The organism is Amorphoplanes digitatis, assembly GCF_014205335.1.
GTDB classification, from domain to species: Bacteria; Actinomycetota; Actinomycetes; order Mycobacteriales; family Micromonosporaceae; genus Actinoplanes; species Actinoplanes digitatus.
Genome location: NZ_JACHNH010000001.1, coordinates 4,390,740 through 4,848,763, shown reverse-complemented (window position 1 = coordinate 4,848,763; position 458,024 = coordinate 4,390,740). Strand labels below are relative to the sequence as shown.

Below are 458,024 nucleotides of genomic sequence, written 5' to 3'. Positions count from 1 at the left end.
CGCGCGGCTGCACCCCTGGATCCGGTCACGCCGGGCGGCGCGCCCGCCGCGGCCGATGGTGCTCAACACCTGGGAGGCCTGCTACTTCGATCACGACGCGGACGCCCTGGACCGGCTGGTCGACGCGGCGGCCGAGGCCGGGGTGGAGCGGTTCGTGCTGGACGACGGCTGGTTCGCCGGCCGCACCGACGACCGGCGGGCGCTGGGGGACTGGTACGCCGACCCCGGGCGCTGGCCGGACGGGCTGCATCCGCTGATCGCCCGGGTGCACGAGCGGGGGATGGACTTCGGGCTGTGGGTCGAGCCCGAGATGGTCAGTCCCGACTCGGCGCTGGCCCGCGCGCACCCCGAGTGGGTGCTCGGCGGTGACACCGGGCCGACCTGGCGGCACCAGCGCGTGCTCGACCTGGGCGATCCCGGCGCGTACGCGTACGTGCTCGAGCGGCTCGGCGCGCTGCTCACGGCGTACCCGATCGCGTTTTTGAAATGGGACCACAACCGCGACCTGCTGCGGGAGGCCGCGAGCCACCGGCAGACCACGGCCGTCTACCGCCTGCTCGCGGCGCTGCGTGCCGCGTTCCCCCGGCTCGAGATCGAGAGCTGCGCCTCCGGCGGCGCGCGCATCGACCTCGGCATCCTCGACCTCGTCGACCGGGTGTGGACCTCCGACACCAACGATCCGCTGGAGCGCCAGCGGATCCAGCGCTGGACCGGCGTCCTGCTCCCGCCCGAGTTCCTCGGCGGGCACCTGGGCGCCGCGACCGCGCACATCACCGGGCGCACGTCCAGCCTCGGCCTGCGCTTCGCCACCGCGCTGTTCGGCAGCGCCGGCATCGAATGGGACCTCACCGCCGCGACCCCGGGTGAGCGCGCGGAGGTGGCGGCGTGGGTGGCGCTGTACAAGCGGCTGCGCCCGCTGCTGCACGGCGGGACCGTGGTGCGCTCCGGCGCCGACGACGCGGCACACCTGGTGCACGGCGTCGTCGGCGCCGACAGCGCGGTCTATGCCCTCGTCGCGCTGCGGGCCGCGGACTCCGCCCTGCCCGAGCCGATACGTTTCGCCGGACTCGACCCGGACGTCCGCTACACCGTCCGTCCACTCAGGATCGGGCCGGAGCCGCGGGTCGTGCAGGACGCGGCGCCGGCCTGGCTGCGTGCCGGCGCGGTGACGCTGCCGGGCCGGGTGCTCGCCGAGGTGGGCCTGCCGGCGCCGTTGCTCACCCCCGAACAGGCCGCGCTCTTCACCGTCGACCGGGCCGGCCGCGACACGGAAAGCCGGCGGTCGCCGTGACCGATTCGCCCGGCGCGACCGGTGTGTGCGGGCGAGTTGCGCGGAAAAGGGACCGCCCCGTCGATATCCGCGCCTTCCAGGCCTAGCGGCGGCAGGTCTTCTTGTCGATGATGTCTACGTGACTGGCCGGCATCGTCGACGAATGCGATTTCGCGCAGCAACCGCTGCCCTCACGACGGTCGCCGTCGTGACGGTGGTGGCCGGAGTGCGCCTGGGAATCGGTGGGCTGAACGGCGCCGAGTGCTCCGGCGAGGTGCGCCTCGCCGTCGCGGCGGCGCCCGACGTCGCCCCGGCCGTGCAGGCCGAGGCCGCGGCCTGGACCGGCGCGAAGGCACAGGTCGACGGCGTCTGCGTGCGCATCGACGTCAAGGCCGTCGACCCGGCGGACGTGGCCGCCACGCTGATCGCGAAGCAGCGGGTCTCCGCGACCGCGGCGGCCCGCGCCGGCGCCGCCGCGCCGGACGTGTGGATCTCCGACTCCGGCATCTGGTTGCAGCGGCTGCGCTCGGCCGCGTCCTCCTTCGCCTTCACCGAGGAGGGTTCGATCGCGCTCAGCCCGGTGGTCATGGCGATGCCGCAGCCGACCGCGGAGAAGCTCGGCTGGCCCCGCAAGATGCCGGGCTACGCCGACCTGCTCAACCTGATCACCACCAGCACCACCACCCGGACCGGGACGGTCGACCCGGCCCGCGACGCCGCCGCGCTGTCCGGGCTGCTCGCGCTCGGTGCCGCCGCGAACGCCGCCGACCAGCGCCGGCCCGGCACCACCAACGGCGTGCTCCGGGCCCTGGCCACGGACACCTCGGTGCTGCGCGACGACCTGATGGCCCAGCTGCCCCAGGCGGACGACGCCGCGTCGCTGGCCGCCGGCCTCAGCCTCGCCGCGATGTCGGAGAGCGATGTCATCCGGTTCAACGACGCGCGGCCGCAGGTACCGCTCGCGGCGTTCTACCTCGAGCCGTCGCCGGTGCCGCTGGACCACCCGTTCGCGGTGATGCCCGAGCTGTCGGTGGATCAGGCCCTGGCCGCGCGCCAGTTCTACGACAGGCTCAGCGCCGAGGGCGAGTTCCGCGGCCGGCTCGGACAGGCCGGCTTCCGTGCACCGGACGGCAGCTCGCCCCCCGGCTTCGAGGGCCCGGAGGGCGCACCGCGCCGGATCGAGACCGGCGCGGCCGGGGACAGCGGCACGGCGGCGGCCTCGCCGGCCGACGAGGCGACCATCGACCGCGCGCTGGCGGGCTGGTCCGCAGTGGTGGCGCCGGCCCGGATGCTCGCGATCGTCGACACCTCCGAGAGCATGCGCACCCCGGTGCCGGAGGCTCGCGGCGCCACCCGCATGAAGCTCACCCTCGCCGCCGCCCGCGGCGGGCTCGGGCTGTTCAGCGACGACTGGTCGGTCGGGCTCTGGGCGACCGCCGGGGGACCGGGCGGCGGCCGCCGCGAGCTGGTGGGCATCCGCTCGCTGACCACCAACCGCACCGCGGTGGCGAACGCGCTCGGCGGCATCCAGCCGGCCGACGGCGAGGCCGGCCTGTACCGCAGCATCCTCGACGGATACCGCACGGTGCAGGACGGCTGGCAGGCGGGACGGGTCAACTCCGTGCTAGTGCTCACCGACGGCGTCGGTGTCGGCGTCGGCGACATCGCCCTGCGCGACCTGGTCGCCCAGCTCGAGGACGCCAAGGCCGCGGATCGGCCGGTGCAGGTCATCGTGCTCGGCGTCGGCAAGTCGGTCGACCGGGCTCCGCTGGAGCAGATCACCGAGGTCACCGGCGGCGGCGTCTTCGTCGCCGAGGACCCGGCCCAGATCGGCGCCGTCTTCCTCGACGCGCTCTCGCTGCGGACCACCACGCCCCGCTGACGGTACCCTCGCTTGACGCATCGACTCTGATCGATTAGACCGGTGGTGGCATCCGGTCGAGTCTGTGGGGGTACGAAAATGGTCATGGTTCGGGGAGTTCTCGCCGCGGTGCTGGTCGCCGGGGTGCTCGGTGTCGCCTCGCCCGCCGCGGCGGCCGGCGGCGGCGGCGATCCGACCGCGCCGACCGACGGCCCGTGCGCCTACACGCCGACGCCGGACGACCCCGCCGCCCGGCCGGTGCCGTTGCCGCGCGATCCCCGGCGGACGCCCAGCCGTGGCCACGTGCCGGTGCTGCTGCGTACCAACCTCGGGCCGATCCCGCTGGTCCTGGACCGCGCCGCCGCGCCCTGCACGGTGCAGAGCTTCGTGCACCTGGTCCGGCACCGGTTCTACGACCGGACGATCTGCCACCGGCTCACGGCGTACCCCACGCTGCTGGTCCTCCAGTGCGGCGACCCCTCCGGCACCGGGGAGGGCGGTCCGGGCTACCGCTACCGCGACGAGCTGCCGACGGACCTGCCGCCGGCGCCGACGGACCCGACCGGTGCCCGGCGCGTCTACGCGCGGGGCGTGCTGGCCATGGCCAACGCCGGGCCGGACACCAACGGCAGCCAGTTCTTCCTGGTGTACGGCAACTCGGCGCTGCGCCCGAACTACTCCATCTTCGGCGGCGTGACGCCGGCCGGGCTGCGCACCCTGGACCGGGTCGCCGCCGGGGGAGTGACGCCGACCGAGGACGACCCGGCGCCGCTGGACGGGCCGCCCGCGCTGCGCACCGAGATCCGTAAGGCACGCGTCTGGTTCTGATCACGGCGACGGTGCACCGGGACCCGGCGGCTCTGCGATACCGTCTTGCGGGCGGGCCGTCGCGTTTCCCGGGCCGGAAACGATCCGCGCGGCGGCCGGCGATCAAGGAGACACCGATGTCCGAGTCCACCGCAGGTTCCGACGCCACCGCGGGCGAGCAGCCCGAGGCCGAGCAGGGTGAGGAGGCTTTCGCCAACCGGGCGGCCCGCCGGGCCAAGGGCAAGAAGAGCGGCTCCGGCCTGGGAGTGTCCGGCAAGAGCCAGAATCCGGTCGGCCGGGGCTCGGTGCAGAGCCCCCGGCAGTACGGCACCCGGCGCAGCGGCTAGCGCACGGCGGCGACCGTCGCGTCGGTGCCGCCGCGCCAGAGCAGCCCGGTCTCGGTGAAGCCGGCGGCGCGCAGCGCGCCGAGGTGCCAGGCCGCCGGCGGCGTCCACTCCGCGGAGCCGTGCTCGGCCGGGTAGATCTTCTGCCGCTCGGCGTGCAGCGGCGCGAGGCGCGGGTCCGCCGCCACCCGGCTCCACCAGTCGCGCCACGACAGTGCGGCACCCGTCGCGTAGCGCGTCTCGCGGCGGGTGTCCGCGGTGGCGATCAGGCGCTTGGTCAGGCCGGGCAGCCCCTCGTCGGGCATGTGGTCGGCGTTGGCGAAGAGCCCGCCGGGGCGCAGCACCTCCCGGATCTCGGCGTAGAGCGTCGTGAGGCGCTCGGGCGCCAGCCAGTGCAGTGCGGTCGCGGTGAGCACCGCGTCGTAGCGGCGGTGCGGCAGCGCCGCCGTCCAGGCCGGGTCGCCGAGGTCGGCCGACACGATCTCCGCGCGGCCCTCCAGCGCCGCGCCGGCCAGGGCGAGCAGCACCGGGTCCTGGTCGACGACGGTGACCTCGGCATCGGGGAACCGTGCGAGCGTGCGCAGGGCGATCGTGCCGGTGCCGCCGGCCAGGTCGAGGACCCGGGGCGGGTGCTCGACCTGGCCGGCGCGCAACGCATCCAGCATCGTCGCGATGCGGTGTTCCCGATCCGGCAGATAGGCCTCCTGCTGCCGGTCCCAGCTCTCCTGCCACGCGTCCGCCACGTCGGCGAGGTAATGAGTCATGTCCAGCACGCTACTTACATATCCGGACCCGGTCCAGAGCTACGGCGTGATACGCCACTCCTGGCAGGTGTTGCCCAGCGCGGCCCATTGCCGGACCGCGGTGCCGTTGGCCGTGCCGCAGTTCGTCACGTCCAGGACCTTGCCGTTGGCCCGGTTCGCGATCAGGTAGCGGCCGTTGACCGGGGTCACGCTCCACTGCTGGCAGGCGTTGCCGAGCGGGGCCCACAGGTTGAGCGCGGTGCCGTCCGCGGCGCCGCAGTTGACCGAGTCGAGCACGGTGCCGCTGTTGGCGTTGGTGATCGTGTAGTAGCCGCCGCCGGCCTTGGCGAACGTCCACTGTTGGCAGGCGTTGCCGAGCGACGCCCACTGGTCGACGGCCGTGCCGTTGGCCGTGCCGCAGTTGACCGCGTCCAGCACCGCGCCGCTGTTCTGGTTGATCAGGCGGTAGCGGGTGCCGGCGACCGGGAACGTGACGCCGCCGCCGGGATCGCCGGCCGGCGCGGTCGGCGTGCTGCCCAGCGACGCCGGGGTGCCGAGGTTCGGCGTGCCGTCCGAGTTCCAGGTGATCTTCTGGATCCGGGTGGTCCGGGTGCCGCCGCAGCCCTGCCCGGTGGTCTCGTTGGCGTGGTAGGTCAGCCACGTCTCCGAGCCGTCCGGCGAGGTGAAGAAGCCCTGGCCGCCGGGGCCGTACACGCCGTTGCCGTCGGCGCGCTGGAAGATCGGCGTGCTCTTCTTGGTCCACGATGCCGCGCTCAGCGGGTTGGTGCCGGTCAGCGTCAGCATGCCCAGCTTGTAGTCCGGGGTGTTGCAGGAGCTCGCCGAGTAGGTGAGGAAGGTCCGGCCGCCGTGTTGCAGGACGTACGGCGCCTCCTGGGTGTTGCCGCCGGCCGTCTCCCACGAGTACGACGGCGAGGAGATCCTGGTGCCGTACGCGCTCACCGTCCACGGGTTGCTCATCGGGGCGATGAACAGGCTCTGCAGGTTGCCGACCCAGGACGAGTACAGGTAGTAGTTCGCGCCGTTGATGGTCGCGACGCTGCCGTCGATGGCCCAGCCGTTGCCCGCCTGCACCTGGAGCTGCGCGGCGAAGTGGTAGGGGCCCATCGGGTCGGTGCCGCTGCTCTCCAGCACGTACGAGCGCTGCCCGTCGCAGCAGGCCGGCGGGCCGGCCGAGTAGTAGTAGTACCAGCGCTTGCCGTTCGGGCCGTCGAGCAGGTGCAGCGACGGCGCCCACATGTTGCAGCAGTTGGTGGAGCCGGATCCGGTGTGGACCACGGTCTCGCTCGCGCCGCCGAGCGCGGCAACCGACGCCGCCTTCTTGATCACGAGCTGGGAGTTCCAGGTGGTCGCGGCCAGGTAGTAGTTGCCGTTGTAGTACCCCATCCAGGGGTCGGCGCCGTACGGCGCCGCGGCGACGGGATTGGTGAACGTGACGGCGGCCGCCGCCCGGCCCTGCGCCGGGGGCGCCACGATCGCGAGGACGCTCAGCAGCAGCGCCACCGCGGCCAGGTGTAACGGTTGTCGTTTCATGGCCGAGATTGTGAACGTTCACAACTGTGACGGTCAATATCTTCACATCATCTGCCCGAAACAACGGCGAAACCTTGACGGAAAACTTGTGACCGCTAACACTGCGCTCGACATCGACCGATGTCGCTGCTTTTGTCAGGAGGTTCCCATGTCAGGACGCTGGAACGGCCGTACGCGCCGCCGAGGTCTCTGGGTGGGGGTGGCAAGCTCGGCCCTGCTCGCGGTGGCCGTATTCGCCTCCATGTCCGCCGAGGCGGCCGCGCCGATCGCCGCCGCTGCCACGCCTACCGTCCCGCCCGCGGCGTACCCGAACCCGGGGGTGATCACGGGCGACACCGGCGCGCACGATCCGTCCATCGTGAAGACCCCGGCCGGGGGGTACCTCGCCGCATACACCGGCGACAACCTGCTGCTGAAGACCTCGTCGGACCGGACGGCGTTCCGCAACGCCGGCGCGGTGTTCCCGGGCGGCGCGAGCTGGACGACGCCGTACACCGGCGGCAGCCGGAACCTGTGGGCGCCCGACATCTCGTACCGCAACGGCCGCTACTACCTGTACTACTCGGCGTCCACGTTCGGGTCGAACCACTCGGCGATCTTCCTGGCCACCAGCACCACCGGGGCGTCCGGCTCGTGGACCAACCAGGGCCTGGTCATCGAGACGAACACCTCGGACAACTACAACGCGATCGACCCGAACCTGGTGGTGGACGCACAGGGCCGGTGGTTCCTGAGCTTCGGCTCGTTCTGGTCCGGGATCAAGCTCATCGCGCTCAACCCGTCCACCGGCAAGCGGTCCGACAGCACGGTACGGGCCATCGCCGGCCGCAACGGCGGGGCGATCGAGGCGCCGTACATCTTCCGGCACGGTTCGTACTACTACCTCTGGGTCTCCTTCGACTACTGCTGCCGGGGCGCGTCCAGCACCTATCGGGTCATGGTCGGCCGGTCGACGAGCGTCACCGGGCCTTACGTGGACCGCAACGGCACCGCGATGACCGCGGGCGGCGGCACCCAGATGCTCGCCTCCCACGGCGCCGTACACGGGCCCGGCCATCAGGCCGTCCTCGCCGACACCGACAGCGACGTGCTGGTCTACCACTACTACGCCAACAGCGGCGCGGCGTACCTCGGCATCAACCTGATCGGCTACGACACGGCGGGCTGGCCGTTCGTCTACTGACGGACATCAATGCAAATAACCTGCAAACACATTTGTCTTCACATTGACATCCGTCTGTGTTGTTCTGTAACAGGAAAGCGCTTGCTTCGGGCAAAGCGGGCGCGGGAGCCAGCAACACCTGCAGGAGTGCGGGACCACCGGCAGACGGCCGGCGGACCGCCGGTGCCGGTCCGGGCGGCACCCCGACCATCCTCCGGCGCCGCGATCCATCGCGCGGCGACCACAGAATTCCAAGGAGAAGACCATGCGCAAGAAGTTGCGCCACATCGTGCTGGGCGCCTCGGCCGGCGCGACCGCCCTCGCCCTCGCCGGCGCCGGCCTCGTCGCCACCAACTCGGCCTCCGCCGCCGATGCCGGCGCCGCGGCGGCGCCGGTCCCGCTCGCGGCGCCCGTCGACCAGCTGTCCGGCTGGGCCACCCAGAACGGCGGCACGACCGGCGGCGCCGGCGCCGCGACGACCACGGTGACCAGCGCCTCGGCGCTGACCTCGGCGGTCGGCTCCACCTCGGCGGCGGTCATCCGGGTCTCCGGCACGATCAGCTGCTCCGGGATGCTGCGGGTGCGGTCCAACAAGACCATCATCGGCAACTCCGGCGCCGCGATCGTCGGCTGCGGGCTGAACATCAACGGCGACCGCAACGTGATCATCCGCAACCTCACGTTCCGGAACTGGAACGACGATGCGATCAACGTGCAGACGTCGGCCACCAACATCTGGATCGACCACAACAGCTTCAGCAACGGCTACGACGGCGCGGTGGACATCAAGCGCGGCTCCGACTTCGTGACCGTGTCGTGGAACCGGGTCTTCAGCCACGACAAGTCGATGCTGCTGGGCCACAGCGACGACAACGCCAGCCAGGACACCGGGCACCTGCGGGTGACCTACCACCACAACTGGTTCGACGCGTCGACGCAGCGCCACCCGCGGGTCCGCTTCGGCAACCCGGTGCACGTCTACAACAACTACTACAACCGGAACTCCGGCTACGGCGTTGCCTCCACCGAGGGCGCCGGCGTGCTCGTCGAGAACAACTCCTTCGAGAGCGTCTCCGACCCGTTCCACCTGGGCGAGGGCGACTCCGGGCCGGGCACGCTGGTCGCCCGCGGCAACCTGCTGGTCGGCTCCGGCTCCGGCCAGACCGGCGGCAGCGTCAAGAGCATCCCGTACTCCTACCCGCTGGACGCCGCGAGCAGCGTCAAGTCGATCGTGACTGCCAGCGCGGGCGCGGGACGGATCTCGCTCTGAACCGATCATCCGCCCGGTCCCCCGTCCCGCGACTTCGCGGGGCGGGGGACCGCGCTGTCCCGTCACGACCAAGGAGGGGAACATGCACCTGCGAGGAACGCTCGCCGCCACCCTGGCGGGCGCCACGATCCTGGCCGGCGGGCTCGCCGCCGGGACCGCGGCCCGGGCCGCGACCGCGATCACCGTGGCCGCCGACGGCACCGGCAATGTCCGGACCGTGCAGGCCGCCGTCGACCTGGTTCCGGCGAACAACGCGTCCACCGCCACCATCACCATCAAGAAGGGCACCTACACCGGCCGGGTCGTGGTGCCGGCCAACAAGCCGAACATCGTCTTCACGGGCGCCACCGGCGTCGCCGCGGACGTGGTCATCACCGCGAGCCGGCCGCAGAACACCGACGGCACGGACGGCAGCGCGACGATGCTGCTCGCCGCCCGGGATATCGAGGTGCGTCACCTGACCATCCGCAACGACTACAACGAGGCCGCGAGCGGCGCCTCGCAGGCCCTCGCGCTCTATGTGAAGGCAGACCGGCAGAGATTCCGCAACGTCAGAGTGATCGGCGATCAGGACACGTTGCTGACTCATGGATCGGTGCGCGCCTATTTCTACAAAAGCTACATCGAGGGTGATGTCGATTTCATCTATGGCAGCGGCACGGCAGTCTTCGACAATTGCGAGATCTATTCCTCGACCCGTAATCAGTCGAACAACGGCTATGTGACAGCGTCGGCCACCCCGGGATCGAGGACGTACGGCATCCTCATCGTCAACTCCCGGCTGACCGGTGACGCGGGCGCCGGGACCGTCTATCTCGGGCGGCCGTGGCACCCCGGCGGCGACACCACCGCGAATCCGCAGGTGCTGATCCGCAACACGTCGCTCGGCGCGCACATCCGCACGGCGCAGCCGTGGACGGACATGAGCGGTTTCTCCTGGAAGGACGCCCGGCTGTCGGAGTACCGCAACACCGGCGCGGGCGCGACGGTGAACGCCAACCGTCCGCAGCTGAGCGACGCGGCGGCGGCGAACTACTCGCCGCAGCGCTACCTGGCCGGCTCCGACGGCTGGAACCCGGTCGTCACCGGCTGATCGTGAGAACCCGAAGGCCTGCGGCGCGTCGCCGCAGGCCTTCGTCGTGCCCTCGGTGCGTTCCTGGTCGGGGGACCGGGCAAGGGGAAACGGGGGACGAGGAGGGCGCCTCATCCCCCGTCCAAACCCTTTCGGACGGATCGTCTGTGTCGGGAGCCGGGCCACGGGAATTGACTGTCGGGTCACCTCCAGATCGTCGGGACAGTTCTATGGGAGCGCTCCCATAGATGACTGTAACTGCCCCGGCGATCCGTTGGAAGAGTTTTGCGAAATTGCTCAGACGGTCGCTGTACAGGTGGCCGTCGGAGTGGTGCTCGCGCCGCCGCCGATGAATCCGAAACTCGTTGTCGCGCCGGCGGCCAATGCGCCGTTATAACTCACATTGGTGGCCGTCACCGTGCTGCCGCTCGCGGTGACCGTCGCGTTCCAGCCCTGCTGCACCGTCTGGCCGCCGGGGTATGTCAGCCGCACGGTCCAGCCCTTGATCGCGGCCGAGCCGGCCTGGACCGTCACGTTGCCCTGGAAGCCGCCCTGCCACGAGGTGGCGGAGTACGTCGCCGAGCAGGCACCCGTCGCCGGCGGCGTGGTCGGCGTTGTCGTGGGCGGCGTGGTCGGCGGAGTGGTGGGCGGGGTGGTCGGCGGCGTCGTGGGCGGCGTCGTCGGCGTGGTCGTGCCGCCGAAGTTGATGTCGCTGCACCAGTAGTACGACTGGTCCAGGTGGCTGGCCTGCCAGATCGTGTAGACCATGGCCCGGCCGGAGCGGCCGGACAGCGCCACCGGCAGGTCGAGCTGCACGCCGCCGCTGACCGTGGTCCACTGCGCGGCGGGCGTGTTGCCGATCTGGCTGACCAGTACCAGGTCGGACCACTTCAGCGCCGTGTTCACCGGGTTGAAGCCCGCCCGGGTCACGTACACCCGGATGTAGTCGGCGCCGTGCAGCGCTTGGTCGAACACGCGCACGTTGAAGTTGTTGCCGACCGAGGTCGCCTGCCAGTCGCCGACGGTGTCCATCGCGTTGTAGCGCCCGCTCTGCGTGTGGCCGGCGCTGCACAGCTGACCGTCGGGGATGGCGCCCTGGTGGTTACCGGCGACGCCCTCGCGGAACAGGCCGTTCCAGTTCCACATGGCGTTGGGGTCGGCCTGCCAGGCCTGCCAGCACATCGGGTCCAGGGTCGCCATCGTCGGGTCCTGGAACTTGCTGCCCCAGCGTTCCCAGCAGCCGTAGTTGCGTGACGCCGGCCCGGTGACGTTGCCGTGCGCCGCGGCGGGCCCGGCCGGAACAACCGTGATCGCCAGGGCGGCGATCACGGCTCCGACGAGCCCGCTGACGAGTATGCGAAATCGTAGCGAGGTTGACATGGGGGATCAGCACTCCGTGGGATTCAAGGCCCTCGAGGAAAAGGGCATGGGGCGAGAGGGGTACGGCGGAAGCTGCCCATGGCTTCCGCCCGCCGCGTGGCCCGACGGGTGCGCGCTCAGCCTCGCCGAGCAATCGGCCCATGTCAATGCCCGTCCGGGTGGCCCTGAGTGCGCGGGCGCCTCGTCAAAGAAAGCTTCCGGATCCTGGCAACCATTCGCGGCGTTCCGGCCACTACGTGACGGGCGGGGTGACCGTCCGCGTCTCGCGAATGGATGTGCCATGACCCCACCTCGCGCCCCGTACGCCGGAGGCCCGGCCCGGCGGCGAACCCGGGACAGCCCCGCCGGCGGCCGCCGCCCCGACGCCGGCCGGGTGCGCCCCTGCGGGCACCGGCCGGCGGGCGACGCCGGCACGGTCGGCGTGGAACTGGTGACCGGCCTGGCCGGACCCGCCGACCGGCTCTGCCCGCAGTTCACGGCCGAGCAGGCCGCGACGCTGGCGGCCGCGGCCGCCGCCGACACGGCCCGGGCCGTGCGGGCCCTGCCGGGCCGGGCCCGGGCGGCCGTACCGCTGGAGTGGGCCCTCGCGGGCATCCGCCGCCGGCGCGGGCCCGCCCTGCTCGTGGCGGCGGAGACCCCGCAGCTCTCCCCGGACCTGCTGACCGGCGCGATCGGCCTGCTGGACGACTTCGACGCGGTGCTCGGGCCCACCACCGGGGACGGCTGGTGGGCGTTCGGCCTGCGCGAGCCGGCGCACGCGCCGCTCGGCCCGTCGACCGGCCTGGGTTCGCTGACGGTCGCGGCGCTGCGGCTCGGCCTGCGGGTGGCGATGCTGCCGACGCTGCACGGGCTCTGCGACGGCGCCGACGTGCGCCCGGTCGCCGCGCGCTGCCCGGCCGGCAGCCTGTTCGCCGCCACCGCGGTCCGGCTGGCGCACCAGGTCACGCCGGCCCAGCCCTGACGCCCGGTCAACGGGCTGAAGGCCCGAGGAAGATCGGGTACGTTCTCGGCATGAGCGTGCGTTTCGGAGTCTTCGTGCCGCAGGGATGGAAGCAGGACCTGGTCGAGATCGCCGACCCGGTGGAGCAGTACGAGGCGATGACCGCGGTCGCCAAGGCCGCCGACGCCGGCCCGTGGGACTCGGTGTGGGTCTACGACCACTTCCACACCATCCCCGAGCCGACGATCAACACCACCTTCGAGTGCTGGACGGTCACCTCGACGCTGGCCCGCGACACCAGCCGGGTCAACATCGGACAGATGGTCGGGTGCAACGGCTACCGCCAGCCCTCGCTGTACGCCAAGATCGCGTCCACTGTCGACGTGGCCAGCCGCGGCCGCCTCTACGCCGGTCTCGGCGCGGGCTGGTACGAGCACGAGTGGAAGGCGTACGGCTACGAGTGGACCGAGGTGCCCCAGCGGATGGGCCAGTTCCGCGAGGCCGTCGAGATCGTGCACAAGATGTGGACCGAGGAGCGGCCGGTGTTCTCGGGCCGGCACTACTCGATCGACGGTCCGATCAACGAGCCCAAGGGCGTGCAGAAGCCGCACCCGTCGTTCTGGCTCGGCGGCGGCGGCGAGAAGGTCACCCTCAAGCTCGTGGCGCAGTACGCGGACGCCTGCAACTTCGGCGGCGGGAACCCCGAGGTGATCAGGCAGAAGCTCGGCGTGCTGCGCCGGCACTGCGACGACCTGGGCCGCGACTACGACCGGATCATCAAGTCCACCGGGCTGGAGCTGGACCTCACGGAGTCGACGGCCGACACGATCGGCCGCGTCGAGCGGATGGTCGAGGCCGGCGCCGACTACGTGATCGTGTACGTGCCGCGGGTGGCCTACGACCACGAGCCGATGCTTCGCTTCGCCCGCGACGTCATACCGCAGTTCGCCTAGGACCAGGAGATCAGAACGAGCGAGAGACGTCCGCGAGTCAGGTTGGGGTCGTCGGATGTCGGCTGTGTGATCATCCTGGGGTGACCGGTTTCCCTGCTACCGCCCGCCGGGTGCGCGACCCGCGCCTGGACCCCCAGGTGCGCAGGGTGCGGCTGCGGAACTGCGTCCGTCTTTTCGCGCCTCTCGGCTTTCGAGCCACCTGGAACAGCCTTGCGGCCACTCATCGCATCCCCGGCCGCATCGAGGCGGATCCGGCGTCCCTGGTTCATGCTCTTGAGGAACTGGAGGCTGCCCGTGCCCTGGTGCCGCCCCGGGCGGCTGCCTTCGCCGCCCTTCGGCGCCGAGAGAAGCGAGATGGCCGGCGCGTGCCTGAGACGTTGCATCCGTGGGACTCCTGGGGTTGCCGCGCCATCGCTTACTGCCCGAACCCGCAGAGATATCCGGCCGAGCCGCTGCCCGTCGTGGTGGGTCGGGTACTCGACGCGTGCGCTGCGGGAGCCGATCCGGCTGAACGATGCATGGTCTGCGGAAATGAGGACCGCCGTCCGCGGATGGCCTGCCCTGACTGCGGGGTCCTGCCTGGAGGCCGGAGCACTCCAGTCTGAAGCTGTCGGCAGAAGGTTTCACGCATGCCGTGCGGCAGCTCTGCCGGTTGTCCGGGCTACCGGCCGGCCGGTTGATCCTCGCGGTCGGCGATCGCGAAGGCCAGTCCACTCTGCACGGTGAGGTACGGGCGGACCCAGACCTCGGCGGCCGGGGACTCCTCGTAGAGCCCGGGCGGCGCCTCGTCGTCCACCCGCACCGGCGGGTACACGTACGTCTTCTTGCGCTCGATGACGTCGTCCATCAGCCGGGCCAGCGGGGCCGGCGCGCCGTCGTCGAGCGCGCCGACCTCGGCGTCCCAGTCCTCGAGCCGTAGCAGCCGCAGCCCGGCCAGCCGGTGCAGCGGCACGTCGAAGCTGAAGTCGGCGCCGCCGCCGCTGGTACCCGCGACGGTCAGGTCGCCCGGCGGGCCGCCGCGCCGGACCAGCCGCAGCCGGGGCACCCGGTCGCCGAAGGTCCCGGCGATGAGCCGGCCGGTGACCGTCACCGCGTCGTCGCCGTACCGGATCTGGTCCAGCTCGGCGTGCCGCTCGCGCCGCCAGGCGGCGACGGCGAGGAAGCCGTCGGTCGTCGGGTACGGGACGTTGCGGGTGAACGGCGCGGTCTCCGCGCACCCGCCGAGCAGGCCACGGACGTCGAGCCGGCCCGCGCGCAGCCGGTGCCGCCGGCCGCGGCGGTCCTCGAGGAAGAGGTCCCAGCGGCCCTCGTCCAGCAGCGGGGCGTCGGCGGGGAAGGTGGCCTCCCAGCCCGGCTGCGCGCCGGTCAGCGGCAGCCGCACCAGCCGGCGGTCCGGCTCGGCTCCCCGGGACCTGAAGACGAGGTGGGTCATGGTCCGGGCGAGGCGGTCGCGGGGGACCTCCACGACGACCCGGCCGCCGCGCATCCGGCAGCCGCCCACGTACCGCTCCTGCGCCGCGGCGGGCCGCCACCGCCCGGGCAGGGTCTTCAGCAGGGCGAGCTCGCCCTCGGCGCGCAGCCGGCGCACCGGCGCGGCCAGGTTGGCGGCGGTCCTGGTCAGCGTGCCCTCGGCGGGGCGCAGGCGTGCGAAGAGCTCCTCGTACCGGGCGGCGACGGTCGCGGGGTCGTAGCGCCGGGAGTTCTCCCGGGCGGCGCGGCCGAGCCCGGCCCGGAGCCGGTCGTCGTTGATCAGGCGGAGCAGGCCGGCCGCGATCGCCGCCACGTCGCCGACCGGCACCAGCAGCCCGTCCACGCCGTCCGTGATGATCTCGGCCGGGCCGACCGGGCAGGCGGTGCTCAGCACCGGCAGCCCGCAGCGCATCGCCTCGACGATGGTCATCCCGAAGGATTCCTTGGCCGAGGTCACCGCCGCGATCGAGCCCTTCGTCCACTCCGCCTCCAGCGGCGTGTACGCGCCCATCAGGAAGACGTGGTTGTGCAGGCCGAGGTCGGCGATCAGGGCGGCGAGCGGTGCGGCCTGCCCGCCGCCGCCGTAGATGCGCAGGCTCCAGTCCGGCCGCTCGGCGACCACCCGGGCGAACGCGCGCACGAGCAGCTCGTACCGTTTGACGGTGGCGAGGCGCCCGGCCGCGACGACGATCCGGCTGGCGCCGTCGGCCGGGGTGATGTCCGGGTCGGGGACGCTGTTGGGGATGGACAGGATCGGCAGGTCGCCGTCGGGCAGCCGGTCGGCGAGGGTCCGTGCGTCGGCCTCGGTAACGGTCACCGCGGCGGACAGCGCCGGGTAGTGCCGGCGCATCTCCTCGCGCACCGTCGGCGGCACCGAGTCCTGGGTCATGTGCTCCTGCGCGATCCGCACCTGGTCCGGCCGGGCGAGCCGGGCCACGCAGAGGTTCAGCGCCGGCCGGGTGCCGACGACCACGTCCGCGGAGGTCTGCCGCAGGTAGTCGGCGATCCGCTCGTCGGTGAGCCGGCTGTAGAACCGGAAGAACTCCTCCTGCACCGGCACGAGCGTGGACAGCTCGCGGCCGCGCGGATCCTCGGAGTCCGCCGAGCCGGGGCGCAGATCGACGAGCCCCACCACCGAGATCCGCGGGCCGATGTCGAGCATCGGGCGGTCCAGCCGGCGCAGGATCGAGACGACCTCGACCTGGTGCCGCAGGGACAGCTCCCGGGCCAGGTTGATCACCGTACGGATGGTGCCGCCGACGCCGTACACGTTGTGCACCAGAAACGAGATCCGCACGTCAGCTCAGCTCGTACGGGCTGGCGACGGGGAAGTAGCTCTCCAGGAACGGCAGCAGCACCGCGTGCTGGTATGCCAGCTCCTCCGGCTTCGAGTAGGCGTCGTTGAGGCAGAACGCGTCCCAGTCGCGGCGGGCCAGGACCCGGTTGAGCCGCGCGGCGAGGTCGGGCACGGCGAGCTGGAGGTAGCCGTACCGCACGGCGCCCGGCAGCGCCCGCCCGCTGTGGTACGCGTAGTAGTGGTAGAGGTTGGAGACGGTGGAGAGGTCCCGCGTGCTGCGGAACCGCGACGCCATGGTGGCCGCGTACTCGTCCGGGAACTCCGCCTCGATCTCGCGCATCACGCTGCGCCGCAGCGGGTAGGGGACGTGCTGGAAGACCTGGGTGATGGTGACCCCGAACCGCTGCTCCAGCAGCCGCCGGTTGTTCTTGCAGGCCGCGTCGACCGGGGTGTCGTCCGGCGAGACCGGGCCGAGCGGCACGTGGCCCTGGGAGAGGAAGAAGCGGGACAGCCCGTTGGAGAGGAAGAACGACTGGGGGATCAGCGGCCGGCCGAGGAACATGTCGTCGTTGAAGTAGACGAAGTGCTCGGCGAGCCCGTCGATGTGGTGCAGCTGGCTCTCGATGGCGTGCGAGTTGAAGACCGGGAGCACGCTCGGGTCGCTGAAGATCTCCTTGTGGCTGACCACCCGCAGGTTCGGCCGGCTGGTGTCCAGCCAGTCCGGCGTCTGGTCGTCCGTGACGATGAAGATGTTGCGCACCCACGGCGCGTTCGCGTGCACCGAGCGCAGCGAGAACCGCAGCTCGTCGCGGCTCAGGAAGCGGGCCGCGCTGGCCGATTCCTCGTGGTAGGTCTCGCCGGTCACCTGCGCCCGGCGGCGCTGCCAGTCCGGGTCGGTGCCGTCGACCCAGGTGTACACCACATCGATCGGGAAGCCGATGTCGTCCGGCAGCGTCACCGTCATCTCGGGCCTGGTGCGCACCCGCGCCGGCTCGTCGCCGCCGAGGCGGGTGAACGCCGCGGCCGGTGCCGGCACCGCGGCGGCGCCGGCGGGTACCTGGGCGGTCGCCCGGTTGGTGCGGGGCGCGGTGAGCACGCCGGCGTCGGCCTCCCAGAACTCGACGTCGCATCCGTACTCGCGGTCGTAGACGAGGGTCCGTGCGGGGTCGGTGCGGAACCAGAACAGCCGCAGCACCGTCGCCTGGCCCGGACGGCGCCAGGAGCCCGGCTCGCCGGCGTCACCGAACAGGTCCCGCGCCGGCGGCCTGGGCAGCACCGAGGCGACGTACGCGGCGGAGTCGCGGCCCAGGGCGCGCAGGCACGCGAGCACCTCGGCGCGCCGGTCCTCGCGGACCGCGACCACCGAGGCGCAGTCCTGGGTGCCGCGCACGACGAAGTGCTCCAGCCCGGCGGCCTCGAGCGCCCCGGTCACCGCGGTCAGGTTGAGTGACCGCGCCCGCAGCGGGGTGAGCCGTTCGTGCACGTGGACGGTGCGGGGGAGCAGGTCGACGGTCAGCTTGACCCGCCGCTCAGCCATGGTTGTCCCGCACGTACTCCTTGGTGTGCTGCCGCGGCACGAGCCGCTTGCCGTGCCGCCCCGCGGCGAGGGCCAGCTCGGTCGCGCTGAAGGCGGACCGCTCCTCGGCGAGGTCGTCGGGCAGCTCGAACGGCGAGCGGAACGGGAAGTAGTGCGGCAGGAAGTCCGCCATCATCGCGGCCTGCTCGGCCAGCGCCACCTCCGCGGAGTCCGTGTCGTTCAGGCAGAAGACGTCGCAGTGCCGCTTGGCCAGCAGGAACGCGAGCTGCACCGGCGTCGAGGGGTGCGCCAGGTCGGCGTACGTGTACTTGATCGAACCGGGCACCGCGCGCCGGGTCAGGAAGGCCCAGTAGTGCTGGAGCGAGGACGGGATCGACAGGTCGCCCGGGTGCCGGAACTGGTGCTCCGCCGTGCGCAGCACGTCCTCGGGCAGGGTCTGCTCGATCTCCTCCAGCACGCTCTTCTGGAGCGCGTACGGCACGTGCTGCATCTTCTGCGCGATGCTGACCCCGAAGTGCTCCTCGATGTGCCGCCGGTTGTTCTTGCCGGCCGCGGTGACCGGCGCGTCGTGCACGGTGGCCGGCCCGGCCTCGAGCTGCGCCGTCGACTGGAAGAACTTGGCGATGCCGTTGGCGTGGAAGAACGCGGTCGGCAGCACCGGGCGGCCGAAGAACATGTCGTCGTTGAAGTAGATGAAGTGCTCGGCCAGCCCCGGGATGCGGTGCAGGCGCGACTCGATCGCGTGCGAGTTGAAGGTCGGCAGCGCGCCGGTGCCGCCGAACAGCTCCCGGTGGCTGACCACGGTGATGCGTGGGCCGGAGTCGTCCAGCCAGGGCGGTATCTGGTCGTCGGTGACCAGGAAGATCCGCCGGATCCAGGGCGCGAACGCCGCCATCGAGCGCAGCGAGTACCGCAGCTCGTCGCGGCTGATGAACCGGGACTGGTTGGTGGCGATGATGTTGATCTGCTGGTGGCCGAGCGCGGCGAGGGCCGCGTTCTTGCGGCGCAGCCAGTCCGGGTCGCCGCCGTCCACCCAGGTGTACACGGCGTCGATGGGGAAGCGCACCTGCTCCGCCGGTGCGCCGGCGAACTCCTCCCGGGTCCGGTACCGCGGCCCGGCGTCGTCGTCCGGCATGAACGGGCTCAGCGTGGCGGCGCCGACGTGCCGGATCTCGGCCTCGGCCGGCAGGGCGGTGGCCACCTCGTTGCCGCGCGGCCCGACGATCGTGTCCGGCGCGCCGTCCGCGCCGGGCACCCGGCGCCAGAACTCGATCTCGCAGGCGGATCCGCTGCCCAGCACGGTGGTGCCGCGCGGGTCGGTGACGGGGAAGTAGACCTGGACGCCGCCGCGTGCGGTCCGTCCGGCCCGGAAGCCGCGTTCGGTGACGTCACCGGCGAGGATCCGCGCACCGGCCAGGCCGGCCGCGCCGTGCAGCGCGGAGAGGGTGCGGGCACGGTCCTCGACGGACACCGCGACGGCGCTGTGCTGGTAGCCGTGCGGTCGCACGCAGAAGTAGTCGATCTCCGCGGCGTCCAGGACGGCGACGACCGCGTCCAGGTTGCGCCGCCAGGCCCAGGCGGGGGTCGCGCCGACCTCGACGCGCGCCTGCACGGCGGCGCCCCGGTCACGGGCCCGGACCAGGTCGCCGGCCACGGCCGGCGAGCCCAGCGCCCGCTGCCGGGTCAGCCGGCGCACCAGCCAGAGGCGACGGTCCGGCGGCAGCACCTCCAGCATCTTGAGGCGGCGGCTCTTCGGCAGCAGGCGGTACAGCTTGTGCGCGATCATGCCGATTCCCCCAGTTCGCAGCGGAATCCCCGGCCGGCCGCCGAAATCGTCTCAATCAAATGCCTGGACAACGATCCCCCGAAATTCATCGCAATCATGGGAACGGCCGGGTAGTTGAAGATCACCATTCGACGGTGCCTTATGTCCGGCCATCATCGACCTTTCTGCCGCCGGTTAACAGCGGCTGAACGGCCGATGTTCACTGTGTACCACACGGGCGAAAGCCGCCCGGGAATTGCATCCCGAATCACAAAAGGGCAGGTCAGAGCCGTTTGACCGAGAGATCTGCCGTGCGCGCGACAATGGGCAATCGGTGGCGTGTATCCCCCGATCGTGCCAACTGTTTCCGCGCCTGCTCCGCATTCACGGGATCTGTCAGCTGTGCGACACCGCCATCCGTTCCGCTCCTCTTTCGACCCCGCTGCGCGGCTCGCCTACTTAGGACGCGGCTCCCCGGCTCCCCGGGCGACAGGCATTGTGTAACGGATTGGTAACGGCCGGACGGGCGATGAGTACGCGTACCGATGGCGGACCGGCCGCGCTCGGCGAGACTTACGGTCATGAGATCCACGAGCCGAACCCGAACCCGAACCCTGACCACGACCCTGCTCGGCGCGACGGCCCTGGCGGCGACGCTGCTGACCGCGGGCTGCCTGAGCGACGCGATCTGCGGCGGCGGCCAGTACCCGGTCACGGCGGTGGGCACGACGGGACGCGACTGCGTCCCGGAGGGCCATGAGCCGCCGGCCGGCTACGTGCGCTTCCCCGAGGGCAAGGTCCCCGAGCACGTCGGCGACGAGTGGGACGAGTACTGGAACACCCACATGATCGACAAGACCGGCGCCATCGTCGAGGTCTGAGGCGGAAATCCGGGTGCGGCGCGGGGCGCGGCGTGCCTACGGTGACCGGATGTCCATGGAAGCCGCCCGCGCCGCCGACGTCCTCGCCCAGCTCTCCGACAAGACGCGGCTGCTCGCGTTCGCCGAGCTGGTCCGCCGCGGCGCCGAGGGCGTCACGCTCGCCGAGCTCACCTACGCCCTCGATGTGCCGCTGCCGAAGACCGGCGACGCCCTCGCCCGGCTCGTCGCCCTCGGGCTGGCCACCGGTACCGGCAACGGGGTCTACCGGGTGCGGCCCGAGGGGCTGCGCGAGGCGGCCGCGGCGGTCGACCGGCTACAGCCGATCGCCGCGCTGCTGGCGGAATACCCGCAGCTGCGGGCCAACTTCTCGCACGGCCGGCTGGCCACCATGCCGCCGACGCTCAGCGAGCGCACCCCGCTGCTGGGCGAGCTGCTGGCCCGGTTCCTGGCCCTCGACGGCCTGTACGGCGAGGACGAGATCAACCGCCGCCTGGCCGAGGTCACCGACGACGTGGCGGGGGTGCGGCGGATGATGGTCGACACCGGCTGGCTGGAGCGCGACCGCGCCGGCACCACCTACGGCCCGGGCCGCCCGCTGCCGGTCGGCTGATGGGCGACGGCGGCGCCGGTTCGGCCGGCGCCGCCGCCACTGCCCCTCTCACCGGGCGTCCTGGATCACCTCTACGGGTGTGATCAGCCTGCGGTCGGCGCCGACCGTGCGCACCGGGCCGGTCAGCCGCACCGCGCCGCGGCACGGGAGATTGCCCGCCGACGTGCCGACCATGATCTCGATCTCGCCGGGCTCGACGACGCGCTCGAGGTCGCGGCCGGTGAACGCGGTCCGGTCGGCGTGCACCTGGAACCGGACCTCCGCGCCGCGGCCCGCCGCGAGGTGCACCCGGGCGAAGCCCGTCAGCTGCTTCACCGGGCGCGTCACCTGCGCGACCGTGTCGTGCAGGTAGAGCTGGACCACCTCGTCGCCCGCCCGGGTCCCGGTGTTGCGGACCCGGACCGACACGGTGAACTCGCCGTCGGTGGGCACCTGTTCGGCGCCGATCGCCAGGTCGCCGACCTCGAAGGTGGTGTACGACGACCCGTGGCCGAACGGGAACAGCGGCGTCGGGTCGAGGTTGCTGATGTCGGTCCGGTCCGCGCCGAGCGGCGGCTGGAGGTAGGTGCCCGGCTGGCTGCCCGCGTACCGGGGGATCTGCACCGGCAGCTTGCCGCCGGGCTGGATCCGGCCGCTGAGGACGCCGGCGATCGCCGGGCCGCCCTCCTCGCCCGGCATGAACGCCTGCACCAGGCCGGCGGCGCGGCCGTGCACGTCGCCCAGCGCGTACGGGCGGCCGGAGACGACGACAACGACCACCGGCGTGCCGGTCTCGAGGAGCTCGGCCAGCAGGTCCGCCTGCACGCCCGGCAGGCGCAGGTCCTCGGCGTCGCAGCCCTCGCCGGAGGTGCCGTTGCCGAACATGCCCGCGAGGTCGCCGACGACCGCGACGCACAGCTCCGCGTCCCGGGCCGCGGCGACGGCGGCGGCGAAGCCGGAGCGGTCCGTGCCCTGCACCCCGCTGCCCTGCTCGTACACGATCTTGACATCCGGCAGCTCAAGCCGCAGCGCGTCGACCACCGACGGCACCTCGATGCCCATGCCGAGGCCGGGGTAGCGCGGCAGGACGTGGTTCGGGAACGAGTAGCAGCCCATGAACGTGCGCGGGTCGTCGGCGCACGGCCCGACGACGGCCACCTGGCGCAGCGGCGGGCGGTCCGTGCCGAGCACCGGCAGCGCCGTGCCGGCCTCGAGCAGCACGATCGAGCGTTCGGCCACCTCGCGGGCCAGCGACCGGTTGGCGGGGGAGTCGAGGTCGGTGCCGGCCGCGCGGGTCACCGAGGCCTCGGGGGTCCAGTCCGGGTCGAGCAGGCCGAGCTCGGCCTTGTGGGTGAGCAGCCGCCGGGCGGCCCGGTCGACGAGCTCCTCGGCGATCTCGCCGCGGCGCACCCGCTCCACCAGCGCGGCGCCGTAGCCGAGCGTGTCCGGCAGCTCCACGTCGATGCCGGCGGTGAGCGCCTGCATGCCGGCGTCGGCGGTGTCCGCGGCGACGCGGTGCATGGTGGCGAGGAACGGCACGGCCCAGTAGTCGGAGACCACCGTGCCGGTGAAGCCCCACTGCTCGCGCAGCACGTCGGTGAGCAGCCAGGGGTCGGCCGCGGCCGGTATGCCGTCCACCTCGGAGTACGAGTTCATCACCGAGGCGGCGCCGGCGAGCTTCACCGCGGCCTCGAAGGGCGGCAGGATCATGTCCATCAGCTCGCGGCGCCCCATCGGCACCGGGCCGTGGTTGCGGGCGGCGCGGGCGGCCGAGTAGCCGGCGAAGTGCTTGAGGGTGGCCAGGACGCCGGCGCTCTGGAGGCCGCGGACGTACGCCGCGCCGAGCATCGACACCAGGTAGGGGTCCTCGCCCATGGTCTCCTCGACCCGGCCCCAGCGGTAGTCGCGGACCACGTCGAGCACGGGGGACAGGCCCTGGTGCACGCCGGCGGCGGCCATGTCCCGGCCGATCGCCGCGGCCATCCGCCCGATCAGATCCGGGTCGAAGGTCGCGCCCCAGGCGATCGCCGCGGGGTATACGGTCGCGCCGAAGGTGGTGAAGCCGGTGAGGCACTCCTCGTGCACCAGCGCCGGGATGCCCAGCCGGCTGCCCGCGAGCACGACGTGGTGCTGGCGGACCACCTCGGCCGCGCCCTCCTCGACGGTGACCGGGATGCCGCCGTACACCCGGGTGAGGTGGCCGAGCCCGTGCCGGCTGGCGTCCTCCAGCGAGACGGTGCCGGCGGCGGCGAAGACGTCCTGCATCGGCGCGACGTTGTGGCCGGCGTCCGGGTCGGTGTCCGGGTCGGCGTCCGGCCGGACGGTCTCCTCCTCCTCCGCGGACTTGCGGACCCACCGGCTGCCCAGCTGCGCGACCTTCTCCTCGAGGGTCATCTGCGCCAGCAGCAGGCTGACCCGGTCGGCGACGGGCAACGTGTGGTCGTGCCAGTCAGGTGTCGTCACGATGGTTCTCCTTACGAGCCGGACGAGCGTCGGGCTCCGAAACTTTCGGGCTTTCGGTGAGATCTGGCCGCGACCGGATCGTGACCTGAGGTGCCCTCGGCTTGGTGCTCCACGCGCTGCGATGGGGTCCACTCTCGCTGGTAAAGCACGAGTCTTTCAAGGGCCTTGACACGTCAATCACGAAATCCTACGTTAACCAAATCTCTCGGTAACTTGCGGTTGTCGATCGAAAGTTCCAGAATTCGGGACCAGGATCGACGGCCACCCCCTCAGCCATCGACTCGCCGCATCCGTGCGGCACTCGAGTACGGAGATCAGCGTGGAGCGCAGCCCGATATCGCGTCGCAACTTCCTCAGCCTCACCGCCATGGCAGGTGCGGGCGCCGCACTTGCCGCCTGCGGCAGCTCCGGCCCCGGCGGCGATTCCAACAGCGGTGGCAAGGCCGGCACGGCCAGCTACTGGTTCCTCACCGGCCAGCCGGGCGAGGGGATCAGGCAGACCGCGGCGGAGCGGTTCAACAAGGCCAACCCGAACAACAAGCTCGAGTTCACCGCGTTCGAGAACGACGCGTACAAGCAGAAGATCAAGACGGCCATCGGCGCCGGCCAGGCGCCGACCCTGATCTGGGGCTGGGGCGGCGGCGGCCTGAAGAGCTACGTCGACGCGGGCCAGGTCGAGGACCTGACCGGCTGGTTCGGCGAGAACGCCGCGGTCAAGGACCGGCTGTTCCCGTCGTCGTTCGGCCCGGCGACGGTCGGCGGCAAGATCTACGCGATGCCGTGCGAGACCGTGCAGCCGATCGTCCTGTACTACAACAAGAAGGTCTTCGAGAAGGCCGGCGCGCAGCCGCCGCAGTCCTTCGAGGAGATGATGGCGCTGGTGCCGACGTTCAAGTCGAAGGGCATCATTCCGTACTCCCTGGCCGGCAAGGCCCGCTGGACCAACATGATGTGGCTGGAGTTCCTGCTCGACCGCATCGGCGGCCCCGAGGTCTTCCAGAGCGTCTTCGACGGCCAGAAGGACGCCTGGTCCAACCCGGCCGTGCTGGACATGCTCACCAAGATCCAGCAGATGGTGAAGGACGGCGCGTTCGGCAAGGGCTTCTCGTCGGTCGACGCCGCGGACAACGCCGACCAGGCCCTGCTGTACACCGGCAAGGCCGCGATGATGCTGCACGGCGGCTGGACCTACGGCAGCATGAAGAACGACGGCGGCGACTTCGTCTCCGGCGGCAACCTCGGCTGGATGAACTTCCCGCCGGTCACCGGCGGCAAGGGCGACCCCACCAACACGGTCGGCAACCCGGGGCAGTACCTCGCGATCTCGTCGAAGGCGACGGCCGAGCAGAAGGAGACCGCGAAGAAGTTCTTCACCAGCGGTGTGCTCGACGCGGACGAGACCAAGGCCTGGATCAACGACGGCGGTTCGGTTCCGGTCGCCAAGGGCACCGAGGCCATCCTGGGTGCCTCGCCGGACGCCGCGTTCCTCAAGTACGTTTATGACACCTCCGTCAACGCCAAGGTCTTCGCGCAGTCCTGGGACCAGGCGCTGAGCCCGACCGCCGCCGAGGCTCTGCTGGACAACATCGCGAAGCTGTTCCAGCAGCAGGTCTCGCCCCAGCAGTGGGTCACCAACATGAACCAGGTCATCGGCAAGTGACGGCCCTTGCTCCGCCCCCGGACGCACTGGCGGGACGCTCCTCCACCGGCGGGCGGAGCAAGTCCGTGTCCTGGATGGTGCTGCCGGCGCTCGCCATGTTCGTGGCGTTCGGCGTCGTTCCACTGCTCGGCGTGCTGGGCCTCAGCTTCACGCAGTGGGACGGGATCGGCGACATCCACCCCGCCGGCCTGGACAGCTGGCGGCACGCGCTGACCGAGCCCGGGCTGTTCCACGCGCTCGGGGTGACGTTCCTGGTGATGGCGCTGTCCTGGCTGTTCCAGACGCCGATCAGCCTGCTGATCGGCGTCCTCCTGGCCTCGCACAAGCGATACCGCGGGTTCCTCGCCGTGCTGTACTTCATCCCGCTGCTGCTGAGCTCGGCGGCCATCGCGATCACCTACAGCGCCCTGCTGAATCCGAACTTCGGGCTCGGCGCCGGGCTCAACATCCCGCTGCTCAACCAGGACTGGCTGGGCCAGAGCAACCTGGCGCTGTGCGTGGTCGTCTTCGTGGTCTCCTGGCAGTTCATCCCGTTCCACTCGCTGATCTATCAGGGTGGCGTGCGGCAGATACCCAGGTCGATGTACGAGGCGGCCGAGATCGACGGCGCCGGCCGGATCGGAACGTTCTTCCACATCACCCTGCCGCAGCTCAAGTACACGATCATCACCTCGTCGACGCTGATGGTGGTGGGGTCGCTGACCTTCTTCGACCTGATCTTCGTGCTCACCTCCGGCGGGCCCGGCGACGCCACCCGGGTGCTGGCGCTCGAGATGTACCAGACCGGGTTCAAGGCCAACCTGATGGGACCGGCCAGCGCCATCGCGGTGATCCTGGTACTCGTCGGCCTCGGCCTTGCCCTGCTGCTGCGCCGGATCGGCGGCGGCAGCGCGTCCGACAGCCAACTGGAAGGTGCCTGATGGCCATCTCGACCCGGCCGGCACTGCCGAAACCCGCGGGGCCGGCACCCATCCGGCACGGCGGGCCGCGGCGCAAGCCGTCGGCGCTGCGGCGTTGGAACTGGATCGGCGGCGGCTTCGGCTGGCTGTGGCTGCTGGTGGTGATGCTGCCGATCTACTGGATCGTCATCACCAGCTTCAAGACGCGGGCCAACTACTACGCGCAGAACCCGTTGGTTCCGCCGGCCGATCCCACGTTCGACAACTACCGCCAGGTCTTCGAGGCGGACTTCGCGCGGTACTTCACCAACAGCGTGGTGGTCACGGCCGGAGCGACCCTCCCGGCGGTGCTGGTCTCGTTCATGGCGGCGTACGCGATCGTCCGCGGCGGCGCGGGCAGCCGCTTCCTGCGTTCGGTGAACGGCCTGTTCCTGATGGGCCTGGCCATCCCGTTGCAGGCGGTGATCATCCCGATCTATCTGATCATCATCCGGCTGCAGATGTACGACACCCTGATGGCGATCATCCTGCCGTCGATCGCCTTCGCCATTCCCTTGTCGGTGCTGGTGCTCGCCAACTTCATCCGGGACGTGCCGAAGGAGTTGTTCGAGTCGATGCGCCTCGACGGCGCCTCCGAATGGGGCACCCTCTGGCGGCTGGCCTTCCCGCTGACCCGCCCCGCGCTGGTCACCGTGACCATCTACCAGGGACTCGCGGTCTGGAACGGGTTCATCCTGCCGCTGATCCTCACCCAGAGCCCCGAGCAGCGAACCCTGCCGCTGGGGCTGTGGAGCTTCCAGGGCCAGTACGGCGTCAACGTGCCGGCGGTGCTCGCCTCCGTCGTGCTGACCACGCTGCCGATCCTGATCTGCTACGCCGTCGGCCGGCGGCAGCTGCTCAGCGGTCTCACCGCGGGCTTCGGGAAGTGACCGGGGCGGCCGTGCTGTCCCGCACCACCAGCTCCGTCGCCAGCTCGACGCGGGGCGCCTGAAGGGTCTCGCCGCGCGCCATCCGGAGGATCGTGCGCGCGGCGAGACCGCCCATCTCCGCTAGAGGCTGCCGCACGGTGGTCAGCGGCGGCGAGGACCAGCTCACCTCGGGCAGGTCGTCGAATCCGACCACGCTCAGGTCGGCCGGCACCCGTAGCCCGCGCACGCGCGCGGCCTCGTACACGCCGAGCGCCATCTGGTCGCTGGCGGCGAAGACGGCGGTCGGCGGGTCGGCCAGGTCGAGCAGCCGCTCGCCCGCCGCGAAGCCCGACTCGTGGCGGAAGTCGCCGGGCACGATCAGGGCGTCGTCGACGGCCAGGCCGGCGGCGTCGAGCGCGGCCCGGTAGCCGTCCAGCCGGGCCCGGCTGCAGAGCAGGTCCCGGGGGCCGGCGACCAGGCCGATCCGGCGGTGCCCGAGGGCGATCAGGTGCTCGGTGGCGCTGAGCCCGCCCGCCCAGTTCGTCGCGCCGACGGTGGGCACCTCGGCGCCCGCGCCGTTCGCCGGGTCGATCACCACCGCCGGGATGTGCAGGCGGTGCATCTGTGCCAGGACCGGCGAGTTCACGTCGGTCATCACGAAGATGACGCCGTCCGAGGTACGCGCCCGCAGGTTCGCCAGCCACTGCCGGGTCGCCGCCGCCTCCTGGTGCACGGCCGCGACGACGGTGCCGACGCCGGCCGCGTGGGCGATGTCCTCCACGCCGCGGATGAGCTCCACCGCCCACGGGCTGTCCAGGTCGTTGAAGACAAGATCGATCAGCTGTGCGCGGCCGGGCTGCCGAGAGTTCCGGCGCCGGTAACCCTGCTCGCGCAACAGCTGCTCGACCCGTTCACGCGTCTCCGACGACACGTCCGTACGTCCGTTGAGCACCCGCGATACCGTCGGAACGGACACGCCGGCTGCGTCGGCGATGGCCGCGATGGTCACCCGTCTGCCGTGCTGGGGCATCGCCATCATCCTCGCTTCCAGGCCCTCCCGGGCTGGAAGTTTCGGACCCGGTTCCGGGAGTATTGCACAGGCTTGTTCCGGGGGTTCAGCGTCCCGCGAGCGTCAGGGTGTCGCGCAACGCGTAGTACGCCGGCTTGCGGACCAGGTTCTCGTCCAGCGGGGTGGCCGAGCCCTGACCGGAGAAGACGCTGGGCACCCACGAGTAGCGGTCGGTGAAGCCCCACAGCGTGTACGACACGCAGCGGCGGGCCAGCAGGCAGGCCTGGAGCAACGTGTTGAAGCCCGACACCTGCGCCTGCACCTTGATCGGATCGGTCGGCAGCGGCATCCGCACGTCGACCTCCGTCAGGGCGCTCTCCAGGCCGAGCGCCTCGAACCGGCGCAGGTTGGTCAGGGTGTCGCCGGGCACGCCGTACTGCACGGCGAGGTGACCCTGCACGCCGTAGCCGTGCACCGGCACCCGCTGCGCCTTCAGCTCCTTCACGAGGCGGTAGTACGCGTCGCTCTTGGCGTTGACGCCCTCGTTGTTGTAGTCGTTGAGGTACAGCTTGGCCCGCGGGTCGGCCTGGTGCGCCCAGCGGAACGCGTCCGCGACGTAGCCGGGCCCGAGGTTGCGCAGCCAGATGGTGTCGCGCCAGGTGCCGTCGTCGTTGAAGATCTCGTTCGTCACGTCCCAGTGGTAGACCCGGCCCTTGAAGTGCGAGACCTCGTCGAAGATGTGCTTGCGCAGCAGCGCGCGCAGCTCGGCGGGGGTGAACGCGTCCTCGGTCAGCCAGGACGGGTTCTGGCTGTGCCAGACCAGCGTGTGCCCGCGCACCTTCTGGCCGTTCGCGCGGGCGAAGTCCACCAGGGTGTCGGCGGCCGCCCAGTCGTAGGTGCCCTGCACCGGCTCCACCAGCTGCCACTTCATGACGTTCTCCGGCGTCACGGAGTTGAACTCGTGCGCGGTGGCCTCGCGGTACGGCGCGTCGGCTGCCAGCGCGGTGGTGTCGACGGCGGTGCCGATCCGCAGGCCGGCCCGGTCGGCGGCGACCCGGAGCCCGGGGTCTTCGGCCGGCGCGCCCGCGAGCGCGGGTACCGGCTGTTGTGTGGTGGTCGCCGGCCGTGTCGCGGCCGCCGGGGACGCGGCGACCAGCGCCAGCGACGCCAGCGCGGCCGCACTGAAGATTCGGTGGATTCTCACTTTCGGACCGTCCTTCCCAGACCGCGCAGGCGGCGTGGGGTGCCGCGGCGCGGGGTTTCGAAGATTCCGAGAAATTCCGTTACGTGTCCGGAAGATAGGCCAGCGCCGCGCCTCGGTCAACCGGCTACAACGTGGACGGACAGCCGTGAAGATCAATGCAAACAAGGCGGTGATCTGGGATGTAACAGTCTCTTGACGAGACTTCGACCTGCCTCTATGTTACGAGAAATCGCTTGGCGCATTGCCGAAACTTCCGGAACTACGTCCCCCACGACGCCGTGGCCGACGAAGGAGACGCATGTCCACCAGACGCGAAGTGCTCGCCCTCGCCTCGGGCGCCGCGCTCGCCGCGACGGTCCCCGCGGGGACCGCGGCGGCGGCCGCGAGCCGCGACGGCGCGGGCTGGACCGCGACGTGGGCGGCCGTGCCCACCACGATCCCGCCGGGCGCGCCGACCGTCCTCGAGGACCGGACCGTGCGCCACGTCGTGCACGTCAGCGCCGGCGGCGAGCAGGTGCGGGTCCGGCTGACCAACGAGTTCGGCGAGCAGCCGCTGGCCGTCGGCGAGGTTCGCGTCGCCCGCCGGGCCGGCGACGGCGCGAGCACCGCGACGGTGCCGGGCACCGACCGGCGGGTGACGTTCGGCGGACGGGCCGCGACGACAATCCCGGCCGGCGCGCCACTGGTCAGCGACCCGGTGCGGCTGCACGTCCCGGCCGGCACGGAGCTGACGGTCAGCATCTACCTGCCGCGGCGCACCCCGGTCACCACCCTCGCCGCGTTCGCCTACCAGGACAACGTGATCGCGGCCGGCAACGTCACCGCGGCCCGGACGGTAACGCCGACGGCCGTGCTCGCGCAGAACCTCTTCCTCTCCGGGGTCAGCGTCGCCGGCCGGGCGGCCGGGGCGGTCGTCGCGCTCGGCGACTCCATCACCAACGGCGCCAACACCGTGGCGAACCTGAACCACCGCTGGCCCGACCTGCTCGCGCGGCGGCTGCGCGACGCCCGCCGCGACCGCGGGGTGGTCAACCTCGGCGTCTCGGGAAACCGGCTGCTGCGCGACCCCAACCCGCCCGCGGGCAGCGGCGCCGAGGCTTACGCCGCGTTCTTCGGCCACAGCGCGCTGCGCCGCTTCGACCGCGACGTGGTCGCACAGCCCGGTGCGCGCTTCCTGATCGTGCTGCTCGGCGTCAACGACCTCGGCCACCCGGGCACGGCCGCGCCGGCCGACGAGGTGGTCACCGCGGACGACCTGATCGGCGGGCACCGGCAGCTGATCGCCCGCGCACACCAGGCCGGGCTGCTGGCGTACGGCGCCACCATCCTGCCGTTCAAGGGCGACACCCTCGGCTTCTGGTCCGAGGCCAACGAGCGCAAGCGCGCGACGCTGAACCGCTGGGTCCGCACCGGCGGCGAGTACGACGCGGCGATCGACTTCGACGCCGCGGTCCGCGACCGCACCGACATCCTGCGGCTCGACCCGGCCTACGACAGCGGCGACCACCTGCATCCCAACGATGCGGGCATGGCCGCGCTGGCGGCCGCGGTCCCGCTACGACTCCTGTAGACAGATAGGGACGGCGTACCCATGAAGGCACTTCTCGCCCTCGCGGCGCTGGCCGCACCGCTGTTCGTCGCGGTGCCGGCGGCCGCGCGGGCCGTACCGGACGACGCGCTCGCCTCGGCGGACCGCGGCAACTACGTCTCCGCGCAGCCGGGCCGCGGCCGCTTCCCGCTCGTGGCCGACGGCCGCGCGGCGCCGCTGGTGGTCAGCGCCGGCGACCACGCCGGCGTCATCCGGGTCGTCGACGACCTGCAAGCCGACATCGCGGCGGTCACCGGGGTCACGCCGGCGGTCGCACACGACCGGATCCCCGGCGGGCGTGACCCGGTGCTGATCGGCACGGTCGGCAAGAGCCCGCTCATCGACCGGCTGGTCGCCGCGGGCAAGCTCGACGTCCGCGGCCTCGCCGGCAAGTGGGAGACCACCGTCGAGCAGGTCGTCGACAACCCGCTGCCGGGCGTGCGCCGGGCGTTCGTCATCGCGGGCAGCGACCAGCGCGGCACCATCTACGGCGCATACGACCTGTCCAAGCGGATCGGCGTGTCGCCGTGGCGGTTCTGGGACGACGTGCCGGTGCGCCACGTCGACGCCGTCCACGTGCTGCCCGGGCGCCACACGCAGGGCACGCCGGCGGTGAAGTACCGCGGCTTCTTCATCAACGACGAGAACCCGGCGACCGGCACCTGGGCGCCCCGCTACTTCGGGCCCGGCAAGGCGCCGGGCTACCCGGGCGGGCTGAACGCGGCCTACTACGCCAAGGTCTTCGAGACCATGCTGCGGCTGCGCGCCAACTACCTGTGGCCGGCCGTCTGGGGGCGCGCGTTCGCCGAGGACGACCCGCAGAACCACGCGACGGCCTCCTACTACGGCGTGGTCATGGGCACCTCGCACGAGGCGCCGATGATGCGCGGCATCGAGGAGTGGAACCGGCACCCCGCCGGCACCGGCGAGTGGAGCTTCCGGCGCAACCCGGACGCCATCAAGGCGTACTGGCGCGACGGCGCGCAGCGGATGGCCGACCAGAAGATCGAGGGCGTCATCACGCTCGGCATGCGCGGCAACGGCGACGTGAGCCTGCCCGACGGCGACGGCATCGACCTGATGGACTCGATCATCGACACGCAGCGCGGGATCCTGCGTGACACCGGCCTGATCGGCGCGCCGCAGGTGCAGACGCTCTATAAGGAGGTCCAGCGCTACTGGGACGGCGGCTACCGGCCGCCGGACGACGTGACGGTGGTCTTCTGCGACGACAACTGGGGCAACCTGCGCAAGCTGCCGGACGCCTCGCTGCCGGCCCGCTCCGGCGGGTACGGGATGTACTACCACTTCGACTACGTCGGCGGCGGCCGTAACTACAAGTGGGTCGACACGGTCAACCTGACGAACACCTGGGAGCAGCTCGACCTCGCGTACCGCTCCGGGGTGGACCGGCTGTGGATGGTCAACGTCGGCGACCTGAAGAACGAGGAGCAGCCGACCCAGTTCTTCCTCGACTACGCCTGGAACCCCGCCGCCTGGCCGCTCTCGCGGCTCGGCGAGTGGGAGCGGCAGTACGCCGCGCAGAACTTCGGCCCCGCGCTCGCCGGCCGGATCGCGGACCTGCTCGGCGACTACGGCCACCTGCAGTCGCGGCGCAAGCCCGAGCTGCTGAACCGGCGGATCACCATCGACCCCGCCACCGCGCAGATCAGCTACGACGACCAGGCGAGCCCGTTCAGCCTCACCGACTACGGCGAACTGGACCGGGTCACCGCCGAGTGGCAGCGGCTCGGCGCCCGCGCCGACCGGATCAAGGCCGCGGTGCCCGCGGCCTGGCAGGACGCCTACTTCCAGCTCGTCTACTACCAGGTCAAGGCGACCGCCAACCTGTACGCGCTGCGCCGCGCGGAGTTCACCAACATCAGGTACGCCGCGCAGGGCCGCGCCGCCACCAATGATCTGGCCGACGTCGCCGAGGCCCGGTTCGCCGAGGACCAGGCGCTCAACGCGCACTACAACACCGCCCTGGCCGGCGGGAAGTGGCGCGACTGGCAGCTGCAACCCAAGATCGGGTACGGCAACGTGGCCCGGTACGGCCCGAACGCGCCGTGGCAGCAGCCGGAGAAGGACAACGTGGCGCTGCCGGACGAGATCTACCCGTACCTGCAACGGATCGAGGTGCCCGCGGCGGCGGGGATGGGCGTCGCGCTCGACGGCGGCGACCCGGTGACCCTGCCCGCGTTCAGCCCGTACCAGGCGCAGCCCGCGCAGTACCTCGACGTGTACAACACCGGGACGACGCCGTTCGCGTACCGGATCAGCCCGGCCGTGCCGTGGGTGCACGTCACGCCGGCGGCCGGCCGGGTCGACAAGGAGATCAGGGCGATCGTGCGGGTCGACTGGTCCCGGGCGCCCAAGGGCCGGACCACCGTGCCGATCACGGTGACCGGTCCGGGCGGCGCGAGCACCGTGGTGCAGGCGCCGATCGACAACCCGGTGCTGCGGCCCCGCGGCTTCGTCGAGGCGAACGGCTACGTCGCGATGGAGGCCGACCACTACAGCCGCGCCGTCGGCGACTGGCGGCTGCTGCCCGGCATCGGCAAGACCGGCAACGGCATGACCCCGCTGGGCGGTGCCGGTGCCCGCCTCGAGTACGCGATGACGCTGACCAGCACCGGCCCGGTGAAGGTCACGGCGGTGCTGTCGCCGCGCAACAACGTGCGGCCGACCGACGGGCTCAAGTACGCGGTCTCGCTCGACGACGACGCGCCGCAGACGGTGAACGTCACGACGGCGACCGGCGCCAACGACACCACCATGAACCGGCAGTGGGAGCGCAACACCTCCGACAACGCCAACGTCACGACCACCACCCACGCGGTGACGGCCGCGGGCACGCACACCCTCAAGTTCTGGATGGTGGACCCGACCGTGATCGTGCAGCGCCTGATCGTCGATACCGGGGGAGTCAGGTACAGCTACCTCGGCCCGCCCGAGAGCCGGAGGGTCCGATGAACCGCCGAACGATACTCGGCCTCGGCGCGGCGGCGGCCGTCTCCGCGGCAACGGTCCACCAGCGTGGCGGGCCGCGGCCCAAGGGCTGGCTGCACACCTGGGTGTCCATGCCGCAGCTCACCGAGCCCGGCAACATGCCGCCGGCGCCGTTCAACGCCGACGGCGTGGCGCTGGCCGACACCACGCTGCGGCAGACCGTGCAGACCTCGATCGCCGGCTCGTCGCTGCGGGTGCGCTTCTCGAACGCCTTCGGCGGCGCGGTCCTGCCGATCACCGGCGTCACCGTCGCGCTGCCGCTGGACGGGCGGGCCGGCGCGAGCGCGATCGTGGCGGGCTCGGCGCGCGCGGTCACCTTCTCGGGCCGGCCGGGTGCATCGGTGCCGGTCGGCGCGCAGGTGGTCTCGGACCCGATCGACCTCGACGTGCCCGCGCTGACAAACCTCACCGTCACCGCGTACCTGGCCACCGGCCAGGCCTCGGCGGCAATCACCTCGCACCCCGGCTCGCGGACGACCTCACACCTGCTGCGCGGCGACCATCGCGACGCCGCGGAGCTGCCCGGCGCCACCCCGGTCGACCACTGGTACTTCCTCAGCGGTGTCGAGGTGCGCACCGCCGGCTCGGCGACCGTGGTGCTCGGCGACTCGCTGACCGACGGGCGCGGCTCCACGACCAACGGCAACGACCGGTGGCCGGACCGGCTGAAGTCCCGGCTGCGCGACGTCGCGGTGCTCAACCAGGCGGCCGGCGGCAACCGGGTGCTCCAGGACGGCCTCGGGCCGAACGCCCTCGGCCGGCTGGACCGCGACGTGCTCGCGCTGGGCGGCGCCGACCGGCTGATCGTCTTCGAGGGCGTCAACGACATCGGTACGGCCGCCGCGACGCCGGCGGCGCAGCTCCAGGTCGGCGAGGACCTGGTGGCCGCGTACGACCAGATGGTCACGCGGTCGCACGCCCGCGGCATCCGGGTGTACGGCGCGACGATCACCCCGTTCGGCGGCAACACCGGCTACGACGACGCGGACGGGCTGCGCGAGGGCACCCGCCGCACGGTCAACGACTGGATCCGCCGCTCCGGGCGCTTCGACGCGGTGCTCGACTTTGACGCGGCGGTCCGCGACCCGATCGGGCGCCGGCGCCTGCTCCCGGCCTACGACACCGGCGACCACCTGCACCTCAACCCCACCGGCTACCAGGCCATCGCGGACTCGGTGCCCGATCGGCTGTTCCGGCGATGACCACCATGACGAACGTGGCGGTGCTGGTGCCGCCCAGCGGCGGGCCGGCCGGCCTGGCGACCTACCGCGCCGTCTTCGGCGGCCCGGTGTTCGACCTCTCGTTCGCCGCCGTCGGCCTGAGCTCCGCCGGGCACGACCTGCTGGCGCGGGCCGACATCCTCGCGGTGGCGCCGTCGGCCCGGGGCACCGGCGACGGCGGCGCCGAGGTGGCCGCGACGCTGCGCGACGCCGCCCGCCGCAACTGCCGGATCCTCGCGGTGGGCGGTGCCGTCCTGACCGTCGCGGCGGCGGGTCTGCTCGACGGGCGGCGGGTGTCGACCTGCCCGGCGTTCGCCGAGGAGCTGCGGCGCCGCTATCCGCGCGTGCGGACGGCGGTCGGCGTGCGCTACGTCGACGACGATCCGATCTTCACGGCGGCCGACGGGCCGGCCGGCCTGGACCTGTGCCTGCACCTGGTCCGCAAGTACCACGGCGCGGCGGCGGCCGCCGCCATCGCCCGCACCCTCTGATCCGTCCCGATTCGTACCCCGCTGTACCCGTCCGGTATTTGGGAGCGCTCCCATTTGAGAAAGGCGCAACTCATGAACCAGTCCTCCGTCCCCAGAAGTGCCACCCGGAGATCCCCGCTCCGGGTGGCGACCACCCTGTTGGCGGCGAGCGTCGTCGCGGCCGGCGCCGCGGTGGCGCTGGCGTCCTCCGCCGACGCCGCCACCACGCTGGGCGCCTCGGCCGCGGCGTCGGGCCGCTACTTCGGCGCCGCCGTGGCCGCCAACAAGCTGTCGGACTCGACCTATGTGGGCATCCTGAACCGCGAGTTCAACAGCGTCACGCCCGAGAACGAGATGAAGATCGACGCGACCGAGCCGTCGCAGGGCCAGTTCAGCTACACCAACGCCGACCGGATCGTCAGCCACGCCAAGTCGCAGGGCATGCAGGTGCGCGGCCACACGCTCGCCTGGCACTCGCAGCAACCCGGCTGGATGCAGAACATGTCCGGAGCCGCGCTGCGCACCGCGATGCTCAACCACGTCACCCAGGTCGCCACCCACTACAAGGGACAGCTGTCCGCCTGGGACGTGGTGAACGAGGCCTACGCCGACGGCAACGACGGCGCCCGGCGTGACTCGAACCTCCAGCGCACCGGCAACGACTGGATCGAGGCGGCGTTCCGCGCGGCCCGTGCCGCGGACCCCGCGACGAAGCTCTGCTACAACGACTACAACACCGACAACTGGAGCTGGGCCAAGACGCAGGCCGTGTACTCCATGGTCCGCGACTTCAAGTCGCGCGGCGTGCCGATCGACTGCGTCGGCTTCCAGTCGCACTTCAACAGCGGCTCGCCGTACCCGAGCAACTACCGCACCACGCTGTCCAGCTTCGCCGCGCTCGGCGTCGACGTGGCCATCACCGAGCTGGACATCGAGGGATCCGGAACGACGCAGGCCACCACCTACGGCAACGTCGTCAACGACTGCCTCGCGGTCGCCCGCTGCCTTGGCATCACCGTCTGGGGCATCCGGGACACCGACTCGTGGCGGGCCAGCGGCACCCCGTTGCTGTTCGACGGCAACGGCAACAAGAAGGCCGCGTACACCTCCGCGCTGGCGGCCCTCAACGGCGGCGTCACGCCGACCACCCCGCCGACGACCCCGCCCACCAGCCCGCCGACGGGCGCGGGCTGCACCGCGAGCGTGACCCTGAACCAGTGGAACGGTGGCTTCACGGCCGCCGTGCGGGTCACGGCCGGCTCCGCCGCGGTCAACGGCTGGGCGGTGACGCTGACAATGCCGTCCGGCACCACGGTCACCAACACCTGGAACGCGGTCGCCGGCGGCAGCAGCGGGACCATCCGCTTCGCCAACGCGAGCTACAACCCGCGGATCCCGGCGGGCGGCAACACCGAGTTCGGCTTCCAGGGCACCGGCACCGGGCCCAGCGCCACCCCGTCCTGCGCCGCGTCCTGACCAGACCGCCCCGGCGCGGGGCGCCATCCCCCCGCGCCGGGGCTCCGCCCCCGGAACTGAGGAATGTCATGAAGAGACTCGCTCACGCGCTACTGGCGGTGGCCACCGCCGCGGCGGCGATCGTCGCCTCGACCACGCTCCTGCCGGCCACGCCGGCCGCCGCGGCCTCGCTCCAGGAGGTCACCGGCTTCGGCACCAACCCGACCGGCCTGCGGATGCACCTGTACGTCCCGGACCGGCTGCCGAGCAACCCGGCCCTGCTCGTTGCCGTGCACTACTGCACCGGCTCCGGGCCGGCCTTCTACTCCGGTACCCAGTTCGCGTCCCTGGCGGACCGGTACGGCTACATCGTCGTCTATCCGTCGGCGACGAGGTCGGGCAACTGCTTCGACGTGTCCTCGCCCGGCGCGCTGCGCCACGACGGCAACAGCGACCCGGTCGGCATCGTCTCGATGGTCCGCTACGTGCAGCAGCGCTACGGCACCGACCCGGCCCGCACGTTCGTCACCGGCGCGTCGTCCGGCGCGATGATGACCAACGTCCTGCTCGGCGACTACCCGGACGTGTTCCGGGCCGGCTCGGCGTTCATGGGCGTGCCGTTCGGCTGCTTCGCCACCACCGACGGCTCCAGCTGGAACAGCGCCTGCGCCAACGGGCAGATCACCAAGACCCCGCAGGCGTGGGGCGACCTGGTCCGGGCCGCGTACCCGGGCTACACCGGCGCCCGCCCGCGGATGCAGGTCTGGCACGGCACCGAGGACGCGACGCTGCGCTACCCGAACTTCGCCGAGGAGATCAAGCAGTGGACGAACGTGCTGGGCGTGAGCCAGACGCCGGTGCTCACCGACTCGCCGCAGTCCGGCTGGACCCGCACCCGGTACGGGTCGCCGGGTACGCAGGCGCCGGTGGAGGCGGTCAGCGCGGCCGGCGTGGGGCACTCGCTGCCGACCAGCGGCATGGCCGAGGGCGCGATCGCCTTCTTCGGCCTCGACACGCCGACGGTGCCGAACCCGAGCGGCTCGGCGACCACCCCGCCGCCGTCGTCGAGCACCCCGCCGCCGGCGGGTAACTGCCGGGTCGGCTACACGGTAAACGCCTGGAACACCGGGCTGACCGCGTCGATCACCATCACGAACACGGGACCGGCGCTGACCGGCTGGACCCTCGGCTTCACGCTGCCCGCCGGGCAGGTCATCACCTCGGGCTGGAACGCCACGTACACGCCGACGAGCGGGGCGGTCACCGCCCGCAACGTCTCGTACAACGGTGCGCTGGCGACGGGTGCCTCGACCGGCATCGGCTTCCAGGCGACACACACCGGCAACAGCGGCAAGCCGGCGGCGTTCACGCTCAACGGCGTCGCCTGCGCGGTCGCCTGACGGACAGCCTGCTGCCCCGGCCTGGGTGAGCCGGGGCAGCAGGCGTACCAGTCGTCCGTCGGATCGTCAGGCGCCGGAGCGGCTGCCGATCGCCCGCAGGAAGATGTCGCCGATCTTGGCCGGGTCCTCCGCGATGTAGACGCCGCCGTCGCCGGTCGCCTTCGTGATCGCGGTGAGCTCGTTGCGGTCGACGCCGTTGCCGATGCCGATGAACACCATGCGGACCGGCTTCTCCGGGTTCTTCAGCTTCTTCAGCTTGTCGAGCAGCTGCGCCCGGGTCAGGCCGCCGGGGTTCTCGTTCACCCCGTCGGTGAAGAGCAGCACCGAGTTGATCCGGCCGGGCTGCCAGCCCTCCAGCACATTCTGGTACGCGGCCAGCGTCGTGTCGTACAGGCCGGTGTCGCCCTTCGGCTTGGGCTCCATGTTCTCGATCGCCTCGCGGAGCTGGGTACGCGCGGCGGTCAGCGGGCTGATCGCCACCTGCTCCTTCCATGGCCGGCTGCCGACCATGTCGGTGGAGAAGACCCAGTTGCCGACGGCCCACCGGTCGTCGAAGAGCGACAGCCCCTCGATCGCGGCGCGCTTGGTGACCTCGTTACGGGTGAGGTTGCCGGCGGTCGGCACCTTCGTCAGCATCGAGCCGGACACGTCGAAGACGGCGAGGACCCGGCCCGGCTGCGTGATCGCCGTCCAGCTGCCGAGCACCTGGCTGATCGCGGCGGTGTACCGGGCGGCGAGCGCGGCCGCCTCGGCGGCGTCGGGCGAGGCCTGCGCGGCCGGCTCGGCCGCCTGGGGCGCGCCCTCGGGCGCGGCGAAGCCGGTGCCGGCCGAGCCGTCGGGGTTGCGCAGGCCGGCCGCGGCGAGCGCCTTGCCGAACGACGGGCCGCGCAGCGCGGTGTGCAGGGCCTCGGCGGCCTTGGCCTTCTGCGGGTCGACCTCGGGCATGATCGCGAACGGGTAGTCCAGCGCGGTCGGCGCCGGGTCGAGGTAGAGGGCCGCGAGCGGGACCGGCGGCTTTGTCGCGTTGAAGGCGACCACGTCCTCCTCCGACAGCGGGGCGGCGCTCAGCGCGGTCGTCACGTCCTGAGTCGAGGTCGGGAACTTCTCCACCAGGTCGCGGCGGATGCTCGAGCTGTTCGCCGCCAGCGCGCGCAGCGCGCCGACCTTCTTCTTGGTGCCGGCGGAGTCGTCGCCGGCCGCGCCGCCCAGGGCGAGCAGGCCGGATAGGCCGGCGGCGTCGCGGGTGGGGTCGACGATGCCGGGGCGCAGGGTCTTGCCGCCGGTCAGCGCGGCGAGCATGTCCGCCCACCCCAGCTTCTTCGCGGGCCAGCCGAGCGTCTGCGCGATCGGGGCGGGCATGGCCAGCACCACGGGGCTCTCGGCGACGGGCTGACGGTCGGTCGGCACGAAGCCGGGCGCCTCGGCGCTCACCCGCAGCAGCCAGGACGACGAGTCCGGGATCCACACGTCCGGCACCTCGGCCTGGCCCGTGCCACCGCCGAGGCCGGTGAGCGTGACGCCGTGGCGCTGCGCGATGGCGGCGGCGCCGGCGGCCGGCTCGAGGTCGACGACGTTCACCTCCACGCAGACGCCGTCGACCTGGGCGTCCTCCTTGACCCACGCGTCGGCGGTCGTCCGGACGGCGGGGGCTATCTCGGTGGCCGCGGCGACGTCCAGCCTGATCTGGCCGGAACAGTCCTTTGCGGAGAGCTGCTGGTAGCCGAGCCAGGAGCCGCCGCCGACGAGGACGACGGCGGCCGTGGCCGCGGCGAGGATGATGGTCAAGTTGAAGGTTCTACGGTGACGTCCGGACACGCGCTCCATGGTCCGCAAGTGAAGATCGGATTGCCATGGATGTTCGGACGAATATTCATAGCCGCTGCAAACATCCGCCGGAATCAAACTTCCACATGTGACGACACCACACTGGAACGCCCATATCGGGCGCCATTTCGGTGGTCGACGGGTCACGGCACGTGGTGATGCTCCCCACTGAAATGCCACAAGATGTGTGATTACTCCACATGGCGTGCGCCATCGCCCCGCCCATAGTGTTGCGGATCACAGGGCGCCCTCCTCGTCGCCCGGTCCGAAGAAGGAGGTGGGGATGCCGCCGCCGATCCTCCAGGCCCGCGGGCTCGCCAAGCAGTTCCGCGGTTTCCACGCCGTGGACGGCGTCGACCTCGACATCGCGGCCGGCAGCGTGCACGCGCTCGTCGGGCCCAACGGTGCGGGCAAATCCACCCTGTTCAACCTGCTGACCGGCTTCCTGCGCCCGAGCCGGGGGAGCATCACCCTCGACGGCCACGACGTCACCGGGCTGGCGCCGGACCGGGTGGCCCGCCTGGGCGTGGCCCGCTCGTTCCAGATCACCACCCTCTTTCCCCAGGTGACCGCCCGCGAGCACGTCGAGCTGGCGCTACAGGCGCCGACCGGCCTCGGCTGGCGGTTCTGGCGCTCCGAGGACCGCCTGGGCCGGTTCCGGGACCGGGCGCTCGCCCTGCTGGACGACGTCGGCCTCGCCGACGCGGCCGAGGTGCCGGCCGCCGCCCTGGCCTACGGCCGCAAGCGGGCCCTCGAACTGGCCGTCGCCCTGGCCCTCGACCCGCGGGTGCTGCTGCTCGACGAGCCCACCGCCGGAATGGGCGCCGAGGACGTCGAGCGCACCATCGCGCTGATCCGCGCCGTCCGGGCCGGGCGCACCGTCGTGCTCGTCGAGCACAACATGCGCGTGGTGGCGAACCTCGCCGACCGTGTCACCGTGCTCACCCACGGCAAGGTCCTGGTCGAGGGCGGCTACGCCGAGGTGCGTGCCGACCCCCGCGTGATCACCGCCTACCTCGGAGAAGCCCATGCTGACCGTTGAGGGACTCAGCGCCTGGTACGGCGAGGCGCAGGTGCTGCGCGACGTCGACATCGCGGTCGCCGAGGGCGAGATCGTCACGCTCGTCGGACGCAACGGCGCCGGCAAGACGACGCTGCTGCGCTGCCTGATGGGCCTGCACGCGCAGTGCTCCGGGCGCATCGCCTTCCTCGGCGACACCGCCTTCGCGTCCCGGCCCGCCTACCGCCGCGCCCGCGCCGGCCTCGGCTACGTGCCCGACGACCGCGGCGTGTACGCCACCCTGAACGTCGAGGAGAACCTGCTGCTCCCGCCCGTTGTCGGCCCGGAGCCCTGGCCGCTGAGCCGGATCTACGACACCTTCCCGGTGCTGGCCGAGCGGCGGCGCTTCGCGGGCACCCAGCTCTCCGGCGGCGAACAGCAGATGCTCGCGCTCGCGCGGGTCCTGCGCAGCGGCGCCCGGCTGCTGCTCTGCGACGAGCCGACCGAGGGCCTCTCGCCGCTGCTCGTGCGGCAGATCGGCGACATCCTGCGCGAGATCAAGGCGGCCGGCGTCACCGTGCTGCTGATCGAACAGAACCTGCACTTCGCCACCACCGTGGCCGACCGCCACCACCTGCTCGCCGAGGGCCGGGTCGTCGAGACGCTCGACAACGGCGCGGTCCGGCAACGAGAACACGAACTGCTCGCGTACCTCGGCATCTGACCCCCCACCCCCCGAGGAGACAACCCATGCGAAAGACCACCAGAGCGCTCACCGCCGCTCTGGCCGCCGGCACGCTGCTGGTCGCCGGCTGCGGCCGCGGCGGCCCCGGCGGCGGCGCCGACGCCAAGGTGAGCAACGACAAGATCGTGCTGGCCGTGCTCAACGACCAGTCCGGCGTCTACGCCGACCTGTCCGGCAAGAACAGCATCGAGGCGGTCCGGATGGCCGTCGCCGACTTCCAGGCCAAGTACGGCGACAAGGCGGTCAGCTCCGACATCGAGGTGGTCTCCGCCGACCACCAGAACAAGCCGGACATCGCCAACTCCAAGGCACAGGAGCTCTACGACCGGCAGCAGGCCGACGCGATCCTCGACGTGCCGACCTCCTCCGCGGCGCTCGCCGTCGCCAACGTGGCCAAGGCGAAGAAGAAGCTGTACTTCAACATCGGCGCCGCCACCACCGAGCTCACCGGCAAGCAGTGCAACAGGTACACGTTCCATTACGCGTACGACACCTACATGCTGGCCAACGGGACCGGGTCGGCGGTCACCAAGCAGGGCGGCGAGAACTGGTACATCGTCTACCCGGACTACGCGTTCGGGCAGGACATGGAGAAGTCGTTCAGCGCGGCGATCGGCGCGGCCGGCGGCACCGTTGTCGCCAAGGACCCGACGCCGTTCCCGAACGACAACTTCTCCACCTTCCTGCTCAAGGCGCCGGGGCTGAAGCCCAAGCCGGACGTGCTCGGCACCATGCAGGCCGGCGGCGACCTGGTCAACCTGGTCAAGCAGTACAACGAGTTCAAGCTGCGGGAGCAGGGCATCAAGCTCTCGGTCGGCCTGATGTTCATCACCGACATCCACTCGCTCGGCCCGGACGCGTTCGCCGGCACCACCTTCACCGACGCCTGGTACTGGAACTTCGACGACCGCAACCGGCAGTGGGCCGACCGGTTCACCGCCAAGACACAGACCCGCCCGTCGTTCGCGCACGCGGCCAACTACTCGGCCGCCACGCAGTACCTCGAGGCGGTGCAGCGGGCCGGCACCGACGCGGCCGACGCCGTCGTCGGCGAGCTCGAGGGCTACACCTACGACGACATGTTCGCCCGCAACGCCACCGTCCGGGCCAAGGACCACCGGGTCGTGCACGACGTCTACCTGGCCGAGGTGAAGCCGAAGAGCCAGGTCACCACCGAGTGGGACTACGAGAAGATCCTGCGCACCATCCCGGCGGCCGAGGCGTTCCGGCCGGAGTCCGCGGGCGGCTGCACGCTGTGACCGGCTTCCTGCAGCAGTGCTTCAACGGGCTGGTCAGCGGCGGCTTCTACGCGCTGCTGGCGCTGGGGCTCGCCGTCATCTTCGGCATGCTCGGCGTGGTCAACTTCGCACACGGCGCGTTCTTCATGCTCGGTGCGTTCGGCGCCTACCTGGCCCTTGCCGAGCTCGGCATGCCGTTCTGGGTGGCGCTGTTCGCCGTACCGGCGCTGCTGTTCCTGCTCGGCATGCTGCTCGAACGCACCCTGATCCGGCGGCTGACGCCGTTCGACCCGCTCTACAACTTCCTGCTCACCTTCGGGCTGACCCTGGTGCTCCAGGACGCGGTCAAGCGCGAGTACGGCGTGCAGTCCCAGCCGTACCCGCGCCCCGCGGAGCTCTCCGGCTCGATCGACCTCGGGGTCTTCGACTACCCCGCCTACCAGGTGTTCGTGCTCGGTGCCGCCGTCGTGCTGTGCACGGCGGTCTGGCTGGTGCTGACCCGGACCCGGGTCGGCATGGTGGTGCGGGCCGCCACCGAGCGCCCCGAGCTGACCGGTGCGCTCGGCGTCAACGTCGGCCGCTGGGTGACACCGGTCTTCGCGTTCGGGGTGGCCCTCGCAGGCCTGGCCGGGGTGCTGGCCGCGCCCATGCGGGCGGTCAACCCGCTGATGGGCGCCGACCTGATCATCGCGGTCTTCGCCGTGGTGGTGATCGGCGGCCTCGGCTCGGTCTTCGGCTCCGTGCTCGCGGGCTTCGCGATCGGCGTGGCGCAGTCGCTGGGCAACCTGTACGTCCCGGCGCTGTCCCAGACGCTGATCTTCATCATCATGGCCGGCGTGCTGCTGCTGCGGCCCGCGGGGTTGTTCGGACGCGAGGAGGCCCGCACGTGATCCGGCTGCTGCTGCACCACACCGAGCCGGCCGCCCGCCGCCCGCTGCGGTGGCTGCTGCTGGCCGCCGGGCTGACCGTTGCCCTCGCCCTGCCCTGGCTGATCTACCCGCCGGTGGCCATGGACATCGTCACCTGGGCGCTGTTCGCGGCCGCGGTCGACCTGCTGCTCGGCTACACGGGCCTGCTCTCCTTCGGCCACGCCGCCTTCTGGGGCAGCGCCGCGTACGCGTCCGGGCTGATCGCCATCCACAGCGGACTGCCGTTCCCGGTCGCGGTGCTCGGCGGCGCGGCGCTGGCCGCCGCGCTCGCCGTGCCCATCGGCTACCTCTGCGTGCGCAGCACGGGCATCTACTTCGCCATGGTCACGCTGGCGTTCGCGCAGATGGTCTACTTCGTGGCCAACCAGTGGCGCGACGTGACCGGTGGCGAGAACGGCCTGCAAGGCATACCCCGCGAGCTGTTCGGCGCGGACCTCAGCGACCCGTTCGTCTTCTACTACGCCGGGCTGCCGATCATCCTGTTCGGGCTGTTCTGTATGTGGCGCATCGTGCACTCGCCGTTCGGCCACGTGCTCGTCGCGATCCGCGACAACCCGGCCCGGGCCCGGGCGATCGGCTACCCGGTCGACCGGTACAAGCTGCTCGCCTTCGTGCTCTCGGCGGCGCTGTCCGGCCTGGCCGGCGGCCTGTTCGCGATCAGCCACGGCTTCGCGTCGCTCCAGGAGGTCTACTGGACCACCTCCGGCAAGGCCGTGATGATGGTCGTGCTCGGCGGCATCGGCACGCTCTGGGGCAGCACCCTCGGCGCCGCCCTGGTCGTGCTCCTGGAGGACTATCTGTCCACCTCCGGCTTCAACGGCATCGGCCTGGTCACCGGCACCGTCTTCGTGCTGGTGGTGCTGCTCTTCCGGCAGGGCCTGTGGGGCGCCGCCCGGCAGCTCGGCGCCGCCGTCTCCCGCGCGGGGCGAAGACGCGTCGCCCAGGAGGCGCCGGCCGCACCCGTTCCCACCACGTCGACGACTTCGCGCTGAGGGGCATCATGGACACCAGCACTGCCGGCGACAGCCTGGCCGGACGAACCGCCGTCGTCACCGGCGGTGCCAGCGGCATCGGGCGGGCCTGCGCGGAGCGGCTCGCGGCGGCCGGCGCCCTGGTCGTCGTCGTCGACCGCGACGGCGACGCCGCGGCCCGGGTCGCCGAGAAGATCGGCGGCCGCGCCGAGACCGTCGACCTCACCGACCTGTCCGCCGTCGACCGCATCGACCCGGCCGTCGACATCGTGGTCAACAACGCCGGCCTCCAGCACGTCGCGCCGCTGCACGACTTCCCGCCCGAGACGTTCTCGCTGATACTGCGGCTGATGCTGGAGGCGCCGTTCCGGCTGGTGCGCCGCAGCCTGCCGCACATGTACGCGCGCGGCTGGGGCCGGATCGTCAACGTCTCGTCGGTGCACGGGCTGCGCGCCTCGCCGTTCAAGGCGGCGTACGTCTCGGCCAAGCACGGGCTGGAGGGCCTGTCGAAGGTGATCGCGCTCGAGGGGGCCGAGCACGGGGTGACGTCCAACTGCGTCAATCCCGCGTACGTGCGCACGCCGCTGGTCGAGGCGCAGATCGCCGCGCAGGCGGCCCGGCACGGCCTGGACGAGGCGCAGGTCGTCGAGCAGGTGATGCTGGCGCCGGTGGCCATCAAGCGGCTCGTCGAGCCCGACGAGGTGGCCGACCTGGTCGCGTACCTGTGCTCGCCGCGGGCGTCCTTCGTCACCGGCACCTCCCTGGTGATGGACGGCGGATGGACCGCGCATTGACCTCGGCCTTCCTCGACCTGCTGCTGCGCGAGGCCGCCGCGGTCGAGTTCGAGCGGCCGCTGCTGGAGGCCCGGGCGCAGGGCCGCCCGGCGGCGGAGCTGGCCGAGCTGGAGGAGCACCGGGCGCTCGCCCTGCGGGTGCGGGCGCTGCTGGAGCGCCGGCGGCGCCGCGAGGCGGAGCTCACCGCGCTCGTCGACACCGTCGGCGACCTGGCGACCCTGCGCGACCTCGACGCCGTGCTGGAGGCGATCGTGCGCCGGGCCCGCGAGCTGCTCGACGCCGACGTCGCCTACATGACCCTCAACGACGAGAAGCGCGGCGACACGTACATGCGGGTGACCTACGGCTCGGTGTCGGCCCGCTTCCAGCGGCTCCGGCTGCCGCTCGGCGCTGGGCTGGGCGGGCTGGTCGCGCAGACCGCCGCGCCGTACGTCACCGCCGACTACGCGGCCGACGCGCGCTTCCAGCACACCACCGAGATCGACGGCGGCGTCTCCGAGGAGGGCCTGGTCGCCATCCTTGGCGTGCCGATGCGTCTGGGCAGCCGGGTACTCGGCGTGCTCTTCGCCGCGAACCGCAGCGCCCGGCCGTTCACCCGCGAGGAGGTGACGCTGCTCGGGTCCCTCGCCGCGCACGCATCCGTCGCGCTGGACAACACCCGGCTGCTCGGCGAGACCCGGGCCGCGCTGGAGGAGCTCGGCGCGGTCAACACCGTGGTACGCCGGCACAGCGAGTCCCTCGAACGGGCCGCCGAGGCGCACGACCGGATGGCCGAGGTGATCCTGCGCGGCGGGGACCTGGACGGCCTCGCCGCCGTCGTCGCCGAGGTGCTCGGCGGCGAGCTGGCCATCCTCGACGCCGACGGGCGCTGCCTGGCGGCGGTCGGCGACATCGCCGGGGTCGGCTCGCTGGCCGCGGCGGCGGTGGCGGGCCGCGGCCTGGGCCGCGCGACCCGCAACGGCGAGCACTGGGTGCTCGCCGCCGGCGCCGGCAACGAGGCGCTGTGCACCCTCGTGCTGCGCGCGCCCGGCGAGCTGAGCGAGACCGACACCCGCATCCTGGAGCGCGCCGGGGTGGTGACCGCGCTGCTGCTGCTCTTCCGGCGCAGCCTCGCCCAGGCCGAGGGCCGGGTGCGGGGCGAGCTGCTGGAGGACCTGCTGAGCCGTCGGGTGGACGACCAGGTGACCGTGCGGCAGCGGGCCCGGCGCCTCGGCGTCGACCTCGACGCCGCGCACGTCCTGGTTGTGGTCTCCTGCCCGGCCCGGCACCGCGAGCGGGCCGCGCAGTGGAGCTCCGCGCACGCGGCGGCCTGCGGCGGGCTGGCCGCGCACCGCGACGGCTACGTGGTGCTGCTGGTCGGCGGCGACCACCCCGGCGACGCGGCCCGCCGGGTGGTGCGCGAGCTCGGCGCGTACCTCGGCGCACCGGTCACCGGGGGCGGCACCGGGCCGCTCACCGGCACCGAGCCGGTGCCCGCCGCCTACGCCGAGGCCCGCCGCTGCGCCTCGGCGCTGCGGGCGCTGGGCCGCGACGGCGACGGCGCGAGCGCCGCCGAGCTGGGCTTCGTCGGCCTGCTGGTCGGCGCCGAGCGGGACGTTCCCGCGTTCGTCGCCGACACCGTCGGCCCGCTGCTCGACTACGACCGCAGGCGCGGCACGGCCCTGGTACGGACGCTGGAGTCCTACTTCGACGCCGGCGCCAACGCCGTCCGGGCCGCCGAGGTGTTGCACATCCACGTCAACACCGTGACCCAGCGCATCGCCCGGATCACCCAGGTGCTCGGCGACGGCTGGCAGCAGCCCGAGCGGGGCCTCGAACTCCGGCTCGCCCTGCGGCTGCACCGCCTGGCCACCCATGGCGGCGGCACCGACAGTGTGGTCGACGGCCATGGTCCGGACCCCGGACCCGCCGGAGCATGACGGGATGCTGCCTTCCCTCAGCGCCGCGGCCGTCCTGCTGGCGGCCGTCCTGCTTCCCGTACCCCCATCGCCGTCGGCCGGGTGTTCCGCGCCTCTTCTTCCGGGCGCGGAACGGCAACAGGCCGCCTGCCTCGCCGACCTCACCACCGCCGGAACCGTGGCGTCCGGCCACACCGACCCCGCCGACTGGGCCGGGCTGACCCCGGCCGGCGCCCGCAACCCGAGCGAGGTGCCCGGCATCCAGATCGACGGCTACTTCCCGGACGACTCGGCCACCAACGCCACCCACGGCTGGAACCACGACTCCCAGTTCGTCGTGCGCCTGCCCGACCGCTGGAACGGCGGCCTGGTGGTGGCCGGCTCGCCCGGCGTACGCGAGCAGTACGCCAACGACTTCGCCATCGCCGACTGGGTCCTGGCCCGCGGCTACGCCTTCGCCGCCACCGACAAGGGCAACGTCGGCGCGGCGTTCTACCGCGACGGGCGCCGCCCCGGCGACGCCATCGTCGAATGGAACCACCGGGTGACCCAGCTGACCCTGGCGGCCCGCGCGGCGGTCGCGCGCCGCTACGGCCACCCGCCGCGCCGCACCTACGCCGCGGGCCTGTCCAACGGCGGCTACCTGGTCCGGTGGCAGCTGGAGAACCACCCCGAGCTGTACGACGGCGGCGTCGACTGGGAGGGCACGCTCTGGCACCCGCGCCGGCCCAGCCTGCTCACCTTCCTGCCTCCGGTTCTGGGTGCGTACCCGGACCGGCCCGCGGATGTCGTCGCCGCGGGCTTCGCGCCCGGCTCGGAGTTCCTCTGGGACTTCCACCACCGCGTCTATTGGGACCTCACCCAGCGGATCTACCGCGAGGAGCTGGACCCGGACTACGACGGCCCGGCCGAGGCCGGCACCCCGTTCTGCGCGCCGGGCACGCCCGCCTGCGACGCCGACTACGACTATGCGAGCCGCCCGGCGGCGGTGCGCGCGGCGATCGCGCGGATCGCGCTCACCGGCCGCATCCAGCGGCCGCTGATCACCCTGCACGGGACCCTCGACGCGCTGCTGCCGATCACCCAGGATTCCGACGTGTACGCGGAGATGGTGCGCGAGCAGCGCCGGGGCCCGATCTTCCGGTACTACCGGATCGAGGGCGGCAACCACGTCGACGGGCTCTACGACGCCTATCCGGACCGGCTGCGGCCGATCCTGCCGTGCTTCCGCGCGGCGTTCACCGCGCTGACCGGCTGGGTCGAGCGGCGGCAGGCGCCGCCGCCCGGCCACACCGTCGCCCGGCCGCCGGCCGGTGACCTGGCGAACACCTGCGAGCTCGCCGGCTGAACGGTTCCGCCGCGGACCCGCCGGGGTTTCAATGGACCCCGGCGGGTTCTGTCGTACCCGTGCGGTATCAAAGACACCGCTCCCGTCGTTGGGAGATCGTCTTTCCGCGTCGCAGGAAGTGAGCTCCGCATGCCGACCAAGCGCACCGCCGCCGGACCCGACGGCACCGACCACGAGGTCGCGCCGGTCGTCGACGCGGCAAAGGCCGCGCGCTTCGACACGGTCGAGGACTACCGCGAGGCGATCGCCCGGATCCGGCCGGCCGCCGAGGCCTACTACGCCGGCGACGACCTCGCCATGGACGACGCCACCTACGACGCCCTGCTGGCCCGGATCTCCGCCACCGAGCGGGCCGAGCCCGGCTGGGTCGAGGCCGGCACCCCGACCGCCGCGGTCGGCGCGGGCATCGCCGGCGGCGACGTCGAGCACAGCACCCCGATGCTCAGCCTCGACAACGTCTTCGACGCCGACGAGCTGCGCACCTGGGCGGCCCGCCTCGACCGGGTCCTCGGCCACCCCGTGCACGGCTACACGGTCGAGCCGAAGATCGACGGCATGGCGGTCGCGGCCCGCTACGTCGACGGCCGGCTGCGGGGGCTCGCCACCCGCGGCGACGGCCGGGCCGGCGAGGACGTCACCACCCAGGCCCGCCTGGTCGCCGGGCTGCCCGCCGCGCTCACCGGCCCGGCGACGGTCGAGGTCCGCGGCGAGGTCTTCATGACCGACGCCGACTTCGCCCGCGCCAACGAGCTGCGGGTCGCGCACGGCGGCCGGCCCTTCGCCAACCCGCGCAGCGCCGCGGCCGGCACCCTGCGGGCACAGGACCGCGCCTACGACGCACCCCTGTCCTTCCTGGCCTACGCGGTGCACGACCTGCCCGGCGGCGAGGGCCTGACGCACACCGCCGCGATGGCCGCGATCGCGGACCTCGGGGTGGCCACGACCGCGGGCTCGCCCGCCGGCATGCCGCAGTGCGCGACGATCGACGACCTGCTGGCCGCGATCGCGGCGCTGGGCGCGGCCCGCGGCACCCTCGGCTTCGACATCGACGGCGCCGTGGTCAAGGCCGACGACCCGGCCGACCGGGACCGGGCCGGCTCGTCCAGCCGGGCGCCCCGCTGGGCGATCGCGCACAAGTTCCCGGCCGACACCCGCACCAGCCGGCTCGCCGCCATCGAGGTCCAGGTCGGCCGCACGGGCGTGATCACCCCCGTCGCGGTGCTCGACCCGGTCCAGGTGGGCGGGGTGATCGTCACCTCGGCCACGCTGCACAACTTCGACGACCTGGTCCGCCGCGACGTCCGCGTCGGCGACACCGTCTTCGTCCGCCGCGCCGGCGAGGTCATCCCGGAGATCACCGGCGCGAAACTCGACGAGCGCCCCGCGGACGCGCAGCCGTTCACCCCGCCGGAGGACTGCCCCCGCTGCCACGGCGAGATCGACCGCAGCCAGAAGCGCTGGCGCTGCGTGCAGGGCCGGGCCTGCGGGGCGGGCGAGTCGCTCGCCTACTTCGCGGCCCGCGACTCGATGGACATCGAGGGCCTCGGCGACAAGGTCATCGCCGGCCTGGTCGCGGCGGGCCTGGTCACCGACCCCGCCGACCTCTACGACCTGGACGCCGAGGCGCTGGCGAAGCTCGAACGCCTCGGCCGCACCTCGGCCACCAAGCTGGTGGCCAACATCGAGGCCTCCAAGACCCAGCCGCTGTCCCGGGTCCTGACCGGCCTCGGCGTCCGGATGACCGGCCGCTCGATGTCGCGCCGCCTGGCCCGGCACTTCGGCTCGATGCCGGCGCTGACCGCGGCGACGGTCGAGCAGCTCCAGGAGGTCGAGGCCGTCGGCCCGGAGCGGGCGGCCACCATCGCCGCCGAGCTGATCGAGCTGGCCCCGGTCATCGCGAAACTCACCGAGCGCGGCGTCAACATGACCGAGCCCGGCGCGCCCGGCCTGGCCGCACCCGCCGACGCCCCGCCCGGCACGGCCGCGACGCCGTCGCTGCCGCTGCGCGGTGAGGACGGCAAGCCGCTGACCGTCGTCGTCACCGGCTCGGTGCCGGGCCTGACCCGCAACGAGGGCAACGAGGCGGTCGAGCACCTGGGCGGTAGGTCCTCGGGCTCGGTCTCGGCCCGCACCGACCTGGTGGTGGTCGGCGCGGGCGCCGGCTCGAAGGCCGCGAAGGCCGAGGAGCTCGGCGTCCGGGTGATGCCCTCGGAGCGCTTCGCGGACCTCCTGGCCGCACACAACGCCGGCGAGTCACCCACCCTGGCCGCCTACCTGGACTGATCAGTCGCCGGTCACCCAGTCCATGTTTCCGATCCAGTGGTCGAGCAGGGCCCGGTCGCCGTGCACCTCCAGGCCGGTGGCCGCGCTCATCGGGCGGCGCCGGCTGATCATTAGCAGCAGGTCGGTGGCCGGGCCGCGGACCGCGACGTCGGCCTTGATGTGTGAGTGTTCCAGGGCGATCCGGTCCGGTTCGCGGCGTGCCAGCCACTCGCCGGGCGCGTCGCTCGCGTGGAAATGCAGGGTCTGGCCGTCGCCGCGCATCGCGTCGGAGAAGCCCGGCTGGTTCTCCCAGTAGCCGCGGGAGGTCATGGTGTCCAGCCAGTCGTCGATGGCCGCGACGGCGATCTCCGGCGCCAGTTCGTATCGCTCGCCGAGCGCGGCGGCCGCGTCCGCGCGGTGCACGCAGGCCTCCCCGAACAGCCGGCGTGACCAGAACGGCACCCCTGCGGCGCCGCCGGACGGATCCCACACCGGCGTGTCGTCGTCGGCCGCGTCGAACGCCTGCTTCGCCTCGGCCGCGGTGCCGGTCAGCCAGGCGCGCCACTGTGCCGGGTCGGCCGGTGCCGGGACGTATCCGGCGAACGCCTGGCTCGGCTCGGTCATCCGCCCGCCCACCAGCATCGCCACCATGCGCTGCGTCGAGCCGACATGGTCGACGAGATCGGCCAGCGTCCACTTCGGGCAGGTCGGCACCGGGGTGGTGGCGTCCCGGCCGTCCACCCAGTCGGCGAACGTGCCCGCCTGTTCCACGACGGCCTCCAGGTACGCGGTCGTGTCCATGCGCAGCACCTCCCAATGCTCCATCGATGCCCGCCGAGCGTAAGCCAAGTCGGGGGCGTCGGCCCGCCGGTCGATGCGACGGCGTCCACGATCGTGTCAGCCGCGCCCGGCCCTCGGGCGCCGTCGAGATCTCACCGGATTCGATGTTCGCGAGCAGTGCGGCGGCGGCATTCTACGTACCGCCTTCAATCGGGAGCCGCTGTCCGGCCTGCGTATGCGAATAGGCCTTGCCGCAACCCCGCGCGCCGCGGCGGCCGGCGCGACCTCGGATCTTGAATAACGGCGCGACATTTCAGAGCGGCTGCAGGTCTCCCTGCTCACAGCCACCGACCTGCCCTCGGGCTATACCGCCGTCGAGGAACCGGGCGAGGGTGATCCGTCCGACCTCAAGGACGCGTGCGCACTTTGGGACCGCGTCTCCGATGGATCGCGGTCAGCCATCCGCGCCGTGGCCGCCGACGCTGTCGTGGACTCCGCGGCGGTCATGTTCACGAAGGATGACAGCACCCTTGTGAACACCTGGCAGTCCTCGGTGAGGAAGGCGCCCAGGCTGTCGTCACCGAGTTCGCCGAAGCGCCGGCGCGCTGCCCGACCATCACTTCGGGCGACCAGACCATCTCGCTGTTCCCGCTGACGGTGCCGCAACTGGGGGAGGCATCGGCCGGTACGCGAATCGTGGTGGAGGCCAAGGGCACGGTCGTCGTTCGCTTCAAGCTTGTCGTGGTCGCATGGCATGACCTGTCTGTCGCCGTCCTGTTGTCGGGGGCGGCCGAAGTGGACCAGCACGAGCTGGAGGCGATCGCCGCGACGGCGGTAGAAATGCTCCAGCCGAGCGAATATCGGTTCGCGCCTACCGAATGATCGAGTCTTTCAACGTGGCCTGGGTGGCGGGGTTCGGCTCGGAATGCTCCGACCCGCCGGGACGGTTCAAAGAAATCGACGTTGAATATATGAAATTTCCGGGCAATTGCTTCGATGAATTACTTGGCCTCGTTTCAGCGGTATCCAATGAAATTATGGTCCTTTGCGACCGCCGCATCCGGCAGGCTCAGGCTTGCCAAACGCGTAACGTGATGGTTACGCTTCTCGGGTGGACGACGTGGCCGCGGCGATCGCCGACCCGGTGCGGCGGGAGATCCTGGTGATGCTGCGCGAGCAACGGCTCGCCGCGGGGGAGATCGCCGACCGGTTCGAGATCAGCCGGCCCGCCGTCAGCCGCCACCTGCGGGTGCTCCGGGAGAGCGGGCTGGTTCGCGACACGCTCGTCGGGCGCCGGCGCCTCTATGAGCTCGACGGGTCGCGGTTCGCCGGCCTGATCGGGTGGCTCGGACAGTTCGCTCCGGCCGCCGGTTGGGAGCGCCGCCTGGACGCGCTGGAGACCGAGGTCTATCGCACCCGCCGCGAGCGCCGCCGGCGCGACGCGGCGGATCAACGACAGGAGAACACGGCATGAGCAGCCCACCGCCGACCGGCCGGCTCTTCCCGGCCGCTGACGGCACCGACCTCGTCGTCAGCCGCACGTTCCGGGCCCCCATCGAGGACGTGTGGGCCAGCGTGACCGAATCCGATCGCACCGCCCGGTGGTTCGGCGCCTGGCAGGGCGATGCCGCCCCGGGCCGCATGATCAAGGTGCAGATGGCCTTCGAGGAAACGGAACCCTGGTTCGACGTGCGGATCGACGCGTGCGAGCCACCGCGGCGCCTGGCCGTGTCGACGAGCGACGAGTCCGGCGGCTGGCGGCTCGAGCTGCTGCTGTCGCACGCCGACGGCCGGACCGAGCTCCGGCTCGTGCACCACCTCGACACCACCGACGGGGTCGGCGAGATGGGTCCGGGCTGGGAGTACTACCTGGACATGCTGGTGGCGGCGCGGGACGGCCTGCCCGCGCCGAGCTTCGACGACTATCTCCCGGCGATGAAGCCCTACTACGAGGCGCTGCGGACCCGGCCCGTCGATTAGTCGGCGGCCGGGCGGCGGCCCCAGGCCGAGATCAGCGGTGCGAGGGTCAGGTCGAGTTCGCCGGCGTGGATGGCGGCCAGGTGCGCGTCGAGCTCGGCGTCGTCGGCCAAGCCGGCCGCGAGCAGCTCGCCGCGTACGTGCCGGATGGTCGCCGCCTCCAACCGGTCGCAGGCGAGCCCGCCCACCGGGAAGGAGCCCGCCGCGGCGACATCGACCAGGCCGGCCTCCCGCAACGCCCGCGGCAGCGTACGGCCGTAGCTCAGGTCCGCGCCGCGGCGCGCCAGCAGCTCCCGGACCGCGGCGCGCAGCCGGTTGGCCCGCCGCTGCGCCGGGCCGCTGTCGTCCAGGCATGCCAGCGGCTGGAGGGCGGTGTCGGCGTCCTCGACCAGCAGCCGGCCGCCGGGCCGCAGCGCCGCCACCATCGTGGCCAGCGCCCGGGCCCGGTCGGGTACGTGCACCAGCACGAGCCGGGCGTGCACCAGGTCGAACGTCCCCGGCTCCGGTGGCGGATCGGCGGCGACGTCGTGCCGGCGCACCTCGTACCCGCCGTCCGCGCTGAGCCACGACGGGTCGATGTCGGTGGCCAGCACGTGCCCGCTCGGGCCGACGGCCGCCGCGAGCGCCTCCGGGATGCCGGGGCCGCCGGCGCCCACCTCCCAGCAGCGCGAGCCGGCCCCGACCCCCAGCCGGTCGAAGTGCCCCCGCGTCACCCCGTCGAACAGCTCGGCCAGCCAGACGAACCGCTCGCCCGCCTCGGCGCGCGCATTGTCCAGCAGGTACCCACCAGCGGGGGCGGACTCGGTCGGATCCGGCGAGGAGCTCATCAGCACATGGTCACCTCCCCGGACCGTGGTTCCGCACCATGACGCGCCGGAGCGCCGGCAAACGCCGTCAGATGCGCATACGACGATCAGGGGCCGGTCCTTGCTCATAGCCTCTTCGCATGGCTGACGCGCTGTTCGATGAGGTCGTTGACCGGACGAACACCAACTCCATGAAGTGGTCGTGGACGGGCGCGGGCGACCCGCTGCCGATGTGGGTGGCCGACACCGACTTCAAGGCGCCGCCGGCGGTGATCGAGGCCCTGCACCGGGCCGTTGATCACGGCGTCTTCGGCTATCCCGCGGGCGCGACCGGGAGCTACCTCGACGCCGTCACCGGCTGGCAGGCGAGACGCTTCGGCTGGGAGGTTCCGCGTGACTGGGTGCTACAGACCTCGGGCGTCATCACCACGCTCAAGACCGTGGTTCAGGCGTTCTCCGCGCCGGGCGACTCGATCCTGATCCAGCCGCCGGTGTACGCCCACTTCCACGACGACGTCCGGCTCAACGGCCGCTTCCTGGCCTACGCGCCGCTGGTGCGCGACGGGGACGGCTACCGGTTCGACCCGCGGACGTTCGAAGCCGCCATCCGGCCCGATACCAAGGTGTTCATCCTCAGCCACCCGCACAACCCGACCGGCAACGTCTGGTCGGCCGAGGAACTGACCACGATGGGCGAGATCTGCGCCCGGCACGGCGTGCTCGTCGTCTCCGACGAGATACACCAGGATCTGATCATCAACCGGGCCAGGCGGCACATTCCGTTCGCCTCGCTCGGCGAGCGGTTCGCCCGCAACAGCATCACCTGCACCGCACCGAGCAAGACCTTCAACCTTCCCGGCCTGCAGAGCGCGAACGTCTTCGTGCCGGACCGCCGGCTCCGTGAGGAGCTCGCCCGGCAGTACGACCGCAACGTGTTCCCGGTGGTCAACATCCTGGGCATGGTCGCCGCCGAGGCGGCCTACACGCACGGCGAGCCCTGGCTGGAGGCGCTGCTCCGCTACCTGCGCGACAACCACGCCCATTTCGCGGACCGGATCAACGGCGCGACCTCACGGGTACGGGTACTGCCGGCCGACTCGCTCTACCTCGCCTGGATGGACTGCCGCGGCCTCGGCATGGACGCCGAGTCCCTCGATGAGTTCATGCTCACCGAGGCACGGCTCTGGCTCGACAAGGGCCAGAAGTTCGGCGCCGAGGGCCACGGCTACATGCGGGTGAATCTCGGCTGCTCCCGTGCCACCGTCGACGAGGCGATCGAACGCCTGCTCGGTGCCGTCAGGCTCCACTGAGAGCTCTACGCTGCCCGCATGACCGTCATCGATCTTGGACGGGTCGATCACGAGGGTGACGACCCGCCGGCCGCCTTCCGGCCGCGCCCGTTCCGCCGGCGCGAGTGGCGGAGGTGGCTGGTAGCGGTCGTCGCGGTGTGCTGCGTGCTCACGGTGACGGGCTCGGCGCGCCCCGATCCGCGGGGACCGGTCCAGCTCTGGGACGTCCCGTTCGCCCTGGAGGCCGATGCGTACCTGCTCTCCGGCGACGACATCCTCGTACTCGATCATTCCGCCGGCCACCGGCTCACCGCCCACGACGCCCGGACCGGCGCGGTGCGCTGGTCGACCGCGGTCGACGACACCTCCGGGCCGGCCGGCGTCGGGGCCGGCACGGTGCTGATGCGGGCGGGTATCACCGTGATCAACCGTGTGGAGCCGGGCGGCACCCCGTCCTACCGGGAGTTCAGCCGGGAGACGGTCGCTGTCGACACGGCGACCGGCCGGCAGCTCTGGCGCGGGCCCGGTGAGTTAATGACCGTCGTCGACGACCACGCCCTGCTGCTGGAGTGGGACGAGGCCGGCGAGCGGTCGCGCCGGATCCGCCTGGTGCGCCTGCGCGACGGCGGCACGGTGTGGACGCGGGATCGCACCGGCGTGGTCTCCTGGGCGACCGACACGACCCCCGGCGTCCGGCCCGACCGCCTGGTCACCGTCACCGCGGAGGGCCGGGCCGAGGTGATCGCGCCGGCCGACGGCTCCGTCATCGCGACCGGAACGCTGCCGCGGGCGGGGGATGATTCGGCCGTCACCGTGGAGGGCCGGCAGCTCTACCGGGATCAGACGGTGCGGGGCCGGACCACGGTCACCGCATACGACATCGACACGCTGCGGCGGCTGTGGACCGTCGAGCAGCCGCCGGGCGGCTCGTTCGGCTGCGGGCCGGTGGTGTGCATCGGCGACGGGGAGTCGGTCTCCGGCCACGACCGGGCGACCGGCGCGCGCCTGTGGCGGCTCTCCGGTACCGCGGGCGTCTACCCGCTGGCCGGCGGCCACCTGCTGGCCGAGGACGGGAATGGTGCCCGGCGCACCGTCCTGGACGCGACCACCGGGCGGCGCCTCGCCGAGCTGGATCGCGGCGTGCCGGTGTGGGACTCGCGGGGCCGCCTGACGTACCTGATCGCGGCCACCCTGCGACCACCCGGGCGTACCTCGGTCAGCAGCCTCGACCCGGTGACCGGCGAGGTCGTCCTGCGCGGCACGGTCGCGCCGGCACAGACCTGCCGCAACGAGGGCGACCTGCTGACCTGCGTCACCGAGGACAACCGGCTGGCCGTCACGGACCTCGGCTGATCTCCGAGTTCCCCGTGGCGCGCTAGCCTCGGTCTCTCGCTTTCGTGAGCGTCTCGCCACGGTGGTGGCCCGGCGCGTGGTCGGGTAGCGCGGTGAGTCGGTCGAACGCGGTGACGAGGTCGGTTGTCGCTGCACGTACTGGATAACCCGGTTGTCTCGGCGATAGGCCAGATCATCCCAGAGGGGAAGGCACTTCCCATTGACGGAGAGGCTGTGGCATGACACCCGAGCAGCAGGCGCGCCACATCGTGTCCGGCTGTCAAGGCTGCCCGTGGAACGAGGCCACCCATCTCGCTCGCAACGGTGCCGACGAACTACGCCTCTGCGAATGCTGCGCGCAAGCCCACGACGAGGGCGACGACCCAGAACGGTGAACCGGGACTGCTCTCCCGGGCGACCGCCCAGCCGTCGCCCTGCTGCCGTAGTTCGTAGGTCTTCGGGTCGAGCGTGCGGTTCCAGATTCGGGGCCTGCGCTCGGTGAAGTCCGTGAAGGCCCGGCGCACCTGCTCGGGCGATGCCTTCGTGTCGACGTCGAATCGCATCCGACAATCGGAACAGACGCACCTCGAAGCGTCCAGTGCGGAGGGTAAAGCCATTGCCGGAACTGCTCGGCCGGGTGAAGTCGGGGAAAACAGAAGTTGAATATTTAAATTGCTCGGTAATTGCGGCGGTGAATTACCTTGGCCTCGTGTCAGTGGTATCAAATGAAACACCCGCACGGCTGCGGTTGTGGTCCTTTGCGGTGATCGTCACCGCCGTGGCGCTGCTCGCCACGACCAGCGCGATGATGGCCCGGATACAGGGGCAGGTGCGGGTCATCGGCGGCGAGGCCGCGCCGCAGGCGGCGACCGCCGCGGACCTCTACTTCGCGCTCAGTGACATGGACGCCCAGGTCGCCCGCATGGTCCTGGCCGGCGACGCCGCCGAGTTGTCCGGCAGCCAGATCGACGCGCTCGGCACGTACCGTGGTCGCAGCCGGCAGGTCGACGCCGACCTCCAGCGTTCGCTGACCACCGCGACCGGCGCCGCCGAACGGGCCGTGGTGCTGGAACTGCTCCACCATCTCGCGGTGTACCGCCAGCGGGTGTGGCAGGCACTGACCGCCCAGTCGCAGGCGCCGCCGCAGCCGCCGGGGCGGCTGCCGCCGGCCGCGCTCGGCTATTACACCCAGGCGACCAATGTGCTGCACCTGGATCTGCTGCCCGCCGCGGAGCGGCTGCGCGACGCGGGCGAGGACCGGCTCGACCGGGCGTACGCGCGGAAGCGCACCACCGAGATCGTCGGCCTCGCGCTGACCGCCGTGCTGGGTGCCGGCCTGGTCGTGCTGCTGCTGATTCTCCAGGTGTGGCTGGCGCGCCGGTTCCGCCGGGTGTTCAACCCGGCGCTGCTCGCCGCCACCGTGCTCGCCGTGGTCCTGACGGCCGCGGCCGGCGTGGTGCTCGTCTCGCAGGGGCGGCTGCTGAGCGCGGCCCGGGACGAGAGCCTGCGGCCGTACCTGGCGCTGTCGCAGGCCCGCGCGCTCAGCTACGACGCGGCCGCGGACACCAGCCGCTACCTGGTCAGCGCCAATCTCGCGTACTACCGCGAGGATTTCACCCGCAAGTCGCAATGGCTTGTCGAGGGCGGCGGGCTGGCGGCGGCCGCGGGCGGGCCGGACGTGAGCGCCGAGCAGTCCGGGCAGGTGGTCGAGCGGTGGCTGGCGTACCGGCGCGGCCACGACCGGATCGTCACGCTGGCCGGGTCCGGGCGGACGGCCGCGGCGATCGACGCGCTCACCGGCATCCGGCGCGGCGACGCGGCCTTCGACTTCTCCTATTTCGACGCCGCGGTCGACGAGATCGCCACCGCCCGCCGGCGGGAGTTCGACGCGGCCCTGCGCGACGCGGGGCGGCTGCTGGCCGGGTGGACGGTCATCCCGGTGTTCCTCGCCGGGCTCGTCGTGCTGCTGGTGCCGCTCGGGGTGCGCAAGCGCCTGGCCGAGTACCGCTGAGAGGAACCGATGAAGCTTCGACTGGCGCTCGTGCTGACGCTGGGGCTGGTGGCCGGCTGCGACGCGGCGGCCGTCACCGCCGACGAGGCCGTGCACTGCGCGGCGGGCTCGATCCGGGCGCGGGGCTCGTCCGCGCAGGCCAACGCGGTCAGCGCCTGGATCAAGGACTATCAGATCAACTGCTCCGGTGCGACCGTCGAGTACGACAGCACCGGCTCCGGCGCCGGCGTGCGCGCCTTCATCGCCGGCACCGCCGACTTCGCGGGTACGGACTCGCCGCTGAGCGCCGCCGACCAGGCCGCCGCCGACGCCCGCTGCGGAACCGGGGTGGCCGTGCACCTGCCGGCGGTGGTCGGGCCGATCGCCCTGGCGTACAACGTCGCCGGCGTGGGTGACCTGCGGCTCGCGCCGGCCACCGTCGCCAAGGTCTTCGCCGGGGCGGTGACCACCTGGGACGATCCGGCGATCGCCGCCGACAACCCCGGCGCGGTGCTGCCCTCGACCACGATCCGCACCGTGCACCGCGGGGACGGCTCCGGCACGACCGGCAACTTCACCGCGTTCCTTGCCGCGACCGCGGGCGGCGACTGGGACTTCGGCGCGGACAGCGCCTGGCCGGCGCCGGGCGGCGGCGCGCAGCGGGGCAGCAACGGCGTCGCCACCGCGGTCGCCCGCACCGACGGCGCGATCGGCTATGTCGAGGCGTCCTACGCGCGGTTCCACAGCCTGGCCACGGCCCGCGTCGGCAACGGCGCTGGCGAGTTCGTCGCGCCGGCCGACGACGCCGTGGCCCGGACCGTCGCCGGCGCCGAGGTCCTGGGCCGCGACCGCGATCTGCGGCTCGCCGTCGACCACCGCACCGCCGCCGCGGGCGCGTACCCGATCGTCCTGGTGACCTACGAGGTGGTCTGTGAGGCGGGCGCGAAGGAGCTGACCAGGAGCTTCCTCGGCTACGCGGTGAGCCCCGAGGGCCAGGCACAGGCGGCCCGGGTCGGCTACACGCCGCTGCCCGAGGACCTGCGGAAGAAGGTCGAGGCCGCCGTAGCGGACCTGCGCTGACTTAGGGTGGCGGTATGGAATATCGCGCGCTGGGCAAGTCCGGTCTACGTGTCTCGGTGCTCACCATGGGCACCATGACGTTCGGCGGCAAGGGCAACTTCGCCGACGTCGGATCGACCGATGTGGCGGAGGCCCGCCGGCAGGTCGACCAGTGTCTCGACGCCGGTGTCAACCTGATCGACACCGCCGACGTCTACTCCGGCGGGCTCTCGGAGGAGATCGTCGGCGAGGTCCTCGAGGGACGCCGCGACGACGTCCTCGTCGCGACGAAGGTGCGGATGGCGATGGGCGACGGGCCCAACGACGCCGGCCTCTCGCGGCACCACATCATCGCCGGCTGCGAGGCCAGCCTGCGCCGGCTGCGTACCGACCACATCGACCTGTACCAGGTGCACGAGTGGGACGGGCTCACGCCGCTCGAGGAGACCCTCGAGGCGCTCGACTCGCTGGTGCGCTCCGGCAAGGTCCGCTACGTCGGCGCGTCCAACTACGCCGGCTGGCAGCTGATGAAGGCGCTCGGCACCGCTGACCGCATCGGGCTGCCGCGCTTCGTCAGCCAGCAGATCTACTACTCGTTGCAGGCCCGCGACGCCGAGTACGAGCTGATCCCGGCCGCCGTCGACCAGGGACTCGGCGTGCTGGTGTGGAGCCCGCTCGCCGGAGGACTGCTCGCCGGCCGCTACCGGCGCGACGCGCGGCCGTCCGGCGGTTCGCGCCAGCTCACCGAGTGGAACGAGCCGCCCGTGTACGATCCGGAGCGGCTCTACGACACGGTGGACGTGCTGGTGTCGATCGGCGCCGACCGGGGCGTCTCGCCGGCCCAGGTGGCACTTGCCTACCTGCTGGGCCGGCCGGCCGTCACCTCGCTGGTGATCGGGGCGCGGACCGGTGAGCAGCTCGCCGACAACCTGGCGGCGGCCGACCTGACGCTGTCCGCGCAGGAGCGGGCGCGGCTGGACGAGGCGAGCGCGCCGCCGCTGCTGTACCCGTACTGGCATCAGGCGAAGACCGCCCGCGACCGGCTCTCGCCTGCGGACCTGACGCTGCTGGGCCCGCACATCCGGGACTGATCCGGGTGGGGGCGTGAAATCATGTCCGTATGCCGAAGCAGGTCGACCATCGGGCCCGGCGCACCCTGATCGCGGACGCGCTGTTCCGGGTCGCCGCCGAGCAGGGCCTGGAGGGGGTCAGCCTGCGGCACGTCGCGGCCGCCGCCGAGGTGTCGACGGGCATGGTGCAGCACTACTTCCGCACCAAGGGCGAGATGATGACGTTCGCCATGGCGGTCGTGCAGGAGCGCCAGCAGGCCCGGATCACCGAGCGGATGGGCCACCTCGGCGCGGACCCGGGCCCGCGCCTGCTGCTGCGCACCCTCCTCGCCGGGGTGCTGCCGCTGGACGACGAGAGCCGGGCGTACGGGCGGGTCGCGCTCGCCTTCCTGGCGTACACGTCGGTCCGGGTCGAGGCCGGGGGCCCGCTGCGCGAGCAGACCCGGGAGCTGTTCGGCTTCGTGACCGGCCTGGTCCGGGCCGGCGGCGAGGCGAAGGACCCGGAGGCCGCCGCGGCCGGGCTGCTCGCCACGATGGAGGGGCTCGGCGTCTATCTGCTCGGCGGACACTTCACGCCCGAGGTGGCGCTGCGCGCGCTTGACGCGCACCTGGACCTGATCTTCGGTCCGGCCTAGCGCAACCAATGGTTGCGTTGACGCGGGTGGTCGGCTAGCTTGATGTGCAACCAGACGTTGCATATCGAGGAAGCGTGGCGAGCATGGAATACGGCAGCATCGAACGCGAGATCCACGTCGACGCCCCGCCTGAGGTGGTCTTCGAGGTCGTCAGCACCCCCGAGCACATCTCACAGTGGTGGGCCGACGAGGCCGAGTTCGAGGCGGCGCCCGGCGCGGTCGGCGAGCTCGCCTGGGGCGACCGGGCGCACGTCGCCCCGATGGTCGTGGTGGACGCCGAGCCGCCCCGGCGGTTCTCGTTCCGCTGGTGCCACGCCGACGGCCGGCTCGACTCCGCCGACTCGCTGCTTGTCACGTTCGAGCTCACCCCGGCGGGCGCGGGCACCAGGATCCGGCTCACCGAGACCGGGTTCCGGGAGATGGGCTGGGAGGCCGCGAAGCTGAAGGAGGTACACGACGACCACGTCTCCGGCTGGGACACCTTCGTGCCCCGGCTCGGTGAGTACGTCGCGCGGCTGGTCGCGGCGCCGTGAGCACCGCCGTCGACGACGACCTGTGGTCCGCGATCGGCGACCCGACCCGGCGGCGGATGCTCGACCTGCTCCTGCTCGACGGCGACGGCACGGCAACCGGCCTCAGCACCCGGCTGCCCGTGACGCGGCAGGCCATCGCGAAGCACCTCGGCGTGCTCGACCGCGCCGGCCTGGTGCACGGCACGCCGGCGGGCCGGGAGCGGCGCTACCGGGTGGACGAGGCGCAGCTGGCGCGGGCGGTCGCGCAGCTCTCCTCGGTCGGCGCGGCCTGGGACGCCCGGCTGCGGCGCATCAAGCGGATCGCCGAGTCCATCGCCCGCGAAACGTAGGAGTCGCCACCTCCACCGGCGGTAGAGGCCGGTGGAGGTGGCGTGTCGCTAGAAGCGCCGGAACACCGCAAGGCCGGGCAAGGCGCGCCCCTGGTAGTCGAAGAGGGCCTGGTTCTCCCAGCCGTCGCCCGACGCCGGATCGGCGGGATCCCAGCCGGCTCCGTCGGCCGCCGTCCACGTCGGCTCCCAGTAGAAGACGCCCAGCGCGCCGGGCACCCCCGCGACCACCGTCAGGATGTCGCGCAGCGCGTCCGCCTGCCCGCGCGGCGTGGCAGGGTAGCCACCCGCCTGCGCGAGGGAGGCGTTGAAGATGTTCGTCTCGTGGTCGTTCTCCGCGGTGGTGAAGCCGTACGCGGTCTCCGCGACCATGACCGGCCGGCCGTACCGGGTGGACAGGTTCATCAGGTTGGCCTGCAACGCGCCGAGCGAGCCGTGCCAGTAGACGTAGTGGGACACCGCGATCACGTCGAACGGCACCCCGCGCGACGTGGCCTGGTCGAACCACCACTGGTGCCCGCCGAGGTTGCCGCCCTCGGCGAGGTGCAGCACCACCTTGGTGCCCGGCGACGCGGCGTGCACCGCGTTCGCGCCGGAGGTGAGCAGCGCGGCCAGCCCGTCCCAGTTGTCCCAGCGGCCGTCCGGCCACAGCATCCCGCCGTTGATCTCGTTGCCGATCTGGGCCATCGCCGCCGGGGTGCCCTGCGCGCGCAGGTCGCGCAGCACCGCGTAGGTGTGGTCGTACACCGCCCGGGACAGGTCGTCGAAGCTCAGCGCCGCCCAGGCCGCCGGCTTGATCTGCTTGCCGGGGTCGGCCCAGGCGTCGGAGTAGTGGAAGTCGATGAGCAGCCGCTGCCCGGCGCGGTGCGCCCGGCGTGCCTTCTCGAGCACGTCCGCGGGGTTGTTGTAGCCGTCGACAGGGTCGACCCACACCTTGAGCCGGATGTAGCCGACGTTGTTCGCGGCCAGCAGCCGGAGCGGGTCCTGGCGCCGGCCGGACGCGTCGCGGTACACCGCGCCGTGGTCCTCGTTCTTCGTCACGTGCGACACGTCCGCGCCGGTGATCGCCAGCGGGGTGCCGGGCCGCCCGGTGGTGGCGTCCAGCGCGATGTCGTCGAAGTTGGTCCACTGCCCGGCCGCCGCGTCGGAGTGCAGCACGATCGTGCAGCGCCCGCCGGTCACCCGGGCGGTGACCGCGAGCCGCACCCACTCGGCGCCGGTGCGGGGGATGGCGGCCCGCTCCTCGGCCGAGCCGCAGCCGCGCAGCGACACGTAGGCGTCGCGCTGGTTGCCGTCCGAGCGCACCCGCAGGCTCAGCGTGTGGCTGCCCCGGGACAGGCCGGTGACCGTCTGGCTGGTCTCCACCCGGTACGCGGTGTCCGAGTAGTGGGTGAGCTGGTAGGCGCCGGTGTGGCCGCCGGCCTCGGTGAAGCTCGCGGCGCGCGCGCCGCTCTCGGACCAGCCGGCGGGCACGGCCGCGGCGCCCGCCTCGAATCCGGGGTTGTGCACGTCGCCGGCGGCCGCGGCGTGTGCGGGTGGTGCCACGGCGAGGACGGCCACCGCGGTGGCGGCGGCGAGGACGGGGGGTGTGCGAAGCATGTCAGCTCCTATCGGGGGTTCTCCTTCAGGACCCGGACCTCACCGGCGGGCACCGGGAGGCCGTCGGCCACCCGCTCGCCGGTCAGCAACTCGACGCCGTGTCCGGGCACGACGGCGTCGGTCTCCCCGTGGTTGACGGCGATGACGAACCCGCCGCTGTCGGTGCGGCGCCGGACGACCTCGAGCTGCTCGGGCAGCTCCGGCGCGGCGGGCAGCCCGGCCGCCTCGGCGACGGTCGCCAGCAGCGCCGCGGTCCCCGCGGCGTCCAGCCGGGTGGAGACGTAGAAGGCCCGGCCGTGCCGGGTGACGGCCGGCCGGCCGGCGGCCGGGCCGTCCGCATAGGACGCGAGCGCCGTCGCGCCCCGCAGCTCGAGACGTTCGGTCCAGGTGTCCGCGACCCGGCCGTCGTCCAGCCGTACGGTCTCAGCGGCCCGCAACGGCTCGAACTCCTCGACGACGAGGCCGAGCAGGTCGCTCAGCGCGCCGGGGTGGCCGCCGGGGTGCACCGCGTCGTGCGCGTCGACGATCCCGGAGAAGTACGAGACCAGCAGCGTCCCGCCCCCGGCGACGTACCGCCGCAGGTTGTCGGCCGCGGCCGGGCTGAGCAGGTAGCTGCTCGGCGCGACCACCAGCGGGTAGGCGCCCAGGTCCGCCTCGGGGTGCGCGAAGTCGACGGTCCGGTGCGCGCGCCAGAGCTGCTCGTAGAACGCCTCCTGGCGGTCCCGGAACGCCAGCGCCGCCGGGCGCCACGGCAGCTCGAGCGCCCACCAGGACTCCCAGTCCCACAGCAGGGCCACGTCGGCGACGACCCGGCCGTCGCGCAGCTCGGCCAGCGCGCCGAGCGAGTCGCCCAGCGCCACCACGTCGCGCCAGGTCCGGGTCGCGGTGCCGCCGTGCGGCAGCATCGCCGAGTGGAACTTCTCCGCGCCGTACCGCGAGGCGCGCCACTGGAAGAACATGACCGCGTCGGCGCCGCGGGCCAGGTGCTGGAAGCTGTTGCGGCGCAGCTCGCCGGCGGCCTTGGCGAGGTTGCGGGGCTGCCAGTTGACCGGGCCGGTGGAGTGCTCCATGAGCAGCCAGCCCCGGCCCCGCGCCACCGAGCGGGTCAGGTCGGCGCACATGGCCAGCTCGATGTGGTTGTCCGGCCGCTCGGCCTGCAGGTAGTGGTCGTTGGAGACCACGTCGACCTCGCGGCTCCACTTCCAGTAGTCGATGTTCTTGCAGTTGGCCAGCATGAAGTTGGTGGTCACCGGCACGCCGGGGGAGAGGCGGTGCAGGATGTCGCGCTCGCGGCGGAAGTTGGCCAGGTGCGCGTCGGAGGAGAAGCGGAAGAAGTCCAGCTCCTGGGCCGGGTTGACGGTCGTCGGCGCGACGATCGGCGGCTCGATCTCGTCCCAGTCGCCGTAGCGCTGGCTCCAGAACGCGGTGCCCCAGGCCTCGTTGAGCTTGCCGAGGTCGCCGTAGGTGTCGCGGAGCCAGTTGCGGAACGCCGCGCCGGAGGTCTCGCAGTAGCAGTACGCGTTGGCGCCGCCGTACTCGTTGTGTGAGTGCCAGAGCACCAGGGCCGGGTGGCCGGCGTAGCGCCGGGCGAGCTGCTCGGTGATTCCCGCCGACGCCGCCGCGTACGCCGGTGAGCTGGGGCAGAACGACTGCCGCGCGCCGCCGCCCAGCCGCACGCCCTCGCGGGTGATCGGCGCGGCGTCCGGGTGGCGGCGCAGGAACCAGGGCGGCGGCGCGGCGGTCGGGGTGGCCAGGTCGACCGCGATCCCGGCGTGGTGCAGCAGGTCGAGGCTGCGGTCGAGCCAGCCGAACTCGTACTCGCCGGGCGCGGGCTCGAGCAGCGCCCAGGCGAAGATCCCCAGGCTGACGAGGTTGACGCCGGCCTCGCGCATCAGCTCGACGTCCTGCGCCCAGACCGCCTCGGGCCACTGCTCAGGGTTGTAGTCCCCGCCGTAGGCGATCCGGTCCATCCGCGGGATGAGCGGCATGTACGGCTCCAAACTGTGAGCGCTCCCAACTTCGTACCGGCATGATTGCACACCATTTACCTGGCTCGTTACCGAGTTCATGACCTCTTGACACTCCGCATCTGGGAGATAAGGCTGTGAGCGCTCACAGCGATATGGATGACTACACCCCTCCAGAGAGGTACGACGATGAGAGCCAAGTTCGGCGCGAAGCTGCTCGCGGTGGTGCTGGCCGCAGGACTGAGCGCCGCCTGCACCAGCAGCGACTCCGGTGACGAGGACCAACCCGCGCAGCCCGGCGGCAAGGTAGAGCTTTCCTTCTGGTCGTGGGCGCCGAACATCGACAAGACCGTGGACGCCTGGAACGCGGCGAACCCGGATATCCACGTCACGCTCAGCAAGCAGGCCGGCGGCGGCGACATCGTCACGAAGCTGCTGACCTCGGCCAAGGCCGGCAACCCGCCGGACCTCGCGCAGGTCGAGTACCAGGCGCTGCCGACCCTGGTCAGCAACGACGTGCTCGCCGACATCGCCAAGGACGCCGAGCCGGCCAAGGCGAAGTTCGCCGAGGGCGTCTGGCAGCAGGTCACCCTCGGCACCGAGTCGGTGTACGCGATCCCGCAGGACTCCGGCCCGATGATGCTCTACTACCGCGCCGACCTGTTCGACAAGTTCGGCCTCACCGTGCCGAAGACCTGGGACGAGTTCGCGCAGACCGCCCGTACCGTCCGGCAGAAGGACCCGAAGAAGTACCTGACCACGTTCTCGGCCAACGACCCGGGCTGGTTCACCGGCCTGGCGCAGCAGGCCGGCGCCGCCTGGTGGGGCATCAACGGCGAGTCCTGGAAGGTCAGCGTCAACGACGCCGCCACCAAGAAGGTCGCCGACTACTGGGGCGCGCTGGTCAACGAGGGCGTGATCGACGGCAAGCCGATGTACACCCCCGCCTGGAACAAGGCGCTCAACGACGGCACGCTGATCGCCTGGCCGAGCGCGATCTGGGCGCCCGGCGTCCTGGAGGGCAACGCGCCGGCGACAAAGGGCAAGTGGGCCATGGCGCCGATGCCGCAGTGGGCCGCCGGCGAGAACAAGACCGGCAGCTGGGGCGGCTCGTCCACCGGCGTCACCGCCGCCAGCAAGAACAAGGCCGCCGCGGTGAAGTTCGCGACCTGGATGAACACCGACCCGGCCGCCACCGACCTGCTCATCAAGGAGAGCGCCATCTACCCGGCCGCCCGCGACGCGCAGGCCAGCCCGCTGCTCCAGGCGCCGCCGGCGTTCTTCGCGCAGCAGAAGGACTTCTACACCGAGGCCAAGGCGATCGCGGACACCGCGGTCGGCTTCACCTGGGGCCCGAACGTGAACGTCGCCTACGACACCTACAAGGACGCCTTCGGCAAGGCGATCACCGGCAAGACGCCGTTCTCCGGCGCCGTCGACACCATGCAGTCGGCGACGGTCGCCGACATGCAGAAGAACGGCTTCACGGTCACCAGCTGAGAGGAACCGCAATGTCATCGGCCGTCACCGGCCGGTCGCGGCGAGGTGCGGCATCCCGCCGGGTGCCGTACCTCTTCCTCGCGCCGGCCATCGTGCTCTTCACGCTCTTCGTGGTGCTGCCCATCGGGTACGCGATCTACCTGAGCCTGCGCAAGGTCAAGGTCAGCGGCCTCGGCCTGGGCCGCAACTCCCGCAAGGAGATATTCGCCGGGCTGGAGAACTACCGCGAGGCCCTCGCCGACCCCGAGCTCTGGAGCAGCGCGGGCCGGGTGCTCGCGTACGGCGCCATCCTGCTGCCGATCATGCTGGGACTCGCGCTGCTCTTCGCGCTGCTGCTGGACCGCCCGCGGGTCGGCCTGGCGCGCTTCTCGCGCCTGGCGATCTTCCTCCCGTACGCGGTGCCGGGCCTGATCGCCAGCATGCTCTGGGGCTTCCTGTACCTGCCCGCGGTGAGCCCCTTCACGAACGTCGCCGAGTGGCTCGGCCTGCCGGCGCCCGACCCGCTGACGGGCAACTCGGTGATCTTCGCGATCGTCAACATCGCGGTCTGGGGCGGCGTCGGCTTCAACATGATCGTGCTGTTCACCTCGCTGCGGGCCATCCCGGGCGAGATCTACGAGTCGGCGCTTCTGGACGGCTGCACCCAGTTCCAGCTCGCCGTCCGGATCAAGATCCCGCTGCTGCTGCCCTCGCTGATCATGACGACCGTCTTCTCGCTGATCGCCACCCTCCAGGTGTTCACCGAACCGCTGACCGTCCGCTCGCTGACCAACTCCATCTCGTCCACCTGGACCCCGCTCATGAAGATCTACAGCGACGCGTTCGCGCAGAACGACATCTACTCCGCCGCCGCCACCTCGGTGGTCATCGCCGGGGTCACCCTCGTGATCTCCTTCGGCTTCCTGCGCCTCGTGCAGCGGCAGGCCTTCGGCGGTGAGCACCGATGACGACGCTGACCTCGTCCGTACCCGCGCGCTCCGATCTCGATCCCGGGACCCCGCGCCGCAGGGAGCCCACGCGGACCGCCTGGCTGCCCACCGCGGTCCTGCTCATCGGGGCGTTCTACTGCCTGCTCCCGGTCGCCTGGGTGGTCGCGGCCTCCACCAAGAGCGGCTCCTCGCTGTTCACCACGTTCACGTTCGCGCCCGGCGGCGACCTGCTCGACAACCTGTCCGACCTGTCGACCTACGGCGACGGCATCTACTGGCGGTGGCTCGCCAACAGCCTGCTCTATGCCGGTGTCGGCGGCGCGATCTCGGCGCTGGTCTCCGGGCTGTCCGGATACACCCTCGCCAAGTTCCGGTTCCCCGGCCGCGACGCCATCTTCAACGTGCTGCTCGCCGGCGTGCTGGTGCCCGGCGTGACCCTGGCGATCCCGCAGTACCTGCTGCTGGCCAAGGTCGGGCTCACCGACACCTACTGGTCGGTGCTGCTGCCGAGCATCATCAGCCCGTTCGGCATCTACCTGGCCCGGATCTACGCGGCCGCGGCGGTGCCCGACACGGTGCTGGAGGCCGCCCGCACCGACGGCGCCGGCGAGCTGCGCATCTTCGGCCGGGTCGCGCTGCCGATGATGCTGCCCGGCCTGGTGACGGTGTTCCTGTTCCAGTTCGTGGCGATCTGGAACAACTTCCTGCTGCCGTTCGTGATGATCTCCTCCGACGGCCGGTTCCCGGTCACCGTCGGCCTGTTCACCCTGCTCAACCAGGGCCAGACGGTGCCGGCCCTGTACAGCGTCGTGATCATCGGCGTGTTGGTGTCGATCCTGCCGCTGATCGCCCTGTTCCTGCTGCTTCAGCGGTACTGGCGGCTCGACCTGGTCTCCGGTGCGGTGAAGGGCTGATGATCCGTACACCCGACTGCGGGGGAATGTGGCCGGGCAGGACAATGTCACCGTGACCGAGCCCAGCCGCCTCCGCTCCCGCCCGACGATGGACGACGTCGCCGCGATGGCCGGCGTCTCCCGCGGCACGGTCTCCCGGGTGCTCAACGGCGGCCACAACGTGAGCCGGCAGTCGCTCGCGGCGGTCGAGCGGGCGATCAGCAAGACCGGGTACGTGGTCAACCAGCACGCCCGCAGCCTGGTCACCCAGCGCTCCGGCTCGGTCGCCTTCATCCTCTCCGAGCCGCAGGACAAGCTCTTCGAGGACCCGAACTTCAACAACCTGCTGCGCGGCTGCACCCAGGTGCTGGCCGAGCACGACATCACGCTGCTGCTGACGGTGGCCGCCACCGCCGAGGACCGGCAGCGGATCGGCCGCTGGGTCACCGCCGGCCACGTCGACGGCGCGCTGCTGATCTCCAACCACCTCGGCAGCCCGCTGATCGCCGAGCTCAGGGAGCGCGGGCTGCCGTTCGTCGTCTGCGGCCGCCCGCTGGGCCAGGAACGCGACGTCACCTACGTGGCCTCCGACGACCGCGACGGCGCCCGCCAGATGACCGGCTACCTGCGCTCGACCGGCCGCCGCCGGATCGCCATCATCACCGGCCCGCTGGACACGCCGGGCGGCGTCGACCGCCTGGCCGGCTACCGGGAGATCGTCGGCGCCGGCGACCCGTACCTGGTCGCCACCGGCGACTACACCCAGGCGTCCGGCGAGGCGGCGATGACCCGCCTGCTGAGCCAGGCACCGGACCTGGACGCCGTCTTCGTCTGCTCCGACCTGATGGCGGCCGGCGCGATCACCGCGCTGCAACGCGCCGGCCGGCGGGTGCCCGAGGACGTCGCGGTCGGCGGCTTCGACGACAACCGGATCGCGACCACCACCACTCCGCTGCTGACCACGATCCGGCAGCCGTGGGCCCGGCAGAGCGCGGAGATGGTCCGGCTGCTGCTGGCACACATCGACGGCGCCGAGCATGCCGCGGTCATCCTGCCGACGGAGCTGATCGTGCGCGACTCCGCCTGAGCGCCTAGCCTCCGTTGGTGGCCGCTTTCGTTCTGATACACGGCGCCGGCGACGTCGGGTGGTACTGGCACCTCGTCGAGGCCGAACTGCGTGCGCGCGGCCACGAGACCATCGCCCCGGACCTTCCGTGCGAGGACGACTCGGCGGGCCTGCCTTCATACGCGGACGTGGTGGTCGACGCGATCGGCGGCCGGACCGGTCTGATAGTGGTCGCGCAGTCGTTCGGCGGCTTCATCGCCCCGCTCGTCTGCGACCGGGTGGCGGTGGAGCTGCTGGTCCTGGTCGCGCCCATGATTCCCGCGCCGGGTGAGTCGCCCGCCGCCTACTGGGCCGCCACGGGATACGACAAGGAGCCGCGCGCCGGATACGACGACACGATCGAACTGTTCTATCAGGACGTCGCGCCGGAGCTGGCCGCCGAGGCGCTGCGCCGGGGGCGCGGCCAGTCCGAGGCCCGGATGGGGGAGCCGTCGCCGCTGCGGGCCTGGCCCGACGTACCCACCCGGGTCCTGATCTGCCGCGACGACCGCCTGTTCCCGGCCCGCTACCTGCGCCGCGTCGCGCGCGAACGCCTGGGCGTCACCCCCGACGAGATCGACGGTGGGCACACGCCCGCGCTCAGCCGCCCCCGCGAGCTGGCGGACCGCCTCGAGGCGTACGCCGCGACCGTCGTCAAAGGACCGTGATGACACCCGCCACGGGCTACGACGCCGAACTGCGACGGCACAACGAGGTGCTGCGCCGCGCGGCCGGCCTTCGGCTCGACGACCATGTCCTCGACCTCGGCTGCGGCGCCGGCCAGACGACCCGGCAGGCCGCGCGTGCGGCCCGCGCCGGCACCGCGCTCGGCGTGGACGTCTCGGCGCCCGCGATCGAGCGCGCCCGCGCACTGGCCCAGGGAATCCACAACGTCACCTTCGAGCACGCCGACGCACAGGTCCACCGCTTCGCGCCGGAGCGCTTCGACGTGGCGATCAGCAGATTCGGCACGATGTTCTTCGACGACCCGGTCGCCGCGTTCGCCAACGTCGGGCGGGCGCTGCGCCCGGCCGGTCGCCTGGTGATGCTGGTCTGGCAGTCCCGCGAGCGCAACGAATGGGACGCCGCCATCCGCCGCTCCCTCGAAATGACAGGTGCCGGCGGGGGACCCGACCCGTTCTCGCTCGCCGACCCGCCGGCGGTGCGGCAGACCCTGGAGGCCGCGGGTCTCGCCGAGATCGCGCTCGCCGACGTACGCGAACCGATCTACTTCGGCCCGGACGTCCCCGCCGCCTTCGACTGGGTCCGCGGCTTCACCTGCACCAGCGAATTCCTCGACCGCCTGGATCCCGCCGCGGCTGCGCACGCGGAGGAGCGCCTGCGCCGGACACTCGCCGCGAACCTGAGCGCCGACGGCGTCCGCTTCGACTCCCGCGCCTGGCTCGTCACCGCTCGCCGGCCGTCGTAGCCGCGGTCTCCCCGGCCTGCGGCTCGATCGCGGCGATGTTCTCCGCCTCGTCCGGGTCCGGCTCCGGGGTGTCCAGGAACGCCCGCAGCACCTCGACCGCCACGTCCGGCGCGAGCCGCTTGAGGCTCATCGCCAGCACGTTCGCGTCGTTCCAGAGCCGCGCACCCCGCGCGATCCACGGATCCCAGGCCAGCGCCGCCCGAACACCGGGCACCTTGTTGGCCGCGATCGCCGTCCCGGTACCGGTCCAGCACATCACCACCCCGAAGTCCGCCCTCCCGTCGACAACGGCCCGCCCGACGAACCGCCCGAGATCAGGCCAGCCCTGCGCGGATTCCGGCCGGACGACCTCATGCCCGTCACCGGCCAGGGCCTCGACCACCGCCCGCGTCGTCTCGTTCTCGTCATCGCTGGCGAAAGCTACCCGCATTCCCACAGCCTAGGTTCCCGCGCACCCGGCCGGGTGTTCCGGCGGGCTGCCCGCGATGCCGCTCGTTGTGCCATCGTTGCCTCGTGGCGTGCCCCGCGACGTTCAACACGGTCAACAAGGTCGCCGCAGGGGTCGCCGACACGTACGCCCTCGCCCAGTTGTGCTCGGCGCTGGGGGAGGGCTTGCCGCTGCTCGTGGTGCCGATGGTGAACAACAAGCTGTGGGGGCACCCGGCCTGGTCCCGCAGCCTCTCCGTACTAGAGGCCGCCGGGGTCACCATGCTCGACATTCACACGGGAAGGCCGGGCGCGGTCGCCGTCCAGTCAGGCACCGCGGACGAGGTGGTGGCCGCCTTCGATCCGGGCTGGGTGACCAACCGGCTCCGGTAATGCCACGGCCCGATCCGGTCCTGCGGCGCCGCCGCCCTCAATAGGGTCGGGGCATGAGGTTGTTCGTTGCCGCTTATCCGCCGGCCGAGGCCTGCGACGACCTTGCGCGGCGGCTGGAAGGTCTGCGGGTGAGTGCGGCAGCGGCCGGCGGGGTCAACACCCGGCTGGCGCGCGGGGAGACCTGGCACCTCACGCTGGCGTTCCTGGGTGAGGTCGCCGAGGAGCGCGCCGGGAAGGTGCCCGGCGCACTTCAGCGGGCCGCCGACGGCTGGCGTGCCGCCGGGTCCGGCGCGCCGCGGTTGCGGCTGGCCGGCGGGGGGCGGTTCGGGCGGGGACGGTTCACCGTGCTGTGGGTGGGTGTCGACGGCGACCGGGAGGCGCTCACGTCGCTGTCCCGGCGGGTGCGGCGGGAACTCAGGCATGATCGGCTGCCGCATGACGACCGGAGGTTCAAGCCGCACCTGACCGTTGCCCGGCCCGGCGACCGCCTGGACGCCGCCGCGGTGGAGGCGGACCGTGCCGACCTGGCGGCGTACCGGGGGCCGGCGTGGCCGGTCGAGACCATGGTCCTGGTGCGCAGCAATCTCGGTCCGGCGCCCACGTACGAGCAGCTCGGGGCCTGGCAGCTGACCTGAGGCGGGTGCCGTGTGATGAAACACATCACGAACGCTTCGCCGCCGACCTGGGATGACGACGGTACGGGCGGATGGCGGCCATCTGGTGGCCGTACCGTCGACCAGGCAGGGGAAGCAGCCGGTGTTCCTCGGTTACCTCATCAGCAGGCAGGGCTTGACGCTCGTCGCGGCCCTGGCGGCGACCGCCTCGGCGGGCGGCGTCCCCGCGGCCGCGCCGGCCCCGCCGTCCGTGGACCGGATGGCCGAGCGGCCGGCCGAGGGGTTCGTGCACGGGCTCGGCGCCGCTTCGGCGGTGCCCGGCCGCTTCATCGTGCTGCTCCGGCGGGACCGCGCCACGGTGCAGAGCGTCGGCGTGACGGCGAGATCGCTTGTCGGTAACCGCATCGGCCGGGTGTTCGGCGGCGCGGTGCCGGGCTTCACCGCGTCGCTGTCGGTCGGCGAGGCCCGTCGTCTGGCCGCGGACCCGGCGGTCTCGGTCGTCGAGCAGGACCGGATCGTCCGCGTCTCGGGCACGCAACGCAAGGCGCCCTGGTCGCTCGACCGGGTCGACGCCCGGTCGCGGAAGCTGTCGGGGACCTTCACCGCGTCGAGCTCCGGCGCCGGCGTGCACGCCTACGTGATCGACACCGGTATCCGGATCTCGCACAAGGAGTTCGGCGACCGGGCGAGCTACGGCTACGACTTCGTCGACGGCGACACCTCGGCCCGCGACTGTGACGGTCACGGTACCCATGTCGCCGCGATCCTGGGCGGCCACAAGTACGGCGTGGCGAAGAGCGTGCGCCTGGTGGCCGTCCGGGTGCTCGACTGCGACGGCGAGGGCACGACCAGCGACGTCGTCGAGGCCGTCGACTGGGTGACCGAGCACGCGGTACACCCGGCGGTGGCGAACATGAGTCTCGGCGGCGGTTACAGCGCCGCGATCGACCAGGCGGTCGAGGACTCGATCGCCGGCGGGGTCAGCTACGTCGTCGCCGCGGGCAACGAGAACGCCAACGCGTACAACGGGAGCCCGTCCGGCGTGGGCCCGGCCATCACGGTCGGTGCGACGGACCGGCGGGACCGCCGGGCGTCGTTCTCCAACTACGGTTCGACCGTCGACATCTTCGCGCCGGGGGTCGACATCAGGTCCGCGTACTACCGCAGCGACACGGCGACCGCGGTCATGGACGGCACCTCGATGGCGTCACCGCACGTGGCCGGCGCGGTCGCGCTCATCCTGGCCGCGCATCCGGCGTACACGCCGGCCGAGGTCCGGTCGTTGCTGGTCAGGCAGGCCACTACCGGCAAGGTCACCCGCCGGTCCGGTTCACCGAACCGGCTGCTGTTCGTGCCGGCGCCGCCGGCACCCACCAAGATCACCACCCGGTCGCTTCCGGGGGCGCTGGTCGGCGAGCAGTACTCGGCGCAGCTCAAGCTTCAGCCCGGCCGGACCGGCCGCTGGCAGCTCGCCTCCGGCAGCCTTCCGGCGGGCCTGCGCCTGTCGGCCGGCGGGCAGCTCTCCGGCCGGCCCGCCGCGGCGGGCACGCGGCGGTTCACCGTCCGGTTCACCGACTACGTTCCGCAGCGGGTCAGCCAGGCGCTGACCCTGACGGTCCGGCCGTACCCGCCGGTGATCGTCACCGCCGCGCTTCCGTACGCCGTGCTCGGCGAGCAGTACCGCGCCGAGCTGGCCGTCGCCGGGCAGCGGGCCGGGGTCTGGTCGATCGCGCAGGGCACCCTGCCGGCCGGGCTCGAGCTGGACCCCGCCGGGTTCATCGGCGGCACACCCACCGAGGGCGGCACCGCGGCACTCACCCTGCGGTTCACCGATCAGTTCGCGCAGGCCGGCACCCGCACGCTGACCCTGACGGCCGGCACGGACCCGCCCCAGGCCGCCGAGCGCTGGGACGCCGACTGGCAGCACCCGCCGGCCACCGGCTGACGGCGAGAGTTCACCACCAATCGGGGGGTAAGCGGTGGCGCGGGCCCCGCCGGCGGGCGACGATCGCTGGTATGGACAGGCGCAGCTCGTTCCCGCCGATCGCCGACTACGCGTTCCTGTCCGACTGCGAAGTTACCTGCCTGGTGGCGCCGAACGGCGCGGTCGAGTGGATGTGCCTGCCCCGGCCGGATTCGCCGAGCGTGTTCACCACGATGCTGGACCGCGGCGCGGGCGCGTTCCGCCTCGGCCCGTACGACGAGATGGTGCCCGCCGCCCGGCGGTACCTGCCGGGCAGCCTGATGCTGGAGACGACCTGGCAGACCCGGACCGGGTGGCTGATCGTGCGGGACGCGCTGTGCATGGGCCCGTGGCACAACCTCACGGAACGCTCCCGTACCCACCGCCGTTCGCCGACGGACTTCGACGCGGAGCACTGCCTGCTGCGTACGGTGCGGTGCGTGAGCGGGTCGGTGGACCTGTCGATGACCTGCGAGCCGGTGTTCGACTACGGCCGGCGTGAGCCGGCCTGGCGGTACGAGGGACCCGGGTACGGCCATGTCGTCGCGGAATGCCCGGACGGCGAGGCCACCCTGCGCCTCACCACGGACCTGCGGCCCGGCATCGAGGGTCGCGGCCTGAACGCGCGGACCCGGATGGTCGAGGGCGAGACCCGTTTCGTGGCCCTCGGCTGGTCCTCGCTGCCGCCGCCGCTCACCCTCGACGACGCGCTCGAGCGGATGGGGCGCACCTCCGAGTACTGGCGGCAGTGGATCACCCTCGGCGACTTCCCCGACCACCCGTGGCGCAGCTACCTCCAGCGCAGCGCCCTGACCCTCAAGGGCCTCACATACGCGCCGACCGGCGCGCTGCTGGCCGCCTCGACCATGGGCCTGCCGGAGACCCCGGGCGGCGAGCGCAACTGGGACTACCGGTACGCGTGGGTGCGCGACTCGACGTTCGCCCTGTGGGGCCTGTACACGCTGGGCTTCGACCGGGAGGCCAACGACTTCTTCTACTTCATCCACGACGCCTGCCGCGACGGCCACGAGTTGCAGGTCATGTACAGGGTCGGCGGCGAGCGGGAGATCGAGGAGGAGGCGCTGCCGCACCTGGCCGGGTACGAGAATGCCTTCCCGGTCCGGGTCGGCAACGCGGCGTACCAGCAGAAGCAGCACGACGTCTGGGGCGCCGTGCTGGACTCGGTGTACCTGCACGCCCGGTCCCGCGAGCAGCTGCCGGAGTCGCTGTGGCCGGTGCTCAAACGCCAGGTCGAGCAGGCCGCCGCGCACTGGGAGGAGCCCGACCGCGGCATCTGGGAGGTCCGCGGCGAGCCGCGGCACTTCGTCTCCAGCAAGGTGATGTGCTGGGTGGCGCTCGACCGCGGCGCCCGCCTCGCCCGCCTGTACGACGAGCCCGAGTACGCGGAGAAGTGGCAGGCCCTGGCCGACCAGATCCACGCCGAGGTCTGCGCCGCCGGGGTCGACGACCGCGGCGTCTTCGTACAGCGGTACGGCTCGACCGTCCTGGACGCCTCCCTGCTGCTGCTTCCCCTCATGCGGTTCCTGCCCGCCGACGACGCCCGGATCCGGGCCACCGTGCACGCGATCGCCGACGAGCTGACCGTGGACGGGCTCGTGCTGCGCTACCGGGTCGAGGAGACCGACGACGGGCTCACCGGCGAGGAGGGCGCGTTCACGATCTGCTCGTTCTGGCTGGTCTCCGCGCTTGTCGAGATCGGCGAGGTGGACCAGGCCCGCAAGCTCTGCGAGCGCCTGCTCGCGTACGCGAGCCCGCTGGAGCTCTACGCCGAGGAGATCGACACGAACAACGGGCGGCACCTGGGCAACTTCCCGCAGGCGTTCACCCACCTGGCCCTGATCAACGCGGTCATGCACGTCATCCGGGCCGAGCAGAGCGGTGAACCGGGCCGGTTCAGCCCGGCGAACGCGCCCGGGCTCGTGCAGCCCGCCCTGGAACCGCGGGGCGAGCCGTAGCGGCGCCCCGCAGCTAAGCCTCTCGTCTCCGGGCCCGAAGAGAAGAGTGTGCCGGTCCAGATCTACGTACTCGGCAATACGGTCATCATGGTGGCGTTCGCGGCGATCGCGATCGCCATCGCGGTGCCGATCGCCCGGGCGGGACAGCTGCGCACGAACCGGCTGGCCACGGCCACAGCCTTGATCTTCTTCTGTGCCGCGCTCCAGGCTTTGCTGTCGGCCGCCGGGTCGTCCGGCAGTCTGTGGCCCTCGGCCATCGGGACCCTGTTCACGGCGTGCGCCGGCCTCTACTACTGGGCCCTGCGACGCGGCCACCGTGGCGGCGCGCTGTACCCCGATCCGGGCGGCCAGCACCTCCTCGACGCGGCCGGTGCCCGCGAACGCGCCGCTCAGGACGCGGCGGACCGTCACCGCGCCACGCTCGCGGCCGTCGTCGAACACAGCGAAGAAGCCATCATCGGTACCGACCTCGACATGACGATCACCGCCTGGAACGGCGGCGCCGAGCGGCTCTTCGGGCACACCGCGGCCGAGGCGCTGGGCCGCCGGCTCTCGATGATCGCCGACGCCGTCAACCGGCGCGACCAGCAGGAGGTCGCCGCCCGGCTCGCCAGGGGCGAACGCGTGCAGTACGACGCCAGGCGGGTGCACAAGGACGGCACGCCGCTCGACGTCTCCGTCAGCGCCACACCGGTCACGGACAGCCACGGCAGCATCATCGGTTTCGCGTTCGTCGGCCGCGACATCCGGTCCGCGAAGGCCGCGGCGGAGCGCCGGCGGCTCATCGAGGAGCGGACCCACCAGGCCCAGCGCATGGAGAGCCTCGGCAAGCTCGCCGGTGGCGTCGCACACGACTTCAACAACATCCTCGCCATCATCGTCAACTACACCGCGTTCGCCGCCGAGCAGAGCGAGGGCAACCCCGGCGTGCAGGCCGACCTGGAGAACGTGCGGCGGGCGGCCGACCGGGCCATCAGCCTGACCCACCAGCTGCTCGTCTTCACCCGCGGCGACACCATCCAGCCGCACGACATGGACCTCAACGCGTCCATCGACGAGGTGGAGGCCATGCTGCGGCGCACCATCGGCGAACACATCCAGCTGATCACCAAGGACTCACCGGCACCGCTCACCATCCACGCCGACCCCGGCCAGATCCAGCAGATCCTGCTGAACCTCAGCCTCAACGCCCGCGACGCGATGCCCGGCGGCGGCACCCTGGTGATCGAGGCCGGCATCGCCACCCTGGACGAGCACCAGATACACACGCAGCCCCCGCTCGGCGCGGGAACGTACGCGCGGCTCCTGGTCTGCGACACCGGCGAGGGCATGGCACCCGAGGTCGCCCGGCACATCTTCGAGCCGTTCTACACCACGAAACCGCACGGCCGGGGAACCGGGCTCGGCCTGGCCACCGTGTACGGCGTGGTCACCGAGGCGGGCGGGGGCATCAACGTCTACTCGGAGCCGGGTGTCGGCACCACCTTCCGGGTGTACCTCCCGCTGGTCACGGAACCCGCCGCCGGCGCCGCCACGCCCGCGTCGACGGCGGCCGTACCCCGCGGACAGGGTGAGACCGTCCTGGTCGTCGAGGACGAACCGGCGCTGGGACGCATCGTCGCCCGCATCCTCACCGAGGGCGGATACCAGGTCCAGCTGGCGGTGAGCGGACCGGAGGCGCTCACCCTCGACGAACAAGAGGGCTGCGACATGGTCCTGACCGACGTCATCATGCCGGAGATGTCCGGGCCGCGGCTCGTCGAACTGCTCGGGCAGCGCCATCCCGGCCTGCCCGTCCTCTTCATGTCCGGCTACAGCGACGGCCTGCTCGGCAGCCAGAACGTCCTCGACCCGGACATCGCCTTCATTGAGAAGCCCTTCACCGCCGACGGCCTGCTGCGCGCGGTCGACGCCGCCCTGCACGCCGCGCGACGGGCTCTTCTGGAAGAGTCGGCGGCCGAAACCGCGGACACGTCAACGGAGGACCGATGGAGATCTGGATCAACCCCGAGTGCTCGAAGTGCCGGAGCGCCGTGACGATCCTCGACGCCGAGCAGGCCGACTACACCGTCCGGTACTACCTGGAGCAGCCGCCGACCGTCGAGGAGCTCAACGAGGTCCTCGCCCACCTCGAGATGGAGCCCTGGCACATCGCGCGGCTGGGCGAACCGCTCGCCGAGCAGCTCGGCCTCGCCGGCTGGCCGCGCGCGGACGCCGACCGCGACCGTTGGATCGCCGCCCTCGCCGCGCACCCGGTCCTGATCCAGCGCCCGATCATCACGGCGGACGACACCGCGTCCATCGCCCGCTCACCCGAGGCCGTCCGCGCCGCACTCGGGCGGGACGACGCGTCAGCGTAGCCAGTTGTTGTCGTGCTCCAGGTAGAACGCGGCGCGTTCCTCCTCGGTCAGCCCCGCGACACCGACCAGGCCCTCGAAGTACCCCTCGCGCGGCGCACCCGGCGAGAAGTGCAGCAGCATCGAGGCCGGCTGCCCGGACTCGTTCTTGAACCCGTGTATCCCGCCGGCCGGGGCGGGAATCCAGCGGCTGCCGTCGTAGATGCGCATGGTGCCGGCCAGGATGTAGAACGACTCGGTGATCAAGCGGTGGAAGTGGGGGTCCGGCCCGGTCACGCCCGGCCCGCACTCCCACCGGTACAGCCCGAACAGCCCGCCGGTCGAGGCGCCGGTGGACAGGTAGTGCACGCGGGTACCGTTCGGGTAGACCAGCTCCGGCGCGGTGGCGTCCGGCCGGTAGCGGGCGCTGATCTCGCCTCTTCCCCGTGATACAGCGGAGGTGGATAGGTCACCGCCCCATCATGCCGGAGGTGCGGACGGTGGACCTCGACGCCGGGCTCGGTGACGCCGCCGACCACGACGCGTTCGAGGCGGCGCTCACGGGCGCCGTCGGCGCGGGCGCGCCCGGTGAGCGCGCCCTGCTGGCCGCCCTCGCGGCGACCTCGGACGAGGAACGCTTCTGCGGCCTGGTCGCCGCGCTCGGCGAGGCGGACGGGCCGGACGGGTCCGCGGTTCTGGGCGACATCGCCCTGCGGCCCGGCATGTCGGCGGCCGTGCGCCTCTGCGCGCTCATCGCCCTCGCGAAGCGGGCGGGCGTCGCGGCCACCGACGTGTACGCGCGTGCCCTCGCCGACCCCGACGACGAGGTCCGGGGCGACGCGCTGCTGGCGCTGGCCAGCGCCGGCGACGACCGGGCACAGCCGGCGGTCCTGGCGGAGCTGCGGCGCCGCCTGGAGGTCCGCTCCCGAATTCCGCTTTTCGACATGGACGAGCGCGCCTTGTCCTTCCAGTCGAAGATCCTCTCGGCCGTCTGCTATCTCGGCCGCCACGCGGCCGGCGACGAGGCACGGCAGCGGGCCGTGACCGGGGTGGTCCGGCCGCGCTGGGATCGCCTGTACGGTGCGGAGCAACGCTGGCTGACCACGTACTGGCCCGCCTGCGACCCGGCGCGCCCGGCCGCCTTCAACCAGCTGGACCCGACGTGGCTGGCCGACTGGGTCAGCTGGCCACTGTTCAACGCACTCTTCGAGTGGTGAAAGACTGCCGCGGTGGAATTCCTGTGCTACCACCGTGACCGGCCGGGCTCCGAGGCGCTGCGTCAGGAGCTGGCGGAGGACCATTGGTCCTACATGGACCGGTACGAGGCGGAGCTGATCGCCCGCGGCCCGACCTTCGTCGCCGACGACGGCCCGCCGACCGGCAGCCTGCACATCGTCGACCTGCCCGATCCCGCCGCCGCCCGCGCGTTCGCCTTCGACGAGCCCAACTACCAGGCCGGCGTGTACCGGGACGTACTGCTGCGCCGGTGGCGCAACCTGCTGGGCCGCACCATGTGGGACTTCCCGGGAGGCCGCACGGGTGGCGACCGGTACCTGGTGCTCGGCCTCGGCTCCGGTGAGGCCGCCGATCTCGCCGTGCCATCCTGCCGGGACGACCTGATCGCGTACGGGCCGCTGCTCTCCGACGACGGTGCGGCGTGGCTGGGGACGGCGTCGCTGGTGCGGGCGCCGGACCCGGACAGCGCAAGCGCCGTTCTGACCCGGGACCGGTACTCCGATGTGGAGGTACACCATTGGGACTTCGGCGGGCGGAGACAGCTGAATTGATCACCGTACGACCAGCGGCCGTGGCCGACGTCGAGTCTCTCGTCCGGCTGCGTGTCACCAATGCCGAGGCGCATCTCGCACTCGACCCGGAAACGTATCGCGTGCCGGCCCGGGACGCGGTCCTGCGCCACTTCACGGCGATGCTGGCGGACGGGTCACAGCGAAACGCCGTCCTTGTCGCGGAGTTGGCCGGCCACGTCGTCGGGATGGTCGAGGTGCTGCGCAACCCGGATCCGCCGGACCACCAGATCCTTCGCCCGGAGTTGTCGGCGGCGCAGATCCACACCGTCGTGGCCGAGGACGCCCGGGACCGCGGCGCCGGGGCCGCACTGATCGACGCCGCCGTGACCTGGGCGGCGGACCACGGGATCACCTACCTGTCCGCGGGCATCCACCACCGCAACGCCGGCGCGGTCCGTTTCTACGGCCGGCACGGATTCGCCGATTACGGCCGTCTGATGGGACGGCAGGTGACCGGGCGCGTTCAGCGTGCGTCGTAGGCGTGCAGTCCGAGCAGGAGCCCGGCCGGGTCGACGACGTAGCAGCCGCGGCCGACGCCGGCCAGCTCGAACGGTGGCACGACGACCGTGCCGCCGTGCGCGCCGACCGCCGCCGTCGCCGCGTCGAGGTCCGGGACCCGGATGACCGGGACCGCCCGGGGTTGCCCGTCGCGGGAGGTCAGCAGGGCGGTGTCGACGCCGGGGCCGTCGCCGTGCGGTGCCACCAGGTACTCCGGGGCGGCGAACGGCTGGGGTTCCCAGCCGAACACGGCGCGGAAGAAGGCGGTGGACGCGGGCAGGTCGGGCGAGTTCAGCTCGACGTAGGTAACGGGCTGGGTCACGGATTGTTCTCCTTGCGGGATGCGGCGGTGCGTTGCGGTGCACCGGCACGGTCGTCCAGCGTCGGGGCGGCGGCCCACGTGTCGGCCAGGCCGCGGACCCACTGCTCCACCAGGTAGAGCGGGGCCGGGGCCAGCTCGTGCCACCGGTGCCGGCCCAGCGCCGTCGCGCGGACCAGGCCGGCGGCCTGCAGCACCTGGAGGTGTTGCGAGGTGGCCGGCCGGCTGACGCTGAGCAGCTCGGCGAGCTGCCCGGCGGTGGCCGGCCCGTGCGCGAGCCGCTGCAACAGCACCCGCCGCGACGGATCGGCCAGGGCGCTCAGCACGGCGGCCAGGTCGGGCACCACCCACCTCCAAACGTGTAAGCCGAAACTTACACGTTGGTGCGCCGCCGCGCCATACTGGGTGACATGCGGGTGGCGATCGCCGGTGCCGGCCTGGGCGGGCTGTGCCTCGCTCAGGGCCTGGTCCGCGCCGGCGTCGACGTCCAGGTCTACGAGCGGGACGCCGCGCTCGGCGCCCGCCGGCAGGGCTACCGGCTGCACGTCGACGCCCGGGCCGGCCTGGCGCTCGAGAAGTGCCTGCCGCCGCCGCTGTTCCGGCTGTTCCTCGCGACGACGGGCCGGCCGGGCACCAGGGTCACGGTCCTCTCCGCCCGGCTGCGCGTCCTGCACGAGACGCCGGCCGGCCCGGACCGCGACCCGGACGACCCGGCCACGCTCTCCACCTCGGCCGACCGCGGGACGCTCCGCGAGATCCTCGCCGCGGGGCTCGACGACCTGATCCACTACGGCCACGAGCTCGCCGGGCACGAACGGGACGCGGACGGCGTGACGCTGCGCTTCGCGGACGGCTCCACCGAGCGGGCCGGCGTGCTCGTCGGCGCGGACGGCGTGAACTCGGCGGTCCGGCGCACCCTGCTGCCGGGCGCGCGGGTCGTCGACACCGGCGCGCGGGTCATCTACGGCAAGACCCTGCTCGACGACGCGGCACGGCGCCTCGTCCCGCCGGCCATGCACGACGGCTTCACCGCGATCACCGGCGGCCACGTCGGCCTGGCGGCCGGGCTCGTCGAGTTCCGGCGGCCACCGCCCGACGCGGCCGCCGCCATCGCGCCGGAAGTGCGGCTGAGCCCGGCCGCCGACTACCTGATGTGGGCGGTCTCCGCGCGGCACGACCGGCTACCGGTGCCCGACCCGGAGCAGGCCGCGGCGCTGCACGCCGCCGCCTGCCGGGCGATCCGGTCGTGGCATCCCGATCTGCGCGCCCTGCTCGCCATGGCGTCGGTCGAGGAGACGTTCCTCATCCGGGTACGCACCAGTCGCCGGCTGCCGGCCTGGGCGCCGAGCCGGGTGACCGTCCTCGGCGACGCGATACACGCGATGAGCCCGGCCCGCGGTTCCGGCGCGAACACCGCGCTGATGGACGCGGCGAACCTGTGCGCCGCGCTCACCGGCGGCGCCGACCTCGTCGCGGCGATCGGCGGCTACGAGGAGAGGATGCGCGACTACGGCTTCGCCGCGGTCGACGCCTCGCGGCAGGCGGAGACCTCGGGCAACCGCGGCGCGCTGTTGCGCCGGCTGTTCACCGGGCCTGGCCGGTAGCCGGCGCGAGGGTTTACCAAAGCGCCAATTCATGACGGGATGACTGGCACGAGCCCGAGCAGGACTACAGCTCCGGCAGGTCGCGGTTCGACGTCGGCGACTACAAGGACCATCAGCGCAAGCTCTGGCAAATGATCAGCGGTCTTCCTGCCGACAAACGCGCGCGGGTCAGGTTCGGACCCGTCCTCACCAAGCAATGGACCGACAGTCATGGTGGCGACTATGAGAGGTTTGACCCCGGTCCCACTGTCGGTGACTTCTTTGGCGTGGACTCGTACGTGTCGTCCAACATCGAAGGTGACTGCGTCATGCCGGGCGACGTCGACGGCAAGTGGCGAGCCGACTGGATCCGCGGATTGCACGCCGAGGTCAAGTCGTGGCGGCGTGGTGGGCCGGGCTGGACCCAACCCTGGTCGTTCGCGGGCTGGATCTGGTGGAACGATTCCGGAAAGGGCACCGGCGAAGTACCGCAGATCGGCCAGCGCCGGGACTTCCCTCTCCACCTGCGCAGCAATCCGAAGGGGAGCTCGGGCCCGGACTCGAGTGGACGACGCCGCTGGATGTCGGAGGCGGTGCCGCTGCCCGCACCGGCAGCGCCGTTGACGGCCTACAACGAGATCTGGCGAGCGGAGAACAGCGAACCTCTGCCGGCTTGACCAGTGTCTGATGCGCCGGGCGCAGCTTGATCGACTGCGCCCGGCCGTCAGTGCGGCATCCGGAGTGCGACGAGGGGGACGGGGGCCAGGGGTGCCGTCCGCCAGGACGCGGCGAACGTGCCGGTCGCCGGGTCCAACCTCAGGTGCAGCCGGTGCGGGGTCTCGACGAAGATCAGGTCGATCAGCAGGCGGTCGCCGGACCAGGCGTACGCGGTGGCCAGCGGGCCGGTGACGGTCCAGCGGTCCGGCGCGCCGAGCGCGGCGGTCAGCTCACCGCCCTCGTCGAGCACGAGCTCGCCGGGCCGGACCCGGACGGACTCCAGCGAGCCGATCTCGTTGGCCGGGCCCGGACGGTAGGTCGCCTCGGCGAGTGCCATGTGCCGGCCGTCGCCGGCCGGGCGGGCCAGCTCCGGGTGCTCGATCGGCCACGGACCGGCGGGGCCGGCGGAGTCTCCGGAGCCGGCGGTCAGGGCCGGCAGCAGGTGGGTCCAGGCCAGGTCGAGCAGGCCCTCCATGTCCGGGCTCTGCGACGTGATCGCCACGACCGCGTCGGACTCCGGCAGGACCAGCATGAACTGCCCGTACGCGCCGTCGCCGCGGTAGCCGTGCCGGCTGCGCCAGAACTGGAAGCCGTACCCCCGGCCCCAGTCCGAGCCGTCCTTGTCGGCGTCCACGTGCGCGCGGGTGGCCTCGGCGACCCACTCGGCCGGCAGCAGCTGCTTGCCCTGCCAGCTGCCGCCGTCCAGGTAGAACTGGCCGACCTTGGCGACGGACTCGGTCGTCAGGTGCAGCCCGGAGAAGCCCTGTTCACGGCCGACCGGATCGAGCGACCAGCCGAACTGTCCGATGCCCAGCGGTTCGAAGAGCCTCGGCCGCAGGAACTCGGTCAGCGGCGTGCCGCTCACCCGCTCGATGATCGCCGACAGGGCGTTCGTGCACGGCTGGTTGTAGGCGAAGAACGTGCCCGGGTCCCGCTCCGGCGGCAGCAGGAGCAGGCCGAGCGTGAGGTCGCCGTCTCCCACCCCGAACGCCTCGTCGATCGTCTCGGCGGCGTGGCCGCTGGTCATCGACGCGACGTGGCGTACCAGGATCGACCGGGAGCGGGGATCGGTGATCCGGGCGTCGTGCTCGGGGAGGTACGACAGCACGGTGGCGTCCAGGTCGACCAGGCCCTCGGCCACCGCGAAGCCGAGTGCGGTCGACGCGAACGCCTTGCTCAGCGAGTAGAGCAGGTGCGGCGTGCCGGGCCCGTACGGATGCCACCAGCGCTCGGCGACCACGTGACCGTGCCGCAGCACCATGAGGCCGTGCGGTTCGATGTTCGGCGCCCGCCCCAGCGCCGCGACGAACGCGTCGATGCCGTTCGCGTCGACGCCCTGCGCGGCGGGGGTGCTCCGGGGAAGGCTGGTCATCCTGCATTTATAAGGGGCAGCCACACGCGCATGGTCGACGGGCCGCGGCTCGCCCAGTCGTGGTAGGGCCGGAGCGTGACCTCCAGCGGTTCCGCGCCCGGCTCCGGCGCCGGCGTGCCGTACGGCCATTCGCCGTCGGGCAGTGGCGCGAGCCGGCCCGCGACGACGACCGCGCCGTCGCGGTCCTCGGGTGCGATCGACGGGTCCAGCAGCAGGGCCTCGAGCGGGACGTGCGGCGGCAGGTCGACCGACTCCACGCAGTGGACGACCGGGCCGCGCTCGACGGCGACGCATCCGCGTACCGAATCGATGCGGGGGTCCGGCGCGGTGAACCGCGGCCGGACCGGCAGGTCGAGCACGACGGTGTCGCCGGGGGAGAAGCGGCGCCGGACCCGCACCTGGCCGGTGGGTACGGCGGCGCCGTCGAGGGTCGCGCCGGTGGCCCAGTGCGGCACGCGCAGGGTGAGCGTCCACGGGGTGTCCGGCGCCTCGGTGATCCGGACGGTGATCCGGCCGTCGGCGGGGTACGCGGTCTCGATCTCACACCCGATCTCCCGGCCGTCGGGCAGCGCAGTGCGCACCCGGGCCGCCGCGTACTGGTGCAGCTGCACGCCGTCGTCGTCGCTGGTGGCGACGTAGGCGGCGAGGCCGGCGAAGGTCCGGGCCAGGTTGGTGGGGCAGCAGGACACCTCGAACCAGGGCGCGCGCATCGTCGAGGACGCCCGGGGTACCAGGGTGTCGGCGGCCGGCTCGGTGCCAAGCACGCGCTGGTGCAGGGTGTTGGTGTAGAAGAACCGGGTGCCGTCGTCCGACGGCGAGGTGGCGACGACGTTGAACAGGATGCGTTCGATGAGGTCGGCGTAGCGTGCGTCGCCCTGCGCCAGCAGCAGCCGCCAGGACAGCATCACCGAGCCGACGCTCGCGCAGGTCTCGGAGTACGCGCGATCGGGCGGCAGCACGAAGTCGTCGCCGAACGCCTCGTCCTGGTGCCGGGACCCGATCCCGCCGGTGATGTAGGTGCGGCGCGCCACCGTGGCCCGCCACTGCCGGGCGACGGCGTCCAGCAGCTCCGTGTCGCCGGTCTCCACGGCGACGTCGACCGCTCCCGCCGCCAGGTAGGTGGCCCGGACCGCGTGCCCCCGTAGCACCTCCGCCGCGCGTACGGGCACGTCGTCCTGGAAGTAGGAGCGGCCGAACTCTATGTCGGCGAGGACCCGGCGGCCGCGCCGGTCGATGAAGAGCTCGGCCTGCTCCAGGTAGCGGCGCTCGCCCGTCACCCGGTAGAGCTCCACCAGGGCCGGCTCGATCTCCGGGTGCCCGCAGACGCTCGCGATGCCGTCCGGGCCGAAGACGTCGCAGACGTGGTCGGCGGCGCGCACCGCCACGTCGACGAGCTCGTCGGCGCCGAACGTCCGGGCCCGGGCCACGCCCGCCTGGATGAGGTGGCCGAAGGAGTAGAGCTCGTGGCCCCACTCCAGGTCGCTGTAGCGGGGCCGCTGGCCGGGCCGGCCGAAGTTGGTGTTCAGGTAGCCGTCGGGCTCCTGCGCGGCGGCGACCCGGCGCACGATCGCCCGGTAGCGGGCGTCGAGCTCGAGGTCGCCGGCGCGGCCGAGCTCCCAGGCCATCGCCTCCAGCAGCTTGTAGACCTCGGTGTCGGCGAACTCGCGGCCGCGCCGGGCGCCGGGCAGGCGGCCGTCGCCGGCGGCGTCGAAGTTGCCGAGCCAGCCGGCGCGTTCCAGCCAGTGCTCGATGTGCGCCAGCGAGGCGGAGCGGTTGACGTCCTGCCGGCGCTGCCAGAAGCCGGTGCGCAGGGTGACCTCCCGCAGGCCGAGCGGGCGCAGCAGGCCACGGCTCGGCGCGGTGGGTGTGCCACCACGCTGAGTCCAGCCGCCGGTGGCGATGGGCTGAATTTCGTCGATCGTCACTTGTGGATCACCCTTTGAGAGCGCCGGACATGAACCCGCGGACGTAGTGCCGCTGGAGGGCGAGGAAGAGCAGCACGCAGGGCAGCGCCAGCACGACCACGCCGGCCTCCGTCGCGCCGTAGTCGACGATGCCCATGACCTGCCCGCGCAGGTTGGCGACGGCGAGCGGAAGCGGAACCTTGTCGGAGTCGCTGATCAGCACCAGCGGGGTGATGAAGTCGTTCCAGGCGGCGAGGAACGCGAACAGGCCCACCGTGATCAGCCCGGGCTTGACGGCCGGGAGCAGGACGAGCCGCAGCGCCCGTACCGAGCCGCAGCCGTCGATGAGCGCGGCCTCGCGCAGCTCGGTGGGTACCGCCTCGAAGGAGACGCGCATCATCAGGGTCCCGAACGGCAGCTGGAACATGGCTAGCACGAGCGCCAGCCCGATCAGCGAGTTCTGCAGCCCGAGCTCGTTGAGCAGCACGTAGAGCGGGATGAGCAGGGTGGCGTAGGGGACCATCAGGATGGCGAGGGTCAGCAGGAACAGGACGTTGCGGCCGGGGAACCTGAACATCGCGAACGCGTACCCGCCGAGCACCGACACCGTGAGGGTGAACAGCACGGTCAGCGTCGACACGAGCGTGGAGTTGAACAGGTACTGGCCGATGCCGGCCTGGTAGTCGGCGAGGGTCTGGTAGTTGCCAAGGCCCCACCCGTCGGTCTGCGCGGTGCCGGCCTGCGGGCTGACCGAGGCCACAGACGCCCACGCGAGCGGGAAGAGGAAGACGATGGCCAGCGCGCCGGTGAGCACGTGTTGCGGTGTACGCAGCAGCAGGTTGCGGGACACTCCTCAGCCCTCCCGGCCGCGCAGGTTGCGGAACTGGAGGGCGTTGACGACAAGCAGCGCGACGAGCACCAGGATGGACAGCGCGGCGGCGCGCCCGAGGTCGTTCTGGCCGCCGAAGGCCATGTTGTAGACCAGCTGCACGATGGTGACGGTGCTGTTGTCGGGGCCGCCCTTGGTCAGGATGTAGAACTGGTCGAAGGCGAGCATCGATCCGGTGACGCAGAGGATGGTGCACAGCGCGAGCGACGGGCGCAGCAGCGGCAGGGTGACGTACCGGAAGACCTGCCACCGGCCGGCGCCGTCGAGCCGGGCCGCCTCGTACACGTCGCCGGAGATGCCCTGGAGCCCGACGAGGACCAGCAGCATGTAGAACCCGGCGAATCGCCACACGATCAGCGCGACCGTCGACCAGAGCGCGGCCGAGGGCGTGCCGAGGAACGAGTCGATCCCGAGGAAGCCGAGCGGGCTCGCCTGCGGCGAGTACAGCGCGTAGAACAGCAGCGAGGCCGAGGCCAGCCCCAGCGCGCCGGGCACCAGGAAGGCGGTGCGCAGCAGGCCGTTCCAGCGGGTCGACTCCTGGACGATCAGGGCGAGCCCGAGCGAGAGCCCGAGCAGGATGACGGTGGTGACCACGGTGTACTTGAGCGTGAACCACACCGCGGGCCAGAACATCCGGTCGTCCATGGCCGAGGTGAAGTTCTCCGGGGCGTTCCAGCCCCGGTTACCGGCGAACAGCCCCCAGTCGGAGACCGACATCCGGCCGACCAGCAGGAACGGCACCACGAAGAAGATCAGGACGAAGATCGCCGTCGGCGCGGCGTACGCCCAGCCGGTCAGCGCGGGCGAGCGCCTCAGCGGCCGGCGGGGCCGCCGCCCGCCCTCGCGGGCGACATCGCCCGGCGGCGCGGCGAGGGTCGGTGTGGGTGACATGGTCGCGGTGCTCCTCCAGTACGCGGGTGGCGGCCGGCTCGCGGCGCCGGGACCGGTCGGGCCCCGGCGCCGCGTCGCGCCGCTACTGGCCGAGCACGCCGGTGACGGCGGCGTTGTCGTCGGCGAGCTTCTGCTGATCGCCGTACACCTGGTTGCGCAGCAGCGAGACCCAGGGGCTGGTGGGTGCGTTGAACGCCTGCTGGAAGTTGAGCGCCACGGGCGTCTTGCTCTGCGGCGACGCCGCGACCTTGTTGACCGTGGCCACTCGCGGGTCCTTCGCCGAGTACTTGTTGTCGGCCAGATCGGTACGCGACACCGTGCTGTTGCCCGCCGCGAGCACGTCGACCTGCGCCGCCTCGGAGGTGAGCCAGGAGAGGAAGTTCCACGCCTGCGCGTTCTTCTTGGAGTCCTTGGAGATGCCGATGCCGTCGCCGCCGACGAAGGTCGAGGCGCCCCCGCTGACGCCGGGGATGGGCACGAGGCCCACGTCCACCGTCTTGGCGGCGGTGGCCAGCAGCGTCGCCGGGTACGGCATCACGCCGACCTTGCCCTCCTGGAACGCGGCGACCCAGGTGGCGCCGGTCTCGTCCTTGGCGCCGGGCGCGATGGCGCCGGCGGCGTTCAGCTCACGCCAGGTGGCGTACACCTTCTGCGCGGCGGGGCCGTCGAGCAGGGACTTGGTGCCCTCGGGGTTCATGACCTCCTCGCCGCTGGCCCAGACCATCGGGAACCAGGTGAAGACGTTGCAGCCGCCGCAGTTGCCGCCGAAGTAGGTGCCGTAGGTGCCGGGCTTGTTCAGCTTCTGCACGGCGAGCGCCTGCTGCTTGAACTCCTCGAGCGTGGTCGGGCCCTTCTCCGGGTCGAGGCCGGCCTCGCGGTAGAGGTCCTTGTTGTAGAAGATCACCGAGAGGTCGAGGACGAACGGCAGCACGTACTTGGCGCCGTCGCGGGTGCCCGCCGAGATGTGCCCCTGGTTGAGCTTGTCGGCGTACGGCAGCTTGCCGATGTGCTCGGTGATGTCGCTGAACAGCCCGGCCTTGGTCCAGTTGGGCACGTAGACGATGTCCGCGGCGAACAGGTCGGGCAGGTCGCCGCTGCCGGCCGCCGCGCCGACCTTCGCGACGTAGTCGTCGTTGGGGACGATCGTCAGTTTCACCTGGTTCTTGTGCGACTTGTTGTACGCGTCGACGAGCGCCTTGGCCTGCAACTCCAGCGGCGCCCGGGTCCACAGGGCCAGCTCGGCGCCGTCGTCGACGCCCTCGGCGGTGACGGCGCCCGACCCGGACGGCGTCTCGTCGTCGGACCCGCACGCCGCCATCGCGGCCACGAGCCCCAGTGCCGCGATCGCGGCGACCGCTCTGCGGGCGCCCCGGGATATCCGTGTTCTCACTGTGCTCCTCCTCGAACCGCGGGGGTACGGACGGAAACGAGCGTGCCCGGACGGTATGTGTTGTTTCGGACGTAGGTTTCGGGAGTGGCCGCCGCGTGGGTTAGGCTGATATCCGCCGAGCCCCCGCGATGAGCATGTGAAGACGGCCGGATGAGTAGGTGAGGGGTTCGGCGCGAAGCACCGAAAACGTTTTCAGAAACGTAATGCTGTGGAGATTTTCTTGTCAAGAGGTTCGACAGCCGGTGAGCCGGCGCCCGCCAACCGCAATGTCACCCTGCGTGACGTCGCGCGCTTCGCCGGCGTCTCGGTCGCCACCGCGTCCAAGGCGCTCAACGGCCAGCCGCAGGTGCGCGCCGAGACCAGGGCGCGCGTCATCCAGGCGGCCGAGCAGCTGTCCTTCTCGCCGAACACCATCGCGCAGAGCCTGATCACGCAGCGCACCGGAACGGTCGGCCTGCTCACCTCCGACCTTGAGGGCCGCTTCTCCATCCCGATCCTGATGGGCGCCGAGGACGCGTTCGGCTCGGACCAGACCTCGGTCTTCCTCTGCGACGCCCGCGACGACGCGATTCGCGAGAAGCACCATCTGCGCGCGCTGCTGAGCCGCCGCGTCGACGGGCTCATCGTCGTCGGCGCCCGGCCCGACACCCGGACGTCACTGGGGCGGGAACTGCCGGTTCCGGTCGTCTACGCGTACGCGCCCTCGGACGACCCGAGGGACCTGTCGCTGGTCACCGACAACGTCGGTGGCGGCCGGATGGCGGTGGATCATCTGCTGCGGTGCGGCCGCCGCCGGATCGCGCACATCACCGGCGACCCGGACTACGGCGCCGCGCAGGACCGCGCGCGCGGCGCGCTGGAGCGGCTCGCCGAGGAGGGCCTCGAGCCGGCCGGCGGCGAGGTCTGGTTCGGCATGTGGTCCGAGGCGTGGGGCCGCGGCGCCACCCGCATGCTGCTGGAGCGCTGCACCGACGTCGACGCGATCTTCGCCGGCTCCGACGAGATCGCCCGCGGCGTCCTTGACGTGCTGCACGAGGAGCGCATCGACGTCCCGTCGCGGGTCGCGGTGATCGGCTTCGACAACTGGAAGGTCCTCGCCGCCAACGCCCGGCCGCCGCTGACCACCATCGATCTGAACCTGGAGCAGCTCGGCCGGATCGCCGCGCAGCGGCTGTCCGCGGCGATGGAGGGCAACCCCGGCTCCGGCGTCGAGACCGTGCCGGGCCGCCTGGTCACCCGCGAATCCACGGCCCCGCTGCGCTGAGGCCGCCGCACCGCGGCGAATCTCAGGTCCGGCCCGGCCGGGCCGATAGGCGGGAACGTGCAGCAGGTGCGTGTCGGCCGTGCGTGGTCGATCTGGATGGGGCTGGGCACGCTGGCGTGCCTCGGCTACCCCTTGCTGGCCTCGGCCGGCGCCAAGGCGGTCCTCTCCTGCCTGATCGGCCTGGCATCGGTGCTGGTCATGGTCGTGGGGGTGCGCCGCAACCGGCTTGCCGACCCCCGGCCCTGGTACGTCTTCGTCGCGAGCCAGGTCCTCACCGTGCTGGGCGACGTCACCTACGTGATCCAGGGCCGGATCCTCGGCGAACACCCGTTCCCGGCCTGGTCGGACGCCTTCTACCTGGCCGGCTTCCCGTTCCTGATCGCCGCCCTGTACGCCCTGGCCCGGGGCCGGCGCCGGCGGGAGCTGTCCGGGCTGGTGGACACGGCGATCATCGCGGCCGGGCTCGGGCTGGTCTACTGGATCTTCGTCATCGGCCCGATCCTCGGCGACCCGGCGACGCCGCTGCTCACCCGGCTGGCCACGGTCGGCTACCCGACCGCCAGCGTGCTGCTGATCGCGGTGGTGGCCCGCCTGGTGACCCGGTCCGGCCGGCCTACGCCCAGCGACTGGCTGCTGATCGCCGGCAGCGTCCTGACGCTGGCCGCCAACGTCATCAACACGCTGCTGCCCGACGTCCGGGTCGTCGCCGGCGACTACGTGTACACCGGCTTCCTGTTCGCCTACGTCTTCTGGGCCGGCGCGGCCCTGCACCCCTCGGTGCGGGTGGAGCGCCGCGAGCCGGGAACGGAACGGTTCGGCAGGGTGCGGCTGGCCGTGCTGACCTGCTCGACGCTCGTCGTACCGGCGATGCTCTTCCTGCAAGGCACCCGGCCGGGCCGGCCGGTGAGCTGGCTGGCGATCGGTATCGGCGCGGTCGTGCTCTTCGTGCTCGTGCTCGTGCGGATGGACGGCTTCGTCTCGCAGGTGCAGGCGCAGGCCGGCCGGCTCGAGATCCTGGCGATGCACGACGAGCTCACCGGGCTGGCCAACCGCCGCCGGTTCGAGCAGCGGGTCCGCGAGGCCCTCGAAACCGGCTCACCGCAGGTGGCGATGCTCGACCTGACCGGGTTCAAGGCGGTCAACGACCGGTACGGCCACACGGTCGGGGACCGGCTGCTGTCCGCCGTCGCCGCGCGCCTCTCGGCCGGCCTGCGGCAGGGCGACCTGGCCGCCCGGATGGGCGGCGACGAGTTCGCGATCCTGGTACCCGACGCGACGCAGGCCGAGGGCGACGCGATGGTCGCCCGGATCTGCGCCGCGCTGGGCGTGCCGTTCCAGGCCGGCGGCCACGAGCTGCTGGTCGGCGCGAGCGTCGGCGTCGCGGGCGCCGACGGTACGCGCGACGCGGTCGAACTGCTGCGCCGCGCGGACGTCGCGATGTACGCGGCCAAGGCCGGCGGCGACAGCCGGCGCCGCTACGCACCGGAGCTCGACGACGAGGCGGGCGAGGCGGCCCGGCTCGGCGCCGCCATGCGGATCGCTCTGGACACCGGCCAGTTCCGGCTCGTCTACCAGCCGATCGTCTCGCTGCCTGACGGCCGCCGGGTCTCGGTCGAGGCGCTGATCCGCTGGGAGCACCCGGAGCGCGGCTTCGTCAGCCCCGCCGACTTCATCCCGGTCGCGGAGCAGAACGGGCTCATCGTCGAGCTGGGCGCCTGGGTGCTGCGGACCGCGTGCGCGCAGGCCGTCGTCTGGCGCGCCACCCTCGGCGACCGCGCGCCCGAGCGGATGGGCGTGAACGTCTCCGCCCGCCAGCTCGCCGAGCCGGGCTTTCCCGAGCTCGTCGCCGCAGTGCTGGCCCGGACCGGGCTGGAGCCGCAGCGCCTGACCCTGGAGATCACCGAGACCGCCGTCTTCGGCGGCGGCCGGGCCGTGCAGGCGGTCAAGGACCTGCGGGAGCTCGGCGTCCGGATCGCCCTCGACGACTTCGGCACCGGGCACTCCTCGCTGGGCCTGCTGCAGACGGTGCCCGTCGACGTGCTCAAGGTCGACAAGTCCTTCGTGGACGACATCACCCTGGCCGGCCGGGAGGCGGTCATCGCCACCGCGCTGATCCAGGTCTCGCACGGCCTGGGCCTCACGGCGGTCGCCGAGGGCGTGGAGACCGCCGAGCAGGCCACCGAGCTGCACCGCCTCGGTTACCGGCTCGCGCAGGGCTACCACTTCGGCAGGCCGGTGGCCGAGCCGGACTTCCTCGCCAGCCCGACCACCGTCGCCGTCTAGGTCTGGCCGGGACGGCCCGCTCCGGGTCATCATCGGACGTCCGGGACACCCGCCCGGCAGCCGGCGATGAGAGGACCCTCCCGTGCCCGACGTGCGGTCAAACGGCATCCAGCTGCGCTACGAGACGCTCGGCGAGCACGACGCGCCCGCGTTGCTGCTGATCATGGGCCTGGGCGCCCAGCTGATCGACTGGCCGCAGGACTTCTGCGAGCTGCTCGCGGCGCGCGGCCTGCGGGTGATCCGCTTCGACAACCGCGACGCGGGCCTGTCGAGCGCCCTGCCGCAGCTGGGCGTGCCCGACGTGCGGGGGATCCTCGGCGGTGACCGCACGACGGTGCCGTACCTGCTCGCCGACCTCGCCGCCGACGCCGCGGGCCTGCTGGACGCCCTCGGCGTCGAGCGGGCGCACGTGACCGGCCTGTCGCTGGGCGGCATGATCGCCCAGCAGCTCACCATCGACCACCCGGACCGGGTGGCCAGCCTCTGCTCGATCATGTCGACGACCGGCGACCACTCGGTCGGCCGCCCGACGCCGGAGGCCGCGGCCCTGCTGGGCATGCCGCCGGCGCCGAGCCGGGAGGCGGCCATCGCGAACTCGATCGCCTCGTCGCGCGTCATCGGCTCGCCCGGCTTCCCGGCCACCGAGGAGGAGCTGCTGCTGCGCGCGACCGCGAAGTACGACCGCGCCTACAACCCGCTCGGCACCATCCGCCAGTACGCCGCGGCGCTCGCCTCGCCCGACCGCACGGCGGCCCTGCGCGGCGTCACCGCGCCGACCGTCGTCATCCACGGCGAGGACGACCCGCTCATCGCGGTCAGCGGCGGCCGGGCGACGGCGCAGGCCGTGCCGGGCGCCGAGCTGCTCGTCATACCGGGAATGGGCCACGACCTGCCGCGGGCCGCCTGGCCGCGGATAGTCGACGCCATCGTCGGTAACACCGAACGCGCGGTCGCCCGATAGACAACGGCGGCACGGCATTGTGAATGGCGTGTCTCCGACCAATGAAATCAATAAGCCCGGCGGCATCCGCCGGCGCACATTCCGTGGCATTTGTGGGTACCCGCCGCACATTCTGTAATTGCATGATCGCTTCGGGTCCCCGAAGTCGTTCACAGGTCCGCGGCGGAGGTATCGCACCCAGTGTGCCCCGCGTCTCATTTTTCGGTCGTCCGTTCGGCGGATGCCAGTAGTACCTTCGGTTTGCGAGGATCACCGGACGTTGGGCCGGGCCGCGGCAACGGCTTGAACCGGCCATAACCCAGCGAATCCCGCGATGTCAGAACTGTGTTCGACATTGGTGCGGTGATCGCCCGATTGCCGGGCCATAAATTAAGGGCGTGTTACCGGCGGTATCCATTTCCGAGAACGGATCCGAGTCGGTGTAAAAATCTGCGTGCCGGGTTGATGGGTCCACTGTGTTTCGGGCTATTGTTTGCCCGCCGGTGTGGAGGGGCCCACCGCATTCGGAAAGGCAACGGGGATTGGCTGCCGCCGTCATGATTCTGGTTTCGCTGGTGCTCGCGGTGTTCGCCGCGGTCACCCTCTGGTGGACGATGCACGCCTGGCGCACGCCGGAGACGCTGGCCTCGACCCGCTTCGCGCCGCCCGACGGCGCGCACCGGCTGACGTTCTCCCTGCTGGTGCCCGCCCGGCACGAGCAGGCGGTGCTGGAGCGCACCGTCGAGCGCCTGCTCGAGTCGTCGCACGAGGGCTTCGAGATCATCGTCATCGTGGGTCACGACGACCCGGAGACCGCCGAGGTGGCGCACCGGGTGGCGGCCACCGCGCCCGGCCGCATCCTGGTGGTGACCGACACCAGCGAACACAAGAACAAGCCGCGTGCGCTCAACGCCGCGCTGCCGTACTGCCGCGGCGACGTGGTCGGTGTCTTCGACGCCGAGGACCAGGTGGACCCGGCGCTGCTGGAGCACGTCGACCACGCCTTCCGGTCCACCGGCGCCGACGTGGTGCAGGGCGGCGTGCAGCTCATCAACTTCCACTCCAGCTGGTACAGCCTGCACAACTGCCTGGAGTACTTCTTCTGGTTCCGCAGCAGGCTGCACCTGCACGCCGAGAAGGGCTTCATCCCGCTCGGCGGCAACACGGTCTTCGTCCGCACCGACGTGCTGCGCGCCGCGAACGGCTGGGACGGCACCTGCCTCGCCGAGGACTGCGATCTGGGCGTGCGGTTGTCCAGCCGGGGTGCCAAGGTGGTCGTCGCGTACGACTCGGCGATCGTGACCCGGGAGGAGACGCCCGGCACGCTCAGGTCGCTGCTCAAGCAGCGCACCCGGTGGAACCAGGGCTTCCTCCAGGTGTACCGCAAGGGTGAGTGGCGCCGGCTGCCGGGCTTCGGCCAGCGCATGCTCGCCCGCTACACCCTGACCCAGCCGTTCCTGCAGGCCTTCTCCGGCGTCGTGATCCCGATCGGCATCGCCATCGCCGTCTGGGCCGAGCTCCCGGTGTTCGTCGCCCTGATCACCTTCATTCCGGTCATCCCGATGGCGGCCAACCTGGTCTTCCAGACGGTCGGGCTGCGCGACTTCGGCAAGCAGTACGGCATGCGCATCCGCTGGCACCACTACACCCGCCTGATCGTCGGCTTCTTCCCGTACGCGCTGGTGCTCGCCGCGGCGGCGCTGCGCGCGGTCTGGCGCGAATACACCGGGCGGCGCGACTGGGAACTGACCGCGCACACCGGTGCGCACCTGGTGGAGAGCGGTGTCGCGGCATGAGCCTTCTCGTAGATGCTCCGATCGAGGTCGTCACGGCTCCCGCCGTACCGGAAACCGTGCGCCGGAGCGGGTCGCGGACGGACCTGTATCTCGCGGGCGGCCTGACCGCCCTGGTGCTCTTCGTCCTGGCCTGGAACATCACCGGCTTCCCGACCGCGACCGACGACGAGGGCACCTACCTCGCACAGGCCTGGGCGGTGGGGCACGGTCACGGCCTGGCCCACTACACCTATTGGTACGACCACCCGCCGCTCGCCTGGATCCAGCTCGCCGGTCTCGCGTGGCTGCCGGCCGCGCTCGCGCCCGACCTGCTCGCCGTCGCCGGTGGCCGCCTCGCGATGCTGCCGGTCGTCGCGGTCAGCCTGCTGCTTGTCTACCTGATCGGCCGGCGGCTGAACTTCTCCCGGTGGGCCGCGGCCCTGGCGCTGCTGACGTTCGGCCTGTCGCCGCTGGCGGTCACCATGAACCGGCAGATCTACCTGGACAGCTTCGCGGTGGCGTGGATGCTCGGCGCCCTGGCGCTCGCGCTCTCGCCGCGCAAGCACCTGTGGCACTACGCCGCCGCCGGCGCCGCGACCGCCGTCTCGGTGCTGTCCAAGGAGACGATGCTCATCACCGTGCCGGCGGTGCTGGTGGCGATGTGGCAGAACGCCGCGCGGACCGCCACCCGGCCGTGGGCGTTCGGCGGCTACGTCAGCGGCATCGTGCTGGTCGGCGCCTTCTACCCGCTGTACGCGCTGCTGCGCGGCGAGCTGTTCCCCGGCCCCGGCCACGTGTCGCTCATCGGGGCCTGGCAGTTCCAGCTGATGTCGCGCTCCGGCTCCGGCACCGTCCTCGACGAGGGCTCAGGCTCGCGCTCGCTGATCGCCGCGTGGCTCTACTACGACACGGTGATCCTGGCGGCCGGCCTGGTCGCCACCGCGCTCGCGCTCGCCGTGCGCCGGCTGCGGGCACCCGCGGTCGCCGCGACGATCCTCGCGCTCGTCGCGCTGCGGCCCGGCGGCTACCTGCCCGCCATGTACGTCGTGCAGATCCTGCCGTTCTTCGCCATCGTCATCGCGGGCGTCGTCGAGGAGGGCACGATCCGGCTGCGGCCGGGCCGGTCCTGGTGGCGCTGGTCGATCCTCGCTCTGGCCGCAGCGGCGGCGCTCACCCTGGTGCTGCCCCGCTGGTACGTCGGCGACCGCCGGGCGCTGACCACGAACGACAACGCGCAGTACGTGGCGGCGGCGAACTATCTGCGCACCCAGGTGCCGGACCGCCCGGGCACCACGGTGGTCCTCGACGACGTGCTCTGGCTGGACGCCGTCAACGCCGGATACCGGCGGGAGAACGTGATCTGGTTCTACAAGCTGGACCTCGACACGGAGGTCGCCGCCCGGCTGCCCGCCGGCTGGCGCGACGTCGACTACATCGTCTCCACGCCGGCGTTGCGCCAGGACCCCGGTTCCCTGCCGATGGTGACCAAGCTGCTGACGAATTCCACGGCGATCGCCTCGTTCGGCCCGCAGGACGGCCGTATCGAGATCCGCCGGATCGACAAGGAGAAGCCGTGACCCTCACCGCCGACGACCGCCCGGTAAGCGACTTCCGGGCCACCCTGACCGGCGTGATCGGCGAACTGCAGGTGGCGACGGCGCTGCGGCAGACCATCGTCATCCCGACCTTCAACGAGCGCGACAACATCGAGACGCTGCTGCGGCGGCTGGTGGCGGCGCTGCCGGCGAGCGACTCGGAGATCGTCTTCGTCGACGACAGCACCGACGACACCCCGGACGTGATCCGCCGCGCGGCGCGGACCTGCCCGATCCCGATCACGGTGCACCACCGCGAGCGCGGCGCCGGCGGGCTCGGCGGCGCGGTCGTCGAGGGCATGCGGCTGGCGCGGGGCGCCTGGATCGTGGTGCTGGACGCCGACCTCCAGCACCCGCCGGAGATAGTGCCGGACCTGATCGCGGCCGGCCTGCGCGACGGCGCGGACCTGGTCGTCGGCACCCGGTACGCGGGCGGCGGCGGCAGCGACGGACTCGACGGCGGCTACCGCAGGTTCGTCTCCGGCGGCTCGACCTTCGCGACCAAGCTGATCTTCCGCAACTCGCTGTCGCGGGTGAGCGACCCGATGAGCGGGCTCTTCGCCGTGCGCACCAGCTCCCTCGAGGTCGAGCAGCTTCGCCCGCTGGGCTACAAGGTGCTGCTCGAACTCGTCGTGCGCAACCGGCCCGGCCGCATCGTCGAGGTGCCGTACACGTTCCAGCGGCGCCACGCCGGCGAGTCCAAGTCGACGTTCGCCGAGGGCGTCCGGTTCCTCAAGCACCTCGCGATCCTGCGCTTCGGCGCGGAACGCACCCGGATGCTGGCCTTCGCCCTCATCGGCGTCTCCGGCCTGCTGCCCAACCAGCTCGCGCTGTGGTTCCTCACCCAGGTCGGCGTGCACTACCTGCCGGCCGCGGTGGTGGCGAACCTGGTCGCGGTCGGGTGGAACTTCGCCCTGACCGACACCCTGCTGTACCGCAACCGCCGGCACCGCAGCCTCGGCGGCCGGATGGGCCGCTTCTTCGTGATGGGCAACGTGGACCTGCTGCTGCGGATCCCGATGCTGGCCCTGCTCGTCGGCGGCGCGCACGTCGGCGTGCTGGCCGCCAATCTGATCACGCTGCTGACCTCCTTCGTGCTGCGCTTCCTCGTCCTCGACAAGGTCATCTACCGGGCCCGGCCCAAGACCGCCGCCGTGGAGACCGCGTGAACCGCCCGGCCCTGCCGCTCTTCAGCCGGCGCGACCGGATCCGGACGGCCCAGGTCGTCGTCCTGACCCTGCTGCTCGTGCTGGCCGTGCCGGGCCGCTCCTTCGCGGGCGCCAACCTGCTCAGCAACCCCGGCCTCGAGGTGCTCGCCGCCGACGGCTTCCCGGTCTGCTGGGAGCGGTCCGGCTGGGGCGACAGCACGCACACCTTCGAGGTGACCCACGCGGCGCCGCACGGCGGCACCAACGCCATGCAGGTCACCGTCGGCGCGATCAGCAGCGGCGACCGCAAGGCCCTGATGCTGGAGAACCCGTCCTGCGCGCCGAACGTGACGCCGGGCCACCAGTACGACCTCACGGCCTGGTACAAGACCACCACCGCGAACACGGTCATGACGATGTTCCGGCACGACGTGGCGCAGGGCTGGGTCTACTGGACCGACCTCGCGACGCTGGCCGTCACGACCACGTGGACCCCGCGGACGGTCCGCACGCCGCCGGTGCCCGCCGGCACCGACCAGATCGTCTGGGGCGTCACCATCTACGGCGCCGGCACGCTGGAGACCGACGACTACTCGATGGTCGACGCGACGCAGCCCGCGCCCGGCACCTCGTGCAGCGCCGGCCCGGCCTGTACCGCCGGCGCCTGGCAGGTCATGCCGTTCGAGTCGCCGGTCCGCGGCATCCACGCCGTGGTGCTCAAGAACGGCGACGTGCTGCTCGTCGCCGGCTCCGGCAACGACCCGGCCGCGTTCGCCGCCGGCAGCTTCACCACCGCCGTCTACCGGCCCCGGACGGGCACCTTCACCGCCGTGCCGACCCCGGCGGACCTGTTCTGCTCCGGCCACGTCCAGCTCGCCGACGGGCGGGTGCTCATCATGGGCGGCAACAAGGACTATCCGGCGGTCGACGGCAGCCACGGCTACAAGGGGCTGCGCGACTCGTTCGTCTTCGACCCGGACACCATGGCGTACACCAGGGTCAACGACATGTCGGGCGGCTCCTGGTATCCCTCGGCGACGGTGCTGGGCAACGGCGACGTCGTCTCCCTCGGCGGCCTCGGCGAGGACTCGTCCGGCACCGTCGCGACGCAGTACTTCGACAGCTCCGACCAGCGCTGGCTCCCGCTCGGCGAGGCCAACCAGACCTGGAGCTTCTGGGGCCTGTACCCGTCGATGATCCTCATGCAGGACGGCCGGCTCTTCTACACGGGCAGCCACGTCTTCGGCAACGGCCTGCCCGGAACCGGCGCGTCCATCTACGACTACGGCGCGAACACCATCACCCCCGTGACCGGCCTGCGCGCCAAGGACGAGCGCGACCAGTCGATGAGCGTGCTGCTGCCGCCGGCGCAGGACCAGCGGGTGCTGACCCTCGGCGGCGGCAACATCGACACCAACCCGGACGCCAACCGGCTCACCGACCTGATCGACCTCAAGCAGGCCACCCCGGTCTACCGGCCCGGCCCGCAGCTGCCGACCGGCACGCTGACCGGCGGCGTGCCGCAGACGGCCGCGCAGGGCAAGATGTACGTCTCCGCGGTGCTGCTGCCCGACGGCAAGGTCTTCGAGACCGGCGGCGGCCTGCACAACCGGGCCGACCCGGTGTACGAGGCGTCGATGTTCGACCCGGCGACGGACACGTTCACCCCGGGGATGGCGACCGACCCGGTGCCGCGCACCTACCACTCGTCGGCGTTCCTGCTGCCCGACGGGCGGGTGATGGCCGTCGGCGACAACCCCGGCAACGGCACGTTCGAGATGCGGATCTCGGTCTACTCGCCGCCGTACCTGTTCAAGGGCGGCCGCCCGCAGATCCTGAGCGTGGCCGGGCAGCAGTGGGCGTACGGGACCAGCAAGCAGATCACCGTGGACGGCCCGATCCTCAAGGCGTCCCTGATCCGCCCGGAGGCCGTCACCCACTCCAGCGATCCGAACCAGCGCTACATCGACCTGCCGATGACCGTCAACGGCAACACCATCGGGCTGAACCTGACGAGCAACCCGAACCTGGCGCCGCCCGGCTGGTACATGCTCTTCGTGGTCGGCACCAACGGCGTGCCGTCGGTCGCGCAGTGGGTCCAGGTCAAGTGACTCCGAAACGCCACGCCGCCGCGGTCCTGGGCGCGGCCGGCGTCCTGGCCGCCGCGGTCTGGCTCCTCGCGGCGCCGGGCGGGCAGGACGCCCACCCGGCGGGCGCGGCCGCGCCCCGGCCGACCGACACCACCTGGCCGCTGTCCGCGACCCCGGCGGCGCCGGCGCCGGCGACGACGTCCGGCGCCGCCGCGGCGCCGCCGCCGTCTCCGACGACACCGGCGCCGCGCTCACCGGCCACCTCGGCCACCGCCGGGCCGTTCGTGCAGACCTTCGCGCAACAGCCGGGGGTACGCCCACAGCGGCCGCTGCCCTCGCCGACGGCCACCCACCACGTGCCGGCCAACGTCGACGGTTGCGACCACAACTACGGCACGATCACCCAGTGCGTGCCGTGGACGTTCCCGGACGGCACGACGGACCGGTGCGCGTGGCTCGCCGGGCACGGCTTCGAGCGGCTCCGCGTGGTCGGCGAGGACCGTCAGAAACTCGACAGCGACGGCAACAAGATCGCCTGCGACGACTGACAGCTCATCGCCGTCAGCGCGCCGAGCTGCTCGTTATCCCGGGAATGGGCCACGATCTGCCACGGGCCGCCTGGCCGCGGATGGTCGATGCCATCGTCGGTGACACCGAGCGCGCCGTTCGTCCCACGTAGGGGCGGCACCCCTGAGACGCGGGTCCCAGAACCGGGGTCCGGGTCAGGGAGGAAACCGGAGGACTTCCTTGCGCGGCGGTCTCATCCTCGAGGTATAACCCGACCCGCCAAGGAGTTGCACGATGCGAAGCGTCGACATCATCATGGCCGCCCGTGCGGAGGCCCTGTTCACCAGCGACCTGCCCACCGGCTCCGAGCCCACCTCGGCCGACGCCGAGCGCGCGATCCAGGACGCCGTCCGCGTCCACGGGGGAGTGCGCGGCTGCGCCGCACAGATGGCATACGGCTACGGCGACAACCCGGAGGCCGCCGCCCAGCGCATGCGCTGGGCGCGGAGCGTGGTCGCCGCCAACTATCCGAGACGCCGCCGGTCGGGTCCACGCCGGTCGCGCGGTCCGCTCATCGCGGCGTTCCTGCCCGAGACCCAGGTCGCGTAGCCGGTCCCGCACATCGATGGCAGGCGATAGGGTCGCCGGATGCGATCCGTCCGAAGTGTGGCGCACACCCTCGCCGCCATCACCACCGCCGCCCTCACGGTCCTGGCGACAGCCGCGGTGGCGCAGGCCGCCCCGGTCGCCAGCGGCACCGAACCGGTCCACGACTACGCGCAGGCCATCCGCGAGCAGGTCTGGGTGCAGACCGGGGTCGACAGCGACGCCGACGGCAGGCCCGACCGGGTCGCCGTCCGCATCATCCGGCCCCGCACCGATGCCAAGGTGCCGGTGATCTTCCAGGCCAGCCCCTACTACGCCGGGCTCAACGACGTACCGAACCACGACGACATCGACCGCGGCGCGGCCGCCGCCCGGCGCGCCGCCGAGCCCGGCGCCGACCGCGCGGCCGAGTCCATCTTCTTCGCCGGCTACCTCGACAACTACTTCGTGCCGCGCGGCTACGCGGTGGTCTTCGCCGACAGCCTCGGCAGCGGCGGCTCCGACGGCTGCCCGACCTCGGGCGGGCGCAACGAGACCCTCGGCATGAAGGCCGTCGTGGACTGGTTCAACGGTCGCGCGCCGGGCTTCGACGCCGCCGGCGCACCGGTGCGGGCCGACTGGTCGACCGGGCGCACCGGCATGATCGGCGTCTCCTACAACGGCACCCTGCCGAACGCGGTCGCCGCGACCGGCGTGCGCGGGCTGGAGACGATCGTGCCCATCGCCGCGATCTCGAGCTGGTACGACTACTACCGGGCCAACGGCGGGGTGGTGGCGCCCGGTGGCTTCCAGGGCGAGGACACCGACGTGCTCGCCAAGGCGGTGCTGACCCGCGCGAACCCGGAGGTCTGCGCCGGCGTGATGGCGGACCTGGAGCGCGAACAGGACCGGGTCACCGGCGACTACAGCCGCTACTGGGCCGAGCGCGACTACCTGCGCGACGTGGACAAGGTGCGCGCCAGCGTGCTGCTGGTGCACGGCCTGCACGACGACAACGTCCGGACGATCCAGGCCGGGCAGTGGTGGGACGCGCTGGCCCGCCGGCACGTGCCGCGCAAGATCTGGCTGCACCAGGCCGGGCACAACGACCCGTTCAACGTACGCCGCGCCGAGTGGCTGAGCACCCTGCACCGCTGGTTCGATCAGTGGCTGTACAAGATCGACACTGGCGTCATGCGCGAGCCGATGGCCGACGTCGAGGTCGCGCCGAACGTGTGGCGTACCTCCCGCACCTGGCCGCCGTCGGGCACGCGGCCCACCGCGATGTTCCTGGGCGGGTCCGGCCTGGCGCCGCGGCCGTCCGCGGCCGGCGTCCGGCAGTCCTTCGTCGACGACCCGGCGCAGACCGCGGGTGAGCTCGCCGACGACGAGACGAGCGCCGACCCGAACCGGCTGGCGTACCTGTCCGAGCCGCTCGCCGCCGAGACCCGGCTGTCCGGCACGCCCCGGGTGACCGTCCGCGCCGACCTGGACGGCGCGTCGCCCTACCTGACCGCGCTGCTCGTCGACTACGGCGTCGCGGACCGCTACGCCGGGGTGCGGTCGCTGTCGGTGCAGGACTGCGTCGGCCCCGGCATCCCCGGTGATCCGGGCTGCTTCAACCGCCGGGAGTACGTCACCGCGCAGACCTCCTCCGAGATCGTCACCCGCGGCTGGCTCGACGTGCGCAACCGGCGCTCCGCCGCGCACAGCACGCCCGTGCGTGCCGGGAAGACGTACACGTTCACCTGGGACCTCCAGACGCAGGACCACGTCTTCGCGGCCGGTCACCGGATCGGCCTGGTGCTCATCTCCACCGACCGGGACCACACCCTGAGGTACCCGGCCGGCACCGAGGTCGGCGTGCGGCTGGGCGTCTCCCGGGTCGTGCTGCCGCTCTCCCGCTGAGCTCGCGCCCCACGGGACAGGCGTCCCGTGGGGCCTTCAGCGATCTGGGTCGATCTTTTCGCCCTCGCCGTCGAACCGTCCGGGCCCGCGCTGCGTGAACTCTTCCGAGACGTCTCGCACCACGCACACGACGTGCACCGGATCGACGAGGACGACGGGGACCTTCATGGCCGACGTGACCGACCAGTATCTCTACCGGGACGCCCTGACCACGGGAAAGTCCTGGTGGGAGCGCCAGGGCGACCTGATCATGCGCCGCCCGTTCAACGAGTGGACTTTCACCCACATGAACCGGCTGCTGCCCACCGAGCGGGTGTCGCGGGGTGGGTTCCGGTTTCCACTGGCGGGCCGGTCACGGCCCCTCGCGCTGACCTACCGGTTCGACGGCCGCGAGTACACCCTGCCGGATCTGCACCGCCGGACGTTCACCACGGCGTTCGTCGTGCTGCACCGCGGCGAGCTCGTGCACGAGACCTACCCGGGTACCTTCGCCGGGCCGCGCGCCCGGTTTCAGCTCTTCTCGCTGTCGAAGTCGGTCACCTCGATGCTCATCGGCATCGCCCTGGCCGAGGGCGCCATCGGCGGCCTCGACGACCCGGTCACCGACTACCGGCCCGACTTCGCCGGCACGGCCTACGACGGCACCACCCTGGCCGACCTGCTCGACATGTCCAGCGGCGTCGGCGGCCTGGAGAAGTGGGACGTGCCCGGCGCGGACATCAAGCGCTTCGAGGCGGCCTGCCTGGGCCGCGGCACCGTCCTCGACGTGCTGCGCGGCGCACGCCGCACCGCACTGCCGGGCGCGCGCTTCAACTACTCGACCCTCGACTCGCAGCTTCTCGGCTGGGTGCTCGAGGCGGCCACCGGCCGCACCCTGGCCCGGTACGCCGCCGAGCGGCTGTGGAGCCGCATCGGCGCCGACCGCGACGCGTACTACTGGCTCTCCCGGTCCCGGCCGCGGACGGCGATCGGCGGCGGCTCGCTCAACGCGACCGCCCGCGACGTGGCCCGCCTCGGGCTGATCATGTCGCACGAGGGCCGGATCGCCGGCGAGCAGATCGTGCCCCGGTCCTGGGTGCGCCGCACCGCCGTCCGCAACGTCCCGCACCTGGCCGTCGGCGCGCTGGGCCCCAGCGGCTACGACCACTACGGGTACGCCGGCCAGTGGTGGACCCTCGCCGGCGACCACCGTGCCTTCGCCGGCCTCGGGGTGCACGGCCAGTACCTCTTCGTCGACCCGGTGGCCGACGTCGTGATCGTCAAGACCAGCGCCTGGCCGACCGAGGACGACGAGCCACGTGACCGCGAGACCATCACCGCGCTGAGCCGGATCGCGGAGCACCTCTCCGCGAGGTCAGCGGTCCTGACCGCGTAGGTCGCGCAGGGCCGACTCCCGGGCCGCGTCGTCGGCCAGGGCGGCCGGGCCCGTGGCGAGCGGCCGCAGGGCGGCGAGCACGGCCACCCGCGGGTCGGCGCCCAGCACGCCCCGCAGGCTCATGACGAACCAGCCGAGCCCGTCGTCGCCGGGCGCCGCCAGCCAGTCCCGGACCCGCAGCCCCAGGGGCGAGTCGGCGGCGACGCCGGTGCCGGCGCCGGTCGCGGCGGCGTCGAGCGCCTCGGTCAGGCCGGGCGCGTCCGCGACGCCGAGCGCGGCCGCCTGCCGGCGTACCTCCGCCACCGCGACCGCCCGCTGGACGCCGGGCGCGGCCGCCTCCGCGGCGGCGACCAGGTCCGCCGCGTGCGGGGCGCGCCGCCCGGCGCGCAGCAGGTCGCCGGGCCGGGCGGGGGTGACGAACCAGGGCTCGAGCCGCGCCGAGAGCCGGGCGGCGCCCAGCGGCGCCTCCGGCACCCGGACGCCGGTGATCCGCTGCGCCAGCACGATCGCCCGGGCCTCGGCGTCCTGCCACGTCGTCTCGGTGTCGTCGGACGGCGGCCGCAGCCCCAGCGCGTCCATCAGGTGGCGCAGCATGCCCGGGTCGGCGCCCCAGATCGTCTCCTCGGTCGGATAGCCGGGGTCGAAGCCAGCGACCGTCGTCCCGTCGACGGCGTAACCGAAGTGCGCGGTGGACTGCTCGCCGCGCAGCACCGAGACCGCCGCGGAGCCGCGCGAGGCCGTCTCCAGCAGCGCGTGATCGGCGCCGAGGCCGCCACCGGGCTCGATCACCACGGTCCAGGCGCCGAGGGGGACCGCGGCGGCGGTCGCCGGGCCGGACAGCTCGCCGGGCCCACGCTCCCGCAGGGTGTCCGGGCAGCCGCCCATCCGCGCCAGCGCCTCGCCCGGCCCGGCGTCCTTGACGAAAGTCAGGCAGAAGCTCTCGCCGAGTTCGGCGATGAGCCGCCGGGCATGCTCAAGGTCATCCACAACTGCCCAGCCTAGGGCGTGAGCCGAATGCTCAGCTGCGAGCCCAGCTCGCTGAACCCGAGCGCCTCGGCCACCCGGCGCACAGCAGCCGTGGACCTTCCGGGTTGTACTCCGACACCTGCCGCGTCGGCTGACAGCGGCTGACGCCTGTCGCCTTCATTCCGCGTCACCGGACCGCCACGCTGTGACCTCAACACCTGGTGAACAGCAGCGAAGCCCACGGCGACCACCGCGCCACACCGGCCGCCACCCCTGAATCGAGACCGGGCATGCGGTCCCGCCGCACCGCGGCAACCAGCGGGCAGTCGGGGCCACCGTGACAGTACGTCGCAGGTAGGTGTGCCCTCGCTCATCACGGAAGGCAGGACATGGCGATGACCACGAACCACCTCGTGCGCGGAGGTGAACCCCAGTGGTGGCGATAACGGCGACGAGCGCACTCCTGGTGGGCTTCCTCGCGGGCCTGATCAGCTTCAAGGTCAAGAGCCGGCACAACACCTGGGTGTCAGGGCTTCGGTTCCGGGCGCGGGCCGGTGGCGCGTAGGTTGACGAGCCGGTTGAGCAGGTCGAACCAGAAGGGTGCGCCGACCGCTGCCGCGGCGGCGGTGAGCGCGAGGCCGAGCAGCTTGATCAGCCAGTCGTCGGCGCCGGGCTCCTCGCCCGGCTGGGCCACGCACGCCGACGGGGTGGCCGGGCAGCCCTCGGGCCACCAGATGACGCGCCCGGTGCCGTCGATCGCGCCGACCAGATCGCGTACGCAGGAGGGTCGCTCGGCGACCGGCACGTCGGCGCAGACCGAGCCCTGCTGCACCTGGCCGACCACCGCCGCCCGCAGCGCCGGGTCGCGGTAGAGGGTGCCCGCGATCGCGTACGCGTCGATGTTGGCGGCCAGGCACAGCACGGCGGCGACGACCAGCAGCCAGCGCTTCGCCCAGCGCTTGTACCAGCCGGACACCCGGTCCATCTGTGCGTCGTACCAGTGCTCGACGCCGGCGCGGAAGTCGTCGAGGCTCGCCGCGCTCTGGTCGGCGAGCCCGAGCAGCGCCTGCCGGGCCGGCAGGGCGGGGTCCAGCCCGGCGACGGCCGTGCGGACCCGCTCCAGCGTCAGCGGCCCGCCGTCGCGGGGGACCAGGGTGTCGAGCAGCGCCCGGGAGAACATCTCGGCCGGCACGTACGGCGGCACCCGGGTCCGCTCGCCCGCCTCGGTCGGCCGGGGCTGCATCATCGCGCGTAGCACCGGGTGGTTGAACACCAGCGCGGTCAGCCCGCCGTCGCCGACCGTGCCGTCGGTGGGCGCCAGCGCCTTGTCGTACATCTCCTTCTCGACCTCGGCGCCGGCGAGCGGCCCGGGCTTGGTGGCCGCCGACCGCTCGCCCTTGGCGTCGAGCATGTTGCGCAGCCCGCGCAGCAGGTACTTGGCGCGCTTGCGGGTCAGGTTGCCGACCCATTCGACGATCGCCGAGGCGACCAGCGCGGTCAGCCAGAGCGTGAGCACCACGGCGATGACGACATCGACGACCGGACTTGCCATCCGTTCAGCGCCGCAGCCAGCGCTTGACGACCGGGGTCGGCCCGGCGACCTTCGCGGCGGTCACCGGCGCCATCGCCACCTCCGGGCGGATCGGGCTGAAGAGCCAGGTCTCGAAGAGCTTGTCCAGCGACCGGCCGGAGATCCGCTCGGCCAGGTCGACGAACTCGCCGGTGGTGACGTTGCCGCCGCGGTTGGCCGAGGCCCAGGTCCGCAGGATCCGGAAGAACGCGGGGTCGCCAACCGTCCGGCGCAGCATGTGCAGCGTCATGCCGCCGCGCACGTAGACCGGCGTGTCGAACAGGTGCTCCGGGCCGGGGTCGCCGACCGGCAGCGCCCAGAACGTGGGGTCGTCGGCGAAGATGCCGTAGAGGAAGTCGAAGTTCTGCTGTGCCGTGCCGAGGCCTTCGCGCTCGCTCCACAGCCACTCCGCGTACGTCGCGAAGCCCTCGTTGAGCCAGATGTCCTGCCAGCGCGCGAGGGCCAGGCTGTCGCCGTACCACTGGTGCGCGAGTTCGTGCACCACCACGGCGTCGCCGTCCTGCGGGGTGCCGAAGAAGCCCTGCGCGTACACCGGGCGGGTCTGGTTCTCCAGCGCGAAGCCGAACGCGCTGGTGCTGTCGACGATGCCGCCGGAGGCAGAGAAGGGGTACGGCCCGAAGACGCCGGAGAGGAAGCCGACGATCTCGGGCTCGCGGGCCAGCGAACCGGCGGCGGTGTCGCCCAGCGTCGGCGGCCCGTCGGCGGCCGTACCCGAGATCCAGTTGCTCGGGTTGGCCGGGCTGCCGGCCGGCGGCCCGCCGGGCGCCCAGCCGTCGAGGGTGTCGCCGTCGTCCTCGAAGGACGTGCTGCCCTCGCCGGTCGAGACGACCACGTCGTCCACGAAGGCTCCCGCGAACGTGACCGACTGGTCGTTGACCGCGCTGAGCGAGACCTCGACCGTACGGCCCGCGTAGCCGGAGAGGTCGATCGTCCACGGCTCGTAGCCGTCGCTGCCGCCGCTCGCGGCCCACCACCGGCCGCTGCTGCCGGTGGCCGCGCAGGCGTCGTCGGCGCCGGGCGTCAGGTAGTGCAGCAGGAACGGGTGCAGGTCCGGCGCGTAGAGGCAGGCGGCGCCGGTGTCCGCCGGGCTGTGCCCGTTGGCGTCCGGCAGGGTGGTCCAGTCCTGCGCGCCGGCCGTGCGGGCCTCGACGAAGAAGAAGTCCCAGCCGTCCTCGGTGTCGCGGGTGACGTGGAAGCTCAGGTTCGCGCCGCCGGCGGGCACGGCGATGGTCCGGGTCAGCCGCTTGTACGCCGGCTGGCCGTCCTGGGTCATCGCCATCCGGCTGCCGGTGCGCGGCACGGCCGGCGGCGTGAACAGCTTCGGGTCGAGCGCGTCCAGGTACTTGATCCCGCCCGCCTTGTAGGCCTTCACCCGGTATTCGCCGACGGTGGCGGTGGCCAGGTAGGAGGCCATCGGCTCCTTGGCGTCCCAGGTCGTCGTGGTCCAGCCGCGCCGGGTGGTGCGGCCGACCAGCACGCCGTTGGAGACCGACTCCAGGCCCTGCGGCGCGGTGATCCTGATCGTGTAGGAGGCCTTGTCGAGCGGGTGGTCGTTGACCGGGAACCAGGTCGAGGCGACCTCGGGCTGCCCGACGATGACCATGCCGTCGTCGGTGGCGAAGACGCCGGAGGCGCCCAGGTTGGGGTCCTGGATGACCTGCGGCACGCCGTCGTAGCGGGCCACCACCGTGAACGGCTGTCCCCGGCGCAGGCCGCGGCGCGGTGTCACGGTCAGCTCGCCGTTCGCCCGGCTCCAGGCGGCGGGCTGCCGGTCGACGGTCAGCGACCGCAGGGTCAGCCCGTCGAAGTCCAGGTTGAACGAGGACAGGTCCTGCGTCGCCACCGCGCTGATCGTCGCGACGCCGGCCAGGGCGTCCGTCGCCGGCGCGTAGGTGATGTCCAGCCCGTAGTGCCGCACGTCGTAGCCGCCGTTGCCGGCGAGCGGGAAGTACGGGTCGCCGATGCCCGCCGACCCCGGCTGGAACAGGGTGGGATAGGCGCCCGCCGGGGCGATCGCGGTCAGGAGAAAGGTGGCAGCGACGGCGAGGACTAGGGCGGCTCTGCGCAACATCCGGGCCTCCACGCGGGCGGAGCGGTCACCGCACGCTACCGTGCCCGCGCACGCCGAGGCCAGTCTCAGTCGTCGATGGCTCCCGCGGTGATCTCCAGGCCCGCGGCGCGCAGCCGCCCGACCAGGGCGTCGCCGATGCCGGTGGCCGGGGTGAGCACCCCGCCGGGCGAGTCGGGCAGCGCCGCGCGGTCGAGGACCAGGGCCAGCGCCGCCTCGGCGAGCATGACCGCGGTCGCGGCGTAGCCGGGGTCGCCCTTGGCCCGGACCCGCGCCTTGTACCGGGCGCCGGTGGTGGTCCTGGTGAACACGTCCACGGTGAAGTGTCCGGCGCGGCGGGCACGCTCGTCGGGGCCCTCGCCCGGCTTGGGCAGGATCCGGTCCAGCACGAACCGGGTCGGCGGCAGCGACAGGCCGACGGCCAGCGCGCCGAGGCCCACCTTCGTCAGCGCGGCCAGCACCGGCGACAGCGGCGACGTGCCCGTGCTCATCGCCTCGCGGTAGCGGAACCCGCGGCCGTACGCGAATCCGCGCAGCGCGTTGCTGCGCCGCACCACCCGGGTGTTGTAGGGCGCCATCACGAACGGCGCGAGGCTGCCGCGCAGCGAGGGGTCGACCTCCGCGGCCCGGGGCGTATCCATGTCCCGTTGCGCGCCGAGGTCCGGCTCCTGCGCGGGCGCCGGGCTCAGCGAGTAGGGGCTCGCGGCGAGCCGGCGCGAGTACCTGTCCTTCTTGACGACGTCCAGCTGGTGGCGCAGCGAGTCGATGGTGCCGCCGCTGACCCCGCCGCGCAGGCTGGTGACCACGAGGGTGGTGTCGGTGAGCTCGCCCGCGCCGTCGGCCTCGACCTGGGCATGCAGGACGTGCACCCCGATGTCGGAGGGGATCGAGTCGAAGCCGCAGGAGTGCACGATCCGGGCACCGGTCGTGCTCGCCAGCTCGTGGTTCTCGTCGATGCTCGCCCGGGCGAAGAGCACCTCGCCGGTCAGGTCGACGTAGTCGGTGCCGGCGGCGGCGCAGGCGTGCGCGAGGACGCGGCCGTACTTCGCGTAGGGGCCGACGGTCGTGATGACGACGTGCGCCGCGGCGGCCAGCTTCTCCAGCGCGGGCGCGTCGGCGGCGTCCGCGACCACGGTCGGCCAGTCGACCCCGAGCCGGGTGCGCAGGGCCTCCAGCCGCTCGGCCGAGCGGCCGGCCAGGGCGATCCGGGTGCCGGCCGGCGCGTACGCCGCCAGGTGCGCGGCGACCAGCACGCCGACGAAGCCGGTCGCGCCGTACAGGACGATGTCGAGGTCGCGGGCCCGGGGGGAGGCTTGATCGCTCATGGTCGCCGATTCTCCGTCACGGGGGCGCCCGCCGCCCGGCGGGGTCCCCGCGCCGTGATTTCAGGCGGACGGGGGCGCGGCGGTGCTGCCGCGCAGCACCAGCCGCGCGGTCGCGTGCTCCACCAGCGGGCCGTCGCGCTCGCCCTCGCGCAGGGCAAGGGACATCGCCCGTACGCCGATCTCCTCGAGCGGCAGCCGCACGGTGCTCAGCGGCGGCGTCACGTCGACGGAGATCGGCATGTCGTCGAAGCCGATCAGGCTCATCCGGCCCGGCACGTCGATGCCCCGCTCGCGCAGGCAGGCCAGCGCGCCGATGGCCATCGAGTCGTTGAGCGCGGCCAGCGCGGTCAGGCCCGGGTTCGCCGCCAGCAGGGCGGCCGCCGCGGCCCCGCCGCCGTTGCGGTCGAAGTCCGCGTACGCGATCTGGCGTGCGGTCAGCCGGTGGCCGTGCTCCTTGGCGGCGCGCCGCAGCCCGGCCAGCCGGTCGGTCGTGGTGGTCAGGTGCCGCGGCCCGGCGATCACGCCGATGGCGGTGTGGCCGAGGCGGTAGAGCGCGTCGCCGGCCAGGTAGCCGCCGGGCTCGTTCTCCGGCACGACCGCGTCGCCGGCGTGCTCGTGCCGGCCGATCACCGCGACCCGCCCGCCGGTGCTCTCGTAGATGCGCAGCTTGGCGTCGAGCCGGGCGGTGATCGGCGCGTCGTGGTATCCGGAGCCGGCCAGCACGATCGCGGCGGTCTGGTGCGCGTGCAGCAGGTCGACGTAGGCGAGTTCGCGCTCGGGGTCGCGGTAGCTGTTGCAGATGATGACCAGCCGGCCGTGGTCGGTCGCGACCCGTTGCAGCCCCCGGGTGATCTCGGCGAAGTAGGGGTCGGAGACGTCGTGCACGATAACGCCGACGGCGCTGCGGTCGGCCCGGGCGAGCTGCTGCGCGTTGGCGTTCGGCACGAACTGGAGCTCGGCGACGGCCGCGAGGACACGCTCGCGGAGCGCCTCGGCCACCGGCTTGGGGCTGTTGTTGATGATGCGGGAAACGGTCGCGGTCGAGACCCCCGCCCGCCGCGCGACGTCCGCGAGAGTCGCCACCGGTGCAGAGTAGCCCATGAACGCCGTCCGGTATGCGCTTGCCTGAGGTGTCCGCGCGCCGGTAGCCTGCCAGGAAAGCGCTTACCTGAGGGGGTCGGCCCATGTCCGCTCGCGTCCCGATCGGGATCGTCATGAACGGTGTCACCGGGAGGATGGGCTATCGCCAGCATCTGGTCCGCTCCCTGCTCGCCATCCGCGAGGCCGGCGGCCTGCCCCTGCGCGACGGCTCGCTGCTCTGGCCCGAGCCGGTCCTGGTCGGCCGCAGCGAGGCCAAGCTGCGCGACGTCGCCAACCGGCACGGCCTTACCGACTACACCACCGACCTCGGCGCCGCCCTGGCCCGGCCGGACGTGCAGATCTACTTTGACGCCCAGGTGACCGGCGAGCGGGAGAAGGCCATCGGGCTCGCGGTCGCGGCGGGCAAGCACATCTACACCGAGAAGCCCCTGGCCACCACGCTCAGCGGGGCGATCGAGCTGGCCCGCGCCGCGGACGCCGCCGGCGTCCGGCACGGCGTGGTGCAGGACAAGCTCTTCCTGCCGGGCCTGCGCAAGCTGCAACGCCTGATCGACGGCGGTTTCTTCGGCCGGATCCTTTCGGTACGCGGTGAGTTCGGCTACTGGGTCTTCGAGGGCGACTGGCAGGACGCCCAGCGCCCGAGCTGGAACTACCGGGCGGCCGACGGCGGCGGCATCGTCGTCGACATGTTCCCGCACTGGCACTACCTGCTGGAGCAGCTCTTCGCCCCGGTCCGCGCGGTGACCGCGCACGTCGCCACGCACGTGCCGCGCCGCTGGGACGAGCGGGGCGAGCCGTACGAGGCGACCGCCGACGACTCGGCGTACGCGATCTTCGAGCTCGACGGCGGCGTCGTCGCACAGGTCAACTCCTCGTGGGCGGTCCGGGTGAACCGCGACGAGCTGGTGGAGTTCCAGGTGGACGGCGTGCAGGGCAGCGCGGTGGCCGGCCTGCGCCGCTGCCGCGTCCAGCACCGGGCCACCACCCCGAAGCCGGTGTGGAACCCCGACCTGCCGGCCACCGAGCCCTTCCGCGATCAGTGGCAGGAGGTGCCGGACAACGAGGAGTTCGACAACGGCTTCAAGGCGCAGTGGGAGATGTTCCTGCGCCACGTCGCCGAGGACGCGCCGTACACCTGGGACCTGTGGGCGGGCGCGCGCGGGGTGCAGCTGGCCGAGCTGGGCCTGCGGTCGGCCCGCGAGGGCCGCCGCGTCGAGGTGCCGGAGCTGGAGCGATGAGCGAGCCGGCGCGGGGCCGGACCGTGCGGCTGCCGGGGGGCCCGCTGACCCTGTCCGGCGCGGGCGCGCAGTGGGCGGCGCCGGGCGCGCCGTTCACCGGCCGGGTCGCCTACGCCGCGGCGCACGTCGTCGCCGACCCCGCCGGCGGGAACATCCCCGGCGCGCCGCCGGTGCTGGACTGGGACGCCACCCTGGCGTTCCGCCGCCACCTGTGGTCGCACGGCTTCGGCGTCGCCGAGGCCATGGACACCGCGCAGCGCGGAATGGGCCTCGACTATCCGGCGGCCCGCGAGCTGATCCGCCGCTCGGCCCGGGAGGCCGCCGCGGTCGGCGGCGCGATCGTCGCCGGGGTCGGCACCGACCAGCTCCCGCCCGGCCCCGCGACCCTCGACGAGATCCGCAAGGCCTACGGCGAGCAGCTTGCCGACGTGCAGGAGGCCGGCGCCCGCCCGGTGCTGATGTGCAGCCGCCACCTGGCCGCCGCGGCCGAGGACGCACAGGACTACCTCGACGTCTACGGGCAGCTCATCGCCGACTCCGACCAGCCGGTCCTGCTGCACTGGCTGGGGCAGGCCTTCGACCCCCGGCTCGCCGGCTACTGGGGCTCCGGCTCGCGGTGGCGGGCCGCCGACACGGTGGCCACGCTTGTCGCCGCGCACCCCGGGAAGATCGACGGGATCAAGCTGTCCCTGCTGGACGAGGACTTCGAGGTGGCGCTGCGCCGCCGGCTCCCGGCCGGCGTGCGCCTCTACACCGGCGACGACTTCAACTACCCGATCCTGATCCGCGGCGACGAGCGGGGACACTCCGAGGCGCTGCTGGGCATCTTCGCCGCGATCGCGCCCGCGGCGGCCGCGGCGCTGCGTGCCCTGGACGCGGGGGACCTCGGCGGGTACGACCGCATCCTCGCGCCGACGGTGACCCTGTCCCGGCACCTGTTCGAGACGCCGACCTGGTACTACAAGACGGGGATCGTGTTCCTGTCCTGGCTGGCCGGCCACCAGGACCACTTCACGATGGTCGGCGGCGTGCAGAGCGGCCGCTCGCCGTACCACCTGGCCGAGCTGATCCGGCTGGCCGACTCCGCGGGCCTGCTGCCGGACGCGGACCTCGCCGCGCACCGGGCCCGGGCCTGGCTGACGACGGTGGGGGTGGCGCAGCCGTGAAGCGCTTCTCCCTCAACCAGGCCACGACCCGGCACTGGCCCATGCCCGACCTGGTGGCGGGCTGCGTGCGGGCCGGCGTCACCGGCGTGGGCCTGTGGCGCGAGAACGTACAGGAATACGGAGTGGAGCGCTCCGCGGCGCTGGTCCGCGACGCCGGGCTGACGGTGACCTCGCTCTGCCGCGGCGGCTTCTTCCAGGAGCCGACCTGGTGGGACGAGAACCGGCGTGCCATCGACGAGGCCGCGGCGCTCGGCGCGGGAACGCTGGTGCTGGTCTCCGGCGGCCTTCCGCCGGGCAGCCGGGACATCGACGCGGCCCGCGCGCACGTCGGCACGGCGATCGGCACGCTCGTGCCGTACGCGCTGGAGGCCGGGGTGCGCCTCGCGATCGAGCCGCTGCACCCGATGTTCAGCTCGGACCGCTGCGTCGTGTCCACCCTGAAGCAGGCACTGGACCTCGCGGCACCGTACCCGCACCGGGCGGTCGGGGTGGCGATCGACACCTACCACCTGTGGTGGGACGACACGGTGTGGGAGCAGATCGCCCGGGCCGGCCGCGAGCAGCGGATCGCCTGCTTCCAGGTCGCCGACTGGCTGACCCCGCTGCCGGCCGGCGTGCTGCTGGGCCGCGGCCTGCCGGGCACGGGCTGCGTGGAGCTGCGCCGCTTCCGCGAGGCGGTCGACGCGGCCGGCTACGCGGGCCCGATCGAGGTGGAGGTCTTCGCCGAGGACGTGTGGTCCCGCCCGGGCGACGAGGTGCTCGCCGAGGCCCTCGCCGGCTACCGCGACCACGTCGCCGGACCGGGCTGACCGGTCCTTGGTCAGCGCGGCGCCGGGCCGGTCGAGTCGCGGACGATCAGGTGGTGGCCGGTGGAGCGGCGGCGGGGCCGGGCCGAGCGGGGCTTGAGCGCCAGTTGCAGCGCCATCCGGCCCATGTCGGTCATCGGCAGGCGGACCGTGGTCAGGCTCGGCGCCAGGTCCGCCGCCACCGAGACGTCGTCGAAGCCGACCACCGACATCCGGGCCGGCACGGCGACGCGGCGGGCGCGCAGCGCCGACAGCACGCCCATCGCCATGGCGTCGTTGAGCGCCACGATCGCGGTCGTGTCCGGGTGGTCGGCGAGGATCTGCTCCGTCGCGTCCCGGCCGCCGTCGCGGGTGAAGTCGGTGTGCACCACCGGCAGGTCGTCCAGGGACAGGCCGTGCGCGCGCAGGCCGGCCGCCACGCCCGCCAGCCGGTCGGCGACCGTGGTCAGGCCGGGCGTGCCGGCCGCCACCGCGATCCGGCGGTGACCGAGGCCGACCAGGTGGTCGCCGAGCGCCCGGCCGCCGGCCTCGTTGTCGGGCAGGACCGCGTCGACGCCGAGCGCGTGCCGGCCGATGACCGCGACCCGGCCGCCCAGGCCCTGGAACGCCGACAGCTCCGCCTTCGCCTCCGCCTCGACGCGCAGGTCGCTGTAGCCCGAGCCGGCGATGATGATGATGCCGACCCGCTGGGCGATCAGGTGCCGGATCTGGCGCAGCTCGTAGTCGGGGTCGCGGCCGGAGTGGCAGATCTGCACCAGCAGGCTCTGCTCGTCGGCGACCTGGATGACCCCGCCCGCGATCTCGGAGAAGTACGGGTCGTCGACCTGGTGCACGACCAGGCCGACGGTGGAGCTGGCGCCGCCCGCGAGGGTCCGCGCGTACGGATTGGCCACGTAGCCGAGCTCGCGCGAGATGTCCCGGATCCGGTTGGCGACCTCCTCGCTCACGCCGTCGCGGCCCGCGAGGGCGCGGGAGGCGGTCGCCAGTGAGACACCGGCACGCTCGGCGACGTCGATGAGGCGCAGCCTCGGGCCGGGTTTGGGCATCCGTCCACTCTCCACGGAACTCGGGCCTGGGTCGGGTCACTGACCGTCAGGCTCGCGTCACTACAGCTATTGCCAGTGACGCGAGACTCAGCTTAGGCTACGTAAGCGCTTTCGCAAGCGCTTACGTCCCGGGCAAAGGAGCTTCCGAGGATGCGTTCATCACTAAGGCGTACACGCTGGGCCACGGCCCTGGCCGCGACCACGATCCTTGCTCTCGGCGCGTGCAGCGACGACGGCGGCGACGGCGGCCAGGCCTCCGATGATCCGATCGTGGTCGGGATCTCGCTGCCGCTCACGGGGGACTTCTCCGAGCCCGGCAAGGGTGTCCAGGAGGGCTACGAGGCCTGGGCGAAGATCACCAATGACAAGGGCGGCCTGCTCGGCCGCCAGATCGAGCTCAAGATCCTCGACGACCAGTCCAATGCGGACCGCGTCGTCGCCGACTACGAGCAGTTGATCGGCAGCGACAAGGTCGACCTGGTGGTCGGCCCGTTCTCCACCCGCCTTGTCGTCCCGTCGGCCCGGGTGGCCGAGGAGTACGGCATGCTCTTCGTCGAGCCGGCCGGCGCCGCCAAGGAGGTCTTCGAGCAGGGCTTCAAGAACCTGTTCTACGCGGCACCTGCGGTGGCCAACGACCACTACAACCACCTGGCCGAGTACCTGATCGCGATGCCGCCGGACAAGCGGCCGCAGACCGTGGCGTACGCGGCGATGGACGACCCGTTCGCGCAGGGCACCGCGTACGGGCTCAAGGCGAAGCTGGAGGCGGCCGGGTTCAAGACCGTCGTCGACGAGGTCTACCCGCCGAACACCACCGACTTCGGCAGCATCGCTGCCAAGATCGCGGCGTCGAAGGCGGACATGCTGGTGGGCGGCTCGCAGTACCAGGACGGCGTGAACCTGATCGTCGCCCTCCAGCAGCTCGCCTACCAGCCCAAGCTCGCCGCGTTCTCCGGCGCGCCGACCAACCCCGAGTTCGCCAAGGCCATCGGGAACAAGACCGAGGGCGTCCTCTCGCCGACCGGCTACACGCCCGGCGCGCCGTACGAGAGCAACAAGGAGTTCGTCGAGAAGTTCAAGGCGCAGTTCGGCAAGGAGCCCGAGGAGGACCAGGCGAACGCGTACACGACCGGCCAGGTCGTCGCGGCGGCGGTGACCGCCGCGGGCTGCGCCGAGCAGGGCGACTGCCAGAAGAAGCTGGTCGACTGGGTGCACGCGAACAAGGTCGAGACGGTGGTCGGCCCGCTGAGCTGGGACGCCGCCGGCAAGCCGCAGGGCGCGCACATGATCCAGCAGTGGCTGGGCGGTTCCATCAAGATCGTCCTGCCGGAGCCGGTCAAGGAGGCCGACCTGCTGTACCCGAAGCCGGCCTGGTGATTCGCCGATGCCCTCCGGTGGCCTCGTGTTCCAGAGCGTCATCCTCGGGCTGCTGCTGGGAGGGCTCTACGCCCTCCTGGCGGCGGGGCTGACCCTCTACTTCGGCATCATGCGGGTGGTGATGATCGCCCACTCGGCGTTCCTCATCCTCGCCGCGTACCTGGCGTGGTGGTCGCACGAGCGGCTCGGCACCGACCCGCTGCTCTCGATGATCGTCACGGTCCCGCTCTTCTTCGGCGCGGGCGTGCTGTTCCAGCGGCTGCTGCTGTCGCGGCTGCGCCCGATCACCCTGACGATGATGTCGGTGCTGCTCACCTTCGCCGTCGCGCTCATCATCGAGGGCCTGCTCGGCTACGCGTTCACCGGCACGCAGCGGCGCATCCAGCTCAGCTACGGCTCGGCGAGCATCGGGCTCTTCGGCGCCCGCATCGCGGTGGTCAAGCTGATCGCGTTCGGCCTCGCCGTCGTCGCGCTGGGCGGGCTCTACCTGCTGATGAAGAGGACGACGTTCGGGTGGGCGCTGCGGGCGACGATCCAGCACGGCGACGCGGCCCGGCTGGTCGGCATCGACACCGACCGGGTCGCCGGGTACGGCTTCGGGCTCGGGCTGGCCACCGCAGCGGTCGGCGGCACGGCCCTGTCCCTGGACACCACCATCTACCCCTCGCTGCACTGGCACTGGATCGGCCCGCTCATGGCGATCATCGTGGTCGGCGGGCTCGGCAGCGTGCCCGGCGCCGCGGCCGCCGCGGTCCTGCTCGGGCTCATGCAGAGCCTGCTGCAGATCCCGATGGGCACGACCTGGGCGCAGACGATCTTCTACCTGGCGCTCTTCGCGACGCTGGCGTTCCGGCCGCAGGGATTCTTCGGAGGCCGTCTTGCCCAGCGCTTCTAGGCGGGTACTGACCGGGCTGGGGCTGGCCGCCCTCGCCGCGGCGGTGCTGTCGTTCCCGAGCCTCGCGCCGAACCCCTACATCCTGTCGGCCGGCATCGTGGTGCTGAACTTCGCGGTGCTGTCGACGTCGTGGAACTTCGTCGGCGGCTTCACCGGCTACATCTCCCTCGGCCACGGCGCCCTGGCGGGCCTCGGCGGCTACGGCACCGCGCTGCTGGTCACCCGGGCCGGCCTGCCCAGCTTCGTGGCGTGTGCGGTGGCGGCCCTGCTGGTCGCGGCCCTCGCGGTGCCGATCGGCCTGGCCGCGCTGCGGGTACGCGGCGCGTCGTTCGTCATCGTCTCCATCGCGCTGGTGCTGATCCTGCTGCTGGTCTTCCAGAGCTGGGCGGCGGTCACCGGCGGCTCGCGCGGGCTCGTCGTGCCGCGCCCGTTCCCCGGCCTGCTGCGCCCCGAGCACCACCGGGTCTTCTACTACCTCTTCGCGGCCCTGCTGGCGCTGGCCCTGCTGGCCTGGTGGCTCATCGACCGGTCCCGCTTCGGGCTGGGCCTCAAGGCGATCCGCGAGGACGAGGACAAGGCCGAGGCGCTCGGTACGCCGACCCTGGCGTACAAGTTGATCGTCTTTGTGATCTCGGCGGGGTTCACCGCGCTGGCGGGCGGCCTCTACGCGCTGTGGTTCGGCGACCTCGACCCGGTCTTCCAGTTCTCCATCCTCACCGGCTGCTACCTGGTGCTGATGGCGCTGCTCGGCGGCGTGCGCAACCTTTTCGGCCCGTTCACCGGAGCGTTGATCGTCGGCGTCGCGCTGGAGTACTTCAAGGGCCGGTTCGGCAACACGCCGCTGCACCTGGTGGCGACCGGGCTGCTGCTCGGCCTGGTCGTCATGTTCATGCCCGACGGCATCCTGCCCGCGCTCGGCGGCCTCTGGCGGCGGCTGCGCCGCAATCAGCAGAGCTCGATCCGCGAGGTGACCGCCGCGGAACTGCGCGACGAGCGCGAGCGCGAGGGGGCGGGACGATGACCTTGGAGAGCCGGGATGTGCGGAAGGCGTTCGGGGGAGTGGTGGCGCTCGACGGCGCCACCGTGAGCTTCCGGCCGGGGCGGGTCAACGCGCTCATCGGGCCGAACGGATCCGGCAAGACCACGTTCTTCAACTGCGTCACCGGGATGATCCGGGCCGACAGCGGGCGGATCACGTACGCCGGCCAGGACATCACCCGCAAGGCGCCGCACGCGATCGCCCGGGCCGGCGTCGGCCGTACCTTCCAGCTCTGCCGGGTCTTCCCGCGCATGTCGGCGCTGGACAACGTGCTGGCCGCGGTGCGGCCGGCGGGCCTGGCCGGCGGGCTGCGCGGCGCGCGGCGCCGCGGCGAGGTCGACCGGGCCCGCGGCTGGCTCACCCGGCTCGGCATCGAGCACCTCGCCGACGTCGAGGCCCGGAACATGTCCTGGGGCCAGCAGAAGCTGCTCGAACTGGCCGGCGTGCTGATGGGCGAGCCGGACACGGTGCTGCTCGACGAGCCGGCCGGCGGCGTCAACCCGGCGCTGCTCGACCGGATCGGCACCCTGGTCCGCGAGCTCAACGCCGAGGGCCGCACGTTCGTCATCGTCGAGCACAACATGGACCTGGTGATGGCCATCAGCGACCACATCGTGGTCTTCGACCGGGGCCGCCCGATCGCCGAGGGCCCGCCGTCGCTGATCCGCACCGACGAGCGCGTGTTGGGGGCATACCTTGGCGTCTGAGATCGAGCTCGCCGACGTGCAGGCCGGCTACGGGCGCGCGGCGCCGGTGCTGCGCGGCTTCAGCGTCGCCGTGCCCGCCGGGTCCGTGGTCTGCCTGGTCGGCCCGAACGGCGCCGGCAAGTCCACGGTGCTCAAGGTCGCCGCCGGGCTGCTGCGGCCGAGCTCCGGCCGGGTCCTGGTCGGCGACGCCGACCTCACCGGCGCCGGCCCGCAGAAGATGCTGGCCGCCGGGGTGGCGCTGGTGCTACAGGGCCACAGCGTCTTCCGCGAGATGACCGTCGCCGAGAACGTGCTGCTCGGCGGCTACACCATCAAGGACAAGGCCAGGGTCGCCGAGCGCGCGGCCTTCGTCCGGGACCTCTTCCCGGTCGTCGCGCAGCGCTGGGGCTCGCTGGCCGGGCTGCTCTCCGGTGGCCAGCAGAAGCAGGTCGAGTTCGCCCGCTCGCTGATGGTCGACCCGAAGGTGGTGCTCCTCGACGAGCCGTCGATGGGCCTGGACCCGAAGGCGACAAGCACCATCTTCGAGCAGGTCGCGCGGATGCGCGACGCCGGGACGGCGGTCCTGCTCGTGGAGCAGAACGCCCGGCGGGCGCTACAGACCGCCGACATCGGCTGCGTGCTCGACCTCGGGCGCGTGCACGTCTCCGGGCCGGCGGCCGAGCTGCTGGCCGATCCTCAGCTCGGCGAGCTCTACCTAGGCGGAAAACCCACGCACATTCGTTGAGAGGGGTCAATGATGACCAGAACCGGCCGTGCGCTCGTCGCCGTCGTCGCGGTCCTCGCGACCGGCGCCGCCACCGCACCGGCTCAGGCAGGCGGCACCGGCCCGCACGACATCCATCCTTCCCTGCGACCCGACGTGGTCGCCTTCTACGACTTCGACCACCCGATGCCGGGCGATCCGGCACTCGAGGCGGACCGGGGCCGCTCCGGCACCGAGATCGAGCTGGTCAACGGGGGCGCCGGGATGCGCGTGCGGGACCGCGCGTATCCCGGCGGCCGGCAGGTGCTCCAGACCCGGCCGGTGGCGGCGGCCGCCAACGACGACTGGAAGGCCGGCACATGGTCGGCCAGCGGCGTACGCACGCTGCGCGCGTTCAACGCGGTGGAGGGCATCACCGTGATGGGCTGGTACAAGCGCTCCATGGACGCACCGGCCGCGGGTTTCAACGCGATCGGGCTCACCGGCGTGCTGACCGGCGACTCCGACGGGCACGCCGTCCGGGCGCTGCTCGAACTCATCGACGTCAACGGCACGCTGCGCCTTGTCGCGCTCGGCCGGCGGATCGACGGCGGCCTCTCGCAGACGTTCGCGGCCGACGAGGACTGGAAGGTCCTGCTGCCCAGGGACGAGTGGGTGCACCTGGCCGCGACGTTCGACTACACCAGCGGCACGATGGCGCTGTACCGCAACGGCAAGGCGGTGGCGGGCTTCTACACCCGCAACGACGACCCGTGGCTGATCAACGGCCCGGGACCGCACGTCACCACGGCCACCGATCCTCGCGGGATCAAGATCGGCGGCAGCTTCCCCTGGCAGGGCTCGCCGGACCGCAACCCGTGCGACTGCCGGATGGACGCGCTCATGCTCCTCGACCGCTCGCTGTCGGCGCGCGACGTCGCGAACCAGTACCGCTTCATGACCCGGGGGTAATCATGTTTCGCAGGTTCCTGCCCGTCGTTCTGTTACTACTGTCCACATTGGTGGCACTGCCGTCGCCGGCCCGCGCCGCGGACGGCGCCGTCTACGACCCGGTACCGACCGAGCCGGTGACCTCGCGGCTCGGCCTGGAGCTGACCGAGTACGCAAGCTTCCCGCAGTCGTTCACCGACCCGCCGCTCGTCGACCAGCGGCTCAACCGGATCGCCCGGATCAACACCATCATGGAGGTGCCCGACGGCTCCGGCCGGCGCGCGGTGCCCGACCTGAACGGCAACCTGTACTTCGTGAAGGACGGCGTGCCGCACGTCTACCTCGACGTCGCCGCGACGTTCCAGCCGGAGTTCTTCTCCGGCCGGGGCCTGGGCCAGGGCTTCGGATACGTCACGTTCCACCCGGACTTCAAGCGCAACGGCCTCTTCTACACCATCCACACCGAAGAGGCGGCCATCACCGCCGACGTGCCGGACTACCGGCAGACCAACGTGCTCTACCACGGCGTCATCGACGAGTGGCGGGCCACCGACCCGGCCGCGGACACGTTCGAGGGCACCCACCGCGAGGTGCTGCGGATCGGCTTCGGCGGCCAGATCCACGGCATTCAGGAGATCAACTTCAACCCGACCGCGCGGCGCGGCGACGCCGACTACGGCAACCTCTACCTCGCCGTCGGCGACGGCGGCCAGGGCGTCGGCAACACCGACCCGCAGAACCTGGCGATGCCGCACGGCAAGCTGCTGCGCATCGACCCGCGCGGCACCAACGCGCCCAACGGCCGGTACGGCATCCCGCCGTCGAACCCGTTCGCCGGGCAGGCGGGCAGGCTGGGCGAGATCTACGCGTACGGCTTCCGGGACCCACACCGGTTCAGCTGGGACCGCGCCACCGGCCGGCTCTACCTCGGCCACATCGGCGAGCACGCCATCGAGGCGATCTACGACGTGCGCCCCGGCGACAACTTCGGCTGGAGCGAGCGGGAGGGCGCGTACGTCTTCGACAGGACACCCACCACGCCCTGCGACCGGATCTTCCCGCTGCCGGCGGACGACGCCGGCTACCAGTACCCGGTCGCCGCGTACGACCACAACCCGCAGCCGGGGTGGAACTGCACCTCCGACGTCGGCGTCGCGGTCGCGGGCGGCTTCGTCTACCGCGGCCGGGACCTGCCGGCGCTGCGCGGCAAGTACGTCTTCGGCGACCTGGTCAACGGGTGGATCCTCTACACCGAGGCCGATGAGATGCGCCGCGGCCGCACCCCCGCCACGATCCACCGGATGAACCTGTTCGACTCGGCCGGCGTGCCCGTGCGGATGCGGGACCTGTCGTCGCCCGGCGCGCCCGGCGACCCCAACCGGGTCGACCTGCGCTTCGGCACCGACGCGCAGGGCGAGCTCTACATCCTGGCCAAGGCCAACGGAAGGATCTGGAAGGTGACCGGTACCCGCACCTTCGCGGCGGCGTCGCCCGGCACCACGAGGGTCCACGACACGATGCGCCCGTCCAACTGGGCGCCGGTCACGCCGTCCAAGTGGCAGTTCACCGGCAGGCAGGTGATCCTCGCGGAGGCGGGCACGGAGCGGCCCGGACCGCGCCGCCCCTTCGAGTACGCGGTCCTGACGGCCGGCCCGGTGTTCTCGTCGGTGGAGATCAAGGGCAGCGTCCGCCTCGACGAGCCGGTCGAGATCACCAACCGTGACGTGATCATCGTGTTCGGCTACCGGTCCGACACGGAGTTCTACTACGCACACCTCTCCAGCGACAACACCATCTACCCGCACAACGGCATCTTCAAGGTCAACAACGCCGACCGGGAACGCATCGACTACGAGTGGAACGGCCGCTCCCGCGGCGCCAACCCGGCGGTGACCGACACCAGGTGGCACGACGTGAAGGTCAAGCACCTGCCGGCCACCGGCGAGATCGCGGTCTATCTCGACGGTTCCAAGGATCCGCTGATGACCGCCCGCGACACCACGTTCGGCTCCGGCCGGGTGGGCTTCGGCTCGTTCGACAACATCGGCCGGCTGCGCGACCTCAAGGTCACCGGCACCCCGGCGGCCTGACCGTGAAGCGGGCCCGGCGTCACGAACGCCGGGCCCGCGCCGTACGAGCGGAGCGGCTAGGTTGGTCGCCATGTCGCCGGACGTCATCGATGAAGCCCTCGCCCTGCTCTGCGCCAAATACATCTTCCCGGAGAAGGCCGAGGCGGCCGCCGCGGCGATCCGCCGCCGCAAACAGGCCGGCGAGTACGCCGGCCTCGACGAGCGCCACCTCACCGAGCGCCTCACCGCGGAACTGTTCGAGATCTGCGGCGACAAGCACCTGCGGGTGCGGGTCCGCGAGGCCGAGCTGCACGCCGCGCTGACCCGGGAGGAGGCGGCCGCGGCCTATCTGCGCCAGGCGCCACACACCAACTACGGCATCGCCCGGGTCGAGCGCCTCGACGGCAACATCGGCTACCTCGACCTGCGCCAGATCCCCGAGGCGTCCGCGGGCGGCCGGGCGATCGCCGCCGCGATGGAGCTGGTGTCGCACACCGAGGCGCTCATCATCGACCTGCGCAAGAACCGCGGCGGGTCGCCGAACGGCGTCACGTTCTGGCTCAGCTACCTGTTCCCCGACGACGAGACGCACCTCAACGGCATCTACCAGGGCGAGTCCGGAGAGACCCGGCAGTTCTGGAGCCTGGCGTACCTGCCCGGCGAGCGGTACCTCGACCGGCCGGTCTCCGTGCTGACCAGCGAGGTCACGTTCTCCGCCGGCGAGGAGTTCTGCTACAACCTGCAGGCGTACGGCCGGGCGACGCTCATCGGGCAGACCACCCGCGGCGGCGCGCACCCCACCGAGTTCTTCCCGATCACGCCCACTGTGGAGATCACGGTGCCGATCGCCCGGTCGATCAGCCCGGTGACCGGCGGCAACTGGGAGGGCACCGGGGTGGTGCCGGACATCGAGGTGCCGGCCGGGGAGGCCTTCGCCACGGCGTACCGGCAGGCGCTGGAGCACGTCCTCGTCTCGTCGGCGCCGGCGTCTGTACAGGCCGAGGCGCGGGCCGCCCTGGACGACCCGGCGTTGGCGGCCGCGGCCTGAATGCGCTCCGCTCAGGTCAGGACGGGGAACAGGTTGACGGTGTTCCGACGGCCTGCCCGAAGTAGTCCACGGCGACAGGACCCAGCCGGCGCGCGGTCGTGATCGCCCGCGGTCCGGCGCCGGCGAACTGTTCTACCAGCTGCGCGGTGCTGTACTTGGTCGCATCCTCGCGGGCCCGGGCCGCGGACCAGTCCCGCAGGCGGTTGGCGTTTCCGTCCGGGGTGTTGAAGTCGCGCAGAAGTGCGGCGGCCGTGGCGTGCGTGGGTTCCGCGTGCCGCACCTGATCGAGCAGGCCGGCGAAGGCGGGCGGCCATGACGCGGCGTGCGCGTACAGGCTCCGCACATCCCAGGCGCCGAGCCGGGTCGGCCGCACCCACTGCTCGTCGACCAGCGCCCGGCCCTGCTCCGCCCAGACCGACCAGAGCGTGTCGAGTGTCGTCAGGGGATCCTCGAGCGTCATGGCCGGATGCTACCGACTGGCGGCGGTCGGTGAGAGAGCATCGATCTCAAGGCTGCACGCTGTGATTGACTTGCCCGCATGGCCCTGTGTCCGCCCGCGCCGGCTCGAGTGGTCCGGTGACCGCCGGGCCGACCGCGGCCACTCGGCCGAGCAACCGCAAGCAGCTCATCGTCGAGGCGGCCGGCCAGGTGTTCAGCGAGCGCGGCTACCACGCGTCGTCCATGGAGGAGATCGCCGCCGGCGTCGGCATCAGTGCCGCGGCGCTGTACCGGCACTTTCCCAACAAGTACGCCCTGTTCGCCGAGTGCGCCGACGTCATGGTCGACCGGCTCGTCGCGGCGCTCGACGAGTCGCCGCCCGAGGCGGCCCTGAAGGACGTGCTCGCCGCGCTCACCCGGGTCACGGTCGCCCACCGCGCGTCGGGTGGCCTGTACCGGTGGGAGGCCCGCTACCTCGAGCGCGCGGACCGCCGGCTGCTTCGAGGAAAGTTCGCGCACGTGGTGGGTCGGGTGTCCGAGATCGTCCGGCGCGAGCATCCGCTGCCCGAGGAGCGCCTGCGTGCCGTGGCGGCCCTCGGCGCGATCGGGTCGATCACGATGCATCACAGCTCGGTCGCCCAACGCCGGATCGAGGACCTCCTGCTGGCATCCGCCATGCGGGTGGCCGCGACCGATCCGACGTCGGCCGCGGGCAGCGCGGGCCTGGTCGAACTGCCCGTCCAGCCCGTGCCGCGTACCCGCCGTGCCGAGATCCTGGCGGCGGCCATCCCGCTGTTCGCCCGGGACGGGTTCGCCACCGTCACCAACGGGCAGATCGCGCAGGCGGTGGGGCTCACCCCGTCCGGGATCTACCGCCACTATCCCGGCAAGGTCGACATCCTGGTGGCCGCGTGCCTGCAGGCCGCGGGGCTGCTGGCCCAGGCGGTGGAGCGGAGCGTCCATCAGGCGGCCGGCCCGCGCGAGGCCGTGGTCGCGCTGGCCGCGGCGTACGTGGCCTACAGCTTCGAGCACAACGCGCTCAACAGCGTCGCCGAGGCCGAGATCCGCGGCCTGCCGGCCGACCTGAGACGGCCCCTGGTCCTCGCGCAGCGTGAGCACATCGCCGTCTGGGAGCAGCAGCTGAGAATGGTCCGTCCCGAGTTGGACCCGCACCAGGCGCGCCTGCTGGTGCACGCGGGGTTCGGCGTTGTCGTCGAGGCCGGACGCGCGCTGCGATGGCAGAACGCCCCCGGCCATCGGGACGCCGTCACCGCCCTGGTCATCGGCGCCCTGACCCGCTGAGTCAGGCGCTGGGCCGGTTCCCCGTCGGGATGGTGATGGGAGTGTAGGTCGCCGAGGTGCCGTTGTTGAGGAAGAGCATCGCCAGGCCGCGCACGAGCCGGTCGAACATGGCGAACCCGTTCGGCACGACCGGCGACAGCCCCTCGCGAAACGCGACGTACGCCGGCCAGCCGACCTCGATCAGGCCGCGCGCCACGAGGTCGCGCGGAAGTCGTAGCCAGTCACCGATCGTGTCGCTGAGCACGTAGCGCGCGAATTCGTGCAGGAATCCCCGGGTGACACCCAGGTCGATCTGGCCGGTGAGGCCGAACAGGATGTCGGCCAGATTCCTGCCCTCCGGCGTCGGGGCGAGGATCGGCGTCAGCACATAGGACGACTGCCGCCTCGCGGCGGCCCAGCTCGCCGGGATGAAGTCGTCCCGCACGCCCAGCAGGTGCAGTGCGACCTGCCACATGTGCAGATAGGCGTCCTGTTCCGCGGACGACATCCGGATGCCCCAGGAGCTCAGCCTGCCGTGCACGTAGGTGCCGAGGCTGTGGAAGGTGACCAGGATGTCGCCGTTGCTGATCGGCAGGAAGTCCTGGTCGTCCGTCACCGCCCGCCACGCCGGTGACTGCGGCAGCAGGTGGCGCACCGCGGCGTGGGTCAGGCGGGTCTTGTTGGAGGTGACCACGAAGTGGCCCGAGGGCTGGAAGGCGTCGGCGGCGCTCAGGTCGTAGCCGTACGTGAAGGTCTTGGCCGCCCGCGACTTCATGTCGGCGCCGCCCTCGGAGTAGTAGACGTTGCGTGCCTCCCGCGGGATCACCGTGCTCATGATCCCGCTGCCCAGGCCGTACAACAGGAACAGGTACATGCTCATGCGGTTGTTGAACTGGGCGCCGCGGTTCAGCTTGGCCTGGTCGGCCCACGACGGCAGGCCGTTGACCCGCTGGAGGTAGGCGGAGAGGTCCGCGGGCAGGCCGCCGGGAACCGGGTCGCCGTTGTTGATCCATGACTCGAACGCGGTGTTGACGGCCGGGATCTGACCGTTCTCCAGGAGCGAGGCGACGAGCGGGTCCGTGGCGTCATCCCAGACGCCCCACGGGTCGGTGACCGTGTCGGTCGCGGCGATCGAGTCCGCGGACGACCATGCCCACGCCCTGGCAGGGTCCGCCACGCCGACCAGGCCCAGCGCGGCCCCAAGGGTCAGGACGCGTCTTCTGCTGAGATTCTGCATTAGCTTGCCTACCTCCCGTTCGGCCTGACGTCACCTTGAACACCAGCTCGTGGTGATTGCTGGGGCAGGTTTCAAAGGAACGCATGATGTGACTTCTCGTTAACATATCGAGACGCTCCACTATGCACAAGGGGTCGCCTGCTGGCGCCGGTGGCGGTGTAGATCACTTGTCGAACGTGTTACTCTCCGGTAACTTCAGGGATCGGGGGTCATCGATGCATCGTCTTGCACTCGTACTGTCGCTGCTGTTGACGTCGGCGGCGGTGGTAGCGCCGGCTTCGGCAGGGGCCGCCGCCCGGTCGACCACCGGTTTTCACTGGAACGACATCACCGCCGCCGACGGGGTGGTGCTCAAGTCCAACGTGATCGAGCCGACCGGCCCCGGCACACACCCCGGTGTCGTGCTCGTGGCGAGCTGGGCACTCAACGACTTCCAGTACCTGGCGCAGGCGAAGCAGTTCGCCGAGGCCGGGTACGTCGTCCTGTCGTACACGACGCGCGGCTTCTGGGCCTCCGGCGGGACGATCGACGTCGGCGGCCCGAAAGACATCGCGGACGCATCGAGCGCGGTCGACTGGCTCATCGCGCACACCCGGGTCGATCCGTCGCGGATCGGCATCGTCGGAATGTCCTACGGCGGCGGGATCAGCCTGCTCGCCGCCGCGCATGACCCGCGCATTCGCGCGGTGGGCTCGCTCAGCGGCTGGGCCGACCTGGCCGCCTCGATGAGCGGCGAGAACACCCGCCGGTCGCAGGCGGCCTGGTTCCTGCAGACCACGGCCCGGTTGCTCGGACGCCCGTCACCGGAGATGACCCGGATTCTGGGCGACTACTGGGCCGACCGCGACGCCGCCGGCCGCGAGCGTTGGGCGCGGAGCCGCTCCGCCCGATACGCGATCGACGCGATCAACCGCAACCATCCGGCGGTGTTGATCGCGCACAGTTTCGGCGACAGCGTCTTTCCCGCCAACCAGATGGTCGACTTCTACACCGCGTTGCGCACATCCAAGCGCCTCGAGCTGGCACCCGGTGACCATGCCACCGCGGAGCTTCCCGGCCTCGCCGGCATCCGCAATCACGTGTGGACCAGCGTGCGACGCTGGCTTGACCAGTACCTGCGCGGCATCGACACCGGCATCGGCGAGGAGCCCGGCGTCGTGCTCCGCCCGCACAACTCCTCCGCGGTCGAGTATTACCCCGACTGGGCGCACCTGACCGGGCACACCGACCGCCGCCGGCTCGGCGCGCCACACGGCTTGATCGCCACCGGCGGGCTGGACCCGGTGCCACCGGCGGACAGGTGGTCGTGGCGGCTCCCCGCCGGCGCCGACACCATCGCCGACGGTGGGGTAGCCCTGCTGACGAACGGCCTCGAGGGTCTCACCGGCATCCCGCCGATCATGTGGCTGCCGGCGGTGTCGCGCGACAACGCCGCAGTGTGGGAATCCGGCGCCGCGCCGGTCGGCGGCTGGAAGGTACGCGGGGTGCCGCGCCTGCACGCGCGGGTGAGCTCGTCGCACCCGCGGGGCACCGTCATCGCGTACCTGTACGACGTGAACGCCCTCGGCCTCGGCAGCCTGCTCTCGCACGCCCCGGCCACCTGGCTGAGCTCTCCCACCGACGTGGACCTGCCGCTGCAGGTCACCGCGTACGACCTCCCGGCCGGCCACCGCCTCGCCCTGGTCGTCGACACCAAGGACCCGCTGTACCTTGACGCCAATACGAGAAACTCCACGATCACCCTCAGTAGCGAATCGTGGCTGGACGTACCGATCGCCTGATGCCGTCGCCGGACTGGCATGCGGCAGTGGCGATCCGGTAGAAGAATTTCTCGCCGGGGATGTCGATTCTGCCGCCTTCGATCGTCGTCACGGTGGAAGCGGCCGATCGGCGGCCACTCCGACGCGAGGGAGACCACGATGCGTTACCTGTTGCTGATCTACAGCGAGGAATCCACCGGTGCGCCCGACCCGGCCGAGGCCGAGCAGGTGATGAACGAGTACTGGGCGTACAGCAACGCGATCACCGAGGCCGGGGCCAGCCCGGCCAGCAACGCCCTGCAGGACAGCAAGACGGCCACCACCGTACGGGTCAAGGACGGCGAGCGGGTCGTCACCGACGGGCCGTTCGCCGAGACCCGGGAGGTGCTCGGCGGCTACTACCTGATCGACGTGCCCGACCTGGACGCGGCGATCGACTGGGCGGCGAAGTGCCCGGGCGCCAAGTACGGGTCGGTCGAGGTGCGGCCGATCATGGAGTTCGACACCGAGTCCTGACGGGGAGGTCACCGATGGGTACGGCGGCCGACTCGGTCGAGGCGGTCTTCCGCGAGGAGTGGGGGCGCCTGCTGGCCTCGCTCGTGCGTACCCTCGGCGACCTCGACCTCGCCGAGGAGGTCGCCGCGGACGCCGTCGCCACGGCGTTGCAGCGGTGGCCGCGCGACGGGGTGCCGAACCGCCCGGCGGCGTGGCTGCTGACCACGGCCCGCCACCGGGCGGTCGACCTGCTGCGCCGGGACAAGGTGCTGGCCGCGAAGCTGGCCCTGCTCCAGGTGGAGGCGGACCGTTACGTGCCGCCTGTGCCCGAGCCCGATCCGGGCTGGGCCGACGACGAGCCGGACGAGCGGCTGCACCTCTTCTTCACCTGCTGCCACCCGGCGCTGGCGCTCGAGGCGCAGACCGCCCTGACGCTGAACTGCCTCGGCGGCCTGACCACGCCGGAGGTCGCCCGCGCGTTCCTCACCCCGAACGCCACGATGGCGCAGCGGCTGGTGCGGGCGAAGCGCAAGATCCGCGAGGCGCGGATCCCGTTCCGCGTGCCACGCGCCCACGAGCTGCCGGTACGGCTGCCGGCGGTGCTCCGGGTGATCTATCTGATCTTCACCGAGGGGTACGCCGCGACCGGCGGCCCCGCGCTGATGCGCCCCGAACTGGCCGACGAGGCGGTGCGGCTGGCCCGGATCCTGCACCGCCTCATGCCCCGCGAGCGGGAGGTCGCCGGTCTGCTCGCGCTCATGCTGCTCGTCGACGCCCGCCGCGCCGCGCGGGTCGACGTCCGCGGCGACCTGGTGCTGCTCGACGACCAGGACCGCTCGCGGTGGGACCCCGTCAAGATCGAGGAGGGGCGCCGGCTGGTGGTCGCCGCGCTGACCGGCGGGCGGCCCGGCCCGTACGCGCTCCAGGCCGCCATCGCGGCCGTGCACGACGAGGCGGCGACCGTCGCGACCACCGACTGGCCGCAGATCGTCGCCCTGTACGACGTCCTGCGCACGGTGGCGCCCTCGCCGCTCGTCGACCTCAACCGGGCGGTGGCGGTCGCCATGGTCGACGGTCCGGCGGCCGGGCTCGAACTGCTGGAGGCGCTGGCGGCCGACCGGCGGCTGGCCGGGTACCACCTGCTGCCCGCGGCCCGCGGTGACCTGCTGCGCCGGCTGGGCCGCACGGCGGAGGCGGCGGACGCGTACCGGCAGGCGCTGGAGCTCGCCGGCAACGGGCCGGAGCGGGCGTTCCTGGAGCGCCGCCTGCGCGAGACCGCCGGTTGAGCCCCGGCAACCGGGGTCTGCTTTACTGCGCGGCGTGACGAGACGGGCGGGTTTGATCCTGGGCATCGCGGTGCTGCTGGCCGGGCTCGGCGGCGTGGCCGTCCGGCAGTGGTGGCACGACCGGCCGCCGTACGGGCCGGAGGCGCTGAGCGCCCGGGCCACGCTCCGGATCGTCGACCAGGCGACCGCGAACGCCGCGTTCAAGCCTTCCGGTGCGGATTTCGCCGGCGACGGCGACCAGATATTCCTGGGTCAGGTCGCCTGGGACCGGCCGCCGCGCCCGCAGAAGGGCGGTTCCTTCCGGATCGTTCTGCTCGACAAGCGCAGCCATCTCCTGCCCGGCCACATCGCCGTGACGTCGGCCAGGCCCGACGACGTCTTCTCGGGGTCGGACGCCGCCATGGACATCGCCCAGGAGCGCTACCCGTGGCTGCGCGGCGCCGGCACCCGGGAGATCAACGGGTCGTACTGGAGCACCGGCGACGCCGTCTTCGCGGGGGTGGACGCGTCACCGGTGACCTTCCAGATCGTGCTCCGCCCGGCACGCGAGCAGACCCCGCCCGAGCTGGCGGTGCCCACGGCACCCGCGGCGGTGGAGGACCTGCTGGTGGCCCTGATCTGCGTCGGCCCCGACGGCCAGGTCTACTGGGCGCAGCGGCTGCTGCACTGACATGGGTAGCCGGGTGCCCGGCTGGGGACTGTCGTTCCACGAAGACCGCCACCCGGCCGGGCTGCCCGCCCCCGATCCACGCCCGGCGCTCGCCGAGCTGGCGGAGCGGATGCTCGAGGACTGGGCCGCCGAGCGGGCCACCGAAATCCGCAACGCCACGCTCTTCCCGCCCGGCGGCTCCGCGCGTGACGCGCTGCGCGATGACGAGGAGGCGCACCGGAAGGCTTTCGACGCCGACCGTGCCGCCGCCCGGCGGGCCGGGGAGAACGCGCTACCCGGCCTGCGGAGGCTCGCGGCGGCCCAAGCGGCCCTGCTCCTCGGCACCTGACCGCTAAGGGGTCCCGCGGTCACGCTGGGCGATGCCCTGCGGGCCGTACGGGTACTCGCCGACCACCGGGGTGCTGGCCGTGGTGAGCAGCGCGGTCTCCTCCTGCGACAGCCGCAGGCCGGCGGCGCCGAGGTTGTCGTCGAGCTGGTCGAGGGTGCGTGCGCCGAGGATCACCGAGGTGACGGCCGGGCGGTCGGCGAGCCAGGCGAGCGACACCTGCGACATCGACACGCCGCGCTCCTCGGCGACGCGGCGGACGGCGTCCAGGACGTGCCAGGTGCGGGCGTCGGAGTTGCGCGGGCCGTACGCCTCCATGCCGCGGCCCGGGTCGTCGCCGAGGCGGGTGGCGCCGGTGGGCGTACTGTCGCGGGCGTATTTGCCGGTGAGCCAGCCGCCGCCCAGCGGCGACCAGGGCAGGATGCCGATGTTCTCGTTGCGGCACACGTCGACCAGCTCGAACTCGATCTCCCGCACCAGCAGGTTGTACTGCGGCTGGAGCGTGACGATCGGGGCGAGGCCGCGGAACCGGGCGATCAGCGCCGCCTTCTGGAGCTGCCAGCCGACGAAGTTGCTGACGCCCGCGTACCGGATCTTGCCGGCGCGGACGGCGTCGTCGAAGAAGGCGAGCGTCTCCTCGATCGGGGTGAGCGGGTCCCAGGCGTGTGCCTGGTAGAGGTCGATCGTCTCGACGCCGAGGCGGCGCAGGCTCGCGTCGAGCGCGCGGGACAGGCTCACCCGGGTCAGCCCGGCCGAGTTCGGATCGTCGCCCATGGGGAAGCGGCCCTTGGTGGCGATGACGAGCCGGTCGCGCGCGCCGGGCCGGGCGGCGAGCCACCGGCCGATGACCTCCTCGGAGCCGCCGCGCGAGTAGACATCGGCGGTGTCGACGAAGTTCCCGCCGGCCTCGACGAAGCGGTCGAGCTGAGCGTGCGACACCTCCTCGCTGCTCTCCTTGCCGAACGTCATCGTGCCCAGGCACAGCGTCGACACGATCGTGCCGGTGCCGCCGAGAGTGCGGTATTCCATCAGCCGGCTCCTTTGGTGACGTCGGGGTGACGCGCTGATCGGTATCAATCTTCCATGACACGACACAGAGGAATTGCCGCCGGAATCGGGGTGTTCGCCGTCGTGGCCGCCGGGCTGATGGTCTCAGCGCCGACGGCCGAGGCGAGCACGGCGTCGCCGAAGGTGACGTGGGGCAACTGTCCGCAGTACTCCGACGAGGTGCTCGAGGCGATGGGCCTGCGGCCGGACGAGCTGGGCCGGATGCGGGCCCTGCTCGCGCGCACCGACTGCGGCACCGTGCGGGTGCCGCTCGACTACCGGCGCCCGAACGGCACGAGGATCACCATCGCGATCAGCCGGATCCGGGCCACCGACCAGCGGCACAAGCTGGGCAGCATCGCGGTGAACCCGGGCGGCCCGGGCGGCAGCGGCTACCTGATGCCGCACGATCTGGCGCTGACCAGCCCGCAGTTCGGCGCGCTCGCCGACAGGTACGACCTGATCGGCTTCGACCCGCGCGGCGTCGGATACAGCACCCGGGCCGACTGCGCGCGCCCGGACGACGACGTCCGGCCGCCCGAGATCCCGCCCGGCCCGATCGCCGAGGAGACGGCCGCGAAGATCTACGACTTCCAGTCCGCGGCCAACCGGACCTGCTGGGAGAGCAACCGCGCCCTGCTGGGGCAGCTCACCACCGCCAACGTCGCCCGCGACCTCGAGCGGGTGCGCGCCGCGCTCGGGCAGGGCAGGCTCAGCTACTTCGGCGTCTCCTGGGGCACGCTGCTGGGCCAGGTGTATCGCAGCCTGTACCCGCGCTCGGTCGACCGCATGTGGCTGGACAGCGTGGTCGGCCCGACCGCCAACCGGCTCGACTCGCGCTTCCACGACGTGACCGGCGCGGACGAGCGCAAGGTGTACCGGTGGGCCGCCTGGGCCGCGGAACGCGACGCGACCTACCACCTCGGCGACACCGTCGACGAGGTGGTCGCGCTGGTCAAGCGGCTGAAGGCGCGGCTGAACGAGGAGCCCCTCGTCTTCGCCGACCTGGACGAACACCTGGACGGCAACCTCGTCGCCTTCCTGGTCGTCGCGCCGAGTCCGCTGTGGAGCGAGGCGACGCCGGGGCTGGCGGCGCTGGCAACGGCGCGGAGCGGCGATCCCGTTCCGGACGCGCTCCGGCCGATCATCATGCCGGACCCGCGGGAACCCACCGAGCCGCCGGCCGGGCTGCCGGAGCGGTTCAACGAGGTCGCCGGCCGGGCCATCCTCTGCAACGACGACACCAGCCCGCACGACTTCCCCACCTTCTGGCGGACGTACCAGGGCTGGCAGCGGGAGTTCCCGATCACCGCGAGCCTGGGCAGCTTCACCCAGCGCTGCGCCGGCTGGCCGATCCCGTCGCGGGAGCCGTTCACGCTGCGCAGGTCGAACGGATCGTTGCAGCTGTCGGGGCACCGCTGGGAGAGCCCGACGCCGTACGAGTGGATCGCCCAGGTGCAGGCGAAGATCGGCGGCACGGCGTTCACGGTCGAGGACGACATCCACGGCTCGGTCGCGAGGGTCCCGGAGTGCACCGAGCACCTGTCGGCGTACTTCCTGACCGGCCGCCCGGACGCCGGCGGCTGCACCGGCGTGACGCCGCCCGGCACGACCGCCGCAACGCTCTCGGCCGGCACGGATGACGCGACGCCGCTCGACGCCGGCCGGGCTCCGGCCGGCAACCGCTGGAGCTGGCGAGACCACTGATCGGCCGCCGCGACGCGGATGCCGATCGAATTTCGCCCGGCTGGGAGCCTGCCCGGCCCAGTGACCCCGACGCCACGACCGGGCGGCGGTCCCCTTCGGCCCAACGCGCCAGGTGGGACCGCCGCCCCGATCAGGCAGTGTGGCCACGGGTGCATCGGCCCTGGTCCGCCCAGGTCGGGCGGCCGTCGATGACCGGGCTGTTCAGAGGCGGCTCCGGTGTAGCTGGACGGTGATCGTGGGATCGGTGATCTTGTTGTCGGCGGCCAGCATGATGGCCTTGGACAGGATCACCGAGAGCACCGGGTCGTCGTCGAAGGGCAGGGCGACCTTCCTGGCCTTGGCGCGGTCGGGGACGACGCACAGGTAGGCGTCGTCGGGCTCCATCAGGATGTTGGCCGAACCGAGGTGGATGCGGTAGGCCCCGAGCCTGCCCCGCACGCGCAGGAAGCGGTCCTCCAGCTCGCAGCGGGCACCGATGGCCAGGCGGGGCAGCAGGCGGGCCAGTGCGTCGCGGCGCATCTCGCCGGTCGGGGTCAGGCCGGCGAACGCGGTCGTCCGGCGGTAGTCGCCGAAGCGGTCCTCGCCGTGGTCCTGCCAGTCGTCGTCGGCGGCGATCGACGTGACGCCGACGAACAGGTCGACGTCGCGCATGGCCTCGCTGAACACCAGCGGCGGCACCTCGGCGAGCGGGGTGAGCGCCCATTTCCGGCCGTCCCGCCGGCCGAAGCGGACCTGGTCGGTCGCGCAGTAGGGCAGGTCCCATGTGCTCGACTCGGTCCAGTCGTGGAAGAAGACGGCCTGCCACTCGCCGCCGCCGAACTCCTTCTTCGCCTCGCCGTGGTAGCCGTCGCTCCAGGCGCCGAGATAGTTGGCGGCCCAGCCGCGCTCGCGCATCAGCGCGTTGGCCTGCCGGTAGTGCAGGATGTGTGCGGCGAACCGGTTGGAGTAGGTGCCGGTCTGCTCCTCCGCCGGCGTCAGCCGGTATACCTCGCGGAACGCCTGCTTGACCGGCTGCCGCGACTCGGCCGCGAGGATGCGGTCGCGCCACCCGGCCACCTCGGCCGGGCCGGCGAGCGCCGGGTGCCAGAGCCGCACCCGCCAGAGCGCACCGGGCGGGGAGCCGAGGCCGGACAGGGTCCAGCCGTCGCCGGCCCGCTCGGGCATCCCCGACGTCCAGGTCGCGCCGTCCGGCGAGGCCTGCCAGATCAGGCGCCGGGCGGTGACGCCGGTGATCGGGTGGTCGAGGTATCGCCGCCGCCACGTGGCCCAGTCCCAGACCCGGTCCTGCGAGAACAACCCCTCCACGCGGAGCCGCTCCACGCTCAGCGTCTTGTTGATCTCGGTGACGAGGCGGCGTGCCGGTGCCACCGCGTCCTTCCACGCGGGCGGTACGGCCCGCAGCGGAACTCCCTTCCCGTACGCCCGCAGCCGTGCCCGGCCGGAGTCGATCGCCACGACGGCCTCCTCGCCCTCGCCCATGCTCCAGACGCGGCGGCCGTCGCGGTCGAGGCCGTGGTCGTCGACCGACAGCTCGAGCGCCTCGCCGGGCGTCCAGCCGCGCTCCCGGCCCATCTGCTCCAGGGCCGCCCGGATCCGCGGCAGCAGCGACTTGCTCCGCACGGTCAGGCTCAACCGGGCCAGCGTCCCCACGACGGCGTCGCCAGGTCGCTGGGCCAGCACCTCGACCACGGCGGCCGCGGCCTTCGGCGCGACCGGCCCACTGCCGCCCCGCCGGACCGGCGTCGCCACCGTGGCCGCGACGTCGCAGAGCACCGCGGTGGCCTCGTCGCCGGGGACGCGCGACTGTAGCCAGACCAGCCCGCGCAGCAGCGCGTCGACGTAGTCGTAGACCGGATCGGCCCCGCTGCGATAGGCGCCGAGCAGGAGCGACACGGCCTCCCGCGCCCGCGGCGCGGCGGACAGCCGCTCGTCGGCCTCCCGCAGCCAGGCCTTGGCCGGTGCCGGCTTGGCCAGCTCGGCGGCGAACCGGAACACCTCACGGACTCCGGCGTCGGCGAGCAGCTCCGGGAGGCCGGCGGCGTCCCCGTGCGCATAGCGCAGCGCGATCGACAGGTCGGCGGGCACGCCCTGGTTGAAGCGGCTGAGCGCGGCGCCGTAGAGCTGTGCCAGCCGGCGCAGCCCGTCCGCGGCGCCGACGTCCGTGTCGTGCAGCGCGGCGAACGCGGCCGACAGCTGATCCTCGAGGCCGTCCAGGTCGGCCGGATCGAGCGCGGTGGTAATCAACGCGGGCACCCAGAACGGGGCGTCCGAGATGGTCGTCAGCGGGTCCTCGTGCAGCAGCAGGCCCAGTGCCCAGACCAGATCGTCCCTGGTCCACGGAGTGGGCAGCACCTCCGCGATCGCCAGGACGCGGCCGAAGTAGCCGAAGTAGGAGGAGTCCTCCTTCACCACGAACTCGTGGACGAGCCGCAGGGCGCGGCGGCGCACCTCGCCGGTCTGGTCGATCAGCGCGTGGCCGGGCTCGCCGCGGATGATCCGGTCGGCGAGTGCCCGCGCCGCATCGACCGGTTGCTGATCGCTCATCAGCCGCCGACCAGCGGCGTCAGCCGGATGAACGCCACGGCGTGCGCGCGTTCCAGGTCGATGACCTCGTCCAGGTCCTCGATCTGCCGATCACCGGCGATCATCACGAACGCGTTGCGCGCGAACCCGGCGCAGGCGGCGTCGGCCTGCGCCTCCCAGTCCAGCCGCGTGCGGGCCGGATCGGCCGGCCGCACCAGCCCACGGAACGAGTCGTGCCGCGCCGGTGCGGCGTTGAACCGGGCCACCTCCTCGCGCACCCGCAGGCGCACCAGGTCGCGGGCGCTGATCCGCGCCGGCAGGTCCGGCAGCACCCACTCCTCGATGGCCCGGCCCGCCATCGTCTCGTCGCGCACGACCACCTCGGCCATCGACCCTCCCCGCTCGCTGTGCGCCAGATGATGCCGCAGGGATACGACATTCTCGCGGGGGAGGGTGCGTGCTCAGCGGGCCGAGCAGAAGGCGCGCAGTGCCTCCTCGTCGGCCGGGCCCATCCACTCGTACGTGCCGCGCAGCTGGTCGGCCCGCTGGTCGACGGTCTTGACCGTCGCCGCCATGTCGCCCCACGGCATGCTGATGTGCAGCAGGGTCCGCACGATGCCGGGCGGCAGGTGTACGCCGCCGGTCGGCGCCGCCCGCAGCAGCAGCCCGCTGGTGGACACGTCCTCGACCTGACCGGAGACCGCCACCAGCCGGCGGCCCGGCTCGGAGTCGAGCTCGGCGGTGCCCGTCGCGGCGTACGTGCCGGGGCGCCGCGCGGCACCGCGGCGCTGGACCACGTCGGTGGGTGGCTCGCCGGTGAGGGTGAGGGTGCCCTCGCGCAGCTCCGCCTCGACCCAGGTGACGCCGGCGCTGCTGACCAGCTCGAGGATGCCGAAGTGGCGGGTGCCCGGAGCGTCCGGGCCGAGCACCGGGATGGGCGGCAGCTCGGCCAGGAACGCCGCGCTGACCTCGGCCACCGCGATGAGCGCGAGCGGCTGCTCGCCCGGGCACCGCAGCAGCAGCGTGCTGCCCGCCGGGACCGTGACCATCGGATCTCCCCGCTCGTAGCGTGCGCCTACCCGAACGCTCTCACGATCGCCTTCGGGCCGGTGGCTCCGCGCCGGACCGTCACGCTTCCGGCGTACGGGCGGGCGGTTGACCGTTCGGGAAATGGTGCTAATAATGCTAGCACTATGAGATGGACCGTTGATCATTCTTCGCGGGAGACGCTGCCACTCCAGATCGTGGCGTGCGTCCGCCGGGGCGTGGCTTCGGGGGAGCTCGCCGTCGGCGAGCGGCTGCCGCCGGCGGCCGAACTGGCCGAGGCGCTGTCGGTCGACCGCAACACGGTGCTGGCCGCCTACCGGCGACTGCGCGACGACGGCGTGCTGGAGTTCCGCCGGGGCCGCGGCGCGCGGGTCGCGTCCTCGGTCACCGAGCCTTCCCCGGTGACCGAGGCGGCCACGACGCTCGTGGCCGTCGCACGCCGGCACGGCCTGGGGCGCCAGGACCTGATTCGCCTCATCGAGAGGCTGACGTGACACTTCGAGAGGACGGTGCACCATGACGGCATCCGCGCCACCCGGCCAGGGCCGGTACTCGATCTACACCGGCCGGGCGGCGAACTGGCCGATGGTGGTGGCCCTCGTCGCGGCCCTGACGGTGCCGCCGCTGCTGCTGGGGAGCCTGTCGCGCGGCGGCTGGCTCGACCCGGCCGGCCCGGCGATCCCGCTGCTGGTCGCGGGCGTCGCGGTGCTCGTCACCGTGCTGACCGGACTGAGCGTCAGGACGGCGGCGGGACCCAACGGGTCTCGGTCCACTGTGGCGTGTTCGGCCGGCCACGGCACACCTACCGCCTGGAGGAGATCGAGCGCGCCGCGGTGACGATCATCCGCGAGGCGAGGTCCGCCTGAGGCCCGGGCGTGCGGATCAGGCGAGCCGGCTGGGGTCGGTGGTCAGTTCGAGGTTGAGCCAGACGTCGTACGGCAGGTCGGAGAGCTGCGACGCGGTCTCCCGGCGTACCCGGTCCTCGTCGGCGATGTCCCAGCGCCCCGGCTCGACGACGAAGTCGGCCTCCACGTACAGCTTGCGTCCGACCTTGCCCACCCGCAGCGCCGGCCGGCCGAGGCCGAACTGTTCGCCGACCCGGTCGACCCGGTCGCGGACGGGCTGCTGGACCCGCTGATCGGCGGCGCCCTCCAGCAACTCGACGGCCATGGTCCTGATCATGCGGACCGGCTGCGGCACCAGCAGCAGGCAGGCCACCAGCACCAGCACCGGGTCGAGGTAGCGCTGCGGTCCCGGACCGAGGCGGTCGCCGAGCAGCAGTGCGAGCACCGATCCCACCAGGACGACCAGGCTGAGCAGGGCGCCGGCCCACCACTGCCGTGCCTCGGCGTCGAGCAGGTCGGAGGCCGGGTCCGCGCGCCGCAGGTACCGGTGGATCGCCAGCGCGCCAAGGGCGGTGAGCAGGCCGTAGGCGGCCATGGATCCGGGGGAGACCTCGTCGGCGCCGCCGTCGAGGATGACGCGGGTGGCGTCGAGCGCGGCGTAGCCGCAGGTGCCCAGCAGGACGAGCCCCTGCATGCCGACGACGAGCGGCGCCAGTGACTCCCGGCCGAAGGGATAGCGGGGTGTCGGCCCGGCCTCCATCACCCGTGCGGCGTGCAGCGACAGGCCGGTCAGGACCATGCCGATCAGGGTGTACGCGCCATCGAGCAGGATCGCCTGTGAGCCTGCGGCCAGGCCCCAGCCGACACCGAGCGCCGCGAGCACGGCCGTGGCGACCAGGGACGCGCGCAGCGCGACCTGCTCCCTGGGCGGACCGGCGCCGGACTGCCTCGACGTTCCCATCGTCTCCCAGTGTCACAGGGGATCTGCCGCGCATGGGCGAAAGGGCGAATGAGGCTCAGGCGCCCTCGACGAGGTCGGCGACCACCGAGCGGATCGTCTGTTCGGTCATCGCCTCGGGGGTCCATCCGGACCGCCCGACCAGGTAGTCGTAGACGACGGGCTGGGTGCGGGCCCAGACCCAGTCGGTGGCGCGGTCCACCGTCCACTCCTGACGAAGCAGCCCCGCGCCGGCGATCGCGTCGATGCTGACGCGGAGCGTCTCGTGCCAGGCACGCATGCGGTCGTGGAAGGCCTCGGCGCCGTCCTCGGCGGTGATGGCGGCCGCCTCCAGCGCCCGGGCGACCGGCAGGATCTCGGCCAGGTGCTCGTACCAGAGGCGCAGCACCTGCCGCAGGCCGGGCAGGGCGGGCTGGTCGCGCGTCGCGGCGATCCGGCGCACGAAGCCGGAGCTGTGGTCGATCCGGCGGGCCATCGCGACGAGCAGGCCGGCCCGGTTGTCGAAGTGCAGGTAGAGCGCCTGGCGGGAGATGCCCGCCCGCGACGCCACCTCGGCCAGCGTGAACCGGACCGAGCCGCGTTCGTGCGCGAGTCCCCAGGCCGCGGACAGCACGCGTTCCCGGGTCGGTTCGTCGGCCATGGTGTTCATCCTCGTCATCGCTTGACACGTGTCAAGCCGAAGAGTCTACTTGACACGTGTCAAGCGAGTGGCGGGAGGTGCCACGATGATCTGGCGCAGCGGCTACCCCGAGGTGCCCGTCGGCGGGACCACCCTGCCGGCGATGGTGGAGTCCGCCATCGAGCGCCGCGGCGAACACACCGCCCTCATCGACGGCCCGTCGGGCGCCTCGGTGAGCTACGCCGAGCTCGGGCGTCGCGTCCTGCGGATCAGCGCGTGGCTCGCCGGACGCGGTGTCGGGCCCGGGCACACCGTCGCCGTCTGGGCGCCGAACACCCCACCGTGGGCGGCCTGCGCGCTCGCGGCCATGAGGCTGGGCGCCCGGGTGACCGCGATGAACCCGGCCTGGACGGCCCGGGAGGCCGCGGCGCAGATCGCCGACGCGGACGCCGGGGTCATCGTCGCCGCCCCGCCGCTGAGCGAGGCGGCGGCCGCCATGCCGGGGATCCGGCACGTCGTGACGCTCGGCGACGATGACCGGGCCGTCGCCCTGCGTACGGTGCTGGCCTGCGACGATCCGGCGCCACCGGCCGCGACCGACCCGGGCGCGGTGGCCCTGCTGCCGTATTCGAGCGGGACCACCGGCCTGCCCAAGGGCGTGCTGCTGACCCACACCAACCTGGTGACGATGGTGCGGCAGGTCCAGGCGGTGGCACGGTTCGGCGAACGGGACATGGTTCTGGCGCTGGCACCGTTCTTCCACGTGCTGGGCGGCATCGTCACGCTGCTCGTGCCGCTGGCCGTCGGCGCCACCGTGGTCACCGTCCCGCGCTTCGCACCCGAACCGGTGCTCGACCTCATCGAGCGGCACCGGGTCAGCGTGACCGCGGTGCCGCCGCCGGTCGCCGCCTTCCTCGCACACCATCCGGCCGCCGCCGGGCGGGACCTGTCCTCGCTGGAGTGGCTCGCCGTCGGCGGCGCCCCACTGCCGGCCGCGGTGCAGCGGGCCGTCGCGGCCCGGCTGCCCGGCTGCGTTGTCGCGCAGGGCTGGGGCCTGACCGAGACGACCGCGGGCATCTGCGTACCCGACCGGTCCGGTCCGGGCCCGCCCGGCACGGTGGGCCGGCTCCTGCCGAACACCGAGCTGACGGTGGTCGACCCGGAGAGCGGCCGCGCGTGCGGCCCCGGTGAGGCCGGTGAGCTGTGGGTACGCGGCCCGCAGGTGATGGCCGGCTACCTCGGTCGGCCGTCCGCCACGGCGGAGGCGGTGAACCCGGACGGCTGGCTGCGCACCGGAGACCTCGGCCACCTCGACGACGCGGGCAACGTCGTCGTCGTGGACCGCCTCAAGGAGATCATCAAGGTCGACGGCTACCAGGTGCCGCCGGCGGAGCTCGAGGCGCTGCTCCTCACCCATCCGTCGATCGCGGACGCCGCGGTGACCGGCCGCCCCGACGACCGGCACGGTGAGGTGCCGGTCGCCTACGTGGTCGCGTCCGGCCCGCTCGACACCGCGGCGGTCATCGAATGGCTGGCACACCGCACGGCCGGCTACAAGCGCCTCGCCGCCCTGACCGTGGTCCACGCACTGCCCCGCACCCCGTCGGGCAAGCTCCTGCGCCGGCTGCTGCGCGAGGATGTGACATGACGGCGGCATGCCGGAACGCCTGGTCCGGCACGGTCCGGGCCTGATCGAGAGTAAGTCAGCTCGCGTAGGGTTCTGCCATGCAACTGAGCCGGGCGCTGGAACAGCACATTGCGGTATTCGGTGAGAGCGGCAGCGGCAAGACCGTCATGCTCTCTTCGTTCTACGGAGCCACGCAGGAGCCTCAGTACCTGCGGAAGAGCCTGTTCAACGTCGTGGCGGACGATATCGGCCAGGGCGCCCGGTTGCATCGAAACTACCTTGGCATGAGGGATTCCGCGCGGGTGCCCGGAGCCAACCGTTTCTCCGCCATGTCCTACTCCTTCTCGGTCAAGCTGAAGGACGGGTCTGATGCCACGGCGATGAAGGCCAGGCCCTTCGACGCCCTGCGCCTCGTCTGGCACGACTACCCGGGTGAATGGTTCGAGCAGGACGTGAGCGGACCGGAGGAGGCCCAGCGCAGGATTGACACGTTCAGATCTCTGCTGGGTTCCGATGTCGCTCTCCTGCTGGTGGACGGTCAGCGGTTGCTGGACAACGCCGGCGAGGAGGAGCGGTACCTCAAGTCGTTACTGGCCAACTTCCGCAACGGTCTGCTGTCGCTCAAGGATGATCTGCTGGAAGACGGAAAGCCTCTGGTCGAGTTCCCGCGAATCTGGATGATGGCGTTGTCGAAAGCCGATCTGATGCCAGATACGAACGTCTTCAAGTTCAGGGATCTACTCATCGAGAAGGCCTGCGACGACATAGACGAACTGCGCAAGGTCCTCGCCGGGTTCGTGGAGGCAAGCGACGCGCTGTCAGTGGGTGAGGACTTCGTGCTGCTCTCGTCGGCGAAGTTCGACGCAGGCAAGATCGAGGTGACCGAGCGCGTCGGTCTGGACCTGGTCCTGCCGCTGGCCGCCATGCTCCCGTTCGAGCGGCACGTCCGGTGGGCCCAGGCGAGGCAGATCCCTGGGAAGGTGGCCGAGAATCTGCTGGGCGGTGCCGAAACCCTGGCCACCGCGCTGATCGGACGCAAGGTCAGGCTGCCCGGACCGGTGGGCCACCTGCTGAGCCTTGTCGGTCCCAGTCTCGTGAACGAGGCGGCCAAGCTGGCAGGGGACAAACTCAGGGAGGTCAACGCCGAAGCGCTGGCCAAACATGAATACCTTGCCGCCACATTGACCGGCTTTCGGATGGACCTGGACAAGGGCGAGGAGGAGCAGATCCTCCTCAGGAGCCGCAGATGAGCCTCATCTGGGCCACTCGCGGGCGGACCTGGGGTTTCCGGTTTCTCCTCGATGGGGGATTCGAGGATCCGCTCCCGGAATACGACTCCGCCTTCTCGGGCGCCGGGGACGGGCCGGAAATCTGCCGCCGCGTCGGCGACAGGGTGGCGCTGCGATTCCCGGATCCCTTGGGGCGGAAAGACGTGGCCGACCGGGTGATCCCCCACGAATTCGTCGTCTTCGGGCCGTTGGCCGACGGGATCGACTCGGTGGAGGACGGCCTTCGGCTGGTCTGGCGCCAGTCCCAGGTCGCCGACGAATTCGCCCGGGTCTGGGAGTTGCCCAAGCCACCCTCGGCCGGCGGATGATCCCGGTCGGCCCATCGCGATCGTGACGCTCGCCGGCTCACCCACGTTCGTGTTGGAGTCGCGCTGTCACCGTCAGCACGGCGGCGGCGCCGTCCTCGGTGGCGATCCGGTGGGCCAGGTCTTTGGCGCGGTCGCGGTAGGACGGGCGGTCGAGGCAGGAGCGCAGTGCGGCGGCCAGGGTGGCGGCGGTCAGTTCGGGCATGGGCAGTGGGCGGGGTGCGACGCCGAGGTGGTGCAGTCTGGCCGCCCAGAACGGCTGGTCGACCAGGACGGGTACGGCGGCCGCCGGCACTCCCGCGCGCAGGCCGGCGGCGGTGGTGCCCGCGCCGGCGTGGTGGACCACGGCGGCCGTACGGGGGAAGAGCCAGTCGTGTGGCAGGTCGCCGACCGGCAGGATGTCGTCGCCGGCGGGTGCCAGGCCGGCCCAGCCGGACTGGACGACGGCGCGGACGCCGGCACGTTTGACGGCGGCCGTGACGACGTCCTGGAGCCGTTCGTCGGCCGGGGTCATGCTGCCGAACCCGATGAACACCGGGGGAGGCCCGGCGCCGAGGAAGTCGACAAGCGGATCCGGGGGTTGCCATCCCGGCGGGCGCTCCGGCCACCAGTAGCCGGTCACGTGCACGTTCGAGGGCCAGTCCGCCGGGCGGGGGACCACCGCGGGGCTGAAGCCGTGGCAGACCGGCCAGTCGTCCGGCGGGCCTGCCGCCCGCGCGGCGCGGTCCGGCAGGTCGAGCCGGGTGCGCAGCCGCCGCAGGACGTCGGCGTAGAGGGCGTCGGTCCGGGCGAGCACGGTGCGGCCTGCGGTGAAGTTGCCGGCCGGCGACATCTGCCCGGCGTCGGGCCAGCCGGGCGGCGGGAACTCCCGGGTGGGTACGCCCGGCGCGAGGTAGACGCCGGCGCTGGGAATGCCGAGGCCCTCGGCGACGAGCCGGCTCAGCGGGGCCGGGCCGAACGCGGTGAGCAGCACGTCGGTGCCGGATGCCGCGGCGGTCAGGACGCCGTCGCCCAGTTCGTCGAGGAACGCGGCGAACACCTCCCGCGCGGACTCCGGTGACGGTGCGGCCGTCCGGGCGCGGGTGAGCTCGACCGGATCGCCGGGCAGGGCACGGTACTCCAGTCCGCAGTCGCGCACGAGACCGGCGAAACGGTGGTGTGCTGCCAGCGCCACCCGGTGGCCGGCGTCCTGGAGCCGCCGGCCCAGGCCGGTGAACGGCGCGACGTCGCCCCGCGTACCCGCCGTCACGATGAGAATTCGCATGGGTCCTGCATAGCCGATCGCCGTACTGTGAGGGCATGACCGCATCTCCGCGCGCCAATCGTGGCCCGGGCGCGGCGCGGGAGAACCGGCTGGCGATCGTCGCCGCCGCGACCGAGGTCTTCGCGGAGCAGGGCATCGACGCGCCGCTCAACGCGGTCGCCAAGCGGGCGGGTGTCGGTCAGGGTGTGCTGTACCGGCACTTCCCCGACCGGGTGGGCCTGGCGCTGGCGGCGTTCGACACGAACGTCGCCGAGATCGAGGCGCTGGCGGCCGACCCGGACCGCGGCCTCGACGACCTGTTCGCGGTCCTGACCCGGCAGATGATCGACTCGGTGGCGTTCGTCGACATCGTCACCGGCGCCGACCGCGACTCCAGGCTGGAGGCGATCCACGACCGGGTGCGCTCGGCGCTCGCGGGCGCGGTCGACCAGGCACGCCGGGCGGGCGTGCTGCGGCCGGTGGTGACCGTCGACGAGGTGATGCTGGCGGTGGGCCTGATCGCCTCGCTGGTCGCGAAGGTCGGAGAGGCCGAGCGCCGGGCGACCGCCGAGGCGGCCTGGTCGCTGCTCGACCGCGCGCTGCGGCCGTGACCCGCGGCGTTACCGGATCAGGTCGCGCATCTTGGCGGCGATCAGCGGGATGGCGCGGACGGGCATCAGGCGCGCGAGCCGGTCGAGCAGCCACGCGTCCCGGCCGATGGTCACCCGGGTGCGGCCGGTCACGACGGCGTCGATGATCTGCCGGGCGGCCTCCTGCGGCGAGGTCAGCTTCGCGGCGGCCGCCGGGTCGTCACCGCCCACCCGGGTGACGCCGGAGTTGGCCAGGATGCCGGTGGCGATGCCGCCGGGGAACACGACGCTGACCCGGGGCTGGACGCCCTGGTGCTCGGCGATGAGCCCCTCGGTGAACAGTTTCACGGCGGCCTTGCTGGCGCCGTAGGCGCTCTGGCCGGGGAAAGGCACCAGCGAACCCATGCTGGACACGTTCACCAGGGCCGACTCGGGCCGGGACGCCAGGACCGGCAGGAACGCCTTGCTGGTGTTGACCGTGCCCCAGAAGTTGACCGCCATGACGCGCTCGATGTCCTCGAACGCGAGCCGGCTGACGGGCCGGAAGTCGTGGACGATGCCGGCGACGTTGATCAGCCCGTCGACCTGGCCGTGCGCCGCGACGATGGTGTCGGGCAGGGCGAGGACCGCCGCCCGGTCGGTGATGTCGACGACGTGGGTGGTCAGCCGGTCGCCGGCGCCGGCCCGCCGGGCGACCTCCTCGAGGGCGGCCGCGTCGAGGTCGAGCGCCGCGACCCGCGCGCCGCCGGCGAGCAGCCCGAGGACCACCTGGCCGCCGATGCCGTTGCCGCCTCCGGTGACGGCGAAGACCTTGCCGGTGAGCTTCACGAGACGTCCTCTGCCTGGCAGCGGGCCATGTGGCGGGCGGCGCGCATCCCGAACACGACGGCGGGGCCGATGGTGGAGCCGGGTCCGGGGTACGTGCGCCCCATGACGGCGGCCGAGTTGTTGCCGGCGGCGTAGAGCCCCTCGATCACCGAGCCGTCCTCGCGCAGGGCGCGGCCGTCGCCGTCGGTGACCACGCCGCCCTTGGTGCCGAGGTCGCCGATGACGATCTTCACCGCGGTGAACGGGCCCTTCTCCAGCGGGCCGAGGTTCGGGTTCGGGCGCACGAGCGGGTCGCTGTAGTAGCGGTCGTACGCGGAGTTGCCGCGGCCGAAGTCGCCGTTGACGCCCGCCCGGGCGAACCCGTTGAACCGACCGACCGTTGCCGTGAGGCGGTCGGGGTCGACGCCGATCGCGACGGCCAGCTCCGCCGGGGTCGGCGCCTGGAACATGACGCCCTCGCGCCGCATGGCCTTGCCGGCCTTCGGGTCCATCGCGTAGGAGCGCAGGTAGCGGCGGGCGTGACGGCGGTCGCTGATCATCCAGTACGTGCCGAGGCGCCCGTGTTCGAGCATGTGATGGCCGAGGTCCACATACGACTCGGACTCGTTGGCGAAGCGGTCGCCGCGCTCGTCGACGATGACCGTGTACGGGAAGGACCGCTCGCCGACGAGGAACGACGGCTCGGAGACCGACGTTGGCGCGACCGACGCGCCCCACCACGCGTCGTCCATGAGCTCCACGGCGGCGCCGGCCGCCACCGCGATCTCGATCGGGCGGCCGAGGTTGCCCGGCGCACCGGACGGGTTGCCGTCGATGCCGTGGTACCTGCGGCGCCACTCCTTGTTGGCGTCGAACCCGCCGCCGGCGAGCATCACGCCCCGGCGTGCCCCGATCGCCAGCGTGCCGCCGTCGTGAGCGACCCGGGCGCCGACGACGCGCCCGTCCTCGACGACGAGGTCCTCGAGCGGGGAGTTCAGCCACAGCTCGGTGTCGTTGTCGATCACCACCGTGCGCAGGAACGAGGCGGTCAGGCCCGCACCGATGCCGGCCAGCTTCTTGCCGGTGAGCACGCCCGCGAGGGCACGCAGCACCAGCCGCGCGCCGCGGCGGAACCCGCTCGGCGTCGACCAGGCCCGGCCGAGCAGCCAGACGTCGTCGGTGAGCACGGGCAGCGCCGCCGGTGCCTGCGAGGTCTTCCACCAGGCGCCGATGCGGCGTACGTCGAACGGCGTGTGCTCGACACCCCGGCCGATCTTGCCGCCCGGGCGCTCGGGGTAGTAGTCGGCGTACTCGGGTGCGCGGACGAACGTCATGCCGTGCCGGCGTGCCGTGTCGACGAAGTCGGCCACCCCGTCGACGAAGGCCTCCTGGCGGGCGCGGCTGCCGGCCCGGCCCTCGTCGCCGACGGTCGCCGCCAGGTAGGCGAGGGCCTCCTCGCGGGAGTCGCCGACGCGGTCGGCCCGCATCAGCGGGTTGTCGGGCAGCCACATCCCGCCGCCGGACTTGGCGCTGTTGCCGCCCACCGGCCGGTGCTCTCGACCATCAGGACCGAGAGGCCGTCGTCGATCGCGCCGAGCGCCGTGGCGAACCCGGCCGCGCCGGTGCCGACGACCAGGACGTCGACCTCCCTGTCGAAGTCCACCATGACCCCGCCCCCTCACCAACCGGACACGACTGTCCGGATGAAGGTGAAGGATGCCCTGCGGCCCGGCCTAGCGCAATACCTATCCGCGGGCGTCGCGCAGCCGGCCGGCGAGGGTGGCCAGGGTCGGGTCGTCGAAGACGCGGCGGGGCGCCGGGGCGACGGCGCGTTCCAGGTTGCGGACGGCGGCGTCCAGGTCGGGTCTGCGGGCGGTGACCACCGGGCGGCCCGCGGCGAACGTGAGGTACTTCGCCCGGCGGGCGTAGTGACTGCCCAGCGCGGCCGACAGGTGCCGGGCCGTAGCCGGGCTGGTCTTCTCGTGCCGGTCCGCGACCTCGCTCAGCTCGTCCGCCAGGCCGGGGTGGCGCGCGGACCCGCCGTAGTACAGGAAGCGGGCCACGTCGGGGCGGGTGACGACGGCGGCCAGCTCCTCGGCCTCGGCGTCGGCCGGGTGGCGGACCCGCAGCCGCAGGCCGTTGGAGGCCAGCAGCACGTCCGGCGCGGGCTCGATCGCCGCGACGATCCGGTACTCGCCGGCGAGCGGGAACGCCGGGCCGGTCGCCGTGAACGACAGCGGGATCGACACGGCGCGGCTCTCGCCGGGCTGGAGGGTTGCCGTGCCGCCGGGCGCGATCAGGCGGCGCAGCGGCGGCCGGTGCTCGATCAGGACGCCGTCCGGGCGGCGCAGCTGGATCCGGACCGTGCCGGCCTCCGGTGAGAGGTCGCCGGGCAGCCCGATCGGCCCGGCGGTGTCGTTGGTGACGGTGAGCGTGGCGTACACCGGTTCGGTGGCCTCGACGATGGGCGGGGCGGTCAGCGCGATCCGCACCGGGGTCGCGGTCGCGGTCGGAATGCGGCTCAGGTTGCCCAGGATGAAGTCGTCGCCGCCGAAGATCACGTCGGCCAGGTCGGCGTGGCGCATCCAGCCGATCTCCACGTCGTCGAACGTCCAGCGGAACGCGGACCAGAACGCGGCCGAGCCGGTGGCGCCGCCGGTGTAGTTCTGCGGGTAGTTCATGAACGAGGTCGACGCGCGGTCCGGACGGGCAGTGCGCTGCCAGGTGTGCGGGAGGTTCCACGCGTGGCCGACCTCGTGGACGAAGTTCTGGAGGAAGAGCCGGTCCTTCTTGGCCGGAGTGTCGTAGAGCGTGCCCGACTCGTAGGTACGCAGCGACTCGCCGGCCATGGCGCACCCCTGGCGGAAGCTGGTGTCCCCGGGCTGCTCGAGGCCCCAGTCGAACATCACCCCGAAGATGAGGAAGCCGGGGTTGTAGCTGGTGATGCGCGGGACCACGACGCTGTACAGCTTCCACTGCCGCCGGTTGGCGAAGCTGTCGAACCGGGCCTCCATGAGGTCGTGCAGCTCGGCGCCGTCCCAGTCGGTGCCGGTATCCGGGCCGTCCTGATCGGTCAGCACGTCGTCGAGCTCGACCCTGATGTCGATGCCGGCGTCGGCGAACGCGGAGCGCAGGCTGACCGGGCCGGTCAGGCCGGCGGGCGACGGGTCGATCGCCGGGTCGAGGTCGACGGGGACGGTGCTGCCCTGGAAACAGTCCAGCTCGATGGTCGCGGTGCGGAAGAACTCGGAGCTCTTCGGGCAGGCGAACGTGGCGACCACCGAGCCGTCGTACAGCCAGTTCACGCTGATCGCGGGCTGGGTGGAGCCCGCCGGCACCCGCGGCAGGTAGATCACCAGGGACTGGTCGGCGTGGTCGGCCACCTTGCCGCCGATCGTCATCCAGCGCTCGTCGCCGCCGACCTCCGGCCGGTCGACCACGAAGGACTCGACGTAGATCAGCTGCTCCGCCCCGAACGGCGAGGTACGCAGGTAGACGTCGCCGCTGACCCGGTGCTGCGGGCGATGACCGTCCACGTCGACCCGGATCTCGATGATCCGCTCGGGCTCGCTCGCCTCGGAGCCCCGGTAGGTGCCGCTCACTGTACGTAGTGCCTGCATGACGCTACTGTCCTACCGCGCGCCGGCCGGGGCTGTCACCTCGGCGACAACCTCGTAGAGGACCGCCTGGTCGGGGTGGATCCGCGGGCATGCCACGCCGGCCAGCTCCAGCGCGGCTCCGCTCAGGACCCGGCCGTCGTGGTCCTCGCCCCACCAGGGCGGTGGTATCAGCCCGGACGGGCCCGGGCCGATCAGCAGCGGGCGGATCCGGTACAGGCGTCCGTGGTCGAGGCCGCGCAACCGCAGCCGTACGGCCGGATCGGGGGTGACGCTGTCCGTGATCACCATCGCGAACAGTGCGCGGGACCGGTTTGGAGCGACGACCCCGTGCACCAAAATGCGGTCGTCGTAGCCGTCCAGCCGTACGATGTCGCCGTCGAGCAGCAGATCCCGGCGGCGGCGGTAGAAGGCTATCCATTCGCGCAGCTCGGCCGCCTCCTCCGGGGTGGCCTCGGCGAGGTCCCATTCGATGCCGAGGTGGCCGAAGACCGCGGTGGCGGCCCGGAAGCCGAGGTCGTGCCGGCGGCCGGTGACGTGCGAGCGGCCCGACGCGATGTGCGCGCCGAGGTACTCGGGCGCGACGAGCTGGCTGGTCCAGCGCAGCATCCGCTGCCGGTCGTGCGGGTCGATGTTGTCCGAGATCCAGATCCGGTCGGCGCGTTCCAGCACGCCGAGGTCGACCCGGCCGCCGCCGGAGGAGCACGACTCGATTTCCAGGCCGGGGTGCGCGGCGCGGATCTCGTCCAGCAGCCGGTAGAAGGCAAGGGTCTGCGCGTGCACGCCGGGGCGGCCGAGGTCGGTCCGGGTGCCGGCCTCGATCAGGTCCCGGTTGTGGTCCCACTTCAGGTAGCCGATGGCGTACTCGCCGAGCACGGCGAGCAGTCGCGCCTTGACGTGCTCGTACGCCTCCGGGATGCCCAGGTTGAGCACCTGCTGGTGGCGCGACTCCAGCGGCGGCTCCGGGCGCGCCGCCATGATCCATTCAGGGTGCGCCCGGGCCAGGTCCGAGTCCGGGTTGACCATCTCCGGCTCGAACCAGAGCCCGAACTGCATGCCGAGGGCGCGGACCCGGTCGACGAGCGGGTGCAGGCCGGCCGGCCAGACGTCGGGCGAGACCACCCAGTCGCCGAGGCCGGACGTGTCGTCGCGGCGCGAGCCGAACCAGCCGTCGTCCAGCACGTAGCGCTCGACCCCGGCGGCCGCGGCCCGCTCGGCCAGGTCGATCAGCCGGTCGGCGTCGTGGTCGAAGTAGACGGCCTCCCAGACGTTGAGGGTGACCGGGCGGGCGGTGGAGACCCGCGGGTCGCGGGCGCGCAGGTGCCGGTGGAAGCGGCGGGCGATCTCGTCGAGGCCGTCGCCGTACGCGGCGTACACCCACGGGCTCTGGTAGCTCTCGCCGAAGGCCAGGCGTACCTCGCCGGGCAGGAGCAGCTCGCCGCCGCCGAGCAGGCGCTCGCCGGTGTGCACCCGCTCGGCGTAGTGCGTGTGGTTGCCGCTCCACGCGGTGTGCACCGCCCACACCCGGCCCGCGCCGAAGCCGAACCCGGCCGTTCCGGCGTGCAGCAGGTGCGCGCCGTCCGCGCCGGTGCGGCCCCTGCGGTTCTCCCGCAGGTGGGTGCCGGCCGGGAACGGGCCGCGCTGGGGCACCCGTTCCTGGTTGTGCCGGCCGGTGAAGTCGAGCAGCTCGGTGGCGTCGGCCGGCACCGGGAAGGCGAGCACCAGGTCGTCGACCGTGTACGCCTCCTCGGTGAGGTTGCGCACCGCCGCCCGGGCCCGCAGCAGGCCGGCCGGGAGCAGTTCGAGGACGACCCGCAGCTCCAGCCGGGCGGAGTCGTCCACCGCCCGCACCTCGAGGCCGGCGGCGCCGGCGGCGACGTAGCCGCAGGCCGGTTCGCCGTCGACGGTGACCGAGGTCGAGCGGAACGCGGGCGACCAGCCGGCGCCGGCGAAGGAGCCGCTGAGGCCGGGGCGGCCGGTCCAGCCGGTGCGGTGCTCCGGCAGCAGGGCGATCCGCGGCCGCGGCTCCGGGTCGTTGGAGCCGGCGACGGGCACGGCGGCCGCCGCGAGCGCCGCGGCCTGCGCCTCGTCGAGGCCGGCCAGCGCCGGACCCCAGTAGACGATCGCCGGCAGCCGGCCCCCGCTCGCGTCGATCAGGACGGTCACGCCCGCGGACGTCAGGGCGACGGTGGAACCCTCGGTGCCGAGCAGCATCCGGAACTCCCCGACGTCGAAGGGTGCTAAATCGATCAAATCCACTCTGGGTTCGCGGTATCCGGGTGTCAAGCCCGGCCGGTGTCACCCGATCAGGCGGTAAGGCTCGGCGCGGCGACGTCCTCGCCGGGCCCGCCGCCGGCCAGGGCGCGGGCCCAGGCGGTCAGCGCGGCGACCCGCACACCGTAGGGCGGCGTCGCGGCGTACGGCTCGATCCGGTCCGCGGCCCGCAGCAGCAGCCGGGCGGCGCCGGTGGTGTTGCCCCGCCGCGCGTGGGTCAGGCCGACGCAGAGCTGGGCCAGGCCCTGCCAGAGGTCGCGCTCGGGCTCCGGCGCGGCCTTCCAGGCGGCCTCGAGCACCTCGTGCGCGTGGAACGGCCGCCCGGCGGCGAGCAGCCGTTCGGCCTCCCGCAGCGCCTCGGCGGGCGGCAGGATCAGGTCGTCCGGGGTGGTCGGCACGCCCCGTGCGCCGTGCGGCAGGGGACGGCCGAGGCCGTCGCGCGGCCGGGCGTTGCGGGGCCGCCCGGCGGCGTCACGGTCGCGCGATGGGCCCGGCATCAGGCCATCATCGCAGGCGGTCGCGCAGCCACTCGTGGAAGGTGGCGATGTGGTGCTCGCTGGGCACCAGCACGCCGCCGTCGGCGTACGCGCGGGACGACATCGCCGGCTGGCAGCGCTCGCAGGCCTCGAAGTCCTGGCGGTTGACCCGGTCGAACAGCTCGACCGAATTGGTCAGGTCGTGGCCCTGTGCGACCACCTCCGGCAGGTAGAGCCAGTCGCACTCGACCACCGTGCGGTCGGGGGCGAGTGGGTACATGCGGTGCAGGATCACGTGGTCGGGTACCAGGTTGAGGAAGACCTGCGGCCTGATCGTCACCGCGAAGTAGCGCCGGTCCTGCTCCTGCGCCAGGCCCGCGATCGTGGTCACGCCGGCGCCGCCGTCGACGGTGAAGCCCTCGATGCCGGGCCCGAACTCGGCGCCGTGGCCCACGTAGTACTGGGCCGCGTAGCCGCCGGCGAACTCGGGCAGCACGTGCACCAGTTCGGGGTGGATCGTGGCGCAGTGGTAGCACTCCATGAAGTTCTCGATGATGAGCTTCCAGTTGGCCCGCACGTCGTAGCGGATCCGCCGGCCGAGGCTCAGGTCCTCGATGCCGTAGCGTTCCAGGGACGCGAGGTCGCCGAGCCGCTCCACGCAGGCGCCCTGCACGGTCTCGGCGAACGACGGCGGCGTCTCGGACAGGCAGACCCATACGTAGCCGAGCCACTCCCGGGCGTGCACCGGGCGCAGGCCGTACTCGACCCGGTCGAGGTCGGGCATCTTCACCAGGTTCGGCGCGGCGACCAGCCGGCCGTCGAGGTCGTAGGACCAGGCGTGGTACGTGCAGCGGAAGGTGCGCTTGACCGCGCCCTCCTCGTCGGCGCAGAGCTGCGCGCCGCGGTGCCGGCAGACGTTGAGGAACGCGCGCGCCTCGCCGCCCGAGTTTCGGGTGACCAGGACGCTCTCCCGGCCGACCCGGACCGTGCGGTACCGGCCGGCGGCGGCGATGTCCTCCCCGCGTACGGCGCAGAACCACATCTGCTCGAAGACGCGCTCCTGCTCGGCGGCGAACACGGCCGGGTCGGTGTAGTAGGCGCCGGGCAGCGTCGGCAGCAGGCTGGTCATGACGTCACCCCGGACAGGCGGCTCGGGTGGAACAGGTCGATCGGATGGCGGGTGGTGCCGGCGGTGGCCAGGTCGGCGAGGATCTCGCCGACCACGGGCACGAACTTGAAGCCGTGGCCGGAGAAGCCGCACGCGACGGTGACCGCGTCGTGCGCCGGGTGCTGGGCGATCACGAAGTGCTCGTCCGGGGTGTTGCTGTACAGGCAGGTCTTGGCCCGTAGGAAGGTGCCGGGCAGGCCGGGCAGGTGGTGCCGGGTCCGGTCCGCCATCGCGCGGACCTCGTCGTCGTGCACCTCGCGGTCGATGGTCTCCGGGGTGGTGGGCGAGCCGCCGCGGAAGAAGGCCACCTTCGCGCCGCCGTCCGGGCCGTCGATCGCCGGGAAGCCGTATATCTGGCGGCCGGTCGCGTCCTCCCAGATGTAGATGGGGTGCCGCTCGGGCAGGAACGGCCCGACCCCGCCGGCGGGCTGGAACCAGTACTGCACCTGGCGTTCGATGATGAACGGCACGCCCAGGTCGGCCAGCAGCTGCGGCGCCCACGGGCCGGGGGTGATGACCAGCCGGCCGGCCTCGTAGGAACCGGCGGCGGTCTCCACCCGCACGCCGCCGCCCGGCAGCTCGTGCCAGCTCGCCATCGGCTCCTCGAAGCGCAGGTCGGCGCCGGCGCGGGCGGCCAGTTCGAGGTGGGCGGAGACGGTGGCCTCCGGCCGGACGAAGCCGGCCTTGGCCTCGTACAGCGCGACCTCGTCCGGCTCCGGGTTCAGCGTCGGGAAGCGGCGCCGCAGCTCGGCGGCGTCGAGCATCTCGTGCGCCAGGCCCCACTGCTCGGCGCTGCGGCGGCTGCCGGAGACCGTCAGGCTGTCGGGCCGGCCGACCATCACGCCGCCGGTCAGGGTGATCACGTCGCGGCCGGAGTCGCGGGCCAGGCCGTCGAACAGCTCGTACGAGCGCAGCAGCAGCGGCACGTACGAGGGGCTCTCGAAGTAGGACTGGCGGGTGATCCGCGAGCCGCCGTGGCTGGCGCCGCGGTCGTGCGCGGGGCCGAACTTCTCCAGGCCCAGCACGCGTACGCCCCGGGCGGCCAGGTGGTACGCGGCCGCGCTGCCCATGCCGCCGAGCCCCACCACGATGACGTCGTAAACACCCACGAGGACTCCTATCGCCGGATGCGTTCGTGCTTGGGGTCGAACAGCGGCTCGGCCGCGACGGTGGCGCTCAGCATCCGGTCGAAGTAGCCGACCTGGACTTCCGTGCCCGGCACGGCGAGGGCGGCGGGCAGCCAGGCGTACGCGATCGGCGCGCCGACGGTGTGCCCGTACGCGGCGCTGGTGACATACCCGACGGGCTCGCCGCCGGCGTGTACCGGCTCCCGGCCCATCGGCACGCAGCCCTCGTCGGCCAGCACAAGGCAGGTCAGCAGCCGCTCGGGGTCGACCCGGCCCAGCAGCGCGGATCGGCCGGTGAAGTCGCCGGCGTCGAGCCGCACCGCGAAGCCCAGCCCGGCGGCGTACGGGTCGTCCTCGGCCGTCATGTCGACGCCCCAGGCCCGGTAGCCCTTCTCCAGCCGCAGGCTGTTGAACGCGGCCCGGCCACCGGCGACGATCCCGTGCCGTTGGCCGGCCTCCCAGAGCGTGTCCCACAGCTTCGGGCCCAGCTCGGCGCTCGTGTAGACCTCCCAGCCCAGCTCGCCGACGTAGGAGAGCCGCAGCATGGTCACCGGCACCGGGCCGAGGTGCGCGCGCCGGGCCTTGAAGTAGCCGAACGCGGAGTGCGAGACGTCGATGTCGGCGAGCGGCGCGATCAGGTCCCGGGCCAGCGGCCCCCAGACGCCGAGGCCGCAGGTGCCGCCGGTGATGTCGCGGACGGTGACGCCGGGCGGCCGGTGCCGCAGCAGCCAGTCCAGGTCGAGGGGTCCGTTGACGCCGACCTGGAACACCTCCGGCGCGAGGCGGGCGACGGTCACGTCGCTGCGGACGCCGCCGGCCTCATCGAGCAGCAGGGTGTAGACCACCGTCCCGACCGGCCGGTCGACGTCGCCGCTGGTGAGTCCCTGTAGGAAGGAGACCGGGCCGGTCACCTCGAGGCGGGTCAGCGGCGTCATGTCGTAGAGGGCGACGCCCTCGCGGGTGGCCCGGGCCTCGGCGGCGGCGATCGGCGACCAGTGCCGCGCCGACCAGTCGTCGCGCTCGGCCTCGGTGCGCGGCAGCCCCGCGTTCGCCTCGAACCACAGCGGACGCTCCCAGCCGGCCGCCTCGCCGAAGACGGCGCCCAGCTCGACGTGCCGGGCGTGGAACGGGCTGACCCGCACGTCGCGGATCGAGGGCGGGTCGAGCGGATGGATGATGTCGTACACCTCGACGAAGCTGCGGATGGCGCGCTCGCGGACGTACCCGGGGGAGAGCTGGCTGGGGTCGAAGCGGTTGAGGTCGCACTCGTGCAGGTCGACGCCGGGCCGCCCCTCGACGAGCCACTGGGCGAGGGCCCGGGCGGCGCCGGCGGAGTGGGTCACCCAGACCGCCTCGGCCGTCCAGAAGCCGCGGACGTCGCGCGCCTCGCCGATCAGCGGGAAGCCGTCGGCGGTGAACGAGAAGACGCCGTTGAAGCCCTCCCGCGGCTGGGTGCCGGCCAGCGCGGGCAGCAGGTCGGTGGCGGCCGCCCAGGACTCGTCGAAGTCCTCGGCGGTGAACGGGAGCATCGACGGCTGTGCGCCGGGTGAGAGGTCGCCGAGGCCGACCGGCATGGGCCGGTGCAGGTACGAGCCGACGCCGAGCCGGTCGCCGTATGCGCGGAAGTACAGGTCCCGGTCCTGGTGCCGCAGGATCGGCGTGGGCGCCGCGGTGTCCAGGGGGCCGGTGCGGGCGTACTGGTGCGCCATCGGCAGCAGGGGTACGCCGACGCCGGCGAGCCCGCCGACCGCGGGGCCCCAGAAGCCGGCGCAGCTGACCACCACGTCCGCCGGGTAGTAGGCGTCCTCGGTGCGTACCCCGGTGACGTGGCCGTCGCGCTGCTCGATCGCCACGACGCGCTGGTGTGCCAGGAAGCGGGCGCCGCGCGCGATGGCCCGCCGGGCCTGCGCCTCGCCGGCGTCGACCGCCCGGGCCAGGCCGTCGCCCGGCACGTGCAGCCCGCCGAGCACGTCGCCGAGCAGGGGATAGAGCTTCCGGCAGGCGTCCGGGCCGAGGACCTGCGCGGGGATGCCCCAGGAGGTGGCGTAGCCGTGCCGGCGGTGCAGCTCGCGCAGGCGTTCGCCGGTGGTCGCCACCTCGAGGCTGCCGACCGCGTCGAAGCAGCCGAGTTCGGTGAACTTGTCGACGGTGTAGCGGGCGAACGCGGCCATGGTCCGCGACGGGTTGGTCTGGAACACCAGGCCCGGCGCGTGCGAGCTGGAGCCGCCGGTGGCGAAGAGCGGGCCCTGTTCGAGCACGGTGACGTTCCTGCGGCCGCGCTGGGTGAGCTCGTCGGCGAGGGAGCAGCCGACGATCCCGGCCCCGATGATGACGACCGTCACGCCTTGGCTCCCTTCGCGGAGTGAATGCCCTGAGTGAGCCGGTCGAGCAGGACGCCGAGCAGCACGATGGCGAGGCCGGCGGCCAGGCCCTTGCCGAAGTCCTCGCGCTGGGAGAAGCCGGCCACCACGTCGTAGCCCAGCGCGCCGGCGCCGACCAGGCCGCCGACGACGACCATCGCGAGGACCATGACGATGCCCTGGTTGACGGCGAGCAGCAGGCCGCCGCGGGCCATCGGGAGCTGCACCTTCCAGAGCAGCTGCCGCGGCGTCGAGCCGGCCGAGAGGGCGGCCTCGACGACGGTCGGCGGCACGTCGCGGACGCCCCGCTCGACCAGGCGGACCACCGGCGGCACGGCGTAGATGACGGCCGCGACGATCGCGGTGAACCGGCTGGCGCCGAAGAGCGCGACGGCCGGCAGCAGGTAGATGAACGACGGCATGGTCTGCGCGGCGTCCAGCAGCGGCCGCAGGCCCCGGGTGAACCGGTCGTGCCGGGCGCACAGCACCCCGAGCAGCACGCCGAAGGCCATCGTGACGGCGGTGGCGACGAGCACGGTGGCGAGGGTCTGCATGGAGTGCTGCCACAGGCCGAGGCCGGCCACCCCGGCCGCGGCGAGCGCGGCGATCACCCCGGACCGCAGGCCGCCGGCGAGGCTGCCGAAGACGAGCACCACCAGGACGAACAGCCACCACGGCGTGGTCACGAGCAGGTTTTCGAGTGGGTCGAGCAGGCCCGCGCTGATCCCGTTCTTGAGCGCCTCGGTGACGTCGTACCAGTGGAACTCGATCCAGCTGGTGATCTCGTTGACCGGGCCGGCGAAGGAGAACCGCCAGCCCTCGGGGAACTCCGACCGCAGGCCGATCAGCGCCAGCAGGCCGGTGCCGGCCACCGCGCCGGCGAGCAACGGCAGCCTGGGGCGGCGATCGGCGGCGCGCGTGGTGACCCGGTCGAGCACGATCGCCAGCACCACGATCGCCACGCCGGCGTCGAACGCGACGCCGACGTTGACCCGCTCCAGGGCCTGGACGATGTTCTGGCCCAGCCCGGGCGCGTCGATCAGCGCGGTCACCACCACCATGGACAGCGCCATCATGATGGTCTGGTTGACGGCGAGCACGATGGTCGGCCGGGCCATCGGCAGCCGCACCTTGCCGAGCAGCTGCCAGCGGGTCGAGCCGAGCGCGGTGGCCGCCTCGACCGTCGTGGGCGACACCTCGCCGATGCCGAGCGCGGTGATCCGGATGGTCACCGGCACCGCGTAGATCAGCGTGGCGATCACCGCGGCCGGCTCGCCGATGGAGAAGAGCAGCGCCATCGGCGCCAGGTAGGCGAAGGTCGGCATGATCTGCATGACGTCGAGCAGCGGCCGCAGCAGCGCGCCGACCGCCGGCACCCGCGCGGCGAGGATGCCGGCCGGCACCCCGATCAGTACCGCGAGCACCACGGCGGAGAGCGTCAGCACCAGCGTGTCGACGCTCTGCTCCCACAGGCCGAGCACGCCGAGGAAGAGGAACCCGGCGACGGTGCCGATCGCGAGCCGCCAGCCTGCGAGGACCGCGGTCAGCGCGCCGGCGGCGGCGACCAGGCCGGCCCAGCCGAGGCCGTACAGCAGGGCCTGCACGGCGTCGACGACGACCACGACGCCGAGCCGCAGGTAGTTGACGCCGTACAGGAAGAGCGGGCTGGTGTCGCGGTTCTCGTCGACCCAGTCGCGCACGCCGCCGAAGAACCGGAACGCCCACGCGTCGTCGCCGTCCGCGGCACCCGGGGTGCGCACGCTCAGATAGGCGGCGACGGTCGCGACCACCAGGACCGCGATCACGGTACGCCGTGACGGCCGCCGCCAGCGCGGCACGCTCGCCGCGGGCGGCGCCGCGGTGGTGGCGATCATGCCGGCACCTGCGGCCGGTGGCCGATCAGCGCCGGCACGAGCTGCCCGGCGTCGACAACGCCCAGCACCTCGTCGCCGTCGACGACCCGCACGGCGCGGCCCGCGTGCAGCACCCGGTGTACCGCGTCCCGGATCACCGTGCCGGCCGGCAGGGGCTGGTCCTCGAGCTCCTCGCCGTCGCGCGCCGGGCGCACGATCCACCGCACGCTGAGCACGTCGGCGCGCGGCACCTCCTGCACGAAGTCCGACACGTAGCCGTCCGCGGGCGCGCCGACCAGCTCCTCCGGGGTGCCGACCTGCACCAGCTCGCCGTCGCGCATGACCGCGATGCGGTCGCCGAGCGACAGCGCCTCGGCCAGGTCGTGGGTGATGAAGACGAGCGTCTTGCCGACCTCGGCGTGCAGGCGGCGGACCTCGGCCTGCATGTCCCGGCGGATCAGCGGGTCGAGTGCGCTGAACGGCTCGTCGAACAGCAGCACGGCCGGGTCCGTCGCCAGCGCGCGGGCCAGCCCGACGCGCTGCTGCATGCCGCCCGAGAGCTCGTGCGGGTACTGCTGCTCGTGCCCCTCGAGGCCGACAAGGGCCAGGACCTCGCCGGCCCGGCGGTGCCGCTCGGCCCGCTTCACGCCCTGGATCTCCAGGCCGTACGCGATGTTGTCGACGACCGGGCGGTGCGGCAGCAGCCCGAAGTGCTGGAAGACCATCGCCACCCCGTGGCGGCGCAGCTCGCGCAGCCGCCGCGGGCTCATCGCCCGCACCGGCTCGCCGTCGATGCGCACCTCGCCGCTGGTCGGCTCGATCAGCCGGGTCAGGCAGCGCACCAGCGTGGACTTGCCGCTGCCGGAGAGCCCCATCACGACGAAGACCTCGCCGGCCCGCACGTCGAAGCTCACGTCGCGCACCGCGGCCACGCAGCCGGTGCGGGTGCGCAGGTCAGCGCGGGACAGCTCGGCCAGCGGCGTGCCGACGATCCGGTCCGGCTTCGGACCGAACACCTTCCACAGGTGCTCGACGGCGATGGTGGGTGTCATGGTTGTGCCTCACTGTTCAACCGGCGGGTGTCGCCGCGTCCACGCGGGCGGGCAGCCCGGCGGCGACCAGGTCGGCCGCCCGTTCGCCGATCATGAGCACGGCCACCACCGGGTTGACCGTGGTCATCGTCGGGAACACCGACGCGTCGGCGATCCGTACGTTGGCGAGGCCGCGCAGCCGCAGCCCCGGGTCGACGACCGCGAGCTCGTCGGTGGCGGCACCCATCCGGCAGGTGCCCGCCGGATGATAGACGGTGTGGTGCGCCGCCCGCCCGTACGCGGAGAGCTCCTCGTCGGTCTGCAACTCCGGCCCGGGCGCGATCTCGCGGGCGATCCAGGACCGGAGCGGCTCGGTGGCGGCGACCTGGCGGGCGATCCGCAGCCCGTCCACGATGGTCCGCTCGTCGTAGCCGTCCGGGTCGGTGAAGTAGCCGAAGTCCAGCGCGGGCTTGACCGCCGGGTCGGCGCTGGCCAGCCGGAGCCGGCCGGAGCTGCGCGGCCGCGGCACGTTCGGGGTCATCCCGAAGCCGTGCGGCGGCACGTCGTAGCCGAGGCGCTCGGTGTGCAGGGTGAACGCGAGCTGGTAGAGGTGGAACATCAGGTCCGGGCGCTCGTCGCCCGGCTCGCGGCGCACGAAGAGCCCGGCGTCGGCGTCCATCGCGGACTGCGCCGGCAGCGGCCGGGTGGACTCCCAGAGGATCAGCGACTCGGGGTGGTCGAGCAGGTTCTCGCCGACGCCGGGCAGGTCCAGCCGCACATCGATGCCGAGCTCGCGCAGGTGGCCGGCGGGCCCGATGCCGGAGAGCAGCAGCAGCCGCGGCGTGTCGATCGCGCCCGCGCTCAGCACGTACTCGCGGCCGCTGATCACCTCCTCGCGCCCGTCGCGGCGCACGCGCACCCCGGTGACCCGGTCGCCGTCGAGCTCCAGCTCCGACGCCCAGGTCTCGGTCAGCACGGTCAGGTTGGGGCGGCCCAGGTGCGGGTGCAGGTAGGCCACCGACGACGAGGAGCGGATGCCGGTGTCCGGGTGGTAGGCGACCGGGAAGAAGCCGGTGCCGTCGGTGAACGGGCCCGCGTTGAAGTCCTCGTGCACCGGCACGCCGAGCGCGTCACGGCAGGAGGCGACGAAGTCCTCGGTGAGCGGGTTGCGGTCCTTGGCGGCGACGGGCTGGATCTGCACGGCGAGCCGCCGCCAGTAGGGCAGCATCTCCTCGTAGGACCAGCCCGCGGCGCCCGCGGCGACCCAGTCGGCGAAGTCGCCGGGCGGCGGCAGGAAGCTGATCATCGTGTTGTGCGACGAGCAGCCGCCCAGCACCCGGGCCCGGGAGTGCCGGATGTGCGAGTTGCCCCGCGGCTGCGGCAGGGTCGGATAGTCGTAGTCGTACTCGGTCTCGAGCAGGTTGATCCAGTTACGCAGTCGCAGCACCCGGTCGTCGCCGACATCGGACGGTCCGCCCTCGATCAGGCACACCCGCACCTCCGGATCGGCGGAGAGCCGGGAGGCCACCACCGCGCCGGCCGTACCGCCGCCGACAACCACCACATCGAACTCGTTCGTGCGCAGAGCGGCACCTTTCGTCGCCTTGTGGTGCCAGGATCATCAGCCGCGGGCCCATGGTCAATGCCAGATCCAAAATTTTTCCGCAGCGCAACAATCCATCTCGGAGTATCGCCTGCCCGGCGGCCGGACGTGACCGCCGCCACATTACGATACGAGGCTGTTCCGTATCGAGTCGAGGAGGTCTAGGTTCGATCACAGAGATATGGAACTGTTTCGTATCGGAATCGCGTGCAGACCCTCAGGAGTGGCACCACATGGACGTTCCTGCCGCAGAGAACACTGGCCATCCCCGGCGCTGGGCAATCCTCGGCGTCCTCGTCATCAGCCTGCTCGTCGTCGTGCTGGACAACACGGTCCTCAACGTCGCGCTTCGCACCATCGCCGACCCGCGCGAGGGGCTCGGCGCCAGCCAGAGCCAGCTCGAGTGGGCGATCAACTCGTACACCCTGGTCTTCGCCGGCCTGCTCTTCACCGCGGGCATCCTGGCCGACCGGTTCGGCCGCCGGCTCACCCTCACCGTCGGGCTCGCGCTCTTCGGGACCGCCTCGCTGCTCTCCGCGTACGCGCAGAGCGCCGACCAGCTGATCTGGGCCCGCGCGCTGATGGGCCTCGGCGCCGCCGCCGTCATGCCGGCCACCCTGTCGATCATCGCGAACGTCTTCGACCCGCGCGAGCGCGGCCGCGCCATCGGCGTCTGGGCCGGCGCCGTCGGCCTCGGCGTCGCCATCGGCCCGATCGTCGGCGGGCTGCTGCTCGAGCACTTCTGGTGGGGCTCGGTCTTCCTGATCAACGTGCCGATCGTCATCGCCGGTGTCGTGCTCGTGCTGACCCTGGTGCCCGAGTCGCGCGACCCGAAGCCGGGCCGCATCGACCTCGTCGGCGTGCTGCTGTCGATCGTCGGGCTGACCCTGCTCACCTACGGCGTCATCGAGGGCGGCGAGAACGGCTTCGGGCAGGCCGAGTCGTGGGGCACGCTCGTCGTCTCCGTCGCGGTCCTGGCCGGCTTCATCCTGTACGAGCGCAGCATCGACCACCCCTCGCTGGACGTGAAGCTCTTCGCCATCCCGCAGTTCTCGGCCTCGGTCGCCGCGATCGGCCTGGTCTTCTTCGCCGCCATGGGCGCGATGTTCTTCAGCGCCTTCTACCTCCAGCTGGTCCGCGGCTACGGCCCGCTGGCCTCCGGCGCGCTGTTCGTCCCGTTCGCGGTCGCACAGATGATCTTCGCGCCGCGCAGCGCCGCGATGGTCCGGCGCTTCGGCGCGAAGCTGGTCAGCACCGTCGGCCTGCTGCTGGTCGCGGCCGGCCTGGCCGGCTGGCTGCTCATCGACGCGACCACCCCGATCTGGGCCGTCGGCGCGCTGTTCTTCCTCATGGGCGTCGGCATGGCCAACGTGATGCCGCCGGCCACCGAATCGATCATGTCGGTGCTGCCCCGGGAGAAGGCCGGCGTCGGCTCCGCGGTCAGCAACACCATCCGGCAGGTCGGCGGCGCCCTCGGCGTGGCCACCCTCGGCGCGGTCATCTCGTCCACCTACCGCGACGAGGTCGCGAGCGCCACGGCGGGCCTGCCGGACGCCGCGCGCGGGGTGGCGCAGGAGTCCATCTCCGGCGCGTACGGGGTCGCCGAGCGGGCCGGCCCGGCCGGCCAGGCGCTCATCGGCTCTGCCAACGACGCGTTCGTCACGGCGATGCACTACGCGACGATCGGCAGCACGATCTTCGCCCTGCTCGGCGCCCTGGTCGCGGCGATCTGGCTGCCCGGCCGCCGCCCCGCCGGCACACCCGCGCCGACCGGCACCGGACCGGCGGACGCACCGACCGCGGAGTTGATCGAGGCATGAGACTCCGCACCTTGCATGGTCCCGGCGTGTCGGCTCGGTAACAATGAACCGCATGACGACGGTCAGCGTTGACGATGCGGCCGACCAGGAGCGCAAGGCTCCCGGTCGGCCGCGCGATGCCCGCGCGGACGCGGCCATCATCGAGGCGGTGCTCGACCTGCTCGCCGCCGGTCAGAGCGCCGACGCCCTCTCGATAGAGGCGGTGGCGGCCCGCGCGGGCGTCGGCAAGGCGACCATCTACCGGCGCTGGCCCAACAAGGAGGCGCTGCTGATCGACGCGGTCGCCACCATGAAGGGCCCGCTGCCGATGCCGGCCGGCGAGTCGGTCCGCGACGACCTCGTCATGCTGGTCGCCGCCATGCGCAACAAGCGCATGGAGGAGTACGGCAAGGTCACCGCCTGCCTGCTGCCGGAGCTGCTGAAGCGCCCGGAGATGTACCGCATCTACCGCAGCGTGATGGAGCCGCGGCGCGACATCATGCGCCAGGTGCTGCGCCGCGGCGTCGAGAACGGCGAGCTGCGCGCCGACCTCGACATCGAACTGACCCTGCTGATGCTCGCCGGGCCGACCATCACCCAGAACATGCTGCGCTGGAACCCCAACGTGCCCGACGAGGGCTACGCCGAGGCGCTCGTCGACGCGGTGCTGCGCGGCGCGGCCGCGTGAGCGTGACCGTCACGCCGGCCGACGTGCGGGACGCCGCCGCCCGGCTCTCCGGCGTCGCCCACCGCACCCCGGTGCTGCGCTCGCGGACCCTCGACGAGCTGGTCGGGACCGAGGTGCACCTCAAGGCCGAGAACTTCCAGCGGATGGGCGCCTTCAAGTTCCGCGGCGCCTACTACGCGCTCTCCCGGCTCACGCCGGCGCAGCGGGCGCGGGGCGTCGCGTCGTTCTCCTCCGGCAACCACGCGCAGGCGCTCGCCCTCGCCGCCCGCGAGTTCGGCACCACCGCGGTCATCCTCATGCCCGCCGACACCCCGGCCTCCAAGCGGGCGGCAGCCGAGGGCTACGGCGCCGAGATCCTCACCTACGACCGCTACACCGGCGACCGGGTCGCCCTGGGTGCGGCGCTCGCCGCCGAGCGCGGCCTCGCGCTCATCCCGCCGTACGAGCACCCGGACGTGATCGCCGGGCAGGGCACCGCCGCGCTCGAACTGCTCGAGGAGGCCGGCGAGCTCGGCGCGCTGCTGGTGCCGGTCGGCGGCGGCGGGCTGCTCGCGGGCAGCGCAACGGCGGCCAAGGGCCTGCACCCCGGCATCCGGGTCATCGGCGTGGAGCCGGAGGCGGGCGACGACACCCGGCGGTCGCTGGCCGCGGGGCGGCGGGTGGCGGTGCCGGTGCCCCGGACCATCGCCGACGGCCAGGCCGCGGACATCCCCGGCGAGCTGACCTTCTCGGTCAACCTGCGCCTGGTCGACGACATCGCGCTGGTCAGCGACGACGAGATCCGCGAGGCGATGCGTTTCGCCTTCGAGCGGATGCGGATCGTCGTGGAGCCCAGCGGCGCCACCGCCCTGGCGGCGCTGCTGGCCGGCCGGGCCGGGCCGCTGCCGGACCGGGTCGGTCTGATCCTTTCGGGCGGAAACATCGACGCCGCCCGCTTCGCCGAGCTGATCCACCCCGCCCGCGAGGCCACTACTGTCGGGTAGCCGCCCGGACTATGGTCAGCCCCGCACCGCAACCCCATGGTGAACAGCGTGGAGGTTCCCATGACTGTCGCGTTCGACCGCGACCGCGTAACGGACAGCGCCGCGCTGCTGCGGGAGGAGCGGGCCCGGCTCGCCCCCGCCGGCCGGCCCGGCCGCGGGTGGGAGCCGGCGCACCGGGAGGTCGCCGAGCTCTGCGCCACCCCGCCGACCGACATCGCCGGGGTGCTGACCCGGCTCACCATCGCCCAGAAGATCTTCGACGACCTGCCGCCGAAGGCCGCGAACCGGGTCGCCGCGTTCAACTCGCTCTACTTCACCATCACCGACCGGGTCGCCAAGCTGCTGACCAGCGAGGACGTGAAGGATCCGGCCTTCCTTGAGTTGCTCGACGTCGAGTTCGCCAAGCGCTACTTCGACGCCCTGCGCCGCTGGGGCGTCGACGACGACGCCACCCCGGACGCCTGGGAGGTGCTGTTCCGCCGCTCACGCAGCCTCAAGCTGAGCCGGCTGACCGCCTCGATGCTGGGCGTCAACGCGCACATCAACCACGACCTGGCGCTCGCCCTTGTCGCCACATGGGAACGCACCGGCGCGCCGGCCGACGAGGTCATCCACCCGGACTACCTGCTGATCAACGACATCTTCTTCGAGGAGATACCGGCCCTGCGCCGCCGCTACTCCACGGCGTGGCAGCTGCGGATCGACCACCTGGTCGGCGACCTGGACGACTGGAGCCAGCGGGTGCTGGTCTCGGCGACCCGGGCGCACGCCTGGGACCAGGCGCAGCGGCTGTGGCAGCTGCGCGGCGACAGCGACGACCTGGCCCGCGCCGAGCTGCTGATGGACCGCGTGTCGGCGCTGCTGGGCGAGGCCCTGATCGGCGCCGACGGCATCGTCAACCGGATCGGCGCGCTGCTGCGCGCCGCGCGCAACTCGCTACGCCGGGCCTGGTCCGCTCTGACCGGCCGCTGACCCCGCCGGCCGGCGGGCCGTCACGGCCCACACCCGGTGCGGAACCTCCAGGGGGTCGCCGGGGAACCGGTCGGCGAGCAGCGCGGTCAGCTCGGCGGAGAAGACGCCGACCGCCGCCGGATCGAGGCTGGCGGCGACGCCGGCGCTGGCCCGGATCCGCCCGACCCAGTCCAGGTGCGAATAGGGCACGTCGAGGTCGAACGAGAACGTCTCGATCCCGGTGAAGCCGCCCTGGCGCAGGTCGGTCAGCCAGCGCGGATGCAGGCCGGTGCCGCCGGCGAGCGCCCACGCCGGGTTGTGCCGCAGGATCAGCGCCTCGGTGGCGGCGACGACGTTGCCGGGCACCGGAAGCCAGTCGAAGTGCGCGATGACGACGTGCCCGCCGGGTCGCAGCAGCCGCCGGACCTCGGCGGTGGCCTCGGCGGCCCGGAACCAGTGCCAGCACTGCCCGGCGCTGACCACGTCGGCGCTCTCGTCCGGCAGGCCGGTCCCTTCGGCGGCGCCGGCGACGTAGCGGACCTCGACGCCCGCCCGCGCGTCGAGCAGCCGGGCCTTGTCGAGCAGCGCGGTCGCGGGATCGACGCCGGTGACCGCGCCGCCGCGCAGCGCGAAGAGCCGGGCCAGGCTGCCCGTGCCGGTGCCGAGGTCCACCACGTCGCGCCCGGGTCCGCCGATGCCGAGCGCGGCGAGCCGGTCCATCAGCTCGTCCGGGAAGCCGGCCCGGTGTCGGCTGTAGTCGTCGGCGGTACGCCCGAAATCGATCGTGTTCACCAGCCGACCCTAACGGGATCGCGGCGCCCGCCCGGTGGTCTGGCAAGATCAGGGAATGCTGGTGGACCGGGCCGGGCGGCGCTACCCCCTGGACGAGCCGCGCTGGCGCGGCGACGACGGCTCACCCCTGCTGGTCGAGGACCTGCCGGGGATCGACCGGGCCGACGTCGACACCCGCGTACGGTCGCAGTGGCGCTACGCGGCCGCCCTGCCGCTGGCCTACGACCGGCCGGTGAGCCTCGGCGAGGGGTGCACGCCGCTGCTGCCGTTCGAGGTCGACGGGGTGCCGCTGTCGGTCAAGCCGGAATGGTTCAACCCGACCGCCAGCTTCAAGGACCGCGGCACCACCGTGATGGTCTCCACCCTGGCCCGGCAGGGCGTCGCCGAGATGCTCGAGGACAGCAGCGGCAACGGCGGCTCGTCGGTGGCCGCCTACGCCGCGGCCGCCGGCATCCGCGCCACGATCCTGGCGCCCGAGTCGACGTCGCCCGCCAAGATTCAGCAGAGCCGGGCGCACGGCGCCGCCGTCGACCTGGTGCCGGGCACGCGGCAGGCCACCGCCGACGAGGCGGTGCGGCGCTCGGCCGCCACTTTCTACGCCAGCCACAACTGGCACCCGTTCTTCCTGCAGGGCACGAAGCTGATCGCGTACGAGATCTGGGAGGACCTGGGTTTCGCCGCGCCGGACGCGGTCGTCCTGCCGGCCGGTGCCGGCAGCCTGGTGCTCGGCTGCCATATCGGCTTCGGCGAGCTGCTGCGCTCGGGCGCGATCACCCGCCGCCCGCGCCTGCTTGTCGCCCAGCCGGCACACTGCGCCCCGCTGGTCGCCGCCTTCGCCGCCGGCGCCGCCACGGTCACCGCGCGCGAGTGGACGCCGACGGTCGCCGAGGGCACGGCGATCGCGGCGCCGGTGCGCGACCGCGAGGTACTCGCGGCCGTCCGGGAGTCCGCCGGCGACATGGCGGCCGTGCCGGAGGACGAGATCGCGCCGGCCGCGCTCGAACTGGCCCACCGCGGCCTCTACGCGGAGCCGACCAGCTCGATCGTGCTCCCGGCGATCCGCGAGTTCCTGCGCCGCGGCACCCTACGCCGCGGCGAGACCACGGTGACCGTCCTGACCGGCTCGGCCCTCAAGGCGGCCGACACGATGGGCCGCCTGCTGACCGGGTCGCCGTAACGGATATTCGATCGACAGTGCTGGGCCAGGTGCCTACCGTCGTGGGACCGACGTGAAGTGAGGGGAGGGCAGCGCCGTGGGTTACCGCACCGTTGTCGTCGTCCCCGTGTCACGTTTCGAGCTGATTCTCGTGTCTGGTGTGCCCGGCCCCGGCCGCGCCACCGGGGCTGGACGTACCTGACCCACGCGTTCGTGTGGGCCGGGTGGGCGCCGTCTGTGTCCACAGCCCACCGAAAGACCGAGATCATGCGCGTACGGAATATCGGCATCCTGGCACACGTCGATGCCGGAAAGACCACACTGACCGAGCGGATCCTGTTCGCGACCGGCGCCACCCACAAGCGTGGCGAGGTGCACGACGGCACGACGGTCACCGACTTCGATCCGCAGGAGCGGGAACGTGGCATCACCATCTTCGCGGCCACCGTCGGCTGCGACTGGGCCGACCACCGGCTGAACCTGATCGACACGCCCGGCCACGTCGACTTCTCCGACGAGGTCGAGCGGTCCCTGCGGGTGCTCGACGGCGCGGTCGCCGTGTTCGACGGCGTCGCGGGGGTGCAGCCGCAGAGCGAGTCCGTGTGGCGCCAGGCCGACCGGTACGGCGTACCCAGGCTGGCGTTCGTGAACAAGCTGGACCGGCCGGGCGGGAACTTCGCCGCGACGGTGGCGTCCATCCGCGACCGCCTCGGCGTCGCCGCGCTCGCGGTGCAGCTGCCGATCGGCGCCGAGGGCGGCTTCCGCGGCGTCGTCGACCTGGTCGGGATGCGCCGGCTGACCTGGCCCGGCGGCGTGCCGCACGCCGAGCCCGCCGACGACGAGCAGGCCCGGCAGGCGCGCCGCGAGCTGGAGGAGGCGGTCGCGGAGCGGCACCCGGCCGCGCTGGAGGAGCTGGGTGCGATGTCGCGGCGGACGCTGGTCACGGCGCTGCGGGAGCTGACCCGCGCGGGCGAGGCCGTCGTGGTGCTGTGCGGGTCGGCGTACCGGAACATCGGCGTCGAGCCGCTGCTCGACGCGGTGGTCGACTACCTGCCCGGCCCGGCCGGGGACCCGGGCGCGCCGCCGGTGGCGCTGGTCTTCAAGCGCGCCGGCCGGCTCTGCTTCCTGCGGGTGTACGACGGGACGATCGGAAAGGGTGACGTGGTGTGGGACGCGGCAACGGGCCGGACCGAACGGGTGTCGCGGATCGTGCGGGTGCAGGCGGACCGGCACGCCGAGGTCGGCCGGGCGGTCGCCGGTGACATCGTCGCCGTGGCCGGGCTCAAGGCCGCACGGGCGGGTACGACGCTGTCCACCCGGGCACACCCGGTGCGGCTGGAGGCGCCGCGGGTGGCCGAGCCGGTGGTGTCCGTCGCGGTCGAGGCCCGCACCCGCGCCGACGCGCAACGCCTGCTGCCCGCGCTCGCCGTGCTGGCCGGCGAGGACCCGTCGCTGGCGGTGCGGGCCGACCCGGAGACCGGGCAGATCCTGCTGTCCGGCCTCGGCGAGCTGCACCTGGAGGTGGCGGTGACGACGCTGCACCGCAACACCGGCCTGCGGGTGACGGTCGGGCGTCCCCAGGTCGCCTACCGGGAGGCCGTGGTGCGCGGCGTGACGGGCGTGCCGTACCGGCACGTCAAGCAGGACGGCGGCGCGGGCCAGTTCGCCCACGTCGTGCTCGACGTGGCACCCGCCGACGGGACGGGCTTCGCGTTCGCCTCCACCGTCACCGGCGGCCGGGTGCCGGCCGAGTACGTCCGCGCGGTCGAGGCCGGCTGCCGGGAGGCGCTGGCGGGCGGGCCGCTGGCCGGTCACCCGGTCGTCGGCATCACCGTGACCCTGACCGACGGTGCCACGCACGTGAAGGACTCGTCCGAGTTGGCGTTCCGCGCGGCCGGCCGGTTCGGGCTGCGCGCGGCGCTGGCCCGGTGTGAGCTGCGGGTGCTGGAACCGGTCGCGGAGGTCGTGGTCACCGCCCCGGCCGACGCGCTCGGCGCCGTGCTGGGCGACCTGGCGGCCCGCCGGGCGCAGGTGACCGGCTCCACCGGTCGCGCGGTCACCGCGGTCGTGCCGCTGGCCGAGCTGTTCGGCTACGCGACCCAGCTGCGCAGCCGGACACACGGCCGCGGCGACTTCACCAGCCGCCCGGCCGGCTACCGCCACGCGGCGTGACAGAGGAGGGCGGGGCCTGGCGACGGTGCCGGGCCCCGCCCAGCCGTCGTCGCCAACGCATCGATGCCTGGCTTCGTCTATAGAACGATCAACTGTATATTGGCGGCCATGGCGAGCATGCGGCGACCGAGCTTTCTGATCCTGTCGGCGCTCGCCCCGGCCCCGCTGCACGGGTACGCGGTGATCAAGGAAGTGGCGCGGCTGTCGGGCGACAGGACCCGCCTCGCCGCCGGCACGTTGTATGCGGCACTCGACCGGCTCAACGACGAGGGCCTCGTCCAGGTCGACCGTGAGGAGACCGTCGACGGCAGGCTCCGCCGCTACTACCGGCTGACCGATCCGGGCATCGCCGCACTGGCCGCCGAGGCCGAGCAGATGCGCCGCGACGCACGGATGGTCACCCAGCGGTTGAGCGGAGCCCGCTCCGCCGGTGCTCCCCGCCCTGCCTGAATCGACCCCCGGTGCCATCGCCGGCCCCTGAAGGGATCAACATGCCCGACGACATCCGCACCATGCGCCTGGCCCGCAGGTACCGGCGGTGGTTGTCGGCCTACCCCCGAACGTATCGGCACGAGCGTGGTCCGGAGATTCTCGCGACGCTGCTCGACGCCGCTGATCCTGGCCGAGCGCGGCCGGCCGCGCGCGAGGCCGCGCTGCTGCTGCGGCACGGCCTCGGACGACGTCTCGCCGAGTTCGGGCGCCGGGCGTTCGTGATCGCGGCATTCGCGGCCGTGCTCGGTGGGCTGAGCGGGATCGCGCTCGGCTCGTGGCTGGCCTGGCGGGACGTGGACCCGATGGCGCCGGACAAGACCACAGCGATCGGCCTCGCGCCCACGGTCCTGCCGGTCCCTTTCGACGACAGGGCCGACCGGTACGGGCGGCACACCTTCTGGAACCCGTACAGCAAGAACACTTTGTTCGGCGGTACCGGCGTACGTGTCGGCCGGACCAGTGTGACCGGCATGATGCCCCCGCAAGCCGGCGTGGAGCAGGTCGCCGCCGCCGTCACCCGGCAGATGCGCGCACACGGCTGGCAGGACGTGCGGACCACGGTCCACCGCGATGGTCCGCGGACCGCGCCCGACGCTTTCGCCGAGGTGACCGGCACGCGCACCGGCTATCTCGCCGCCGTGCAGATCACCCAGGCCGAATCCAACCCGTCCGCTCTGAATCTCGACCTGATGTGGTCCGAGCCGCCCGGCCACCTGCGCGACACCATCCTCGGCGGCCTGGCCGGCGCCCTGCTCGGCGCCCTGCTCGGGCTCTACACCTCGAAGCGCATGCGCCGCTACGAGCCCGGCCGGCAGCGGACGTACTCAAGACTCTGCGTTGCCACGCTGCTGATGCTCGCACCGGCCTGTCTGGGCAACATCCCCACCTCGACCGGCTCCCTGCTGGCCAACACCCATCGCAACGGCCACGGTCCCTCGGTGTACTGGGGCGGTTTCGTGTTCTTCGGGGCCGAGCCGCTCGCCATCCTGTCGCTGGTCCCGATCCTCGCGATCGTCGCCTGCTGCGTCTGGCCACAGCGGGCAACCGTCCGCACGCCCACCACGGCCTGAGCGCAAGCGGAGTCGGCGCGCGGCCTTCGAGCGCCCACGATGGATGGTCGCCCTGAGTCGACAAAGGACGCTTCGGCTGATTGCGGTCCCGAAACATGCCGGAAATCGTGGAGGGACTGCGACGAGGCGGTTCGGAAGGGGTTAGCCGTGGGACTTACCAGGCGTTCGATCCTTGGCGGCGCGCTCGGCGCGGCCGGGCTGACGGTTGCCGGCACCCTTGATCCGTACGCGGCGCCGCCCGCGTCCGCAGGGGCGCGCCGGGGTGCCGGGACGACGCTGGCGCGCACCATCGTGCGGGGGCCGGCCGGCGCGGGCGGCTACGCGCCCCTGACCGCCGCGGCCGGGGAGCCGTACCTGTTCCGTGGGGACCTGGCCGGCGTTTCCCGCCATTTCTGCCGGCACCGGCGGGTCCTGACCTGCTTCACGCAGCTCACCGACGTGCACGTGATGGACGCGCAGTCGCCGGCCCGGTTCGAGTACCTCGACCGCTACAGCCAGGTGCCGGGCCTGTCGGAGTTCGCCAGCGCGCACCGTCCACAGGAGCTGCTGAGCGCGCAGGTGGCGAACGCGTCGGTGCTCGCCCTGCGGGAGGTGCGCCGCGGACCGGCGACCGGCGCGCCGGTGCGGTTCGCCGTCGTCACCGGGGACAACACCGACAACTGCCAGTTCAACGAGCTGCGCTGGTACATCGACCTGCTCGACGGCGGCGTGGTGCGCCCGGACTCCGGCGACACCGGGCGTTACGAGGGCGTGCTGGACGACGTGGCGCCGGACCCCGTCTACTGGCATCCGGAGAGCGGGTTCGGCGTGCTCACCGCCGAGTTCGGGTTCCCGCGGGTGCCGGGCCTGCTCGACGCCGCCCGCAAGCCGTTCCGGGCGGCCGGCCTGCACCTGCCGTGGTACGCCGTCTACGGCAACCACGACGGCCTGGTGCAGGGCAACCTGCCCGCCAACGACCTGCTGCGGCAGATCGCGACCGGCCCGCTGAAGCTGACCAGCCTGCCGCCGTCGATCCTGGCGGCGCCGCTGGCCGTGCAGGTGCAGTTCATCGTCGGGCTGCTGCGGCTGGACCCGGCCGCGGTGGCGAAACAGCTCGCCGAGGGCGGCCGTCGGTTCGTCGCGCCCGACCCCCGGCGCCGGATCGTCGACCGCGGCACCACCATCGAGGAGCATTTCAAGACCACCGGCGGGCCCGTCGGGCACGGGTTCACGGCCGCGAACCTGTCCGCCGGGACCGCCTACTACACGTTCGACCGGGGGCGGGTGCGCGGCATCGTGCTGGACACGGTCACCAGCAGCGGCGGCCCGGACGGGTCGCTGGACCCGGAGCAGTTCGCCTGGCTGGAGGCGCGGCTCCAGGCGGCGAGCCGGCAGTGGCTGTCCCCGTCGGGCCAGGTGGTGCGCCGCCGGCACGGCGCCGACCAGTACGTGATGATCTTCAGTCACCACACCATCGGCTCGATGACCAACGTGTCCGACGGCACCGGCCGGCTCGGCGGCGCGCAGGTGCGGGACCTGCTGCTGCGCTATCCCAACGTGATCGGCTGGGTCAACGGGCACACGCACCGCAACCAGGTGCTCTCCCACGCCCGCCCGTCCGGCGCGGTCGTCGCCGGCGGCTTCTGGGAGATCAACACGGCCGCGCACATCGACTGGCCCCAGCAGTCGAGGGTCCTCGAGGTCACCGACAACCTCGACGACACCCTGTCGATCTTCTGCACGATCGTCGACCACGGCGGACCGATCTCCCGGCGCGGCCGGCTGACCGACACCGTCGCGCTGGCCTCGCTCTCCCGCGAGCTGTCCGCCAACGACCTGTCGAACCGGACCGACGCCCGCCGCGGCGAGCTCACGGACCGCAACGTGGAGCTGCTCCTGCCGGACCCGATCGCGGCCCGCACCCGGCACGGCGCCCGGGTCGCCGCGATGAGCGGAGGCTGATCGGAAAGATATCGCGTTCGCCCTATGCCGTCCGGCGGCCGCCGCCGCTACCTTCCTCGCTGACGTTGGTTGGGCTGCCTCGAGGAGTGGTCACGTGCCGGGTCGGCAACACGCACTCACCCGCCGTGCGGTGATCGCCGGCGCGGTCGGCCTGGCCGGTGGCTGCTCGGCACCCCGGCCGGGCCGTGCCCGGGCCGAGCTGCTCAGTGCCCCGCCCCGGCCGCACACGGTGCTGGCCGCCCTGGACCTGCCGGGCTCCGGGCGCCAGGGTGTCGCGGGCGCCCTGCGCCGCCTCGCGGAGCGCACCGAATCGGCCGCCGCCGGCGTGGAGACCGCCGTGGCGCTCGGCGCCTCGCTCTTCGACCGGGCCGGGCTCGCCGCGCTTCGGCCTCGGCAACTGGCGGCCATGCCGTCGTTCCCCGGCGACGTGCTGGACCCGCGGCGCTGCCACGGTGACGTGCTCGTCCAGGTGGGCGCCGACACCGCCGAGGAGGCCGCCCGCGAGGCGGAGGCGATCGCGGACGATCTCGGCGTGCGGTGGCGGATGTCCGGGTTCCGGGAGGCCGCGCGCGTCGACGCCGGGCGGCCCGTCGCCACGAACCTGTTCGGCTTCGTCGAGGGGCACGGAAACCCGGCGGGCGCCGAGGTGGTGCGGGTGGGTGACCGGCAGGGCGAGCCCGCCTGGGCGATCGGGGGCAGCTACCTCGTGGTGCGCGTGATCCAGTTCGCGACCGAGCTGTGGAACCGGGATACCGAGGCCGAGCAGGAGCGCATCATCGGGCGGCGGCGCGACGGCACCTGGCTCGACGGCAGGCCGGCGGGCGCGGAGCCGGGCTACGCCGCCGACCCGCACGGGCGGCGCACGCCGCTGGACGCGCACGTGCGCCGCGCGAATCCGCGGGACGGCAGCGTGGCGCCGCTGGCGCGGCGGGGCTACTCGTTCCGGGGCCGCGACGAGCAGGGGCTGCTCTTCACCGCGTACCAGAAGGATCTGGCCTCCGGGTTCGAGGCGGTGCAGCGACGTCTCGCCGGTGAGCGGCTGGGCCGCTACACCCTGACCGTCGGCGGCGGCTACTTCTTCGTGCCGCCCCGGGCGGGCACGACGTCCTGGGTCGAACCGCTCCTCGGCTGAGCCTCAGGCCGTCCGGCGCCACAGCACCGGCGCGTCCGTGCCGCTGCCGTTCGGGCGCAGCGTGCCCGCGACCGTGCCGGAGTCGTTGACGGCCGTCGCACTCGCATGGTTGCCGGGCAGCAGGGTGAAGGCGCCGCCGACGTGCACGAACGCGCGCCGCGCGCCGTCGACGGTGGCGTCGCCCGCGAGGTAGCGGCCGTCGGCGCTCATGCCCTCCGGGGTGGTCGGCGCGCCCGCCCTCGCCTCGCCGAGGTCGGTCAGCACCCACCGGGTCTGCGGCGGGGTGCCCGACGTGACGCGCTTCCAGGTCGCGGCGTGGGTGTCCAGGCTGCCGGCGATCAGGGTGCCGGTGCGGTTCACGCCGGCGCCCATCGACACCCGGTCCTCGGTTCCGGGCAGCCGGACCTGGGCGGCGGTGCCGCTCTGCCGGAACGCGTACGCGGTGCACGGCGGACAGTGCGCGGCCGAGACGGTGCCGGTGACCGTCGCGCCGGAGTTGTCGGCGATGTCGGTGACCCAGCCGAGACCGGCGAGGTCGACCGTCGCGCCGCCGGTGAAACGCACCGGCCTGTGCACGCCGCCGCGCGCTCCCGCGATCACGCCCGCGGAATTGATCGCCGTGGCCTCGGTCGCGTCGGTCGCGTTCGGGGCCAGCACCGTGATGGTGCCGTCGGTGTTCCAGCGGACCGCGCGCTCGTGCGGCGCGGGGCCGCTCTCGTACTCCACCGAACCCACGATGACGCCGGCGTCGTTGACGGCCTCGGCCCGGCTCCACTCGAAGCCGGGAAGCCGCGGCAGGTAGCGGATCCGGCCCGCGTCGTCCCAGGCCACGGCGCGCAGGTCGACCGTGCCGACGGCCTCCCCGCCGTTGTTGACGTCCTGGACCTCGACCACGTCGGCGCCGGCCGGAAGTTGCAGCACCACGGTCTCCCACGCCGCCGGGGCGGCCGTGGCGGCGGCCGAGGGGAGCAGCGCGCCGGCCAGCGTGACGGTGGCGGTGAGTGCGGCCGGTAGACCAGATCTGGGCACGATTTCTCCTGGCGCATAGGCGATGACGGCGTTCAGGAACGGAAGTTATCGACGGCCGCGCGCCCCGAACATAGGGCGAACGCCATATTCAAATGCGTCCCTGTCCGGCCGCAGAATTCGTCGTCGTCCTGCCGTCGAACGGGGAGTTCATCGTGCGCATGCGTCGCCGCGCCCTCGCGCTTGTGCTGACCGGCACACTCGTCGCGTCACTGTCACCGGCCGAGTCGTTCGCGGCCGGGCCGGCACCGGCGGAGGCGGTTCCCCCGGCCGCCGCCCGCGGCCCGGTGGAAGCCGCCGGGCCGGTGCGCCAGGCGCGGCTCGCCGCGCCCGGGCCGGCCGGCTACGCGTACGACGCCGCCGGGCGCCTGGTGGGGGTGACCCAGCCCGGCGGCGAGACCGCGCGGTACGCCTACGACGCCGCGGGCAACACCGCCGGCGTCGACCGGTTCCCGTCCAGCCGGCTCTCCGTCCTGAGCGTGATCCCGGCCGCGGCGCCGCCGGGCGCGAGAGTCACCATCACCGGCACCGGCTTCGCCGCCACCACGGCCGGCAACACGGTGACCTTCGGCGGCAACGTCACGGCGCCGGTCTCCTCGGCGACGCCGACGTCGTTGACGGTCGAGGTGCCGGCGACCGCGGCCACCGGCGCGATCCGGGTCGCCGCCGGCGGCTCCACCGCCGACAGCGCGGCGTTCCGCGTGCTGCCGGGCGGGCCGGAGATCACGGCCATGACGCCGGCGAGCGGCTCGGCCGGTACCGAGGTGACGCTGACCGGGCGCAACTTCGACTCGACCCTGGGCAACGACGTGGTGACCCTCGGCGGGCAGGCCGTCAACCTCGTCTCGGCGACCGCGACCACGCTGCGGTTCCGGGTGCCGGACGGCGCGACCGGGGGACGGGTACAGGTGGCGAGCCCGCGTGGCACCGCCACCAGCGCCGCCGACTTCTTCGTCCCGCCGGCCACGGTGGATCCCGCGACGATCGAGTCGTACGCCCGTGCCGAGATCGGCCGGACCGCCACCGTGCGGATCGACACCGCCGGCAAGGTGGCCGTGCTGCTCTTCGACGCGCCGGCCGGGCAGAACCTGTCCATCGGCGTCAGCGACATCGCGGCGAGCTTCGGCGGCGCGGTCGGCGTCCGCGTCATCTCGCCGGACGGACTCGACGTGCCCGACGGCGAGGACGCCCGCACCGCGTCGTTCGATCTCGACCTGCGGGGCCTGCGTTCCGGGCAGACGTACGCGCTGGTCATCGACCCGCGCATCGCCACCGGAACGGGCAGCCTGTCGGTCAGCTTCAGCGAGCCCCTCGGCGCGGAGGTCACCGCGACCGGCGACGCCGTCACCACGACCACGACCCTGCCGGGGCAGGACGTCCAGCTCGCCTTCGACGCCAATGAGGGCGACGCGGTCAGCCTCGGCTTCACCGGCAACAACCTGCCGAACACGGCCGAGGTCTACGTGGCCGGCCCGACCGGCGAACCGGTCGGCGTGCGGTGGACGCTCTCCGCCCGTACCTCCAAGAGCCTGGACATCGCGGCGCTGCCGATGAACGGCGCGTACCGGGTGGTCATCGACGAGGGCGGCGCCGCGCTGGGCTCGATCACCTCCACGCTCTCGCGCTGGGCCTCCGCCGGCGAGGTGACGCGCGGCGGCGCGGCGCGGACCGCCACCATCGCGCGGGCGGGCCAGAACGCGGAGGCCTGGTTCGACGGCGTCTCCGGACAGTCGGCGCAGCTCGGCATCACCGGCAACACGCTGACCGTCGGCGCCGACGTCACCCTGCTCGGGCCGGACAACCTCCCGGTCGCCGGCCCGGACGGAGGGACGCTGAAGGAGCGTCTCTCCAGCGGGGAGAGCGGGTCGTTGCGGCTCCAACTGCCCGCCGGCGGGCGGTACCGCGTGGTCGTGGCGCCCGACGCCGTGGGTACCGGTGCGGTCACGCTGACGCACTCGGCACAGGTCGACGGTGGCACCGTGACCCGCGACGGCGACACCGTCGCGGTCGCCGTGCCGCGGGCGGGCCAGGACGCGGCGATCGGCTTCGACGCCGCGAACGGCGACCGGTCCAGCGTTCTGATCGACAACGCCCTCGCCCAGTCCGTCTACGCGTACGTGTACGGGCCGGACGGCCGGCAGGTCGGCGACCGGCAGTCGGTGGGGCGGAACGCCGCGCGGGACCTCGACCTGCCGCCGCTCGGTCCCGGCCGGCACCGGATCCTCGTCGCGCCGACAAACGCGGCGACCGGCACCGTCCGGGTGTCACTGAGCGCGGAGCTCGACGGCGGCACCCTGGCCGTCGGCGGCACCGCCCGGACCGTGACGATCTCCCGGCGCGGACAGAACGCCCGGATCGGCTTCACCGCGACAGGCGCGCAGCGGCAACTGCGGCTCAACGTCACCGCCAACGGGCTCCCGTCCTACACCTCGGCCACGCTCTACGGCCCGACCGGCACCGACCTGGGCACCGTCAGCCTGCGCAACCTCGTCGGCGCCGACCTGCCCGACCTGCCGGAGGCCGGCGGCACGTTCCAGCTGGTGCTGAACCCGAACCAGGCCGGCACCGGAGCGCTGACCCTCGCCCTGGCCACGCGGCCGGCGGCCGCCGGCGCCGGCGGTGGCGCCGCGATGCCCGCCGCCGCGCCGGCCGCGCCGCGCCCCGCGCCGGACCCGCGCCCGGGGACCGACCCGAAGACCTGGACGCCGGAACCGGCCAATCTCGCCGGCACCGACTGGCTGGCACACCGCGGACGCGCCGGCACGCCCGCCGCGCTGCGCGCACCGGCCGGTACCACCGCCGTCTCGGGACACATGCTCAAGCTGGACGGCACCCCGCTCGCCGGCGCGAGCGCCTCGATCGGCGAGGTGCGGACCACCACCGACCGGCACGGCCGCTTCCTGCTCGCGGGCGTGCGTCCCGGCGACGCCACCCTGGTGGTCGACGGCGCCGCGGCCGGAACCGGCACCGACCGGTACGGCATCTTCGAGATCAAGGTGACCGCCCGGTCCGGGCACACGACGGTGCTGCCGTACACGGTCTGGATGCAGCGCCTCGACACCGAGCACATGGTGCGGGTCGGCGCGCCGCTCGCCGAGGACCTCGTGCTCACCACCCCGAAGATCCCTGGCCTCGAGGTGCGCATCCCCGCCGGATCGGTGATCCGCGACCGGAACGGCGAGGTGGTGCACGAGCTCGGCATCACGCCGATCCCGCTGGACCGGGCACCGTTCCCGCTGCCGAAGAACGGCATCGTGCCGACCTACTTCACCGTGCAGCCGGGCGGCGCCACCGTGTTCCCGAACGGCGCGCAGGTCGTCTACCCCAACTACACGAAGCTGGCACCGCACACGCGGGTCGACTTCTGGAGCTATGACCCCGAGGGCAAGGGCTGGCACGTGTACGGCCGCGGCGAGGTCACCGCGGACGGCCGCCAGGTCGTGCCGGACGCGAAGACCCGCATCTGGTCGTTCACGGGCGCCATGTTCAACTCGGCGAACGCGGCCGCCTGGCTGGAGTCGGTCTTCTCCGACACCATGGACTGGCTCGACGGCGACCCGGTCGACCTGTCCACCGGACGGCTCACCGACTCGCACACCGACCTGTCGGTCAGCGACACGTTCCCGATCGCGGTCACCCGCAACTACTGGCAGGCCGACGACCGCAAGCGCGACTTCGGCATCGGCTGGCTCGGGCAGTACGGCATGTTCTTCCACTCCGAGGACCAGTACAACGAGGTCGATCTCTACCTGCCCGGCGGGCGCAAGGTGCACTTCGTGCGCGTGAACGCCGAGACGGGCTTCAACAAGGTGATCCTGGAGGCCGTCGACACCAGCGGCGAGTGGCTCGGTGCCCGGGTCAGGTACGCCAAGGACCCCGCGTTCGGCGACGGCTCCGGCTGGGTGCTGACCCGCCGCGACGGCATGGTCTTCGCGATCCCGCTCTACGACAAGCTCGCCGCGGTCCGCGACCGCAACGGCAACCGGGTGAGTCTCAGCTACGACAGCACGCGGCTCACGCAGGTCACCTCGCCGAACGGCCGGTGGATCCGCTTCGCCTACGACAACAGCAACCGGGTGCGGACCGCCACCGACAACATCGGACGCTCGGTCGCATACACCTACACCCGGCAGGGGCTGCTGGAGACCGTCACCGACCCGGCCGGCAAGGTCACCCGGTACACCTACGACGACGACAAGCGGCTCAAGACCGCCACCGACGCGCGCAACGTCACCTACCTGACCAACGAGTACGACGCCAACGGCCGCGTACAGAAGCAGACTCTGCCCGGCGGCGTCGTCTACCAGTTCGCGTACGAGCTGAGCGCCGCCGGGAAGGTCACCGCGACCCGGGTCACCCAGCCCGACGGCACCGTGCGCCGGGTCGAGTTTAACGCCGCCGGCGCGGTGGTCACCGACACCGCCGCGTACGGCACCGCGGCGCAGGCCACCACCCGGTACGAGCGGTCCGAGCACCAGCAGATCACCGCGGTGGTCGACCCGCTCAACCGCCGTACCCGCCTCGACTACGACCCCGAGGGCCGGCTCGAGGACGTCTACCAGCTGGAGGGCGAGGACGGCCGGCGGCGCGTCGCCCACTACGTCTACGGCGGACCCTACGACCAGCCGCTGTTCTTCTACGGCCTCGGCGACCAGAAGACCGGCTACACCTACGAGCAGGACGGTGACCTGCGGACCGTCACCGACGCGATGAACAGGACCACCCGGCTCACCTACACCTCCGCCGGTCAGGTCCGCACGGTGACCGACCCGGCGGACCGGGTCACCACGCTGGACTACCGCGGGGGAGACCTGGCCTCGGTGACCGACCCGCTCGGGCGGGTGGTGCGGCAGTTCACCGACGCCGCGGGCCGGCCGATCGCCGTCACCGACGCCGCCGGCGCGGAGACCCGGCTGCGGTACGACCAGCTCAACCAGGTCAAGCAGGTGAGCGACGCGCTGGGCAACACCACCGGGCTGGACTACGACGACAACGGCAACCTCACCGGCATCACCGACGCCCGGAACAACCGGACCTCCTGGCAGTACGGCCCGTCGGACCAGGTCAGCGCCGCCACCGATCCGCTGACCAAGACGGACACCTGGCAGTACGACAGCGCCGGGCGCCTGCAACAGTTCGAGTCCCGGGGCCGGCGCGTCACCGGCATCGTCCCCGACCCGGTACGCCGGACCACCCAGATCACCTACGGCAAGGGCACGGCCGGCGCCTCGGCCGTCACGCACGGCTTCGACGCGGTGGGCCGGCCGGTCAGCATCACGGAGGCGGGCGGCGAGGTCACGACGATCGGCTGGGACCGGTTCGACCGCCTCACCGGGATCCAGTCGTCGCGGCCGGGCGTCGGCTACGGCTACGACGCGATCGACCGCCGCGAGACCCTGAAGATCGACGACCGGGTCGTGGCCCGGTACGCCTACGACGACGACAACACCCTGCGCCGGATCGAGCAGGGCGACGACGTGGTCGAGGTCGAGGAGCGCGACGCCACGGGCCGCCCGCAGACGGTACGGCTGCCCGGCGGCTGGAGCCGGGTGACCCGCTACGACGCCGCCGGTCAGGTGCTGGGCCTGACCTACCGGCACGGCGGCGCGGACAAGGGCACGCTGACCTACACCTACGACGTGGCCGGCCGGGTCGCCTCGGTCGAGGGCAGCCTGGCCCGCGTCGACCTGCCCGCGCCGCGGACCGGCCTGCAGTACGACGCCGCGAACCGGTTGACGTCCGCGGGCGGGCACTCGCTCACCTATGACGACGACGGCAACCTGGTCGGCCAGGGCAACACCGCCTACTACTGGAACAACCGCGGCCGGCTCACCGGCGTCGGCCGGCCCGAGTCCTCCGAGTCCTACCGGTACGACGCGTTCGGCCGCCGGGCGGAACGCACCGTCGGAGCCACCGGAACCACCACCGTCAGCGACGGTGCCGACCCGGTCCAGGAACGCTCCGGCGCGCGCACCACGGACCTGATGGCCGGCGGCACCGACGAGTGGTTCTCGCGCCGGGACGCCGCCGGGCAGCGGACGTATCTCACCGACCTGACCGGCTCCACCGTGGCGCTCGGCGATTCGGCCGGCGCGCTGCGCGCCGAGTACGCGTACGACCCGCACGGCGTGCAGACCCGCACCGGCGAGGCGACCACGAACCGGTTCACCTGGACCGGCCGGGAGCGCGACGACTTCGGGCTCTCCTACCACCGGGCCCGCTACTACGACCCCGAGCTACAGCGGTTCATCAGCGAGGACCCGATCGGCCCCGCCGGCGGCCTCAACCTGTACGCCTACGCGGGCAACTCCCCGACGAACGCGACCGACCCGTCCGGCAACAACCCGCTGCTGGTCGGCTGCCTCGTCGGCGGATTCTCCGACGGCGCGCTCGACTTCCTGGGGCAGCGGCTGTCCGGCCGCAAGGTCGACTGGGGCTGGGGCGGCGTCGGCGGCTCGGCGGCGCTGGGCTGCGCCTCCGGCCTGGCCGGTGCGGTCTTCTCCCGGCTCGGCAAGGGCGCCAAGGCCGCCGGCTGCATGTCCAACAGCTTCGCGCCGGACACCCAGGTGCTGATGGCCGACGGCAGCCGCAGGCGGATCGCCGACGTCCGGCCCGGCGACCGCGTCCTGGCCGTACCGGAGAACGACCCGGACGCCACCCCGACGGCGGCCACCGTCACGACGTCGATCGCCGGGACCGGCGACAAGGACCTCGTCGACATCTCCGTTGCCGGCGGTAAGCCGATCACGGCGACGGCCGGGCACCCGTTCTGGCTGTCGCGCGAGCACCGCTGGGCCGAGGCGGGCGACCTGGAGACCGGTGACCTGCTGCGCACCTCGTCCGGCACCTACGTCCAGGTCACCGCGGTCTCGGACCGCAGCCGCCGCACCACCGTGCACAACCTCACCGTCGCCGGCGAGCACACGTTCTACGTCGTCGCGAACGGCGCACCGGTCCTCGTGCACAACATCAACACGCCGATCGGCTGCACCCTCGGCGGCCAGCCCTTCTACGAGATCCCGGCCGGCTCGGCGGGCGGCAACGGCGCCGGCAAGCGCATCACGGGTGGCATGCTGCGGGACTACAACATCGGCGTGCACGCCGACCGGAGCCTGCCGACGCCGGTGTGCTCCTACTGCCGGACGAATTCTGCGACGAGCCTCGACCACGTCACAGCCCGGGTGCGCGGCGGCGACCTGACCGACCCCAACATCACGCCGGCCTGCACGTTCTGCAACAGCTCGAAGGGCCCCCGGGACGCCCCGGTCAACCTGCCGCCGAACGCTCCCGACCCGTTCGTCCCGCCGTGGTTCGTCAAGCTGGGGCCATAGGCGGTGGAGGATGAACCGCATGACCTCCGCGTCCGACGTGCACGAGCGCCCCGCCGGCGGCGCCGTCAAGATCTGGTTCAGGTTCGCGCCCCGCGAGGGGTGGCTGCCGTACGACACCGAGGGCCTGTGGGCGACGGAGTTGACCGCCGACACGGCCCGGGTGGAGAACGTGCCGTTCCTCCAGGACGGCGTGGCGCAGGGCGACGTGGTCCGGTTCGAGACGAACGCCGAGGGCGTGCGCTGGGCGCGGGGGAGGGTGCGGGAGTCCGGGCACTGCGTGATCCGGGTACTGCCGGAGCGCGCCGGACCCCTGGCCGGCAGCGCGGCGGCCGTGCACGCGCAGTTCGCGCGGTTCGGTCTCGGCGGCGAGGTGTTCGGTCCGGAACTGCCGCTGGTGGCCCTCGACGTGCCGGCCGACGCCGACTTCCGCGACATCAAGCGGGTCCTGGACGACGGCGAGTCGAACGGCTGGTGGTACTACGAGGTCGGCTGCGGCACCGACCGCTGGTGGGACGCGTAACGTCAGGAGGCCGGGCAGGCGGTGACCGGGGTGATGTCGCGGACGTTTGCCGCCGGGGTGCCGTTCACGGTGAGCCGCCCGTCGGCGGTGCGGCCGATCGAACCGCAGCGGGCCGTGCCGGCCTGGTCGACGACGACGGCGGTCGAGGTGGCCGGCTTGCTCGGCTGTGCGGCGACGCTGATCAGCCCGAGCAGCCCGATCGAGAAGACGGTGAGCGCGGCGCCGAGGCCGGTCCACCGGGCCCACCGCAGCCAGTCGAGTGCGTCGGCCGTGTTGCTGACCACGGCGGCCCGGTAGGCGCTGCCCGACCAGTTGTCGGAGGTCCGGAGGCTGGCGCCCTGCGCGGCCCGTACCCCGGTCACGACGGAGATACCGGCCAGGGCCCCGGCGACCGCGACCAGGCCGACGATGACCCAGCGCAGCGCCGGATCCGGCACGTCGGCGAGCTTCGTGGTGCCGCCGCCGACGACGGCGACCGCGCCGAACAGGCCGAGCAGCGTGCCGACGGTGCCGGTCCAGGCGGTCGCCGACGCCCGTACCCGGGTGAGTTGTTCGGTGGCGAACGTGATCGCGGCCTTGTCCCACTCGGCGGCGTCGGGCGGGCCGGGCTCGTGCGGGCGCGACAGCCCGGTCACGACGCCGCCCGGATGTCGGCCTGCTGGCCGCAGCCCTTGACGGGTTCGTCGGCCGGGCGGCCCTCGTGGGCGTGCCCGCAGTTGCACCGTGCGTGCTTCCACTCGTCCGGCGAGGCGTAGCGCTGCCGGGTCTGGTAGACGGTCATGGTGTGCCCGCAGTACGGGCAGCCGCCGGCCTTCCTCCAGCCGAGCTGGACGTCGTGCTCCAGCCAGGGCTGCCACGGCCAGGACGCGACGGCGTCACCCCAGCCTGGCACCGGGTCCGGCCGGTACGGCTTGCCGGTGTTCGCCGCGCTGCTCATGGTGCTCCGCTCGGTGTCGGGTCGTCGGGCTGTTCCAGCAGGGCGATGAGTTTCTTTACCTGCGCGATCGCGGCGGCGGCGCCGGCGCCGTACGGCGCGAAGTCGGCCAGGGCGGCGCGGGCGTACAGCAGCGCGTCGTCGATGCGGCCCGTGCGGGCGAACAGGACCGCGACCGTCTGGCGGCTCTGCCCGGCGCCGTAGCGGTTGCCGGCCACCTCCTCCAGGCGGATGGACTGCTGGTAGTGGTTCAACGCGGTGTCGTACTCGCCGGCGCGGGTGTAGATGATGCCGAGCTGGTGGTGGACGGTGGCGAGGTCCGGGTTGGCGTCGGCGGGAAGCAGCTTCAGGGCCTCCTGGTACGCGGCGGCGGCGGCGTTGAGGTGCTCCAGCAGCACCTCCTTCGGCTGCCCCGCGGCGCCGGCGTCGAGAAACCGCTCGGACGCGACCCGGCCCAGCTCCCCGACGGCGCGGGCCTTGCGGAGGCGGTCGCCGTCGTCGGCGAGGTCGAGGGCGCGGCGGTACCAGTGCTCGGCCCGGTCCAGGTCCCGCAGCGCCGGGATCTCCAGGTAGGCGTGGCCGAGGTTGAACACGACCACGCCCTCCGCCTGGCGGTCGCCGACGGCGCGGGTCAGCTCGGCGGCGCGCTCGAGGTGGGTCACGCAGCCGGGGTCCTGCTGCTCGAGCAGCACGTTCGCGAGGGACTGCTCGCAGGCGGCGAGGGTACGGATGCGGTTGCGGTCGTTGTCGGTGCGCCGGTCCGGTGCGGTGGCGAGCGCCGGGGCGGCCTCCCGCCGATTGTGTTCGACGCGGGCGTGCTGGAGCCGCAGCGCGGTGCTCCAGTCCCGGCCGGCGACGGCGATCTCGACCCGGTACTCGGTCAGCAGTCCCCACACCTCGGTCGGGCCGGGACGGGGGCCGTCGGTGTCTGGGTCGACGAGGTCCGGCACGAGTTCGTCGACGAGGCGGGCCCACTCCGCGCCGCGCCCGGTCTGTCCGTAGAGGTTACGCAGGCCCTGCATGCACTTGATGACGTCATGCCACCGGCCGGCGGCGCGGGCCAGGTACCGCGCGCGGAGCAGGTTCGCCTCCTCTATCCGCAGCACGTCCATCACCTCGGCCCGGCCCTCGATGTACCAGCGGTGATAGGCGTTTCCGAGCTCGGCGATGATGGCGACGTAGGCCGCCTGCGCCCGGTCCGCCGTGTCCGGGCTCCCCGCGACCGCGTCGAGCCGGCGGAAGAACCACGGCAGTGCCGGGTGGATCGCGTAGTAGCCGCTTCCGAGGGCGGTGAGCAGCCCGATCTCGGCCGCCCGGTCGAGCAGGGCGATCCCGGCCTCGCGGGTCAGCCCGGCCAGCGCCGGCACCGCCGACGGGTTGCCCTCCGCGCCCATGCCCACCAGGGCGTCGACGTCGACGGTGTCCTGGAACACGCCGAGCATCGCCAGCTGGGTGCGCTCCTGCTCGGTGAACGCGGCCGTGAGCCCGTAGGTGAGCGACGCGGCCAGCGACCGGGAACGGCCCTGCGCCTCGTCGGCGTCGTCCAGGTCGGCCTCGCCGCCCCGCAGCCGGGCCACGAACTCCTCGATCTGCGCCTTGGTGGTGTATCCGGCGCGCAGCGCCTGCCCGACCACCGCCGTGATGGTCAGTGGGTTGCCGTCGCTGTAGCGCAGCAGCGGCCGCCAGTCCGCCACGTCGGTGATCCGGTGGCCGTGCCGGGTGGCCAGCTCCTGAGTGAACTGGATGCGTTCCCGCATGGGCATCCTGGGCAGCCGGATCCGGGTGGGCAGGTCACCGAGCCAGCCGCGCTCGTCGCGCCGCGAGGTCAACAGCACCCGCGCCCGGGTCCGCGACATCGCCTGGAGGAAGTCGCGCAGCTCGCGCTGCTCGTCCGCGGTCCACGCCGACCGTGTCCCGGCCGGGAACCCCGCGACCGGCTCGACGTTGTCCCAGATCCACAGCACCGGCACCTGCGCCAGCACCTGGAGGGCCACCTCCCGCCGCTTGTCGTCCGAGAGGCTCAGCCATTGGATCTCGTTGGCCTGCAACACCGGGTCGAACGCGGCGCCGAGCTGGTTGAGCAGCGCCACCAACGGCGTGTGGTGCTCCAGCGACGAGAACAGCACCACACCGCGTACGGTGCCGGCCGGAACGGTGAGCCCGCCGGTCGCCGTGTACCAGCGGGCGAACTCCGAGGCCGTGGACGTCTTCCCGCTGCCGGCGTATGCGTGCAGCAGCACGATCCGGTCGGTGTCGAACGCCCGGTCCAGCGCCAGCAGCGTCTCGTCGCGGCCGAAGAAGCCGACCTCGGGCCCGGCCGGCAGCCCGGCGGTGCCGGCGTCGGCCATGCCGGCGCCGGGCCGGCCCACCGTGATCCGCACCTCGTCCGGCGCCGCGCGCCGCAGCAGCGTCACCGGCGCCGTTTCGTAGACCACCGGCACCGACCAGTCCTGCAACGGGCGCGGGTCGAACGCGATCGACCGGTTCGGCTGCGCGGCCAGCTGGCGCCGGCTCGCCGACACCGCGCCGCCCAGCGAGCGCCCGGCCAGCAGCGCGGCGTAGAGGTCGGCGACGAACTGCGCCGCGGTCACGACGTAGACGCTGTACCGCATCGCCACGACCCCGGCCACCCCGGCGTCGCTGACCTCCAGCGCGAGCGACCCGTACCCGCGCACCAGCGCGTGCACGTCGCCGTCCCGGTCGGTGCGCGGCCGCTCGGCGGCCTCCGCGTACGCCGAACGGCAGGCGTTGAGCACCAGCACCCCGACACCGGTACGCGCCAGCAGCGCGCCCAGCGCCGGGCCGTCGACCAGCTGCTGGTTCCGCGCCGTTGTCGGATCCTCGAACAGCAGGTACCCGTGTGTGCCCTCGCGCAGCGGCGACAGCAGCCCGTACATGGCCGCGCCGGTCTGCACCCCGGCGCCGGCACCGACCCGGCTCGACGGCAGGTAGGTGCCGTGCCCGTCGAAGTGCACGGCGTGGAACGGCCGCCCGGCGTCGTGTGCCTGCTCCAGCACCGTCGACAGCGCGGCGAACGTCGGCGGCCGCAGCACCGTCAGGTCGAGGACCTCCCGGGCCTGCGCGGTCTTGAGCAGCAGCGCACCCACCGAGCGGAACGGCACGTCGTCGCCGCCGCCCGGCCGGCAGATCACCAGCAGCACCCGCAGCCGCCCGCCGTCGTCGGCCGCCGGCAGCGGCACCCGCTTGGCGGGCTGGGCGTTGACCCGGACGTACTCGGCGGCCTCCAGCACCACCGGCCGGTTGGTGCGCGGATCGCGCAGCAGCTCCCACGGCAGCATCGCCGCCGCGTCGACCTCGCAGGCGACCTCGACCCGTACCGTGTGCAGCACGCCGCGCAGGCCCGCCCACAGCTCCCGCGCCTCCTCGCCGGCGAAGACGAGGTCGAACAGCCGGCTACCGATCTCGGCCAGCCGACCCTCCACATCGGCCGCGATCGCCGGCGCCGGGTCGAGCGGATACTCCAGGAAGTCCTCGAGGTACCAGCGGATCCGCTCCCGGTCCTCGTCCGTGATCGACAGCTCGAACCGGCTCGTCGCCGACGCCTCCGCGTATCCCGCCAGCCCGGTGACGCGCGTGGTCACCACGTGCTGACCGTCGCCCGCCGCGGCCTGCGTCAACCGCAGCATGACTCCCACTCGCGCCAGCCTCCCGCCCGAAACGGTTACTAATCGCGACTAGCCCATCACTGTCCAATGATCACGGTCAACCGCCCGACCCGCCAAACCACTCACCCGATCGGGCGAGCGCGCCGGGTTGCCATCAGTCCGCTACCACGGCACCGGGCCGTCGTCGTTGGACAGCGTGCCGGTCGGCCCGTCCGCGGGCAGGGTGGCCAGGTGCACCGCGATCGCGGCGCCCTGCGCGGCTGTCCGGTCGACCGGCCGGCCGAGCGGGCGGGTGAAGTCGGTGTCGCACAGGCCCGGGTCCGCCGCGTTGACCAGGATGGCGGTGCCTCGCAGTTCCTTGGCGTACTGGATGGTCAGCGAGTTGAGCGCGGACTTGGCCGGCGGGTAGGAGGCCATGGCCGGCATCCCGGCGAGGTAGTCGGCCGGGTCGCTCATCCGGGTCAGCGAGCCGACGCCGCTGCTGACGTTGACGATCCGGCCGGCCGGCGAGCGGAGCAGCAGCGGGAGCATCGCGTTGGTGACCCGGATGACGCCGAGGACGTTGGTGTCGAACACCGCGGCCACGTCCGCCAGGGCGGCACCGCTGGGTAGCACGCCGAGCCGGCCGCTGATGCCGGCGTTGTTGACCAGGACGTCGAGGTGGCCGAACCGCCGGCCGATCAGGTCCGCCGCCGCGTCGACGGTCGACTGGCCGGTGACGTCCAGCGCCAGCGGGTGTGCGCGCGGTCCGATCTCCGCGGCGACCTCGGCGCAGCGGGCGAGGTCGCGGCCGCTGACCAGGACGGTGTTCCCCGAGGCGGCGAGTTGTTCGGCGATGGCGCGGCCGATGCCGCGGTTGGCTCCGGTGACGAGTGCGATCATGCTGCCAGCACAACACCGGTCGCGGCGGTGACCAACACCGATCAGCGCACCGCACCGATACCCTGCGGGTATGGATCGCATCGAGACGCGGGAACTGGCGTACTTCGTCGCGGTGGCCGAGACCTGCCACTTCGGCCGGGCGGCGCAGCGGCTCGGCATCGCGCAGCCGCCGCTGTCCCGGGCGATCAGCCGGCTCGAACGGCGGCTCGGGGTCGTGCTGCTGGAGCGCACCAGCCGCCGGGTGGCGCTCACCGCGGCCGGTGAGGTGCTGCTCGCCGAGGGGCGCCGGGCACTGGACACGATCGACACCGCGGTCGCGCTGGCCCGAACGGCGGCGCGGCCCCGGCTGCGGCTGGCGCTCAAGCCCGGCGGCGACGGCGGCCTGCTGGCGCCGATCCTTGCGGCGTACCGCGACGACCCGTGCGCCGTCGAGGTGGAGCTGGTGCCCTGCGCCGCCGGCGAACAGCCGGATCTGTTGCGTCGCGGCGCCGCGGACGCGGCCTTTGTGTACGGGCACCAGCCGGACCTGGACCGACTCGACAGCGAGGTGCTTCTGGTGGAGCCGCAGGTTGTCGCGCTGGCCGGTGACCACCCGCTGGCCGGCGCCGCGACGCTGCGGCTGGCCGACGTGGCCGCCGGCCTGCTTCCCAGCGCCCGCATCGCCCGCGACCCGGCCGCGGCGATGCAACTCGTCGCGCTCGGCCGTGCCACCGCACTGTTGCCGGCGTCGTTACAGGGCCAACTCCGGCGCGACGTGGTGTGCGTGCCGGTACAGGATGCGGCGCCGAGCCGGCTGCTGCTCGCCTGGCCGGCACAGCGACGCGGGGCGGCACTCGCCGCCTTCGTCCGCATCGCGCTCGGCTCGGGCGCAGTCGGAGGTGCTTGATCACGTTTCCGGGTCTGCCGCCTGGCGACGGGCGCCGATGTGGTGTGGCGCCCGTCGCGAAGCGAATTCAGTGGCCGGTCGGATACGGCGCGGCGGCAGCTCTGGCGGTGGCCAGATATGCCGGCAGGTTGAGCTGCCAGAAGCTGTTGATACAGGAGTACGCCGGGAAGAAACCACCGCAGCTGCCGCTGCCCGGGCCCACCTCGATGGTGAAGCCCGGCACGCCCAGCTGCCCGTAGATCCAGTCGTCGGTGGCGCCCGGGGCGAAGTAGTTCAGACCGCCGTCGCCGTGGACGACGTCGTAGTGGTTCGCCTGGGCCATCGCCACGGCGATCGTTCGCAGGTCGTTGTTGTTCGGCGCCAGCTGGTTGGTCCACCCGTACGGGTAGATGTCCAATTGGGAGTAGCTGTGCACGGTGATGAAGGCGCCGGTGGTCGACGTGCTGGCCGCGCTGAAGTCGGCGGCCGGCTTGGTGTCCTTGTAGATCTTGGCGAGGAAGTTCTGGATGCCCTGGGTCTCCGGCTCGCTCGCCGCGCCCGTGCCAGGGTACGTCTCGGTGCACTTGGTGCCCTGATTGACGTCCCAGTGGTAGCTGGAGTTGCGGTTCAGGTCGACGCCGCGGCCCGTGCCGGTGCAGCCGTTGTCGTGGGCGTTCTTGCGCTGGGCGACCGGCCGGGTGGAGTTCGAGGCGACGATGTCGACGCCGTCGGGGTTGGCGATCGGGATGACCCACAGCTCGGTGCTGTTCATCAGCGCGGTGATGCCGCTGTCGGTGCCGTAGCTGTTGATCAGGTGGTCGATCCACCGGTACGACAACTCGCCGGTGGCGAGTTCCCGTGCGTGCATCTGCGACATGATGGTGAACTTCGGCTTGCGGCCGGTGTTCGTCAGCTCGCAGTCACCCTGCTGGATCTTGGTGATGCACAGGGCCTGGATGTCGTGCCCGCCACGGCCCTGGGTCTTCAGCCAGGACTGGCCGATGGTGAAGAGCTTGGCCAGGTCGGGGTGCGCGGTGGACACCTGCTTGTTGTGCGCCTCGTGCCCGGCGGAGGTGTGGTAGCCCCCGTAGTAGGTGTTCGGGTCGGCCAGCAGGGAGGGGGAGACCGGCTGGTACAGCGGGCCGGTGTACTGCACGCTCAGGCCGCGGTGCTTCAACCGGGCGACGGCGGCCGCGTCCGCCAGGACCGGCACGCCGTGGTCCAGCGGACCTTCGAGAACGTCGAAGCCGGCGCGCTCCAGCGTGTTGGCCAGCACCCCGGGCTGCCGGTCGGTGGAAGTCACGAGGTAATAGCCCGGATCGGTGGCGGCGGCGGACCCGCCCGGCGCGACCGGGGCGGCGCTGGCCGGCCCGGTCAGCGCCGGGGGCAGCAGAAGCGCGGCCGCGGCAGCGCCGACGGCCACTATTCGCGACAGCCTGGGTGAAACTGAACGGGACTTACTCATCGATACCTCGCGATCGAGAAGGGCGCACGATGAGGCCATTAGATCAATATGTCTCGATGAAAGTCAGTACCGTTGACGTCATCTCAACCGTGCTATGAGACGAGTGCACACTCCGCGTCCGCCGCCCGGCACTCAACATCCAGGGCGCGACGGCGACGAGCCGCCGGATGCATCACGTTACTGCTCAGAACGTGGCTCAGAGCCGTGTTCACCGGAATGCCCGTCACTCACTGATCTGCCGTTCGACGGCCTTGGTACCACGGCGTATTCATCTGGCCGGTGATCCAGGAGCGGAGGTAGGCCGCCTGTTCGCGGGTTTCGCGATAGCCGACCAGAATGCTCGCGAGGCTGGTGAGTACCCCGAACAGGCCGAGAGCGGACACGGCCAGAGCCGGCCCGGCCGCGTGCCGGTCCGCGTGCACCGCCGACCAGACCGCGACCACCGTGCCCGTCAGGAGCATTCCGGCGAACGCCCCGAGCCGGCAGCAGCTCACCAGCTTGAGGACCGGGTCGCAACCCACGACACCGATAAACGCGGAACCGGAGTCGGTCCGAAGAAGTCGGCCTCGCAGCACCGGTCGCCACATGCTCCTGGAATTCAACCTCGCGGCTTCCCGCCAGATGGTGTCACCGGCTCGGTAGGACGGATTGCCGGACAGCCATTGGCGGAGCACCTCGAAGGGCATCGGAGAGGACAGAGTGAGGCGTTCGCCGCGCCAGGCAGCGAGTAGATCCGTCACCCATACGCGCATGCCGCACAGTATGCAGCGCGAGGTCGATCCGAAGGCAGCGTGTTCACGGCCGCGGTGCGCGCGCTGTCGTTTCCGTCCAAGACTGCTGCCGTGGTCGCGATCTAGCGTGGATCTGGTAACTCGCCGAGAATGAGGGGACAGCACAATGCGTGACCTGGTCTACACCGGTTTCATGTCGCTCGACGGCGTCGTGGACTCGCCCGGCGGGGCGGCGGAGGGGCACCGCAGCGGCGGATGGGTGGTCAACGACCTCGAGTTCGTCCCGGAGGCCTGGTCGCTGAAGGGTGAGGAGCTCGCCGACACGACGGCACTGATGTTCGGACGTCGCAGCTACGAGGCGTTCGCACCGTTCTGGCCCGGCTCGGAGGACCACGCCGGCTACAAGGAGCTGCCCAAGTACGTGGTGTCGGCGACGCTGCCCGACGACGCCCTCGTCGACGGGTGGGGTCCGACGACGATCCTGCGGTCCACCGCGGACGTGGCCGCGCTCAAGGAGGGCGAGGGCGGCGCCATCTTCATTCACGGCAGCGCAGAGCTGGCCCGGCGGCTGTCGGACGAGGGCATGATCGACCAGTACAACCTGCTCGTTTTCCCAGTGCTGCTCGGCGCGGGCAAGAGCCTGTTCGGCCGGGCCGACCGGGACAAGTACATGCTGACGCTGCGGGAGTCGGAGAGCTACAAGAACGGGATCCTCAAGCTGGTCTACGACGTCAGGCGCTGATCCAGGTCGAGGGCGATCGGCCCGCCGCCGCCCTCGCGCAGCTGCCCGACGGTGCGCCCGACGTAGGCGCGCAGCGCCCGGGCGAGGTGCGGCTCGTCGAAGTAGTCGAGCTTGGCGACGACGTCGGCGGCCGGGTCACCGGCCGCCAGCAGCTCCGCCGCCGTGCGGGCCCGCTCGATCTGCCGGACCGCGCCCCGGGTCAGCCCGGTCGCGGCGCGGAACCGGCGTTCGACCGTGCGCCCCGATACCGCCGGGCGGTGCCCCCGCAGCACCGCGGCGACGAGCGGGTCACGGACCACGATCCCGGCCCGGACGAGCCGCTCCACCAGGGCCTCGGCGTCGTCGGGCCCGGGCGTCTCCCAGCGCCCGCCGTCCAGCCGGAACGTCCGGCGCGTGGCGTCGGGTAGCCCGATGCCACCGTCGACGAGCGCCGGCATGGGCACGGCACGCAGCGAGGTACCCACGGCGAACTCGATGCCGGTGAAGGTCGCGCCCTCCGGGACCGGCGCCGTGCCGGTCCGGGTCTCGGGGCCGGTGACGTCCGCGTGCGCCCGGCCGTCCTGCTCCCAGAACACCAGGCCCCACCGCGGCCCCGCGACGGAGGTCATCGCGGTGACCCGCTCGCTGGTGCACGTCCACACGGAATCGACCCACGCGGAGTCGGAACGACGCGTCTCGAACCGCAGCCCCACGGCCGAAGAATACGCGCCCGGCAGCGCCGGTGATTTCGCCGGTCCCGGACGGCGGTGGTCGCTGTTCTGATCGATGAAGACCGATCAGAAGGGATGCCGGACATGATCAGCGGCACCGTGACCACCCTCGGCGTGCTCGTCGCACTCCTCGCGCCACCCGCCTTCGCTGCCACGCCGATCTTCAGCGAGGACTTCTCCGGCGGCCTCGGGTCGTTCGGCTCCACCGGTTCGGTGACCGTGACCGGTGGCGCCGCGCGGCTGGCCGGAGCGCTGTTCACCGACCCGACCCTCACGTCCGCGCCGATCGACCTGGCCGGATACCGCGGGCTGTCGGTGTCGTACACCCGTACCGCGTCCGGCCTGGACTCGGGGGAGTCCTTCACGGTGGCGTACTCGGCCGGCGGCGGGGCGTTCACGGCGCTGGAGTCGAGCCGCACCGCCGCCGGCGCGGTGGCGTTCGACCTGCCGTCGTCGGTCGAGGGTCGCGACCTGAGGCTGCGCTTCTCGCTCGACGCGAGCAGTGCCCTGGAGACCCTCACCGTGGACGACGTGATCGTGCGGGGCGACGGCGGCGGTACGGAACCGCCGGGCGGCTCGCTGCCGCCGGTGAGCGACGTGACCAGGCCCGGACCGTTCGCGGTGACCGTCGACCAGAGCTCCGGCCCGGGCGGCGACGGGTGGCTGGTGCGCCCGGCGAACCTCGGTCAGGACGGACTGGACCACCCGATCCTGGTCTGGGGTCCGGGCGCGGGCAGCGATCCCGCCGCCTACGAGGACATGCTGCGGCAGTGGGCCTCGCACGGCTTCGTCGTCTACAGCGAGGTCTCCTCCAGCAGCGGCGACTACATGGTCGCCGCGCTGAACTGGCTGGAGGGCGAGAACCGCCGGGCGGGCGGCCCGCTGTACCAGCGGCTCGACCTGGCCGAGGTGGCGTTCGGCGGTCACTCCCGCGGCTCGATCGGCACGTTCGACGTGGCCGCCGAGCCCCGGCTGGCGACCACCATCCACGTGGCCGGCGGCTCGTTCGACGGCAACGGCCCGGCCAACCTGCGCAAGCCCGCGCTCTACATCGGCGGTGACGACGACTTCGCGACCTCGAACGTGCGGCGCGACTACACCGCGACCCGCGTACCGGTGTGGATGAACGTGCTTCGCGGCACCGACCACATCATGGCCACCCGCAACGCCCAGCACATCATCACCGCGTGGCTGCGGTGGCATCTTGGCGACGAGGAGTTCCGCCGCACGACGGACTTCCTGAGCGCCGGCTGCACGTTCTGCGGCCTGGGCGAGGTGCAGCACAAGAACTGGTGATCCGCCCGACCGGCAGGCGCGGGACCCGCTACCGAAACTATTTTCGGTACCGGGTCCCGCGTCTGTTGTGCATGTAAGCAGCACACTCCGCTTCAGATGTCTCAATTCCTTAACCCGCAGAACATCTTGCCGAAAACGTTTTCGTCAGGAACGCTGGCCTTCATCTGATCCCCCATCCTGTCGACGGCGGGGCGGACCTCGGTTTCACATATCGACCCTTGTCCATGCATAAGGAGGCGCCAGCATGAATCTCCCGCCCCTGTCGCGCCGGACCGTCCTCAAGAGCGGCGCGCTCACCGCCGGTGCGGTCGCCGCCGGTACCGCCCTGGCGCCCGCCGCGGCGTACGCCCGCCCGGACACCGGCGTCTCCGCGTACGCGTTCCCGCTCACCGCGGTCCGGCTGGGCAGCGGGCCGTTCCAGGCCGGCGCCGCACGGACACAGGCCTACCTGTCCTTCCTCGACCCCGACCGGCTGCTGCACATGTTCCGGGTCACCGCAGGCCTGTCGTCCACCGCGACGCCCTGCGGCGGCTGGGAGTCGCCCGGCACCGAGCTGCGTGGACACTCCATCGGCCACGTGCTCACCGCCCTTGCCCAGGCCTACGCGAGCACCGGCGACGCCGCGTACCGGTCGAAGGGCGACCACCTCGTCGCCCAGCTCGGGCTCTGCCAGCGGGCAAACGGCTACCTCTCCGCGTACCCGGAGAGCTTCTTCGACCGGCTGGAGAGCGGGCAGCAGGTCTGGGCGCCCTACTACACGCTGCACAAGATCGTGGCGGGCCTGCTCGACATGCACCAGCTCGCCGGCAACGCACAGGCGCTGACCATCCTCACCCGCAAGGCCGCCTGGGTGCAGTCGCGCAACAGCCGGCTGACCTACGACCAGCGCCAGCAGCTGCTGCGCACCGAGTTCGGCGGCATCGGCGAGACGCTTGTCAACCTCTACCAGCTCAGCGAGAATCCCGCGCACCTGACGACCGCGCAGTACTTCGACCACTCACAGGTGCTGGATCCCCTCGCCGCCGGCTTCGACGCGCTGGCGGGCTTCCACGCCAACACCCAGATACCCAAGGCGCTCGCGGCCATCCGCGCCTATCACGCCACCGGCACCACCCGGTACCGCGACATCGCCGTCAACTTCTGGAACTTCGTGACCCGCCGGCACTCGTATGCGATCGGCGGCAACTCCAACGGCGAGTACTTCAAGGCGCCGGACCGGATCGCCGCGGAGCTGTCCGACTCGACCTGCGAGTGCTGCAACAGCTACAACATGCTCAAGCTGACCCGCCAGCTGTTCTTCACCGAACCCGGCCGGGCCGCCGAGCTGATGGACTTCTACGAGAAGGCGCTCTACAACCACCTGCTCGGCGCACAGAACCCGGCGTCCACGCACGGGCACCACTGCTACTACGTGCCGCTGCGGGCCGGCGGGATCAAGACGTACAGCAACGACTACAACAACTTCACCTGCTGCCACGGCACCGGCATGGAGACCAACACCAAGTTCGGCGACAGCGTCTACTTCCACAACGGCACCACGCTGTACGTCAACCTGTTCATCGCCTCTACCCTGACCTGGCCGGGGCGCGGCATCACCGTCCGGCAGGACACCGCGTACCCGCAGACGCCGTCCAGCCGCCTGACCGTGACCGGCTCCGGCGCGATCGACCTGCGTGTGCGGATACCGTCCTGGGCCGCCGGCGCCGAGGTCCGGGTCAACGGGGCCGTGCAGGGCACCGCGGTACCCGGCACGTACCTGGCGGTCAGCCGGACCTGGAGCAGCGGCGACACCGTCGACATCAGCCTGCCGATGGCGCTCGCCGTCGAGTCCACGCCGGACAACCCGGCGGTGCGCAGCGTCCGGCACGGCCCGATCGTGCTCGCAGGCCAATACGGCACCACCGACCTGGCCGCGCTGCCCGCCCTCGACCCCGCCGCGCTGCGGCCCACCACGAACCCGCTGGAGTACACGGCCGGCTCGGTGCTGCTGCGGCCGTTCTACCTGACACACGGTCAGCGCTACACCGTCTACTGGAACGTCGCCTCGACCCCGCCGCCGCTGCCCGCGTTCGTCGCGCACTACCCGTTCGACGAGGCCTCCGGTAGCACCGCCACCGACGCGACCGGCAACGGCCGGACGGCGACCCTGTCCGGCGGTGCGGGCCGCACGACGGGCCGCACCGGCAACGCCGTGCTGCTGAACGGCACCACCGCGCACGTCAGCCTGCCGACCGGCATCCTCGCGGGCGCCGCCGCGTTCTCCGTCGCCGCGTGGGTGCGGCTCGACACCGTCGCGACCTGGGCGCGGCTCTTCGACTTCGGCGCCGGCACCGGGGCGTACATGTTCCTCACCGCGCGCAGCGGCGCCGGGACCGCACGGTACGCCATCAGTAGCGGCGGCTCCGGTGCCGAGCAGCGCATCGACGCGCCGGCGGCCCTGCCGGCCGGCTCCTGGACGCACGTCGCGGTCACGCACGCCGGCAACCTCGGCGTCCTGTACGTCAACGGCGCCGAGGTCGCCCGCAACAGCGCGCTGACCGTCCGCCCGTCCGCGCTCGGCACCACCACCCAGAACTGGATCGGCCGTTCCCAGTACGCCGGCGACCCGTACCTGGCCGCCGCCGTGGACGACCTCCGCGTCTACAGCCGGGCGTTGTCGGCCGCCGAGCTCGCCCAACTCCAGTAAGCCAGCGAGGGAGACAGCATGTCAGGTAGGAAGTGGCTCGCCGCCGCGTGCGGGCTGGTCACCGCGGTCGCCGCGGTCGCCGTGCCGGCACACGCCGCGAACCCGATCGTCACGAACATCTACACCGCCGACCCGGCGCCCCTGGTCGTCGGGAACACCATGTACATCTACGCGGGCCGCGACGAGGCGCCGACCGGCACCAGCAACTTCGTCATGCGCGAGTGGCACGTGCTGTCGTCGACCGACGCGGCGAACTGGACCCAGCACGGCGCCAAGGCGAACATCGCCACGTTCGGCTGGGCCGGCGCGGACGCCTGGGCCGGTGAGGTCGAGCCGCGCAACGGGCGTTACTACTGGTACACCTCGATCAACGGCAACGGCGCCGGCTGGATGAACATCGGGGTCGCGGTGGGCGACAGCCCGCTCGGGCCGTTCACCGACGCCAAGGGCGGCCCGCTGATCAGCGACAGCACCGCGAACTCGTCGGGTCTGAACATCGACCCGACCGTGTTCGTCGACGACGACGGCCAGGCATACATGTACTGGGGCGGCTACTGGGCGCCCCGCGCGGTCCGGCTGGCGTCGAACATGATCGACACGGTCGGCTCGGTCATCACCCCGCAGGGCCTCACGAACTACTGGGAGGCCCCCTGGATGTTCAAACGCAACGGCGTGTACTACATGATGTACGCCGCGAACGACACCAACGGCTGCGTCACCGACTCCGCGTACGCGTGCCAGCGGTATGCGACCGCGACCAACCCGCTCGGACCGTGGACCCACCGCGGCATCGTGCTGGGGCGGGTCTCGTCGACCACCAACCATGCCGGCGCCGTCGAGTTCAACGGCCAGTGGTACCTGGTCTACCACAACGCGAACGCGCCCGGCGGCGGCAACTTCCGCCGCTCGGTGGCCGTCGACCGGATGTACTTCAACGCCGACGGCACCATCCAGCAGGTCACGCAGACCACCACCGGGCCGCCGGCCAACCCGGGCACTCCAGGCGGCGGCTCGGGCACCAACATCGCGCCGTCCGCGACCGCCTCCACCTCGTACGTGTCGCCGTGGGAGAACCTCGCGGCGATCAACAACGGCGGTACGCCGGCGGGCTCGGCCGACCGCTCCAACCTCGCGTACGGCAACTGGCCGCAGCAGGGCACCCAGTGGGTCGAGTACACCTGGCCGTCGGCCAAGTCCCTCAACAAGGCGGCCGCCTACTGGTTCGACGACGACCAGGGCATCGACCTGCCCGCCTCCTGCCAGGTGCAGTACTGGAACGGCAGCGCCTATGTGCCCGTACCCAATCAGTCGGGGTGTGGTGTCGCCGGCAACACCGAGAACGTGACCACGTTCGGGACGATCAGCACCACCCGGCTGCGGTTGTCCATCACCTCGAAGAGCGGCCTGTCGACCGGTCTTCTCGAATGGAAGGCGTTCCAGTCATGAACCGCCGGCCCCTGGCCTACGGCGTGGCCGCCCTGCTGGTCACCGCCGCCCTGAACGTCCCGTTGGCGACGGCGGCGCACGCCGCGCAGACCATCGGCTATCCCACCTTCACCGGCGGCACCATCCCGGCGCCACCGGTCGGCTACTCCACCGGCGACACCATGCAGGCCATCTACGACGCGGAGAGCTCCGGCACCGACTTCTGGATGGACCGGCTGCTGGCGCGTACCGGCAGCGACCCGGCCGGCACGCTGCTGATGACCCGCGGCCGGGGCGCGTTCATGTACACCCACAACCCGGCCGTCATCGGCTTCGGCGGAAACGCGGCCTACTGGGACAACATCAGCAGCCAGAACGCGTACGCGGTGACGGCGTCGCCCGGCACGTTCACCGAGCAGACCGCGCAGCGCAAGCAGACGCCCAGCCACTGGCGCAGCGTCCACACCAGCGGCTCGGTACGCCTGGAGGTCACCAAGTTCATCACCCACAACAACGTGCTGGTGACCAACCTCGCCGTCGTCAACACCGGCACCGCGTCGGCCACCGTGCAGCTCAGCGCCGTCTCCCCGTACGCGACGACCGGCAGCGGCACCGAGCTGACCGGTACCCGGGCGGTCAAGAACAACCTGACGACGCTCTACCCGCGGTTCTCCGGTGACGGCTTCGCCGCCGCGAGCGGCGCACTGACCCGGTCGGTCACCGTCGCCGCGGGCCAGACCGTGACGACGAAGGTGCAGCTTGGCCTCGTCGCCAACGAGGTGCCGCAGTCGCTCACCGAGTACAACGCCTACCGCGGGTACGCACCGGCCACCGCGTTCGCCACCCACGTGCGCGACTACAACCGGTGGTGGGCGCAGAACGTGCCCTACATCGACGTGCCCGACGCCGCGATCAAGAAGAACATCTACTACCGCTGGTGGCTGATGCGCTTCAACTACCTGGACGTCGACATACCCGGGCAGGACTTCCAGTTCCCGCAGTCCGTCGAGGGCGCCACCGGGTACAACAACGCGATCGCGCTGACCCAGCCGATGCACATCGACGACCTGAAGTACCTGCGCAGCCCGGAGTACTCCTACGGTCCGTACCTGGCGGTCGGCCAGTCGTCGGCCGGCGGCCGGTTCATGGACAACCCGGGCGACCCGGAGAACTGGTCAAACTCCTACACCCAGTACATCGCCGAGGCGGCCTGGCGCGCATACCAGATCCACGGCGGGCAGCCGGCCATGCTGCAGAACTTCGCCCGGTACGCCGAGGGCGACGCGAAGGGCCAGCTCGCCACGTACGACACCAACAACAACGGCGTCATCGAGTACGACTGGGGCGCGATGACCGGCAACGACGCCGACGCCGTCTCGTTCCACTGGCGGGCCGGCAACCTCGACCGGGCGGAGACCGCCTACGTGTGGTCCGCCGCCAACGCGGCCCGCGACGCGTACTCCCTGATGGGTAACACCACCAAGGCCACCGAGATGCAGGCCCTCGCGGACCGGATCCGCACCGGCGTCGTCGGCACCCTGTGGAACCCGAGCCGCCGGCTGCTCGAGCACAAGCACGTGTCCACCAACACCCACGTGCCCTGGAAGGAGATCAACAACTACTACCCGTACTCGGTCGGCCTGATGCCGAACACGGCCGAGTACCGCGAGGCCCTGCGGCTGTTCGCCGACCCGGCCGACTACCCGATCTTCCCGTTCTACACGGCGAACCAGCGCGACAAGGCCGCCGCCGCGGCGGCCGGCAACCCGGGCAGCAACAACTTCTCCACCATCAACTCGACGGTGCAGTTCCGGCTGTACTCCTCGGTGCTGCGCAACTACCCGAACGAGTGGATGAGCGCCGAGGACTACAAGAAGCTGCTCTACTGGAACACCTGGGCGCAGTACGTCGGCGGCGACACCCGCTGGCCCGACGCCAACGAGTTCTGGGCGGACTGGAACGGCAGCGCCATCACCTACCGCTCGTGGATCCACCACAACATCCTCGGCAGCAGCAACTGGACCGTCATCGAGGACGTCGCCGGCCTGCGGCCCCGCAACGACGCCCAGATCGAGCTGTCCCCGATCAACATCGGCTGGTCGCACTTCGCGGTCAACAACCTGCGCTACCGCAACGCGAACCTCTCCGTCGTCTGGGACGACCCCGCCGACGGCGTGACCCGCTACACCGGCGTACCGCAGGGCTACTCCGTCTACCTCGACGGCACCCGGGTGGCGACCGTCGACCGACTCACCCGGTTCGTCTACAACCCGGCCACCGGTGCGGTCACCTTCCCGGCGGGCACCGGAACGGTCACGTACAACGCGGCCTTCTCCGGGCTACAGGCGCCGCAGAACGTCAACCAGTCCAGCGCCCGCATGGTCGACATCTTCGCCAAGGCGGGCGTCGACCTGACCTCGACCACCCCGAACCTGGCGCAGGGCAAGGCCACCTCGGCGTCGTACACGACCTCGGGCACCACCACGGCCGCCGCGGTCGACGGCCTGCCGACAAACGCACCGATCTGGGGCAGCTACGGCACCCCGAACGCCACGGACTGGTACGAGGTCAACCTCGGAACGGCGCAGACGGTCGACGAGGCCCGCATCCACTTCCGCAACGACCGGGCGGGCAACCGGTACCGGCCGCCGTCGGCGTACACGGTCCAGTACTGGAACGGCAGCGCCTGGGTGAACGCCGCGAGCCAGGTCAAGTCGCCGGGTACACCGCAGTCCAACTACAACAAGGTGACGTTCGGCGCGGTCAGCACCACCCGGCTGCGTATCCAGTTCACCCAGCCGACCGGCTCGGCCAAGACCGGCCTGACCGAGCTGAAGCTCTACCGCCGCGGCACCACCGACCCCGACCCCGGCCCCCAGCCGGGCCAGAACCTGGCGCCGGCGGCCACGCCGACCGCGTCGTACACCTCCGCGTGGGAAAGCGTCGCGGCGCTCAACGACGGCGTCGACCCGCCTTCGTCCAACGACACGGTGAACCCGCGCTGGGGCACCTGGCCCGAGCAGGGCCAGCAGTGGGCGGAGCTGACCTGGCCGGCGGCGCAGACCCTGACCTCGGCCCAGCTCTACTTCTTCGACGACAACGGCGGGGTGCGCCTGCCCGCCTCCTGGAGCCTCCAGTACTGGAACGGCACGGCGTACGTGGCCGTGCCGTCGGCCTCGGGCTACCCGGTGGCGATCAACCAGTACAACCAGGCCACCTTCGGCCAGATCAGCACCACCCGCCTACGAGCCGTCCTGAACAGCGGCACCGGCTCGGTCGGCCTGCTGGAATTCAAGGCCTTCACCTGACCAGCCCAGGGCCCGCCGATCCCGGCGGGCCCATCGGTCGAGCTTGATCGGTTCAAGGTGCTCCCGTGGACTGGAACCAGGCCTTCCTCACCGAGACCGGCGAGGAGAAGCGGCGACTGTACGAAGAGGCCGTACGGTTGCGCCGCGAACTGTCGGCTCAGAATCGTGCCGTCCACCTGCCCTGGTTGGCGCGGGCGCTGGATCTGCTCGCCACCCAGCTCGCCGCCACGGGCCGCCTCGGGCCGGCGCTCGACGCCGGTCACGAGGCCGTGGAGCTGGCGCGGGACCAACCGTTCCGGGTTCCTGCCCTACCACGCCTTCCTGCTGCGCGAACAGGCAAGGCGGCTGGACGAGGCGGGGCAGCCGGCGGCCGCGATCGCCCTCGGGGCGGAGGCTGTCGCCATCTGCCGGGAGGCCCAGTCGAGATCCATGTCGATCGTCGTGCGTCACGCAACGGGCCCGAGAAACTGCGGTGCGGCGGCCGGCCACTGACACTACGGTCGCGCCATGGAGATCCGTGATGTGATGCCGGCCGAAGAGACGGCTGCCGAGAGGGTCGTCTCGGCGGCGTTCGGCGAGCCAACGGACGGGCGCGTTGTGCAGATGATGCGGGCTCTGCGGGCCGGCGGAGCGGCTCGGGCGAGTTTGGTCGCTGTTGTCGACGGGGAGCTGGTCGGGCACGTCGGTCTCTCGCGCGGCTGGGTGGACGCTCGACGCGAGCTGGTCGAGGTGGTGGTGCTCTCCCCGCTGTCGGTACGTCCCGACCTCCAGCGCAACGGCGTCGGCACCGCGTTGGTCGCGGCGGCGCTGGAGACCGCCGGGGATCGTGGCGCGCCGGCCGTTTTCCTCGAGGGCAGCCCGGACTACTACGGACGCCGCGGGTTCAGATCCGCCTCCGCCCTCGGGTTCGACCGGCCCTCGACGCGCATCCCGGACCCGGGGTTCCAGGTGGCGCTTCTTTCGTCGTACCAGCCGTGGATGGTCGGCCGGCTGGTCTATCCCGAGGCGTTCTGGACCACTGACACAGTCGGTCTGCGCGACCCTGAGCTGGAGCGGGTGGAAGCCCAGGGCGCGCCGGGACGCTGATGGTCGCCCCGTGCGGGTCAGCCCAGTCGCCATAGCTGGGCGGCCACGCCGTTGCAGGCGTACAGGGACAGGCGCGCGCCGTTGGCGGCGTTCCACTCGTAGTTGTCCAGGCACATGTTGCCGGCGATGTTGCGCAGGGAGAACCAGCCGCTGCCGCGGTCCTGGGCGGTCCACTGCTGCGCGGTGGAGGAGTTGCACGCGTTGAGGCCGACGTCGGCGTTCGAGGCGGTGCTTGAGTTCAGGTCCTCCAGGCAGGTGCCGGTGTTGCGGTTGCGGATCTCGTAGTAGGTGCCCGCCCGGTAGGTGAGCTCCCACTGCTGCGCGGTGCCGCCGTTGCAGTCGTAGAGGCGTACCAGGGCGCCCGGCGTGGTGTCGCGGTTGTAGTTGTCGACGCACCGGTTGCTGTGCTGGCCGCGGATGCCGGGGTTGGTGACGGTGCTGGGTATCGGCTGGCCGAAGAACGGGTCGCCGTTCTCGCGCCACAACAGCTGCTGCACGCGGGTGTGCCGGTTCGGGTCGGTCAGCGCGTCCGGCGTGGGGGTGGCGTAGTCGCGGGCGTGGTAGACGAGCATGTCGGTGGTGTTGTCCTCGGCGACGGTGAAGCTGCCGTGGCCGGGCCCGTACACGCCGTTGGCGGTCTGGAACACCGGGTTGGGGTGCTTGTACCAGGACGCGGAGTTGAGCAGGTCGACGTTGTCCCAGGACGACAGCAGGCCCAGCTTGTAGCGGGAGTCGGTCGCGGAGGCCGAGTAGGCGATGTAGACCCTGCCGTTCTTCACCAGCGGCGACGGGCCCTCCACGACACCGGCGACGCCCTCCTTCTCCCAGGCGACGGTCGGCCGGGCGATCTCCACCGCGGATCCGGTGATGGCGGTCGGGCCGTTCATGCGGGCGATGTACATGTGGCTGTTGAAGCTCGTCGACGGGCTGTCCTGCGCCCAGACGAAGTAGCGGACGCCGCGGTTGACGAACGACGCCGCGTCGAGCTGGAACGACTCCCAGCCGGTGTTGAACCGCGCCGGCGCGCTCCACGCGCAGGTCATCGGGTTCGCGCAGGTGTTGCGGATCCAGTACAGCCGCTGATCGAAGCGCGCGGTGCCGGGCGACGCCGAGAAGTACATGTACCAGGCGCCGTCGACGTACTGGATGTCGGGCGCCCAGATCCAGCCGCTGAGCGCCCCGCTGGACGGCGCGACGAACGCGTTGGCCGTCGCGGCGGTGCCCAGCCCCTGGAGGGTGGTCGCGCGGCGCAGCTCGACGCGCTTGTAGTCGGGCACCGAGGCGGTCATGTAGTAGAAGCCGTCGGTGTGCTTGTAGATCGCGGTGTCGGCGCGCTGGGAGATGACCGGGTTGCGAACGGTGATGAACTGGGCGGACGCCGGCGCGGCGAAGCCGGCCAGCAGCATCACCACCAGGACGGGCACGGCCATGATCCGGCGACGGATGCGGGCGGGGAGATCCATCGGCGTCTTCCTTCGGGTACGGGGGAGGGGTGCGGTGTGACCGTTAACATGCATGCCGCACCGGCGCCTCGTCAAGGGAGTCTTGTGAGGCGTGTCGATGTCTCGTAACATCCCCGACATCGATGTGACCGTTAACAATTCCGCGAGGAGCCGCATGCGTCTACGAGCCATGGCCATCGCGTTGCTGACCGCGGCGGCACTCGTCGTGGCACCCGCTCCGGCCGGCGCCGCGCCCGGAGCGTCCTTCCAGAATCCGATCGTCGGCACGCCAAACAGCGCCGATCCCTGGCTGGGCTACCACAACGGCAGCTACTACTACGCGGCGACGACCTGGACCGGCCGGATCTACATCCGGAAGGCCTCCACCATCGCCGGCCTGCGCACCGCGGCCGAGACGACGGTGTTCACGATGTCGCAGCCGAACGCGGTGTCCAACATGTGGGCGCCGAGCCTGCACCTGCTCGACGGGCCGAACGGCCGGCGCTGGTACCTGTACTACTCGGCCGGCCCGGCCGCCTGCTGCGGCGGGCAACGCCAGCACGTGCTGGAGAGCGCGGGCACCGACCCGATGGGGCCGTACGCCTACAAGGGCCCGCTCGTCCTGATGCCGAACAACGGCTGGTCGATCGACGGCAGCGTGATGACCGTCGGCGGTGTCAACTACTTCGTGTTCTCCGCGTTCAACAACAACAGCGGCTTCGAGAACGGCGGACTGCAGAGCCTCTTCGTCTCCCGCCTGACCAATCCGTGGACGCCCGCGGCACTCGGCGCCCTGATCTCCGAGCCCACCTACGCCTGGGAGCGGGTGGGCAACCCGGTCAACGAGGGCCCGTACGTGCTGCAACGCGACGGCCGCACGTTCCTGACCTACTCCGCCAGCTACTGCGGCACGCCCGACTACAAGATCGGAGCGCTCGAGCTCACCGGCTCCGACCCGCTGAGCCGCGGCTCGTGGACCAAGCTCGCCAACCCGCTGTTCCAGCGCAACGACGCGAACGGCGTGTTCGGCCCGGCGCACCACGCGTTCTTCAAGTCTCCCGACGGCGCCGAGGACTGGATCGTCTACCACGCCAACGACTCGGCCTCGCAGGGCTGCGGCACCACCCGCACCAGCCGCGCCCAGCGGATCTCCTGGAACCCGGACGGCACGCCCAGCCTCGGCATCCCGGTGTCCACCGCGACGGTCCTGCCCGGCCCGTCCGGCGAGCTCGGCAACCCGGGAGCGGTCACCGTCCAGCGGATACAGTCCTTCAACTTCCCGGACCGATACGTACGCCACCAGTCCTTCAGCGCCCGCATCGACGCGAACGTGAGCCCGGCGCTGGACGCCCAGTTCCGCGTGGTGCCCGGGCTGGCCGACGGCGCCGCCGTCTCGTTCGAATCGGTGAACCTCCCGGGCTACTACCTGCGGCACAACAACTACGTGCTGCGGCTCGAGCCGAACAACGGGTCCGCGACGTTCCGCCAGGACGCCACCTTCCGTCAGGTCGCCGGGCTGGCGGACGCCGCCTGGTCCTCGTTCCAGTCGTACAACTTCCCCGACCGCTACGTACGGCACAGCAACTATCAACTGAGGATCGACCCGATCACGACCGCCGCGGGCCGCGCCGACGCCACGTTCCGCCGCACGTCCTGAGCGCGTACAGCCGGCGTCCAGTCAGGGTCCAGTGTGGACCGACACCTTTGCGGGAACAGCCAACCTCGCGAAGGGGACGACATGCGATCACTGAGACGGTTGCGGACCGGCGGCGTACTGGCGCTGACGGCTGCTCTCGCCCTGGCACTCACGGGCGGCGCGGCGCAGGCCGGCCCGGCCGCCGACCAGGGCGCGCCGAAGCTGCCCGGGCGCACCGCGGCGGCCACGCCCGGGGTGTCCACCACGACCCCGGCCAAGGGCGTGCACACGGAGAAGGGCCGCTCCCTGGCCGGCACCCCGGCCGGTCAGGGGATCACGCTCGGCAAGCCGCGCACCGGCCCGGCCCCGCGCATGGTCAACGCCGGGCCGGACGACCCGCCGGGTACCGGCCCGGTCTGCGTGCCCTACATCAGCCGGCTGGTCACCCCGAACGGCACCGCGTTCTCCCGGGTCGACTACCTGGCCGAGGTCCTGTGCAACTTCTACCTCGCGGGTGCCGGTCAGGCGTACCTCATCGACCGGACCGGCGGGGTCGGTACCAGCAACCAGGTCATCGCCGCGGCGCCGGTGTTCCAGTTCTACAACTCCTACTACGGCGGCAGCCAGGGCGCCGTGCTGATCGACGGCCGGCTCTTCGACGGCGGCCGGGTGCTGGAGATCGGGTTCGACCTCATACTCCAGACCCTGAACGGTGCGCCGTGGGGCGGCTGCTTCGCCCTCGCCGCGCCGCAGCGCTACCTGTCCGCCTGCAACGGTCTCGGCACGCCCACGCTCCAGGTGTCGGTGGGCTCGGGTGAGTTCGGCAGCGGCCTGCCGGCCTACAACCCGGCGGCCTTCATCCGGGACATCCCCGGCATCGGCCTGCTGGACTTCCACGTGGGCAAGCAGGTCGATCCGCCGTCGACGGCCCGGCAGAACATCGTCGACGTCGCGAACGGTCAGCCGGCCCGGACCAGTACCTTCAGCGACGTCGGACGGACCGACGTGACCCTGCGGCGCGCGATGCTGGACGCCATCCTGCGCATCCACCTGGTGAACGGCCTCAGCTTCCGGATCACCGCGATCGCCGGAAGTGACCACAGTTCGAACTCACCGCACTACTTCGGGAGGGCCTTCGACATCGACCGGATCAACAACAACCCGGTCAACACGTCCAACTCGCTCAACCAGACCTTCCGGAACGCCTGCGCCGCGTACGGCGCGACCGATATCCGGGGACCGGGCGACGACGCGGATCACGCGACACACATCCACTGCGCCTGGAACTGATGGTGTGCGGGCGCCCCGTTCGGGGCGCCCGCACTTCAGCGACCGCCGGATCACGGCAGGTGAATAGGCCATTCGCCATATCCCGGTCATGGATCACCGGTTGCTAGCTTGCCTGCCGGCGCTGGTCCACCAGCGACCATGAACCGGACGGAGACGGACTGTGACATTCCACAAGGTCGGTGCCTGCGGCGCCCTGCTGTCGGCGACCCTGGCCCTGCCGGGCTGCGCCCTGCTGGATGACCCGGTGAAAGAGCCCGTCGCCGCCGGCGCCGCCAAGGACGCCGCCGCCAAGGACGCTCCCGCGATGAAGCTGGACGACGTCGACGCCTGCAAGCTCCTGACGGCCGCCGAGCTGAAGGAGACCTTCGGCGGTGCCGCCGACAAGCCGGCCGGTGGCTCGACCACGATCGACAACCCGGTCCGCATGACGAACTCGAACTGCATCTTCGGTGCCAAGGACGACGCGGTGCCGTTCAAGGTGTACGTGATTGTGCAGCAGTACGAGACCAAGCAGAGCGGGGACAACATCGGCAGCACGGGCTCCAAGCCGGTGAGCGGGGTCGGCGAGGCCGCGGTCTCCGTGGAGGCCGACAACCTCGGCACGGTCGGCCCGCCGACGACCCAGGTCCGGTTCGTCATCGACAACAAGCTTGTCAACGTGTCGCGGCTCTACGACAAGGCCCCGGCCGACCCGGCCGGCGACGTCGCCGTCGTCGTCGAGCTCGCCAAGAAGGTCGCCTCCCGGCTCTGAGGCGCCGGTTTGCCTGGCTACGGCCACAACGGCCGGGCAAGGTGGGTCTAAACTGCCGTTTGTCGGCAATGAGAGGCGAGCGCGGTGAGCGACGGCGGACGGCGGAGCGGCAAGCGGCGGCCCGTGACACCGGAACCGGACGACGCCTGGCTGACCGGGGTCGCGCAAGGGGCGAGCGACGACGCCGGCGGGGTCCCGGTGGAGCTGCTCGGCGACTACCTGCGCCTGCTGGCCGACGCCGCGACGTACGGGCGACAGGCCGAGCGCCGCGAGCTCGACGCGGTGGCCCTGCTCGGCCGCCGCGCCGCCGAGCAGGGCGTGTCCGCCGGCCGGGTGGTGCGGCTCTACCTGTCCGCGGCGCGGCGGCTGTGGAACGACCTGCCGATGGCGGTGCGCAACCGTGACCGGGCGGCGGTGCGCGCGGCCGCGGCGGCGATGCTCCAGGTCGTCGACGACGCGGTGGCGAATCTCGCCGAGGGCTACGCGATCGCCCGCCGTGACCTGGTGCGCCGGGAGGAGTCGCTGCGCCGGGAGCTGATCGACGACCTGCTGCGCGGCGACTCCGATCTGGGCACGCTCGTGGAGCGGGCCGAACCGTTCGGGCTCGACCTCGCCCGGGTCCATCAGGTGGTGCTGGCCGCGCCGAGCCGGCGCCTGCCGGACGCCGACGCGGCGATCAGCGCCCTTGAGGCGGTCGTCTTCGACCGGCTCGGCGACCGCGACGTGCTCGTCGCCACCAAGGACGGCCTGCTGGTCGTGCTGGCCCCGGCCGATGCCGGTGCGGCGGCCGGCGAACTCGGCCGGCTCACGCACCGCGAGCTGAGCCGGCTGCCCCGCGGACAGCCGTGGCGGGTCGCCGTCGGGCGGCCCTACCCCGGCCTGTACGGCATCGCCCGCTCCTACGAGGAGGCCCGGGAGGCGCTCACCATGGCGGGCAGGCTGGACTCCGACACCCCGGTCGTCAACGCGCAGGACGTGCTCATCTACCGCGTGCTGCTGCGCGACCAGCCGGCCATCGTCGACCTGGTGCAGGCCGCGCTCGGCCCGCTCGCCCGGGCCCGTGGGGGAGCGGGGCCGCTGCTCGACACGTTGCACGCCTACTTCGAGACCGGCGCGGTCGCGACCGAGTCGGCGAAGCGCCTGCACGTGTCGGTGCGCACGGTCACCTACCGCCTCGACCGGGTCAGGAAGCTGACCGGATACGACCCGGCCGACCCCGCGCACCGGTTCACGTTGCAGGCGGCGGTGCTCGGCGCCAAGGTGCTCAACTGGCCGCAGGAACCACTGCCGGCTCCGGCCTGACCCGGCGATGCCTCAGGACGCCCGGCGCTCCGTCGTGGCGAATGCGGTGCGGCTCTCGCAGGGCGCGCACCGAGCGGCGTGCGGCGTGGCACGCAGCCTGCCGAGCGGTATCGCCTTGTCGCAGTCCTCGCAGCGGCCGTAGGTGCCCTCGGACATCCGCCTGAGCGCCTGCGCCGTCTCGGCGAGCCGCTGCCGGACGGACACGGTGTGCAGGGCCAGGGTGCGCACGTCACGGCCGGGGCCCGACGGCAGTACGGCGTGCACCGTCATCCGCGTCAGCCGGCCGGTGTCCACGGCGTAACGCTCCTCGAGGATGCCGCGGAGCAGCTCCATCGGCACCGTCGACGCGTGCCTCGTCCTGTCGCTGACCTTGCACTGCATGTCAACACCTCCTCGAACTGCCCGGGCCGGGAGAAGCAACCGGCCTGCCTCAAGCATCGGCGTCCTGTCGCCCGGCGACCATGTCCCGTGACGGTGACAAACCGCGTCGTTCGTTGCCGACCGTCGGCAACCCCCCCCCCGAATCGGCGCCGGTACTCGGTGCTACCGCATAGCGGTACTCGGTGGTACGTTGTACCGGTACTCGGTGGTACGAGGTACCAGGGCGAGGGGAGCCGCGATGGAGGATCTGACGGAGATGCTGAAAGGCACGCTCGAAGGCTGCGTGCTCGAGATCATCGGCGGCGAGGAGACCTACGGCTACGCCATCACGCGCCGGCTGAACGAGCTCGGCTTCGCCGACGTCATCGAGGGCACGGTCTACACCATCCTGCTGCGGCTGGAGCGCAACGCCCTCGTCCAGGTGACGAAGCGGCCGTCCGAGGTCGGCCCGCCGCGCAAGTTCTACGCGCTCAACGACGCCGGGCGCGCGGAACTCGCGACGTTCTGGGCGAAGTGGCAGTACGTCTCGTCACGCATCGACAGGCTCAGGGAGGGTGGGAAGTGAGCTTCTGGGAGACCATCACCGGCAGCGACCTCACCAGGCAATGGAAGGCCTTCGACGCCCGGGCGCGGGCACTGCCGGCCGGCTACCGGGCCGCCTGGGAGCAGATCAAGGGCAACCTCATCCCGTACGGGGACTTCACGGGCCGCAACCTGACCCCGATCCTCGACGCGGCCCTGGGGCTGCTCGAAGAGGCTTCGGCGGACGGGCAGGGCATCCAGGAGGTGCTCGGCGACGACATACCCGGCTTCTGCGCGGCGCTGGCCGGCGGGGCGGGCGCCCGGACCTATCGCGACCGGTGGCGCGCGCAGCTCAACGACAACGTGGCACGCAGGCTCGGCCGGCTGGGAGGCTGACGTGGGCATCCAGGACATCATCGAGGGCAAACGGCAGTGGCGGGCGCACGTGGCCCGGGTCAAGGCGCTGCCGCCGGACTACCGGATCGTCTACCAGGAGATGCAGCGGTACCTGTTCAAGGTCGGGCCGGTCGACCTGATCGACGGGGACCTGCTGCCCGGGATCGTCGACTTCTTCGCCGGCGGCGCCGCGTCCGGCAAGGGGGTTCTCGAACTCATCGGCAGCGACGTCGCGGCCTTCTGCGACGACCTGATCAAGGACTCACGCACCTACGCCGAGGTCTACCAGGCGTCCATCGGGGAGCCCGGGAAACCGTGACCGCCTGACCGTCAGCCGCCGGCGAGCTTCTCCAGCGCGGTGACCACTGTGGACGGCTCGGGCATCGCGGCGATCTCCGCCGCGACCTGGCGGGCCGCGGCGCGCAGCGTGTCGTCGGTCAGCAGGCGGATCAGGTCGGCGGCGGTGATGGCCTTCGCCGCGACGGCCAGGCCGGCGCCGCGCCGGGCCAGCAGGTCCGCGTTGTACCTGCGGTCGCCCGCGCCGGGAGTGGTCAGCTGCGGCACGCCCGCGGCCAGGCCGCCCAGCACGCTGCCCGCGCCGGAGTGGTGGATGAACGCCGCGGCGTGCGGAAGGGCCCTGTCGAGCGGCACCCGGTCGACGGTGCGCACGTTCGGCGGGAGGCCGCGGGTGCTCGCCGGGCGTACCAGCACGAACTCGGCGTCGACCCGCTCGGCGGCGGCGATGACCGCGGGGCCGGGGTCGCCGTCGTTCGGGCCCTTGAGGGTGCTGCGGCTGACCAGGACGCGGGGGCGGTCGCCGGGGGTGAGCAGCCAGTCCGGGATCGGGCCGCCGCCGGAGTAGGGGACCGGGCGCATCGCGATCGCGTGCGCCGCGGGGGAGTCCCGCAGGCTCGGCGGGGTGACGGTGATGGTCAGCCCGGGCGCGGGTATGTCCTGCCCGGCCAGGGCCGTGCTGGTCGTCACGGCCTCGAAGAGGTCGGTGGCGGGCCAGAGGGTGTTCTCCTGGAGGACCGACGGGATGGACAGGCGGCCGGCCACGATCGCGCCGGCCTCGCAGAGCGGCTCGAAGACGATCAGGTCGGGCCGCTCCCGCTCGGCCAGCGCCAGCAGGGGGCCGACCAGGGCCAGGTTGGCGCGGCCGAAGAGTTCGCCGACCATGGCCTGGCCGGCGACGCCGCGCATCTCGGCGGCGGCGATGCGCGGGTGCCGCAGGGCCACCCGGATCGCGGTGCGCGGCAGGCTGAAGCCGGCGCCGATGTCGGCGTTGCGCAGGCCGAGCACGTCGGGCGGGAAGCCGCCGCTGGCCATGATCACGTCGTGTCCGGCGTCGCGGCAGGCCGCCGCGAGCGGGACCAGCGGCAGCAGATGCCCCTGTAGCGGGGCGGCGGCGAACATGATGCGCATGATCGGCGTTCTATCACGGACCGGCCGGGTCGCCGCCGACGACCCGGCGGTGTAATCGCCCTAACACTTTCTGTAGCGAAAGTCTCATCCGGGGAACAGTGCCGCCGATCTTTGGCGCCGCGAGGCCGGACCGGCCCCGCTGTGCGACTGCCAGAGGGGCGACACCCATGCGACACCGGCTCGACGACTCCACGGACTCCACCGCGCCGCGGCGCCCCAGGCTGGGCGACCTCCCGCTGGCCGTCAAGTTCTTCGTCGTCCTGGCGCTGCTCGCCGCGACCGCGCTCGGCGTCGGCTGGAGCGGCCTGGTCGCCCAGCAGCGGGCCAACGCGGTCGCCCGCGCCACCTACCAGCACGCCCTGCTGCCCTCGAGCGCGCTGGAGTCGCTGCGGGCCTCGGCGCTGCGCAGCTTCCTGGGCCTGACCACGCTGCCGTCGGCGAAGGGCGCGGACGCGGTCGCCACCAAGATCCAGCAGATCCGGGCCGAGGACGCGTTGCAGGACAAGGCGCTCGCCACGTACGCGGAGCTGGGCGCCCTGGGCGGCGACCCGCGCGTCGCCCAGGTCAAGAAGTCGCTCACCGACTTCCGCGCCGAGCGCGACGGCACGCTGCTGCCGGCCGCGCAGGCCGGGCAGGCGCAGGTGTACCTCGCCCGGTTCGGGGAACTGTGGCCGGCGCTGACCCAGTCCGGCGCGGTCATCACCGCGCTGATCAACGACGAGACCGCGCTGGCCGCGGAGAACGCCAAGGCAGCGGAGGCCTCCTACCAGGCGAACCGGCTGTTCGTCATCGGCCTGCTCGCGGTCGGCCTCCTGATCGCCTTCGGTGCGGCGTGGGTGGTGATCCGCCGGAGTGTCCGTTCGATCAAGCAGGTGGAGGCCGTACTGAGCCGGGTCAGCGCGGGCGACCTCACCCAGCAGGTCGAGGTCACCTCCCGCGACGAGATCGGCCGGATGGGGCTGGCCCTCAACCACGCCACCGACAGCATGCGTACGACGATCCGCGAGCTCGACGGCGCGGCGGGCGACCTCGCGTCCTCCGCCCGGCACCTGACCGAGGTGTCCGCGACCATCGCCGGCGGCGTCGACCAGGTCGGCAACGAGGCCGAGGCCGTGGCGCAGGCCGCGGGCAACGTCTCGCAGAACGTCTCCGCCCTCGCCGCGGCGAGCGAGCAGATGGGCGCCTCCATCCGGGAGATCTCGCTGAACGCCGGGCAGGCGGCGGGCGTCGCCGCACAGGCGGTCGCGGTCGCCGAGTCGACCACCGCCGTGGTCGCCCAGCTCGGTGAGTCCTCGTCGCAGATCAGCGACGTGGTCAAGGCCATCACCGCGATCGCCGAGCAGACCAATCTGCTGGCCCTCAACGCCACCATCGAGGCCGCCCGCGCCGGCGAGTCGGGCAAGGGCTTCGCCGTGGTGGCCACGGAGGTCAAGGAGCTGGCGCAGGAGACCGCCCGCTCCACCGAGGACATCGCCGGCCGGGTCGAGGCGATCCAGCGCGACACCGGCAAGGCCGTCGAGGCCATCGCCGGCATCACCGCCATCATCGGCCAGATCAGCGACTACCAGACGACCATCGCCTCGGCGGTCGAGGAGCAGACGGCCACGAGCCAGGAGATCAACCGCAGCGTCACCGAGGCCGCGGACGCCTCCGCCGGCATCGCCACCAACGTCGCGACCGTCGCCGGCGCCAGCCAGGTCGCCGGCGGGGGTGTCATCCAGACCCACGCCGCGGCCGAGCAGGTCGCTCAGATGTCCGGCGACCTCAAGGTGCTGGTGTCACGCTTCACCATCTGAGGAGGCCCGGGCCGGGAAGCGGATCACCCGGTCGTCGGCGGCGACCGGGGAGCCGCGGCCGTCACGGTTGCTGGTGGTGATCCAGAGCGACCCGTCGGGCGCCCGTTCCGCGGTGCGCAGCCGCCCGTACCGGCCCCGCAGCAGCGGGACCGGGGTGCCGGCCCCGCCGGCGCCGTCGAGCGGGACCGACCACATTCGCTGGCCGCGCAGCGCGGCGACGTACAGGGTGGTGCCGTCGATCGTCGCGCCGCTGGGTGACGCCTCCGCCGTGGTCCACACGACGATCGGGTCGCGGAACCGGGCGTCGGCGGCGCGGCCCTCGACGGTGGGCCACCCGTAGTTGCCGCCGGCCACGATGTGGTTGACCTCGTCCCAGGTGTTCTGGCCGAACTCCGAGGCGTACATCCGGCCCTGTGCGTCCCAGGCCAGGCCCTGCACGTTGCGGTGGCCCAGGCTGTATACCAGCGAGCCGGGGAACGGGTTGCCGGACGCGGGGACGCCGCCGTCCGGTCGCATCCGCAGGATCTTGCCGTTGCGGCTCTGCGGGTTCTGGGAGTTGGCCGTGTTGCCGGCGTCGCCGACGCCCGCGTAGAGCATGCCGTCCGGGCCGAACGCGATGCGCCCGCCGTCGTGGATGCTCGCCTTGGCCAGCCCGCTGAGGATCACCGCCTGGTTCTGCGGCGCGTCGAGGCGGAACCGGGCGATCCGGTTGTCCGTGGCGGCCGTGAAGTAGACGTAGACGTACCGGTCCTGCGCGAACGTCGGTGACACCGCCAGGCCGAGCAGGCCCGCCTCGCCGGCCGGCGCGACGCCGTTGACGGTGGCGACGGTGGCCGGGGCGGCGCCCGGGCGCAGCTGAAGGACGCGGGCGCTGTTGCGTTCCGCGACCAGCGCGCTGCCGTCGGGCAGGAATCCGAGACCCCACGGCACGGTCAGCCCCGTCGCCACCACCTGCGGGTTGTCGAGATCGGGCTCGAGCGCGGCGGCCGGCGTAGCGCTCGCGACGGCACCCGCGCCGATGCCGAGGGTCAGGGTGATCAGCACGCCCGGGAAGGCGATCCTTCTTCGCATCGCGGAACCTCCGGCTTCTACATTGACAACAGTCAATGTACAGGATGCGGCGGAGGTCGCCACCGGGAAGCCTTTCCTCGATTGCGGCGAGACGGCCGGGAAAGCGCTGCGGGCGCTCGCCGAAATGGCGGCGATACGGCGCAAGATATGTGAGTCGGTTGCGGGTATCGACATCTCCCGGTTCGGGAGACGAAGCTCAGTCGTTGCGGGTGTTGGTGGAGCGGGACAGCTCCGGTTCGGCGGCGCTCGTTGTCAAGGCGGAGTGGGTGTCGGCCGCCCCTGCGGCGGCGGCGCGCTCGGCCTGGCGGTCCTCGCCGGCCGTGGGTTCGGCCGTGAGGCGTCCGCGGTGGGTGTCCCAGATGTCACGGGCGAGGATCTGCAGGATGCCGGCGACCGGGATCGCCAGCAGCGCGCCGAGGAGCCCGGCTAGTTCCACCCCGATGAGGATCGCGACGAGGACGGTGAGCGGGTTCAGCTTCACCGTACGGGCGAAGATCAGGGGTTGGAGCAGGTGATTCTCCAGTTGCTGGTAGAGCACGAAGAAGACCAGGACCACGATCCCGGCCGTTGTCGATTCGAAGAGCGCGGCGGCGGTGGCGACGACCGCGCCGAGCGTGGCGCCGACCAGCGGGATGAGGTCGGCAAGCCCGACGAACAGCGCGATCAGGCCCGCGAACGGAACACCCATCACCGTGAGCACCACGAAGGTCAGCGTCCCGCAGATGGCGCTGATCAGGAGATTGCCGGTGATGTAGCCGGTGATCGTCCTGGCGCAGTCCCGGCCGACGCGACGGAGGTGCTCGGCACGCCGCGGGGGAAACAGGCCGAGGAACCCGTCGACGATCTTCGGCGCTTCCAGGACCATCAGGTACGACAGCACGAAGATGGTCACGATGCCGGCGACGCCGGTGGCCATCGCGCGCAGGAACGACAGCGTCGGTGCGCCCAGGCCGGACGCGTACTCACGGATCCGGTCGGAGTTGTTCTGCGCGTATTCGAGGAGGTGGAATCGCTCGATCAGCCGTCCGGCCGGTCCACGACCGTTCTGAAGATCCTCGACGAACGTCGGGAAGTTCGCGACCACCTGGCCCGCCTCGTGCGCCAGCGGCAGGACGAACAGCGTGACCAGGCCTCCCAGCACCGCGACCGTCGCCAGGTAGACGAGCAGTGTCGCCAGCCAGCGTTTGCAGAACCTCACCTTGCGGGTCATCCAGGTCACGGCCGGGTGCAGCGCCACCGCGAAGAAGGCCGCTATGGCGATCCAGGTCAATACCCTGCGGGTCTCGTACCCCAGGAACACGACCGTGAGCGTGGCGAGCAGCAGGCCGAGGACGACCAGCGTGTGACGCGCGACCCTACCGTTGCCTGATTCCCCCATGACGGTGAGTTACCCCCTGCGTGAACAGGAAAACGTCCTGCACGCGCGGCACCCATGGTGGGCCGCACCGGTGCCGACAACCCCGTTCGTGTTCCGGCACCGGATGCGCCGGTGCTACTGAACGGTGTCGCCGGATCCCGTCCGCCGCTGCGCCTCGTCCACGCCCTTGTCGACGTGTTGGGCGAACTTGCCGCCGGTCCGTGTGTCGATCTGATCGCCGACCTTTTCCAGACCTTGGTCGACCTTGTCGTCGTGCTTGTTGGCCAGGTCCTTTACCTTGTCGAGGAGACCCATGGTCAGCCCCTTTCGTTGGTTATGACTGTGCTGCCCGCGATGTGCCGGGCCAAACCTGGGCCGTGGTGCGAGCGGTCGGCGAGGCCGCTCCCTCGAGTCACCGAGATTCACACCTGCCACGTACGTCCGGCCCGGCCACGCTTGGCGGCGCGGGCCGCGGGGCATTGCGGGACCATGATTCTCACTTTGATCCGACGTTTCGTCCTGATGGCGGTCGCCGTGCCTGCCGCGGTGGCCGGCGCCCGCAAGCTCAGCGACGTGGTCGAGGCTCGGCGCGGTCCGAGCAGGGGCACCCGCCTGCTCCGCCAGGGGGCGGACGCCGTGCAACGACGCTTCGGCCGGCAGCCGAAGCGTCGCCGGTTCGGCCGCGGTCGGTGACGGCGTGCTCCCGCTCTTTCGGAATCCGCGCGCGTACGGAGCGGGAATGCCCAGCTCAGACCTTTCTTGGCGGTGTTTGGGCGTGCCCGGTACGGGAACGTCCGTGACATGCGTACTTCCGGGCGTGAACCTGCCACGGGCGCCGGCCTCGAGCCGCTCGGCGACCCCGACGAGCAGACCGGCGACTTCGCCGAGGAGCACGAACAGTTCGTCGTCGAAAAGGCTGACGGCGAGAGCGACGGGAACGAGGGGGAGCGGGAGAGCCCCGGCCGTTACGGCGGTGGCCTCGATCGCGAGGGGCCGCCGTAGGTCATCCGTGATCTGAGCGGCCTTGTGGGCCGGGGTCTGGGGCAGCGTCCGTCATCGGGCGTTGCCTCCTTTTTTTGAGCCGCGTCCGAAGCCTTCCTTAATTGCGGCCCGGTTCTTGTCGAATGCGATCCGACCGCGGTTGAAATCGGTTCTCCGAGGCGCGGCCGACATCGCGCAGGTCCGCCGATATATGTGAATCTGTTACGAATATCGATATCTCTCGGTTTGGGAGATGGCGTGCGTGAATTCCGCAATACTGGCGAAGGCCATTAAGGCCGCATCCCCGATTCAGGAGGAAGATCGCCCATGAGCTTTTCTCGTTACCGCAGCTCGCTGGCGCGCGCCGCGGGCGCCGTCGCGCTGACCGCGGCCGCCCTCGCCGGTGGAATCCAGGGCGTCGCCCAGGCCGCGCCCGACGCGACGGTGCGGGCGCCCGGCGACCGTAAGGTCTACGCGATCTTCAAGAACCACACCATGCGGCAGCTCAACCTGGTGCCCGGCCAGACCAAGGTCACCGAGGGCTGGTGGATGACCAAGCCGAAGACCATCAGGTCGCTCAAGGTCGTCAGGTTCGGCTCGACGTCGAGCACGGAGCAGGGCGGCACCGCGGCCACCATCGTCCTCTCGACGACCTCCGGCCAGGTGCGGCTCGCCTGGAAGAACCCGTGGATGGACGACACCGAGGTCAACTGCTGGGCGCCGTCGGATCTGCGCTGCACGGTCGACTACGACCTGGGTGCCCGCCCCGTCGTGACGTTCGACCTCTACGAGGACTGAGCCGTCCGGCGCCCCGTTCCGGTACGGGCCGGGGCGCCGCCGGGCGATCTCACCGGATCTTGATCGCCGATGTGATGCGCGGTTTTCATGACCGAAACATTTCCAACGCGTGCAGGTAATGGCTGGTGGGCACGCTGACCGCATGGCCGACCTGACCGGGCCGGTGACGCCTGCGAGCGCTCCCGCCCCTGATGCCCCCGCAGCGCCGCTCGCCGGTTACACCGTCGCGGTCACCGCCGAACGGCGCCGCGACGAGCTCGCGGCCCTGTTCCAGCGGCGCGGCGCCAAGGTGGTGATCGCGCCCGCGATCACGATCGTTCCGCTCGGCGACGACCAGGCGCTGCACGCCGCGACCGAGGCCTGCGTCGGCCTCGCGCCCGACATCGTGGTCGCCACCACCGGTATCGGCTTCCGGGGCTGGCTCGAGGCCGCCGAGGGCTGGGGGATGGGCGACACCCTGCGGGCCGCGCTCAGCCGGGCCCGGCTCATCGCCCGCGGCGCCAAGCCCTGCGGTGCGATCCGGGCCGCCGATCTGAGCGAGGACTGGTCGGCGCCGAGCGAGTCGTGCGAGGAGATCCTCGAGCGGCTGCTGGCGCAGGGCATCGCCGGGCGGCGCATCGCGGTGCAGCTGCACGGCGGGCCGCAGGCGGAGTTCGTAGCCGGCCTGCGGGCGGCCGGCGCCGCCGTCGTGGAGGTGCCGGTGTACCGCTGGACGCTGCCGCCGGACGTCGCGCCCGTACGGCGGCTCGTCGGTCAGCTCGCCGCCGGCCAGGTCGACGCCGTCACGTTCACCAGCGCACCGGCGGTGCAGGCGCTGCTGGAGATCGCCGGGGACGACGCCGCCGACGTGCTCGACCGGTTCCGCACCGGCACGATGGCCGCCTGCGTCGGCCCGGTCACCGCCGCCTCGCTCGTCGAACGGGACATCCCGGTGGTGACGCCGCACCGCTCCCGGCTGGGCGCCCTGGTCAAGGTCGTCACCGACGAGCTGCCGCGGCGGGCCGCGCGGCTCACGGTCGCCGGCACGCTCCTGGAGATCCGCGGCCACGCCGTGCTCATCGACGGCCGGCTACAGACCCTCGCGCCGGCCGCGATGGCGATACTCGGCGTGCTCGCGGCCCGGCCGGGCGCGGTCGTGCCCAAGGACCGCCTCGCCGGCTCCCTGCCGCGGGGCAACGACGGGCACGCCGTCGACGTCGCGATCGCCCGGCTGCGCACCGCGCTCGGCTCCGCCGGCCACATCGAGACGGTCATCAAACGCGGCTACCGCCTCCGCGTCGACGAGGTGGCGACATGAGCCTCCCCGTGCTGTTGGCGGTGGCGCACGGTACCCGGTCCGCGGCCGGACAGGCGCAGATCCGTGACCTGGTCGACCGTGTCGCCTGCCGGCGCCCGGACGTGGACGTCCGGCTCGCCTTCGCCGACGTGCAGCACCCCCGCGTCGGCGAGGCGATCCAGGGCCCGGACACCGTGGTCGTGCCGCTGCTGCTGTCGTCCGGCTACCACGTACGCGTGGACATCGCCGAGGCCGTCGCCGGCGCCGGCGCGGTCGCCACCGCCCCGCTCGGCCCGGATCCCGTGCTGGTCGAGAGCCTGCGGCGGCACCTCGGTGACGCCGGCACGGTGGTACTGGCCGCGGCGGGCTCCTCGGATCCGGGCTGGCGTGCCGACATCGCCGACGTCGCCGCCCGGCTGAACGCGCACGTGGCGTACGCTTCCGGCGCCGAGCTGCGGGTGCCCGACGTGGTCGCCGACCTCCGTGCGCGCGGCGCGCGGCGGATAACCGTCGCGGCGTACCTGCTGGCCGAGGGCCTGTTCTACCGTTCGCTGCACCGGGCCGGCGCCGACGCCGTGACGCCGCCGCTCTGCGCCGACCCAGCGGTAGTCGATCTTGTGCTCGCCCGTTACCAGCACCTCACATTGGCGCCGAGCCGCTTGTAGGGATTTCCGAACGCCGCGGCAATCGCGACGGTCCGGTGCGGTAACGGTGAACGACGAACATCATCCACGTGACCGTGACCGATACGCATTGCCCGTACTGCGCGTTGCAGTGCGGCATCGCGCTGACGCCCGAGATCCCGCGGGTCCGGCTCGAACCCACCGAGTTCCCCGTCAACCGGGGCGGCCTGTGCGCCAAGGGCTGGACCGCGGCCGAGCTGCTCGACCACACCGACCGGCTGCTCACCCCGCTGGTCCGCAAGGAACCGGGCGACCGCACCAGCCCGCTGCGCGAGGCGACCTGGGACGAGGCGTACGAGCGCATCGTCACGGCGATCCGGCGCAGCCAGGCGCAGTACGGCCCGGACAGCGTCGGCGCGTTCGGCGGCGGCGGGCTCACCAACGAGAAGGCGTACACGCTCGGCAAGTTCGTCCGGGTGGGGCTGGGCTCCGCGTCGATCGACTACAACGGCCGGTTCTGCATGTCGTCGGCCGCCACCGCCGGGAACCGCGCGCTCGGCATCGACCGCGGCCTGCCGTTCCCCCTCGAGGACGTGGCCGGCGCGCGGACCGTGCTGCTGGTCGGCGCCAACCCGGCCGACGCGATGCCGCCGTCCATGCAGTACCTCGACGCCGGCCGGGCCGAGGGCGCCCGGCACATCGTCGTCGACCCGCGGCGCACGGCGACGGCGGCGGGCGCGTACCGGCATCTGCAACCCCTGCCCGGCACGGACCTGGCGCTGGCCAACGGCCTGTTGCACATCGCGATCCGGGAGGGGCTGCTCGACGAGGAGTACATCCGGGACCGGACCACCGGCTTCGACGCCGTCCGCGCGGCGGTCGCCTCCTACTGGCCCGAGCGGGTCGAGCGGATGACCGGCGTCAGCGAGGCGGACCTGCGCGAGACCGTCCGGCTGCTCGCCACCGAACGCCCGTCGATGATCCTCACCGCGCGCGGCGCCGAGCAGCACAGCAACGGCACCGACACGGCGCAGGCCTACCTGAACCTCGCGCTCGCCCTCGGCCTGGTCGGGCGGCCGAACTCGGGCTACGGCACCATCACCGGCCAGGGCAACGGGCAGGGCGGGCGCGAGCACGGGCAGAAGGCCGACCAGCTGCCCGGCTACCGGCGCCTGGACGACCCCGCCGCCCGGGCGCACGTCGCCGCGGTCTGGGGCGTCGACCCCGGCGAGCTGCCGCAGCCCGGCGTCTCCGCGTACGAGATGCTCGACCGCCTCGGCACCGAGGGCGGTGTCCGGGTCCTGCTGGTGCTGGCCAGCAACATGGCCGTCTCCGCGCCGCACGCCGGGCACGTCATCGACCGGCTGCGCGCCCTCGACCTGCTCGTCGTCTCCGACATCTTTCTCTCCGAGACCGCCGCGCTCGCCGACGTCGTCCTGCCGACCGCCCAGTGGGCCGAGGAGGAGGGCACGATGACCAACCTCGAGGGCCGGGTCATCCGCCGCAAGATGGCGCTTCCGCCGCCGCCGGACGTCCGCACCGACCTGCAGTTCCTGACCGGGCTCGCCGAGCGGCTCGGGCGCGGGAAGTTCTTCAGCGACGACCCGCGGACCGTCTTCGACGAGCTGCGCCGGGCCAGCGCCGGCGGGATCGCCGACTACGCCGGCATCACCTACGAGCGCATCGAGGCCGAGCAGGGCGTCTTCTGGCCGTGCCCGGCCGAGGACCACCCCGGCACGCCGCGGCTGTTCGCCGACACGTTCCCGACCCCGGACGGCCGGGCCAGGTTCATCCGGGTCGAGCACCGCGATCCGCACGAGATGCCGGACCACGAATTCCCGTACGTGCTGACGACCGGCCGCAACATGCAGCAGTACCAGAGCGGCAACCAGACACGCCGGGTCGGCGCGCTCACCGTCTCCCTGCCCGAGCCGCGCGTCGAACTGCACCCCGACCTGGGCCGGCGGCTCGGCGTCGCCGACAGCGACATGGTCGAGCTGCGCACCCGCCGCGGAAAGGCGCTGTTCCGGGCCCGGTTCAACCCGGGCATCCGGGCCGACACGGTCTTCGCGCCGTTCCACTGGGGCGGCGATCAGGCCGTCAACCTGCTCACCGACCCGGCGCTCGACCGGCACTCCAAGATGCCCGCCTTCAAGGCGTGCGCGGTCGCCATCTGCCCAGCCCCCCATCGAGAAGGGACCACCTAGGTGCATTCCACACCCCGACACCCGCGCGACCCGAGGCTGGTGGAGCTCTGATGGAACGACTCGTGGTCATCGGCAACGGCATGGCGGGCGCCCGCACGGTCGAGGAGATCCTCGCCCGTGGCGGCGCGGACCGCTTCGAGATCACCATGTTCGGCGACGAGCCGTACGGCAACTACAACCGGATCATGCTCTCCAACCTGCTCGCCGGGGTGGAGGACGAGGCCGGGATCTTCCTGAACGACCTGAGCTGGTACGCGGACAACGACATCACGCTGCACACCGGCACCCGGATCGAGAAGATCGACCGCCGGCACAAGGTGGTCATCGCGACCGACGGGACGCGTACCCCGTACGACAAGCTGATCATCGCCACCGGCAGCAGCTCGTGGACCCCGCCGATCAAGGGCATCCACAACCCGAAGCGCGGCTTCCACCAGGGCGTCTTCGCCTTCCGCACGCTCGACGACACCCGCGGCATGATCCGGTACGCCCGGGACCACGAGCGGGCGGTCGTGATCGGCGGCGGCCTGCTCGGCCTGGAGGCGGCGCGCGGCCTGCAGAACCACGTCAGCCACGTGACCCTGCTGCACGCCATGGGCCACCTGATGAACATGCAGCTCGACGAGCGGGCCGGCGCGATGCTCAAGGCCAGCGTCGAGGGCAAGCTCGGCGTCGACGTCATCGTGGACGCGATGACCACCGAGATCCTCGGCAAGGACCGGGTCACCGGGGTCAAGCTGGCCGACGGCACCGTCATCGACTGCGACGTGGTCGTGGTCGCCGCCGGCATCCGGCCGAACACCCAGGTCGCCGCCGACAGCGGCCTGACCGTCGAGCGCGGCATCGTCGTCGACGACCAGATGCGCGCGGACGGCGAGGACGACATCTACGTCGTCGGCGAGTGCGCACAGCACCGCGGCGAGCTGTACGGCCTGGTCGCACCGCTGTGGGACCAGGCGAAGGTGCTCGCCGACCACGTCACCGGGCGTAACGCCGCGGCCGCGTACACCGGCTCGAAGCTGTCCACCAAGCTCAAGGTCGCCGGCATCGACGTCGCCGCGATGGGCCTCAAGGAGCCGGAGGGCCCCGACGACGAGGTGATCGTCTACAGCGAGCCGAGGAAGGGCATCTACAAGCAGGTCATCATCCGCGACGGGCTGCTGGTCGGCGCCACCCTGGTCGGCGACAACCGCAAGGCGGCCGCGCTGATCCAGGCCTTCGACCGGGGCATGGCGCTGCCCGACGAGCGGGCCGAGCTGATGTTCGACCTCGGCGGCCCGGCCGGCGAGGTCAAGCCCGAGGACATGCCGGACGACGCGCAGGTGTGCAATTGCAACGGCGTCAGCAAGGGCGCGATCTGCGGCGTGGTCAACGCCGGCTGCAAGACGGTCAACGGGGTGATGGACAAGACCCGGGCCGGCAAGGGCTGCGGCACCTGCAAGCCCCTGGTGCAGCGGATCGTCGAATGGGCGGCCGGCGGCGAGGTCGAGGAGGACCCCGCGGCGAGCTGGTACGTGCCCGGCGTACCGATGCCCAAGCAGGAGCTGATGACCGCCATCCGCGCGCACGGCCTGCGCTCGGTCTCGTCGGTCTTCGCCAAGCTGGTGCCCGGCGGCGCCGAGGACGCCAAGAGCAAGATGGGTCTCGCCTCGCTGCTCAAGATGATGTGGGGCGAGGAGTACGTCGACGAGCGCGACTCGCGGTTCATCAACGACCGGGTGCACGCCAACATCCAGCGCGACGGCACGTTCTCCGTGGTGCCGCAGATGAAGGGCGGCGTCACCACCCCGGCGCAGCTGCGGCGGATCGCCGAGGTGGCCGAGAAGTACGCCGTACCGATGGTGAAGCTGACCGGCGGGCAGCGCATCGACCTGCTCGGCATCCCGAAGGAGACGCTGCCGAAGATCTGGGCCGACCTGGACATGCCGTCCGGGTACGCGTACGCGAAGAGCTTCCGGACCGTGAAGACCTGCGTCGGCTCGGACTACTGCCGCTTCGGCGTCGGCGACTCCACCGCGCTCGGCATCGCCCTGGAGGAGCGCTTCCAGGGCATCGAGGGCCCCGGCAAGATGAAGCTCGCCGTCACCGGCTGCCCGCGCAACTGCGCCGAGGCGTACGTGAAGGACCTGGGCGTCGTCGCCATCGACGGCGGCCGCTGGGAGATCTACGTCGGCGGCGCGGCCGGCGCGCACATCCGCAAGGGCGACCTGCTCGCCACGGTGGACACCCCGGACGAGGTCGTCACGCTCACCGGCCGCTTCCTCCAGTACTACCGCGAGAACGCCAACTGGCTGGAGCGCACCTACTCGTTCGTGCCGCGGATCGGCATCGACCGGGTCAGGGCGATCGTCGTCGACGACAGCGACGGCATCGCCGCCGACCTGGACGCCGCCATGGAGGCGTCCGTCGGCGCCTACCGCGACCCCTGGCGTGAGCGGGCCGAGCCGGTCACTCCCGGCCAGTTCCGCACCTCGCTGCCGCTTGTCGTGCTGCCGCAGGTACCGGTCCGGGTCTCCGAGGTCGTCGCGTGACGCGCCTCGGGCACCTCGACGAGATTCCCCTTGGCGAGGGCCGCACCTACGCCGTCGACGGCGAGATGGTCGCCGTGTTCCGGCTGCGGGACGGCTCGCTGCGCGCCCTCCAGGCGGTCTGCCCGCACCGCGGCGGGCCACTCGCGGACGGGCAGATCGACCTGAAGGTCGTCGTCTGCCCGCTGCACCTGAACGCCTTCGACCTCAACACCGGCTGCTCGCTGAGCGGCCTGCCCGACCTGACCGTCTACGACGTCGACGTCGACGACGACAACCACCTCGTAGTCACCACCCGTGCTTCCTCGGAGGTTTCCTCATGAGCACCACCACCCTGGAACGCCCCGCCGCCCGCACCGTGCGAGGGCATTGGATCGACGACTGGCGGCCGGAGGATCCCGCGTTCTGGGAGGCCGGCGGCGCCCGGATCGCCCGGCGCAACCTGATCTTCTCGATCTTCTCCGAGCACATCGGCTTCTCCGTCTGGACGATGTGGTCCGTGCTCGTGCTCTTCCTCGGCCCCGCGTACGGCATCGACCCGGCCGGCAAGTTCATGCTCACCGCCGTGCCCGCGCTGGTCGGCGGTGCGCTGCGGATCCCGTACACGTTCGCGGTGGCCCGCTTCGGCGGCCGCAACTGGACCATCATCAGCGCGTCGCTGCTGCTGATCCCGGCGGTCCTGGCCGCGTTCCTGATCGAGCCGGGCGTCTCGTACACCACGCTGATCCTGCTCGCGGCCGTCGCGGGCGTCGGCGGCGGCAACTTCGCCTCCTCGATGGCGAACATCAACGCGTTCTACCCGGACCGGCTCAAGGGCTGGGCGCTGGGCATCAACGCCGGCGGCGGCAACCTCGGCGTCGCGGCCGTGCAACTGGTCGGCCTCTTCGTCCTGGCGTTCTTCGGCGCCGGGCACCCGGGCCTGGTGGCGGGCATCTACATCCCGTTCATCGTGATCGCGGCGGTCGGCTCGGCCATGTACATGGACAACCTGACGCAGGCCCGCAACGAGAAGCGGGGTATGCGCGACGCCGTCCGGGAACCGCACACCTGGATCATGTCGTTCCTCTACATCGGCACCTTCGGCTCGTTCATCGGCTTCGGCTTCGCCTTCGGCCAGGTGCTCCAGGTCCAGTTCGCGACGGACTTCAGCACCCCGGTGAAGGCTGCGTACCTGACGTTCCTCGGCCCGCTGCTCGGCTCGCTGATCCGCCCGGTCGGCGGCGCGCTGGCGGACAGGCTCGGCGGCGCCCGGGTGACGTTCTGGAACTTCGTGGCGATGGCGGCCGGCGCGAGCATCGTCCTGCTGGCCTCGCAGCTGCGCTCGCTGCCGCTGTACCTGGTCGGCTTCATCTCCCTGTTCGTCCTCAGCGGCATCGGCAACGGCTCGACGTACAAGATGATCCCGCGCATCTTCGCGCTGAAGAACCCGGGCGAGGAGCACGAGGCCCGCCGGCTCTCCGGCGCGGTGATCGGCATCGCCGGCGCCGTCGGCGCCTTCGGCGGCGTCCTGGTCAACCTGGCCTTCCGCCAGTCGTTCCTGACCTACAAGACGGCCGACGCGGCCTACCTCGCCTTCATCGGGTTCTACGCGCTGTGCGTGCTGGTCACCTGGGCGGTCTACCTGCGCTCGTCGTCACGCCGGCTCGCCGGCGTCTGAACCCCCGCGCGGCGACCCGGCCCGGACGGGGCCGGGGTCGCCGCCGGCGGCGATAATGTCTGCGTGGAGTATGTGTCCAGGGTGCCCGGTCCACCGCTGGACGGGCTGATCGGCGACCTCTACTACCTGGAGGGCGCCCCGCCGTACTCCCGGTTGATGCTGCCGGCGGCGCCCGCGCCGTTGCTCATCGTCAACCTCGGGGCGCCGTTCCTCATCCGCGCCGGCACCGACGTGGACGCCGTGGAGTACGCCGACGGCTGCGCGGTCACCACGCCCACGCGTGCGTGGGAGTTCGGCTACCCGACCCCGACCCGGTCCGTCGGCGTCCACTTCAGGCCGTGGGGCCTGGCACCGTTCCTTCCGATGCCCGCGGCCGAGCTGTGCGACCGGCCCGCGACGGTGGAGCAGATCTGGGGCCGGCCCGCTGTCGCCGAATTGCGACACCGACTGACCTTGGCGGACGCACCGCACGAAATGCTGATGGTGCTCGAGCGGGAGCTGGTACGACGGCTGCGGGTGATCGACGGTCTTGACCTGGTCCGCCACGTGAGCAGCGCCGTCGCGGCGACAGGCGGGACGGTGCCGATCAGCGACATCGGTGTGGCGGCCCGCGCCAGCAGCACGTATCTGGCGAAGCGCTTCAAGGCCGTGGTCGGTGTCACGCCGAAGCGGCTGGCTCGCGGCTACCGCTTCAGCTCCGCCGTGCTGGCGCTGGACGTGGCCGCACCGATCGACTGGGGAGACGTCGCCGCCGGCGCGGGCTACTTCGACCAGGCCCACTTCGTGCGCGAGTTCCGGGAGTTCACCGGGCTCACGCCGACCCGGTACGCCGAGGTCCGGCGGCGATTCCTGCGCGATCATCCCGACCACGTCCTGGACGGCTGGCCGCTGCCGGCCGATTGATTTCGTACAAGAGCGACAGTTCACGCCGCACAAGACTTGGGCCTCCGCACAGAGGAGGAGTCCATGGGGAAAGTGGTAATGAACGCGTCGGTTTCGGTGGATGGCTTCATCGCGGCCGAGAACGACGATCCCGGTCCGATCTTCGAGTGGCTGGTCAGCGGTGACGTGCCGTTGGACGACGGTGGCGTGCTGAAGGTGTCGCGGGCTTCGTTCGACCACGTCCGGCCGTACTGGGACGAGGTCGGGGTGACAATCGCCGGCCGTCACGCCTTCGACATCACCGACGGCTGGGACGGGACGCCTCCGAGCGGGATCGACCATGTGGTCGTGGTGAGCCACCGTGGTGCGCCCGAGGGGTGGGACCTGCGGGCGCCGTTCCATTTCGTCGACGGCATCGAGGCGGCCGTGGCCAAGGCGCGGGAGCTTGCGGGTGACCGCACTGTCGAGTTCGCCGCCGGCGACGTCGGCGGCCAGGCGCTCGCCGCGGGCTGGGTCGACGAGGTACGCATGGACGTCGCACCCGTCGTGCTCGGGTCCGGTAAGCGTTACTTCGGCTCCGTCGACGCGCAGCACCTGCTGGAAGGCCCGGACGTGGTCGTTCAGGGCAACCGGGTGCTTCACCTGCGCTATCGGGTGCGCCGTTGACCGATCCGAGTGGGCCGTTCAGGACGCGGCGGTCGTCCTCACGAGGACGACCGCCGGTCAGTGTCGAGGGCTAGGCGAGGGTCGCGGCGACGGCGGGTGCGAGCATCGGGTAGAGCGGCAACCGGGCCGTCAGGGTCGCCTGTAGTGCGTGGTACAGGTCCGGCTTGCCCGGCCACACCGTGTCCGTCGGCTCGTTCTCCGCGTTGAGCTGGTGGAACCACGAACCCTGCTCGTGGTCCAGCAGGTACGTCGCGCTGTAGTCCCACCAGGTGCGGTACCAGGTCGCGTACTGCTCCTTGCCGAAGCGGTGGTGCAGGGCCGCCGCCGCGCTGATCCCCTCCGCCGCCACCCAGTGCATCCGGTCGCGGACCACCGGGGTGCCCGACCAGTCGGTGGTGTAGACGAATCCCGGCAGGCCGTCGACCGACCAGCCGTCGCGCACCGCGCGGTCGAAGAGCTCCGCCGCGGCCTCCGCGAGCCATCGGTCCGAGCCGGGCGGCCGTGCGGCCTCGGCGTGCAGGAACAGCCGCGCCCATTCCAGGCCGTGGCCGACCGTCGCACCGTACGGCTTGAACGGGTCGTCCGGCCGCTGGCGGTTGAACTCCGGGAGGGGCTGCCAGCTCCGGTCGTAGTGCTCCGGGATGCGCCAGTCGTGCGCCTCGGCGATCTTGGCGACGAACCAGCAGACGCGGATCGCCCGGTCCAGCCACTTCTCGTCGCCGGTGACGCCGGCGGCGGTCAGCATCGCCTCGACCGCGTGCATGTTGCCGTTGAGGCCGCGGTAGTCCTCCAGCTTGGTGAAGTCCGCGTTCCAGGTGTCGACGCACCGGCCGGCGTTGTCGTCCCAGAACCGCCGCAGGAAGACGATCTCGGCCTCGGCGAACAGCTCGGCCGCCCAGGGCAGCCCGGCCGCCGCGGTCGTCGCCGCGGCAAGCAGCACGAACGCCTGGTCGTAGCAGGACTTGACCGTTTTATCCTCGGTCGAGGGGAACCATCCGCCGTGTTCCGGGTCGCGCAGGCGGTCGGTCAGCCCTTGCAGGGCGCTCAGCGCGATCGGCGCCGAGCCGGGCACGCCGAGCAGCGTACCGATGCCGTACACGTGGGCCATCCTGCTGCTGATCAGGGTGGATGTCGGCCGCTCGGTATCGGGCAGGCCGCCGGCGCCGAGCCAGCGGGCGCCGCCCTCGGGGTCGGCGGTCCGCCGGCCGAAGGCCAGCAGATCGCGGGTGTGCTGGTCCAGCCAGCGGTGGTGGGCTTCGCTCGTGGGCCAGGTTGACACTGGATCACTGTAGGTGGCCCGGCCTGCGATGACGCAGGGGGCACGCCGACCGTTAGTTCCAGGTCGGCGGCGGCTGCCCGGGAGCCTTCGTCGCGAGGTACTCCAGGACCTTGCGGCAGTCGAGATTGGGTGAGTTGTACTGATTTCCCTTCAGGGCCTCAAGCAGCGGCTGGTCCCCGGTCAGCTGATCGTCCTCGTTGTGGCAGGTGAGCCGGGTGTCGATCGCGGACTGCGGTATCCGCATGACGTACCGGGTCTCCGCGTGCAGCACGGTCACCCACTCCTCGGTCTCGGCAATCGGGTAGCCGTAGAACAGGCGCTCCGGAACCACCCGGAGCTGGTTGCGGTCCACCGTCATCTGCTGCGTCGCCGGCACGGCCGCGGTGTTGAGCAGGAAGGCCTGCGCCGAGACCCAGGGCGCGTCGAGGCTGTGCATGAACTGGAACGCCAGCGCGGCCGCGCCCAGGTAGAGCACGGACTGGCCCTGCCAGCCGTCGAGCGAGCGCCCCCGCCGGACCAGGCGTTCGTCGGCCGACGAGGCCCACCTGCGCCGGTACCGCCGGATGATCAGTTCCCCGCAGAGCGCCGCGAGCACGACGGCGAGCGCCTGCACGAGGTACTTGTACGGCGACGCGAGCGCGGTGACCAGGACCACGATCGCGATCAGCGGCCACAGCGCGGGCTGGATCCGGCGCCGGTAGCGGATCGCGAACCAGCCGGTGCCCAGGGCGACGGCCGGCAGGATGTAGTAGGCGTAGACGGTCACGGTGCCGAGCGCGACCTGCGTCGGCGTCGCGGCAAGCAGCGCGGTCGTCGTGGTCAGCGAGTACCGCCCGACCCCGTAGATCTTGATGAGGAACAGCAGGATCAGCAGCGCCGAGCCGACCGCGACCAGCTCCCTGGTGCTGACCCCTCCGGTCGCCGCGGGTTCGGGCGCGACCGGGGCCTCCGGAGCCTCAGGTTGCCGAGTCAGTAGGTGGGGACGGGGACGGGAACGCCTTTTGGGTTGCGCCATCGCCGGGTGCCTTCCTGAGGCCGGTGTCCGCGGGACCTCAGGATAGGAACGCTCCGCAACGGCGCGGTCACCCGCGGCGGTGCCGGCGTATCGCCGCCCGCCGCCGGGTGCGCCGCCGGGCCCGGGTGCCCAGCACGGCCGCGATCACGCCGCCGAAGCCCAGCACGACAAGGGAGACGGTGGCGGGTGGCGGCAGGGTGTCGCCGCCCCGCGACGGTCCACTGACGAGCCGCTGGTCCGCGCCGGGCGGCACCGAGGCGGCCGGCGGCCGGGCGGGCTTGGATGGTGCGCGCGCAGGCGCCCTGGTGGTGGCCGCCGGGGCCGGCTCGCCGGCGATGCCGGTGATCCAGCCGCGGATGGTGTCGATGCGCCCGCTCAGGTCGACCTTCGAGTGCGGGCACGACGGGCCGTGGCTGACCACCGACACCAGCACCGCCGCGCCGTCGCCGCGCTGGGTGAAGTACGGCCCGCCGGAGTCGTGCGAGCACGGGCTGGTGTTCGCGCGCGGCGCGTGGCCGGTCGTGCCGAGGTAGGTGCGGGTGCGCGAGACCACCTCGAACTGGCCGGTCTGCAGCCGGGTCGCGAGCGTGGACTCGTCGCCGTCCTCGGTCAGGCCGTACCCGGCCAGCCGCACGATCGCGCCGACCTTGGGCGCCTTGCTGCTCAGGACCACCGGCGTCACGTCGGTGACCGGCCCGGCGAGCTTGGCCAGCGCGACGTCGGTGGTCGGGGACTGGTGCACCTCGACGACCTTGACCTGGTGGCCGGCCTTGCCGTTGAGGTCGGTGCGGCCCACCGTCGCGGTGGTCAGCCGGGCCACCGGGCGCGACACCCGGGTGCCCTTCGCCGTCTTGAAGCAGTGCCCCGCGGTGATCACCCACCGCGGCGCGATGAGCGCACCGGAGCAGGAGCTGTCGCGGCGCCCGCCGCCGGCCGTCGGCAGCCCGGTCATCGTGAGCTTGACCGCGAAGCCGTACCTCCCGCTGATGACGTCCTGCCCGCCGGCGATGGCGTGCGCCGGCGTGGCGGTGCCGGTCGCGAGCCCGGCGACGGCCGGCGGCAGGAGCAGCAACATCGTGACGAGGCGGGAGAGCAAAAGCGCGGTCCTCACGTAGAGCGGCGGCGTGCGGTCACCTATGAGTACGAATGAGTCGCATCATAGGTTGCCTGCGCCAATTGCCAAATGCTCTACGGGATCGGGCGATGACCCTCCGTCATATCGCCGGGGAATGGGCGGTCAGGAACCGCCGGGCCAGGTCCGCGAATTCGTCGGCGCGCTCGATCTGCGGCATGTGGCCGGTGTCGGCGAACAGGTGGCTCCGCGCGTGCGGCAGGGCCGCCCGCGCCGCCTCGAGGTGGATCGCCGGCAGGACCCGGTCGCGGTCGCCCCAGACGACAAGCGTCGGCCGGGGATGGGCGGCGACCTGCGACAACAGGGTCTCCCGCCACGGTGCGCGCACGCCGCGGAACGTGCCGAGCTCCCGCGCGGTCGCCAGGTAGACCCGCGCGTTGTCGGGGCGCGCGGCGACCCGGACGGCGAACTCCACCCGCTCGTCGGTGACGTGCGCCCGGTCGTGGAACAGGGTGCGTTCGATCCGCCGCGCGGCCTTCGGGTCGATGCGGCGCATCAATGGCTTTCCGAGCCCCGGAATAGCGAGAATGCGCAGCGCCAGGGTCACTTCCTTGCCGAAACCGGCGCTGTTCACCAGCGTCAATGTCGCCACCCGTGACGGAGTCGTCGCGAGCAGTTTCATGGCGACCGCGCCGCCGAGGGAATTGCCCATTACGTGCAGCGGGCGGTCCTCGCCGACGGCGTCGACGGTCGCGGCGACCGTGTCCGCCAGCGAGGCCAGGCCGATCGGGCCCGGCACCGCCGTCGACATGCCGTAGCCGCTCAGGTCGAGCGAGATCACCCGGTAGGCGTCCGAAAGCCGCTCGTGCTGCGGGTCCCAGTCCTCCAGGCTGCGGCCGATGCCGTGCAGCAGCAGCACCGGCGGGTGCGCCGGGTCGCCGCTCTCGCGGACGCGGATGCTGGCCCCACCGACCGGCAGCTCCCTGATCACTTGGCCGCTCCCGCCCGGGCACCGCGGCCGGCGGCCGCCGTCAGCATGCCGATCAGCCGCATGTGGCCGACCGGCATCAGGCGTGCCAGCAGGTCGGGGAGCTTGGCGGACGCCGCGATCAGGACCCGGCCGCGGCGCCGCTCGACCCCGTCGAGGATCTCCTCGGCGGCCTTCTCCGGCGGATAGGTCAGCAGGGCGTCGAACGCGCGCTGCTGCTCGTCGACCTGGTCGGGCGGCACACCCTCGCCGATCCGCGCGCTCTGCGCGATCCGGGTGCGGATCCCGCCGGGATGCACCGTGGTCACGCCGACGCCCGACTCCAGCAGTTCGCCGCGCAGCACCTCGCTGAGCCCGCGCAGCGCGAACTTGCTCGAGCTGTACGCCGACTGCCCGGGCGGGGCGATGAGCCCGAACAGGCTCGACACGTTCACCAGGTGGCCGCCCGGCTCGGCGCTCAGCGCCGGCAGCAGGTGGTGGATGAGCAGCATCGGCGCGGTGAAGTTGATCGCCATCACCCACTCGAACTCCGCCAGGCTGACCTGGTCGAAGCGGCCACCCAGCGCCACGCCGGCGTTGTTGACAAGCAGGCCGATCGCCGGGTGCCGCTCCCGGATCCCCTCGGCCGTGCGGATCACCGCCGCGCGGTCGGCCAGGTCCGCGACCAGGGTCTCGACCGCCGCACCCGGGTGCGCGGCGCGGATCCGCTCGGCGACCGCGTCGAGCCGCAGCGCGTCGCGGTCCACCAGGACCAGGTCGCTGCCCCGGGCCGCGAGCCCGTGCGCGACATGCTCACCGATGCCGCTCGCGGCGCCGGTCACCACGGCCGTGCGGCCGGCGAAACGGTACGGGCTCAGGCGGGTCATCGGATCTCCTCGAGGACGGGCGCGTCGCGGCGCGTGAAGGTCATGTCCCGCCGCAGGTCGGCGCGCGGGGTGGTGAGCACGTCGAGCAGGTAGTTCTGGCGGACGGTCCACGGGTCCCGGTCGCCCTGTCGCGGGAACCGGTCCAGGGCCCGCTGCACGTAGCCGGAGGTGAGGTCGAGCAGCGGCCGCCGCTCGCCGGGCGTCTCCACCGGCGTGGCGCTGGCGTAGCCGTGCCGCTCCAGGTGGGACAGCAGGCGCAGGACGTAGCGGTGCGACAGGTCGGCGCGCAGCGTCCAGGAGGCGTTGGTGTAACCGATGCAGTAGGCGAAGTTCGGCACCCCGCTGAGCATCACCCCGCGGTAGGCGACCCGGGTGCCCGGATCCACCGCCTCGCCGTCGACGGTCAGCGCCACCCCGCCGATCGGCAGCAGGGACAGGCCGGTCGCGCAGACCACGACGTCGGCCGGCAGCGTACGGCCGGAGCGCAGCGCGATGCCCTCGGGCACGAACCGGTCGATGTGGTCGGTGACGACCGACGCCGCGCCGTCGCTGACGGCGTTGAACAGGTCGCCGCCCGGCACCACGCAGAGCCGCTGGTCCCAGGGCTGGTACGCCGGGGTGAAGTGCGCGTCGAGATACGCCGGATCGTTCAGGTGCTGGAGGGCGACGTGGCGCAGTATCGCCTTGAAGCGCTCGGGGCGGCGCCGGGCGAGCTGGTAGAAGCCCTGCGCCAGCAGGATGTTCTTGACCCGGGCCAGCTTGTGCGCCGCCCGGGCGGGCAGCGCGCGGCGCAGGGCGTCGGCGACCACGTCCCGCTCGGGCAGCACGGAGAGGTACGAGGGGGAGCGCTGGAGCATCGTCACGTGCCCGGCCGTCGCGGCCATCGCGGGCACGATCGTCACCGCGGTCGCGCCGCTGCCGATGACCACGACCTGCTTGCCCGAATAGTCGAGGTCCTCGGGCCAGGCCTGCGGGTGCACGAACCGCCCCGCGAAGTCGGCCAGCCCGGGGAAGTCCGGCTGGTAGCCGCCGGCGTAGTCGTAGTAGCCGGCGCAGGCGTACAGGAATCCGCAGGTCAGGGTCTCGCCGCCGGTCAGCCGCACGGTCCACCGGCCGTCGGACCAGTCGGCACGCTCCACCCGCGCGCCGAAGCGGATGTGCGGGGTGATGCCGCCCTCGTCGGCGGTGTCGCGGATGTACGCGCGGATGCTCGCGCCCGGCGCCATCGACTCCCGGCCTCGCCAGGGCCGGAACGGGTAGCTGAGGGTGTACATGTCGCTGTCCGAGCGCACGCCCGGAAAGCGGAACAGGTCCCAGGTGCCGCCTATCGCGTCGCGGGCCTCCAGGATCGCGAACGTGGTGCCGGGGCGTTCGCGCCGCAGCCGCCAGGCCGCGCCGATCCCGGACAGCCCGGCACCGATGATGAGGACGTCGAAGTGTTCCGCCATAGCCGTCAGTCTCGGGCATGCACCGCCGATGAACTTGCTTTGACGCGACAACGATTTACCTCTGCACGACACGTCCGATACCGTGCCTCATGGATTCGATGGTCCGCGCCGCCTCGCTGCGCGGGCTGCCGGAGCTCGTCGACTCGCTCGGCGGCGACGGCGCCGGGCTGCTCGCCCAGTTCCGGATCCCGCCGGCCGCGCTGGACTCCGACGACGCGGTGGTCGGCACGACCGCGGCCGGTCGCGTCCTGGAGACCGCGGCGGCCGAGCTCGGCGCCTACGACCTGGGCCTGCGGCTGGCCGGGCAGCAGAACGCGACGGTGCTCGGCCCGCTCGCCCTGGCCATCGAGAACTCGCCGACGTTCGGCGACGCGCTGGACACCGCGAACCGCTTCCTGTTCGTGCACAGCCCCGCGCTGACCGTCTCCCAGATCCCCGACCCGGCCGGCCGGTCCGGCGTCGTCGGGCTGCTGTACCGCGGCACCGGTGAGCCGCTGCCGCCGCAGGTCGTCGACCTCGGGCTGGGCCTGTTCCACCGGATCATCGTGCTGCTGCACGGCGGCCCGTACGGGCTGCGCTCGGTGCACCTGCCGCACGCCCCGCTCGCCCCGATCGCCACCTACACCGGCTTCTTCGGCGCGGACGTGCGCTTCGGCCGGGCGGACGCGGTGCTGCGGGTGCCCGGCGCGCTTGCCGACACCGCGGTGCCGGGCGGCAACCAGGTGCTGCGCGACATCGCGCTGGACTACATCACCAGCCATTTCCCGGCGCCGGGCCGCGCGCTCTCCGGTCGCGTGCACCTGCTGCTGACCCAGTCGCTCGGCTCGTCGCCGGTCACCCTCGCCGCGATCGCCCGGCTGCTGCGCACCCATCCCCGTACGCTCCAGCGCCGGCTCGACGCCGAGCGGACCACGTTCGAGGCGATCCTCGACGACGTCCGGCGCGCCACCGCTGCCCGGCTCATCACCCAGACCGACCTGCCGTTCACCCAGGTCACCGCGATGATCTCGCTGGCCGAGCAGTCGGCGCTGAGCCGGGCCGTGCGGCGCTGGTTCGGCGTCACCCCGCGGGAACTGCGGGCCACGGGGGAGGGCCGATCCCGGTGAGGCGGATGCCGCCCCACGGGTCGGGCTCGCCGAGCCGGGCGCGGGCGGAGCCGTCGCCGATCCGCACGGTCGCCTCCCGGATCCCGCCGCGCAACTGTGCCGTCAGCGCCGGGTCCGGCGCGGCCCGCCCGGCCCACCGGTACCGCCCCTCGACCGGCTCGAAGCGCACCGACAGCCGCACCCGCGCCGTGACGGTGACGTCGCCGGCCTCGATGGTGGCCTCGCCCCGGTAGTCCTCCTCGCCGTCGCTCATCGGTCGTCCGCCGTCCGGGCCGCCGCGGCCAGCCCGCCCGGGGTGTCGGCCGCACGGCGGATGCCCGCGATGCCGTCCCACAGGAAGGTGGTCAGGTACTCCGCCAGGGCGGTGCGGCTGATCGGCTGCTGCTCGCGCAGCCACCAGTCGCCGGCGGTCTGCACGTAGCCGACCAGCCCGAACGCCCAGGGCAGCGCCGGGCCCGAGTCCAGGCCCAGCGCGCGCAGCCGGTCGCCGAGTATCCGGGCCAGCCCGCTGGCCACGGTGCCCATCGCGTCGGCGACCACGTCGGCGTCGCGGGCGATGCCGCGCTGGTGCACCACGAAGCGGTAGACGTGCGGGTCGGCCTCGATGAACGTCAGGTACGCGTCGATCGCCGCGGCGACGACCGCGCGCTCCTCCCGCACCGCGGAGACCGCGGGCGCGATGGCCTCGACCACCGACCTGGCCGCTCGCCGGCCGACGGCCAGCCAGAGCCCCGACCGGTCGGTGAAGTAGCGGTACAGCACGGGTTTGCTCACCCCGGCGTGCGCGGCGACGGCGTCGATGCCGGACTCCGGGCCGAGCTCGCGGATCGCCTCCATCACGGCCTCGATCAGCTCGACCCGGCGCCGCTCGCGGTGGTCGGCCCAGCGACGGCTGCGCCCGTCGGGACGGTTGACGCCCTCATCGACAGAGTTCATTGTACTAGCAGTAGCTGTTACTTCCGGTAACGTCAACTCTTGGAGGGTTCCATGGCCGAATCCGATCGGGAACAGACCGCGACCCGGCTGCTGCGCTCCTCGGCCGAGCACGCGTACGACCCGCAGGTGGAGATCGACTGGGACGCGCCGCTGGTCGAGGGCCGCTGGTTCACCCCGCAGCACCGCTCCACCCTCTACGGCACCGACCTGTGGGACACGCTCAGCGAGGAGCAGCGGATCACGCTGACCCGCCACGAGGTCGTCAGCATCGCCTCGCTCGGCGTCTGGTTCGAGACGATCCTGATGCAGCTGCTGATCCGCGAGTACTACCGCCAGGACCCGACCGCCGCACACGCCCAGTACGCCCTGACCGAGATCGCCGACGAGTGCCGCCACTCGGTGATGTTCGGCCGCATGATCGACAAGCTGGACTGCCCGGTCTACAAGGTCGGCGGCTTCGACGACGCGCTCGGCCGGTGGATCGCGGCGACCGCGACCGGCCCCCGGATGTACGCGGCCATCCTGATCGCCGAGGAGATCCTGGACGCGCTCCAGCGCGAGGCGTCCACCGACGAGACGGTCCAGCCGCTGGTCCGGATGGTGTCGCGGATCCACGTCATCGAGGAGGCCCGGCACGTCCGCTACGCCCGCGAGGAGCTGGCCCGCCAGGTGCGCGCGGCCGGCACCCGCCGGCTCGCGTTCGACCGCCTCGTCATCGCGCGGGCCGCGTACCTGACCGGCCGCCGGATCGTCTCCCCGGCGGTGTACCGGTCGGTCGGCATCGACCCGGCGGCCGGCCGCCGGGCCGCGCTGGCCAACCCGAACCACCGCGAGACGATGCGCTGGGCCGGCGAGCGGGTCGTCGCCTACCTCCGGGACCTCGACCTGATCGGCGGCCCGGGCCTGGCCCTGTGGCGACGCTCCCTGCTGCTGTGACCGAAATGTGGCGTAAGTCGCACCTGGCAACCTCTGGCGTGCCTCCCCGCTTTGACGATATGTGCGTTTGCGGACGGCTCGCTCGGCGGGTGGCCCGCATTCAGCCGTTGAGACGCGAGGTGTGCGGTGCCACGAGACAAGGACCAACTGACGGTCGCGACCGTGATCAACCCGGAGACCCGGGGCGTCGAGTGGGAGTCGCGCGTCGAGGAGTACGAGGACGGCGTGCTGGTCATGCCGGCCCCGCCGGAGGAGCTGGAGATCGCCCTCCCGTCCGACGAAGACGTGATCAACATTGCCTGGAACCGCCCGCCGCACCGCTACCGGGTGCGCGCGGAGATGATGGCCTCCTCGAAGACGCGCTGGCGGCTGCGCGTCGTGAGCGACCCCGTGCCCGTCACCCGCCGGACCTTCTTCCGCGGCGGCGGCGGCGAGACGGCACAGCTTCGCCTCGAGGGCGACCGGAGCTGGCGCAACGCGACCGTCGAGGACGTCAGCGAGGCCGCGCTCCGCTGCTACATCACCGACCTGCACTTCACCGAGGGCGACCCGGTGGACGCGCGGGTCGTGCTGGGCGAGGACACCCTCGCGGTGAGCGGCACGGTGCTGCTCACCCGCGAGTCCGACAAGGACAACGGCAACGACGCCGAGGTGGTCATCACCTACACGCTGGCCGAGAACCAGGCGCAGCAGGTACGCCGCTACCTGCTCGAATGGCAGCTCGCCGAGCGCCGCCGCGCCGCGGCGGCCGAGGACTAGACCCCGGGCCCGCCGCCGGTCAGCTCCACGACCGCACCGGTCAGGTCCGGCCGGACGCGCAGCAGATCCTCGAGCAGAACCCGCCACCGGCCGGCCTCGACGTCGGCCGTGTGCCGGTCACCGCCCCCGCGAGCCAGGAGCAGCCGCTGCCGGGTGACGACGAACTGGTCGTGCAGCTCGGCGCCGAGCCGGCTCTCCAGCCTGGCGCCGAAGTCCGCGGAGTTCGGCCCGGCGGCGGCACGCACGAACGCCAGCGCGGCGTCCCAGGCGACCCTCGGCTGGTGGACGACCTTGACCATGGCTTCCTCCTCCGGTGACGACACGGCGATCGAGGCTGATAATTACACAGCCGATGGCGCGACGGGTACGCCGTGGACCGGCTTTGGCCGTCACCGGCCCGGGCGGTTGCTCGCGATGTTGACGAGCGGCTGGGCGGCGCACACCGCTGCGGCGGCGACGTCGCCGGGGGCGTACCAGACCACCATCGGGTCGCCCAGCATGGGATAGAACCCGCCGGCCGGTGACTGGGAGATGGCGGTGAACGTCCAGGTCAGACCGCTGCCACCGGTTGCTGCCACGGTCAGCTCGATGCGGTTGGCCGGTGCGCTGCCGCTCCCCGCGTCGCGGGCCAGGTCCGTGACGACGGCGTCGGTGCGGACGTGGCTCTCAAGAAGCGGAGCGGTGCGTGCCCACCGGCGACTGCGCGCGCGGTCACCGCGCCACGTGGCGTAGCCGAGGCCGGCCAGACCGACGACCGCGACGACGGCCGGGGTCGGCGCGACCCCGATCAGGACGGGCGACGCGAGCACGAGCGCGACGGGGTACATCCACCAGGAGCCGAACTTCCAGTTGACGACGCAGAGCACGAACAGGGCCATCGCGCACGCGAACGCGGCTGACGGGGTCCACGCGGCGACGTGCTTCGAGACCACCTGATTGCCGAGCCACCCGATCGAGCCCAGCGCGACGAGCACGCCGAGTGCGACCGCGACGACGTGGCGCGACACCGACGGGCGGTCGGCGAGCACCGCGGAGGCCGGGAAGCTGAAGGTGTCCTCGACGGTGGGGACCATGACGAACCGCACCGGGCGGTCGTCGATCATCCGGATGTCACGTACGATCACGCGGCACAGGCTAGCCGCCGCTCGTCGGACTGCCACGTCGCAGGCCCGCCCGCAACCTGCCGGTGCCCCGCTCGCACCCGGCCGGTAACCCGTCGTCGCGTATCCATGGGGTCGACGTGAGGAAGGGCGGACGACATGGTGTCGACCACTGCGGCCAAGGCCGTGCCGTCATGGCTGCGCCGGCTCCGCCGGTACGCATGGCGGTACGTCAGTGGCGTCGGTGTCGCCACCGTGCTTGTCGGCCCGTTCCTGCCGTGGGGCGCCACGCAGGCCCTGTACGGCGCCGCCGGGCTGGTCGCGATCGCCGCCGCGGTCTTCGGCATCCGGCTGCACCGGCCGGCGCAGGCTCGCCCGTGGTGGTTGCTGGCCGCCGCGCTCTGCGTGGCCACCGCCGGCAACGTGTACTGGTCGGTGGAGTTCGCGCTCACCGGGCAGCGGATCCCGTTCGGGTCGGTAGGAGACCTGATCTATCTCAGCGCGTACCCGCTGCTGATCGCCGCGCTCTGGACGATGGCCGGGCACCGCGCCCGCCGGACCGGCATGGTCGACGCGGCCATCGTCACCTGCGGGCTGGCGGTGCTCATGTGGACCCTGGTCATCGACGGCTTCCTGGACGGGAGCCCGGTGACCGGTGCCCGGCTGGCCGTGGCGATGGCGTTCCCCGTCTTCGACCTCGCGGTCGTGGCGGTCGCCGGCCGGCTGCTGTTCACCGGTGCCACGCCGCCGACGGCGCACCTGTTGGCCTCCGGTCTGGTCGCGCTGCTGACCGTGGCCGACATGGTGCACTTCGCACACAGCGCCGGCAGCGTCACCGGACAGGTCGTGCACAACCCGGTCTCCACCGCCTGCTGGCTGCTCGGGCTGGTCGTCGCCGGCGCCGCGGCCATGCACCCGTCAATCGCGCGCCCGACCGAGGCCGGCCCGCTGCGGCTGCGGTTCGGCGTCGAGGTGCGGCCCCTGGTGCAGATCGTGCTCGCGCTGCTCGGCCCGGCCGTCACCGCGGTCTCCCTGCTCGACGAGCTCGTCGCCGGCAAGGCGGAGCTGCTCGACATCCTGGTGCCGCTGGCCGCCACCGCCGCCATGTCGACGCTGCTGGTGATCCGGCAGCAGCAGCTCGCCCGGACCGCCACGGCCCGCGCCGTTGACCTGGCGGCCCAGGCCCGGGCACTCACCGAGGCCCTCGAGGAGCAGCGCGCGCTCCAGGAACGGCTCAGCCACCAGACCCTGCACGACCCGCTCACGGGCCTGGCCAACCGGCTGCTGCTTCAGGAACGGCTGGGTCGTGCCCTGGCGCGCCGGGCCGGCGAGGCACACGGCCTGCTGCTGCTCGACCTGGACGGCTTCAAGGACGTCAACGAGACGCTCGGCCACCCGGTCGGCGACGAGCTGCTGATCGCGGTCGCGGAGCGGCTGGGCACCCTGCTGGGCGACGGCGACACGCTGGCCCGGCTCGGCGGCGACGAGTTCGTCGTCCTGCTGGAGGAGGCGAGCCCGGAGCACACGGTCGGGGTGGCCACCGCGGTGCTGGAGGCGGTACGCCAGCCGTTCCTGCTCGACGGGGTGGAGCTGTCGCTGACGACCAGCGTCGGCCTGCACACGGTGCGGGCGCCGGCCACCGCCGCGGACGCGCTCCGCGGCGCCGAACTGGCGCTGTACGCCGCGAAGGGCGCCGGCAAGAACCAGGTAACGGTCTACACCGACCGGCTGCGCAGCGAGCGGCAGGACTACGCGCAGACCGTGGCGGGGCTGCGCCGCGCCCTCAAGGACGATGGCTTCGTGCTGCACTACCAGCCGCTTGTCGAGCTGGCGACCGGTGCCGTTCGCGGTGTGGAGGCGCTGCTGCGCTGGACCCCGCCCGGCCAGCGGCCGGTGCCGCCGGACGCGTTCATCCCGATCGCCGAACAGAGCGGCCTGATCGGCGCCATCGGGGACTGGGTGCTGCGCCGGGCCTGCACCGAGGCGCGGCCGTGGTACGAACAGCACGGCACCACGGTCTCGGTCAACGTGGCCGGCCCGCAGCTGCGCGACCCCGGATTCCCGGACACCGTGCTCCAGGTGCTGCACGACACCGGCCTGCCGCCGCGGGCGCTGACGCTGGAGATCACCGAGACCGACCTGGTCGCCACCACGATGGCCGAGGCGGACGAGGTCGTCGCCCGGCTGGTCAAGATCCGCGAGTGGGGTGTCCGGGTCGCCATCGACGACTTCGGCACCGGGTACTCGTCCCTGTCGTACCTGCGCCAGCTACCCGTCGACATCCTCAAGATCGACCGTGCGTTCATCCCGCCGGACCGCGGCGACGCGGGCTTCCGGCCCGACGACCTGACCCTCACCCGGGCGATCGTTGACCTCGGCGCCAGCCTGCGGCTGACCACCGTGGCCGAGGGCGTGGAGACCGCCGGCCAGGCCGAACTGCTGCGCCGGCTCAACTGCTCGCTCGTGCAGGGATACCACTTCTACCGGCCGATGCCCGCCCTGGAACTGGCGGCGGTGCTCACCGGGCCGGTCGCGGTGGCCGCCTGACCGGCACGCCGGGATCCGGACCGCGCGGGCCGCAAGCGCCCTGGCCCGGCGTCGGGGCGCCTGCCGACTCTCGGCGGTCCCACGGCCCAGTTCGGTGACGGCCCGGGCCGGTACCGCCCGGGCCGCGCGTGCCGGCCTAGGTGAGCCAGGTGTTGCGTCGCACCAGCGGGGTGGCCGCCCACCAGCGGCCGAGGCCGAGGGTGTTGCCGGCGCCCAGCAGCGCCAGGACCACCAGGACCGCCGCGTAGATGAGGTGGTCGTCCATGAACGGGTTACTGGACGGCGGCAGGACAGCCGTCCACATCAGCACCATCAGCAGGGCGCCGGCGCCCGCGGCGATCCGCATGCCGATGCCGAGAAGCAGCGCGACGCCGATGCCCAGCAGGGCCGCCATGAACAACGCGTCAGCCACGGCGCTGCCGGCGATCGAGTGGTAGAAGCCGGTGAACGGGCCGGTGGCGGACTTGCCGAGGAACCCGGCGGTGGGGCTGCCGTCGTTGATCCACGCCTTCGCGGCGACGGTGCTGTGGCCCAGGCCGAACAGCTTGTCGAGGAACGCCCACAGGAAGATCCAGCCGAGCGCGAGCCGGATACCGGCCAGCAGGTACCGCGCCGCGGTAGCCGCCGAGCCGGTCCCGGACAGTGCGGTATCCGGCCCGGCGGTGGGGAGCCGGTGGTTCGCGGTGTCCCGCCGGGTCTGGTCGACGGGGGTGGTGGGGGCAGGGGTTTCGTGACCGTTGGCGATGTTGACCATCGCGCTCACGTTCCTTCGCATTTGTTCGGTACGCATGTTCCGCGGCTCGTCGAGCGACTCCACGGACGAAGCAGAAGGTGACGCCGCTCATCGGCCGGTACCGGCACGCCGAGCGACAGGCTGGTCAGCTCGGTGGCGTCACCCCGGCTGAGGGGGCGAAATCGACGGCGGCGGGCAGACAGCCACCGGGGTCTCGGGCGACAGGTCTCACCGTACGCTCATTTCGCGTGGCGGGCTGACCGGGCGTTGGTGTCGGCGACTTCCCGTCGACTCCTCGACTTGCGAGACGCGCCGAACACCGGGCCTACGTCCGGCAAGCGGGCGAAGACCTGCCCGAGGTCCGAGACTGGAGCTGGCCGACAGCATGACGACACCGCGAGGAGGCCCACCATGGACAGCGACGCACCGACCCACCCCACCGACCCGCAACTCGTCACCCACGCCCTGGCCGAAGCCGCATCCGCCGCCGGGTACGCCCCGTCGATCCACAACACCCAGCCGTGGCGGTGGCGGCTCACCGCGGACACGCTGGATCTGCACCTCGTACCCAGCCGGATCCTGCAGGTCAGCGACCCCGATGCCCGGCTGGCGACATTGAGCTGCGGCGTCGCGCTGCACCACGCCCGCGTCGCGGCGGCCGCGCAGGGCTGGCATGTCACGGTGACCCGGATGCCCCGCGACGCCGGACCGGATCTGCTCTCCCGACTCCACATCGAGGGCCGGGCACCGGTCGACCCGCCGTCGGCGCTGCACCTGCGCACCATTCCGTTGCGGTATACCGACCGGCGCCCGGTCACCGGGACACCGGTCGACCCGGACGCACTGGCCGCCATCACCGCGGCCGTCGAGGCCCAGGAAACCGCGCTGCACACGCTGCGACCCGACCAGGTCCTCGAACTGGCCGCCGCTGCTGATCACGCGCAGCGCAGCGAAGCAGCAGACCCCGGCTGGCAGGCCGAACTCGCCTACTGGACCGGCGCCGCCCGCCCGGCCGGCACCGGTGTCCCCGATGCCGCCATCCCCGCCCGCGCCACGCAGACCACGGTGCCGGGCCGGGACTTCGGCCACCACGGTGAGCTTCCGGTCAGCGCCGAGCACGACAAGGCGGCAGTGTTCGTCATGCTCTACGGCAGCGCCGACGAACCGCTCGCCTGGCTACGCGCCGGCGAAGCGTTGTCCGCCGGCTGGCTCACCGCCACCGAGTACGGCGTCTCCGTCGTGCCGCACAGCGCCCCGATCGAAGTGATCGCCACCCGCCAGGCGCTGCGGGCGATGATCGCCAGCGCCGGCTACCCCTGCCTGGTGCTGCGCCTCGGCATGATCGACCCGGCCGACACCGGCGCGCCGCGCACGTCCCGGCTGCCCGTCGAACAGATCGTCGACATCGCCTGAACGGGCGCGGGCCTGTTCGAACACCCTGCCAACCCGAGGGCGATGACCGCGATGAACGCATCGCCCACCCGGCCCTGTCCGGGCCTGCCACCGTGTGCGGCCAGGCGGGTGTTCCCGCGCACGCGACGTCAGACAGAGGCTTAAGGCCCGTCCGTGGCGGCCGGCGGCCAATTCGATGGATCGGCCGGTCCACTCCTGCCGACTTTCATTGTTCATGCCCGCATCGAGGCCGGCACACGGCAGGCGTGCAAGGCTTGAATCCAACGAGACAAGGCGGTGGAGACCATGCCGGAACAGCAGGTCCGCCAAACTGCCGCTCATCCCACTGTCCCGGTTCCGCCCGGGATGGAACCCGGCCGGCTGGCCTCGCCGGCAATGGAACGAAGCGAAAATGACCAGATCGATGAGATCATCAGCCGGCTCGAGCGACGCTACACCAGAGATCAGATATCGAGCGCCGACCTCAACAGCCGGGTACGCGGGTTCTATCGCGACTTTGCCACAGCCCGAATCCGCAGTTTTGTCAGCGTCTTCGTCGAGCGTCTCGTACGCCGGTCGATCGAAACGTGAACGCCGGCCCCGTTGACGTCCACGCGGTCGCCTGCACCACATCCCCCGTGGATGTGTGTTGATGATCGGACGCGGCTCGGTAGGTTGGCGGTCGTGGTGGACGTGCGGCTGGAGCCGATGACCGAGGACCAGTACAAGCCCTGGCGGGTGGAGGCCGAGGCGCACTACGCGAGCAGCGTCGCCGCGTCGGGCCGGTCGGCGCGGGACGCGGCCCGGGTCGCCGCCGACACCTACGCACAGCTGCTTCCCGACGAGTCCGCGACACCCGGCCACCACTTCTGGTACGCCCGCGACGGCGACCGCCGGGTCGGTTTCCTCTGGGTCAAGGTCACCGACGACACCGCGTTCGTCTACAACGTCGCCGTCGAGGCCGAGGTGCGCCGCCGGGGCTACGGCCGCGCGATCATGCTTGCCGCCGAGCGCTGGTGCCGGGAGCACAAGCTGATCAGAATCGGTCTGCACGTCTTCGCCCACAACACCGGCGCCCGGGCACTCTACGAGCGGCTCGGCTTCACCGAGACCGGCCGCAACATGGCCAAAGACCTGTGACTATGCCGTGATTGGGATCATATGAGGGCTATCCACCTTATGTCGGGTGGTCCCATCTGATCGGGCGAGGTCGGCTAGCGTCTTCCTCTCGTGGCGAGCAGAGGAGGGCCAGTGTCCAAGACGGGGGGAGTGTTCTGCGTCGAGGGCCAGTGGGAGGACGACCTGGCCAGTCGCGGCTCCGTGCTGCCCACCCTTGAGCTGCTCGAACGCCTCGGCAGCATCCGCTTCATCCACCGGGACACGGCGACCACCGAGGAGCTGCACTACTACCTGGACAGCTGGCTGTCGCGCAGGTACGCGGACTACAAGGTCGGCTTCTTCGCGCTGCACGGCCTGCCGACCCAGCTCTGCCTGACCAGCAAGCAGACGGTCGAGCTGGACGAGGTCGCGGCCTGGATGTCGGGCCGGTGCGGCGGCCGGACGCTGTACTTCGGCAGCTGCTCGGTGCTGCGCGCGTCGGACCGGGTGCTACAGGACTTCCTGCACGAGACCAAGGCCGCGATGCTGTGCGGCTTCACCAAGGTGATCGACTGGGTGGAGTCGGCCGCCTTCGAGACCGTGGTGCTGAACGCCCTGGTCAACGGCGGCAAGATCGACAGCGCGGAGCGGCTGATGCGCTCGTCGCGCTGGACGGCGCTCTCGGACCATCTCGGCTTCCGCGCGGTGTACGCGAACGGGCGGTGACCGCCCGTTCGCGTACGTCCGTCCGCTAGAGGGTGAGTGTCCAGGAGCGCAGGGTGCCGACGTCGATCGAGTAGACGTCCTGCACCCGCAGGGTCCAGGTGCCGTCGGCCGCCTCGCCCGAGGCGTCGACGGTGTAGGTCGCGTCGACGTTGTCGGCGCTGTCCGAGCTGCTGCTGTTCTTCAGCCGGTACGCGGTGCCGTCCGGCGCGACCAGGTCGATGACCAGGTCACCGCGGTAGGTGTGCTGGATGTGCACCTCGGCGGTCGAGCCGGCCGAGGCGTTGCGCCCGCAGCCGTTGATCGCGATCGTGCTGGTGACGGCGGCGCCGGCGTCCGGGATGTCGACGGGGGTGGCGTTGCCGGCGGTGCAGCCCGGCGCGCCGTTCACCGTCAGCGTGAAGGTGGTCGAGTGGACGTCGTCGCCCGTACCGGTGATGGTGATGGGGTAGTTGCCGCCCGCGGTCGTCTCGCTGGTGGTCAGGGTCAGTACCGCCGAGGAACCCGTGACGACGGAGGCCGGCTCGAAGGTGGCGGTCGCCCCGCTCGGCAGGCCGCCCGCGGTCAGGGCGACGGTCTGCGCCGCGCCGGCGGTGATCGCGGTGTCGATGGTCGTGGTCAGGGTCTCACCGGCCCGCACCTCGCCCGCCGCCGGTGAGGCCGCGATCGAGAAGTCGTTGCCGGTCACGTTGCAGGTGGCCTCGCCGGTCTGCGCCGGGACGCTGATCGCGGCCCAGGCCGCCTTGACCACGTTGAACTCCGCGCAGCTGCCGGGGTAGAGGTTCTTGGCGGCGGCGAGGGTCGCCGTACGGATGTTGGCGTACTTCCAGGTCGAGGTCTTGGACTGCATGGCGTTGTAGTAGATCTCGCCGGCCTTGCGGATGCCGACACCGGTGACCGTTGTCGAGTTGCACGTCGGCGACGCCTGGCCGCCTTCCGGGGCGGAGCCCTCGGCGGTCAGGTAGAACCAGTGGTTCAGCGGCCCGGCCGCGGCGTGGACCTCGGTCGACGGGATCGACGTCGACCAGCAGTTCGGATCACCTGCGAGGGACGGGTTGTACATGTAACGGATCGGCCCGGCACCGACCAGGTCCACCTCCTCGCCGACCTCGTAGTCCGGCGGGTCCAGCGGGCTGTTGGCGTACGCCTCGGTCAGCGCGCCGAAGATGTCACCGGTGGCCTCGTTGATACCGCCGTTCTCGTTACCGCTACCGGCACCGCCCGGGGTGCTCTGGAAGACCGCGTGGCCCATCTCGTGCGCCACGACGTCGACCGGGGTGGCCTGACGGGTGTTCGCCTGGTTGTGCCCGAAGTTGGTGTAGGTGCCGTTCCAGTACGCGTTCACGTCGGCCAGCCCGACCCGGATCGGCGGAGTGTTCCCGTTGCCCAGGATCCCGTTGCGGCCGAACCAGCCGGAGAGCATGTCGGCCTGACGCTGCGCACCCCACAGCGCGTCGACGCAGGCCGTCTCCAGGTTGGTGCCCGAGCCGGTACCCCACGCGTCGTCCGTGCCGGTGTAGGCGGAGCCGTTCTGACCACCGCACTTCAGGCCCGGCCGGGTCGTGTCGGTCATGGAGTACGAGCCCTCGGTGCCGCTCGTGTCCAGGGCGACCTCGCCGTAGTAGTAGCCGTTGCCGGTGCCCTCGCGCACGTCGTCGACGCGGTCCAGCACGGCGCCGGTCCGCGCGTCGACGAAGACGTGCAGGACGCTGGGCTTCTTGTCGGCCGTACGCCCGGACACGACCGTCTCCCAGGCCAGGCGCGGGGTGGCGACCCAGGCGAGCACGACAAGCTTGGCCGCCCGGGTCTCCTCGACGTCGGCGAGCAGCGCCGCGGACGTGCGTTCGGCGGACTTCGCGGTGACCGTTGCCCGGGCCGGGACGTCGATGGTGGTGCCCTGCGCGACCGCGGTGCCCTTGACGGTGCCGGCGGCGTCGGTCGTGACCACCACGTCGCCGCCGACCACGGGCACGCCCGCGTGCGTACGGGAATAGGTCACGTACCGCAGGCCGCGGGTGCCGCTGACCACGCCGGTGCGGTGCAGTTCGTCCTCGGGTGCCAGCCGCAGCGCCGGCGCGGTCGCGGCGTCGCCGACCAGCCGGTCGGCCGCGGCCGCCGGGTCCGGCGCGGGTGCCCGTACCGGATAGGCGGCCGACGCGGGCGGGGCGGCCCAGGCGGCCCACGCCGCGGTGACGGCCAGTGCGATGGCGGCTCGGGTTCGGCGCACGCTTCACTCCTTCCCTCGCCCCGATCGGGAGCGAGGTCCATGGATAGTGAAGTGAAACCTATTCATAGATGGCCGTGAGTGGAACAGATCATCGGAAACTTCGAATGATGGCAAGAAAGCCGACTTCGTAACGCACTGGTGACGGGCGTCGGGTATGACCCCTTCGCCGGATCGGTCGCTTTGCTGCGCCGCCGGACCCGGGTGCGCCGGTTGGGAACGGCGAAAGGCCTGGTCAGCGACGTGACGGAGGCGAAAGGACGACGCACGGCGGCGGATCGGGGAGGCAGGGTGGAGCCGGACGCGACCGCCGCGCTCCGCCCATCGCCCCAAGGGAGCCGGCATGACCGCCCAGTACCCCGGCGGCCGCCGGCCGCCTCGCCGCGCGCTGCCGGCCCTCGCCGTGCTCGCGCTGCTGGCCGGGTGCGGCACGGACCCCGCCGCGCCGGACCGGGTCGCCGCGCCGCCGTCCGCGCCGCCGCCGTCCGTCGCCGCACCGGCGGTGGCACCTTCCGCGTCCGCCCCGCCGGCCGTCATGAAGGCGGCGGCACCGCGCGGCGGACCCGTGCCGTTCCAGGCGGGCCGGGCGATGCTCGGCTCCTACCTCGCGCTGGACGGGATGTCGCTGGGGGAGAGCCTCGCGCTGCGCCGCCGCCAGCTCGGCCGCGACCAGCGCATCGTGCACGTCTTCTACCCCTGGGACGGGTACGTGCCCTCGTCGGAGCCGGCCGTCGACCGCGCCAGCACGCTGATGGTCTCGTGGCACGGCGCGCCGTACGCCGCCATCAACGACGGCTCGTCCGACCGCAACATCGCCCGGGTCGCCCGCAAGCTGGCCGGGATGAAGCGGCCGATCCTGCTGCGCTGGGGCTGGGAGATGAACGGCGACTGGTTCGAGTGGGACGGCGCGCACAACGGCCGGGACGCCGCCGCGTACGTGAAGGCATGGCGCCGGATGCACCGCATCTTCCGCGAGCAGGGCGCCGGCAACGTCGCCTGGGTCTGGAGCCCGAACTGGAACTCGGCGCCGAACGCGTCCTGGAACCGTTTCCAGCGCTACTACCCCGGCGACGGCTACGTCGACTGGGTTGGCGTCTCCGGCTACGACTTCTACTCCGAGACGCCGAGGACCCTGTTCACCGCCGTCTGCGAGGCGTACGGCAAGCGCAAGCCGATCATCCTCAGCGAGACCGCCGCCGTGGACGGCGGCGCCATCGGCAAGGCGGAGTGGATCGGGAAACTCAAGTCCTGGGTGGAGGACACCCCGGCCGTCGGCGCCGTGGTCTGGTTCGACACCGACACCCAGGAGGACTCCCCGCACGACTTCCGGCCGGACTCCGACCGCGGGACGCTGGCCGCGTACCGGGAGATGGCGCGCAGCGAGCGGTTCTCCGGCTGATCAGGGGGTGCGCCCACCTGGAACATGTGCTGACATGGGTCTCGTGAACGCCTTCGTCGCGGTGCCGCGGCCGTGAGCCGGGCCATCACCGCGGCGTTCGAGGCGGCCGAGGCGGCGGCAAGGGCCGCGGGCGTGGTGGTCCGGCCGGTGTCCGGCCTGGCCGAGCTCGAGTCCCTCGACCGGCTGCTCGCCGGCATCTGGCAGGGCGACGCGGACGGCCCGCTGCTCACCACCGAGCTGCTGCGGGCCCTGGCGAAGTCCGGCAACTACGTGGCCGGCGCGTACGACGGCGACACCCCGGTCGGCGCCGCGGTCGCGTTCTTCTCCGCGCCGGCGAACCGCGAGCTGCACAGCCACATCGCCGGCGTCGGCCCCGCCGGTGCCGGCCGCGGCGTCGGCTTCGCCCTCAAGCTGCACCAGCGCGCCTGGGCCCTGCGGCAGGGCGCCACCGTGATCAGCTGGACCTTCGACCCCCTCGTCGCCCGCAACGCCTACTTCAACCTGGCGAAGCTCGGCGCGGTGCCGGCCGAGTACCTGCCGAACTTCTACGGCGCGATGCACGACCGGATCAACGGCGACGACGACAGCGACCGGCTGCTGGTGTACTGGGATCTCCTCGCGCCCGCGGGCCGGCCGTGCCGCGCGCGACCGGACACCGCGACCGTCGCGCTGGGTCGCGCCCCCGACGGCGGGCCCCTGCCGGGCGCGTCCCTGGCCGGGCAGACGGTGCTGGTGGCGGTGCCCGAGGACGTCGAGGCGCTGCGCCGGGCGGCCGCCGACGTCGCCCGGCGGTGGCGGGTCGCGGTCCGCGACACGCTCACCGCCCTGCTCGGCGACGGCCTGCGGTTCGCCGGCTTCGACCGCGACGGCTGGTACGTGCTCACCCGCGCCCCCGAGGGGCGGCGGCCATGAAGATCGAGGGCGTCGAGCTGCGCCGCGCGAGCATGCCGCTGGTCACCCCTTTCAGGACCTCATTCGGTACGGAGACAGAGCGCGACATTCTGCTGGTGCGGGTGGTCACCGGCGTGGCCGAGGGCTGGGGCGAGTGCGTGGCGATGGCGAGCCCGCGGTACTCGCCCGAGTACGTAGACGCGGTCGCCGACGTGCTGCGCCGCTTCCTGATCCCGGCGCTGGCGGCGGTGCCGCGGCTGGACGCGTACGCGGTGGGGCCGGCGCTCGCCGCGTTCAAGGGCCACCGGATGGCCAAGGCCGCACTGGAGACCGCGGTGCTCGACGCCGAACTGCGCGAGCAGGGCCGCCCGCTCGCCCGCGAGCTCGGCGCCGTGCACGAGCGGGTGCCCTGCGGCGTCTCGGTCGGCATCATGTCGTCGCTCGGTGAGCTGCTCGACGCGGTCGGCGGCTACCTCGACGCCGGCTACCGGCGGATCAAGCTGAAGATCGAGCCGGGCTGGGACGTCGAGCCGGTGCGCGCGGTCCGCGAGCGGTTCGGCGACGACGTGCCGCTGCAGGTGGACGCGAACACGGCGTACACCCTGGCGGACGCGCGGCACCTCGCCCGGCTCGACCCGTTCGGCCTGCTGCTGATCGAGCAGCCGCTGGACGAGGAGGACCTGCTCGGGCACGCCGAGCTGGCGAAGCGGATCGCCACCCCGGTGTGCCTCGACGAGTCGATCACCTCCGCCCGGACGGCGGCCGCGGCCATCGCCCTCGGCGCGGCGGCGATCGTCAACGTCAAGCCCGGCCGGGTCGGCGGCTACCTGGAGGCCCGCCGCATCCACGACGTCTGCGCCGCGCACGGGGTGCCGGTCTGGTGCGGCGGGATGCTCGAGACCGGCCTGGGCCGGGCCGCGAACGTCGCCCTGGCCGCGCTGCCGGGCTTCACCCTGCCCGGCGACACGTCCGCGTCCGACCGCTACTACCGCGCCGATCTCACCGCGCCGTTCGTCCTGAGCGACGGCCACCTGACCGTCCCGACCGGCCCGGGCCTCGGCGTCGAGCCGATCCCGGAGATCCTGCGGGACGTCACCACCGCGACGGAGTGGATCCCGCTGTAGCCCGGGCGCGGAAACTTGTCGGACCCCGTCTCTATGTTCTGCCGCATGGTTTCGGCGGCTTACGCGTATCTCGGCTCCTCGGCACTGGCAGACGGCCTCTGCCTACAGACCTCCGGCGGTCCGGCGGCGCATCCCCGGTTCTTCACCGGGTTCCTGACCGACACCGGCGCCGCGGCGGCCGGCCTGCTGGCGGTCGCCGAGGTCGCCCGCACCCGCTACTTCCGGCCGGTGAGCCCGGCGAGCCTCGACCCGGTCGTGACCGCGGGCTCCGACCGGCTGCGGTTCGAGTCGTTCTCGGGCTGCTGCGGCGTCTACGCCCGCCTCGACGTGCTGCCCGCCGGCCTCGACGGGGAGATCCTCGCCCACGGCACCACGAACGTCGACGTCAACCTGCCGCTGCGCCGCGCGCTCGGCCGCGTCGGCCGCGCCGACCCGCTGCACCTGGCGGTCGGGCCGGACGACCTCACCGTCACGACGTTCGACGGCCCGCTCGTCGAGCGCAAGGTGCCGCTGCCGTCGCGCTGGCTGCGCGGCTTCGCCGAGGCGCAGGTGCTGACCTCCCGCTTCGACCCGCGCGCCGAGCTCGGCATCGCCGAGGCGCGAGCCCTGCTCAACGGGCTGCCGGCCACCGACGGCTCGGTGCTGTGGGCCGTGCCGGCCGGGCGCTCGCTGCGCATCACGTCCCGGCCCGTGCCCGGCGCCGTCTGCCTGCCCGGCGCGGGGCGGCTGGTCGCGCTGCGGCCGCTGCTGCGCCACGCCACCGCGCTGCGGGTCTACGGCCCGCCGGTCGCCGCCGGCAGCGGCCCGGTGGCCAGCACATGGGAGCTCGGCCTGCCGGCCCTGCGGCTGTCGCTGACGCTCTCGCCCGAGCCGCACCGGGGCTTCTCCGGCGAGGGCGCGGTGCTCGAGGCGCTGTCGAGCGACGAGGTCCTCGACGACGCCGACCTGATCAGCGCCCTGCTGTCGTGGGATCCGACGATCGACGTGGACGCGCTCGCGGCCGCGGCGGGCCTCGATTCCGCGCGGGTCCGCGCCGCGCTGACCGCGCTGGGCACGGCGGGGCGGGTCGGCTTCGACGTGGCCGAGGCGGGCTACTTCCACCGCACCCTGCCCTACTCCGCCGATGCCGTGGCGACGATGAACCCCCGGCTAGCCGGCGCCCGGGCGCTGGTCGAGGCCGGCGCGGTGAGCGTCACCGGAGACGTCGCGGCCGTCCGCGGCGTCGCCGCCACCTACCAGGTCCGCCACGTCGACGGCGTCCTCTCCTGCACCTGCCCGTGGTGGGCGGGACACCGGGGGCAGCGCGGGCCGTGCAAGCACGCGCTCGCGGTCCGCCTGGTCCGCGCCGGCGCGGAGGTGACGGCGTGAGCCTCGACTGGGAACCGCTCGACCGGCACATGCAGAAGGCCGAGCACGCCGAGGTGACCGCCCTGCTCCTGGCGGCGACCGAGCAGGAGCGCCTGGCGTCGGCGGCCCGGGTGGAGGCCCGGATCAGGGCGACGCGGGCCGACGACTGGTGGACGCACGGCATCGACCCGGCGGGCGGCTACGCACTCGCCGTGATCGGGTGCATGCCGTCTCCGGCCCGGGCCGCCGCGCTGCTCTGCCGGCGTGACCTGCGCGAGCGGTGGCACGAGATCCCGGTCGACGCGTTCCTGCGGATAGCGCGCGACCGCGAGCTGCCCTGGCTGGGCGACCTCGGCCTGCGGCTGGCCGAGGGCCTGCGGACGCAGGCCCTGTGGGGAGGCGTCTGGTCGTTCGTGTCCGCGGTGCTGCGTGCGGCGGGTGTCATCCCATCGCCCACCGAGGCCGTGCTGCGCGGCTGGCTCAACGAGCTCAGCGACGTCCGGGACCGCGACCACCCGGAGCAGTACACCGACCGGATGCGCGCGCAACCGTTCCTCGACGCGCTGCTGCCGTCGGTGTTCGACATCGACGGGCTCGGCAGCGTCCTCAACACGGGCTACTACCGGATGGGCGTCGGCTGGTGCAACACGCCGCTGTTTCCCGCGGCCGTGGCCCAACTCGTCGCCGAGGGCCGGCTCGACCGCGGACGGATCGCCGCCGCCACCGTCGATCGCCTCGTCCGCGGCGACCGTCCACACCACCTTCGCCCGTTCGTGCTGCTGCACGACGCGCTGGCGCTCACCGTCGACGAGCTCGCCGCGTTCGCTCCCGAGTACGCCCGGCTCCTCCCGGATGCCCCGTCGACGGTCGCCGCCCTCGCCCAGCGCGCCCTGCGCGCCGTCGGCGACGCCGGCCGGCTGGAGCTCGACACGTTGCTTCCCGCGAGCCCGCCCACGCTCCTGCGCAAGGAGAAGAACGTGGTGAAGGCGCAGCTCGCCCTGCTGGACCGGGCCGTTCGCCGCGAGCCGGAGCGCGCCGGCGAGGTGCTCGAGACGGTCGCCGAGGCCTTCGCCCATCCCGCGCTCGACATCCAGGAGCGCGCGCTGACGCTTGTCGACCGGCGGTGCGCGGGGCTTCCCGCGGACACCCGCGCGCGGCTGGCCGAAGCGGCCACCGCCCTCGGCGGCGACCTGCGCGCCCGCGCCGCGGCGACGCTCGGCAGCTCCGCCGGCGACCCGCGCGCCAGCTCGGCGGCGACGTTCGGCAGCTCTGCCGGCGATCTGCGCGCCGGCGCGGCGGCGACGTTCGGCAGCTCTGCCGGCGATCTGCGCGCCGGCGCGGCGGCGACGTTCGGCGGCGCCGCGGCCGAAACGAGTCCGGTGGCCGCCACGACGCCGGCGTTGCCGCCGCCGCCCGCCGAGATGCCGACGCCGATCGCCGACGCCGCCGAACTGGCCGAGGAGGTGGTCGCGCTCCTGCACGGCCAGTCCGCCGTCCGCTGGGAGCGGGTGCTGGCCGGCCTCGTGGCCCGCCGGGCCGCGGGCGAGACCGCCCAGCTCGCCGCCGCGCTGGAGCCGGTGCTCGACGGTCACCCGCACCACTTCACCGAGCACCACTGGGGACACTGGCAGCGGATCGGCCTGCTGGGCGACGCGATCCGCGCCGTCATCGCGCCGGACCGGCACGGCGGCGGCCTGCTCCGCATGATCGCCGGCGTCCGCGCGGCGCATCAGGGCGACGACTCGGCGCTGGCCGCCACGCCCGACGGGATCCTGTCGCTGCGCATCGCCGAGATCTCGGTCCAGGTGGCGAAGGCCCCGGTGCCGATGCTGGTCGCCACGCCGGCGTACGTCAACGGCGGGCTTCCCGCCGAGGTGCTGCTGCAACGGCTGCGGCTGGCCGAGGCGCAGGGTTGGCAGCCGTGGCAGCTGGACCTCGAACAGGCCCTGCTGCGGGTGCCCCGCGACCGCGACGCCGAGGTGACCAGGCGCGCGGGAGAGCTGACCACGCCCGCCGGCCGGGAGTTCGCGCGGTGGCTGACAACGGGTGGCCTGCCGGACCCGGTCAGCACCCGTTTCGAGCAACGGGCCGACGGCAGGAAAGTCTCCGGCTACCGCCCGCCATCCGTGGCACGGCGGGTCGTCGCCAACCTCGAGCCGGTGCGCGACGGCGGGCTGTACCTGGAGAAGCGGCTGGTCCGGCTGGATCACCGGTCCGGAACGGACTACTTCCGGAACGACCTCGTCCCCGACCTGGACGTCCTGACCATGGCGCTGCCGCACCACCGGGAGGTCGTCGCGGCGCGGGCGCTGCTCGGCTTCGCCACCCTCGCGGACGAGAAGGGTCTCAGCGGCGGAAGCTCGTTCCCGCAGCTCGCCGAGGCCTCGGGCCCGATCGGGCCGGCGATGACCCTCGCGCTGGCCTACCTGTGCGGCGCCGGGCACCGATCCGACCGGGCGGCGGCCGTCGACGCGTTCCTGATCCTGGCCGCCCGGGACGAACCGTTCGCGGCCGCGCTCGGTGCGGACCTGGGTGACCTGTGCGGCGACGGCACCGTCAAGCTGAACCGGGTCGTGCTCGCCCTGGCCGACGCGCACGCCGCGGGCGCCTCCGGCTCCGTGTGGGAGACGATCGCCGCGGCCCTTCCGCTGCTGCTGCCCAGGGCGCCGCGCGGGCTGCCCGACCTGCTGGAGCTGGCCACCCGGGTCGCCACCGAGACCGGCGCCCGCGGCGAGATCGAGCGGCTCGCGGAGGCGGCCGCCAAGCCGGGCGGCACGAGGCTGGCCAAGGAGGCGAGGCGCCTACGGACGGTGCTCCGAACCTGAGGCGTGGACGACACCGTCCAGGCCCGGCTGGCTCGGCTGGCCCTCTGGCTCGGCTGGCCCCGCGGTCCGGCGGCGCGCTGGTCCGGCGGCGCGCTGGTCCGGCGGCCCGCTGGTCCGGCGGCCCGCTGGTCCGGCGGGGTCGCCGTCCGCCCATTGACCGCGGCGCGTGTCGGTCAGCCGTTGGGCCGGGACTCGATCGCCTGGAGCGACCAGCTGTTGCCGTCCGGGTCGCGGAAGTGGACGAAGTTCCCCCACTGCTGCACGTCGACCTCGCCGGCCTCCACGCCGGCCTCCAGCAGCTGCTTCCGGGCGGCATGGGCGTCGGGGACCACCACCTGGATCTCCTGGGTGCCCGGCTCCTTCTCGGTGATGCCGGCGCCGATCACGATCGAGCAGGCCGAACCGGGCGGCGTGAGCTGCACGAACCGCAGGCCCTCGTGCACCTGGTGGTCGTGGTCGGCGTCGAAGCCGATCCGCTCGTAGAACGCCTTGGCCCGGTCGATGTCGGTGACCGGCACGGGGATGAGTTCAATCTTCCACGTCGATGTCATGCGCTCATCCTCCGCTCCATTGCGGTCACAATCTGACCGTTGACCCCGGACGACGCCGGTCTTTCGGTTCCGCGTGATGATGCGCCTACCTGGACGGCCGTGCCGGGTCGAGAGAGGGCCAGCGGGCGGCGGCCCAGGCCGGCCAGTCGGGCCAGCCCGGTGGTGGGGCGGGGAGCGGGCCGGCGGCGGTCAGCTCGGCCGCGTCGGGTGCCTCGAACTGGGTTCGCCACTCGTCGATGTCGGCGTCGGTCATCGGGAACGTCGTGTGCGGGGCGGTTGCCTGGCGGTGTGCGATCCGGGCGCGCTGGACGTCCCGGTCGACGGGCAGGTAGATCACCTGGCAGGAGGCACCGGCCGCGGTCGCCAGCCAGCGCAGCGCCGAGCGCTCGTCGCGGCTCCAGAGCCCGAAGTCGAGCACGACGCTGGTGCCCAGTCGCAGCGTTTGCAGCGCCAGCGCGATGAGGCGTCCCTCCAGGAGGTCGCGTTTGCCGTCGGGCTGCGACCCGTCGAAGAGGGAGATCATCCACTCGTCGGGGGTCAGCCGTAGCGCGCGGTGCGCCGCGGCGAGCTCCTCGGCCCGGGTGGTCTTCCCGGCGCCGGGCAGCCCGACGATCAGCATGAGCAGGGCGGGTTCGGAGCCACGATGGAGACGCTGAGACACGGACTTGCCTTCCGGATCACGTAGGACGATCCGGCAGCACACGTGCGGAGGTGGGTGGCTGCCGGCGGGACACCGATCCGGCGGTAGGCCCGGCGTCACGCCGGGCGTCGCGATGACCGCCGGCGCGGGCGGCTCAAGCCCACCTCAGCGAGTCAGGAAGCGACCGCGATACCGCCGCTATGCGGCGTCGCGGATCTGCATGGCAGCGCAGCAACCCATGCCGCCACCCTAGCGGACGATCAGCGCGACGGCGGGGGAGCGGTGCTGTCGCGCCGCACCAGGCGGGTCGGCACCAGGAGCGTGCCCGGGCCCTCCGGCTCGTCGCGGATCTGGCGCAGCAGGCCCTGCACGCAGCGGCGGCCGACCTCCGCGAAGTCCTGGTGCACCGTGGTGAGCGGCGGGATGAACGACGACGAGTCCGGGATGTCGTCGAAGCCGACGATGCTGACGTCGCCGGGTACGGCGCGGCCGTGTTCGTGCAGGGCCCGCAGCACCCCGAGCGCCATCTGGTCGTTGGCGGCGAAGATCGCCGTGCATCCGGGCTCCGCGGCCAGGGCCAGGCCGGCGCGGTAGCCGGAGTCCGCGGACCAGTCGCCGCGGTGCACCGGTGGCACCGGGCGGCCCGATTCCAGCAGGGTCCGGCGCCATGCCTGGGTGCGGCGTTCGGCGGCGAACGACTCGGCCGGGCCGGTCACGTGCCAGACCGTCTCGTGGCCGAGGTCGAGCAGGTGCTGGACGGCCTGGCGTGCGCCGTCGGCCTGGTCGGTGTCGACGACGGGGTAGCGGTCGCCGGCGTCGGAGTCGACGACGACCACCTGTACGCCCGGGGGCAGGGTCAGGTTCGCCGCGTCGAGCAGGTGCACTTCCATGATCACGATGACGCCGTCGACGGCCAGTTCGCCGAGGCGGGTGAAGGCGCCGAGGACGCCGTCCTGGGTGGGCACGGCCACCGGGATCAGCGTGATCGCGTAGCCCTCCTGCGCCGCGTAGCCGGCGATCGCCTCGACCGTGCGGCTGTTGCCGGTGGTGGCGAGCGTGAAGAGGATGACGCCGATGGTGCGGAACTCGCCCAGCTTGAGGGCGCGGGCCGCGCTGTTGGGGCGGTAGCCCAGCTCCTGCATCGCGGCGAGCACCTGGCGGCGGGTCGATTCGACGACGCCCGGGTGTCCGGTGGAGACGCGGGACACCGTCTGTGCGGAGACGCCGGCGAGCCGGGCCACGTCGGCCATGGATACCGCCCGCCCGGTGCGCCGGGTCCGGCCTGCCGTCATCGGCGGCAACTCCTTCTTGACGATCCGCAATCGCGGTGAAACCATCGGCCTCGATGTTAGCGCAAACATACCCGTACGGTGCGTGATGTTTACGCAAACATCGACGAGGGCGGAGGGGTGACACCGTGGACGCGAAGCGGCGGCGGTCCTGGGCGGGCTGGCAGTTCGTCGCGCCGTTCATTGTCGTCTTCGCGCTGGTCTTCCTCGCGCCCATCGCGTACGCGATCTATCTCAGCCTGTTCCGGAACCGGCTGATCGGGGGCAACTCGTTCGTCGGCCTGGACAACTACCGGCAGGCGCTCGCCGACCCCAACTTCTGGTCCGCGCTCGGCCGGGTCTCGCTCTTCCTGGTCGTGCAGGTGCCGGTCATGCTGTTCCTCGCCCTGCTCGTCGCGCTCGCGATCGACAGCGGCCGGCTCTACGGCCGGGACTTCTTCCGGGTCTCGATCTTCCTGCCGTACGCGGTGCCGGCGGTCGTCGCGACCATGATGTGGGGCTTCATGTACGGCTCCCGCTTCGGCCTGATCGGCAACATCAACGAGGCCCTCGGCACGAGCCTGCCGGACCCGCTGGAGCCGAGCTGGGTGCTCGCGTCCATCGCCAACATCGTGACCTGGGAGTTCGTCGGCTACAACATGCTGATCTTCTACTCGGCGCTGCGCACGGTGCCGGGCACGCTCTACGAACAGGCCGAGATCGACGGCGCCGGCGAGTTCCGGATCATCCGGGCGATCAAGCTGCCGGCCATCCGGGGCGCCCTGGTCGTCGCCACCATCTTCTCGGTGATCGGCAGCTTCCAGCTCTTCAACGAGCCGAGCATCCTCCAGAGCCTGGCGCCGAACGCGATCACCACCTACTTCACCCCGAACCTGTACGCGTACTCGCTCTCCTTCTCGGGGCAGCAGTACAACTACTCCGCCACCGTGGCCATCCTGATGGGCGTCATCACCATGGTCATCGCGTACGCCGTGCAGCTGCGCGGCGCGAAGGAGCGCTGAGCGGTGACCCGGCGCCGCCGCAGCCCGGTGCTGACCGCGCTCACCGGGATCGTGCTGATCTACAGCCTGATCCCGCTGGCCTGGCTGGTCATCAACGCCACGAAGACCCAGGACGGGCTGTTCACCTCGTTCGGCCTCTGGTTCGACGACGGGCGCTTCGCGCTCTGGGAGAACATCCGCCTGACGCTCACCTACGACGACGGCATCTTCCTGCGCTGGCTCGGCAACACCGTGCTGTACGTGGTGGCCGGCGCCGGCGGCGCGACGTTCCTCGCCGTGCTCGCCGGCTACGGGCTGGCCAAGTTCGACTTCCCCGGCCGCCGCGCGGTCTTCGTCACCGTCATCGGCGCGGTCGCCGTGCCCGGCACCGCGCTCGCCGTGCCGACGTTCCTGATGTTCAGCCGGCTGGGCCTGACCAACACGCCGTGGTCGGTCATCATCCCGTCGCTGATCACGCCGTTCGGGCTCTACCTGATGTGGACCTTCGCGGCCGAGGCGATCCCGGACGAGATCATCGAGGCCGCGCGGGTCGACGGGGCGAGCGAGGCGCGAACCTTCTTCACCATCTGCGTGCCGATGCTCGCGCCGGGCATCGTCACGGTCCTGCTCTTCAGCATGGTCGCGACCTGGAACAACTACTTCCTTCCGCTGATCATGCTGAAGGACCCGGACTGGTACCCGCTCACCGTCGGGCTCAACGCCTGGAACGGGCAGGCCACCACCGCTGGCGGCACCGCCGTCTTCCACCTCGTCATCACCGGATCGCTCCTGACGATCCTCCCGCTGCTCGCCGCGTTCCTGCTGCTACAGCGGTACTGGCAGTCCGGCCTCGCCGCCGGCAGCGTCAAGCAATAGAAGGGACCCCCCGATGCCCACTCTCACCCGGCGGCGCCTGATAGCGGCAGCCGCGGCCGCAGCGACCGTCCTGGCCCTCTCCGCCTGCGGCGACGACGACAAGGCCGACGGCGGCACTTCCGGCGCGGTCTCCGACGCCGACGTGCAGGCCGCCCTGGAGAAGGGCGGCACCCTGACGGTGTGGGCCTGGGAGCCCACGCTCAAGCAGGTCGTCGAGAAGTTCCAGCAGGCCAACCCCAAGGTCAAAATCAACCTCGTCAACGCCGGTACGGGCAACGACCAGTACACCGCGCTCCAGAACGCGATCGCGGCCGGCTCGGGCGTCCCCGACGTCGCCCAGCTCGAGTACTACGCGCTGCCGCAGTTCGCGCTCGCCAAGTCGGTCACCGACCTGGGCAGGTTCTCGGCCGGGTCGCTCAAGGACACGTTCACCCCCGGCCCGTGGACCTCGGTGCACAGCGGCGACGGCATCTTCGGCCTGCCGATGGACTCCGGCCCGATGGCGCTGTTCTACAACAAGGAGGTCTTCGACAAGCACGGCATCGCGGTGCCGGCGACCTGGGCCGAGTACCTGGACGCCGCCCGCAAGCTGCACCGGGCCGACCCGAAGGCGTACATCACCAGCGACACCGGCGACGCCGGCTTCACCACCAGCATGATCTGGCAGGCCGGCGGCAAGCCGTACAAGGTCGACGGCACCAACGTCACGATCGACTTCTCGGACCCGGGCGCGACCGAGTTCGTGAACGTCTGGCAGACGCTGATCAGCGAGAAGCTGCTGGCGCCGATCGCGGGCTGGAGCGACCAGTGGTTCCAGGGCATCAGCAACGGCTCGATCGCCACCCTGCCCACGGGCGCCTGGATGCCGGCGAACTTCACCTCGAGCGCGCCGAGCGGCGCGGGCAAGTGGCGGGTCGCACCGCTGCCGCAGTGGCAGGCCGGCGCCAAGGCGAGCGCGGAGAACGGCGGCAGCTCACTCGCCATCCCGGAGAAGGCCGCCGACAAGACCCTGGCGTACGCCTTCCTCAAGTACGCCGCCGTCGGTGACGGCGTGCAGATCCGGGTCGACAACGGCGCGTTCCCGGCGACCACCGCGCAGCTGACGTCCCCGGCGTTCCTCGGCGACGAGTTCGAGTACTTCGGCGGCCAGAAGGCCAACGAGATCTTCGCCCAGTCCGCGCAGGCGGTGGTGCCAGGCTGGACGTACCTGCCGTTCCAGGTGTACGCCAACAGCGTCTTCAACGACACCGTCGGCAAGGCGTACGTGTCGCCGACGACCCTCGCCGACGGCCTCAAGGCGTGGCAGGACCAGTCCGCCAAGTACGGCACCGAGCAGGGCTTCACCGTCAAGTGAGCCCCACACCACACCGCTGGCTGCGCCGGACCGACCCCGCGGCCGCGCCCCGGCTGGAGTACGGCGCGGACTACAACCCGGAGCAGTGGCCGCGCTCCACCTGGGACGACGACGTGGCGGCCATGCGGGCCGCCGGGGTCACCGTCGTCTCGCTCGCGATCTTCTCGTGGGCGCTCCTGGAGCCGGCCGAGGGCGAGCACGACTTCGGCTGGCTCGACGAGGTGATGGATATGCTGCACGCGGGCGGCATCGCGGTCGACCTGGCCACGGCGACGGCGTCCCCGCCGCCGTGGCTGACTGCGAAGCACCCCGAGATCCTGCCCGTCGACCGGCACGGCGCGACCGTGTGGCCGGGCGGCCGCCAGCACTGGCGGCCGACCTCGCCGGTCTTCCGCGCGCACGCGCTGCGCCTGGTACGCACGATGGCCGGGCGCTACCGCGAGCACCCGGCGCTGACCGCGTGGCACATCTCCAACGAGCTGGGCTGCCACAACGTCTACGACTACTCCGAGGACGCCGCCGCCGCGTTCCGCGTCTGGCTCAGGGCCCGCTACGGCGACCTGGCCGCGCTGAACGCGGCCTGGGGCACCGCGTTCTGGTCGCAGCACTACGGCGACTGGCAGCAGATCCTGCCGCCCCGGCAGGCGGCGACACACCCCAACCCGACCCAGCAGCTCGACTTCAAGCGCTTCTCCTCCGACGCGCTCAAGGACTACCTGCGCGCCGAGCGGGCGGTGCTGCGCGAGCTCACCCCGGACGTGCCGGCCACCACCAACTTCATGGTCATGGGCGACCAGAAGGCGATGGACTACGCGGACTGGGCGGCCGAGATCGACTTCGTCTCCAACGACCACTACGTGCGGCGCGGCCCGCGGGCCCTCGACGAGCTCTCCTTCTCGGCCAACCTCACCGGCCACCTCGCCGGCGGACGGCCGTGGTTCCTGATGGAGCACTCCACCGGCGCGGTGAACTGGCAGCCGGTCAACGTGGCGAAGAAGCCCGGCGAGCTGGCCCGCGACTCGCTGACCCACGTGGCGCACGGCGCGGACGCGGTCTGCTTCTTCCAGTGGCGCCAGTCCGCGGCCGGCGCCGAGAAGTACCACTCGGCGATGCTGCCGCACGCCGGGCGCGACACAGAGGTGTTCCGGTCGGTGGTCGCGCTCGGCGACACGCTGCGGCGGCTGGCCCCGGTCTCGGGTACGGCGCGGCGCCCGGCCCGGGCGGCGATCGTCTTCGACTGGACGTCGTGGTGGGCCAGCGAGCAGGACTCGCACCCGACCGACCGGCTGCGCTACCGCCAGGAGGCCCTCGACTGGTACTCGGCCTTCCTCGACCTGGGCGTACGCGCGGACGTGGTGCCCGTCGCGGCCGACCTGTCCGGTTACGACCTGGTGGTCGCGCCGGTGCTGCACGTCGTCCCGGCCGCGCTCGCCGACCGGCTGCGGGCGTACGCGCACGGCGGCGGGCACCTGGTGACCACCTACTTCTCCGGCATCGTCGACGAGCACGACCACGTCTGGCTCGACGGCTACCCGGGGCCGCTGCGCGAGCTGCTCGGCATCCGCGTCGAGGAGTTCGCGCCGCTGCCCGACGACGAGCGGGCCGAGCTCGACAACGGCCTGACCGGCACCCTCTGGACCGACCGGCTCACGGTCACCGGCGCGGACGTCGAGGTGCTGGCCTCGTACTCCGACGGTGGCCCGGCCATCACCCGCCGGCCGGCCGGTGCGGGCTCGGCCGCGTACGTCTCGACCCGGCTCGGGCCGGACGGCCTGGCGCCGGTGCTCGGCGAGCTGTTGGTCCGCGCCGGGATCGGCAGCGAGCTCCCGGTCGCGCTGCGCGGCCGGGTGGAGCTCGCGGTCCGTGGTGACTTCTGGTTCCTGATCAACCGCACGGCCGGGCCGGTCGAGCTGGCCGGCCTGGACGGCGAGCCGCTGCACGGCTCGGCGGCGCTGCTCGAGCCCGGGGGAGTGGCGGTCCTGCGCCGCCCGGAGTGACCCGGAGATTTTCTTCGCCCGGCTGGCAACCTTTCCGGCCACACGGGCAACTGAGGGGGCAAGTGATCCGCGGGGAGGCCGTTCCATCAGGACCTCAACCGGCCTCCCCGCGGGTACCTGGCCGCCGTCCCCCAACCACAAATGAACCCCGGCTGCTCCGGTTCCGTTATCCCCGACAGCCGGGGTAGCCGGTCTCCACCCGTACGACAGGAAGGACCGTGTGAGGGACACCGATCACGAGCGCGCCTTCCGGCGGTTCTTCGAGCAGCACCACGCGGACCTGTCGCGGCTCGCCTATCTGGTCACGGGCGACTCCGGCGTGGCCGACGACCTGGCGGCGGACGCGTTCCTGGAGGTGTGGCGGCACTGGGAGCGGGTCGAGGCCGCCGACAGCCCGATCGCGTACGCCCGCGGCATCCTGGCCAACCTGGCCCGCCAGTGGATCAAGCGGCAGACCCGGGAGCGGCTGGGCCTGCTCGGCCTCGGCCTGCTGCGCCGTGACCGGGCCGAGCCCGACACGCCCGCGGTCCTCGACGTCCGGGCGGCCCTGCGCCACCTGCCGCTGCGCCGCCGCGAGTGCGTGGTGCTGCGGTACGCGTTCGACGTGCCGGAGCGGGAGGTCGCCGAGATCCTCGGCATCTCCGTCGGCGCGGTGAAGAGCCTGACCTCGCGGGGCGCGGCCCAGCTGAGCGAGTACCTGAAGCAACTGCCAGTGACGACGGGAGGACTGAGTGCGACGGCTTGACGAGCACGACCTCCGCTTCGTGCTGCGCGAGGAGGCGGAACGGCACCGGCCGGACCGCGGGGCGATGCTGGACCGGATCGCCCGCGGCCGCGCGGAGCGGGAACCCGCCCTGAGGGACCGCCTCGTCGCCCTGCTGCGGCCGGCGGCCGCGGCGCTCGCGGTGGCGGTGGTGCTCATGCTGGGCATCGCCGGCGTGCGCCTCGCCGACGGAGGCGGGCCGGACGGCGCGCCGGTGGCCGCCCCGACGCCCGTCGCGCCGACCGGTCCGGCGCCGGCCACGACGCCGGCGGCGCCCCCGCGGGCGTCGACGAGCAGCGGCACCGCCACGAAGACGAAGAAGCCGCCGCCGGCCCAGCCCGGCCGGGACGGCTTCCTGTCCTCGGCGGGCACCGTCGATCCGAACACCACCGACTACTGGGCGCAGGGCACCGTGGTGATCGAGAACACCAGGACCCTGACCGCGCTGGAGGTCACGGTCAACGTGGCGATGACGCCGGGCCTGGCCGAGGCCGGCCGGTTCAGCACGGTGGCGGGCAACCTGCTGACCGCCACCAGCAGCCGCAAGGACGACCTTCTGGTGTTCCGCTTCACCCTGGTCAAGGGCGCGGTGCTCGCGCCGGGGCGCTACACCTTCGCGGTGCAGTTCAACCACGCACCGGGCCGGCGCTCCGCGGCGGGCGACACCTACTCCGCCGAGGCCACCGCGGGCGGCCGGGACGCACAGGTCACGGGGGTGTTCACGGCCGGCTGACCCGGTCGCCGCAGACCCGGTCGCGGCCGCTGCGCTTGGCGGCGTAGAGGTTGCGGTCGGCCGCGGCCAGCACCGCGCCGGCGGTCGGGCCGGGTCCGGTGACGGTCGTGATGCCGATGCTGCACGTCACCGGCAGCTCGCGGGTGACCGGCGTCCAGTCGTGCCCGGCGACGGCCATGCGGATTCGCTCCGCGGCGATCCAGGCCGCGGCCTCGTCCGCCCCGGGCAGCACGACGACGAACTCCTCGCCGCCGAGCCGGGCGACCACGGCGTCGCCGGGCGCGGCATCGGTGAGCAGGCCGGCGAAGCGCCGCAGCACCACGTCACCGGTCGCGTGCGACAGCGTGTCGTTGATCCGCTTGAAGTGGTCCAGGTCGATCAGCGCGACCGAGACCGGCCCGGCCGTGGCGACCGCCTCGAGCGCCGCCGGCAGCTCCTCGTCGACGTGGCGCCGGTTGTGGAGGCCGGTGAGCGCGTCGCGGTGCGCCAGCTCGCGGAACTCGTCGGTGGCCCGGCGCGCCTGCTCGGCCTCGTACACCGCCTGGAGCGCCCGGGAGCGTGCGTCCTGCTCCGCGGAGGTGAGCACCTGCGTCTCGGCGTGGAAGCGGCGGTACTCCTCGAACGCCTCCTGGTAGCGCCCGGCGGCGGCGTACACGAGGGCCTGCTGCTCGCGGGCCCGGGCCTGCTGGCCGGCCAGGTCGTGCTCGGCGCACAGCAGAAGGGCCCGGTCCAGCAGTTCCTGGGCGCGGGCGATGTCGCCGAGTTCGCGCTGGGCCTCGGCGGCGGTGAGCAGGGCCTCCTCGATCGTGTCGCCGCCGTCGTCGAGCAGCTGCGGCGGTGCGTCGTCGGCGAGGACGGGCGCGAGGATGGCCTCCACGTCGGCGTGCCGGCCGGCGAGCATGGCCAGCCGGGCGAGGGTGTCCAGGACGGTGCCGGTCAGCGGCTCTCCGGTGCTCTCGGAGGTCGCCCACAGCTGCTGCTCGATGTCCTCCGCGGCCTGCAGGTCGCCTCGCTCGTACGCGGAGTAGGCGATGTTGTTGAGCAGCTTGATCGCCAGCCGCCCGTCGCGGTTGGCGGCCGCGATGACCAGCGCCTCCTCGAAGACGCGCACGGCCTCCTCCTGCGAGCCCGTCTCGTCGAGCAGCACGGCCAGGCACATCAGGTGCCGGGCACGCAGCGGCGACGGCACGTCCTCGGAGGTGTGCGACATGCACTGCACGGCGTGTTCCAGCCCGGTGGCGTTGTCGCCGAGCTGGCGGAAGAAGATCGACATCGCGCGGTGGCAGCGGGCCAGCAGATAGTCGTCGCCCAGCCCGGCGGCCTCGCGGTGTACCTGGTGCACGATGCGCCCACCGGCCACCGTCTCGCCGTCGCGCAGCATGGCGGTGGCGCCGACGAGCCGGGCCCGCAGCACGAGGTCGGCGCGGTCGAGGAGGGTGGCCTCCCGCTCGACGCGCTGCGCCGCGGCCACGTCCGGCGGGTGGGACGGCAGGTCGCCGTTCTCGAGGTTCAGCAGCTCCTCGGCCAGGCGGTCCGCGTAGGCCGGCGCGTGTGTGGTGGTCACGATGCTCCTGAGGGTGGGCAGGTTCCCAGATTCGCGGCGACCGGGTGCGTGACCGGTGTGGTCACGGGAGCGGACGGGTTGCGGCCCGGCCCGGGGGGACGGGCCGGGCCGCAGGGGCGGGTGACGGGGTCAGGCGGCCGCGCAGGCCGGGGTCGGCGCGGTGTTGGTGCCGGTCGAGCCGGCGGTGAAGCCCCAGCTGGTGCTGCCACGGGCCGGCACCGAGCCGTTGTACGGCATGTTGCGGGCCGTGATGGCCGAGCCGGACGACGTGACCGAGGCGTTCCAGGTGTTGGTGAACTGCTGGCCGCTGGGCCAGGTCCAGGTCACGGTCCACGAGGTGATCGCCGTGCCGCCGGCGGTGACGGTCACCGCGCCCTGGAAGCCGCTGCCCCAGGAGCCGGTCACCGCGTAGGTGGCCGTGCAGGTCCGGCCGGCGGGCGGCGAGGTCGGCGGTGAGGTGGGCGGTGAGGTCGGAGGCGAAGTCGGGGGAGTGGTCGGCGGGGTGGTGGGCTGGGTGCCGCCGTACACGGTCGCCTCGCGGGAGGTCGCCTTGATGCCGTTGGCGCCGTTGAACAGCCGCTGGCCCCAGGAGGTCAGCGCGCTCGCGGAGAAGTTCGTGACCAGGTCCAGGTACTCGACGCCGCCGCCGTTGCCGCTCCAGGACCAGCCGAGGTAGCCGATGCCCCGCGACTGTGCGGTGGCCAGGATGGTGTCCTCGTCGGGGTCGCCGTCGGAGTGGTTGTGGCCGAACTCGCCGACCACGATCGGCAGCCCGGCCGTGATGAACCGGCCCAGGTAGTCGTTGATCTCCGCGGCGGTGTCGAAGACGCCGTACATGTGGATCGAGAAGATCGTGTTGCGCTGCGGATCGGTGGCGAAGACCGAGGCGGCGTTGTCGCGCATCGTGAATTGCCAGTCCTGGCCCCAGTTCGGCGCGTCCACCATGATCGAGTGCTCGAAGCCGGCGGCACGCAGCCGGGTGATCGCGTTCTTGGTGTCCGCGACCCACGCCGCCGCGTTGGTGTTGCCGTACGGCTCGTTGCCGATGTTCAGGATGACGTAGCGCTCCTGCCCGGCGAGCGCGCTCTTGATGCTGATCCAGTAGTCGACCGCCTGGGCGAGGGTCGCGGCGCCGCTCTGCTCGCCGTACCCGGTGGTGTCGTGCGCCTCCAGCACGCAGATCAGCCGGTTCGCCTTGCACTGGGTGATCACGGCGGACACGTTCGCGGCGTTGTCCGGTCCCCAGCGCTGTCCGCTGCCGAGCACGATGCGGACCGTGTTGGCGCCGAGCGCCTTGATGTCGGCCAGCGCCTGGGGTGTGCGGTCCTGGTACCAGGTGTGCGCGTGGTTCACCCCGCGCATCACGAAGTTGTTGCCGTTGGCCTCCAGGATGCGGCTGCCGCTGACGGTGAAGCCGGCGGCGGCCTGCGCCGGCTGCGCCGCGACGGCGACCACGCCGGTCACCGCGACCACCAGGGCGGCCAGGCCGCCGAACAGTCTGCGTCGTCTCACGGGTGTCCTCCTCGGGCGGCGCACGCGGCGCCGGTCGTTGCGGGTGAGTGACGGTCACGCCGATGGCGGGTGCGGAGTCGCGCGGGTGGGTCGGCGGGGGGTGACGGCGCCGTCCCGGTCCTCCATCGGTTCGGGAGCGCTCCCACGATGGATTGACAGGCGTCTTTCTACCTACTCGGTTCAGTTGTGTCAACACGCAGGAAACCTTCTCGTGACATCGAAATGTTTCGAGCTCTTGACAACCAAATGACGGCGGGCCACATTCATGGGAGCGCTCCCATGAGAGACGTCCGTCGATGGCGCTTCCCCCGGCGCCGTGACGTGCTCGGAGAGGAATCCCTTTGCGACGCCCATACATCACCCTGGCGGTCGCCGCACTGCTGGTCGGTGCGACGACCTTCGTGGCGCAGGCGGCCGGCCGTCCTCCGGCCGCCGGTGCCGCCGCGGTCGCGGCCGCCGACACGTACGCCTGGAAGAACGTGCGTATCGACGGCGGCGGCTTCGTGCCCGGCCTGATCTTCAACCGCGCCGAGAAGAACCTGATCTACGCGCGCACCGACATCGGCGGCGCGTACCGCTGGAATCAGGCCGGTCAGAACTGGGTGCCGCTGCTGGACTGGGCCGGCCAGGACAACTGGGGCTACAACGGAGTGCTCAGCATCGCCACCGACCCGGTCGCGCCCGACCGGGTCTACGCGGCCGTCGGCATGTACACGAACAGCTGGGATCCCAACAACGGCGCCATCCTGCGCTCCACCAACCGCGGCGCGAGCTGGCAGGTCACCCGCCTGCCGTTCAAGAACGGCGGCAACATGCCGGGCCGCGGCATGGGCGAGCGGCTGGCCGTCGACCCGCACGACAACAGCCACGTCTTCTTCGCCGCCGAGGGCGGCAACGGCCTGTGGCGCAGCACCGACTACGGCGCCACCTGGGCGAAGGTCACCGCGTTCCCCAACGCCGGCAACTACGTGCAGGATCCCGCCGACACCAACGGCTACCTGAGCCAGAACCAGGGCCTGACCTGGGTGACCTTCGACGACGTGACCCGCGACGTCTACGTCGGCGTCGCCGACAAGGCGAACCCGGTCTACCGCTCCACCGACGGCGGCGTCACCTGGTCCCGCATCGCCGGGCAGCCGACCGGCTACCTGGCGCACAAGGGCGTGCTGGACTCGGTCAACCACTACCTGTACATCGCCACCAGCGACACCGGCGGCCCGTACGACGGGGGCAAGGGCCAGGTCGCGCGGTACAACACGGTGACGGGTGAGTGGACCGACGTCAGCCCGGTCAAGCTCAGCGCCGGCGACGACCTCTACTTCGGATACTCCGGCCTGACCGTCGACCGGCAGAAGCCCGGGACGCTGATCGTCGCCACCCAGATCTCCTGGTGGCCCGACGCGATCTTCTTCCGCAGCACCGACAGCGGGGCGACCTGGACGCGGATCTGGGACTGGAACGGCTACCCGAGCCAGACCAAGCGTTACACGATGGACATCTCGGCGAATCCTTGGCTGGACTTCAACACCAACCCGCAGCCGCCCGAGGCGACACCCAAGCTCGGCTGGATGAACGAGTCCGTCGAGATCGACCCGTTCGACTCCAACCGGATGCTCTACGGCACCGGCGCCACCGTCTACGCCACCACCCAGCTCACCAACTGGGACAGCAACACCACGTTCACCATCCGGCCGATGGCCAAGGGGCTCGAGGAGACCGCGGTCCTCGACCTGGCCAGCCCGCCGTCGGGCGCCCCGCTGGTCAGCGCCCTCGGCGACATCGGCGGCTTCCACCACGCCGACCTCGACGCGGTGCCGGCGACCTTCCACGACCAGCCGAGCCTGGGCAGCAACACCAGCCTCGACTTCGCCGAGCTGAACCCGCAGGTCTTCGTGCGGGTCGGCAACGCCGACGCGGCGCCGCACATCGGCGTCTCCAGCGACGGCGGCAAGAACTGGTACGCGGGCCAGGAGCCCGCCGGCGTCACCGGCGGCGGCTCGGTGGCCGTCTCGGCCGACGCCAACGCGGTGGTCTGGGCGCCGGCCGGCGCCCAGGTGCACTACTCCACCACCCGCGGCAGCTCGTGGACCCTGTCGACGGGCCTGCCTGCCGGCGCGAAGGTGGAGAGCGACCGGGTCAACCCCAAGACCTTCTACGGGTACGCGGCGGGCAAGTTCTACCGCAGCACCGACGGCGGGGTCACCTTCACCGCCTCGGCCGCCGCGATGCCCTCGACCGGCCGGGTCAACTTCCACGCCGTGCCCGGCAAGGCCGGCGACGTCTGGCTGGCCGGCGAGACCGGGCTGCTGCACTCCACCGACTCGGGCGCCACCTTCGCGGCGGTGGCCGGAGTGACCGCGGGCATCAACGTCGCCTTCGGCAAGGCGGCGCCGGGCGCCGCGTACCCCGCGGTCTTCCTGGTCGGCACCGCCGGCGGCGTGGCGGGCGTGTTCCGCTCCGACGACGGCGGCGCCTCCTGGGTGCGGATCAACGACGACGCGCACCAGTACGGCAACGCGGGCGACGCGCTCGCCGGCGACCCCCGGGTGTACGGCCGCGTCTACCTCGGCACCAACGGCCGCGGCATCCTCTACGCCGACCGCCTGGGCGGCACGACCTCGCCGTCGCCGAGCCCGTCCACCTCCTCGCCGTCACCGTCCCCGTCGGTCTCGTCGCCGTCCCCCTCGCCGTCCACGCCGGCACCCGCCTCGGGCTGCGCGGCGACCTACCGGATCACCGGGTCCTGGCAGGGCGGCTTCCAGGGCGAGGTGACCGTCAGGAACACCGGCACCGCGGCGACCAAGTCCTGGACCGTCGGCTGGACCTTCACCGCCGGGCAGACCCTGTCCCAGGTGTGGGGCGGCACCGGCGGACAGAGCGGCACCGCGGTCACCGTCCGCGACGCCGGCTGGAACGGTGCCGTGGCACCGAACGCCACCGCCACGCTCGGCTTCATCGCCTCGTGGACCGGCAGCAACCCCGTCCCCGCGCCGATCTCCTGTGCGGCCACGTCATGACCCTCCCCACCCCCAGGAAGGACCAGCGATGAGATTTCTGTCCCGGAGAACCCGTTGTCGACGCGGCCTGGCCGCGTCGGCGGCGGTACTCCTCGGCGCCGGCCTGGTCGTCGCCGGCTCCTCGCCGGCGCAGGCCGCCGCCGCGTGCACGGTCGTGTACCGCGTGCAGAGCCAGTGGACCGGCGGCTTCACCGGCGACATCGCCATCACCAACACCGGCGACCCGGTGACCAGCTGGCGCCTGGAGTTCGACTTCCCCGACTCGTCGCAACGGGTGACGCAGGGCTGGAGCGGCGTCTACTCGCAGAGCGGCCAGCACGTCACGGTCAACAATGCGGCGTGGAACGGCAACCTCGGCACCGGCGCCTCGGTCAGCACCGGCTTCAACGGCACGTTCGGCAGCGCCAACCCGGTGCCGACGGCGTTCACCCTCAACGGAACGGCCTGCAACCAGACGGCCGCCGTGCCGACCGTGTCCATCACCAGTCCGGCCGCCAACACCCGGTACACCGCGCCCGCCGAGATCCCGATCGCGGCGACGGCGACGGCGACGAGCGGCCGGACCATCAGCAAGGTCGAGTTCTACCACGACGGCCTGCTGCTGAACACCGACACGGCGGCGCCGTACGCGTACACCTGGTCCAGCGTCCCCGCGCAGACGGCGGCGTACCACCTGCAGGCCATCTCGTACGACTCGACGGGCGCGAAGAGCGCGACCGCCGACGTGCCGGTCTTCGTGGACGCCTCGTCGACCCCCGCGGTCGTCGCCGATCCCACGGCCGTGACGGTCTCGCCCGGCGGCTCCACCACGTTCAAGGTGTCGCTCTCCAAGGCGCCGACGGCGAGCACCACGGTGGCGATCGCCCGCAGCGCCGGTGCCACCACGGTGTCGGCGACCCCCGCGTCGCTGACGTTCACCACGTCGAACTGGAACACCGCGCAGACGGTGACCGTCGCGGCGACCTCGGCCGCGGCCGAGAACACGACCGCCACGTTCAGCGCCACGGCGACCGGCCACACGGCGGCGAGCATCACCGCGACCGTCCTGGCGCAGGGCAGTGCGAACGCGCGGTTCACCCAGCTCTACACCGACATCAAGAACTCGGCCAACGGCTACTTCAGCCCCGAGGGGGTGCCGTACCACTCGATCGAGACGCTGATCGACGAGGCGCCCGACCAGGGCCACGAGACCACGTCCGAGGCGTTCAGCTACTGGCTGTGGCTCGAGGCCGAGTACGGCCAGGTGACGGGGAACTGGTCGCCGTTCAACTCGGCGTGGACGACGATGGAGAAGTACATCATCCCGTCGCACGCCGACCAGCCCACAAACGCCAACTACAACGCGTCGAAGCCGGCCACCTACGCCGCCGAGCACCCGCTGCCGTCGTCGTACCCCTCGCAGCTCGACACCGGCGTCTCGGTCGGCACCGACCCGCTGGCCGCGGAGCTGAAGAGCGCGTATGGCACCGACGACATCTACGGCATGCACTGGCTGCTGGACGTCGACAACGTCTACGGCTTCGGGCACTGCGGTGACGGGACCAGCCGGGTCACCTACATCAACACGTTCCAGCGCGGGCCGCAGGAGTCCACCTGGGAGACCGTGCCGCAGCCGTCCTGCGACACGTTCAAGCACGGCGGCCCCAACGGCTACCTGGACCTGTTCACCAAGGACGCCAGCTACGCCAAGCAGTGGAAGTACACGAACGCGCCGGACGCGGACTCGCGCGCGGTGCAGGCCGCGTACTGGGCCAACCAGTGGGCGACCGCGCAGGGCAAGCAGTCGCAGATCTCCACCGCGGTCGCCAACGCCGCGAAGATGGGTGACTACCTGCGGTACTCCTTCTACGACAAGTACTTCAAGCAGCCGGGCTGCACCTCCACCGGCTGCCCGGCCGGCACCGGCAAGAACGCCTCCAACAACCTGATGTCCTGGTACTACGCCTGGGGCGGCGCATACGACACCAGCGCCGGCTGGGCGTGGCGCATCGGCTCGAGCACCAGCCACTTCGGATACCAGAACCCGATGGCGGCGTACGTGCTGAGCAACACCACCGCGCTGGCGCCCAAGTCACCGACCGCCAAGGCCGACTGGCAGGCCAGCCTCAACCGGCAGCTCGAGTTCTACCAGTGGCTGCAGTCGTCCGAGGGCGCGATCGCCGGCGGCGCGACGAACAGCTGGAACGGCAGCTACTCGGCGCCGCCGTCCGGCACCCCGACGTTCTACGGCCTGGCCTACGTCGAGGCGCCGGTGTACGCCGACCCGCCGTCCAACCAGTGGTTCGGCATGCAGACCTGGTCGCTGGAGCGGCTGGCCGAGTACTACTACACGACCGGTGACACCAAGGCCAAGTCGGTCCTGGACAAGTGGGTGCCGTGGGCGCTCGCGAACTCCACGATCTCCGCGACCAACTTCGAGATCCCGTCCGACATGACCTGGTCGGGCGCGCCGGCCACCTGGAACCCGTCCAGCCCGGCCGCGAACACCAACCTGCACGTCACGGTCAAGACCAAGGGTCAGGACCTGGGCGTCGCCGGCTCGTTCGCGAAGCTGCTCACCTACTACGCCGCCAAGTCCGGCAACGCGGCCGCCAAGACCGCGGCGAAGAACCTGCTCGACGCGATCTGGACCAAGAAGGACTCGAAGGGCGTCTCGGTCACCGAGACCCGCGCCGACTACAACCGGTTCGACGACGTCTACAACGCCTCGACGGGGCAGGGTCTCTACATCCCGCAGGGCTGGAGCGGCAAGATGCCGAACGGCGACGTGATCGCACCCGGCAAGTCGTTCCTGGACATCCGCTCCTTCTACCGCAACGACCCGGACTTCCCCAAGGTCCAGGCGTACCTGAACGGCGGTGCGGCGCCCACCTTCAACTACCACCGCTTCTGGGCACAGGTCGACGTCGCCACCGGCTACGCGGACTTCGCCCGCCTCTTCCCGAACGGCTGAGAGGAATTGTCATGAGACGCAGACGAAGTTTCCTGTACGCGGCGGCCGTTCTGCTGGCCACCGGGGTCGGGGTCACGGTGTTGCAGAGCGAGGCCTCGGCACACGGCGCCATGATGGCGCCCGGCAGCCGCACCTACTTCTGCTGGAAGGACGGGCTCACCGCGACCGGCGCGATCGAGCCGAAGAACGCGGCGTGTGCCGCGGCGGTCGCGCAGAGCGGGGTGACGGCGCTCTACAACTGGTTCGCCGTGCTGCGCTCCGACGGTGCCGGCCGGACCTCCGGCTTCATCCCGGACGGGCAGTTGTGCAGCGGCGGTACCGGCGGGCCGTACAACTTCACCGGCTTCAACCTGGCCCGGAACGACTTCCCGGTCACGCACCTGACGTCGGGCGCGAGCATGCGCTTCGACTACAACAACTGGGCCAAGCACCCCGGCACCTTCTCGCTGTACATCACCAAGGACAGCTGGAGCCCGACCCGGGCGCTCGCCTGGAGCGATCTCGAGTCGCAGCCGTTCTCCCAGGTGGTCAACCCGACCTCGGTCGGCGGACCGGGCACCAACGACGGCCGGTACTCGTGGACCGGCAACCTGCCGTCGGGCAAGAGCGGCCGGCACCTGATCTACTCGGTCTGGTCGCGCTCGGACAGCACCGAGACGTTCTACGGCTGCTCGGACGTGGTCTTCGACGGCGGCAACGGCGAGGTGACCGGTCTCGGCGGCGGCACGACGACGACGCCGACCACCCCGCCCACGACCCCGCCCACCAGCCCGCCCACCAGCCCACCGACCAGCCCGCCGACCAGTCCGCCGACGGGCAGCGGCTGCTCCGCGATGTACTCGGTCACCGGCACCTGGAACGGCGGGTTCCAGGGCGAGGTGATGGTGCACGCCGGCTCGACACCCGTGAACAACTGGACGGTGTCATGGACGTTCCCCGGTGCGCAGACGGTCACCCAGCTGTGGGGCGGCAAGTACACCGGCAGCGGCTCACTGGCCACGGTCAAGAACGAGTCCTGGAACGGGACGATCGCGGCCGGCAACCACGCCACGTTCGGGTTCCTCGGCTCCGGTACCACACCGGCGTCCGTGCAGAACCTGACCTGCACCACACCCTGAGGTGAGGAACGGGGCCCGGGAGCGATAGGGCGCTCCCGGGCCCCTTTACCGTGGTGCCGCGGTGCTGCCGCGGACGACGAGTTCGGGGGTGACCGTGACATGTGCCGGGGAGTCCGCGTCATCCGGTCCGGCCATGTGCTCGAGCAGCAGGGTGAGGCTGCGCCGGCCGAGCTCGGCGAAGTCCTGCCGCACGGTGGTCAGCGGCGGCAGGAAATAGCCCGAGTCGGGCATGTCGTCGAATCCGACGACACTGACCTCCTCGGGCACCCGGCGGCCGGCCTCGTGCAGGGCGCGCAGCACGCCCAGCGCGATCCGGTCGTTGGCGCAGAAGACGGCCGTCACGGACTCGTCGCGGGCCAGCCGCTGGCCCTGGAGGTAGCCCGACTCGGCGTTCCAGGACTGCGGGACGATCGGGGGCACCTCGGCGCCGGCCCGTTGCAGCGCGTCGCGCCAGCCGGTGATGCGCTCCTGCGCCTCCGGCCAGTCCGCCGGCCCGGCGACGTGGTGCACCGTGCGATGGCCGAGGGCGAGCAGGTGCTCGGTGGCGAGCCGGGCGCCGGTGGCGTTGTCGATGCGTACCGTCGGCACCGCCTCGGCCTCCCCGGCGCCGCCGACCGCGACACAGTAGAGATCCGACGGGGCCTGGAGCAGGCCGTTGGTCACGGCCGGCTTGGGCGCGATCGCGATGATCCCGTCGACCGCGTGCTGGCGCAGCCGGTCGACCGCCTCGCGCACCGGTCGCTGGTCGAGGTTGCGCACCATGGCGATGCTGACCAGGTATCCCGCGGTGCGGGCGGCGTCCTCGATGCCGTAGAGCATGGAGGCCGGCCCGAACAGGGTGGTCTCGAAGCCGATGATGCCCAGCGTGTGCGACTGGCGGGTGACCAGGGTCCGTGCGGCCAGGTTGCGGCGGTAGTCCAGCGACTCCATCGCCTCGAGGACGCGCTCCCTGGTCTCCTGCCGGACGTTGGGGTGCTCGTTGAGCACCCGCGACACGGTCTGATGCGACACGCCGGCGAGCTTGGCGACGTCCCGCATGACCGCCACCGGCTTCTTCGATGCCACGCAGTTCCCCCCGTCGCTGTGGCGCTGTGGTCGACCACAGTGTAGGTCTCCGAGGTTTCCGAACCGTCCTCGTGACCTGGGTGTCGCCGTCGTGTCTGACGCTTTATGGCGTCAATCGGCGGCCGTCTCTTGACGCCGCGTTTGGGAACGGTAACACTCCTGAAACGCACCATGTGACGGTAGCCACTGCATCGCGGCAGAGAGGCCGTCGTCAGGCAGCTCCGCCCGCCACAATCCCCGACGTAGCGGGGTCGCCGACCCCCCTCCCTCAAGAAGATCCACCGGCAACCACACAGGTCAGATTGTGAACGCTAACAAGTGAGATACCTGGAGGACGTTGTGCTCAAGAAATGGTCCGCGGCGGTCCTGGCCGGCGCGCTGGCGCTCGGCGCCCTCGCCGGCTGTGGTGGCGACGACGCCGGCAGCGGTGGCGGCGACGACAAGCTGGTCATGGGCTTCGCCCAGGTCGGCGCCGAGAGCGGCTGGCGCACGGCGAACACGAAGTCGATCCAGGATTCGGCCGCCAAGGCCGGGATCGAACTCAAGTTCTTCGACGCGCAGGGCAAGCAGGAGAACCAGATCAAGGCGATCCGCAACTTCATCACCCAGCGCGTCGACGTGATCGCCTTCTCGCCGGTGGTCGAGTCCGGCTGGGGCCCCGTGCTCAAGGAGGCCAAGGACGCCAACATCCCGGTCATCCTGACCGACCGCGCCGTCGACACGCCGGACACCACCCTCTACAAGACCTTCATCGGCTCCGACTTCGTGCTCGAGGGCAAGAAGGCGGGCGAGTGGCTGGTCAAGGAGTACGAGGGCAAGCCCGACACGGTGAACATCGTGGAGCTCCAGGGCACCCCCGGTGCCGCGCCGGCCAACGACCGCAAGGAGGGCTTCGGCGACGTGATCAAGGCCGACCCGAAGTTCAAGGTCATCGCCTCGCAGACCGGGCAGTTCACCCGCACCGACGGCAAGGAGGTCATGGAGGCCTTCCTGAAGGCGCACCCGGACATCGACGTGCTGTACGCGCACAACGACGACATGGGCCTCGGCGCGATCGAGGCGATCGAGGCGGCCGGCAAGAAGCCCGGCACCGACATCAAGATCATCACGGTGGACGCGGTCAAGGACGGCATGACCGCGCTCTCCCAGGGCAAGATCAACTTCATTGTGGAGTGCAGCCCGCTGCTCGGCCCACAGCTGATGGACCTGGCCAAGAAGGTCCACGCCGGCGAGACGATCGAGACCCGGGTGCTGACCGAGGAGACCACGTTCAACCAGGAGCAGGCCACGGCCGCCCTGCCCACCCGGCAGTACTGAGCCGTTTTCAACGTGGCCCGGGCGGTAGCTCTGGCCCGAGGCCAGGTTGAGAATTGCTCGTAAACACCGCAAGCGCGGCACCGCCCCGGCCCCGCCGGCCGGGGCGGTGCCGCCCCAGAAGGAGCGAACGATGGGTGACCCGCCGATCCTGCAGATGACCGGCATCCGCAAGGCCTTTCCGGGCGTGGTGGCCCTGGACGGGGTGGACTTCTCCCTGCGGCCCGGCGAGGTGCACGCCCTGATGGGCGAGAACGGCGCCGGCAAATCCACGCTGATCAAGGTGCTGACCGGGGTCTACGGCATCGACGCCGGCGACATCCGGCTGGACGGCGCCCCGGTGCGCTTCGGCGGGCCGCTCCAGGCACAGCACGCCGGGATCAGCACGGTGTACCAGGAGGTCAACCTCTGCGCCAACCTCTCGGTGGCCGAGAACATCTTCATCGGGCGCGAGCCCCGGCGCTTCGGCAAGATCCGCTGGGCCGAGATGCGCCGCCGCTCGGCCGCGCTGCTCGAGGGCCTCGACCTGCACCTCGACGTCACCGCGCCGCTGAGCGCGTACTCGCTGGCCATCCAGCAGATGGTCGCCATCGCCCGGGCCGTCGACGTCTCCGCCAAGGTGCTGATCCTGGACGAGCCGACCTCCAGCCTCGACGCCTCCGAGGTGGAACGGCTCTTCGAGGTGATGCGCCGGCTCAAGCGCGACGGCGTCGCGATCCTGTTCATCTCGCACTTCCTCGACCAGGTGTACGCCGTCGCCGACCGGATGACCGTGCTGCGCAACGGCCGGCTGATCGGCGAGTACCCCACCGCCGAGCTGACCCAGATGCAGCTGGTCACCAAGATGATCGGCAAGGAGCTGACGGTCCTCGAACGGCTCGAGGAGGAGCCGCGCACCATCGCCGCGGGCGCGCCCGCCGAGCCGATCGCCGAGGCGCACCAGCTGGGCCGGACCGGGGCGATCGCGCCCTTCGACCTGAGCGTGCGCGGCGGCGAGATCGTCGGGCTGGCCGGGCTGCTCGGCTCCGGGCGTACCGAAATGGCGCGGTTGCTCTTCGGCGCGGACCGCGCCGATCACGGCCGGCTGGAGATCGACGGCAACCCGGTCACCCTGCGCACCCCGCGGGCGGCGATGCAGCACGGCATCGCGTTCTCCTCGGAGAACCGCCGCACCGAGGGCGTCGTCGCCGAACTCAGCGTCCGGGAGAACATCATCCTGGCGATGCAGGCGGCCCGCGGCTGGTCCCGGCCGATTCCCCGCCGCAAGCAGGACGAACTGGTCGCCCGCTACATCGAGGCCCTGGGCATCCGGCCCGCCGACCCGGAGCTCGCGGTCCGCGACCTGTCCGGCGGCAACCAGCAGAAGGTGCTGCTGGCCCGCTGGCTGATCACCGAGCCGCGGCTGCTCATCGTGGACGAGCCGACCCGCGGCATCGACGTCGGCGCCAAGGCCGAGATCCAGCGGCTGCTGGTCGAGCTCGCCGACGGTGGCATGGCGGTGCTGTTCGTCAGCGCCGAGCTCGAGGAGGTGCTCCGGCTCAGCCACAAGATCGAGGTGCTGCGCGAGCGGCACCTGGTCGAGGAGCTCGACAACACCGGCAGCGGCGTCGACGCCGACAGAGTCATGCAGGCCATCGCGAGCGGAGCGAACCAGTGAGCAACCTGACCCGGCACCGGCTGTTCTGGCCCGCCGCCGTCCTCGTGCTGCTGCTGGCCAGCAACGTCTTCTTCGCGCCCCGGTTCTTCACCATCACCCTCCAGGACGGCCACCTGTACGGCTCGCTCATCGACATCCTGCGCTCGGCGACACCCCTCGCCCTGGTCGCGCTCGGCATGACGATGGTCATCGCCACCGGCGGCATCGACCTGTCGCTGGGGTCGATCATGGCGATCTCCGGCGCCCTCGCCTGCCTGATCATCGGCGACCTGCCCAACCAGAACAGCGTCGGCGGCGTGCTGATCGCGGTCGGCGTCGCCCTGGTCCTGTCGGCGCTGCTCGGCGTCTGGAACGGCGTGCTGGTCTCGGTGATCGGCATCCAGCCCATCATCGCGACGCTGATCCTGATGGTGGCCGGCCGCGGCATCGCCCAGCTGATCACCGACGGGCAGATCATCAACGTCACCTCGGCGCCGTACCGGGTGATCGGCGCCGGCTACCTCCTCGGCATCCCGGTCTCGGTGATCATCGTCGCGGTCGTGGTGGCGGCCGCGATGCTGCTGGTACGCCGCTCGGCGCTCGGCGTGCTGATCGAGTCCGTCGGCGCGAGCCCGACCGCGAGCCGGCTCGCCGGCATCCGCGCGCGCGGGCTGACGATCACGGTGTACGTCTTCGCCGCGTTCTGCGCCGGCATCGCGGGCCTGATCTTCAGCTCCAACGTGGCCAGCGCCGACAGCAACGCGGCCGGCAACCTCATCGAGCTCGACGCGATCCTGGCGGTGGTCATCGGCGGCACCGCGCTGACCGGCGGCCGGTTCTCCATCGCGGGCAGCGTGCTCGGCGCCGTGCTGATCTCGGCGCTGGACATCACCACCTACACCATCGGCGTGCCGGCCGAGACCACGCTGCTGTTCAAGGCCGTCGTGGTCGTCGTGCTCTGCCTGAGCCAGTCCGCCGCCTTCCGCGCCGCGGTGTTCCGCCGCCGCGCCGCCGTTCCCGCCACTCCCGCAGCCGAGGTCTCCGCATGATCGACATCAGCGCGCCGCCCCAGCCCGAGACCGCCGCGGTCACGCCGCGCCGGCGGCGCGGGCTCGACCGGCGGCACATCCCGGTCCTTGCCACCCTGGGCCTGCTCGCCTTCATGTACGGCCTGGGCGTGGCCAACTACGACAACTTCTCCGACGCACAGGTCTTCCTGAACATCTTCGTCGACAACGCGTTCCTGCTGGTCGTGGCCGCGGGGATGACGTTCGTGATCCTCACCGGCGGCATCGACCTCTCGGTGGGCGCGGTGGTCGCCCTGACCACCGTGCTCGCCGCCACGCTGCTGGACGCCGGCTGGCCCGCGGCCGTGGTGCTGCCCCTGGTGCTGCTCATGGGCACGTCGATGGGGCTGGGCATGGGCGCGGTCATCCACTACTTCAAGGTGGAGCCGTTCATCGCCACGCTCGCCGGCATGTTCCTGGCCCGCGGGCTGGCGCTGCTGATCAACCGCAACTCCATCCCGATCACCGACCCGTTCTGGACGGCGATGGCGCAGGAGCGGATCCGGTTCGCGCCCGGCATCTTCATCTCGACAAGCGTGGTGATCGCCCTGGTGGTGGTGCTGATCGGCGCCTACGTGCTGGCGTACACGCGCTTCGGCCGCACCGTGTACGCGATCGGCGGCAACGCCGACTCGGCGCTGCTGATGGGCCTGCCGGTGGGCCGTACCCGGATCGCCGTCTACACCGTCAGCGGGTTCTGCTCCTCGCTGGGCGGGGTGCTGCTCAGCTTCTACATGCTCTCCGGCTACAGCCTGCACGCACAGGGCATGGAGCTGGACGCCATCGCGGCCGTCGTCATCGGCGGCACGATCCTGACCGGCGGGTCCGGCTACCTGCTCGGCACGGTCCTCGGCGTGATGGTGCTCGGCATGATCCAGACCATCATCGCGTTCCAGGGCGATCTCAGTTCCTGGTGGACGAAGATCGTGATCGGCGTCCTGCTCTTCGCCTTCATCGTCCTTCAGCGCCTCGTGACCAGACGCACGAGCTGAGCGCGAGCGCACCGAAACGCCCGGCGGCTGTCGCCCCGCCGGGCGTTTCGCCGTCTTGGCGGCTGTTGCCCGAGCGGGCACAATCGCCCGCGTGGATGTCCCCGAACTGCTGCGCCAGGCGGCCCGGCAGGTACCGGCGGCGGTCGCCGTCGTCGACCTGGACTTCTACCTGGCACAGGGTGAGTGGGAGACCGCGCTGGACGTGCTGCTGGACGTCGGCGACGCCTACCCGGCGACGACCTCCTTCTGGCGCACGCTCGGCGACGCCGCGCACGGCATGCGGCTGGACCGCAGTGCCGCGTGGTGCGCCTGGCGCCGGCGCGAGACGCTGCACGGCGTCATCCGGGCCGAGCTGCGCCTGCTGCCCGGCGCCCGCCGGTCCCCGATACCCGGCGCCGGCCGGGTGCGGTCGCTGTGGAACATCGGCCTGGTCACGCCGGCCGGCGAACCCGGCCTCGCCGTCGCGCTCATCTGGGTCGAGTACGCGCCGGACCTGCCGCCGGACGGCCGCGGCTCGGTGCGGCTGGCGCCGCTGACCGCGGCCAGCTGGCGCCACCTGGGGCCGGGCGACCCGATCACCATGCACGAGGGCCGCGCGGTCTGCGGCGCGGCGGTCATCACCGAGGCGGTCTTCCCGGCGGCGCCGGGTCACCGCCGGGCGGGCCGGCGGGCGGCGCCCTGACCGCGCCTCACGGGCGGCCGGAGACCACCCGGTCCCGGCCGGCCCGCTTGGCCGCGTACAGGTGCCGGTCCGCGTGTGCCAGCAGCCCGGCCGCGGTGACCGGGTCCGCCGAGGTGACCGTCACGCCGACGCTGGCGGTCACCGGCAGGGCACCGGCGATCGGCGCCCAGTCGTACCCGCGGATGCGGTCGCACAGCTCGGTGCACCGCCGCACCGCCTCGGCCAGCCCGGTGCCCGGCAGGACGAGCAGGAACTCCTCGCCGCCGAGGCGGGCCGCGAAGGCCGGATCCGGCGCGGCGTCGGCGAGCAGCCGGCCCAGCTGCTGGAGCACCAGGTCCCCGGCGTCGTGCGAGAGGGTGTCGTTGATCCGCTTGAAGTGGTCGAGGTCCACGATCGCCGCGGCCAGCGGCCGGTGGCGCGCCACCGCGTCGCCCAGCAGCGCGGGCAGCCGCTCGTCGGCGTAACGCCGGTTGTGCAGGCCGGTCAGCGCGTCGCGGTGGGCCAGCTCGCGGAAGTGCTCGCCGAGCCGCCGGGCCTCGGTCGCCTCGAACACCGCCTGGAGCGTGCGGGCCTGCGCGTCGCGCTGCGCGGACTGGAGCTCGGCGAAGAACCGGTGGAACTCGACGTGCGCCTCGTAGGCCTCGCGGTGCCGGCCCATCGCCGCGTGCAGCACGGCCTGCTGCTCGAGCATGGCGGCCTCGGCGGCGCGCAGGTCGCGCTCGTGTGCCAGCCGCCGCACGTGGTCGAGGTCGGCCTGCGCGGTGGCGAAGCGCCCGGCCAGCCGGTGCGCCTCGCTGAGGGTCAGCAGCGCCTCCGGCAGCGCCGCGCCGGTGCTGTGCGCGTACTGGATGTCCTGGGTGAGCGGGCGGAGGATCTCCTCGACCGCCGGGTAGTCGCCCTCGGCCAGCCGGACCCGGGCCATCGTGATCAGCTGGGGGCCGTCCAGGGGTATGCCGCTGCGGTCGTGCAGCTCGGCCATCTGCGCGACGGCCGCCGCCGCGGCCTCGTGGTCGTTCTCCTGGCCGGCGAGGTTCGCCAGGTTGCCGAGGATCATCAGCATCTGCTGCTGGTCGCCCATCGTCGCGGCCAGGTCGAGTGCCTCGCGGTACCGCCGGGCCGCCTCGTCGGCGGAGCCGCTGTCGCCGAGCACGACGGCGAGCGTCATCAGGTGCCGGACCCGGATCGCCGGCGGATCGTCGTCGGTCAGGTGCGCGACCGCCTGCACGGCGTTGCCGAGCGCGCCGGCCAGGTCGCCGATGTAGTAGTGGAAGTGGGTGAGCGTGCGGTGGCTGCACGCCAGCACGTAGCCGTCGTCGTGCTGCGACGCCCACGCGTTGACCTGCTGGGCGAGCGTGCCGCCCTCGGCGGTGCGGCCCTCGCGCAGGGCGGCGTCCGCGCGGATCAGCCGGGCACGGACGGCGGTCCGCTCGTCGCCGTCGCGCTCCAGCGCGGCGGCCGCGGCGGCGGTCGCCCGGAAGTCGGTCACCGGCCGCAGCTCGAGCTCCGCGACCTCGATGTTCACAAATAGCAATCTAACGGACATGGGTTCGGCCCGGGCGCGAACACTCGCCTCGGGCGCCGCGCGCCGGCCGCCGCGCGCGGGGCGGCGGGCCGCCCGGCCGCCGTCAGTCCAGCTTGACGATCTCGCGGCCCAGCGGCCAGAACGCGACCGGCACCAGCTTGAAGTTCGCGACGCCGAACGGGATCCCGATGATCGTGAGGCACTGCGCGACGCCGGCGACGAGGTGGGTCAGCGCCAGCCACCAGCCCGCGATGATCACCCAGAGCACATTGGCCAGTCCGGAGGCGACCCCGGCGTCCGGCCGGCTCACGACCGTGCGCCCGAACGGCCACATCGAGTAGACGGCCAGCCGGAGCGCGGCGACGCCGAACGGGATGGTCACGATCAGCAGGAAGCAGAGCAGCGCCGCGAGGCCGTAGCCGATGGCCAGCAGGAAGCCGCTGCCGAAGACGAACCAGAGGATGTTCAAGATCAGGCGCACCCGTCCATCATGGCTGCCGCGCGCCAGTCCAATGCGCACTTTCGTACGGTCCGAAAATAAGTTTCGGGCGGAGATAGAGAAGTTTCTCTTTATCGAACCTTTCCTTTGTCGGGGCGCCTGGGTTAGCGTCGCCTCACGTAACACGGATGACACATGGCGTTAGCGAGATACACGTCTATGCCTGGGGTCGTGGCGGTCATGGGGAGGTCGCGCATGCGTACCGGAATATGGTTGATCGGTGCCCGCGGCTCCGTCGCCGTCACCTCGATCGTCGGTGCCGCCGCGCTGCGGGCCCGCCTCGTCGCGCCGACCGGCTGCGTCACCGAACTGCCGCAGCTGCGCGGCCCGGCCCTGCCCGGCTGGTCCGAGCTGGTCTTCGGCGGCCACGACATCGTCACCACCCCCGTGCTGAAGAAGGCAGACGCGCTCGCCGCCGCCGGGGTGCTGCCGGGCCGGCTCGTCGTCGCGCTCGCCGACGAGCTCGCGGCGGTCGAGCAGGAGCTGCGGCCGCTGCCGGCCGGCGACACCCAGGCCGCGACCGCGCGGCGTATCTCGGCGGACCTGCGCGGCTTCCGCGACCGCAACGCCCTCGACCGGGTGGTGGTCGTCAACGTGTCCACCACCGAGCCGGCCGCCGCGCCGCACCCCGCGCACGCCGGGCTCGCCGAGCTCACCGCCGCCCTGGCCGGGCCGGCGCCGGTGCTGCCGCCGAGCGCGCTCGCCGCGTACGCGGCCTTCACCGCCGGCTGCTCCTTCATCGACTTCACCCCGTCGACCGGCGCGCGGCTGCCGGCCCTGGCCGAGCTCGCCCGGGCGCGGGCCGTCCCGTACGCCGGCAACGACGGCAAGACCGGCGAGACCCTCGTCAAGTCGGTGCTCGCGCCCATGTTCGCCCTGCGCAATCTGCGGGTACGCAGCTGGTCCGGGCTCAACCTGCTCGGCGGCGGCGACGGCGCCAACCTGGCCGACCCGGCCGCCAACGCCGCCAAGGTCTCCAGCAAGCAGCGGGTGCTCGGCGACGCGCTCGGATACCAGCCGGAGGGCACCAGCCGGATCGACTACGTGGCGGAGATCGGCGACTTCAAGACCGCCTGGGACCTGATCACGTTCGAGGGCTTCCTCGGCACCGGCATGCGGATGGAGTTCAGCTGGCACGGCTGCGACTCCGCCCTGGCCGCGCCGCTCGTGCTCGACCTGGCCCGGCTCACCGCGGCCGCGCACCGCGCCGGGCGCAGCGGCCCGCTGGCCGAGCTCGGCTTCTTCTTCAAGGACCCGCTCGGCGACGGCCCGTCGGCGCTGGCCGAGCAGTGGGCCACCCTCGCGGCGTTCACGGCCGGACTCGCGTCGTGAAGACGCCGTTGCGCACCCTCGCCGAACTGGTCCGCGCACCGGCCGCGCTCTCCGTGCCCGGCGACGCGGTGGCCGGCGCCGCCGCGGCCGGCACGCTGGGCCCGCGCACGGCCGGCCTCGCCGGCGCCGGGGTCTGCCTCTACTGGGCCGGGATGGCCGCCAACGACTGGGCCGACCGCGACCTCGACGCCGCCGAGCGCCCGGAACGCCCGATACCCTCCGGCCGGATCTCCGCACCCGCCGCGCTGGGCATCGCGGCCGGGCTCACCGCGGCCGGCCTGGCCCTCGCCGCCCGCGCGGGCGGCGCCCGCGCCCTGGCCGTGGCGGGTCCGCTGGCCGCCGCGGTCTGGGCATACGACCTGCGCCTGAAGAACACCGCGGCCGGGCCCGCCGGGATGGCCGCCTGCCGCGCCCTGGACGTGCTGCTCGGCGCGAGCACCGGCAATCCGGTACGCGCGCTGCCGGCCGCCCTCGCCGTCGCCGCGCACACGTACACGGTCACCGAGCTGTCCCGCCACGAGGTCGCCGGCGGCACCTCCGCGAAGCTGCCCGCGGCCACCCTGGCCGGCACCGCCGCCCTGGCCGCCGCGGTCGCCGCGCGCGGCGGCACCGTCACCGCCGTGCTCGCCGCCGAGTACGCCACCAGCTACGGCCGCGCGCAGGCACGCCTCCTCACCGACCCCGCCGCGCCGCGGGTACGCGCCGCGGTCGGCGCCGGCATCACCGCGCTGCCCGCGCTCCAGGGCGCGCTCGCCGCCCGGGCCGGCCGCACCTGGGCCGGGCTCGCGGTCGCGGCGGCCGCCCCGCTCGCCCGGCTGCTCGCCCGCAAGGTCTCACCCACATGACCGCCCTGCGGTACGGCTACGGCACCAACGGCTTCGCCAACCACCGGCTGGGCGACGCCCTCGCCGTCATCGCCGGCCTCGGCTACACCGGCGTCGCGCTCACCCTCGACCACGACCACCTCGACCCGTTCGCGGCGGGCCTGGCCCGCCGGGTCGCCGAGGTCGCCGACCGGCTCCGCGACCTCGGCCTCGGCGTCGTCGTCGAGACCGGCGCCCGCTACCTGCTCGACCCCTGGCGCAAGCACGCGCCGACGCTGCTGCACGACGACCGGAAGCTGCGGCTCGAATTCCTGCACCGGGCGGTCGCGGTCGGCGCGGACCTCGGCGCCGAGGCGGTCTCCTTCTGGTCCGGGGTACGGCCGGACGGCGTCGACGACCGCACCGCCTGGAGCCGGCTGGTCGACGGCTGCGCCGACGTCACGGCCGCGGCCACCGCCGCCGGGGTGCCGCTCGGGTTCGAGCCCGAGCCCGGGATGGAGGTGGCCGACCTCGACGGCTGGCGGCGCCTGCGCGCCGACCTGGGCGAGCCCGCCATGTTCGGCCTCACCCTGGACATCGGGCACTGCCGCTGCCTCGAGCCGCTGCCCGTGCCGCAGTGCGTGGCCGCGGTCGCGCCGCACCTGGTCAACGTCCAGATCGACGACATGCGCCGGGGCGTGCACGAGCACCTCGAGTTCGGCACCGGAGAGATCGACTTCCCGCCCGTGCTGCGGGCGCTCATCGACGGCGGCTACCGCGGCCTGGTCGCCGTCGAACTGCCCCGGCATTCGCACGCGGCGCCGACGGTCGCCCGCGAATCGCTGGCGTTCCTGCGAGCCGCCGAGAAGGAGGCTCAATGATCGAGGAGCTGCGCGCCGCGCTTGCCGGCGTACCGGAAAGGGACTGGCTCGACGACGCGCTGGCCCGGGTCCGCGACGACCCGGACGAGCTGGCGCCCCTGTTCGCCCGGGCCGAGCGCAAGCTCGGCCGGGAGCCGTTGTTCCCGGACAGCGGTTGGACCGCCGGGCGGGCCGGGCGGGCGCTGCTGCTGGTGGAGGTGGCCGACCCGGCCCGGACCACCAACCTGTACCAGCAGGGCGACACCGCCGAGCGGCTGGCCGTGCTCGCCGCGCTGCCGCTGCTGGAGATCGGCCCCGAGCTGGTGCCGCTGCTGCACGACGCGCTGCGCACCAACGACGCCCGGCTGGTCGCCGCGGCGCTCGGCCCGTACGCGGCGCATCTCGACGCCGCGGCCTGGCGCCAGGGCGTCGTCAAGTGCGTCTTCATGGGCATCCCGCTCAGCGCCGTCGACCGCCTCGACGAGCGCGCCGACGCGGAGCTCGCCACCATGCTCGGCGCCCTCGCGCAGGAGCGCGCCGCCGCCGACCGCCGGATGCCGGCGGACGCCCTCGCGCTGCTCAACCGGCTCACCGTCGCGAACAACTCGAGGAGGCAGGGCTGATGCGCATCTTCGACCCGCACATCCACATGAGCTCCCGGACCACCGACGACTACCGGGCGATGGCCGCGAACGGCGTACAGGCCGTGGTGGAGCCGGCGTTCTGGCTCGGGCAGCCGCGCACCAGCGCCGGGTCGTTCACCGACTACTTCGACTCGCTGATCGGCTGGGAGCCGTACCGGGCGGCGCAGTTCGGCATCCGGCACCACGCCACCATCGCGCTGAACCCCAAGGAGGCCAACGACCCGCGCTGCCGCAGCGTGCTCAACCTGCTGCCGCGCTACCTCGACAAGGACGGCGTCGTGGCGGTCGGCGAGATCGGCTACGACTCGATGACCCCGGCCGAGGACGAGGCCTTCTCCGTGCAGCTCGCCCTGGCCGTCGAGTACGAGCTGCCGGCGCTCGTGCACACGCCGCACCGCGACAAGGCCGCCGGCACCCGGCGCAGCCTCGAGGTCGTCGCCGAGTCCGGCATCGAGCCGGGCCGGGTGGCGATCGACCACCTCAACGAGGTCACCGTCGGCCTGGTCCGCGACACCGGCTGCTGGATGGGCTTCTCCATCTATCCGGAGACGAAGATGTCGCCGCAGCGGATGGTCGAGATCCTCAAGGCGTACGGCACCGAGCGGATGCTGGTGAACTCCGCCGCCGACTGGGGCCACTCCGACCCGCTGCTGACCGTGGAAACCGGCCGGGAGCTGCTCGCGGCCGGGTTCACCGCCGACGAGGTCGACCTGGTGCTGTGGCGCAACCCGGTGGAGTTCTACAGCCAGTCCGGGCGCCTCGACCTCACCAGCCCGGCGCCGGTCGCCACCTTCGCCGGTAGCTCCATCGCGCGGGGAGGCGGCTGATGCGGCTGCGGCACCCCGGCGGGCAGACCATGCACCTGTCGTACTGCACCAACGTGCACGCCGCCGAGGACTTCGCCGGCATCCTGGCGCAGCTGGACACCTACGCGGTGCCGATCCGCGACCGGCTCGGCGCCGACGTGCTCGGTCTCGGCCTGTGGCTCGCGGCACCGGTGGCGGCCGGGCTCGCCGCCGACGTCGCCGGCCGCCAGCGGCTGCGCCGGGAACTCGACGCGCGCGGGCTCGAGGTCGTCATGCTCAACGGGTTCCCGTACCAGGCGTTCCAGGCGCCGGTGGTCAAGCACGCCGTCTACCAGCCGGACTGGACCACCGCGCAGCGGCTCTCGTACACCCTCGACCTGGCCCGGGTGCTGAACGACCTGCTGCCGGCCGCCGCCGCCCGCGGGTCCATCTCCACCCTGCCGCTCGCCTGGCGCGAACCGTGGGACGCCGCACGCGCCGACGCCTGCCGCCACCACCTCGACGAGCTGGCCCGCACGCTGGCCCTGTTCGACAGGGAGATCCGGGTCGGGTTCGAGCCCGAGCCCGGCTGCGTCATCGAGACGACGGCGCAGGCCGCGCGCCTGCTCGCCGGCGTGGACACCACCCGGCTCGGCGTCTGCCTCGACCTGGCGCACCTCGCCTGCGCCTGGGAGGAGCCGCGGGACGCGCTGCGCAACCTGGCCGGCGCGGGGCTGCCGATCGTCAAGGTGCAGGTCTCGGCCGCGCTCGCCAGCGCCGACCCCCGCGCCGACGCCGCGGTGCTCGGCGAGTACGTCGAGCCGCGCTTCCTGCACCAGACCCGCGGCCCCGGCGGCCTGTCCACCGACGACCTCGACGAGGCCCTCGCCGTGCCCGGCGGGCGCGACCAGCCCTGGCGGGTGCACTACCACGTGCCGCTGCACGCGCCGCCCGTACCGCCGCTGCAAACCACCGTCGGCGTGCTCGCCGAGGCCCTCGCCCTGCTGGCCGGCGGCCCCGAGCCGCTCTGCGACCACTACGAGGTCGAGACGTACACCTGGAACGTGCTGCCGCCGACCTCGCGCCCCGGCAGCCCCGCCGAGCTGGCCTCGGGGATCGCCTCCGAGCTCTTCTTCGCCCGGGCCCAGCTCACCGCGCTGGGTCTCACCGCCCAACAGGGGGTCACGCCGTGAAGCCCGTGGTCGTACTCGACGTCGTCGGCCTCACCCCGCGGCTGCTGGAGCACATGCCGCGCCTGTCCCGCCTCGCCGCCACCGGATTCCGCGCGCCGCTGGGCACGGTGCTGCCCGCCGTCACCTGCACGGTCCAGTCCACCTTCCTCACCGGCGAGCCGCCCGCCGTACACGGCATCGTCGGCAACGGCTGGTACTTCCGCGACCTGGGCGAGGTGCTGCTCTGGCGCCAGCACAACGCGCTGGTCGGTGGCGAGAAGCTGTGGCACGCGGCCCGCTCGCGCGCGCCGGGCTACACGGTGGCCAACGTCTGCTGGTGGTACGCGATGGGCGCCGACGTCGACTGGACGGTAACGCCGCGGCCGGTCTACCACGCCGACGGCCGCAAGGACCCGGACTGCTACACCGATCCGCCGGCCCTGCACGACGAGCTCACCGCCAAACTGGGCACGTTCCCGCTCTTCAGCTACTGGGGCGCCAACGCCGGCCTGCCGTCCTCGGCGTGGATCTGCCGGGCCGCCGAACAGATCATGGCGGACCACCGCCCGGACCTGACCCTGGTCTACGTGCCGCACCTCGACTACGACCTGCAACGCCACGGTCCGTCCGCCCCGCAGGCCGCGGCGGCCGCGGCCGAGCTCGACGCCACCCTCGGCCCGCTGCTCGACGCGGCGGCGGCCCGCGGCGCCACCGTCGTCGTGCTGTCCGAGTACGGCATCACCGACGTCTCGCGCCCGGTCGACGTCAACCGGCTGCTGCGCGCCGAGGGCCTGCTGCGGGTGCACACCCAGGCCGGGATGGAGTACCTCGACCCGTGGACGTCCCGGGCGTTCGCCGTGGCGGACCACCAGATCGCCCACGTCTACGTCCGTGACCCCGCCGACGTGCCGGCCGTGGCGAAGCTCTGCGCGGCGCTGCCCGGCGTCGCCGAGGTACTGGACGCGGACGGCAAGGCCGCGCACGGGCTGGACCACGAGCGCTCCGGCGAGCTGGTCCTGGTCGCCGAGCCGGACGCCTGGTTCACGTACTACTACTGGCTGGACGACGCGGCCGCGCCGGACTTCGCCCGGCTGGTGGAGATCCATCGCAAGCCCGGGTACGACCCCGCCGAGCTGTTCTTCGACCCGGCGGGCCCGGCGGCGGCGAAGGGCCGCGCCGCGCTGGCGCTGCTGCGCAAGAAGCTCGGTATGCGCTACCTGATGAGCGTCGTCGGCCTCGACGCCGGCGCCCGCGCGGTCCGCGGCTCGCACGGGCGGCTGCCGGCGGACCCCCGCGACGCGCCCGTGCTGATCTGCTCCGACCCGGCGCACGCCCGGGACGCCGTCGCCGCGACCGAGGTGAAGGAATTGCTGCTCACGCTGGCCGGGCTGCCGTCATGACCGTGGGCATGGCGCCGGAGACCGACGCGGCGGGCCTGGCCCGGCGCTGCGAGTCGGCGCTCATCCGCTACCTGGACCGGCAACGTCCACACTGGCCGGACGGCACCCCGGCGGGCGTGCTCGACGCCGTACGGCGGTTCGTGCTCGCCGACGGCAAGCGCCTGCGCCCGATGTTCTGCTACTGGGGCTGGCGCGGCGCCGGGCAGCCGGACAGCCCGCAGATCGTCGTGGCGGCGGCCGCGCTCGAACTGTTCCACGCGTTCGCCCTGATCCACGACGACATCATGGACAACAGCACCCTGCGCCGCGGCCAGCCGACCGTGCACCGCCACTTCGCGGACGTGCACACCCGGCACTCGTGGCGCGGCGAGGCCGTCCGGTACGGCCAGAGCGCGGCGCTGCTCTGCGGCGACCTCTGCGCCGCCTGGGCCGACCACATGCTGCACGAGTCGGGCCTGCCGGTCGAGTGGATACACCGCGGGTACCGGCTCTTCACGGTGATGCGCACCGAGGTGATCGCCGGCCAGTACCTGGACCTGGTCTCGGGGGTCGGCGACGGCTCGGTGGCGGGCGCGCTGACGGTCATCCGGATGAAGGCGGCCCGGTACACGGTGACCCGGCCGCTCCAGATCGGCGCGGCCCTGGCCGGCGGCCCCAAGGGGCTCCAGGCGGCGCTACAGTCGTTCGGCGACCCCCTCGGCGACGCGTTCCAGCTCCGCGACGACGTGCTCGGCGTCTTCGGCGACCCGGCGGTGACCGGCAAGCCGGTCGTGGACGACCTGCGCGAGGGCAAGCCCACGGTCATGATCGCGATGGCCCGGGACCGGGCGGACCGGACACAGGCCGCCCGCATCCGCGAACTCTTCGGCGACCCGGCCCTGGACGACGCGGGCGCCGCCGAGCTGCGCTCGATCATCACCGCGACCGGAGCCCGCCAGCGGATCGAGAGCCTGATCTCGCAGCGCGCGGCGGAGGCGACGTCGGCGCTCGCCGACGCGCCGCTGACCACCGAGGCGCGGGCGGCCCTGTCCGGCCTGGCCTCGTCGGTGGTGGCCCGGCACCGCTGAGGCTTGCGAGGGTCTGCTTTCATTTCGCTGACATCGGTCGATGCCTGAGGAATGGAAAAAATGGACAGTGGGCCCCGGCTCGCGGCACTGGACGGGATGCGCTTCCTGGCCGCCGCGGCGGTGATGGTGTTCCACTACACCATGGCCTGGCGCATCGACGGCGTGAGCCCGCCGTCGGACCTCCTGCCGGCCGGCTCGTGGGTCGCCGTGTACGGGTGCCTCGGCGTCGAGGTGTTCTTCCTGATCAGCGGCTTCGTGATCTGCATGAGCAGCTGGGGGCGCCGGCTGGGCGACTTCTTCGCCTCCCGGGTGAGCCGGCTCTACCCGGCGTACTGGGTCGCCGTCCTGCTGACCGCGCTCGTCGCGGTCGCGGCCCCGCTCCGCGGCGGCGGCATCTGGGGCCTGGTGGACCCGACACCGGTCGGTGTCGCGGTGAACCTGACGATGGTGCAGGAACCCCTCGGCGTCGGGTCGATGGACGGCGTCTACTGGACGCTCTTCGTCGAGCTGCGTTTCTACCTGCTCTTCCTCGTTCCGGTCATGCTCGGCCTGACCTACCGCCGCGTCGTGCTCTTCTGCGCCGCCTGGATGACCGTGGCGGTGCTGAGCCCGGTGCTGGGCACCACGCTGCTGAACGCGCTGGCCGTGCCCGAGTACGCCGCGTACTTCGTGGCCGGCATCCTGATGTACCTCGTCCACCGCTTCGGCCCGTCGCCGCTGCTGTACGCGATGATCGCGTTCACCTGGATCGTGAACCTGCACGCGGTGACCCGCCGCGTGCACAGCCTCGGCGCGTCCTACCCCACCTGGCCCGGGGTCGTCATCATCACGGTGGCTTACGGCCTGGTCCTGGCGATCGCGCTCGGCCGGCTGGAACGGGTGCGCTGGCGGTGGCTGACGACCGCCGGGGCGCTGACGTACCCGCTGTACCTGCTGCACCAGCGGATCGGCTACACGGTGATCCGCAACGTGTACCTGGCCTTCCGCCCGCCCGTATGGCTCCTCCTGATCGCGACGGCGGCCCTGATGCTGGTGCTGGCGTGGGCCGTGCACCGGCTGGTGGAGAAGCCGCTGGGCGCGTACCTGCGGCGGGTTCTCCGCCGCTCGCTCGACGTGATGCGCGCGGCCTCGGTGCCACTACCGCTGTCGAGGCGGAGCGCGCACCAGCCGGAGAACGCGGTGCCTCAGCGCGCAGGCTCGGCCTCCGTGCCGTAGGCGGCCGTGGGCGTACGGGAGCCACCGGACGAGGCGACGAGCGCGTCGGCGACCAGGGCGGCATCCGCGTCGGCCAGGTCGGCCGGGTACTCCGGCAGCAGGTCGTCCCAGACCGGCAGCCACGATCCGAACAGTTGAGCCTGGCCTTCGGGCCGGGCGAAGAACCACAGGTGCAGGTGGGCGGCGCCGTCGCCGAAGCGGTACATGTGTGCCCGCGCGACGTGCGGCACCGCCTGCACGTGCCGCACGATCCGGGTACTCAGCAGGCCGAGTTCCGCGGCCATCTCGTCGGGCAGGTCGGCCAGGTCGTAGTGGTCGCGGGGGTAGAGCATCACGATCAGCGGCAGCCCGACGCCGGAGATCCGGTCCAGCCGCCAGCGCTCGTTGAACCAGACGCCCTTGTCCCGGTCGCCGCAGATGCCGCACTCCGCCGGATCCTCGCCGTGCCGCGGCGGCTCGGGTACCACCGGCGGCCGTAGCGGAGTGACACGCAGGCCGTCCTGCACGAACGGGCTGATCTCCCAACCCGTCATGCGGGACAGGGGAAGGCGGCGCTCACTGTCCGTGGCGGCAAGCGCATGCTGATAGAACTCGTCCGGAGTCAAAGCCATGGCCGCAGGGTAGTCACGGCGAACGGCACGACCGCACGCTCCAGGCTGGTTCGACCACGTCAAACTTCTGATCGACGACGAACACTGACGCGAGCGGCTCCGCCGCGCACTGGTGACGGTCGTTTGTCAGCCTTCTCGGGCGGCCATGTAGAGCAGCCCGCCGACGCAGAAGACCATCCAGGCGGTGACGGCGGCGACGAAACCCGCCAGGGCGGGCATTTCCCATTTGCGGGCGAGGTGCGTGCAGAGCGGCACCGCCACCAGAAGGGTCGGGGCCAGGATCAGGGCAGTGTTCTGCAGGACGGCGCCGATGTCCGGCTCCGTGGGGCATCCGAAATGGCCGGTGCAGTCCACCACGCGGCCGGTGCCGCTCTCCGACTCCTCGACCGTTGCCGCCAGGAAGACCGGAAGGGATCCTGCCACCGCGTACCAGAAGGCGAGCGAAAGGTAGGAGCGGCCCAGCCGGCCGCCCACCCGTTCGTCGCCCATGATCGGCAGCATAGGTTCATCACGCCACAGCGCTCAGGTTCTGATGTTGCCCAGCAGGGGTCACGCTGCGCTAGCAGGCGCGAGGTTTCGACCCCGGTGTCCTGACCTGCCGAAATGAGCGCCTCCTCAACCCGCCCGGTCCGCTCTCAGCTGGTGCGGCTGCTGTACCTTGCGCACTCCAGACGCAGGTGGTCGTCGCTGAGAGGGTGACATGTCGGGAAGCGGAACTGGGGTCTGGCGTGGCCGGCGGATGGCGCTGGCGATGGTGGCCGTGCTCGCGCTGGTGGGCTGTGCCGTTTCCGGATCCGCGGAGTCCGCCGCACCCGCTCCGTTTCGGGCCCGGCCTGGGCCGCCGGACCCGATCGCCTTGGTCGGCATGTGGAGGCTGACCGGTATCGGCGCGGAGGCCGGCACGACGGTGGGTCTGACTCCGGGAGGACTCACGATCTACCAAAGCTGTGGCGAGTTGCTGGGTTCCTGGAATGCCGATTCTCAGGGGCTGTTCACCGGCGACGTCATTGCCAGCACGGACGATTGCGACCCGCGAACCCGCATCCTCTGGCTTAGCGATGCCGCCGGATACCGGCTCGGCGGCCGCGACGCGGAGCTGGTCGACCCCGACGGCAGAGCGGTTGCCCGCCTGGTCGCCAGCGGTGAGCCACTGCGGCCCGACCGCGAGTCTTTCGAGGTGACCGATGAGTTTCGCCGCTTGTTCGACCCGCCCGCCGCGCTCCCTCCGCACCTGACGCCGGCCGACCGGCGGGAGCTGCCCGGTCGATGGGTACCGGTCCGTGGCGGATCGAAGGCGCTTGAGCAGCCAAACCTGGAGATCGGCGCCGATGGCCGCTGGTTGGGCTCGGACGGGTGCAACGGGTCCGGGGGCGGCTGGGTCGCCGGACCCGCGGGCACCCTTCTGGCGACGTCCGGGGTCAGCACCCTCGTGGGCTGCGACAACGTGCCGGTCGGAGACTGGTTGTCGTCCGCGCGGCGGGCCGGGTTCGACGGTGCGATGCTCGTGCTTCTCGACCGGAACGCCAAGGAACTGGGCCGCCTCCACCGGGACGACGGCGGCCCGAGCATCCCCGCACCGCCGGCCGGCAACTGATCAGACCTGATTCCCACCAGGCCACCACCGGCGGCGAGCAAGACCGGTGCGGCGGCGACAACCGTGATCTCTGTCAGATCATGGTCGTTGGGGTCGACCGGGTCGGTGCCGGTCGTATGGTGCTGGCCGTTGTGGAGGGCTTTCGGCTGCTGGGGCGAGGTGGCTGGTGCCGGAGATCGCGGATGCGGGCAGGGGCGGTGTCGGGTTGACGGATGACGGATGCTCGGCGGCCGGCAGTGGGCGAGCCGGGGGTCGGGAGTCATTGGTTCGCGATGGGTCGGCCGGCGCGGTCGCCCGGTGGGTGGAGGTGCACCGGCTGGCGGTCGCGGGCCGGGAGCCCGCGGTCGCCCGGGATGTCGGTTACCGGGTGGCGGGGGTGTGGCTGCGCAGGTCCCGGTTCGCGGATGTGGCGGCCGTGGCGACCGCGACCCTGACACTCGGCCCGGACGCCGGCTCCTTCTACGCCCTGGGCTGGGCACAGTCCGCCACCGGGCAGCCCCGACAGGCCTTGGCCAACTGCGAGCAGGCGCTCCACCGGTTTCGGGAGGCCGGCGACCGCGGCAGCGAGGCCGCCACTCTCTCCAACATCGGCCTTGTGTACGACGGGCTCGGGGACCGGCAGCAGGCCCTGGCCTACTACCGGCAGGCCCTGCCCATCCGGCGGGAGGTCGGTAACCGCGCCGGCGAAGCCAACACCCTCAACAACATCGGCCTCGTGTACGACGGGCTCGGGGACCGGCAGCAGGCCCTGGCCTACTACCAGCAGGCCCTGCCCATCCAGCGGGAGGTCGGCCACCGCGCCGGCGAGTCCAACACCCTCAACAACATCGGCGCCGTGTACGACAGGCTGGGGGACCGGCAGCAGGCCCTGGCCTACTTCCAGCAGGCCCTGCCCATCACCCGGGAGGTCGGCGACCGCGCCGGCGAAGCCAACACCCTCCACAACATCGGCCACGTGTACGACGGGCTCGGGGACCGGCAGCAGGCCCTGGCCTACTACCAGCAGGCCCTGCCCACCCTGCGGGAGGTCGGCAACCGCGCCGGCGAAGCCACCACCCTCAACAACATCGGCTTCGTGTATCACGGGCTGGGGGACCGGCAGCAGGCACTGGCCTACTACCAGCAGGCGCTGCCCATCCGGCGGGAGGTCGGCGACCGCGCCGGCGAAGCCGTCACCCTCACCAACATCGGCGGCGTGCACGAGGGTCTCGGGGACCGGCAGCGGGCCTTGGACTACTACCAGCAGGCCCTGCCCATCACCCGGGAGGTCGGCGACCGCGCCAGCGAAGCCACCACCCTCAACAACATCGGCTCCGTGCACAGTAGGCTCGGGGACCGGCAGCAGGCCCTGACCTACTACCAGCAGGCCCTGCCCATCCGGCAGGAGGTCGGCGACCGCGCCGGCGAAGCCACCACCCGGTACAACATCGCGATGATCCACCGGGCGGAACGGAATCTCGACCAGGCAGCCGGCGAGCTTGAGATCGTCGTCGACCTCGACCGCCAAATCGGCAACCCGGACCTCGAATCCGACACCGCCATGCTCGAACAGGTACGCCAAGAACGAGTACGAGATCAGAGTGACCTGATCACTTGATCAGTAGGGTCCGAAGACGATCGTCACCTCGGGGGAGTGGTTCGGCGTTCGGCGAGTTGCTTCAGGTTCAGCAACTGCCGGCGAGCCATCACGAGGTCACCGACGGACAGCGCGAGGGCGGCCAAACGGTTCGTCTGCATGCTCACCTTGAGCAGCAGGCGGGTCGTGTCGTGCTCCTGAGGCAGGAGCACGTAGGACATGAAGGCGCCCATGATGGTCCCCGTCAGCTGCTTCCCCGGGTCGAGAGAGACGATCCTGCCCAACTTCCGCCCGCCGGAGGAGGTGAATGCCTCTCCGATCTCAGGTTCGGGGAGGCCCACCAGCTGACGAGGTGAGCGGCGGCCCAGGTTGTCGATCCAGTCATAGGAGTACGGCGCGATCCGTACCTGGGCAACCCACGGCCATACTGTCGCGGCGGGCGCCGCAACGTTGACTCCTCGCCACACCTGCAATGCAGGTGCGACGACGAACTCGTCGCACGGATAGTGGCGCAGCGTCTCGTCGTCGGTCACGCCCCACCGGTCGCCGATCATCGATCAATCTTCGCACCGCCACGGCCACCGCGTGCCGGAGGATGATTCCCCAGCGATGGCCAGTCCCAGCCCTCGCCCGCCGCGACGGGAGAGCCGATGGGCGTATGGACGTTTCTGGCCGCGGTCGCCTCCTCCGCACCGGTCACCGCGATCACGCTGAAATAAGGTTGGCGGGGTGAGAACGATCTCCGTAACGGCACCCGAGGGCGCCCAGTGGAACGTCCGTGTCGTGTGGGCGCCGCGCTGGCGGGCGCTCGCGCGGCGCTTCGGTGGCTGGCGGGCCAAGCGCACCGGCCGCTCCGGCGAGGTGGTCGACGGCGCTCTTCAGGTCGGCGACGCCTCGACGTCCGGCGGGGGAGGCGGCGGCCTCGGCCTGGGCGACGAGATCGTGGCCATCCTGGTCGTCCTCATCGCCTTCGTGGTGGCGGTGGCGCTGTTCTGGTGGGTGCTGCTGCCGCTGCTCCTGCTGGTGCTCGACCTCGTCATCGTGCTGATCCTGCTGGCGGCGTCGGTCGCGGCGCGCGTGCTGCTCCGCCGCCCGTGGACGGTCGAGGCGACCGCCCTCGGCCACGACCGGATCACCACCCACGTGGTCGGCTGGCGGGCGGCGCTGCGCCGCCGCGACGAGATCGCCGATTCCCTGCGCCGCGGCATGCGGCCCGTGCCGTGAGGATCGAGGCGGCCCAGATGGGTCTGCGGGGTTACTGGCTGGCCCGGGGCGAGCTGTGCGGCGGGCGTTTCGAGCCGGTGGACGCGAACCTCGATGTCAGCTTCGTCCAGGCGGCGGCCGGCGGTTGGACGAGCTGAGCTGGCCGGAGACGGTGTACCGGGACTGCGTCTTCTCCCGCACCCGGCTACCTCGGCAGGCCTACTTCGGCAACGCCCGGTTCGAGCGCTGCGTCTTCGACGGCGCCCGCCTGCGCGATCTGACCTCAACGGGCGAGGCCCAGTTCGTCGGGTGCACCTTCCGCGGCAAGATTCAGGACGTCAGGTTCTGGGGTACGCCGGACCGGCACGCCGCGGCGCTCGGCCGCGAGCGCAACGCCTTTACGGGCAACGACTTCACGGGCGCGGACCTGCTCGACGTCGAGTTCAGGAACATCGATCTGCACGCACAGAGGTTCCCGGGCCTGCCCGGCTACGCCGTCCTGGACCGGGTTGATCGGCGTGTGGCGTACGCACTGGCCGCCGTGGCCGAGTGGCCGGACGACGAGATCAAGGGCAGGGCGGAGCGGTCCCTGCGGATCGGGGCCGAGTTCGCGGTCAGGGACAACGGCGGGCACGCCCTGGTGTCCCGGAGCTGGGTCGACCGGCGGCTTCCGCCGGACGTCCGTGACCGGATCTTCCGGATGCTCGTCGACTACAGCGACGACCAGCAGTAGAGGTCCCGGCCCTCGGCCAGCGCCGACCGGGCCAGGTCCCGCAGCCGGACACCCCGCTCGGCCTCGTGCTCATCCAGCAGCTCGTCGTCGGCGTACCCGGCCAGCCGGTCGTCGGTGACGCCGGCCAGCGCCAGGGTGACCTCCGCCGGCACCCGCGTCAGCCACGGCCCCTCGTCCGGGACGGAGACCGCGATGTCGGTACCGAACTCGCTGAGATCGCGGCCGGTCAGCTCGCGACCAGATCGGCCAGACCGTCGAGCCAAACCTTGCAGTCGACGTGCGGCCATCCGGCGCCCGCCGGCCCTTCCGAGAGATCGACGCGGTCCAGCTCCGTGGCCGATGCGGCGAAGTAGTCGACGAGCACGCCCATGGCGAGACAGGCTAACGGTGATCGATGATGCGGCGCATCTTGCCCATGGAGCGCTCGACGCCGTCGGGCTCGATCACGTCCACCGCGAGGCTCACCCCGATGGTGTTCTTCACCAGGGCGGCGAGCTCCCGGCCGGCCAGCTCCGCCGCGGCCGGCTCGACGCCGGTGCGGCGCTCGACCCGTACGGTCAGGGCGTCGAGGCGGCCCTCGCGGGTGAGCAGGCACTGGAAGTGCGGGGCGAGCTGCGGTACGCGCAGGATCAGCTCCTCGATCTGGGTGGGGAACAGGTTGACGCCGCGCAGAATGATCATGTCGTCGCTGCGGCCGGTGATCTTCTCGATGCGGCGCATCGGGCGGGCGGTGCCCGGCAGCAGCCGGGTCAGGTCCCGGGTGCGGTACCGCACGACCGGCATGGCCTGCCTGCTCAGGGACGTGAACACCAGCTCGCCGGTCTCGCCGTCCGGCAGCACCTCGCCGGTGACCGGGTCGATGATCTCGGGGTAGAAGTGGTCCTCCCAGACGTGCAGGCCGTCCTTTGTCTCCACGCACTCGCTCGCGACGCCGGGGCCCATGACCTCGGAGAGGCCGTAGATGTCGACGGCGTGGATGTCGAGTTGGCGCTCGATCTCCCCGCGCAGGTCCTCGGTCCAGGGCTCGGCGCCGAAGATGCCGACGGCCAGGGACGTGCCGCGCGGGTCGATGCCCTGCCGGCGCATCTCGTCGACGATGGCGAGCATGTAGCTGGGCGTGACCATGATGATGTCGGGCTCGAAGTCGTTGATCAGCATGACCTGGCGCTCGGTCATGCCGCCGGACACCGGGATGACGGTGCAGCCCAGCTCCTCGGCGCCGTAGTGCGCGCCGAGCCCTCCGGTGAACAGCCCGTACCCGTACGCGACGTGCACGCGGTCGCCGCGGCGGCCGCCGGCGGCGCGGATGGAGCGGGCCACCAGCCGGGCCCAGGTCCGGACGTCGTCGGCGGTGTAGCCGACGACGGTGGGCCGCCCGGTGGTGCCGGAGGAGGCGTGCAGGCGGGAGATCTGTTCCCGGGGTACGGCGAACATGCCGAACGGGTAGTTGTCCCGGAGCACGGCCTTGTCGGTGAACGGGAACGCGGCCAGGTCGCCCAGTTCGCGCACGTCGCCGGGGTGCGCTCCCGCCGCGTCGAACATCGCGCGGTACCGCGGCACGTTGTCGTAGGCGTGCCACAGCGACCAGCGCAGGCGTTCGAGTTGCAGCGCGCGCAGCTCGTCGAGCGACGCGCGCTCGATCGGGTCCAGCTCCGCCGGGCTCGGGGTGCGGTCCTGCATGACGGTTCTCCTAACCGGAGGTCATCGCCGCGTGCGCAGGCCGTCGAAGGCGACGATGGTGACGGCGTCGGCGAGTTCGTCCGCGCCGCCGCGCCGCGGGCGGTACCACTCGATCAGCGAGTTGACCATGCCGAACAGCAGGCGGGCGGCGGTGGCCGCGTCCACGTCGCGGCGGATGGCGCCCTCGGCCTGCGCGAGCTCGACGAGCCTGGTGACCTCGGCGTCGAAGACCCGGCGGCGCAGCAGGGCCTGCTGCTCCACCGCGGTGTTCCCGCGTACGCGCAGCAGCAGTGTCACGTACTCCAGGCGTTCGGCGAGCACGAGCACGCTGCCGCGGATGAGCGCCTCGAGGCGGTCGATGGCGGGCGCGTCCGCCTCGACGCCGGCGATCGCGTCGTCGAGGCCGTCCAGCGCGTGGTCGACCGCGATCCGCAGCAGCTCCTGCTTGCCGGCGACGTGGTGATAGAGGCTCGACTTGGTGATGCCGAGGCGCTTGGCGACGTCGTCCATGCTCGTCGCCTCGTAGCCGCGCTCGTTGAACAGCCGCACCGCGGCGGCGAGGACCGCGCCGAGGTCGTGGCCGGGGCGGCCGCGCCGGGGGCGGCCGCGCCGGGGTGCGTCGCCGGCGTCGACCGGGGCCACGCCGGGCACCTCGTGCGCGGCGGTGCGCACACCGTTCTCAAGCGTCATCTTCCCTCCGGTCACCGCCCGGGCTTGATTACCGACCGATCGGACGGTAAATATGAGGTACAGCCAACCGCACAGGAGCGCCGATGACAACCCCCGCCGAGTACTACGAGACGCACCGCGAGCTGCTCGACAAGGCGATCGAGGCGGCAGCCACGCGCGAATACTGGTCGGCATACCCCGAGTCGCCCAGCAAATCCGTGTACGGCGAGGACGCCGCCCCCGCCGGCGAGCGGGCGTTCCAGGCGCTGCTCGGCACGGACTTCCCGATCGAGGTGCCCGGCGCGACCGGCACCGCGGCGACCGAGCGCTCGCCGTACGGGATCGCCCTCGGCATCCGTTATCCCAAGGGCGACCCGGCCGCGCTCGTCGCCGCCGCCCGCGCCGCCATGCCGGCCTGGCGCGCCGTCGGCCCGCAGGGGCGGGCCGGCGTGGCCGCCGAGATCCTGCGGCGGATCAACGGCCGCATCTTCGAGCTGGCGCACGCCGTGCAGCACACCACCGGCCAGGCGTTCGTCATGGCCTTCCAGGCCGGCGGCGCGCACGCGCAGGACCGCGGCCTGGAGGCCGTCGCGGTCGCGCTCGCCGAGTCGACCCGCATCCCGGCCACCGCGGTCTGGGGCAAGCCGCAGCGCGGCACCGACCCGCTGCGCCTGGCCAAGACCAGCACCGTCGTCGGCCGCGGCGTCGCGCTCGTGATCGGCTGCAACACGTTCCCGACCTGGAACGGCTACCCCGGCCTGTTCGCGAGCCTGGTCACCGGCAACGCCGTGATCGTCAAGCCGCACCCGGGCGCGGTCCTGCCGCTGGCCATCACCGTGCAGATCGCCCGCGAGGTGCTCGCCGAGGCCGGCCAGGACGCCAACCTGGTGACCCTCGCGGTCGAGGAGCCCGGCGAGGGCATCGCCGCGACCCTGGCCACCCACCGCGACGTGCGCATCGTCGACTTCACCGGCTCCAGCGAGTTCGGCAACTGGCTGGAGGCCAACGCACGCCAGGCGGTCGTCTACACCGAGAAGTCCGGCCTCAACACCGTCATCGTCGACTCCACCGACGACTACAAGGGGTTGCTGCGCAACCTGGCCTTCTCCCTCTCGCTCTACAGCGGCCAGATGTGCACCACCCCGCAGAACCTGCTCGTGCCGTCCGGCGGCATCGAGACGGACGCGGGCCACCGCAGCGTCGAGGAGTTCGGCGCCGACCTGGCGACCGCGCTGGACAAGCTGCTCGGCGACCCCAAGCGGGCGGCCGGCACCCTCGGCGCGATCGTCAACGACGGCGTGCTGGCCCGGCTGACCGAGGCCGGCGGCGCGCCCGGTGTCATCCACGCCTCCGCGACCGTGACCGACGAGGGGTTCCCGAGCGCCACCATCCGGACGCCGGTCGTGCTGCGCGTCGACGCCGCCGACGAGAAGACCTACACCCGCGAGTGGTTCGGGCCGATCTCGTTCGTCATCGCCACCGGCTCCACCCGGCACAGCCTCGAGCTGTTCACCGAGACCGTCCGGGACCACGGCGCGCTGTCCGCGTCGGTCTACTCGACCTCGCCGGAGGTGCTCGAGGCGGCCCGCGAGGCCGCGCTCGAGGCCGGCGTGCACCTGTCGCAGAACCTCACCGGCGGCGTGTTCGTCAACCAGACCGCCGCGTTCAGCGACCTGCACGGCACCCCGGCGAACCCCGCCGCGACCGCGTCGCTGAGCGACTCGCACTTCGTCACCGGCCGCTTCTTCACGCTCCAGTCGCGCCACCACGTCGCGGAGCAGGCCGATGCCTGAGGCCTACCTGGTCGGCGGCGTCCGCACCCCGCAGGGTAAGTACGGCGGCGCGCTCGCCGGCGTGCGCCCCGACGACCTGGCCGGGCTCGTCGTCGCCGCGGCCGTCAGCCGCGGCGGCGTGCCCGGCGAGGCCGTCGACGAGGTGATCCTCGGCGCGGCGAACCAGGCCGGCGAGGACAACCGCAACGTGGCGCGGATGGCCGTGCTGCTCGCGGGCCTGCCCGACGTCGTGCCCGGCTACACCGTCAACCGGCTCTGCGCCAGCGGCCTGACCGCGATCGTCTCGGCCGCACAGGCGGTACGCAGCGGCGAGGCCGACGTGATCGTGGCCGGCGGCGTCGAGTCCATGACCCGCGCGCCGTGGGTCATGGCCAAGCCCGGCACGCCGTGGGCGCGCCCCGGCGAGGTCGTGGACTCGTCGCTGGGCTGGCGCTTCACCAACCCGGCGTTCGCGGCACACGACCGCGGCGCCGGCACCGGCCCCGAGGACCGCCGGGTCACCCTGGCGATGGGGGAGACGGCCGAGGAGGTCGCCTCCCTCGACGGCATCACCCGCGCGGACAGCGACGCGTTCGCGCTGCGCAGCCACGAGCGGGCCGTCGCGGCGATCGACGCCGGCCGCTTCGACGCCGAGATCGTCGGTGTTCCGGTCAAGGACGGCCGGTTCACCACCGACGAGATCCCGCGCCGCGGCGGCAGCCTCGACAAGCTGGGCACGCTGCGCCCGGTCTTCCGCGCCGGTGGCGTGGTCACCGCCGCGTCGTCGTCGCCGCTCTCCGACGGCGCCGCCGCCGTGGTGGTGGCGAGCGAGGCGGCGGTCAAGCGCTACGGCCTGACACCGCGCGCCCGCATCGTCACGTCCGCGAGCGCCGGCGTGCCGCCGCAGATCATGGGCCTCGGCCCGGTGCCCGCCACCGAGAAGGCCCTCGCACGGGCCGGCTGGGCCGTCGGCGACGTCTCCGCGGTCGAGCTCAACGAGGCCTTCGCGGTGCAGTCCCTGGCGGTCATCCGGCGGCTGAAGCTGGACGAGGACCTGGTCAACGCAGACGGCGGCGCCATCGCGCTGGGCCACCCGCTGGGCTGCTCCGGCGCACGCCTGACCGTCACCCTGCTCGGCCGGATGGAGCGCGAGGAGGCCCGCCGCGGCCTCGCCACGCTCTGCGTCGGCGTCGGCCAGGGCGTCGCCATGCTCCTGGAGCGCGCCTGATGAGCTCGCCCGCCACCATCGCGGTGGAAGAACTCGACGACCGCGTGGTGGTGACGCTGCACCGGCCGCAGGCCCGCAACGCCATCAACGCCGCGATGATCAGCGAGCTGCACGACGTCTGCGCCGGCCTGGAGGACAACCCGAGGCTGCTGCTGCTCACCGGCGCCGGCGGCGTGTTCGCCGCCGGCGCCGACATCGCCGAGCTGCGGGCCCGCGGCCGCGACCAGGCGCTGCGGGGCATCAACAGCCGCCTGTTCGACCGCATCGCCCGGCTGCCGATGCCGACGGTGGCCGCGGTCGACGGCTACGCGCTCGGCGGGGGCGCCGAGCTGGCGTACGCGTGCGACATCCGGCTGGCGTCGCCGGCCGCGACGTTCGGCAACCCCGAACCGGGCCTGGGCATCCTCGCCGCGGCCGGCGCCACGTGGCGGCTGCGCGACCTCGTAGGCGCCTCGGTGGCCAAGCAGGTTCTGCTCGCCGGCCGGCGTCTCGCCGCCGAGGACGCCTGGCGGCTCGGCCTGGTCGCCGAGATCGTGCCCGCCGACGACCTGCTCAAGCGGGCGCACGCGCTGCTCGACCGGATGGCGCGCTCCGGAGCGCTGGCGCTGCGGCTGACCAAGCTGGTCACCGACGCGCCCGGCGGCCACCCGGTCACCGACGATCTCGCACAGGCGATCCTCTTCGAGACCCAGGAGAAGCACACCCGCATGGACGCCTTCCTGTCCGGAGAACGGTCATGACCGCCGTGCCGAAGATCGTCGGCGTCATCGGCGGCGGGCGGATGGGCGCGGGCATCGCCCAGGTCTTCGCCGCCGCCGGCGCCTCGGTGACCATCGTCGAGCGGGACCCGGCCGCGGGCGTCGCCGCCCTGGAGCGGGTCGGCACCAGCCTGCGCCGCGCCGCCGAGCGTGGCAAGCTCACCGGGGACGCCGCGCAGGTCCTGGACCGCGTCGGCCTCGCCGGCGAGGTCGCGGACCTGCCGGCCGCCGACCTGATCGTCGAGGCGGTGCCCGAGGACCCGGCGCTCAAGATCCGCGTGCTGGCCGCCGCCGAGGCGGTCGCCGGCGAGCACACCGTGCTCGCCACCAACACCAGCTCGCTGTCGATCGCGGGCCTCGCCGAGGGCCTGCGCCGCCCGGCGGCCCTGGTCGGCATGCACTTCTTCAACCCGGTGCCGGCCAGCGACCTCGTCGAGATCGTGGTCGGGCCGCAGACCGCCGAGGCGGTCCGCGACGCCGCCCATGCCTGGGCGCTCGGCCTCGGCAAGACCGCCATTCTGGTACGCGACTCGCCCGGCTTCGCCACCAGCCGCCTCGGCGTCCTGCTCGGCCTCGAGGCCATCCGGATGCTCGAGGAGGGCGTCGCCGACGCGGAGTCGATCGACCGGGCGATGGAGCTCGGCTACCGGCACCCGATGGGCCCGCTGCGCTCCACCGACCTCGTCGGCCTCGACGTGCGGCTCGCGATCGCCGAGCACCTGCACCGCGAGCTCGGCGAGCGGTTCGCGCCGCCGCAACTTCTGCGTGACAAGGTGGCCCGTGGAGAGCTGGGCCGCAAGACCGGACAGGGCTTCCACACCTGGGAGGTGAACCGATGACCGAGGCTGTTTTCGCGGAGACCATCGCGAAGGACCAGCGGGTCGAGCCGCGCGACTGGATGCCGGACGGCTACCGCAAGACGATGATCCGCCAGATCGCGCAGCACGCGCACTCGGAGATCATCGGCATGCAGCCCGAGGGCGAGTGGATCACCCGTGCGCCGTCGCTGCGGCGCAAGGCGATCCTGCTCGCCAAGGTGCAGGACGAGGCCGGGCACGGGCTCTACCTGTACTCGGCGGCCGAGACCCTCGGCGCCGACCGCGGCGACCTGACCCGCCGGCTCATCGAGGGCCGGCAGAAGTACTCGTCGATCTTCAACTACCCGACCCTGTCCTTCGCCGACGTCGGCGTCATCGGCTGGCTGGTCGACGGCGCCGCGATCTGCAACCAGGTGCCGCTGTGCCGCAGCTCCTTCGGCCCGTACGCCCGGGCGATGATCCGGATCTGCAAGGAGGAGTCCTTCCACCAGCGGCAGGGCTACGAGCTGCTGATGACCATGATGGGCGGCACCCAGGCGCAGCGCGACATGGTGCAGGACGCCGTGAACCGCTGGTGGTGGCCCTCGTTGATGATGTTCGGGCCGCCCGACGACCAGTCGCCGAACTCGGCGCAGTCAATGGCCTGGAAGATCAAGCGGCACACCAACGACGAGCTGCGGCAGCGCTACGTCGACATGAGCGTGCCGCAGGCCGAGGCGCTGGGCGTCACCCTGCCGGACCCGGACCTGAGCTGGAACGACGAGCGCGGGCACTGGGACTTCGGCGCCATCGACTGGTCCGAGCTCCAGCGGGTCATCTCGGGCGACGGCCCGTGCAACGCCCTGCGCATCGAGAACCGGCGCCGCGCCGACTCCGACGGCGCCTGGGTCCGCGAGGCGGCCGCGGCACACGCCGCCCGCCACCAGGAGGTAGCAGCACCATGAGCGAGCTTGCGAGCGAATCATTCAGCTCAGTGTCTGACTCATGTCGGCGCCGGAGCGAAGCGGAGGTGACGGCATGACCGAAGAGATCAAGCACGAGTGGCCGTTGTTCGAGGTCTTCGTCCGGGCCAAGCGCGGTCTGAACCACGTGCACGTCGGCTCGCTGCGCGCCGCCGACCACCAGATGGCCCTGCACCACGCCCGCGACCTCTACACGCGGCGCAACGAGGGCGTGAGCATCTGGGTGGTGCGCTCCGACGACGTGGCGGCGTCGAGCCCGGGTGAGAAGGACGCGTTCTTCTCACCGAGCGGGGACAAGGTCTACCGGCACCCGACGTACTACTCGATCCCCGACTCCGTACCGCACATCTGAGGCGAGACACATGTCCTTCGACGAGGCCTACGAGGCGCTCACCGACCACGACGACGACGCCCGGTGGGCGTACGGCACCGGTTTCGCCGACCCGCTCGCGGGCGTGGACACCGCGGTGCCCGCCGGGGTCGACCGCGGCGACCTGGCCGCGTACTGCCTCATGCTCGGCGACGACGCGCTGATAATGTCGCACCGGCTCCAGCAGTGGGTGACCCGCGCGCCCGAGCTCGAGGACGAGCTGGCGATCGCGAACATCGCGCTGGACCTGCTCGGCCAGGCGCGCCTGCTGCTGACCCGCGCCGCCGAGGTCGAGGACGCCGGCCGCGACGAGGACGCCCTCGCCTACCTGCGGGACGCGGCGGACTTCCGCAACGTCCGGCTGGTGGAGCGGGAGGACGCCGACTTCGCGCACCTGGTCGCCCGGCTGCTGGTGTTCGCGACCTGGCGGCTCGCGCTGCTCGACGCCCTGACCGCCGCGGGCGACCCGGTGCTGGCGGCGATCGGCGCGAAGGGCGTCAAGGAGGTCACCTACCACCGCGACTACGCGGCCCGCTGGGTGGTCCGGCTCGGCGACGGCACCGAGCTGTCCCACGCCCGGATGCAGGCCGCGGCCGACGCGGTGCTGCCGCTGGCCGGCGAGCTGTTCCGGACCCACCCCACCGAGGCGCGCCTGGTGGCGGCCGGGACGGCCGTCGACCCGGCGACGCTGCGCGCGGAGTTCGACGGCGTCTGGGCGCAGGTCATCGCGGCCGCGAACCTGCGATCGCCGTCCGGCGTGCCGGACGACGACGGCCCGGGCGGCCGCGACGGCGTGCACACCCCGGCGCTGGCCGGGATCCTCGCCGAGCTCCAGGGCCTGGCCCGGTCGGTGCCGGGAGGTGTGTGGTGACCGCGGCGGCCGTCGCGGCCCGGGTCACCGACCCGGAGCTGCCCATGCTCACCCTCGCCGACCTCGGGATCCTGCGCGCCGTCGACGAGTCCGGCGACGGCGTCGTCGTCACGATCACCCCGACGTACTCGGGCTGCCCCGCCATGCGGACCATCGAGGACGACCTCACCGGCGCGCTGCGCGACGCCGGCTACCCGCGGGTCGAGGTGCGCACCGTGCTGAGCCCGGCGTGGACCACCGACTGGATCACCCCGGCGGGCCGCGACAAGCTCGCCGCGGCCGGGATCTCGCCGCCGGGCCCCGCGCCTCGCCGGGCCGCCGGGCCGGTGCCGCTCACGCTCGGCCCCAGCCGGCGCGCGATCGCCTGCCCGCAGTGCGGGCACGCCGAGACCGAGGAGATCACCGCCTTCAGCGCCACGGCCTGCCGGGCGCTGCGCCGGTGCACCGCCTGCGGCGAGCCGTTCGAACACGTGAAGGAGATCTGACGTGGTGGTGCGGGACTTCCATCCGCTGCGGGTCGCCGAGGTCGTTCGGCTCTGCGACGACGCGGTCGCCGTCACGTTCGAGGTGCCCGCGGAGCTCACCGGCACGTACGCGTTCCGGCCCGGCCAGTCGCTGACGATCCGCCGCGCCGGTGACGGCGCCGACGAGCGCCGCAGCTACTCGATCTGCGCGCCGGCCGGGGAACGCCCCCGCATCGGCGTGCGCGAGGTGCCGGGCGGCCTCGTGTCGTCGTGGCTGGTACACGGCCTGCGCCCCGGCGACGAGGTCGAGGTCGCGCCGCCGAGCGGCACGTTCACCCCGGACCTGGACGCGGCCGGCCGGCACGTCCTGATCGCCGCCGGCTCGGGCATCACCCCGGTGATCTCGATCGCGGCGTCGCTGCTGCGCCGGCCGGACACCCAGGTCAGCATCCTGTACGGCAACCGCCGCGCCGACACGGTCATGTTCGCCGAGGAGCTCGCCGACCTCAAGGACACCCACCCGTCCCGGCTCGAACTGGTGCACCTGCTCTCCCGCGAGGCGCGCGAGGTGGAGCTGCTGACCGGGCGCCTCGACGCGGCCAAGCTGCGGACCCTGCTGCCGCTGCTCATCGACGTGCACGGGGTCGAACACTGGTGGCTGTGCGGCCCGTTCGGCATGGTCACCGACGCCACCGAGGTGCTCGGCGAGTTCGGCGTCGAGCCGGCCCGCATCCACCGCGAGCTCTTCTGGGTGGACGAGGCCCCGCCGGAGCCGGTACGCGAGGAGGCCGGACCCCGGGGGCCGAGCAGCGAGGTCACCGTCGTGCTCGACGGCCGCTCGACCACGGTCACCGTGCCGGAGGGCGACACCGTCCTGGAGGGCGCGCAGCGGTCCCGCCCGGACCTGCCGTTCGCCTGCAAGGGCGGGGTGTGCGGCACCTGCCGGGCCCGCGTCGTCGACGGCGAGGTGGAGATGCGGCGCAACTTCGCGCTGGAGCCGGCCGAGGTGGCCGCGGGCTTCGTGCTCACCTGCCAGTCGACGCCGACCACGGCCAAGGTAGTGGTCAGCTTCGACGACTGACGACGGTCGCGCCGCCGAGCTGTTCGCCCAGGCCGGTGCGCAGGTAGCGCAGGCGGCGTCCGGTCCGGGAGCCGGCCACCAGGCCCGCGTCCCGCAGCGTCGTCAGGTGGTGCGACGCCGTCGCCGCGGCCAGCCCCAGCGCCGAGGCCACCTCGCCGGTGCTGTGCGGCACGTCCAGCAGCGTCAGCACCGCCGCCCGGGTGGGCCCCAGCAGCGCCGCGAGCGCCGCCGTCGGCTCCGCCCGGGCGGGCGACTCCCACAGCGCGCCGTGCCCCCGCGGCGGGTACCACAGCGCCCGTCCCCGGGCCGGCTCCATGACCGTGAGCACCTTCGGGCCGGCGAAGCCGGACGGCAGCAGCGTCAGCCCGTTGCCGTCCAGTCCGACGTCGGCGACGTCGCCGCCCTGCCCGATGGACAGCGCCGAGGCGTTCCAGGTCACAGTGGGGTGCAGGTCCCGCACCAGGGCACCCGGCCCGTGCTCGATGGCCGCCCGACCCCGGTGGGCGATCTCCGCCTCCGCCGCCGCGCGCAGCCGCGCCCAGTACGGCGCCAGCGCCACGGCGAAGTACCGCCGGATCTCGTGCACCAGCACGGCCAGCGCGCCCGCCGGATCGGTGCCGAACCGGGCGGCCTCCGGCGGCACCGCGGTCACGCCACGCCAGGCGTAGGCCACCTCGTACGCCACCTGGTCCAGCGGCGTCGCCGCCACCTGTGCCAGTTCGTCGCGCAGCAGCGGCCGGGCCATCGTCGGCACCGGCGTCAGGAAGTCCGGGACCCAGCGGTTCGGCCGCGCCATGACCGCCGCGAACGTGGTCAGCCGCGACGCCGCCACCACGGGGGCGACCTGTGCCCGCCACGCCGCGTACATCCAGTACCGGTCCGGCGCGGTGAGCGCGACGCCGCTGGCCACCACCTCCGCCATGGGTGAGTGCGCGAACCGGACGCCGGCGAGGTCTGCCGGTGCGAACTCGAGCCGGATCATCCGAACATTCGAGCACGGTCGAACGGTTCGGGCGATCGGGTTCCCGACCGTACGGTCATGCCAGGCACCGGTTCGGGCCCCGGGGTGCGGGCGCGGAGAACGGGGGCACGCCCGCGGGGCCCGGACCGAAGTCCTCACAATCGCCGCCGGCCTGCCGATGGCTCCGCTCGTGCAAAGTGCGGAATTCGACGACCACACCGCGGAGTACTGGGCTCGCCAGATCCGGATCGGATCCGCTATCGCCGCCGGCGTGTCCCTGCTCGGCTGCGTACGGGTGGCCGTCGCCTGGGGGCCCGGCGCACGCTGGCTGATCCCGCTGGTGGTCTGCGCGATCCTCGGCCAGGTCGGCGCGGTGTTCCTGCCCTGGGCCCGGATGATGCGCAACCTGCGGTTCCGCAACTGGCTGCTCACCTGGTGGTTCGTGGTGCTGCCGCTGCTGTTCCTGTTCTCGTACATCGACGACGACGGACTGATCATCTACCTGCCGGGCGTCGCGCTGATCCTGGTGGCCGCCGCGTCGCTGTACGGGCCCCGGGTCGTGGTGGCCCTCGGTGGGCTGTCGCTGGCCGGCTTCCTGGCCCTGCTGCCGGCGGTGACCAGCACCAGCGCCGTCTCGGTCGTCTCGCTGGCGGCGATCATGTCCTGCCTGGTGGCGCTGAACTCGATGCACGCGCACAACCGGCGCCAGCTGGACACCCGGCGCAAGGCCGCCGAGCACCGCACCGAGATGCTGCTCGAGGCCGCCTCGGACGCGGTCTTCGCGATCGACGCCGAGGGCGTGGTCCGCTACGCCAGCCCGTCCGCGCAGCGGATCCTCGGCCTGCGCACCGACCAGCTCAGCGGTACCGCCGCGTCGACCCTGACCCACCCGGAGGAGCTGGAGAGCCTGCGCGAGTGGCTGGCCGGCCTCTGGCGCACGCCGGGCGAGACCAGCCGCACCGAGGCCCGGCTGCGCCGCCCGGATGGCACCTGGATGCACCTCGACGTCATCGGCACGAACCGGGTCGACGATCCGGCCCTGCGCGCCGCCGTGATCAGCCTGCGGGACATCGGCCGCCGCAAGGAGCTCGAGGACGAGCTCAGCAAGCAGGCGTTCACCGACTCGCTGACCGGGCTGCCGAACCGGGCGCTGTTCCGCGACCGGCTCGAGCAGGCCGTCGCCCGCCGTCGCTCCGACGGCAGGGTCACCGTGCTGCTCATCGACCTCGACGACTTCAAGCTGGTGAACGACAACCTCGGGCACAGCGCCGGCGACAAGCTGCTATCCACCCTCGCCGGGCGGCTGCGCGCCGAGATGCGACCCGGCGACACCCTGGCCCGGCTCGGCGGCGACGAGTTCGCCATCCTGGTCGAGGACCTCGACCTCGACGGCGCGGCCGCCCTCGCGGAGCGGCTGCTGGCCGCCGGCCGGGAGCAGGTACGCCTGGACAGCCGCGACGTGAGCTGCTCGCTGAGCATCGGCGTCGCCGGCGGCGACATGCCCGCCGAGCAGCTGCTGCGCAACGCCGACCTCGCCATGTACGCGGCCAAGCGCGGCGGGCGCAACGCCTACGAGCTCTTCAGCCCGTCGATGTCGCGCTCGGTGCTGGAGGAGGCGCAGCAGCGCGTCGACATGGAGCGCGGCCTGGAGCAGAAGCAGTTCATCGTCCTGTACCAGCCCGTCGTGGACATGGAGACGGAGCGGGTGACCGGCGTCGAGGCGCTCGTCCGGTGGCACCACCCCGAGGACGGGCTGCTCAGCCCGAACCAGTTCATCGCGAACGCGGAGGCCAACGGCCTGATCGTGCCGCTCGGCCGGTGGGTGCTGCGGGAGGCCTGCGAGCAGCTCGCGCGCTGGCGCCGCGAGACGCCGGACGCGGCCGGGCTGGTGATGAACGTCAACCTGTCGGCGCGCCAGTTCCAGTACGCCGGCCTGGTCGACGACGTCGCCGCGGCGCTGCGCGACGCGGGCATCCCGGCGGGCTCGCTGACCCTGGAGATCACCGAGTCGATGCTGATGGTGGACATCGACGGTGCGATCGAGACGCTGGGCGCGCTGCGCGGGCTCGGTGTCCGGCTGGCGATCGACGACTTCGGCACCGGCTACTCGTCGCTCAACTACCTCAAGCAGCTCCCGGTCGACATCATCAAGATCGACCGTACGTTCGTGGAGCAGGTCGACACCGACGCCGAGGACGTGGCGCTGATCGACGCGGTGGTGAACCTGGGCCAGGCGCTGCGGTTGCAGACCGTGGCGGAGGGCATCGAGACCGACGGGCAGTGGGCGATGCTCCGCGAGATCGGCTGCGACCAGGGCCAGGGCTACCTCTTCGGCCGCCCGGGTGACGCGGCCTCGGTGACCGGCCTGCTGGCCCGCGGCACCGGCACGGCGAACCGGGTCGGGGCGACGACCTCCGCCTGAGGCCGCAGGCTGAGGGTTTGTGAATATCTTGACATAACGGGATTCATGGCTAATGCTGCACAAGCTAAATTCCCCCGTTATGCCCGGTGCGCCCAGCTCATCCCCCTGGCTGGCACCGCTAAGGAGTTCTTCAGATGTCCTACGCCCTCGACGACGCGACCCTCAGCCGGCTCTGCGCCAAGGCGCTCAGCGCACACGCGTCGGAGAACCGTTTCGTCGCCCTGGCCCTCGCCACCCACGACCCGCTGGCCGACGTCGCGCGGACCGTCGAGCGGATCGTGTTCGAGGAGTCGTTCGGGCTGGACGAGGCCGCGATGCTCGCCGAGTACACCCCGTACGAGGAACAGAGCTACTTCTTCCTGGTCCTCGACCGGGAGACCGGGCTGCCGGCGGGCGCCGCACGGGCGATCGAGGGTGGCGGCAAGACCCTGGACGACGCGCCCGACCTGATCGGTGTGCCGTTGTCCAAGATCGTCGACGCGCACGGCATGCACGACGGCGGAAAGATCTGGGACTACGCCACGCTCGCGGTCCTTCCCCGTTACCGCGCCGACCGCAACGGCCTGACCGTCAGCAGCATGCTCTACCGCATGTTCATCAACGCCGGCCACCGCTGGGACGTCCGGCACGTCGTCTGCATGCTCGACTCGGCCGCCTTCCGCAACCTGGACATGCTCGGCGTCCGGTTCGTCGCGATGGCCGGCTCCGCGCCCTTCGAGTACCTCGGCTCGCCGGCCAACCGCGCCCTGTACATCCCGTTCAAGGAGATCGCCCGCTCGATGGGCGACCAGGCCGAGCTGCTCAGCCAGCCCGAGGTTCCGGACGCCAACGGCCGCCGCCGGCCCGGTGCCCGCCGCATCACCCAGCGCCTGGCCGCCCAGGTGTCCTCCGGCGACGGCCTCGACCCGCACATCGACATGCCGGGCTTCGAGCGGCGCCGCAACCGGCGCCCCTGACCCGGCTACGAGTCGAGCAGGCAGGCGACCGTACGGTGATCGCCGTCGTCGGCGACGCCGTGGGTGATGCCGGTGAAACCCGGCCAGCGCTGGGCCAGGACCTGTTCGTGCCGGAGGAAGCGCACGATCGTCTCGCCGATCCGCTCGCCGGGGACCAGCAGCGGAATCCCCGGCGGGTACGGGGTGAGCAGCACCGCGGTCGTCCGGCCGGCCAGCTTCTCCAGCGGCACGTGTTCGACGTGCCCGGCGGCCATGGCGGTCCACGCGTCGGCCGGGAGCGTCACCTGCTCGACCGGCTCGGTGTAGATCGTCGTGGTCAGCTCGGCGAGGTCGGCGTCGCGGTAGGTGACATGCAGGGCGTCGCAGAGGTCCCGCAGTCCGAGCCTGGCGTAACCGGGGTACGCGGCGGCGAAGGCCGGCATGAGCCGTTCGATCTCGGCGTTGCCGTCGTAGGCGCTCTTGAAGCGGTGCAGCTCGGCGACCAGGGAGTTCCAGCGGCCCTTGGTGATTCCGATGGTGAAGAGCACGAGCAGCGAGTACAGGCCGGTCTTCTCCACCACGACGCCGTGCTCGGCGAGATAGCGCGCCAGCACCACGCCCGGGATGCTCGGTGAGCCGGGTTCGCTGAACTCGCCGTGCACGGTGAGGCCCGGCATCGTGAGGGTGACCTTGATCGGGTCGAGCATTGTGAAACCGTCGTCGACCTGGTCGAAGCCGTGCCATGGCGCGTCGGCGGTCAGCTCCCACTCGGAGCGTTCGGGCAGCCCGGTCCGGGGCGGGGTGTCCGGCCCCCAGACGCCGAACCACCAGTCGTCGCGCTCCTCGCCGACGCGGATGATGGTGCGGCGGAACTCCATCGCCTCGGTGATGCTCTCCTCGACCAGGGCATGGCCGCGTCTGCCGGCCATCATCTCGGCGGAGACGTCGCAGCTGGCGATGATGGCGTACTGCGGGCTGGTCGAGGTGTGCATGCGGTACGCCTGAGCCAGGACCCGGCTGTCGAAGTGGCCACCGGTGGTGTCCTGTACGAGGATCTGGGACGCCTGGGACAGGCCGGCGAGGAGCTTGTGGGTGGACTGGGTGGAGTAGATCACGGTCCGGTCGGTGCGGTCGCGGTCGTTGGCGACACCGTGCATCCCCTCGTACAGCTTGTGGAAGCCGGCGTGCGGCAGCCAGGCCTCGTCGAAGTGGAGGGCGTCGACGACGCCGTCGAGGCTTCTCCTCAGCTCGTCGGCGCGGTAGATGATGCCGTCGTAGGTGGACTGGGTCAGGGCCAGCAGGCGGATCCGTTTGCTCTTGTCGGTGACCAGCGGGCTGGCGTCGATCTTGGCCTGGAGCGCGGCGGCGGTGAATTCGCTGCGGGGGATGGGCCCGATGGTGCCGGCCCTGTTGCGGGTCGGCATCAGATAGATCGGTACGGCTCCGGTGAGCACGATGGCGTGCAGGACCGACTTGTGGCAGTTGCGGTCCACCGCGACGATGTCGCCCGGCCCGACCAGCGAGTTCCACACGATCTTGTTGGAGGTGGAGGTGCCGTTGGTGACGAAGTAGAGGTGGTCGGCGCGGAACGTCCTGGCGGCGAGGCGTTCGCTGTCGGCGATGGGTCCGCTGTGATCGAGCAACTGCCCCAGTTCCTCGACGGCGTTGCACACGTCGGCGCGCAGCAGGTTCTCGCCGAAGAACCCGTGGAACAGGGTGCCGATGGGGCTCTTCAGGAACGCGGTGCCGCCGGAGTGGCCGGGGCAGTGCCAGGAGTAGGCGCCGTCGTTGGCGTAGCGCATCAGCGCCGCGAAGAACGGCGGTGCCAACTGGCCGAGATAGTGGCTGACCTCCCGCTGGATCTTGCGGGCCAGGAAGTCGGGTGTGTCCTCGTAGGCGTTGATGACGCCGTCGATCCGGGAGAGCACCGACTGCGGAATCCGCCGCGCCGTCAGCTGCTCGCCGAACAGCAGGATCGGGACCCGGTCATTGTGTGCGCGGACGGCCTGCACGAACTCGGCCGCCGCGCGGACGGCGGCCACGTCGGAGGGTTCCTCGGGCCGGTCGTGCGACCGGCGGACGGTGAGCTGGAGCGTGTAGAGGACGGCCGAGCTCGACCGGGCGACGTGTGCCAGCGTGCCCAGCCGCTCGGTGCCCCGCCCGTCGTCGCCGAACCGCCCGAGCTCCAGTCCGGCCCGGATCAGGGCGGCTTCGAGGAGCTCCAGTGGCTGTTGCGCCCCGGCGGGGCCTTCCGCGGGCGTGACGATCGTGACCGGGAACGACAAGGTGAACGCCCTCTCGGCGGTAGCTGGCGCAGCGGGGCATGTGCTTCGCCGTGAACCTAGCCAGGACGGGAGCGATCCACACCGGGAACCCCGCGTGGTCCCCGAGCCGAGTGACATTCACCAGTGACGAAAACGGGCAGCCACCGGAGGGTGGCTGCCCGATCTCCGGGTTCGGACGGTCAGTCGCGGGCGGCGTTCCGGCGGCGCCGGGTCGCGCCGATGAGCACCAGACCGCAGAGCACCAGCAGCGCGCCGCCGAGGATGATGGTCATCGAGTTGGCGCCGGTGAGTGCCAGCCTCGAGTTGTTCTCGGCCTGCACGTCGTTGTTCACCACGTCGTCCTGGCCGGCGTCCGGCGCGCCGTCGTCGCTGTTCACGGCCTCGGCGGCGGGTTCCTCGGTCTCGGTCGGCTCGGGCTCGGCGGTGTTGCCGGCCGCGTTGCGCGCCGGTTCGTCGCCCTCGTCCTCGTCGCCCGAGCCGTTGGACTCGTCGTCCCCGGTCGCCGGCTTGGTGGTCTTGGCGGGCTTCGGCGCCGCGGTGGTGGTCTTCGGCGAGGCCGCGGTGGTCTTCGGCGGGATGGTCACGGTGCCGGTCTTGGGCGGCGTGCCGTCGGTGCCGGTCTTCGGCGTCGCGGTGCCGGCCGTGTCGCCGGGGTTCGGCTCCTCGCCGTCGTCACCGTCGTCGTTGCCGTCGTCGCCACCGCCGTTGTTGCCACCACCGTTGTTGCCACCACCGTTGTTGCCGTTGTCGCCGCCGCCGTTGTTGCCGTTGTTACCGCCGCCGTTGTTACCACCGTTGTTGCCGCCGTTGTCCGCGGGCGGGGTGGTGGCCGGCGGGTCCTCGGGCTCCTCGACCCGGCCGCCCTCGACCTTGACGCGGACCGCGTCCAGCGCCGGGGTCTGGTTGGCGCGCTGCATCATCGGGATGCGGTGCGAGCCGTCGCCGGCCCAGGACGCGCACTGTGCGATGCCCTCCTGCGGCAGCCCCGGCACCTGGATCGTCACGGTGTCCGGCGTCCGGCTGCCCTTGCGGTCCTCGGTCGCGACGAAGAACGCCGGCACCGGCGCCGGGTCGACGGCCTCGGTGGTGCTGGACAGCATCCGGCAGGCGGTGTGGAAGTGGCCACGGACGAGGCCGTCCTGGAGGACCGAGCTCTCCACGTAGTAGCCGCCCTGGCCGGCCGCGAGGAAGCGGTCCCGGATCAGGTTGCGGGTACTGACCTTGAGGGTGAACGGCGTGTTCGCGCGCACCGTCTCCGGGAACTCGGTGATCAGCAGCGTCGGGTTGTTCTCCTGCGCGCCGACCTCACCGAACTCGGTGGAGACGCAGCGGTTGCCGTTCTGGAAGCCGTCGTGCGGCGTCAGGTCGCTGTCCTCGCAGCTGTTGGCCAGGATCGTCAGGCCGTTGACCTGCTTGGCCGTGGTGTTGCCGGTCTTGCAGACCTCGACGGCCTCGGGCTTGGGCGCCTGCTCACCCTTCGCGAGCTGGCCGTCGCCCTTGTGCTGGACGTCGCCGTCCTTGTCGGTGTAGGTGCCGACCTTGGGGTCGCTCGCGGCCTTCTGGCCCGACGGCGGGGCCGTGGTGGCGGCGGGGGCCTGGCAGGCGGCGGTCTTGCTCTCGTCGGCGTTGGAGATCTGGGTGACCGTGATCACCCCGCCGAACGCGACGAGCGCGGCGACCGCGGCGATGATCCTGCGGTCCGGGCCCCGGCGTGTGCCGGCCCGACGGTAGGTCGGCCTTCGCATGGGTGGGTACCTCTTCTTCGAACCATTTCGGCGGCTGGTTGCCAGCAGAGGAGGCCATTTCCCGTCCCCATCCGCGGTGGCAACCAGACGTTAGGAGCAGGGTCGGCCGAACGCCAATTAAGGCCGAAAACTTGAGGAATTCTTAGGCGCGAATTAATGCAAAAATATGCATCGCATTCCGAACCCTGGACCTCCACCGTTCGGCCGATGTCCCACTAGTACGAACGGTGGAGGCCGGTGGATGCGCACGGGTGTCACGAGCGTACCGGGAGTGAGCGATGAGGACACCGTCCTAACGGTCGCGACCTCGCCGCGGACCGGCGATTGCGCCAGGATGGAAACGCCGGAAAGGAGGCATGCCCCATGTCCCTCGTGCACGGCACGGTCGCACCCGGCTACGAGAAGGTCCGCGAGGTCTTCGCCGCCGAGGCCGCCCGGCCCGGCGATGTCGCGGCCCAGCTCGCGGTCTACCGGCACGGCCGCCCGGTCGTCGACCTGTACACCCACGACGGCGACGCGCTGACCGCGGTCTTCGCCGTCACCATGGGCGCCGCACACCTGGTCCTCGCGCTGCTGGTGCAGGACGGCCTCGTCGGCGTCGCCCGCTCGGTGCGGCACTACTGGCCGCAGTTCACCAGCGATGTCACAGTGCGGGAGCTGCTACAGCACCGGGCCGGGCTGATCGGGGTGGACGGCGGATTCGGGCCGCGCGAGGTCGCGGACGACCGGATCATCGCCGAGCGGCTCGCCAAGCAGCGCCCGTACTGGACCCGCGGCGCGGGCTACGGCTATCACGTGCTGGTCATCGGCGCGCTCGCCGGCGAGATCGTCCGGCGGGTCACCGGGCGCTCGCTCCAGCAGACCTACGAGCAGCGCGTCCGCGCGCCGTACGGCGTCGACCTGTACCTCGGGCTGCCCGAGTGCCTCGAGCCGCGGTACCGCCCGATCCGGCCGGCCGTCGTGCGGGAGCCGCCGCCGGACCCCGCGAGCCTGGCCGGCATCGCGCTCAACCGGCACGCCGACCCGCCGACCGACCTCGTCGCGTTCGCGAACAGCCGGACGGTGCGCCGCCTCGGCCAGGCCTCGGCGGGCGGAGTGGCTAGCGCGCGGGGCGTCGCCCGGCTGTATGCTGCGGCACTGTCGGGTGTGGACGGAATCGCGCCACTTCTGCATCCGCGGACGATCACGGAGTTCGGCACCGCAGGCGGGCCCGCACGGGACCTGCTGACCGGTGCCACCGGCAACCGCTTCGGCCTCGGCTTCGAGGCCCTGACCACGATCTATCCCTTCCTCGGCCCGGCCGCGCTCGGACACTCCGGCGCGGCCGGTTCGCTCGGCTTCGCCGACCCGCGCAGCGGCGTCGCGTACGGCTACACCCGGGACCGGTTCGCCCCACCCGGCGGGGCGGCGGAGAACGACCAGCTCGCGGCGGCTGTCATTCAGGCAGCCGACGGCTGATCTTCGCCCGCCGCCCGCCGGAGATCCACCCGGCACCCCCAAGATCGGCAACGCGGTGCCGTCCCTGTCGGCACCGATGGATGGAGGATCAAGTGCGTACCCTTGCCCGCACCGCCGCGGCCCTGGTGGCGGTCACGACTTTCGCCGGAACCGCGGCCTGCTCGCCGCCCGAGAAGGAGAGCGCCGGCTCCGGCACCGCCGCCGCGACGGCGACCAGCGCCGCCGACCTGGGCGGCATGGACGCGCTGGTCGCGGCCGCCAAGAAGGAGGGCGAGCTCAACGTCATCGCCCTGCCGCCGGACTGGGCGAACTACGGCGAGATCATCAAGGCCTTCGGCACCAAGTACGGCATCAAGGTCAACTCGGCGCAGCCGGACGCCTCCAGCCAGGACGAGATCAACGCCGCCGACCAGCTCAAGGGCCAGGACAAGGCGCCCGACGTGTTCGACCTCGGCAGCGCGGTGGCGACCGCCAACGTCGCCAAGTTCGCCCCGTACAAGACGGCGACCTGGGCCGAGATCCCGGACGCGCTCAAGGACGCGAACGGTACCTGGACCAACGACTACGGCGGCTACATGTCGATCGGCTACGACGCCGGCAAGGTGCCAGCGCCGTCGGGCGTCGCCGACCTGCTCAAGCCCGAGTACAAGGGCAAGGTCGCGCTCAACGGCGACCCGACACAGGCCGGCGCCGCGTTCGCGGGCGTCATGATGGCCTCCCTGGGCAGCGGCGGCTCGGCCGACGACATCGCACCCGGCGTGGACTTCTTCGCCAAGCTGAAGAAGGCGGGCAACTTCCTGCCGGTCGACCCGACGCCGGCGACGGTCGAGTCCGGCCAGACGCCGGTCGTCATCGACTGGGACTACCTCAACGTCGCGCAGGGCACCAAGCTCAAGGGCAAGCTGGACTGGAAGACCCTGGTGCCCGCCAACGCGGTGCTCGGCTCCTTCTACGTGCAGGCGGTCAGCAAGGACGCGCCGCACCCCGCGGCGGCCCGGCTCTGGCAGGAGTTCCTCTACTCCGACGAGGGCCAGAACCTCTGGCTCAAGGGCGGCGCCCGGCCCGTGCGCGCCGACGCGATGCAGAAGGCGGGCACCATCGACGCGGCCGCGTTCGCGGCGCTGCCGAAGGTGGACGGCACCCCGGTCTTCCAGACCGAGGCGCAGACCACCAAGGCCAAGGAGTACCTGGCGGCGAACTGGGCGAAGGCCATCGGCTGAGAATGGCCACCGTCTCCGACCGCCCGGACCCGCCGGCCGCCAAGCCGCGGGTCCGGGCGGGCAGCCTGCTCGGCACCGTCCCGTTCCTCGCCTACGTCGCGGTCTTCCTCATCATCCCCACGCTCGTCGTCGTGGTCGGCGCGTTCGCCGGCGACGGCGGCTTCACCTGGTCGAACGTCGCGGCGCTCGGCGAGGGGTACATCCTGGACGCGTTCGCCCGCAGCGTCGCGCTGTCCGCGGTCACCGCCGCGATCGGCGCGGTCCTCGGCGCCGTGCTCGCCTACGCCCTGGTCACGGCGCGCCCCGGCGGGCCGCTGCGGCGCGTCGTCACCGCCGCCTCCGGTGTGCTGGCCCAGTTCGGCGGCGTCACCCTGGCGTTCGCCTTCATCGCGACGATCGGCCTCTCCGGCTTCGTCACCGTCTTCCTGCGCGACCACCTCGGCATCGACCTGTACGCCGGCGGCGTCTGGCTCTTCGAGCTGCCGGGGCTCGCGCTGGTGTACACCTACTTCCAGGTGCCGCTGATGGTCATCGTCTTCCTGCCCGCGCTGGACGGCATCCGCCCGCAGTGGCGCGAGGCGACCGAGAGCCTCGGCGGCTCCACCTGGCAGTACTGGACCCGGGTCGCCGGGCCGCTGCTCGCACCCGCGTTCCTCGGTTCGGCGCTGCTGCTCTTCGCCAACGCCTTCTCCGCGTACGCGACGGCGGCCGCCCTGGTCAGCCAGGGCAACCCGATCGTGCCGCTGCAGATCCGCGGCGCCCTGACCAGCGAGGTCGTCCTCGGCCAGCAGAACCTGGGCAAGGCGATGGCGCTCGGCATGGTCGTCGTGGTCGCCGTGGTGATGACCGGCTACACCCTGCTGCAACGGCGGACCGCGCGATGGCTGGGCTGAGGGCGCGCCGGGCACGCCGGCAACGCGTGTTCCGCTGGGCCGTGCTGAGCGTGGCGGGCGTCTTCTTCCTGCTGCCGCTCGTCGCGATGCTGGAGTTCAGCACCCGCGACGGCGGGACGTGGTCGCTGCTGGCCGACTGGCCGCGCCTGGCCGCGACCTATCCGGACCTGGCCGAGGGCATCCTCGCGTCGCTGGGCCTGGCGGCGCTCACCACGCTGCTGATGCTGGTGCTGCTGGTGCCGACCGCGATCTGGGTCCGGCTGCGCCTGCCCGGCATGCGGCCGCTCGTCGAGTTCCTCTGCCTGCTGCCGCTGACCATCCCGGCGATCGTGCTGGTGGTCGGGCTCGCCCCGGTGTACGCCTGGGTCAACTACCTGATCGGCGGCTCGTCGCTGACGCTGACCTTCGCGTACACGATATTGGTTCTGCCCTATGCCTATCGGGCGATCGACGCCGGGCTGTCCGCGATCGACGTCCGCACGCTCGCCGAGGCCGCCCGCGGCCTCGGCGCGGGCTGGACGACCGTGATGGTGCGGGTGGTGCTGCCGAACATCCGCTCGGCGGTGCTCTCCGCGGCGTTCCTGACCGTGGCGCTGGTGCTCGGCGAGTTCACCATCGCGTCGCTGCTGAACCGCACCAACCTGCAGGTCGCGATCAATCTGCTCGCCAAGAGCAGCGCCACGATGAGCGTCGCGGTGTCGCTCGCCGCGCTAATTCTCGCGTTCGTCCTGCTCCTGCTCCTGTCCCTGTTCGGCGAAAGTAGAAGGGCACGGCGATGAACGGCGTCGCGGTACACCTCGATGGCCTGCGCCGCAGTTTCGGCGCCGTGCACGCCCTCGACGGGTTCTCGCTGAAGATCGAGCCCGGCGAGCTCGTCGCCCTGCTCGGCCCGTCCGGCTGCGGCAAGACCACCGCGCTGCGCATCCTGGCCGGGCTCGAGGACGCCGACGGCGGCCGGATCCTGGTCGGCGGCCGCGACATCGGCGGCCTGCCGGCCAACCGCCGCGACATGGGCATGGTGTTCCAGGCGTACAGCCTCTTTCCGCACCTGACCGCGCTGGAGAACGTCCAGTTCGGCCTCAAGCTGCGCCGCCGCGCGTCCGGCGACCGGGCCGCGCGGATGCTCGACCTGGTCGGCATCTCCGCGCACGCGGCCCGCTACCCGCATCAGCTCTCCGGCGGGCAGCAGCAGCGGGTCGCGCTGGCCCGGGCACTCGCCATCGAGCCGCAGGTGCTGCTGCTCGACGAGCCGCTGTCCGCCCTGGACGCCAAGGTCCGGGTGCAGCTGCGCGACGAGATCCGGCGGATTCAGACCGAGGTCGGCACCACCACCCTGTTCGTCACCCACGACCAGGAGGAGGCCCTCGCGATCGCGGACCGGGTCGGCGTGATGCGCGCGGGCCGCCTCGAACAGCTGGCCGGGCCGGCCGAGGTGTACCTGCGCCCGGCGAACGCGTTCGTGGCGGACTTCGTGGGCCTCAGTAACCGGCTGCCGGGCCGCCTCGACGGCGACGCGGTCTCGGTGCTGGGCACGCGCCTGCCGCTGGTCCGGCCCGCGTCGGGCGGGCCGGAGGTCACCGCCCTGGTACGCCCGGAATCGGTCGACGTCGTGCCGGACGCCGACGGCACCGGGCGCGTGGTGTCCACGACGTTCCTCGGCCCGACCAGCCGGGTCACCGTCGCCGTGGGGGAGACCCTCGTGGTCGCCCAGGTGACCGGCGAGCGGCTCGCGGGACTGACCGTCCACACGCCGGTCCGGGTCGACCTGCGGCCGGTGCCCGTAGCGCTCGAGACCTGAACGCTCAGTAGGATGGCGATCACGTTGCGCTGCTTGCTCTACTGACATGTGCGCACCTATTACCGCGGCCCCGACGCGGCCGTCACCGAGGAGCTGTTCATCTGGCAGTCCGGTCCGGTGCGCACCTTCGTGCTCGTGGACCTGCGCGACGTCGGCCGGGTCGAGCAGGAGGCGAGCCGCCTCGGCCGGGTCATCGCCGCCCTGCTGCTGGCCGTCGCCGGCGGGGTCTGGGTGCAGCTCGCGCTGCCGGGCCGCTGGTACGCCGGCGTCGGCGCGCTGATCGCCGCGCTGGCGATCCTCGTCTGGCCGCCGCGCACCCGCCGCTGGATGCTGAGGGCGGCGTACCGCGGCGACGAAGTCACCCTCTACAGCTCGGTGGATCCCCGGGTCTTCAACCAGGTGACCCGGGCGCTGCGCCGGGCCATGGAGGACGCCCGCCTGGGGCGCTGACCGATTTCGGTCGCCGGCCGCGCGCGCCCGTCGCAGGCCTGCGAAAATCCCGGTCCGAATGCGACGCGTGATCGTGTCGTCACTCGGATTGATCTTCGTGCGCGAACCGGTCATCCGGGATCTGAGCTGCGAAAACACGCCTCGGAACCGGTACGGAATCTTTTCTGGGAAATTGCTTTGAACTACTGCGGTGGCGGCTTCGTACTGATGGCTGTCGACGACGTTTGTCCCGGGCAATACCCCCGAAACGCGCGACCGGCGGGAGACCGCCGGGGCGTTTGACGAAAGGCCGAGCATGAGTCGTGTCCACTCCGGCACACGGGCGTTCAGTCGCCTCACGCGCCGTCGGGTCCTTATCGCCGCCACCGTCGGCGTCGGCGTCTCCGCCGCAGGCGTGGCCGGGCTGAGCGTCGCCGGTGAGAAGGGCGGCTCGAACGACAGCGAGCCGCTGGTGCTGTCGCTGCGCGACGCGAAGAAGGGCACGTTCGACGTGTTCTCCGGCGGTTCCAGGGTCACCCTGACCGACAAGAAGCTCGCCGAGAAGCTCCTCAAGGCAGCCAAGCGCGGCTGAGCCGCTTCCTCGCCCGGTAGGACCCCCGATTCCTGAGTAAGGAAGAAGACTCATGTCATCGCACCGCGAAGCGCCGGAGATCAGCAAGGACCCGGTGGCCGACAGCGCCGACCTGTACGCGTTCGTCAGCCCGGACCACCCGGACACCGTCACCCTGATCGCCAACTACGTCCCGCTCCAGCTTCCCGCGAGCGGACCGAACTTCTTCGAGTTCGGCGACGACGTGCTCTACGAGATCCACGTCGACAAGAACGGTGACGGGCGTCCCGACCTGACGTACCAGTTCCGCTTCCGCACCGAGCTGCGCAACGACCGGACGTTCCTCTACAACACCGGCCCGATCGAGTCGCTTGACAGCGAGAACTGGAACCGGCGGCAGTTCTACTCGGTGACCCGGGTCGACGCCAGCGGCAAGCACACCGTGCTCGCGGAGAAGCTGCCCTGCCCGCCCTGCAACGTCGGTCCGCTGTCGATCCCGGACTACGACAAGCTGGCCGCTGACGCGGTGCACAAGCTCAAGACCGGCGAGAAGGTCTTCGCCGGCCAGCGGGCCGACCCGTTCTTCGTCGACCTCGGCGCGATCTTCGACCTCGGCACGCTGCGGCCGTTCCAGGACAAGCACCTGGTCGGGCAGAAGCTGTTCAACTACGCCGGCAAGGCGGTCAACGCCACCGACAAGATGAACGTGCACAGCATCGCCATCCAGCTGCCGCTGCACTACGTGCGCCGCGACGGCAAGAAGAAGGTCCGCGGCCGCGACCCCGAGGCGGTCATCGGCGTGTGGACCTCCGCGAGCCGCCGCCAGGTCCAGGTCCGGCACGGCCGCAAGAACGACGACGTGTACGTGGGCCCGCAGGTGCAGGTCTCCCGGCTCGGCAACCCGCTGTTCAACGAGGTCATCGTGCCGATGGCGCAGAAGGACCTGTGGAACAGCCTGCCGCCGAGCGAGGACAAGCGCTTCGCCGAGTTCGTCGAGCAGCCGGAGCTGGGCGGGCTGCTGCCGGTGCTCTACCCGGGCCTGTTCGACAACCTGGCCGAGCTCAACAAGGCCAAGACGCCCCGCGCCGACCTGGTCGCGATCCTGCTCACCGGCATCCCCGACGGGCTCATCGACAACTTCCAGAACAACACCGGCACGGTGCAGGCCGACATGCTGCGGCTGAACACGGCGATCCCGCCCACCACCAAGGACGCCAACGCGTTCGGCATCCTCGGCGGTGACCTGGCCGGCTTCCCGAACGGGCGCCGCGTCGCCGACGACGTCGTGTCGATCTCGCTGCGCGCGATCGCCGGCGTGACCGTCCCGCTGGTGGACGAGAAGTTCACCCCGGACGACGCGGCCGCGCTGGTCGAGCAGGGGCTGTCGGCCAAGGACGCCAGCTCGAAGCTGCTGAAGAACTTCCCCTACCTCGGGGTGCCGTTCGACGGCTTCAACAACCCGGAGCCGGAGGACAAGTGAGCGCGGGCGCCCATCATCACCACACCCTCGACCCCTCCGGTCAGGGAACGGTGGTGCTCAACATCGGCCGTGGCATCGGCGCGCTGGTCATTCACACCCCGGGCAGCCTGCACGGGCACGAGATCGAGGTCAGCCCGGTCGGCGAGCCGGACCGGCGCACCCACGCCGCGGTCCGTGCCCGGTACGTGCGCGACGGCGTCCTGTTCAGCGTCGTCATCGACAGCCTCGCCGAGGGGCGCTACGTCGTGTGGCGCGATCCGGACACGGCGCTGGCCGAGGTGGAGGTCCGCAGCGGGGCCGTCACCGAGTACGAATGGCCGGTGCCCGCAAAAGTGTGAGCGGCGTTCGCCGCCTCTGCCGGTCTAGGGTGACCTGATGGACACGGCAGGGGCGGTCGGCCAGGAGCCCGTTGCGGAGACACCGGGCGGGGACATCGCGGTCCACTCCAGCCTGCGCACCCGGGACGTGGACGAGGCGCGCGCGTTCTGCCGCCGGATGTACTACGGGCCGATCGAGGTGACGCCGACCGGCAGCCTCGAGACCTTCGCGTTCTCCGGCGAGGTCGTGCAGCTCGGCCCGGTCACGATCGGCGAGATCAGCTACGGCGCGGAGATCTGCCTGGCCAGCGGCTCCCTCGAGACGGCATACCACGTGCTGGCGCCGCTGACCGGCGGCGTGCACGTGCGGCACGGCGGCGCCGCGACGACGGCGGACCCGAGCCGGGCGGCGGTGTTCCGCCCGGTCGGCGACATCGACCTGCGCTGGTCGGCGGACTGCCGGCTGATCAGCGTCAAGGTGGACCGCCTGGCCCTGGAGCGCGAGCTCGGCCTGATCCTGCCGCCGGGCGCGACGTTCGGCGTCGCGGGCGGCCCGGGCCGCTCCTGGCTGGCCCTGATCCGCCTGCTGCACGCCGAGGCACGCCAGGCGGACGGCCTCAGCCTGCTGCCGCAGCTGCTGCGCCAGTGGCGCGAGCTGGCGGTCAGCGGCCTCGCACAGGCCGTCGAGCACCCCTACGTGGACGGCACGCCCGCCCGGCCGACGGCGCGGCGCCCCCGCACGGTCAAGCGCACCCTCGACGCGATGCACGCCGAGCCGGGCCGCCCCTTCACCGCGGCCGAGCTGGCCGCCATCGCGGGCGTGGGCATCCGGGTGCTTCAGGAGTCCTTCCGCCAGCACGTCGGCGTGCCGCCGCTGACCTACCTGCGCCGCCTGCGGCTGGAGCGGGTGCACGCCGAGCTGAGCCGGGCCGGCCCGGACCAGCTCAGCGTGAGCGAGGTGGCGACCCGCTGGGGCTTCACCCACCTGGGCCGCTTCGCCGGCGCCTACCGGGAACGCTACGGCGTCTCGCCGTCGCAGACGCTGCGCGACGGCTATTGAATGCTCAGAGCTCGATCAGCTGGCCCTTGCCGACCACGACGATCCCGGCGTCCGAGACGGTGTAGCGCTTGCGGTCGCGGTCCAGGTCGACGCCGATCTCGGCGCCTTCCGGGATGATCACGTTCTTGTCGATGATCGCGTTGCGGACCACCGCGCGGCGGCCGACCTGCACGCCCTCCATCAGGACCGAGCCCTCCACGTGGGACCAGGAGTTCACCCGCACGTTCGGCGAGACCACCGAGCGCTCGACCAGGGATCCGGAGATCACCACGCCGGGGGAGATCATGGACTCGACCGCGCGGCCCAGGCGGTCGTCGCTGCCGTGCACGAACTTCGCCGGCGGCCAGGAGCCGTAGTTGGTGAAGATCGGCCAGTCCATGTTGTAGAGGTTGAAGACCGGCTCGGTCGCGGTCAGGTCCATGTGCGCCTCGTAGAACGAGTCGAGCGTCCCCACGTCGCGCCAGTAGCCGCGGTCGCGTTCGGTGCTGCCCGGCACGTCGTTGTCGCGGAAGTCGTAGACGTTTGCTTCACCGCGTTCTACCAACATCGGTATGATGTTGCCGCCCATGTCGTGCTTGCTGTCCGGGTTCTGCGCGTCGGCGGTGACCGCCTCGCACAGCGCCCGGGTGGTGAAGACGTAGTTGCCCATCGAGGCGAAGATCTCGTCCGGTGCGTCCGGCAGGCCCTCGACGTCGACCGGCTTCTCGCGGAACGCGCGGATCCGCTTGCCGTCCGCGCCGACGTCGATGACGCCGAACTGGTCGGACATCGACCTCGGCTGGCGGATGCCGGCGACAGTCACCGACGCGCCCGAGGCGATGTGGTCGTCGACCATCTGCTTCGGATCCATGCGGTAGATGTGGTCCGCGCCGAAGACGATGACGTAGTCGGGGCGCTCGTCGTTGATCAGATTGAGGCTCTGATAGATGGCGTCCGCCGAGCCCGCGAACCAGCGCGGCCCGAGCCGCTGCTGCGCCGGCACGGGCGTCACGTAGTTGCCGAGCAGCGTCGACATCCGCCAGGTCTTGGTGATGTGCCGGTCGAGCGAGTGGGACTTGTACTGGGTCAGCACGACTATCTTCAGGAACCCGCCGCCGGCCAGGTTCGAGAGCACGAAGTCGATCATGCGATAGATGCCGCCGAACGGCACGCCGGGCTTGGCCCGATCCGCGGTCAGGGGCATCAGGCGCTTGCCTTCGCCTCCTGCGAGCACGATCGCGAGCACCTTGACAGCCATGCCCGTGACGCTAACTTTCCGCGTGCCCTTACGCCAGTCGAAGGGACTATTCTGCGCACGTGACCGACTCGCGTTCCAACGCCAAGGGCGCGGGCCTCCGCGTCGACCTCCTCACCCGGGAGTACCCCCCGGAGGTTTACGGCGGCGCCGGGGTGCACGTCGAATATCTCGCCCGGGACCTGCGGCCGCTCGCCGACGTCCGGGTGCACTGCTTCGGCGCGAAACGCGACGAGCCGGGCGTGACGGCGCACCCCGAGCCCGGCGCCCTGGCCGGCGCCAACGCGGCGCTGCGCACCATGGGCGTCGACCTGTCGATGGCGGCCGGCTGCGCGGGCACGGACATCGTGCACAGCCACACCTGGTACGCGAACTTCGCCGGCCACACCGCGAAGCTGCTGTACGGCGTGCCGCACGTGGTCACCACGCACAGCCTGGAGCCGCTGCGCCCGTGGAAGGCCGAGCAGCTCGGCGGCGGCTACGCACTCTCGTCGTTCTGCGAGCGCACGGCCATCGAGGGCGCCGACGCCGTCATCGCCGTCTCCGGTGGCATGAAGCGGGACGTGCTGACCGCGTACCCGGGCGTCGACCCGGACCGGATCCGGGTGGTCTACAACGGGATCGACACGTCCCAGTACGCACCGGACCGCGACACCGACGTGGTCGAGCGCCTCGGCATCGACCTGAGCCGCCCCAGCGTGGTCTTCGTCGGCCGGATCACCCGGCAGAAGGGCCTGCCGTACCTGATGCGCGCCTGCCACGGCCTGCCGCCGGAGACGCAGATCGTGCTGCTCGCGGGCGCGCCGGACACGCCGGAGATCGCCGCCGAGGTCGGCGAGCTGGCGGACCGGCTGCGCGACGCCCGCGACCCGAAGGGCGTGATCTGGGTGCAGGAGATGCTGCCCAAGCACGAGGTGGTCCAGGTGCTGACGCACGCGACGGTCTTCGTCTGCCCGTCGATCTACGAGCCGATGGGCATCGTCAACCTGGAGGCGATGGCCTGCGAGACCGCGGTGGTCGCGACCGCGACGGGCGGCATCCCGGAGGTCGTCGCGGACGGCGAGACGGGCGTGCTGGTCCCGATCGAGCAGGTCGCCGACGGCACCGGCACGCCGGTCGACCCGGACCGGTTCGTCGCGGATCTGGCCGCGGCGATGACGGCCCTGATCGAGGACCCGGAGCGGGCCGCGCGGATGGGCCTGGCCGGCCGGCGCCGCGCCGTGGAGCACTTCAGCTGGTCCCGGATCGCCGTGGACACCCTGGAGGTCTACCGCTCGGTGCTCTGAATCACCGCCCGGCCGGCGGCCCGGCCCGACAGCCAGGCCGTCTGGACGCGCGGCCGGCCGAACGCGTCCCCGGCGAGCCACACCCGGCCGTCGGTGACGAACGGCGGTGTGCCGGGGGAGGAGGGCCGGGCGTAGGTCCAGCGGTGCACCCGCACCTCGGGCCGCTCGTCCAGGCCGAGCAGGTCGTTGACCGCCGCGGCCAGCTCCCCGCCCGCCGCGTCCGGGTCGTCCAGCCGGGGCCGCGCGAACCCGGCCGTCGAGTGCGCGACCAGGACCGGGGCCAGGTCGCCGCGCCGGTCGCCGTCGTCGCAGACCGTGGCCAGCACCGGGTGGTCGTTCACGAACGCGCCGCGGAAGCCGGGCCACGACCGCCGCGGGTACGCGCAGACGGCGGTGAGCACCGGCTCCCACGCCTGCGCCCGCGCGGCGTCCGCGACGGCGGCGGGCGGCCGCAGGCGCAGCGCCTGCGGGCCGGGCATGGCCAGCACGACGGCGTCGGCGTCGGGCGGCACCGCGTCCAGCTCGCTGTTCAGGACGACGTCGAGCCCGGTGGCCAGGTCCTCCGCGAGCGAGCGCAGGCCGCCGGGCGCCGCCCAGCGCACCGGCCCGGCGGCCGGCTGGCCGGGCAGCCGGCCCTGGAACACCGCGAGGGTGTCCGTCCAGGGCCGGGCCAGCCCGCGGTCCCGCCACCGTCGCGCGACGTCCGCGAAGTCCGGGTCGTCGGCGACCAGGTAGGCGGCGCCGATGTCCGCGTACCGTCCGCCGAGGCTGTCGACGGCCAGCCGCCCGCCGACCCGCGGCCCGCGCTCGTGCACCCGGACGCGCACCCCGGCGGCCGCCAGCTCGGCGGCACAGGCCAGCCCCGCGATCCCCGCGCCGACGACGACCACATTCATGACCGCAGCCTATGACCGGGCACACTGGGTGCCATGCGCCGTCCCGGAGTCCGACCCGTCCTGATCGTCGCCGCCGTGCTGTTCGGCGTCGCGGTGCTCGGCATCGGGCTGGTGCGGGCCGCCACGTACGACCCGCCCGGTGCCGGGCCGGTCGCCGCGGCGCAGGCAGGGCCGGGCGTGCCCGGCCGGTGCGGGAACGTGCCGGTCAGGGCGGCGCGGGAGCTGCGCGGCATGTGGCTCACCACGGTGATGAACATCGACTGGCCGAGCCGCCCCGGCCTGCCCAAGGAGCAGGTGCAGGCCGAGTACCGCGGGTGGCTGGACCTGGCCGTCTCGATGCGGCACAACGCGATCTTCGTGCACGTGCGGCCCAGCGGCGACGCGTTCTGGGAGTCGAAGTACGCGCCGTGGTCCGAGTGGCTCACCGGGCGGCGCGACGGCCGGTCGCCCGGCTGGGACCCGATGGAGTTCATGGTCGCCGAGGCGCACGCCCGCAACCTGGAGTTCCACGCCTGGTTCAACCCGTACCGGGGCACCCAGCCCGCGCCGTCCGGGCCCGGCGCCGACTTCGGCAAGCTCGCGCCCGGGCATCCGCTGCTCAAGCACCGGGACTGGGCCATCTCCTACCCGGAGGGCGCGCGGGCCCGGCTCTACTTCGACCCGGGCAACCCGGACGCCCGCCGCTTCGTCGAGGACGCGATGCTCGAGGCGGTGCAGCGGTACGACGTGGACGGCGTGCACTTCGACGACTTCTTCTACCCGTACCCGGAGGGCGGCGGGCACGAGTTCAAGGACGACGCCAGCTTCGCCCGGCGCGCCGACAAGTCGCAGGGCCGCGCCGACTGGCGGCGGGCGAACGTGGACACCCTGGTCCGCGAGATGAGCGAGCGGATCAGGCAGCTCAAGCCGTGGGTGAAGTTCGGCATCAGCCCGTTCGGCATCTGGCGCAACGCCGGCACCGACAAGGCCGGCTCGGACACGCACGGCCTGGAGAGCTACGACGCCATCTACGCCGACACCCGCAAGTGGGTGCGCGAGGGCTGGCTCGACTACATCGTGCCGCAGCTCTACTGGGCGATCGGCTTCGACCGGGCCGACTACGCCAAGGTGCTGCCCTGGTGGTCCGCCCTGGTCAAGGGCACCGGGGTGCAGCTGTACATCGGCCAGGGCGACTACCGGGTCGGCGAGAAGGGCCCGTGGAGCCGGCCCGACCAGCTCGACCGCCAGCTAACCCTCAACGACCGGTACGCCGTGCAGGGCAGCGTGCACTTCAGCGCCAAGCAGATCCGCCGGGACAAGCTCGGCGCGGTCAGCCGCTACCGCGACCACCACTACGCCGCTCCGGCGCTGCTGCCGACGATGCGCCGGCTGCCCGCGCGGGCGCCCGCCGCGCCCCGGCTCGTCTCCGCCCGGCAGGCCGGCGGCACCGTCGAGCTGGACTGGCAGCCGGGCCCGGGCCCGGAGCCGGCGAGCTGGGCGCTCTACCGCGTCGACGGCGCCGCCGCCGACCTGGTCGCGGCCGGCCGCGCGGGTGCCAAGGTCGCCGACCCGTCGCCGCCGGCCGGCGGCGCGGCCTACTGCCTCAGCGCCCTGGACCGCTCCGGCAACGAGGGCCCGGTCAGCGCGCCGAGGGACCTCAGCCCGTGACCTTGCCGTCGGACACCTCGAGGTGCCGGGTGGTCCGCACCGCCGCCAGCATCCGCCGGTCGTGGGTGACCAGCAGCAGGGTGCCGGCGTAGCTCGCCAGGGCCTCCTCGAGCTGTTCGATGGCGGCCAGGTCGAGGTGGTTCGTCGGCTCGTCGAGCACCAGCAGGTTGACGCCGCGGGCCTGGAGCAGGGCCAGCGCGGCCCGGGTCCGCTCGCCCGGCGAGAGGGTGCCGGCGGGGCGCAGCACGTGCGCGGCCCGCAGCCCGAACTTGGCGAGCAGCGTGCGGACGTCGGCGTCGGCGAGCTCGGGCACGGCGGCGCCGAACGCGGCCGCCAGGGGTTCGTCGCCGAGGAACAGCCCGCGCGCCTGGTCGACCTCGCCGACGACCACGCCCGGGCCGAGGACGGCCGAGCCCTCGTCGAGCGGCAGGCGGCCGAGCAGGGCCGCCAGCAGCGTCGACTTGCCGGAGCCGTTCGCGCCGGTGATCGCCACCCGGTCCGCCCAGTCGATCTGGAGCGTCACCGGGCCGAGGCGGAACGCTCCCCGGCGTACGGATGCGTCGCGCAGGGTGGCCACGACGGCGCCGGCGCGGGGCGCGGCGGCGATCTCCATCTTCAGTTCCCACTCCTTGCGCGGCTCCTCGACCACCTCCAGCCGCTCGATCATCCGCTGGGTCTGGCGCGCCTTGGCGGCCTGCTTCTCCGTCGACTCGGCCCGCAGGTTCCGGCCGATCTTGTCGTTGTCCTTGGACTTGCGGCGCGCGTTGCGCACGCCGTGCTCCATCCAGCCGCGCTGCATCTGCGCCCGCTCCAGCAGCGCGCCCTTGCGGTCGGCGTACTCGTCGTAGTCCTCGCGGGCGTGCCGCCGGGCCCGCTCGCGCTCCTCGAGGTAGGCGGCGTAGCCGCCGCCGAAGAGCCGGACCTGCTGCTGCGCCAGGTCGAGCTCGAGCACCGCGGTGACCGTGCGGGTGAGGAACTCGCGGTCGTGGCTGACCAGCAGGGTGCCCGCGCGCAGCCCGGTCACGAACTGCTCCAGCCGGCCGAGGCCGTCCAGGTCGAGGTCGTTCGTCGGCTCGTCGAGCAGGAAGACGTCGTAGCGGCTGAGCAGCAGCGACGCCATCCCGGCCCGGGCCGCCTGCCCGCCGGAGAGCGCGGTCATCGGATGGTCGAGCGCCACGGCCAGGCCCAGCTCGGCCGCGATCTGCTCCGCGCGTTCCTCCAGGTCGGCGCCGCCGAGGTCGAGCCAGCGTTCGAGCGCGGCACCGTAGGTCTCGTCCGCGCCCGGCTCGCCGCCGGCCAGGGCCTCGGCGGCGCGGTCCATGGCGGCCTGCGCCGCACCGACGCCGGTGCGCCGGGCCAGGAAGTCCCGCACCGTCTCGCCCGGGCGCCGGTCCCGCTCCTGCGGCAGATAGCCGACGTTGGCGGTCGGCGGGCTCAGCGTCACCGCGCCGGCCTCGACCGGCAGCAGACCCGCGAGGGTACGCAGCAGCGTGGTCTTGCCCGCCCCGTTGACGCCGACCAGGCCGATCACGTCGCCGGGCGCGACCACCAGGTCGAGCGAACTGAACAGGGTGCGGTCGCCGTGCCCCGCGGCTAGTTCCCGGACGATCATCGTGGCGCTCATCGGCACCGACTCTAGTGGCGGCGCTACGCGGGCATCGCCACCGCCGTGCCGCTGACCCGCACGCCCTGCTCGCCGGGGGTCAGGGTGACCGTGAGCCGGCCGGGGCGCCCGAGGTCGTCGCCCTGCGACAGGTGCAGGACCGCGTCGCCGGGTACCAGGCCGAGCTCGCGCAGGTAGCCGCCGAGGGCGGCCGCCGCGGCGCCGGTGGCCGGGTCCTCGTAGACCCCGCCGACCGGGAACGGGTCGCGCACGTCGAAGCGGTCGGCTGCCGCGCGCCAGACCAGCTGGACCGTGGTCCAGCCCTTCGCCTCCATCAGGGACTTCAGGGCGGGGACGTCGTAGTCCAGCTTCGCGAGCCGGTCGCGGCTCGCCGCCGCGATCACCGGGTGGTGCGCGCCCGCGTACGCGACCCGCGGCGGCAGCGCGGGGTCCAGCTCGTCCTGGCGCCAGCGCAGCGCCGCCAGCAGGTCCGCCAAGTCGGCGCCGGCCAGGTCCGCGACGCGGGTGCCGACGCTGGTCAGCGTGGCCGTCCGAGCGTCGTCGACGGTCACCGGCACCTCGCCGGCGTTGGTGACGAAGACGAACCCGCCCGGGCCCCGCCGTTCGGACAGCGCCACCGCGGTGGCGACCGTCGCGTGCCCGCAGAAGGGCACCTCGGCGAGCGGGCTGAAGTACCGGATCCGGAAGGTGCCCGCGCCGCGGTCCTCGGTCAGGAACGCGGTCTCCGCGTAGCCGAGGTCCGCCGCGATCGCCTGCATCGCGGCCTCGGACAGGGCGCTCGCGTCCAGCACCACGCCCGCGGGGTTGCCGCCGGCCGGGTCCGCGCTGAACGCCGCGTAACGCAGGATCTCAAGATCGCTCATGCGTTCAGCGTTCCGGGGACGGCGGCGGCGGACCAGAGCCAATTCGCCGGGGCTGGACGCGGCCGCCGTCACTTGTCACAGGGCGGGGGTAGCGTTTCCGAAGTGACCGAAGCTTCCACACAGCTCGTACCCACACCGCCTACCGATCTTCCGCGCACCCTCGGCGCGCTCCGCGCGAGCGGCCACGTCTTCCGCACCGTGAAGGCGGAGCTGCGCGACAACCTGCTCGACCGCCTGCGCCGGGGCGTGCCGCGCTTCCCCGGCATCGTCGGCTACGACGACACCGTGCTGCCCGAGGTCGAGCGCGCCCTGCTCGCCGGCCACGACATGGTCCTGCTCGGCGAGCGCGGGCAGGGCAAGACCCGGCTGATCCGCGGGCTCGTCGGCCTGCTCGACGAGTGGACGCCCTACATCACGGGCTCCGAGCTGCGCGAACACCCGTACCACCCGCTCACCCCGGCGACCCGCCGGGTCGCGGCGGAGGCCGGCGACCTGCTGCCGATCTCCTGGCTGCACCGCTCCGAGCGCTACGGCGAGAAGCTCGCCACCCCGGATACCAGCGTCGGCGACCTCATCGGCGACGTCGACCCGATCAAGGTCGCGCAGGGGCGCGCCCTCGGCGACCCGGACACCATCCACTTCGGCCTGGTGCCGCGCACCAACCGGGGCATCTTCGCCGTCAACGAGCTGCCCGACCTCGCCGAGCGCATCCAGGTCTCCCTGCTCAACGTGCTGGAGGAGCGCGACATCCAGGTCCGCGGCTACCAGCTGCGGCTGCCGCTCGACCTGCTGCTGGTCGCGTCCGCCAACCCGGAGGACTACACCAACCGCGGCCGGATCATCACCCCGCTCAAGGACCGCTTCGGCGCCGAGATCCGCACGCACTACCCGCTCGAGATCGAGCTGGAGACGGCGCTGATCCGGCAGGAGGCGGCGCTCGCGGCCGAGGTGCCGGACCACCTCGTCGACGTCATCGCCCGGCACACCCGCGCGGTCCGCGAATCGCCGGCCGTCGACGCGCGCTCCGGTATCTCCGCCCGGTTCGCCATCGCGGCGGCCGAGACCATCGCCGCGTCCGCGCTGCGCCGGGCCGGGCTGCGCAACGAGCGCGAGGCCGTCGCCCGGATCTGCGACACGATCTCGGTGACCAGCACGCTGCGCGGCAAGGTCGAGTTCGAGAGCGGCGAGGAGGGCCGGGAGACCGAGATCCTCGGCCACCTGCTGCGGGTGGCCACCGCCGAGACGTTCCGGGCCCGGCTGGCCGGGCTCGACCTGTCCGGCTTCACCGACCTGGTCGCCGGCGGCACCGTCATCGAGACCGGCGACCTGGTCTCGGCGCAGGAGCTGCTCGGCCAGATCGGCACCGTGCCCGGGCTGGCCAAGGTCCTCGACCGGCTCGGGCTCGGCGACGCGCCGAGCCCCGGCCAGGCCGCCTCCGGCGTCGAGTTCGTCCTGGAGGGCCTGCACCTCACCCGCCGGCTGGCCAAGGAGCTGACCGACGACGGCCACATCCGCTACGGAAATGATCATGAGCGGTAACCGATTCCGGTACGGGGCCTGGCGTGACGGGCCCGATCCGCTCGCGCCGCCCTACGACGTGCGGGCGGCGGTGGACCAGGTCGGCGAGCGGGTGCTCGGCGGCGGCAGCCTCCGCGACGCCCTGCGTGACCTGCTGCGCCGCGGCCCCCGCGACGGCCGTGGCCTCGACGACCTGGAGGCCCGCGCCCGGCGGCTGCGCCGGGAGACCCTGCGCCGCGGCAACCTCGACGGCGCGGTCACCCGGGCCCGGCAGCTGCTCGACCAGGCCGTCGCGGCCGAACGCGACGTGCTGCGCGGCCGCGACGACGACGATGCCCGCTTCCAGGAGGCGGTGCTGGACAACCTGCCCCGCTCCACCGCCCAGGCGGTGCAGGAGCTGTCCGACTACGACTGGGCCAGCGACGAGGCCCGGGAAACCTACCGGCAGATCCTCGACGGGCTGCGGCGCGAGGTGGTCGAGCAGCGCTTCGCGGGCCTGCGCGACGCGCTTCGCGCCCGCGACCCGGCCACCGACGCCCGGGTCGACGAGCTGGTCGCCGACCTCAACGACCTGCTCGGCCGGCACGCCCGGGGCGAGGACACCGACGACGCGTTCCAGCGGTTCATGGAGAAACACGGCGACCTCTTCCCGGAGCACCCGCGCAACGTCGACGAGCTGATCGACTCCCTGGCCCGGCGGGCCGCGGCGGCCGAGCGGCTGATGCGCTCGCTGAGCCCGCAGCAGCGCGAGGAGCTCTCCAGCCTCATGGACCAGGCGCTGGGCGACGGCCCGCTGCGCGGCCGGCTCGCCGAGCTGAGCGACAACCTGCGGGCGCTGCGCCCCGACCTCGACTGGAGCCGCGGCGAGCGGATGCGCGGCGAGCGGGACCTCGGCTACGGCGACGCGACCGCGGCGCTCGGCGAGCTGGGCGAGCTCGACGACCTGCTCGACCAGCTCGCCCAGGACCATCCCGGCGCGACGCTCGACGACGTCGACGTCGAGGCGGTGGGTCGTCAGCTCGGCCGTGCCGCCGCGGACGACGTGCGCCGGCTGCGCGAGCTCGAGCGCGAGCTGCGCCGGCAGGGCTGGGTGACCCGCGACGACGACGGCCTCACGCTGACGCCCAAGGCGCTGCGCCGGCTCGGCCGCACCGCCCTGGCCCGGGTCTTCTCGGACCTGTCCGGCCGCAAGGGCGGCGAGCACGACCTGCGGGACGCGGGCGCGGCCGGCGACCTGACCGGGTCGTCGCGGCGCTGGCGGTTCGGCGACGAACAGCCGCTCGACGTGGTCCGCACCATCGGCAACGCGATCCGCCGCCGGGCGGGCGGCGGTGGCGGCGTCGGCACGCTGCCGGTCCGACTCGAGCCGGAGGACTTCGAGGTCGCCGAGACCGAGCGCCGGGCCTCGGCGGCGGTGGCGCTCTGCGTCGACCTGTCCTACTCCATGTTCGCCGACGGCCGCTGGGGCCCGATGAAGCAGACGGCCCTGGCCCTGTCACACCTGGTGGCGACCCGGTTCCCGCAGGACTCGCTCCAGATCGTCGGCTTCGGCAGATACGCGATGAGCCTGTCGCAGGGCGAGCTCGCGGCGATCGAGCCGGACATGGTCAAGGGCACCAACCTCCAGCACGCGCTGAAACTGGCCGGCCGGCACCTGCGCCGGCACCCCGGCGCGGAACCGGTCGTGCTGGTGGTGACCGACGGCGAGCCGACCGCGCACCTGGACGACGACGGCCAGGCGTCCTTCGACTGGCCGCCGCGCCCGGAGACCGTGCGGCTCACGGTCCACGAGGTCGACCTGCTCACCCGCTACGGCGCGACGCTGAACGTCTTCATGCTGGGTGAGGACCCGGGCCTGCGCCGCTTCGTGGACGCGGTCGCCCAGCGCAGCGGCGGGCGGGTCTTCAGCCCCGACATCGCGGAGCTCGGCCGCTACGTGGTCGACGACTATGTGCGCAGCCGCCGCGGCAGACGCTGACCGGTACCGCCCGGCGACGCTCCGCAACCTTCATCCTAGGATGGCTTAGAGGCTGTGTCCGGCACGACGACCGTCGCGCCGTCCGGCCGGGGTCGACCGGGACAGCGACGGGCCTGGTTATAGTGGCTCGGCGAGTGACCGGCCGGGGTGCGCCCGGCCGGCGGCCGGGGGCCGCGGAAGTGACGTCCACGGGTGGGGAACCCGGGGCCGGCAGGGGGGAGGGGCGCGATGTCGCAGCAGCCTGCGCGCGTGACGCCCGGACCCGCCGCGCCGATCGCCGCCTCGGACCGGATCTGGACGATCCCCAACGTCATCAGCTTCGCCCGGCTGCTCGGCGTGCCGCTCTTCCTCTACCTGCTGCTCGTGCCGCAGAACGACGTCGCCGCCGTCATCGTGCTCACCCTCGGCGGGACGACGGACTGGGTCGACGGCTACGTGGCCCGCCGGATGAACTCCGTCAGCCGCCTCGGCGAGCTGCTCGATCCGTTCGCCGACCGGCTCTACATCCTCGCCACCCTGATCGGCTTCACCGTGCGCGGAGTCGTGCCCTGGTGGCTGACCGTCGCCCTGCTGCTGCGCGAGGCCGTGCTCGGCGTCGCCCTGCTGGTGCTGCGCCGGCACGGCTACGGGCCGCCGCCGGTGCACTACCTCGGCAAGACCGGCACGTTCGTGCTGCTCGGGGCGTTCCCGACGCTGCTGCTCGCCACGGCCGTCCCGTCGACGGCGCCGATCGCCCTGCCGATCGGCTGGGCCCTGGCCTGGTGGGCGCTCGGCCTCTACTGGGCGGCGGCGGTGCTCTACCTGGCGCAGGCCCGCGCGATGCTGCGCGCCGACCGGGCCGAGCAGGCCCGGGTCAGGGCCGTCGCCGGATGACCTCGCCCGACGCCGGTGACGGGCAGCGCCGGTTCACGCCCGACTTCCTGACCGAGCTGTTCCACAACCCGCTCGACGCCGGCTACGCCGACGCCGCCGCCCGCAAGGCCCGCGGCGAGGGCGCGACCGGCACCCGGAAGGCGATGATCAGCGGGGTCAGCATGCTGACCCTCGTCGCGCTCGGCTTCCTGCTGGTGGTCGCCTACCAGCAGACGATGGCCGCCGAGCCGGCCCGCACCCAGGCCCGGGACACCCTCATCGAGCAGGTGCAGAGCCGCCGCACCGCCACCTCCGAGCTGCAGGACCGCGCCGACCGGCTCCGCGCGGAGGTCGCCGACCTGCGGGAGAAGCAGCTCGGCGGCGCGGCCGTGGCCCGCCTGCGGGACATGGAGGCGCAGACCGGGCTCGCCCCGGTGCGCGGCCCGGGCGTCAAAGTCACGGTGGCCGATGGGCCGACGCCGGTGGACCCACTGACCGGCGAGAGAAAGAACGAGGCCCGGGTCCGCGACACCGACCTCCAGATGGCCGCCAACGCGCTCTGGGCGGCGGGCGCCGAGGCGATCGCGGTCAACGGCCAGCGGCTCACCGCCACCTCGACCATCCGGCAGGCCGGCGAGGCGATCCTCGTCGACTTCCGGCCGGTGACCACGCCCTACCAGGTCGTCGCGATCGGCCCGGACTCGCTCGCCGACGAATTCCGGGACGGCTCGGCCGGCCGGTTCTTCCGGGCCCTGAGCACCCGGTACGGCATCGCGTACGACGTCGCCGACGTCAGGAACGCCACCCTCGACGCCGCCACCGAGCCGAACCTGCGCCAGGCCGTGCCGGCCGACCCGGGGTCCGGGGTCTCGGGCGCGCCGACGTCCCCGTCCAGCAAAGCGTCGAAAGGCGGCTGATGATCGCCGTACTCGCCCTGATCGCCGGAGTCGTGCTCGGCATCGTCTTCCATCCGACGGTGCCGCCCGCGCTACAGCCCTACCTGCCCATCGCGGTCGTCGCCGCGCTGGACGCGGTCTTCGGCGGCGTGCGCGCGAAGCTCGACGGGATCTTCGACGACAAGCAGTTCGTGGTCTCGTTCATCTCGAACGTGCTGGTCGCCGGCATCATCGTGTACCTGGGCGACCAGCTCGGCGTCGGCGGTCAGCTCTCCATCGGCGTCGTGGTGGTGCTCGGCGTCAGGATCTTCGGCAACGTGGCCGCGATCCGCCGGCACCTGTTCCGGGCGTAGGGGCTGTCGATGAGCGACGACGAGAAGACCGGCCGGGTACCGGTGCCGCAGGACGACACCGGCACGCCCGCGCCCGCGCGGGAGCCGATTCCCGCCCCCGACCCGACCGGCGACGCCGAGCCGCCCGCCGCCGCGGCGTCGACCACCGATGCGCGCCCGGCCCCGGCCCCTTCGCCGATCGGCGACGCCCCCGATTCCGTCCCGCCCGGTGACGCCGCGCCGTCCACCATTCCGCCGTCGACCGGTGCCGCGCATCCGGCTTCCGCCTCGGTGTCGCCCGGTGACGCCGCGCCGCCCGCCGTCCCGGCGTCGACCGCCGACGCGCGCCCGGCCCCGGTCCCGTCGCCGATCGGCGACGCCCCCGATTCCGCGCCGGCCGGTGACGCCGCGCCGCCCGCCATTCCGCCGTCGACCGGTGCCGCGCATCCGGCTTCCGCCTCGGTGTCGCCCGGTGACGCCGCGCCGTCCACCGTCCCGCCGTCGACCGGCGACGCCCGGCCGACTCCCGTCCCGGTGTCGGCCGGCGACGCCGAGCCGGCTCCCGTTCCGGTGTCGACTGGTGATGCGCAGCCGGCTCCCGTTCCGGTGTCGGCCGGTGATGCGCGGCCGGCTCCCGCCTCCGTGCCGGCCGGCGAGGTCGAGGTGGCGGCCACGGACATCGCGGACGACGGTCCGCCCTCGTTCCGGCCGGACCTGCCCGGCGGCCCGGTGGCGCCGTCGGCCGCACCGCCGCCGCCCGCGGACCAGACGGCCGACCCGCACGCCCCGCTCGCCGCGGACGGGCCGACCCTGCGCCTCACCCCACCGGCCGCGGCCGAACCCGGACCGTCCCATCCGGCGGGTCCGGCGCAGGCGGCGGCCGCGAAACCCTCCGAGGCCTGGTCGGCGTGGTACAGCCCCCGGACGGAGCCGCCCGCCGGGCCGGCTGAGCCGGCCGTGGACGAGCCCGCCGCGCCGTCCCGGGCCTGGCCCGCCGTCACCGGCGATGACGAGGCCACCACGTTCCTGACGCCGCCGGACGCGCCCGCCGGGGCCGACGAGGAGCCGACGGACCCGTCGCTGCGGGCGCGCCTGGACGGCGGCGAGACGGTGCGGCTGCAACCGCCGTTCTTCGCGCCGGGCACGTCGAGACTCCCTCGGCACCCGGCCGCGCCGGCACCCGGCGAGCCACCGGCCGGCCCGGAGCACGAGGCGCCCGCGGGTTCCGCAGCGCCGCCCGCCGGTCCTGGAGCTCCGCCCGCCGGTCCTGGAGCCGGGTCCGGAGAGCGCTCGGCCCGGAGGGTGCGGCTCGGCCCGCCGGAGAAGCCGCGATCACCGGCCGGCGAGGAGCCGGACCGGGCCGATCCGTATGCGCCGCGGGGCGTACCGGGTGACGCCGCGTCCGCGGAGTCACCCGAACCGGTGACCGCGACCGCCGGGGAGCCGCCCCGGGAGCGCCGGGTCACCTCGGCCGGTGCCCTCATCTGGGTGCTGCTCGCCCTGCTCGGGTTCACCCTTGTCGTGCAGCTGCGCAGCAACGACGCCGACGCCGGGCTGGCCACCGCGCGCCAGGAGGACCTGGTCGGCATCCTGAGCGACCTCGAGGCCCGCGACCAGCGCCTCCAGCAGGAGATCAACGCCCTGGAGGAGAGCCAGCGGCAGCTGACCTCCGGCGTCGCCGGGCGGCAGGCCGCGCTGGCGGAGGCCGACAAGCGCGCCGACGAGCTCGGCCTGCTCTCCGGCACGCTGCCCGCGCACGGGCCCGGCCTGAAGATCGTCATCGATCCGCGGGGCGCGTCGATCAAGGCCTCCCAGATCCTCAACGCCGTGCAGGAGCTGCGGGGCGCCGGCGGCGAGGTGATGGAGATCGTCGGCGACAACGGTGACGCCGTGCGGATCGTCGCGTCGTCGTATTTCGTCGACGCTGCCGGCGGCGATGTGATCGTCGACGGCAAACAGCTCAGCGGGCCGTACACGCTGCGGGTGATCGGGGTGCCGTCGACCATGCAGACGGCGTTGCAGATCCCCGGTGGGGTGGTCGCTTCGGTGAGCCAGGCCGGCGGTAACGTGACCATGGAGCAACGCAGCACGGTCGACGTGACCGCGGTGCGTCAGCCCACCAGCCTGCAGTACGCGCGTCCGGTCAAGTGAACGGGCGCGCTTGTCAACGGAGGAATGTGTGATTCCTGAGGACCTGCGGTACACGGCCGAACATGAGTGGGTGTCCGGCGACGGTTCCGCGCCCGTGCGGGTGGGCATCACCCACTTCGCGCAGGACGCGCTCGGCGACATCGTGTTCGTGCAGCTGCCCGACGAGGGCACGGCGGTGCGGGCCGGTGAAGCGCTCGGTGAGATCGAGTCGACGAAGAGCGTCTCGGAGATCTACGCGCCGGTCGCGGGCACGGTGGTCGCGATCAACGCCAGTCTCGCCGACGAACCGGAGCTGATCAATGCCGAGCCGTACGCGGCCGGCTGGCTCGTCGAGATCGCCCCGGAGGATCCGGCGGTCCTGGCGGGTCTGCTCTCCGCCGATGAATACAAGGCTCTGACCGACAGCTGATCGCCCGCGCGTCTGGTTGCTCGCTATTTCGCTGCTGACTAGGCTCGCGGGGCACATGTAGAACTGTTATTACTTCGAAACCGATAGTCGTGCCGTCCGGGCCTCCGGGCAGCGGCGGGGGGCGCTGCGCTCCGGACCCGGGTCCGGTCCGCTCACCCCGTGTCGTCGGGCGGCGACCGAAAAAGATCCGTGAGGTGGTCCGATGACGCGCCCAGACGACGAGTTTCCCCCACTCGACGTCACGTCCACGCTGAACCTCGGTGCGCTCGACGAGGTGCTCGAGGGCCCCGAGACCGACGTGGTACCGAGCCGGATGTCCGGCTCGCTGCCGCCCGGCATGGCGCTGCTGGTCGTGCGCCGTGGCCCCAATGCGGGTGCACGGTTCCTGCTGGACCATGACGTGACCACGAGTGGCCGGCATCCCGACAGTGACATTTTCCTTGACGACGTGACGGTCTCGCGCCGCCACGCCGAGTTCCACCGCGACGGAGGCACGTTCACGGTCCGCGACGTCGGCTCGCTGAACGGCACCTACGTCAACCGGGAGCGGGTCGAGTCCGCGACCCTCGGCAACGGGGACGAGGTCCAGATCGGGAAGTTCCGGCTGGTCTTCATCGCCGGTCCCCGCCCGGAGGGCGAGGGAAGCGGGGCGTGAACCCGTCGGGGGCGGCCGCGCACGACCACCAGAGCCCTCGCGCTCAGGGCGGCCGTGACAGTGCGCTGATGAGCATCGGGGAGGTGCTGGCCCAGCTGCGTACCGAGTTCCCGGACACCACGATCTCCAAGCTCCGGTTCCTGGAGGCGGAGGGGCTGGTCGACCCGCAGCGCACCGCCTCCGGTTACCGCAAGTACTCGTGGAACGACGTGGCCCGGCTGCGGTTCGTACTGACCGCCCAGCGCGATCAGTACCTGCCGCTCCGGGTCATCCGCGAGCAGCTGGAGGCACAGGAACGCGGCGACGACCCGCTGGCACACCGGCGGCCGTCGCTGGTGGCGGTCGGCTCGGAGACCGAGGTGCCGGCGGACCCCGCCGACACCCGGGTGTCCCGGGCCGACCTGGTGGAGCGCACCGGCATCGCCGAGCAGATGCTCGCCGAGCTGGAGCAGATCGGCCTGGTCTCGTCGCGACCGCCGGGCTGGTACGACGGCGACGCCGTGGTGATCGTCGAGGCCGTGGTCGGTCTGGTCCGGCACGGCCTTGAGGTGCGCCATCTGCGGGCGTTCCGAACCGGCGCCGACCGCGAGGTCGGACTGTTCGCCCAGTTGCTGACGCCGTTGGTGCGCCAGCACGACCCCGCGGCCCGGGCACGGGCCGCGGAGACCGCCCGTGAGCTGCAGGCGCTCTCCCAGCGGCTGCACGCGGCGCTGGTGCGGGCCGGCCTGCGGGACACCCTCGGGCGCTGAGCGATTCGCCGGTAGTGGCCCGGGTATGCCGGAGACACGGGCAACGCGTGGCGCCGGCCCCCGGGGGTCCGTGTACCGTGCAGGATAGGCGTGAAACAGCCTGATGGCCGCCTTCGGGCGGCTTTACGGGGCGGGTACGACGTGCGACACGGAGGCGGGCAGCGCGCGAGCTGAGCGTGGTCGGGGTTCGGGTGGAGCTGCCTAGTAACCAGCCGATCGTCCTGCTCAGGGAGGTCGACGGTGATCGTTACCTGCCGATCTGGATCGGCGCGGTGGAGGCGACCGCCATCGCGTACGAGCAGCAGGGCGTGAAGCCGGCCCGACCGCTGACCCATGATCTGCTCCGGGACGTCCTCGCCGCGCTCCAGGCGCCGCTGAAGGCCGTGGAGATCACGGAGCTCAAGGAGAACGTCTTCTACGCCGACCTGTTGATCGGCGACGACCTGCGGGTGTCGGCGCGGCCCAGCGACTCGATCGCCCTGGCCCTGCGCGTCGGCGCCCCGATCCGCTGCGCCGACCAGGTGCTGACGGAGGCCGGCATCGTCATTCCGGACGAGCAGGAGGACGAGGTCGAGAAGTTCCGCGAGTTCCTCGATCAGGTCCGCCCGGAGGACTTCGCCGGCTAGTCGTCGCATCGACGATCACCAAAGGACCGGTCGTCCATACGCGGCGTGTCGCGGCATTACCTCCCTGTTTCGCGGCGCGCTGAGTTATACGCTCGTGAAGTCCAGGTGAAGCGGCACCGCGCAGCGGGGAGGTAGTCGCGTGCACGAGTCAGACTCTGTAGAGGGTCCACTTGTCGGCGAGGACGGCGTTACCGGTTATCGCGGAGTGACGGCATGTCAGGCGGTCGGGATCAGCTACCGCCAACTGGACTACTGGGCCCGGACGACGCTTGTCGTGCCGAGCATCCGGGACGCCTCGGGCTCCGGAACCCAACGGCTCTACTCGTTCCGTGACCTGGTCGTTCTCAAGGTCGTCAAGCGTCTGCTTGACGCCGGCGTCTCGTTGCAGAACATCCGCCGGGCCATCGAGACGCTGCGCTCGCGCGGCGTCGAGGATCTCGCCGGCATCACGTTGATCTCCGACGGCACCACGGTCTACGAGTGCCGTTCGCCGGAGGAGGTCGTCGACCTGCTCCAGGGCGGCCAGGGCGTCTTCGGCATCGCCATCGGCGGCGCCTTCAAGGAGATCCAGGGCTCGCTGTCGCACCTGCCCGCCGAGCAGGCGTCCGCGCCGCAGCCGGTCGGCACGAACCTGCCGGCCGAGCCCGCCGCCGGCGACGAACTCGCGGCCCGCCGCGCCCGGCGGCGCGCCGGCTGACCCGCCGCGTTTTGCCGTAACGGCAAGGACCTTTGCGGTCCGCGGCCGCCGCGGTCACGCTCGTCCCATGAGCGACGAGGGCTTCTGGGATTCCCGGTACGCGGAGCAGCACCATGTGTGGAGCGGTGCCCCCAATGTCGTGCTGGCCCGTGAGGTGTCCGGCCTCCCGCCGGGTCGCGCGCTCGATCTTGGCTGCGGCGAGGGCGGCGACGCGATCTGGATGGCCGGGCTCGGCTGGGCGGTGACCGCCGTCGACATCTCCGGGGTCGCCCTGGACCGGGCCGCCGCGCGTGCCGCCGAGGCCGGGGTCACGATCGACTTCCAGCGGCACGACCTGGCCGCCTCGTTCCCGGCGGGCAGCTACGACGTGGTGTCCGCGCAGTTCCTCCACTCCCGCGCCGGCCTGCCCCGGGAGCGGGTGCTGCGCGCCGCCGCCGGTGCCGTCGCGCCCGGCGGCATCCTGCTGATCGAGGGGCACCAGGACTTCGGCCCGTTCGCCGCGCAGAGCCTCGACCACGGCGACGCGCACTTCCCGGAGCCGGACGAGGTCGTCGCCGCCCTGGAGCTGCCGGAGGGGGAGTGGGAGGTGCTGCTGAGCGAGGTACACGACCGCCTCCAGAACGGCCCGGACGGCCAACCGGCACACCGCACGGACAGCACGGTCAAGCTGCGCCGCCTTCGGCACTGAGCAGCCGCAGCATCAGGGCCAGCGGAGGCCAGCCGGAGCGGCCGCGGCGGGTCACCGCGTAGCTGCGCAGCCGGACCTGCTGGCCCGGCAGGTCCAGCAGCCGCACCCCGGGCAGCCTCGTACCGTCCATCGGCAGCAGCCCGACGCCCAGCCCGGCGACGATGAGGTCCTGCACGAGGTCGAGGCTGTCCGCCCGGTGCACGATCCGCGGCACGAAACCCTCGAGCGCCGCGACGGTACGCACCACGTCCTCGTCGGCGGTGTTGCGTGAGTTCACGATCCAGTCGTGCTCCCGGAACGCGGCGAACTCCGTGGCCCGCGACTCCACCGGCACCGCGAGGCCCCACGGCGCCTCCCAGAGCGGCATCGCCGTGAGCGCCGGGTCGAACGCGGCCGGCGCGAGGTTGTAGTCGTAGGTCAGCGCCAGGTCCATCAGGTCGGTGGCCAGCAGCTCGAACGCCTCGAACGGCTCGTGCTCGTGGATCAGCAGGCGCACCCGCGGGTGGGTGGCGGCGAGGGTGGCCGCGATCGGCAGCAGCGAGCGGCGTACGGCCGTGGCGAAGCCCGCGACCCGCACGTCCCCGGCCGGTTCCGCGCCGGGGTCCAGGTCGAGGCGGGCGGTCTCCACCGCGGCCAGGATGGTGACCGCGTGCTCGGCGAGGCGGCGCCCGGCCGGGGTGAGCCGGACCCGGCGCCCGTCCGGCTCGATCAGGGTGGTGCCTGCCTCGCGGGCCAGGACGGCGAGCTGCTGGGACACGGTCGAGGTGGTGACGTGCATCTCGTCGGCGACCTCGCGCATCGAGCCGAGCCGGGACAGTTCGAGCAGTAAGCGCAGGCGCCGGGTGTCCATCGGGTCATTGTCAGCCAAACCCGAACGGTGAATCCACAATTAGCACGTGGACGTGAACATTCGGAGCGGCTCTACTGGGGTCCATGCGTACAGAGGCACGGACCGGCTCGACGATGGCGCTCGCCTCGATGCTCCTCGTCCAGCTCGGCCTGGCGGCCTCCGTCGGGCTCATCGACTCCGCCGGCGTCGAGGGCGCGGCGTGGCTGCGCCTGGCGTGGGCCGGGGTGATCCTGGCGGTGCTGGTCCGGCCGCGGCTGCGCCGGTTCACCCGCCGCGGGCTGCTGGCCAGCGTCGCCCTCGGCGTCGTCACCGCCGGGGTCACCATGCTGTTCATGGCCGCGATCGCGCGGCTGCCGCTCGGCACGGCCAGCGCGCTGGAGTTCCTCGGCCCGCTCGCCGTCGCGGTGTTCCGCGGGCGGCGCGGCACGAAGGTGTGGCCGGTGCTGGCGGCGGTCGGCGTCGTGCTGCTCACCGAGCCGTGGCGCGGCGAGATCGACCTGGTCGGCGTCGGGTACGCGCTGGCGGCGGCGGCGTGCTGGGCGGCGTACATCCTGCTCACCCAGCGGGTCGGCGACGAGGTCTCGGGCCTGCAGGGCCTGGCGGTGTCGATGCCGGTCGCGGGCCTGGTCGCGACGCTGGTGGTCGGCCCGTCTGTGCTGACCGGCATCACCTGGCAACTGCTGCTGATCGGGCTCGGACTGGCGATCCTGCTGCCGGTGGTGCCGTTCATCCTCGAGATGCTCGCCCTGCGCCGGCTCACGACGGCCGCGTTCGGCACGCTGATGAGCCTGGAGCCCGCGATCGCGCTGGTGATCGGCCTGGTGCTGCTCGGCCAGGTGCCCGGCTGGGCGCCGGTGGCGGGAATCGCCTTCGTGGTCGCGGCCGGCATCGGCGCCGAGCGCACGGGCGCCCGCGAACACCCCGCCCCGGCGCCGGCGACCCCTCAGACCCGGGACGGCGTCCTGGTCTAGCGTGGCCCGGCTGACGGCGGCGACGGCCGGGCACTGAAGTGCCCGGCCGCCCGTGCGGTCAGGTGCGGTAGGTGACGGCCGGGTGCGCCGGTTCCGGCAGCGTGTCGTCGGGGAAGGGGACGTGCTCGATCCGGGCCGGCCGCTCCACCACGACGCAGACCTCCTCGCCGGGCCACCACCAGCCGCAGGAGCGGGCCAGGGTCGCCCACTCGTCCAGGCGGCCGCCGACGACGGGCCCGTGCTGGGCGAGCCCCAGCCGGCGCAGCACGTCGTGGTACCCGATCCAGTAGGCGTCCTGCTGGCCCCACCAGGCGACCGGTACGCGGCGCGGCGGCGCCAGCGTGGCGCGTACCGGTAGGACGACGCTGTCCATCAGGACGGTCCGCAGCGCGCCGCGTACGCCCTGGCGCAGGACCTCGCCCAGCGGGACGCCCGCCGCCAGCGCGGCCGGCGGTGGCAGCACGGGCCAGGGTTTGGCGTTCTTGCCGGGCGGCCGCAGCGGGCCGAGGCAGGGATCGGCGCCCTCGTCGAGCGCCCTCATCAGCCGCGACCAGCCGGCGGCGATGTCGCCGGCCAGCGGCGGCCGGCCCGGTGGTTGCCGGGGCCGCAGCCAACCCCGCAGGTCGTCGTGGGTGGGCATCCCCGAGGTCAGGGGCAGGGCGTCGCGGGGCGAGCCGGCCCAGGCGAACCGTGGCCGGGCGCGGCCGTGGCGCCGGTACAGGCGGGTCAGGACTTCCTCGGCCGCGTCGCGGTCGGCCGGCTCGGTGGCGAGACCGATGTCCCGCCACTCCCGCCGCAGTTCGACCGCGTGGTGCCAGTGATCAAGATCGGCGGCGACTCGGCGCCGCGTCGGGGCGGTCAACGCGCGAGGGCGCACGCGCCCTTTCGTTCAGCGGTAATCATGCGCGCCATCGTGACCGACCCCCGCGAGCGGGGCAACCCGATTAAGGCCGCCGGCACAACCACGCGCTGCGCTCGGCGTGCACGGTCAGGTTGTCGCGCCTCAGCAGGTTCTCCGGGCCGTCGCCGTCGAGCAGGGTCTGCAGGGTGGCGTGGTCGGCGGCGCTGATCTCGTCGTGCAGGCCGGACCGCATGCGGGCCAGGACGGCCCGCGCGTAGCGGCCGGTGGCGCTCGGCAGCGGGGCCGTCAGGTCGATCGTGACGTGCCGCGCCGACTCCACGGCGAATCCGGCCTTGCGCAGCCGGGGCCCCCAGTCCTCGCCGCGGTGCGGCATCTCGGCGGCCTGCCTGGCGGCCAGCGCGGCGTGCACCCGCGCCTCGACGCCGCCGCCGAAGGAGTCCGGCAGGAACCGCGGGTGCGACGCCACCTCGGCGACGGCCAGCAGGCCGCCGGGCCGGATCGCGGCGAACACGTCGGCGAGGACCCGGTCGGGGTCCGCCACGTGGTGCATCGATGCCGAGGCCCACACCAGATCCACGCCGGCCACGTCCGGCCAGCCCTCGTCCAGGTCCGCCTGCACGGTCCGGACCCGGTCGGCGACGCCGGCCCTCGCGGCCTTCTCGCGCAGCCGGTGCAGCATGTCCGGCGACACGTCCACCGCGATCAGCTCGGCGCCGGGGAAGCGCCCGGCCAGCGCGAGCGTGCCGGTCCCGTTGCCGCAGCCGAGGTCGAGGATCCGGCGCGGCGCGCCGCCGGTCAGGTCCTGCACCTGGTCGAGCAGGGCGTCCCGGTACTCGTGCAGCACCTCGGCGTCGAGCTCCAGCAGCTCGGGCAGGGCGTCCGGGTCGTGTCCGTGCTCATGTCCGTGTCCGTGTCGATGTCCGTGTCCGTGTCGATGTCCGTGCTGATGTCCGTGTCCGTGGTCTCCCATGGGCCGACCATAGCCGGATTTTGCGCCAATGACATACAGTCTTGCGTATGACGCAAGACGGCGACCTCGACGCCATCGTCCGCCAGCGGATCCGCGGCCTGCGCGCCGCGCGCGGCTGGTCCCTGGACGAGCTGGCCTCCCGCTGCTACCTGAGCCCGTCCACGCTCAGCCGGATCGAGACGGGCCACCGCCGCATCGCCCTCGACCAGCTGACGCCGATCGCCCGCGCGCTGGGCACCACCCTGGACCAGCTCGTCGAGTCCGTCGACGACGACGACGTGGTGATCAGGCCGCACCGCGACGAGGCGCGGGGCAGGACGACCTGGCTGCTGTCCCGCGAGGCGGGGCCGGGCGGCGTCACGGTCGCGAAGATGCGGGTCACCCGGCCGGCCCCGGCCGAGCTGCGCGTGCACCCCGGCCGGGACTGGTTCACGGTCCTGTCCGGGACCGTGATGCTGCGGCTGGGTGAGCGGACCATCCTGGTCGGCACCGGCGAGGCGGCCGAGTTCTCCACGATGGTCCCGCACTCCTTCGGCGCGCACGACGGCCCGGCCGAGCTGCTCTGCATCCTCGACCCCGAAGGCCAGCGCACCCACCTCGCCTAGCGGTCCTCCTGCGGAAAACAACAGGACCGGGAGCGTCGTGCGCGATACGGTCCGACGTCATGTCGTCGACAGTGGAACCGATGCCGCCGTTCCTGCCCGGGCTGCGGCTGTGCCGGTACCTCTACCAGGAGGCGGTGCGCCCGCTGCTGGACGAGGCGTACCCCGGACTGCCGCACGCCGCCGCGCGGGTCGGCCCCGGCTCGGAGGTGCTCGGATTCGACTCCGCGCGCTCCGTCGACCACGACTGGGGGCCGCGGCTGGAGCTGTTCCTGACCGCCGCCGACGCGGCCCGGCACGGCGATCGGCTGTCGGCGCTGCTCGCCGACCGGCTGCCGAAGCGGGTGCGCGGCTGGCCGACACACTTCGAGCCCCCCGGCGCGCGGGTCCGGGTCATGACCGCCACGACCGGGCCGGTGGCGCACCGGGTCGAGATCACCGACGTGGCGAGCTGGTCGGCCGGGCTGCTGGGCTTCGACGCCCGCGGCGGCGTGACCGCCGCGGACTGGCTGGCCACCCCCGCGCAGCGGCTGGCCGAGGTCACCGGCGGCGCGGTCTTCCACGACGACACCGGCGAGCTGACCGGGCTGCGCGAGCGGCTGCGCTGGTACCCCGCGGACGTGTGGCGGTGCCTGCTTGCCGCGCAGTGGACCCGCATCGCGCAGGACGAGGCGTTCGTCGGGCGCGCCGCCGAGGCGGGCGACGACCTCGGCAGCCGCCTACTCGCCGCCCGGCTGGCCCGCGACGTCATGCGGCTGTGCCTGCTGCTCGGCCGCCGCTACCCGCCGTACGGGAAATGGCTCGGCACCGCGTTCGCCGCGCTGCCCGGCACCGAGGCGATCGCCACGGCGCTGCGCGACGCCGTCGCCGCCGCCGAACCGGCGCGCCGGCAGGCGGCGCTCTGCGACGCCTACGAGGCCGCCGGCCGGTGGCAGAACCGGCTCGGGCTCGCCCGCCCGGTCGACCCGGGCCGCCGGCCGTACCACGACCGGCCCTATCGGGTGATCGACGCCGCCCGTTTCGCGGCCGCCCTGATCGAGCGCGTCGAGGATCCCGCGCTCGCCGCCGTGGCGCCCTACGGCGCCGTTGACCAGTACGTGGACAGCACCGACGTGCTCGGGCGCCCGGACCTGACCGGGGCCCTCGCGACCGTCCTCAGGCGAGGTTCGCCGGCCACCGGCGCTCGTTGAGCGCGGCCCTCGGCCCTTATCGTCGGCGGATGTCCACCTTCGCCCGGCCGTCCGGCGGCCGCTCGGTCTGTGACCGCCTCCGACTGCTCTGCGCGGACGTCGTCGCGCGGTTGCCGGCCGGCCCGGCCCGGGACGCCGTCGCCGCGGTCGGCGACCGGCTCGCCGAGCGCACGATCCGGATCGCGGTCGGCGGCAGGGTCAACGCCGGCAAGTCCACGCTCGTCAACGCCCTGCTCGGGCAGCGGCTGGCGGCCACCGGCGCGACCGAGACGACCACGCTCGTCACCTGGTACCGGCACCACCACCAGAACCGGGTGCAGCTGATCACCAAGGCCGGCGAGTCGATCCACGTCCCCGCGGCGCCGGGCGGCGGCGTGCCGGCCGAGCTACCGGTGCCCGCCGACACGATCGCCTCGGTGGTGGTCGAGACCGCGAACGCCCGGCTCGCCGACCGCTACAACCTGGTCGACACGCCGGGGCTCGACTCACTGACCGGGCTGGACGACCCGGCGATGGCCGCCCTGGCCGAGGCGGACGCGCTGCTCTACGTGATGCCGCACCCGGGCGAGCGGGACCGGGAGGCCCTGGAGGCGCTGCGCGGCACGTCGGGCCGGGCCGGGATGAGCGCCGCGAACGTGCTGGGCGTGCTCAGCCGGGTGGACACGCTCGGCGACGGCGGCGACGACCCGTGGCCCCGGGCCCGCCGGATCGCCGCGCGGTACGCGCGGGACCTGCGCGGCCTGGTCGCCGACGTGGTGCCGGTGATCGGCCTGCTCGCCGAGACGGCGGCGGGCGACACCTTCACCGAGGCCGACGCCCGCCGCCTGCGCCGGCTGGCCGCGCTCGACCCCGACGACCTCGAGGATTTCCTGTACGCGCACGCGCGGTCGCCGTCCGGGGAGGATTCCGCCGACCGGGCCCGGCTGCTGCGGCTGCTCGGCGTGCACGGGCTCCGCGAGGCCGTCGCGCACGTCCGGTCCGGGGTGGTCCGCAGCGACGAGTTGTTGCGCAGATTGGCGCAGTCATCGGGCGTGGCGGAGCTCGTCGGATATGTCGAGGAGAACTTCATCCGTTCGGCCGACAGGCTTCGCGCCGCCTCCGCGGTGACCATTCTCGAACGGGCGACCTGGCTCGGTGGCGACGGCGATTCCGCCGCGATTCTGGCCGGGCTGCGGGAGAGCCTCAACGAGGTGAAGCGCGACCCGGTGCTGCGCCAGGCCGCGCTCGTGCCGGCCCTGCGCGACCTGGCCGGTGGCCGGCTGTCGCTCAGCGACGACTGCGCGGACGCGCTGATCAGCCTCGCCACCGGCAACACCGACGCGGTCCGCCTCGGCCTGGCCGCGGACGCCGGCGCGGCGCAGGTGGCGGTCGCCGCCGACGAGTGGGTGGCCCGCTGGCGGCGCCTGGAGGGCAGCCCGTCGCGGCTGCTCGCCCGGCACGCCCGCGCCGCCCGCGAGCTGACCGAAACCGCGTTCTTCGCCCATCGCTCCATTTAGGCATGCGTTTTTCACCCGATCGTGTAACCCACTTCTCCGATAAGATTCAGGGGTGGGCAGCTGGTCAATAGCAATCGATTACGGCAGCAGTTTCACGTGTGCCGCCATGATCTCCGAAAATGCGGCTGGCGATAACAAATCGGAGATCCTCGAAATAGACAACAGCCGGTATCTGCCGTCGGTCGTCTGCCTCGACGAGGAGGGCCACCTGCTCACCGGGCGAGACGCCGCGCAGGAGGCGGCGATCTACCCGGACCGCGCCGAGCTGCAACCCAAGCGCGCCCTGGTCGCCGACGACCAGACCCGCCTCGGCGACCGCGACCTGCGCACCGTCGAGATCGTCGCCGCCACGCTGCGCCGCGTCGTCGACGAGGCGACCCGCCGCAACGGCGGCCCGCCCGCGGAGGTCGCGCTCACCCACCCGGCCGCGTGGACGGCCACCGAGACCGGGCGCCTGGCCCGGGCGGCGGCCCTGGCGGGGCTGCCCGAGCCGGCCTTCATCCCCGAGCCGGTCGCCGCCGCGGTCCACTACGCGACAGCCTCCGGCGCCACGCCGATCCCGGCCGGCGCGCACATCGCCGTCTACGACCTCGGCGGGGGCACCTTCGACACGGCGGTGCTGCGGCGTACCCCGGAGGGGTTCGAGATCTGCGGGCCGCCCGGCGGCGACCCCGACTTCGGCGGCGACGACGTGAGCGAGGCGCTGCGCGAGGTGGTCGGCGCCCAGGTGCGGCACGACGCACCCGAGGAGTGGGACCGGCTGTGGTCGGACTCCTCGACCAAGGGCCAGCAGCGCCGGGCCAGCCAGCTGACCTACCTGACCCAGGCCAAGGAGTCGCTCTCCGGCCGCACGGTCGTCATGGTGCCGGTGCACGCGGCCGACGCGCAGGTGCGCATCACCCGGGCCGAGCTCGAGGCGGCCATCGAGGAGCAGCTGACGCCGACGGTCGACGAGCTGATCCGTACCGTCGAGGAGGCCGGGGTCGCGGTCGGCGACCTCGCCGCGGTCTATCTGACCGGCGGGTCGAGCCGCATACCCCGGGTGTCCGAACTGGTCGCGGCGCGGATCGGGCGGCTGCCGGTCGCCGAGGGTGACCCCAAGGCCGTGGTGTGCCAGGGCGCGCTGACCGCGATCACCAAGGGCGCCGCCGCGCCCGCCGCGCCCGCCGCGCCCGCCCCGGCCGCCCCGGCTGCCGCGCCCGCCGATACGGCGGCGGACGCCGCCGCTGCCGGGGCCGCGGCGCCGACGGAGGTGATCGTGCCGGCGCGGCCTGCCGTCGCGCCGACGATGCCTTTCGTCATCGCGCCGCCCGCCCCCAAGGCCGGGCGGCGCGATCGTCTTCGCGCGATCGCCGGCCGGCACCGCCGGGTCGCGCTGGTGTCCGGCGTCGCCGGGGTGCTCGTCGTCGCCGCCGCAGCGACCGCGTTCGCCACCATCTCGACCGACGACCCCTATCCGACGCCGACGCCGGTGGTGGCCACGACGACCCCCGAGCCCGTGGTCACCACGCCAACGCCCAACCCGCTGAGCGTGGCGATCGGCACGACCCCGCCCGAGGACGATGAGGAAGAGGAGACCCCGACGCCCGAGCCCGAGGAGACCACCACCGAACCCACCGCCCGCGACAACCTCGGCTCGAGCGAGCAGGACCTCTACGACAAGCTCGACATGTCCGATCTCGACGAGGAGAGCTGCCAGAGCTGGGACGTCGACCCCGACGGGATGGACGCCGCGATCGAGTGCAACGGCGACCCGAAGCTCGACTACATGGTCGCCGTCATCCAGTTCGACAGCTCGTCGTCGATGACCGCCTACCTCGACGCGCAGGCCGCCAAGGTCTTCGGCAACGGGGACTGCACGGAAGGCTCGCCGTCCGAGGGCACCTGGACCTCCGACGACGCGCGGATCGGCCGGCTGATCTGCTTCGACGACCCGGACGGGGAGGACATCTTCCGCATCTTCTGGAGCCATGACGACGAGCACATCGTCGCGATGATCATGGACTCCTCGGGCGCCGAGGCCGGCGAGTGGTGGACCGACAACAGCTGGATGCTCTCATGACGAGCGCGAAGCCCGCCGTCGGCGCACCCGCGACGCCGCGCCCGCGCTCCGGTGAGCGACCGCGGGCCGAGGCGCTGCGCTTCATCGCCGACGCCGTGCTCGTCCTCGACCGGCTGGACGACCGGGCCGCGGTCGCGGCGATCCGCGCCGAGGTCGACCGGCTGGCCGGCGGCGCCGCCACCGTTGTCGTCGTCGGCGAGCGCAACTGCGGCAAGAGCTCGCTGATCAACGCCCTGACCGGGCGCGGCGGGCTGCTGCCGGTCGACGCCGACGTCGCCACGAACGTGCACGTGGCGGTCCACCACGCCACCGAGCCGACCGCCCGGGTGGTCACGCTCGACGAGCCGGCCGGCCGGTCCGTCACGCTCGACGAGGTCGGCGAGTACGCGGCCCTGGACCCCGCCACCGGGCGCCCGCGCCACCCCGACGTGCTCGAGGTCGGCATCGGCCTGCCCGACCCGCTGCTGCGCGGCCTCTGCCTGATCGACACCCCGGGCGTCGGCGGCCTGATCGCCGGGCACGCCGCGGTCACCCTGGCCACCCTCGCCCGCGCCGACGCCCTGCTCTTCGTCACCGCCGCCGGCTCCGAGCTGACCGCGTCGGAGTGCCGCTTCCTCGCGCAGGCCGCGGAGCGCATCGCGACCGTCGCGTTCGTGCTCACCCAGACCGACAAGTACCCGGAGTGGCCGGCGGTGCTCCAGCGCGACCTCGCCCTGCTGCGCACCCACGCGCCCCGTTACGCCGGCGCGCCCTGGTTCCCGGTGAGCAACCGCGCCGCCGCCGACTCGGCCCGCTCGGCCGTGCGCGGCGACGCCGAGCGGGCCCGGCGGCTGCGCGGGATCAGCGGGCTCGACCCGCTCGCCGCGGCGCTGACCGCCGGGGTGGCCGCGGAGGCGTACCAGATCCGGCTGCGCAACGCGCTGCTGGTGACCGGCCGCGCGGTCGACCGGCAGCTCACCGCGCAGCGGCGCAACGAGCTCTCGCTCTCCGGCGACCCGGGGCTGCCGGCCGACCTGGACCGGCTGCGCGAACGCCTCGCGAGCGCCGACGAGTGGATCGCCCGGCGCCGCTCCCGGCTGACCGAGCGCGGCCGGGTGCTCGAACGCGACCAGCGGCTGGAGCTCAAGCGCCGGGTCATCGGGCTGCGCGACCAGCTGCTCGACCTGACCCGCGGCGGCGACCGGGAGCTGATCGACCGGCTGCCCGACGAGCTGGCCCGCAGCGTCCACGCGATCTGGCTCGACCAGCAGACGTGGCTGCGCGGGCGGCTCACCGAGCTCTGCGCCGAGCTGGCCGACCTCGCCGGGCCGGGCGCCGACGAGGTCACCGTCGCCTTCCCCGAGCATCTGCGCGACCTCGCCGCACCGGCCCGCGGTGCCGCGAACGCCTCCGCCGTCGACCGGATCATCCCGTCGATCGGCCTGGGATCGCTGGCGGCCGGCCTCACCGGGGCCCTGGTGGCCGGCTTCCTGGCGCCGGCGGTGGTCGGGCTCGGCACGGTCCTGGTGCTCTACGAGCGGCGCCGCAGGAAGGACGCGGTCAACCAGGCGCGCCAGGACGCCGCCCGCTACGTCACCCAGGTGATGGCGCAGGTCGAGGTCGAGCTGCCGGCCGCCGCGCAGGCCGCGCTCGAACAGGCGCTGGTCCGCCTGCGCGACTCGGTGACCGAGGGCGTGCAGGCCTGGCGTGCCGAGTTCGACGCGGCCGTCGCCGAGCACGAGCGGCTACTGGCCGGCGCCGGTCCGGGCGTCCGCGAGCGGACCACGGACGCGCTGGCCGCACTGACCCAGCTCACGACCCGTTATCTCGGCATCACCGCCGCGATCGGCGACCAGAGGAGGGGCCCACCATGACCGACTACTACGACGGCGACTGCGGTTGCGACGACGCGCCGGAGCCGTTCGACGAGATCAACGAGATCGACGACTCCGACGGCGAGATCTTCGACGCGCTCTACGACGACGAGGCCGACCGGATCGCCGACGAGATCGCGGATGAGATCGAGGACGGGTTCGAGGCGGTCGAGGCGCTCGGTCCGGCGGACCAGGAGCCGTCGATCGTCTCGATCGCGAACGGCGACGGCTACCCGGGCGGCTACGCCGCCCTGCCGGTCTCCGGCGACACCGCGGCCCTGATCCAGCAGCTCAACGGCCAGCTCGCGACGGTACGCGAGCTGGGCGACGTCGGCGACCTCGGCGCGGCGGCACCCGGCGGGGGACCGGTGCAGGACACCCTCGACATGATCCACAACCTGCACCACGCCAGCCCGGAGACGCTGAACTGGCTCAACGGCATGGCGAACGCCGAGAGCGCGTACGGCGAGGTCTCCAACCAGGTCTACAAGTACGAGCAGACCCACTGACCGCGGGTGTGGTGCCGCGCGGTCAGTGCGGGCCGACGGCCGTGATCCGGATCGCCGCCGCGCCCACCTCGTCGCTGGCCGCGAGGTCCACCTCGGCCTCGATGCCCCAGTCGTGGTCGCCCTCCGGGTCCTCGAAGACCTGGCGGACCTTCCACATCGTCGGCGTGACCTCGATGTGCAGCAACGCCGGGCCGCGCGCCGACGGGCCGGTGCCGACGACCGGGTACTCGGCGTAGTAGTCCTCGAGGGCCTCGATCCACCGGTCGGTGTTCCAGCCGGACTCGGCGTCCAGCTCGCCGAGGTCCTCGGCGCGGCGCAGCGCGAACAGCTCGACGCGGCGGAACAGCGCGTTGCGGACCAGCACCCGGAACGCGCGCACGTTGCGGGTGACCGCCGGCGGCTTGTCGTCCAGCGGCGACACCTCGACGACCTCGGCACCGGGGTTGCGCAGCCGCTCCCACTCGTCGAGCAGGCTGGAGTCGACCTGGCGTACCAGCTCGCCCAGCCATTCGATCAGGTCGGTCAGCTCCTCGGTGCGCGCGTCCTCCGGCACCGTCTGGCGCAGCGCCCGGAACGCGTCCGCGAGGTAGCGCAGCACCAGGCCCTCGGAGCGGGACAGGCCGTAGAACGACACGTACTCGGTGAAGGTCATCGCGCGCTCGTACATGTCGCGGACCACGGCCTTGGGCTTCAGCTCGTGGTCGGCGACCCACGGGTGTCCCTGCCGGTACGTCTCGTACGCGCCCTCCAGCAGCGGCAGCAGCGGCTTCGGGTAGGTGACCTCCTCGAGCAGCTCCATGCGCTGGTCGTACTCGATGCCCTCGGCCTTCATGGCGTTGACGGCCTCGCCCTTGGCCTTGAACAGCTGGGCGGAGAGCACCTGCCGCGGGTCCTCCAGGGTCGCCTCGATGACCGAGACGACGTCGAGCGGGTACTCCGGCGCCTCCCGGTCGAGCAGCTCCAGGCAGGCCAGCGCGAAGGGGGAGAGCGCCTGGTTGAGGGCGAAGTCCAGCTGGAGGTCGTCGGTGAGGCGGTACCGGACGCCGTCGGGCCCGGCGACCCGTTCCACGACCCCGCCGGCCACCAGGGCCCGGGCGATCGCCAGGGCCCGGCGGATGTGCCGGCGCTGCGCGGCCGGCTCCTCGTGGTTGTCGGTCAGCAGGTGCCGCATCGCCGCGAACGGGTCGCCGCCGCGGGCCAGCACGTTGAGCAGCATCGCGTGCGACACCTGGAACGACGAGGTCAGCGGCTCCGGGTCGGCGACGACGAGCCGGTCGAACGTGGGCTGCCCCCAGCCGATAGTGCCCTCGGGCGGCTTCTTGCGGACCACCTTGCGGCGCTTCTTCGGGTCGTCGCCGGCCTTGGCGAGCATGCGCTCGTTGTCGATGACGTGCTCCGGCGCCTGCACCATGACCGTGCCGATGGTGTCGTAGCCGGCCCGGCCGGCCCGGCCGGCGATCTGGTGGAACTCGCGGGCCTTGAGCAGCCGGGTACGGACACCGTCGTACTTGGACAGGCCGGTGAACAGCACGGTCCGGATGGGCACGTTGATGCCGACGCCGAGGGTGTCCGTACCGCAGATGACCTTGAGGAGCCCCGCCTGCGCGAGCGTCTCCACCAGCCGCCGGTACTTGGGCAGCATGCCGGCGTGGTGCACGCCGATGCCGTGGCGCACCAGCCGGGACAGGGCGCGCCCGAAGCCGGCGGTGAACCGGAAACCGCCGATGGCGGCGGCGATCGCGTCCTTCTCGGCGCGGCTGCACATGTTGATGCTCATCAGCGACTGCGCGCGCTCCAGGGCCGCCGCCTGGGTGAAGTGCACGATGTACACCGGCGCCTGCCGGGTGGTGAGCAGCTCCTCGATCGTCTCGTGCAGCGGCGTCATCACGTACGAGAAGATCAGCGGGACCGGCCGCTCGGTGTTGCTGACGACGGCCGTTGCCCGGCCGGTGCGCCGGGCGAGGTCGTCGACGAAGCGGGTCGTGTCGCCCAGGGTGGCCGACATCAGCACGAACTGGGCCTGCGGCAGCTCGATGAGCGGCACCTGCCAGGCCCATCCGCGGTCGGGCTCGGCGTAGAAGTGGAACTCGTCCATGATCACCTGGCCGACGTCGGCGTCGGCGCCCTCGCGCAGGGCGAGGTTGGCGAGGATCTCCGCGGTGCAGCAGATGATCGGCGCGTCCGCGTTGACGTTGGCGTCGCCGGTGAGCATGCCCACGTTGTGCGCGCCGAAGATCTTGCAGAGGGCGAAGAACTTCTCGCTGACCAGCGCCTTGATCGGCGCGGTGTAGAAGGTGGTGCGCTTGTCGGCGAGGGCGACGAAGTGCGCGCCGGTCGCCACCAGGCTCTTACCCGAGCCGGTCGGGGTGTTCAGGATGACGTTCGCACCGGTGGCGATCTCGATGAGCGCCTCCTCCTGATGCGGGTACAGCGTCAGGCCCTGCTCGGCGACCCAGGTCTGGAAGGCGTCGAAGACGGCGTCGGGTTCGGCGTTGCCGGGCAGGCGTTCGGTGAGCGTCATGATTTGTCAAGCCTATCGAGGCTCGCCCGGGCACAGCACCGCGGCCGGGCGCGCATCGCGCCCGGCCGCGGAAGGGACCTTGCTGTGGAGTTGCAGGTTGATCCGTCAGACGCCCGACGCCGGGCGGATCGTGCCGGCGACGCTGCCCGCGAGGCCCGGGACGGCGGCGGCGACGGCGGCGGTAGCGATTGGAAGGCACATGGGGAGCTCCTTCTCAAGGTGGTGGCCTCGCAGGGACCTAGATTCGACCCGAGCGGTTGCCGCCCGGGTCGCCCCAGGTTGCGAAACGGTTGCCGAAGCCCGCGGCGAACCACTCAGCGTGGCCAGGGCGCCAGCCGGTGGCGCAGCGCCCGGATGTCGTCCGCGGTCAGGCCGTAGAGGCCGAACCGCTCGTTGTCGAGGCGGTCCAGGTAGCGGCCCGCGTCGGCGATGTCCTCGTCGTCGAGGCCCGGCTCCAGGGCGCGGGCCAGCTCCAGCACCCGGTCGAGCGGGTAGCGCTCCAGGGCGGCGCCGACGTCGATGTAGTCGCGCACCTCGCGCCGGTTGACAAGGGCGGCCACCTTCGACGCGACGAGGTCGTCGAGGTGCATGACCGGCCCGACGTCCATCACCACGGGCGCGCGCCGCCGGTCGAGGCGGGTCAGGGTCAGCCGCAGGGCCCGCGACCCGTCCGCCACGTGGTATTCGCGCAGGTCCTCGTCCATGCCCTCGAACATCTCGTCGCCGACCTCGCGGAACACGTGGTAACCGGCCGCGGTCAGCGCGGCGGTGACCTGCCCCGCGGCCGCGCCGACGGCGCCCGCGGTGTCGGTGAACAGGTCGATGTCCTCCGTCGGCCGCCGGACCAGGCCGTTGACCAGCCAGGCGACGCCGCCGCCGAGCACGAACCCGTGCTTCTCGCCGACGCCGAGGGCGATGGTGGTCACGTCGCGGTAGAAGTCGTCGATGTTCGCCGTCACGCGGCCACGCTAGCGGTGACCACCGACAGTTCCCGGGCGGCCTTGTCCAAATCATCTTAGTCATTAAGATAACCGCATGGACGTATCGACCGACTTCTCCGTGGCGATCGCCGGTGCCGGCCTCTCCGGCCTCTGCCTCGCCCAGTACCTGATGCGCGCCGGCATCGACGTGCACGTCTACGAGCGCGACCCGGGCCCCTTCGTCCGGCAGCAGGGCTACCGGATCATTCTCGACCGGTACGGGCTGGAGGCGTTGCGCGAGAGCCTGCCCCGCCCGCTGTACCGCCTGGCGCTGACCACCGGCGACGAGCCCGGCGGGCACGTGCGCTTCACCGACAGCCGGCTGCGGAACGCGTTCACCATCACCTTCAAGATCGAGCCGCACGCGACCCGCCAGGTCGACCGGCTGACCCTGCGGTCGATCCTGATGTCCGGGCTGGACGGGCGCATCCACTACGGCAGGTCGGCCGTCGCGGTGGACGACGGCCCGGACGGGCCTTGGCTGCGGTTCTCCGACGGCGGGTCCGTCGCGGCGAGCGTCGTCGTGGGCGCCGACGGCGTGCGCTCGGCGCTGTGCAGGCAGCTCATACCGGACGCCGGCCCGGCGAACACCGCGATGGCGGGCGTATACGGCCGGTCGCCGCTGTGGCGCGACGGCGAGAGCGTCATCCCGGAGGCGCTGCGTACCAGCGGGGTCCTGGCCATCGCCGACCGGCCGGGCCGCGCGTTCTTCTTCACCTCCATGCGGTTCGGCGAGAGCCCGCGGGAGGCGTTCGCGCGGGTGACCCCCGGCAGCTACGCGCCCACCGGCGATGACTACGTCATGTGGGGGATGCTGCTGCGGCAGGAGGAGGTGCCCATGGGCGTGCACGGGAACCTGCTGGCGTTGCGGGAGCTGGCCGCCCGGCTGAGTGCGGACTTCCACCCGCTGATCCGGCGGCTCGTCGACACGGCCGAGCTGGACGCCACGGTGCTCAACCTCTTCGCCGCCGGCCGCCGCCCGCGCCGGTGGGCGGTGCCCCGGGCCACGATGATGGGCGACGCCGTGCACGTCATGCCGCCGTTCGGCGCCCACGGCGGCAACACCGCGCTCCGCGACGCCGCCCTGCTCGGCCGCAGGCTGGTCGAGGCCCGCGCGAGCGGCGAGCCGGTGGAGGACGCGATCGCCCGCTACCAGGACGAGATGGTGCCCTACGCCTTCCGCGCCGTCGACACCGCCGCCGGGATGATGCGCCGCCTCACCGGGGACGCGTCCGCCCCGCGCTGGGTGCTGACCCGCGTGCTACCTCGGCTGCACCGGGTCACCGTTCCGGAGGCATGATTGCGGGCATGTCCCACGAGCCGGCCCGGGCGTCCGCGATCGCCGACCTCATGCGCGCCGGGCGGGAGACCTCGCGGCTGTCCATGGTGTTCCGGTACGCCATCGCCGACGGGCTGGGTCTCACCGTCAGCGACCTGGAGTGCCTGGACTTCCTGGCGGACGTCGGATCCGCCACCGCGGGGCAGGTGGCCGAGCGGACCAACCTCACCACCGGCGCGGTGACCAGCATGCTCCGCCGGCTCCAGCAGGCCGGCTACGTCACGGCCGAACGCGATCCGGCGGACCGGCGGCGGGTGATCGTCACCCTGCGACCGGAGCGGGCCGCCGAACTGGAGCGCCCGTACGAGCGTTTCGCCGAGCGGGCGAGGCGGCTCGTCGAGGGCTACACCGTCGAGGAGGTGCTGCTCCTGGTCCGGCACCACCACAGCATGCAGGCGATGTACCTCGCCGAGCTGGACCTCCTGCGCGGCGGCGACACCGCGCGGCAATCCGCCTGAGTCGCGGCGGTTCGAACAGTGCGTTTTCTCGCGGGTCGGCTGCCACGCGAGGCACCATCAAGATCGTGGAGGTGACCTCGGCTCAGTTGCTGCGCAAGGCGCACGCGACCTCCGATGTTGACGAACTGGTCACCATCGGGTGCGACCTCGCGGACGGCGACGAGGCCGGCGGCGCGGAGTACTGCTTCCGGAGGGCATCGGACCTCGGCGATGCCGTCGCTGCCTTCAACCTCGGCAACTGCCTGGCCGGGCAGGAACGCTTTCGTGAAGCGGTGGACGCCTACGAGCTTGCCCTCGATCGCGGCGAGACCGATGCGTGGCTGAACCTGGGCCTGGTGCTGGACGACCTCGGCGACCTGGCCGGCGCGATGCGCGCGTACGAGCAAGCCGAGCGCGCCGGCGACAGCGGCGGCGCCGTGATGCTTGCCTTCGCCCTGCGGGAGCAGGGTGAGCGCGACGCGGCCTTCGAGGCGATGGAACGCGCCGAGGCCGCGGGCCACGAGCTGGCCGCGGCGGTGCTGGCCTGCTGGCGGTGGTGCACGAGCCTCGACCCTTCCCTCGAGCCTGCCCTGCGCGCCGCAGCGGAGCTCTACCCCTCGGCCCGCGCAGACCTCGGCCGGCTGCTGGTGGACACGGGGCGGGTCGAAGAGGGTCGCCTCGTGTACCTGCGTGGCGTGGAGTTGGGCGAAACCGAGAGCATGGTTCCGCTGGGAAACCTCTACGCCGATGTACTCGGCGACGACGCCGCCGCGGAAGCCGCCTACCGCGCCGGCGCAGAGCTCGGCGACGCGCACGCACATCACAACCTCGCGGTCCTGCTCGAGCGCCACGGTGACCTGGCCGGTGCCGAGCGACACTTCCGTCATGCCGCGCAGAGCGGGGACACGCTGGCCGAAGCGGCGTTGCGAGACCTACTCGAGGACTGAGTTCGCGGCCCGACGATCGATCTGTCAGGCGGCGGCGGTGGTGCGGCGCAGGGCCGGGTGGCGGGCCTCCCAGGCCGCCCGGACGCCGCGGGGGAGGTTGAGCTCCGGCCAGAGCCGGATCAGTGTCGGCCCGTCCAGGTGGCGGCGCAGCTCCTCGATCCGGACCGCCTCGCGCAGCACGTTCTCGTACATCCAGGCGAGCATCGTCGGCTGGTCCAGGTCGAACGCGCGCTGCGGGTTCCACCACAGCCGCAGCGGCAGCTCGACGATCCCGTGCCGCGGCCCGGACAGCTCGCCGAGGGTCCCCGCGACGAGCACCGGCCGGTGAGGCCGGGCCAGATGCGGTGCCGGAGCTGCGGGCGCGCTGGTGGGCATGTGCACAGGGTAGACCGCCGGACCCGCCGGGGGATAACTCCTAGAATCCTAGGATGCTCTAGGCGCAGTGCGGCAAGCCGCACCAAACCTCACACGACGGCTGCGCCGACTGACCCCAGGCGGACGCGCACCACGAGTCGGTGCAGGGCCTCGACCGCGGCCGGGTCGGCGTGCTCGGGGAGTGCGGACGCGTCGCGGGCGGCCTCCAGCTCGGCGCGCAGCCGCGGGATGTCCCGCTCCAGCGCCGCGCGGGCGGCCGCGGGGAAGGGCCCGTGCTCCGCCTCGCGCTTGCGGGCGATGAGCTCCGGCACGTAGGCCAGGCCGCCGCCCAGCACGCCGAGGTCGGTCTCCAGCGTCCCGGTCCGCATCAGGTGGATGCCGGTGAGCAACACCCGCAGCGTGTACAGGGCGGGCTTGAGCTCACCGGTCCGCGCGAAGAGCCGCTCCTGGGTGGCCGCGAAGCCCAGGTAGTGGTGGGCGTGGTGGCTGGTGAGCAGCCCGGGCGCCAGCTCGACCAGCGCGGCGTGCACCGGCGAGGTCGCCACCACCAGCGGCGACAGCAGCTGCTCCAGGACGTAGCCGTTGCGGCTGTTCAGCAGGCGGGCGAACTTGAGCAGGTCGTGGCTGACGACGTCCAGCTCGACGCCGTCGCGCAGCCCTTCGGACTGGACGGTCTCGGGCCCGGTGCGCAGGCCGACGACCTCGGCGGCCGGCAGGACGTGGCTCGCGCGCAGGTCCAGGTCCGAGTCGACGGACGCGAAGCCGTACAGGTGTGCGCCGCTCACGGTCGCGAAGACCAGCGGGTAGCCGAGGCCGGCGGTGATCTCCGCGGCCCAGGCGGGCACGTCGACGGTCACGACAGACCCCTTTCGCGTACGGAGTAGAGCAGCGCGTCGATGGCCGCCCGGTCCGGTGACTCCGGCAGGGTGGTCGCCGCGGACGCGGCGGCCAGGTCCGCGAGCAGGTCGTCCGCCCAGGCCGTCACCGACTCCCAGGGCAGGTCACCGCGGCGGACGGTGAGCAGCCGCCCGCGCAGCGGCGACACGTCGACCAGGACCTCGCCGGTGCGCAGCACGTGCGCGCCGGCCAGCAGCAGCCGGATCATGTGCATCGCCTGCTTGTGGTTGGTCTCGCCGGTGCGCGCGCGCCGGGCGGTGACGCGCTTGAGCTGGTCGCGGGCGTACGAGCCGTAGGTCTCGGCGACCCGGCGGGACAGGAACGCGCGGCGGGCGGCCAGCAGTCTTTCGCCGTCGGGGGTGACCCGCTCGATCCGCGGTGACCACAGCACCTCGAGCACTGTCGGGTTCGCCTGTAGCGCGAGGGTGCAGAACCGTTCGAGCTCCCAGGAGAACTGCTCGTCGGCCGGGCCGTCGAGGTGGGCCGGCGGCTTGTCCAGGTGCCAGAACAGGCGGGTCGGTGCCGCGTACACGCCGCGGCGGTCGTGGTCGGAGTCCGGGCCGTCGAGGCCGTACGCGCGGGAGCCGACCACGACCGCGAGGATCGTGTGCTCGGTGACGAGATTTATCACCCGCCGTTTCTACAGGTCGAGGACGGTGCCGTCGATCTCGTTGAGCTCGTCGGAGGACAGGCTGAGGTTGCCGAGGGCGGCGACGTTGGTCTCGAGCTGCGCGACGCTGCTGGCCCCGATGATCAGGCTGGTCATGCGGCCGTCGCGCAGGGCCCAGGCGAGGGCCAGCTGCGCCAGGGACTGGCCGCGCCGGCCGGCGATGTCGTTGAGGTTGTGCAGCCGGCCGAGGGTGGCGGGGTCCAGGTCGCTCTCGTTGAGGAAGACGCTGGTGCGTACCCGGGAGTCGTCGGGGATGCCGCGCAGGTACCGGTCGGTGAGCAGGCCCTGTTGCAGCGGGCTGAAGGCGATGCAGCCGGCGCCGACCGCCTCGAGCGTGTCGAGCAGGTGGTCCTTCTCGATCCAGCGGTTCAGGATCGAGTACGACGGCTGGTGTATCAGCAGGGGAGTGCCGAGCTCCTGGAGGATCGCGGCGGCCTGCGCGGTCTGCTCGGCGCTGTAGTTGCTGATGCCGGCGTAGAGGGCCTTGCCCGAGCGCACCACGGCGTCGAGCGCGCCCATCGTCTCCTCGAGCGGGGTGTCCGGGTCGGGGCGGTGGTGGTAGAAGATGTCGACGTAATCGAGGCCGAGGCGGCGCAGCGACTGGTCGAGCGACGAGACCAGGTACTTGCGGCTGCCCCACTCGCCGTAGGGGCCGTTCCACATGTGGTAGCCGGCCTTGGTGGAGACGATGATCTCGTCGCGGTGGTGCCGGAAGTCGGTGCCGAGGATGCGGCCGAAGTTGCTCTCGGCGCTGCCGGGCGGCGGGCCGTAGTTGTTGGCCAGGTCGAAGTGGGTGACGCCCAGGTCGAAGGCGCGGCGGGTGATGTCGCGCTGGCGTTCCAGCGGGCGCCCGTCGCCGAAGTTGTGCCAGAGCCCGAGGCTGATGGCGGGCAGCCGGATGCCGCTGCGCCCGGCGCGGCGGTAGGTCATGGTGTCGTAGCGGTCGTCCGCGGCGGAGTAGGTCACACACCACACCCTAGGTTGAGGGCCGGGGACATCCCCGCTGGTAGGTTCGAGGCAGCCGTACTCCTGCGCGGGAGAGACCACCGGGTGAATTCCCGGCGGCGCCGAAGGGGCAAATCCTCCCCGGAACCTCTCAGGCAAAAGGACCGCGAGGGTAGGCGACTCTGGAGTGCCCCCGTGGGTATGACAGAGGGGGAGGTTGGTGCCGTCGACCTCTTTCTCTCTCCAGGAGCCCGCCATGTCGTTCGCCTCACGTCACATCGGTCCGGAGGCCGGCGCGCAGACCCAGATGCTCAAGGCCATCGGGTACGCGTCCCTGGAAGCGCTGATGGACGCCGCGATCCCCGAGGTGATCCGCTGGCACGGCACGCTGGACCTGCCGGCGGCGGCCTCCGAGGAGGAGGCGATCGCCGAGCTGCGCGAGATCGCCGGGCGTAACACGGTGGCGACCTCGATGATCGGGCTCGGCTACTACGGCACGTTCACCCCGGCCGTGATCCGGCGCAACGTGCTGGAGAACCCGGCGTGGTACACGGCGTACACGCCGTACCAGCCGGAGATCAGCCAGGGCCGGCTCGAGGCGCTGCTGAACTTCCAGACGATGGTCACCGACCTGACGGCGATGACCACCGCGAACGCCTCGATGCTGGACGAGGGCACGGCGGTCGCGGAGGCGATGACGCTGGCCCGGCGGTCGTCGAAGAGCCGCAGCAACGTCTACGTGGTGGACGCGGACACGCTGCCGCAGACCCTGGCCGTGCTGCGTACCCGGGCGGAGCCGCTCGGCATCGACCTCGTCAAGGTGGACCTCGACGCCGGCGGCGAGCTGCCGGCCGAGTTCTTCGGCCTGCACCTGCAATACCCGGGCGCGTCCGGCGCGGTCCGCGACCACGCCGCGATGATCGAGGCAGCGCACGGCGTCGGCGCCCTGGTCACGGTGGCGGCGGACCTGCTCGCGCTGACGCTGCTGCGGGCGCCGGGCGAGATCGGCGCGGACATCGCGGCGGGTACGACGCAGCGCTTCGGCGTGCCGCTGGGCTTCGGCGGCCCGCACGCCGGCTACCTGGCGGTGCGCGCCGGCCTGGAGCGCGGGCTGCCCGGCCGGCTGGTCGGGGTGTCCAAGGACGCGGACGGCGCGCCCGCCTACCGGCTGGCCCTGCAGACCCGCGAGCAGCACATCCGCCGGGAGAAGGCGACAAGCAACATCTGCACCGCGCAGGTCCTGCTGGCGGTCATGGCGAGCATGTACGCCGTCTACCACGGCCCGGAGGGGCTGCGCGAGATCGCCCGCCGTACCCATCGGCGTGCCGGCGCCATCGCGGCCGGTCTCGCCGCGGCCGGCGTGGAGGTCGCGCACGCCGCGTTCTTCGACACGGTGACCGCGGTGGTGCCGGGCCGGGCCGCGGAGGTCGCCGAGGCGGCCGCGCGCGGCGGCGTCGACCTGCGGCTGGTCGACGCGGACCGGGTCTCGGTGTCGTGCGACGAGACCACGACGCCGGCGCACGTCGAGGCGGTGCTCGCGGCGTTCGGCGCCGTCGCCGGCGGATCGCCGGTGTCGGCGATCCCCGCCGGGCTGGGCCGCGCCTCGGTGTTCCTGACCCACCCGGTGTTCTCCTCGCATCACTCGGAGACGGCGATGCTGCGCTACCTGCGCCGGCTGTCGGACCGCGACTACGCCCTGGACCGGGGCATGATCCCGCTGGGCTCGTGCACGATGAAGCTCAACGCGACCACCGAGATGGAGCCGGTCACCTGGGCGGAGTTCGCCAACATCCACCCGTTCGCCCCGGCGTCGCAGACCGCGGGCTACGAGTACCTGGTCGCGCAGCTGGAGGCCTGGCTGGCGGAGATCACTGGCTACGACGCGGTGAGCGTGCAGCCGAACGCGGGCTCGCAGGGCGAGCTGGCCGGGCTGCTGGCGATCCGCGGCTACCACCGGTCCCGCGGCGAGACCCACCGCGACGTGTGCCTGATCCCGTCGAGCGCGCACGGCACGAACGCGGCAAGCGCGGTGATGGCGGGCATGCGGGTCGTCGTGGTCGCCTGCGACGACAACGGCAACGTCGACCTGGCGGACCTGGCCGCGAAGATCGAGAAGCACGCGGACACCCTCTCCGCGATCATGGTGACCTATCCGTCGACGCACGGCGTCTACGAGAAGGGCATCGCCGAGCTGTGCGCCGCGGTGCACGACGCGGGCGGGCAGGTGTACGTCGACGGTGCGAACCTGAACGCGCTCGTCGGCTACGCGAAGCCGGGCCGGTTCGGCGCGGACGTCTCGCACCTGAACCTGCACAAGACGTTCTGCATCCCGCACGGCGGCGGCGGCCCGGGCGTCGGCCCGGTGGCGGTCCGCGCGCACCTGGCCGAGTTCCTGCCAGGCGACCCCCTGGAGCCGGGCGACCACCACGCGGTGTCGGCGGCGGCGCACGGCTCGGCGGGCATCCTGCCGATCTCGTGGGCGTACCTGCGGATGATGGGCCCGGACGGCCTGGCGGCGGCGACGGCGGTCGCGGTCCTGGCCGCGAACTACGTGGCGGCGCGGCTGCGTGACCACTTCCCGGTGCTGTACGCGGGCAACGAGGGCCTGGTGGCGCACGAGTGCATCCTCGACCTGCGGCCGCTGACGAAGGCGACCGGCGTGACGGTCGACGACGTGGCGAAGCGGCTCATCGACTACGGCTTCCACGCGCCGACGATGTCGTTCCCGGTGGCGGGGACGCTGATGGTCGAGCCGACCGAGAGCGAGGACCTGGCCGAGCTGGACCGGTTCTGCGACGCGATGATCGCGATCCGGGGCGAGATCGACCGGGTCGCGGCGGGCGAGTGGCCCCGGGACGACAATCCGCTGCGCAACGCCCCGCACACGGCGGCGTCGGTGACGGCGGACGAGTGGGCGCACGCGTACCCGCGATCGCTTGCCGGTTTCCCGGCGGGTGTCGACCAGACCTCGAAGTACTGGCCGCCGGTGCGGCGCATCGACGGTGCGTACGGCGACCGGAACCTGGTCTGCTCGTGTCCGTCACCGGAGGCGTTCGAGGAGTGAGCCGTCGGGCGGGTCGGCCGGGGATGTTCCGGTCGGCCCGCGGGCGGTCCCTGTCCCCGGCTGGTCGCGCCGGGGCGTGTCGTGCGGTGGGCTACCCGTCGGCGGCCGGTGTCGGCCGGAGCGCTCGGGTGCCCGGGTCGTTCTGCCCGTCTGGCCGCCCGAGGGCGTGTCGGGCGGGTCCGCGGTGTGGTGCTGTCCGTCAGGCCGCGAGGGCGTGCCGGGCGGGTCCGCGGTGCGGTTCGATGGTGCTTCCGTCGGGCAGCAGCTCGCCGGTGTCCTCGAAGACGATGACACCGTTACAGAGCAGGCTCCAACCCTGCTCGGGGAAGGTGGCCACGACCCGGGCCGCTTCGCGGTCCGTGGCTGCGGCTGAGGGACAGGAGGTCGGGTGCTGGCACATCGTGTGTCTCCGGTGGTGGTGTTGTGTTGTGTTTCACATCAACGGGGCGGAACACTACTCCCATCCGAACGATTTCGGATTTCACAGGTGACGGTGCCGTGTTGATGGAATCAACTGTTCAGATGCTCCACGGCGGGCGGGGATACCGCCACTTTCCGACACCTGGATCGGGCGCTCAACCGGGTTTTCCGGCGTCCTGCCAGGGCCGTCACCGTGCGTCATGCCGTTTCGAGTGGTACCTGGGTGATCCCGGCGATCCCGCTGAGCTTGTCTCCGCGTTCCTGTCCGGCAACGGACTGCGGGTGCGAAACCTTGGCCGAATGGTTACCCAATCTCACCCGACCGGCGCCGGAACCCCCTGCGGGGCAGCACTGTACGTGTCCGCATCGGCCGGATCGGTGATGGTTGGCGGCCCCGCCGGCGCCCCCTCGCCGGTACCCGGAATCCCCGACGTGGTGGCCGTCGTCTACGTCCACGAACCCGCCGATCCGTCACCCTCCGTAGCGGAAACGTACGCGATGAGTTCGGACGTTTCGGACGGTATCGCTCCCGGTACGCCCTGGCGTCTCGGCCCGTGGCGGGAAAGCTGGACCCGCGCCGATCACGCCGCCGCCGTCAATTCCGCGCGCGAGGCGATCGGGCGTGGCGACGTTTATCAGGTCAACATTGTCGGGCACGCCTCGGCGCCATATACGGGCGATCCGGGGCCGGCCCTTACCCGGGTGGCCGGACTGCCCGGTGCGCGCTACGGCGGCGTTCTCAGCGGGTCGGGATGGGCCATGGCGACGGCGTCGCCGGAGACCCTCGTAGAGGTGCGCGGCGGCCGGGTCGTCACCCGGCCCATCAAGGGCACCCGGCCGGCCACCGCGCGCGGCCGCCGCGAACTGCTCGGGTCGGCCAAGGAGCGCGCCGAGCACGTCATGATCGTCGACCTCCAGCGCAACGACCTGTCCCGGATGGCCGGCGTCGGCCCGGTCCGGGTGGACGAGCTGTTCGCGGTGCGCCGCTGGTGCGGGCTGTGGCAGGCCGAGTCGGTGGTGTCCGCGGGAATCGAGGGCCCGCTCGACCTGGCCGAGCTGCTGCGCGCGATCTGCCCCGGCGGTTCGGTGACCGGCGCGCCGAAGCTGTCGGCGCTGTCCGAGATCGCCCGCCTGGAACCGGTCGGCCGCGGCGTCAGCATGGGCGCGCTCGGCTGGGTCGGCACCGACCACCTCGACCTGGGCCTGAGCATCCGCACGGCGGCGGTGGACGGCGAACGGGTACACCTGTGGGCCGGCGGCGGCATCACCTGGGACAGCGACCCGGTCGCGGAGGTCGACGAGGCGGCCGCGAAGGCCGCGCCCCTGCGCGCCGCGCTCGCCGGCGCCTGACGCGCCGGGCGGCGTCGGCCGCCGGGCGGCCCGGTTCGCATAGGTTGGTGTGCATGACTGTTCGCCCCATCCGGCTGTTCGGCGACCCGGTGCTGCGTACCCCCGCGGAACCGGTCGCGGTTTTCGACGACGCCCTGCGCGCGCTCGTCGCCGATCTCGAGGACACCGTCCGCGAACCCGGCCGCGCCGGCGTGGCCGCGCCGCAGATCGGCGTGAGCCTGCGCGCGTTCTCCTACAACGTGGGCGGCGAGGTCGGGCACCTGATCAACCCGGTGCTCGCCGGCCTCGACGGTGAGCAGGACGACGAGGAGGGCTGCCTGTCACTGCCCGGGATGGGCTACCCGACGCCGCGCGCCTGGGCGGTGACCGCGACCGGTTTCGATCAGTTCGGGGAGCCGGTGACGATCTCGGGGACCGGGCTCCTGGCCCGGGCCCTGCAACACGAGACGGACCACCTGGACGGCCGCCTCTACATCGACACCCTCAAGGGCGACACCCGCCGCCAGGCCCTGCGCGACCTACGCCGCACCCGCCCGGCGCCACGCCCGTGATCCCGGCCGGCCGGTCGGATGAGGAGCGGCCGGCACGTGCAGGCGCCGCACGGCTTCCGGCTCGGTGAGCCCGTGTCCGAGGCGGCCGTCGGCGAGGCCGTGCCCGTACCTGCCGGGGCGGCGAAGACGTGGAACACGAGCGGGTGGTGAGGAAGTCGCGGGCCGAGGGAGGGTCTGGCGTTACCGGTCATGGCAGCCACTGCCTCGCGTGCGAGAAGCCGGGTTTCGTGGGGGTCGGGGAACGGAACCCACGAAGACTGGTACCGGCCGTTCAGCCGGTCGGCCCTCCCACAGCGAAGGATCATGGTCGTTCCCGCAAGAATCGCCTTGTCACACTCAACAACGGCGTCGAGATGCCGATCCTCGGCTTCGGCGTCTTCCAGGTGCCCGACGAGCAGACCGAGCAGGTCGTCGCCGACGCCCTCGCGGCAGGCTACCGGTTGATCGATACCGCGGCCTCCTACGGCAACGAGGAGGCCGTCGGCCGGGCCATCGCCAAGAGCGGGATTCCCCGGGACGAGCTGTTCATCACCACGAAAGATGTGGATCCAGCACACCGGCAAGGACACCGCCAAGCGCGAGTACGACAAGTCTCTGCGTAGCCTTGGCCTGGATTACCTGGACCTGTACCTGGTCCACCAGCCGCTCGGCGACTACTACAGCTCCTGGCACGCCATGCAGGATCTTTACGGCGAGGGTCTGATCAAGGCGATCGGCGTCTCGAACTTCCACCCCGACCGGCTCGTCGACCTGATCATCCACAACGACGTCGTGCCGGCCGTCAACCAGGTCGAAACGCACCCGTTCCACCAGCGCGCCGCCGACCAGCAGCTGATGCGTGAGCACGGGGTGCAGATCGAGTCCTGGGGTCCGTTCGCCGAGGGCAGGAACGACCTGTTCACCAACCCGGTACTCACCGAGATCGGCGCCGCGCACGGCAAGTCCGTGGCCCAGGTCGTTCTGTGCTGGCTGATCCAGCGCGATGTCGTCGTCATCCCGAAGTCCGTGCGCCCGGCCCGCATGGCGCAGAACCTCGACGTGTTCGACTTCGACCTCACCGACGACGAGATGACCCGGATCGCCGCCCTGGACACCGGCACGTCGATGTTCTTCGACCACCGGGACCCGGCGATGGTCAGCTGGCTCGGTGGCCGCCGCGTCGACTGATGCCATGCGTGAGGGACCCGGCCGGATCTCCCGCCGTACCGTCATCCCGGGTGCTGCCGCCGGCGCCGCGATTGAGCGGAACTCGGTCAGCGGCGGTAGGTCCGCTTTGGTGAAGGCGTAACCGGCCTTGGTGTCGGTCGCGGCCGGCTGACAGGGTCCCGCGCGCCGGCGCCGTCGGCGGTGAGTCCTGCGCGCTTGAGGATGTCCACGATGACGGCGGCCTTGCCGTGGACGTAGTGCGCCATCGACAGCGGATGCTCCATGGCCACCCGGTACTTCTGTGCCTCGTAGCGGTCCCGATCGGCGGGGTGAGCGCGTAGCCAGTCGCGGAAGACGAGGTGGCGCAGGTGTTCGTCGCAGTCGGGGCCGAAGACGTGCAGGGTCACGTCGTGGCTGTCGGTCCAGAGGCATCGATGCTCGTACCAGTGCGGTTCCCGGGTGCGCAGCGTGTAGCCGGCGCCGGCGAGGGCCGGCACGTAGGCGTCCTCGTCGGCCGGGTCCGCGACGATCAGGTCGATGTCGATGCGGTTCTTGGCGGCCAGTCCGGGCACGGCGGTGGAGCCGACGTGTTCGACGGCGAGGGCCCGGCCGTCGAGGGCCTCGCGGATGCGCGCCTCTTCGCGTCGGTAGGTGACCGGCCAGTCCGGGTCGTAAGGGCTGACGGTGATCGGTGCGGTCACTTCGGCGGGTCGGTCACCGACGACGCGCTGCGCCATCTGTTCCGGCGTGAGCGGCGCTGACTGTCCGGGCAGCGGAGGCATGCGCATACCGGGACGCTATCGGTCCAGATCAACTACTCGTACCGGTACTTCAGGGCGTCGGCCTCGCGCTGTTCGATGTCGGCGATCGTCAGCTCCGGCATCCGCAGCTGCGCGAGGGTCACCTCGGCCGAGGTGGGCTGGGCGTCCGCCGGCAGCCACTGCTCCGGCTTCCAGACCCCGCCGCGCAGGAACGCCTTGGGGCAGTGCGGGTAGACCTCGTCGATTCCCAGCACGAGTGCGCTGGCCGGCGGCTTGCCCACGGCGGTCAGCCGTGACAGCAGCTCAGGATGGGTGGAGACGCAGGCCCGGCCGTTCACCCTGAGCGTCGTGGTGCGCCCGGGGATGACGAACAGCAGCCCGGCCCGTCCGGTCGCGACGACGTTCTGGAGGGTGTCCAGGCGCTTGTTGCCGGTGGCGTCGGGTATCGCCAGCGTCCGTGAGTCGAGGACGGCGACGAATCCGGCGGGGCCGCCGCGCGGGGTGACGTCACAGTTGCCCTCGGCGTCGACGCTGGCGACCAGGACCAGCGAGGCGCAGGCGATCAGCCGCCGGGTCTGGTCGGTGAGTTCGGTCATCTGCTTGCGCACGGCCGCGTCGGCGGGGAGTTCGTAGACCCGGCGCAGCGCCTCCGGGTCGGGCACGGCGTCCAGGCGCAGCGAGTCGAAGGCGGTGGTGGCGACGGTGGGCTCCATCCACCGACCCTAATGGACCGGCTCAATCCTCTTCGGCGGTCGTGATGAAGGCGCGTTGGAGCTCGTAGTTGCGCACCACCCGCACCCCCAGCAGGCCCATCGCGGCGAACCAGGCCCGGTAGTCCGCCTCGCCGATCGGCAGCTCGCCCGGCTGGGAACCCGGGGTGGTGCTGCCCAGGTTCACACCGGGCAGGAAGGTACGGTCGCCGCCGCTGGTGTGCAACGCGTAGGCGCCCGCGCCGGCCCGCGCGAGGGCGACCAGCCCTCCGGCCGTCACCGGCCGCGGTGCCCACGAGCGGCCGGCCGGCGGCGGCGCGAGCGCGCTCAGCCCGGCGATCCGGACCGGCGCGGCGGCGGGCCCGTCCCGGTGACAGGAGGCACCCGTGGTGACGAGCAGCAGGAGCACGGCACACAACCCGGCCAGCGGCCGGCCGCCCGGCACGGTGCGCGCCTGCGAGCGGTACGCCACGGGTATCCACCACCCCGTCTACCGGACAAGACCGTTCCGCCTCATCATCCGTTGCCACTCGTAAGGAATGGTCCGGTATGCCCTAAGCCGCGGACGTCAGAGCACCTCGAACGCGGGTGGTGGGTGGCGCAGGAAGTCGTGGTGGGAGATGTCCCAGCCGTAGGCGCCGGTGCGGCCGAAGACCAGGATGTCGCCGATCCGTAGCCGCCGCACGTGCCGGTCGCGGGCCAGGACGTCGCGGGGCGTGCACAGTTCGCCGACCGCGTCCACGGCCACGTCGTCGACCTGCGGGCGCTGCCAGGGGTACGGCCAGGCGTCGACGGGCAGGACGGTGAACGGGTGGCTGTAGCCCCAGGCGGCGGGCAGCCGGAAGTGGTGGGTGCCGCCGCGCAGCACCGCGAACCAGCGCCCGTGTGTGTGTTTGAGGTCGAGGACCTCGGCGGCGTACCAGCCGGCGTCGGCGGCGAGGATGCGGCCGGGTTCGACGATCAGGTCGACGCCGTCCGGGACGGCGAGGCCGGCCAGGCCCGACCGGAGCGCGTCCAGGTCGATGGTGGCCGCGCCGAGGTAGTCGACGCCGAGGCCGCCGCCGACGTTGACCAGCCGCAGCGGCACGTCGTGGCGCCGGGCGGTGGCCACCGACCAGTCGACGGCCTCGGCGATGAACCGGGCGTGTGCCGCGGCGTCGAGGTTGTTGGAGACGGCGTGCAGGTGGAAGCCGGTGACGCGGACGGAGTCCAGGCGCAGGGCGAGCACCCGGGCCAGGGTCGTCTCGTCGACGCCGAACGGGGTGGGTGTTCCGGTCATGGCGTGGCTGCCCGGTAGCGCCGGGCCGGCCCGGTTGACCCGCACGGCCGCCTCGGTGACGACACCGGCGGCGCGGGCGGCCCGGTCCAGGCGCCGCAGCTCGTGGGCGCTCTCGACGTTGACCTGCGCGCCCGCGGCGACCGCCGCGGCCAGCTCGGCGTCGGTCTTGCCCGGCCCGCCGAAGACGATCCGCCTCGCGCCGGCGGCGACGGCCAGCCGCAGCTCGCCGCCGGAGGCGACCTCCAGGCCGTCGCAGGCCGACGAGAGGGTACGCACGACGTCCGGGTGCCCGTTGGCCTTCACCGCGTACAGCAGGGTGGTGCGCGGTGGCAGTGCGGCGCGGAGCGCCGCGGCGCGCTCGTTGAGTACAGCTGTGTCGTACACGTAGGCGCAGACGGGCCGGGTCCGGGCCCGGATCGCCGCCTCGACGTGCTCAGGCGGGCGCATGCAGCGGATTCTCCACCGGCACGTACTCGTCGCCGGCCCCGGCGAGCCGCATCCGCACGAGGGCCTTGTGCGGCACGGTCCGGGCGGTGAACGCGGCGTGGTCCTCGGCGCCGGCCGGGCCGTGCCCGGCGTAGGTCTCGTCGACGACGGCCCGCACGAGCCGCCAGGCGGCGTCCTCGTCGAGGCCGTGTGACTCGCCGAGCCGGATGATCACCTCGCCGAGGTGTGCCTGGAACGCGGTGTATCCGATCTTGGCGCGCAGTACGGCCGGGTCGGGGGTGCCGACGACCGAGCCGGGCCAGAGCGCCACCCGGTGCCCGGCGGCGGCGAGCCGGCCGGGGTGCAGCCGCAGGCCGGCGAAGTCGCGCACGGCCAGGCGGTGGGGTACGCCGGCGACGAAGGTGGGCACGCAGTTCTGCAGGTGCGCCTCCAGCGCGACGCCGCGCAGCGTCAGCCGCAGCAGCGGGGGCAGCAGCAGCCGGGCGTACGCGTCGAGGAACGCCGCCGCGGCGCCGGCGTCGTCGGGCCGCCCGGTGGTGGCGGCGAACTCGGCGACGAGCCCGGCGCCGGCGAACGGCAGCGCGCTGCCGGCCACCGCCCGCTCGCCGGGCACCAGCCGGCCGGTGATCCCGTCGCGCACGATCGCGGACATGTCGCGCCCGGAGCCGGCGGGCACGGCGGCGCCGGCGGTCTCGGCCAGCAGCAGCAGCCGGTCCGCGGCGGGGTCCTCGGCGACGAGGCGGCGCAGCAGGGCGGAGACGGCCGGGCCGTTGCGGGTGCTGGCGACGCTGATGCTGCGCCGGGTCGAGGTGACCTGGATGTCCAGCGACACCTTCACGTACCGGCGGCTGCCGTCGGCGGCGACCGGCAGCAGCAGGGTCCGCAGCGCGGCGGTCGGTATCGCGGGCAGCACGCCGCCCTCGTCGCCGAGGATCCGCAGGGCGCCGTCGTCGATCAGGTCGCGGTAGCGCTCGGCCAGGACCGCGTCGCGCTGCCAGGCGTGCACCGGCTGGAGCCGGTAGCCGGGGGGCGGTTCGGGCAGGTGCGGGTAGGCGGCGCGCAGCACCGCGCCGACGTCGTCGCCGAGGTGCACGTCGTCGCGGACGGCGACGAAGCCGAGCCGGGTGTGCCCGGCCTCCAGGTCGTGGGCGAGCACGTCGGAGGTGTCCCAGCCGAGCCGGGTACGGCCGCAGGGGTGCAGGTTGTGTCCGGCGACGGCCAGCCGCTCGCCGGCGACGACGGCGTGGTCGGGGTCGCCGGCCGGCACGTGCCGGCGGCGGGTCATGGCGATGGCGAGGTTGACGGCGCCGTTGCGCAGTTCGGCGGCGAACCCGGCGGCGTTGCCGGCCAGTCCGGCGGGGAGCAGGTCGGCGGGGTCGCCGGCGCCGGCGCTGTCGTACTCGACGCGGCGGAACGCGTGCACCCGGTCGCCGGGGCGGGCGGGCAGCAGGCCCTCGCGGACCAGGGCGCCGCGCAGCCGCCGGCCGACGGTGTCGGCGGCCTCCGGCAGGGCGGCGTGGAAGCCGTCGAGCAGGTCGGGTGCGTGCGCGGCGAGGGCGGCGCCGGCGTGCTCGGCGGCGATGGCCAGCCGCGGGGTGGCCAGGCTGCGCGTCATGCGGGCGCCATCGGGTTGGCCACGTACGTCCACACGTCGTCGAGCGGGTCCTCGGCGAGTCGCATCGTGGTGGTGGCCTTGACCGGAAGCGGCGCCGTCAGCAGCCGCGCCGCGTCGGCGGTGCCGGTGCCGCGCAGGGCCGAGGCGGCGCTGTCCCAGAGGCGGGCCGGGTCGGCGCCCTCGCGGGACAGCGCGGCGATGAGCTCGGCGCAGACGGTGCCCAGGACGGCGGCGGCGAGCTTGGTGCGCAGCACGTCCGGGTCGTCGCTGGGCAGGTCGCCCTCCAGCGGTGGTGGCTGCACGCCGTGCCGGGTCAGGCGCGCGGCGCTGACCCGGACGCCGCCGAGGTCGCGGTAGACGATCCGCGCCGGTACGCCGTCGTCGAGGACCAGCAGCGTGTTCTGCCCGTGCGCCTCGAGCGCGACGCCCCGGTCCAGGACGGTCACCAGCGGCGGCAGCAGCAGGTGGGCGAGGCGGTGCCACCACGCGTACGGGTCGTCGACGATCTCTAGCAGCAGCGGGCGCCCGTCGGCCGGTGCGGGCGCGGCCAGGACCGCCAGCGGTACGACCGTCTCGGTGGCGCCGGCCCGGGGCGCCGCGCGGCGCAGGTGGGCGAGGCGGCGCGACGGCGCGCCGTCGAGGAGGACGGCGCCGGCCGAGGTCTCCCGCAGGACGGTCAGCGGCAGGTCGGCGGTGAGCCGCTCCAGCAGGGCGGACAGCCGTGGTCCGTTGTGGACGGCGGCGGGGGAGACGGTGCGCACGGCCGAGGTCATCTGCACGTCGACGGCGGTCTTGACGTGCTCGCCGCCGTCCAGCGGCGCGACGGTACGCAGCGACATGAGCGGGCGCACGGGCCCGGTCTCGCCGTCGTCGGTCAGCCAGGGGTGGCGGTCGAGCAGGCGCGGCGCCTGCCAGGGGTGTGCGTACAGCACCGGCGGCGCGTCGCCGTGCCACCGGTCGGCGGGTACCCGCAGGCGGCGCAGGCGGATGACGGGCCGGTGCTCCGGGCCGTAGGCGAGCACGTCGGCGACGCTCATGCCGCCGCGGGTACGGCAGCAGGGGTGCGTGGGGTGGCCGCCGAGGACGAGCTGTTCGAGGCGTCCCAGCCCGTCCGGGTCGCCGGCGGCGCCGCGCAGGACACCCCGGCCGGCCGGCGGTGCCGGGTCGGCGTGGGCGAGGGCGAGGTTCGCGACGCTGTTGTCGACCTCCGCGGCCAGGCGCCCGGCGTACGGGCCGAGGGGTAGCGCCCGCAGCAGCGCCGCGGGGTCGTCGAAGGACTCGCCGCCGCCCAGCGTCGCGGTGAGCCCGCGCGGGGCCGCGGCGAACGGCGCGGCGGCGGGTGCGGTCAGCGTGCGACCGCCGGCCAGGGTGACGTGCAGGGTGCCGCCGCGGTGTTCGCGGTGGGTGACGCCGGGCAGCGGCTCGCGGTCCAGGGCGCCCAGGACGCGGGCGAGGACGGCCGCGCGCGCCGCCGGCAGCGCCGCCTCGTAGCCCGCCACCCACTCAGGACGGAGAATGCGCAGGTCGTCCCGGGTCTGCGCGGCTCCGGCGGTGTGCCCGGTCGGCATGACGGGGATGGTCGGCGGTGTGGGCACGCCCATCATTGTCCGGCAGGCCCCTCCTTGATCACCGGCCACCCCGCACCACAACATCCTAGGATGCCCTACAGGGTGTGCGGCCGGCCACGGACCGCGCACCCTCGCCACCAAAGATCAAGAACAAAAAGGAATCAACGACTACCTAGGAAAGGGCCGCGGCCTCGCGCTCGGGGGACAGGCCCAGCGTCGGGCGGTCGGTGCGCTGCGGCGCCGTGCCGCCGACCGAACACAGCCAGGACCAGGTGTCCGCGACGGTCTCGCCGACCGGGCGCAGCCGCAGGCCCGCCCGCAGCGCCTTGCTCACGTCGCCGCCGTGCAGGAAGTCGTACTCGTAGCCGGGCGCCAGCCAGATGGGCAGCTCCATCCACGGCGTGATGCCGGCGTCGAGGATGGTCTTCGGGTCGGTCCAGCGCAGCTCGGCGTGCCCGCCGGTGACGGTGTTGATGGTCTCCAGCAGTTCGGCCATGGTGGTGTGCCCGGGCGGGCTGACCAGGTCGTAGGGGCCGGTGCGGCCGGCGGCGGCGGCGTCGAGCAGCCAGGCGGCCAGGTCGCGGGCGTCGATGTACTGAAGTTTCATCTCCGGCGGCCCGGGCGCCAGGGTCGGCCCGCCGCGGGCGATCCGGTTGAGCCACCAGGGCAGCCGGCCGATGTCCTCGTGGGGTCCGAGGATCAGGCCGGCGCGGCCGTGCAGGACCGGGCCGTCGAAGTTCTGCTCGGCCGCGAGCTCGGCGCCGCGTTTGGCCGACGCGTAGTCGTCGGCGTCGCCGGAGTCCGGGTCGGCGTCGACGACCGGCGCGGCCTCGGTGTGCGGGACGGTCTTGTCGTCGGTGGCGTAGACGCTGCGGCTGGAGACGTAGGTGTAGTGCCCGGCGTGGCCGCGCAGCGCGGCGGCGGAGTCGCGGACGACGTTGGGCGCGCCGGACCAGGTGTCGACGACGGCGTCCCAGGCGCCGCCGTGCAGGGCCGCGAGGCCGCCGGGTGCGCGGCGGTCGCCGATCAGGGCGGTCGTGCCCGGCGGCGCGGGCTGGTGGCCGCGGTTGAGGACGGTGATGTGGTGGCCGCGGGTGCGTGCCTCGTCGACGACGGCGCGGCCGACGAATCCGGTTCCCCCGAGCACGAGAAGTCTCATGACGACGACGATGCCCGCGGTGGCGCCCCGGGCGGAAGGCGTGATCGCTGACAGCGCAACGGTGCCTGACGGATGTCATGGGCGGGAGGTGACGCGTGGCCCGGTGCGGGGGCCGTGGGTGCGCCGAGCATGGTGGCATGACAGTTGTCGCTCAGAGCGAAGTTCCTGATGCGGTGGCCGGGGGGTCGGGCCGGTTCGCCGTCGAGCTCGACGGCGTGGTGAAGCGTTTCGGTGCGGTCACCGCCGTCGACGGGATCAGCCTGCGGATCCGGCCGGGCGAGGTGGTGGCGTTGCTGGGTCCCAACGGGGCGGGCAAGACCAGCACGGTCGACATGTTGCTGGGTCTTTCGGCCCCGACCTCGGGTACGGCCAGGGTGTACGGCCGGCCGCCGCAGGAGGCGGTGGCGCTGGGTCTGGTGTCGGCGGTGATGCAGACCGGCGGGTTGTTGAAGGACTACACGGTCGAGGAGACGGTGCGGCTGACGGCGGTGCTGTTCGGGCGGGGTCGGGCCGAGGTCGGCCGGGTGCTGGAGCGGGCCGGGATCGCGGACATCGGCTCGCGGCTGGTCGGCAAGTGCTCGGGCGGGCAGCAGCAGCGGCTGCGGTTCGCGATGGCGCTGTTGCCGGATCCGGAGTTGCTGATCCTGGACGAGCCGACGACGGGGATGGATGTCGGCGGGCGGCGCGACTTCTGGACGTCGATCCGGGAGGACGCGCGCGGCGGCCGTACGGTCATCTTCGCGACGCACTACCTGGAGGAGGCGGACGCGTACGCGGATCGGGTGGTGTTCGTGCGCCGGGGCCGGCTGGTCGCCGACGGGACGGCGGCGCAGGTCAAGGCGCTGGCGTCGGGCCGCACGCTGCGGGCGACGCTGCCGGGTGCGGACGAGGCGGCGCTGCTGGCGCTGCCGGGTGTCGATTCGGTGGAGGTGCGCGGCGACACCGTTCTGGTGCAGGCACGCGACACCGACGAGGTGGCGCGGCATCTGCTGACGGCGACCGCCGCCCGGGATCTGGAGATCACCTCGCGGAACCTGGAGCAGGCGTTCTTGACCCTGACGGCTGACGAGAACCAGGGGAGTGGCGAATGAGCGCGCAGAGCATGCCGGCGGCCCGGAGTCTGCCGCGGTTCGGTGGTTTCTCCGCGGGGATGATCGGCCTGGAGCTGCGGCGGATGGTGCGTAACCGGCGCACTGTGGTGTTCACGCTGGTGATGCCGGCGGTGTTCTTCCTGTTGTTCGGCACGGGTTCGAGTTCGCGGACCGAGCGGGTCGGCGGCGGCAATGTGACCGGTTACATCCTGGTGAGCATGGCCGTGTACGGGGCGATGCTGGCGACGACCAGCGGCGGTGCGATGGTGTCGATCGAGCGGGCGGCGGGCTGGAGCCGGCAGTTGCGGCTGACGCCGTTGCGGCCGGCGGCGTACGTGGCGGTGAAGCTGGTCCTCGCCATGATCATCGGCGCGGTGTCGGTGGTGGTGGCGTTCGCCGTCGGTGCGGTCTCGGGTGCGGAGCTGCCGGCGCGGGCGTGGGTGTTGTGCGGGTTGCTCGCCTGGGTCTGTGCGCTGGTGTTCGCCGCGTTCGGGTTGTTCATGGGTTATCTGTTGCCGAGTGAGAACGTGATGCAGATCCTGGGTCCGGCGCTGGCGGTGTTGTCGTTCGCGGGTGGGTTGTTCGTGCCGGTTGACCTGATGGGTGACACGTTCGCGACGATCGCGAAGTTCACCCCGGTGTACGGGGTGGGGGAGATCGCCCGGTATCCGCTGACTCACCATGGGAATCTGTGGGCGGCGGCGCTGAACGTGATCGTGTGGACCGGGTTGTTCGCGGCGGGTGCGATGTGGCGGTTCCGGCGCGACACGGCGCGGGTGTAGTGGCCGGTACCGTCGTCGTCATGAGTGAGTCCGGCCCGCGCGCCCGGTTCGGGTGGCTGTTCGGCGCGGTGTGGCTGTTTTACCTCGGCGAGAATCTGAACGCCCTGCTGGACCGGCCGGACGGCTGGCAGCGTGACGTGGGCCTGGCCGCGCTGGCCGGGTTCGCGGCGCTGTATCTGGCGCTGGTGGGCTGGCTCGGCCAGATCCGGCACGGCGCGCGGCCGCGGTACGCGGTGGCGCGGCAGTGGCTGATCCTGCTGGCGCTGCTCGCGCTGGCGGCGGCGCAGGTGCCGGGCGCGGGTTTCCACGCGCTGACGTGCCTGGTCTTCATCGGCGCGTCGGCGATGATCGGGTTGCCGCTGGGTCAGGCGGTGCCGTTCGCGGCGGCGCTGGTGGTGCTGGCCGAGGTGCTGGCGTGGCGGGTGCCGGGCTGGGACGACCGGGGTTACGGGCTGGCGGTGCTGCTGGGCGCGGTGGCCAGTGGTGGTTTCCGGATGGCCGCGGAGCGGCAGAACCGGCTGCGGGTGGCGCAGCAGGAGCTGGCGGAGCTGGCGGTGGAGAACGAGAGGGCCCGGATCGCCGCCGATCTGCACGACATCCTGGGTCATTCGCTGACGGTGGTGACGGTGAAGGCGGAGCTGGCGCAGCGCCTGCTGGATGTCGACGTGGAGCGGGCCCGGGCCGAGTTGCGGGATCTTGAGGTGCTGGCGCGGGACGCGCTGTCGGATGTGCGGGCGACGGCGCTGGGTGTGCGGGGGATCTCGCTGCCGGGTGAGATCGCGGCGGCCCGGGAGGCCCTGGCCGCGGCGCATGTGCGGGCCGAGCTGCCGGGTGCGGCGGACGAGGTGCCGACCCGTAACCGGGAGTTGTTCGCCTGGACGATCCGGGAGGCGGTCACGAATGTGGTGCGGCACAGCCGGGCGGGGCACTGCGAGGTGCGGCTGGCCCCGGCGAGCGTGGAGATCGTCGACGACGGTCCGGGTGACGGCGCGCCGGCCGGCGACGGGCAGGGGCTGTCGGGCCTGCGGCGGCGGGCGGAGGCGCTGGGCGCGCGGTTGACGGTCGGCCGGCGTGAGGATCGGCCGGGTTTCCGGGTACGCGTGGAGGTGCCTTCATGATCCGGTTGCTGCTCGCCGATGACCAGGCGCTGGTGCGTGGCGCGATGGCGGCGCTGCTGGACATGGAGCCGGATCTGTCGGTGGTGGCGGAGGTGGGCCGCGGTGACGAGGTCGTGGCCGCGGTGGTCGCGCACGGTGTCGAGGTGGCCCTGCTGGACGTGGAGATGCCGGGGATGGACGGGGTCGCGGCGGCCCGGGAGCTGCACCGGGTGGTGCCGGGCTGCCGGGTGCTGATGGTGACGACGTTCGGCCGGGCGGGCTATCTGCGGCAGGCGATGGCGGCGGGCGCGAGTGGTTTCGTGGTCAAGGACACCCCGGCGCGGCAGCTGGCCGACGCGGTGCGCCGGGTGCATCAGGGTCTGCGGGTGGTGGATCCGGACCTGGCGGCGCAGTCGCTGGTGCACGGTGAGTCGCCGTTGACCGAGCGGGAGAGTGATGTGCTGCGCTCGGCGCGTGACGGCGGCACGGTGGCGGACATCGCCCGGGAGCTGCACCTGTCCGAGGGGACGGTGCGCAACCACCTGTCGTCGGCGATCGGTAAGACCGGTGCGCGTACCCGGGCGGAGGCGGTCCGGCTGGCCCTTGATCACGGCTGGCTGCTGGCGTAGCGCGTTTCTGTGTGCCTTCTGTGCGCAGATCTTAGGTTTTCTCCGGGTGCAACCGGGCGGCAACCGAGAGTGACCGCAACCCGCACCCTGTGCAACGAAAAGTTCCCCCTGTCAGCCGGTGAGCCGTCACCGGGAGGCGGACGCGAGGGGGAACACACGAATGGCAGCGAAGACCGAGACCGTCAGCCGCGAGCTCGAGAACATGATCCGCGAGAACATGCCGCTGGTCGGGCACCTGGTCCGCGAGATGTTGTTCAAGGTGCCCGCGCACGTGCACCGTGACGATCTCGCCTCCGCCGGGTACGCCGCCCTGGTGACCGCCGCGAAGGCGTTCGACGCCGATCGGGGCATCCCGTTCGGCCGGTTCGCCGCCGTGCGGATCCGCGGTGCGCTGCTGGACGAGCTGCGCAGCATGGACTGGGCCAGCCGTTCGGTGCGGGCCCGGGCCCGCCGGGCCGAGGTCGCCCGCCAGGAGCTGACCGCCCAGCTGGGCCGCACGCCGACCCCGGCCGAGCTGGCCGAGCTGCTCGGTGTCGGCGTCGGCGAGCTCTCCAACGTCGATGACGACGTGCAGCGCGCCGCCGTGCTGTCGCTACAGGGCTTCGCCGTCGGCACGGCCGAGGACATGGTCACCGACGGTGAGCTGAACCCCGAGGAGATGCTGCTGCACCGCGAGCGCATCGGCTACCTGCACGACGCCGTCGCGGTGCTGCCGGAGCGGCTGCGGTTCGTCGTCGAGACGTCGTTCCTCCAGGAGCGGCCGCTGTCGGCGGTCGCCGCCGAGCTGGGCGTGACCGAGTCGCGGGTGTCGCAGCTGCGCACCGAGGCCCTGGCCCTGCTCAAGGACGGCCTGACCACGCACATGGAGCAGCAGGACCTCGGCGCCGCCCGCGGTGACGGCTGTGTCGCCCGGCGCCGGGCGGCGTACGCGGCGCAGATCGCCGGCCGCAGCACCATGACGTCGCGGCTGTCCGTGACCGACGTGCGCGGCACGAACAGGTCGGTCGCGTACGCCGCCTGACCCCGGTTGTCCCGAAAGGCCGGCACGCCCCCGCGTGCCGGCCTTTCGCGTGTGCGGGGAAACCCGGTTGCGGTCCCGGCCGGGGCGCGCGATGGTGGACGCCGAGCACCTGCCGCCGATCGAAGAAGGAGCAGTCACCTCCGTGTGATACCGACCCGACCCCGATGAGGCGCCGCCGCTGTGGCGTGCCCGGGGTCGCCGTGTCCGTACCGGTATCCGTCCCTGGAGGACTCCTTGCTGAAAGCCGCCTCGATCGGCCGCGCCCACGACGGTGATCTGCTCTTCGCCGACCTCGACCTGGTCCTGCGCCCGGGTGACCGGGTCGGTGTCGTCGGCCCCAACGGGGCCGGCAAGACGACCCTGCTGCGGGTCCTCGCCGGTGACCTGCCGCCCACGGCGGGCACCGTCAGCCACGGCCCGGGCCTGCGGGTCGGCTACGTGCCGCAGCAGGTCGCCGACCCCGCCGGCACCGTCGGCGACTTCCTCACCGCCGGGCTCGGCGAGCTCGCCGAGGTCACCGCCCGGCTGCGCCGGCTGGAGGCCGCGCTGGAGCGCGGCGGTGACGTCCTGGCCGAGTACGGCCGGGTGCAGGAGCGGTGGACGGCGCTGCGGGGGTGGACCGCCGAGACCCGGCTGGCCGAGATCCGCCAGCGCCTCGACATCGACCACCTGCCGCCCGGCCTGGCCCTGCGCGAGGTCAGCGGCGGCGAGCAGGCCCGGCTGCTGCTCGCGCACGCCCTGCTGGACGCTCCGGGCCTGCTGCTGCTGGACGAGCCGACCAACCACCTCGACGCCGAGGGCGCCGCCTGGCTGGCCGGCTGGCTGCGTGACTTCCCCGGCGGGGTCCTGGCCGTCAGCCACGACCGGGCGTTCCTGGACGCGGCCGTCACCCGGGTCATCGAGCTCGACGGCATCCACGAGCAGCCGCAGGACTACCCGGGCGGCGGCTACAGCGCCTACCGGGCCGAGAAGACCCGGCGCTGGCAGCGACTGCTGCTGGACTACGAGGCGCAGGAGAAGGACCGGATCCGCTGGGAGCGTGACATCGCCCAGACCCTGGCCCAGGCCCGGTACGTGGAGACGACGGTGCGTTCCGGCGTCGAGGCGCCGCACCTGCGGCGGATCGCGAAGAAGGTGGCGCAGAAGGCCAAGGCCCGCGAGCGGCGGCTGCGCCGGCAGATGGAGTCCGCCCGGTGGATCGCCCGGCCGCGGACCCGCCCGCCGCTGACCCTCGCGTTCCCCGGCGACGACGGTGAGGACCGCGACGTCGTGCTGTCGGTGCGCGACCTGACGGTCAAGGCCGGTGACCGTACGCTGCTCGACGGCGTCGACCTCGACGTGCGGCGCGGCGACCGGATCCTGATCACCGGCCGTAACGGCGCCGGCAAGACCACCCTGCTGCGGGCGATCGCCGAGCGGGCGGGGGTGCCGCTGGCGGTGCTGCCGCAGACCTCCGACGGGTTGCGTACCGCCACCACGGTGCTCGACTTCTTCCGTTCCCGGGTGCCGGTCTACGCCGAGGACGCCGAACGGCTGCTCGCCGGGCACCAGTTCGGCCCCGACCAGTGGGGTGCCCCACTGCGCAGCCTGTCCGCCGGTGAGCTGCGCCGGCTGCTGCTGGCCGTCATGGTGAACAGCCCGGCGCGGATCCTGCTGCTCGACGAGCCCACCAACTTCCTCGACTTCGACGCCCTCGACGTCGTCGAGGAGGCGCTGCGGGCGTACCGGGGGACGCTGTTGACCGTCACGCACGACCGGTACTTCGCCGACCGGGTCGGGCACACCCGCACCTGGCATGTCGCGGAGGGCGCCGTGCTGGCGAGCTGACACGATGAGGGCATGTCGTCGCCGGTTCCCCGACTCAGTGGCGCGCTCGCCGTCGGCGGAAGCGCCGAGCAGTTCACCGAGGCGTGGCTGGCCAACCGGCGGCTGTCGGCGCACACCCGCGACGCGTACCGGCGTGACGTCGCCGCGTGGCTGGCCTGGTGCGCGGCCCGCGACGTCGATCCGCTGGCGGCGTCGTTCCTGGACGTCAACGCGTACGCCCGGGGGCTGGAGGCCCGGCCGCTGGCGCCGGCGTCGGTGGCTCGCAAGCTGTCCGGGCTGTCCAGCTGGTACGACTTCCTGGCCAAGCTGCGCGCCGTCGAGGCGAACCCGGTCGGCGGCGCGGACCGCCCGCCGGTCTCGCGCGACCACTCCGCCACCGTCGGGCTGAGCCCGGAGGAGGTCGACGCGCTGCTCGCCGCCGCCGAGGCCGGGACGGGGCCGGCCGCCGCGCGCAACCTCGCCGTGCTGGCGCTGCTCGCCGACCTCGGGCTGCGCGTGGGGGAACTCGTCGGCCTCGACGTCGCGGACCTCGGCGTGGAGCGCGGGCACCGCAGCGTGCGGTTCGTCGGCAAGGGCGGCAAGCCCCGGCGGCGGGTCCTGACCGCGTACGCGGCGGCGGCGCTGGACGCCTACCTCGCCGGGCGCACCGCCGGCCGGCTCGACGGGCCGCTGCTGGTCACCGCCACCGGCGCGCGCATCGACCGGCACTCGGTGTTCCGGCTGGTGCGGCGCCTGGCCCGGGAGGCCGGCATCGAGGGCTGGGCCCGGCTGTCGCCGCACTCGCTGCGGCACGCGTTCGCCACCACCGCCCGCGCCGAGGGGGTGCCGCTGGAGGATGTGCAGGACGCGATGGGTCACGCCGACCCGCGTACCACCCGCCGCTACGACCGGGACCGGCACAACCTGGACCGCGACCCCGCCTACACCATCGCCGCCGCGCGGGTCCGCCGCAGCGGCGGTTAGGCCGACCGCCTATTCTCGACCGCGGTCAGCGGGTCGGTTACGGGACGGGGTCGGGTTGAACATCTTCGAAGCAGTGCTGCTCGGTGCGGTAGAGGGTTTCACCGAGTTCCTGCCGGTCTCCAGTACCGGACACCTGACCATCCTGGAGAAGCTGCTCGGCTACAACATCGACGATCCGGACATCACCGCGTTCACGGCGATCATCCAGTCCGGGGCCGTGCTCGCCACGGTGCTGTTCCTGCGCAAGGACATCGCCCGGATCGTGCCCGCCTGGTTCCGCGGCGTGCTGAACTCCGACCAGCGCGACAATCCCGACTACCGTTTCGGCTGGGCCGTCATCCTCGGCTCGATCCCGATCGGCATCGTCGGGCTGCTGTTCCAGGACACCATCACCTCGACGCTGCGCAGCCTCTGGTTCGTCGCCTGGTCGCTGGTGCTGTGGAGCGGCGTGATGGCCTTCGCCGACCACGCCGCCACCCAGATCCGCCACGAGGAGGACATCACCTGGAAGGACACCCTGATCATCGGCGTGACGCAGTGTCTCGCCCTGATCCCCGGCGTGTCGCGTTCCGGTGCCACCATGTCCGCGGGCCTGCTGCGCGACTTCGATCGGGTGACGGTCACCCGGCTGTCGTTCTTCCTGTCGATCCCGGCGCTGCTGGGCGCGAGCGTGCTCCAGACGGTCACCGAGTTCGACAACATCTCCGGCGGCGTCGGCTGGGGGCCGACCATCGTCGCGCTGATCACCAGCTTCGTCGTCGGCTGGTTCGCGGTGTCCTGGCTGCTGAAGTTCATCGCCAAGCACTCGTACAGCATCTTCATCGGCTACCGGCTGGTGCTCGGCGCCCTGCTGATGGTGCTGCTGGCCACCAACGTCATCGAGCCGCAGTAGCCGCTCACAGCCGCAGCGCGGCCCGGACCAGCTCCAGCGCCGCCTGCGGGGACACCCCCAGCGCCGTGGCCTGCTCGGCGTAGCGCCGCGCGGCCCGCTGCGCCTCGGCCGGGGTGCCCGCGGCCCGGGCGGTGATCAGCGTGCCCGCCCGGCCGTGCGTCTCCACCAGGCCCGCCTGCTCCAGCTCGCGGTAGGCGCGGGCCACCGTGTTCGCCGCCAGTCCCAGCTCGGCGGCGAGCGCCCGCACCGGCGGCAGCCGCGTCCCGGCGGCGAGCACACCCTCGGCGGCCAGCTCGGCGATCCGCGTCCGCACCTGCTCGTACGGCGCGACCGCCGAGCCGGCGTCGATGACGATGTCCATCCGGCCCCCCGGGGTCCAGTGCTACAGCAGCCGCGGCGGGGTGTTTCCGGCCGCGACGATGGCCCGGCGCATCGGGACCAACGCCAGCAGGATGCCACCCACGACGAAGAACACCACGAGCGACACGATGCCGATGCGGTAGCTGTTGGTCAGCTGGAACACCAGCCCGAACGCCAGCGGGCCCAGCCAGCTCGTGCCCTTGTCGCTGATCTCGTAGAAGCCGTAGTACTCGCCCTCGCGGCCCTCCGGGATCAGCTGGCTGAACAGCGAGCGGCTCAGCGCCTGGCTGCCGCCCATCACCAGGCCGATGCCGACGCCGAGCAGCATGAACGGCACCGGTTCGCCCTCGGGCAGCCAGAACGCGGCCAGGATGACGCCCAGCCACAGCGCCAGCGCGATCAGGACCGTCTTGCGGGCGCCGATCCGGGTGGCGAGGCCGCCCAGCAGCAGCGCGCCGCCGAACGCCAGGAACTGCACGATCAGGATCGTCACGATCAGCGCGCTCTGCTCCAGGTGCAGCTCCTCGGTGCCGAACTGGCTGGCCAGCGAGATCACCGTCTGGATGCCGTCGTTGTAGATCAGGTACGCGCCCAGGAAGGCCAGCGTCAACGGGTACGCCCGCATGCTGCGGATGGTGTGGCCGAGCTGGCGGAACCCGTCGACGAGCACGTTGCCGCCGGCGCGGGCCTGCGCGACCTCCGCGGCGGGGTGCTCCTTGAGCCAGCGCAGCGGCAGCAGGGTGAACGCGGCCCACCAGACGCCGGCCGACACGATGGACCAGCGGGCCAGGTCCAGGGTGCGCTGGTCGTCGCCGTCGACGCTGAGGGCCATCACCACGCCCAGGTTGATCAGCAGCAGGACGCCGCCGCCAAGGTAGCCCAGCGCCCAGCCGCGGCTGGAGACCTTGTCGCGCTCGTCGGGGCCGGCCAGCCGCGGCAGGAACGAGTTGTAGACGACAACGGACGCGCCGAACGCGATGTTGGCGATGATGAACAGCAGCCCGCCGAGCAGGTACCGCTCGCCGGTCACGAACGCCATCGCGACCGTCGCGCCGGCGCCGACGAACGCGGCCGCCGCCAGCAGCGGCTTCTTGCGCGGGGCGCGGTCGGCGATGGCGCCCATCACCGGCAGTACGAAGACGGTCAGCAGCACCGACAGCGACACCAGGTAGGGGAAGTACGAACCGGCGGCGACGGTGATGCCCAGCGGGTGCACCCGGCCGTCGCACTCGTCGGCGCCCAGCGCGCACCCGGCGGCCTGCTCGGTGACGCTGGTCAGGAACGGGCCGAGGAAGACCGTGATGACGGTGGTGGAGAAGGCCGAGTTGGCCCAGTCGTAGAAGTACCAACCGGTGCGTTCGCGGCGGGTGCTCGCCGGGGCGGTGGTGGCGGCGGTCATGGGCGGGCTCCTGCGCGGCGTCGGTGGATAGCGCGCTGATGATGCCACCCCGAAGCCCTTTGGGGGTACGGCGACGCGTCGATCAATCCGGCTGGTTCCACCACTTCGCCAGGGTGCTGGTCGCCGGGTCGTCGGAGTCCGCCAGCGCCGCCCACGGGTCCGCGCCGGGCGGCAGGTCCTGCGCCGCGTAGGCGGCCAGGTCCTGGGCCGGCACCGCGGCCTCGGCGCCGGTGTCGACCGGGCCCGCGTGGTACAGCCCCAGGCTGCCGGTGTCGATCCAGGGGAAGCCGTCGACCGGCTCGGGCAGCGGGCCGACGTCGACCACCGGCGGGAACACGCTCACCTGTTCCAGGTCCGGCGCCGCGTCCGGGTCGGCGCCGATCGGGCCGAGGCCGTGGCCGTCGCTGACGTCGACCACGCCGTGGTCGGCCACGTCGTCGTCGTGGCCGGTGCCGGGCTCGTGCACGTCGTCCCATCCGCCGTCGGTGTCGCCGCCGTCGAGGTCGCCGGCGTCCAGATCCGTGCCGTCGACGGCGTCGTGCGGCGCCAGGTCGTCGTGGCCGAACAGGTCGTCGTGGAACGGGCCGTCGTCGGCGACCGGCTCGTGCGACGGCGTGAAGTCGTGCCCGGCACCCGGATCGTGGTGGTCGTCGGGCTCGTGGAAGTCCGCCCAGCCGTGTTCGTCGCTCACGTCAGCTCCTGTGAAATTTCGGCGGGCACGGGCGTCAGCGTGCGCGCCCGCGCGAGTACGTCGTCGAGCTGCCTGATCTGTGCGCGGACGCCGGCCAGGTCCGCGTTGGCCGCGGCCCGGCGCCGGGCCCGGCCCGCGGCGTCCTCGGCCACCGCCGCGTCGATGTCCGCGATGTGCGCGTCGAGTTCGCGCAGCCGCCGCTCGACCGCGTCGTCGACGGCCACGCCCAGCGCGTACTGCAGGTCGGTGAACCGGTAGGAGATCTCGTCGGACAGGGCCGCGCGGGCCTCGCCCAGCACCTCGCGCAGCCAGGCGCGGGCCTGCTGGCGGTCGGACTGCACCCGCCGGCGGTACAGCACGAAGCCGCCCGCGGCCAGGCCAAGGCCCAGCCCGGCGACCGGAATCAGCAGCCCGCCGGCGACGGCGGAGCCGATGCCGAACGCCGAGGCGCCCAGGACCGCGCCGCGGCCGGCCATGAACGCGATCCCGCCGGCCGACAGCACGATCAGCATGTTGTCGCCCGAGCCGTCGCGCGCCGGGCCGCCGGCCAGCGCGTGGCGCAGCGTCGCGTTGAGCCGGTCCAGGACCGCGGCCAGCTCCTCGTCGTCGAAGACCTGCGCGAGGACCCGCTCGCCGACCTGCCGGAACGTGGCACGCAGGTCGTCGGAGAGCCGCACCGCCACCGCCTGGAGCTCGGCGTCGACCTGATCCGGCAGCGCGGCGAGGGCCTCGCCGCGGGCGGCGTCAATGCGGGCGCCGAACTGAAGCTGCACGGCGGCGATGCGGGTGCGCAGCAGGCCGACGACCTCGACCCGGGCCCGCTGCGTCTCGGCGCTGAGCAGCAGCGCCCACTGCCGCGACTCGGTGCGTTTGCGGGCGGCCAGGGCGGAGCGCTGCGCGCGTACCCGGGCGACCTCGGCCGGGTCGGCGTCGCAGGCCCGCAGCCGGGCCTCCGCGGCCGCCTCCAGCCGGGCCAGGTCGCCGCGGGCGGTACGCAGCACGTTGGCCAGTTGCAGCTGGTGCCCGCGCCCGGCCAGCTCGACCAGGGCGTGCTGGAGCTCGGCGATGCGCGCCGCGCCGACCAGCGCGGCCTGCTCACCGGCGGGCATGCCCAGCGCCAGCTCGGCCAGCCGCGCGGAGACCGGGAACCAGGGCGCGTCGGCGAACCGCGGCGCCCGGGCGCGCAGCAGCGCCCGGTTGTCCTCGGCGATGCGCCGCCACCCCGGGAACGCGTCGATCTTCGTCAGCGCGAACACGACCGCGTCGACGCGTTCGCTCGCGGCGGCCAGGAAGTCCAGCTCGGGCTGCGACAGCGGCGCGGACGCGTCGGCGACGAACAGCAGGGCGGTGGCCCGCTCGACCGCGTCGAGCGCGACGGCGGTGTGCGCCGGGTCGAGCCCGCCGACGCCCGGGGTGTCCAGCAGGCTCAGGTACTGCAACAGCGGCGCCGGGTGGGTGACCTCGATGCGCCGCGGTGCGCGGCCTCCGCCGGGCGGCTCACCGCCGGTGGCCCAGTCGGCGAGCCGGGCGACGTCGACCGGCACCGGCTCGGGCGCACCCGGCACGTACGCGGCCGCCGACGCCGGCGTGCCGGGGGAGAAGTGCAGGTAGGCGGCGGTCGCGACGGCCGCGTCGACCGGCGACAGGTCCGGCACCCCGAGCAGGGCGTTGAGCAGCGAGCTCTTGCCTCGCTTGGTCTCGCCGACGATGACGATCGTGGGCCGGGTCAGCTGGGTGCGGCGCCGCTCGGCCAGCTCCGCGCCCGCGTCGGCGTCGGCGGCGCGCACCGCGGCGAGGGCGTCGCGCACGGCGACGTCGAGCTCCTTGGCCAGGCTCACCGCGCCTGCTCCCGGACGGCCTGGGCCAGCAGGTGGAAGCCGCGGTGGGCGACCTGCGCCACCCGTGACTGCGCCGGGCCGGCACCGGCGACCGCGTACACCCGCCAGCGGTTGGCGGCCTCGACCGCGGCGGCGGCCAGTTCGGGCGGTGCCGCGTCCGGCAGCCGCAGGATCCACCGGGGGTCCTCGGAGGTCGCCAGCCGGGTCAGCTCCCGCTCCCAGGCCTCCGGCAGCGGCACGGCGCCGGTCGCGACCCGCTGCGCCACCTCCAGCAGCCGCAGCCGGTGGTAGGCGGGTTCGCGCAGCAGCCGTTCGGTGGCGGCGCGCAGCGCCTCCCGGTCGCGCGGGTCCCCCTCGTGGCCGGCGATGCGCTCGAGCCGGGCCAGCGCCCAGCCGGCCTTGATCGCGTCGGCGCGCCAGCGCAGCGTCTGCTCCAGGGTGGTGCGCAGCCGGGGGAAGCCGGAGGCACCCACCAGCCGGCGCACCAGCTCACCGGTGCCCAGCTGCGGCTCGGCGGCGAGCTGCGCACATGCGAAACCGACGCCGTAGAGGTCGAGCAGGGCGAGTAGCCGTTCGCGGTGCTGCGCGCCGACCGGCGCCGGCCGGCTCCGGAACAGGTCCACCGAGGCCAGCAGCAGCCGCAGCTCGCCGGCGGGCAGCGCGGAGAGGGTCCGCAGGGCGGCGCAGTCGGCGGCGGTGAGCCGCCCCGCCTCACCGGTCTCGGCGAGCAGCCCGACCACCGGCACGACCTCCGAGACGGTACGGGCCAGCAGCGCGGCCTGCTGCTCGGCGAGCGGACCGGCGACCGGCCACGGATCCCCGGCACCGCCGACCAGGGTGTCGACCTTGCCGAACACCCCCAGCGCGTTGATCGGGCTGCTGGCCAGCCGGGCCGACGCGGCGCGGAACGCCTCAAGGGCGCGCACGTCGTCGGCGCGGACCGCCTGGGTGAAGACGTAGACGACGGCCTCGGCGGCGGCGACCTCGGAGGCGGAGTCCGCGTCGATGTCGGCGTCGAACGGCGCGGTGTTCTCGCCGAGCTCGGCCGCGGCCCGGGCGCTGACGCCGGTGTCGGTCGACGCCAGGCCCGGCGTGTCGACCACGGTAAGATCGCGCAGCTTCTCACTGGTCAGCGTCACGTCGACGTAGGCGATCCGCGCGGCGCCGACACCGAGCCGCTGCGGGATCATGCCGTCATCGCCCAGCGGCAGGCTCGAACGGGTGCCGTCGCGGCGCACCACGTCGACACGGTCGGCGGTCCCGTACCGGAACCGGGTGACCACCCGGGTGCACTCACCGACCGCCGTAGGGGCGACCCGGCGCCCGATCAACGCGTTGACGAGTGTCGACTTTCCGGCTTTCAGCCGCCCGGCGATTGCGACGCGTAAGGGCTCGGACAACCGATCACGGACCTGAAGCGCCTGGCCACCGGCGTGCGGACCGACCCGAGCCACGATTTCGTCACAGAGAGTCGCCACGCGGGCGGACAGCGGACCGACGGTCATGACTCGTCAGCCGAGCACACCGTCAGCGAGAATGTGCTGACCGCGGCCGACGTCCTGGACACAGTCGCCACCCTTCCCGTTCGCGGGCAGGGCGGGATGCCTGCCGCACCACAGACTACGGACCGACGAGGCGACGCAGATCCCGTGTTCGTGCCACCCGGGCACGGACCCGGTCGGCGGGCGACGGGACAAGGGGATGCCGGTGGCACAGCAGGACCTGGCCGGGCTGGCCTCCGCGCACCTGCGCCGCCCGGGCCTCGTCATGCTCACCGGCGCGCCCGGCTCCGGCCGGTCCACGCTGCTGCGGCGCATCGCGGCCGTCGCGCCCGGCCCGGCGTACGCCGGTGGCGGGCTCGCGATGCTGGCCGCCGTACCGGCGCTGGCGCTGTCCCGGGCCGTCAAGGCCCGCCTGCCCACCCACGACGTGCCGCTGCTCGCCGAGGCCGTGCGCTCCCGGGTCCGCGGCGGGCTGCTCGTCCTGGACGACCTCCAGTACGCCGACCCGGCGACGCTGGCCGCGCTGCCGCACCTGGCCCGCAACGTGCGGGTGCTTGTCGCCCTGCGCGCACCGCACCGCCTCGCCGAGGAGACCGTCGCGGCGCTGCGGTCGGCCGCGACCGCCTGGCTCGACGTGCCCGCGCTGTCCGCCGACACCGCGACCGACCTGGCCCGCCGCGTCGGCGGCCAGCTCACCGACGAGGCCCTGGCGACCGTCGTACGCCGGGCCGGCGGCAACCCCCTCGCGGTCACCGCCCTGGCCCGGCAGGCCGGCGCCGGCCGCGGCGCACCCGACACCGACATCGACCAGGTCGCGTACGCGATCGCGGCCGCCCTGGCCGACCTGCCCCGCCCCGCCCGCACCGCCCTGGCGGCGCTGGGCCTGCTCGGCCGGCCCGCACCCGCCGCCCTGCTCGGCCCCGGCGCGCCCGCGCTGCTGGAGGCCGGGCTCGTCGTCGACGGCGACGACGGGTGCGTGCCGGTGTCGGCGTACTTCGCCGAGACCGCCGCCGGGCTGCTCGACGCCGCCGCCCGCACCGACCTGCACCGCGCCCTGGCCGACCTCGCACCCGACGCCGAGGCGGCCCGGCACCTGGCCGCGGCCGGCGACCACGCGGGCGCGTACCGGCGGGCGCTGACCGCCGCCGACCGGCCCGGCGGCGACCGCGCCGGGCTGCTGCTGTTCGCCTGCGAACTGCCCGGCGTCAGCGTCGACCCGCGGGTGCGGATCGCGGCCGCCGACGCGCTGCTGGCCGCCGGGCGCCCGCACCCGGCGGCGCGGGTGCTGACCGCGCCGGGCCCGCTCGGTGTCGAGGCCGACGTGCTGCGCGGCGAGGCCCTGCTCCAGGCCGGCGACCCGGCCGGCGCCCGCGCCGCCGTGCGCCCGGTGCCGGACGCGGCCGGCGGCACCGTGGTCGCGGCCCGCGACCGGATCCTGCTGCTGGCCGAGCTGGCCACCGACCCGGCCGGCGCCCTGGACGCCGCCGAGAAGATCGCGGCCCGCTACCCGGCGCCGCCGCCGGGCGTCGCCGCGGCCCTGGCGGCGGTGCACGCCGCGCACCGGGTACCCGGCTGGGACACCGAGCTGGCGGCCGCCGCCGGCACCGGCACCGACCCGCTGGCCGGGCGGTGGAGCGCCTGGCTGCTGGTGGAGCACCTGGTCGCCGACGGCCGGCTCGCGCAGGCCGCGACGGTGGCCCGGGACGCGGCGCAGGCCTGCGCCGCCGACCTCGCCTACAGCTGGCAGACCCGCTTCCTGGCCGTCCGCGACTGGGCCGAGGTCCTGCAAGGCACGATGATCGCCGCCTCCGCCGCCGCGGCCCGCGAACCCGCTCCCGGCGCTGCGGCCGACCCGGTCGCCGCCATGGACGCGGAATCGATGTCCCCGGCCCGCGACGCCGCCGACCGGGCGCTGCGCCGCGCCGCCGACCTCACCGACCGGGCCCTGCCCGCCGACGCCCGCGGCTACGCCACCGCCGCGACCGCCCTGGTCGAGGCCGACACCGGCCTGCTCGCCGCCGCCCGCGGCCGGCTCGCCGCCCCGGACGGGCACCCGGCGACCGCCTGGGTCGCCCGCGAGGCGGCCTGGCTCGACGGCCAGCCCGACCGGGCCGCCCAGCCGTCCGGCACCACCACGGCCGGCCTGCTCACCGGGCTGCGCCACATCACGGCCCGGTGGGCCGCCTACGACAGCGGCGCCACCGCCCGGGCCGCGTACTCGTCGGCGTTCGAGCCGAACACGCCGGCACCGGAGATCCCCGCGGGCCTGCCGACCGCGGCCCGCCGCACCCTGACCGCGTGGGCGACCGGCACCGGATTCACCGCCGCCGCCGACACCTGGACCGGCGTCGCCCTGCGCGAGGAGATCCGCTGCCTGCTCGCCGCGGGCCTGCACGACACCGACCCGGAACGGGCGGTCGCGGCCCTGCTGCGCGCCGAACACCTCGCCGACACCGCCGGCCTGGTCGTGCTCGCCGGCCGGGCCCGCCGCGGCCTGCGCCGCCACCACGTGCACCGCGACACCCGCAGCCCGCGCTCGGGCAGCCGGCTGACCCGCCGCGAGACCGACGTGCTGCGGCTGGTCGCCGCGGGCGAGCCGACCCGGCGCATCGCCGGGCAGCTCGGCATCTCGGCCGAGACCGTCGACACCCACATCCGGGCCGGCATGCGCAAGCTCGGCGCCCGCACCCGCACCGAGGCGGCCGCCCTGGCCCTGACCCAGATCGAAGCGTCCGAGACACACTCCGACCGCGAGGAAGGCCGTTGACCCGACAGCCCGACGCCCCCCGCCACGTCGTCGCCTCCGGCGCCGACGCCGAGACCGTCGTGCGGCGCCTGACCCGCGACGGCTGGACCGTCCGCGAGGGCTTCGCGCTGCCCGACCCCTCCTGGGACGTCACCTCGGCGCGGCTGGTGCTGCACGGCCGCATCACCGACCTGGAGAACCTGCAACTGGCGGTGCTGGCCGCCGCCCGCGGCGCCGGGATCGTGGCCGTCTGCGACTCCGAGACGCCCGTGGGCCGCGCCCTGATCGACGACCTGAGCCGCCTCGGCACCGTGCAGCTCGGCCCCGGCGGCCCGCAGCCGCCGGCGGACCCGGGCGACATGGTCGCCGACCTGGTACCCGAACAGCGCGCCCTGCTGGACCGGCTGGCCGCCGGCGACACCATCGCGGCGGCGGCCGCGGCGGAGTTCCTGTCGCTGCGCACCGCCAACCGGCGGATCGCGGAGGCCCGCGCGATGTTCGGCGTCCGCACCACCCGCGAGGCGGTCCTGGCCTACCTGCGCCAGCGCCGCACCCCCGGCTGAGCGGCCGTCAGACGGGCCGAGCCGTGAACCAGGACCGGTCTTCGGTGAGGTACCCGTCGAATCGCAGGCCGGCCTCTCGCAGGTTCCGCGCCAGCTCCCGCGAGGTGATGGCGTACCGGGGAAACTCATGCGTCCACGTCCGGTCACCGACGTGGTAGTCGACGACGAGGTCCACCCGGTCTCCATGTCGCAGCGCCGAGCGCACCACGCGCCGAATACCGGCGATCTCCGCGGATGACTCCGTCACCGCATCGAACCAAGCCGGCGCGTTCTGCTGGAAGACGACCAGCCCGCCAGGATCGACGTGATGCCGGCAGGTGGCCAGGAAGGCCCGGCGTAGCGACGGCTCCCCGTTGAGCGTGGTGCTGGCCAGCAGCACCACGTCGAAGGTGCGGTCCAGGCGGACGTCCTGAAGGCGCGCCAGGGTAGCCGGTAGGCCGCCCATCCTTTCCAGCATCGCGGGTGACTCGTCCACTCCGTGCACCCGATGCCCGAGCGCGGCCAGAGGCCGCAGGATGCGGCCGGTTCCGCATCCCAGCTCAAGGACCGAGGCACCGCCCGGCACCGCCGCGTGGACGATCTCCGGTTCCCCCATGGTGGGCAGCAGCGAGTAGTACTCCACCGCACATCCGTCAGGAGTGATCACCCCTGGCCCCGCGCCCGCATACCCCATCGCCGAACCGTAACCATCATGGACAACCAGGGACCAGCGCGCTGCCGCTTGGCCCGAGCCTGACGAGTCGATACTGGTGGCACACTCCGCCACATGAGTTACGACCCGGCGGTATGGGAAGGCGACAGGCCTGCGGACGACGCCGCAGCGCTGACCCACTTCGGGACGCTGTACAAGAAGTACATCGGAGGGAAGGGCATCCCACCGAGCGCTCGTCGAGCGCTGGGGTGACCTTATTCGGTTTGGCTTTCGATCTCAGTGGTCGCGAAGGAGCACCGCGACCGCGTCGGCGACCGAGCCGACCGTGAAGTCGGGTGCCGGTCCGGTGAAGGACCACGGTGCGGGGTGACGCCGCGGGTGCAGCCAGATCGTGCGCAGGCCGGCCGCGTGGCCGCCGGCGACGTCGTGGACGAGGTTGTCGCCGATCATCCAGCCGCCGCGGTCGAGGTCGGTGCCGCAGCGCTCGGCGACGCGGCGGAAGATCTGCGGGTCGGGCTTGCGCACGCCGAGCTCGCCGGAGATGCCCCACGCGTCGACCAGGTCGCTCAGACCGGTGTTGCGGATCTTTCCCAGCTGGTTGTCGGCCATGCCGTTGGTGACGATCCCGATGCGCCACCCGGCCCCGCGTAGCCGCCGCAGCGCGTCGAGGTCGTCGGCGCGGCAGGCCGCCAGTTCGGGCATGCGCCGGCGGTACTGCCGCCACAGCGCGTCCGGCGCCTCGGCGAGGCCGAAGGTCTCACGGATCGTCGTGAAGTAGCCGTCCATCGGGCCGGAGTGGTGCGCGTCGGCCATGACCATGAAGGTGAGGGCCGCCTCGTCGAGGTGGTGGTCCGCCGCGAACTCCCCGGCCCAGGCGTCGAAGGCGGCCTTGCGGTCGACGAGCGTGCCGTCCAGGTCGAACAACGCCAGAGGCCGCATGGCGGCACCCTAGCCAGGGCGTGGTGATCATCTGTCGCCGTACCATGCGGACGTGACCGTCTATGACATCGCCGCGCGGTTGCCGTGCATCGACGTGCTGCGGCAGCGGTGCAAGGCGCTGGCGATGCTCGATGTGATCATCGGAGGTGACTACTACACCTACGACCGGGCGTGGGGCGCTGACGAGGCGGCCGCGATGCGCAACGGCAGCGGCGAGGAGTACGACATCGTCTTCACCGCCGGCGGCGCCTTCATCCGCGGCGTCTACCACGAGTCGCCGATGTTCGCGCACACGCACGGGCGGCTGTGGCCGGGTCTGCTCGACGGCCTTCCCGAGGTGTTCCGGTCCCAGGTGGACGAACCCGCCTTCGGCGGCCCGGGCGGCACGCTGAACGCCAGCTTCGTCCTGTGGCGGGGCGCCGGCGACGGGCGATGGCACGCCGGCGACGACATCGACTTCTCGCCCGCGGACGACGAGGAGGAGGACCCGGACGGCTCCTGGCTGCTGGACATCCTGCTCGACGACATCGCGGAGAAGTACCACGAGCACGCCGAAGAGGTGTACGAGGTCGACCTGCCCCGGTCCGCGGTCGGCCACGTCGCCGGGTTTCTGCCGCTGACCGACCCGGTGATCCGTGCGCTGGATCCGCAGGCCGACCCGGCTTTCGTGCGTGCACAGGCGGAGAAGCTCGGCTACCCGCTCGCGGAGGAGGCCGCATAGCGGCGGCGCCTGTGCAAGGCGCCGATCGACCGATTAAGGTGCTCTGCGATGAAGGTGCTGATCTCTGCCGACATGGAGGGGATCTCGGGGATCGTGCATCCCAGCGAGACCAACCCCGGCGGCTACGACTACGAGCGCGGCCGGGCCCGGATGACCGCCGAGGTCAACGCCGCCGTCGCCGGTGTTCTCGAGGCCGTGCCGGCCGCCGAGGTGCTTGTCGCCGACGCGCACGCCTCGTTTCGCAACCTGCTGCCCGAGGAGCTCGACCGCCGCGCCCGGCTGGTGCGCGGCCAGCCCCGGCCGCTGGGCATGCTCGCCGGCCTCGACGACGACACCGACGCGGTGCTGTTCGTCGGCTATCACGCCCGCGCCGGCGGCGGGCCGGGCGTGCTGGCGCACACCATCGGCGCCGGGATCCTCGACGTGCGCCTCGACGGCCGCTCGACCGGCGAGATCGGACTGAACGCGGCCCTGGCCGGCTTCCACGGCGCACCGGTCGTGCTGATCACCGGCGACGACGCCGCCTGCGCCGAGCTGCGCGAGCTCGTCCCGGCCGCGCTGAACGTCGCCGTCAAGCGGGCACTGGGCCAGGCCGCCACCGTCGCCCTGCACCCCGACGAGGCCCGCGACCAGGTGCACCGGGCCGCCGCCAAGGCGGTGCGCCGCCACGACCAGGTGCCGCTGGTGACCCTGACCGGCCCGCTCAAGGTCGAGGTCGACCTGTACGGGCCGTACACCGTCGACCTGGCCGTGCTGGTCCCGGGCGTGACCCGCGCGCCGGGCGCCCGCACCGTCGCGTTCACCGCGGCGGACGTCGCCGAGGCGTACCGGCTGGTGCAGCTGCTGGCGCAGCTAGCCCTGATCACGCCCGGCTGAGCGGCGCTTACGGACCCGGGACATCTCCACCGGCCGAGTGCGGTCCACAAAGCGCGGCAGCTCCGGCTCGCCGGCGCGCAGCGGCTCGAGCGTGCGGGCGATGCCCTCCACGATCCGGTCGGTCGCCCGCATCGCCCGCGCCCCGTCCGTGCCGGTCAGCCCGGACAGGTCCACCGGCTCACCGAAGCGCACGTACACCACCGGCCGGTCCCGGATCGCCCGCAGCACGGAGCCGACGATCCCGACCGGCGCCGTGTACGGCAGCACCCGGTGGGTGTCCCACTGCGCCACCGGGATCACCGGCGCACCGGACATCGCCGCCATCCGCGCCACGCCGGTCTTGCCCCGCTCCGGCCACATCCACGGATCCAGCCCGATCCGGCCCTCCGGGTAGACCAGCACCACCGAACCGGCCCGCAGCGCCTCCGCCGCGCTCGGCAGCGCCTCGGTGACCTGGGCGGTGTGCCGGTCGACCCGCAGATGCCCGGCCGCCCGCATCGCCCACCCGGCGACCGGCGCGTCGAACAGCCCGCCCGTTGCCATGAACCGCGGCGCGATCCCGGCGATGCTGCACGCCGCCGTCATCACCACCGGGTCGACCGGGCTGACGTGGTTGGCCGCCAGGATCAGCGGGCCGTGCCGCAGCCCGTCCGGCACCGCACCGGACACCCGCAGCCGGCAGATCATGGGCACCAGCACCCGGGAGAACCGCAGCAACGCCCGCCACACCCAGGGCACCCGCCATGACTCGTCCATCAGGGCGCCATGATCGCATGCCGGGCTCAGCCCGCGTCGCGTAACTCCGCCAGCCGCGCCTCGATCTCCGCCAGCTCCGCGCGCAGCCGCTCGGCCTGCTGCTCGGCCTCGGCCCGCTCGGCCGAGACGATCTGCTCGACGGCCTCCTGCACCCCGGGCACATCGACCAGCTGCACGATCTTCATCGCCTCGGACGGCTTGACCACGTAGGGCTTCGCCAGCGATTTCGTGCCCTGGTTGGCGGCGATCGTCCACTCGCCGTCGGTGTAGGCCAGCGTCACGGTCAGGCCCGGCGGCGGCTTCGGCTTGGCCGCCCGCCCCGGCGCCTTGCGCGGTGCCGGCGCCGTCCCCGCCGACGGCGCGGCCACCGCGGGCGCCGCGGGCGGCGGCGGGGGAGCCGGCAGCGGCTTGTCCATGACGAACTCCGGCTCGGCGCGGCTCTGCTCCGGCACCGGGGGAGCGGCCTTCTTCACCGGGCCCTTCGGCGCCATCTGGAGGTCGCCGGGGGAGAAGGGCAGCTCGTCGCGGCCGAACCGCACCACCACCCACTCGTCGGACTCGGCCGGGTCGGTGAGCGTCACGACCTGGCCGACCTGCCCGGCGATCTGCCCCGCGGACTCGGTGAACATCACCCGGGGCCGCCGGCCCGCCGCGAGCCCGTCCCGGATCGCCTGCAACTCGTCCGTGCTGAGCCCTCGCGCACCGGTGCGTGCCACCGTAGCCATTGTCGTCCCTTCGTCGTTACCGCTCACCGCGTCACTCGAACGCGTGTTTCAACGCCGTAAGTTCTACCAGTACCCACCGACAACGAGGTCATACGAGGGCCACACGGCAGCACGCACCGCAGCGTGCCACCCAGCACCGTCGCGGACCAAGCGGCTCGCGGGGTGTGTCGCTCAGCCGGGAGACGCGTCGATCCGCACCCGCCGACTGTCGTCGTCGGACAGCAACGCCGCCAGCGCCTGCCCCTGCTCGGCCACGCCGTCGCGTTCGGCCCGCGAGAGGCCGCGCAGCGGCGCGACGGTCACGGTGCCCTCCTCGACGGTCCAGGTCGCGGCGACCCGGCCGTCGACGAGCACGACGCGGGCCCCGGTGACCGACAGGCCCCGGTGCTCGGCGTCGACGATCCGGCCCCGCTCGGCGTAACCCAGCAGCGCGTTGTCGAACGCCGGCAGGAACCGCACCGGCGCCGGCGTGTCCGGGTCGGGACGCGGCGCGCCCGGCAGGTCCAGCAGCTCCCGGCCCTGCTCGTCGCGGAACGCGACAAGCTCGCCGCGCACCGCCGCCACCGCCGCCGGCAGGCCCGCGACGCCGCACCAGGCACGCAGGTCACCGGTCGCGGCGGGCCCGAACGCCGCCAGGTAGCGCCGCACCAGCACCTCACCGACCGGATCACCGCCGTCCGGCGCCGGCGGGTCGATCTCGCGACCCAGCCACGTCGACAGCGGCAGGTACCGCACACCCGCACGGACCCGCCACAACCCGCGCGGCGGCAACTGCACCGCCGGAACCAGCGCACCGACCAGCATCTCCCCGAGCGCCCGCGGACCCGGCGCCGGCCACCGCTCACCCAGCGCCCGGGCCAGCTCCGCCATCGAACGGGGCACGCCGTCGGAGAACAACTCCCGGCCCGCCGCCGCGAGCTCACCCAGGTCCACCCCGGCCAGCTCCCGGCGGTAGACGCCGAGCACCCGCTGGCGCAGCATCAGGTCGTGCCGAGCGCCACGCCAGGGTGTCGCCGGCGGTGAGCAGGTGCACGGTGCGCCGCATCAGCGGAATCCGGACCACGCCCCGGTCGGCCAGCAGACCCGACAGCACCGCCGGGTCGAACCCGTCCAGCCGCGACCACAGCCCCACGAACGGCTCCTGCGGCTCCTGCGCCTGCAGGCCGCACAGGTGCGCGACGGCATCCAGGACCGGCATGTCGGCCCGCTCGAGAAGCAACTGCCGGGCCAGCGTCGCACGGTTGAGCGCCCGCGTACCCAGAACGGTCATCGTCCCCCCAGCCTGTACGACACCGCCTCTGACGGTGGCACAATGCGCCCGTGCCCAAGGCTCGTATCGTCACCGCCCTGCTGCGGGACGGCAACCGGGTGCTGCTGTGTCACCGATCGCCCCAGCGCCGCTGGTACCCCGACGTCTGGGACCTGCCCGGCGGCCACGTGGAGCCCGGCGAACCACCCGGCGCGGCACTCGCCCGCGAGCTCCGGGAGGAACTGGTGGTTCACCCAGGACGCGCTCGCGGAACTGTCCCTGGCCCACGACAGCTACCTGACGATGCTCAGCACGATTCTCGCTAAGGGCCGGTGACCGGCCGGTCCGTGACGCAGTACGGCCGGCCCGCCGGGTCCCGCAGCGTCGTCCACCGCGGACCCGTCCACGCCACCGCCGCACCCAGTTCCACGTGCCGCGCCACCTCCGCCGCACGGTCGTCGCAGGCCAGGTCCAGGTGCATCCCCGCACCGTCGCCGCCGACGCGTTGCAGCAGCAGCCGCAGCGGCATCCCGTCCGGGCGTACCAGGAAATCGAACTCCGGCAGCGAGCCGGGCCGGCGCTCCCAGCCGGTCACCGCCGCCCAGAAATCCGCCTCGCCGTCGAAGACGGCGCGCGGCACGTCCAGGCACATCTGATCGACCAGGCCGCGGCCACCCGCCGGCCGCACCGCCTCACCCCGCCACGGCACCAGGCAGAACAGCAGACCCGCCGGAGACCGCAGCACCACAAGCTCCCCGTCGGACAGCACCACCGAGGCGCCCAGACCCACCACCCGGCGCGCCTGCGCCGCCACATCCTCGACATGCAGATCCAGGTGACAACGCGCCGGGCCGTCCCCGACGACCTGCACCCGCAGGTACGCGTCCCCGCCGCCCGGCAGCAACGTCGCGAACTCCCCGCCCGGCCCCCGCCGCGCCGACAACCCCGACCCCGTCACCGCCGACCAGAACGGCTCCGCCACCCGCGACGGCGAATCCAGGAAACCCGTCAACCACCGCGGCCCGCTCAACGCCCCTCCGTCTCGTCGAGCCGCCGCACCAGACCCGGCCCCAGGCGCACCGGCGCGTCACCGACGAGCGCCTCACCCCGCAGCCGCGCCTGCACCGCCTCCGGCTCACGGCCCAGCATCCGCAACACCGTGCCCCGGTGCAGCATCAGCTCACCCTCACGCACCCGCAGGCCCAGCCGCTCGAACTGCGCGATACCCGCGTCGTACTCCGCCAAGGCCTGCGCCCACCGCCCCTGCATGTCGGCGACCTCGCCCAGCGCGCCGTGCGCCCCGCCGATCCCGCCGCCGTCGCGCAGCCGCTCGAACACCGTCAGCGTCGCCCGCAGGTCCCGCTCGGCCGCCGCGAACGCACGCTCCTGCGCCGACAACAGGCCCCGCTCACGCAGGCAGTAACCGAGCAGCAGGTCGTCGCCGAGACGCCGGGCCACCTGCAACGCCTCGGCGAACAACACCCGCGCCCGGGCCAGGTCACCGCCGAGCTTGTGCGCCACCCCGAGACACAACACCGTCCAACCCCGCGCCTCCGACGGCTCGCCCGGCAGCAACTCCACCGCCGCAGCCAGCACCGGCACGCCCAGCTCCGGCTTGCGGAACGTGTTGTACAGCGTCCCCAGCGCCAGCCGCACCTCGACCTCGTCCTCGACCGCACCCAGCCCCGACAGCAGATCCAGCGCCCGCAGCAGCGCCGACTCCGACGCCGTGAACCGGTCCTGCGCCCGCAGCGCGTCACCGACCCGCCACGCCGCCAGCGCGACCTCCCGCACGTTCGACCCGAGCCGCTCCGCGAGCTCCAGCGCCTGCTCCGCCGCCGCCAACTCCAGATCGGCCAGGCCCGCCATCCCGTACGAGTGCGACACCCACCGCAGCGCCCGCACCCGGAAACCCTCGTCACCGCTCGCGACCGCGGCCGCCTCGCCGGCCTGCCACAACCGCAACCGGTACGCGTGCTCGACCGCGCCGGCCACCAGCGGATGAACCGCCACCACCAGACCCTTGGCCGGCTCCGCCAGCCCCGCCGCCACCGCCGCGTGCAGCACCGCGACGACGTTCTCCCGCTCCCGCTCCAGCCACGCACCCGGCCGCGCCCGCACGGTCAGCCACCGCACCTGACGCCGCAGACACTCCACCTCGTCGTCGCCGGCCAGCTCCCGCGCCACCGACCGCAGCAGATCATGCATCCGGTACCGCTCCGGCGCCGGCGACTCCACCAGCAGCACACCCACGAGCCGCTCCAGCGCCTCCGCCACCACGTCCTCGTCCAGGTCGCACCGGGCCGTCGCCACGCCAAGCCCCAGCGACGTACCCGGATAACCACCCGAACGCCGGAACACCAGCTGCTCGACCGGCGACAGCTCTTCGTACACCGCCTGGACGCTGGAGCGCACCGCCCGATCCGCCAGCCGCAACCCGTCCAGCCGCCGCTCCTCGTCGACAAGCCGATCCGCCAGCTCCGACGGCGAACACCGCCCCCGCGCACCCAGCCGACCACCGGCGATCCGCACCGCCAGCGGCAACCCGCCGCACAACCCGACCACCCGCCGCGCACCCTCCGGATCCGCCGCGACCCGGCCACCGCCGGCGGTCACCGACAACAGCTCCAGCCCCGACCCCGGATCCAGGCCGCCCAGCGTCAGCACCGAGGCACCCAGCAGATCCGACAACAACCCCCGGCTGGTCACCACCGCCAGGCAGTCCGCACCGCCGGGCAGCAGATGCCGCACCTGCGCCGCGTCCCGCGCGTCGTCGAGCACCACCAGCACCCGCCGGCCGGCCAGGACCCACCGGAACCGCGCCGCCAGCTCCACCACGTCACCGCGCAGCTCGTCGTCCGGGCACCCCAGCGCCCGCAGGAACCGCACCAGCACCGCCTCCGGCGGCACCGGATCGGCGGAGGCACCCCGCAACGCGGCGAACAACTGCCCGTCCGGATACCGGTCGCGCGCATCGTGGGCGAACCGCAACGCCAGCGCCGACTTACCCGTACCCGGCGCCGCGGCGATCACCACCAGCCGCGCACCGCCCGCGACGGCCGCCTCCACCGTCGCCAGCTCCTCGGCCCGGCCGACCAGCGCCGGCGCCGCCGGCAACTCCGCCGGCCGCGGCGGCACCGGCAGCGCGACCACCGCGGACGGAGCCCGCCGCCGCTGCCACAGCGCGACACCGACACCGGCCACCACCAGCAGGCCGGCAACCAGCCACGCGTACGCCGGGACCCCGCCGACGGCGACGAAGGCAGCCACCGCGAGCAGCCCCGACATGACGATCAACATCGGAACCGACCGGTGCCGCATCATGCCTCGAAACATACAGGGAGATCACTGCGATGGGAGTGCACCGGCGTGGCGGCGCCCGCACAACCCCGCCAGGCACCATCGTGACCGCATGGGCCAGACAGAGACGCCGGACGCGCGACGACGCGTATGGGCCCGGCTGCCGGACGGCACCCGCCAGGCCCTCGCCGACCTGCCCGAGACCGACCTGCGGACCCTGCTGCTCGACCTGGCCGCCACCCGCGCCGCCGCGGTCACACCGGCGGACCTGATGCGCCGCTGGAGACAGGACCGCTTCGTACGCCCGGCCGGGGGAGACCCACGGGCACTGGCCGCCGTCGAGGCCCGCATCTGGCACTTGCTGCCCGCACCGGTCGACGGCGTCGAACTGGCACCGGTCACCCCGCTGGGCACCAGCTCGGCCGTCGCACCGGTCAGCCAGAACCGCATCGTCACGACGATGCGCACCACCGAGATCATCAGCGACGCCACCAACACCCTGGCCATCGAGGCCGCCACCCGGCGCCGCCACCAGAGCGCCACCGGCGAGATCCACCTGGCCGCCGCACACCGGCACCTGCGCGCCCAGGACTTCGGCACCGGCCGGTCCGCACACTTCCGCCTGTTCTGCGTCGTCTCCAGCGCCCGAGACACCGGCTCCGGCGCGACCGAGGCGCGGCTGCTCACCCTGCACCTGAGCTTCTGGCAGCGCGTCCTGGCCGACCTTCTGCCCGCCGCCGCACCACAGCTACGCCTGACCGTCATGGACAGCCCCGTCATCCGCGAACGCCTCGACGACACCGTGCTGCCGGCACTGACCGGCCCGGTCCCGATCGTCGAGGAACCCGAACGCGTACGCGGCCGCGGCTACTACACCGACGCCGCGCTGCGCATCGTCGCCGACGACGACGGGCAGACCGTCGAACTCGGCGACGGCGGCTTCACCACCTGGACCCGGCAACTGATGGGCGACGCCAAGGAACGCTGCCTCGTCTCCTGCCTCGCCACGGAACGGCTCACCGCACTCGCGAGGCCGGCAGGCGTTTCACCGTGAGGCCGGTAGCGATCACCGAGGCGCTCGGCCTGCCCGACCCCGTCGGCGACCTCGAACCGCTGACCTACAGCAGCTCACAGACCTGGACCCTGGACACCACCGACGGCCGCGTCCTGCCCAAACACCTCCCGCTGGCCCAGCCCGCCACAATGATCTTCGAACGCAAGGCCCGGGCCGCCGCGATCGACATGCCGACCCCGGTCGGCCGGCCCGCGCACGTCGACGGCATCGGACTGACCCGCGCGTACGCCTGGATCGACGGCCGGCCCGTGGGGGAGAGCGACGACATCGCCGCCTGGCTCGGCGAGACCCTCGCGCGGTTGCACGCCATCGAACCCGCCGCACCGGCCGGACCCGACTGGTACCACCTGCACGACGAGCGCTGGCACGGCTGGCTCCACGCCGGGCGGCGCGCCTGGACGCCGGCGCTGCGCGAGCACCTGCCGGACATCCTCGCCGCCACCGCCTGGGTGGCACGCGCCTTCGGCGACACGACCGACCACGTGACGACCCACCGCGACATCGAGATCCACAACATCATGGTCACCGCGAGCGGCCCGGTCCTCATCGACTGGGACAGTGCCGGCCCGGACAGCGCGGGTCTCGAAACCGCGCACGCGGCCTACTCGCTCGCCACCCACCGCCGCACCGGGCCCGACCGCGCCACGATCCGGCGCACCCTTGACGCGTACGCGGCCAACGGCGGCACCCGGCCCACCGGCACCGACGTCCTGGCTCGCCGGGCCGGAATCCGCCTCGGCCGCCTCGCCGAACGTCTGCGCATGTCGCTGGGCGAGGAGCCGAGCGGACCCCGCGACCTCACCGAGATAGAGGCCCGGGCCGAGGCCCAAATCCGCAGCATCCCGGCCTTCACCGAGGACCTGATCCGGCACGCTGACCTGTTCGGCTGAAATTCCCTCGAAAGTTGACCTTCGCTACTTGGTCGATAATTGACATTATGTCAATCTGAGCGCGGCGGGGGTCCTGGTAGCGAAGCCTGACGGGCGGAGGCCGCGCGAATCAGCATCGTCGGCCTCTGGGCACCTCAGGGCGCCCCCCAGGGCGCGCTCTTTGAAGCCGAGGGTGGGCCGTCGATCTTTGCGTTTCAGTGCCGGCTAAGGGCCGCCCGGCGTTGCGCCGGGCCGCACGAGCGTCTTGGCGCCGAGCCGCATCGGCGCCAAATTCGACGCCCGCCGCCTCACCGCCAAGAGCGAAATTACTGCATAATATTCCTTATGCAGGACGGACAAGACATTTCAGTCACCGCGCTCATCGAAGAGTTCCTCGCCGCCCGGGCCGTGCGGAAACCGTCCGAGCACACGCTGATGGCCTACCGCCGGGACCTCACCACCGTCCTCAGGGAACTCGGCGAAGACGTCACTCTCGGTGACCTCTCCCCCAGGGCGCTGAGGGCGGCCTTCGCCGCGTTCGCCGCCGGCCGCGCGCCCGCCTCGGTCTACCGGGCCTGGTCGAGCTGGAACTCGTTCTTCGGCTTCCTCGTCGTCGACGGTGTGGTGGCCGGCAACCCCATGCCCGCGGTGGGAAAGCCGCGGATCCCCACGCCCTCCCCCAAGCCCCTGCGTGGCGAGGACACCCCGGAGCAGCTCCTGCAAGCGGTCAACCAGAGCGACGACCGCCAGCGCGATCCCTGGCCGGAGCGCGACGTGGCGGTCGTCGCCCTGGCCCTGTGCGCGGGCCTGCGGCTGTCGGAGCTGCTGGCGCTGCGGGCCGGTTCGCTGCTGGGCCGCCCGGGCGAGCGGCGCGTCGAGGTGGCGGGCAAGGGTGGCCGGCCGCGATCGGTGCCGATCGGGCCGGAGCTGGATGCCGTCGTGGACCGATACGTGGAGAGCCGCCGGCTGCGGTTCGGGCGGGTGAGCCCGGCCGATCCCCTGTTCCTGGACCGCCGGGGCCGGCCGCTGCGGCGCGGTGGCCTGCAGTATCTGGTGGAGTCCTGCTACCGGCGGGCCGGCATCGCGGACCGGGTGCCCCGGGGCGCGCAGTTGCACGCGTTGCGGCACACGTTCGCGACCCGGCTGGCCGAGGACGGCGCGAACGCTTCGGAGATCATGCGGTTGCTGGGTCACGCGTCGCTGACGACGTCGCAGGGCTATATCGAGGTGACCGCGGCGCAGCAGCGCGCGGCGGTGCGTGCCAACCGCACCAACCGGGCACTGGGTGAGCTGGGCGCGTGACGGCGTATACACATCCGGGGGTGTTGGATGATCGGCGAGATCTCGGTGGCGGGCCCGGGTGCCGGCCCGTACGGGGTCACCACCGGGCCTGACGGGGCGCTGTGGTTCACGCTGAATCAGGCGGGCGCGATCGGCCGGATCGATCTCGGCGGCGCCGTCACCGTTCATGAGCTTCCCACCGCCGGTGCCGGGCCGGTCGGCATCGCGGCGGGCACCGACGGCGCGCTCTGGTTCGTGGAGATCGCCGCCGGGCAGGTCGGCCGGATCACGCCCGACGGCGCGATCCGGGAGTTCCCGCTGCCGGATCGCGGTGCCAGGCCGCACGCGATCGTCGCGGACCCGGCGGGTGGCTGCTGGTTCACCGAGTGGGCGGCGAACCGGATCGGTCACGTCGGCCCGCACGGCGTCTTCCGGCATTACGACCTGCCGACTCCCGCGTCCGAGCCGCACGGCATCGCCGTCGCCCTCGACGGCACGGTCTGCGCGGTCCTGGAGACGGGCGGGGTCGCCCGCCTGGTGCCGTGACCGGCGAGGGCCCGGCACCAGGCGGGGCTCAGGCGATGGTGAGCGTGACGTCGACGTTGCCGCGGGTGGCGTTGGAGTACGGGCAGACCTGGTGCGCCGCCTCGATCAGCGCGCGGGCGGTGTCCTCGTCGAGGCCGGGCAGTTCGGCCTCGATGGCGATGGTGAGGCCGAAGCCGCCCTTGCCGTTGGGGCCGATGCCGGCGTCGACGGTGATCGCAGTGTCGGTGAGGGTGATCTTCTGCTTGCCGGCGACGAGCTTGAGGGCGCTGTGGAAGCAGGCGGCGTAGCCGGCGGCGAAGAGCTGCTCGGGGTTGGTGAGCTGGCCGCCGGGGCCGCCCAGCTCCTTGGGGACGGCGAGGTCGAGGTCGAGGACGCCGTCGCTGGAGCGGGTGTGGCCGCCGCGGCCGTCGCCGGTGGCGGTGGCGGATGCCGTGTACACAGCCTGCATGGTTGGTTCTCCCTAGTTGGCGGGGGTGACTGCCGTGCCGCGGATGCGGCTGAGCAGGTGGTGGAGCTGGGTGAATTCGTCGACGCTGAGGTCGGTGGCGCAGGCGAGCCGTTCCGGTAGGTCCGCGACCCGGTGGCGCAGGGCCGAGCCCTGGTCGGTGGGTGTGATCCAGACGACGCGTTCGTCGTCGGTGCCGCGTTCGCGCCGGATGAGGCCCTGGGTTTCGAGGCGTTTGAGCAGGGGCGAGAGGGTGCCGCTGTCCAGGGACAGGGCGTCGCCGAGGTCGCGGACGGTGAGGCGGCCGCGGTGCCAGATGACGCGCAGGGCGACGAACTGGGGGTAGGTGAGGCCGAGTGCGTCCAGGGCCGGCCGGTAGGCGGCGGTCATGGCCCGTGAGGCGGCGTAGAGCTCGAAGCAGATCATCTGCTCGAGTCCGGTGGTGTCGTCGGTGCCTGCCATGCCGGGAACAGTAGCGCACAACTAAGTTGTGCACAACTTAATCGGCGGTGCCCTAGGATCTTCCGGTGATCCGTTTCGTGAAACTGCCGCCGGCCGCGCTCCGGGCGCTCATCGAGTCCGACCTGGCCGCGGCGGGTGCCGCCGCAGGTCAGCCGCTGACCGAGTTCATCCGGGACGAGAAGTGGCTGTGGGAGATCCGCAGCGAGCAGATCGCCCGGGATCCGGCGAGCGCGGAGTGGATCGCCCGGGTGGCGGTGGCCGAGCCCGCCGGGGTGGTGGTCGGGCACGCCGGGTTCCACGGTCCCCCGGACGCCGACGGGATGGTCGAGGTGGGCTACTCGGTCGATCCCGCGTACCGGCGGCGGGGTCACGCCAAGGCGATGCTGGCCGCGCTGATCGAGCGGGCGCGCGCGGAGCCGGGGGTACGGGTGGTCCGGGCGAGCATCAGCCCGCAGAACGTCGCGTCGCTGGCGACGATCGCCGGGTTCGGGTTCACGCAGACCGGCGAGCAGTGGGACGACCAGGACGGCCTGGAGCTGATCTTCGAGCTGCCGGTCTAGGGCCTGTCCTGCCGATCATGACGGCCTGCGCCGGGCCCAGCTTCCGCCTCGCGGCGCGGTCCGGACGGCCGAATACAACACCGGTATTCGACCGTCCGGCCCACTTGCGACGCGAAACCTGGACCTCGGCTCGGCGTCGCCATGATCGGCAGGACAGGCCCTAGCGGCGCGGCGGGTCCAGGTGCACGACCAGCGGTAGGTGGTCGGAGACGCCGACCGCCGGGGTGCGCACCTGCACGACCGGGCCGAGCGGGCCGGCGCCGCGCGGGTCGGCCAGGACGTGGTCGAGCTGGGCCCGCGGGTGGGTGCTGGGGTACGTGGGCCGGCGGGCCAGGGTGCGCCAGCCGGTGAAGGCGCGCACGGGCCCGGCGGGCAGGTTGAGGTCGCCGAGCAGGATCCGCGGCGCGGGCAGGCCGCGCAGCGCGCGCACGGCGGCGCGCAGCTGGCGCAGGTTCCAGCCCGGCACGAACGACAGGTGGGTGTTGGCGACCGTGATCGCTCCGGTCGGTGTGTCGACGACGGCGGCGATCAGGACGCGGGGTTCGTCCTTGAGCAGGACCAGTCCCCCGCGCGGCCCGGGCGCCCAGACCGGTGAGCGCACGGGCGCGGCGGGCAGCTGGGTGATCTGCCAGCGCAGCACCGGCCACCGGCTGATCAGGGCGATGCCGTAGAGCGGGTGGGCGTTGTCGTCGGCGGAGCGCCAGGGCTGCCAGGTCTCCCCCGGCGTGCCGACGACGGCGGCGGCGAAGCGGTGCACCTTCGCGCCGAGGGCCTCGGCGGCGATGGCGGTGAGGTCGAGCAGGCCGCTGCGGGGCTGGGCGCGGTCGACCTCCTGGAGGCCCAGGATGTCGGCGTCGAGGTCGGCGACCGACGCGGCGACCCGTTCGGCGTGTACGTTGCCGTCGGAGAGTGACCTGCCGTGCAGCAGGTTGAACGTGGCCAGTCGCACGGAACAAGACCCTAGCGGTGGATGAGGTGTCAGCGGTGTTCAAGGCGGTGTGCTGTGCGGCGACGGTGTTCGTGATCCTGGGCTCTCTGGGTATCTGGTTGCGCCGTAGCCGTGGCCGCGGCTGATCTTTGCCGGAGAATGGTCGCCATGACCGACGACGATCTGATCGCCCGGCTCGAGGAGCATGAGCGGCGCCTGACCTTTGCCCGGTTCGACAACGCGGACGCCTGGCATCTGGGCAGCCTGCTGGTGGACCTGGCGACCAGCCGGGACCTGCCGGTGGCCGTGGACATCCGCCGCGGCACCCAGCAGCTGTTCCACGCGGCGCTGCCGGGCAGCACGGCCGACAACGACGCCTGGATCGCCCGCAAGGTGCGGGTGGTGGAGCGGTTCGCGGCCTCGTCGTACCTGGTGGGCCGGCGGCTGGCGGCCAAGGGTGTCGAGCTGGACGCGAAGTACGGTGTGGACCCCGCCGACTTCGCCGCGCACGGCGGCGCGTTCCCGGTGCGGGTACCCAATGTGGGTGTGGTCGGGGTGGTGACCGTGTCGGGGCTTCCGCAGGCCGACGATCACGCCCTGGTGGTGGAGGCGATCGAGGCGTATCTCGATCTCTGATTGGTTATGCTGCCCGCCATGTTCGTGAATCCTGTTCGGCATATCACCTTCGACGCGCACGACCCGTTCGCGCTCGCCACGTTCTGGGCCGTGGTCACCGGCTACGTGGTGGACGCGGAGTCCGAGAAGGGCGACGACGAGGTGATGATCTTCCCGCCGGAGCCGGTCCTGCCAGGGATCCTGTTCATTCGCGTACCGGATGAGAAGTCGGCGAAGAACCGGGTCCACCTGGACATCCAGCCGGCGACCGGCACCCGCGACGAGACCGTCGAGCGGCTGCTCGTGGCCGGCGCGACGGTGTACGAGGACCACCGCAGGCCCGACGGCACGGGCTGGGTCACCATGCGCGACCCCGAGGGCAACGAGTTCTGCGTCGAGCGCAGCGCCGCCGAGCGGGCCTGAGGAGCCTCAGGTTCGGCACCTACGCCTTCTGACCTAGATCGAGCCGCGGCCAGTCGGCGAGGTCCGCGAGCAGTTGCCGGTCGTGGGTGGCGACCACGACGGTGGCCGAGGTGCCGCGCAGCGCCTCGGTCAGCTCGTCGGTCAGCGCCGCCGACAGGTGGTTGGTCGGCTCGTCGAGCAGGATCAGCCCGGGCCGCGCCGCCAGGGCCACGGCCAGGTCGAGGCGCCGCCGCTGACCCTGCGACATCCGGCCGGCCGGCGTGGCCATCGCGTCGGGGTCCAGCAGCCCGAGCCCGTCCGCGCCGGGCAGCTCGCGCGCGGTGAGCCCGGGGTCGCGCTCGGCGGTCTCCTGCGCGAGCAGGGCGACCCGCGTGCCCGGCGCCGTCCAGAGCCGGCCGGCCGTGTGCCGCAGCGCGCCGGCCAGCACCGCGAGCAGCGTGGACTTCCCGGCGCCGTTGCCTCCGGTGACGAGCAGCCGGTCGCCGCCGTCGAGGGTGAGGTCGACCGGCCGCGCCAGCCGGGCGGCGACGGTGACGCCGTGCGCCCGCAGCTGCGGTACGCCCGGCCGCACGCCCAGGTCCGGCCACCGCAGCACCGGCGGCGGCGCCGGCACGTCGACGCGGTGCGCCCGCAGCGCCTCCCGCTGCCGGTTCAGGGCCTGCACCACGCCCGGCGCGCGGGTCTGGCGCTGGTGCCGGCCGGTGCCCTTGTCCGGCCGCCAGCCGGTGGCGAGCCGGTCGCGGGCCCGCGACACCGCGTCCTGCAACCGCCGGTGCTCGGCCTGCTGCTCCTGGTAGTCCTGCTCCCAGCGCTCACGCTCCCGGCGCCGCGCGTCCTGCCAGGCGTCGTAGCCGCCGGCGTACAGCCGTGGCCGGGCGTCGCGGGTGCGGTCGAGGTCGAGGAAGTGGTCGGCGACGTCGCGCAGCAGCGCCCGGTCGTGGCTGACGACGGCGAGGCCGCCGTCGTGCTCGCGCAGCCGTCGGGTCAGGAAGTCCAGCCCGCCGGCGTCGAGGTGGTTGGTGGGCTCGTCGAGCAGCAGCAGGTCGTCGCGCGCGCCGAGCAGGCACGCCAGCCGCACCCGGTAGCGCTGCCCGACCGACAGCGTCGCCAGCGGACGGTCGCGGTCGGTGCACGCGCCGAGGGCCTCCAGGGCGACGTCGATCCGGCGCTGGGCGTCCCACGCGTCGAGCCGGACGGCGGCCTCCAGCGCCGCGGCGTAGCGGTCACCGGCGGCGGGATCGCCGGCGGACACGGCCAGGGTCGCCTCGTCCAGCGCGGCGAGGGCCGCGAGCGGTGCCGCGAGGGCCAGTGACGTCAGGGTGCCGACGGTCTCGCCGTCGCGGGCGGACAACTCCTGGCGGGCCAGGCCGACGGTGCCGGCCCGCTGCACGATGCCCTCGTCAGGCAGGATCAGGCCGGCGAGGACGTGCAGCAGCGTCGTCTTGCCGCGGCCGTTCTCGCCGACGACGGCGATCCGGGACCGGGCGGAGACGGTGACCGACACGTCGTGCAGGATCCGCCGGGATCCGCGGGCGCGGGCGACGGCGACGCCGGTCGCGCGGATGTGTGCGCTCTCGCCCGCCGGGACGGGCGTGGCGACGGTTTCAGGGCTCGGGACGGGGTTCAACAGGTACTCCGCGGCTCGCAGTGGAGCCGGGCAGCAGCGGGTGGCCGCCCGGCGGGGACCGGGACGGCGAGCGCGGTTCAGCAGAGGGCAGGCGCCGCCGTCAGCGGGCGGTGCGGATCCTCTGCGACCAGATACCTGATGCCATGACATTCACGCTAACAGCGCCGATGCGCCGGCTCATCCGTATTTTCGCGACCGCCGCGGGCCGCCCTACCAGTCGGTAACTGAGCTGCTGCGATCCGCAATCGTGCGGCAGGTACCGTCCGGGTGCGATGACCGGACGACGTCGGAGCGCGTTCGGCCCGGATGGCCCCGAATGGTGTATTTCCCGACTGGGACGGGGCCGAGAGTGTGTATCGGTGACGGTTTTGGATAGTTGGAGACGATTCTGGTAACGGCCGCAACGCCACCCGCCAGCCAAGAGGGAGAGAACGTGAGCAGAGTCGCCGTCCTTGAAGGACTCGGCACGGCGGTACCGAGCCGCCGGGTGCCCAACACCGAGTTGGCGCCGGCGCTCGAGGTCACGGACGACTGGATCCGCCGCCGCACCGGGATCGCCGAGCGCCGGGTGGTTGAGCCGGGCACCACCACCGCCGACCTGGCCAGCACGGCCGGGCGCAACGCGCTCAAGTCGGCGCAGGTGGACAACGTGGACGCGGTCGTCGTGGCGACCACCACGCCGGACCGGATGAGCCCGGCCACCGCGCCCGAGGTCGCCTGGCGGGTCGGGGTCGCCCCCGCCGCCGCGTTCGACCTCGCCGCCGTGTGCAGCGGCTTCGTCTACGGGCTGGCCGCCTGCGCCGGCCTGATCGCGGCCGGCATCGCCGAGCGGGTGCTGCTGATCGGCGCGGAGACCAACTCGTACTTCCTCCAGCACGTGCCGCAGGCCCGCGGGCCCGCGATCCTGTTCGGCGACGGTGCCGGCGCGGTCGTGCTGCGCGCCGGCACCGCCGACGAGCCCGGCGCGATCGGCCCGTTCGACCTGGGCAGCGACGGCGGCGCCGCGGATCTGATCCGGATCGAGTCCGGCGGCAGCCGCCAGCGGGCGCGGGCGGCGGCCGCGGAGCCGTCGGCGAAGGAGGCGCCGGAGGATCTGTACTGGTCGGTCAGCGGGCAGGAGGTCTACCGCCGGGCGATCGAGCACATGACCCAGTCCAGCCTCCGGGTGCTCAGGGCCGCCGGGCGTACCGTCGCCGACCTGGATCGGTTCGTGGCGCACCAGGCCAACCAGCGGATCCTGGACCGGGTCGCGGAGCTGGTCGGGGTGGATGTCGACCGGCGGATCGGCAACGTCGCCACGGTCGGCAACACGGGCGCGGCGTCCATTCCGCTGGCGCTGGGCGACGCCTGCCGCGCCGGCCTGCTGCGTGCCGGGCACCGGCTGCTGGCCACCTCGTTCGGCGGGGGCCTGACCTGGGGCTCGGCGCTGCTGACCTGGCCCGCGCTGGACGCGGTCGCCACCGAGCAGTGAGTCGCCGTCAGCGGCCGGCCAGGGCGTCGAGCATCAGGCGCAGGCCGGCCGCCGAATCCTCGAAGGTGGCACGCTGGTCGTCCGAGCGGGCGATCAGCTGCGCGGCGGAGCAGACCGCGCCGTAGATCAGGTGCGGGGTCGCCGCGGTCGGCGCCCGGGAGATCAGGCCCGCGCCGGCGGCGCGTTCCAGCCCCTGCCGGATCTGCGCGGTGAAGCCGCCGGTGGTCAGGTTGTCCCAGATCGCCGGCATGCCCAGCGCGCCGGGCGCGTCGGTCAGCATGATGCGCTGCGCCCAGGGGTCGAGCAGCGCCTCCAGGAACGCCGCGACGCCCTTGTGGAACGCCTCCCACTGGTCGGGCTCGTCGCGGTATGCGCCGGTCACGATCCGCGAGAGGCGCTCCCCCTCGGCCTCGTAGACGGCGCGGAAAAGGTCCTGCTTGCTCTTGAAGTGGTGGTAGAGCGCGCCCTTGGTCACGCCGGCCTCCTCGACGACGACCGTCAGCGAGGTGGCGGCGTAGCCGTCCCGGCCGAAGATCTCCCGGGCGACCGTCAGCAGCAGCGAGATGGTCGCGTCGGAGCGTTCCTTCTGGGTCCGGGAGGTGGCGCCCGCCGTCGCGGTCATGGGCGCGATGTTATCAACGTCCGCCGCCGAGGCGCCCGCGCCCGGCTGGCCCGGCGCGGGCGCGGTGACCTCGGCGGCGGCGATCAGGAGGCGGCCGTCCGCGCCGAGCGGTCCGCGCGGTCGGGCGAGCGCGGCGGCTCGGTCGCTGGCTTGTCGAACAGGGCGAGGCCGGTCGCCGCGGTGACCACCGAGACGGCGGCGCAGAACAGCATGACGTCCAGCAGGCCGTCGACCCCGGCGGCCGCCCGCTCGGTGAGTATGGCCGCCATGGCCGCGATGCCCAGGGCGCCACCGAGCTGGCGCGCGGCGATCACCATGCCGGTGCCGCCCGCGAAGCGCTGCGGCGGCAGCGAGGCCGCGGCCGCGGCCGAGACCGCGGTCATGACCACGCCGACGGCCGCACCGGAGATCAGGTTCGCCGGCAGGAAGACCGCCAGGTACCGGGGCTCGACGGTCAGCGACGCGTACAGCCAGTAGCAGACGCCGGAGAAGACCAGGGCCGCGACGATCATCGCGATCCGCTGCCCGCGCGGTGTCGCCCGCCGGCCGACGATCACCGCGGCGACCGCGGAGGCGAGCGCGCCCGGGCTGACCGCCAGGCCGGCCTTGAGGATCGAGTAGTCCCAGACCATGGTCAGGAAGATCGGGCCGAGCAGCAGGGACGCGAACATCGCCATGCCGAAGGTCAGCGAGGCCAGGCCGGCGGCCGAGAAGACCCGGCTGCGCCAGAGGTCCGTCTCGATCGCGGGAGCGGGGTGCCGCATCGACCGGAACAGGGCGAGCGGCAGCAGCGCGGCCGCGCCGATCAGGCAGGCAAGGGTCCTGGCGTCGGCCCAGCCCCAGCCGCTGCCCTGGGTCAGGCCGAGCACCGCGAGGGCGATGCCGGCGGCGACCAGCACGGTGCCGGCCAGGTCGGGCAGGCGCCGGCCGGTGTCCCGGTCCGCGGGCAGCCGGGTGACGGTCAGGTAGACCAGCGACAGTCCGATCGGGACGTTGATCAGGAAGACCGCCCGCCAGCCGAAGGCGTCGATCAGCAGGCCGCCGAGGCTGGGCCCGGCCGCCGCGGCCAGCGAGCCGGCGGCGGCCCAGAGGCCGACCGCGTTGGTGCGCCGCGCCGGCGGGGTGCTGGCCAGGACCAGGCCGAGCGCCGCCGGGATCATGCCGGCGGCCGCGGCGCCCTGTAGCACCCGGGCCGCGATCAGGAACGGCACGCTCGGCGCGATCGCCACCAGCAGCGAGGTGAGCACGAAGGCCAGGACGGAGGCGCCGAACAGCCGGCGCCGGCCGGTGACGTCGGCGAGCCGGCCGGCCGGGATGAGCAGGGCCGCGAACAGCACGCCGTAGCCGGTGAGCGCCCAGGACAGGTCCGCGAGGGAGCTGTCCGGGAAGTCCCGTTGCAGGGCCGGGAAGGCGATGTTGACGACGGTGGTGTCGAGGAATGCCAGGAAGGTCGCGCCGGCGGCGGTCAGCAGCACGAGGCCGGGCCGCTCTGCATCAGTCATGGTGGCGAGATTTACATACCGACGGTACGCATGTCAATCGTGAGGGAGATGTGCGGGGACAGCGCGCGCAGGAAGTCGGGCGCGTCGAAGGCCTCGCCCGCGGAGGCGACCCCGACCGCACGGGTCCGTCCGGTGAGGATGCGCTCGACCGCCTCCACCGCCAGCGGCGCGGTCACCGCGTAGATGTCCCGGCCCGACGCCACCGCGCGCCGCCGCGTGTCGCCGGAGCGCACGACGACGTCGACGACGAAGGTCTGCGCCGAACGGCCGTGCGCGTCGACCGCGGTCGGCGCCGGGGTGTCCGGCGCGGACAGTTCCCGGGCCGCCTCGACCGTCATGTAGGTGCGCACCTCCGGGATGGCCAGGTGGCTGGGGATCGTGACGACGTCGGCCATGGTGAACTCGCCGATCACGTCGCGGGGGCCTATCGGCTCGGGGAACGACCACCGGGTGGCCGGCGGGCGGTCCCGGCGGTACCGCAGGCGCCCGCCGGTGAACACCACCCGGTCGCCGCCGCGCCGCCGGCGGGAGACCGCGCCCGCCGCGCGGGTACCGGCGGTGGGGTGCCAGCCGCTCAGCCCGTACGCGACGTGCGCCTCGTCGGCCGCCGTCAGGTCGCCCAGCGCCGCGGTGGCCAGCAGGTCACCGAGGCCGCCGAAGAAGGCCATCGCGGGAACGATCAGCGCTCCCGCGTCGCGTGCCCGGCCGGCGAAGTGCGCGAACGTGTCGGCGTTGGCCTCGATCTCGGCCGCCACGTCCACGTACGGGATCCCCGCGCGCAGCGCCGCCTCGATCACCGGCGCGGCCGTCGTGGCGAACGGCCCGGCGCAGTTGATCACGGCCGCCGCGCCGGCCAGGGCGCGGTCCAGCGAGGCCGGGTCGTCGACCGACGCCGGGCGGGCCGCCAGGCCGGACTCCGACGCCAGTTCGCGCAGCTTGCCGGCGTCGCGGCCGGACAGGACCGGGACCAACCCGCGCTCCCGCAGCCGCGCCACCACGAAGCGCCCGGTGTGCCCGTACGCGCCGAACACCGTCACCGTGAACATGGGTTCTCCCCGCCTCGAAAGCCTCGTCGCCACCATCCTGTCGGGAGTGGACGGCGCCGACGAGTGTCCGGAACGCCAATACGCGTACAGTTTCGGACATGAGCTCTGTCGCGCTGGCCGTCACCGACGGGATGTTGCCGTTCGAGCTGGCCCTGGCCTGCGAGGTCTTCGGGTCCGCCGCGGCGGACCCGTGGTACACCCTGTCGGTCTGCGGGCCGGGCCCGGTGCGGCTCGGAGCGTTCCGGATCGAGCCCGGGCACGGGCTCGACCGGCTCGCGCACGCCGACACCGTGATCGTCCCGGGCTGGGCCGACGTCGACGTCTCTCCGCCGGCCGACCTGGTCGACGCGGTGCGCGCGGCGCATCGGGCCGGCGCGCGTGTGGCGTCGCTCTGCACCGGCGCGTTCGTGCTGGCCGCCGCGGGCCTGCTGGACGGCCGCCGCGCCACCACCCACTGGGCGCACACCCACGACCTGGCCGCGCGCCATCCCCGGGTCACCGTCGACCCGGACGTCCTCTACGTCGACGACGGCAGCGTGCTCACCTCCGCCGGCAAGGCCGCCGCCATGGACCTGTGCCTGCACCTGGTCCGCCTCGACCACGGCGCGTCGATCGCCAACACGCTCGCCCGCCGCCTGGTGGTGCCGCCGCACCGCGACGGCGGGCAGGCGCAGTTCGTGACCACCCCGGTGCCCGCGCCGGACCACCACCCGCTCGCCGCGCTGCTCCCCTGGGTGATCGGACGGCTCGACCAGCCGCTGACCGTGCAGGACCTGGCCCGCCAGGCGCGGATGAGCTCACGCAACCTGGGCCGCCACTTCCGCGCGGTCACCGGCACCACCCCGCTGCGGTGGCTGCTCACCCAGCGGATCCGCCACGCGCAGGAGCTGCTGGAGACCACCGACGACAGCGTCGACGCGATCGCCGCGGCCACCGGCATGGGCACCGCCGCCACGCTGCGCCGGCACTTCCACCGCACGGTCGGCGTGCCCCCGGACACCTACCGGCGCACGTTCCGCGCGCGGTCAGCGCCGCGGCGGTGACAGGGCCTGGTTCTGCTGCGGGCCGAACGCGGTCAGGAACCGGTCGCGGAAGGCGTTCATCGGCCACACCGGCGCCTGCGGTGCCGGCCGGATCCCGTCGCTCCAGCCCCAGCCGGCGACCCGGTCGAGCACCTTGCGGTCGCGGGTGACGATCGAGATCGGCACGTCGTGGCTCGCGGTGGCGCCGACCACGATCGGGGCGGGCTGGTGGTCGCCGAGGAAGACCAGGACCAGGTTGTCGTCGCCGTACTCCTGCACCCAGGAGATCAGGCTGTCGATCGAGTACTTCACGGACTTGGCGTACTCGGCGCGTACCCGGTCGGCGTCCTTCCAGACCTCGCCCGGCTTCTGCGCGCTCTTCTGCTGCTGCGTGTAGATCGAGCCGTCGCCGACCTCGTCCCAGCCGACCAGCGCGGGGATCGGCGCCCACGGGGTGTGGCTCGACACGAACGTGAGCTCGGCCATCAGCGGGCCCCGGCCCGGCCGCGTGTACTCCCGGTCGGCGAACGACTTGAGGGTGAACTGGTCCGGCATCGTGGCCCAGCTGAACGACGGCCCGTGATAGCCCAGCGTCATCGAGTCGTAGACCCGGTCGAAGCCGTAGAACCGGCCCTCCGGCCAGGCGAAGGTCACCCCGGGCTCGACGCCGACGGTCTGCCAGGCGTCGGACTTGCCGAACGCGCTGGTCAACGTCATCCGGTCGCCCGAGACCAGGCTTCGGTAGCGCTGCTCGTTGTCGATCCACACGCCGGACTGGAACGTCGCGTGCGCCAGCCAGCTGCCGCCGCCCGAGGTCGGCGAGGTCAGGAAGCCGCTGCGGGCGGAGAAGCCGGCGGCGGACAGCCGGCGGTCGCCGTCGGCCAGCGCCGCGTCGACACGCTGCGACAGCTTCGGGTCCTCGATCGCCGAACGCCCGTAGCTCTCGATGAAGGTGAACACCACGTCCTTGCCGCGCAGCCCCGTCAGCAGCTGGTCGCCGGGCAGCTCGCGGAACGCGTCGTCGCGGGCCTCGGCGGCGAAGGCACGGCGGTCCTCGATCGCCGCGGGCACCTTCAGCACGTTGTCGCGGGCCAGGTCGGCCGCGCTGTCGGAGGCCACGTACACCCCGGGCACGAACGAGGTGCCGAGGAAGACCGTGGCCAGCCACGCCGTCGCGACCACGGCGATGCCGCGCTCGGAGGCGGCCCGGTGCGCGGCCGAGACCCGCGCCAGCCGGCGCACGGCCAGGGTCATCAGCACCGGCACCGCCACGGCCAGCAGCACCGCGCCGACGATCGCGCCGACCGCGCCGGCCATGCCGACCGTGTCCCGGACGAAGCGGTAGCCGTCGACGAACAGCGGCCAGTCCAGCACCGGGTTGAACGCCCGGGACAGGAAGTTGAAGAAGCCCATGTCGATGATCTTGATCACGGTCAGCAGGCCGAGCACCGCGCCCGCCACCCCGGCGACGATCCCCCGGGCCCGGGCCGGCAGCAACAGCAGCACCGCGAACGCGACGATTCCCTCGATCGGGATGCGGACGAACGCGGCGGGAATCGACGAACCGGCCGGCAGCCGGGTGATCTGGTCCGGCACGACCAGGGCGAGGTAGACCAGGACCGCCGCGAGCACGGTGATCACCCAGGCGGCGACGCGGCGCCCGCGACCTGCGCCGGCACCCTCGGCCGGGGTACGGCGAAAGCGCTTGAAGTACGACAACCCGACGATCCTTACGATGCTGGAGTCCGAGGAGACGGTCGGACTGTACTCACCATGAGTAGCACGCGCCTACGAGCGGCCATCGATCCACATCCGGAGGCGACACATGACGATCGCGCAGAGCTACGCCGACTTCGGCACCCGCGAGGCCCGCGGAGAGTCACCGGCGTACGAGCGGCTGGCCCTCGCCGTGTCCGCCGACCCGGAGCTGCTCGCGCTGATCGCCACCCTGCCCCCGGCGAAACAGCAGCCGAACCTGCTGTTCGGCGTGGTCCGTTTCCTCGGCGGGCCGGTCGAGGACCCGGCCGCGTTCCACGACTTCGTGGTGGCGAACTGGGCGGCGATCGCGCCACAGATCCGGTCCCGGGCGACACAGACCAACGAGGCCGGGCGCTGCACGGCGCTGCTGCCGGTGCTCGCCGCGCTGCCCGGGCCCCTCGCGCTGCTGGAGGTCGGCGCCTCCGCCGGGCTGTGCCTCTACCCCGACCGGTACGCCTACCGCTACGGCGACCACCGGCTCGGCAACGGCGGGCCGCTGCTGGAGTGCGAGGCGACCGGGCTGACGCCGCCGGCGCGCATACCGGAGGTGGTGTGGCGGGCCGGCCTGGACCTGAACCCGCTCGCACGGCGAGCGCCTCGCCTGGTTCGGCTGAGCGCCCGGCCCGTCGGTGCTCGTCAGTGGCGGAAGCCGTTGACCAGACCGGTCAGCTCGGTGGCCATGTTCGCCAGGTCGGCGGCGGCCTGCTGGGTGCTCTTGGCACCCTCGGCGGTCGAGGACGCGATCTCGGCAACCCCGGAGACGGTACGGGCCACCTCGCCACTGCTGGTCGCGGCGTCGCTCACCGACCGGCTCATCTCCGCGGTGGTGGCGGTCTGCTCCTCCACCGCCGACGCGATCGTGGTGGTGTAGTCGCCGAGCTGGCGGATCACGTCGGTGATCTGACTGATCGCGTGCCCGGCGGTGCCGCTGGAGGCCTGGATCGCGCCGATGCGGGCGGTGATCTCCTCGGTGGCCTTCGCGGTCTGCTGTGCCAGGTCCTTGACCTCGCCGGCGACGACCGCGAAGCCCTTGCCGAGCTCGCCCGCCCTGGCCGCCTCGATGGTGGCGTTGAGCGCGAGCAGGTTCGTCTGCTCGGCGATCGAGGTGATCAGCCGCACCACGTCACCGATCTCCGCGCTCGCGGTGCCCAGCTCCGCGACCTCCCCGGTCGTGCGCTCCGCGACCGACGTGCCGTGCTGCGACACCTGCGCGGCCTGCGCGGCGTTGGAGGCGATCTCGGCGATCGACGCGGTCATCTCCTCCGCGCCGGCCGCGATCGTCTGCACGCCGAGGTTGGTCTCGTCGGTCGCGGCGGTGGCCGCCGCGGCCCGCTGCGCCGCCTCGGCGGCCCCGGCCAGCAGCTGGGTGCTGACCGCGGAAAGCTCCTCCGACGCCGCCGACAGCGTGACCGCGACCTGTGACATGCGGTCCATGCTGTGGCGCACCGTGGTGATGCCGGTGTCCAGCTCCGTGGCCATCCGGCCCAGCTCGTCGCGCCCGGTCACCGCGGCGCGCACGGTCAGGTCGCCCTCGGCCAGGGCGCCGCTGACCCGGCCCACCGCCGTCAGGGTGCGCATGATCCCGCGGACCACCAGGTACGCGATGGCGAACGACAGCAGCACCCCGAGCACCAACACGATGATCATCTGATTGCGGGCGGCGTGGTACGCGTCCGTGGTCTCGGCCCGCTTCTGATCCGCGATCTCCTTCTCGATCGCGACCAGCCCGTCCAGGGCCTCCTCGGTGGCCTGCAGCGCCGGGGCGGCGGTGGAGTCGCGCGCCTGCCCGAAGCCCGCCATGTCGCCGGCGAGCGCCATCGGCAGCAGCTTCTCGTCGCGCACCTTGCGCAGCTGCGCCAGCGAGGTGCGGTACCGCTCGGCCAGGTCCTCGCGGCCGGTCATGTCCGAGGCGGCGTACTCGGCGAAGGTCTGGTCCGCCTGGGCGTCCGCCTTGGCCATCGCCGCCTTCTGCGCGGCCATCGCGCTCGCGGTCCGGCTGCCCTGCGCGTCCAGCACCGCCACCCAGGAGCGCTGCACGCCCTGCTGCACCGTGCCCAGCTGCGAGATCGGCACCAGGTTCTGGCTGTACAGGTACTCGGCCGCGTCCGCCGTCGCCGACAGCTTCTGCAGGCCGACGACGCCGACCACCACGGCGGCCAGCACCGCCGCCAGCACCGCCGCGTACACCTTCACGCGCAGCGGCAGGTCACTCAGCCAACGCACAGAACCATCCCCCCGTCAAAGCTTCCGGCTGCTCAGAGCCCTCACCACACTCATCGGCAACAGTGGTCCGAGGCCTGAGCCGCGAGGTCCGCGCGGCCGTACGTTGAGCACATGTTCGAGCTGGCGTCTCGCGCGCGGACGCTGCCCAACTGGTTCTGGCCCGCGGCGAACCTGACAACGGGCTGCGGCCTCTATTCCACCACGATGATCAACTGGTGGCAGGCGGCCGGCGGATATCCGGGCTTCGCGGACGCGGTGCTCGCGGCCGTGCTCGCGGCCGGCGGCACCGCGGCTATCCGCTGGCCGCGTGCCGGGCTGTGCGTGGCGTTCGCCGCCGGCGCGGTCGCCATGGCCACCGGGCACCCGGTCTGGCCGGCGGGCCTCCCGGTGCTCGTGGCCGTGTTCTACGTCGGCCGCCGCCGCCGGACCTGGGAGGCGTTCTGCATCACCCTGGTTACCGCCGCCTGCGGGACTCTGCTGTCGCTGCGCTACTCGACCTTCCCGAACCCGGTGGTGCCTCTCTGGGCGTGGGTGAGCTGGACCATGACCGCCGGTGCCTTCGGGTCGGTCGCACAGAGCCACCACCTGTTCATCGCGAGCGCGGCGGCCAAGGCGGAGGCGGAGCGCGCCGAGCGGCGCCGGGCCGGCCGCCAGATGATCACGGAGGAGCGGCTGCGCATCGCCCGGGAACTGCACGACACCGTCGGCCACAGCCTCACCATGATCAGCGTGCAGTCCGGGGTGGCCACGCACGTCCTCGACAGCGACCCCGGCGCGGTCCGCTTCGCGCTGGAGCACATCCACGAGGCCAGCACGGCCGCGCTCAACGAGATCCGCACGACGCTGGGGCTGCTGCGCGGCGACGAGCCGGCCGGGCCGGCGAGCGGGCCCGACGAGAGCCTGCGGAGCCTGGTCGACCGCACCCGAGCCGGCGGGCTGCCCGTCGAGCTGGAGGTCACCGGCGACCCCGGCGGACTACCGGCCGCCGTCGACCGGACGCTCTACCGGCTGACCCAGGAGTGCCTGACCAACGCCGTGCGCCACGCCCGGCACCTGACCCGGGTCACCGTCCACGTCGAGTTCCGGCCGGAGCAGGTCCGGCTGGAGATCACCAACGACGGCGACCCGGTCGACCCCGCCGCCGTACGGGCGGGCGCCGCAGCCGGGCACGGCATCGCCGGGATGCGCGAACGACTGGCCGCGCTGGGCGGCTCGCTGACCGCCGTACCGCCGCGCGAGGGCGGCTTCCGGGTGACCGCGACGATGCCGACGGGGGTCGCGCCGTGACGCTGCGCGTGCTGATCGCCGACGACCAGGAACTGATCCGGGCCGGCTTCCGGGTGCTGATCGACAGCGCGGCCGACATGTCCACCGCGGGCGAGGCCCAGGACGGCGCGGCCGCCGTCGCGGCGGCCGCCCGGCTGCGGCCGGACGTGGTGCTCATGGACATCCAGATGCCCACGATGGACGGCATCGAGGCCACCCGGCGGATCTGCGCCGAGCCGGAGCTGGCCGCGGTGCGGGTGCTCATCCTGACCACGTTCGGCTACGACGAGTACGTGTTCAACGCGCTGCGGGCCGGCGCGAGCGGCTTCCTGCTCAAGGACACCCGCCCGGCCGACCTGCTGGCCGCGGTGCGCACCGTCGCGGCGGGCGAGAGCCTGCTGTCGCCGCGGGTGACGAGCATGCTCATCGAGAAGTTCGTGACCGAGCCGGCGCCGAGCGGCCCGGCCGTGGCGGAACTGGACCAGCTCACCGACCGCGAGCGCGAGGTGCTGACGCTGGTGGCCCGGGGGCGCAGCAACGAGGAGCTGGCGGCCGAACTGGTGATCAGCCCGCTGACGGCGAAGACGCACGTGAGCCACATCTTCACCAAGCTCGGCGCGCGCGACCGGGCGCAGCTCGTGATGCTCGCCTACGAGGCGGGCCTGGTGCACCCCGGCGCGTGAGGTACTCCCGGCGGAGTACGCCGGATGCCATCCCGGGGCCGATGCCGCAAATCAGGGAAAAGACGACGCTATACGTGTGTTCCTCACAAAGGAACCGGGCCTCCCGGAAGGAGAGCGAATCATGAACAAGAACCTACTCAGGTGGGCCGCGGCGCCCGTCGGCCTGACCGCGTCGGCCGCCGTGGTTCTCGGGTTCTCCAGTGCCGCGTTCACCGACACCCAGACCAACGCCGGCAACTCGTTCGCCACCCACGACAGTGTCGCCCTGCAGCTCAAGGACGGCGCGAACTCGGCCCTGGCGACGCTGCCCCTGTTCGACACCGCCAACGCGCACCTCAACGGCAAGGCGGCCGACGGCGTCCTCAAGCCCGGCGACACGATCTCCAACGAGATCACCGTCAACTACACCGGCAAGAACGACGCCCGCGTCGCGCTGACCGCCACCGGCGCGAGCGCCGGCGGGCTGGCCGACGACCTGCTCGTCACCGTCAAGAACGTCTCCACGAGCACCGTCGTCGGCACCGACCAGGCGCTGAGCGCGCTGTCCGTGCCGGCCCTGTGGGACGCCACGGGCAGCGCCACCACCCAGTCGCAGAAGTACCTCATCACGGTGAAGCTGGCCGCCGGCACCACCAGGTACGACGCGACGCTCAACGGTGTCGGATTCGCGTTCACCGCCACCGCCCAGTAACCGCACCCACCACGCCGAAGGAAGGAGCCCCGTGATGACGACCATGACCGCACCCGCCGGTCAGCGCCGTCCCCGCACGGGGCTCAGCTGGCCGGAGGACCCCAGCTGGCCCGAGGCACTGCGGATCGCGACGGCCCGCGCGATGCTGTGGGCACTGACCACGCTCGCCATGTGGGCGGTGGTGCTCGTCCCGTTCGGCTTCAACGCCACGATCATCACGTCCGGGTCGATGTCCCCGCGCATCCGCACCGGCGACATCGTCGTCACCAAGGACGTCGACAAGAGCACCGAACTCCTCGGCCGGGTCGTCACCGTCGACAACCCGGCCAAACCCGGAACCCTGCTGACCCACCGCATCGTCGGGACCAACCCCGACGGCACCTACATCACCCAGGGCGACGCCAACCCCACCCCCGACCTGCTCGGGGTGCGCCGCGACGCCGTACAGGGCCGCGCCTTCCTCATGGTGCCCTGGGTCGGCATGTCCTTCATGTGGGCCAAGCAGCACGACGTCGTACCGCTCGCGCTGACCGTCATCGGCTTCGCCGGCCTGATCGCCGCCGTGCAACCGGCCAGCCAGTCGCACCTGCCCGGATTCAGTCGCAACGCGGTCCTCACGCTGGCCGTCTCGCTCGCCGCGGCGGCCGCCTTCATCACCCCGGCCACCGTGGACCGCTCCGCGGCCGCGTACACCGCCACCGTCGTGAACGCCGCCAACACGTTCGCCACGGGCGACCGGGCGCCGTCCGGACCTCTGGTGGCCGACGCGACGGGCCCGCTGTTCACCTCCGACGACCCGACGTTCTCGGTGCCCGGCGCGCAGACCCTGACCCGCACCATCTCGGTGACCTACGACCCGGCGCCCGGCTCCTACCAGCCCGACCTGCGCCTGTACACGGCCAACCCGTCCTACACCGGCTCGGGCACGGACGTGGCGAAGTGGCTGCACATCATGATCGAACGCGTCGACGGCTCGTCGGCCACCACCGTCTACGACGGCACCGTCGCCGACCTGAACAACAACCACGGCCGGTGGGCACCCATCAATCTCAACTGGAACCCCGACACGCGGCAGACGCAGGAATTCCGCTTCAGGTTGACGCTGGACGCGCCGGAGCACAACACGCTGGCCGGCACCGTGACCACGGACTTCCGCTGGTTCGACGTCCGCAACCAGTGGGTGGAGCCGCAGACCCTGTCGACGGCCAACGCGTCGAACACCTGGTCCTACCAGCCGCCGCCGGCCGGCCGGTCACCGCGGGCGCAGGTGCGCGACGCCGAGGCCGTGCCGCTCGACCAGCCGCCCGGCGATCAGTGAGCGGTGGCAGGCCTCCGGGTCGCGCTCGACGCAGAACAGCGCCGCGGCACCGCCGTCCGGCAGCGCCGACACGATCGGGGTCAGGTCGGCCTTGTCGAGAATCTCGGCGGTGTAGCGGCGGGCGTACCCGTCGGCCAGCCCGTGGCGCGAGCGCTTGCCGACGCCCTGGCGGTCGTCCTCGTCGTACTGGATCCGGCGCAGGTCGGTGGTCGGTGCGAGCTCGGGGTGGTGCTGGTAGGCGATCCCGGCCTCGGCGAGGGCGGCCTGTAGCCGGGCCGAGTTGGCCCAGGCGTACTCCGGTCCGCGGACACCGCGGCGCTGGCGCACGTCGAGCAGAAGTCGGACGTCGGCGTCGCGCAGCCGGCGCAGGAAGGACTCGGCGTCGAAGCCGTACACGCCGATCGTCACCACAGCGAGCATCAGAGATCACCTTTCCACTCGTCACCCGGTAGCGTCCCCGCATGCGGATTCTGCACCTGTCCGACACCCACCTCGGCCGCGCCGGCGCCCGCGAGTCCCTGAGCCGCATCCTGCACGACTGCCGCGAGCTCGCCGGGCTGAGCGCGGTCGTGGTCACCGGGGACATCGCCGACGACGGCTCCACCGGGGCGTACACGGAGGCCCTGGAACTCGTCGGCGGCTTCGCCCGCCCGCGCGGCATCCCGGCGATCTTCACCACCGGCAACCACGACGAGCGGGCGGCGTTCACCGCGGTGCTGGGCACCGGACACCTCGACGCCGAGGGCCGGGACCGGCCCGCCGACCGGATCGACGCGCCGGACGCCGCCCGGGCGGCGGTGAGCGTGATCGACGGCTACCGCGTCGTGACCCTCGACTCGCTGGTGCCGGGCAGCGGCTACGGGCTGATCGGCGCGGCACAGCTGGCCTGGCTGCGCGACGTGCTGACCGAGCCGGCACCGAACGGGACCGTCCTGGCCTTCCACCACCCGCCCGTCGTCGTTCCGGGCGAGCCGCTCCAGGAGGCCCTCGGGCTGCGCAACGGGCCCGACCTGGCCGACGCGATCGGCGGCACCGACGTGCGGCTCATCCTCTGCGGGCACTTCCACCTTCAGCTGTACGGGACACTCGCGTCCGTGCCGGTCTGGGTCACGCCGGGCGTGATCGACCGCATCGACCTGACCGCGACCCCGGGGACGCTGCGCGGGGTCCGGGGCGCGTCGGCGTCGGTGATCGACCTCCGCGGCCCGCACGCGCCGGTGATGCACACGCTGCACGCCCGGGACCCGCGCGCCGGCGAGACGGCCTACGAGGTCGACGCCGACGCGGTGCGCGCCGCGGTCGCCAGGCTGGCGCCGGCGAATGCTCAGCACGGTGTGGCCGCCGCCGATTCCTAGCGGTGCCACGTCCCGCGACGAGACCGAGGTCACCACATGTCCGCTCGTACCCGGCCCACCCTGCTGCTCGCCACCGCCTCGGTGGCCGTCGGCCTGCTGCTCGCGCCCGGTGCGGCCTTCGCCGCGACCACCGCCGAGGACCCCACCGACAACGAGCAGTGCTACGAAGACCTCGGCGACGAGGCGTGCACCGACGACCCCGCCCCTTCGGACGAGGACTTCGGTCCTGAGGACCTGTCGGCGGCGATGGAGGCCGTCGAGACGGCCTCGGCCGCGGCCGGGGCACAGGGCTGGAAGACGGTGCAGGGTGTGGTGGCGACGCCGTCTTCCGGCGCGCCGGTCGAGGGCGAGGCGACCAGCCAGGTCGACGCCGTCAACCGCAGGCTGACCTGGCACGTCACCGCCGACGGCGGCATCGACGTCGGCGGGGCGGTCGACGCGGCCAAGGGCACCTGGCAGCCGCCGGAGGAGGCCTGGCAGAAGAGCGTCCTGACGATGATGGGCAGGCCGGAGGTGACGTACGTCTTCACCGCCGGACGGGTCGACCTCGCGGAGTACCTCGAAGAGGGCCCGGCGGCCATGGCCACCGACCTGGTGGATCGCCTCGACGCCGCGACCGAGGTGACGCGGGAGGAGCACGAGGACGGCTCGGCCGACTACCGGGTCGCCGACGAGGACAGCGAGGTGACGCTGCACGTCGGCGCGGACTCGACCGTCACCGGCCGGGACTACCGCATCGCCGAGGAGGACGAGGTCTTCGAGACCTCGACGGCATACACCTACGGGCCGCAGTCGATCTCCATGCCGTCCGCCACGTCGACGATCGACGCGAAGACCCTCAGGTCCGGCCGCGCGTACCTCTCCATGGGCAACCTGGTGAACAACGCCGCCGGAAGCGGCGCCGCGAACGCCCGCAAGGCCGCCAAGGGCCGCAAGGTCGCGGTGGCCTCGGTGCGCAACCTGGTCCGCCGCGCGGCAGCGGCCGCCAACGGCCAGGCCGGTGCCGCGGTGGTCCAGATCAAGGACATCAACGCCGGCGTACGCGTGTACGCCACAAACCCCTGGACGAGGAAGTCGGTGGCGTACACGGTGACGGCCGCCGGCAAGAAGGTCGTCGTCAAGAAGGCGTCCTAGTCGGGCACCTCAGCGGACGCGCTGGAGTGCCCGGTCGCGGCGTTCCGCGACGCTGGAGCCGGACTCGCGCCGGGCCATCCGGCGCAGCACGAGCGGGGCGATCAGCAGCCCCGCCACGGCCCAGGCACCCAGCACCGCCACCGTCTCCAGGTGCCGCCAGGACTCGCCGATCTCGACGGCGACCGCGCCGGGCGGCAGCAGCGCCGACCGCATGCCCAGCCCGAGCCAGTAGACCGGGAAGCCCTGCGCCACGGCCTGTAGCCAGCCCGGCAGCACGGTGATCGGGTAGAAGACGCCGGAGATCGCGATCACCGCGAGGACCGGCAGGGTCAGCAGGCCCTGGCTGCGCGCGCTGGTGAAGACCGAGCCGAGCACCGCGCCGGCCGGCAGCGTGGCCACCAGGCCCAGCGCCAGCACCGCCACCAGGCCGAGCCAGGCGGCGGGCCGGTCCGCGGCCAGCCCGTGTACCAGGAACAACGCCGGCACCAGGAAGATCGCCAGGTCGATGAGCAGGCCGCCGGAGACCGAGATCAGCTTGCCGGTCAGGTAGCCGAGCACCCCGTTGGGCGTCGCCTTGGCGCGCAGCAGGGTGCCGTCCTCGCGGTCGGCGGTCAGCTGCTGACTCATGCTCACCATGGCCATTGCCGTGTTCATGCCCAGGATGCTCGGCAGGACCAGGGCGCCGAGCGGGATGTCGCCGTGCCCGAACGGCCGGTCGCGCAGGAACCAGAGGGTGACCAGCATCAGCACCGGCCAGAAGAAGTGGTTGAACAGGTCGCCGCCGTTGGTGACCGACTGCCGCAACTCGAGCAGGCCGCGCGAGCGGCCGGCCCGCAGCGCGCTTCGTACCGGGCTCACCGCGGCGCTCCTTCCGCGCGTCCCACGAGGGACAGGTAGGTGGCTTCGAGCGACGCCCGGCGCACCTCAAGGTCGTGCAGGTCGCCGCCGTGGTCGCGGTAGAGCTGGTGGACCAGCCGCGCCGGCTCGTCGGTCGGCGCGCTGAACCGCTCGCCGCGCAGCGACCAGCGCACCTCGTCGCGCCCGGCGATCCGCCGGGCCAGCTCCTCGGCCGTACCGTCGCCGATGATCCGGCCGTGATCGAGCACCAGGATCCGGCCGGCGAGCCGCTCGGCCTCGTCGAGGTCGTGGGTGGTCAGCAGGATCGTGGTGCGGCCCTCGGCGGCCAGCCCGCGCACGAGATCGTGGAAGTCGTGGCGGGCCGCCGGGTCGAAGCCGACGGTCGGCTCGTCCAGGAACAGCACCTCGGGCCGGCCCACGATGCCCAGGGCGACGTCGAGGCGCCGGCGCTGCCCGCCGGACAGCGTCCGGATCTTCTGGTCGGACTGCCCGGCCAGGCCGACCGCGGCGGCCAGCTCGTCCGGATCCCAGGGCGTCGTGTACCCGGTGTAGTAGGCGGCGACCTGCGCCAGCAGCTCGCGGACCCGCCACTTGCCGTGGTCGCGCCACGACTGGAGCACCACGCCGACGCGGGCACGCCAGTCCTCGCCGGCCCGCGCCGGGTCGGCGCCGAGCACCTCGACGCGCCCCGCCGACCGGGCCCGGAAGCCCTCCAGGATCTCGATCGTGGTGGTCTTGCCGGCACCGTTCGGCCCGAGCAGCGCCAGCACCTCGCCGCGCCGGGCCTGGAACGTGACGTCGTGCAGCGCGTCGGTCGTCCCGTACCGCATCCGCAGGCCGGCCACGTCGACCACGACGTCGTCAGCGGTCATCGCCGCCTCCGGCGATCTCGCGGCGTACGTCCTCGGCGAGGCCCGCCCGGTCGACGCCCGCGAACTCCAGCGCCCGGGGCACCGTGCCGACCGGGGTGAGCAGGACGCCGAGCAGCACGTGCCCGGGCCGGCAGTCGCGTTTGCGCTGCGCCTGCGAGAAGCCCCGCTCCAGCGCCGCCTTCGCCGTGGCACCCAGCTGCGGCGACCCCACCGGCAGCGGAGTCGCCCCCGGTATCCCGCCGTCGACGCGCACCCCCGCCGCGGCCAGGCTCCGCGCGAACTCGTCGTCGAGCGCGGCGCGCACCGCCGCGTGATCGAGCCGGGCCGCCGCCAGCGCGGGCGACCCGTCCCGGGCGATCGCGAGCAGCAGGTGATGCGCCTCGACGGTGACCGAGCCCTCGGCGCGCGCCTCCGCCTCGGCCGCTGCGATGATCGCGGGGAGGTAATCGTCGAAACTGCTCATCCCGAGCGCCTCCTCAGCGCGACGCCGGCGGCGATGAGCCGCTTGGCGTGCTTCTTGTAAACCGCCTGGCGGGTCACGCCCAGCGCCTCGGCCACCTGCGGCCAGCCCCAGCCGGACCGCATGGCCTCCTCGACGGCGGCATCCTCCAGCCGATCGGCCAGCCGCCGCAGCGCGCCGACGGCCGCGAGCCGGTCGGCGACCTCTCCAGATGCGGAAATCTCCACGGACATGTAAGCAACCGTAGTTGCTTAAACCGGAGATAGTCAACCCGGGTTGCTTAACCGTCCGTGGCGCGGGGCACGGCGCGCGTGTTGTAGAGGAAGCGCCCGTCCTTGAGGAAGGCGATCAGCGGGTGCACCCCCTCGTGCAGCTCGACGCCGACGAAGCGGCCGTCGCCGGCGTGCACGTAGCGTGCGGTCGTGCCACCGTCCCCGAACTGCGCCGAGAGGCCGTACGGGGTGTCGGTGATCTCCAGCCCACCGTCACGGGCCTTCACCTCGTAGGTGACGTTCGGTGCGGAGTAGGTCCCGGCGAAGGTCTCCGCCCGGAACGGCACCGGGGCATCCGGCGGCAGCACCCGCGACGGCAGGCGGATCCCGGCCGCGGACGAGAGGATCTCCGCCATCACCTCGTCGACGAAGGCGGCGGCGTTGCCGCCGTTCGTGTGGACGGTGAGCACCAGGCCGCGGTCGGGCACGACGCGCCAGGTCGCGGTCTGGCCCGGCATGCCGCCGTCGTGGCCGACCACGGCCCGGCCGTCCCAGTCGAAGAGCATCAGCCCGAGACCCCAGGCCGTCGTGTGCCGCCCGCCCAGCCGCGGCAGCGCGACCTGCGGCCGGCACATCTCGGCGAAGGTCCCCGCGGGCAGCACCCGCGTCCCGTCGTCCGCCACGCCGTCGGCCAGCAGCATCCGCCCGCACCGCACGAGGTCGCGCGCCGCCGCGCCCAGCGTGGACCCGGCCGGCGCGTTCGACTGCGGCAGCAGGCGCCGGGGCGACACCCGCGGCGGGTCGCCGACGTGCCCGACCGCGGCCCGGAACATGATGGCCTCCTCGGCGTAGAGCGCCATGTGCCGCGCACCGAGCGGTTCGATCAGCAACTCCCGTGTCGCGGCCTCCCAGGTGCGCCCGCGCAGCCTGGCGACCAGTGCACCGAGCGCGCAATAGCCGGCATTGCAGTACGAGAACAGCTCACCCGGCCCGCTGACCTGCCGGGCGTTGCCCCGCATGAACGCGACGAGCTTGTCCACCGCGTCGTCCCCGCGCCCGGTGTCCTCGAACAGGTCACCGTCGAACCCGCCGGTGTGCGACAGCAGCTGCCGCACGGTGATGCTCGCCGAGGCGGCGGCGTCCAGCACCCCGAACTCGGGCAGGTACCTCCGGACCGGCTCGTCGAGATCGACAAGCCCCTCCGCGACGAGCTGCATCACCAGGGCGGCCGTCCAGACCTTGGTGACCGACCCGATCTGGAACAGGCTGTCGGTGGTGGCCGCCACCCCGGTGTCCAGATTGATCACCCCGGTCGCCGCCTCGGCCAGCCGGTCCCCCATCCCGACGGCCACCGCGGCCCCCGGCACCCCATGCCGCCGGGCGGCCCCATCGACCCATTCCTGAAGATCCGGGAGAAGCGTCATATCGACGACCGTACCCGTGAAGCCCTGACGGATCAGCCGACGTCGGCGGCGATGCGGAACAGCGTCTGCTGGCCCGCGACCACGAGCGCCCGGCGCCCGTCCTGGACGCTGAACACCTCCAGCCGGCAGACGGTCAGGGTCCTGCCGGACTTCAGGACGGTGCCAACCGCCTCGACGTGACCGCCGGCGGCGGGCGCCAGCAGATTGACCTTGTACTCGACCGTGAGAACGTCGGCGTCGGCCGGGAACAGCGTGAGGGCCGCGTAGCCGCCGGCGCTGTCGGCGATGGCGCCGGTGGCACCGGCGTGGATGTAGCCGTGCTGCTGTGTCACCTCCGGCCGGCGGTCCAGGGCGATGTGCACGCGTCCCGGCGCGATCTGTGTCAGCCGGGCACCGAGATGACGCATCAGGCCCTGCCGCGCGAAGCTGGCCTCGATGCGCTCGCGGACCTCGGCGCTGGCCTGATCCTCCATTGACTCCCCCTTCAAGCGGGTGTGAAGGTGATCCTGGCCCGCACCGGCCGGAAGCCGGCACGTTCCAGCCCGGCGATCACCCCCGTGCGGTACGCGTCCGCGTCCGCCACCACCTCCTCAGCGCCGCCGGCGCGCAGGACCGCGACGGCATCGGCCAGCAGGGCGTCCAGCGCGTCCGGGTCGACAAGACCGAGATAGGCGATCATCGGGTAGCAGGCGTCGCCCGCGGCCGCCGCCAGGCCGACCGGCTCTCCGTCGCGCAGCGCGACCCGCCAGGTCCGCGGTGGGCCGGACAGCCACGCCAGCGGGTCGGTGCCCAGGTCGACGCCGGCCACCGCCCGGGCCGTCTCCGTCCCGGTCAGGATCTGCGGCGCGGCGATCCGGGCGACCAGGGTGACGATCTCCGCCCGGTCGGCGGCCGGCCGGAAGGTGTACCGGCCCGGCGAGACCTCCCTCGGCGTGCCGGTCCAGGCGAAGCGGACCCGCTCGCCCTGCTCGACAAGCCCCGCGAGCCGCGCGGCCGCCATCGGCGGCACGACCGCCGGCTCGTCCCGCCACGTCGGCGGCACCGCGGCGTGGTAGAGCGTCGGACCGCCGAGCGCCGCGTGCGCGGCCCGCAGCAGTGCGGCACCCACCTCCGGCTCGACGGTCAGGTCGAACCACTCCAGCCACGGGCGCCCGACCGCCCCCGGCGGCAGGACCCAGGCGGCGCGGCCGACCACCCGGCCGCCGCGCAGGGCGACCCAGGTGCGCTCCGGCCGGTAGCCGCCGGCGGCGATCCCGCCGGCGTAGTCGTTCTTGGGCACGCCGGGCAGCGGGTCGGGCATGGAGGTGAACAGGTGTTCCTCGCCCGCGACGAGCGGGCGGATGACCAGGTCGGTCATGGCGTGATCCTTCGGCAGCGAGCGCCCGTCAGACCCGCGAGGACGCCGGTACGCGGGAGGGGCGCAGAACATCGGACATGGTGTTCTGACCTCCTTCCGGCTCGTCGGCGTACCAGAAACCTATTCGATGATCGCCCACGGGGCAATCCGAAGTGGATCAGCTCGCCGGCTGATCCGGCAGCGGCGTGACCACGGGCGCCGGGTCGTCGCGCAGCCTGCTGTACAGGTACCCGTCACGCCACGCTCCGGCGCGGAACTCGCAGGCCCGCACCACGCCTTCGAGCTGGAAACCGGCCTTGACCAGGGACTTCTGCTCGGCGGTGTTCTCGGCGTGCGTGCCGGCTTGAATCCGCTGCACCGGGCTGTGGCTGAACAGGTAGTCCGACAGCAGCGCCTGCGCCCGCCAGCCGATGCCCCGGCCGCGCCACTCCGGCAGCAGCACGATGCCGATCTCCCAGTACGTGGCCGTGCCGCCGTAGAGGCCGCGCCGGTAGCTCAACAGCCCGCACACCTGCCCCCGCACCTCGGGGATGAGCCGGCCGTCCTGCTCGCCGAGGTACCCGTCCTGGGCGAACCGGCGGGCCGGCCGCTGCGCGTCCTCGAACCCGGACCAGTCCAGCCCGATCAGGAACGGCTCGGTCAGCAACCGCCGAAACATCCCCAGGTCCGACTCCACCACCGGCCGCAGCCGAACCTCTGCCCCGTCTGCCATGACGGCAGATGCTAGCCGCGATCACCCCCAAGCTCCGACGCGACCAACCTGGCTAATTATTAGATTGCTATTACCGGTAATCCAATAATCGGTCCAAGCCTGGAAATCGGACAAATCCCCGCTACACCATAATGACAGTTATGTTGTAGTCATCTTGTTGAACGCCGCGGAGGTGGACCGCGGATGTTGTTGTCGCTCCGCCACGACCGCCACGAGGCGTGCCGGCACGGGTTCACCCGCTGCGCGGGTGGCGTAGAGCCTGTCGGGCTGCCCAGGCGATGCCGTCGGTCAGCGTCGGGTCGGGCGTTGCCAATGCAGAGCCCGGTGCTGTCGTGGTGGCGAGCATTTGGGTTACCGCAGCCAGGACGTCGATGGGCAATCGCGCAGTTCGGGTGTTGACCATGGCAGCCAGCAGTCCCGGTAGGACGGCGAGGCAGTCGGCCAGGGCCGGTAGCCGGACCACCAACGGGCTCGTCTGACCTGGCGTTCGGGGGGCGTCGACTGGCACGGCACGCAGGTCCACGACGATGTCGGCGTCCTGGGCGATGCGGGCAAGCGGAAGGGCCGTTGCGTCAGCCTGCTTCCAGAGCACCAGGTTGCGAATGCCGATGGCGATCAACAGAGGAGCCATCTGGAACAGCTCGTCGGTATCAGCGACCACCACAGCGCTCTGGTTGATCGGGTGTCCCGTGCGGCGCAGTTCTGTCAGCACTCGCGCCGCAGTCACGACGGCGCGCAGATCGTTGTCGGTGACCACGGCGTGTCCCGCGTCCTCGAGGGCCTGGCGGATCTGCTCGGCGCGGTCGGCTCGGGTGTGCACGAGGTAGACGATGGACACTTCAGCGCGTACCACGCTGAGGGCGCCGGCTGGTGCGTCTAGGGCGTCAGGGTTCAGCTGCGCCGTTGCCGAATCGAACCCGAGGCTCTTGAGCCAACGCGCGTGCCCGGACAGTACGGGGTTCAGGTCGGTCCCGGCGGGCACGGCGCTGCCGTCGCTGATGACGACGATCAGTTCCGACCCGGACAGCCGGTTCACCGCCCACACACTCCCGCATCGGTCATGCAAGGTCACCCGGACGATCATTCAGCCACTAAAGGATTGACGACCGCTTGATAGGGTGATAACGGAGCGGGCGGCGCGCTGATCGGCCTGCGCTGTTCACACTTGCAGCCCTCGCTGCGCCACGGGATGTACGGTTCCCTCGGCCAGCCGGTAGGAGAGGCCGACGACCGCACACCGGCCGGCGGACACCTCAGTGGCCAACAGCAGCGAGCGTCCCACCAGCCCTGCGACAGTGCGCCGGATGTGTTCGTCGACGAACTGGTTGATGTCGGTGAGACCCTTCGCCCGCGCGGCGAGCACGCTGGGCATCACGCGTTCTACCACGTCTCCGAGGTAGCCCGCCGGGGCAGTACCCCCGCGTTCAGCTTCGCCAGCCGCGGTGACGGCGCCGCAGGAGTCATGCCCCAGGACGACGACAAGAGGGGCACCTAGAACGGTGACCCCGTACTCGATACTGCCCAGCACCTCCGCGCCGGCTACGTGGCCGGCGGTGCGCACCACAAACAGATCTCCTAGTCCTCGATCGAAGATTATTTCCGCGGCAAGCCGCGAGTCCGAACAGCCGAACAGCACCGCGAAGGGACGCTGCCCCGGCGCCGACTTCGACCGGCGATCGGCGTCCTGGTTGGGATGCTCTCGCTCACCGCGCACGAAGCGGACGTTGCCTTCCAGCAGCACGGCATAGGCCTCAGCAGGCGTGCATGAACGGAGATCAGGCATGTGATCAACCTATCCGACTGAAGGTGTCGGGCTGGTGGTCAAGCGGCATTGGGGCCAGCCGACCTGGCGCACCGGGGTCAGGCGCGGCCAGGGGAACCGGCCAGCACAGGTTCGTTGACGAGCGTCGTGGCGATGTCGGTGAGCGCCCGGTCGAGCAGGGCACGCTCACCGGGGCTGGTCATCGCGAAGTCCTCCAGATGGGCGTCGAGCCACTCCCGCCAGGCGTGCTGCACCTGGTCGAACTGGTCCTGGCCGGCCTCGGTGAGCTGTACCGAGTCGCCGTCAATCCTCGCGTATCCGGCCTGGCAGAGGTCGGTGAACGCGGGTTGCAGGACCTCCGGTGGTATCCGGTGGCTCCGCGCGATCGCGATCAGATCGGCGCTCCCCCGCGCCCGGGCGTGCAGGTGGGTCTGGCCCATCGCCCAGGCCCGCGACGGGTTCAGCCGGCCACCCGAGTTGCTCAGGATCTCGGCCAGGATCGTCCGTGCATGTCCGGCTCTGCGCATGGTGTCGCTGATCACCCGCTCGAGTTGGGCGGCCCGGTCGGACGGGGCCGGCGCGGAGAACCCCTCGCCGACGTCGGTGGCGTGCGAGCGGGCACCGTCGCGCAGCGGAACCACTTTGAGGAACCCCGTGACCAGGAAGCCGAGCAGGGCGACGGGGGCGACCAAGACGAAGACGTACGAGATGGTGCCCGCATAGGCCTCGATGATCGGGGCGGCCTCGGCCGCGGAACGTTCGTACAGCTCCGTGGGGCTCGGCGCGCCCGAGTTCTGGATCACGGCGTACGACGACAGCTTGTCCCGGAACAGCGTGCCGAAGAGCGCGGCGCCGAACGCGCCGCCCATCGCGCGGACATAGGTCATGCTCGCGCTCACGGTGCCCAGGTTGGTGTAGGTCGCGGTGTTCTGCACGACGATCGTCAGCACCTGCATGGTCATGCCGATCCCGGTGCCGAGCACGAACAGGTAAGCCGACATCCGCCAAGCGCCGGTGCCGGAGCTCATGGTGGACATCAGCCACAGCCCGAGGGTCATCACCGCGGTGCCGGTGACCGGGAAGATCCGGTATCGACCGGTGCGGCGGACCAGCTTGCCGGAGCATGTCGAGGCGGTGAAGACGCCGGCCACCATGGGCAGCAGCCGCAGGCCGGAGGCGGTGGCCGACATGCCGTCCACGTACTGCAGGTACGTGGGAAGGACGGTCATCGCGCCGAGCATGGCGAAGCCGACGATGAAGCTGAGTGCGGAACACACCACGAAGACCGAGTTGCGGAACAGCCGCATCGGCAGCACCGGCTCCCGCGCCTTGAGCTCGACCTGCACGAATACTACGAACAGGACGACCGACGTGGTGATCAGGCCGATGATGACGGCGGAATCCCATTCGTACTCGTCGCCAGCCCAGGAGACCGCCAGGATCAGGCTGGCGGAGCCGAGCGCGACCAGAACGATGCCGGCGTAGTCGACGACCGGGCGGGCACCGGCGCGCATGGACGGGATCGCGAAGACGGCGATGGCCAGCACCACGATCGTCACCGGCAGGTTGATGTAGAACACCCAGCGCCAGCTCAGCTGGTCGGTGAGAATCCCGCCCAGGGTCGGCCCGGCCATCGTGGTGATGCCGAAGACGGCGCCCAGCGTGCCCTGGTACCGGCCACGGTAGCGGAGCGGGATGATGTCGGCGACGAGTGCCATCGCGGTGACGATCAGCCCGCCGCCGCCGAGGCCCTGGATCACCCGCGCCCAGATCAGCGTGGTCATGTCCTGTGCGAGGCCGCACAGCACGGAGCCAACGGCGAAGACCGTCAAGCTGACCTCGAAGACCACTTTACGGCCGAGCAGGTCGCCGAACTTGCCGGCCAGGACCGTGGATACCGCCTCGGCCAGCAGGTAGGCCGAGACGACCCAGGACATGAATCCGGCGCCACCGAGATCCGAGACGATGGTCGCCAGCGCGGTGGTGACGATCGTCTGGTCCAGCGCGGCGACCAGCGTGCCGAGCAGAATGGCCACGAAGACGAGGTTCGCCTGACGCCGGCTCACCACTATTGCCGTGTCACCCGTGGCCATGTCGCCAGTCTTGTGGCCCAGGCCGGGCGGGGAGGCCGCTATCCGGAAAATGGCGCTGCCGTGCATGGTCCGTCGCCGTTCGTTCCGGGACAACCGTCGCTCACCTCGGCGATCGGCGAGGATCGCCCGCCTCAGCTCCCGAACTCGCCTGTCGGCCCCTGTCCGATTGCGCAGGTGTCACTTCGTCCTCCCGGCTGAGCGGGAATCACCAACGCCGCTATCCCATCCGTGCCCGAGGGAGGCGTCAACACTGCCCCCGTAAGGGGGAAGACCCGGGGTTGCGCCTCAGCGAGAACGACATCGGTTCCCGCGCTCGATCTCGTCGGGCAGAGAACCTACGACGTGGCGCAGGGATCGGGAGTCCTATCGCATCCCTAAGCTAGAGAACCAGGAGCGCTCCCGGCTCCTCGGTTCACTGACAAGAGCGGAATCCCCAATGTCACCCGGAAGAGTGCTGACAGTCCGTGACAACTTTAGTGACGTTTGGATGGCATTCAACACAACAGGGTCACCGTCCGGCTCACACCGGCGGATGCGCCAGAGCAACCCCGCTGACTTTCAGCACCGCCAGAGGGGCAGTAGTCGCCGACCTGCCGTTCAGTAGGCGTCGTGCCGGATCGGGTCCCGGTTGGATCAGGCCGGGTCGGGTTCGCCCTGGCGGGCCCGGTTCGCCGCCGTGATCGCGGTCGGGTCCCCGGCCGGGTACAGGCCCCACCGGGCCGCGGATCGGGCCCGTGCCAGGAACGCGGGCACCCGCTTGGGCTCCACCGACTGAAACCACAGAGCTCCGGTCTCAGCGTCCTCAAGGAAGCCGTGATACGCCTGCGCGGGCCGCGGGGTGAAGCCCTTCGCCTCGCTCGCGGCCGGCGGTTCCGCGAAAACCGCGATCGTCGCGCCGGGCGCGAGGGCGGCGCGTACCGCCGTGACGTCGCCGCTCGCCGGGATCAGCAGCCACCGGTGCTCGTACGGTCCGGACGATTCGAGCAGGGCCAGGTCTTCTCGCAGCCCGGTGGCCATCCGCCGGACCCGTTCCCAGAACTCCTCGTCGGCATCCGGCAGGTCTGTGGCGGGCGCGGGCGCCGTAGGCGCGGCGAGCAGCCGGGCGGGGATCGCGGACGCACGCTGCGGCATGTCCTCGACCCGCAGGATGACGCCGCTGTCGGCCACGGCCTTGCGCACCTGCCCTCGGATCTCCCAGACGCCGATCAGCAACAGGCATACAGCGAGGACGCGCAGGCCCACCCGCAGCGATATGAAGCCCATCTTCGTCTCGGGCGCGGCGTCGCTGGTGGAGGCGGCGTAACCGATCACGAACCCGATGACGAGGAGCCCGTTCCAGGCTCCCACCGCCCAGTGCCGGGTGGCCGCACCCGTGGTGTCGCCGACACGCCGCAGCATCTGCCGGGTGCTGAACTGCCACCACGTGAAGCCGCCGATGTAGCCGAACACCAGCAACAGGTAGAGCAGGTCGAACGTTTCCGCGTGCGTGAACACCGTGCGAACCATCGGGGAGAGGCCCGCCGCGCCGTCGGAGGCCAGGTACGCCCACAGCGCGAGGTCGCTGACCAGCAGCACCATGCCGAGCACGGCCGCCGCCGCGACGGCGGAGAAGACGCTGATGGTCTGCAGCTCCCAACCGCGCGGCGTCCGGGAGACGCGCTCCTGCTCCTGCACCACGATGACCCCCCGCTGTCCCGACGAAGCCCGCGGAGCCTACCGTGAATGGATCTTGTGCACGAGAGCCCGGGAAGGCAGGGCGCCCCGCCCCGCCCCGAAGCCTTCGCGACGCTTGCCGCTTGGGGCAAGGAACACCTGGCGATCCGAGAGGTCATCCACCACCCAGGCCAAGATGGCTAGCTGATCGCATGCCCGGGCTTTCCACTTCGGTGAGCCAGGATTGGTAGCCGGAGTAGTACTCGTGGTTGCCGGTCACGAAGTAGGTGCCTTGGCGTGATCCACCCACCATCAGGTTGCTGCGGCGGGCTGACGCTGGTGCTGCTCGTCAGTGGGAGGCGTGCCGTGGTGCTCAGGCGTCGTGGGCGAGCGCCGACGACAGTTCCCGGTGCGCGCCGGCCTGCTCCAGCAGGAGCTTCGCCTTCATCTCCAGGGCACCGACCGCGTCGGCGCCGGCCACCCAGCGCGCCGGCGGCTCGACCGAACCGGTGAGCTGCACCAGCGCGGCGGCGAGCTTCGCCGGGTCGCCGCCCTGCAGGCCGCTCATCCCGCTCCACGCGGTTACGGTCTGCTTGGTGCGCTCCGCGTAGTCGTCGATGCTCGCCTCGGCGTAGCTGGTCGACTCCGGGGTGAGCAGGTCGGTGCGGAAGAAGCCGGGCTCCACGATCATGGTCTTGATCCCGTACGGGGCGACCTCCGGGGCGAGGGATTCCATCCAGCCTTCGAGGCCGAACTTCGCCGCCGCGTATGCCGAGGTGAACTCCGCGCCTAGGAAACCGGCAACCGACGAGATCGACACGACCAGCCCGGAACGCTGCGCGCGCATCACCGGCAGCACCGCCCGGGTGACGTTGAGCGGACCGAACAGGTTCGTCTCCACCTGCGCCCGGAAGTCCTGCGCGGTGATCTCCTCGAAGAACCCGGCGATGAAGTTGCCCGCGTTGTTGACCAGCACATCGATGCGCCCGAACCGGTCCACGGCAGCCTGCACCGCGGCTTGGGCGCTGGCAGGATCGGTCACGTCGAGCCGCACGGTCAGCAGGTCCTCGGCGGCACCGACGGCCTTTCCCACCTTCTGCGGGTCACGGCCGGTCGCCACGACGGCGTACCCGGCGGCCAGGGCGGCCTTCGCGATGTCCACGCCCATGCCCCGGCTTGCACCGGTAACGAGGAGAACCTTCTTCTCAGCCACCTTGCTCACGTCCTTATCGAGGAAACACCGCGTCGAGGCCAGGTCTCACATTGCCGAAAGACCCGGGAAGCGGTGACGTCATCCAGAGAACCGCCTTTCCCGGACGCGAAGAAGACGCTGCTGGAAGGTGTACTGACAGCCCACCACTCATCCCAGCGAACCGGCCTAGCCTGGAAGACGTGGACAACCGCGACGAGGTAAAAGCCTTCCTCAGCTCCCGCCGCGCCAAGATCACCCCCGAGCAGGCCGGGCTGACCAGCTACAACCGCAACCGGCGGGTGCCGGGCCTGCGTCGCAGCGAGGTGGCCGACCTGGCCGGCGTCAGCGTCGAGTACTACGCCCAACTCGAACGCGGCAACCTCGCCGGCGCCTCCGACAGCGTTCTCGACGCCCTCGCCCGGGCCCTGCACCTCGACGAGGCCGAACAGCAACACCTGGCCGCCCTCGCCCGTGCTGCCGGCCCGGCCTCCCGTACCCGCCGGAAGCCTTCCGCGCCGCAGGTCCGCCCGAGCGTGGCTCGCATTCTCGAGCTGATGACCGGAATTCCCGCGTTCGTCAACAACGGCCGCGGCGACGTCATCGCCGCCAACCCGCTGACGCAGGCCCTATACGCGCCCATGTTCGACGACGCCACCCGGCCGCCGAACCACGCCCGTTTCGCGTTTCTGAACCCTCGGGCACGGGACTTCTGGCGCGACTGGGAGCGAATCGCGACCACGACGGTGGCGATGCTGCGGGCCGAGGCCGGCCGCGACCCGTACGACAAGTCCTTGACCGATCTGGTCGGTGAGCTGTGCACTCGCAGCGAGGAGTTCCGGATCCGCTGGGCCGCCCACGACGTACGCCTGCACAACACCGGCGTCAAACAGTTCCGTCACCCGGTCGTCGGCGACATCGACCTGAACTTCGAGACCATGCAGCTGACCGCCGACCCCGGCCTTTACATGACCTTGCTCAGCGCCCCGGCCGGCTCCACCGCCGACGACGCCTTGCGTCTGCTGGCAAGCTGGGCCGCCACCCGCCACACCGACGCCCTGCCCACACACCCGCGACCGTGAAGAGCACACCACATCGACAAGGAGCCGCCATGACCGTCCCCGCCGAAATCGCCGCCAGCAAACAGATCAGCCTGACCACCTACCGCAAGGACGGCACCCCCGTCGCGACCCCGGTCTGGCACGTCGCCGACGGCAAAACCATCACCACCGTCTCCGCCGCCGACGCCTGGAAGGTCAAGCGCCTCCGCAGAAACCCCCAGGTCGAAATTGTTGCCTGCGACATCCGCGGCAAAGTCGCGCCCGACGCCCACCCGATCCAGGGCACCGCCACCCTCCTCGCACCCTCCGAAACCGAAACCGCACGCCGGCTCCTGGAAAGCCGCTACATCACCGCCCGCATCGGAGGCGGGCTCTCCAGGCTGCTTCGCCTCAAACGGCCGCCCGGCATCGGCATCGTCATCACCCTCTGAACCAACCACCCGGAAGAGCGCGGCCAACGAATGGGACACTGACACTCGATGGCGTATTCACTGACATTCGCGTGGCATTCAACAGTCCGCCTCGCTGCCGCGTCCGACATGCCATGACGCCGAATCTGCGCCACGCCGTCCGCGCGATCATCCTTGATGAGGACGACCGCATCCTGCTCTGCCGCTTCGTCTTTCCTCACCCGGCGGTGCCGGAGCAGGCGAAGGCCGTGTGGGCGGCCCCAGGCGGCGGCATCGAACCCGGTGAGGACCGGCTGACGGCCTTGCGTCGTGAACTGCGTGAGGAGACCGGTCTGGCGATCACCGCCGATCCACCGCACGTCTGGCACCAGGAAGTCCTGCCCGCCGACCATGCGCCGGGCTTCGACGGCATCATCAACGACTACTTCCTCATCCGCGCGAACCACTTCCAGCCCCACGGCGAGCTGACAGACGACCAACTCGCTGCTGAGGAGAACCTGGCCGCGTTCCGGTGGTGGCAGCTCTCGGAGATCGCTGGTCACTCGGGAGCTGAGCTGTTCTCGCCCCGCGACCTCACCACCCCCTTGGCAGCGCTTCTCACAGCGGGGACGCCGGACCAGCCGGTCCAGCTCGGCCTTTAGCAAATTCCCACATACCTGTCGTTCGACAGTTCTTCTAAGCGCGGACCGCCCACTGCCGATGGTGCGACGGCATATCCGTGACTGACCGAAGGACCCGACGCGTGCCCTTAAGCTCCCGCCCGGCGGCCGCCGTGCTGGCCACCGCCAGCGCTGTCGCCGCTGCCCTCATCGGGGCCGCGCCGGCACAGGCCGCCGCCGTGACCAACACCCCCACGAAGCTCACGACGCTGGCCGCGCCGAAGAGCATGACGGCCGCGAACGGACGGCTGTTCGTCTCCGACGGCAACGCCGTCGCCGTCCTCGGCACCGACGGGGTGACGCAGAAGAGCGTCACCGGGATGTTCGGGGCACGTGACGTCCTGGCGTCGCCGTCCGGTGACCGGGTCTATGTCGCGCTCAGCCAGGCCGGCGCTATCGCCGTCATCGACACCGGCACGCTGGCCGAGGTCGCGCGGTACACGACCGGCGAATGCCCGGTCCACCTCGCGTTCGCCGGCTCGCGCCTGTTCTACGGCGCCGGCTGCGACCAGTGGGACGGCACCATCGGCTCGGTCGACGCCGCCACCGGCACCGGCCTTCAGACCGTCGAGACCCCCGACATGTACTCCGCTCCGCTGCTCGCCGGTGCCGGGAACACCCTCGTCGCGGGCGTCGGCGGCATCAGCAGCGGCCCGGTCTACACCTACACGGTCGACGGGGCCACCGTCACCGGGCTGGCGCACAAGGACACCGGCGGGTCCCTCGACCGGGTCTCCGTCAGCCCCGACGGCAAGAAGGTCGCCACGGCCGCCGGCTCCCCGTACCACCTGGCGCAGTACGACGCCGCCACCATGAGCGTCGCCGGGTCGTTCGACACGGGTGCGTACCCGGCCGACGTCGCCTACTCCCACGGCGGCACCATGATCGGTGGCGGGGTCGACAGCACCTACGGGCCGGGCGGCAACATCGTCGCGTTCGACGTCGTCGCGGGCACCCAGGTCCTCTCCGGCAACGCACACCCGAAGGCCGCCTACAACCGCCCGGGGCCGGTCTCCGGAACCTTGACCTGGTCTGCCGACGACACGCGTCTCTACGCGATCCTCGACGACTTCACCGGACGCGCCGAGCAGCCGCACATCTACTACCTCGCCAAGGGCTTCGAGACGATCCCCGCACCGGCCGTGACGACCACCAGGCTGACGCTCGTTCAGCCCGCGACGGCCGGCGCGAAGGTCCGCGCGACCGCCACCGTGGCCGGCCACCCGGGCGTCACGGTCCGGTTCGTCCGCACCAGCCCGGCGGGCAACGCCACCGTGACCGCCAGGACGAACTCGGCCGGCGCCGCGACCGTCGACATTCCGGCACCGGCCGGCGGTGCGGTCACCGCCTACTACGACGGCGACGACAGCAACAAGGCGTCGTCCGCCAAGGTCGCCTACAAGACCGTCACGACCACCGCGGTCACCGTCACCGGTCAGTACAAGACGGTGAACAAGGTCGCCTACTTCCACGACAAGAAGAACGTCGTCATCAAGGTAGCCGTGTCCTCACCCGTCGCCGGCCGGAAGATCAACGCCGCGCTCCAGGGCAAGTCCGGCGGCAAGTGGCAGACCTTGCAGACGAAGGTCTTCACCCTCGACGCTTCCGGCCGCTACTACATCGGCCTCGTCACCGCCAACAAGCGGGTGCCGTACCGCGTCGTCGTCAAGTTCACCGGCGACGCCTACGGCAAGCCGTCCTCGGCCACCGGCAGAACCCTCACCATCCGCTGATCGTGAAGTGACGTAGGGCCGGCGCCCGAGTGCCGGCCCTACGTCGTTCTTCTGCCGGGGGCTGCGCCAAAAACGCGCGACAGAATCTTGAGCGACGGCCACACTGTGCTCGTGCCGGAGCCGGAACTGAATGAGCACGACTATCTGCGGCAGCTCGAACTACTTCCTTCGCCACCATCACTTCGAGGGCGACGGTTGCGTCGAACAGGACCGTCGAGTGCTTTACCTCGGCGGCGCCGCGTTGTTCGAGCCAGGTGAAACGAAGAGCCAGCAGGACGGCTATCGGGTCGGCTGTGCCCGACTGAATGTAGATACCCGGGATGAGGGTTGGGCGCTCTGGTACACCTGGGACGATCAGGAGCGCGCCCACACGATGGTGACCACCGCGTTGGAGACCACGCGGGGCCTGCTCGACAACTGGGCACAGGGCCGCGACGTTCATCCTGCCCAGCCCCGACGCAGTCAGATCCGCGCCGTTGTCCGGGGTTGGGTCGGGCCGATCACCCTGTCGCCCGGTCACGCCGGCACGAAAGGGCTGGGCGGATGTTGAGGCCGGCGACTGCGGTCAGTTGCTCCATCGCGCTTGGGGGATGGCGGCGTACACCGCGTCCAGGGACTCCTCGGTCTGGGCGCTGACCCACAGCCATACCCCGCCGTCGCCGTGAGTGCGCAGCACCTGGCCCGGCCCGGACCACCAGCGCACCGGCGACTCCTCGACGTCGATCCACATGGGCAGGTCGGGCAGCGGTACCCGATCGAAGGCGGCCATGGCCGGACCGGCCAGGTCCGCCGGCAGCTCACACGCGTTGCACAGCCCCGCGTCGTGCTCCTGCACCACCGCGGTCAGGGCCACGTCGACGCAGGCCAGCGAGGTCCGGTCGAGATACGGCTGCCAGCCGGCCCCGGTGTCGATGACCACCGGCGGATCCGGCAGGCCGGCAACGTCGAGCGGGATGCCCCACACCGTCTCGGTGATCATCGGGTCGGCGCGGTGGAACACCAGGACGTCGTCCTGCACCTCGAGCGCTCCGGGATCCAGGACGCCGCGGATCGCGTACGCCTCCCGTAGCGCCGCCGGTAGCGCGACTCCCAGTCGGTCGGCGGACCGGTCGGGGTCGCCGCCGCCCGCATCGCGGAGATCCCAGGCGCGTGCGAACCGGCGCAGGAACTCCCACACGCCGTCCCGGTCACCGAGCCGTGCCCTCAACTCCGCCGCCGTGTCGAACCCCGTCACGCCCACCTCTTCTCATGCAGCGAGGGATGGTATCGGAGCGTCGCGGTAGCGGCGGGCCGTCGGGAGTGGCGGTGGGTTGTTGACGACGCGGTCGCGGCCGGCGTGCTTGGCGGCGTAGAGGTTGCGGTCGGCGTCGGCGAGCATGCTGCCGTAGGTGGGGTCGGTTGCCGAGGCGGTGGTGGTCGAGCCGATGCTGGCGGTCACCGCCAGGTCACCGGTTGCCAGTGGTGGTTGCGGATGGCCAGGCGCAGGGTGTCCAGGTGTGACGTCCCCGCATGAGCCGAACCGCCTCTCGCCTACCTGCAAGACACTCGACGAACACCATCGAGCATGCGGCCCACCGGGCGGTCAACGGGCAGACGCTGGGTGCGGCCGGGTAGCAGAGGGCGCCTCCCGATCTCGTGCGTTCCCGCCGACTCAGAGATCGTGGACGTAGAGGCGCATCCCGGCCGGGCTTCCGTCGGGATGCGTGTCGGTCCGGGAGACGAAGTCACGCACGTGGCGGAAGCCGCTCTTCACCGCGACCCGGACGGACGCGACGTTCTCCGGCTCTACCCGGATGGCCGCGCGGGTGCCGATCCGCTGGTCGCGGAGGAACGCGCGCATCAGGCCGACGGCCTCGACGGCGACGCCACGGCCGCGGGCCCACGGATGGACCGCGTAGCTGATGTTGACGTCGCCGTCGTCCAGGCCGTCGCGCACGTCGGGGTTGCCCTCGACGTAGCCGGCCAGGCGGTCGTCGAGGCACACGCCGAAGCCTCGGGCTCCCTGCCCGGTCCGGGCGTTGCCGGCGAGCTGGGCGAACCACCGCGTCGTCGACTCGATCGTGCCGTAGCCGCCGGTCAGCCACCGGACCGTCCGGTCGTCCTCACCGGCATTGTGCGCGGGGACGTCGGAGAGGGCCAGGACGCGGAGTGTGACGCGCATGGAGGTCAGGATCGCGCGTCGAACTGGGCGCGGGCCTGGAAGACGCGGTCCATGTTCGTCTCCGCCCAGGACTTGATCGCGGCCATCACCGGGACCAGGTCGTGGCCGAGCGGGGTGAGCTCGTAGTCGACGCGGGCCGGCACCGACGCGGTCACGGTGCGGGTGAGCAGCCCGTCGCGTTCCAGTGTGCGCAGCGTCTGGGTGAGCATCTTCTGGCTGACGCCGGCGATGCGGCGGGCGAGCTCGCTGTGCCGCTGCGGGCCACCGGCGAGCGCCGCGATCACCAGCGCCGCCCATTTGTCGGTGAGCGTGCTCAGCAGTTCCCGGGTCGGGCAGCCGGCCAGAAACGCGTCGTAGTCGCGTTTGGCCTGCTCCCGTCGTTGTCCAGCGGTCGTCGTCGCCATCTGCCCCCCTGCCGGTGCCATGGGCACTTTTAGGTGCCTACTTTCCCACGGTGCCCATGGATACCTACCGTAGCCGTATTCAAGACGTTCGGCGAAGGGGTACGGCGATGCGAGCGGTCAGCTATGCACAGTTCGGTGGGCCGGAGGTTCTCCAGGTGGTGACGGACCTGCCGGTGCCACAGCCGGGACCGGGTCAGGTGCGGGTACGGGTCGCCGCGTCCGTCCTGCACCCGGTCGACCTCATGGTCCGCGCCGGGCGGTTCCCGGCACCGCTGCCGACCGGGCTGCCGTACGTGCCCGGTTGGGACGTGGCCGGCACGGTCGACGCGGTGGGGCCGTCCGTCGGAGATCTCGCCGTGAATGACGAGGTCATCGGCTTCTCGCCCTGGCTGCGCACGACGGTCGGCGCCCACGCGGAGTATGTGGTCCTCGATGCCGCGTGGCTGACCGCCGCGCCGGTCGGTGTTCCCGCCGGCGAGGCCGCTACCCTGCCGGCCAACGGCCTCACCGCCGTACAGGCCCTCGACATGCTCGCGCTCCCGCCGGGCTCGTCGGTGCTCGTCACCGGCGCCGCGGGGCAGGTCGGCGGGTTCACCCTGGCGCTGGCCCGGGTCGCCGGCCTGCGCGCCACGGGAGTAGCGGCGGCCGGCGACCGCGAGTTCGTCGAGTCGCAGGGCGCGGCGTTCGTGCCACGCTCGGACGATCCGGTCCCGGCGGTGGCGGCCGGCTTCGACGCGGTCGTCGACCTCGCGGTGATCGGCTCGTCGTTGATGGAACTGGTCAGGGACGGCGGCGGCTTCGTGGCCGCCTCGCCACCGCTGCGCCCGGAGCCGGCGCGGGGAATCCGGACGTTCGCGCTGAACGTGCAGCCCGACCGCGCCCGGCTGGGCGAACTGGTGAAGTTGGTGGAGAGCGGCGACATCCCACTACGGGTCGCCGGCGTCTACCCCTTCACCGAGGCGGCGGCGGCCCACGAGCGGCTGGCCCGGGGCGGACTACGCGGAGGCGTGGTGATCGTTCCCTGAGAGGTGCCGGTCCAGCCAGCCTTTCAGGAACTGTCCGTCGCGGCGTCCGGACCGTCCGCCGAAGGTGGTCAGCGCCACGCCGAAGGACAGCATGGCGAGGCCGGCGCCGGTGACAGCGAGTGCTTCGGCCGTGCCGAACGTCAAGCCGGCGAGAAGGCTGCCGAGCGTGAGGAGTCCGGCGCCGGTCAGCCACACCGCGGTGAACATGCGCACCAGGGGGTTCCAGCCGATCGTTCCCACCAGCTCACAACCGCCGGGTACGGGTTCGAGGCGAGCCTCCAGGACCGGCCGCCAGGAGTTGCGGACGTACGCCTGACGCGCGGTCAGCGTGATCTCGTCGGTGGAGACCCGGCCCACGACGATCCGGGAACCGTCGAGCGGCGCGCGCGCCGACCAGAAGCTCGACGCCGTTCGCGCTTCGGTCAGCCGCCGCGCCGCCTCGGCGGGCGACAGCGACGACGGAATCCTGATGGGCGCGTCGCGCCACAACGCCAGCCAGTCCGTCACGAAAGCCCGAAGCATGAGCATGTCTATGGGGTGTCCGATGTGTAGTTCAGCGTGAAAGGCGGCGCGGAACCGTTCAGCGGTTCCACGCCGTCGCCGGGTCCGGCGGCGTAAGCATGGCCGTCCTGGACGTAGAAGTTCAACCACGGATGCAACGACAGTTCCTCGCGCGCCTGGCCGATCCATCCCTGCGTCAGCGACCACCGTGCCAGCCACGCCGGCACCGCCAGAATCAGCTCGTACATGGCATCGTCGAGCACGAACGTGCGCACGAACAGGCCGAACGAGCCCGGCCGATTCAGGTACGGCCGCTGCGCGACCAACGACCGGACGCTGCCGCCCGGCAGGGTGTCGTCCGGCTCCGTGACCAGGCAGGGCCAGTCGATCTCCAGCTCAGGCTTCTCGGGCGGCCGCTCGGTAAGACCCAGATGAAAACGGAGCTCATCCAGGAACGGCGCGGGCGTGTCGGGCCGCAGGCGCAACGAGAGCGTCCACTCGTAGTGCAGGCTCATCGGCTCCCCCGCCTCACATCCGGGCTCTCAGGACGTCGAACTCGCAGCCCGGCGAGGCCGGGTCGAAGCCGTGTTCGACCAGCCAGCGGATCGCGGTCAGGCTTCGCAGCGACCACCAGCCGCGGATCACGTCGACGTCGACGTCCGTGCCGTAGCCGGCGAGGAGATCGTCGAGGCGCTCCTCGTGCCCGAGCGTCAGGATGGCGAGGTCGAACAGGGCATCGCCCCGGGCCGCCTCGGACCAGTCGATCACGCCGGTGACCTCGTCACCGTCGACGAAGACGTGGGTGATCTGGAGGTCGCCGTGTATGAACACCGGTTTCCACGGCCGCAGCGCGGCCTCGGCGACCTCGCGGTTGCGGTTGACCAGGTCGGCGGGCAGGACGCCGCTGGTGACGAGCCACGCGCATTCGCCGTCGAGCTGCGCGGCGATCTCGTCGAGGCGCCGTCCGGGCCACGGCGGCAGCGGCGCGTCGTGCAGCCTGCGGACGGCCGCACCCGCCGCGGCCCACGCCGCGGGCGACGCGGTCGACGGCTCGCCGAGGCGGCCGAGGGCCTTTCCCGGTACGGCGGCGATCGCGAGCACGGGCGGTTTGCGCCACAGGATCTCCGGCGTCGGGATCGGCGCGATGGCCATCGCATCGACCTCGACGTCGGTGAGCACCTGATCGGCGTCGATCTTCAGGAACACGTCACCGACGCGCAGCGTCGTGCGTGCTTTGTGGGCGACCACAACCTCAACCTCTGCCACGCCCGCCATTGTGGTCAGCGGCCCCGGGCGGCCGCGACCCGTTTACGCAGCGCCGACCGGCAGCCCGGCCACTCCTACTCGACGATCGAATACATGGCGGAGTCCCGCAGCGGCCGGCCTGGCTGTCACTGATCTCCGGGACGGGGGCGGTCGCCGTGCGGGCCGTACAGGTGCAGGATCTCGGCGGGCCGGTCGGCGGCCGGGCCGAACCAGTGTGGCTCGGCCGTGTCGAAGTCGGCGGTGTCGCCGGGACCCAGCAGCAGCTCGCGGTCGCCGAGCAGCAGGCGCACCTCGCCGGAGAGGACGTAGAACCAGGCGTGTCCGGGGTGGGTCACCCGCTCCGGCGGGCCGGTGCCGGTGCCGGTGCCGAGGATCTGCTTGAAGGCCTGTAGGCGGCCGGGGTACGCGGTCAGC

The 458,024-nt window shown here is 72.5% G+C and carries 409 protein-coding genes, 5 pseudogenes and 1 riboswitch (2 of these 415 cut by a window edge); of the genes and pseudogenes, 254 read left to right on the top strand and 160 right to left on the bottom strand.

The annotated features are described in order from the left end of the window. The 4 genes from BJ971_RS21230 to BJ971_RS21215 all read left to right on the top strand — a co-directional run. A protein-coding gene (locus BJ971_RS21230; RefSeq protein WP_203709215.1) for an alpha-galactosidase crosses the window boundary here: on the top strand, positions 1-1,291 show its 3' portion. Its footprint begins 830 nt before the window's first position; the window shows 1,291 of its 2,121 coding nt (coding positions 831-2,121); its start codon lies beyond the left edge, outside the window; its stop codon occupies positions 1,289-1,291. A gap of 142 nt (positions 1,292-1,433) precedes the next feature. Beyond that, entirely contained in the window at positions 1,434-3,152 is a 1,719-nt protein-coding gene (locus tag BJ971_RS21225; RefSeq protein WP_184994984.1) for a vWA domain-containing protein, read from the top strand. An 84-nt stretch (positions 3,153-3,236) separates the two neighbouring features. Beyond that, positions 3,237-3,959, top strand: coding sequence for a peptidylprolyl isomerase (locus BJ971_RS21220; protein ID WP_239087349.1), 723 nt, complete (start codon positions 3,237-3,239; stop codon positions 3,957-3,959). A gap of 116 nt (positions 3,960-4,075) precedes the next feature. Continuing rightward, positions 4,076-4,285: a hypothetical protein gene (locus tag BJ971_RS21215; protein WP_184994982.1), complete on the top strand. Its 210-nt coding sequence runs from the start codon at positions 4,076-4,078 to the stop codon at positions 4,283-4,285. Here BJ971_RS21215 and BJ971_RS21210 read toward each other — a convergent pair. Continuing rightward, positions 4,282-5,046, bottom strand: a complete 765-nt coding sequence (locus BJ971_RS21210) for a class I SAM-dependent methyltransferase (protein ID WP_184994981.1) — start codon at positions 5,044-5,046, stop codon at positions 4,282-4,284. The genes BJ971_RS21215 and BJ971_RS21210 overlap by 4 nt on opposite strands. Positions 5,047-5,085: 39 nt before the next feature. Further along, complete coding sequence (locus BJ971_RS21205; RefSeq protein WP_184994980.1) at positions 5,086-6,576, bottom strand: family 43 glycosylhydrolase; 1,491 nt, start codon at positions 6,574-6,576, stop codon at positions 5,086-5,088. A 148-nt stretch (positions 6,577-6,724) separates the two neighbouring features. Between BJ971_RS21205 and BJ971_RS21200 the strand changes: the two genes are divergently transcribed. The 3 genes from BJ971_RS21200 to BJ971_RS21190 all read left to right on the top strand — a co-directional run bounded on the left by BJ971_RS21200 (position 6,725) and on the right by BJ971_RS21190 (position 10,101). After that, positions 6,725-7,759, top strand: coding sequence for an arabinan endo-1,5-alpha-L-arabinosidase (locus BJ971_RS21200; RefSeq protein WP_184994979.1), 1,035 nt, complete (start codon positions 6,725-6,727; stop codon positions 7,757-7,759). A 244-nt stretch (positions 7,760-8,003) separates the two neighbouring features. After that, positions 8,004-9,008, top strand: coding sequence for a pectate lyase family protein (locus tag BJ971_RS21195; RefSeq protein WP_184994978.1), 1,005 nt, complete (start codon positions 8,004-8,006; stop codon positions 9,006-9,008). A gap of 82 nt (positions 9,009-9,090) precedes the next feature. Then, positions 9,091-10,101, top strand: a complete 1,011-nt coding sequence (locus BJ971_RS21190) for a pectinesterase family protein (RefSeq protein ID WP_184994977.1) — start codon at positions 9,091-9,093, stop codon at positions 10,099-10,101. A 276-nt stretch (positions 10,102-10,377) separates the two neighbouring features. On the opposite strand, the gene BJ971_RS21185 is transcribed toward BJ971_RS21190, so the two are convergent. Next, positions 10,378-11,460, bottom strand: coding sequence for a lytic polysaccharide monooxygenase auxiliary activity family 9 protein (locus BJ971_RS21185; protein ID WP_184994976.1), 1,083 nt, complete (start codon positions 11,458-11,460; stop codon positions 10,378-10,380). A gap of 280 nt (positions 11,461-11,740) precedes the next feature. Here BJ971_RS21185 and BJ971_RS21180 point away from each other — a divergent pair, with 280 nt between their 5' ends. Continuing rightward, entirely contained in the window at positions 11,741-12,421 is a 681-nt protein-coding gene (locus BJ971_RS21180) for a DUF2064 domain-containing protein (protein ID WP_184994975.1), read from the top strand. 50 nt (positions 12,422-12,471) lie between these two features. Continuing rightward, a complete protein-coding gene (locus tag BJ971_RS21175; RefSeq protein WP_184994974.1) occupies positions 12,472-13,353 on the top strand; it encodes an LLM class F420-dependent oxidoreductase in 882 nt (293 codons plus the stop codon). Positions 13,354-14,014: 661 nt separating this feature from the next. Here BJ971_RS21175 and BJ971_RS21170 read toward each other — a convergent pair. Genes BJ971_RS21170 through BJ971_RS21160 form a run of 3 tightly spaced genes read right to left on the bottom strand, consistent with a single transcriptional unit; the run spans position 14,015 to position 19,443 of the window. Beyond that, positions 14,015-16,120, bottom strand: coding sequence for a glycosyltransferase family 4 protein (locus BJ971_RS21170; RefSeq protein WP_184994973.1), 2,106 nt, complete (start codon positions 16,118-16,120; stop codon positions 14,015-14,017). A gap of 1 nt (position 16,121) precedes the next feature. Beyond that, on the bottom strand, positions 16,122-17,657 hold the full coding sequence (locus BJ971_RS21165; protein ID WP_184994972.1) for a stealth family protein: 1,536 nt from the start codon (positions 17,655-17,657) through the stop codon (positions 16,122-16,124). Next, positions 17,650-19,443: a stealth family protein gene (locus tag BJ971_RS21160; RefSeq protein ID WP_184994971.1), complete on the bottom strand. Its 1,794-nt coding sequence runs from the start codon at positions 19,441-19,443 to the stop codon at positions 17,650-17,652. Before BJ971_RS21160 ends, BJ971_RS21165 begins: the two co-directional genes overlap by 8 nt. Before the next feature lie 560 nt (positions 19,444-20,003). Here BJ971_RS21160 and BJ971_RS21155 point away from each other — a divergent pair. Together BJ971_RS21155 and BJ971_RS21150 are read left to right on the top strand one after the other, a co-directional pair. After that, positions 20,004-20,303 carry an SCO0607 family lipoprotein gene (locus BJ971_RS21155; RefSeq protein ID WP_203709216.1) on the top strand — a complete coding sequence of 100 codons (300 nt, stop codon included), beginning with the start codon at positions 20,004-20,006 and terminating at the stop codon, positions 20,301-20,303. A gap of 49 nt (positions 20,304-20,352) precedes the next feature. Next, positions 20,353-20,913, top strand: a complete 561-nt coding sequence (locus tag BJ971_RS21150; protein WP_184994970.1) for a DUF2087 domain-containing protein — start codon at positions 20,353-20,355, stop codon at positions 20,911-20,913. Between the two features lie 48 nt (positions 20,914-20,961). On the opposite strand, the gene BJ971_RS21145 is transcribed toward BJ971_RS21150, so the two are convergent. Beyond that, entirely contained in the window at positions 20,962-23,355 is a 2,394-nt protein-coding gene (locus BJ971_RS21145; RefSeq protein WP_239087350.1) for a glycoside hydrolase family 3 N-terminal domain-containing protein, read from the bottom strand. 292 nt (positions 23,356-23,647) lie between these two features. Here BJ971_RS21145 and BJ971_RS21140 point away from each other — a divergent pair, with 292 nt between their 5' ends. The 3 genes from BJ971_RS21140 to BJ971_RS21130 all read left to right on the top strand — a co-directional run bounded on the left by BJ971_RS21140 (position 23,648) and on the right by BJ971_RS21130 (position 26,843). Further along, positions 23,648-25,015 carry an extracellular solute-binding protein gene (locus tag BJ971_RS21140; RefSeq protein ID WP_311772777.1) on the top strand — a complete coding sequence of 456 codons (1,368 nt, stop codon included), beginning with the start codon at positions 23,648-23,650 and terminating at the stop codon, positions 25,013-25,015. Positions 25,016-25,089: 74 nt separating this feature from the next. Beyond that, the gene (locus BJ971_RS21135; protein ID WP_184999008.1) at positions 25,090-25,935 is read left to right on the top strand and encodes a carbohydrate ABC transporter permease; all 846 of its coding nucleotides are present in this window, start codon (positions 25,090-25,092) and stop codon (positions 25,933-25,935) included. Continuing rightward, positions 25,935-26,843: a carbohydrate ABC transporter permease gene (locus BJ971_RS21130; protein ID WP_184994968.1), complete on the top strand. Its 909-nt coding sequence runs from the start codon at positions 25,935-25,937 to the stop codon at positions 26,841-26,843. The genes BJ971_RS21135 and BJ971_RS21130 overlap by 1 nt, the downstream gene beginning before the upstream one ends. On the opposite strand, the gene BJ971_RS21125 is transcribed toward BJ971_RS21130, so the two are convergent. Together BJ971_RS21125 and BJ971_RS21120 are read right to left on the bottom strand one after the other, a co-directional pair. After that, positions 26,821-27,852: a LacI family DNA-binding transcriptional regulator gene (locus tag BJ971_RS21125; RefSeq protein ID WP_377885251.1), complete on the bottom strand. Its 1,032-nt coding sequence runs from the start codon at positions 27,850-27,852 to the stop codon at positions 26,821-26,823. The genes BJ971_RS21130 and BJ971_RS21125 overlap by 23 nt on opposite strands. Before the next feature lie 85 nt (positions 27,853-27,937). Then, positions 27,938-29,035, bottom strand: coding sequence for an endo-1,4-beta-xylanase (locus BJ971_RS21120; protein ID WP_239087351.1), 1,098 nt, complete (start codon positions 29,033-29,035; stop codon positions 27,938-27,940). 298 nt (positions 29,036-29,333) lie between these two features. On the opposite strand from BJ971_RS21120, the gene BJ971_RS21115 reads away from it, so the two are divergent. The 6 genes from BJ971_RS21115 to BJ971_RS21090 all read left to right on the top strand — a co-directional run bounded on the left by BJ971_RS21115 (position 29,334) and on the right by BJ971_RS21090 (position 38,180). Next, on the top strand, positions 29,334-30,605 hold the full coding sequence (locus tag BJ971_RS21115; RefSeq protein ID WP_184994967.1) for a GDSL-type esterase/lipase family protein: 1,272 nt from the start codon (positions 29,334-29,336) through the stop codon (positions 30,603-30,605). Positions 30,606-30,626: 21 nt separating this feature from the next. Continuing rightward, positions 30,627-33,599: a glycosyl hydrolase 115 family protein gene (locus tag BJ971_RS21110; RefSeq protein ID WP_184994966.1), complete on the top strand. Its 2,973-nt coding sequence runs from the start codon at positions 30,627-30,629 to the stop codon at positions 33,597-33,599. Then, positions 33,596-34,837 carry an SGNH/GDSL hydrolase family protein gene (locus tag BJ971_RS21105; protein ID WP_184994965.1) on the top strand — a complete coding sequence of 414 codons (1,242 nt, stop codon included), beginning with the start codon at positions 33,596-33,598 and terminating at the stop codon, positions 34,835-34,837. The genes BJ971_RS21110 and BJ971_RS21105 overlap by 4 nt, the downstream gene beginning before the upstream one ends. Next, positions 34,834-35,346 carry a DJ-1/PfpI family protein gene (locus BJ971_RS21100; protein ID WP_184994964.1) on the top strand — a complete coding sequence of 171 codons (513 nt, stop codon included), beginning with the start codon at positions 34,834-34,836 and terminating at the stop codon, positions 35,344-35,346. The genes BJ971_RS21105 and BJ971_RS21100 overlap by 4 nt, the downstream gene beginning before the upstream one ends. Before the next feature lie 72 nt (positions 35,347-35,418). Then, positions 35,419-36,801, top strand: a complete 1,383-nt coding sequence (locus BJ971_RS21095; protein ID WP_184994963.1) for a glycoside hydrolase family 10 protein — start codon at positions 35,419-35,421, stop codon at positions 36,799-36,801. Positions 36,802-36,869: 68 nt separating this feature from the next. Continuing rightward, the gene (locus tag BJ971_RS21090) at positions 36,870-38,180 is read left to right on the top strand and encodes an extracellular catalytic domain type 1 short-chain-length polyhydroxyalkanoate depolymerase (protein ID WP_184994962.1); all 1,311 of its coding nucleotides are present in this window, start codon (positions 36,870-36,872) and stop codon (positions 38,178-38,180) included. A gap of 66 nt (positions 38,181-38,246) precedes the next feature. Here the strand turns inward: BJ971_RS21090 and BJ971_RS21085 are convergent, their stop codons facing one another. Continuing rightward, positions 38,247-39,965: a VWA domain-containing protein gene (locus BJ971_RS21085; protein WP_239087352.1), complete on the bottom strand. Its 1,719-nt coding sequence runs from the start codon at positions 39,963-39,965 to the stop codon at positions 38,247-38,249. A 322-nt stretch (positions 39,966-40,287) separates the two neighbouring features. Here BJ971_RS21085 and BJ971_RS21080 point away from each other — a divergent pair, with 322 nt between their 5' ends. From BJ971_RS21080 to ligA, 9 genes and pseudogenes are all read left to right on the top strand, one after another. Then, on the top strand, positions 40,288-41,046 hold the full coding sequence (locus BJ971_RS21080) for an ABC transporter ATP-binding protein (RefSeq protein ID WP_184994960.1): 759 nt from the start codon (positions 40,288-40,290) through the stop codon (positions 41,044-41,046). Further along, positions 41,033-41,728: an ABC transporter ATP-binding protein gene (locus BJ971_RS21075; RefSeq protein WP_184994959.1), complete on the top strand. Its 696-nt coding sequence runs from the start codon at positions 41,033-41,035 to the stop codon at positions 41,726-41,728. Before BJ971_RS21080 ends, BJ971_RS21075 begins: the two co-directional genes overlap by 14 nt. 26 nt (positions 41,729-41,754) lie before the next feature. Then, positions 41,755-43,008, top strand: coding sequence for an ABC transporter substrate-binding protein (locus BJ971_RS21070; RefSeq protein ID WP_184994958.1), 1,254 nt, complete (start codon positions 41,755-41,757; stop codon positions 43,006-43,008). Next, positions 43,005-43,877, top strand: a complete 873-nt coding sequence (locus BJ971_RS21065) for a branched-chain amino acid ABC transporter permease (protein WP_184994957.1) — start codon at positions 43,005-43,007, stop codon at positions 43,875-43,877. Before BJ971_RS21070 ends, BJ971_RS21065 begins: the two co-directional genes overlap by 4 nt. Beyond that, positions 43,874-44,818, top strand: a pseudogene (locus tag BJ971_RS21060) (branched-chain amino acid ABC transporter permease); the annotation flags it as partial. The gene BJ971_RS21065 and the pseudogene BJ971_RS21060, both read left to right, overlap by 4 nt. 98 nt (positions 44,819-44,916) lie before the next feature. Further along, positions 44,917-45,681 (top strand): 3-hydroxybutyrate dehydrogenase, encoded by a 765-nt coding sequence (locus tag BJ971_RS21055; RefSeq protein ID WP_184994956.1) that lies wholly within the window; start codon positions 44,917-44,919, stop codon positions 45,679-45,681. Beyond that, the gene (locus BJ971_RS21050; RefSeq protein ID WP_184994955.1) at positions 45,666-47,600 is read left to right on the top strand and encodes a helix-turn-helix domain-containing protein; all 1,935 of its coding nucleotides are present in this window, start codon (positions 45,666-45,668) and stop codon (positions 47,598-47,600) included. Before BJ971_RS21055 ends, BJ971_RS21050 begins: the two co-directional genes overlap by 16 nt. A 4-nt stretch (positions 47,601-47,604) precedes the next feature. Next, entirely contained in the window at positions 47,605-48,927 is a 1,323-nt protein-coding gene (locus BJ971_RS21045; protein WP_203709217.1) for a tannase/feruloyl esterase family alpha/beta hydrolase, read from the top strand. Between the two features lie 129 nt (positions 48,928-49,056). Next, positions 49,057-51,210: an NAD-dependent DNA ligase LigA gene (gene ligA / locus BJ971_RS21040; protein WP_184994953.1), complete on the top strand. Its 2,154-nt coding sequence runs from the start codon at positions 49,057-49,059 to the stop codon at positions 51,208-51,210. Here ligA and BJ971_RS21035 read toward each other — a convergent pair whose 3' ends face one another. Continuing rightward, on the bottom strand, positions 51,211-51,990 hold the full coding sequence (locus tag BJ971_RS21035) for a maleylpyruvate isomerase family mycothiol-dependent enzyme (protein WP_184994952.1): 780 nt from the start codon (positions 51,988-51,990) through the stop codon (positions 51,211-51,213). It abuts the gene before it with no gap. 678 nt (positions 51,991-52,668) lie between these two features. Here BJ971_RS21035 and BJ971_RS21030 point away from each other — a divergent pair. From BJ971_RS21030 to BJ971_RS21020, 3 genes are all read left to right on the top strand, one after another. Beyond that, on the top strand, positions 52,669-52,851 hold the full coding sequence (locus BJ971_RS21030; RefSeq protein ID WP_184994951.1) for a hypothetical protein: 183 nt from the start codon (positions 52,669-52,671) through the stop codon (positions 52,849-52,851). Between the two features lie 229 nt (positions 52,852-53,080). Continuing rightward, the gene (locus tag BJ971_RS21025; RefSeq protein ID WP_184994950.1) at positions 53,081-53,443 is read left to right on the top strand and encodes a metalloregulator ArsR/SmtB family transcription factor; all 363 of its coding nucleotides are present in this window, start codon (positions 53,081-53,083) and stop codon (positions 53,441-53,443) included. Next, positions 53,440-53,949: an SRPBCC family protein gene (locus BJ971_RS21020; protein WP_184994949.1), complete on the top strand. Its 510-nt coding sequence runs from the start codon at positions 53,440-53,442 to the stop codon at positions 53,947-53,949. Before BJ971_RS21025 ends, BJ971_RS21020 begins: the two co-directional genes overlap by 4 nt. Here BJ971_RS21020 and BJ971_RS21015 read toward each other — a convergent pair. Beyond that, a complete protein-coding gene (locus BJ971_RS21015; protein WP_184994948.1) occupies positions 53,946-54,773 on the bottom strand; it encodes a methyltransferase domain-containing protein in 828 nt (275 codons plus the stop codon). The two genes, BJ971_RS21020 and BJ971_RS21015, sit on opposite strands and share 4 nt — an antisense overlap. Before the next feature lie 119 nt (positions 54,774-54,892). Between BJ971_RS21015 and BJ971_RS21010 the strand changes: the two genes are divergently transcribed. Further along, entirely contained in the window at positions 54,893-56,062 is a 1,170-nt protein-coding gene (locus BJ971_RS21010) for a MalY/PatB family protein (protein ID WP_184994947.1), read from the top strand. 18 nt (positions 56,063-56,080) lie between these two features. Further along, entirely contained in the window at positions 56,081-57,394 is a 1,314-nt protein-coding gene (locus BJ971_RS21005) for an outer membrane protein assembly factor BamB family protein (protein WP_184994946.1), read from the top strand. 314 nt (positions 57,395-57,708) lie between these two features. On the opposite strand, the gene BJ971_RS21000 is transcribed toward BJ971_RS21005, so the two are convergent. Continuing rightward, on the bottom strand, positions 57,709-57,936 hold the full coding sequence (locus BJ971_RS21000; RefSeq protein WP_184994945.1) for a hypothetical protein: 228 nt from the start codon (positions 57,934-57,936) through the stop codon (positions 57,709-57,711). Between the two features lie 74 nt (positions 57,937-58,010). Between BJ971_RS21000 and BJ971_RS20995 the strand changes: the two genes are divergently transcribed. The 6 genes from BJ971_RS20995 (at position 58,011) to BJ971_RS20970 (ending at position 62,989) form a co-directional block, all read left to right on the top strand. After that, positions 58,011-59,384 (top strand): GlnX family signal transduction membrane protein, encoded by a 1,374-nt coding sequence (locus BJ971_RS20995; protein ID WP_498368196.1) that lies wholly within the window; start codon positions 58,011-58,013, stop codon positions 59,382-59,384. A gap of 9 nt (positions 59,385-59,393) precedes the next feature. After that, a complete protein-coding gene (gene pstS, locus BJ971_RS20990; protein ID WP_184994943.1) occupies positions 59,394-60,443 on the top strand; it encodes a phosphate ABC transporter substrate-binding protein PstS in 1,050 nt (349 codons plus the stop codon). Positions 60,444-60,457: 14 nt separating this feature from the next. Beyond that, positions 60,458-61,513 (top strand): aldo/keto reductase, encoded by a 1,056-nt coding sequence (locus tag BJ971_RS20985; protein WP_184994942.1) that lies wholly within the window; start codon positions 60,458-60,460, stop codon positions 61,511-61,513. Between the two features lie 29 nt (positions 61,514-61,542). After that, the gene (locus tag BJ971_RS20980) at positions 61,543-62,127 is read left to right on the top strand and encodes a TetR/AcrR family transcriptional regulator (protein WP_184994941.1); all 585 of its coding nucleotides are present in this window, start codon (positions 61,543-61,545) and stop codon (positions 62,125-62,127) included. A gap of 83 nt (positions 62,128-62,210) precedes the next feature. Next, on the top strand, positions 62,211-62,660 hold the full coding sequence (locus BJ971_RS20975) for an SRPBCC family protein (protein ID WP_184999004.1): 450 nt from the start codon (positions 62,211-62,213) through the stop codon (positions 62,658-62,660). Further along, on the top strand, positions 62,657-62,989 hold the full coding sequence (locus BJ971_RS20970; protein WP_184994940.1) for an ArsR/SmtB family transcription factor: 333 nt from the start codon (positions 62,657-62,659) through the stop codon (positions 62,987-62,989). Before BJ971_RS20975 ends, BJ971_RS20970 begins: the two co-directional genes overlap by 4 nt. Before the next feature lie 48 nt (positions 62,990-63,037). Here the strand turns inward: BJ971_RS20970 and BJ971_RS20965 are convergent, their stop codons facing one another. After that, positions 63,038-64,585 (bottom strand): glycoside hydrolase family 53 protein, encoded by a 1,548-nt coding sequence (locus BJ971_RS20965; RefSeq protein WP_184994939.1) that lies wholly within the window; start codon positions 64,583-64,585, stop codon positions 63,038-63,040. A gap of 8 nt (positions 64,586-64,593) precedes the next feature. After that, entirely contained in the window at positions 64,594-66,573 is a 1,980-nt protein-coding gene (locus BJ971_RS20960; RefSeq protein WP_184994938.1) for a beta-galactosidase, read from the bottom strand. 168 nt (positions 66,574-66,741) lie between these two features. Here BJ971_RS20960 and BJ971_RS20955 point away from each other — a divergent pair, with 168 nt between their 5' ends. From BJ971_RS20955 to BJ971_RS20930, 6 genes are read left to right on the top strand one after another with little or no spacing between them, the layout of a single operon-like run. Further along, positions 66,742-68,052, top strand: a complete 1,311-nt coding sequence (locus BJ971_RS20955; protein ID WP_184994937.1) for an ABC transporter substrate-binding protein — start codon at positions 66,742-66,744, stop codon at positions 68,050-68,052. An 11-nt stretch (positions 68,053-68,063) separates the two neighbouring features. After that, the gene (locus tag BJ971_RS20950; protein WP_184994936.1) at positions 68,064-68,999 is read left to right on the top strand and encodes a carbohydrate ABC transporter permease; all 936 of its coding nucleotides are present in this window, start codon (positions 68,064-68,066) and stop codon (positions 68,997-68,999) included. Continuing rightward, positions 68,996-69,895, top strand: coding sequence for a carbohydrate ABC transporter permease (locus tag BJ971_RS20945; protein ID WP_184994935.1), 900 nt, complete (start codon positions 68,996-68,998; stop codon positions 69,893-69,895). Before BJ971_RS20950 ends, BJ971_RS20945 begins: the two co-directional genes overlap by 4 nt. 52 nt (positions 69,896-69,947) lie before the next feature. Continuing rightward, positions 69,948-70,961 carry a LacI family DNA-binding transcriptional regulator gene (locus tag BJ971_RS20940; RefSeq protein WP_239087354.1) on the top strand — a complete coding sequence of 338 codons (1,014 nt, stop codon included), beginning with the start codon at positions 69,948-69,950 and terminating at the stop codon, positions 70,959-70,961. 17 nt (positions 70,962-70,978) lie between these two features. After that, complete coding sequence (locus BJ971_RS20935; protein ID WP_184994934.1) at positions 70,979-71,647, top strand: alpha/beta hydrolase; 669 nt, start codon at positions 70,979-70,981, stop codon at positions 71,645-71,647. Then, a complete protein-coding gene (locus tag BJ971_RS20930; RefSeq protein WP_184994933.1) occupies positions 71,647-72,408 on the top strand; it encodes a class I SAM-dependent methyltransferase in 762 nt (253 codons plus the stop codon). The genes BJ971_RS20935 and BJ971_RS20930 overlap by 1 nt, the downstream gene beginning before the upstream one ends. Here the strand turns inward: BJ971_RS20930 and BJ971_RS20925 are convergent. Continuing rightward, entirely contained in the window at positions 72,386-72,838 is a 453-nt protein-coding gene (locus BJ971_RS20925; RefSeq protein WP_184994932.1) for an RpiB/LacA/LacB family sugar-phosphate isomerase, read from the bottom strand. The genes BJ971_RS20930 and BJ971_RS20925 overlap by 23 nt on opposite strands. Before the next feature lie 83 nt (positions 72,839-72,921). On the opposite strand from BJ971_RS20925, the gene BJ971_RS20920 reads away from it, so the two are divergent. The 6 genes from BJ971_RS20920 to BJ971_RS20895 all read left to right on the top strand — a co-directional run bounded on the left by BJ971_RS20920 (position 72,922) and on the right by BJ971_RS20895 (position 80,140). Then, the gene (locus BJ971_RS20920) at positions 72,922-73,227 is read left to right on the top strand and encodes a flavoprotein (RefSeq protein WP_184994931.1); all 306 of its coding nucleotides are present in this window, start codon (positions 72,922-72,924) and stop codon (positions 73,225-73,227) included. 53 nt (positions 73,228-73,280) lie between these two features. Further along, entirely contained in the window at positions 73,281-73,862 is a 582-nt protein-coding gene (gene thpR / locus BJ971_RS20915) for an RNA 2',3'-cyclic phosphodiesterase (RefSeq protein WP_184994930.1), read from the top strand. A gap of 121 nt (positions 73,863-73,983) precedes the next feature. Further along, complete coding sequence (locus tag BJ971_RS20910; protein ID WP_239087355.1) at positions 73,984-75,786, top strand: S8 family serine peptidase; 1,803 nt, start codon at positions 73,984-73,986, stop codon at positions 75,784-75,786. Between the two features lie 71 nt (positions 75,787-75,857). Next, complete coding sequence (locus tag BJ971_RS20905; RefSeq protein WP_184994929.1) at positions 75,858-77,780, top strand: glycoside hydrolase family 15 protein; 1,923 nt, start codon at positions 75,858-75,860, stop codon at positions 77,778-77,780. 48 nt (positions 77,781-77,828) lie between these two features. After that, positions 77,829-79,817, top strand: coding sequence for an ATP-binding protein (locus BJ971_RS20900; RefSeq protein ID WP_239087356.1), 1,989 nt, complete (start codon positions 77,829-77,831; stop codon positions 79,815-79,817). Next, positions 79,769-80,140: an ArsC/Spx/MgsR family protein gene (locus BJ971_RS20895; RefSeq protein WP_184994928.1), complete on the top strand. Its 372-nt coding sequence runs from the start codon at positions 79,769-79,771 to the stop codon at positions 80,138-80,140. The genes BJ971_RS20900 and BJ971_RS20895 overlap by 49 nt, the downstream gene beginning before the upstream one ends. On the opposite strand, the gene BJ971_RS20890 is transcribed toward BJ971_RS20895, so the two are convergent. Next, positions 80,132-80,485 (bottom strand): cupin domain-containing protein, encoded by a 354-nt coding sequence (locus BJ971_RS20890; RefSeq protein ID WP_239087357.1) that lies wholly within the window; start codon positions 80,483-80,485, stop codon positions 80,132-80,134. The two genes, BJ971_RS20895 and BJ971_RS20890, sit on opposite strands and share 9 nt — an antisense overlap. Positions 80,486-80,607: 122 nt before the next feature. On the opposite strand from BJ971_RS20890, the gene BJ971_RS20885 reads away from it, so the two are divergent. Genes BJ971_RS20885 through BJ971_RS20875 form a run of 3 tightly spaced genes read left to right on the top strand, consistent with a single transcriptional unit; the run spans position 80,608 to position 82,403 of the window. After that, positions 80,608-81,333: a HEAT repeat domain-containing protein gene (locus tag BJ971_RS20885; protein ID WP_184994927.1), complete on the top strand. Its 726-nt coding sequence runs from the start codon at positions 80,608-80,610 to the stop codon at positions 81,331-81,333. A 12-nt stretch (positions 81,334-81,345) separates the two neighbouring features. Further along, positions 81,346-81,903, top strand: a complete 558-nt coding sequence (locus tag BJ971_RS20880; protein WP_184994926.1) for a YciI family protein — start codon at positions 81,346-81,348, stop codon at positions 81,901-81,903. Further along, positions 81,870-82,403 (top strand): GNAT family N-acetyltransferase, encoded by a 534-nt coding sequence (locus tag BJ971_RS20875; RefSeq protein WP_311772776.1) that lies wholly within the window; start codon positions 81,870-81,872, stop codon positions 82,401-82,403. The genes BJ971_RS20880 and BJ971_RS20875 overlap by 34 nt, the downstream gene beginning before the upstream one ends. On the opposite strand, the gene BJ971_RS20870 is transcribed toward BJ971_RS20875, so the two are convergent. Beyond that, positions 82,388-82,744, bottom strand: a complete 357-nt coding sequence (locus tag BJ971_RS20870; RefSeq protein WP_184994924.1) for a VOC family protein — start codon at positions 82,742-82,744, stop codon at positions 82,388-82,390. The genes BJ971_RS20875 and BJ971_RS20870 overlap by 16 nt on opposite strands. After that, positions 82,741-83,085 carry an ArsR/SmtB family transcription factor gene (locus tag BJ971_RS20865; RefSeq protein WP_184994923.1) on the bottom strand — a complete coding sequence of 115 codons (345 nt, stop codon included), beginning with the start codon at positions 83,083-83,085 and terminating at the stop codon, positions 82,741-82,743. The genes BJ971_RS20870 and BJ971_RS20865 overlap by 4 nt, the downstream gene beginning before the upstream one ends. A 66-nt stretch (positions 83,086-83,151) precedes the next feature. On the opposite strand from BJ971_RS20865, the gene BJ971_RS20860 reads away from it, so the two are divergent. Together BJ971_RS20860 and BJ971_RS20855 are read left to right on the top strand one after the other, a co-directional pair. Continuing rightward, positions 83,152-84,345 (top strand): FAD-dependent oxidoreductase, encoded by a 1,194-nt coding sequence (locus tag BJ971_RS20860; protein ID WP_184994922.1) that lies wholly within the window; start codon positions 83,152-83,154, stop codon positions 84,343-84,345. Between the two features lie 131 nt (positions 84,346-84,476). Beyond that, positions 84,477-85,001 (top strand): hypothetical protein, encoded by a 525-nt coding sequence (locus BJ971_RS20855; protein WP_184994921.1) that lies wholly within the window; start codon positions 84,477-84,479, stop codon positions 84,999-85,001. 47 nt (positions 85,002-85,048) lie between these two features. Here BJ971_RS20855 and BJ971_RS20850 read toward each other — a convergent pair whose 3' ends face one another. The 5 genes from BJ971_RS20850 to BJ971_RS20830 form a co-directional block, all read right to left on the bottom strand. Then, positions 85,049-86,413: a serine hydrolase domain-containing protein gene (locus BJ971_RS20850; RefSeq protein ID WP_184994920.1), complete on the bottom strand. Its 1,365-nt coding sequence runs from the start codon at positions 86,411-86,413 to the stop codon at positions 85,049-85,051. Continuing rightward, positions 86,410-88,338: a glycoside hydrolase family 127 protein gene (locus BJ971_RS20845; RefSeq protein ID WP_239087358.1), complete on the bottom strand. Its 1,929-nt coding sequence runs from the start codon at positions 88,336-88,338 to the stop codon at positions 86,410-86,412. The genes BJ971_RS20850 and BJ971_RS20845 overlap by 4 nt, the downstream gene beginning before the upstream one ends. 7 nt (positions 88,339-88,345) lie before the next feature. Beyond that, positions 88,346-89,167, bottom strand: coding sequence for a carbohydrate ABC transporter permease (locus BJ971_RS20840; protein ID WP_184994919.1), 822 nt, complete (start codon positions 89,165-89,167; stop codon positions 88,346-88,348). 3 nt (positions 89,168-89,170) lie between these two features. Continuing rightward, entirely contained in the window at positions 89,171-90,097 is a 927-nt protein-coding gene (locus BJ971_RS20835; protein ID WP_184994918.1) for a carbohydrate ABC transporter permease, read from the bottom strand. Positions 90,098-90,179: 82 nt separating this feature from the next. Further along, positions 90,180-91,487, bottom strand: coding sequence for an ABC transporter substrate-binding protein (locus BJ971_RS20830; RefSeq protein WP_239087359.1), 1,308 nt, complete (start codon positions 91,485-91,487; stop codon positions 90,180-90,182). A 220-nt stretch (positions 91,488-91,707) separates the two neighbouring features. Between BJ971_RS20830 and BJ971_RS20825 the strand changes: the two genes are divergently transcribed. The 10 genes from BJ971_RS20825 to BJ971_RS20780 all read left to right on the top strand — a co-directional run bounded on the left by BJ971_RS20825 (position 91,708) and on the right by BJ971_RS20780 (position 105,582). Further along, entirely contained in the window at positions 91,708-92,751 is a 1,044-nt protein-coding gene (locus BJ971_RS20825) for a LacI family DNA-binding transcriptional regulator (protein WP_239087360.1), read from the top strand. Between the two features lie 57 nt (positions 92,752-92,808). After that, on the top strand, positions 92,809-95,034 hold the full coding sequence (locus BJ971_RS20820; RefSeq protein WP_307837371.1) for a putative bifunctional diguanylate cyclase/phosphodiesterase: 2,226 nt from the start codon (positions 92,809-92,811) through the stop codon (positions 95,032-95,034). A gap of 82 nt (positions 95,035-95,116) precedes the next feature. Then, positions 95,117-95,995 carry an alpha/beta fold hydrolase gene (locus BJ971_RS20815; protein WP_184994917.1) on the top strand — a complete coding sequence of 293 codons (879 nt, stop codon included), beginning with the start codon at positions 95,117-95,119 and terminating at the stop codon, positions 95,993-95,995. A gap of 536 nt (positions 95,996-96,531) precedes the next feature. Next, a complete protein-coding gene (locus BJ971_RS20810; RefSeq protein ID WP_184994916.1) occupies positions 96,532-97,770 on the top strand; it encodes a glycosyltransferase in 1,239 nt (412 codons plus the stop codon). Continuing rightward, positions 97,767-99,326, top strand: coding sequence for an ArnT family glycosyltransferase (locus BJ971_RS20805; RefSeq protein ID WP_184994915.1), 1,560 nt, complete (start codon positions 97,767-97,769; stop codon positions 99,324-99,326). Before BJ971_RS20810 ends, BJ971_RS20805 begins: the two co-directional genes overlap by 4 nt. After that, positions 99,323-100,513, top strand: a complete 1,191-nt coding sequence (locus BJ971_RS20800; RefSeq protein ID WP_184994914.1) for a glycosyltransferase — start codon at positions 99,323-99,325, stop codon at positions 100,511-100,513. The genes BJ971_RS20805 and BJ971_RS20800 overlap by 4 nt, the downstream gene beginning before the upstream one ends. After that, a complete protein-coding gene (locus BJ971_RS20795) occupies positions 100,510-102,603 on the top strand; it encodes a galactose oxidase early set domain-containing protein (RefSeq protein ID WP_203709219.1) in 2,094 nt (697 codons plus the stop codon). The genes BJ971_RS20800 and BJ971_RS20795 overlap by 4 nt, the downstream gene beginning before the upstream one ends. Further along, positions 102,600-103,130 (top strand): hypothetical protein, encoded by a 531-nt coding sequence (locus tag BJ971_RS20790; RefSeq protein WP_184994913.1) that lies wholly within the window; start codon positions 102,600-102,602, stop codon positions 103,128-103,130. Before BJ971_RS20795 ends, BJ971_RS20790 begins: the two co-directional genes overlap by 4 nt. A gap of 253 nt (positions 103,131-103,383) precedes the next feature. Then, entirely contained in the window at positions 103,384-103,698 is a 315-nt protein-coding gene (locus BJ971_RS20785; RefSeq protein ID WP_184994912.1) for a hypothetical protein, read from the top strand. 39 nt (positions 103,699-103,737) lie between these two features. Then, entirely contained in the window at positions 103,738-105,582 is a 1,845-nt protein-coding gene (locus BJ971_RS20780) for a Xaa-Pro dipeptidyl-peptidase (protein WP_184994911.1), read from the top strand. 36 nt (positions 105,583-105,618) lie between these two features. Here BJ971_RS20780 and BJ971_RS41435 read toward each other — a convergent pair whose 3' ends face one another. After that, the gene (locus BJ971_RS41435) at positions 105,619-105,750 is read right to left on the bottom strand and encodes a hypothetical protein (RefSeq protein ID WP_260415121.1); all 132 of its coding nucleotides are present in this window, start codon (positions 105,748-105,750) and stop codon (positions 105,619-105,621) included. Between BJ971_RS41435 and BJ971_RS20775 the strand changes: the two genes are divergently transcribed. Beyond that, on the top strand, positions 105,749-106,957 hold the full coding sequence (locus BJ971_RS20775) for a serine hydrolase domain-containing protein (protein ID WP_184994910.1): 1,209 nt from the start codon (positions 105,749-105,751) through the stop codon (positions 106,955-106,957). The genes BJ971_RS41435 and BJ971_RS20775 overlap by 2 nt on opposite strands. Here the strand turns inward: BJ971_RS20775 and BJ971_RS20770 are convergent. From BJ971_RS20770 to BJ971_RS20745, 5 genes are all read right to left on the bottom strand, one after another. Continuing rightward, positions 106,937-107,944: a DUF6461 domain-containing protein gene (locus tag BJ971_RS20770; protein WP_184994909.1), complete on the bottom strand. Its 1,008-nt coding sequence runs from the start codon at positions 107,942-107,944 to the stop codon at positions 106,937-106,939. The two genes, BJ971_RS20775 and BJ971_RS20770, sit on opposite strands and share 21 nt — an antisense overlap. Before the next feature lie 505 nt (positions 107,945-108,449). Continuing rightward, positions 108,450-109,475, bottom strand: coding sequence for a hypothetical protein (locus tag BJ971_RS20765; RefSeq protein WP_184994908.1), 1,026 nt, complete (start codon positions 109,473-109,475; stop codon positions 108,450-108,452). A 4-nt stretch (positions 109,476-109,479) separates the two neighbouring features. Next, on the bottom strand, positions 109,480-111,585 hold the full coding sequence (locus BJ971_RS40645; protein ID WP_203709220.1) for a M1 family metallopeptidase: 2,106 nt from the start codon (positions 111,583-111,585) through the stop codon (positions 109,480-109,482). A gap of 65 nt (positions 111,586-111,650) precedes the next feature. Then, positions 111,651-112,907 carry a saccharopine dehydrogenase family protein gene (locus BJ971_RS20750; protein ID WP_184994907.1) on the bottom strand — a complete coding sequence of 419 codons (1,257 nt, stop codon included), beginning with the start codon at positions 112,905-112,907 and terminating at the stop codon, positions 111,651-111,653. A 60-nt stretch (positions 112,908-112,967) separates the two neighbouring features. Next, on the bottom strand, positions 112,968-113,990 hold the full coding sequence (locus BJ971_RS20745) for a LacI family DNA-binding transcriptional regulator (protein ID WP_184994906.1): 1,023 nt from the start codon (positions 113,988-113,990) through the stop codon (positions 112,968-112,970). Positions 113,991-114,091: 101 nt separating this feature from the next. On the opposite strand from BJ971_RS20745, the gene BJ971_RS20740 reads away from it, so the two are divergent. From BJ971_RS20740 to BJ971_RS20730, 3 genes are read left to right on the top strand one after another with little or no spacing between them, the layout of a single operon-like run. Next, positions 114,092-115,246 (top strand): Gfo/Idh/MocA family protein, encoded by a 1,155-nt coding sequence (locus BJ971_RS20740; protein ID WP_184994905.1) that lies wholly within the window; start codon positions 114,092-114,094, stop codon positions 115,244-115,246. Next, positions 115,243-116,412, top strand: a complete 1,170-nt coding sequence (locus BJ971_RS20735; RefSeq protein ID WP_184994904.1) for a DUF993 family protein — start codon at positions 115,243-115,245, stop codon at positions 116,410-116,412. The genes BJ971_RS20740 and BJ971_RS20735 overlap by 4 nt, the downstream gene beginning before the upstream one ends. Further along, positions 116,409-117,221: a sugar phosphate isomerase/epimerase family protein gene (locus BJ971_RS20730; protein ID WP_239087361.1), complete on the top strand. Its 813-nt coding sequence runs from the start codon at positions 116,409-116,411 to the stop codon at positions 117,219-117,221. The genes BJ971_RS20735 and BJ971_RS20730 overlap by 4 nt, the downstream gene beginning before the upstream one ends. An 11-nt stretch (positions 117,222-117,232) precedes the next feature. On the opposite strand, the gene BJ971_RS20725 is transcribed toward BJ971_RS20730, so the two are convergent. Further along, positions 117,233-118,264, bottom strand: coding sequence for a LacI family DNA-binding transcriptional regulator (locus BJ971_RS20725; protein WP_184994903.1), 1,032 nt, complete (start codon positions 118,262-118,264; stop codon positions 117,233-117,235). A 150-nt stretch (positions 118,265-118,414) separates the two neighbouring features. Between BJ971_RS20725 and BJ971_RS20720 the strand changes: the two genes are divergently transcribed. From BJ971_RS20720 to BJ971_RS20685, 8 genes are all read left to right on the top strand, one after another. Next, entirely contained in the window at positions 118,415-119,641 is a 1,227-nt protein-coding gene (locus tag BJ971_RS20720) for an amino acid ABC transporter substrate-binding protein (protein WP_184994902.1), read from the top strand. A gap of 7 nt (positions 119,642-119,648) precedes the next feature. Continuing rightward, positions 119,649-120,536 (top strand): branched-chain amino acid ABC transporter permease, encoded by an 888-nt coding sequence (locus tag BJ971_RS20715; RefSeq protein WP_184994901.1) that lies wholly within the window; start codon positions 119,649-119,651, stop codon positions 120,534-120,536. Then, positions 120,520-121,557, top strand: a complete 1,038-nt coding sequence (locus BJ971_RS20710) for a branched-chain amino acid ABC transporter permease (RefSeq protein WP_239087362.1) — start codon at positions 120,520-120,522, stop codon at positions 121,555-121,557. The genes BJ971_RS20715 and BJ971_RS20710 overlap by 17 nt, the downstream gene beginning before the upstream one ends. Then, positions 121,554-122,282, top strand: a complete 729-nt coding sequence (locus BJ971_RS20705) for an ABC transporter ATP-binding protein (protein ID WP_184994900.1) — start codon at positions 121,554-121,556, stop codon at positions 122,280-122,282. The genes BJ971_RS20710 and BJ971_RS20705 overlap by 4 nt, the downstream gene beginning before the upstream one ends. Next, positions 122,272-123,006: an ABC transporter ATP-binding protein gene (locus tag BJ971_RS20700; protein ID WP_184994899.1), complete on the top strand. Its 735-nt coding sequence runs from the start codon at positions 122,272-122,274 to the stop codon at positions 123,004-123,006. Before BJ971_RS20705 ends, BJ971_RS20700 begins: the two co-directional genes overlap by 11 nt. 12 nt (positions 123,007-123,018) lie before the next feature. Next, the gene (locus tag BJ971_RS20695; protein WP_184994898.1) at positions 123,019-123,936 is read left to right on the top strand and encodes a LamG-like jellyroll fold domain-containing protein; all 918 of its coding nucleotides are present in this window, start codon (positions 123,019-123,021) and stop codon (positions 123,934-123,936) included. A 50-nt stretch (positions 123,937-123,986) separates the two neighbouring features. Continuing rightward, a complete protein-coding gene (locus BJ971_RS20690) occupies positions 123,987-126,005 on the top strand; it encodes a PQQ-dependent sugar dehydrogenase (protein WP_239087363.1) in 2,019 nt (672 codons plus the stop codon). Positions 126,006-126,075: 70 nt separating this feature from the next. Then, positions 126,076-127,032: a S41 family peptidase gene (locus BJ971_RS20685; protein ID WP_184994896.1), complete on the top strand. Its 957-nt coding sequence runs from the start codon at positions 126,076-126,078 to the stop codon at positions 127,030-127,032. 16 nt (positions 127,033-127,048) lie between these two features. On the opposite strand, the gene BJ971_RS20680 is transcribed toward BJ971_RS20685, so the two are convergent. Further along, on the bottom strand, positions 127,049-127,492 hold the full coding sequence (locus BJ971_RS20680; protein ID WP_184994895.1) for a maleylpyruvate isomerase N-terminal domain-containing protein: 444 nt from the start codon (positions 127,490-127,492) through the stop codon (positions 127,049-127,051). Between the two features lie 116 nt (positions 127,493-127,608). On the opposite strand from BJ971_RS20680, the gene BJ971_RS20675 reads away from it, so the two are divergent. Next, positions 127,609-128,772: a TetR/AcrR family transcriptional regulator gene (locus BJ971_RS20675; RefSeq protein ID WP_184994894.1), complete on the top strand. Its 1,164-nt coding sequence runs from the start codon at positions 127,609-127,611 to the stop codon at positions 128,770-128,772. Position 128,773: 1 nt separating this feature from the next. Here BJ971_RS20675 and BJ971_RS20670 read toward each other — a convergent pair whose 3' ends face one another. Continuing rightward, positions 128,774-129,988 (bottom strand): oxygenase MpaB family protein, encoded by a 1,215-nt coding sequence (locus BJ971_RS20670; RefSeq protein WP_184994893.1) that lies wholly within the window; start codon positions 129,986-129,988, stop codon positions 128,774-128,776. 215 nt (positions 129,989-130,203) lie between these two features. Between BJ971_RS20670 and BJ971_RS20665 the strand changes: the two genes are divergently transcribed. From BJ971_RS20665 to BJ971_RS20645, 5 genes are all read left to right on the top strand, one after another. Then, complete coding sequence (locus tag BJ971_RS20665) at positions 130,204-131,769, top strand: CocE/NonD family hydrolase (protein WP_184994892.1); 1,566 nt, start codon at positions 130,204-130,206, stop codon at positions 131,767-131,769. Positions 131,770-131,907: 138 nt separating this feature from the next. Beyond that, on the top strand, positions 131,908-132,264 hold the full coding sequence (locus BJ971_RS20660; protein ID WP_184994891.1) for a YciI family protein: 357 nt from the start codon (positions 131,908-131,910) through the stop codon (positions 132,262-132,264). 14 nt (positions 132,265-132,278) lie between these two features. After that, on the top strand, positions 132,279-133,529 hold the full coding sequence (locus BJ971_RS20655) for an RNA polymerase sigma factor (RefSeq protein WP_184994890.1): 1,251 nt from the start codon (positions 132,279-132,281) through the stop codon (positions 133,527-133,529). 34 nt (positions 133,530-133,563) lie between these two features. Next, positions 133,564-134,199 (top strand): hypothetical protein, encoded by a 636-nt coding sequence (locus BJ971_RS20650; protein WP_184994889.1) that lies wholly within the window; start codon positions 133,564-133,566, stop codon positions 134,197-134,199. 1 nt (position 134,200) lies between these two features. After that, positions 134,201-134,527, top strand: a complete 327-nt coding sequence (locus BJ971_RS20645) for a hypothetical protein (RefSeq protein WP_184994888.1) — start codon at positions 134,201-134,203, stop codon at positions 134,525-134,527. Positions 134,528-134,530: 3 nt separating this feature from the next. Here BJ971_RS20645 and BJ971_RS20640 read toward each other — a convergent pair whose 3' ends face one another. Beyond that, the gene (locus tag BJ971_RS20640; protein WP_184994887.1) at positions 134,531-135,553 is read right to left on the bottom strand and encodes an aldo/keto reductase; all 1,023 of its coding nucleotides are present in this window, start codon (positions 135,551-135,553) and stop codon (positions 134,531-134,533) included. A 54-nt stretch (positions 135,554-135,607) separates the two neighbouring features. On the opposite strand from BJ971_RS20640, the gene BJ971_RS20635 reads away from it, so the two are divergent. Continuing rightward, on the top strand, positions 135,608-137,278 hold the full coding sequence (locus tag BJ971_RS20635; RefSeq protein WP_184994886.1) for an alpha/beta fold hydrolase: 1,671 nt from the start codon (positions 135,608-135,610) through the stop codon (positions 137,276-137,278). 201 nt (positions 137,279-137,479) lie between these two features. Here BJ971_RS20635 and BJ971_RS20630 read toward each other — a convergent pair whose 3' ends face one another. From BJ971_RS20630 to BJ971_RS20620, 3 genes are all read right to left on the bottom strand, one after another. After that, positions 137,480-139,822 carry a DUF4132 domain-containing protein gene (locus BJ971_RS20630; protein WP_184994885.1) on the bottom strand — a complete coding sequence of 781 codons (2,343 nt, stop codon included), beginning with the start codon at positions 139,820-139,822 and terminating at the stop codon, positions 137,480-137,482. Further along, positions 139,822-140,190 (bottom strand): hypothetical protein, encoded by a 369-nt coding sequence (locus tag BJ971_RS20625; RefSeq protein WP_184994884.1) that lies wholly within the window; start codon positions 140,188-140,190, stop codon positions 139,822-139,824. Before BJ971_RS20625 ends, BJ971_RS20630 begins: the two co-directional genes overlap by 1 nt. Before the next feature lie 72 nt (positions 140,191-140,262). Next, a complete protein-coding gene (locus BJ971_RS20620; RefSeq protein WP_184994883.1) occupies positions 140,263-140,850 on the bottom strand; it encodes a hypothetical protein in 588 nt (195 codons plus the stop codon). Between the two features lie 144 nt (positions 140,851-140,994). On the opposite strand from BJ971_RS20620, the gene BJ971_RS20615 reads away from it, so the two are divergent. Next, complete coding sequence (locus BJ971_RS20615; RefSeq protein WP_184994882.1) at positions 140,995-141,342, top strand: GntR family transcriptional regulator; 348 nt, start codon at positions 140,995-140,997, stop codon at positions 141,340-141,342. Positions 141,343-141,364: 22 nt separating this feature from the next. Beyond that, entirely contained in the window at positions 141,365-141,685 is a 321-nt protein-coding gene (locus BJ971_RS20610; protein WP_203709221.1) for a hypothetical protein, read from the top strand. 45 nt (positions 141,686-141,730) lie between these two features. Here BJ971_RS20610 and BJ971_RS20605 read toward each other — a convergent pair whose 3' ends face one another. Further along, complete coding sequence (locus BJ971_RS20605) at positions 141,731-142,654, bottom strand: cation efflux transmembrane domain-containing protein (protein WP_184994881.1); 924 nt, start codon at positions 142,652-142,654, stop codon at positions 141,731-141,733. 55 nt (positions 142,655-142,709) lie between these two features. Then, on the bottom strand, positions 142,710-143,291 hold the full coding sequence (locus tag BJ971_RS20600; protein ID WP_184994880.1) for a TetR/AcrR family transcriptional regulator: 582 nt from the start codon (positions 143,289-143,291) through the stop codon (positions 142,710-142,712). A gap of 85 nt (positions 143,292-143,376) precedes the next feature. Here BJ971_RS20600 and BJ971_RS20595 point away from each other — a divergent pair, with 85 nt between their 5' ends. The 3 genes from BJ971_RS20595 to BJ971_RS20585 all read left to right on the top strand — a co-directional run bounded on the left by BJ971_RS20595 (position 143,377) and on the right by BJ971_RS20585 (position 146,494). Further along, on the top strand, positions 143,377-144,918 hold the full coding sequence (locus tag BJ971_RS20595) for an AMP-binding protein (RefSeq protein ID WP_184994879.1): 1,542 nt from the start codon (positions 143,377-143,379) through the stop codon (positions 144,916-144,918). 77 nt (positions 144,919-144,995) lie between these two features. After that, positions 144,996-146,147, top strand: a complete 1,152-nt coding sequence (locus BJ971_RS20590) for a TRAFAC clade GTPase domain-containing protein (protein ID WP_184994878.1) — start codon at positions 144,996-144,998, stop codon at positions 146,145-146,147. Then, positions 146,144-146,494, top strand: coding sequence for a hypothetical protein (locus tag BJ971_RS20585; RefSeq protein ID WP_184994877.1), 351 nt, complete (start codon positions 146,144-146,146; stop codon positions 146,492-146,494). Before BJ971_RS20590 ends, BJ971_RS20585 begins: the two co-directional genes overlap by 4 nt. Positions 146,495-146,531: 37 nt before the next feature. Here BJ971_RS20585 and BJ971_RS20580 read toward each other — a convergent pair whose 3' ends face one another. Beyond that, a complete protein-coding gene (locus BJ971_RS20580; RefSeq protein WP_184994876.1) occupies positions 146,532-147,755 on the bottom strand; it encodes a glycosyltransferase in 1,224 nt (407 codons plus the stop codon). Between the two features lie 35 nt (positions 147,756-147,790). On the opposite strand from BJ971_RS20580, the gene BJ971_RS20575 reads away from it, so the two are divergent. Then, positions 147,791-148,345, top strand: a complete 555-nt coding sequence (locus BJ971_RS20575) for a TetR/AcrR family transcriptional regulator (RefSeq protein WP_184994875.1) — start codon at positions 147,791-147,793, stop codon at positions 148,343-148,345. A 9-nt stretch (positions 148,346-148,354) separates the two neighbouring features. Here the strand turns inward: BJ971_RS20575 and BJ971_RS20570 are convergent, their stop codons facing one another. The 11 genes and pseudogenes from BJ971_RS20570 to BJ971_RS20520 form a co-directional block, all read right to left on the bottom strand. Then, complete coding sequence (locus BJ971_RS20570) at positions 148,355-149,152, bottom strand: SDR family NAD(P)-dependent oxidoreductase (protein ID WP_184994874.1); 798 nt, start codon at positions 149,150-149,152, stop codon at positions 148,355-148,357. Continuing rightward, positions 149,149-150,797, bottom strand: a pseudogene (locus BJ971_RS20565) (FAD-binding protein). The gene BJ971_RS20570 and the pseudogene BJ971_RS20565 overlap by 4 nt, the downstream one beginning before the upstream one ends. Before the next feature lie 79 nt (positions 150,798-150,876). Then, on the bottom strand, positions 150,877-152,751 hold the full coding sequence (locus BJ971_RS20560) for a zinc metalloprotease (RefSeq protein WP_184994873.1): 1,875 nt from the start codon (positions 152,749-152,751) through the stop codon (positions 150,877-150,879). Positions 152,752-152,763: 12 nt separating this feature from the next. Then, the gene (locus BJ971_RS20555; protein ID WP_311772775.1) at positions 152,764-155,007 is read right to left on the bottom strand and encodes an alpha-galactosidase; all 2,244 of its coding nucleotides are present in this window, start codon (positions 155,005-155,007) and stop codon (positions 152,764-152,766) included. Between the two features lie 47 nt (positions 155,008-155,054). After that, entirely contained in the window at positions 155,055-155,519 is a 465-nt protein-coding gene (locus BJ971_RS20550) for a DUF309 domain-containing protein (RefSeq protein WP_184994872.1), read from the bottom strand. A 7-nt stretch (positions 155,520-155,526) separates the two neighbouring features. Continuing rightward, positions 155,527-156,627 (bottom strand): aromatic ring-hydroxylating oxygenase subunit alpha, encoded by a 1,101-nt coding sequence (locus BJ971_RS20545; RefSeq protein WP_184994871.1) that lies wholly within the window; start codon positions 156,625-156,627, stop codon positions 155,527-155,529. After that, complete coding sequence (solA, locus tag BJ971_RS20540; RefSeq protein WP_184994870.1) at positions 156,624-157,775, bottom strand: N-methyl-L-tryptophan oxidase; 1,152 nt, start codon at positions 157,773-157,775, stop codon at positions 156,624-156,626. Before solA ends, BJ971_RS20545 begins: the two co-directional genes overlap by 4 nt. Positions 157,776-157,783: 8 nt before the next feature. Then, positions 157,784-160,135 (bottom strand): GcvT family protein, encoded by a 2,352-nt coding sequence (locus BJ971_RS20535; RefSeq protein ID WP_184994869.1) that lies wholly within the window; start codon positions 160,133-160,135, stop codon positions 157,784-157,786. Then, the gene (locus BJ971_RS20530) at positions 160,132-162,027 is read right to left on the bottom strand and encodes an ABC transporter permease (protein WP_221478814.1); all 1,896 of its coding nucleotides are present in this window, start codon (positions 162,025-162,027) and stop codon (positions 160,132-160,134) included. Before BJ971_RS20530 ends, BJ971_RS20535 begins: the two co-directional genes overlap by 4 nt. Then, a complete protein-coding gene (locus BJ971_RS20525; protein ID WP_184994868.1) occupies positions 162,024-163,058 on the bottom strand; it encodes a quaternary amine ABC transporter ATP-binding protein in 1,035 nt (344 codons plus the stop codon). The genes BJ971_RS20530 and BJ971_RS20525 overlap by 4 nt, the downstream gene beginning before the upstream one ends. 16 nt (positions 163,059-163,074) lie before the next feature. Beyond that, the gene (locus BJ971_RS20520; RefSeq protein WP_184994867.1) at positions 163,075-164,601 is read right to left on the bottom strand and encodes a GMC family oxidoreductase; all 1,527 of its coding nucleotides are present in this window, start codon (positions 164,599-164,601) and stop codon (positions 163,075-163,077) included. Positions 164,602-164,873: 272 nt separating this feature from the next. Here BJ971_RS20520 and BJ971_RS20515 point away from each other — a divergent pair, with 272 nt between their 5' ends. Genes BJ971_RS20515 through BJ971_RS20500 form a run of 4 tightly spaced genes read left to right on the top strand, consistent with a single transcriptional unit; the run spans position 164,874 to position 169,082 of the window. After that, entirely contained in the window at positions 164,874-166,460 is a 1,587-nt protein-coding gene (locus tag BJ971_RS20515; protein ID WP_184994866.1) for an MFS transporter, read from the top strand. A 43-nt stretch (positions 166,461-166,503) separates the two neighbouring features. Beyond that, a complete protein-coding gene (locus BJ971_RS20510; protein ID WP_184994865.1) occupies positions 166,504-167,127 on the top strand; it encodes a TetR/AcrR family transcriptional regulator in 624 nt (207 codons plus the stop codon). After that, the gene (locus BJ971_RS20505; RefSeq protein ID WP_184994864.1) at positions 167,124-168,110 is read left to right on the top strand and encodes a pyridoxal-phosphate dependent enzyme; all 987 of its coding nucleotides are present in this window, start codon (positions 167,124-167,126) and stop codon (positions 168,108-168,110) included. Before BJ971_RS20510 ends, BJ971_RS20505 begins: the two co-directional genes overlap by 4 nt. A gap of 60 nt (positions 168,111-168,170) precedes the next feature. Continuing rightward, a complete protein-coding gene (locus tag BJ971_RS20500; protein WP_184994863.1) occupies positions 168,171-169,082 on the top strand; it encodes a DUF5995 family protein in 912 nt (303 codons plus the stop codon). Here the strand turns inward: BJ971_RS20500 and BJ971_RS20495 are convergent. Then, positions 169,047-169,853: a class I SAM-dependent methyltransferase gene (locus tag BJ971_RS20495; protein WP_239087364.1), complete on the bottom strand. Its 807-nt coding sequence runs from the start codon at positions 169,851-169,853 to the stop codon at positions 169,047-169,049. The two genes, BJ971_RS20500 and BJ971_RS20495, sit on opposite strands and share 36 nt — an antisense overlap. A gap of 55 nt (positions 169,854-169,908) precedes the next feature. Between BJ971_RS20495 and BJ971_RS20490 the strand changes: the two genes are divergently transcribed. The 6 genes from BJ971_RS20490 (at position 169,909) to BJ971_RS20465 (ending at position 177,816) form a co-directional block, all read left to right on the top strand. After that, positions 169,909-171,030 carry a threonine synthase gene (locus BJ971_RS20490; RefSeq protein WP_184994862.1) on the top strand — a complete coding sequence of 374 codons (1,122 nt, stop codon included), beginning with the start codon at positions 169,909-169,911 and terminating at the stop codon, positions 171,028-171,030. 192 nt (positions 171,031-171,222) lie between these two features. Continuing rightward, a complete protein-coding gene (gene fusA, locus BJ971_RS20485; RefSeq protein WP_377885247.1) occupies positions 171,223-173,181 on the top strand; it encodes an elongation factor G in 1,959 nt (652 codons plus the stop codon). Between the two features lie 108 nt (positions 173,182-173,289). After that, positions 173,290-173,631, top strand: a complete 342-nt coding sequence (locus tag BJ971_RS20480) for a PadR family transcriptional regulator (RefSeq protein ID WP_239087365.1) — start codon at positions 173,290-173,292, stop codon at positions 173,629-173,631. Positions 173,632-173,672: 41 nt separating this feature from the next. Next, on the top strand, positions 173,673-174,743 hold the full coding sequence (locus BJ971_RS20475; protein ID WP_184994860.1) for a hypothetical protein: 1,071 nt from the start codon (positions 173,673-173,675) through the stop codon (positions 174,741-174,743). A 147-nt stretch (positions 174,744-174,890) separates the two neighbouring features. After that, entirely contained in the window at positions 174,891-176,684 is a 1,794-nt protein-coding gene (locus tag BJ971_RS20470; protein WP_184994859.1) for a TIGR03767 family metallophosphoesterase, read from the top strand. 94 nt (positions 176,685-176,778) lie between these two features. Then, positions 176,779-177,816: a Dyp-type peroxidase gene (locus BJ971_RS20465; protein ID WP_184994858.1), complete on the top strand. Its 1,038-nt coding sequence runs from the start codon at positions 176,779-176,781 to the stop codon at positions 177,814-177,816. Between the two features lie 3 nt (positions 177,817-177,819). Here the strand turns inward: BJ971_RS20465 and BJ971_RS20460 are convergent, their stop codons facing one another. Beyond that, on the bottom strand, positions 177,820-178,845 hold the full coding sequence (locus BJ971_RS20460) for a hypothetical protein (RefSeq protein ID WP_184994857.1): 1,026 nt from the start codon (positions 178,843-178,845) through the stop codon (positions 177,820-177,822). A 92-nt stretch (positions 178,846-178,937) separates the two neighbouring features. On the opposite strand from BJ971_RS20460, the gene BJ971_RS20455 reads away from it, so the two are divergent. Together BJ971_RS20455 and BJ971_RS20450 are read left to right on the top strand one after the other, a co-directional pair. Continuing rightward, positions 178,938-186,173, top strand: coding sequence for an RHS repeat-associated core domain-containing protein (locus BJ971_RS20455; RefSeq protein WP_184994856.1), 7,236 nt, complete (start codon positions 178,938-178,940; stop codon positions 186,171-186,173). Between the two features lie 19 nt (positions 186,174-186,192). Beyond that, positions 186,193-186,693, top strand: a complete 501-nt coding sequence (locus tag BJ971_RS20450) for a DUF4265 domain-containing protein (RefSeq protein ID WP_184994855.1) — start codon at positions 186,193-186,195, stop codon at positions 186,691-186,693. A 2-nt stretch (positions 186,694-186,695) separates the two neighbouring features. Here BJ971_RS20450 and BJ971_RS20445 read toward each other — a convergent pair whose 3' ends face one another. From BJ971_RS20445 to BJ971_RS20430, 4 genes are all read right to left on the bottom strand, one after another. Continuing rightward, a complete protein-coding gene (locus tag BJ971_RS20445) occupies positions 186,696-187,328 on the bottom strand; it encodes a hypothetical protein (RefSeq protein ID WP_184994854.1) in 633 nt (210 codons plus the stop codon). Then, positions 187,325-187,630: a hypothetical protein gene (locus BJ971_RS20440; RefSeq protein ID WP_184994853.1), complete on the bottom strand. Its 306-nt coding sequence runs from the start codon at positions 187,628-187,630 to the stop codon at positions 187,325-187,327. Before BJ971_RS20440 ends, BJ971_RS20445 begins: the two co-directional genes overlap by 4 nt. Further along, positions 187,627-191,274, bottom strand: a complete 3,648-nt coding sequence (locus BJ971_RS20435) for a CHAT domain-containing protein (protein ID WP_184994852.1) — start codon at positions 191,272-191,274, stop codon at positions 187,627-187,629. Before BJ971_RS20435 ends, BJ971_RS20440 begins: the two co-directional genes overlap by 4 nt. 141 nt (positions 191,275-191,415) lie before the next feature. Next, the gene (locus BJ971_RS20430) at positions 191,416-192,135 is read right to left on the bottom strand and encodes an SDR family NAD(P)-dependent oxidoreductase (protein WP_184994851.1); all 720 of its coding nucleotides are present in this window, start codon (positions 192,133-192,135) and stop codon (positions 191,416-191,418) included. A gap of 70 nt (positions 192,136-192,205) precedes the next feature. Between BJ971_RS20430 and BJ971_RS20425 the strand changes: the two genes are divergently transcribed. Then, positions 192,206-193,021, top strand: a complete 816-nt coding sequence (locus BJ971_RS20425) for a LysR family transcriptional regulator (RefSeq protein WP_221478813.1) — start codon at positions 192,206-192,208, stop codon at positions 193,019-193,021. 67 nt (positions 193,022-193,088) lie between these two features. Here the strand turns inward: BJ971_RS20425 and BJ971_RS20420 are convergent, their stop codons facing one another. Both BJ971_RS20420 and BJ971_RS20415 read right to left on the bottom strand, forming a co-directional pair. Beyond that, on the bottom strand, positions 193,089-194,423 hold the full coding sequence (locus BJ971_RS20420) for a M14 family zinc carboxypeptidase (protein ID WP_203709224.1): 1,335 nt from the start codon (positions 194,421-194,423) through the stop codon (positions 193,089-193,091). Between the two features lie 269 nt (positions 194,424-194,692). Further along, positions 194,693-195,217, bottom strand: coding sequence for a hypothetical protein (locus BJ971_RS20415; protein WP_184994849.1), 525 nt, complete (start codon positions 195,215-195,217; stop codon positions 194,693-194,695). A 145-nt stretch (positions 195,218-195,362) separates the two neighbouring features. Here BJ971_RS20415 and BJ971_RS20410 point away from each other — a divergent pair, with 145 nt between their 5' ends. Then, on the top strand, positions 195,363-195,938 hold the full coding sequence (locus BJ971_RS20410) for a dihydrofolate reductase family protein (RefSeq protein ID WP_184994848.1): 576 nt from the start codon (positions 195,363-195,365) through the stop codon (positions 195,936-195,938). On the opposite strand, the gene BJ971_RS20405 is transcribed toward BJ971_RS20410, so the two are convergent. After that, a complete protein-coding gene (locus BJ971_RS20405) occupies positions 195,920-196,630 on the bottom strand; it encodes a helix-turn-helix domain-containing protein (RefSeq protein WP_184994847.1) in 711 nt (236 codons plus the stop codon). The genes BJ971_RS20410 and BJ971_RS20405 overlap by 19 nt on opposite strands. A gap of 102 nt (positions 196,631-196,732) precedes the next feature. Here BJ971_RS20405 and BJ971_RS20400 point away from each other — a divergent pair, with 102 nt between their 5' ends. The 5 genes from BJ971_RS20400 (at position 196,733) to BJ971_RS20380 (ending at position 206,449) form a co-directional block, all read left to right on the top strand. Then, positions 196,733-197,944 carry a poly(ethylene terephthalate) hydrolase family protein gene (locus BJ971_RS20400; RefSeq protein ID WP_184994846.1) on the top strand — a complete coding sequence of 404 codons (1,212 nt, stop codon included), beginning with the start codon at positions 196,733-196,735 and terminating at the stop codon, positions 197,942-197,944. Positions 197,945-198,188: 244 nt separating this feature from the next. After that, entirely contained in the window at positions 198,189-200,630 is a 2,442-nt protein-coding gene (locus BJ971_RS20395; RefSeq protein ID WP_184994845.1) for a beta-L-arabinofuranosidase domain-containing protein, read from the top strand. Positions 200,631-200,648: 18 nt separating this feature from the next. After that, on the top strand, positions 200,649-202,076 hold the full coding sequence (locus BJ971_RS20390; RefSeq protein WP_184994844.1) for a family 43 glycosylhydrolase: 1,428 nt from the start codon (positions 200,649-200,651) through the stop codon (positions 202,074-202,076). After that, positions 202,073-205,363 carry a discoidin domain-containing protein gene (locus BJ971_RS20385; protein ID WP_184994843.1) on the top strand — a complete coding sequence of 1,097 codons (3,291 nt, stop codon included), beginning with the start codon at positions 202,073-202,075 and terminating at the stop codon, positions 205,361-205,363. Before BJ971_RS20390 ends, BJ971_RS20385 begins: the two co-directional genes overlap by 4 nt. Before the next feature lie 507 nt (positions 205,364-205,870). Further along, the gene (locus BJ971_RS20380) at positions 205,871-206,449 is read left to right on the top strand and encodes a GNAT family N-acetyltransferase (RefSeq protein WP_203709226.1); all 579 of its coding nucleotides are present in this window, start codon (positions 205,871-205,873) and stop codon (positions 206,447-206,449) included. 17 nt (positions 206,450-206,466) lie between these two features. Here the strand turns inward: BJ971_RS20380 and BJ971_RS20375 are convergent, their stop codons facing one another. After that, positions 206,467-207,912, bottom strand: coding sequence for a family 43 glycosylhydrolase (locus BJ971_RS20375; protein ID WP_239087366.1), 1,446 nt, complete (start codon positions 207,910-207,912; stop codon positions 206,467-206,469). Between the two features lie 154 nt (positions 207,913-208,066). Between BJ971_RS20375 and BJ971_RS20370 the strand changes: the two genes are divergently transcribed. The 4 genes from BJ971_RS20370 (at position 208,067) to BJ971_RS20355 (ending at position 212,870) form a co-directional block, all read left to right on the top strand. Next, positions 208,067-209,548, top strand: a complete 1,482-nt coding sequence (locus BJ971_RS20370) for a family 43 glycosylhydrolase (RefSeq protein WP_184994842.1) — start codon at positions 208,067-208,069, stop codon at positions 209,546-209,548. An 81-nt stretch (positions 209,549-209,629) separates the two neighbouring features. After that, positions 209,630-210,817, top strand: a complete 1,188-nt coding sequence (locus BJ971_RS20365) for a hypothetical protein (RefSeq protein WP_184994841.1) — start codon at positions 209,630-209,632, stop codon at positions 210,815-210,817. 160 nt (positions 210,818-210,977) lie between these two features. Further along, positions 210,978-211,568 carry a hypothetical protein gene (locus tag BJ971_RS20360; protein ID WP_184994840.1) on the top strand — a complete coding sequence of 197 codons (591 nt, stop codon included), beginning with the start codon at positions 210,978-210,980 and terminating at the stop codon, positions 211,566-211,568. Positions 211,569-211,691: 123 nt separating this feature from the next. Continuing rightward, on the top strand, positions 211,692-212,870 hold the full coding sequence (locus BJ971_RS20355) for a PucR family transcriptional regulator (protein WP_184994839.1): 1,179 nt from the start codon (positions 211,692-211,694) through the stop codon (positions 212,868-212,870). A gap of 12 nt (positions 212,871-212,882) precedes the next feature. Here BJ971_RS20355 and BJ971_RS20350 read toward each other — a convergent pair whose 3' ends face one another. Then, positions 212,883-213,251 carry a TraR/DksA family transcriptional regulator gene (locus BJ971_RS20350; protein ID WP_184994838.1) on the bottom strand — a complete coding sequence of 123 codons (369 nt, stop codon included), beginning with the start codon at positions 213,249-213,251 and terminating at the stop codon, positions 212,883-212,885. A 238-nt stretch (positions 213,252-213,489) separates the two neighbouring features. Here BJ971_RS20350 and BJ971_RS20345 point away from each other — a divergent pair, with 238 nt between their 5' ends. From BJ971_RS20345 to BJ971_RS20335, 3 genes are read left to right on the top strand one after another with little or no spacing between them, the layout of a single operon-like run. Beyond that, positions 213,490-213,816, top strand: coding sequence for a PadR family transcriptional regulator (locus tag BJ971_RS20345; RefSeq protein WP_184994837.1), 327 nt, complete (start codon positions 213,490-213,492; stop codon positions 213,814-213,816). Then, positions 213,813-214,169, top strand: a complete 357-nt coding sequence (locus BJ971_RS20340) for a DUF1048 domain-containing protein (RefSeq protein ID WP_184994836.1) — start codon at positions 213,813-213,815, stop codon at positions 214,167-214,169. Before BJ971_RS20345 ends, BJ971_RS20340 begins: the two co-directional genes overlap by 4 nt. 1 nt (position 214,170) lies before the next feature. Then, complete coding sequence (locus BJ971_RS20335; RefSeq protein ID WP_184994835.1) at positions 214,171-214,488, top strand: DUF1048 domain-containing protein; 318 nt, start codon at positions 214,171-214,173, stop codon at positions 214,486-214,488. An 11-nt stretch (positions 214,489-214,499) separates the two neighbouring features. Here BJ971_RS20335 and BJ971_RS20330 read toward each other — a convergent pair whose 3' ends face one another. Continuing rightward, a complete protein-coding gene (locus BJ971_RS20330) occupies positions 214,500-215,594 on the bottom strand; it encodes a glycosyltransferase (RefSeq protein WP_184994834.1) in 1,095 nt (364 codons plus the stop codon). A gap of 167 nt (positions 215,595-215,761) precedes the next feature. Here BJ971_RS20330 and BJ971_RS20325 point away from each other — a divergent pair, with 167 nt between their 5' ends. Next, entirely contained in the window at positions 215,762-217,390 is a 1,629-nt protein-coding gene (locus tag BJ971_RS20325) for a methyl-accepting chemotaxis protein (RefSeq protein ID WP_184994833.1), read from the top strand. Here BJ971_RS20325 and BJ971_RS20320 read toward each other — a convergent pair. The 3 genes from BJ971_RS20320 to BJ971_RS20310 form a co-directional block, all read right to left on the bottom strand. Beyond that, the gene (locus BJ971_RS20320) at positions 217,373-218,461 is read right to left on the bottom strand and encodes a PQQ-dependent sugar dehydrogenase (RefSeq protein WP_184994832.1); all 1,089 of its coding nucleotides are present in this window, start codon (positions 218,459-218,461) and stop codon (positions 217,373-217,375) included. The genes BJ971_RS20325 and BJ971_RS20320 overlap by 18 nt on opposite strands. 196 nt (positions 218,462-218,657) lie before the next feature. Next, positions 218,658-219,839, bottom strand: coding sequence for an AI-2E family transporter (locus BJ971_RS20315; protein ID WP_184994831.1), 1,182 nt, complete (start codon positions 219,837-219,839; stop codon positions 218,658-218,660). Positions 219,840-219,953: 114 nt separating this feature from the next. Beyond that, on the bottom strand, positions 219,954-220,133 hold the full coding sequence (locus BJ971_RS20310) for an antitoxin (RefSeq protein WP_184994830.1): 180 nt from the start codon (positions 220,131-220,133) through the stop codon (positions 219,954-219,956). Positions 220,134-220,319: 186 nt separating this feature from the next. On the opposite strand from BJ971_RS20310, the gene BJ971_RS20305 reads away from it, so the two are divergent. From BJ971_RS20305 to BJ971_RS20255, 11 genes are all read left to right on the top strand, one after another. Beyond that, positions 220,320-220,511 (top strand): hypothetical protein, encoded by a 192-nt coding sequence (locus BJ971_RS20305; RefSeq protein ID WP_307837373.1) that lies wholly within the window; start codon positions 220,320-220,322, stop codon positions 220,509-220,511. Positions 220,512-220,619: 108 nt separating this feature from the next. Continuing rightward, entirely contained in the window at positions 220,620-220,820 is a 201-nt protein-coding gene (locus tag BJ971_RS20300; protein ID WP_184994828.1) for a hypothetical protein, read from the top strand. A gap of 306 nt (positions 220,821-221,126) precedes the next feature. After that, the gene (locus BJ971_RS20295; RefSeq protein WP_184994827.1) at positions 221,127-221,597 is read left to right on the top strand and encodes a hypothetical protein; all 471 of its coding nucleotides are present in this window, start codon (positions 221,127-221,129) and stop codon (positions 221,595-221,597) included. A gap of 142 nt (positions 221,598-221,739) precedes the next feature. Continuing rightward, positions 221,740-222,894: a uroporphyrinogen-III synthase gene (locus tag BJ971_RS20290; RefSeq protein WP_184994826.1), complete on the top strand. Its 1,155-nt coding sequence runs from the start codon at positions 221,740-221,742 to the stop codon at positions 222,892-222,894. Beyond that, positions 222,891-223,538, top strand: coding sequence for a sirohydrochlorin chelatase (locus BJ971_RS20285; protein ID WP_184994825.1), 648 nt, complete (start codon positions 222,891-222,893; stop codon positions 223,536-223,538). The genes BJ971_RS20290 and BJ971_RS20285 overlap by 4 nt, the downstream gene beginning before the upstream one ends. Positions 223,539-223,606: 68 nt before the next feature. Then, on the top strand, positions 223,607-225,703 hold the full coding sequence (locus BJ971_RS20280; protein WP_184994824.1) for a molybdopterin oxidoreductase family protein: 2,097 nt from the start codon (positions 223,607-223,609) through the stop codon (positions 225,701-225,703). A 50-nt stretch (positions 225,704-225,753) separates the two neighbouring features. Then, the gene (gene nirB / locus BJ971_RS20275; RefSeq protein WP_184994823.1) at positions 225,754-228,234 is read left to right on the top strand and encodes a nitrite reductase large subunit NirB; all 2,481 of its coding nucleotides are present in this window, start codon (positions 225,754-225,756) and stop codon (positions 228,232-228,234) included. Beyond that, complete coding sequence (locus BJ971_RS20270; RefSeq protein ID WP_184994822.1) at positions 228,231-228,554, top strand: Rieske (2Fe-2S) protein; 324 nt, start codon at positions 228,231-228,233, stop codon at positions 228,552-228,554. Before nirB ends, BJ971_RS20270 begins: the two co-directional genes overlap by 4 nt. After that, positions 228,551-229,888 (top strand): nitrate/nitrite transporter, encoded by a 1,338-nt coding sequence (locus BJ971_RS20265; protein ID WP_184994821.1) that lies wholly within the window; start codon positions 228,551-228,553, stop codon positions 229,886-229,888. Before BJ971_RS20270 ends, BJ971_RS20265 begins: the two co-directional genes overlap by 4 nt. Positions 229,889-229,951: 63 nt before the next feature. Next, complete coding sequence (locus tag BJ971_RS20260) at positions 229,952-230,791, top strand: helix-turn-helix domain-containing protein (RefSeq protein WP_184994820.1); 840 nt, start codon at positions 229,952-229,954, stop codon at positions 230,789-230,791. Between the two features lie 63 nt (positions 230,792-230,854). Next, on the top strand, positions 230,855-231,436 hold the full coding sequence (locus BJ971_RS20255) for a dihydrofolate reductase family protein (protein ID WP_184994819.1): 582 nt from the start codon (positions 230,855-230,857) through the stop codon (positions 231,434-231,436). A gap of 70 nt (positions 231,437-231,506) precedes the next feature. Here BJ971_RS20255 and BJ971_RS20250 read toward each other — a convergent pair whose 3' ends face one another. From BJ971_RS20250 to BJ971_RS20225, 6 genes are all read right to left on the bottom strand, one after another. After that, a complete protein-coding gene (locus tag BJ971_RS20250; protein ID WP_184994818.1) occupies positions 231,507-232,715 on the bottom strand; it encodes an AGE family epimerase/isomerase in 1,209 nt (402 codons plus the stop codon). A 52-nt stretch (positions 232,716-232,767) separates the two neighbouring features. Then, positions 232,768-233,730, bottom strand: a complete 963-nt coding sequence (locus BJ971_RS20245; RefSeq protein ID WP_184994817.1) for a hypothetical protein — start codon at positions 233,728-233,730, stop codon at positions 232,768-232,770. Between the two features lie 67 nt (positions 233,731-233,797). Next, positions 233,798-234,805, bottom strand: a complete 1,008-nt coding sequence (locus tag BJ971_RS20240) for a S1 family peptidase (RefSeq protein WP_184994816.1) — start codon at positions 234,803-234,805, stop codon at positions 233,798-233,800. A gap of 139 nt (positions 234,806-234,944) precedes the next feature. After that, positions 234,945-235,793, bottom strand: coding sequence for an alpha/beta fold hydrolase (locus tag BJ971_RS20235; RefSeq protein WP_239087367.1), 849 nt, complete (start codon positions 235,791-235,793; stop codon positions 234,945-234,947). Next, positions 235,790-236,647, bottom strand: coding sequence for an SDR family NAD(P)-dependent oxidoreductase (locus BJ971_RS20230; protein WP_184998985.1), 858 nt, complete (start codon positions 236,645-236,647; stop codon positions 235,790-235,792). Before BJ971_RS20230 ends, BJ971_RS20235 begins: the two co-directional genes overlap by 4 nt. A 5-nt stretch (positions 236,648-236,652) precedes the next feature. Further along, on the bottom strand, positions 236,653-238,104 hold the full coding sequence (locus BJ971_RS20225) for a flavin-containing monooxygenase (protein ID WP_184994815.1): 1,452 nt from the start codon (positions 238,102-238,104) through the stop codon (positions 236,653-236,655). Between the two features lie 89 nt (positions 238,105-238,193). Here BJ971_RS20225 and BJ971_RS20220 point away from each other — a divergent pair, with 89 nt between their 5' ends. Then, positions 238,194-239,210 carry an AraC family transcriptional regulator gene (locus BJ971_RS20220; protein WP_239087368.1) on the top strand — a complete coding sequence of 339 codons (1,017 nt, stop codon included), beginning with the start codon at positions 238,194-238,196 and terminating at the stop codon, positions 239,208-239,210. Here the strand turns inward: BJ971_RS20220 and BJ971_RS20215 are convergent. Continuing rightward, a complete protein-coding gene (locus BJ971_RS20215) occupies positions 239,164-239,463 on the bottom strand; it encodes a DUF4873 domain-containing protein (protein WP_184994814.1) in 300 nt (99 codons plus the stop codon). The two genes, BJ971_RS20220 and BJ971_RS20215, sit on opposite strands and share 47 nt — an antisense overlap. After that, positions 239,460-240,146 (bottom strand): TetR family transcriptional regulator, encoded by a 687-nt coding sequence (locus BJ971_RS20210; RefSeq protein ID WP_184994813.1) that lies wholly within the window; start codon positions 240,144-240,146, stop codon positions 239,460-239,462. The genes BJ971_RS20215 and BJ971_RS20210 overlap by 4 nt, the downstream gene beginning before the upstream one ends. Before the next feature lie 51 nt (positions 240,147-240,197). Here BJ971_RS20210 and BJ971_RS20205 point away from each other — a divergent pair, with 51 nt between their 5' ends. Together BJ971_RS20205 and BJ971_RS20200 are read left to right on the top strand one after the other, a co-directional pair. After that, the gene (locus tag BJ971_RS20205) at positions 240,198-241,082 is read left to right on the top strand and encodes an AurF N-oxygenase family protein (protein WP_184994812.1); all 885 of its coding nucleotides are present in this window, start codon (positions 240,198-240,200) and stop codon (positions 241,080-241,082) included. Between the two features lie 126 nt (positions 241,083-241,208). Then, positions 241,209-241,841 (top strand): hypothetical protein, encoded by a 633-nt coding sequence (locus BJ971_RS20200; RefSeq protein WP_184994811.1) that lies wholly within the window; start codon positions 241,209-241,211, stop codon positions 241,839-241,841. Here the strand turns inward: BJ971_RS20200 and BJ971_RS20195 are convergent. Further along, positions 241,838-242,140 (bottom strand): hypothetical protein, encoded by a 303-nt coding sequence (locus BJ971_RS20195; RefSeq protein WP_184994810.1) that lies wholly within the window; start codon positions 242,138-242,140, stop codon positions 241,838-241,840. The genes BJ971_RS20200 and BJ971_RS20195 overlap by 4 nt on opposite strands. A 90-nt stretch (positions 242,141-242,230) precedes the next feature. Next, the gene (locus BJ971_RS20190) at positions 242,231-242,965 is read right to left on the bottom strand and encodes a hypothetical protein (protein WP_184994809.1); all 735 of its coding nucleotides are present in this window, start codon (positions 242,963-242,965) and stop codon (positions 242,231-242,233) included. Between the two features lie 135 nt (positions 242,966-243,100). Here BJ971_RS20190 and BJ971_RS20185 point away from each other — a divergent pair, with 135 nt between their 5' ends. Next, positions 243,101-245,488: a putative bifunctional diguanylate cyclase/phosphodiesterase gene (locus tag BJ971_RS20185; RefSeq protein ID WP_184994808.1), complete on the top strand. Its 2,388-nt coding sequence runs from the start codon at positions 243,101-243,103 to the stop codon at positions 245,486-245,488. Between the two features lie 136 nt (positions 245,489-245,624). On the opposite strand, the gene BJ971_RS20180 is transcribed toward BJ971_RS20185, so the two are convergent. Beyond that, complete coding sequence (locus BJ971_RS20180) at positions 245,625-246,242, bottom strand: DoxX family membrane protein (RefSeq protein WP_184998983.1); 618 nt, start codon at positions 246,240-246,242, stop codon at positions 245,625-245,627. 390 nt (positions 246,243-246,632) lie between these two features. Here BJ971_RS20180 and BJ971_RS20175 point away from each other — a divergent pair, with 390 nt between their 5' ends. The 4 genes from BJ971_RS20175 (at position 246,633) to BJ971_RS20160 (ending at position 249,437) form a co-directional block, all read left to right on the top strand. Then, the gene (locus BJ971_RS20175; protein WP_184994807.1) at positions 246,633-247,634 is read left to right on the top strand and encodes an Acg family FMN-binding oxidoreductase; all 1,002 of its coding nucleotides are present in this window, start codon (positions 246,633-246,635) and stop codon (positions 247,632-247,634) included. Positions 247,635-247,919: 285 nt separating this feature from the next. Beyond that, positions 247,920-248,204: a three-helix bundle dimerization domain-containing protein gene (locus BJ971_RS20170; protein ID WP_369076802.1), complete on the top strand. Its 285-nt coding sequence runs from the start codon at positions 247,920-247,922 to the stop codon at positions 248,202-248,204. 93 nt (positions 248,205-248,297) lie between these two features. Further along, positions 248,298-248,753 carry a GNAT family N-acetyltransferase gene (locus BJ971_RS20165; protein WP_184994805.1) on the top strand — a complete coding sequence of 152 codons (456 nt, stop codon included), beginning with the start codon at positions 248,298-248,300 and terminating at the stop codon, positions 248,751-248,753. A gap of 111 nt (positions 248,754-248,864) precedes the next feature. Then, positions 248,865-249,437: a DUF6642 family protein gene (locus BJ971_RS20160; RefSeq protein WP_184994804.1), complete on the top strand. Its 573-nt coding sequence runs from the start codon at positions 248,865-248,867 to the stop codon at positions 249,435-249,437. A gap of 25 nt (positions 249,438-249,462) precedes the next feature. Here BJ971_RS20160 and BJ971_RS20155 read toward each other — a convergent pair whose 3' ends face one another. Then, positions 249,463-251,661, bottom strand: coding sequence for a M4 family metallopeptidase (locus BJ971_RS20155; RefSeq protein WP_203709176.1), 2,199 nt, complete (start codon positions 251,659-251,661; stop codon positions 249,463-249,465). 340 nt (positions 251,662-252,001) lie between these two features. On the opposite strand from BJ971_RS20155, the gene BJ971_RS20150 reads away from it, so the two are divergent. The 5 genes from BJ971_RS20150 to BJ971_RS20130 all read left to right on the top strand — a co-directional run bounded on the left by BJ971_RS20150 (position 252,002) and on the right by BJ971_RS20130 (position 259,244). Next, on the top strand, positions 252,002-253,057 hold the full coding sequence (locus BJ971_RS20150; RefSeq protein ID WP_184994803.1) for a glycoside hydrolase family 26 protein: 1,056 nt from the start codon (positions 252,002-252,004) through the stop codon (positions 253,055-253,057). Positions 253,058-253,129: 72 nt separating this feature from the next. Continuing rightward, entirely contained in the window at positions 253,130-253,969 is an 840-nt protein-coding gene (locus BJ971_RS20145; protein WP_239087265.1) for a GNAT family N-acetyltransferase, read from the top strand. Then, entirely contained in the window at positions 253,966-255,072 is a 1,107-nt protein-coding gene (gene menC / locus BJ971_RS20140; protein ID WP_184994802.1) for an o-succinylbenzoate synthase, read from the top strand. Before BJ971_RS20145 ends, menC begins: the two co-directional genes overlap by 4 nt. A 45-nt stretch (positions 255,073-255,117) precedes the next feature. After that, positions 255,118-256,440: an SWIM zinc finger family protein gene (locus BJ971_RS20135; protein WP_184994801.1), complete on the top strand. Its 1,323-nt coding sequence runs from the start codon at positions 255,118-255,120 to the stop codon at positions 256,438-256,440. Beyond that, the gene (locus tag BJ971_RS20130) at positions 256,437-259,244 is read left to right on the top strand and encodes a DUF6493 family protein (RefSeq protein WP_184994800.1); all 2,808 of its coding nucleotides are present in this window, start codon (positions 256,437-256,439) and stop codon (positions 259,242-259,244) included. The genes BJ971_RS20135 and BJ971_RS20130 overlap by 4 nt, the downstream gene beginning before the upstream one ends. 173 nt (positions 259,245-259,417) lie before the next feature. Here BJ971_RS20130 and BJ971_RS20125 read toward each other — a convergent pair whose 3' ends face one another. The 3 genes from BJ971_RS20125 to BJ971_RS20115 all read right to left on the bottom strand — a co-directional run bounded on the left by BJ971_RS20125 (position 259,418) and on the right by BJ971_RS20115 (position 261,772). After that, positions 259,418-259,795: a VOC family protein gene (locus BJ971_RS20125; RefSeq protein WP_184994799.1), complete on the bottom strand. Its 378-nt coding sequence runs from the start codon at positions 259,793-259,795 to the stop codon at positions 259,418-259,420. 85 nt (positions 259,796-259,880) lie between these two features. Next, the gene (locus BJ971_RS20120; RefSeq protein ID WP_239087264.1) at positions 259,881-260,456 is read right to left on the bottom strand and encodes a P-loop nucleotide/nucleoside kinase family protein; all 576 of its coding nucleotides are present in this window, start codon (positions 260,454-260,456) and stop codon (positions 259,881-259,883) included. A 239-nt stretch (positions 260,457-260,695) separates the two neighbouring features. Continuing rightward, complete coding sequence (locus BJ971_RS20115; protein WP_239087263.1) at positions 260,696-261,772, bottom strand: LacI family DNA-binding transcriptional regulator; 1,077 nt, start codon at positions 261,770-261,772, stop codon at positions 260,696-260,698. An 80-nt stretch (positions 261,773-261,852) separates the two neighbouring features. On the opposite strand from BJ971_RS20115, the gene BJ971_RS20110 reads away from it, so the two are divergent. The 6 genes from BJ971_RS20110 to BJ971_RS20085 all read left to right on the top strand — a co-directional run bounded on the left by BJ971_RS20110 (position 261,853) and on the right by BJ971_RS20085 (position 268,427). Continuing rightward, on the top strand, positions 261,853-262,725 hold the full coding sequence (locus BJ971_RS20110; RefSeq protein WP_184994798.1) for a carbohydrate ABC transporter permease: 873 nt from the start codon (positions 261,853-261,855) through the stop codon (positions 262,723-262,725). A 3-nt stretch (positions 262,726-262,728) separates the two neighbouring features. Then, positions 262,729-263,580 (top strand): carbohydrate ABC transporter permease, encoded by an 852-nt coding sequence (locus BJ971_RS20105; protein WP_184994797.1) that lies wholly within the window; start codon positions 262,729-262,731, stop codon positions 263,578-263,580. A 13-nt stretch (positions 263,581-263,593) separates the two neighbouring features. Continuing rightward, positions 263,594-264,934: an ABC transporter substrate-binding protein gene (locus BJ971_RS20100; protein ID WP_184994796.1), complete on the top strand. Its 1,341-nt coding sequence runs from the start codon at positions 263,594-263,596 to the stop codon at positions 264,932-264,934. Further along, a complete protein-coding gene (locus tag BJ971_RS20095) occupies positions 264,931-266,931 on the top strand; it encodes a beta-galactosidase (protein WP_184994795.1) in 2,001 nt (666 codons plus the stop codon). The genes BJ971_RS20100 and BJ971_RS20095 overlap by 4 nt, the downstream gene beginning before the upstream one ends. A 220-nt stretch (positions 266,932-267,151) precedes the next feature. Further along, positions 267,152-267,676 (top strand): SigE family RNA polymerase sigma factor, encoded by a 525-nt coding sequence (locus BJ971_RS20090; RefSeq protein WP_184994794.1) that lies wholly within the window; start codon positions 267,152-267,154, stop codon positions 267,674-267,676. Continuing rightward, positions 267,663-268,427, top strand: a complete 765-nt coding sequence (locus BJ971_RS20085; RefSeq protein WP_184994793.1) for a hypothetical protein — start codon at positions 267,663-267,665, stop codon at positions 268,425-268,427. Before BJ971_RS20090 ends, BJ971_RS20085 begins: the two co-directional genes overlap by 14 nt. On the opposite strand, the gene BJ971_RS42200 is transcribed toward BJ971_RS20085, so the two are convergent. Together BJ971_RS42200 and BJ971_RS20075 are read right to left on the bottom strand one after the other, a co-directional pair. Beyond that, entirely contained in the window at positions 268,414-269,991 is a 1,578-nt protein-coding gene (locus BJ971_RS42200; protein ID WP_184994792.1) for a tetratricopeptide repeat-containing diguanylate cyclase, read from the bottom strand. The two genes, BJ971_RS20085 and BJ971_RS42200, sit on opposite strands and share 14 nt — an antisense overlap. Before the next feature lie 129 nt (positions 269,992-270,120). Beyond that, positions 270,121-271,503: a cellulase family glycosylhydrolase gene (locus BJ971_RS20075; protein ID WP_239087262.1), complete on the bottom strand. Its 1,383-nt coding sequence runs from the start codon at positions 271,501-271,503 to the stop codon at positions 270,121-270,123. A gap of 341 nt (positions 271,504-271,844) precedes the next feature. On the opposite strand from BJ971_RS20075, the gene BJ971_RS20070 reads away from it, so the two are divergent. From BJ971_RS20070 to BJ971_RS20060, 3 genes are read left to right on the top strand one after another with little or no spacing between them, the layout of a single operon-like run. After that, positions 271,845-274,520, top strand: coding sequence for a cellulose binding domain-containing protein (locus BJ971_RS20070; protein WP_275411360.1), 2,676 nt, complete (start codon positions 271,845-271,847; stop codon positions 274,518-274,520). A gap of 28 nt (positions 274,521-274,548) precedes the next feature. Continuing rightward, positions 274,549-277,473 (top strand): glycoside hydrolase family 48 protein, encoded by a 2,925-nt coding sequence (locus BJ971_RS20065; protein ID WP_184994791.1) that lies wholly within the window; start codon positions 274,549-274,551, stop codon positions 277,471-277,473. Between the two features lie 11 nt (positions 277,474-277,484). Then, the gene (locus tag BJ971_RS20060) at positions 277,485-278,591 is read left to right on the top strand and encodes a lytic polysaccharide monooxygenase auxiliary activity family 9 protein (protein ID WP_184994790.1); all 1,107 of its coding nucleotides are present in this window, start codon (positions 277,485-277,487) and stop codon (positions 278,589-278,591) included. 45 nt (positions 278,592-278,636) lie between these two features. Here BJ971_RS20060 and BJ971_RS20055 read toward each other — a convergent pair whose 3' ends face one another. Next, the gene (locus tag BJ971_RS20055) at positions 278,637-279,629 is read right to left on the bottom strand and encodes a LacI family DNA-binding transcriptional regulator (RefSeq protein WP_184998976.1); all 993 of its coding nucleotides are present in this window, start codon (positions 279,627-279,629) and stop codon (positions 278,637-278,639) included. Positions 279,630-279,974: 345 nt separating this feature from the next. Here BJ971_RS20055 and BJ971_RS20050 point away from each other — a divergent pair, with 345 nt between their 5' ends. The 5 genes from BJ971_RS20050 to BJ971_RS20030 all read left to right on the top strand — a co-directional run bounded on the left by BJ971_RS20050 (position 279,975) and on the right by BJ971_RS20030 (position 285,347). Next, the gene (locus tag BJ971_RS20050) at positions 279,975-280,973 is read left to right on the top strand and encodes an ABC transporter substrate-binding protein (protein WP_377885329.1); all 999 of its coding nucleotides are present in this window, start codon (positions 279,975-279,977) and stop codon (positions 280,971-280,973) included. 130 nt (positions 280,974-281,103) lie between these two features. Continuing rightward, positions 281,104-282,627: a sugar ABC transporter ATP-binding protein gene (locus BJ971_RS20045; protein ID WP_184994789.1), complete on the top strand. Its 1,524-nt coding sequence runs from the start codon at positions 281,104-281,106 to the stop codon at positions 282,625-282,627. Further along, positions 282,624-283,655 (top strand): ABC transporter permease, encoded by a 1,032-nt coding sequence (locus tag BJ971_RS20040; RefSeq protein WP_184994788.1) that lies wholly within the window; start codon positions 282,624-282,626, stop codon positions 283,653-283,655. Before BJ971_RS20045 ends, BJ971_RS20040 begins: the two co-directional genes overlap by 4 nt. Beyond that, complete coding sequence (gene yjfF, locus BJ971_RS20035; protein ID WP_184994787.1) at positions 283,652-284,665, top strand: galactofuranose ABC transporter, permease protein YjfF; 1,014 nt, start codon at positions 283,652-283,654, stop codon at positions 284,663-284,665. Before BJ971_RS20040 ends, yjfF begins: the two co-directional genes overlap by 4 nt. A 91-nt stretch (positions 284,666-284,756) precedes the next feature. Then, a complete protein-coding gene (locus BJ971_RS20030) occupies positions 284,757-285,347 on the top strand; it encodes a hypothetical protein (RefSeq protein ID WP_184994786.1) in 591 nt (196 codons plus the stop codon). Between the two features lie 7 nt (positions 285,348-285,354). Here the strand turns inward: BJ971_RS20030 and BJ971_RS20025 are convergent, their stop codons facing one another. Continuing rightward, complete coding sequence (locus BJ971_RS20025) at positions 285,355-286,869, bottom strand: GGDEF domain-containing protein (RefSeq protein ID WP_239087261.1); 1,515 nt, start codon at positions 286,867-286,869, stop codon at positions 285,355-285,357. Positions 286,870-286,972: 103 nt separating this feature from the next. Then, positions 286,973-287,350: a YccF domain-containing protein gene (locus BJ971_RS20020; RefSeq protein ID WP_239087260.1), complete on the bottom strand. Its 378-nt coding sequence runs from the start codon at positions 287,348-287,350 to the stop codon at positions 286,973-286,975. A gap of 213 nt (positions 287,351-287,563) precedes the next feature. Here BJ971_RS20020 and BJ971_RS20015 point away from each other — a divergent pair, with 213 nt between their 5' ends. From BJ971_RS20015 to BJ971_RS19975, 9 genes are read left to right on the top strand one after another with little or no spacing between them, the layout of a single operon-like run. Then, positions 287,564-288,700, top strand: coding sequence for an inositol-3-phosphate synthase (locus BJ971_RS20015; RefSeq protein ID WP_184994784.1), 1,137 nt, complete (start codon positions 287,564-287,566; stop codon positions 288,698-288,700). Continuing rightward, positions 288,697-289,545 carry an SCO3242 family prenyltransferase gene (locus tag BJ971_RS20010; RefSeq protein WP_184994783.1) on the top strand — a complete coding sequence of 283 codons (849 nt, stop codon included), beginning with the start codon at positions 288,697-288,699 and terminating at the stop codon, positions 289,543-289,545. The genes BJ971_RS20015 and BJ971_RS20010 overlap by 4 nt, the downstream gene beginning before the upstream one ends. Beyond that, positions 289,542-290,384 (top strand): sugar phosphate isomerase/epimerase family protein, encoded by an 843-nt coding sequence (locus BJ971_RS20005; protein ID WP_184994782.1) that lies wholly within the window; start codon positions 289,542-289,544, stop codon positions 290,382-290,384. The genes BJ971_RS20010 and BJ971_RS20005 overlap by 4 nt, the downstream gene beginning before the upstream one ends. Continuing rightward, positions 290,381-290,986, top strand: a complete 606-nt coding sequence (locus BJ971_RS20000; protein ID WP_184994781.1) for an EboA domain-containing protein — start codon at positions 290,381-290,383, stop codon at positions 290,984-290,986. Before BJ971_RS20005 ends, BJ971_RS20000 begins: the two co-directional genes overlap by 4 nt. Further along, a complete protein-coding gene (locus BJ971_RS19995) occupies positions 290,986-291,834 on the top strand; it encodes a TatD family hydrolase (protein WP_184994780.1) in 849 nt (282 codons plus the stop codon). The genes BJ971_RS20000 and BJ971_RS19995 overlap by 1 nt, the downstream gene beginning before the upstream one ends. Then, positions 291,834-292,985 (top strand): metabolite traffic protein EboE, encoded by a 1,152-nt coding sequence (gene eboE / locus BJ971_RS19990; RefSeq protein ID WP_184994779.1) that lies wholly within the window; start codon positions 291,834-291,836, stop codon positions 292,983-292,985. The genes BJ971_RS19995 and eboE overlap by 1 nt, the downstream gene beginning before the upstream one ends. Further along, positions 292,982-294,364, top strand: coding sequence for an alkaline phosphatase family protein (locus BJ971_RS19985; protein ID WP_184994778.1), 1,383 nt, complete (start codon positions 292,982-292,984; stop codon positions 294,362-294,364). The genes eboE and BJ971_RS19985 overlap by 4 nt, the downstream gene beginning before the upstream one ends. Further along, a complete protein-coding gene (locus tag BJ971_RS19980) occupies positions 294,361-295,431 on the top strand; it encodes a polyprenyl synthetase family protein (RefSeq protein WP_184994777.1) in 1,071 nt (356 codons plus the stop codon). Before BJ971_RS19985 ends, BJ971_RS19980 begins: the two co-directional genes overlap by 4 nt. A gap of 60 nt (positions 295,432-295,491) precedes the next feature. Continuing rightward, positions 295,492-296,646 (top strand): acyltransferase family protein, encoded by a 1,155-nt coding sequence (locus BJ971_RS19975; RefSeq protein ID WP_239087259.1) that lies wholly within the window; start codon positions 295,492-295,494, stop codon positions 296,644-296,646. Here the strand turns inward: BJ971_RS19975 and BJ971_RS19970 are convergent. Both BJ971_RS19970 and BJ971_RS19965 read right to left on the bottom strand, forming a co-directional pair. Beyond that, positions 296,616-297,257 (bottom strand): HIT family protein, encoded by a 642-nt coding sequence (locus BJ971_RS19970; RefSeq protein ID WP_184994775.1) that lies wholly within the window; start codon positions 297,255-297,257, stop codon positions 296,616-296,618. The two genes, BJ971_RS19975 and BJ971_RS19970, sit on opposite strands and share 31 nt — an antisense overlap. Positions 297,258-297,383: 126 nt before the next feature. Then, entirely contained in the window at positions 297,384-297,746 is a 363-nt protein-coding gene (locus tag BJ971_RS19965; RefSeq protein WP_184994774.1) for a hypothetical protein, read from the bottom strand. A gap of 250 nt (positions 297,747-297,996) precedes the next feature. On the opposite strand from BJ971_RS19965, the gene BJ971_RS19960 reads away from it, so the two are divergent. Beyond that, entirely contained in the window at positions 297,997-298,851 is an 855-nt protein-coding gene (locus BJ971_RS19960) for an META domain-containing protein (RefSeq protein ID WP_184994773.1), read from the top strand. Between the two features lie 262 nt (positions 298,852-299,113). Beyond that, a complete protein-coding gene (locus tag BJ971_RS19955; RefSeq protein ID WP_221478811.1) occupies positions 299,114-300,448 on the top strand; it encodes a tetratricopeptide repeat protein in 1,335 nt (444 codons plus the stop codon). Between the two features lie 23 nt (positions 300,449-300,471). Here BJ971_RS19955 and BJ971_RS19950 read toward each other — a convergent pair whose 3' ends face one another. Next, positions 300,472-300,981 carry a polyketide cyclase gene (locus BJ971_RS19950; protein WP_184994772.1) on the bottom strand — a complete coding sequence of 170 codons (510 nt, stop codon included), beginning with the start codon at positions 300,979-300,981 and terminating at the stop codon, positions 300,472-300,474. A 175-nt stretch (positions 300,982-301,156) separates the two neighbouring features. Between BJ971_RS19950 and BJ971_RS19945 the strand changes: the two genes are divergently transcribed. Together BJ971_RS19945 and BJ971_RS19940 are read left to right on the top strand one after the other, a co-directional pair. Then, on the top strand, positions 301,157-301,651 hold the full coding sequence (locus tag BJ971_RS19945) for a hypothetical protein (RefSeq protein WP_184994771.1): 495 nt from the start codon (positions 301,157-301,159) through the stop codon (positions 301,649-301,651). 124 nt (positions 301,652-301,775) lie between these two features. Continuing rightward, complete coding sequence (locus BJ971_RS19940) at positions 301,776-302,363, top strand: pentapeptide repeat-containing protein (RefSeq protein WP_184994770.1); 588 nt, start codon at positions 301,776-301,778, stop codon at positions 302,361-302,363. On the opposite strand, the gene BJ971_RS19935 is transcribed toward BJ971_RS19940, so the two are convergent. Genes BJ971_RS19935 through BJ971_RS19920 form a run of 4 tightly spaced genes read right to left on the bottom strand, consistent with a single transcriptional unit; the run spans position 302,342 to position 304,733 of the window. Further along, the gene (locus BJ971_RS19935) at positions 302,342-302,626 is read right to left on the bottom strand and encodes a hypothetical protein (RefSeq protein ID WP_184994769.1); all 285 of its coding nucleotides are present in this window, start codon (positions 302,624-302,626) and stop codon (positions 302,342-302,344) included. The two genes, BJ971_RS19940 and BJ971_RS19935, sit on opposite strands and share 22 nt — an antisense overlap. Further along, positions 302,590-302,733 carry a hypothetical protein gene (locus BJ971_RS19930; protein ID WP_184994768.1) on the bottom strand — a complete coding sequence of 48 codons (144 nt, stop codon included), beginning with the start codon at positions 302,731-302,733 and terminating at the stop codon, positions 302,590-302,592. The genes BJ971_RS19935 and BJ971_RS19930 overlap by 37 nt, the downstream gene beginning before the upstream one ends. Positions 302,734-302,744: 11 nt before the next feature. Further along, positions 302,745-304,043: a phenylacetate--CoA ligase PaaK gene (gene paaK, locus BJ971_RS19925; RefSeq protein WP_184994767.1), complete on the bottom strand. Its 1,299-nt coding sequence runs from the start codon at positions 304,041-304,043 to the stop codon at positions 302,745-302,747. A 21-nt stretch (positions 304,044-304,064) separates the two neighbouring features. Then, on the bottom strand, positions 304,065-304,733 hold the full coding sequence (locus BJ971_RS19920; protein WP_184994766.1) for a TetR/AcrR family transcriptional regulator: 669 nt from the start codon (positions 304,731-304,733) through the stop codon (positions 304,065-304,067). Positions 304,734-304,816: 83 nt separating this feature from the next. On the opposite strand from BJ971_RS19920, the gene paaN reads away from it, so the two are divergent. From paaN to paaE, 9 genes are all read left to right on the top strand, one after another. After that, complete coding sequence (gene paaN, locus BJ971_RS19915) at positions 304,817-306,505, top strand: phenylacetic acid degradation protein PaaN (RefSeq protein ID WP_184994765.1); 1,689 nt, start codon at positions 304,817-304,819, stop codon at positions 306,503-306,505. Continuing rightward, positions 306,498-307,712: a thiolase family protein gene (locus BJ971_RS19910; protein WP_184994764.1), complete on the top strand. Its 1,215-nt coding sequence runs from the start codon at positions 306,498-306,500 to the stop codon at positions 307,710-307,712. The genes paaN and BJ971_RS19910 overlap by 8 nt, the downstream gene beginning before the upstream one ends. Then, entirely contained in the window at positions 307,712-308,452 is a 741-nt protein-coding gene (locus tag BJ971_RS19905) for an enoyl-CoA hydratase/isomerase family protein (RefSeq protein WP_184994763.1), read from the top strand. The genes BJ971_RS19910 and BJ971_RS19905 overlap by 1 nt, the downstream gene beginning before the upstream one ends. Beyond that, positions 308,449-309,309 (top strand): 3-hydroxyacyl-CoA dehydrogenase family protein, encoded by an 861-nt coding sequence (locus BJ971_RS19900; RefSeq protein WP_184994762.1) that lies wholly within the window; start codon positions 308,449-308,451, stop codon positions 309,307-309,309. The genes BJ971_RS19905 and BJ971_RS19900 overlap by 4 nt, the downstream gene beginning before the upstream one ends. Next, the gene (paaA, locus tag BJ971_RS19895) at positions 309,306-310,232 is read left to right on the top strand and encodes a 1,2-phenylacetyl-CoA epoxidase subunit PaaA (RefSeq protein ID WP_184994761.1); all 927 of its coding nucleotides are present in this window, start codon (positions 309,306-309,308) and stop codon (positions 310,230-310,232) included. Before BJ971_RS19900 ends, paaA begins: the two co-directional genes overlap by 4 nt. Positions 310,233-310,305: 73 nt before the next feature. Further along, a complete protein-coding gene (paaB, locus tag BJ971_RS19890; protein ID WP_184994760.1) occupies positions 310,306-310,602 on the top strand; it encodes a 1,2-phenylacetyl-CoA epoxidase subunit PaaB in 297 nt (98 codons plus the stop codon). 160 nt (positions 310,603-310,762) lie between these two features. Next, the gene (paaC, locus tag BJ971_RS19885; RefSeq protein ID WP_239087257.1) at positions 310,763-311,491 is read left to right on the top strand and encodes a 1,2-phenylacetyl-CoA epoxidase subunit PaaC; all 729 of its coding nucleotides are present in this window, start codon (positions 310,763-310,765) and stop codon (positions 311,489-311,491) included. Continuing rightward, entirely contained in the window at positions 311,485-311,976 is a 492-nt protein-coding gene (paaD, locus tag BJ971_RS19880; RefSeq protein WP_203709167.1) for a 1,2-phenylacetyl-CoA epoxidase subunit PaaD, read from the top strand. The genes paaC and paaD overlap by 7 nt, the downstream gene beginning before the upstream one ends. A gap of 1 nt (position 311,977) precedes the next feature. Continuing rightward, positions 311,978-313,036, top strand: coding sequence for a 1,2-phenylacetyl-CoA epoxidase subunit PaaE (gene paaE / locus BJ971_RS19875; RefSeq protein ID WP_184994757.1), 1,059 nt, complete (start codon positions 311,978-311,980; stop codon positions 313,034-313,036). Here the strand turns inward: paaE and BJ971_RS19870 are convergent. Next, a complete protein-coding gene (locus BJ971_RS19870) occupies positions 313,020-314,018 on the bottom strand; it encodes a winged helix-turn-helix domain-containing protein (RefSeq protein ID WP_184994756.1) in 999 nt (332 codons plus the stop codon). The genes paaE and BJ971_RS19870 overlap by 17 nt on opposite strands. 169 nt (positions 314,019-314,187) lie before the next feature. Here BJ971_RS19870 and BJ971_RS19865 point away from each other — a divergent pair, with 169 nt between their 5' ends. Together BJ971_RS19865 and BJ971_RS19860 are read left to right on the top strand one after the other, a co-directional pair. Next, entirely contained in the window at positions 314,188-316,419 is a 2,232-nt protein-coding gene (locus BJ971_RS19865; RefSeq protein ID WP_184994755.1) for a putative bifunctional diguanylate cyclase/phosphodiesterase, read from the top strand. Between the two features lie 134 nt (positions 316,420-316,553). After that, positions 316,554-317,375 (top strand): hypothetical protein, encoded by an 822-nt coding sequence (locus tag BJ971_RS19860; RefSeq protein WP_184994754.1) that lies wholly within the window; start codon positions 316,554-316,556, stop codon positions 317,373-317,375. Between the two features lie 5 nt (positions 317,376-317,380). Here BJ971_RS19860 and BJ971_RS19855 read toward each other — a convergent pair whose 3' ends face one another. Both BJ971_RS19855 and BJ971_RS41425 read right to left on the bottom strand, forming a co-directional pair. After that, positions 317,381-319,639 (bottom strand): Orn/Lys/Arg family decarboxylase, encoded by a 2,259-nt coding sequence (locus BJ971_RS19855; protein ID WP_203709166.1) that lies wholly within the window; start codon positions 319,637-319,639, stop codon positions 317,381-317,383. 179 nt (positions 319,640-319,818) lie between these two features. Further along, entirely contained in the window at positions 319,819-321,384 is a 1,566-nt protein-coding gene (locus BJ971_RS41425) for a hypothetical protein (RefSeq protein ID WP_239087250.1), read from the bottom strand. Between the two features lie 363 nt (positions 321,385-321,747). Between BJ971_RS41425 and BJ971_RS19845 the strand changes: the two genes are divergently transcribed. From BJ971_RS19845 to BJ971_RS19800, 10 genes are all read left to right on the top strand, one after another. Then, the gene (locus BJ971_RS19845) at positions 321,748-322,842 is read left to right on the top strand and encodes a serine hydrolase domain-containing protein (RefSeq protein ID WP_184994753.1); all 1,095 of its coding nucleotides are present in this window, start codon (positions 321,748-321,750) and stop codon (positions 322,840-322,842) included. 92 nt (positions 322,843-322,934) lie between these two features. Further along, complete coding sequence (locus BJ971_RS19840) at positions 322,935-324,062, top strand: ABC transporter substrate-binding protein (protein WP_239087249.1); 1,128 nt, start codon at positions 322,935-322,937, stop codon at positions 324,060-324,062. Positions 324,063-324,064: 2 nt separating this feature from the next. Next, positions 324,065-324,955 (top strand): ABC transporter permease, encoded by an 891-nt coding sequence (locus BJ971_RS19835; RefSeq protein ID WP_184994751.1) that lies wholly within the window; start codon positions 324,065-324,067, stop codon positions 324,953-324,955. After that, complete coding sequence (locus BJ971_RS19830) at positions 324,943-325,734, top strand: ABC transporter permease (protein WP_184994750.1); 792 nt, start codon at positions 324,943-324,945, stop codon at positions 325,732-325,734. The genes BJ971_RS19835 and BJ971_RS19830 overlap by 13 nt, the downstream gene beginning before the upstream one ends. Further along, positions 325,731-326,753 carry an ABC transporter ATP-binding protein gene (locus tag BJ971_RS19825; RefSeq protein ID WP_184994749.1) on the top strand — a complete coding sequence of 341 codons (1,023 nt, stop codon included), beginning with the start codon at positions 325,731-325,733 and terminating at the stop codon, positions 326,751-326,753. The genes BJ971_RS19830 and BJ971_RS19825 overlap by 4 nt, the downstream gene beginning before the upstream one ends. 48 nt (positions 326,754-326,801) lie before the next feature. Beyond that, positions 326,802-327,203 carry a DUF6232 family protein gene (locus tag BJ971_RS19820; protein ID WP_184994748.1) on the top strand — a complete coding sequence of 134 codons (402 nt, stop codon included), beginning with the start codon at positions 326,802-326,804 and terminating at the stop codon, positions 327,201-327,203. Positions 327,204-327,498: 295 nt separating this feature from the next. Continuing rightward, positions 327,499-327,774, top strand: a complete 276-nt coding sequence (locus BJ971_RS19815; RefSeq protein WP_184994747.1) for a hypothetical protein — start codon at positions 327,499-327,501, stop codon at positions 327,772-327,774. Between the two features lie 52 nt (positions 327,775-327,826). Beyond that, on the top strand, positions 327,827-329,233 hold the full coding sequence (locus tag BJ971_RS19810) for a DUF4331 domain-containing protein (protein WP_184994746.1): 1,407 nt from the start codon (positions 327,827-327,829) through the stop codon (positions 329,231-329,233). After that, on the top strand, positions 329,230-329,571 hold the full coding sequence (locus BJ971_RS19805; RefSeq protein ID WP_184994745.1) for a phospholipase: 342 nt from the start codon (positions 329,230-329,232) through the stop codon (positions 329,569-329,571). Before BJ971_RS19810 ends, BJ971_RS19805 begins: the two co-directional genes overlap by 4 nt. Positions 329,572-329,608: 37 nt before the next feature. Then, positions 329,609-330,610 (top strand): AraC family transcriptional regulator, encoded by a 1,002-nt coding sequence (locus BJ971_RS19800; RefSeq protein WP_184994744.1) that lies wholly within the window; start codon positions 329,609-329,611, stop codon positions 330,608-330,610. A gap of 4 nt (positions 330,611-330,614) precedes the next feature. On the opposite strand, the gene glgC is transcribed toward BJ971_RS19800, so the two are convergent. Next, positions 330,615-331,847: a glucose-1-phosphate adenylyltransferase gene (gene glgC / locus BJ971_RS19795; RefSeq protein WP_184994743.1), complete on the bottom strand. Its 1,233-nt coding sequence runs from the start codon at positions 331,845-331,847 to the stop codon at positions 330,615-330,617. Between the two features lie 59 nt (positions 331,848-331,906). Here glgC and glgA point away from each other — a divergent pair, with 59 nt between their 5' ends. Further along, positions 331,907-333,130, top strand: coding sequence for a glycogen synthase (gene glgA, locus BJ971_RS19790; RefSeq protein ID WP_184994742.1), 1,224 nt, complete (start codon positions 331,907-331,909; stop codon positions 333,128-333,130). On the opposite strand, the gene BJ971_RS19785 is transcribed toward glgA, so the two are convergent. Then, positions 333,112-334,020, bottom strand: a complete 909-nt coding sequence (locus BJ971_RS19785) for an NAD(P)/FAD-dependent oxidoreductase (RefSeq protein ID WP_377885349.1) — start codon at positions 334,018-334,020, stop codon at positions 333,112-333,114. The genes glgA and BJ971_RS19785 overlap by 19 nt on opposite strands. 39 nt (positions 334,021-334,059) lie before the next feature. Between BJ971_RS19785 and BJ971_RS19780 the strand changes: the two genes are divergently transcribed. After that, positions 334,060-335,673 (top strand): glycoside hydrolase family 10-like protein, encoded by a 1,614-nt coding sequence (locus BJ971_RS19780; RefSeq protein ID WP_184994740.1) that lies wholly within the window; start codon positions 334,060-334,062, stop codon positions 335,671-335,673. On the opposite strand, the gene BJ971_RS19775 is transcribed toward BJ971_RS19780, so the two are convergent. Both BJ971_RS19775 and BJ971_RS19770 read right to left on the bottom strand, forming a co-directional pair. Next, positions 335,663-337,297 carry an ABC-F family ATP-binding cassette domain-containing protein gene (locus tag BJ971_RS19775; protein ID WP_184994739.1) on the bottom strand — a complete coding sequence of 545 codons (1,635 nt, stop codon included), beginning with the start codon at positions 337,295-337,297 and terminating at the stop codon, positions 335,663-335,665. The genes BJ971_RS19780 and BJ971_RS19775 overlap by 11 nt on opposite strands. 23 nt (positions 337,298-337,320) lie before the next feature. Next, positions 337,321-338,160 carry a PhzF family phenazine biosynthesis protein gene (locus BJ971_RS19770; RefSeq protein ID WP_184994738.1) on the bottom strand — a complete coding sequence of 280 codons (840 nt, stop codon included), beginning with the start codon at positions 338,158-338,160 and terminating at the stop codon, positions 337,321-337,323. 102 nt (positions 338,161-338,262) lie between these two features. Between BJ971_RS19770 and BJ971_RS19765 the strand changes: the two genes are divergently transcribed. From BJ971_RS19765 to BJ971_RS19710, 12 genes are all read left to right on the top strand, one after another. Next, complete coding sequence (locus BJ971_RS19765) at positions 338,263-339,699, top strand: sigma 54-interacting transcriptional regulator (protein WP_184994737.1); 1,437 nt, start codon at positions 338,263-338,265, stop codon at positions 339,697-339,699. After that, positions 339,689-341,656 (top strand): vWA domain-containing protein, encoded by a 1,968-nt coding sequence (locus BJ971_RS19760; RefSeq protein ID WP_184994736.1) that lies wholly within the window; start codon positions 339,689-339,691, stop codon positions 341,654-341,656. Before BJ971_RS19765 ends, BJ971_RS19760 begins: the two co-directional genes overlap by 11 nt. A gap of 228 nt (positions 341,657-341,884) precedes the next feature. Further along, positions 341,885-342,529, top strand: coding sequence for a cardiolipin synthase ClsA (gene clsA, locus BJ971_RS19755; protein ID WP_184994735.1), 645 nt, complete (start codon positions 341,885-341,887; stop codon positions 342,527-342,529). Beyond that, positions 342,526-343,425: a DUF881 domain-containing protein gene (locus BJ971_RS19750; RefSeq protein ID WP_184994734.1), complete on the top strand. Its 900-nt coding sequence runs from the start codon at positions 342,526-342,528 to the stop codon at positions 343,423-343,425. Before clsA ends, BJ971_RS19750 begins: the two co-directional genes overlap by 4 nt. Further along, positions 343,425-343,757, top strand: a complete 333-nt coding sequence (locus BJ971_RS19745; protein ID WP_184994733.1) for a small basic family protein — start codon at positions 343,425-343,427, stop codon at positions 343,755-343,757. The genes BJ971_RS19750 and BJ971_RS19745 overlap by 1 nt, the downstream gene beginning before the upstream one ends. A 1,281-nt stretch (positions 343,758-345,038) precedes the next feature. Then, positions 345,039-345,887, top strand: coding sequence for a DUF881 domain-containing protein (locus tag BJ971_RS19740; RefSeq protein WP_307837359.1), 849 nt, complete (start codon positions 345,039-345,041; stop codon positions 345,885-345,887). Between the two features lie 28 nt (positions 345,888-345,915). Next, entirely contained in the window at positions 345,916-346,296 is a 381-nt protein-coding gene (gene gcvH / locus BJ971_RS19735) for a glycine cleavage system protein GcvH (protein ID WP_184994732.1), read from the top strand. A gap of 202 nt (positions 346,297-346,498) precedes the next feature. Then, positions 346,499-346,951 carry an oxoglutarate dehydrogenase inhibitor Odhl gene (odhI, locus tag BJ971_RS19730; RefSeq protein ID WP_184994731.1) on the top strand — a complete coding sequence of 151 codons (453 nt, stop codon included), beginning with the start codon at positions 346,499-346,501 and terminating at the stop codon, positions 346,949-346,951. 68 nt (positions 346,952-347,019) lie between these two features. After that, on the top strand, positions 347,020-347,700 hold the full coding sequence (gene ftsR / locus BJ971_RS19725) for a transcriptional regulator FtsR (RefSeq protein WP_184994730.1): 681 nt from the start codon (positions 347,020-347,022) through the stop codon (positions 347,698-347,700). 191 nt (positions 347,701-347,891) lie between these two features. Beyond that, entirely contained in the window at positions 347,892-348,326 is a 435-nt protein-coding gene (locus BJ971_RS19720; protein ID WP_239087248.1) for a bifunctional nuclease family protein, read from the top strand. Between the two features lie 139 nt (positions 348,327-348,465). After that, positions 348,466-349,023 carry a MerR family transcriptional regulator gene (locus tag BJ971_RS19715; protein ID WP_184994729.1) on the top strand — a complete coding sequence of 186 codons (558 nt, stop codon included), beginning with the start codon at positions 348,466-348,468 and terminating at the stop codon, positions 349,021-349,023. Positions 349,024-349,090: 67 nt separating this feature from the next. Next, complete coding sequence (locus tag BJ971_RS19710; RefSeq protein WP_184994728.1) at positions 349,091-349,711, top strand: class I SAM-dependent methyltransferase; 621 nt, start codon at positions 349,091-349,093, stop codon at positions 349,709-349,711. Here the strand turns inward: BJ971_RS19710 and BJ971_RS19705 are convergent. After that, positions 349,686-350,561: a LysR family transcriptional regulator gene (locus tag BJ971_RS19705; RefSeq protein WP_184994727.1), complete on the bottom strand. Its 876-nt coding sequence runs from the start codon at positions 350,559-350,561 to the stop codon at positions 349,686-349,688. The two genes, BJ971_RS19710 and BJ971_RS19705, sit on opposite strands and share 26 nt — an antisense overlap. Before the next feature lie 83 nt (positions 350,562-350,644). Here BJ971_RS19705 and BJ971_RS19700 point away from each other — a divergent pair, with 83 nt between their 5' ends. Then, positions 350,645-351,532: an EamA family transporter gene (locus BJ971_RS19700; RefSeq protein ID WP_184994726.1), complete on the top strand. Its 888-nt coding sequence runs from the start codon at positions 350,645-350,647 to the stop codon at positions 351,530-351,532. Between the two features lie 58 nt (positions 351,533-351,590). On the opposite strand, the gene BJ971_RS19695 is transcribed toward BJ971_RS19700, so the two are convergent. Both BJ971_RS19695 and BJ971_RS19690 read right to left on the bottom strand, forming a co-directional pair. Continuing rightward, the gene (locus tag BJ971_RS19695) at positions 351,591-352,394 is read right to left on the bottom strand and encodes a DUF6745 domain-containing protein (RefSeq protein WP_184994725.1); all 804 of its coding nucleotides are present in this window, start codon (positions 352,392-352,394) and stop codon (positions 351,591-351,593) included. Positions 352,395-352,476: 82 nt separating this feature from the next. Continuing rightward, complete coding sequence (locus BJ971_RS19690; RefSeq protein ID WP_184994724.1) at positions 352,477-353,364, bottom strand: class I SAM-dependent methyltransferase; 888 nt, start codon at positions 353,362-353,364, stop codon at positions 352,477-352,479. 47 nt (positions 353,365-353,411) lie between these two features. On the opposite strand from BJ971_RS19690, the gene BJ971_RS19685 reads away from it, so the two are divergent. The 6 genes from BJ971_RS19685 (at position 353,412) to BJ971_RS19660 (ending at position 361,076) form a co-directional block, all read left to right on the top strand. After that, positions 353,412-353,969, top strand: a complete 558-nt coding sequence (locus BJ971_RS19685) for a helix-turn-helix transcriptional regulator (RefSeq protein ID WP_184994723.1) — start codon at positions 353,412-353,414, stop codon at positions 353,967-353,969. A gap of 59 nt (positions 353,970-354,028) precedes the next feature. Next, on the top strand, positions 354,029-355,156 hold the full coding sequence (locus BJ971_RS19680) for a DUF4037 domain-containing protein (protein WP_239087247.1): 1,128 nt from the start codon (positions 354,029-354,031) through the stop codon (positions 355,154-355,156). A gap of 29 nt (positions 355,157-355,185) precedes the next feature. Further along, positions 355,186-356,652, top strand: coding sequence for a dynamin family protein (locus BJ971_RS19675; RefSeq protein WP_184994722.1), 1,467 nt, complete (start codon positions 355,186-355,188; stop codon positions 356,650-356,652). A gap of 106 nt (positions 356,653-356,758) precedes the next feature. After that, positions 356,759-358,714, top strand: coding sequence for an Hsp70 family protein (locus tag BJ971_RS19670; RefSeq protein ID WP_184994721.1), 1,956 nt, complete (start codon positions 356,759-356,761; stop codon positions 358,712-358,714). Continuing rightward, positions 358,711-360,567: a dynamin family protein gene (locus BJ971_RS19665; protein WP_184994720.1), complete on the top strand. Its 1,857-nt coding sequence runs from the start codon at positions 358,711-358,713 to the stop codon at positions 360,565-360,567. The genes BJ971_RS19670 and BJ971_RS19665 overlap by 4 nt, the downstream gene beginning before the upstream one ends. Next, positions 360,564-361,076, top strand: coding sequence for a hypothetical protein (locus BJ971_RS19660; RefSeq protein ID WP_184994719.1), 513 nt, complete (start codon positions 360,564-360,566; stop codon positions 361,074-361,076). Before BJ971_RS19665 ends, BJ971_RS19660 begins: the two co-directional genes overlap by 4 nt. A gap of 22 nt (positions 361,077-361,098) precedes the next feature. Here BJ971_RS19660 and BJ971_RS19655 read toward each other — a convergent pair whose 3' ends face one another. Next, complete coding sequence (locus BJ971_RS19655; RefSeq protein WP_184994718.1) at positions 361,099-363,597, bottom strand: DEAD/DEAH box helicase; 2,499 nt, start codon at positions 363,595-363,597, stop codon at positions 361,099-361,101. 314 nt (positions 363,598-363,911) lie between these two features. Further along, a complete protein-coding gene (locus tag BJ971_RS19650) occupies positions 363,912-364,556 on the bottom strand; it encodes a nucleotidyl transferase AbiEii/AbiGii toxin family protein (protein WP_184994717.1) in 645 nt (214 codons plus the stop codon). A gap of 76 nt (positions 364,557-364,632) precedes the next feature. Between BJ971_RS19650 and BJ971_RS19645 the strand changes: the two genes are divergently transcribed. From BJ971_RS19645 to BJ971_RS19635, 3 genes are all read left to right on the top strand, one after another. Further along, a complete protein-coding gene (locus tag BJ971_RS19645; protein ID WP_184994716.1) occupies positions 364,633-365,877 on the top strand; it encodes an FAD-dependent oxidoreductase in 1,245 nt (414 codons plus the stop codon). 8 nt (positions 365,878-365,885) lie between these two features. Then, on the top strand, positions 365,886-366,374 hold the full coding sequence (locus BJ971_RS19640) for a MarR family transcriptional regulator (RefSeq protein WP_239087246.1): 489 nt from the start codon (positions 365,886-365,888) through the stop codon (positions 366,372-366,374). A gap of 65 nt (positions 366,375-366,439) precedes the next feature. Next, positions 366,440-367,300 (top strand): tetratricopeptide repeat protein, encoded by an 861-nt coding sequence (locus BJ971_RS19635; RefSeq protein ID WP_184994714.1) that lies wholly within the window; start codon positions 366,440-366,442, stop codon positions 367,298-367,300. A gap of 24 nt (positions 367,301-367,324) precedes the next feature. Here the strand turns inward: BJ971_RS19635 and BJ971_RS19630 are convergent, their stop codons facing one another. The 4 genes from BJ971_RS19630 to mgrA form a co-directional block, all read right to left on the bottom strand. Continuing rightward, positions 367,325-367,675 carry a hypothetical protein gene (locus tag BJ971_RS19630; RefSeq protein WP_184994713.1) on the bottom strand — a complete coding sequence of 117 codons (351 nt, stop codon included), beginning with the start codon at positions 367,673-367,675 and terminating at the stop codon, positions 367,325-367,327. Positions 367,676-367,764: 89 nt separating this feature from the next. Beyond that, positions 367,765-368,532, bottom strand: coding sequence for a nucleotidyltransferase domain-containing protein (locus BJ971_RS19625; RefSeq protein WP_184994712.1), 768 nt, complete (start codon positions 368,530-368,532; stop codon positions 367,765-367,767). After that, entirely contained in the window at positions 368,529-369,203 is a 675-nt protein-coding gene (locus BJ971_RS19620) for a nucleotidyltransferase domain-containing protein (RefSeq protein WP_184994711.1), read from the bottom strand. Before BJ971_RS19620 ends, BJ971_RS19625 begins: the two co-directional genes overlap by 4 nt. A gap of 9 nt (positions 369,204-369,212) precedes the next feature. Next, a complete protein-coding gene (gene mgrA, locus BJ971_RS19615; RefSeq protein ID WP_184994710.1) occupies positions 369,213-370,208 on the bottom strand; it encodes an L-glyceraldehyde 3-phosphate reductase in 996 nt (331 codons plus the stop codon). A gap of 58 nt (positions 370,209-370,266) precedes the next feature. Further along, a riboswitch (glycine riboswitch) is annotated at positions 370,267-370,364 on the top strand. 79 nt (positions 370,365-370,443) lie between these two features. Between mgrA and gcvP the strand changes: the two genes are divergently transcribed. After that, complete coding sequence (gene gcvP, locus BJ971_RS19610) at positions 370,444-373,251, top strand: aminomethyl-transferring glycine dehydrogenase (protein WP_184994709.1); 2,808 nt, start codon at positions 370,444-370,446, stop codon at positions 373,249-373,251. 199 nt (positions 373,252-373,450) lie between these two features. On the opposite strand, the gene BJ971_RS19605 is transcribed toward gcvP, so the two are convergent. Continuing rightward, positions 373,451-373,651 carry a DUF5999 family protein gene (locus BJ971_RS19605; RefSeq protein WP_184994708.1) on the bottom strand — a complete coding sequence of 67 codons (201 nt, stop codon included), beginning with the start codon at positions 373,649-373,651 and terminating at the stop codon, positions 373,451-373,453. A 122-nt stretch (positions 373,652-373,773) separates the two neighbouring features. On the opposite strand from BJ971_RS19605, the gene BJ971_RS19600 reads away from it, so the two are divergent. From BJ971_RS19600 to BJ971_RS19590, 3 genes and pseudogenes are all read left to right on the top strand, one after another. Next, the gene (locus BJ971_RS19600; RefSeq protein WP_184998968.1) at positions 373,774-375,021 is read left to right on the top strand and encodes a chorismate-binding protein; all 1,248 of its coding nucleotides are present in this window, start codon (positions 373,774-373,776) and stop codon (positions 375,019-375,021) included. Between the two features lie 53 nt (positions 375,022-375,074). Continuing rightward, complete coding sequence (def, locus tag BJ971_RS19595; RefSeq protein ID WP_184994707.1) at positions 375,075-375,572, top strand: peptide deformylase; 498 nt, start codon at positions 375,075-375,077, stop codon at positions 375,570-375,572. 353 nt (positions 375,573-375,925) lie between these two features. Next, positions 375,926-376,739: pseudogene (locus BJ971_RS19590) on the top strand (aldo/keto reductase). Positions 376,740-376,825: 86 nt separating this feature from the next. Here BJ971_RS19590 and BJ971_RS19585 read toward each other — a convergent pair. From BJ971_RS19585 to BJ971_RS19555, 7 genes are all read right to left on the bottom strand, one after another. Further along, the gene (locus BJ971_RS19585; RefSeq protein WP_203709165.1) at positions 376,826-377,506 is read right to left on the bottom strand and encodes a GrpB family protein; all 681 of its coding nucleotides are present in this window, start codon (positions 377,504-377,506) and stop codon (positions 376,826-376,828) included. A 26-nt stretch (positions 377,507-377,532) separates the two neighbouring features. Continuing rightward, the gene (locus BJ971_RS19580; RefSeq protein ID WP_184994706.1) at positions 377,533-378,192 is read right to left on the bottom strand and encodes an MSMEG_1061 family FMN-dependent PPOX-type flavoprotein; all 660 of its coding nucleotides are present in this window, start codon (positions 378,190-378,192) and stop codon (positions 377,533-377,535) included. Positions 378,193-378,214: 22 nt separating this feature from the next. Beyond that, positions 378,215-378,661, bottom strand: coding sequence for a hypothetical protein (locus BJ971_RS19575; RefSeq protein WP_184994705.1), 447 nt, complete (start codon positions 378,659-378,661; stop codon positions 378,215-378,217). Between the two features lie 96 nt (positions 378,662-378,757). Beyond that, positions 378,758-379,915, bottom strand: a complete 1,158-nt coding sequence (locus BJ971_RS19570) for an alanine racemase (RefSeq protein ID WP_184994704.1) — start codon at positions 379,913-379,915, stop codon at positions 378,758-378,760. Then, a complete protein-coding gene (locus BJ971_RS19565) occupies positions 379,902-381,530 on the bottom strand; it encodes an IucA/IucC family protein (protein WP_184994703.1) in 1,629 nt (542 codons plus the stop codon). The genes BJ971_RS19570 and BJ971_RS19565 overlap by 14 nt, the downstream gene beginning before the upstream one ends. Further along, positions 381,527-383,125, bottom strand: coding sequence for an IucA/IucC family protein (locus BJ971_RS19560; RefSeq protein WP_307837356.1), 1,599 nt, complete (start codon positions 383,123-383,125; stop codon positions 381,527-381,529). The genes BJ971_RS19565 and BJ971_RS19560 overlap by 4 nt, the downstream gene beginning before the upstream one ends. A gap of 145 nt (positions 383,126-383,270) precedes the next feature. Further along, entirely contained in the window at positions 383,271-384,257 is a 987-nt protein-coding gene (locus tag BJ971_RS19555; protein WP_184994702.1) for an NAD-dependent epimerase/dehydratase family protein, read from the bottom strand. Positions 384,258-384,394: 137 nt separating this feature from the next. Here BJ971_RS19555 and BJ971_RS19550 point away from each other — a divergent pair, with 137 nt between their 5' ends. The 8 genes from BJ971_RS19550 to BJ971_RS19515 all read left to right on the top strand — a co-directional run bounded on the left by BJ971_RS19550 (position 384,395) and on the right by BJ971_RS19515 (position 392,559). Continuing rightward, positions 384,395-385,348 (top strand): ABC transporter ATP-binding protein, encoded by a 954-nt coding sequence (locus BJ971_RS19550; RefSeq protein WP_184994701.1) that lies wholly within the window; start codon positions 384,395-384,397, stop codon positions 385,346-385,348. Next, complete coding sequence (locus tag BJ971_RS19545; protein WP_184994700.1) at positions 385,345-386,130, top strand: ABC transporter permease; 786 nt, start codon at positions 385,345-385,347, stop codon at positions 386,128-386,130. Before BJ971_RS19550 ends, BJ971_RS19545 begins: the two co-directional genes overlap by 4 nt. Positions 386,131-386,150: 20 nt before the next feature. Further along, on the top strand, positions 386,151-387,248 hold the full coding sequence (locus tag BJ971_RS19540) for a sensor histidine kinase (RefSeq protein ID WP_184994699.1): 1,098 nt from the start codon (positions 386,151-386,153) through the stop codon (positions 387,246-387,248). Further along, complete coding sequence (locus tag BJ971_RS19535) at positions 387,245-387,856, top strand: response regulator transcription factor (protein WP_184994698.1); 612 nt, start codon at positions 387,245-387,247, stop codon at positions 387,854-387,856. The genes BJ971_RS19540 and BJ971_RS19535 overlap by 4 nt, the downstream gene beginning before the upstream one ends. Positions 387,857-388,016: 160 nt before the next feature. Continuing rightward, positions 388,017-388,877: a sigma-70 family RNA polymerase sigma factor gene (locus tag BJ971_RS19530; protein WP_184994697.1), complete on the top strand. Its 861-nt coding sequence runs from the start codon at positions 388,017-388,019 to the stop codon at positions 388,875-388,877. A gap of 234 nt (positions 388,878-389,111) precedes the next feature. Beyond that, a complete protein-coding gene (locus tag BJ971_RS19525) occupies positions 389,112-390,704 on the top strand; it encodes an ABC-F family ATP-binding cassette domain-containing protein (RefSeq protein WP_184994696.1) in 1,593 nt (530 codons plus the stop codon). Positions 390,705-390,716: 12 nt separating this feature from the next. Further along, positions 390,717-391,667 (top strand): tyrosine-type recombinase/integrase, encoded by a 951-nt coding sequence (locus tag BJ971_RS19520; protein WP_184994695.1) that lies wholly within the window; start codon positions 390,717-390,719, stop codon positions 391,665-391,667. 55 nt (positions 391,668-391,722) lie between these two features. Further along, the gene (locus BJ971_RS19515; protein WP_184994694.1) at positions 391,723-392,559 is read left to right on the top strand and encodes an undecaprenyl-diphosphate phosphatase; all 837 of its coding nucleotides are present in this window, start codon (positions 391,723-391,725) and stop codon (positions 392,557-392,559) included. A 4-nt stretch (positions 392,560-392,563) separates the two neighbouring features. On the opposite strand, the gene BJ971_RS19510 is transcribed toward BJ971_RS19515, so the two are convergent. The 5 genes from BJ971_RS19510 to BJ971_RS19490 form a co-directional block, all read right to left on the bottom strand. Then, entirely contained in the window at positions 392,564-392,920 is a 357-nt protein-coding gene (locus BJ971_RS19510) for a GntR family transcriptional regulator (protein WP_184994693.1), read from the bottom strand. A 21-nt stretch (positions 392,921-392,941) separates the two neighbouring features. Then, positions 392,942-394,318 carry an MFS transporter gene (locus tag BJ971_RS19505; protein WP_184994692.1) on the bottom strand — a complete coding sequence of 459 codons (1,377 nt, stop codon included), beginning with the start codon at positions 394,316-394,318 and terminating at the stop codon, positions 392,942-392,944. Positions 394,319-394,400: 82 nt separating this feature from the next. After that, positions 394,401-395,009 carry a hypothetical protein gene (locus BJ971_RS19500; RefSeq protein ID WP_184994691.1) on the bottom strand — a complete coding sequence of 203 codons (609 nt, stop codon included), beginning with the start codon at positions 395,007-395,009 and terminating at the stop codon, positions 394,401-394,403. Next, positions 395,006-396,847: a dynamin family protein gene (locus tag BJ971_RS19495; RefSeq protein ID WP_184994690.1), complete on the bottom strand. Its 1,842-nt coding sequence runs from the start codon at positions 396,845-396,847 to the stop codon at positions 395,006-395,008. The genes BJ971_RS19500 and BJ971_RS19495 overlap by 4 nt, the downstream gene beginning before the upstream one ends. Next, on the bottom strand, positions 396,844-398,352 hold the full coding sequence (locus BJ971_RS19490; RefSeq protein ID WP_184994689.1) for a dynamin family protein: 1,509 nt from the start codon (positions 398,350-398,352) through the stop codon (positions 396,844-396,846). The genes BJ971_RS19495 and BJ971_RS19490 overlap by 4 nt, the downstream gene beginning before the upstream one ends. 196 nt (positions 398,353-398,548) lie before the next feature. Between BJ971_RS19490 and BJ971_RS19485 the strand changes: the two genes are divergently transcribed. Together BJ971_RS19485 and BJ971_RS19480 are read left to right on the top strand one after the other, a co-directional pair. After that, positions 398,549-401,116, top strand: a complete 2,568-nt coding sequence (locus BJ971_RS19485; protein WP_184994688.1) for a LuxR C-terminal-related transcriptional regulator — start codon at positions 398,549-398,551, stop codon at positions 401,114-401,116. After that, complete coding sequence (locus BJ971_RS19480) at positions 401,113-401,658, top strand: LuxR family transcriptional regulator (RefSeq protein WP_184994687.1); 546 nt, start codon at positions 401,113-401,115, stop codon at positions 401,656-401,658. The genes BJ971_RS19485 and BJ971_RS19480 overlap by 4 nt, the downstream gene beginning before the upstream one ends. A 7-nt stretch (positions 401,659-401,665) precedes the next feature. Here the strand turns inward: BJ971_RS19480 and BJ971_RS19475 are convergent, their stop codons facing one another. Beyond that, positions 401,666-402,280 (bottom strand): class I SAM-dependent methyltransferase, encoded by a 615-nt coding sequence (locus BJ971_RS19475; protein ID WP_184994686.1) that lies wholly within the window; start codon positions 402,278-402,280, stop codon positions 401,666-401,668. A gap of 306 nt (positions 402,281-402,586) precedes the next feature. Beyond that, on the bottom strand, positions 402,587-403,249 hold the full coding sequence (locus BJ971_RS19470) for an HAD family hydrolase (RefSeq protein ID WP_184994685.1): 663 nt from the start codon (positions 403,247-403,249) through the stop codon (positions 402,587-402,589). A 52-nt stretch (positions 403,250-403,301) separates the two neighbouring features. Here BJ971_RS19470 and BJ971_RS19465 point away from each other — a divergent pair, with 52 nt between their 5' ends. Beyond that, entirely contained in the window at positions 403,302-403,970 is a 669-nt protein-coding gene (locus BJ971_RS19465) for a hypothetical protein (RefSeq protein WP_184994684.1), read from the top strand. A gap of 48 nt (positions 403,971-404,018) precedes the next feature. Next, on the top strand, positions 404,019-404,846 hold the full coding sequence (locus BJ971_RS19460) for a M55 family metallopeptidase (protein WP_184994683.1): 828 nt from the start codon (positions 404,019-404,021) through the stop codon (positions 404,844-404,846). Here the strand turns inward: BJ971_RS19460 and BJ971_RS19455 are convergent. The 3 genes and pseudogenes from BJ971_RS19455 to BJ971_RS19445 all read right to left on the bottom strand — a co-directional run bounded on the left by BJ971_RS19455 (position 404,823) and on the right by BJ971_RS19445 (position 407,525). Further along, on the bottom strand, positions 404,823-405,602 hold the full coding sequence (locus tag BJ971_RS19455; RefSeq protein WP_184994682.1) for a lysophospholipid acyltransferase family protein: 780 nt from the start codon (positions 405,600-405,602) through the stop codon (positions 404,823-404,825). The two genes, BJ971_RS19460 and BJ971_RS19455, sit on opposite strands and share 24 nt — an antisense overlap. A gap of 26 nt (positions 405,603-405,628) precedes the next feature. Continuing rightward, on the bottom strand, positions 405,629-406,327 hold the full coding sequence (locus tag BJ971_RS19450; RefSeq protein WP_184994681.1) for a hypothetical protein: 699 nt from the start codon (positions 406,325-406,327) through the stop codon (positions 405,629-405,631). Positions 406,328-406,498: 171 nt separating this feature from the next. Then, positions 406,499-407,525 (bottom strand): annotated as a pseudogene (locus BJ971_RS19445) (winged helix DNA-binding domain-containing protein). A 122-nt stretch (positions 407,526-407,647) separates the two neighbouring features. Here BJ971_RS19445 and BJ971_RS19440 point away from each other — a divergent pair. Then, positions 407,648-407,902: an NUDIX hydrolase gene (locus BJ971_RS19440; protein ID WP_275411357.1), complete on the top strand. Its 255-nt coding sequence runs from the start codon at positions 407,648-407,650 to the stop codon at positions 407,900-407,902. Here BJ971_RS19440 and BJ971_RS19435 read toward each other — a convergent pair. Together BJ971_RS19435 and BJ971_RS19430 are read right to left on the bottom strand one after the other, a co-directional pair. Beyond that, a complete protein-coding gene (locus BJ971_RS19435; RefSeq protein ID WP_184994680.1) occupies positions 407,899-408,606 on the bottom strand; it encodes a VOC family protein in 708 nt (235 codons plus the stop codon). The two genes, BJ971_RS19440 and BJ971_RS19435, sit on opposite strands and share 4 nt — an antisense overlap. After that, positions 408,603-410,900: an ATP-binding protein gene (locus BJ971_RS19430; RefSeq protein WP_184994679.1), complete on the bottom strand. Its 2,298-nt coding sequence runs from the start codon at positions 410,898-410,900 to the stop codon at positions 408,603-408,605. The genes BJ971_RS19435 and BJ971_RS19430 overlap by 4 nt, the downstream gene beginning before the upstream one ends. A gap of 88 nt (positions 410,901-410,988) precedes the next feature. Between BJ971_RS19430 and BJ971_RS19425 the strand changes: the two genes are divergently transcribed. The 4 genes from BJ971_RS19425 to BJ971_RS19410 all read left to right on the top strand — a co-directional run bounded on the left by BJ971_RS19425 (position 410,989) and on the right by BJ971_RS19410 (position 414,647). Then, positions 410,989-411,930, top strand: a complete 942-nt coding sequence (locus BJ971_RS19425) for a hypothetical protein (RefSeq protein ID WP_184994678.1) — start codon at positions 410,989-410,991, stop codon at positions 411,928-411,930. Next, complete coding sequence (locus BJ971_RS19420) at positions 411,927-412,841, top strand: phosphotransferase (protein WP_184994677.1); 915 nt, start codon at positions 411,927-411,929, stop codon at positions 412,839-412,841. The genes BJ971_RS19425 and BJ971_RS19420 overlap by 4 nt, the downstream gene beginning before the upstream one ends. Positions 412,842-413,165: 324 nt before the next feature. Continuing rightward, on the top strand, positions 413,166-414,122 hold the full coding sequence (locus BJ971_RS19415) for a tyrosine-type recombinase/integrase (protein WP_184994676.1): 957 nt from the start codon (positions 413,166-413,168) through the stop codon (positions 414,120-414,122). 27 nt (positions 414,123-414,149) lie between these two features. Further along, entirely contained in the window at positions 414,150-414,647 is a 498-nt protein-coding gene (locus tag BJ971_RS19410) for a Vgb family protein (protein WP_184994675.1), read from the top strand. A gap of 28 nt (positions 414,648-414,675) precedes the next feature. Here the strand turns inward: BJ971_RS19410 and BJ971_RS19405 are convergent, their stop codons facing one another. Next, positions 414,676-415,095, bottom strand: coding sequence for an organic hydroperoxide resistance protein (locus tag BJ971_RS19405; RefSeq protein WP_184994674.1), 420 nt, complete (start codon positions 415,093-415,095; stop codon positions 414,676-414,678). Between the two features lie 12 nt (positions 415,096-415,107). Further along, positions 415,108-415,554, bottom strand: a complete 447-nt coding sequence (locus BJ971_RS19400; RefSeq protein ID WP_239087240.1) for a MarR family winged helix-turn-helix transcriptional regulator — start codon at positions 415,552-415,554, stop codon at positions 415,108-415,110. 65 nt (positions 415,555-415,619) lie between these two features. Here BJ971_RS19400 and BJ971_RS19395 point away from each other — a divergent pair, with 65 nt between their 5' ends. After that, positions 415,620-416,114 (top strand): GNAT family N-acetyltransferase, encoded by a 495-nt coding sequence (locus BJ971_RS19395; protein WP_239087239.1) that lies wholly within the window; start codon positions 415,620-415,622, stop codon positions 416,112-416,114. Positions 416,115-416,274: 160 nt separating this feature from the next. On the opposite strand, the gene BJ971_RS19390 is transcribed toward BJ971_RS19395, so the two are convergent. After that, positions 416,275-417,063: an endonuclease/exonuclease/phosphatase family protein gene (locus BJ971_RS19390; protein WP_184994673.1), complete on the bottom strand. Its 789-nt coding sequence runs from the start codon at positions 417,061-417,063 to the stop codon at positions 416,275-416,277. A 147-nt stretch (positions 417,064-417,210) separates the two neighbouring features. Here BJ971_RS19390 and BJ971_RS19385 point away from each other — a divergent pair, with 147 nt between their 5' ends. Together BJ971_RS19385 and BJ971_RS19380 are read left to right on the top strand one after the other, a co-directional pair. Beyond that, positions 417,211-417,678: a heme-degrading domain-containing protein gene (locus BJ971_RS19385; RefSeq protein ID WP_184994672.1), complete on the top strand. Its 468-nt coding sequence runs from the start codon at positions 417,211-417,213 to the stop codon at positions 417,676-417,678. Positions 417,679-417,696: 18 nt separating this feature from the next. Then, positions 417,697-418,080, top strand: coding sequence for a VOC family protein (locus BJ971_RS19380; protein WP_184994671.1), 384 nt, complete (start codon positions 417,697-417,699; stop codon positions 418,078-418,080). Positions 418,081-418,099: 19 nt separating this feature from the next. Here the strand turns inward: BJ971_RS19380 and BJ971_RS19375 are convergent, their stop codons facing one another. After that, complete coding sequence (locus BJ971_RS19375) at positions 418,100-419,707, bottom strand: ABC-F family ATP-binding cassette domain-containing protein (protein WP_184994670.1); 1,608 nt, start codon at positions 419,705-419,707, stop codon at positions 418,100-418,102. Between the two features lie 433 nt (positions 419,708-420,140). On the opposite strand from BJ971_RS19375, the gene BJ971_RS19370 reads away from it, so the two are divergent. Then, positions 420,141-421,178: a beta-ketoacyl-ACP synthase 3 gene (locus tag BJ971_RS19370; RefSeq protein WP_184994669.1), complete on the top strand. Its 1,038-nt coding sequence runs from the start codon at positions 420,141-420,143 to the stop codon at positions 421,176-421,178. A gap of 7 nt (positions 421,179-421,185) precedes the next feature. On the opposite strand, the gene BJ971_RS19365 is transcribed toward BJ971_RS19370, so the two are convergent. From BJ971_RS19365 to BJ971_RS19355, 3 genes are all read right to left on the bottom strand, one after another. Further along, positions 421,186-421,800 (bottom strand): TetR family C-terminal domain-containing protein, encoded by a 615-nt coding sequence (locus BJ971_RS19365; RefSeq protein ID WP_184994668.1) that lies wholly within the window; start codon positions 421,798-421,800, stop codon positions 421,186-421,188. A gap of 83 nt (positions 421,801-421,883) precedes the next feature. Next, positions 421,884-423,302 carry a DHA2 family efflux MFS transporter permease subunit gene (locus BJ971_RS19360; RefSeq protein ID WP_184994667.1) on the bottom strand — a complete coding sequence of 473 codons (1,419 nt, stop codon included), beginning with the start codon at positions 423,300-423,302 and terminating at the stop codon, positions 421,884-421,886. An 11-nt stretch (positions 423,303-423,313) separates the two neighbouring features. Continuing rightward, entirely contained in the window at positions 423,314-424,348 is a 1,035-nt protein-coding gene (locus BJ971_RS19355; RefSeq protein WP_184994666.1) for a saccharopine dehydrogenase family protein, read from the bottom strand. 98 nt (positions 424,349-424,446) lie between these two features. Between BJ971_RS19355 and BJ971_RS19350 the strand changes: the two genes are divergently transcribed. Next, complete coding sequence (locus BJ971_RS19350; RefSeq protein ID WP_184994665.1) at positions 424,447-425,391, top strand: helix-turn-helix domain-containing protein; 945 nt, start codon at positions 424,447-424,449, stop codon at positions 425,389-425,391. Here BJ971_RS19350 and BJ971_RS19345 read toward each other — a convergent pair. Further along, positions 425,374-427,089, bottom strand: coding sequence for an LTA synthase family protein (locus BJ971_RS19345; protein ID WP_221478806.1), 1,716 nt, complete (start codon positions 427,087-427,089; stop codon positions 425,374-425,376). The two genes, BJ971_RS19350 and BJ971_RS19345, sit on opposite strands and share 18 nt — an antisense overlap. A 106-nt stretch (positions 427,090-427,195) precedes the next feature. Here BJ971_RS19345 and BJ971_RS19340 point away from each other — a divergent pair. Beyond that, a pseudogene (locus BJ971_RS19340) lies at positions 427,196-427,711 on the top strand (DUF2332 family protein); the annotation flags it as partial. Positions 427,712-427,764: 53 nt separating this feature from the next. Here BJ971_RS19340 and BJ971_RS19335 read toward each other — a convergent pair. Next, on the bottom strand, positions 427,765-429,351 hold the full coding sequence (locus BJ971_RS19335; RefSeq protein WP_184994664.1) for a methyl-accepting chemotaxis protein: 1,587 nt from the start codon (positions 429,349-429,351) through the stop codon (positions 427,765-427,767). 111 nt (positions 429,352-429,462) lie between these two features. On the opposite strand from BJ971_RS19335, the gene BJ971_RS19330 reads away from it, so the two are divergent. From BJ971_RS19330 to BJ971_RS19315, 4 genes are all read left to right on the top strand, one after another. Next, complete coding sequence (locus BJ971_RS19330) at positions 429,463-430,638, top strand: sensor histidine kinase (protein ID WP_184994663.1); 1,176 nt, start codon at positions 429,463-429,465, stop codon at positions 430,636-430,638. Continuing rightward, the gene (locus BJ971_RS19325) at positions 430,635-431,300 is read left to right on the top strand and encodes a response regulator (RefSeq protein ID WP_184994662.1); all 666 of its coding nucleotides are present in this window, start codon (positions 430,635-430,637) and stop codon (positions 431,298-431,300) included. The genes BJ971_RS19330 and BJ971_RS19325 overlap by 4 nt, the downstream gene beginning before the upstream one ends. Before the next feature lie 121 nt (positions 431,301-431,421). Then, positions 431,422-431,991, top strand: a complete 570-nt coding sequence (locus tag BJ971_RS19320; protein ID WP_184994661.1) for a hypothetical protein — start codon at positions 431,422-431,424, stop codon at positions 431,989-431,991. A gap of 34 nt (positions 431,992-432,025) precedes the next feature. Further along, entirely contained in the window at positions 432,026-433,309 is a 1,284-nt protein-coding gene (locus BJ971_RS19315; RefSeq protein WP_184994660.1) for a signal peptidase I, read from the top strand. Here BJ971_RS19315 and BJ971_RS19310 read toward each other — a convergent pair. Further along, a complete protein-coding gene (locus tag BJ971_RS19310; RefSeq protein WP_184994659.1) occupies positions 433,244-433,729 on the bottom strand; it encodes a DUF488 domain-containing protein in 486 nt (161 codons plus the stop codon). The genes BJ971_RS19315 and BJ971_RS19310 overlap by 66 nt on opposite strands. Positions 433,730-433,770: 41 nt before the next feature. Here BJ971_RS19310 and BJ971_RS19305 point away from each other — a divergent pair, with 41 nt between their 5' ends. Beyond that, positions 433,771-434,664 (top strand): metallophosphoesterase family protein, encoded by an 894-nt coding sequence (locus BJ971_RS19305; protein ID WP_184994658.1) that lies wholly within the window; start codon positions 433,771-433,773, stop codon positions 434,662-434,664. A gap of 36 nt (positions 434,665-434,700) precedes the next feature. Beyond that, entirely contained in the window at positions 434,701-435,798 is a 1,098-nt protein-coding gene (locus tag BJ971_RS19300; RefSeq protein ID WP_184994657.1) for a hypothetical protein, read from the top strand. Positions 435,799-435,807: 9 nt separating this feature from the next. On the opposite strand, the gene BJ971_RS19295 is transcribed toward BJ971_RS19300, so the two are convergent. From BJ971_RS19295 to BJ971_RS19235, 13 genes are all read right to left on the bottom strand, one after another. Further along, complete coding sequence (locus tag BJ971_RS19295; protein ID WP_184994656.1) at positions 435,808-436,656, bottom strand: ABC transporter permease; 849 nt, start codon at positions 436,654-436,656, stop codon at positions 435,808-435,810. Continuing rightward, entirely contained in the window at positions 436,653-437,528 is an 876-nt protein-coding gene (locus BJ971_RS19290) for an ABC transporter ATP-binding protein (RefSeq protein ID WP_184994655.1), read from the bottom strand. Before BJ971_RS19290 ends, BJ971_RS19295 begins: the two co-directional genes overlap by 4 nt. Next, the gene (locus BJ971_RS19285; protein ID WP_184994654.1) at positions 437,518-437,991 is read right to left on the bottom strand and encodes a Clp protease N-terminal domain-containing protein; all 474 of its coding nucleotides are present in this window, start codon (positions 437,989-437,991) and stop codon (positions 437,518-437,520) included. Before BJ971_RS19285 ends, BJ971_RS19290 begins: the two co-directional genes overlap by 11 nt. After that, complete coding sequence (locus BJ971_RS19280; protein WP_184994653.1) at positions 437,988-438,221, bottom strand: hypothetical protein; 234 nt, start codon at positions 438,219-438,221, stop codon at positions 437,988-437,990. Before BJ971_RS19280 ends, BJ971_RS19285 begins: the two co-directional genes overlap by 4 nt. A gap of 47 nt (positions 438,222-438,268) precedes the next feature. Next, entirely contained in the window at positions 438,269-439,624 is a 1,356-nt protein-coding gene (locus tag BJ971_RS19275; protein WP_184994652.1) for a serine hydrolase domain-containing protein, read from the bottom strand. Positions 439,625-439,656: 32 nt separating this feature from the next. After that, on the bottom strand, positions 439,657-440,097 hold the full coding sequence (locus BJ971_RS19270) for a PaaI family thioesterase (RefSeq protein WP_184994651.1): 441 nt from the start codon (positions 440,095-440,097) through the stop codon (positions 439,657-439,659). An 11-nt stretch (positions 440,098-440,108) separates the two neighbouring features. Next, positions 440,109-440,981, bottom strand: a complete 873-nt coding sequence (locus tag BJ971_RS19265) for an acetyltransferase (RefSeq protein WP_184994650.1) — start codon at positions 440,979-440,981, stop codon at positions 440,109-440,111. Between the two features lie 157 nt (positions 440,982-441,138). Next, complete coding sequence (locus BJ971_RS19260) at positions 441,139-441,693, bottom strand: GNAT family N-acetyltransferase (protein WP_184994649.1); 555 nt, start codon at positions 441,691-441,693, stop codon at positions 441,139-441,141. Positions 441,694-441,925: 232 nt separating this feature from the next. After that, a complete protein-coding gene (locus tag BJ971_RS19255) occupies positions 441,926-442,777 on the bottom strand; it encodes a hypothetical protein (protein ID WP_184994648.1) in 852 nt (283 codons plus the stop codon). A 75-nt stretch (positions 442,778-442,852) separates the two neighbouring features. Beyond that, positions 442,853-443,476, bottom strand: coding sequence for a carbonic anhydrase (locus BJ971_RS19250; protein ID WP_184994647.1), 624 nt, complete (start codon positions 443,474-443,476; stop codon positions 442,853-442,855). Positions 443,477-443,553: 77 nt separating this feature from the next. Continuing rightward, positions 443,554-445,548, bottom strand: a complete 1,995-nt coding sequence (locus tag BJ971_RS19245; RefSeq protein WP_184994646.1) for an MDR family MFS transporter — start codon at positions 445,546-445,548, stop codon at positions 443,554-443,556. Positions 445,549-446,181: 633 nt separating this feature from the next. Continuing rightward, entirely contained in the window at positions 446,182-447,225 is a 1,044-nt protein-coding gene (locus BJ971_RS19240) for a hypothetical protein (RefSeq protein ID WP_184994645.1), read from the bottom strand. A 349-nt stretch (positions 447,226-447,574) separates the two neighbouring features. Next, positions 447,575-448,423, bottom strand: coding sequence for an SDR family oxidoreductase (locus BJ971_RS19235; RefSeq protein WP_203709162.1), 849 nt, complete (start codon positions 448,421-448,423; stop codon positions 447,575-447,577). 170 nt (positions 448,424-448,593) lie between these two features. Here BJ971_RS19235 and BJ971_RS19230 point away from each other — a divergent pair, with 170 nt between their 5' ends. From BJ971_RS19230 to BJ971_RS19210, 5 genes are all read left to right on the top strand, one after another. Next, the gene (locus BJ971_RS19230; RefSeq protein WP_184994644.1) at positions 448,594-449,472 is read left to right on the top strand and encodes a helix-turn-helix domain-containing protein; all 879 of its coding nucleotides are present in this window, start codon (positions 448,594-448,596) and stop codon (positions 449,470-449,472) included. A gap of 29 nt (positions 449,473-449,501) precedes the next feature. Beyond that, positions 449,502-449,882 carry a PPOX class F420-dependent oxidoreductase gene (locus tag BJ971_RS19225; RefSeq protein WP_184994643.1) on the top strand — a complete coding sequence of 127 codons (381 nt, stop codon included), beginning with the start codon at positions 449,502-449,504 and terminating at the stop codon, positions 449,880-449,882. Positions 449,883-449,995: 113 nt separating this feature from the next. Then, a complete protein-coding gene (locus BJ971_RS19220; protein WP_184994641.1) occupies positions 449,996-450,502 on the top strand; it encodes an NUDIX hydrolase in 507 nt (168 codons plus the stop codon). Between the two features lie 101 nt (positions 450,503-450,603). After that, a complete protein-coding gene (locus BJ971_RS19215; protein WP_184994640.1) occupies positions 450,604-452,253 on the top strand; it encodes a YncE family protein in 1,650 nt (549 codons plus the stop codon). Between the two features lie 130 nt (positions 452,254-452,383). Then, a complete protein-coding gene (locus tag BJ971_RS19210) occupies positions 452,384-452,803 on the top strand; it encodes a hypothetical protein (RefSeq protein ID WP_184994639.1) in 420 nt (139 codons plus the stop codon). 15 nt (positions 452,804-452,818) lie between these two features. Here the strand turns inward: BJ971_RS19210 and BJ971_RS19205 are convergent, their stop codons facing one another. From BJ971_RS19205 to BJ971_RS19190, 4 genes are all read right to left on the bottom strand, one after another. Continuing rightward, on the bottom strand, positions 452,819-453,487 hold the full coding sequence (locus tag BJ971_RS19205) for an SMI1/KNR4 family protein (protein WP_184994638.1): 669 nt from the start codon (positions 453,485-453,487) through the stop codon (positions 452,819-452,821). A gap of 12 nt (positions 453,488-453,499) precedes the next feature. Then, on the bottom strand, positions 453,500-453,691 hold the full coding sequence (locus tag BJ971_RS19200; RefSeq protein WP_184994636.1) for a nucleotidyl cyclase domain-containing protein: 192 nt from the start codon (positions 453,689-453,691) through the stop codon (positions 453,500-453,502). Between the two features lie 213 nt (positions 453,692-453,904). Then, the gene (locus tag BJ971_RS19195; RefSeq protein ID WP_184994634.1) at positions 453,905-454,414 is read right to left on the bottom strand and encodes a GNAT family N-acetyltransferase; all 510 of its coding nucleotides are present in this window, start codon (positions 454,412-454,414) and stop codon (positions 453,905-453,907) included. A gap of 5 nt (positions 454,415-454,419) precedes the next feature. After that, positions 454,420-454,818 (bottom strand): winged helix-turn-helix transcriptional regulator, encoded by a 399-nt coding sequence (locus BJ971_RS19190; protein ID WP_184994633.1) that lies wholly within the window; start codon positions 454,816-454,818, stop codon positions 454,420-454,422. Between the two features lie 107 nt (positions 454,819-454,925). Here BJ971_RS19190 and BJ971_RS19185 point away from each other — a divergent pair, with 107 nt between their 5' ends. Beyond that, positions 454,926-455,843: an NADP-dependent oxidoreductase gene (locus tag BJ971_RS19185; protein ID WP_184994631.1), complete on the top strand. Its 918-nt coding sequence runs from the start codon at positions 454,926-454,928 to the stop codon at positions 455,841-455,843. Here BJ971_RS19185 and BJ971_RS19180 read toward each other — a convergent pair. From BJ971_RS19180 to BJ971_RS19165, 4 genes are all read right to left on the bottom strand, one after another. Then, positions 455,814-456,332 carry a hypothetical protein gene (locus BJ971_RS19180; RefSeq protein ID WP_184994630.1) on the bottom strand — a complete coding sequence of 173 codons (519 nt, stop codon included), beginning with the start codon at positions 456,330-456,332 and terminating at the stop codon, positions 455,814-455,816. The genes BJ971_RS19185 and BJ971_RS19180 overlap by 30 nt on opposite strands. Before the next feature lie 41 nt (positions 456,333-456,373). Then, complete coding sequence (locus BJ971_RS19175; protein ID WP_184994629.1) at positions 456,374-456,859, bottom strand: hypothetical protein; 486 nt, start codon at positions 456,857-456,859, stop codon at positions 456,374-456,376. Between the two features lie 13 nt (positions 456,860-456,872). Beyond that, complete coding sequence (locus tag BJ971_RS19170) at positions 456,873-457,619, bottom strand: phosphotransferase (protein WP_184994627.1); 747 nt, start codon at positions 457,617-457,619, stop codon at positions 456,873-456,875. Between the two features lie 116 nt (positions 457,620-457,735). Further along, positions 457,736-458,024, bottom strand: the final stretch of a protein-coding gene (locus tag BJ971_RS19165) for a helix-turn-helix transcriptional regulator (protein WP_184994626.1). Its footprint extends 299 nt past the window's final position; the window shows 289 of its 588 coding nt (coding positions 300-588); its start codon lies off the right edge, out of view; its stop codon occupies positions 457,736-457,738.

What these genes read in the sequence shown, in the direction of transcription:
- BJ971_RS21225 (WP_184994984.1), top strand. Translation starts at nt 1,434, where the DNA reads ATGCGATTTCGCGCAGCAACCGCTGCCCTCACGACGGTCGCCGTCGTG.
- BJ971_RS21220 (WP_239087349.1), top strand. Translation starts at nt 3,237, where the DNA reads ATGGTTCGGGGAGTTCTCGCCGCGGTGCTGGTCGCCGGGGTGCTCGGT.
- BJ971_RS21215 (WP_184994982.1), top strand. Translation starts at nt 4,076, where the DNA reads ATGTCCGAGTCCACCGCAGGTTCCGACGCCACCGCGGGCGAGCAGCCC.
- BJ971_RS21210 (WP_184994981.1), bottom strand. Translation starts at nt 5,046, where the DNA reads ATGACTCATTACCTCGCCGACGTGGCGGACGCGTGGCAGGAGAGCTGG.
- BJ971_RS21205 (WP_184994980.1), bottom strand. Translation starts at nt 6,576, where the DNA reads ATGAAACGACAACCGTTACACCTGGCCGCGGTGGCGCTGCTGCTGAGC.
- BJ971_RS21200 (WP_184994979.1), top strand. Translation starts at nt 6,725, where the DNA reads ATGTCAGGACGCTGGAACGGCCGTACGCGCCGCCGAGGTCTCTGGGTG.
- BJ971_RS21195 (WP_184994978.1), top strand. Translation starts at nt 8,004, where the DNA reads ATGCGCAAGAAGTTGCGCCACATCGTGCTGGGCGCCTCGGCCGGCGCG.
- BJ971_RS21190 (WP_184994977.1), top strand. Translation starts at nt 9,091, where the DNA reads ATGCACCTGCGAGGAACGCTCGCCGCCACCCTGGCGGGCGCCACGATC.
- BJ971_RS21185 (WP_184994976.1), bottom strand. Translation starts at nt 11,460, where the DNA reads ATGTCAACCTCGCTACGATTTCGCATACTCGTCAGCGGGCTCGTCGGA.
- BJ971_RS21180 (WP_184994975.1), top strand. Translation starts at nt 11,741, where the DNA reads ATGACCCCACCTCGCGCCCCGTACGCCGGAGGCCCGGCCCGGCGGCGA.
- BJ971_RS21175 (WP_184994974.1), top strand. Translation starts at nt 12,472, where the DNA reads ATGAGCGTGCGTTTCGGAGTCTTCGTGCCGCAGGGATGGAAGCAGGAC.
- BJ971_RS21165 (WP_184994972.1), bottom strand. Translation starts at nt 17,657, where the DNA reads ATGGCTGAGCGGCGGGTCAAGCTGACCGTCGACCTGCTCCCCCGCACC.
- BJ971_RS21160 (WP_184994971.1), bottom strand. Translation starts at nt 19,443, where the DNA reads ATGATCGCGCACAAGCTGTACCGCCTGCTGCCGAAGAGCCGCCGCCTC.
- BJ971_RS21155 (WP_203709216.1), top strand. Translation starts at nt 20,004, where the DNA reads ATGAGATCCACGAGCCGAACCCGAACCCGAACCCTGACCACGACCCTG.
- BJ971_RS21150 (WP_184994970.1), top strand. Translation starts at nt 20,353, where the DNA reads ATGTCCATGGAAGCCGCCCGCGCCGCCGACGTCCTCGCCCAGCTCTCC.
- BJ971_RS21135 (WP_184999008.1), top strand. Translation starts at nt 25,090, where the DNA reads ATGGTGCTGCCGGCGCTCGCCATGTTCGTGGCGTTCGGCGTCGTTCCA.
- BJ971_RS21130 (WP_184994968.1), top strand. Translation starts at nt 25,935, where the DNA reads ATGGCCATCTCGACCCGGCCGGCACTGCCGAAACCCGCGGGGCCGGCA.
- BJ971_RS21125 (WP_377885251.1), bottom strand. Translation starts at nt 27,852, where the DNA reads ATGCCCCAGCACGGCAGACGGGTGACCATCGCGGCCATCGCCGACGCA.
- BJ971_RS21115 (WP_184994967.1), top strand. Translation starts at nt 29,334, where the DNA reads ATGTCCACCAGACGCGAAGTGCTCGCCCTCGCCTCGGGCGCCGCGCTC.
- BJ971_RS21110 (WP_184994966.1), top strand. Translation starts at nt 30,627, where the DNA reads ATGAAGGCACTTCTCGCCCTCGCGGCGCTGGCCGCACCGCTGTTCGTC.
- BJ971_RS21105 (WP_184994965.1), top strand. Translation starts at nt 33,596, where the DNA reads ATGAACCGCCGAACGATACTCGGCCTCGGCGCGGCGGCGGCCGTCTCC.
- BJ971_RS21100 (WP_184994964.1), top strand. Translation starts at nt 34,834, where the DNA reads ATGACCACCATGACGAACGTGGCGGTGCTGGTGCCGCCCAGCGGCGGG.
- BJ971_RS21095 (WP_184994963.1), top strand. Translation starts at nt 35,419, where the DNA reads ATGAACCAGTCCTCCGTCCCCAGAAGTGCCACCCGGAGATCCCCGCTC.
- BJ971_RS21090 (WP_184994962.1), top strand. Translation starts at nt 36,870, where the DNA reads ATGAAGAGACTCGCTCACGCGCTACTGGCGGTGGCCACCGCCGCGGCG.
- BJ971_RS21080 (WP_184994960.1), top strand. Translation starts at nt 40,288, where the DNA reads ATGCCGCCGCCGATCCTCCAGGCCCGCGGGCTCGCCAAGCAGTTCCGC.
- BJ971_RS21075 (WP_184994959.1), top strand. Translation starts at nt 41,033, where the DNA reads ATGCTGACCGTTGAGGGACTCAGCGCCTGGTACGGCGAGGCGCAGGTG.
- BJ971_RS21070 (WP_184994958.1), top strand. Translation starts at nt 41,755, where the DNA reads ATGCGAAAGACCACCAGAGCGCTCACCGCCGCTCTGGCCGCCGGCACG.
- BJ971_RS21055 (WP_184994956.1), top strand. Translation starts at nt 44,917, where the DNA reads ATGGACACCAGCACTGCCGGCGACAGCCTGGCCGGACGAACCGCCGTC.
- BJ971_RS21050 (WP_184994955.1), top strand. Translation starts at nt 45,666, where the DNA reads ATGGACCGCGCATTGACCTCGGCCTTCCTCGACCTGCTGCTGCGCGAG.
- BJ971_RS21045 (WP_203709217.1), top strand. Translation starts at nt 47,605, where the DNA reads ATGCTGCCTTCCCTCAGCGCCGCGGCCGTCCTGCTGGCGGCCGTCCTG.
- ligA (WP_184994953.1), top strand. Translation starts at nt 49,057, where the DNA reads ATGCCGACCAAGCGCACCGCCGCCGGACCCGACGGCACCGACCACGAG.
- BJ971_RS21035 (WP_184994952.1), bottom strand. Translation starts at nt 51,990, where the DNA reads ATGGACACGACCGCGTACCTGGAGGCCGTCGTGGAACAGGCGGGCACG.
- BJ971_RS21020 (WP_184994949.1), top strand. Translation starts at nt 53,440, where the DNA reads ATGAGCAGCCCACCGCCGACCGGCCGGCTCTTCCCGGCCGCTGACGGC.
- BJ971_RS21015 (WP_184994948.1), bottom strand. Translation starts at nt 54,773, where the DNA reads ATGAGCTCCTCGCCGGATCCGACCGAGTCCGCCCCCGCTGGTGGGTAC.
- BJ971_RS21010 (WP_184994947.1), top strand. Translation starts at nt 54,893, where the DNA reads ATGGCTGACGCGCTGTTCGATGAGGTCGTTGACCGGACGAACACCAAC.
- BJ971_RS21005 (WP_184994946.1), top strand. Translation starts at nt 56,081, where the DNA reads ATGACCGTCATCGATCTTGGACGGGTCGATCACGAGGGTGACGACCCG.
- BJ971_RS21000 (WP_184994945.1), bottom strand. Translation starts at nt 57,936, where the DNA reads ATGCGATTCGACGTCGACACGAAGGCATCGCCCGAGCAGGTGCGCCGG.
- pstS (WP_184994943.1), top strand. Translation starts at nt 59,394, where the DNA reads ATGAAGCTTCGACTGGCGCTCGTGCTGACGCTGGGGCTGGTGGCCGGC.
- BJ971_RS20985 (WP_184994942.1), top strand. Translation starts at nt 60,458, where the DNA reads ATGGAATATCGCGCGCTGGGCAAGTCCGGTCTACGTGTCTCGGTGCTC.
- BJ971_RS20980 (WP_184994941.1), top strand. Translation starts at nt 61,543, where the DNA reads ATGCCGAAGCAGGTCGACCATCGGGCCCGGCGCACCCTGATCGCGGAC.
- BJ971_RS20975 (WP_184999004.1), top strand. Translation starts at nt 62,211, where the DNA reads ATGGAATACGGCAGCATCGAACGCGAGATCCACGTCGACGCCCCGCCT.
- BJ971_RS20965 (WP_184994939.1), bottom strand. Translation starts at nt 64,585, where the DNA reads ATGCTTCGCACACCCCCCGTCCTCGCCGCCGCCACCGCGGTGGCCGTC.
- BJ971_RS20960 (WP_184994938.1), bottom strand. Translation starts at nt 66,573, where the DNA reads ATGCCGCTCATCCCGCGGATGGACCGGATCGCCTACGGCGGGGACTAC.
- BJ971_RS20955 (WP_184994937.1), top strand. Translation starts at nt 66,742, where the DNA reads ATGAGAGCCAAGTTCGGCGCGAAGCTGCTCGCGGTGGTGCTGGCCGCA.
- BJ971_RS20950 (WP_184994936.1), top strand. Translation starts at nt 68,064, where the DNA reads ATGTCATCGGCCGTCACCGGCCGGTCGCGGCGAGGTGCGGCATCCCGC.
- BJ971_RS20945 (WP_184994935.1), top strand. Translation starts at nt 68,996, where the DNA reads ATGACGACGCTGACCTCGTCCGTACCCGCGCGCTCCGATCTCGATCCC.
- BJ971_RS20930 (WP_184994933.1), top strand. Translation starts at nt 71,647, where the DNA reads ATGACACCCGCCACGGGCTACGACGCCGAACTGCGACGGCACAACGAG.
- BJ971_RS20925 (WP_184994932.1), bottom strand. Translation starts at nt 72,838, where the DNA reads ATGCGGGTAGCTTTCGCCAGCGATGACGAGAACGAGACGACGCGGGCG.
- thpR (WP_184994930.1), top strand. Translation starts at nt 73,281, where the DNA reads ATGAGGTTGTTCGTTGCCGCTTATCCGCCGGCCGAGGCCTGCGACGAC.
- BJ971_RS20905 (WP_184994929.1), top strand. Translation starts at nt 75,858, where the DNA reads ATGGACAGGCGCAGCTCGTTCCCGCCGATCGCCGACTACGCGTTCCTG.
- BJ971_RS20895 (WP_184994928.1), top strand. Translation starts at nt 79,769, where the DNA reads ATGGAGATCTGGATCAACCCCGAGTGCTCGAAGTGCCGGAGCGCCGTG.
- BJ971_RS20860 (WP_184994922.1), top strand. Translation starts at nt 83,152, where the DNA reads ATGCGGGTGGCGATCGCCGGTGCCGGCCTGGGCGGGCTGTGCCTCGCT.
- BJ971_RS20855 (WP_184994921.1), top strand. Translation starts at nt 84,477, where the DNA reads ATGATCAGCGGTCTTCCTGCCGACAAACGCGCGCGGGTCAGGTTCGGA.
- BJ971_RS20850 (WP_184994920.1), bottom strand. Translation starts at nt 86,413, where the DNA reads ATGACCAGCCTTCCCCGGAGCACCCCCGCCGCGCAGGGCGTCGACGCG.
- BJ971_RS20835 (WP_184994918.1), bottom strand. Translation starts at nt 90,097, where the DNA reads ATGTCACCCACACCGACCCTCGCCGCGCCGCCGGGCGATGTCGCCCGC.
- BJ971_RS20810 (WP_184994916.1), top strand. Translation starts at nt 96,532, where the DNA reads ATGATTCTGGTTTCGCTGGTGCTCGCGGTGTTCGCCGCGGTCACCCTC.
- BJ971_RS20805 (WP_184994915.1), top strand. Translation starts at nt 97,767, where the DNA reads ATGAGCCTTCTCGTAGATGCTCCGATCGAGGTCGTCACGGCTCCCGCC.
- BJ971_RS20785 (WP_184994912.1), top strand. Translation starts at nt 103,384, where the DNA reads ATGCGAAGCGTCGACATCATCATGGCCGCCCGTGCGGAGGCCCTGTTC.
- BJ971_RS20780 (WP_184994911.1), top strand. Translation starts at nt 103,738, where the DNA reads ATGCGATCCGTCCGAAGTGTGGCGCACACCCTCGCCGCCATCACCACC.
- BJ971_RS20775 (WP_184994910.1), top strand. Translation starts at nt 105,749, where the DNA reads ATGGCCGACGTGACCGACCAGTATCTCTACCGGGACGCCCTGACCACG.
- BJ971_RS41435 (WP_260415121.1), bottom strand. Translation starts at nt 105,750, where the DNA reads ATGAAGGTCCCCGTCGTCCTCGTCGATCCGGTGCACGTCGTGTGCGTG.
- BJ971_RS20765 (WP_184994908.1), bottom strand. Translation starts at nt 109,475, where the DNA reads ATGGCAAGTCCGGTCGTCGATGTCGTCATCGCCGTGGTGCTCACGCTC.
- BJ971_RS40645 (WP_203709220.1), bottom strand. Translation starts at nt 111,585, where the DNA reads ATGTTGCGCAGAGCCGCCCTAGTCCTCGCCGTCGCTGCCACCTTTCTC.
- BJ971_RS20750 (WP_184994907.1), bottom strand. Translation starts at nt 112,907, where the DNA reads ATGAGCGATCAAGCCTCCCCCCGGGCCCGCGACCTCGACATCGTCCTG.
- BJ971_RS20740 (WP_184994905.1), top strand. Translation starts at nt 114,092, where the DNA reads ATGTCCGCTCGCGTCCCGATCGGGATCGTCATGAACGGTGTCACCGGG.
- BJ971_RS20735 (WP_184994904.1), top strand. Translation starts at nt 115,243, where the DNA reads ATGAGCGAGCCGGCGCGGGGCCGGACCGTGCGGCTGCCGGGGGGCCCG.
- BJ971_RS20725 (WP_184994903.1), bottom strand. Translation starts at nt 118,264, where the DNA reads ATGCCCAAACCCGGCCCGAGGCTGCGCCTCATCGACGTCGCCGAGCGT.
- BJ971_RS20720 (WP_184994902.1), top strand. Translation starts at nt 118,415, where the DNA reads ATGCGTTCATCACTAAGGCGTACACGCTGGGCCACGGCCCTGGCCGCG.
- BJ971_RS20715 (WP_184994901.1), top strand. Translation starts at nt 119,649, where the DNA reads ATGCCCTCCGGTGGCCTCGTGTTCCAGAGCGTCATCCTCGGGCTGCTG.
- BJ971_RS20705 (WP_184994900.1), top strand. Translation starts at nt 121,554, where the DNA reads ATGACCTTGGAGAGCCGGGATGTGCGGAAGGCGTTCGGGGGAGTGGTG.
- BJ971_RS20695 (WP_184994898.1), top strand. Translation starts at nt 123,019, where the DNA reads ATGACCAGAACCGGCCGTGCGCTCGTCGCCGTCGTCGCGGTCCTCGCG.
- BJ971_RS20685 (WP_184994896.1), top strand. Translation starts at nt 126,076, where the DNA reads ATGTCGCCGGACGTCATCGATGAAGCCCTCGCCCTGCTCTGCGCCAAA.
- BJ971_RS20680 (WP_184994895.1), bottom strand. Translation starts at nt 127,492, where the DNA reads ATGACGCTCGAGGATCCCCTGACGACACTCGACACGCTCTGGTCGGTC.
- BJ971_RS20670 (WP_184994893.1), bottom strand. Translation starts at nt 129,988, where the DNA reads ATGCAGAATCTCAGCAGAAGACGCGTCCTGACCCTTGGGGCCGCGCTG.
- BJ971_RS20665 (WP_184994892.1), top strand. Translation starts at nt 130,204, where the DNA reads ATGCATCGTCTTGCACTCGTACTGTCGCTGCTGTTGACGTCGGCGGCG.
- BJ971_RS20660 (WP_184994891.1), top strand. Translation starts at nt 131,908, where the DNA reads ATGCGTTACCTGTTGCTGATCTACAGCGAGGAATCCACCGGTGCGCCC.
- BJ971_RS20655 (WP_184994890.1), top strand. Translation starts at nt 132,279, where the DNA reads ATGGGTACGGCGGCCGACTCGGTCGAGGCGGTCTTCCGCGAGGAGTGG.
- BJ971_RS20645 (WP_184994888.1), top strand. Translation starts at nt 134,201, where the DNA reads ATGGGTAGCCGGGTGCCCGGCTGGGGACTGTCGTTCCACGAAGACCGC.
- BJ971_RS20640 (WP_184994887.1), bottom strand. Translation starts at nt 135,553, where the DNA reads ATGGAATACCGCACTCTCGGCGGCACCGGCACGATCGTGTCGACGCTG.
- BJ971_RS20635 (WP_184994886.1), top strand. Translation starts at nt 135,608, where the DNA reads ATGACACGACACAGAGGAATTGCCGCCGGAATCGGGGTGTTCGCCGTC.
- BJ971_RS20630 (WP_184994885.1), bottom strand. Translation starts at nt 139,822, where the DNA reads ATGAGCGATCAGCAACCGGTCGATGCGGCGCGGGCACTCGCCGACCGG.
- BJ971_RS20625 (WP_184994884.1), bottom strand. Translation starts at nt 140,190, where the DNA reads ATGGCCGAGGTGGTCGTGCGCGACGAGACGATGGCGGGCCGGGCCATC.
- BJ971_RS20620 (WP_184994883.1), bottom strand. Translation starts at nt 140,850, where the DNA reads ATGGTCACGGTCCCGGCGGGCAGCACGCTGCTGCTGCGGTGCCCGGGC.
- BJ971_RS20615 (WP_184994882.1), top strand. Translation starts at nt 140,995, where the DNA reads ATGAGATGGACCGTTGATCATTCTTCGCGGGAGACGCTGCCACTCCAG.
- BJ971_RS20610 (WP_203709221.1), top strand. Translation starts at nt 141,365, where the DNA reads ATGACGGCATCCGCGCCACCCGGCCAGGGCCGGTACTCGATCTACACC.
- BJ971_RS20605 (WP_184994881.1), bottom strand. Translation starts at nt 142,654, where the DNA reads ATGGGAACGTCGAGGCAGTCCGGCGCCGGTCCGCCCAGGGAGCAGGTC.
- BJ971_RS20600 (WP_184994880.1), bottom strand. Translation starts at nt 143,291, where the DNA reads ATGGCCGACGAACCGACCCGGGAACGCGTGCTGTCCGCGGCCTGGGGA.
- BJ971_RS20595 (WP_184994879.1), top strand. Translation starts at nt 143,377, where the DNA reads ATGATCTGGCGCAGCGGCTACCCCGAGGTGCCCGTCGGCGGGACCACC.
- BJ971_RS20590 (WP_184994878.1), top strand. Translation starts at nt 144,996, where the DNA reads ATGCAACTGAGCCGGGCGCTGGAACAGCACATTGCGGTATTCGGTGAG.
- BJ971_RS20585 (WP_184994877.1), top strand. Translation starts at nt 146,144, where the DNA reads ATGAGCCTCATCTGGGCCACTCGCGGGCGGACCTGGGGTTTCCGGTTT.
- BJ971_RS20580 (WP_184994876.1), bottom strand. Translation starts at nt 147,755, where the DNA reads ATGCGAATTCTCATCGTGACGGCGGGTACGCGGGGCGACGTCGCGCCG.
- BJ971_RS20575 (WP_184994875.1), top strand. Translation starts at nt 147,791, where the DNA reads ATGACCGCATCTCCGCGCGCCAATCGTGGCCCGGGCGCGGCGCGGGAG.
- BJ971_RS20560 (WP_184994873.1), bottom strand. Translation starts at nt 152,751, where the DNA reads ATGCAGGCACTACGTACAGTGAGCGGCACCTACCGGGGCTCCGAGGCG.
- BJ971_RS20550 (WP_184994872.1), bottom strand. Translation starts at nt 155,519, where the DNA reads ATGCCGGGCCCATCGCGCGACCGTGACGCCGCCGGGCGGCCCCGCAAC.
- BJ971_RS20545 (WP_184994871.1), bottom strand. Translation starts at nt 156,627, where the DNA reads ATGACCAGCCTGCTGCCGACGCTGCCCGGCGCCTACTACACCGACCCG.
- BJ971_RS20530 (WP_221478814.1), bottom strand. Translation starts at nt 162,027, where the DNA reads ATGATCGCCACCACCGCGGCGCCGCCCGCGGCGAGCGTGCCGCGCTGG.
- BJ971_RS20525 (WP_184994868.1), bottom strand. Translation starts at nt 163,058, where the DNA reads ATGACACCCACCATCGCCGTCGAGCACCTGTGGAAGGTGTTCGGTCCG.
- BJ971_RS20515 (WP_184994866.1), top strand. Translation starts at nt 164,874, where the DNA reads ATGGACGTTCCTGCCGCAGAGAACACTGGCCATCCCCGGCGCTGGGCA.
- BJ971_RS20510 (WP_184994865.1), top strand. Translation starts at nt 166,504, where the DNA reads ATGAACCGCATGACGACGGTCAGCGTTGACGATGCGGCCGACCAGGAG.
- BJ971_RS20500 (WP_184994863.1), top strand. Translation starts at nt 168,171, where the DNA reads ATGACTGTCGCGTTCGACCGCGACCGCGTAACGGACAGCGCCGCGCTG.
- BJ971_RS20490 (WP_184994862.1), top strand. Translation starts at nt 169,909, where the DNA reads ATGCTGGTGGACCGGGCCGGGCGGCGCTACCCCCTGGACGAGCCGCGC.
- BJ971_RS20480 (WP_239087365.1), top strand. Translation starts at nt 173,290, where the DNA reads ATGGCGAGCATGCGGCGACCGAGCTTTCTGATCCTGTCGGCGCTCGCC.
- BJ971_RS20475 (WP_184994860.1), top strand. Translation starts at nt 173,673, where the DNA reads ATGCCCGACGACATCCGCACCATGCGCCTGGCCCGCAGGTACCGGCGG.
- BJ971_RS20455 (WP_184994856.1), top strand. Translation starts at nt 178,938, where the DNA reads ATGCGTCCCTGTCCGGCCGCAGAATTCGTCGTCGTCCTGCCGTCGAAC.
- BJ971_RS20450 (WP_184994855.1), top strand. Translation starts at nt 186,193, where the DNA reads ATGACCTCCGCGTCCGACGTGCACGAGCGCCCCGCCGGCGGCGCCGTC.
- BJ971_RS20440 (WP_184994853.1), bottom strand. Translation starts at nt 187,630, where the DNA reads ATGAGCAGCGCGGCGAACACCGGCAAGCCGTACCGGCCGGACCCGGTG.
- BJ971_RS20435 (WP_184994852.1), bottom strand. Translation starts at nt 191,274, where the DNA reads ATGCTGCGGTTGACGCAGGCCGCGGCGGGCGACGGTCAGCACGTGGTG.
- BJ971_RS20430 (WP_184994851.1), bottom strand. Translation starts at nt 192,135, where the DNA reads ATGATCGCACTCGTCACCGGAGCCAACCGCGGCATCGGCCGCGCCATC.
- BJ971_RS20425 (WP_221478813.1), top strand. Translation starts at nt 192,206, where the DNA reads ATGGATCGCATCGAGACGCGGGAACTGGCGTACTTCGTCGCGGTGGCC.
- BJ971_RS20415 (WP_184994849.1), bottom strand. Translation starts at nt 195,217, where the DNA reads ATGCGCGTATGGGTGACGGATCTACTCGCTGCCTGGCGCGGCGAACGC.
- BJ971_RS20410 (WP_184994848.1), top strand. Translation starts at nt 195,363, where the DNA reads ATGCGTGACCTGGTCTACACCGGTTTCATGTCGCTCGACGGCGTCGTG.
- BJ971_RS20400 (WP_184994846.1), top strand. Translation starts at nt 196,733, where the DNA reads ATGATCAGCGGCACCGTGACCACCCTCGGCGTGCTCGTCGCACTCCTC.
- BJ971_RS20395 (WP_184994845.1), top strand. Translation starts at nt 198,189, where the DNA reads ATGAATCTCCCGCCCCTGTCGCGCCGGACCGTCCTCAAGAGCGGCGCG.
- BJ971_RS20390 (WP_184994844.1), top strand. Translation starts at nt 200,649, where the DNA reads ATGTCAGGTAGGAAGTGGCTCGCCGCCGCGTGCGGGCTGGTCACCGCG.
- BJ971_RS20385 (WP_184994843.1), top strand. Translation starts at nt 202,073, where the DNA reads ATGAACCGCCGGCCCCTGGCCTACGGCGTGGCCGCCCTGCTGGTCACC.
- BJ971_RS20380 (WP_203709226.1), top strand. Translation starts at nt 205,871, where the DNA reads ATGGAGATCCGTGATGTGATGCCGGCCGAAGAGACGGCTGCCGAGAGG.
- BJ971_RS20375 (WP_239087366.1), bottom strand. Translation starts at nt 207,912, where the DNA reads ATGGATCTCCCCGCCCGCATCCGTCGCCGGATCATGGCCGTGCCCGTC.
- BJ971_RS20370 (WP_184994842.1), top strand. Translation starts at nt 208,067, where the DNA reads ATGCGTCTACGAGCCATGGCCATCGCGTTGCTGACCGCGGCGGCACTC.
- BJ971_RS20365 (WP_184994841.1), top strand. Translation starts at nt 209,630, where the DNA reads ATGCGATCACTGAGACGGTTGCGGACCGGCGGCGTACTGGCGCTGACG.
- BJ971_RS20350 (WP_184994838.1), bottom strand. Translation starts at nt 213,251, where the DNA reads ATGCAGTGCAAGGTCAGCGACAGGACGAGGCACGCGTCGACGGTGCCG.
- BJ971_RS20345 (WP_184994837.1), top strand. Translation starts at nt 213,490, where the DNA reads ATGGAGGATCTGACGGAGATGCTGAAAGGCACGCTCGAAGGCTGCGTG.
- BJ971_RS20330 (WP_184994834.1), bottom strand. Translation starts at nt 215,594, where the DNA reads ATGCGCATCATGTTCGCCGCCGCCCCGCTACAGGGGCATCTGCTGCCG.
- BJ971_RS20325 (WP_184994833.1), top strand. Translation starts at nt 215,762, where the DNA reads ATGCGACACCGGCTCGACGACTCCACGGACTCCACCGCGCCGCGGCGC.
- BJ971_RS20320 (WP_184994832.1), bottom strand. Translation starts at nt 218,461, where the DNA reads ATGCGAAGAAGGATCGCCTTCCCGGGCGTGCTGATCACCCTGACCCTC.
- BJ971_RS20315 (WP_184994831.1), bottom strand. Translation starts at nt 219,839, where the DNA reads ATGGGGGAATCAGGCAACGGTAGGGTCGCGCGTCACACGCTGGTCGTC.
- BJ971_RS20310 (WP_184994830.1), bottom strand. Translation starts at nt 220,133, where the DNA reads ATGGGTCTCCTCGACAAGGTAAAGGACCTGGCCAACAAGCACGACGAC.
- BJ971_RS20300 (WP_184994828.1), top strand. Translation starts at nt 220,620, where the DNA reads ATGCGTACTTCCGGGCGTGAACCTGCCACGGGCGCCGGCCTCGAGCCG.
- BJ971_RS20295 (WP_184994827.1), top strand. Translation starts at nt 221,127, where the DNA reads ATGAGCTTTTCTCGTTACCGCAGCTCGCTGGCGCGCGCCGCGGGCGCC.
- BJ971_RS20290 (WP_184994826.1), top strand. Translation starts at nt 221,740, where the DNA reads ATGGCCGACCTGACCGGGCCGGTGACGCCTGCGAGCGCTCCCGCCCCT.
- BJ971_RS20285 (WP_184994825.1), top strand. Translation starts at nt 222,891, where the DNA reads ATGAGCCTCCCCGTGCTGTTGGCGGTGGCGCACGGTACCCGGTCCGCG.
- nirB (WP_184994823.1), top strand. Translation starts at nt 225,754, where the DNA reads ATGGAACGACTCGTGGTCATCGGCAACGGCATGGCGGGCGCCCGCACG.
- BJ971_RS20265 (WP_184994821.1), top strand. Translation starts at nt 228,551, where the DNA reads ATGAGCACCACCACCCTGGAACGCCCCGCCGCCCGCACCGTGCGAGGG.
- BJ971_RS20255 (WP_184994819.1), top strand. Translation starts at nt 230,855, where the DNA reads ATGGGGAAAGTGGTAATGAACGCGTCGGTTTCGGTGGATGGCTTCATC.
- BJ971_RS20245 (WP_184994817.1), bottom strand. Translation starts at nt 233,730, where the DNA reads ATGGCGCAACCCAAAAGGCGTTCCCGTCCCCGTCCCCACCTACTGACT.
- BJ971_RS20240 (WP_184994816.1), bottom strand. Translation starts at nt 234,805, where the DNA reads ATGTTGCTGCTCCTGCCGCCGGCCGTCGCCGGGCTCGCGACCGGCACC.
- BJ971_RS20225 (WP_184994815.1), bottom strand. Translation starts at nt 238,104, where the DNA reads ATGGCGGAACACTTCGACGTCCTCATCATCGGTGCCGGGCTGTCCGGG.
- BJ971_RS20220 (WP_239087368.1), top strand. Translation starts at nt 238,194, where the DNA reads ATGGATTCGATGGTCCGCGCCGCCTCGCTGCGCGGGCTGCCGGAGCTC.
- BJ971_RS20215 (WP_184994814.1), bottom strand. Translation starts at nt 239,463, where the DNA reads ATGAGCGACGGCGAGGAGGACTACCGGGGCGAGGCCACCATCGAGGCC.
- BJ971_RS20210 (WP_184994813.1), bottom strand. Translation starts at nt 240,146, where the DNA reads ATGAACTCTGTCGATGAGGGCGTCAACCGTCCCGACGGGCGCAGCCGT.
- BJ971_RS20205 (WP_184994812.1), top strand. Translation starts at nt 240,198, where the DNA reads ATGGCCGAATCCGATCGGGAACAGACCGCGACCCGGCTGCTGCGCTCC.
- BJ971_RS20195 (WP_184994810.1), bottom strand. Translation starts at nt 242,140, where the DNA reads ATGGTCAAGGTCGTCCACCAGCCGAGGGTCGCCTGGGACGCCGCGCTG.
- BJ971_RS20185 (WP_184994808.1), top strand. Translation starts at nt 243,101, where the DNA reads ATGGTGTCGACCACTGCGGCCAAGGCCGTGCCGTCATGGCTGCGCCGG.
- BJ971_RS20180 (WP_184998983.1), bottom strand. Translation starts at nt 246,242, where the DNA reads ATGGTCAACATCGCCAACGGTCACGAAACCCCTGCCCCCACCACCCCC.
- BJ971_RS20175 (WP_184994807.1), top strand. Translation starts at nt 246,633, where the DNA reads ATGGACAGCGACGCACCGACCCACCCCACCGACCCGCAACTCGTCACC.
- BJ971_RS20170 (WP_369076802.1), top strand. Translation starts at nt 247,920, where the DNA reads ATGCCGGAACAGCAGGTCCGCCAAACTGCCGCTCATCCCACTGTCCCG.
- BJ971_RS20150 (WP_184994803.1), top strand. Translation starts at nt 252,002, where the DNA reads ATGACCGCCCAGTACCCCGGCGGCCGCCGGCCGCCTCGCCGCGCGCTG.
- menC (WP_184994802.1), top strand. Translation starts at nt 253,966, where the DNA reads ATGAAGATCGAGGGCGTCGAGCTGCGCCGCGCGAGCATGCCGCTGGTC.
- BJ971_RS20135 (WP_184994801.1), top strand. Translation starts at nt 255,118, where the DNA reads ATGGTTTCGGCGGCTTACGCGTATCTCGGCTCCTCGGCACTGGCAGAC.
- BJ971_RS20125 (WP_184994799.1), bottom strand. Translation starts at nt 259,795, where the DNA reads ATGACATCGACGTGGAAGATTGAACTCATCCCCGTGCCGGTCACCGAC.
- BJ971_RS20115 (WP_239087263.1), bottom strand. Translation starts at nt 261,772, where the DNA reads ATGGTTTCACCGCGATTGCGGATCGTCAAGAAGGAGTTGCCGCCGATG.
- BJ971_RS20100 (WP_184994796.1), top strand. Translation starts at nt 263,594, where the DNA reads ATGCCCACTCTCACCCGGCGGCGCCTGATAGCGGCAGCCGCGGCCGCA.
- BJ971_RS20065 (WP_184994791.1), top strand. Translation starts at nt 274,549, where the DNA reads ATGAGATTTCTGTCCCGGAGAACCCGTTGTCGACGCGGCCTGGCCGCG.
- BJ971_RS20060 (WP_184994790.1), top strand. Translation starts at nt 277,485, where the DNA reads ATGAGACGCAGACGAAGTTTCCTGTACGCGGCGGCCGTTCTGCTGGCC.
- BJ971_RS20055 (WP_184998976.1), bottom strand. Translation starts at nt 279,629, where the DNA reads ATGCGGGACGTCGCCAAGCTCGCCGGCGTGTCGCATCAGACCGTGTCG.
- BJ971_RS20045 (WP_184994789.1), top strand. Translation starts at nt 281,104, where the DNA reads ATGGGTGACCCGCCGATCCTGCAGATGACCGGCATCCGCAAGGCCTTT.
- yjfF (WP_184994787.1), top strand. Translation starts at nt 283,652, where the DNA reads ATGATCGACATCAGCGCGCCGCCCCAGCCCGAGACCGCCGCGGTCACG.
- BJ971_RS20015 (WP_184994784.1), top strand. Translation starts at nt 287,564, where the DNA reads ATGCGTACCGGAATATGGTTGATCGGTGCCCGCGGCTCCGTCGCCGTC.
- BJ971_RS20005 (WP_184994782.1), top strand. Translation starts at nt 289,542, where the DNA reads ATGACCGCCCTGCGGTACGGCTACGGCACCAACGGCTTCGCCAACCAC.
- BJ971_RS20000 (WP_184994781.1), top strand. Translation starts at nt 290,381, where the DNA reads ATGATCGAGGAGCTGCGCGCCGCGCTTGCCGGCGTACCGGAAAGGGAC.
- BJ971_RS19995 (WP_184994780.1), top strand. Translation starts at nt 290,986, where the DNA reads ATGCGCATCTTCGACCCGCACATCCACATGAGCTCCCGGACCACCGAC.
- eboE (WP_184994779.1), top strand. Translation starts at nt 291,834, where the DNA reads ATGCGGCTGCGGCACCCCGGCGGGCAGACCATGCACCTGTCGTACTGC.
- BJ971_RS19980 (WP_184994777.1), top strand. Translation starts at nt 294,361, where the DNA reads ATGACCGTGGGCATGGCGCCGGAGACCGACGCGGCGGGCCTGGCCCGG.
- BJ971_RS19975 (WP_239087259.1), top strand. Translation starts at nt 295,492, where the DNA reads ATGGACAGTGGGCCCCGGCTCGCGGCACTGGACGGGATGCGCTTCCTG.
- BJ971_RS19970 (WP_184994775.1), bottom strand. Translation starts at nt 297,257, where the DNA reads ATGGCTTTGACTCCGGACGAGTTCTATCAGCATGCGCTTGCCGCCACG.
- BJ971_RS19965 (WP_184994774.1), bottom strand. Translation starts at nt 297,746, where the DNA reads ATGGGCGACGAACGGGTGGGCGGCCGGCTGGGCCGCTCCTACCTTTCG.
- BJ971_RS19960 (WP_184994773.1), top strand. Translation starts at nt 297,997, where the DNA reads ATGGCGCTGGCGATGGTGGCCGTGCTCGCGCTGGTGGGCTGTGCCGTT.
- BJ971_RS19950 (WP_184994772.1), bottom strand. Translation starts at nt 300,981, where the DNA reads ATGATCGGCGACCGGTGGGGCGTGACCGACGACGAGACGCTGCGCCAC.
- BJ971_RS19930 (WP_184994768.1), bottom strand. Translation starts at nt 302,733, where the DNA reads ATGGGCGTGCTCGTCGACTACTTCGCCGCATCGGCCACGGAGCTGGAC.
- paaK (WP_184994767.1), bottom strand. Translation starts at nt 304,043, where the DNA reads ATGCAGGACCGCACCCCGAGCCCGGCGGAGCTGGACCCGATCGAGCGC.
- BJ971_RS19920 (WP_184994766.1), bottom strand. Translation starts at nt 304,733, where the DNA reads ATGACGCTTGAGAACGGTGTGCGCACCGCCGCGCACGAGGTGCCCGGC.
- paaN (WP_184994765.1), top strand. Translation starts at nt 304,817, where the DNA reads ATGACAACCCCCGCCGAGTACTACGAGACGCACCGCGAGCTGCTCGAC.
- BJ971_RS19910 (WP_184994764.1), top strand. Translation starts at nt 306,498, where the DNA reads ATGCCTGAGGCCTACCTGGTCGGCGGCGTCCGCACCCCGCAGGGTAAG.
- BJ971_RS19905 (WP_184994763.1), top strand. Translation starts at nt 307,712, where the DNA reads ATGAGCTCGCCCGCCACCATCGCGGTGGAAGAACTCGACGACCGCGTG.
- BJ971_RS19900 (WP_184994762.1), top strand. Translation starts at nt 308,449, where the DNA reads ATGACCGCCGTGCCGAAGATCGTCGGCGTCATCGGCGGCGGGCGGATG.
- paaA (WP_184994761.1), top strand. Translation starts at nt 309,306, where the DNA reads ATGACCGAGGCTGTTTTCGCGGAGACCATCGCGAAGGACCAGCGGGTC.
- paaB (WP_184994760.1), top strand. Translation starts at nt 310,306, where the DNA reads ATGACCGAAGAGATCAAGCACGAGTGGCCGTTGTTCGAGGTCTTCGTC.
- paaC (WP_239087257.1), top strand. Translation starts at nt 310,763, where the DNA reads ATGCTCGGCGACGACGCGCTGATAATGTCGCACCGGCTCCAGCAGTGG.
- BJ971_RS19870 (WP_184994756.1), bottom strand. Translation starts at nt 314,018, where the DNA reads ATGATCCGGCTCGAGTTCGCACCGGCAGACCTCGCCGGCGTCCGGTTC.
- BJ971_RS19860 (WP_184994754.1), top strand. Translation starts at nt 316,554, where the DNA reads ATGTCCTACGCCCTCGACGACGCGACCCTCAGCCGGCTCTGCGCCAAG.
- BJ971_RS41425 (WP_239087250.1), bottom strand. Translation starts at nt 321,384, where the DNA reads ATGCGAAGGCCGACCTACCGTCGGGCCGGCACACGCCGGGGCCCGGAC.
- BJ971_RS19845 (WP_184994753.1), top strand. Translation starts at nt 321,748, where the DNA reads ATGTCCCTCGTGCACGGCACGGTCGCACCCGGCTACGAGAAGGTCCGC.
- BJ971_RS19835 (WP_184994751.1), top strand. Translation starts at nt 324,065, where the DNA reads ATGGCCACCGTCTCCGACCGCCCGGACCCGCCGGCCGCCAAGCCGCGG.
- BJ971_RS19830 (WP_184994750.1), top strand. Translation starts at nt 324,943, where the DNA reads ATGGCTGGGCTGAGGGCGCGCCGGGCACGCCGGCAACGCGTGTTCCGC.
- BJ971_RS19825 (WP_184994749.1), top strand. Translation starts at nt 325,731, where the DNA reads ATGAACGGCGTCGCGGTACACCTCGATGGCCTGCGCCGCAGTTTCGGC.
- BJ971_RS19815 (WP_184994747.1), top strand. Translation starts at nt 327,499, where the DNA reads ATGAGTCGTGTCCACTCCGGCACACGGGCGTTCAGTCGCCTCACGCGC.
- BJ971_RS19810 (WP_184994746.1), top strand. Translation starts at nt 327,827, where the DNA reads ATGTCATCGCACCGCGAAGCGCCGGAGATCAGCAAGGACCCGGTGGCC.
- BJ971_RS19800 (WP_184994744.1), top strand. Translation starts at nt 329,609, where the DNA reads ATGGACACGGCAGGGGCGGTCGGCCAGGAGCCCGTTGCGGAGACACCG.
- glgC (WP_184994743.1), bottom strand. Translation starts at nt 331,847, where the DNA reads ATGGCTGTCAAGGTGCTCGCGATCGTGCTCGCAGGAGGCGAAGGCAAG.
- BJ971_RS19780 (WP_184994740.1), top strand. Translation starts at nt 334,060, where the DNA reads ATGCGCCGTCCCGGAGTCCGACCCGTCCTGATCGTCGCCGCCGTGCTG.
- BJ971_RS19775 (WP_184994739.1), bottom strand. Translation starts at nt 337,297, where the DNA reads ATGAGCGCCACGATGATCGTCCGGGAACTAGCCGCGGGGCACGGCGAC.
- BJ971_RS19770 (WP_184994738.1), bottom strand. Translation starts at nt 338,160, where the DNA reads ATGAGCGATCTTGAGATCCTGCGTTACGCGGCGTTCAGCGCGGACCCG.
- BJ971_RS19760 (WP_184994736.1), top strand. Translation starts at nt 339,689, where the DNA reads ATGAGCGGTAACCGATTCCGGTACGGGGCCTGGCGTGACGGGCCCGAT.
- clsA (WP_184994735.1), top strand. Translation starts at nt 341,885, where the DNA reads ATGTCGCAGCAGCCTGCGCGCGTGACGCCCGGACCCGCCGCGCCGATC.
- BJ971_RS19750 (WP_184994734.1), top strand. Translation starts at nt 342,526, where the DNA reads ATGACCTCGCCCGACGCCGGTGACGGGCAGCGCCGGTTCACGCCCGAC.
- BJ971_RS19745 (WP_184994733.1), top strand. Translation starts at nt 343,425, where the DNA reads ATGATCGCCGTACTCGCCCTGATCGCCGGAGTCGTGCTCGGCATCGTC.
- odhI (WP_184994731.1), top strand. Translation starts at nt 346,499, where the DNA reads ATGACGCGCCCAGACGACGAGTTTCCCCCACTCGACGTCACGTCCACG.
- ftsR (WP_184994730.1), top strand. Translation starts at nt 347,020, where the DNA reads ATGAGCATCGGGGAGGTGCTGGCCCAGCTGCGTACCGAGTTCCCGGAC.
- BJ971_RS19710 (WP_184994728.1), top strand. Translation starts at nt 349,091, where the DNA reads ATGAGCGACGAGGGCTTCTGGGATTCCCGGTACGCGGAGCAGCACCAT.
- BJ971_RS19705 (WP_184994727.1), bottom strand. Translation starts at nt 350,561, where the DNA reads ATGGACACCCGGCGCCTGCGCTTACTGCTCGAACTGTCCCGGCTCGGC.
- BJ971_RS19700 (WP_184994726.1), top strand. Translation starts at nt 350,645, where the DNA reads ATGCGTACAGAGGCACGGACCGGCTCGACGATGGCGCTCGCCTCGATG.
- BJ971_RS19690 (WP_184994724.1), bottom strand. Translation starts at nt 353,364, where the DNA reads ATGGGAGACCACGGACACGGACATCAGCACGGACATCGACACGGACAC.
- BJ971_RS19685 (WP_184994723.1), top strand. Translation starts at nt 353,412, where the DNA reads ATGACGCAAGACGGCGACCTCGACGCCATCGTCCGCCAGCGGATCCGC.
- BJ971_RS19680 (WP_239087247.1), top strand. Translation starts at nt 354,029, where the DNA reads ATGTCGTCGACAGTGGAACCGATGCCGCCGTTCCTGCCCGGGCTGCGG.
- BJ971_RS19675 (WP_184994722.1), top strand. Translation starts at nt 355,186, where the DNA reads ATGTCCACCTTCGCCCGGCCGTCCGGCGGCCGCTCGGTCTGTGACCGC.
- BJ971_RS19670 (WP_184994721.1), top strand. Translation starts at nt 356,759, where the DNA reads ATGATCTCCGAAAATGCGGCTGGCGATAACAAATCGGAGATCCTCGAA.
- BJ971_RS19665 (WP_184994720.1), top strand. Translation starts at nt 358,711, where the DNA reads ATGACGAGCGCGAAGCCCGCCGTCGGCGCACCCGCGACGCCGCGCCCG.
- BJ971_RS19660 (WP_184994719.1), top strand. Translation starts at nt 360,564, where the DNA reads ATGACCGACTACTACGACGGCGACTGCGGTTGCGACGACGCGCCGGAG.
- BJ971_RS19655 (WP_184994718.1), bottom strand. Translation starts at nt 363,597, where the DNA reads ATGACGCTCACCGAACGCCTGCCCGGCAACGCCGAACCCGACGCCGTC.
- BJ971_RS19645 (WP_184994716.1), top strand. Translation starts at nt 364,633, where the DNA reads ATGGACGTATCGACCGACTTCTCCGTGGCGATCGCCGGTGCCGGCCTC.
- BJ971_RS19640 (WP_239087246.1), top strand. Translation starts at nt 365,886, where the DNA reads ATGTCCCACGAGCCGGCCCGGGCGTCCGCGATCGCCGACCTCATGCGC.
- BJ971_RS19630 (WP_184994713.1), bottom strand. Translation starts at nt 367,675, where the DNA reads ATGCCCACCAGCGCGCCCGCAGCTCCGGCACCGCATCTGGCCCGGCCT.
- gcvP (WP_184994709.1), top strand. Translation starts at nt 370,444, where the DNA reads ATGTCGTTCGCCTCACGTCACATCGGTCCGGAGGCCGGCGCGCAGACC.
- BJ971_RS19605 (WP_184994708.1), bottom strand. Translation starts at nt 373,651, where the DNA reads ATGTGCCAGCACCCGACCTCCTGTCCCTCAGCCGCAGCCACGGACCGC.
- BJ971_RS19600 (WP_184998968.1), top strand. Translation starts at nt 373,774, where the DNA reads ATGCTCCACGGCGGGCGGGGATACCGCCACTTTCCGACACCTGGATCG.
- def (WP_184994707.1), top strand. Translation starts at nt 375,075, where the DNA reads ATGACTGTTCGCCCCATCCGGCTGTTCGGCGACCCGGTGCTGCGTACC.
- BJ971_RS19585 (WP_203709165.1), bottom strand. Translation starts at nt 377,506, where the DNA reads ATGCGCATGCCTCCGCTGCCCGGACAGTCAGCGCCGCTCACGCCGGAA.
- BJ971_RS19580 (WP_184994706.1), bottom strand. Translation starts at nt 378,192, where the DNA reads ATGGAGCCCACCGTCGCCACCACCGCCTTCGACTCGCTGCGCCTGGAC.
- BJ971_RS19570 (WP_184994704.1), bottom strand. Translation starts at nt 379,915, where the DNA reads ATGCGCCCGCCTGAGCACGTCGAGGCGGCGATCCGGGCCCGGACCCGG.
- BJ971_RS19565 (WP_184994703.1), bottom strand. Translation starts at nt 381,530, where the DNA reads ATGACGCGCAGCCTGGCCACCCCGCGGCTGGCCATCGCCGCCGAGCAC.
- BJ971_RS19555 (WP_184994702.1), bottom strand. Translation starts at nt 384,257, where the DNA reads ATGAGACTTCTCGTGCTCGGGGGAACCGGATTCGTCGGCCGCGCCGTC.
- BJ971_RS19550 (WP_184994701.1), top strand. Translation starts at nt 384,395, where the DNA reads ATGACAGTTGTCGCTCAGAGCGAAGTTCCTGATGCGGTGGCCGGGGGG.
- BJ971_RS19545 (WP_184994700.1), top strand. Translation starts at nt 385,345, where the DNA reads ATGAGCGCGCAGAGCATGCCGGCGGCCCGGAGTCTGCCGCGGTTCGGT.
- BJ971_RS19540 (WP_184994699.1), top strand. Translation starts at nt 386,151, where the DNA reads ATGAGTGAGTCCGGCCCGCGCGCCCGGTTCGGGTGGCTGTTCGGCGCG.
- BJ971_RS19535 (WP_184994698.1), top strand. Translation starts at nt 387,245, where the DNA reads ATGATCCGGTTGCTGCTCGCCGATGACCAGGCGCTGGTGCGTGGCGCG.
- BJ971_RS19530 (WP_184994697.1), top strand. Translation starts at nt 388,017, where the DNA reads ATGGCAGCGAAGACCGAGACCGTCAGCCGCGAGCTCGAGAACATGATC.
- BJ971_RS19520 (WP_184994695.1), top strand. Translation starts at nt 390,717, where the DNA reads ATGTCGTCGCCGGTTCCCCGACTCAGTGGCGCGCTCGCCGTCGGCGGA.
- BJ971_RS19510 (WP_184994693.1), bottom strand. Translation starts at nt 392,920, where the DNA reads ATGGACATCGTCATCGACGCCGGCTCGGCGGTCGCGCCGTACGAGCAG.
- BJ971_RS19505 (WP_184994692.1), bottom strand. Translation starts at nt 394,318, where the DNA reads ATGACCGCCGCCACCACCGCCCCGGCGAGCACCCGCCGCGAACGCACC.
- BJ971_RS19490 (WP_184994689.1), bottom strand. Translation starts at nt 398,352, where the DNA reads ATGACCGTCGGTCCGCTGTCCGCCCGCGTGGCGACTCTCTGTGACGAA.
- BJ971_RS19485 (WP_184994688.1), top strand. Translation starts at nt 398,549, where the DNA reads ATGCCGGTGGCACAGCAGGACCTGGCCGGGCTGGCCTCCGCGCACCTG.
- BJ971_RS19470 (WP_184994685.1), bottom strand. Translation starts at nt 403,249, where the DNA reads ATGCGGCCTCTGGCGTTGTTCGACCTGGACGGCACGCTCGTCGACCGC.
- BJ971_RS19460 (WP_184994683.1), top strand. Translation starts at nt 404,019, where the DNA reads ATGAAGGTGCTGATCTCTGCCGACATGGAGGGGATCTCGGGGATCGTG.
- BJ971_RS19455 (WP_184994682.1), bottom strand. Translation starts at nt 405,602, where the DNA reads ATGGACGAGTCATGGCGGGTGCCCTGGGTGTGGCGGGCGTTGCTGCGG.
- BJ971_RS19450 (WP_184994681.1), bottom strand. Translation starts at nt 406,327, where the DNA reads ATGGCTACGGTGGCACGCACCGGTGCGCGAGGGCTCAGCACGGACGAG.
- BJ971_RS19430 (WP_184994679.1), bottom strand. Translation starts at nt 410,900, where the DNA reads ATGATGCGGCACCGGTCGGTTCCGATGTTGATCGTCATGTCGGGGCTG.
- BJ971_RS19425 (WP_184994678.1), top strand. Translation starts at nt 410,989, where the DNA reads ATGGGCCAGACAGAGACGCCGGACGCGCGACGACGCGTATGGGCCCGG.
- BJ971_RS19415 (WP_184994676.1), top strand. Translation starts at nt 413,166, where the DNA reads ATGCAGGACGGACAAGACATTTCAGTCACCGCGCTCATCGAAGAGTTC.
- BJ971_RS19410 (WP_184994675.1), top strand. Translation starts at nt 414,150, where the DNA reads ATGATCGGCGAGATCTCGGTGGCGGGCCCGGGTGCCGGCCCGTACGGG.
- BJ971_RS19405 (WP_184994674.1), bottom strand. Translation starts at nt 415,095, where the DNA reads ATGCAGGCTGTGTACACGGCATCCGCCACCGCCACCGGCGACGGCCGC.
- BJ971_RS19400 (WP_239087240.1), bottom strand. Translation starts at nt 415,554, where the DNA reads ATGGCAGGCACCGACGACACCACCGGACTCGAGCAGATGATCTGCTTC.
- BJ971_RS19385 (WP_184994672.1), top strand. Translation starts at nt 417,211, where the DNA reads ATGACCGACGACGATCTGATCGCCCGGCTCGAGGAGCATGAGCGGCGC.
- BJ971_RS19380 (WP_184994671.1), top strand. Translation starts at nt 417,697, where the DNA reads ATGTTCGTGAATCCTGTTCGGCATATCACCTTCGACGCGCACGACCCG.
- BJ971_RS19365 (WP_184994668.1), bottom strand. Translation starts at nt 421,800, where the DNA reads ATGACCGCGACGGCGGGCGCCACCTCCCGGACCCAGAAGGAACGCTCC.
- BJ971_RS19360 (WP_184994667.1), bottom strand. Translation starts at nt 423,302, where the DNA reads ATGACTGATGCAGAGCGGCCCGGCCTCGTGCTGCTGACCGCCGCCGGC.
- BJ971_RS19355 (WP_184994666.1), bottom strand. Translation starts at nt 424,348, where the DNA reads ATGTTCACGGTGACGGTGTTCGGCGCGTACGGGCACACCGGGCGCTTC.
- BJ971_RS19350 (WP_184994665.1), top strand. Translation starts at nt 424,447, where the DNA reads ATGAGCTCTGTCGCGCTGGCCGTCACCGACGGGATGTTGCCGTTCGAG.
- BJ971_RS19330 (WP_184994663.1), top strand. Translation starts at nt 429,463, where the DNA reads ATGTTCGAGCTGGCGTCTCGCGCGCGGACGCTGCCCAACTGGTTCTGG.
- BJ971_RS19320 (WP_184994661.1), top strand. Translation starts at nt 431,422, where the DNA reads ATGAACAAGAACCTACTCAGGTGGGCCGCGGCGCCCGTCGGCCTGACC.
- BJ971_RS19315 (WP_184994660.1), top strand. Translation starts at nt 432,026, where the DNA reads ATGACGACCATGACCGCACCCGCCGGTCAGCGCCGTCCCCGCACGGGG.
- BJ971_RS19310 (WP_184994659.1), bottom strand. Translation starts at nt 433,729, where the DNA reads ATGCTCGCTGTGGTGACGATCGGCGTGTACGGCTTCGACGCCGAGTCC.
- BJ971_RS19305 (WP_184994658.1), top strand. Translation starts at nt 433,771, where the DNA reads ATGCGGATTCTGCACCTGTCCGACACCCACCTCGGCCGCGCCGGCGCC.
- BJ971_RS19300 (WP_184994657.1), top strand. Translation starts at nt 434,701, where the DNA reads ATGTCCGCTCGTACCCGGCCCACCCTGCTGCTCGCCACCGCCTCGGTG.
- BJ971_RS19290 (WP_184994655.1), bottom strand. Translation starts at nt 437,528, where the DNA reads ATGACCGCTGACGACGTCGTGGTCGACGTGGCCGGCCTGCGGATGCGG.
- BJ971_RS19285 (WP_184994654.1), bottom strand. Translation starts at nt 437,991, where the DNA reads ATGAGCAGTTTCGACGATTACCTCCCCGCGATCATCGCAGCGGCCGAG.
- BJ971_RS19280 (WP_184994653.1), bottom strand. Translation starts at nt 438,221, where the DNA reads ATGTCCGTGGAGATTTCCGCATCTGGAGAGGTCGCCGACCGGCTCGCG.
- BJ971_RS19275 (WP_184994652.1), bottom strand. Translation starts at nt 439,624, where the DNA reads ATGACGCTTCTCCCGGATCTTCAGGAATGGGTCGATGGGGCCGCCCGG.
- BJ971_RS19270 (WP_184994651.1), bottom strand. Translation starts at nt 440,097, where the DNA reads ATGGAGGATCAGGCCAGCGCCGAGGTCCGCGAGCGCATCGAGGCCAGC.
- BJ971_RS19265 (WP_184994650.1), bottom strand. Translation starts at nt 440,981, where the DNA reads ATGACCGACCTGGTCATCCGCCCGCTCGTCGCGGGCGAGGAACACCTG.
- BJ971_RS19260 (WP_184994649.1), bottom strand. Translation starts at nt 441,693, where the DNA reads ATGGCAGACGGGGCAGAGGTTCGGCTGCGGCCGGTGGTGGAGTCGGAC.
- BJ971_RS19255 (WP_184994648.1), bottom strand. Translation starts at nt 442,777, where the DNA reads ATGATCGTCCGGGTGACCTTGCATGACCGATGCGGGAGTGTGTGGGCG.
- BJ971_RS19250 (WP_184994647.1), bottom strand. Translation starts at nt 443,476, where the DNA reads ATGCCTGATCTCCGTTCATGCACGCCTGCTGAGGCCTATGCCGTGCTG.
- BJ971_RS19245 (WP_184994646.1), bottom strand. Translation starts at nt 445,548, where the DNA reads ATGGCCACGGGTGACACGGCAATAGTGGTGAGCCGGCGTCAGGCGAAC.
- BJ971_RS19225 (WP_184994643.1), top strand. Translation starts at nt 449,502, where the DNA reads ATGACCGTCCCCGCCGAAATCGCCGCCAGCAAACAGATCAGCCTGACC.
- BJ971_RS19220 (WP_184994641.1), top strand. Translation starts at nt 449,996, where the DNA reads ATGACGCCGAATCTGCGCCACGCCGTCCGCGCGATCATCCTTGATGAG.
- BJ971_RS19210 (WP_184994639.1), top strand. Translation starts at nt 452,384, where the DNA reads ATGAGCACGACTATCTGCGGCAGCTCGAACTACTTCCTTCGCCACCAT.
- BJ971_RS19195 (WP_184994634.1), bottom strand. Translation starts at nt 454,414, where the DNA reads ATGCGCGTCACACTCCGCGTCCTGGCCCTCTCCGACGTCCCCGCGCAC.
- BJ971_RS19190 (WP_184994633.1), bottom strand. Translation starts at nt 454,818, where the DNA reads ATGGCGACGACGACCGCTGGACAACGACGGGAGCAGGCCAAACGCGAC.
- BJ971_RS19185 (WP_184994631.1), top strand. Translation starts at nt 454,926, where the DNA reads ATGCGAGCGGTCAGCTATGCACAGTTCGGTGGGCCGGAGGTTCTCCAG.
- BJ971_RS19175 (WP_184994629.1), bottom strand. Translation starts at nt 456,859, where the DNA reads ATGAGCCTGCACTACGAGTGGACGCTCTCGTTGCGCCTGCGGCCCGAC.
- BJ971_RS19170 (WP_184994627.1), bottom strand. Translation starts at nt 457,619, where the DNA reads ATGGCGGGCGTGGCAGAGGTTGAGGTTGTGGTCGCCCACAAAGCACGC.